The following is a 448,435-nucleotide window of genomic DNA, read 5'->3' as shown; positions in this document are numbered from 1 at the left end:
TCAAGCTGCAGGAGGTGCCTTACAGGGGATCTCCGCCTGCTTTTGCCGATCTGCTGGCGGGCCGTATCGATCTGTTCTTCGATTCGATTGCTGCCGGGCTGCCTTATGTGCAGACGGGGCAGGTGCGGGGCATCGCGGTCCTGTCGTCGAAGCGGAGTCCGCTGGCGCCCGATGTTCCGACCATGGCGGAAGCGGGCGTGCCCGGCCTCGATGTGGATTCATGGCTGGGCATTTTCGTGCCGGCCAAAACGCCGCCTGCAGTGATCGCAAAGCTCCGTCAGGACATTCGGGCGGTGTTGCCCGATCTGAAGGAGCGGTTCGAGAAGAGCGGCGGTGAGCCCTGGGATATGCCCGACGACAAGCTCGACGGCTTCATCGCATCAGAACACGCGACTTGGACAAAACTGATCCGCGAGGCTGGCATCAAGCTCGATTGAGCAACGCGCGTGGGTGCTACGTCACCCGCTCGATCAACGCCATGGCACCGTGTGGTGCGCGTACCTTGGCCTCGTGGATGACATAGGCGAACACGTCGCGTGGCTGTTTCTTGATCTTGGCGTCGTCGACGCGCGGCAGGTCGGTTGGCTCGCCGCCGCCGGCCCAGGTCTCGAAACGTTTGGCCCAGGCATCCAGCGCCTTCGGTGTATAGGCAGTCTTGATGCTGTCCTCACCCTTCTGCAAACGCAGATAGACGAAGTCGCCGGTGACATCGGCAATGGCCGGGTAGGTGGCGTGTTCGGAGAATACCACGGGGATCTTGAACTGTCGTAGCAGCGCAATGAAGGCCGGCACGCAGAAACTGTCGTGGCGGACCTCGACCACATGGCGCAGCTTGCGCCCACCGAGCTCTGTCGGCAACAATTCGAGAAACTTCCCGAAATCGGCTTCGTCGAATTTCTTGGTCGGCGCGAATTGCCACAGAACGGGGCCGAGCTTGCCGCCGAGTTCAAGCACGCCGGAATCGTAGAACCGGCTCACGCTCTCGCCGGCTTCGGCGAGCACCCGGCGATTGGTTGCGAAGCGGGGGCCCTTGAGCGAGAATACGAAATCTTCCGGCACCTCGCGCGCCCATTTGCGAAAGCTCTCCGGCTTCTGCGAGCCGTAGAAGGTCCCGTTGATCTCGATCGAGGTCAGCTTGGACGCGGCATAGCTGAGCTCCTTCGCTTGCGTGAGCTTCTCCGGATAGAACACCCCGCGCCACGGCGCGAAAGTCCAACCGCCGATGCCGATACGGATTTGTCCGGATTTCGCAACCATTGTGAGGCCGATCCTTTCAGTATTCGCCGTGTTACTCAGTGCCGCGCCGGCAGCACCGGCTTGGTTACGCCCTCCACGCCGGTCAGCACCAGCATCGTCAGCAGTGCATTTTGCGGCCCGATATAAGCGTCGACGGGCTTGTACCATTCATTGCGCGAATGCCAGTTGCCGCCCTGGCCGCCGCCGCCGATGGTCACCGCAGGGATGCCGAGCGACATCGCGAGATTGGAGTCCGTGCTAGAGCCGGCAAAGGTGACATGGGGCGCGCGGGTCAGCGCGGTCACGGCACGCGCGGTCGCCTGCACGAGGGGAGAGTCTTCTGCGACAACGCCCGCCGGGCGGTCGCCAATCAGTTTGATCTCGACAGTGATCTTGTCCGATCCCCAGCGTTTGTTTTCTTCACCCACTGCGTCCTTCACCTGATCGAGAAGCCTCGCTTCGAGTTTCAACAGTTCTTCGGTCGAATTCGATCGCATGTCGATCGTCATGCGTGCTTCCGCTGCGATGGCGTTGACGGATGTGCCGCCACTTACCGTTCCGACCGTGAAGGTGGTTTTCGGATCTGCGGGAGTCTGCAGCTCCGAGATTTTCGCGATTGCGCGACCCAGCGCATGGGTCGCGCTCGGCAGGCCGAATTCCTGAAAACTGTGACCGCCCGGACCCTTGAAGATCATCTCGTAGCGGTGGCTTCCCGTTCCCTGGTTGACGATGCGCGTGACGCCGAGTCCGTCGATCGAGATGAAACCGTCGATATCCTTGTTGTCGCGAAACAGGGCTTTGACGCCGCGCAGATTGCCCAGCTCTTCTTCGCCGACGCTGGCGACGAACATGACGTCCCCGACCGTCGCAATCTGCTGCGTGTTGAGGGTCTGCATCAAAGACAGCAGGGCCGCGAGCCCACGGGCATCATCACCGATCCCCGGCGCCAGATAGACGCCGTCCTTTTCCTTCACCGTGACGTCGGTCCCCTCGGGAAAGACAGTGTCCTGATGTGCGGAGATGACCAGCTTCGGCGTTCCGGCGGTGCCCTTGCGCCGGGCGATCACATTGCCCTCGGCGTCGATCACGGCGTCTTTGAAGCCCAGTTCCTGAAACCGTGACAGAATGTAGTTGCCGCGCAGGTTCTCCTTGAACGGAGGCGCGGGAATTTCGGTGATCCGGATCTGCTCTTTCAGGGTGTGGGCATCGTCGGCCTTGATGGCATCGAGCGCAGCCGTGACGCGCGAATCGGACAGCAGCGTCGTCGTGACGGTATCAATTGTCTGCGCGGTGACATGGCTGGCGCCGAAGGATGCCAGCGTCAGCGATGCAGCGAATAGGCATGGTCCGAGCGAGCGTCGCATGGCGCCTCCGATTATCATGCGCGGAGACGATTGTGGTCGCGGTTCAGGCGGGGCTTCCGCCTCAGAAAACCGCGCGAACGCGCCGCTGTTGACCGGGGCAAGGTAGCGGGCACGGGCAAGACTGGCTATAGCTCGCCAGCAACAGAATGGTGCCAGGGTGCGGTGTTTGCGGCCGGAATGTGGCGTTGAACGCAGTCCTGGGACACCCCTTGCGGAATGTCTCCAGCGTCCCTATTTTGTTTCCAACGGCGACGATGATGCTTCATAGCTCCGGCGCTGGAACGACCTTGAATAGCTCGGTGCGCCGGATGTACGTGCGCCTGTTGTTCGGGGTCGTTAGCATTTTTGAGCCACTTTTGGCCGTTTCCCCTCTGATGGCTTGTTCCGGCACCTGTTAAGCCCCGCCGTTCCCTGTCCGCCTTGGCATGGTCCGGCGCGGCAGATATATGCTGGCGCCATGAACGAAGCCATCAGACCGGGGCCCGGACAGATATTGCAGGCGGGCGCTCCGCTGCAGCTGTCCGTTGTCGTCCCCACTTTCAACGAGCGCGGCAATGTCGCCACCCTGGTGCAGCGGTTGGACGCGGCGCTGGTCGGCATTTCCTGGGAAGTCATTTTCGTCGACGACAATTCGCCGGACGGCACGGCCGACGCGGTACGTGAGCTGGCGCGGGGTGACTCGCGTGTCCGCTGCATCCGCCGCATCGGCCGGCGCGGCCTGTCAGGCGCCTGTATCGAGGGCATGCTGGCGTCCAGCGCGCCCTGCGCGGCGGTGATCGACGGCGACTTGCAACACGATGAGACCCAGCTCGGCAAGATGCTCGGTCTGATCGAAAGTGGCGCTGCCGAACTGGTGATCGGCAGCCGCTATATCGAGGGCGGCAGTGCCGACAGTTTCAACCAGCAGCGCCTCGGCGCCAGTAGATTCGCCACTGCTGTCGCGCAACGCGTATTGCGCGTGAAGATCGCGGATCCGATGAGCGGCTTCTTCATGATCCGCCGCGATCGTTTTGAACAACTGGCGCCGAAACTCTCAACGCAGGGCTTCAAGATCCTGCTCGATGTCGTCGCGACGGCAGAAGGCGATCTGCGCGTTATCGAGGTGCCCTACACATTCGGCTCGCGGCTGCATGGTGAAAGCAAGCTCGATTCCATGGTGGCGCTCGACTTCCTGGGCCTGGTGCTGGCGAAGCTGACCAACGATACCGTGTCGCTGCGCTTCCTGCTGTTCGCGCTGGTCGGCTCGATCGGCCTGTTCGTGCATTTCGCCGTGTTGTTCGTCACGCTGGAAGTTTTCGATCCGCCATTCGCGGAGGCGCAGGCCATTGCGGCGTTTTGCGCGATGACCGGCAACTTCCTGCTCAACAATTTCCTGACCTATCGCGACCAGCGTTTGAAAGGTTTCGGCATCCTGCGTGGTCTGGCGATCTTCTACGTGGTCTGCAGCGTGGGTCTGCTCGCCAATGTCGGCGTGGCTTGGTCGGTCTTCGACCAGGAGCCGATCTGGTGGCTGGCGGGTGCTTCCGGCGCGCTGATGGGCGTGGTCTGGAACTACGCGATGTCGGGCCTCTTCGTGTGGCGGAAACGGTGATCGCTGGATGACCGCGCAGGAACTGCGGCTGGTTCGCGGCACCGCGGCCGTGGTCGTCGGTCTGGTGCTGCTGCGGCTGGCGGCGGCCGCATGGACGCCGCTGACCTTCGATGAAGCCTATTACTGGATGTGGTCGAAACATCTGGCTGGTGGCTATTACGACCACCCGCCGATGGTCGCAGTCGTGATCCGGCTCGGCACGATGATCGCGGGCGATACCGCCTTAGGTGTAAGGCTTGTCTCGGTGCTGCTGGCGCTGCCGATGAGCTGGGCGGTGTATCGCACGGCCGAACTGCTGTTCGGCGGTCAGCGGATCGCGACGACGGCGGTGATCCTGCTCAATGCGACGATGATCACGTCGGTCGGGTTGATGATCGTCACGCCGGACGCGCCGGTGCTGGTCGCCTCGAGTTTCGTGTTGTTGGCGCTGGCCCAGGTGCTGGCCACCGGGCAGGGCGCGTGGTGGCTCGCGGTGGGCGTGGCCGTCGGCGTAGCGCTACTGTCGAAATATACCGCGCTGTTTTTCGGGCCGGCGATCCTGATCTGGCTCATTGCCGTACCGAAGATGCGGCGTTGGCTGATCTCGCCATGGCCCTATCTCGGCGGCCTCGTCGCACTGGCGGTGTTCTCGCCGGTGCTGTTCTGGAATGCCGAACATGGCTGGGTGTCCTTCATCAAGCAACTCGGACGCGCCCGGATTGATCACTTCAATCCGGCCTTCATCGCTGAACTGATTCCGACCCAATTCGCCTTCGCGACACCGCTGGTATTCATTCTCGGCGTGATGGGCCTCTATGCCCTGGCCGTCCGCAGGCCCGGAGCGTGGCCGGCGCGGGTGCTGCTGAATGCGATGTTCTGGGTCATCGTGCTGTATTTCGGCTGGCATGCGCTGCACAGCCGCGTCGAAGCCAACTGGTTCGCGCCAGTCTATCCGACGCTGGCCATCATTGCTGCCGTGGCGGCAACCATCGTGCAATGGAAGCCGCGCGAGCAGCGCACGGTGGATTTCTGCCTGCGCTGGGCGGGGCCGACTGGCGTCGTCATGTTCACAGCACTGGTGGTGCAGGCCAATACGGGTCTGCTATCCGGCTACAAGCGTGACGCGACAGTACGCAGCATCGGCGTGGGGTTCGTCGAACTGGCGGCCGATGTCGAGGCGGTTCGCGCCCGTGTCGGGGCCACATGCGTGGTGGCGCCCGATTACGGCACCACGGGATGGCTGACCTTCTATCTGCCGAAGGGGACCTGTGTCTTCCAGCGCACCCAGCGCATTCGCTGGGTGAACATGCCGGAGCCGAGTGCCGAGCAGCTGTCCGGCAAGCTGTTGCTGGTGGGTGAGCAAAATGCTGCGGCCAATCCGGAATGGCGGGCGGCTTTTGCGAATATCGAGAAAGTGGCTGACCTCAAACGCAAACGTGGCCCGCTGGTCGTGGAGAATGTCGAGCTGAATCTGCTGGAAGGCGCGAAAGGCGATGTACTGGACCGTTCGCCGCCACCCGAGATGTTACCGCGCTAGGAGGCGCGACCACCATGCGCTTGATAGCGCGATGGTGGTCGGCTGTCGCGTTTATGGCGCAAAGTGATAGTTCACGCCGATCTTGCCGAGCTGCATGGTCTGGGCAATATCGGCATTCAGATAATAAGGGCCGACCATCGGAGGGGCATTGATCACGCCTTCGAGGCTCGCTTTGTCATGGCCAAAGCCGATGTAGTTGTACTCGGCCTTGACGGACCAGTTTGGTGCGAAGGCGTATTCCACGCCGGCACCGACCACGTAACCGGTGTGAAGGCGGGATCCGTCGAGATTTGCGTATTGCGGGCCCGACGACAGCGATATGGCGTGATGATCCCCGGCGACGGCGACACCGCCCTTGAGATAGGTCAGCCAGCGCTCGTTGGTCACCATGCCGATACGTGCGGTGGCCATTGCGAGCCATTCGGTGCGCGAGCGCATATCGAGATTGTTATCAAAATTGGTGCGAGTACCGCCGCCGATATTGCCGCCGACCAGTTCACCTTCAACACCCATGACGATCACCCCGAGCTGCACATTGGCGCCGATCTGGCCGCCGCCAAAGCCTCCGGTCATCGAGAACTTCCCATCGGGCGTGTAGTCGCGCCAGTCGCCGTGTCCCGATCCGTAGCCTGCCTGCGCACCGAGATAGAGCCCGGTCCAATTGAATCCTGACTGTGCGTATTGCAGCGGCGGGATCGGTTTGGCGGCATCGGGAGCGCCGAACTGGTAATTCGCGCCGAGCTTGATGAGATGCAGCGTCTGCTTGGTCGAAGCCGTGGAGGCGATCGGCCCGGTGGAGGCCCGCGTGCCGCTGAAATCGAACTCGTGGTCGGGGAAGTTGACGAAGTTATACTCGCCGCGCAGCGACCAGTTGTTGGCAAGCGCATATTCCATGCCGGCGCCGACGATCCAACCCCGCCGTGTCTCGCTGCCGGACAGTGTAAGCCGGTCCGGCCCCGGCACCGAAACCTGAACGTCGTAGCCGTGATCTTCATTGGCCCAGGCGAAGCCGCCCTTGGCGTAAGTGAGCCAGCGGCCATTGGCGAAGCCAACGCGTCCGGTCACGGTCGACAGCCAGTTGATTTGCGACGTCTGGGACAGGGTGGCCTGGTTCAGAATGCTCACCGTGCGATTGCCCTTGATGCCGCTAAAGCTGATGTCGGCCTCGATGCCGAGCAGCAGATTGCCGATCTGTTGATTGTAGCCGGCCTGAATGCCGCCCAGCGCGCCGTCGGTCCGGATATTCAGGATTTGCCATTCGGTCCCGCCGAGACCGTAACCGGCATGAACGCCGGCATAAAAGCCGGTCCAGTTATAGGCGGGATCGATGGCGGAGGCCTTGGTATAGGCGCGGGCCGGCACGTCTGCGGCGATGGCGGCATTGCCAAGGCTGAGGATGCCGATAGTGCCGAGGAGAAGCTGTTTCATGTCGTTTCCTTGCAGGTGCGCTGGCGGCCCTTGAGGAATCGGAGCTGCTTCGCGCGTCATTTCGGCAGCGACCATGTATAAAAATACCGCTCTCGTCGTGGTCGTAAGCGCGTGACTTGTGCTGGATCGCGCTCTTGGCGTCGCATTGTGAGCGGCTGTCGCCGCTCGGTCTCACCTGGAAGTACTACTGGGGAACGCGATCTTGGGACCACACGACGACCACCGGCCAACGACTTATGGGTCACCATCGGGGCGCAGTGCGCCGCTATGGTTTCGAAAGACGATAAATTATCGTCGTCGGCGTTGAACCAAAGTCAGGGGTCCGGACGACCTATCTCCGCACACATTGAAATGGGCGGTGATTGGGAACATGGAAAACACAAATCTCGCATTCAGCAGCCACTCCGACTTTGGATCCGACCGTGCCAAGGTGCACAGCATCGAAAAGCCGGACCCCGTGAACCTCACCGAGGTCGGCGGCCTGCGCGGAGCGCGGATCGCCAGCGTGATCAACCAGATCAATGAGAGCTTTGCCGACCAGCAGTTCTCGACCCGGGTGGTCGCCGAGAAGCTAGGCCTGTCCGTCCGCTACGTTCAGGATTTGCTGCAGGGTTCCGGCCTCAGCATCACCGATCGCATCATGGAGCTGAGGCTTGAAAAGGCCCGCAGCATGCTGACCGGCGATCGGCAGTGCAGCCTGAAGATCAGCGAAGTCGCGGCCGCCTGCGGCTTCAACGAACTATCCTATTTCCATCGCAGCTTCCGTCGTCGCTTCGGCGCGTCGCCGGCTAAATTCCGCATCCAGTCAATGAATGGCTGACGCGCGCTTGCGCTTGAAATAGTCCAGCGTCCCGCGGCTGATGACGTGATCCTCAGGGGTCACCTCGTCGGCCGCGATGTCGTCTGCTTTGGCCAGGCGGGTATAGAGTGCGCCAAAATCCTGATAGCTGTCCTGCAGCAGTTTCTCAAAGCTCTCAATGACGAAATAGCTCTGCTGGAAATCGTCGATGATGTAGTTCGTCCGCATCACGCGTTCGAGGTCGAACGTGATCCGGTTCGGCGAGGAGTCTTCCAGGGCGAAGACCGACTCTGTTGCTGACGACAGAATGCCGGCGCCGAAGATGCGCAATCCGTCCGCGCTCTTCATCAGGCCGAACTCCACCGTGTACCAGTACAGACGCGCCAGGTTCTTCAACTGGCCGAGCGCCATCGCGCGCTGGCCGCCTTTTCCATAGGCCTCCATGAAGTCGGCATAGACCGGGTTCGCCAATAGCGGAACGTGCCCGAAAACGTCATGGAAGATGTCAGGCTCCTGCAGGTAATCCATTTCGTGTTCGGGGCGGATGAAGGCGCCGGCCGGGAAGCGGCGATTGGCAAGATGATCGAAGAAGATCTCGTCGGGCACCAGTTCCGCGACCGGCACGACCTGCCAACCGGTCAGCGGCGTTAGACGGGCACTCAGTTTCTCCAGATCGGGAATGCCGGATTCGGACAGCTGCAGCGTGTTCAGCGCAGCGAGGAATTCGTTGCAAGCCCGGCCTTTAAGGACGGTCTGTGCGCGGGCGAACAGGCGGTCCCAGCGATCGTGCTCGGCGGCGGAGTAGGAGCCCCAGTCCTGGTCCAGCGTGAAGTCAGGGCGTTTCGGGGCGCTGAGGTAGCGGCTCTTCTCGGTCGACTGGTTCAGCTCGGTCATGACGCTCTCCGACTCCGACGGTCTGGTCAGAACATAAGGTTCCGCTGCCGAATAGTTCCGTCAAAAGAAGCAACTTCTCGCATCCGCCCGTCCGACGATAGCAATCCACCATCGTCCAGATCTTATTTGCAAAGGCGTTTCCTTGTCGCAGACCCGTCTCGATGACATTTTCAGTGGTAACAAACGTGGTCCCACATCGCTGAAATGATTGCGAAATCTCCGCGAAACCTCGCGGAACCACGGGCAAAACGCTCTCATCATCGATCATAAGGAATACGACCGTGCGGTCCGGCATGTCTTCTCGCTTCCTCTCAGGTGCTTTCGCGGCAGTGTTGCTGGTTTCCGGCGCCACAGGGGCTTTCGCTGACAGCTGGCCGAGCCGGACGATCAAGCTGATCGTTCCATTCCCGCCGGGCGGCGCTGCTGACATCACGGCGCGGGTCTATGCCGACAAGCTCGGCGAGGCGCTGAAGCAGACAGTCGTGGTCGAGAACAAGGCTGGTGCCGGTACGGCTATTGCTGCCGACGCGGTCGCCAAGGCCGATCCGGATGGCTACACGCTGTCGCTGGCGCCCGCAGGGCAGCTCACGATCCTGCCGCATATCAACAAGACCATCTCTTACGACCCCTTCAAGAGCTTCACGCCGGTGGCGATGCTCACGTCGGTGCCATACGTGCTCGCGGCCAGCCCAGATACGCCCGTGTCATCAGTGAAGGAGCTCGTCGCTGCGGCGAAACGCGAGCCAGGGAAATTCACCTACTCGTCGTGCGGGCCCGGCACGCTCTGCCACCTGAGCGGCGAGCTGTTCAAGAGCCTGACCGAGACGGATCTGCTCCACGTGCCTTTCAAGGGCAGCGCGCCGGCCGTCAATGCACTGCTCGGAAACCAGGTGAACCTGTCTTTCGACACGCTGACGGTGCTGGCGCCGCAGATCCGCGACGGCAAGGTCAAGGGTCTCGTGATCACCAGCCGCGAGCGATCGTCGCAGCTTCCCGATGTGCCGACGCCGGCGGAAGCAGGCGTGGCTGACTTTGTCGTCGACTCCTGGTTCGGCCTCGTCGTGCCGGCAGGGACGCCTGATGCCATTGTTGATCGCCTGAACGCCGAAGTGGTGCGCATCGGCGCGCTGCCGGATGTTCGCGAGCGTCTCGAAAAACAGGGCCTCAGCATCACGACCTCGACGCCTCAGGCCTTCGCCAAGACGATCAAGGACGATTACGCCCGTTGGGGACGCGTCGTCGATGCGTCTGGCGCGAAGCTTTTCTGACTACTAGCCATATTGCCTGACACATCGGTCGGGCCAAGCTGAAACCAAGAAAGGCCGGGTTGAATTTTCAACCCGGCCTTTCGCTTATCGATTATCTGCTGAAGCCTGTGTTCAGGCAGCAGCCTTCGGCTTCTCGATCGGATGCGGAACGCGGAAGCCGACGGCAAGACGGTTCCAGACATTGATGGCGCCGATCGCCACCGTGATCTTGAGGCATTCCTCTTCCGAGAAATGCGCGCGCAACGCTTCATAATCGGCATCGGGTGCACGGGTCTGCGCGATCAGCGTGACTGCATCGACCCAGCCGAGGAGAGCGCGCTCGCGTGGCGTATAGACCGTCGATTCGTGCCAGACCGACATCATGTTGATCCACTGCTCGCTGAGACCGTCGTGGCGGGATTCCTTCACATGCATGTCGACGCAGAAGGCGCAGCCATTGATGATCGACGAGCGGAGCTTGATGAGGTGGACGATCGCAGGCTCGAGGCCACTTTCCTTGACGACATATTGATCGAGCGCGGCGACGGCCTTGTAGGCGTCGGGGGCGGCCTTGGCGATGTTGAGGCGGGCTTGCATGGTCTTTCTCCTTGGTGTGCGGTTTCAGGTTTCAGGTTTCAGTTGGCGTTACGGCGTCGTTCGTTGAGTTCCAAAAAGGCGCAGCCGCGGGCGGCGATGGCGCCGTCGGTGTCCTTGGCGCGGAGATCGCCGAGCACATCGGCAATGCTCACCTTGGCCAGCTCATCGCGATAGACGCGCTCGGCACGCAACATCGCGGCATTGATGCCGCAGGGCGCCGTGGGTTTGCCGGGCAGGGGATTGGGGCCGCGCTGGCGGATTTCGCTGCAGCGGAAGGCGGGCGCATCGCCCTCAACGGCAAGGACGACATCGAGCAGGGTGATCTGGTCTGGCGTCCGGGCAAGGCGATAGCCGCCAGTCGGGCCAGGCTGTGCGATGAGCAAGCCGGCGCCCGAAAGCGCCTGCAGGTGTTTCAGGAGATAGCTGGTGGACACGCCATGAAATTCGGCGAGGGCGCCGGCGGACAACACGCCGTTCGATTGCAGGCCTGCGAGCATCGCCACGCTGTGGATCGCCTGCTCAACCCCGTCGCTCATCTTCATGGCTCTATTTCACCTCTATCGTGGATAATTATTATCCGCGATTAAGGATGTCGTCAAGTGTCCGGTCCTGAGGTGGTTCGCAGGTGGGCAGCGCAACAGAATCTAAATCCCGATGCCGGTATCACCCGACCTAGGTACTGTGATCCGAAGCCGGGGGCCGGGTCAGTTCAGGGAACTCGACATGGCATTGCGTGACTTGCTGGCGCCGCAGGCGCGGCGGACGACTTTCGTTGCGGCCGCCATTCTCGGAGCCGGCCTTGCCGCGACATTTGCCATTCGCGAGTTCTCGGAACGCCTGATAGCGGCCGATATGCAGCGTCGCTTCGCTGCCGACGCCGTCGATATTTCCAATGCGATCAGCGAACGGCTGCGCACCCACGCCGAAGTACTGGTCAGCATGCAGGGATTGTACGCCTCGATCGGCCGCGTCGATCGCGCCCAGTTCCGTCGCTACATCGATGTGCTCGATCTCGGCCGCCGCTATCCCGGCTTCCAGGCCTTGCAGTCGCTGCGTCATGTGACGCCGGATCATCTCGATGCCTTCGTTGCGGAAGTTCGTGCCGACAAGAGCATCGAGCATTCCGGACAGCCGGATTTCGCCGTGCGTCCGCCGGGGCCGCGATCAATCTACAACGTCGTCGAATTCGTCGAGCCGATGCGTGGCAACGAAAATGCGCTGGGCTTCGATGCCGGTGCCAATCCTGCGCAACTGGACTCGCTGCGGCGTTCCGCGGAGACCGGCCGGATTGTCGCGACGCCACCGGTCAAACTGGTGCAGGACACCTCGGGTGGCCTCGGTTTCATCATCCGCGCGCCGATCTACCGGGCCGGCGAGCCCACGCAGACCGTCTCGCAGCGAAACGCAGCGCTCCACGGTTTCGTTGCATCGGTCTATCGCACCAATGACCTGATGCGCGGCATCCTCGACCCGCGGACGCTGCAGCAGATGCATATCCAGGTGGTTGATCGCGGTTATGCCAAGCCGACGCAGGAAGGCGTCATGATTGGCGAGCCGGAAGATACGACCGTCACTCCGACCCTCATGTATGACAGTCTGGAGCCCAATCTCGGTCTCGTCACGCAGATGGTGATGTCGGCGGGGATCTCGGCGGATCGTTCGCTGGTTGTCGGCGAGCGCGTCTGGCGCGTCCTGTTCACCGCCAATCCCGGTTCGATCTACGAGGTTAGCCATACAGTGCCGAACGTCGTCCTCGCTAGCGGCAGCGCCATCAGCCTCCTGATGATGCTGCTCGCCGTGATCACGATGCGGTCGCGCCGGTTGTCCGGCAATCTCAGCACGCTCGATGCCGAGCAGCGCGCGCTGGTCGACAATCCGTTGGCAGGCATCCTGTTTACGGCCGGCCATCGCATCCTGCGCGGCAATCGCCGGATCGCCGAGCTTTGCGGTCGCAGCTCCGCTACGCTTCCCGGCAACACGATCGACGAGCTAATTGCGACGAAGGTGGACGGGGAGGCGTTCGATGCCGCGCTGGATCGCATTCGTGACAGCGCCATGGCGACGGAAGTCGAATTGCATCTGCGCCGCAGCGACGGCTCCACGCTGCTGGTCGATGCTTATGGCAAGCCGCTGGCTACCGGCGATATCCTCTGGGTGATCCAGGACAAGACCGACGCGCTCGCAGTCGAGGCGGAGCGGCGCGCGCATGCGCACGCTATGGAGGAGGCCAACGAACGGCTGACCACCTCGCTGCAACTGTCGGAAATTCGCGCCAAGGAAATCGTTCTGCTCACTGAACTCTCGGGCGTGCTGCAGTCGTGTCAGTCGCGCGAAGAGATTTTCGCGGCGGTTCAGACCTATGCGGGCTACCTGTTCACGGAAGAGGCAGGAGCGCTGTACTATCTGAATAACGCACGCAACGCAGTTCAGCGCGGCGCCCATTGGGGCGCACTACAGGCCGATGCGGTGTCGTTTCCGGTCGATGACTGCTGGGCGCTGCGTCGTGGCACGACATTCCCGATTTCAGAGGCGAGTCAGGGACTGGTCTGCAATCATGCCGGTCCGTGCGGTGTCACCGGTACGGGGTTCGTTTGTCAGCCGCTGATCGCGCAGAACAACCTGCTTGGTCTGCTGTATCGCGAGCATACTTCTGTGTTCGGTGAGGGGGCGGATCAATTGGCGACGATGCTGGCCGAACAGGTGTCGCTGGCGATGGCCAATCTCGAACTCCGCGAGCTGCTGCGTCAGCAGGCGGTGCGCGATCCGCTGACGGATCTTCACAACCGCCGCTACCTAGAAGATGCCCTGGTGCGCGAGACCACGCGCAGCCAGCAGGACGGCAAGCCGCTCGCGCTGGCGATGCTCGACATCGATCACTTCAAGGGTATCAATGACAGCCACGGCCATGAGGCCGGTGATGCCGTGCTGCGCGGCCTCGGCAGGATATTGCGTGAGACGACGCGCGCCTCGGATATCATCGGCCGGTTCGGCGGGGAGGAGTTCCTGATGTTGATGCCGGGCGTCACGGTCGAGGTTGCGGCGCAGCGGGCGCAGCAGGTGCTCGATGCCGTGTATCGCATGCAGGTGACGCTGCCATCGGCCACGCTCGATGGCGTCACACTGTCGATCGGTCTGGCGGTGATGCCGGTGCACGTCGCCGAGGGCGATGATCTGCTCGCGGCCGCCGACGCCGCGCTTTACGAGGCCAAGCGAGAGGGCCGCAACCGCGTCGTGGTCAGTCATCGCCGTGCAAAGGCCGATACAGCGGCCTGAGCTCGTGGGTCATTACAGGATGGGTAGAACGTAGGCGCATCGCGCCGAAGCGATACCCCTCATACATCGTGACAACGAGCGATGAATGTCGCGAGGATGCTACGATCCTACGGCTCCTGAACGTCCAGGCATGCTTTGTCGGTTTAAGGCAGCGCGATCGGTCCGTCCTATGCATTGCGGAGGCGAATGCCGCTGACATGCAGCGATGTCTCCCACAAGGGCGCGAGCGTCTTCAGGGACGGCAGGACGCGCAATTCGACGCCGGCGGCTTCCAGTGCCTTTTCGATGTTGTCGATCCGCTCCATGTTCAGCGGCATGGACGGCGTGCGCGAAATCCACATACCCGCATCGTCCAGCGATTCAAACCCGTCTGGCGAAAGCTCGTAGCGATAGATGGTGGTGTGGGAGAGTCGGTCCAGCCAGCTGAGTTCGATATGCGCAACCATGCGGCAGGTGGTCATCTTCTTGTAGGCCGTGAGGTATTCCGGCGTCGTGCTCGCTGTCGGCCAGACAAAAATGCGCGGGCAGTCGCGCGGGAACAGATACATCGGCGCATGCCAGTCATCGATGGCCCAGACCAAGGGGCCATTGAGCCACTCCTGTCCCTGGGCGCGAGGTGTCGCAATCTCCGCCGGCCCCGGCATGAAGACTTCGATGTTGTTCTCTTCGCTAAAATGAAACAGGCGCATGGCGCACTCATGTGCGTCCGTGCTCAGCGCGTCAATGACCCTCATGCGTGTTCTGGCCGTTCACGAAGCTGCGCATGATGAATTTGTGGATCGTCATGTCGGATTGGCCGCTCCCGGAACGTCTTTCAGACGGAACACGTTGAAATTCACCAAGGGAGGATCATGTCATGACCGGTTCCAGCCTGACGCCTGCGGCCGAACTCGTGAAGAAGGCCAGTTTTCGCTATCCCAATGAGAGCCGTGAATACCGCGATGCGCGTAATGCGTTGCTTGTCGAGGAGATCGAACTGCGGCGTCAGATCGAACGTGTCGCGGAGCTGCGTCGTGCGCTGCCAGATGGCGGCGAGGTGACCAAGGACTACGACTTCATCGGAGAGAAGGGCCCCGTGAATTTCGCGGGCCTGTTCGGCGACAAGCAGACGCTCGTCGTTTACTCCTACATGTATGGGCCGCAGCGCGAGAAGCCGTGCCCGATGTGCACATCGCTGCTGTCGGCCTGGGACGGCGAGGTACCTGACATTACTCAGCGCGTGGCGCTGGCCGTCGTGGCGCGCTCGCCGATCGAGCGGCTGGTCGCTTTCAAGAAGCAGCGTGGCTGGCATTACCTGCCGCTGTTCGCGGACACCTCCGGCGCGTTCAGCCGTGACTATCACGGGCTGACCAAGGACGGCGGCGACGATGCTGCCTTCAACGTCTTCACCCGCCGCAGTGGCAAGATTCGCCATTTCTGGAGCGGCGAGATGGATGGATCCACGGCCGATCCCGGCCAGGACCCGCGCGGGGCGCCGGATCTGATGCCGCTCTGGACGATTCTGGACGTTACGCCGGAAGGGCGGGGCACCGACTGGTATCCGAAGCTGAACTACTGAGGTCGTGATCATTTGACGCCTTAGCCGGCACAAGTTGATCTTTTTGATTACCTAAATACCGTAAAAGGAAATGTGGTTCCCCGCGCAACAGCCCCACACTAGGCCAATGACCTAATCACAGCACGCCAATAGTTCGGGCCGGGCGTGACCCAAAACCCCAGCGCGCCTGAGACCGGCCTGCGAGAGCCCACAAAGCTCTCGCAGGTTCCCCGAATTCGTCCTGTCGGTTACTCAAAAAGGCCATGATTGGCAGGCCTTTAGGTAGGCAATCGGTGGGGGACCTCCAATTAATTCGCATTTAACTAAAACTCGCCTTAATGGCGTTTCGCATCCCTGCGCGGTGCTTTTCGAGACCTGTGTGTCTCGTCAGGCACAACGGGCAGGGAGCTTAGTAAACGTGTGTTGGACGTCAGGCGTATGAGCAGCAGTAAACGTGCGTTGAACCATTCTGCACCCTCACGCCGAGGCCAGCATCAAGTGTCGAAATCCAGTTCACGCATGTTCGTGACCGGCGCTGCTCTTGCCGCCGTCGCATTGACCGGTGGATGGACGCTCGCCGGTAAGCTTTTCCAGAACGGCGTGCAGCCTGCGATGGTCTCCGCCAATCTCGGCAATGATGCAGGCGTTGGCCAGTCGTCCTTCGCTGAGCGCTTCGACAGCCGTTTCTCGCGCACCGAACACCGTACTTCCTTCTCAGAGCGTTTCGAGCCGGCCGTTAATGCGCCGCTCGCTGCCGCGCAGACCGAGCCCAAGCGTCAGGTCGCCTGGTTCGACCCGACCTATTCGATGGGCGCCGCGCCCGAGCGCTTCGTCAAGCGCAACGCGGCTTCTGAAGCTGTGATCCCTGCACCAGCCGCGAAGCCGCAGGAAGTCGCACTGATGCAGCCGGCACCGACGGTGCGCCAGCTCGTCGACAGCATTCCGATGCCGGCCGCACGGCCCTCCGATGCCCGTACACCGTCCGCGCCGCAGCAGGCAACACAAGCGCCGTCGCAGCCGGTCGCACAGGCCAGCGCCGCCAGGGGCGGTGCCTATGGCCACGACTCACTGGTTCAGAAGGCGCGGCTGGCGCTGGCTGCGCAGCCCAAGTCCGGCAATTTCAACGTCTTCGAGAAACTGTTCGGCGGCAACGCTCCGCAGTCCGGCCCCGTGCTCGCTTATGCCGGCTCCGACGGCGGCGTGCTGAGCAATGGCACCGATGCGGCGGCCAGCAATGAGCCCACCCTGAGCGATCGCACCACCGCGGTCTACGACATCTCCGCGCGTAAAGTGTACATGCCCGACGGCACCAAGCTGGAAGCGCATTCCGGCCTCGGCAGCCGTCTCGACAATCCCGCTTATGCCCATGAGAAGATGCGCGGCGTGACGCCGCCGCACATCTATGATCTGAAGCCGCGCGAGGCTCTGTTCCACGGCGTGGCCGCGCTGCGCCTGACGCCGGTGGGCGGCGAGGGCGCGATCCATGGCCGCACGGGTCTGCTCGCGCATACCTACATGCTCGGCCCCAATGGCGATTCCAACGGCTGCGTCTCGTTCCGGGACTACAACAAGTTCCTGCAGGCCTATCGCAACGGTGAAGTGAAGCGCCTCATTGTGGTTGCCAAACTCGACTGATCGATATGACTGACGTGCCGCCCGTGACGGCGATGCGTGTTCAGTCATTATGAGCCGACCTTCGGATCGATCTTCCGTGCGCTGGCGACATCTGCTGCGCCGCCCGTAATGTCGCCCATTTCAAGCCGTGTCATGCCGCGCAGATAGAGCGCCTTGGCGTATTTCGGATTGATGCGCAGCGCCGCATTGAAATCGGCCATGGCGCGGTCGTTGTCGCCCTTGTCGGACCACACGCTGCCACGATTGGTCAGCGCCGCCACATAGGTCGGTGCGATGCGGATCGCCTCGTTGTAGTCGGCGATGGCGCGATCGTTGTCTCCCTTCAGGCTGAAGGCGAAGCCGCGGTTGAACACCGGGCAGGGGTCGTTCGGATTGATTCGGATCGCTTCGCCGAAATCGGCGATGGCGCGTGCATGATCGCCCTTCACGAGCCAGGCGCCGCCGCGATTGCTATAGGCGCCGCCTTCCTGCGGATTGAGACGGATCGCCATGTCGTAGTCGGCAATAGCGCGGTCGTTATCGTCCTTGGCGTACCAGGCGACACCGCGATTGACATAGGCATCGGTATTGTTGGGATCGAGACCGAGCGCCACGCTGAAGTCGCTGATGGCGCGGTCATTATCGCCGCGGGCGAGCCAGAGATTTCCGCGCATGAAATAGGCGCGGGCATAATCCGGGTTCAGGCGGATGGCTTCGTCGAAGGCAGCCATGGCAGGGCCGCTCTCGTGCCGTTCATTATATTCGAAGGCACGGTTGAAATGCAGCTCAGCAAGCTGGCGGCCGCGGTAATTGCCCGACGCGATGGCGCGGTCGCAGGCCGCGATCGCCAGGACGCCGGAGGCATCGGTACATTGCTCTGCATCGTCGGCGGCAGCTTGCGCGATCGGCATTGCTGCGCTCGCCAGCACGGCAGCGAACAGGACGCGGATGGCGCAACGGTTCAGGCTTGGAAAGTGGCGCATGGCTCGACCTCTCGCGTGTGACAGGCGTTGGTCACACCGCGAGGAGGAAGGGTTCAATGGTGGAACAGGCTACCGGAAATCGATGCTGCGGAGCACGATGCCCGGTGGCCTTCCCTCAAATTCGGAATTAGCGAATTTGCGTGCCGCGCAGGCCTCGATGCGATCACGCAGCCGGACGAACTGCTCCTCGCGTTGTTCGGGCTTGGTGCGTTTCGCCTTTTCAAGCTCGTCCATCGCACTGGTGCTGATCGCGCAGGTGACTTCGGTCGCGTCATTCATCATCGAGAACAGGACAACCATGCGATTATATTCGAAGCTTTGGAAAACACCGTGTGTAAGCGCCATCGTCGTCTTCCCGCGTTAGGCCTTGCGCTTCGGCACGACAGGGTTGAGTTCAGCGATCTTGCGCAAGCATTCGGCCTCGGTGGGATGTGGGCCCGTGACAAAGGTTCCGCTGATCTTGGTGCTGTACCAGCCGGACTCCACGCCGAGGCGGAGAGATTCTGCGACTTGAACGTGACGGTGCAAGAGGTTCTGCATGAGGATGCTTTCGGTTGAGCGCTGGCTGCTGCGGGATCGCTGCGACCTGCGTAATGATGGGATCAGTCGTTGGCGGCAAGCCGCGTGAAGTCGTCCAGCACGATCGCGATCAGATCGCGGTGCTGGGTATCCTGTGCGCTGAGCGATGCGCCGTAGAGATTGAGGACGTAGCGCGCCTTTGCTGCAGCCTCAGGCCATGTGGTGGCCGGCGTGGTCAGTAACTGCTCTTCGAGTGCCAGCTGCCGCTCACGCAGTGCTGCGGCATTGGATTCGACTTCGGCGAGACTGCGCCGGATATCGGTGGCTTTCTGTGCCGCCATGCCGCGGCGGCTATCCAGCTCGACGGGAGTGTCGGTCATGGTGCGCTCGCATCGATGCGCTGCACATCTGCCAGCTCAAGCGACCCAATGGAGATCATCTCCATGGAACTTGTATGGGGTGGTGCGCCGGGCACGATCATCATGGTCGCCGTGCGCCGATAGCTGGCGAAGGACAGTCCCTCGATCACCTCCTCATCGGTGATGACGTCATACGACCCTGCCGGGATCAAACGACCAAGGCCCTTCAACTGGAAAGGATGCTTGAAAGTAACGGTCTCACGGCGCGATCTCGTGGTCACGCGCGCATATCGCTGCTGAGATCCGGCATCCGTTCAGCGTGCGCCTATTCACAGACATTAGCCACCGATTTCTTTGAGCGATCCGGTGTTTCGTCGAATTTCGCTATGATTGTCTTGTTATTGGGCGTTTTGTCGCCATTTCGAGGATGTATCTGGCATCGATGACATTCTGGCCGACGCTCGCGCTGGGTTTTTCTCGCAAGATCGTGGCGCAATGTGCAACGCTTGCGATGTCTCGCTTTTGAAATCAACGATTTGCCGGGATGAGGTGTTTTGCATGAAGATCCGCGTTGGCTACGAGATGATCTATGATTTCCCGCAGCCGACGCCTGTCATGATCGTGATGGGCATGCACTTCACGCGTGCCTCCGACGTGGTGGTGCCGGACTATCTCACGATAAATCCCTCAGTTCCGATCACGCCGTATCGCGATGGCTTTGGCAACTGGTGCAGCCGCATTGTTGCGCCGACGGGCCGCATCACGTTCAAAGCCGACGGGATCGTCAACGATAGTGGCAAGCCGGATATCATCGTGCCGTCCGCTGTGCAGCACGCAGTGGAGGATCTGCCGGCCGAGACGATCGTCTATCTGCTCGGTAGCCGTTACTGCGAGACGGATCGGCTGTCGGACGTCGCCTGGCAGTTGTTCGAGAAGACTGTGCCGGGGTGGGCGCGCGTGCAGGCAATCTGCGATTTCGTGCATAACCATATCCAGTTCGGTTACGAGCACGCGCGCGCGACCAAGACCGCTTGGGACGCTTATAACGAGGGGAAGGGCGTCTGCCGCGACTATGCGCATCTGGCCATCACCTTCTGCCGCTGCATGAATATTCCAGCGCGCTACTGCACCGGCTATCTCGGTGACATCGGTATGCCGAAGCCATGGGCCGACGGCGATTTCGCCGGCTGGTTCGAAGCCTATATCGGCGGCCGCTGGTATACGTTTGACGCCCGCAACAACATCCCGCGCATCGGCCGCGTGTTGATCGCGCAGGGCCGCGATGCCGCGGATGTGCCGATCACGCAAACTTTTGGGCCGAACACGCTGGTGAGTTTCAAGGTGTGGACCGACGAGATCGAAGAAGACGCCCGGACTGCCAACTGACTCGCTTTGTCGGCTCTGTCGTTACACTCGCTTAAGCCCGCATTTTCAGCAACATGTGAGCGGTCAGGAAGGAACCGCGGGCGCCGCTGAGAATTTCACCTGTCATGACTTCATCAGGACAGGACCGATGGCAAACACTCTGACAAGCCTGACGACCGCCGTGGCATTGATTGCGGGTTCCAGCGCCGCGGCTTTGGGCAGCGGCACGGAGGCACAGCGCGAAGCCTGCACGCCCGATGCGTTTCGCCTCTGTACATCAGCAATGCCGGATGAGGGGCGGGTAGAAAATTGCTTGCGCAGCGCAGGACCGCGATTGAGCCGCGCTTGCTATGATGTGTTCTTTCCGCAGATCGAGCACGATCAGGCTCAGATGATGCGTGGGCAAGCTCCGTCACGCGAACGCATGAAGCCATCATCGGCGGATCGCATGCAGACACCGTCGATGCCGCCGGCCGCTGGTGATGATGATTGAGGCAAGGCGAGATCAGGCCTCGCATAACAAGCAAAGGCGGTGCTGATTGCACCGCCTTTGGCCTATGTCGGATAGACTGTTGAGCAGAGCGCGTGGGTTACCTGAATCCGCCGGTGACGTGCAGCGTTTCGCCGGTCACATAGGATGCAGCATCCGAAGCCAGGAATGCCACAACGGAGGCGATTTCCTCGACCTTGCCGATGCGGCCCATCGGCGTGACGGATTCGATCCACTTGCGCATGTCGCCTTCATGGAATCCGGCTGATACCACGCCCTCGGTCGCGATCATGCCGGGATTGACGGCGTTGACGCGGATCTTGCGCGGCGCAAGCTCCTTTGCCAGTACCGATGTGATCGCATCGACCGAGGCCTTGGTCGCGGTGTAGACCGCCGAGCCCGGTGGGGTGATCGTCGAGACGCCCGATGAGATGTTGACGATGCTGCCGCCATTGGCGTTGAAGTGTCTGGCCGCTTCCTGCGAGGCGAGCAGCAGCCCAAGCACGTTCAGATCGAAATGCCTGTGGAAGTGCTCCGGCGTAATGCTGTCGAGAGGGGCGAATTCGTAGACGCCCGCATTGTTGACGAGAACGTCGATCGGCCCGAACGCCTTGACGGTCTCGGCCACCACGGATTTGGCGCCGTCCGGCTCGGCGAGATTGCCGTGCACCGCGATGGCCCTGCCGCCCTTGGCTGTGATCTTCGCGACGACCTCGTCGGCGCCCTTCTTGCTGGATGCGTAATTGACGGCGACGGCAGCGCCCCCGGCAGCGAGCTGAATGGCGATTTCAGCGCCGATGCCCTTGGAGCCGCCGGTCACCAGCGCAACTTTGCCTTCGAATGTCTTGGTCATGGTCGTGGTCCCTCTTGGATGCTTCAATAGTTCGGAAGTATGGAACTATTGAACCAACGCAAGGGGGCGCCTATATCTTTTTTATGGCTCAGTTCGTTCACCCCGCGACCAAGGACATCACGCTGGCCGGCGTGCTCTCGGCGCTGGCTGATCCCATTCGGCTGCAGATCGTCCGGGGCTTGCTGCAGGAAAGCGGCTGCCTGTCCTGCACGGCGGCGTCGCCATGTCCGACCATTGCCAAGTCCACTTTGTCGAACCATTTTCGCGTGTTGCGCGAGGCCGGCCTGATCCAGACCAGCAAGAAGGGCGTCGAGCATCAAAACGCTGTGCGCGCGGCCGATATCGAAGCGCGGTTTCCCGGGCTGTTGATGGCGATCTTGCAGTCGTCGGTGGCGGAGGCGGGGGCGTAAGGTTGGCGCTAAAAGCACAACCTATGTCAACGAGTAGCCCGCATGAGCGAAGCGACATGCTGGCGAAAGGTGGTGACGCACGCGGGCGCGAAGCTGAAATGAGGCGCGAGGCCGGGGTCGCACCCAAACGACAGGAAGCCCGGCAGCGATGCCGGGCTTTTCGCTGTCGCGACGATAGGGGCGCAACAGAGTTCGAAGTCGTAGGGCGCAATAGCGCAGCGTATTGCGCAGCTCCGCGTGCTCGGCGGATCAGGCTTCGCTAATCCGCCCTACGGGCCTATCTCACCGTGATATTGAAAGCGCCGTTGCGCATTTGACCATTGGGATAGAATGCCTCGAGCCTGACGCTGTCCGATCCGGTGTAGCCGCGCTGCGAAACGTATTTGATGATGACGCCGGGGACGCGCCGCCAATTGCAGTCGCTCCGCGGATTGATGGGGCGGAAATACGGAAAGATCGACGCATTGCTGATGATCAGGCGTCCGTATTCGGGCTGCTGAGTCACCCGAATGAGGGGGCGTCCCGCATTGCTGCAGTCCGGATTGACCATCGCAATCTGACTAAGCTCGATCGTCGCACCACTCAATGCGACCCTTGAGGCTTGCGCCTGAGCCCCGGCGCAGGACAGAAGAAGGCTCATGGCGACGATAACAGCGCGGTGCATTCCCAATTTCCCGGCAGGAGCGGCTCGAATAATTCGGCGGTATCCTATTCGGGAACGGACTTTATGCAATTAGTAATTGTATCGGTCGCAGCAATAAGTGATGCGGAATCTCCGAGCGACTCGATGCAAACAAAAACCCCGGCATCGCTGCCGGGGTTCTGCATTCTGATAGTTGCTTGAAGCGTTGGACTTAGAAGTCCATGCCGCCCATGCCGCCGCCCGGAGGCATGCCGCCGCCGCCTGCGCCACCCTTCTTGGGCAGTTCGGCAACCATGGCTTCCGTGGTGATCAGCAGGCCGGCAACCGAAGCTGCGTTCTGGATCGCTGCACGGACAACCTTGGTCGGATCGATAATGCCCTTCTTGAGCATGTCGCCGTAGGTGCCGGTCTGCGAGTCGAAGCCGTAGCTGTAGGTCGCGGTCTCGAGGACCTTGCCGACGATGACCGAACCGTCTTCGCCTGCGTTGATGGCGATCTGGCGAGCCGGAGCCGACAGGGCCTTGCGGACGATCTCGACGCCGGTCTTCTGGTCGTCGTTCGCGGTCTTGATCTTCTTCAGCTGTTCCGAAGCGCGGAGCAGAGCGACGCCGCCGCCGGGGACGATGCCTTCTTCAACCGCAGCGCGGGTCGCATGCATCGCGTCATCAACGCGGTCCTTGCGCTCCTTCACTTCGACTTCGGTCGCGCCGCCGACGCGGATGACGGCAACGCCGCCAGCCAGCTTGGCGAGACGCTCCTGCAGCTTCTCACGGTCGTAGTCCGAAGTGGTTTCTTCGATCTGCGCCTTGATCTGCGCCACGCGTGCTTCGATGTCGGCCTTCTTGCCGGCGCCGTTCACGATGGTGGAGTTTTCCTTGTCGATCATCACCTTCTTGGCGCGGCCGAGCATGGCGAGCGTGACGTTCTCGAGCTTGATGCCGAGATCTTCCGAGATCGCCTGGCCGCCGGTCAGGATCGCGATGTCCTGCAGCATGGCCTTGCGGCGATCGCCGAAGCCCGGTGCCTTGACGGCAGCGACCTTGAGGCCGCCACGCAGGCGGTTGACGACGAGGGTGGCGAGAGCTTCGCCTTCGACGTCTTCTGCGACGATGACGAGCGGCTTGCCGGTCTGCACGACGGCTTCGAGCAGCGGCAGCATCTCGTTCAGCGAGGAGAGCTTCTTCTCGTTGATCAGGATGTAGGCGTCGTCGAATTCAACGCGCATCTTGTCGGCGTTGGTGACGAAGTAGGGCGAGATGTAGCCGCGGTCGAACTGCATGCCTTCGACGACGTCGAGTTCGGTTTCGAGCGACTTGGCTTCTTCAACCGTGATGACGCCCTCGTTGCCGACCTTCTTCATCGCATCTGCGAGGAACTTGCCGATTTCCGCGTCGCCGTTGGCCGAGATCGTGCCGACCTGGGCGATTTCGTCGTTCGAGGTGACCTTCTTGGAGTTCTTGACGAGGTCAGCAACCACGGCTTCCACAGCCAGGTCGATGCCGCGCTTCAGATCCATCGGGTTCATGCCGGCAGCAACCGACTTGGCGCCTTCACGGACGATCGCCTGGGCGAGCACGGTAGCAGTGGTGGTGCCGTCGCCGGCTGCGTCGGCCGACTTCGAGGCCACTTCGCGCACCATCTGGGCGCCCATGTTCTCGAACTTGTCGTCGAGCTCGATTTCCTTGGCGACGGTGACGCCGTCCTTGGTGATGCGGGGCGCGCCGAACGACTTGTCGATGACGACGTTGCGGCCCTTCGGACCGAGCGTCACCTTCACGGCGTTGGCGAGAATGTCGACGCCGCGCAGCATCTTGTCGCGGGCATCAACGCCGAATTTCACTTCTTTAGCTGACATGTTTTGCTTCCTTGAAAATCAGGATGGGTGGGGAAAAGGCGCTTAAGCGGCCTTCTTCTTGGCGGGAGCGGCACCTTCGAGGACGCCCATGATGTCGCTTTCCTTCATGATCAGCAGGTCCTGACCATCGATCTTGACCTCGGTGCCCGACCACTTGCCGAACAGCACGCGCTCGCCGACCTTCAGATCGATCGGGATCAGCTTGCCGGCTTCGTCGCGGCCGCCCGGGCCGACGGAGACGATCTCGCCCTGGGAGGGCTTCTCTTTGGCGCTATCCGGAATGATGATGCCGCCAGCGGACTTCTCTTCGGCGTCGATACGCTTGACCACAACGCGATCGTGAAGCGGACGGAATTTCATGCAGTCCTCCTAAGTTTCTGTAGATGCTTGAGAAATTTAAATTGGCAGTCTGAGCCAACAAGTGCCAGCGCAGCTGGTCCGGACATAGGCCGAACGTTCCCCACCGGCAAGGGTCTTTACCAAATATTTTGGCACTCAAATATGACGGGTGCCAGAATTGGTTAAGACCCTCCGATACCGGTTCTCGAATCCGTTAGCATCCACGGTAAGTGGCTGCTAACATTCGGCTTTCAACCCATTATTAAACTTTTAAGCTTGTGATGAGGACGTTGCTTGCGTCACATTTCATGCATCGTGTTGTCATGGGCGAAGTGGAAGCCGGTTCGCTGCAGTCAGCACGGTCACAGGAGAGCAGAGCGAAGTTCGACGTCAAACCGGAATCCACTTAGCCGAATGCGCTCTGTCCATGGAGGTTGAACATGGTCTCGAGAAATGCAGTTTCTGACGATTTCAGGAAGCAGGTGCTTGGCTACGGACTGACGACGGCGCAGATCCTCTACCGCATGCCCGATCACCCCTCGCTGCTGCAGACCTATGTCTGGCAGAACTACGATCTGTTTCCGAAGTTTCCCGCGCTGAAGGATTTCCTGGATTTCTGGCAGGAGAAGCTCGATGGCCCGCTCTTTGCGGTCACCGTCGCGCATTCGAAACTGATCAAGCCGGCCGAGCTTCGTGCCGTGGATGGCGTCTTCCGGTTGCACTAGTCCGCGCCTCTCAACGCGCCGGATGAATTGCCGCTGTGCTGAACTACAGCTAGGTTCCCGGACGCGCTGGCCGTTTGTTCGGCATTGCGCCGGGTGGGAAACACGACATGGCGAAGCTGAAGCGAACGTCAAAGAGCGCAGCGAAAGCGGCTGCGACGAAGAAGCCTGCGACACGGGCGGTAGCGAAAGCGGCAAAGAAGTTCGCGGTTGGCAAGCCGGCCAAGGCGAGTACAAAAGCTGTCGCCAAGGCCGCGGCGAAACCCGGCCCGCGCCGCAAGCAGCGCGTCGCGATCAGTCACTATCAGGAAGAAGCATTTCTCGGCGACGGCCTGCGCGCTTATGCGAAGTATCGCGATCTCGGCGTCGCCGCTGCGACCGGCGGCTTGGCGCACGCGCATGTCATCCGGCTGATCGGACCTTGCGATCCGAAAGAGGTCTCCAAGCTTCACTATCACGATGCCGAGTTTCAGCTGGTCTATGTGCTGAACGGCTGGGTGAAGGCTTATATGGAAGGCGAGGGCGAGATGACCATGCGTCAGGGGTCATGCTGGACCCAGCCGCCACGCATCAGGCATCTGATCCGCGATTACTCCGACAATTGCGAATTGCTGGAAGTGATCCTGCCGGCGGAATTCAAGACGGTGGAAGTCCGGTAGTTCGCGTGCGGAAATGCGACGCGTGCCTTGTTCGCGCGTCGCAGTGGCGTTGTATCAGCTATGCTGAGCCCGTCGCTGCCCTGGCCCTCAACGAGTATCTCATGACTGCATCCGTTCCGGTTTTCGACGGTCACAACGATGTGCTGCTGCGGCTGTACAAATCGCAATCGCACGATCCGGTATCCGACTTCCTGACCGGGGAAGCCGCCGGTCACATCGACCTGCCGAAGGCGAAGGCCGGCGCGTTCGTCGGCGGGCTGTTCGCGCTGTATTCGCCGGCGGCTCAGGCGTCATCGGGATTCATGGCGCAGATGACGGGCGGACGCTACGCCGTGCCGCTTCCCGAGCCGCTGACGATGGACGAGGCGCGCAATTCCGTCGTCGCCGAACTGGCCATCCTGCTGCAGCTCGAACGCGCTTCCGCAGGCGCGGTGGCGATCTGCACCACCACCGCCGAAATCCGGTCCGCCATTGAGCGCAAGGCGCTGGCCGTGGTGGTCCATCTGGAAGGCGCGGAGGCCATCGACGCCGAGCTCAGATTCCTCGACGTTCTCTATGCGGCGGGGTTGCGGTCGATCGGGCCGGTGTGGAGCCGGACCAACATCTTCGGCCATGGCGTGCCGTTTCACTTCCCGTCCGGGCCCGATCTCGGCGACGGTCTCACCGCGGCCGGCGAGCGGTTGATCGGCGCCTGCAATGACCTGAAGATTTTGGTCGACCTGTCGCACATCACCGAGAAGGGTTTTTGGGATGTGGCGCGGCTGTCGAAGGCGCCGCTGGTGGCAACCCATTCCAATGCCCATGCGCTGTGCCCGTCGCCGCGCAATCTCACCGACAAGCAGCTCGCCGCGATCCGCGACACCGGCGGCATGGTCGGCCTTAATTTCGCGACCTGCTTCCTGCGCCCCGACGGCAGCATGCGGCCCGACACCGGCATCGAGCTGATGGTGCAGCAGATCGACTATCTGCTGGAGAAGCTGGGCGAGGATCACGTCGGGCTGGGATCGGATTTCGACGGCGCGGTGGTGCCCGAGGCCATCGACTCCGCCGCGGGCCTGCAGGCGCTGTTCGTGGCCTTGCGCGACAAGGGCTATTCCGAGACGCTGCTCGGCAAGCTCGGCGCGGGCAACTGGCTCGATCTGCTGCAGCGGACGATCGGCTGACCGGCGCTGGCGGCGTGTCTCAGGTGAGCATGCCGACGATCGCGCCCATCAGGCAGGTCGTCAGCGTCCCCGAGACGATCGACTTCACACCGAGCGCGTTGATTTCGTTACGACGTTCCGGCGCCATGGTGCCCAGGCCTCCGATCATAATTCCGAGGCTGGCAAAATTTGCAAATCCGCACAGCGCATAAAGCATGATGAGGCGCGAGCGTGCATCCAGCGCATCGGGACCGAGCTTCGCCAGTTGAACATAGGCGATCAACTCGTTGAGGATCGTCTTGACGCCCATGAGCGAGCCCGCGGTCAGCGCCTGGTCCCACGGCAGGCCCATCAGCCAGCACACCGGTGCCATCACGTAACCCAGCATGCGCTGCACGGACAGCGTGTTGCCTCCCACGGTGGGCATCGTCATGAGGATCGCGTTCATGAGATACATCAGCGCCACGAAGACCAGCAGCAGGGCGATGATGTTGACGAGTAGTTCGATGCCTGCACTCGTGCCCTTGACGATCGCATCTATCGTGCTCGTGGCCGATGCGTCCGGATTGGCGAGCAATCCACCTGTACGACGATCCTCCGTCTCAGGCACCATGATCAGGCTGACAAGGATCGCAGCTGGCGCCGAGAGCACGGAAGCAATCACGAAATGCGCCGACGCATCAGGGATCAGCGGCGCCATGAAAGTGGCGTAGAGCACCAGCACGGTACCGGCGATCCCCGCCATGCCGCCCGTCATCACCAGAAACAGTTCGCTGCGCGTGAGCTGCGCGAGGTAAGGGCGAATAAACAACGGGGCCTCGACCATGCCCAGAAAGATGTTCGCGGCCGTTGACAGCCCGACCGCGCCGCCGATGCCGAGTGTGCGTTCGAGCAGCCACGCCATGCCGCGCACGATCGGCGGCAGGATACGCCAGTAGAATAACAGGCTGGTCAGCACGCTGATGACCAGCACCACAGGGAGTGCCTGCAGCGCGAGCACGAAATCCGCGCCGGGATTCTTGAGATCGAACGGTAGTGCGCCGCCGCCGAGATAACCGAACACGAAGGAGGTGCCGGCGCGCGACGCTGCGGCGATGGTGCTGACAGCATCGTTGATGCTGCTGAAGGCGCGCGTCACGACGGGAAGCTTCAGCAGGATCACGGCAGCGACGATCGTCAATGCGAGACCGATCGCGGCCTGTCTCAGCGACACCTTGCTGCGGTTTTCACCGAGCGCCCAGGCGATCCCCAAAAGTGCGATGACGCCGAACGCCGATTGTAGCTGAAGCATAAATCCCCCGAAGCCGCGGCGCGATGATGCCGCGGCTCCCCATGTCATGCAATCGCAATGCCGCTGAGGCGGGTTACGTTTTAGCCGCGTCCGACGAACGGCATCTTCGTCGCCATGACCGTCATGGTCAGCACATTGGCGTCGAGCGGCAGGCCGGCCATATAGGCGACAGCGTCGCCGACGGCTTTGGCGTCCATACGCGGCTCCTGCTTCGAGGTGCCGTCGGGTTGCAGCACGCCGGGGCCGTTGACCATGCGGTCGGTCATGGGGGTGGCGGCATTGCCGATATCGACTTGGCCGACGGCGATGTCATAGGCGCGGCCGTCGAGATTGCTGGCCTTGGTCAAGCCGGTGATGGCGTGTTTGGTCGACGTGTAGGCCGCGGAGAACGGGCGCGGCGCATGCGCCGAGATCGAGCCGTTATTGATGATGCGGCCGCCGCGGGGCGTTTGATCCTTCATGATGCGGAAGGCGTGCTGCGTGCACAGGAACGGCGCGGTGAGATTGGTGTTCACCACAGCCTGCCACTGTTCGAGGCCAAGGTCTTCGAACGGAATCGCGGGCGCGCCCATGCCGGCATTGTTGAACAGCACGTCGAGCCGGCCGAATTCCTGCATGATCCTGGCGAACAGCGTGGCGATGGAGGCGGGGTCGGCCATGTCGGCGCTCACGGGGAGGCTCTTGCCGCCATTGGCCGCGCCAAGCTTCTGGGTCTCTTGCAGCAGTTCGAGCCGGCGACCGGCGAGCACGACGGTGAAACCGGCATTCATCAGCGCGAGCGACGCGGCACGGCCGACGCCGGTGCCAGCCCCGGTCACGAGTGCGATTTTGTTGGTCATCTGTTTCGTCCCTGTTTTCTTTTTACGAGAGGTCTTTTTGAGTGAGGTCCCGGACCATGAAACGTGCGTTGTCGCCGTAGCTTTGCAGTTTCTGATCCAATTCGGAATCGCGCATGATGGTGAAATCGTGCCGTTGCCAAAAATGAACTGAATTGTTGACGGCAACAAGCGTCATGTTGGGCAGTTGCATCAGCCTGGCGCGTGCCGCCATCATATCGACGGCCACGGTCGCCGCGCCGGATCTGCGGGTTTCGGGCAGCAATGCGAGATCGTGAATGTAGAAGGTCGAGGGCGCTGCGGGCATTGTCAGCAGGCTGTTCAGCGACGGCGGCTCCCTGAATTGCCAGGGATGGCTGACGAGATAACCCTTGATCCCGTCCTGGGCCTCGAGCACGGCGCAACCGTTTGGATCGAGCGCCAGGCGGTTCGCGAACACGACCTCATCTTCGGGAAAATCGGGATGAACGGCATCGGCGATGGCGAGGACGGACGGCAGGTCTGCCTCCGTCATGATGCGCCATTTCATCGGAACTGCGGTCATTGCGGCCGCGCTCAATTGTCTTTCTTGTAGGGCGGGCGCGGAATGTTTTGATGGGCCGCGCGCAGTGCTGCCGACCAGCGCGAGCGCAGGTCGTGGAAATAGGGCTCGCCGGCTTCGATACGGTGATTGAGATCGGCGTCGCAGACATCGGTGCGCACCACCAGCACATCGATCGGCAGGCCGACGCCGATATTCGAGCGCATGGTCGAGTCCATCGAGATCAGGCCGGTCTTGAGCGCCTCATAGAGTTCGACGTCGTAATGCATTGCGCGGTCGAGCACCGGCTTGCCGTATTTGTGCTCTCCGATCTGCAGATAGGGCGTGTCCACCGTGCATTCGATGAAGTTGCCGGCCGGGTAGATCATGAACAGCCGCATCTTGGCGCCCTTGATCTGGCCGCCGAACAGGAACGAGACGTCGAAATTGATGTCCTCGGCCTCCAGCGCCTTGCCCTCGGTGGCGTTGACGTGCCGGATGGCGCGGCCGATGCGCTGCGCAGCCTGAAACATCGTGGGCGCGTTCAGCAGGGTCTCCAGCTCGCCGGTGGTCGGGTTCTCCAGCCCCTCGCTCAGGGTGGAGAGCACCGACTGGCTGATGGCCAGATTGCCCGCGGAGGCCACCGCCATGATGCGGTCGCCGGGCTGGTTGAAGATGTGCAGCTTGCGGAAGGTCGAGATGTTGTCGAGCCCGGCATTGGTGCGCGTGTCCGCGATCATCACCAGGCCGTCCTTGACGAGAATTCCGCAGCAATAGGTCATCGTCGGTCCCTTGGTCAGGGAAGCGTCTTACGCGGTGGGTATCGACCGGGCAACCTCGGAAAACCAGTTTGAGGTTGTTCAGGACTGGCTCTGCGACTGGCCGCGGCCATTGGCCTGATCGACCTTGACGGCGACGGTCAGGGTTTCCGTGCCGCCGCCATAGCGGGTGCCGCGGACGGGGGCTGCGCCGAGGTAATCCAGGCCGATGGCGACGCGGGCATGGGCGTCGGTGGTGCAGATGGCATTGGCGGGGTCGAAGCCGACCCAGCCGAGATCCGGCACATAGGCCTCGGCCCAGGCATGGCCGGCCTGCTGGTTGGTCTCGCCGTCGGCGCGCCAGAAATGGCCGGAGACGAAGCGGGCAGGAACGCCGGCCGACCGGGCACAGGCGATGAAGATATGCGCGTAATCCTGGCAGACGCCCCGCTTGCCGATGAAGGCCTCGCTGGCCGAAGTGCCGGTGCTGGTTGGATCGACGTCGAAGGTCATGTGCTCGTTGATGGCCATCATCAACGCGTGCAGGAAGCCGAGCACGTCAGTTTCCGCGCTTGGCGCAAGGTCCTTGGCGAAGGACTGCATCGCCGCGCTGGCGTCGGTCAGGTCGGTCTGGCGCAGGAAGAAGCTCGGCGGAAACCGCTCATCGGTGCCCTTCAGCACGCCCCCGGTGTCCTGGGTGTCGATCAGGCCTTCGACGGTGACCGTGAGGTCCGCGATGGGCCCGTGGGTCAGCACATGGGTGACATTGCCGAATGCATCCTCATGCAGATCGAGGCGCGAATCCGTGGAAACGTCGATCTGCCACTCGGCGACATACTGGCCGTCATGGCTGCCCGGGGTCATCCGCAGAATCTGGATCACGCCCGAAGCCGGCGGCTCGTAGCGATAGGTGGTCGAATGGGCGATACGCAGGCGCATGGCAACGTGTCCGAATCTGCAGATGAGCCGGGACGCTAGCTCAAATCAGGTATTGTTTGGCAATGATGTCGCCCAGACGGCTGTTATCTGCAATGAATTCCTGGATGAATTCATGCAACCCATGCTGGAAAATATCCTGCATGTTGCTGTGTTCGAGGCGGTTTCGGACGCCGCGGGCGTGGCGCTGCGCTGCGCCCTGACGGCCATAGGACACGCCGATCTGGTCGAGATTGCGGACGAGATTGCCGTAGCAGCTCGCCAGCGAGCGCGGCAGCGTGTCGTTGAGGATCAGCAGATCCGCGATCAGCCACGGCTTCAGCGTCTCGCGATAGACCCAGTGATAGGCCGTCAGCGCCGAGACCGAGCGCAGGATCGAAGTCCACTGATAGTAATCGAGCGGGCCGCCGACATGTTCATCCTCGGGCAGCAGCAGATGATATTTCACATCCAGAATGCGCGCAGTGTTGTCGGCGCGCTCCAGATGCAGCCCGAGCCGCGAGAACCAGTAGGCGTCGTTGCGCAGCATGGTGCGGTAGGCTGAGCCGTCGAAGCGCAGCGATGTCTCCTGCACAAAGCGCAAGAAATTCGCCAGCTGCTCGCGTGTCTTGGCACCGCCGCTCCAGGCGGATTGCAATTCCAGCCAAGCGCTGTTGATCGTGTCCCACATCTCGCCAGTCAGCGCGGTGCGGACCGAGCGCGAATTCAGCCGCGCCGCCTCGATGCAGTTGCGGATCGAGGAGGGATTGGCTGTCGAGAACGAGAGATATTCAACGACATTGGTCTCGTTGGCTTCCTCGTAGATCTCGTAAAAGGCCGCGCTGACGCCTGCGGTTAGTAGCGCCGAATCCCATTCGTTGGTCTGGCCGATATAGGTATTCGGCAGCGCGGTGACGCGCAGTGTCGCCTCGATCGTGCGCGCGAGATATTCGGCGCGTTCGACATAGCGGGCTAGCCAGTAAAGGTTCTCGGCGGTGCGCGACAGCATGCGGGGATGTTACTCTTTGAAAATTGGGTCGTCGGTCGAAGTCCGGTTGCCTATATCGAGAGTTATTCGTCCAGTATCCATGTATCCTTGGTGCCGCCGCCCTGGCTGGAATTCACCACCAGCGAGCCTTCCTTCAGCGCCACGCGGGTCAGGCCGCCTGCGACGATGGAGACGTTCTTGCTGCCGGTGAGCACGAAGGGGCGAAGATCGACGTGACGCGGCGCGAGGCCTGACTCGGTGCAGGTCGGGCAGGTCGACAGCGCCAGCGTCGGCTGGGCGATGAAGCCTTCCGGCTCGCGCTTCAGCTTGTCGCGGAACGCTTCGATGGTGGCCTTGGTCGCGGCAGGCCCGATCAGCATGCCGTAACCGCCGGAGCCGTGGACTTCCTTGACGACGAGTTCGCTTAAGTGATCGAGCACATAAGCAAGATCGCCCGCTTCGCGGCAGCGCCAGGTCGGCACATTCTTCAGGATCGGCTCTTCGCCGAGATAGAACTTCACCACTTCCGGCATGTAGCTGTAGATCGCCTTGTCATCGGCGATGCCGGTGCCGACTGCGTTGGCCAGCGTGACGTTGCCGGCCATATAGGCCGACATCAGGCCGGGGACGCCGAGCGCTGAATCCGGGCGGAAGGTGAGGGGATCGAGGAAATCGTCATCGACGCGGCGGTAGATCACGTCGACGCGTTTGAGGCCTTCGGTGGTGCGCATAAAGACTTCATCGTTCTTGACGATGAGGTCGCGGCCCTCGACCAGTTCGACGCCGAGCTTGTCGGCCAGGAACGAATGTTCGTAGTAGGCCGAGTTGTAGACGCCGGGCGTCATGAGCGCGACGGTTGGCTCCGTCGAGGCCGAGCGCGGTGCGACGGAGCGCAGGCAGGATAGCAATTCGTCCGGATACTTCTCGACCGGCGCGACGCGATGCCGCGCGAACAGGTCGGGGAACAGCCGCATCATGATCTCGCGGTTCTCCAGCATGTAGGAGACACCGGAAGGCGTGCGGGCATTGTCCTCGAGAACGAAGAATTCATCCGGATTGGTGCGGACAATATCGATCCCGGCGATGTGGACATAGACGTCGTGCGGGACGTCCTGGCCGTTCATCTCCGGACGGAACACCGGGTTCTGGAAGATCAGGTCATCGGGGATCAGGCCGGCGCGGAGAATTTCGCGGCCATGATAGATGTCCTTGAGGAACATGTTGATGGCGCGGGTGCGCTGCTTCAGGCCCTTTTCCAGCAGGGTCCATTCCTTGCCGGAAATGATCCGCGGAATGACGTCAAAGGGGATCAGCCGTTCGGTGGATTCGGAGTCGCCGTAAACCGCGAAGGTGATGCCGATCCGGCGGAACAGCAGCTCCGCTTCCTGGCGGCGATGCTCCAAAGCGTCCGGAGGCGTCTCCTTGAGCCAGCGGGAGAGTTCTTCATAGGCCGGGCGGAGTTCGCCTTGGGGCCCGTTCATTTCGTCGAACGCGACTGCCATGTACCCTGACTGTTGTTTCGAGGCCGTACGGAGATTGCACGACTGAAAGGGATGGTAGCAAGGGGCGGGCCAGCACGATATGCATTCAACAAGAGCAATTCGTATGAGATGCGTGTAAAGCTGCCTGAAAAAACGGCTGGACGCTGCTCGTTTCGGCAGCAAAACCCCGTGACATCAGGACTTTGCCTGCGCATGGTCCCGGGAATGGTGAGGAACGACAAATGACCGAGATTGTGACCGCGGGCATCCTGGTGATCGGCGACGAGATTCTGTCAGGTCGGACCAAGGACAAGAACATCGGATTCATTGCCGAGTATCTCACCAATATCGGTATCGATCTCAAGGAAGTCCGCGTCGTCTCCGATGATGAGCCGGACATCATCGCGGCACTCGATGCGCTGCGCAAACGTTACACCTACGTTTTTACCACTGGCGGCATCGGCCCCACCCACGATGACATTACAGCGGATGCGGTAGCCAAGGCGTTCGGCGTCAAGATCGATCATCATCCCGAAGTGGTCGCGCGCTTCCAGGAGCGTTTCGGCGCCGACCTGAACGAAGCTCGGCTGCGGATGGCACGCATCCCTGATGGCGCTGACCTGATCCAGAGCGCGACCATCCTGGCGCCCGGCTTCAAGATCGACAATGTGATCGTGATGGCCGGCGTGCCGACGATCATGCAGGCGATGATGGACATCGTGTCGCCGAAACTGAAATCTGGTTTGCGGATGCTATCCGATACGGTGAAGGCCAATGCGCGGGAGGGCGACGTCGGTGGTCCGCTGCGCGATATCGCGAAGGCGCATCCGGATACGATCATCGGCAGCTATCCGTTCATGGACGAACAGGGCAAGCCGAACACCAATCTGGTGGTGCGTTCGCGCGATCAGGATAAGCTCAATGCGGCAATGGAGGCCGTCAAGGCGATGTTGGCGACAATCAACGCGCCCAAGTGAAATTAAGAGTGAACTAACGAGTGGATCAACATAAGTCCGGCCGCCTGAGGGCGACCGATGTGAGGAGACGAACATGGCCGATCATCCGGAATTGAGTGCTGAGGAGCGCGCCGGCAAGGCATTCCCGGTGTCCTGGGATCAATTCCATCGCGATTGCCGCGCGCTGACCTGGCGGCTGAACAGCGCCGGTCCATTTCACGCGATCATCGCCATCACCCGCGGCGGGCTTGTGCCGGCAGCGATCGTGGCGCGCGAGCTCGGCGTCCGCGTCATCGATACGGTGTGCATCGCGAGCTATGAGCACAACAAGCGCGGTGAGTTGCAGGTACTGAAGGGGCTCTCGGCCGATGCGTTGAAACTCGGCGGCGGCGACGGCAAGGGCCTCTTGATCATCGACGACCTCGTCGATACCGGCAAGACGGCACGCATCGTCCGCGACATGCTGCCGAAAGCGCACTTTGCGACTGTCTATGCCAAGCCCATGGGCCGGCCGCTGGTGGATACGTACATCACCGAAGTGTCGCAGGACACATGGATATTCTTTCCATGGGATCTCGGCCTGTCGTTCCAGCCGCCGATGCGCGAAGGCGCAGGCTAGGGCACGAGCTCTTCAGCCGTCATTGCGAGGAGCACTTGCGACGAAGCAATCCAGTCTTGGCTTGTTGCTTCTGGATTGCTTCGCTGCGCTCGCAATGACGTGGAGAGGACAGGGATATGCCGCTGCAAAATCGTGTCACGCCGGCAGGCGATATTGTCGCGACACCGGAACGCGGAACGTTCACCGGCAATCGTGGCATCATCCATGATCCTTCGACCAAAACGCTCCTGAACAGGCGCTGGTCGAATCCGGCCTGGATCACTTGCGTCTGCGAGTTTCGCGGGCGTCGCCGCGATGTCATGGCGACACGCAGCTGGACCGAGCTGTTCTTCCTCGACGAGGCCACATCCTTCGCCGCCGGTCACCGCCCATGCTTCTATTGCCGCCGCGACGATGCCAACCGCTTTCGCGCGGCGTGGGAGGAGGGCAACGGCGTCACGCGTGTGCGGGCGACGGAGATCGATGGAGTGCTGCATCGTGAGCGGCTGGATAACAGGAAGAAGCGAGTGCATCCGCTGGATGGACCCGTCGAGGCATTGCCGGATGGGGCGATGGTGCAGGCGGGTGGTGAGAGCTATCTGATCGCGCAGGGGCGTGCGCTGCGATGGTCGTTTGCGGGCTATCGCGCGGCAGATGTCGAGCTCGTCGACGCGCATTTGCTGACGCCACCATCGACGCTGAATGCATTTCGCGCCGGCTATCGTCCGGTGCTGCATGTGAGTGCTGCCGCGGGAAACTAGAATTCGTCATGGCCGGGCTTGTCCCGGCCATCCACGTCTTTCCTTGTTTGGCGCTAAGACGTGGATGCCCGGCACAAGGCCGGGCATGACGGCGTTTGTTGCGGGGAACGGCTTACCCCAGCTTTTGCCTTGCGAGCTTCGCACCCGCACCCAGTGCGCGCAGCTTCGCTTCCGCGATATCGCGCTGCATCGGAGCCATGCCGCAATTGGTCGTCGGCACGATCTTGTCCTTCGGCACGTGCTTCATCACGGCCTCGATGGTGGCGACGACGTCTTCCGGCGTCTCGACCTCATCGCTGGCGACATCGATCACACCGGCCTGCACGATCTTGTTCTTGAGCAGTCCCAGTAATTCCAGCGGCACGCGCGAATTGCGGCATTCGATCGCGACCTGCTGGATCGGGCTGGCATCGATGGCCGGGAATATCTCTTCATACTGTCGCCACTCGCTGCCGAGGGTTTCCTTCCAGTCGGTATTGGCCTTGATGCCGTAGCCGTAGCAGATGTGAACGGCTGTCGCGCAAGTAAGGCCCTGCGCGGCGCGCTCGAGCGCCTTGACGCCCCAGTCGGCGGCTTCGTCCATGAAGACGTTGAAGGCCGGCTCGTCGAACTGGATCATGTCGACGCCGTCGGCTTGCAGCGCGAGCGCTTCCTGGTTCAGCAGTTCGGCGAAGGCAAAGGCCATCTTGACGCGGTCGCCGTAATAGCTGTCCGACAGGGTATCGATAATGGTCATTGGGCCGGGCAGCGTGAACTTGAACTTGTTCGTCGTATGCGCGCGGGCAGCCTGCGCCTCGAAGGCGTGCACGCGGCCCTTGAGCTGCAGCGGCGCGATCACCTGCGGCACCATCGCTTTGTAGCGGTCCTTGCGGATGCCCATCTCGACCTTGTGGGCGAAGTCGATGCCGTCGATCTTTTCCAGAAAGCCATGGACGAAATGCTGCCGCGCCTGCTCGCCTTCGGTGACGATGTCGACGCCGGCATCTTCCTGCACTTTCACCGCCAGCAGCGTCGCGTCGCGCTTGGCGCGCAGCAGTTCGTCGCCGGAGGAGCGCCAGGTTGGCCACAGCTTGTTCGGCTCGGCGAGCCATTCGGGCTTCGGCAGCGAGCCGGCGATGGTGGTTGGAAACAGCATTTGTTCGCTCCCCGGAAATTGTGTTTTGCGGAGGCCTATCTGCCACGTTCCTGACCCTCCGTATATGGGATTGGCGCATCCATAAGGGAGGGCTAGGATCGCCCAAAACGTATCGAGGACGCCGGGAAAATTACATGATCGACCTGCATTACGCACCGACGCCGAACGGCTGGAAAATCTCGATCATGCTGGAGGAATGCGGGCTGCCCTATACGGTGGTTCCGATGCAACTCGGTCGCGGCGACCAGCACCAGCCGGAATTTTTGAAACTCAGCCCCAACGGTCGCATGCCGGCCATCGTCGATCATGCACCTCCCGATGGCGGCGCGCCGGTGTCGATCTTCGAGAGCGGCGCAATCCTGATCTATCTCGCCGAGAAATCCGGCCGGTTCATGCCGACCGAGATACGCAAGCGTTTCGACGTCATGCAATGGCTGATGTGGCAGATGGGTGGGCTCGGCCCCATGCTCGGCCAGAACGGACATTTCCTGCTCTATGCGCCCGAGAAGATTCCCTATGCGATGGATCGCTATACCCGCGAAGCCAAGCGCCTGTACGGCGTACTCGATGCGCATCTCGGGGAAGACCACGATTACATCGCCGGCGACTACTCCATCGCCGATATGGCGTGCTTTCCGTGGATCATGACCCATAAGGCGCAGGGCCTGACGCTGGATGATTTCCCGAACGTGAAGCGCTGGTTTGCGCTGGTCCGCGCGCGGCCGCAGGTACAGGCGGGGCTTGCCGTCGGTAAGCAGGAAAAGAAGCCGATGGATGAGCAGGCGAGGAAGATCATGTTCGGTGTCGATGCGCCGGCGCATGCGCAGGCGCAGCAATAGAGCTCGTCATTCCGGGGCGCGCGCATGACGAAGAAAATAATAACAAAACGAGGAAACACCCATGATCGAATTCTTCTTCGACTGTTCCAGCCCCTGGACCTATCTCGCCTTCCACAACATCCAGCCACTGGCGAAGGAATTCGGCGAGGAAATCTCGTGGCGGCCCATTCTGGTCGGAGGCATCTTCAATTCGATCAATCCCAGCGTCTATGAATCGCGCAAGACGCCGGTGCCGGCCAAGGCGCGCTACATGAAGAAGGACCTTGGCGACTGGGCGCGCTCGGCGGGCTTGGCGATCAAGATGCCGCCGACGGTGTTTCCAGTGAACAGCGTCAAGGCGATGCGCGGCTGCATCTGGCTTGGAAACGATGCGATGGTGCCGTTCGCGCGCGCGGTGTTCGAAGCCTATTGGGGCGACGACAAGGATATCTCCAGGGATGACGTCCTGACCGAGATCTGCACGCGCACCGGCATCGATCCCGCGAAATTCTTCGCGGGCATCGGCGATCAGGCGATCAAGGACCAGCTCAAGGTCAACACTGATGATGTGATCGCACGGGGCGGCTTCGGCTCGCCGACCATCTATCTCGACAAGACCGACATGTATTTCGGCAATGACCGCCTGCCGCTGATCCGCGAGGCGCTGCAGCGTCGCCACGTTGGCGCTGGAAGCGCCGAGAGCGCAGCCTGATGCCGAAAGCGATTGTCTGCCGTGAGCTCGGAGCGCCGGAAGGCCTGCGCCTCGAACAATTCGAGTCAAAGGCGCTAAAGCCGGGGCAGGTCCGCGTTGGCGTGCGCGCTGCCGGAATCAATTTTCCGGATATCCTGATGGCGGCCGGCGAATATCAGCTCAAACCGGAGCTGCCGTTCACGCCGGGTATGGAAGCGGCGGGCGACGTCAGCGAAATCGCCAGCGATTTGCCCGGCATCGCGGTCGGGGATCGCGTCATCGTCAAGCTGCGTCATGGCGGCTATGCGGACGAAGTCGTGGTAACGCCGGCACAACTCACTCCACTGCCGTCGACATTCGACTACGCGGAAGGGGCGACGTTTCTTGCCGCCCACGGCACCGCGCATCACGCGCTGGTCGATCGCGGCCAGATCAAGCCGGGCGAAGTGCTGCTGGTGCATGGTGCCGGCGGCGGCGTGGGGTTGGCAGCGGTGGAGATTGGCAAGCTGCTGGGCGCCACCGTGATCGCTGCCGCGTCGTCAGAAGAGAAGCTCGTAGTGGCGCGTGAGCGCGGCGCGGATCACGGCGTGCTGTATGGCGCCGGACCGTTCAGGGATGTCGTCAAACGTCTCACGGACGGCAAGGGCGTCGATGTCGTGTTCGATCCGGTCGGCGGCGAGATATTCGAGCAGAGCCTGCGCTGCATCAATTGGGGCGCCCGCCTGCTGGTGATCGGCTTCACCGGCGGTATCGGCGTGGCGAAAACCAATCTCGTGCTCATCAAAGGCGCCAGCGTGCTCGGCGTCCGCGCCGGCGAGGCGGCGCGGCGCGATCCGAAGATCGGCGAAGCCCGCATCGCGCAGCTCCTCGCATGGGCGGAGGCAGGAAAGATCAGGCCAAATGTTTCGCATCGCCTGCCGCTGGCGGATGTCGCGGCTGCGATGCGGCTGCTAACGGAGCGCAGGGCGATCGGGCGTGTGGCGCTGACCATGGGCTGAGCGCTCAGCGCCGAAACTGGCCGTCCTTCAGGAAGGCGGTAGTCTGCATGATTGCTTCCCTGTTCCGGATCATCATCGCATGTGACGCGTGGATGACGAGGTGGTCGGTCATGCCTTCAAGTTTTGTGCGCGCGACGGTGACACGACCATCATTCGGGCCACGCAACATCAAGCGCGAAGCGATCGGATCGAGCGTGCGATCGCCGGCGATGATGCCGACCGGATAGTCAACTGGAGGAAGCATCGCCTCAGTTACGTCATCCCGCATCGTAACGAGTTGCTGCCCCGCCGGGCCGAAATACTGGCGATACGGCAGCCAGTTCTTGAACAGATCGGCGATTTCGCTGCCGCCATTCGGCGTACCCAGCATCACCACGCGGCCCAGACGTGATGGACGGTGGCGCGCCAGATAGACACGCGCCAGCAGGCCCCCCATCGAATGGCAGACGAAATGCGTGCAGCCTTCGTTGGCTTCGGCAAACGGCGCGATGGCGGGATGGATGTCATCGGCCAGTGCAGACAGCGTCTTGCGCCGGCTGGGATAGCCAATGTTCCGCGTGGCGAATCCTGCAGCTTCGACCGCCTGCTGCATCTTGATGAAAGATCGGAACGACCGGCTGATGCCGTGCAGGAAAATGACGCCCTCGCGTGGACGACAGGAGGGCGTCGAATTCATTCGTGATCCTACTTGTAGCCGCGCTCGTCCCACCACGGGAAATAGCTCGGCATATCCGTGCTGACCTTGTTCTTGAACTCGGCCGGGCGCTTTTCGAGAAAGGCCACGACGCCTTCCTTGACGTCCTCGGAGCGACCGCGCGCATAGATGCCGCGGCTGTCGATCTTGTGCGCTTCCATCGGATCGTCCGCGCCCATCATGCGCCACATCATCTGGCGGATCAGCGCGACGGAGACCGGCGCCGTCTTGTCGATGAAGGTCCTGGCCAGCGCGCGTGCGGTTGGCAGCAGATCGTCGGGCGGCACGACCTTGCTGACGAGGCGGCCGGCGAGGGCCTCCTGTGCCGGGAACACGCGACCGGAGTAGCACCATTCCAGCGCCTGCGAGATGCCGACGAGGCGCGGCAGGAACCAGCTCGACGCGGCTTCCGGCACGATGCCGCGTTGGGAGAACACGAAGCCGAAGCGTGCGGCTTCAGACGCGATGCGGATGTCCATCGCGAGCTGCATGGTGGCACCGATGCCAACGGCCGGGCCGTTCACCGCGGCGATGACCGGCTTGAGGCATTTGAAGATGCGCAGTGTCACCTGACCGCCGCCGTCGCGCACCATAGGATCGCTGTAATCGACATCGCCGCTGGCGAGACGCCTCACCGGGCCGCGCCGCGCGTCGCGATCGAAGGTGTCGGCGCCCGAGGAGAGATCCGCACCCGCGCAGAAGCCACGTCCGGCACCGGTCACGATGATCGCGCGCACATTGTCGTCCGCATCGGCTTTGTCGAAGGCGTCGATCAGCTCGGCCTGCATGGTGGCGTTATAGGCGTTGAGCTTTTCAGGGCGGTTCAGCGTGATGGTGAGAATCTGCTCGTCGACGCTGTAGAGGATGGTCTCATAGGCCATGATGGTTTCTTCCCTGTTTTTATTTTGGTTCACTGGTCATTCCGGGGTGCGCTACTTGGCGCGAACCCGGAATCCCGACGTGTTTTCATTACTACTGGATTCCGGGTTCGCGCGCGAAGACGCGCGCGCCCCGGAATGACGTGCTAGGTGCAGGATTGTAGGATGGGTAGGGCCCTTGCGAAACCCATCCTTCGCACACAAGCGTGACGGGTTTCGCTGCTCTCAACCCATCCTGCGGAATTATGCCGACAGCGTTGGCTGCCGCTTCTTACGCCGGCAGCCGGGTTTCGACGATGCGGGCGAACATGCTGGCGCCGATGGGCAGGATCTTGTCGTCGAGATAGTAGCCGGGATTGTGCACCGGCACCGAGCCTTCTTGGCCGACCCAGAAATAGGCGCCGGGCACGGCATGCAGCATGTCGGCGAAATCTTCGGAGCCCATTTTCGGCTTCGCGCGGGTGATCACATTGGCGTCGCCGACGATCGTGCGTGCAACGTCCTCGACGGCCTTGGAATGCTCTTCCTGATTGACCAGCACGCTGAAGCCGTCGCGGATATCGACCTTGATCTCGCAATCGAATGCCGTCGCCATGCCGGCAGCGAGCGCATGCATCCGCTCGCGGATCTGCATCCGGACCTTCTCGGAGAAACAGCGCACGGTGCCGCAGAGCTTCGCATCATCCGGGATGACGTTATAGGCCGAGCCGGAATGGATCTGGGTGATCGACAGCACCGCGGATTCGAACGGATTGACGTTGCGGCTGACGATCGACTGCATCGCCTGACCGAGCGACATCGCGATCACGACAGGATCCTTGGAGCGCTCCGGCATCGCGCCATGCGCGCCGTAGCCCCGGATGGTGATGTCGAAGAAATCAGCGGCGGCCATTGCAGGGCCCGGGAAGATGCCGACTTCGCCGTGATTCATGTCCGGTGCATTGTGCAGACCATAGATTTCATCGCAGGGAAACTGCTTGAACAGACCGTCCTTGATCATCGCGCGCGCACCGCCGAGGCCTTCTTCGGCGGGCTGGAAGATGAAATGCACGGTGCCGTCGAAATTGCGGGTCTCGGCGAGATAGCGAGCGGTGCCGAGCAGCATGGTGGTGTGGCCATCATGACCGCAGCCGTGAAAACGGCCCGGAATGGTGGAGCGCCAGGCGAGATTGGTGTTTTCTTCCATCGGCAGCGCGTCCATGTCGGCGCGCAGGCCGATGCGCTTGGTGCCCGAGCCTTTGCCCTTCAGCACGCCGACGACGCCGGTACCCCCTAAGCCGCGATGCACTTCGACACCCCAGGAGGTCAGCTTGTCGGCGACGATGCCGGAGGTGCGGACTTCCTCGAAGCCGATTTCCGGATGCGCGTGCAGGTCGCGGCGGATGGCGGTGAGTTCGTCGGCGAAGGCGTCGATACGTTCGAGTGTGGGCATGGGTCTATCCGTTCACGGCACGAGGGCAGGTGATGAGGTCTGGGGCGTAAATGGTTCGCCATTCGGCTTCAGCCGGATGCCCGGGCGCAAATGCTTCCAGGGCAGCACGGACGTATCCGCCGGCATCGCGCCGGGCGCGGCGCAGATCAGCAGCTTGCCGGCGATCGGCTCGAAGTCGGCGCGGAAATGCACCGAGCTCTTGTTGACGAGAATGTTCTGCTCAGTCGGCTCGATACCGACATAGCGATACATCGACTGGTCGGCGAGCTGGGCCTTGTGCGAGGAGATGACGACGCGGACGTCGTCGATACGCAGACAGGCCGAGAGGCCCATATCCATGTCGCGACCGCCATAATAGGGGCCGTTGGCGACGAACTTGCCGTCCGACAGTTTCTCGACCACGAACGTGTTCTCGTAAGGCGCATCGCCGGGGATGCCCGACTTGCCGCCGATGGAGAGTTTGACCGTAGCGCCTTCGCCGGCCTGATGGGCAGCCTTCGCTGCAGCGGGATCGTAGATCACGCCATGGGCGGCCTTGATCGCCTTGTTCTCCACCAGCGCGCGCAGCATGCCGGTGGTGTCGCTGTCGCCGCCGGCGCCGGGATTGTCCTGGGTGTCGGCGATAACGACCGGCTTGGTGAGGGTCTTCGCCAGCTCCATGGCATGCAGCACGCCTTCGTCCGGCCTGTAGATCTTGCCGTCGAAATCATCCTCGTGGCCCATCACCAGCTTGACGATGGTGTCCGCTGCAGCGTCGGCATCAGCCTGCGTCACGCCATAGGCGAACACGCTCGGGCAGCAATGCGGGAAATCGGCGGCAGGAAAGCCCGGGCAGAACGACAGCGTGGGGATCTGGTCATGTTCGAGCGCGGCCAGCTTCAGATAGATGCTCTTCGTCGGCTCGTCATTGGTGCATTGCCAGCTGATCGGAATCAGGAACGGCAACTGGCGGAATGCCTTGGCGAAGCGATTGCCGGCCAGCAGCAAGTCCATGTGGCGTGCGCAGGCGCGGCCGGTGTCGGCCATGTCCACATGGGGATAGGTGCGATAGGCGATCAGCGCGTCGGTATATTCGACCGTTTCCGGCGAGATATTGCCGTGCAGATCGAGGCTGACCACGAACGGAATATCCGGCCCGATCACCTCGCGTACGCGCCGCGCGATTTCGCCTTCGCCGTCGTCGAGATGTTCGGTGACCATGGCGCCGTGCAAATCGAGATAGACGGCGTCCAGCGGTAGCGCCGCTTTGATGCCGTCGATCATCTCGCCAACGATGCGCTCGAACGCGTCCCTGGTGACATGCGCCGAAGGGCTCGCGCCGCAGGCGATGGTCGGGATCAGTTCCCAGCCGCGTGTCTCGGCTTCCTCGATAAAGCCGGCGAGGCCGACATTGATGCCACGCATCACCTTGAGGACGTCGGCGCCATGCGTCATCGACGGCCAGCCGCCGCCGTGCACAAAGGCCTCATAGGTCGCCTTGGTCGGCGCAAACGTGTTCGTCTCGTGCAGAAAGCCGCCGACAGCGATACGGGTCATTCAGAATCCAGGGTCAGTTTCGGTATGGGCTCAGGCCGCCGGCACGGTGGTGCTGCCATCGACCGCGCGGAAGTTGGCGAAATCCCATCCTCGTCCGGGCGCCGCGTCAAGCAGCTGGCGCGTATAGGGCTGTTGCGGATTTGCGAGGACTTCCGCTGCCGGGCCCTGTTCCACCACCCGGCCATGCTGCATCACGGCAACATCATCGCAAATCTGGGCGGCGACGCGCAGATCGTGGGTGATGAACAGGATGGCGATGCCGAGCCGGGTCTGGATGTCATCGAGCAGCCGCAGCACCTGGGCCTGCACTGAGACGTCGAGGGCCGAGACGGCTTCGTCGGCCACCAGAACTTCCGGATCGAGGGCAAGCGCGCGCGCAATGGCGATGCGCTGGCGCTGGCCGCCGGAGAACTGGTGCGGATAGCGCGACACTGCGTCAGGTGGAAGACCGACCAGTTCGAGCAGTTCACGCGCCCTGGCCATTGCCACCGAATGTTTGGTGCCGAAATTGATCGGACCTTCGCAAATGGACTCGCCGATGGTGATGCGCGGATTGAGCGAACGATAGGGGTCCTGGAAGACGATCTGTATCTTCTTGCGGTGCGGCTGCAACGCGTGACGCGACAGGTCGGAGATTTCGCGTCCGGCGAGACGGATGCCGCCCGAGGTTGGATCGATCAGTCGGACGATACAGCGCGCCACGGTCGATTTGCCGGAGCCGCTTTCGCCGACGATGCCGAGCGTGCGGCCCTTGCGCAGTGTCAGCGTGACGTCCTGGGCTGCGTGGACCTCGCGTGGTTTCCCGAACATGGAACGCTCGCGATAGACCTTGCCGAGCTCATTCGCTTCGAGCACGACCGGATTGAAGCCCACTTCCTCGCGGGCCGCGCGGGGAATGAGGCTCGGCACCGACGACAGCAGGTTACGGGTATAGTCCTGCGTGGGCGCGCTCAGAATATCCTTCAATGCTCCGGTTTCCACCAGCCGTCCATGACGCATCACGGCGACGCGGTCGGCGATGTCGGCCACCACGCCCATGTCGTGAGTGATGAACAGCACGGCGGTGCCGTGATCCTTCTGAAGGTCGCGCATCAGCTTGAGAATCTGCGCCTGGGTGGTGACGTCGAGCGCTGTCGTTGGCTCATCGGCGATCAGCAGTTTTGGCTCCAGCACGAGCGCCATGGCGATCATGATGCGCTGGCGCTGGCCGCCCGACAGGCGGTGCGGATAGGACGCGAAGATGCGCTTCACATCGGGAAGCCGCACTTGCTCCATCATGTCGAGAATGCGCGCACGGCGGGCGCTGGCGCCGAGACTGGTGTGGGTGCGTAGTACTTCGTCGATCTGCTTGCCAACGGGGACGACCGGATTGAGCGCCGTCATCGGCTCCTGGAAGATCATCGCCATGGTGGTGGCGCGGAGCTCGCGCAGCCGCCGGTCGCTGGCCTGCAGCACATCTTCGCCGACCAATTTAATGCTGCCGCCGATGGCTTTGAGTGAATCTCGCGGCAGCAGGCCCATGGTGGAGAGCGAGGTCACCGACTTGCCGGAACCACTTTCGCCGACCACGCAGAGCGTTTCGCCCTGGCGCACCTGGAGAGAAATGCCGTCGATGATCTTCTTGCCGGTGCCGCTCTTGCCGACGCCGACGACGAGGTTTTCAATTTCCAGTGCGATGGGGCGGGTATTCACGGTGGGGTTCACTAGTTCACTCACTTGCCGGCCTCACGCTGTTTCATGCGGGGATCGAGCGCATCGCGGGCAGCGTCGCCGATCAGATTGACGGAGAGGATGGCAATCGAGAGCAGTAATCCCGGCCAGAAGATCAGCGATGGCTTGACCTGGAAGAAGGCGCGACCCTCGGCCATGATATTCCCCCAGGTCGGGGTTTCCGGGCTGATGCCGGCGCCGAGGAACGACAGGATCGCCTCGGTGAGAATGGCGGATGCGGCGATGAAGGTGCCCTGGACGATCAGCGGCGCCACCGTGTTGGGCATCAGATGCTTCAACATGATCTTCGGCATGCTGGAGCCGAGCGAGATCGCCGCCTCCACATAGGGCTCCTCACGCGCCGACAGCACCACGGAACGCACCAGTCGCGCGACACGGGGGATTTCCGGAATAGTGATCGCAATCAGCACCGTCGTCAGAGTGGCGCCTGACAGCGACACGACGGCGATGGCCAGCAGCACGCCGGGCATTGCCATCAGGCCGTCCATGACACGCATCATCACAGCGTCGGCCAATTTGAAAAAGCCCGAGAACAGGCCGATGAACAGGCCGATGACAATACTGGTGACGGCGGCGCCGAGGCCGATCAGCAGCGAGATGCGACCGCCATAGAGGATGCGCGCCAGCACGTCGCGGCCGTAAGCGTCGGTGCCGAGCAGATATTCCGAACTGGCCGGCTTCAGCCGCAAGGCGGGTGCCAGCAATTGCGGATCGTGCGACGTCAGCCACGGTGCGAAGATCGCCGACAGGATCACCAGCGTCAGGCAAATCGTCGCCAAGGCGATAATCGGCGTCGCGGTGAGAAAGCCGAGCGACGGACCGCTGCGGGAGGGGAGGGCCGGGTTGGGAAGGGATTCGATCGCCATCAGATACAGATTCCTAGTAACGAATTCTGGGATCGAGCAGTGCGTAGGCAAGGTCGATAAGCAAATTGACCCCGACATAAACGCCCGAGGTCAAAAGGATCATGGCCTGGATCACGGGAAAATCCCGCGCCAGCACGGCATCGACCGTCAAGCGACCGATGCCGGGCAGGTTGAACACGCTTTCGGTGACGACGACGCCGGAGATCAGCAGTGCGAAGCCGGTACCGATCACCGTGATGACCGGCACGGCGGCGTTACGCAGCGCGTGGCGGAACAGCACCCCGCTCTCGTTGATGCCCTTGGCGCGCGCGGTGCGGACATAGTCTTCGCCGAGCACTCCGAGCATCGCCGCGCGGGTCATGCGCGCGATTAGCGCGACATAGACAAAGGACAGCGCGACGGTCGGCAGCGTGATGCGCTCAAAGAACGGCCCGAATCCACGCGAGATGCTGCGGAAACCCTGCACCGGAAACCAGCGCAGTTCGATCGCGAACACCTGGACCAGCACGTAACCGATCACGAACACCGGCACGGAGAAGCCGATCACTGACAGCGCCATCACGAAACGGTCGATCCATGTGCCGTGTTTCCATGCGGCGATGACGCCGAGCGGGATCGCAACAAGGATCGAAACCAGCATCACGCTCAATGCAATGCTCAAAGAGGGCTCGATGCGCTGGTTGACCATCTGCAGCACAGGCACGTTGGAGATCAGCGAGGTGCCGAAGTCACCGTGCAGCAGCCGCCAGACCCAGCTGAAAAACTGCGTGTAGAGCGGTTCGTTGAGACCGAGCTGCGTCCTGATGCGGTCGAGCTGCTCGGCCGTCGCGTTATCGCCGGCGATGATCGCGGCAGGATCGCCGGGCGTCAGCCGAAGCAGCAGGAAGACAAACAGGGCCACCACACCCATAACGGGTATGGCCGCAAGAATCCGGCGAATGAGGTATCCGAGCATGGCGCTTTCCTAGTGGTGGTGTTGATCGAACGTAACTGGACCGCGTCGGTCAACCGGAAACGTCACGGGCTCGCTGCTCTTGGTCGTCATGGTCCGCGAGAAACACAGATTTTCGAGAAACAATGATTCACTGTCGCAACTTGCCTCAACCCGAAGTTCGCTAAACTTAAACGTAAAGGTAGCAAGTCCTGTGCCACCGCCCGATTTGCGCCATGCGATGCATGTGCAAACCGGGCGACGTTGCATCAATCGAGGGTTGCCAGCAATCCCGCCATCAGGCGGCCACGATCAACAAGGCTCTGCGCGACGATATATTCGTTGAGCGTGTGCATATCGGCGCCATGAACGCCGAGCCCGTCGAGGGTCGGGATGCCCATTGCGCCGGTAAAATTACCATCCGAACCGCCACCCTTGCTGCCGTGGGTCAGTTCGGGCAGGCCGAGGCGACCATTGATGGCCTTGGCTTTCTCGAACAGCGCCATGGTCGCCGCGTTCGGTTCCCACACCGGGCGGGTGACGCCGCGGGTGACGTTGAAGGTCACGTCATTCTCGGTACCTGAGAGAGCGAGCATGCGCTGGACGCCGGCATCGAGATCTTCCTGACGCTTGGCCATGCTCAGCGCTTCGCCGGTGCATGACGAGGCAACGCAGTTGACCCATTGTCCGCCATGCACGATGCCGACGCTGAACGTGCAGTCCGGTCCGGTCATCTCGTCGATCTGCACGATCTTCTTCGCCATTTCGCGAATCGCGGAGCGGCCGTTCGACAGCGTCGCGCCCGAATGGCTGGGCCGGCCGATGGTTTCGAGATTGAAGCGGGCGATCGCATAGCGGCCAGTGGTGACACCGTTGCCCGCACTACCGGGCTCCGGCACCAGCACGTATTTGTTCCGCGCGGCTTCAGCTTCGATGATGTCGCGGGTCGATGGCGTGCCGACTTCCTCATCGGGCGTGAACAGTACGGTGATGGGTAGCGGCGTCGTATAGGAGATACGTGCGAGCTGGCGGATGGCTTCCAGCGATAGATAATTACCGCCCTTCATGTCGCAGATCGCCGGGCCGTAGCAGCGCTCGCCATCGCGGCGCCACTTCAGTTTTTCGATGGTGCCAACCGGATGAACGGTATCCATGTGGCCCGCGATCAGGATACCGGGTTCGCCGAATTTCGGATGTGGAAAACGGGCGCGGATGCAGCCGCCGAATCCCTGACGTCCCGCGATGCGCTCGATGGTCGCACCCATGATTGCCATGTCGCGTGCAGCGAGGTCGAGCATGCCGTTGACCGCATTCGCGTCCCATGTGGGGCTCTCGCATTCGACCCAGACGCGCAGGCCCTGCAGCATATTCTCGAGATCAAACCGGAGTTCGGCGGGGTTCATCAAGTCATTCCTCTTGGATGAGAATTTCGTCACGGATGATCAAGGCGCTCCGTGCCTGCGCACATTGCGAGAATTTGTCGGCGAGAGTTCGCGCATGACTTAGCAGCAGCGCAATCGCCTTTGCAAATCGACGATGTGCATTGCAATGCATTCTACACCGTGTGGATGTATCGCGTGGACAACACGATTGACGCGCATCACGCTTGATGCCAAGTCATTGAAGCCTAAATGATAAAGGCAATACGCGAAGGCGCCTAAAATTCTATCGCGTTGCATAATCGATCATCGATCGATGGTCAGATTCCAGTCAGGAGAGATTGAGTGTCCTACATGTCACGTTGGCAGCATTCTGCGGCCTTCACGAAATTTGCGCTGCCGGGCCTGGCGGTCGCCGTTGCCCTCGCGCTGCCGGTGCTGTCGTCGCCCGCGCATGCTGCAGGTAAGACCATCACCGCAGTGATGCATTCCGATCTGCGTGTGATCGATCCCGGTATCACCACCGGTTATATCGTCCGCGACCACGGCTACATGGTTTACGACACGCTGCTCGGCATGAACTCGAAATACGAGATCAAGCCGCAGATGGCCGACTGGAAGGTCTCCGACGACAAGCTTGTCTATACATTTACCCTGCGCGACGGCCTGCTGTGGCATGATGGCAAGCCGGTCACCGCCGAAGACTGCGCCGCGTCGCTGCAGCGCTGGGGCCGCAATGACGGCATGGGCCAGAAGCTCATGGATTTCACCAAGAGCATCGAGGCGCCCGACGCCAAGACCATCGTGCTGACACTGAAGGAGCCCTACGGCCTCGTTCTGGATTCGATCGCCAAGCCATCGTCGCTGGTGCCGTTCATGATGCCGAAGCGTCTGGCTGAGACGCCAGCCGGCAAGGCGATTGCCGAGCAGGTCGGTTCGGGTCCTTTCAAGTTCGTGCTGGCTGAATTCCAGCCCGGCGTGAAGGCGGTCTACGAGAAATTCAAGGACTACAAGCCGCGCTCCGAGCCGACCGACTGGCAGGCCGGCGGCAAGGTGGTGAAGGTCGATCGCGTCGAATGGATCACCATGCCCGATGCACAGACCGCGGTGAATGCGCTGCAGTCGGGTGACATCGACTTCATGGAAAATGGTCCCTACGACCTGCTGCCGGTCCTGGCGAAGGATCCGGAGCTTAAGATCGAAGTGCTCAACCCTCTGGGCTTCCAGACCTTCGGCCGCATGAACTTCCTTAACCCGCCCTTCGACAATCCGAAGATTCGCCGTGCCGCGTTTTTGGCAATGAGCCAGAAGCCGGTGCTGGATGCGCTGGTCGGCGATTCCAAATACTACAAGGTCTGCGGTGCGGTGTTCGGTTGCGACACGCCGAATGCGACGGATGTCGGTTCGGAAAGCCTTGTGAAGGGCAATGGCGTCGAGGAAGCCAAGAAGCTGCTCGCCGAGGCCGGTTATGACGGCACGCCGGTGGTGATCATGGCGCCGACCGACGTGACCACGTTGAAGGCGCAGCCGATCGTTGCGGCGCAACTGCTCCGCAATGCCGGCTTCAAGGTCGAAGTGCAGGCCACCGATTGGCAGACGGTGCTCAGCCGTCGTCCGAGCCAGAAGCCCATCAAGGAAGGCGGCTGGAACATGTTCTTCTCGAACTGGGTCGGTGCCGACATTCTCAATCCCATCAGCAATGTCGCGACCTCCGGCCGCAGCAAGAGCAATGGCGGCTGGTTCGGCTGGAGCGAAGATGCCGAGCTGGAAATGCTGCGCGACAAATATGCGCGTGCGACCACGCCGGAAGAGCAGAAGAAGCTCGCCGCCGAGATCCAGAAGGAGATCTATGACAAGGTCATCTACATCCCGCTCGGCGAATACAAGGTGCCGAGCATCTGGCGCACCTCGCTGACCGGCGTCACCCAGGGCGCTGCCATTCCGATGTTCTGGAACATCGACAAGAAGGACTAACCGGCGCCGCTGTCGCGGTTCGTGTGAAGTAACAGAACGCCGGCCTGAGTGATCAGGCCGGCGTTCTTGTTTTTGCGAATGACCTCTCCACGAGCGATGCGTTCGATGGTCGCACCCATGATTGCCATGTCGCGTGCAGCGGGGTCGAGCATGCCGTTGACTGCGTGCGTGACTTGGCAGCAGCAGGCAATCTCCTTTGCAAATTGACGATGTGCATTGGAATGCATTCTGCAGCATGTGGATGTAGCGCGTGGAAAACGCGATTGACGCGCATCACGCTTGATGCAAGTCTTTGATGTCTAAAAGATAAAGCCAACGCGTGGTGGCGCCTAAATTTCTATCGCGTTGCACAAGCAATCATCGACCGATGGTCAGTTTCAAGTCAGGAGAGATCGAATGTCCTACATGTCACGTTGGCAGCGTTCTGCGGCCTTCACGAAATTGACGCTACCAGGTCTGGCGGTAGCCGTTGCGCTGGCGCTGCCGGTGCTGTCGTCGCCCGCGCATGCTGCCGGCAAGACCATCACCGCAGTGATGCACTCGGATCTGCGCGTGCTCGATCCGGGTATTACCACGGCCTATATCGTGCGCGATCACGGTTACATGGTTTACGACACGTTGCTGGCGATGGACGCAAACTTCAAAGTCCAGCCGCAGATGGCGGAGTACAAAGTCTCCGATGACAAGATGGTCTATACTTTCACGCTGCGCGACGGCCTGAAGTGGCACGACGGCAAGCCTGTCACTGCGGAAGATTGCGCCGCTTCGTTGCAGCGCTGGGGCCGCAATGACGGCATGGGCCAGAAGCTCATGGACTTCACCAAGAGCATCGAAGCCCCCGACGCCAAGACCATCGTGCTGACGCTCAAGGAGCCCTATGGCCTCGTGCTCGACTCGATCGCCAAGCCATCGTCGCTGGTGCCGTTCATGATGCCGAAGCGTCTCGCCGAGACGCCCGCCGGCAAGGCCATTCCGGAGCAGATCGGTTCGGGTCCGTTCAAGTTCGTGCAGGCTGAATTCCAGCCGGGCGTGAAGGCGGTCTATGAGAAGAACAAGGACTACGTGCCGCGCTCCGAGCCTGCGAGCTGGGCGGCCGGTGGCAAGGTCGTCAAGGTCGACCGCGTCGAATGGGTCACGATGCCCGATGCGCAGACCGCGGTGAACGCGCTGCAGTCCGGCGACATCGATTTCATGGAGAACGGTCCCTACGATCTGCTGCCGATTCTCGTCAAGGACAAGGACCTCAAGATCGAGGTTCTGAACGAGCTCGGTTACCAGACGTTGGGGCGTATGAACTTCCTGTTGCCTCCCTTCGACAACGTCAAGGTGCGCCGCGCGGCATTCCTCGCGATGAACCAGAAGCCGGTGCTCGATGCGCTGGTCGGTAATCCCGACTACATGAAGATCTGCGGTGCCATGTTCGGCTGCGGCACGCCGAATGACACCGACGTCGGTTCGGAAACCATGGTCAAGGGCAGCGGCATGGCGGAAGCCAAGAAGGCGCTGGCCGAATCCGGTTATGATGGCACGCCCGTGGTCATCATGGCGCCCACCGATGTGTCGTCGCTGAAGGCGCAGCCGATCGTTGCAGCGCAGCTTCTGCGCGATGCCGGCTTCAAGGTCGAAGTGCAGGCCACCGACTGGCAGACCGTGGTGACGCGCCGCGCCAGCCAGAAGCCCGTCAAGGAGGGCGGTTGGAACATGTTCTTCACCAATTGGGTCGCTGCTGATATTCTTAACCCGGTTTCCAACGTCTCGACGTCGGGCCGCGGCAAGAATGGCGGCTGGTTCGGATGGTTCGAGGACGCCAAGATCGAAGAACTGCGCGACAAGTATGCGCGCGCAGCGACGCCTGCGGAACAGAAGGCTGCCGCTGCGGAAGTCCAGGCCCGTGCGCTCGAGCAGGTCGCGTATCTGCCGCTTGGCGAATACCGGATCCCCAGCATATGGCGGAAGTCGCTGACCGGCGTGCTGCCGGGCGCCGCCACTCCGGTGTTCTGGAACATCGACAAGAAGGAGTAACCGGCGCCGCTGTGGCGGGCAGGTTTGAATAAGAGAGCGCCGGCCTGAGTGATCAGGCCGGCGTCTTTGTTTTGAGGCAGGCTTTGCCCGTCCTGCGGTGTTGCTATAAACAGATTTAAAGTTGCTCTCGCCCACGCCCGATCTGTTCGACATGCCTATGGGAACGAAGCGCAAAGCCCAGCCAGCAGCCGCTAGCAAGAAGAGATGGCCACATGACGTATGACGAGCGCGTTGAGCAGGCGATCATGGCCCATGACGTCGATGCGTTGATTGAATTTGCTTATGGTTATCCCTGCAAATGCACCACGCGCAGGGGCGAGCCGATGTGCGTCTGCAAAATGCAGGCACAGGCCTTGCGCAAGAAGGTCGCGCCGCGCGCGCTTTTCAGCGGAAGAATTGAACGCGTCTAGGAAACTCAGCGCTCGGGCGATGCCGCCGACACCACAAGCAGCACGTCGGCCTTGGGCTTGCCGATGCTGCGCACCCAGTGCGGCGTCTCGCCGGAAAAGTACAGGCAATCGCCTTTCTTCAGGACGATCTCTTCGTCCTCGATCTTGATCGCCATCTTGCCTGATATGACGAACAGGAATTCCTCGCCCGCATGCGATGCGCGCGGCGCGAATTTCAGCGGCGGCCGGATCAGGAACGGCTCCATCATCTTGCGTGTTCGTCCCGCCGCCAGCGCCAGCAGATCGACGCCGTCGTCCTGCATGGGCGTTTGCTGTTCGTCCTGCCGGAACAGCGTGTAGCGCGGGGCCGGCGTTGGGTTGGGGTCGAACAGATAGGTGACGTTGACATCGAGCGCCGCGGCGAGGCGCAGCAGCGCATTCACCGACGGCGTCTTCAGGCCGCGCTCGACGAGGGAGATATAGCCGCGCGTCAGCTCGCTCTGGGTGGCGAGCTGATCCAGTGTCAGTCCCTTGGTGGTGCGTAGCTGGCGCAGGTTGAAGCCAACCGCATTCTTGCTGACGTCGAGCAACGTCGATCTCCTCATGAGGTGCTCGTTCTTTTAGAGGGCGCGCGGCGATGGTGGAAGAGTCGTCTCGTTGATCTCTTTGAAAGAGCTCCAGAGCGATGCTGGAGTGTTTCTGCAGGAAAACATTGCTGCAGATATTTCCGGCACGGGCAAGGATAATTTAGGCAAAAGTGCCGGAGAACGCCGATTTTCAGCCTGCGTTATGTGCATCGGCTGCCTTTTGCCGATTTAGGCATCAGATGCCGATTTTCGTGACGTTGATTTCTGTCAGTAAACCTGTTGGATTTTGATGACGGGAATATGTCCTCAGAAAACGGCACGAAGGCAGATATATGATCAAGCGTTTGAAGCCCGGTAAGCGGCTCAGTATGGCCACTGTTCATGGTGGTCTCGTTTATCTCGCAGGACAAGTGCCGGACGATCTGTCTGTCGGCGTCGAAGCGCAGGCCGCCGAAGTGCTCGCCAAGATCGATGCACTGCTCGGCGAAGCCGGCACCGACAAGTCATCGATCCTGAGCGCCACGGTGTGGCTGCCCAACATCGCGGATTTCGCGGCTTTCAATACGGTCTGGGATGAGTGGGTGCCGGCAGGCGCATCGCCTGCACGCGCCTGTGTCGAAGCGCGGCTCGCCAATCCCTCGATCAGAGTCGAGATCGCAGCCATCGCTGCCATTCCTTAAGCATCGCCGACGCCTGCGCTGAGGCGACTGAAGCAACAGCGAAAGTTCACGAGAAGACCCGGACTGCGCCGCGAGATGTCGTGGCACGGAACGAGCCCACGCGCCTGAAACTGAACATGTCTTTTGAAGGAGTGAACATGACCGTCGCAGAAGAATTCAATACAGTCACCGCCACGGCGGAGAATCCCGACGATGCGGCCATGCGCAAGATCGTCTGGTCGAGCGTGATCGGCACCGCCGTCGAGTGGTATGACTTCCTGATCTACGGCGCAGCGACCGCGCTGGTGTTCAACAAGGTGTTCTTCGCGGCCGGCGATCCGGCGCTCGCGACCATTGCAGCCTTCGGCACCTATGCTGTCGGCTTCCTCGCGCGTCCGCTCGGCGCGGCGATCTTCGGTCACTATGGCGACCGTGTCGGCCGCAAGGCGATGCTGGCCATCACGATCATGGTGATGGGCCTCGGCACATTCGCCATCGGCCTGCTGCCGACCTACGCACAGATCGGCATCGCAGCGCCGATCCTGCTCATCGCTCTGCGCTTCCTGCAGGGCATCGGCCTTGGCGGCGAGTGGGGCGGCGCGGTGCTGATGGTGGTCGAGAATTGCCCCACGCATAAACGCGGCTTCCTCGGCAGCATGGTGCAGGTCGGCAATCCCGTCGGCAATCTTGCGGCCATCGGCATGTTCGCGCTGGTGTCGCAACTGCCTGAAGAAGACTTCATGAGCTATGGCTGGCGTATTCCGTTCCTGATATCGATCCTGCTGGTCGGCGTCGGCCTCTGGATCCGCATGAGCATGGAAGAGACCCCGGCGTTCCGCGCGCTGAAGGCGAAGAACGAAGTCGCCAAGATGCCGATCGTCGACATCTTCAAGTATCACCGTCGTCCGTTCTTCACGGCTGTCGGTCTGAAGATCTCGGAGATCGCCTATGCCAGCATCGCCGGCGTGTTCATCATGTCCTATGCGACGTCGAAGCTCGGCCTGTCGCGCGGGCTGGTGCTGAACGGCGCCTTCATCGCATCCTTTGTCGCGCTGTTCTCGATCCCGTTCTTTGGCTGGCTGTCGGACAAGGTCGGGCGCAAGGCGATGTTCTATGCGAGCTGCCTCTTTTGCGCGGCTTTCGCATTCCCGATGTTCTGGCTGCTCGATACCCGCGATCCGACCATCGTGATCCTCACCATCGTTGTCGCAATCTCCTTCGGCCAGATGGTGATGTTCGGCATCGGTGCGCCCTGGTATTCGGAACTGTTCACCGCGAAGCTGCGCTATAGCGGTGCATCGCTCGGCTTCCAGGTCGGAGCGGCTATCTCTGGCGGTCTCAGCCCGCTCATCGCAGCGTCGCTGATGACCTGGGTCGGTGCGACCTGGCCGGTCTCCGTGTTCCTGATCTTCTGCGCCTGCATCACCGCAATCGCGACATCCTTTGCGCCGGAAATGGCGAACAAGGAACTGACCTGAACGCAGTCTTCGTCATGCCCGGCGCATGCCGGGCATCCACGTCTTTGACCGCATGAAGACGTGGATGGCCGGGACATCCAGCGAAGCCGCGCTTCGCGCTTTGCCCGGCCATGACGGAGTGATGTGTCGCCCAAGCCTCTACAAGGACGAAAGCAATGCTCGATACCATTACTTCCGCATCCACTGCTCTGGTCCCGTCATGGACCGGCGTGGTGCGCTATCTTCACATCACGCCGCGCGCGTTCCTGCCGATGCGTGAAATGCCAGAACTCACACTGATTGCCGGCAAGGGCATCGAGGGCGATCGCTACATGATCGGCCGCGAGGAGGGGTTCTATTCGCACAAGCCCGAAGAGGGGCGTCAGGTGACGTTGTTCGAATACGAGACGCTGGTAGCCCTGAAGCGCGATCACAATATCGATCTCGGTCCCGAGGAGCATCGCCGCAATGTCACCGTATCCGGCGTGCCGCTGACGCATCTTGTTGGCCGTCAGTTCTGGCTCGGCGAGACGCTGCTGGAATCGACGCGGTTGTCGATCCCGTGCCGGCATATCGAGGAGATCACCGGCAAGGCGATCTTCGATCCGCTGATCAATCGCTCCGGCCTCAACTGCAGGATTCTGCAGGGTGGCACCGTGCGTGTCGGCGACGCCGTGCAGAACGTGCAATGAGCGCGGTGCCGATCACCAGGGTTAGGACCGTCGTCGACAAGATCGAGGACGGCGGCAAAGGTATCAAACTGTTCTCGCTGGTCGATCCCGATCACTGGGAGCTGCCGCCGTTCCGGCCGGGCGCACATATCGATCTGCATCTGCCCGGTGGATTGGTGCGGACTTATTCGCTCTGCAACGATCCGGCCGACGACAGGCGCTATGTCGTGGCAGTGAAGCGCGAGGCCGAAGGGCGGGGCGGTTCGATCGTACTGCATGACGCGGTCAAGGTCGGCGACACCATCGGCGTGACTCTGCCGCGCGGCGGGCTCGATCTGTCTGCGGATGTGACGCGTTTCACCTTTGTCGGTGGCGGCATCGGCGTGACGCCGTTCCTGTCGGCGGCGGCCTGGCTCAAGCGCATGGGCCGTTCGAAATTCACGCTCCACATGATTGCGCGGGGCGAGCCGCCATTGGCCGATCTGCTCGCGCCGCTGCGCAAGTCCGGTCATGTGGTGATTCACGACACGTCTGCGGGCGGGCGTCCAGATATCGCGGCACTGGTCGGCCGGCCACTGTCGGATGTCGCGCTTGCCTGCTGCGGTCCCGACGGCATGATCGACGACTTCGAACAGGCGTCACGCGACTGGCCCGCCGATCGCGTTCATATCGAGCGCTTCGTGCCGCCGCCGCTGCCGGTCGATCCTGACGCCAAGCCCTATGTGCTCGCGCTCGCAAAATCGAAGCGGGAAATCACCGTAGCCGCAGGACGGACCATGCTGTCGGCGCTGACAGATATCGGCATCGACGTGCCGGCATCCTGCTGCGGCGGCATCTGCGGCTCCTGCAAGGTGGACTGGCTGGAAGGGCAGCCGGTGCATCGCGACCGTGTGCTGTCGCCGGCGGAACGCGAACGCAGCCTGCTGGTCTGCGTGGCGGGTTCCGCTGGGGATCGTCTGGTTCTCGATCTCTGACGTTGTGATTTGAAGGTCAAACAGGCGGCAACGGTCATCCGTTGCCGCCTGTTTGCGTTCAATCGAGGGGCGTGACGTTCCGGTCAGCGAAACGCCCGCTTTGGATGGCTTACAAACATACCTTGATGGCTTAACTAATTTTTAGAAATTGCGCAAAGTGCGCAAAAAAGTGTTTGATGTCTGCGTAATTTGCGCATATCGGGCGGTGTGCGCAGGGGCTCCTGAGGGAAATTGCGCAGAATAATCAGTGATGCGCACGGCGCGGGAAGGAAATAACCATGCAGATTCCAATTAAGCGGGCGATTGAGAAGGTGCCGGGTGGCATGATGACCGTGCCGCTGCTGATCGGCGCGCTGTTCGCGACCTTTGCCCCCAACACCCCGAAATTCTTCGGCTCCTTCACCGGCGCGCTGTTCTCCGGCGGCGCTCTCAGCATTCTCGCCGTGTTCTACGTGTGCATGGGTGCGAGCATCGACTTCAAGGCGACGCCTTACATCGTGAAGAAGGGCGGCGCCCTGATGATCGTGAAGGTCGGTACCGCAATTATCTTGGGCCTGATCTTCGGCCGCTTCCTTGGTGAAGCGCCGGTCACCGCCGGCATCTTCGCAGGCGTCTCGACGCTGGCGATCGTCGCCGCCATGAACGACACCAATGGCGGTCTCTACATGGCGCTGATGGGCCAGTATGGCCGTCCGCGCGACGTGGGTGCCTACAGCATCATGACGCTGGAAAGCGGTCCGTTCCTCACCATGGTGACGCTCGGCGTTGCCGGTCTGTCGTCGTTCCAGTGGCCCGCGCTCGTCGGCGCAATCCTGCCGCTGGTGGCCGGCATGATCCTTGGTAATCTCGACCGCGAACTGCGCGACTTCCTCAGCAAGGCCGTGCCTGTGATGATCCCGTTCTTCGCCTTCGCGCTCGGCACCGGCCTGAACCTGACGCAGGTCTGGCAGGCAGGTCTGCTCGGCGTCGGCATGGGCGTTGCCGTCGTGATCGTGACCGGCATCCCGCTGTTCTTCGTTGACCGTCTCACCGGCGGCAACGGCGTTGCGGGTGTTGCTGCGGCGTCGACCGCCGGCAATGCGGCGGCTGTGCCTGCGATCGTCGCTGCGGCCAATCCGGCCTATGCGGCTGCTGCCGGCCCGGCGACCATCCTCATCGCGGCCTGCGTGGTCGTGACGGCGATCCTGACGCCGATCCTGACCTCGTGGGTTGCCGGCATCGTCGGCCGTGATGTCGAGCCGGAAGCGGAGGCGACGACGCCTGCGGCGCCAAGCGTCGCATCAGCCGCACCAGTGGCTGGGCACTAAGATGGCGGGACGCTGGCTGATCCTCGCTGATGATCTCACCGGTGCAGCGGACTGCGCCATCGCCTTCGGTCGCCGGGGCCTTGCGGCTGCCGTGACCTGGGGCGACGTCGCAAGCGCCGGGGATCGCCAGCATCCGGTTATCTCCTATGATGCAGCGAGCCGCGGCCTGACGGCCGAGGCCGCCGCGCGTCGCCACGCCGACGTGTTGCAACAGTTGATGGAACCGGATCGGCTCCTGTTCAAGAAGATCGACTCGACGCTGCGCGGACAGCCGGCCTCCGAGACGGCGGCTGCGCTCGCGCATCTCAAGGCACAGTCCGGTTCGGCCTTCGGCATCTTCGCGCCGGCCTTTCCGGCGACCAACCGCACCACGATCAATGGCCGCGTCGTCGTTGGCGGCCGTCCGCTTGAGGAAGCCGAGGTCTGGAAGCGCGATCACACCTACGACAATGCCGACATCGCTGACGTATTGGCATCGGCAGGCGTTCGCAGCGAGAAGGTGCTGCTCGCGACGATCCGCGGCGGCGATCTCAAGGCTCACCTGGCGCGCATCGCGTCCGAGGACAGCGTCGTTGCGATCTGCGATGCGGAGGCCGAGTACGATCTGCATCTGATCGCGGAAGCCAGTCTGAAGATTTCACCGGCGACAGTGTTCATCGGCAGCGCCGGGCTTGCACATGCGCTGGCTGCGCTCGATGACACCAGTGCCACCGAGAAGCTGGAAATTCCCACTAGCACATATGGCACGCTGATCGTGGTCGGCTCGCTCGCCGGCGCGTCGCGCTCCGCAGCGCGCAAGCTTGTCACCAGTGGCACCGTCACTCATCTGCCTGTCACACCTGAAGTCCTGCTTGGCGACAAGGCAGGGCAGGCGGCGTTGGCCGCTCGGGTGACCGAAGGCTTGATCGCAGGCGGCGATGTCCTGGTCGAGATCGTGATGGACGACAATCCGAAAATGTCGCTTGGCCCGCAGCTCGCGCAGAATCTCGCCGATGCGCTGATGCCGGTGGCGTCCAGCATCGGCGCCTTTGCAGCAACTGGCGGCGAGACTGCCGCAGCACTGCTGTCGCGCTTCGGTGTCAACGGAATCCGTCTGGCCGACGAGATCGAGCCCGGCGTCTCGCTGGGTCTTACGCTTGGCGCACTATCAGTTCCGATCGCCACCAAGGCCGGCGCCTTTGGCGACGAGAACAGCCTGATCAAAATTCGCGAACGTCTTCACACTGTCCGAACCCAAGGAAGCTTCACATGACCCGTCCGACCATTGCGATCACCATGGGCGATCCCGCAGGCATCGGCCCCGAAGTGATTATGAAGGCCTTCGCGCATCCGGAAATGCTCGCGATGTGCAATCCGCTGGTGATTGGCGATGCCAATCGCCTGCGCAAGGCCGGCGAGATCGTCGGCGCCAGGATCGGCGTTGACTCGCTCAGCGATGCAAAGGCTGCGAATTTTGCGTCGAAGAACGTCCAATGCGTTGACTTGAAGATCGTTCCCGACGATTTGCCGTTCGGGCAGAACTCCCCGATCGCAGGCGAGGCGGCTTACCGCTTCATCGAGAAGGCCGTCGAGATCGTTCAGGCCGGCATCGCCCAGGGTATCTGCACCGCACCGCTCTCCAAGGAAGCGCTGCATGCAGCCGGTCACAAATATCCCGGGCATACCGAACTGCTCGCACATCTGACCGGCACGCCTGAAGTGTCGATGATGCTGGTGTCGCCGAAGCTGCGCGTCATTCACGTGACGACGCATATCGGCCTGATCGATGCCATCAAGAAGATCGAGCCGGGCCTGGTCGAGCGCGTCATCACCCGCGGCCATGAAGTGCTGGTCAAGGCCGGCATCAAGAATCCAAAGATCGGCGTTTGCGCCATCAATCCGCATGCCGGCGAGAACGGCCTGTTCGGCTATGGCGAAGAAGCCGAGAAGATCACGCCCGCGGTCGAAGCCTGTCAGAAGAAGGGCTGGGACGTCCGCGGTCCGCTGCCCGCCGACACGCTGTTCTTCCTCGCCGGCCGCGGCGACTACGACATGGTGGTGGCGATGTATCACGATCAGGGCCATGGCCCGATCAAGGTGCTGGGTCTGGAATCCGGCGTGAACATCACGGTCGGACTTCCCGTCATCCGCACCTCGGTCGATCACGGCACCGCCTTCGACATCGCCGGCAAGGGCATTGCCGATGAGCGCAGCCTTCTCGAGGCCTTGCGGCAGGCGGTGGATCTCGCACCGGGATCCAAGGCGGCCTGACAATCTCCGTCATGCCCGGCCTTGTGCCGGGCATCCACGTCTTGTTACTTCGAAGACGTGGACGGCCGGGACGTCAAGCGAAGCTCGCTTCGCGCTGCCCGGCCATGACGAAACGCTGGTAAATACCAGCTTGATTGGCTGAGGTTCGATGTCGATGCGCAACAAGGAACGTCGCTCACGCCTGCTGGACGCGCTGAATGCCGGCGAGATCGATGTCGACGATCTCGCGCGGCGCTTCGGTGTGTCCGGGTCCACCGTGCGGCGCGACCTGCAGCATCTCTCGAAGAACAACGCGGTGCGCCGTACTTACGGCGGCGCGATTCTCACCGGCCATGTCGCAGAGACCACGCTCGACCAGCGTTTCGCGGTCCAGGGCAAGGAGAAGCAGGCCATCGCGCGGGCCGCGATAGACCTGATCGAGGACGGCGACACGCTGATCCTCGATGCCGGCTCGACGGTCGCCGCTTTCGGCAAGCTGCTGCTGCAGCGCCGCCTGCGCATCATCACCAACAATATCGCGCTGCTGCCGTTTCTCGCCAAGGCACCAAGCATCGAACTCGTAGTGCTTGGCGGCGCGCTGCGCTCGACCAGCATGAGCACTATGGGTCCATTGGCCACTGAAGGACTGCGCCGGCTCACGGCCGACCGCGCCATCATGAGCGCCGACGGCGTGGTCAGCGGCCGTGGCCTGTGCGAGGCCGACCTCGATCAGGTCGCCTTGAAATCGCTGATGATGCAGCAGGCCAAGGAGGTCATCGTGCTCGCCGACGCCGGCAAGCTTGGCCGCGCCGAACAGGACGCCTGGGCGCCGCTGCCGCCGCGCTGGACGCTGGTGACGGGCGCTGGCGCCTCGGCGGAGCAGCGCAAGCTGATGGAGCATGCAGGGGCGCATATCGTCGTGGCGGGGGCGTAGCGGGGCTTTATGCGTGTTCTGGCGCCAGGCGGATATGGGATCGACTTGCGGCGAAAACCGGCTAAGTAGGTGCCAGCGCGGACGTGGCGGAACTGGTAGACGCAAGGGACTTAAAATCCCTCGATGGCAACGTCGTGCGGGTTCGATTCCCGCCGTCCGCACCAGCCTTCAGGGGAACTTCGGCCTCAATCCGGCCACCGGCGGCTGCTTTACGCAACCTCAATACTGCCCGGCTAGAAAGTCCCGATGATCGTTTGTCCTTCCCGTTCCCGCCTGCCCACGCGTGCTGCTGCGATAGCGTCGCTGTTTGTCCTAGCCGGCTATCTTGGCGGTTGTGCGAGCATGGGCGATGGCATGGTGTCGGGCGCCTTTGTCGATCCTGCGAAATATGATCTCTATGATTGTCCGCAGCTTGAGGCCGAGCGCAAGACACTTGCGACGCGGACGGCCGAATTGCAGGGGCTGATCGATAAGGCGCAGACCGGCACGGGTGGAGCGGTGGTCAGCGAACTCGCCTATCGCAACGATTACATCTCGACGCGTGCGCAGGCCAAGCTGGCAGAAGAGAACTGGCAGAAGAGCAAGTGTGTGGCGAGTGCGCCGAAAGCGCCGGCGGCATCAGAACCCATTACGCCGCGCAAGCGGGCTGGCGCCCGCTCCTGAGCCTGTCAGGATCAGAGTTTCCAGTCATAGATCCAATCCTGCCGCGCCTGTAGACGCTCTGCACCGAGCGCGCGCATGGCGAGGTCGCGCGCCAGCGCCATGGGGCCACGCAGATGATAAATCTGGCCGGATTGTCGGGCGGCGCGCTGTATCAGGCCGACGCGTGGCTGGCGTAGCGCGGCGTAGCGCGCCAATGCGGGCGCGATCGCTGCGGCATCGTGGCCAGCGGCGGCAAGGCACTCCGCCAGCACCGCCGCATCCTCGATGGCCATGCCTGCGCCCTGCGCGGCGAAAGGCAGCATCGCATGGGCGGCATCACCCAGTAACGCCACGGATCCCTCGTGCCACATGCCGCCGTCCGGCAGTGTGAACAGCGGCCAGCGCCGCCAGTTCTCGACGCTCTCGATCATCGCGCGTGCATTGGCCGGCCAGCGCGACGCTGCAAAATGTCGCCTGATCTCGCTGGCGTCGCCGGTATCGCTGCTGCCGGGCTGCATCACCGCGCCGGGCATGATCGCGACCGTGTTGATCCGCTCGCCCGATGACACCGGATAGACAACGAGATGGGCCTTCGGCCCCATCCAGAGCTGGACGCCATGGGGGACCAGGTCGCTTTTCAGCCGGCTCGTTTCCAGTGTCCCGCGCCAGGCGATCAGGCCGGAGAATTGCGGTCGCGTTTCGGGAAACACCTGTCGCCTCACGGTCGACCATGCGCCGTCGGCGCCGATCAAGGCCAGCGCCGACTCGTCGTTGACGATGATACCGGCGGGCGCGGCGCGGAGGTTGTCCACGGGACAGCCGAGGCGCAGTTCGATGTCGGGATGCGCGGTGACCGCGCCGAGCAAGGCCGATTGCAGATCGGCCCGGTGCACCAGCCAGTAGGGCGCGTCATCGCTTGCGCTGCCGAGCGGCAGGCGGATCACCTCGCCGCCGCTGCGCGCGGTCATGATGCTCACACTGGCGGGCGTCGTGACATGGGGCGCAAGGCGCGGTTGCAGGCCGAGGCCGATCAGTATGCGGGTCGCATTGGGCGAGAGCTGCAGTCCTGCGCCGGCCTCTTCAAGCCGTCCGGTCTTCTCACAGATGATGACGCGAAAGCCCCGGGCGGCTAGCGCGAGTGCGGCCGTCAGTCCGCCGATGCCCGCACCAGCGATGACGATGGTGCGCGGCGCCGTCACGGCCGGAAATCAGGCAACCTTGTCTTTCACCACGCATTCCGGCGGACGTGACTGGCCGGCGCCGAGATCGGCGGCAAAGCGATACAGGGTCGAGCAATACGGGCAGATGATCTCGTTGTCATTGCCGAGATCGAGGAAGACATGCGGATGATCGAACGGCGGATTGGCACCCACGCACATGAATTCCTGCGAGCCGATCTCGATGATCGGAACGCCGGCGTCATTGTGAAAGTGCGGAACCACGTGGTCGGACATCTTCTCTACCTTTGCTCGCAACAGCCGCGGGCGTATGAGCCGGCGCGCCATTCAGTGCGGCGCACCATACTGGTCCGGAACCATGATTCCTAGACCACGCAGGGGTCATTCATCCGTACAAATTCGACACAATTCGGGTGTCTCCGAATAGCCCTTCTTTCGTCGGGGCAGTTGTGTCCACGATGTGACGCACCATTTCTAAAGAGGTGCAAGGATAGGGTTTTCCGCCATGTGGTTCCGGCTCGATACAGCTTTGACGGGGGTAGCGGTCTGCGCGACCGCTGGACTGCTGTTGCTGCCGCATGCGCGCGATGCCGGCGCCGTGCTGACCGCCCAGGATGACCCCGTTGCTCTGGCCGATGCGCAACTCAGCTCTGCATTACGGAAGGATCCCGCAGTGCTCGCCCGTAATATCGAGGAGGCGCTCGCGGCCAGGGATGCCGACCTCGCCAAAAGCTTTGCTGATGTTGCAGCTGCCAGAAATGTTCAACTGCCGGACGACCTCGCCAGGCGCGTGACCGAGGCGGTTGCGGACGAGAATTCCGCCTCCCATTTCGCCAGCCGCTTTGCCGCTGGCTTTGTCACCGGCACTGCCGATGATGTCGGCAGCCTGTCGGGCACCGTCGCCGGCGATCTCTTCGTGTTCGGCGATATCCGCGACGTGGTGCGCGAAGGCAAGCACATGGCGTTGGGTGAGGATACCGATCACCTGATCCTCGGCCTTGCCGTGGCCGGTCTTGCCGTGACCGCAGCGACCTATGTCAGCGTTGGCGGCGTCGCGCCGGTGCGCGCGGGCCTCACGCTGGTGAAGGATGCGCGCAAGGTCGGGCGGATCGGCGAGGGGCTCACCACCTGGGCGGCGCGCTCGGCGCGCGGCGTGGTGGACGGGCCGATGCTGCGCGCCGCCGTGGCCGATGCCTCCGTGCTGCGGCCGGGCCAGACCATCACCGCGGTGAAGGCTGCGTTCCGCACCGAGAAGGCCGGCGGGATCGTGCGTCTTGCCGGGGATGTTGGCCGCGTCGGCGAGAAGGCCGGCACGCGCGGCGCGCTCGATACGTTGCGTATCGCCCAGAGCCCCAAGGATGTTACGCGCGCAGCGCGTCTGGCCACGGTCAAGGGCGGCCAGACCCGCGCGATCATGAAGATGTTCGGCCGGGGCGCGCTGCTGCTGGCGGCTGGCGCGTTCAATCTTTCGATGTGGGTGTTCTGGGCATTGTTCGCGCTGCTTGGATTTGTCGTGTCGATCAAGGCAACCACCGAGCGCATCACGTGGTCGTGGCTGCAGCGCTCCAAGGCGAAGCGCGCGCGCCGGGAACTGGCGGTGCGTCAGGATGCGCTGCTGCAGGAGATCTCACGCAAGGACGCATTACTCAGGGACATGGCTCTCCGCCATCCCGCGCCGGCTCACTCACTGGCGCCGGTGCTCGTCCACGGGTAAACTGCGCGCTTCCCACCACCACCATTCATTCTCTCAATCACCCATCTCTCAATCGTAACGGAATTCTGGATGCCGAGCTTTCACAACGGCGCTGTCGAAATTGCTTATCTCGATGAAGGCGAGGGCGATCCGATCGTTCTCGTGCACGGCTTTGCATCGAGCAAGAACGTCAACTGGGTCTATCCGACCTGGGTGTCGGAATTGAAGAAGCACAATCGCCGCGTCATCGCGCTCGACAATCGCGGCCATGGCGATTCCAGCAAGCTCTACGATTCCGAACAATACAGCATTGGTGCGATGGCCGCTGACGTGCGCGCGCTGCTCGCGCATCTTGGCATCGGGCGCACCGACATGATGGGTTATTCGATGGGCGCGCGCATCACTGCCTATATCGCCTACAGCCATCCCGAATTGATCCGCAGCGCGATCTTCGGCGGTCTCGGCATCGGCCTCATCAAGGGCGGTGGTCCCGGCGAGAATGTCGCCCTCGCGCTCGAGGCGGACTCGCTCGACGACGTCACCGATCCCGTGGGCCGCACGTTCCGCGCTTTCGCCGATCAGACCCGTTCGGATCGCCGCGCGCTCGCAGCCTGTCTGCGCGGTTCGCGCCGGCTGATGACGAATGAGGAAGCCGCCGCCATCAAGGTGCCGCTGCTGATCGCGGTGGGAACGACGGACGAGATCAGCGGCTCCGCGCAGGAGTTGCAGAAGGTCATCGCCGGCTCTGAAGTGCTGGATATTCCGAACCGCGATCACATGCGGGCGGTCGGCGATCGCGTTTACAAGGAAGGCGTGCTGGATTTCCTGTCCCGCCGCCCGTGATGACAATTGGCGAGGGGCGCACCTTGTTTTGATCACACGAGCGCCCACTTCTGATGCACGCCCGGTTTGTGGGCGGACGGGGCTTCCACCGGAAATGCCTGCGCTTTCAACGTGTTGGCAGGTGATTGCCGGGTAAGCCACCGTTCACGATGGCAGGAGCCGTGTCGCGACAGCGATGCGCCTTGTGCTATAATCGACGCCGTATTCAGGAAATTGCGAGTCCGCCATGGCCGTGCAGAGCATCAATCCGCAGAACTCAAAACTCGCAACGCTGGATCCAATCTGGGATCGCATCCGTTCCGAGGCGGAAGACATCGTCCATCGCGAGCCTGAACTCGCATCCTTCATCTATTCGACCGTGCTGCATCACAACCGTCTGGAAGATTCGGTGGTGCACCGCGTTGCGGAACGTCTCGATCACGCAGCGCTGTCCGGCGACCTGATCCGCCAGACCTTCGACGAAGCGCTGCGCGACGAGCCGGATCTTGGCAATGCGTTCCGCGCCGACCTTGTCGCCGTGTTCGACCGCGATCCCGCCACCACGCGCTTCATCGATCCGCTGCTGTACTTCAAGGGCTTCCACGCCATCCAGGCGCATCGTCTTGCGCATTGGCTCCACAAAAAGGGCCGCAAGGACTTTGCGTGGTATCTGCAGAGCCGCTCGTCGGCCGCTTTCCAGACCGACATCAATCCCGCCGCCAAGATCGGCCGCGGAATCTTTCTCGATCACGCGACGGGCTTCGTTGTCGGCGAAACCGCGGTCATCGAGGACGATGTCTCGATCCTGCACGGCGTGACGCTGGGCGGCACCGGCAAGGAAAACGAGGACCGCCATCCGAAGATTCGCCACGGCGTGCTGATCGGCGCCGGCGCCAAGATTCTCGGCAATATCGAGGTCGGCCATTGCGCGCGCATTGCCGCGGGTTCCGTTGTCGTCAAGCCTGTGCCGCACAACGTCACTGTGGCGGGCGTGCCGGCGAAGATCGTTGGCGAAGCCGGCTGTTCGGAGCCGTCGCGCACCATGAACCAGATGCTGAACGCGATCGGGCTCTGATTTTCAGGGGCTGAGACTTCTGGGCTTGCGATTTGCAAGCGCTGATATTGCACGCGTTTTCGTTCACTTGTGGGATGGCGTGATTTTTCGAGAAACGGCCTAGCCGTGGACGCCATCTCGCATTAAAGCTTCTCTCCATCAGCTCAACAGACATCAACTGCATTGGAGACACCTGTGGACGTTCAGGAAGTCAGAAAGCTCGACGCCTATCTCAAGCGCGTGTTCGGCAACCAGAAGCTCCGCGTGGTGCCGCGCCCGAAGAAGGACGACTCCGCCGAAGTCTATATCGGCGAAGAATTTATCGGCGTGCTGTTCGTCGATGACGAAGACGATGATCGCTCGTTCCAGTTCCAGATGGCGATCCTGGAAGAAGACCTCGTCGATAACGGCTGAGGAGGCACCTTGCCCCGCTTGCCGGCGGCGAGATCAGCGCAAGCACTGCGTGGGTCGTCGCGCTTTGTGCACCACACGCTAGGCCGCGTTGTCCGGCGCGACCAGGCCGGCGGCGGTGGCAAGCCAGACTAGGTGTGCGTCGGTGCGCGCGCCGATCTTCGATTTGATCTGGTAGTGATAATTCTGCACGGTCTTGGTGCTCAGATTGAGCGACGTCGCGATCTGCTCCGTGGTCCAGCCTGACGCCACCAGCCGCAGGATTTCCGTTTCGCGCGGCCCGAGATCTTCCACCAGCGACCGTTCGTTGCCGAGCCGCTCGCTGGCGATTTCGCGCGCGATGTCTTCGCTCAATGCGCGTCCGCCGCGGGCGACGGTGGCGATGGCGCGCACCAGTTCGTGCGGCGCGCTGCTCTTTGTGATGTAGCCGCAGGCGCCAGCCTCGAACGCTTTCAGAGCGAATGCAGCGCTCGCATGCATGGTGAATACCAGCAGGCGCGCGGTGCGATCCCATTGCCGGATATGCCGGATCGCTTCCAGCCCGCCGGGGCCGGGCAGCGACAGATCCATGACCACCACGTCCGGGCGCTCTGCCTGATAGGCGCGATAGGCCGCAGCGGCATCCTCGGCCTCGGCGCTCACGCGAAAACCGACCTGCCGCTCCAGTAGCCGGCGATAGCCTTCGCGCACCACCGGATGGTCGTCGACGAGCAGGATGCTGACGGCGGTCATGCCGCCGCTTGTCGTGGCAGCAGCGGAATCACCGCGGCCACGCGGATACCGCGTGCCGCGGGGGCGATCGACAGGCTGCCGCCAAGCGCTGCGATGCGTTCGCGGATGCCGAGAATGCCGTGGCCGGAGGTGGTGTGAGCCTTCGTGACGTCGCCGCCGCCGTCATCCTCGACGCTGAGGGCGACGGCGTCGCGGACCTCTTCCCCATGGCTGACGCGGAGATGAACGTGCTGCGGCCGGCCGTGACGTGCGGCGTTGGTGAGGCACTCCTGCGCGATGCGGTAGATGTTGACGGCGGCTTCTGCGGGGACGGCAGTGAGATCGCCGGTTACGTCGAGATGAAACACCGCGCGCCGCGTCGTGCTGGCATTCCACTGCGCCACCAGTTGCACAAGGCTGGCCTGCAATCCCAGTTCCTCGAGGTCCTGTGAGCGCAGCCGCGCCAGCGCGCTGCGCAGCGTCGTCATCATCTGGCCGGTGATGCGGGCGACGGCGCGGGCATCGTCGGCCAGATCGGGACGGGACGGCGTGGCGCCGGTCTCGATGGCCGCGGCGAGCGCCGCGGTGGCGGTGAGGCACTGGCCGAACTCGTCGTGCAGATCGCGCGCCAGTGCGCGGCGTTCTTCTTCCTGTACCTGAAACAGTCGCTTGGTCAGCGCGACGCGTTCTGCGGTGGTGGCCGCGAGACGCCCGGCGAGATCGTTGACGGCGCGGGCGATATGGCTGAATTCGGTGGCGCCGAAAGCGGGCAGGCGATGGCGGTGGTCACCATGTTCGAGGCGGCGAAGGCCGCGTACGATGCTCCGGGCCGGCATCAGCGCATGGCCGATCAGGAGGATCGCGAGCAGACTGATGCCCAGCGCCATCGCCGCGGCGATGCTGACCATCACGGTCACCTGCCGCCATGCCTGACGCACGGCGGTGGCGGGGTCGACACGGGCTTGCACGGTGCCGGCATCGCGCTGCCGCACGGTAAGCGGCCGCGTCTCCGTGGCATGTGGCCCGAACAGCGCGCCGTAGAGACGGACGAACCATGACGGCGCCGGGCTGCCGATGTCTTCGGTCTGGCTGCACAGGTCGAACGGCGGCGCGCTGCCGAGCCGGAAGTCAATGCACACGCCTGGCGCGATCACCTTCATGGTGGCAATGGATTTCCAGTCCGGCAGCGGCAGCAATGCATCGCGGTAAGTGCCATCGCGCCACAGCAATTCGCGCCAGTACAGGTTCTGCAGGGTTGTCGCGACGCGGTCGGCGGAGGCGGCGGTGTCGGCCTCGATGGTGCGGTGCGCATCGACCAGAATCCATCCGATCGTACAGGCCAGACAGAGCAGCACCACGGCGACGAGACGAAGAACGAGATGTATCAGCAGGCGCATGATCGCATTCCCCGCGGTGAGACACTGATATTAAAGCGGCACGCACCGCGGTCTGGCAAGCGGTTCTGCATCGTTTGGGCAATTTGCCCGGTATGTCGCGGGTGCGATGCCCTTGGAGGCTCAGTCATACAGGCGGCAGATTGAAGCCAACCGCCGATCGTGATCGGTGAAACAACCAGCAGGAGGGACATGTGGTGAGCCGGCATCATCTCGATCCGGCGGATCGCGCGCCGCTGCTGCACTGGTTGATCTTTACCGGGCTCTGCCTGTTCGCCGCGGTTCTGCTCTGGCACTATGGCCTGGTGCGGCAGATGCTTGCCGTCGATCGCACCTATATCTCGTCGGTGATCGTACTGCTCTATTTCGGTGCGTCGCTGCATTGCCTGTGGCGCCTGATAGCAGTGTCGCGCGAAGCCGACGCGGCGCGGGGGGCAGCGGAGCTATTCGCGGAGGGCGGCCAACGCATCGTCGTGGCCGGCGACGGTGTCGCGATCGACGGCGTCGGTGCGTTACCAAAAGGCTTGATGGCGTCGCATATCCGCGACCTCGCCGTGAAGTCCGCACTGCAAAGCGGTCGGCAGCTCGACCAGACGCTGCTGCTGCGTCGTCTCGCCGGAAATTTGCGCGGCTCGAACGGCTTCGGCGGCTTTGCCGGTGACACGCTGATGAAACTCGGCCTGATCGGCACGATAGTTGGCTTCATCATGATGCTGGCGCCGATCGCTGGCCTCGACACCGGCAATCAGGGCGCCATCAAGGCCTCCATGAACCTGATGAGCGAGGGCATGGCGGTGGCGATGTATACCACGCTGGCGGGGCTGATCGGTTCGATCCTGATCCGCATCCAGTATTACATGCTGGAGGATGCGACCGCCAAACTGTTCGCCTTTGCCGTCGGCGTCATCGACGTCCACGCCGTGTCGCTGCTCGAACGTGAAGCGGAGCATGCGAAGTGATCGACGAGTTTGAATTCTCTGGCAAGGAAGCACCGTTCGATCCGCTCGGCGTCATGCTGTTCAAGGCGCTGCAGGTGATCGCCTTCCTGTTCTTCATCGCGCTGCTGGCGATCAAGACCAAAGACGACGAAGGCAAGGTCGATCCCAAGCTGGAATTCATGATCACGGTGAGCTGGCCCGACAAACACCCGGACGACATCGACATGTTCGTGCAGGATCCGCTCGGCAACATTGTATGGTACCGGCGGCGCGAGACCGGCTTCATGGTGCTCGACCGCGATGACCGCGGCGGCCTCAACGATTTCATCATGGTCAACGGCCAGAAGGTGCTCTCGCCGATCCGCCAGGAGATCGTCAGCCTGCGCGGCATCGTGGCCGGCGAGTACATCGTCAACATCTACCATTTCGCCGCGCTGACCGGACAGCCAGTGCCAGTGACGGTCAAGGTCGAGAAGCTGAATCCGAAAGTACAGGTGGTGCACTACGACACCGTCAATGTCGATCATGGCGGCGCCGAGACCACCGCGGTGCGCTTCATCATGGACAAGACCGGCAACGTTACCGAGGTCAATCACGACCAGACATCGCTCGTGCAGATGCTGAACAAGCGGTACAGGGAGCGCAAGGCCGGATGAAGCGATGAGCCTGCAAACCAGCATTATCGGTCTGTCGCTCGGCTACGTGCTGCTCGGCCTGTTGCTGTTGCTGGCGGTGGTGCGGACGCGGCTGCCGTGGCCGGTGAAGGCCGCCGCGGTGGCGGTGACTTCGGCGTTTTACGTGCTGGTGTTCTTCCGCACCCAGGGCCTGCTCGGCTGGTCGGCGGACGATCCGCTGCCGCCGAACTTCCAGTTGTTGTGGGTGCGCAGCGTCGAGCCCAACATCGCCCAGGGCGAGCCCGGTGCCATCCACATGTGGGTCGAGGCCCTCGACGACGACAATCTGCCGAGCGGGGCGCCGCGGGCCTATCGGCGGCCTTACTCCACTGCGCTGGCGCGCAAGGCCGAGCGTGCGCGCACTGAGATCGCCGCGGGTCATCCGCAAGGCGGGCGTGCCGCGCAATTCGGATCCGGCGAGGGCGAGTTGCCACCTGGTGGCCCGCCAGGTGCGCTGTTCGCCAGCGGGGAGCCGGGCGGCGATCCGTCCGGCGGTGGTCTGCTGGACCCCGCTTTCATGCGCGGCGACTCCCAGTCCATCACATTCGCCCCGCTGCCCGTGCCCGTCCTGCCTGCCAAAGATGTGCCGTAGCGGCGATGGCCGGTGCGAACGTTAGCTCCGCTTGGGGTGGCGGGGAATGACAGTTTGGGGCGGTGATGCAGCCATCAAACATTTTTTCCTATCCTCCGTTGACAGTATCCCTATCAGGTTTATATTCCCCTCCGTCCTGCCCCACCGAGAGGGGCGATCGCGATCGTCACGTTCGCGGGGTGGGATGCGGTGGACGCCGGAGATGCGGCGTTACGCGGTTCACGGGGGACGTCTGTCTTCGGGCAGGACGGATCTGCGCCAGCACTGCCACTGGCAAGGAGACGGCCGACCTTGGGATGGACAGACCCCTGGACAGTGTGACGGACGACCAAATCGAAACGCGTTCGGCCAAGTGCTTTGCGGCTACCCTGTCCCTCCGCCCTGGGACATTAATTTTGGTGATGGGACCGTTCGCCATGGCAGATGTGCAGGCAACCGAAAAAACACCGCATGCGGAACGTCGGGCACTTGCTCGGCGCCTCCGAAAGTCCTGATGCACACTAACCTGCGGAAGACCGCATTCGCATCAGGCCCACGGGTGCAACGGGCACCCGGCGTTCCGCACGCCCTCTCACAAGGGGGCAGGAATGCAAGCGACGACGGCGCCCCCGCGCCGCAAACAATGGGGGTGATGACGCATGTCTGAAGAGCAGTGGCTGTTTGACAGTTGAATCTGTGATGGCGCGATGAAGGCGCCGCCCCCACAGGTGTCATCCCCGGGCTTGACCCGGGGATCCAGCCTGGCCTGCACACCGTCGCACAAGACAAGGTGGATGGCCGGGTCAAGCCCGGCCATGACGTGGGGAGAGGCCTGGGATTATTGCGAAGCTCGCTTCGCGCTATCCGGCCGATGACGACGGAGAGGGTTAAGCAAGATCGTGGGATGGAGTGAGCGCAGGCGCATCGCGCTGACGCTCACCCCAGCCTACGATCAACGCAATCACGACGAGGGCGTTTACCGCAGCCCGCTGAGCTGCGTCGTCAGTCGATCCATCGCATTGCCGACATCGCGCCATTGCGCGAGCCAGCTACGCGGAAAGCGGAAGATGAGATCGGCGCCGCCGATGCGGCGTTCGCTCATGCACATGCCTTCCGTGGCACCGTCGCGCGTGCAGCGCGCCACCAGCGCTGGCGTCGTGCCGAGAAACAGATCTTCATTGCTGTAGGGCGAGTTGTCGCGGAATGGCTGCGTGGTCAGCCCGTCTTCGCTTGATGTCGCACGGTCGATATAGCGCGGATAGATCGTGCGCAGGCGGGTGTCCGGCGAGGTCGCATCGTGATGCGCCGAGATCGAGACGAAGATGCGATCGATCGGCTGCGCGTTCTCATCGAAATTCTCGACGCTGACATGCCTCGGCAGGTTGCTCGCTTCCAGCGATGGATAGACATAGCTCAGATCGACGCGTTCCTGCGGCCCTGAATGTTTCTGCACCTTGCGGCGAAACGCATGGGTCGGGACATTGAACAGCGTGGCGCCCACGCTCACCGGAATGCGGTCGGGATCGCCGGGCTTCTGGCTCTGCCAGGTCGGCCACAACAGATATGCCACCACTGCGATAGCGGGGGCTGCAAGTGCTGCACCGACCAGCATCGGTACGACGTGGTTGCGGCGATGGCGGCGCCGCGGCCGCGTCGTCGGGTGGGTCGGAAACAGCAGAGACATGCGCACGCTAAATTGGAACTGGGACGGTGTACCGGGTGGGCGAATCAACCGCGAATATGCCAGCCGATGGTTAACGGCCTCGCGCACCTCGCCGCAGGCGGTATCCGGGAGCCATGCACCGCGCGCGGTTCCCGACCGTGCCGTTAACCCTTTATTAACGTTATGCTGGCGGGGAGCTTCGCATTTTGCGATGCAGGGCGGTGTTTGTATGTGCCGTGAAAGAGCTTCGATGTCCCCCGATGCGTTGAATTCATTCTTCCAGCTATGCATTGGCTTCGCGCTCGCAGGCGCCATTGCAAGCGCCTATCAGGCTTTTGCCAAACGTCCCCCGAGCTTCAGCCTGCTCCAGCAGGGGCCGTCCCCTGAAGCCTTCGCAGCCGTGCCGCTGCTGGTCTTCACGGCGCCCTTCATCATCATGCGCAACACCCTGCGCAACGGCGCGGCCGAGCAGCATCGCATTCAGTTCGTGATGATCGCGACGGTGCTGTCGGGCATCTGGAGCCTGATGTCGGGCACCTTCATTGTGATGACCCTGGAAGCGCTGGGCATACTGGCCTAGGCACAAGAATCCATGGCAGTGTCTCTCGCAAAGGGAGACCACTCAATCATGGCAATCTACGAACTCGACGGGCAGGGACCGGATCTTCCGGCTAGCGGAAATTACTTTATCGCCGACACGGCCGATGTGATCGGCAAGATTCGTTTGCTGGAGCAGGCGAGTGTCTGGTTCGGCGCGGTGCTGCGCGGCGACAACGAATGGATCGAGATCGGTGAAGGCTCCAATGTGCAGGACAACTGCACGTGCCATACCGACAAGGGCTTTCCCCTGACCATCGGCAAGAACTGCACCGTCGGTCACAACGTCATCCTGCACGGCTGCACGATTGAAGACGGTGCGCTGATCGGCATGGGCTCGATCGTGATGAACGGCGCGAAGATCGGCAAGAACAGCATCGTGGGCGCCGGCTCGGTGATCACCGAGGGCAAGGAATTTCCGGAGAATTCGCTGATCATCGGATCGCCGGCGCGCGTCATTCGCACGCTGTCGCCGGAGCAGGTGACGGCGATGGGCAGCGCCGCGCGATTCTATGCGGCGAACGGCCCGCGCTTCCAGAAAGGTCTCAAGAAGATCGGCTAGAGCGTTTTCGAGCGAAGCGGGCACCGGGTCGCATCAAGAAAACGCGTCTCAACAAAAAGCCAGAGCCTCGGTTCTGATTTTATCAGATCCGAAAAGGCTCTGGTTGTGATCGTGCTGAGCGCGATCACGTCCCTTCGGACTCATTGGCTTCTGTTTCGCCGGCCACGCGCTCGTGGCCGGCGCTCCATAGCGAATGCTCCTCGGTGCCGTCCTGATAGGGATTGGCCTCGGCAGGAATGCCCTCGCTGGCGGCGCGTTCGCCTTCCTCAAATGGATCTTTTTGCGGATCGTTTGGCATGGGCCTTCTTCCTTGCTGGACGTGACGAGGCGGGGCGCATCGCAGTGTTGCGGCTTGATGCGGATGATGGACCGGTGGCTTTCACGCTCTTGCGGAGCGCATCCTTGAGATCGATCGGAACGCCGTGCTTCTTCAGGAGGTCGGCGAAAGCTTCATCGGCAAGTTCTTGCGTCGTTGCCATCCGATCGCGACCGAGCTGGGTCAGCTTGTCGAGGGTCTCGTCATCGAAGTCGATCAGCTTGCGCATGACATCTGCTAACTGAGGCCCGGCTCGCGCCAGCGCGATCGCTTGCGCGTCGGGTCGAATACTTTCTCCTGACGGCGATGCAGTGCCTGTGCAACGCCGAGCCGCGCGAAACTGACAGGGCCACCGTAGTCAGCCGCCTCGATCAGGCAATGCATCGCGGTTTGCCACTCCTTTGCATCGTGTTCAGATGGTGACAGCTGTGTGATGTAAGCGCCGGCGTCGCGCAGCGACACCAGCGTGTTGCCGTCGGGCAATTCGATCGGTTCGCGAAACGGCTTGTCCCAGGACACGCAGGCTTCTCCTCGGCAATGTCAGGGATTCAAGCCGCCGGCGCCAAATTCGTTCCCGCAACGGAACCCGTTTCCGCCGGTCTCGTTGAACGCCAAAGGAGATTTCCAATGGCGCATTCCTCGAAACTCATCGCGACTGCAACGGCTACCGTCCTGTTGTCGTCAGTCGCGGCGTTCGCCCAATCCGGCAGTGCAAGTGGCGGCGCGACGGGCGGCGCTGCGGGCACCAATAGTGCAGGCACGGCGAATGCGAGCGGTGGACGCGCCGCGACCGGGATCACGACAGGCGCGAGCGGGACCGGACAGGCGTCGCCGGATGGCAAGCCGGCGACGGGCGATGCAGCGGCCGATGCGCAGGATCGTGCTGTCGATCGCAAGGTGAAGAGCATCTGCAAGGGGTGCTAGCGCGACGTTGCGCGACAGGCGTTCAGCAACACACTGTAACCGACAGTCGCGAACAAGTGACGGCTATTGATCGTCGCACCGTGGCGGTTCGCGAACGAAAGAGCTACCTATCTGACAGGGCGGCGCTGTAAGTGACCCGTGACGGAGTGTAGTTGATGTTACGCAAATTGGTGTTTGGTCTGTTGACCCTTGCCGCAGTCGCGCTGGTCGCGCCGACAGCCGCATCGGCACGCGGTGGCGGCGGATTCCACGGCGGTGGATTCCATGGTGGCGGTGGCTGGCATGGCGGCGGCTTCGGCCGTGGATTTCGCGGTGCTGGAATAGGATTGGGATTTGGCCTCGCCGGCGCCGGCCTTTATGGCGGTTACTACGGCTACGGCCCCTATGCGTATTACGGTGGGTACCCCTACGCTTATGGCGGTTATGATGACGAAGGCGGATGTTACATAACGCGTAAGCGCGTACGGACACCGGCTGGATATCGGGTGCGTCGGGTCGAGGTTTGTGACTGATTGGCCTTGAGCGACGCCACCTGATTACCTCGTCGGCTCCAGCATAGCTGTGCTGGAGCTACATCATGGCTGGTCAGATTGTCTGGTACGCGTTTTGCAAAATCGAAACAATGACCATGACCCTCGACATTGCCAATCTCACACTGCTGTTTGTCACCACCGTCTTTGCGCTGGTGATGGCTTTCGTCTGGATGTTCTGTGAGTTCGAGCGCCGGTTCGGGAAGCGGTTGACGGCGACTGCACTCGTCCGCTTCGGCTATCGGCCCGACGGCACCATCGACCGAAACGCAAATCGCCGCGACTAGCGCGGCGATTTCTTCGTCGGTTCGGGTTTCTCAGACGGCAGTCTGAGATCAGCCCAGCACTTTGTACTTCGTCAGCCAAACCTGCGTCTGTTCCACCCATTGTCGGCCGCTTCCTGTCGGAAGCTGCGTGGCCACCACCTCAAAAAGTTGCGCCCGAACCTTGGGGGAGGTTCGGGCGCGCGCGATCCGGTCTGGGACGGGGAGGGGTGGGGATGTGACCGGGTCGCGTGTCTCCAATTCGTGTTGTTGTTTAGCGATCCCGCGCGCTGGCCGTAGCCACTGCAGGACGGTTGTCGCCGAGCGAGACCCACACATTCGGATCGCTCTGTGACTGGCGTTTGACGAAGCGGTAGCCGGTCTCGGTCCAGGCGAGGACGTTCTCATTCTGGTTGTCCAGAACGTATTCGCCCTTGTCCGTCTTCACCGTGAGCACGGCGTGGCCTTCGCCCTTCTTGTCACGCACCACGGTGATCAGCAGCGCCTCGCGTGGCCAGCCTGCTTCGATCAGCATCTTGCGCTTAAGGAGCACATAGTCTTCGCAGTCACCGTAACCGTCTGATGGCAGCGACCACTTTTCGATCACGCCCCAATGATCCATGTCGGTCATTGGCTTGATGGTCTCGTTGACCCAGCGATTGACCCGCACCAGATCCTTCCACGCAGTCTGCGTGATGACGATGTCACGTGCTTGCGTCGCACCGCCGCGGCAGTCGGTCGGATTGTCTGAACAGAATTCGACCCAGCCGATCGGTGCGCGCGTGCTGTCGCCCAGGCTTGCGTAGAGTTTTTCGTTGCCGGCACGTGCCGACGAAGTCACTCCAAGAAGGACTGCTAAAACGGCCAGTCCGAAGTATCGCCCCTTGTTACCAAACATTGTGGCCCCCGTTTTCTTGTTGGGACCATGTTTCGCACAAAGGATTTTCGTCGCCGCTAAATCGCTCAAGTACAATTGAAGCGATTACAAGTAAAAGGCGCGGCGAATTCGAACTATACTTGAATCGAATATGATTCAAATTTTAGCTAATTGTATTTGATTCAAATTTTACGCGTTAATGGCTTGAATGCTGCAATTCAGGAACTTGCGTGCGCAAAGCGGCGTGAAATTAACCCCTCGCGACCGCGTGCAGATGACGCGCAACGGTATCCGCTGACGCGGATAGCGCCTTCAGGACATTGAAAAACGAGGATCGGGGGCGTTCGGCCGTTTACCGGGCGTTGACGCTGTCTTCGAGCGTCTCTGCCAACTGCTCGTGGAAGAACTCCAGCGCGAAGCCTTCTTCGAGATGGCGGACCACACGGGATTGGATTCGGCCGAGCATGACAATCGAGTTCAGTGGCGGACGTTTCTCTGCCGCGATGGCGGCGCCGGACAGCGACAGGTCGATAATGCGGCCGTTCATCTGGACGCCATCCTCGAGGGTGAGGAGCACCATCGGGTTGCGCGGCACGATGCGGTCGTGGCGGCGGTCTTCCGGCAGATTGAGAATGTCGCGGTTGGCCAGCCAGGTCAGCTGGGCTGCCAGCTTGTCGCGTTTGCGCGGTGTCGCACCCACGGTCATGGCGAAGCCGTTGTCGATGATCCGGGTGATTTTACCTTCGACACGGCCGATATGGTCGAGATAGGCGATGACGCGGTCGCCCACATTGCCGATGCCGGGACCGAGCAGCGCGAGGCCGCCGGGCGACATATTGATGACCTGGCACGGAAATTCGCGGCGATCCGGCAGCATATAGCGGCCAAGCAGGTGCACTTTCACCCGCTGAAAGCGACGGCGTTCTTCTGCAGACGGAAGAATCGAATTTGTTTGCGCGAACGCCATCAGTGTCGTGCCGGTCATGCTGGTCGAGTTTCGACCGACCCTACGGCCCGTAGGGTTAACGCCGCGTTAGCAAATACCGAACTGGCGCAACCAGTTGGCGTGATTGTTCTGCGCGATACTTATAATGAGCAGCGTATGTAGAAGGCTGCTCAGCGCAGCCCTTCATAGACCATAAGGCCGCGGGCAACCTGCAGTTTGCGCAGGGCGCGCGGCGCAAAGCGCTGCGGCTGGTGGGCGAGATAGCGAAACGACGTCAGCTGGAATGCGCCGAGCCGGCCGCGGACTTCATACATAGGCGCCAGCAGGCCGGTTAGGCTGATAGGGGAATGCGCGCGCGTCGCGAATGGCAGCAACAGCAGTTCCAGATGCGCCTTCTGACCGAATTCGGTCATGGCGGTGACGCCAGCGACGGCGACGAGCTGCTCCTCGGATACGACGGTGATCATGTCCCGGATCTCGTCGCGACACTCGGGCGCGAACAGCAACGGAAACGGCTGGTTCTTCAGGTCGCGGCCGAGCAGGGCACAAACTCTTGTGCCGGCCACGCGGAACGGGAATTCGACGGGCTGGTCATAGGACAGCACGAAGATGTCGCCGAGCAGCTCCCGGACGGGGCCGGGTTCCAGCTCACTCCGATCGGGGGCGCGCGCAAAACCGCGTTTGTCGTCCCAATAGGCGAAGAACGCGCGGCTGGATGGATGTTTCATTCGCCTGATCCTGACCCGGCTTGCAGTGGATCGGGGACATTTCTGTCCCGAATCCATCCATCGCTCGCCGCTACATGTTGTGCAGATCAGTCATTGCAGCGTCCATGCCGAAGGCGCGTTTTCCACCGCGTTCGGGCGGGTATCCGCCGTTAAGGTTAAGTTTACTATGATTGTTACGATCTCATTAACCGTCCGGTTTCGGAGCGGATGGACCGGTTCGCCGTTAACTCTAAGTTAAGCATGCGCTTGGCAACGCGGGGATTGCCGGTAGTCTCCTGCTCACTCCAGAGCGGAGCGGACTGTCTCCAGCAGTTCGTGACGCGCTTCGATAAACAGGTGGCTGAAAACAGAATTGGTCGTCACGCGGGGAGGGGTGGGGATGTCGGCTCGTCCGGCACACCGGGACATCCATCCGCGGGAAAAGATCAAGACGGACCCGGGAGAGCCTTTCTCAGAGGCTCTCCCTTTTTCTTTTCAAGCGGGTTTGCTGTCCTGCGGCGATCCTGAGCTTGCGCGGTACCGGCAAAGCCGACTATCTGGGGCATCGCTCGCCAGAGCCGCTGACAGGCCGTTATCCCCTTGGACACCTTGGATTCCCCCGCTCCCCCGCGCGAACCGATCCTGACCCTGCCGGGGGCGCTGACGGCCTATGTCGGGTTGCTTGCCGTGATCCACATTATCCGCATGTTGCTGCCGGTGGATCTGGAATACTGGACCATTGAGGTCTTCGGTTTCATTCCGAAGCGCTACGACCAGACGCTGCTGTCGATGCCGTTTCCCGGCGGCAATGGCGCCAAGGTCTGGAGTTTCGTCACCTATTCGCTGCTGCACGCCAATCTCAGCCATATCGGCTTCAACGTGTTGTGGCTGCTGCCGTTCGGCAGCGCGCTGGCGCGGCGCTTTGGCGCGGTCCGCTTCTTCATCTTCATGGCGGTGACGGCTGTGGCTGGCGCCGCCGCGCATCTGATTACCCATGAACACGCACTCGCCCCGATGATCGGCGCCTCGGCTTCGGTCTCCGGCGCGATGGCGGCTGCCATCCGGTTTGCCTTCGTGCGCGGCAGCTTCCTGTCGTTTAACCGCGGCGATGCCGATGAGGCGGCACGGGTGCCGGCGCTTCCGCTACTGCGTTCATTGCGCGATCCGCGCGTGATCGGATTTCTGGCGGTCTGGTTTGGCGTCAACATCATCTTTGGCGTCGGCTCGATTGCGATCGGCGCGGAAGGGGCGAGCGTTGCGTGGCAGGCGCATATCGGCGGCTTCTTCGCTGGGCTGCTGCTGTTCTCGCTGTTCGATCCTATTCCGAGGTTGCAACGCACGGGTTCGCAAACGTCGTCTCCGGACATCTCCGACCTGCATTAAGCGCGTACCGGCTTCTTGCGAGGCCGACGCATTTGATCCATCTTATGTATTCGACAGGTGACTCACGTTGGCAGGTTCGGCCCTTGAGGTCGATCCCGTTCCCGGCGCGAACGGTGTGTCAGTGCGATCACCACATCTGAACGACTGTTGAACTGCGCTGTTACACTGCATCTGTCTGACGACCCTAGAATGAAAGACCGCGCCCGACAAAGGGCATGGTCGACTTAGGAGGCGACAATGACGGTACGTGCAATTCTCGATTCCAAAGGCCACCAGATCATCAGCGTCTCGCCGAACGATAAGGTCTCGTCGGTGGTGCAGATGCTGTCACAGCGAAGAATAGGTGCCGTCCTGGTGATGAGCCATCACCACATCGATGGTATCCTGTCTGAGCGTGATATCGTGCGGGTGATCGGAGAGCGCGGCGCCTCGGCGCTGGATGAAGACGTGAGCGCCGTGATGACGCGCAAGGTCATTGGCTGCAAACCGGCCGATACGGTCGGTGCAATCATGGAAAAGATGACGACCGGAAAATTCAGGCATCTGCCCGTTATCGAGGACGAGAAGGTCGTTGGCCTGATCTCGATCGGTGACGTTGTTAAATTTCGCTTGCGCGAATTCGAACGCGAACAGGAAGCGTTACGCGAATATATCGCGACGGCCTGAGCCCGCCGTGCTCAGCTCTGCGAAGTGGTCGGCTTCTGCGCAACGACGGGCGCAGGTGAGTTTGCCACTTCGGGGGCGAGGATTTCGATCGCCTCTTGAATGGACTCGACGGCGCGTTCTGCAGCACGCGCGCCGAGCGTGATCATTTCTTCGGCGCGGTGGAAATCGAACCAGCCGATGCGGCCAACGCGCGGTGCGATCAGGAGATCCGGCGGATCGCCGGCAAGGCGCGCGCGGGTGATGCGATCCTGCATGATGTTGAAGGCATCGACCATTACGGTAGAGATGCCCGGTCGTCCGCCACCACCGAAGAATTCGCGTTTCATGGTGCGCTCGGCCGAGAAGAACTTGCTGAAACCGCGCTTGGGCTCTTCGACTTCGATGATGGGCTCGGCCATTTCAGGTCCCGTGCCATGGTCGAAAATCGTGGTCGAATGGCCAAACACGTCATTGCTGAGATTGGCTGCGATGACAATCTCAGCGCCCAGCGCGCGCGCCGCCGATACCGGCACCGGATTGACCAGCGCGCCATCGACCAGCCAGCGATCGCCGACCAGTACCGGCGAGAAAATGCCCGGCAGCGCATAGGACGCGCGCATTGCATCGACCAGGCGACCATGAGTCAGCCAGATTTCATGACCGGTGCGAACTTCAGTGGCGACGCTGGCGAATTTCAGCGGGAGGTCTTCGATCAACGTATGGCCCAGCGACGCTTCGAGCTGTGCGGCCAGCTTGTTGCCGCCGATCAGGCCTGAGCCGTTCAGGCGAATGTCGAGATAGCTGAGAATATTGCGGGGCTGCAGACTGCGCGCCCATTCCTCGAGCGTATCGAGGTGGCCGGCGGCGTAGGATCCGCCAACTACGGCACCGATCGAGGTGCCCACCACGACGTTCGGGACGATGCCATGGGCGAGCAAAGTGCGGAGAATCCCGATATGGGCGAAACCGCGCGCCGCACCGCCGCCCAGCGCCAGACCGATGATCGGACGTCGAACGCTTCCCAAACCAGGCTTGTCGCGACCGTTCGCGCCATTCTGGCCGCGCCCCATCAAAATCTCCAGCACACTAAGCTCCTCGACGCCGCCGATATTAAATGCAGCTGCGCCATCATTCCAGACGGTAGCTAATTCATGATTTATGTCGCGTTTGCGAGGTTTAGGCACCAAATGTGACTGCAGAGCGACCCGTTACGGCACGGTGCACCGGTTCCTGGGGGCCTCACGCGATTGTGGGTCTGGCGGCGAGACATCCGCGTCAAGGCTTGAATTTGTCGCGTTTTGGGTGAAAAGCATGACCATGACTGCACGGGGCCATGATTTGCGAACATCCGGCCGGAGCGGGCGGCTGGCCATGGTGCTGGCCCTCGCTCTGCTGCAGGCTGTTGCCTTGCCCCGGATAGCGTCCGCACAGTTCTTTTCGGACCGCCCGGCACCGGTTCCGCCGGGCTCGATCCCGGATGTCCCATCGGGTCCGGCCATCAGCCTCGCGCCGCCGTCCGGTCCTGCTTCCACCCCTCTGTTGCCGGCGCCACTGACGCAGCCGCCGGTTGCCAATGTCGCCCCGCCTGTGCCGTCGCCGGTCCAGGCTGCTCCAACGGGGCCCGCACAGGGCGTGCTGGCACTGACGGCGCGCTATGGCAAGGATATGCCGGTCATCAATAGCGGGCTGGTCTGGCGGGTCTATTCGGATCGGCCGGACGAGACCGGTGCCTTCAAGCTGATCCGCGAGGATCGCGGTGCCACGCCGAATATCGTGCTGCCGCCGGGCAGTTATGTGGTGCATGTGGCGCTGGGCCTTGTGAGCGCCGTTCGTCCGGTGACCATCAAGTCCGAGACCGATCGTGAAGCGTTCGTGCTGCCCGCAGGCGGATTGCGGATCGAGGGCCGCGTCGGCACCACGAAGATTCCGCAGAACCAGATCTCGTTCTCGATCTACAAAGGCAGCCAGTTCGAAGGCGGCGAGCGCACGCCGCTGCTGCCGAGCGTTCCCGCCGGCGATGTCGTGCTGCTGCAGGAAGGCACCTACTACATCATCTCGAATTACGGCGACGCCAATTCGGTGGTGCGCTCCGACATCCGCGTGCAGGCGAGCAAGCTCACCGACGTGACCATCACGCATCGTGCGGCAGTCATCACCATGAAGCTGGTGAGCGACAAGGGCGGCGAGGCCCTGGCCAACACCGCATGGTCGGTGATCACGCCGGCCGGCGACGTCATCAAGGAATCGATCGGCGCCTTCCCGCGCGTCACACTGGCGGAAGGCGAGTACCGCGCCATCGCCAAGAACGAAGGCAAGGTGTTCGAGCGCCCCTTCAACGTCGTGAACGGCGTCGACGGCGAGATCGAAGTCGTCGCGCGCTAACTGCTGCTCGCAAGCTACTCAACAATCTTCCAGAACAAAGATCTCGTTGCAGACAACACGCTTCAAACGCGAATGAATTGTCATGCGCGTGTCATGGTCCTGAATCGCCAACTAACCATCGTGCCAGTTTATCGCGTTACAACACGTCGTTGCCGTCCGCAGCCGCGGAAAGTTTACATGACGTTAATCCCCATAGCCCGAATAGCACGTATCGCTACAAGTGTTCCGAAGGGGATGTCGTGACCGCGGCCAGACAGTTATCCGGAAGCCCGGACGTCAAGTTGTTCGACGACATTCCCGCCTTGCAACGCAAATGGCGGGCGGCCGTTCGTCCCGGCCAGATTCTGCCCGGCTATGAAGAAGTGATGCTCGGCAGTCTTGGGCGGATGGCCGATCACATCGTCCTGCTGAAAGTCGAAGGTGAGACGCTCGAAGTGTCACGCAGCGGCCGCTATGTGCAACAGTGGTTGGGTGACGATCGCTGGGGCATTCCGCTCGACGTGCTGGCACCTGATTGCGTGCGTGCGCTAACGGAAGCCGCAAACTGCGCGTTGCAGGCCAACAGGCCGCATCTGATGGTGGCGCATTGCGTGCGTGACGGTCTCGTCCACACCTATGACATTCTGGCGCTGCCGACAGCGTCACGCTGGGGTGGCCGGTTGGTCGGCGTCTATGTCAACGAGCAGGGCACCCGTTACAATCTGGTCGATGCGATCTTCTCGTCGACGGACGAAGGCATCGTGTCGCTTGCGGCAATCCGGGATTCCGCAAGCCAGGCTTTTGACTTCCAGATCGTGCATCATAATCAGGGCGCTTCGCGCCTGCTGAAAGTATCACCTACCGACCTTCAGTGGCGCAAGCTGAGTGCAGGCGGCCACGCATTGTCGCTGCCGAGCGTGACGAAATGGCTGCTGTCCATGATCGCCAATGGCCAGAGCGGTCAGCTTGAAATCGACAGCGATGATCGCAACCTTCGGCTCAGCGCCACCGCTTTTGGCGACCTGGTGTCGCTGACTGTGTCTGACGTCACCGACATTAAGCGCCGCGAGGCCTCGTTCCGGCTGCTGTTCGACAGCAATCCGATGCCGATGTGGGTGTTCGATGCCGAGACGATGGATTTTCTCAGCGTCAATGACGCGGCTGTCGCGCATTACGGATACGATCGCGCCACTTTCCTGCGCATGCAACTCAAGGAAATCTGGCCGCGCGATGAATGGGAGCTCCACACGCGTGCGCTGATGCAGCTCGGAGATATCTATCAGTCGGATCGCAACTGGCGCCACCTGAAGGCCGACGGAAGCGAGATCGAGGTGCTGACCTATGGCCGCCGCGTGATGTTCGAAGGCCGCGACGGCTTCCTCGTGGCTGTCGTCGACATTACCGAGCGTCGCAAGGCCGAGGCGCGTGTGGCGCATATGGCGCATCACGATGCGCTGACGGATTTGCCGAATCGTGTTTTTTATCAGGAGCGTCTGGCCCAGGCGCTGGATCACGACAATCCGACCAAACATGTCGCGGTTCTCTGCATTGATCTCGATCTGTTCAAGAACGTGAATGACTCATTCGGTCATCCGATGGGCGATCGGCTGCTGAAGATGGTCGCCGCGCGAATGCGCGCCGAGGTCCGTGGCAACAATCTCGCAGCCCGGCTCGGCGGCGACGAATTTGCCGTGGTGCTGGCAGCCGATATCACGCCGAACGAAGCCAACGATTTTGCCGCGCGGCTGATCGAGATCATCAGCGCGCCCTATGACATGAACGGCGTCGAGGTCGTGATCGGCGCCAGCATCGGTATCGCCATGTCACCTGGCGATGGCGATACCAGCGAAGAGCTGATGCGCAATGCCGACATGGCATTGTACCGGGCCAAGTCCGAAGGCGGCGGTGTGCATCGCTTCTTCGAGCGCGAGATGGATCGTCAGGCGCAGAAGCGCCGCGATATGGAGCTCGATCTGCGCAGCGCTTTCGCCGATGGCGACTTCGAACTGCATTACCAGCCGCTGGTCGATCTGGCCGCCGATCGCATCACCGGATTCGAGGCGCTGCTGCGCTGGAAACATCCCGACAAGGGCATGATCTCGCCGGCGGATTTCATCCCCGTCGCCGAGGATATCGGCCTCATCGTCACGCTCGGCGAGTGGGTGCTGCGCAAGGCTTGCGCCGAAGCTGCCAAGTGGCCGGACGATATCAAGGTCGCGGTCAATCTCTCGCCGGTGCAGTTCCGCAGCCGCAACCTGGTGCAGGTCGTGGTCGCTGCGCTGGCCTATTCCGGCCTGTCGCCGCATCGTCTTGAGCTGGAAATCACCGAGTCGGTTTTTCTCGCGGAAACCGAGGCCAATCTCGCGATCCTGCATCAGTTGCGCGCGCTGGGCGTCCGCATCTCGATGGATGATTTCGGCACCGGCTATTCCAGCCTGAGCTATCTGCGGAGTTTTCCGTTCGACAAGATCAAGATCGACCGGTCTTTCGTGAAAGATCTGATCGAGCGGCCGGATTGCGTTGCCATCGTACGCGCGATCTCAGGACTCGGCCGCAGCATGAACATCACCACGACGGCCGAGGGGGTCGAAACGATCGATCAACTGGACTGGCTGCGTGCAGAAGGCTGCAACGAGGTGCAGGGTTTTCTGTTCAGCCCTGCCAAGCCGGCTTCGGAAATCGAGAACCTGCTGCGCCGGTTTGGCAGCCAGGCGTCCCAGGCCGCGTAAACCCGGTTCAGAACCGGGTCACGACGTCCTTGAGTTCTGGCCGCGGCCGGTCCTCGATCACCTTGTCAGGCTTGCCGCCAATATGGATGAAGCCCGCCAGTTTTTCATTGGCGGCGAGGCCGAGACCTTCGAGCACATCGCGGTCATAGGCCATCCAGCCGGTCAGCCAGTTGGCGCCATAACCCATGGCTGTAGCGGCCGACACAATATTCATGCAGCTCGCACCTGCGGACAGTTCCTGCTCCCATGACGGAATCTTCGGATGCGGCTTGATGATGCTCACCACGCCGATCACCAGCGGCGCTTCCGTCAGCTTGTGTTTCTGCGCCTCGATATCTTCGACCGGTGCATCGGGATTCTTCCGTGCGAACACGGTGGCGATGACGTTGCCGGCGCGTTTGCGGGCGTCGCCCTCGAAAACGATGAAGCGCCATGGCGTCAGCTTGCCGTGGTCCGGCACGCGTGCCCCAATAGTCAGGATGGTTTCGAGTTCGGCGGATGAGGGGCCGGAGCCGGTCATTTCGCGCGGCTTGACGGAGCGGCGGGTCTTCAGGAAGTCGATGATGTCGGGCACAGGCAGTTCTCACAGATGAGGATGCGCAGAATTTGCAGGAATTGAATGACCGCTTACCACGCGAAAAGGCCCGCCACGAGGCGGGCCCTGTTTATTTAGACGGATTGTGATCGCGCGCATCCGCTCAGCTGACCGTTTTGTGCTCCGGCATCTTGGAGGCACGGTCCAGCAGATCACGGCCCAGATCCTCCAGCACGGCCCGCGAGGCCAGATAGAGGCTATGGCCTCGCTCTGTCTCGAATGCCAGCGCGACCACGTCCGGCCGGTTGGGATCGGCGATCAGCTGATAGGACCGAAGCGGATAGGCTTCGATCTCGATCTCTTCATCGTCGCTCATCGGCTCAGCCCTCCGCCAGTGCGCGCTTCACGTCGGGCGGTGTCGCCTCATCGACCAGTGCGGCGAGGGCTTCCTCGAGCGAACTCACCTTCTGGCCGTCGCTGCCGAGGCGGCGCACCGAGACCTGGCCGGTTTCGGCTTCCTTCTTGCCGACCACGAGCAGGGCAGGGATCTTGGCCAGCGAGTGTTCGCGGACCTTGTAGTTGATCTTTTCGTTGCGCAGATCGATCTCGACGCGGAGGCCAGCCTTGCGTGCGGCCGCGGCGACGACCTTGGCGTATTCATCGCCTTCCGAGGTGATCGTGGTGACCACCACCTGTACCGGCGACAGCCAGAGCGGGAAGTTGCCGGCGAAGTGCTCGATCAGGATACCGATGAAGCGCTCCATCGAACCGCAGATCGCGCGATGCACCATCACCGGCGCCTTCTTCGATCCGTCGGCGTCGATATAGAACGCACCGAAACGCTCCGGCAGGTTGAAGTCGACCTGCGTGGTGCCACACTGCCAGTCGCGGCCGATGGCGTCGCGCAGCACATATTCGAACTTCGGTCCGTAGAACGCGCCTTCGCCGGGGCTGATCTCGGTCTTGATGCGACCGCCGGACTGGCTCTCGATCACCGACAGCACGGTGGCCATCACGCGCTCGGCGTGATCCCACATCTCGTCAGTGCCGACGCGCTTCTCCGGCCGCGTCGACAGCTTGACCACGATGTCGCCGAAGCCGAAGTCGGAATAGGTCGACAGGATCAGGTCGTTGATCTTAAGGCATTCCTCGGCGAGCTGCTGCTCGGTGCAGAACACGTGGGCATCGTCCTGGGTGAAGCCGCGCACGCGCATCAAGCCGTGCATGGCGCCCGACGGCTCGTAACGATGCACGACGCCGAACTCGGCAAGGCGCAGCGGCAGGTCGCGATAGCTCTTGAGGCCATGCTTGAAGATCTGCACGTGGCCGGGGCAGTTCATCGGCTTGAGCGCAAACCAGCGCTTGTCCTCGGCTTCGTCGCCGGCGGACTGCGCGGCGAACATGTTCTCGCGGTACCATTCCCAGTGGCCCGAGGTCTCCCACAGCACCTTGTCGAGGATCTGCGGTGCATTGACTTCGCTGTAGTCGCCGTTCAGGCGACGACGCATATACGCGATCAGCGCTTGGAAGATGGTCCAGCCCTTGGGGTGCCAGAACACGACGCCCGGGCCTTCTTCCTGGAAGTGGAAGAGGTCGAGTTCGCGACCCAGTTTACGGTGGTCGCGCTTCTCGGCTTCCTCGATCTGTTTCAGATACGCGTCGAGGTCTTCCTGTTTGGCGAAGGCCGTGCCGTAGATTCGCGTCAGCATCGGATTGTTGCTGTCGCCGCGCCAATAGGCGCCGGCCACCTTCATCAGTTTGAAGGCGTTGCCGACCTTGCCGACCGACGTCATATGCGGGCCGCGGCAGAGGTCGAACCAGTCGCCCTGGTAGTAGATCTTGATCGGCTCGTTGCCGGGAATGGCGTCGACCAGCTCGACCTTGAAGGCTTCGCCCTTGTCGCGGAATACCTGCTTGGTCTTCTCGCGATCCCAGACGTCCTTGGTGAACGGTTTGTCGCGCGCGATGATCTCGCGCATTTTCTTCTCGATCGCTCCGAAGTCCTCGGGCGTGAATGGCTCGTTGCGGAAGAAGTCGTAATAGAAACCGTTCTCGATCACCGGACCGATGGTCACCTGGGTGCCCGGCCACAGCGTCTGCACGGCTTCGGCGAGCACATGCGCCGCGTCATGCCGGATGAGCTCCAGCGCGCGGGGGTCGTCGCGGTTGATGAAATCGATCTTGGCGTCGGCGTCGATCGGATCGGAGAGATCCGAGACGGTACCATCCAGCGCCATGGCGACGGTGCGCTTGGCCAGCGACGGCGAGATGCCCTTGGCGATCTCGAAACCGGTCGTGCCCCTGGCGAATTCGCGCTTGGCGCCGTCAGGGAATGTAACGGTGATATTGTTGGTTTCGGCGGGGGTGAGGTTGGCGAGGCCGAACTTGAATCCCGAGCCTTCATTCTCTGTCATGTCTTCTCTCCTGTGGCTCACTCCTGCACACGGGCGCAGGTAAGCGGACGAGCGGTATAGCAGCCGATTCGGGCGTTGCAACACCAGTCTGGCTGATCTGATTTGCACGCTTGGCTTGCAGGTTTGACTTGCATGCAGTTGCATCCATAAGATGCGATATCTTGACAGTTTCCCGCCCTTACGCTCCCACCGCACTCATGATCGGCAATTTCGTCACCGGCATCGGTCTGCTGGGGCCGACGGCGATGCTCGGTGAGTTGTCGGCAGGCCTCGGCGTCACGATCCGCGAAGCGGGACTGCTCATCACCTTCGGCGCAGTGATGCTGTGCATCTGCTCACCGCTGATGTCGTGGCTGACCAGCCGGATCGAGCGACGGCACATGTTGATCGGCGTCATCGCGGTCGTGGCCGTGTGCAATCTCGCTTCGGCCCTTGCGCCCAACTATGCGGTGCTGCTCGCTATCCGCCTGGTGATGTGCATCGCTGCGGCACCGTATACTCCGCAGGCGGCAGGCGTGGTCGGCATGCTGGTGCCGCCGGAGAAGCGGGGCAGCAGCGTCGCTTACGTCTTTCTCGGCTGGACCCTTGCTGCTGCGGTCGGTCTGCCGCTGGTGACGTTCATCGCCAGCCGCTTCGGCTGGCGCGAGGTCTATGGCTGCGTCGGCGTAATGAGTTGCATCAGTCTCGTGTTGCTGGTGTGGCGGATTCCGCGCGGGCTGTTCGGCGCGCCTGTGGATCTCAGTACTTGGTCGTCGCTGGCGCGCAACCGGCTCGTGCTGTTGTTGCTGTCGATCACTATGCTTCAGATCGCCGGGCAGTTCTCGATCTTCACCTTCATGGCGCCGCTGCTCGAACGTCTCGCGGGCGCAGGGCACGATGCAGCGGCATCCGTCTTCGCGATCTACGGCGTCTGCGGTTTTCTCGGCATCATGACGGCGACGCGGATCGTCGATAGCTGGGGGCCGCTGAGAACCTCCATTCTATCGACATCGCTGGTGTTGGCTGGCATGACGGTCTGGACGCTCGGCACAGGCCTGCTGCCGGTGATGGCGCTCGGCGTCGCGATCTGGGGGCTCGGCTTCGGCGCCATCACGTCGATGCAGCAGGTCCGCTTGATCATGGCGGCACCGTCGGCCGGAGCGGCGTCGGTCTCGCTCAATACATCGATGCTCTATGTCGGCCAGGCGATTGGATCGGGCATCGGTGGCGCGCTGTTCGCCGGCGGATACTTCCACGCGTCGGGGTTTGTCGCGATGGGGTTCCTGACGACGGCACTGGTGGCCATCGCGTTCAGCCGTAAAATGTCGGGACGTGTCGCTTAGTCGCAGATGCGGGTCAGTTGCGCCTTGAACGGCACGCCGGGCAATTGCAGCGCACTGCCTTCGAAATCGAGCAGGTCGCCATTGACGCGACCGGTCAATGCCAGTGTGACACCTTCAAAGCCGAACACCGACTTGAAGCTCTGATCCGGGTTGTAGCGTTTCGATGACACCTTGACAGAGATAGTCTCGCCTCTGTTTTGATAGTTGCCCATGAAGGCGAAAGCGGAGTTGCCGCCGCGCAGCTTTCCGCCGATTGCATAGACGACGCCGGTCCCGGTGCCATGAATAGTATGAAAATGTACTTCGTATAGGCCGTCTTCCACCTGAGTGCCCCGGGCAGTGATGTTAAGTGAAGATGAATTTGGCGAGATGAAGTGGCGGCACCCTATGGTATCAAATGTTATTCAACAATCCCACCAGTAGGCATTTTGTAAAAATAGCTTTGATAATTTGAGGTTCGGCGTGCCGCGACATATCCGCCAACTGTTCTCCGCACGCATTGCTACATTAACAGTCAGTGTGCTGATGAGCGGCTGTGCATGGCTGCCGCCGCAAGCCTGTCTGCCGCCGTCGCGCATCATGGTGTCTGCGGAGATGATCTTTGGCCGCAACATTGGCGATCGGCCTGGTATCAGCGAATCTGCATTTGCAAATTTCGTAGCAAGGGAAATCACACCCCGCTTTCCCGATGGTCTCACCGTCATTGATGGAGACGGGCAGTGGCGCGACGGCGTGCGTAATGTTGATGTCCGCGAAAGGGCAAAGGTCGTTTTGATCACTTTCGCCGACGACGCTCAGAAACGTGCCGATCTCGTTGCTATCGCGGACAGCTATAAGCGGCAGTTCAGTCAGCAGTCCGTGCTCACGAAGGTCGGCAATGTCTGCGTAAGTTTCTAGTTTGCGCTGTCATTGACACCGCGCCAGCGCGCGTAGCGCCACGGTGTATACCAACGGGCATCGGGCGACAGCTTGGCCGGCACGTTATCGATACCCGAAGTGCCCCATGGCTGGCAGCGGAGCAGCCGGGCCAGTGTCATCCAGCCGCCGGCCCACAATCCGTAGCGCTCGATCGCTTCGTCGCCATAGACCGAGCAGGTCGGGAGGTGACGGCAATTGTATCCGACCAGCGGCGACAGCGTGTGGCGGTATATCCAGATCATGCCGCGACCGGCATTGCGCGGCAGCCGTTGAATAGTACCGACGCAGTTCGGGCACATGGATGAATGTTTCATGGTCGGATTGCTATCAGATCAGCCGGGTTTTGCCCGGTTCCTTTGCATGGAACCCATCTACTTATGCATTGGAGACACACCTGCCAATTTATTGCATGCAGTGCAGCAAAAGTAACTGGACGCTGCGGCGAAGCTCGTTAGGTTTTCACGTAACGCCCGTGTGACAGAATCATGAGCGTTGTTTGGGGCCGTTGCCATTGCTCATGAGAGTGCGGGGAAGGAACCGACTTGGGACGTATGAGGTCGCTTCGATCAGGTAGTTCGGCGCTGTTTCGCGCCGCGGCCTTTTGCATCGTTCTTCCCGGACTCGCGGCGGGCCTGCTGGCTTCGGCCGTGTCCTCTGCCCAAGCTGCAGCCGTTCTCGAAGAACGCAAACTCCCGATGCGCTTCACCTGGGTCGCCTGCGAGCCGAATTGCCGTGGCTGGATCGGCGCGGTGGGGATTGTCACCGGCGACACCGTCAGGGATTTCGACGAATTTTCCAAAGGCCGCGATCTGACTGACGCGACAGTGGTGCTGGATTCCAGCGGCGGCTCGGTCAATGACGCCATCACCATGGGCCGGCGCTGGCGCAAGCTTGGTCTGCGCACCACAGTCGGTATCACGGTCGACCTGCAATCGTCCTCGGGCGTCATGAAGCCGGCGGTCGTGCCGCAGGCTTATTGCGAATCTATGTGCGTGTTCCTGCTGCTGGCGGGCAAGACCCGCTATGTGGCCGAAGAATCCCTTGTGCGCGTCCATCAAATCTGGATGGGCGACCGCGCCGACGACCCGAAGGCTGCGAGCTATACGGCAAATGATTTGATGATCGTCGAACGGGATATCGGCCGTCTTGCCAAATACACCTTCGACATGGGAGGCACGGGCGATCTCTTGTCATTGTCGCTCAGCGTGCCGCCGTGGGACGATCTACATCGGCTTACGGAAGCCGAATTGAAGCTGACCAATCTGGTCACCAGCCATAGTGTCGGTGATGTGTTGCCCGAGCCTCGCGAGCAGGAGGCGCCGGTCGCATCACTGGTGCCGAAGTCGGTACAGGATCGTTTCGTGAGCGGGCCGGAGAATGAAAACACCCCGGTCGCTTCGGCGCCGGTCGTGTCTTCGACGAAGTCGACCAAGACGGCCGAGGCCTCGGTGCCGACTGGCGGCGTCGCATCGGCACCGTCAGGGAAATAGCCGCACTGGCGTTACGCCGGCGTCGGCTGACTGGCTCCGGCGTTTGACTTGGCTTCAATCTGCCCGATGGCGTCCACGACCGCATCGAATGTGAGAAGCGTCGAGGCGTGGCGCGCCTTGTAGTCGCGCACCGGTTCGAGCAGGGCGATATCTGCCCACTTTCCGTCCGATGGCGGTGCGCCGTTTTCCTTCAGCATCTTGCGAACGGTCTCGCGCAGCGCACGCAATTCTTCGGCAGTCGAGCCCACCACATGACGCGCCATGATCGACGACGAGGCTTGGCCAAGCGCGCAAGCCTTCACGTCGTGGGCGAAGTCGGTGACCACATCGGCATCCATCATGAGATCGATCTTGACGGTCGATCCGCAGAGCTTGGAATGGGCAGTGGCTGACGCATCGGGGGCAGGGAGGCGGCCCAGCCGGGGAATGTTACCGGCGAGCTCGATGATGCGCTTGTTATAGATGTCGTTCAGCATCTGGTTCGGACCTTAACTGTGCCATCGGTCACCGGGATCACGTCCTTGGCGCGCGAGGAACTGGACTCTATATAGCGTCCATTCCATGAAATAAAAGATCAGCAGTTTCAATGGTCTGTGAGCAGTTATGTTTTTGGTGATGCACGGATTTTGCACGTCGCAGCCGTCCCCCTCATGTAGGGACACTTTAGCGACCGCCCAACATCTTCAGAAGGAAGGCGCGCCGATCGGGTCACATGCGATCCGTGAGGGCAACAGATCCAAAGGTTCGATACCTCCGATCAGCCGGCGCTCATCCTTGAGACAGATAGAGAGAATTTCGAATCCCTCCGCGCCGCTTATTCGCTTCCGCGGTTGACGTCGCGCCGAGCCTGCGCGCGCTTGTTCGCCTGCGACACCCTCCCAATCCGTGAAGGAGGAATCTTGATATTCCGGCGCCGGCTCGGGATGGAGCGCATTCCTTCACCAGGGCGAAGATCATTCTGCGGTCGAGAGAATTGCTGTGCCCGTCGCAGGGCCAATGCGCGCCTGGCGGTCTCTCCGAGTTCCTTTTTTGCTTCGAAGTTCTGCAGGCGCTTCAGCTCCTTGCTAACGCGTTTTATAGCAGCAACGAAGACTTGCTTGCGCTGAGTGGCATGCTCGGCTGTTCCCGAAAAGCTGCTGCCCCTCGGTTCGGCTTTTCCTCTTGCTTCGCGCTGTCGATGCCGCGCTAGGGTGTGCTCCTTGCCATGAAAATCCCGTAGCCTCGAACGAAGGATCTCCAGCTTGTCGCGCGTTAATTCGCCGATGGCGGGATGATGAGTAGCAAGAACGATTTCTTGCTCGTCGTGTTTCAGAATGCTGATTTCATACTTGCAGGATGCCGCCATCGCCTTTTCCTCCAACCAATGCCTGGGTTACGGATCGTTCGCGCTGTTTCTGGCACCTCCCTCCGAACCTGCGTCCTCCATAAGAGTCGCCCGGGGAGCTGTTTGAGGCGATGCGCGCTGCCAAGATTGTTCCTCCGTGCCGTTCTGAAGTATCGGGTCATCACCCTAGGCTCACATGGGAACTGCCCGCATTGCCCTTGAATGGCGTGCTGGGAATAATAGGAAAAAGACCAACGATTTAAATGTGATGAGTGGGTAGCCTGATGGCTGGCAACAGTCGTAATGGTCCACTATATAGGGCGGAGCCCGGCGAACAGAGCGCCGGGCGTTCTCCAGATCGCCGGAATTTGAGAATTCAGTTCGGCGGCCTCGGTGTTATTGTCGCAAGACGATGTTTTATTGACGGACTCAGGCGTCCGGCGGCCTTGCCGCCCCGTCTGCCCGGTGACACTCCGGCCTCCCGTGGGGCCGGTCGAACGGAGTAAAGATGGACGCTGTGATCAAGCCGCTTCGCGGCAAATCCCCGGATGGCAAATCTTCTGAAGTCAGATCTGCCGAGAGCAAAGTGCAGGAATTCCGGCCGGCGGAGCTCGATCCCGCCGAATTTCTGGCCGCGGCGGTAAATCCCGACCAGCTGCGGCCCTCGCGCGCCGAGGCAGAGCGGGCCGTGCAGACGTTGCTCGCCTATATCGGCGAGAATCCGCAGCGCGAAGGCCTCATGGACACCCCGCGACGCGTGGTCGAGGCCTATGACGAGCTGTTCCAGGGCTATCATCAGTGCCCGGCCGAGGTTCTGAATCGGACCTTCGGCGAGACCGCGGGCTATGATGATTTCGTGCTGATCCGCGACATGGCCTTCGTCTCCCATTGCGAGCATCACATGATGCCGTTCTACGGCAAGGCGCATATTGCCTATACACCGGTGGAGCGTGTTGTCGGTCTCTCCAAGCTGGCGCGTCTCGTGGATATCTTCGGCCATCGGCTGCAGACCCAGGAGCATCTGACCGCGCAGCTTGCTGCCGCGGTCGATGAAGTGCTGAAGCCGCGCGGTGTTGCGGTGATGGTCGAGGCCGAGCACACCTGCATGTCGGCCCGCGGTATCCGCAAGGAAGGCTCGCGCACTTTCACCACGCGTTTCACCGGCAATTTCCGCGACAATCCTGCCGAGCAGGCGCGGTTCATGTCGATGATCCAGTCCATGTCGCGCTAAACCCACGTCGCGCTGATCGCGCGACGATCGTGATTTGCTGCTAGAGTATCGGGCGCATCAGGCGCCCGATTTTCGTTTGACGACCACAGCGAGAGATTTTCCCGTGTCCAATACATCGCACGCGCACAGCCATGATCTCGAAGAAGGCCTCGTGCTCACGCCGAAATTCGACGCTGCCGGTCTCGTCACCGTCGTGACGACCGACGTGGCGAATGGCGACGTGTTGATGGTGGCGCATATGAATGAAGAGGCGCTGCGCAACACTATCGAAACCGGCGATGCCTGGTATTACAGCCGTTCGCGCAAGGCGCTATGGCGCAAGGGCGAGAGCTCGGGCAAGACCCAGCGCGTGGTGGAGATGCGGATGGATTGCGACCAGGATGCGATCTGGATCAAGGTCGAGCAGATCGGCGGAGCCGCCTGCCACACCGGCCGTCGCTCATGTTTCTACCGCGCGATCACCAAGGGCGAGGGTGGGGCGGCGAAGGTCTCGTTCATCGATGCGGACAAGGTGTTCGATCCGGCGTCGGTCTACGGAAGCTGAACTGGCTCTGATCTCAGGTCACGCCAGCCGGCTGGCGAAATCCTGCCGGGATTCGGCGGCGCTGATGCCGGTCGGATCGGCGATCATGTTCATGTAATCGACGGCCGCCGACCGGAGCTTGCCGTCCTTCATGGTCATGACGCCAGACAGGGTCTGGATGTTCATCGAACGGATATTGTAGTTCTTCCAGGCTTCCGCCTGTTTCGCTTCACTATTGGTCGATTTTTTCTGCTCGTTATAGAGATCGAGCGAAGCTTGCGCCGCCTTCAGGGCATTCAGGCCCGAGACTTCCTTCATCTCCTTGGCGAGCGCCGGATCGTCGCTGAACATCTTCTCTATCTTGGCCTTCCAGGGGCCTTCGGCAGTCACGTTGCCGAATTTGTCGACCTTCATATGCGTCGCATACTCCGGCGGGATGTTCATTTTCTCGAACGCTTTGGAAAGGCGGTCGGCCAGGGCGTCGGTCCGCTTCGTCAGCATTTCGTCGAATGTATCGGTGAGTCCCTCGGTCGCGACCTGATCGGCCTTGGCCTTTTCGATAATCGCCTTGGCGCGGTCTGACAGCGATACGAAGGCGGCAGGGGCTGTCGGCGCAGATGCAGGCTTGTCGGATGAGACGGATGGCTTGGCGGGCGCAACGGCGGCGGGGGCCGCTTTGTCCCGCGGTTGGGTCGACGTCGAATTCGCGTTTGCGACCGCAACCATCGTGAGCTCCATTTCCGCTGCCGACGGGAGCGAATCTCCGTCAGACACATACGGAAACACCCTCGCGTTAATGCTCTGTAAAATATTCAACCACGGATGGAGGCATGGGGCGCATCGCGCCATCTTAGCATTGCGTTAACCATGAATGTCCCACTGTGTCCGCGGCTTCCGCAGGGCTGACAGGGCACGTCCCGGTGGTCATGTCGCGGCAGCGGGGCACCTCACTATGGCGGTCGACGCGACCAACCTCGCATCAGCACTCTCGTCAACGCGCAGTCAGGTGACCGGCGCGATCAAGAATGCTGCCGGCACCACGGGCACGAGCTTCGAATATCTGCTCGCCACCGCCAAGATGGAATCCAATTTCAATCCCTCGGCCACGGCTTCGACATCCTCGGCCAAGGGCCTGTTCCAGTTCATCGAGCAGACCTGGCTCGGCACCGTGAAGGAAGCCGGCACCCAGCTCGGCTACGGCAAATATGCCGACGCCATCACCAAGTCGCCGTCGGGCAGTTATTCGGTGAGCGATCCCGCTGCGAAGGCTGAGATCCTGAAACTGCGTGACGATCCCGTCGTGAGTTCAGCGATGGCCGGCGTGCTGACGCAGTCCAACAGTTTCAAACTCACTGGCGAGATCGGTCGTCGTCCCAGCGATGCCGAACTCTATATGGCGCATTTCATGGGCGTCAGCGGCGCCTCGAAGCTGATCAACAATGCGGCGAACAATCCGAGCGCATCGGGCGCTGCACTGTTCCCGAATGCCGCCGCAGCGAACCGGCCAATCTTCTACGATCAGAGCGGCAGCGCGCGCAGCGTGTCTCAGGTCTATTCGGTGCTGTCGGCGCGCTATGACAGTGCTGCGAATTCCACGGCGACGCGGACGGCGATGGCATCCGCGGGTGTGGTGACGGCGCAGGCAGTCTCGCCACTGACGCCTGCCAGCAATGCGACGTTCCTGTCGCGCTTCCCGGATCTGAGCACGGCGCAGGTCGCAAGCTTTGCGTCCGATCAGTCATCGACGGCCGTGCAGGAACAGCCGATTTTTCGGTCGCTGTTCCAGGGCGGTGATCGTGCGCAACCTGTGTCGCCGGCCGTGCAGGAATTGTGGGGCAACCGCACGTCACTGACGTCCACGTCGCTGCCGAAAGCACCTGAAGTCGGCGTGCCCAAGCCGCTCGATCTGTTCAGCGATCGCGCCGGGACTTTTAGTAGTTAGCTCCGTCCCCTCATGGTGAGGAGGCGCGCAGCGCCGTCTCGAACCATGGGCTGTTGGCAGGCATCGCCGCTAGCGGCCATCCTTCGAGACGCGCGCAAGGGCGCGCTCCTCGGGATGAGGGCGGAGTGTGTGATATTCACCGGGAGCCACAGATTTCCCCGCGTGTCCGATCCCTTAATAAAACCTCAACAAACCCATAAGCTTATGGTGAACCGTTTGTTAAGTGGGATGGTTTATTTTCTCTGACAGTGGCATCGCGTTTCGGTGTTGATCTTGTTGCGTAGGCTGGCAGAACCATGATTGTTCGGCAGTTCATCAGTTGGGTACGGACCGCTCCAGCCAGCGAGCGGGCAGAGGCAACGCGCTCTTTGGCGCGGGCCTGGATTTTTTCTGATCTTTCAGACGACGACCGTGCCGCCGCCGAAGGCGCGCTACTGATGCTGCTTGATGATGCGTCCCCGCTGGTGCGCCAGGCCATGGCGCAGGTTTTCGCCCGCGCGCCATCGGCGCCCCCAGCCATCGTGCAGGCGCTGTCGGTGGATCAGCCCTGTGTGTCGCTTCCAGTGCTCGAACATTCGCCGCTGCTGATCGATGCCGATCTGGTCGACATCGTCGCGACGGGGAACAGCGAACTGCAATGCGCGGTCGCGCGCCGCATCAATCTGCCGATTTCGATCTGCGCCGCCATTGCCGAAGTCGGCTCTGCCGCGGCAGCGCTCGAGCTGATTGAAAATCCATATGCCGAACTGGCGCAATTCTCCTGGGACCGTATCGTCGAGCGTCACGGTCATCTCGCCGCCATCCGCGAAGCGATGCTGGCCCTTGGCGACCTGCCAGCCAGGACGCGCCTCGCGCTGGTGGCCAAGCTTTCCGAAACGCTGACCCGCTTCGTGGTTGCGCGCAACTGGCTGTCGCCGGATCGTGCCGAGCGCATTGCCGACGAGGCGATGGCGCGCTCCACGGTCAATATTGCGTCGCGTTCGCGCGGCGACGAGATGCGCGATCTCGTGCATCACCTGCGCGAAGCCGGGCAATTGACCGTCGGCCTGATCCTCCGCGCCCTGCTGTCGGGCAATCTCGACCTGTTCGACCAGGCGCTGGTGGAGCTGTCCGGCCTGCCGCAGAGCCGCGTGGCCGCGCTGGTCTATGACGGCGTCGGTGCCGGGCTGAACGCATTGCTCGCCCGCGCAGGTCTGCCGGAGTCGACATTCCCTGCCTTCCGCGCGGCGCTAGCTGCGCGCAATGAAATTGGTTTCATCGGCTCCGTCGGTGGCGCCGTACGGCTGCGTCGTCGCATGGTCGAGCGCGTGCTGACGGTGTGCGAGACCGATGAAGCGGCGTCCGAGCCGCTGCTGATCCTGCTGCGGCGCTTCGCGACGGAATCGGCCCGCGAGGAAGCGCGGGTATTCTGCGATGAACTGGCCGAACAGGCGAATGCGCGCGACGAGTATCAGCTGATCGCGGCGTAGGCGTCGAATATCTCAGTCGTCATGCCCGGCCTTGAGCCGGGCATTCATCGTTTGACGTCAGCGCATTTCAATAGACGGATGGCCGGGTCAAGCCCGGCCATGACGTGGAGAGTGTTTCGATCGCATCAAACGAAATTGTGGAGCGACGCTATTCTTTCGGAACGATGCTCGGCGCCGAGATCATCTCAAGATGGTCCGGCCGATCCCGATTGACGACCGTCAGATAGTCATCCGCGACGGCACGCAGGCGGGCGCTGAGTTCGTTGGCCACGCCGGCCTTCTCGATGGTGTTGTGCTCGCGCACGATGGCCTGGATCGCATCGATATGGTGCTGGATCAGATCCGGCGGCACCGCATCGAGATCGGGGGCGTGTTCGAGAATCCGGCACAGGCTTTCGGCGGCGACGCCAGCGGCAGGAAAGCCGAAGGTCGAGGCGTCGCCCTTGATGTCGTGAGCGGCGCGAAACAGCTCACCGCGGGTGTGCGTATCGAAGCCCTTCTTCAGGATCGCGGCATGTGCTGCGGCAAGGCGGTCGCATTCGCTGCGCATCCAGGTCTTGAACTCGCCGGAGAGATTGGCCAGCGCCTGTTCGGCGCGCGCCACGGGATCGTCGAGCTCGCGATCGATGACACGGCGGATCGCGTGCTTCAGCGTGTTCGGCGGCGTGATGACCTGGTGATCGGCGAAAGCCTGCACCTTCGGCGGCGCCGGCGCTTTGTTCTTGGCCATGGTCGTTTCTCCGAACATTGCGCTAGCCAGTGACACGGGCTTTATCCAGCAGCGACGGCTGCTGCAGAACCTCGGCTTCGCCGCCGTTGCGGCGTTCCGGTCCGATATAGGCGACGGTGGTGTTGCGGCGGCGATCCGGCCCGAAATAGTTCTTCGTCTTGATGAAGGGGCGGGGATGCGCGACCACGCTCATGATGCGCAGATAGAGGCCCTTGGCCGAAATCGGCTTGGCCAGAAATTCGGTGACGCCGGCATCGCGCGCCATGGTGATGCGACGCTTCTCGGAGTGGCCGGTCAGCATGATGATCGGCGCGTAGGGATTGCCCTTGGAATCCGGCTGCCGGATCATCTGTGCCAGTTCCAGCCCGTCGAAAATCGGCATCGCCCAGTCGGCGATCACGATGTCGGGGACGTAATGGCTGTACATTTCCAGCGCCGTGGCGCCGTCCTCGGCTTCATAGACTTCGCGGGCGCCGAACGAATGCAGCAGCGTGCGCAGGATGCGCCGCATGTGCGGATTGTCGTCGCAGACCAGAAAACGCAGCTTGTTGAAGTCGATACGGAACATGATGCGGCTCGAACCGGGCTGGGACCGTTACCCGACGTTAACCATACCGCGTTGCGTCTTAACGAATGGTTGAGGCACTGCAGGAGCCCAGTCCGCTATGGGGACGTCCCAAGTCGACGCGATATTCCAAGAATCGCGTCCGCGGTCTCTGCGGGGCGGAGCATGGGATGCAAATGCGTGCCATTTAGCCTCGTAACTGGCCAGGCGCGTCGCTGAGCTTCTGCGGCTGCATGATCGTAAATTGTTGAAGTCTGGATGAAGCCGGCAGGCACATGATCCCAGCGCGGGAGTTCGATCGTGTCATCGAACCAATCGACGTGCATTTTGGGAAGTTCACTTTCGAATTGCGCGAAGGCTACGGGATCTCTGGCCAAGATATCAATGCCAACCAGAGATGCGCGACGGGCATCCCCAAAAAACCATTGTGACCAAATCGGAAGCGTCCCGTCGGCACCGGCGAGGCTTTTCACGTGGTCGTGCAAGGCGGGTCTGATGGGTGAGGCTGCGCCATGCGATGGGGGCACATCGCCATCGACAATGATGACGCCACGCATGGGCAGCCTGGTCGCCAGATCGACAGCAAGATGACTTGCAGAACTATGTCCCACCACAATCAGTTGGTTGCTCGGCATGATATGATCGAGAAGACTTTGGGTCCATGCGCTCCATGCAGGTGGCGAGGCATGGTAAGCCAATATGTCCGGTACTTGGACATGGCATCCTGCCCCCCGCAGATGTTCGGCCGTCGACTCCCAGCTTGATCCTCGGACCAAGGGGCCTGCCACAAGGACGAAATCGAACGGCATAAGTCCCTCGGCGGTATCAGTTGGATGAATTCTAGTATCCGAACTGTTCGCTCAGGATGCGTTCTTCCAGGCTGTGGCCGGGGTCGAACATCATGCGCATCGAGATCGACTTGTCGGAGATGATTTCGACCCGCCGGACGTCGCGGGCTTCCTCGTTGTCGGCGACGGCGGCCACCGGGCGCTTTTCGCCTTCCAGCACCTCGATTGCGACGATCGCCGTATTGGGAAGCAGCGCACCGCGCCAGCGCCGCGGGCGGAACGCGCTGATCGGCGTCAGGGCCAGCAGCGCGGCATTGATCGGCAGGATCGGACCCTGCGCCGACAGGTTATAGGCGGTCGAGCCGGCCGGCGTAGCCACGAGGATGCCATCGGCGGCAAGTTCGGCCATCCGTTCGCGTTCATCGATGAGGATGCGCAGGCGCGCCAGTTGATGCGTCTGGCGAAACAGCGAGACCTCGTTGATGGCGTGATGGATGTGCACGCCGCCATGGACGTCAGTGGCGCGCATCAGCAGCGGGTTGATCAACGTCTCGCGCGCCGCAGCGAGGCGCGCATGCAGATCAAGCGTCGAGAACTCGTTCATCAGGAAACCGACGGTGCCGCGATGCATGCCGTAGATCGGTTTGCCAGTGCGCATGAAGTCGTGCAGCGTCTTCAGCATCAATCCGTCGCCACCCAGCGCGACGATGATGTCGGCGGTCTCCGGATCGGCATTGCCATAGAGCTGCGTCAGCTGGTCGAGCGCTGCCTGCGCTTCACCGCTGGTACTGGCCACGAAGGCGATCCGGTCATAGCGCTTGGACGGGTTCATCAGGGGATCGCCGGCTCATGCTGCGTGATTGCGCGGGGTCGTCTAGCCGACCTCGCTGGGGCTTGTCGAGCGAAAGGATAGCAGGTCTTTGAGACGGCCGGGCTGCAGGGAGCGCCGCATCGTTAACGGGGCGAGCGGCGCCCGGTTGCTCCATATTTGCGGGTCAGCTCCTCCGCGACCGCCTTTTCGGGCCTTAATTTGCTGCCGGCGAGCCAAACCTCGGTCACTTTCCCGGTCTTGCTACGGACCCTCCGGACTGCTTCCCCATAACTGGAATAACCCGCGGCCGCGGCGATCGTGCCCTCGTCCTTGCCGGTCACCTCGATCTCGGCGACGTCCATGAAGGGATTGATCGCCTGAGGCGTGGCGACCAGCACCCGGTCTCCGATGGGCACCAGATCAAACGCGCTCCCTGAGGTCCACATGCGTCCCGTCCAGTCGCGGACGCGCTTCTGCGGCGCGCCGCGCTGGGCGAATGCACGCAGGATATGCATGGCGCCATCAACCCAGATGGGCGCCCAGCCGTCGGTGGCATTGGTGAAAACCGAGATCGTCAGCTCGCAGGCCGGGATTACGGCGGTGCGCGAGATATAGCCGTGAAATCCGCCATTGTGGCCGAACCAGTCCCAGCCGGCGGTGGTGCCGTTCATGGTGCCGAGGCCGTAATAGCTCTCGATAGTTGCGTGCGGATTGCGCCAGTGCCGCCGCGTCATCTCACGCCGGCCCGCCGCAGACAGCACGCTCTGCTTTGCATTGGGTGCAAGCTGCGCGAAGAAGCGCGCGATGTCGGCTGCGGTGCTGACGAAGCCCGCAGCAGGCGTGATGGCGTGGCACGGCGTGTCGCCGGGAATGACCAGACGGCGGTCGAGCGGAAGCCGCGGCGTATGACCTTGCGCGAGGGGCGCACCCTTTGTCAGCGGCATGTCGGGCTGGGTCTCGCGCAGGCCGACCGCATCAATGATCTCGCGCCTGATCCAGTCGCGATAGGGCTCGCCGGTGACAGCTTCGATGACGAGGCCGAGCAGGCCAAAGCCATGGTTGGAATATTTCAGCCGCGTGCCGGGCGCAATCGCGGGCGGTTGCTGCAGCTCGGACAATAGCTCCTTCTTGTCGAGATAGGGACGGCTGTCGATGAACTGCCCGGCATCGACGCCGTCGCGCGTGAGGCCGGCGCTATGCGACAGTAATTGTCCGATAGTCGTTGCAGCGACCTGCGGATGCAGGCCTTTCACATGGTCGCCAACGGGATCGTCGAGGCGCAATTTGCGTTGCTCGCGGAGCTTCATCAGTCCGGCAGATGTGAAGCTTTTCGAATGCGAGGCGATCCGGAAGCGATGCCGCGGCGTCAGCTTCTCGCCGGTCGCGAGGTCGGCGTGACCGAAGGCATATTCAGCGACGATCTTGCCGCGATGCGCGATGGCCACGAGGCAGCCGGGTTGCTGCGTCGTTGCCATCTGGAATGAGAGCCAGTCGTGGATGTAGTCGAGCGCGGGCTTCAGCCAGGGATCCATCAGAGGTCTCAATGTGAGGAGAGCGTCGCAGCCGCGAATATGAACAGGTCTCTCAGCTATAACAAAGCCGGCACAATCCGAAGGATTGCACCGGCTGACTGATCCGCGAATGGGATCAGTAGGTGGGACCGGAGCCGGGCGCCTTTTCAAGCGCAGCAGCGAGCGATTTATATTCGGCGGAGTCCTTGCCGCTCAGCGAAGCAATCTTGTTGAGATGATATTGCGCCTGATCGCGGTTGCCCTGTTCGACCTGCCACAATCCGTAATACTGCCAGGTGCGGACATGGTCGGGGTCGGCCTTCAGCGCGCGCTCGTACCAGATCTGCGAGACCTTGTAGTCGCCGAGCTTGCGATAGGAGTAGCCGATCAGGTTGGCGACATCGGCGCGGTCGTCCTGGCCGAGCGCCTTGAGCTGCGCGATGGCGGCCGCGTAGTCCTGCTTGTCATAGACCGTGGCATAGGCGGCGCGATAGTTGGCGAGGAACGCGGTATTCTCGGTGTTCGGATTCCTGGTCTCGGTTTTCTTCTTCTTGTCCTTGGTGCCCTTGGTGTCGGACGCCGGCGGTGCGGAAGGCGTATCGCCGCCCGCGGCATAGGCCGAGGTCATGAAGGGCGCGGCGGCAACGGCCACGGAAAACATTGCCAGTGTCGTCAGCCTGATCGCGAGGTGGGTCATGCAGCGCTCCTGTTTGCAACAGCAATAATCTGACACGGAAGTCTCAGGTTGTGAACACCGGACGTGGGTGTTCATTCCCGCTTGTGCCGACATGGGGAGCAGACTTGGGGCAGCAGACTTGGGGCAGCAGACTTGGGGCAGGACGCCTGACCCAGCCGATCATGACGAGGATGTCACCGAGATGAACGAAGTCTGTCCGGCGCCGTCAGAGTGGGTTCAGCGCCGCGTCGCTAGTCTCACTGCATTGATCGACAAGCCCGGCCAACCGACCGGTCAACTTCGTGATCGAGACCGACAGGAGACGACCATGTTGAAGATGTTTTCCGCAGCTGTGATTGCCGCTTCGATCCTCGCGGCGCCAGCGATGGCCGCCGGGCCGGGCCGCACCGTGACAACGCACAAGGTGGTGACGACCGAGCGCCATGTGCAGCCGGGTGCGCTGAATGCCAATGCGAAGATGATTCATCGTCATCACGACTATCGGCATCACCAGCGCCATGTGCGGCCGCATTTCCACTTCCACAAGAAGCTGGGCGTGAGCCACACGCACAAGCACACCGCTATCCAGACCACAGTCGTGCACAAACGCGGCTGAGGGGGCTCCGCGGTTGCGGCCTCATATTGCCCAGCCGCGATCGCGGAGTTTCAACGGCCGGCCTGCTGCGCCTATCCCCTGGGATGCATAACATCCCTGAGGTGCAGCAGGCCGGTTCGTTTGCGCGGGTCCGTCACCGAGATGCGAATTCCAATTCCCGGGCGAACCGTCTAGGACAGGCATGACGGGGACACGCCTGCGTAATTGAGACGGCACGACGGATGAGACGGCATTTGGGGATATCGGCGAAACAGGCAGTAGCGGTACTGCTGCCGCTTTGGCTTGCAGCATGCGGAGGAGGCGGCGCCGGTGGCATCAGCTTCACGGATGACCAGGGCGTTGCCGCGCAGCCATTTCCGACCAATTATCGCGTCGATCTGCTGGCGTTCTTCAAGACCTATCTGAACAATCCGGTCGGCGTTCGTGACGCCATGATGGCGGAGCCGGTGCAACGCACCGTCGGCGGACGGCTGCGCTATGTCAGTTGCGTGCGCTATACGGCGAAGGATTTCGATGGCCGATACACGGCGCCGCAGGAGCGGGCGGTATCCTATGTCGACAAGCGCCTCGATCGCATTGTCGAGAATGTCACTGAGGCCTGTGCCGGCGCCACCTACGCGCCGTTCCCCGAAATGGAAAAGATGACGCGGTAGCGCGTTGTTGGCAGATCTTTAGCTCTGCTGTCGGTGCTCGATGCGAGCACAATCAATGCCGGCATTGGTGCCCTCAACCGACCGCAACGTCGCCACGAGATTGCCGCAGCCCGACGTGGGTATCCGGACACTGAAAAACGCGATCAAGTTCGCGTGAGCGCTGAACCAAAAGCCATTTCGCACCGTCTGAAAATGAATAAATCCAAAAGTGTTGCTGCTTTGTCGCAGTCGGCAAACATCGATGTGGCAACGCCTGCCGTGAAGCAACCAAACTGCCGCCACGTTGTTTTTCGATGGTCATTACGCAACACAGGGGAACAACCATGAAGAAGCTTTTGCTCAGCGCGTCGGCCATCGTTGCCGTGGCCGCGATCTCGTCTTCAGCCTTCGCTGCCGACCTTCCGGCGCGGACCTATACCAAGGCCCCGGCCTATACGGCGCCGGCTTTGGTCTACAACTGGACCGGTTTCTACATCGGCGGCCATCTCGGCGGCGCCTTCGGTGACGGCAACAGCCTCGTCGGCGATAGCGGCCGGTTCATGGGCGGTGTGCAGGGCGGCTTCGACTATCAGTTCGCCACCAACTGGGTGGTCGGTGTCGAAGCCCAGTACAGCTGGCTGGCGAGCAGCAATACCAGCCTCGTCTTCCCGAATGGCACGACCATCACGGGCGGCGGTAACGATCAGCTCGGCTCGGTCACCGGTCGTCTCGGTTACACCTGGGGTCCGGCACTGCTCTACGCCAAGGGCGGTTACGCCTGGAAGGATAACAACAACCTGACCATCGCCGCCGTGGCTCCCGCGGTTGCTGTCATCGATGGCAATAAGAAGGACGGCTACACGGTCGGTGGCGGTCTCGAATACATGTTCTCGCCGAACTGGTCGGGCAAGGTCGAATATCAGTACTACAACTTCGGCAACACCACGATCACCTCGACGGCCATTCCCGGCGGCTCGACCAGCTTCAACAACGACGAGCACACCATCAAGGCCGGTCTGAACTATCGCTTCGGCTGGGGTGGCCCGGTGGTTGCCAAGTACTGAGCAAGTACGACATCGATTCGATCTTCGACGGAAAGGCCGGCATCACGCCGGCCTTTTTCTGTGTGGGGATTCGTCATTGTGCCGCTGCGCATCGCTGATCATCGCTTCAATGCGATCGTCATCCTCTCCACGTCATGGCCGGGCTTGACCCGGCCATCCACCTTGTCTTGTGCGACGGTGTGCGGGCCAAGCTGGATCCCCGGGTCAAGCCCGGGGATGACACCTGTGGTGCGGCGCCTTCATCGCGCCATCGTAGATTCAACTGTCAAACAGCCACTGCTCTAGACAACACGTGCTCTTCAGACATGCCTCATCGCCCCCATTGTTTGCGGCGCGGGGGGCGCCGTCGTCGCTTGCATTCCTGCCCCCTTGTGAGAGGGCGTGCGGAACGCCGGGTGCCCGTTGCACCCTTGGGCCTGATGCGAATGCGGTCTTCCGCAATCTAGAGTGCATCAGGACTTTCGGAGGCGCCGAGCAAGTGCCCGACGTTCCGCCTGCGGTGTTTTTTCGGTTGCCTGCACATCTGCCATGGCGAACGGTCCCATCACCAAAATTAATGTCCCAGGGCGGAGGGACAGGGTAGCCGCAAAGCACTTGGCCGAACGCGTTTCGAGTTGGTCGTCCGTCACACTGTCCAGGGGTTTGTCCATCCCAGGGTCGGCCGTCTCCTTGCCAGTGGCAGTGCTGGCGCAGATCCGTCCTGCCCGAAGACAGACGTCACCCCCAAACCGCGTGACGCCGCATCTCCGGCGTCCACCGCATCCAGCCCCGCGAACGTGACGATCGCGCTCGCCCCTCTCATCGGGGCAGGACGAAGGGGAATATAATCCATGTCGGGATATTGTCAACACTAGATAGGAAAAAATGTTTAGCGAGTCCCTGGCCACAAATTGTCATTCCGGGGCGCGGCCGGCACTTGCCGGACGCGAACCCGGAATCTCAGCGTGGGAGACTACGATCGCGCCAAACACAGCGGGATTCCGGGTTCGCGCTCTGCCGGCTTCGCCGGCGACGCGCGCCCCGGAATGACGAGCGCGGGGCAGTAGACAGTCGAGCTCTCCGCTGCCCCCGCACCAGGAATCGAAAGTAAACGAGTCCTGAATCCCGGGAAAAATAAGGTTCGAGACTCCCTTGCCAGAATCGCTTGATGGTTGTCGGGCGATGAGAATGATCGACAATATCCGCAGCGACGGGGTGCAGGTGGCACTCACGGTCGCCCTGATGGCCGCCTGTGCGGTCAATCTGCTGCTGCTTTACGCGTGGCTGTAAGCGCATGCGCCGGTTTGGCGCGCGCGGGAGTAGCCCTTGCCGGGCAACTCTGATATCTGACTGCGCGACGCGGGCAGGCGACTGGTCCGGACGTCCCATTTCGATCTCGGGGAATCAATTAACCCATTGATATTGTTGCCGGTTTAGCTCAGCGGTAGAGCAGCGGTTTTGTAAACCGAAGGTCGGGAGTTCAATCCTCTCAACCGGCACCACCATTTCAATAACTGGGCCAAAACGGTCTTTTCGCACTGGCTCGCCATCGGCGGGTTCAACCTATGAACGTTGTTCCAAGGTAGCCCGGACTTTTGCGATGACCTCCTGATAATCGGCCTCCCGCTTGTCCTGCATGTCCTGCTGCCGTGCCTTGAATGATGCCACGCGATTCCGGATGTCTTCCCGGAGATCGGTCAGCTTCATCGGCTGCGCAGGTTCCGGGACGATCTGCTTCGGATTTTCAGCAGCTTTCATCTCGGCGTCTACTGCAACGGTCAACTTCGCGGCCAGCTCGGGCTGGTTGCCCGAGACCTCTTTTACAAATGCCAATGTCTCCGCGATTAAACGATCGCGCTCTTCGACCCAACTCATGGCGTCATCATTTAGATTGAGCGACGTTAGTGCAAGCGCGTCAGCGGGTTAAGCCTAACGGGGGCAGTGCAAAATCCGGCTCCGTTGTCGTGTCAGCGCCAATGCGTCTCCAGGCGGCCTGCTGACGCCTTTGGGCGGCTGGCTGTGGGAGGTTCGCCGAAGGCGAACGGGCGTCAAATAAACAGACAGGCTGCGAACGAGGCCGTCAGGCCGAAGAGTAGGGCGCCTGCGCAGAGGGCGCGCTCCCAAACCTCGCGTGCGTGATGTCGCTCGAAGCACTGCCGGCTGAAATACTGGTGAGTGAAGTGGTCTTCCATCTCCGCCTCCCTGAACGGGGATAGAGAATCCTTCATGTGATTCGCCGTCAAGCGGCGTGTGTGTTAAACTGTTAAATAAGCCCCGCGGCGAGTTGAACCAATTTGCCGTTCGCGCGACCAAAGCGCGTCTCAATGAGTAAGGGGAATCGCATGACTTTTCGCGAATCCATCACCCGGCTTTTCGGCAGCACCTCAACGCCCGAATCTGAAGAGCGCGCCAGGCGACTGAACGCGTCCATGGATGAGTTCGTGCGGCTACTGCATACCAATGGCTACGACAGCAAAAGCCCCACCACCCCTAGAGAGGTGGCAGGACTTTCGGAACGTCCATCCTGCGCTCAGGACGCTCAGTCTTCCAACCAAGGATTGTGAGAGTCGTTCCTAGGTCACTGCCGGCGGTACCGCGATCGGCTTGCCCGTGTCCTCTTCGGTGCTGCACGGCTGAATAGTGTAGCCGTCCTCCAGCACCGTCTTGCCGTCCACAACATCAACGAGTCCGGCTTCGTCGGCATGTTGCCAGACGTCCTCCTCGGTCGGGAATTCCTGGCTGAGCTTCTGGTCGTCTTCGAATAGCGCGTAGGGCATGTGCCACCTCCGGCGCGGCAACGCGGCAGAGGTTGAGTAAGTTCGATCGCAGTGGCCAATCTGCCCACCCGTCAACCGGCCTGTGGAACCTCAATCAGAAGCAGGGATACGCCCGGCCGTCCTGGCCGCGATAGGCCGCGGCCGATTGCTTGCAGCGGGCGGCGAGGGGACCGTCGTAATAGGCGAAGGTGCCCGGCTGCAGACCCGGACCGTAATTGTGCCCGAACTGGATCCGGTAGGGCTGGCCGGGTGCGGCAAAGACGAAGGTTTCGGCGCTGTGATGATGTTTCCAGTGTCGCGCGAAAGCAGGGGTCGCGACCAGCGTCGACAGGATGATGGCTGCACTGAGAAACTTCATCGGGGCTCTCCGGACATGACGACTGCAGATGTCTGCGACAACGGCTGAAGGGATCAGACCACGTTGCCAAGGCAACGCGCAAGATGTGCGCGGCGCGGGCTTAACGCCTTTCGACCGGGATCAGATCGCCGTGCGAGCGCGTTGCGTTAACGAATCCACGCTGCGATCCCGCGCATTTGAACTTCGCCTGATGCTTGCGCGTTAGGCTTACCGGCAGTTTAGACCGCGCCCTTAACCCATCCTGCCAGGCGTTCGAATATCGTACCGCCGAGATGCAGGACATGGCCATGCGAACCCTCTCAGCACTGCTTTTTGTGATTGCGACCACGCTTCAGGCTGCAGCCGCCGATGGTTTCAACATCGTCGTGCCCGGTCGTCCCGGCGTGCCGATCATCATCAACGGCGTCGATGCGTCCTATCGCGTGATCGAAGGCGATTGGGGCTTGCAGCGCGGCATTCATATTCAACCGACAGTCTATGGCGGTCGTTACGTCGATCCGGTTCCGAATGTCGGCCACTACTATCCGAGCCTCGGCCACAAGCCCGGCTACGGGCGTCTGGAGATCGAGCCGCCGGCCAATCGCAAATTGCCGCAGCCGGCCGAGAGCTTCCACGAGCACTGGTCGGCGAAATCCGCGCCGATGGAGCGGCATAATGAAGTGCCGTTCAATCCACCTGAGGTCATCGTCGCACCGCCGGAATTCCGACGCTGACCGATCAATCACCAACACCAAAAAAAGACACCCGACAGGAGAGAGTATTCATGCGTAACGCGATTTCAAAATGGGTTGCGGCATTTGCCGTTGTCACCGCCACTGCCGGCGCAGCGCCTGCAATGGCCTGCGGCGGCGGCCTGTTCACCTCAAACGGCTGCTCGCCTTGCGGCCAGGCCTATGTCAGCCCCTGCGGCTATGGCGCCGGTTATGAGCGGCTGCCCGATCCGACGCCGGTGACGCGTCAGTATTATTACGCCAATCAGGGCCCGACCTTCAGCGGCCCGGGCATGTTCGCGCCGGTTCCGACCTATCAGGAGACTGCGATCGGCTGGCGCGGCTATGGCCAGGGTTACGGTCAAGGTTACGGTTACGGCTATCGTCGCGGCTATTATGGTGGCCCCTATGCCAATCCGGTGAACTACTCCTATGGTCCGGCGTATCGTTCGCCCGCGATCTACAGCTATCCGTCGCGCAGCCAGTATCGTGCGCGCCCGAGCTATCGTTACGGCTACAGCATGCAGCCGCGCACGCGTTACGGCACTACGCAGCGCAGCTACGTGTCGCGCACCGGTTATCATCAGGCGCATCGCTATGGCGCGCCGAAGGTGATGTATGCGCCGCGCGCCGCAGGACAGCAGCGTGGTTATCACCAGTCGCAGCAGCATCGCCGCGCGTACTGATCTGATCGAACGAAGAACGCCCGCTCGCAGCAATGCGGGCGGGCGTTTTCGTTTGGATAGAGGGATTCTTGTTTTGACGCGTTTTCTTGACGCGAACCGGGACCCACTTCGCTCGAAAACGCTCTAGCCCATCAGGCCGAGCTTGCTGGCGCCGACATAGAGCGCGAGCACGGCGGCGTTCGACACGTTGAGGCTCTTGATCTCACCGGGCATGTCGAGCCGCGCGACGACGCTGCAGGTCTCGCGCGTCAGCCGTCGCAATCCGCTGCCTTCGGCACCGAGCACCAGCGCCAGCGGTTGCTGCAGCGGGATCGCGCTGATGTTCTCGGTGCCTTCGCTGTCGAGACCGACGGTCATGAAGCCGAGGTCGTTCAATTCGTTCAGCGCCCGCGCCAGATTGGGCACCGTGATCATCGGCACCAGTTCCAGTGCGCCGGACGCGGATTTCGCCAGCACGCCGGTGGCCTCCGGGCTGTGCCGCGCCGTGGTGATGATCGCCTTGACCGCAAAGGCCGCGGCGGAACGCAGGATGGCGCCGACATTGTGCGGATCGGTGATCTGGTCGAGCACCAGTACGATGCCGTTCTGGGGCAGGGTGTCCAGATCCGGCGATTCCAGCGGCTCGACCTCGGCCAGCAGGCCCTGATGGACGGCATCAGGCCCCAGCCGGCGGTCGATCTCGTCCGGGCGGACCAGGATCGGCGTCACGCGGGTGTCGATCTTCTCCTCGGCGAGGCGCCGGGCGGCGTTTTCGGTCAGAATCAGCTTGCGAATGACCCGCTGCGGATTGGCCAGCGCCATGGTGACCGTATGCCAGCCATAGAGGATGGCCGGGCCGTCGCCGCCGGATTCCCGGCCCCGGCGGGGCGGGCGCCGTCCGTGATCGCGCGGTTTGTCCCGGTTTTGACCGCTTTGGCCGTCGCGTCCCTTGTCAGGTCCACGCTGGAATCGCTGTTTTCGTTCTCGATCGCTCATGGCTGGCTTGTCTCACGCATGCCGAATAATGGCAATTTGGGGCCCCGGAAAGAGGTCGGGAAGGGCGGATATTCCTGCCTGGGTCGGTTGACTTTGCCCCATGGCTTCCGTCATAAACGCGCCAACCGGGAGCCCGTTTACGGGCGCGCGTTTTAACGTCATCCATGGCCGTCCAGCCACTTATTCGGTGGGACTGCCGTGTTGGGCCAAGGTCTTGTTGGGCTTGGGTCCGATGGCGTCAGGCGGGGGAGTGTCCCGAGTGGCAAAGGGAGCTGACTGTAAATCAGCCGTCTTATGACTTCGAAGGTTCGAGTCCTTCTTCCCCCACCATTTTCAAATCGCTAGCGAATTTCCCCTGACGGGGTCGATCTTGTAAGCAATTCGTAAGCAATCCTGTAAGCAATTCTATTTTCGGTGTTTGTTCCTTGCGCGGGCTCGTGGCTGCGGCAAATGCCTCCGATTGTGTGGCAGTGGCGAAATTTTTTACAATCTCCGATAGGATAGCGGTGTCATGGCCAATGCAGCCCGGAAAGAGAGAGCGCCCTTCAATCGCGATGTCCTGCAGTGGGCTCGCAAGCGCGTTCGCCTGTCCTACGATGCCGCTGCGAAGAGTGCGGGTGTTACGGCTGACCATATTCAAAAATGGGAAGACGGGTCGGGGATTCCCACGATCAAGCAGGCCCGCAAACTCGCAGGAGTTTACGACCTGCCATTCATGGAATTTCTCTCGAAAGAGACCCCGAAGGTAAAAAGCCTCGAGCTCGTTCCTGATTTCCGGATGTATCGCGAGGCGGAGGCCCCCACCGAGCAGTATGAACTCGTGCTTCTTCAGTCGGAAGCAGAGGAGGTCCGGCTCAACGCCATTGATCTATTCGCAATGCTCGGAGAGACGCCGCCGGTTCTGCCCGATAGCTTTTACGCAGACGTAAAGCAGTCGTCGGAAATCGTAGCGTCACGGGTCCGCGAGACAATTGGCCTCCCGATATCAGAGCAGTTCTCGAGAAAAGGAAACGACAGGGACAAATTTGTAACGGTGCTCAGAAATCATCTGGAGCGCAGTGGCATCATTGTCATGAAAAATTCGAGTCTCGTTAATCTCGGTGCTAGAGGTATGTGTCTTTTCGCGACTCCTCTTCCTGTCATCATTTTCAGCAATGAAGCGCCGACGGCCCAGGTTTTTACACTTGCTCACGAGCTCGCTCACATTGTGCTGAAAGAAAGCGCGATAAGTGGGCCTATTGGCACAGCGCCCGGTAAAACGCGCGCAAAACAGATTGAAGACTGGTGCGACGCATTCGCTGGGGCGTTTTTGATGCCTGCGAATGAAGTGGAGACAATCCTTCCGAAGCCGCCGAAAAGAGAGAGCTCCATCGATGATGGGCGGATCTCACGTATAGCGAACGCTTTTTGCGTGAGTCGCCACGCTGCTCTCGTGCGGCTAGTTGAGCTTCAGTACGTCAAAGAAGATTTTTACTGGCAAGTCATGCGCCCTCGCTACCTAGCGCAGGAAGCCGCGTACAAAGGTGGCGGTCGGCCCAAGTATTATGGCTCTCGGTTTAGGTCCTCACGGGGCGATCTTTATACCGGCCTAGTTCTCGAAGCTTGGTCCAACGGCGCTATTACCAATCACAATGCTGGCGAGTTCATGGGCATCAAGAACTTGGCCCATCTCGAGGACATTCGCCACCATTTTAGGGACTAGATGAAAGCTTACTGCCTCGATATGTCCGGCTTAAGCAATCCTCTGGAATTTATGCCGGAGGACATCCATCAATCTATTTGGGCCAGCGTTGCGGACTTGGTCAAAGCCGGAAAGTTCGCCGTCACCGCGGAGATCTATGAAGAGCTTGGTCATCTCCCAGGCGCTATCGGCGATTGCATCAAAGCGAACGAAGCAAACCTTCAGTTGGAGCTTGAGGAGGAGTCTTGGGACTGGGAAGCTTACTTGGTTCATTTCGAGAGCCTGAAGACGAAATACGCCTCTGTCATTTCCGAATACAATGGTAATCGAAAGAACACAGTTGGTCTAAACGACCTGACGATCGTGGCGCTCGCTAAGACACTCGGGCTTCCAGTGATCAGCTCCGAGAAAAAACTGAACACGCTTCAAGAGAGCGAGAAACGACAAAAAATCCCCGACATCTGTGACAAAGAGGGTATCGTGCATATGAGTTTTAACGATCTGCTCCGAGCAGAAGGGATTAAGGGCTAAAAGGCCTTCATCCGAAAACCGTCGTTCTTCAATCTCTACGCGCCGTCAGTCTTTTTCCTAACCGCCACCCGACTTCGCGCCACCCGCCGCGTAGTCTCGACATTTCCGGCGATGTAGTCGCGCCTGGTGCCTTCCATGTCCGACTTCTGCATGTGATCGGTGGTGTCCTCGATAGAGGCGCCTGACGCGCGGGCTTCAGTACCGCCGCCATGACGGGCCCGGGCGTTCCAGACTTCCTTGGGCACGCCGGCTGCGTCGGCGACCGCGCGGTACATGTCGTAGAACACGCGGTAGCGAACAGGATCACCGTTCTCGTCGGTGACGTAGGGACCGGTGCGCTGATCCTCTGGCACCGCGGCCAGCGCCATCTGGAATAGGGGATACTCCATCACGTCAAACTGAGCCGAGTGACCTGTCTTGAGCCGCGACAGATCCAGGATGCCCGTCTCGAAATCCTCGAAGCGGAGCCCGGGACGCCAGACCTTGCCGCCGCGGATGATCATGTCGTCGGTGACTTCAACGGCCCGCGCCGGCATCCAGTAACCGATGGCGTCGATTTGGCTGATGGTGAACTCGAACTGTGCGGAGACGGCGAGGGCGACCGACCGGCTGCGGCGCGTCCCGATCTCAATGCCCTTGAGCACGATCGCCTCGGCATGGGCATAGGTCATCACGACCTTGGGCGCCTTCTTCACCTTGCCGAGTTTTTTCTCGTCATTCTCTTTCCTGAACTCCATGCCGTCGATCATCTCGGCCAGCTTCAGGCAGTCCTGGAGGCCGAGCTCGCAGCCATATGCGAGGATGATCCGGAAGATCTGGATGATTGCCTTCGCCAGACGCTCGCGAGGCAGGCCGCCCGGCTTGGTAGGCTTGCGCACCTCACGAAACCACGTCCGCAGATCGGCGCCGGTGAGGGCGGAGATGCGACGCCGGCCGGCGACCTTGTCGAGCGCCGTGAGCCAGGTGACATAGCCGCGCTGGGTGTTGTGGCGGGTGTCGTGAAATGGGGATTGCTTGTCGGTCTGATAGCATTTGATCAGCGAACCGACGGTGCCGTCATAAACCGGACGAGTATCGACCTTGCCGGCGCTGATCCAATCCAGCATCTCCGACCACAGGTCGTTGCAGCGATTGAACATCGTGTTGACGGCGGTCAACGAGTTCAGGTCGCCATGCAAACGGACCGTCGGCGGTTGGAAGCCGGCATCGGTGGCACGCTTCGCGGCGTACCAGTAGGCCTCACGCGTGCCAGACGGACGCGTGATGATCCTAAAGCCCTGACCGGTGATCTCGACTTCGATGCCGCCGACCAGCAGGGCTTTGTGTTTCCGGGCCATCGAAGCTTTCCTTGCCGTCCGGCTTGAACGGCACCACCCGGACGCGGGCGCTACTCTTTGAATTTGAAACCCCGTCAACGGCGGGTGGCAATGCAATTCCATGCCTCGTCTTGAAATACTCGACGACGGCGGGCCAGAAACGGCCGCCCATCAGTTCATCGACCGGGGGCAGGCCGTGCTTGTCTTCGAGGTATCTGGCCTTGCTGGGCCACTCCTTGGCGCGTGCCGGCCCCATCACCTCCAGGGCGATCCGATCTTCATCGGGATACATGGGGATAGGGGCCTGCTCACGCGCCATGTAGTTAACCTCTCGCGAGAGATCGGACAGCGCGGTTCAGAAGTCCCATCGCCTCCATTTGCCGCATTTCGTAAACCTCCATGCCGCCCATTTTTTCGATCTCGTTTGCTCCGACATTTGGATTGAAGCCGCCGCCAACCTTGTTCGTGATGGCTCGGATGAGATAACGCGAATACCGAGCGATTTCGGTGCGGGATTGGGGCTTAGCATCGACGAATCTGTGCAATGCGCCACGCGCTAACATATGGGCCCTGTAAGCCAGCATTTCGGCTCGTCGAATCCCGCTGGTCCTTACTTCTCGTCGGTATTCATCCCGGGCCTGAAGGTCAGAAAGCGTCAATCTGTCTGGTAGACTTAGGTGCGGATGCTTTTTGTAGAGCTTCTGAACATCGCGATCCCGGTTGCCGGCAAGACGTGCTAGCGCTTTGTGCTCCGCGATTGCACGATCAAGAATAGACGTCTTTGCACTTGTGCGGCTCACCCGCGCCGAGATGACCGGGAGCGGCGTGCGAAAGCTCTGGGTTTGAGGAAGCTGCAGCATTAGCGTGCCCCCACTTTTTTGCAGGCATCATCATATGAGATGCGCCGAGATTTCGGCAGCCGCGGGCGATCGTCGTGGATGACGGTTTCGATCTTTAGGCTTTTCAATACCGATCGTGCGCGCGTCGACAGCTTGCTTTCGTCGAAAAACGGGTAGGATTTTCGCTTGGCCTTGAATTTCCCGTCGACGAAGTGACTCGAGCAGCGGATGGTCACAGCATGGTCCTTTTGTTTGTAGAATTTTGCGAAATCGCGCGCCCCGTAGAGGTGCCAACTGATGGTTTCCAGCTCCTGGATCAGGAAAGACTGGTATCGCTGGAGAAGCCCCGATCGCGTGAGCTTCCGTCCGCGAGTTGACGGGCCCGGCATCTTTGCGGGCCGCAGAGGTGCTGTGGCCGAGCGTAGGCCGTCGACCAGTTTATGAAATGCCTCGACGTCCAGAATCTGGATTGTGCCCTCGGCCTTCATTTCGCGGGCAATGATAGCGAATTGGTGCGCAGCATCACCGCCTCGGCGCGGCTTGTAGTCGAGGGCCGCTGCGAAGAGTTGGCCTTGAACGACCCTGACGGTCGGCAACCATGCGTCGTCGGAATCCGGCGCTAATGCATCTATGTAATTGGTGGCCTTCTGGTGCCAGTGATCAAGCATCTGGACGAGCTGGCCCTCAAGCACGAAGCCGTCGCGTCCCATCGGAATTCGCCCGTAGACCGGATGAGGCTCGGCGGGCGCCGGATCCGCCACAATAACGGGTGGATTCGTATCGGCGACCATGCCTTTCGAAGCTGACGTACAAGGTGGAGGCACGGTCTGCTTGCGACTTGACTGGTTAGGGCCGGTTGCTGTGTTCGTAGTCATTCTGTTCCCCTCAGTTTCTCGAATTGATGGATAGGCATCGACACAACGAAGGCGACGAATTCCTTGAGCGTGAACGGGCGGTCGCCGCGCGCCGTTCGGAATTCGATGTTGATGCGGTGATCGGACCAGAAAGCACGGCATGCTGCTATGCGACGGGCTTCGTGGTCTGATGGAAAGGAAGTGGTCATCACTGCAGCTCCCGACCGAGAATCACGGCTAGGCGCGTCAGTCCCTTCGGCGTCAGATAGACCTGCTCCTTGAGCACGGTCTCGCCGCCTTGAAGGATCGAGCGATATTTGTGGGCGAGGTAGCCGGCAGCGATCTTGTCGGCGTGGCCGATATCGCGCTTGGAGTGGCCGCGGCGGAAGATCCAGTGATTTGCCCGCAGCCACGCGAACAGTTCCTTGATCTGCATTTGAAGCTGCTTCGCCGCGTCGCTGATCAGGATCATGCCGTCGGTGTCGGCGAGGCGATCGAGAGCATCGGCCTTCGGCGCCAGCGCTGCGACACGGCCTTGCAGCTCGATGGTGCTGTCCAGGCTCTGCAGAAGCAGCGCCTTCAGCGTGGTGGGATTGCTGAGATCGGGGAGGGCGGGCGTAGGCTGCGCCTCGAGCTTCTGCCAGCGATCGACGAGCCGTGCTGTAAATTCGGGAGAGAGTTGGGCGACGACGACATAGCTGTCGCGCTTCCCGAGCCGGTAGATCTTCGTAGGCCGCGCGCGGCCTACCGCGTCGCTGCCGGGTTCATCCGCCATTGGCGGTTGGGCGATGACGCCGCGCTCGACGAGGCGATCAATCGACCTTTTGACGTCATCGTGCCGGCTTTCGACGAGGTCGGCGATTTCCCGGCTCGACATTGTCGGAGTGCCGCCCGTGATCAAGGGGCCGGGCCGTGCGGCGGTGGCTGGCAGGCGAAGCGACAAGGTGGTGGCTCCCGTGTTGGCGGAAGCTTTTTAACACCAATATGTGTTAAGTCAACACTTAAAAAGGTTGGTGTACTGGCCCTATCCTAGGAGTGTAGCGACTCACAATTGGGTCGGCGTGCCAACGGTCCTTTTCCAGGTCAAAGCGCTCACCGGCCGCAGTTTCGCAGCGATAGTGACTGGCTGTCTCCTGCGTCAGTCGAAAGACTTGAACTGGCGGCATCTCGCCAGCAACTTTTTGAGCTTGCGTGAGCGCGACCTCGAACGCCACCACAAAGCCCGATGCGGCCGGCGGCTGTTCGTAATCGACGTACAAAATCTCGCCTTCAGCAAACATCGGCATCAGAAAGTCGCTGTCGATAACAAGAGCATAAGAGGCCGCCGTATTCGTCCATGCAGTCGGCATTTGACTGAAATAAAGCAGCTCTGTGCTGCCATCTCGGTTCAGAACCAGGATTGGAAAGTTGTGCTCTCGATTCGGCAGAGGACTATGCTGTCCGCGGCGCTCCGCAATCAGCGTGCGCATCTTCTGCATCTGCTCTGTTGTAGAGGGGCGGCCCGACGCCAGCGCCGATTCGATGTTAGGTATCGCTCGGGAGTGCGCGGTCAGCCCCCTCTCAATGCGATCAACAGTTTGCTGAGTTGTCCCTGCGGCGGTGGCGAGCTTGGCTTGCGACCATCCTAACGCCTCCCGTTCCCGCCGAAGTTTCTCGCCAATTGTCTCGTTTAGAGCAGCTTTCTTCATGGCTTCCATCTAACACGCCCGCACTGCGCTATCTAACACGCAATCAACACCAAAAGGTGTTGATTTAACACTAATGTGGTGTTATCGATGCGGTATGGCTAAACCTGAGCACGCATCCCTAGAGACTGTCCGTAGGTTGCTTTTTAAGGCAGCCGTAAGGTTTGGTGGGTCCGAAACCAAGCTCGCGAAAGCTGCGGGATACTCACAGAATGCCGTCTGGACGGCGAAACATACCGGCAGAGTGTCAGCTGAGCTCGCGATGGCGATTGAAGTGGCATCCCGGGGGGACGTCACGGCACGACAGTTCCGTCCGGATTTACCCTGGCCACCAACGAACAGCGCACGGATCATCTCAGGGCCCGATAGTAGAGCGCGCCATGAGCCCGCTCTCGTCGTTCCAGTTTCAGAGGGCGGGGCATGACCGGCGCCCCGTTGAAGCTCCGCGCAGACGTATCGGCGCTCCTCCTCGTTGTGAATGATTGCTGTGCGCTACTTTCCGAAGCGCCTGATGGTGTCCTTGAGCGTCTTGTCTGCGCTGGCGAGTTGCCGGAACAGCTCTGTCGCATCCGGGGCAATCGTAACGCCGCACCCGCTGCAGACGAACTCCTTGTTGTTTTTGAGCCAGGCGACGGTTTGCTTCGTCTCCGTGCCGCACTTCGGGCAGGGGATGGCAATTGTCTGCTTGGCGACAGAATTCTCGATGCTGTTGGCCATAGTCCAGTCTCCGTTGGTTCGGTTCGCGCCACCAACGAGGGGGGCGCGCTGGATGAGTCGCAAGGCTCATCCGGCGAGCGTCCCGGTAATACACATGGGCGCTGCAATATCAGTGCAGCGTCCAACCCATCTCCCGATAGTACAGCGGCCCATGAAGCCGGATCATCTCCCGATCCCAGTCCTGATACCGCGCCACGGCAATCCGCGTATGCCTCTCACTCGCCCGCGTCCTCTCTCGAGAGGGAGGCGTGATGGCTGTCGATCGCAGAGTCATAGGCATCTCCGTTGCGCCCCAGCGGCGGACAGACGCGTCGGGGTGTTCCGCGTCTGCCCGCCCTTATGTGCCTGGTAGGGCCGGGGCGAACCCTGCAGGCAACTTCTTCCGACCGACGGCGCACATGCGCCGCGGTGGGTCTCATCCGAATCTTCTTCTTGTTCAGCAGTCGCCGCCTTCGTCGCCAAACTTTGCCGGCGCACTGCCTGATCGTTGTTTAGTTCGTGTCGCGTTGCGTAACGCCTCGCGTCCCAACCATAGGGACACAGGGGATGTCGGAAAAATCCGAAATTCGGTCGGAAGCCATGAGTGAGATGCTCTTAAGCGAAGCGTCGAGCCTTTTACGAACAGTCGCCGGCGCACGCCGCGCCGATGAATCCAAGAAGGCCGTGCTGCGACGCGTGGGTCGCGAGGTCCAGGATTGGACGGCATCTCGCATCAAGGACGTCTGGTACCGCGACCGCCGCGTGAGCATTCGTGCCAGCGAGGTCGAGTATTTACGCACGCTGGTGAAACGGCGTCAGGAACAGAAAGCAGAAGCGAATGAACTGGACGCGCTTCGGGACCGGGTCTCCCGCATCGAGCGGCTGCTGGAAGCAACGGATCCGGCGTTCCACAGCCCGTCGATTGCTGCGGCTCGGCAGCAACTCAGCGACATGGCTGGAGAGCCTGGCACTGTGGATCGATCCGACACTTGAGGCAGAGGCGGAGAAGAATATGCGTGACGCCACCTTCGATCCAACGGGAGAGAGCCGATGAGTGAAGCAATGGGAATGGCCGTGGCAGCGTCCGACGTCGCCTGCATCGTAGGCCGCATGGGCCAGCGACATCGTGTGCTGGATCCCACCGGCATCGATCGCCTGGTCGTAGAGACGCTGATGGGCACTTCGCCGGACTACAGGGCGGCGGTGAACACCCGGCTTGGTGCATTTGTCGCCATGCTCTATGGGCGTCCCGATCTAGCGCCGTTTATCTCCGACGATCTCGACTTCCTGTTTCCGGCGGCAGTCGTCGGGGCCATCGCCAGATGCCCCTTACGGTTATGCGGGGCTTTCTCGCGGTATGAGGTGGACGAGTTCAGAACGCATCTGCTGCTCGCAGCACCGATCGGCGGTGTGGCATGAGCATGAACTACGGCATCGTCTGGCCGTCCTTCTGGACCGGCTCCACGGGCCGGCAGCTCCGTGGCGATGCCAATGCGCAGCTCGTCGCGTTGTATCTGATGACGTCGCCGCACGGGAACAGTCTGGGCATCTATCGTTGCCCTCTCCAGTACATCACCCTGGAAACGGGGTGCCCCATTGAAGGGGCATTGAAGGGGCTTCGAAGGCTCTGCGAGATCGGGTTTTGCACCTTCGATGAAGCAACGGAGACAATCTGGGTCCGTGAGATGGCGCGATACCAGATCGGCGCTGAGTTGAAGCCGCAGGACAAGCGGCAAAAGCACATCCAGCGCATCTTCGATCAGATCGAGAACAAGTTGATACAGCAGTGTTTTTTCGAGAAGTATGGCTCGTCGTATCATCTGACGGCCCCGCCTGTTTCTCCGAAGAGTGAGGCGCAGGATGAAGGGGCATCGAAGACCCTTCCAAGCCCCTCCGAAGCCAATAACAACTTCAACTTCAATATCAATAACAACTTCAAGACAGACTCTCTCGCGCATCCTTCGGATGACGCGGAGACTGAAAATAGAAAATCGAAATCGAAAACCAAGGCAGCCAAGCCGCGGACGCAGATCGCGACCTCTGACGGTTTCGACGAGTTCTGGTCGGCTTGTCCGCTGAAGAAATCCCGAGCCGCGGCGCTTAAGGCATGGCCCAAGGCAGTCGCTACCGGTGCGACGCCTGCAGAGATCACCGCGGCGATGCGCCGATACGCCATCGAGCGGGCAGGGCAGGACCCTCGCTACACCAAACACCCATCGACGTGGCTGAACGCCGGATGCTGGGCCGACGAGCCCGCAAGCCCGCTCGGTCACGCGTCGCCCGCCGGCATGAGCGGCTATGCGCAGATCTTGTTCAACAGACACATGGAGCGAAGCAGTGAGCCGAATGCCGATGCCTACGACCACCAGGACTAGTCAGGGTTCGCCTGGGACCGATCTGCCGCTGGCGAGTGAACTCGCGGCGATCCGTCTCGGGTGGGAGGATGGCCATCTGTCGGCGCCGTTGCCTGAGCCGGTGCGCGAGCGCCTGACCAAGCGACTGGACCTGCTTCGATCATGCTCGAGGCCTGCTGCCGTCGAGGCGATCGAGGAGGAGATTGCAAAGCTGATGTTGGGTTTCCCGTCGACACGCGGGGTGCCTGTGATCGAGGTGCAACTGCAGGTGCGCAAATATGCCGAGGATCTGCTCGGCGTGCCCCTGTGGGCCGTGAAGGACGCATGCCGGGATATCTCGCGGGGATCGGTGCCAGGACTCAACCCCGACTTCCCGCCGACGTCGCCGCGCCTGAGGCTGGTCGTGAACAGCTACGTCGCCAGGGTTCACCTCGAGGCGCATGAGATCAAGCAAGTGCTGCACGCGGCAGTGCTGTTGCCTGCCAATCCTGAGGTGCGGCAATCGATCCGCGATGGATTGTTGGCTCGCTCGCGTGAACTTGCCCGTGTGCATGACACTCCGCCGAAGCCGGCGCCGACGCCAGAACAACTCAAAGCTCACTACGACAATCACGGGCTCCAGTTTCAGGCAAAGCCCCTGCCTGACACCGGGTCGACATCGCAGGGCGACGTATGAGCACGAGCGTAAGCCCCCCGGGGGGGCATCTAGAAGTCTGGAAGCGCTCGCCCGCAGACCGGCGCTATCCCTCCACACACAGCGAAACCACTTTTCCTTTGAAAAATTCTGGTGGCCAAGGTGAGTAGGACTAATGGCGGTTTGCCCCCGAAGCCCGGCGCAAAGGCGCCGAGTACCCCAAAGCACCTCGAAACGCCTGAACGTCGAATGTGGCGAGACTGGACTGCGGCGCATCGGTTCGAAGATGAGGCGTCGCTAGCTTTGCTTCGCACAACGCTTGAAGCGCATCAACGTGGAAGGCACTGCCGTGAGGCCATAGATAAGGATGGGGAGGCAGTGACAGATCGCTTCGGACAACTGAAGCCACACCCCTTACTTGCTGCCGAGCGCGATGCCCGCTCGGCGTTTTTCGCGGGCATGAAGTCGCTAAACCTGGATCTAGAATAATGAATAGCCCCACAAGAAAACGGCCGCGCGCCGGCGCAGGGGCTGTCTCAGAAGCCGCATGGGCTTTCCTGAATGATGCGCTCACAGACGACATCGGTGCCAGTTGGGAGCGGTGGGGATTGGAGGCGGATCAACCTTTGTTTCTGAAAGGGCCGCCGCCGGCCGAGCTCTGGTCTCAATTCCGAGACGTCGTGTTGAAGCGTTGGATACTTGACCGGCCTGGCTCGCGTCCTTCGCTATGGTGGCGGTATGACGCGCCGCGACTTCCGCGAGGCACATACGAAGAATGCTTTTGGGATGGAATGTTGCCGGAGCCGCGTCTGCGCATCGGAGGTGTGGGAACGGCGCTTCAAGATGTTCTGGCATATGTGCCTGTCACTTATCTTGGCGTTCCAAAATGCTGGCAGGACCACGAGGAAGCGCCGATAAGTCCCGAAATTGAGCCAATTAATCCAGAGAATCCCCCAACATTTGAGTCGCAGGCGTCCTATTTGGATCGGTTCGGTCTGATGACCGCATCGGAGAGGCGCCGTGTTGATAGCGCGCGTTTCAGCCCCGAGTCTGTGATCGATATCCTCGCCGGAGCGCGGTCCCTCTCCAGTGACAGTCAAGCCAATGGCTAGGTCAGCCGCGGAACGGCAGCGCAGCCGGCGCGCTAGGAAGGCGCTGGGAAAGTGCATCCTCCCTCTGACCATCAATCTCGGGGACATCGCGGATAAATTAGTGGACGCAGGGTTTCTCGCGGAATGGTCAGCAGAAGACGCAGTCGCCATAGCCGACGCGCTCGCTCAGGCGCTGGAGCGACTCGAAGTGCTAAGCGTCACGCGTGACACCTCTCACCCAGGCGCTGTGCTACCGCAGAATGATGGAGCGTTGAGATAGGAGCGGCAATGGTTCGAAATCGAATGGCCGGGTTTCCAAGCGAAGATGAGGCTCTGTGGGGTGAGATGAGAAAGAAAGCCGAAATTCCGCCCGCGGTGTCGCGCCTTTGTGAAGCGCTTGCACCCGTCATCAACGAGTTCGTGGAGCGTGCTGTCCAGCAATCGGTCGGTGTGTTGAGTGAGCGCGTCAGGGTGCTGGAGGAGCTAACGATAAGCAGGTGAGGTCGTTCCGTAAGACAAGTTTTAGGAGGCCGCGAGGCCGTTAAGGACGCCGCAGTGTGCTCGCGAAGTGGGGGACGCGACTGTCTAGAGCCAGGCAATGCGAAAGGCAAGCGGAGCAATGAAACACCGAATTCTCGCGACCACGGATGTACTGGCGCGGATCAAGGAGAGAACTATGAAGCAGAAGCCCAACGACGATGCGCCAGACGCTCCGGAGCAGAAGCCCGTCGAGCCTGCGCCAGAAGCGCGCCCCCTTTCAGATGATGACGCCATGAACCTGCCGGGCTGTGGCTTCGGCAGCATCGGCGAATAGGAGCAAGCAAAATGTCCCATAAAGTCAATCTCGTCCGCGTGCTCACGGCGGCGACTGGCAACTCGACGCCCATCACGCTTGGCGCCCGCTATTCCGACCTGTTCATGACGCCGGCAGAGGCGGGCGCGATGGACGGGCGCGTCTACACGTACAACATCGTGGACGGCAATAACTGGGAAATCGGCCGCGGCGTCTACACCGCCACCGGCACCACGCTGGCTCGCACCACCATTCTCGCCTCGCGCATCAGCGGCACGCTCGGCACCTCGCGCATCTCGCTCACCGGTACGGCGCAGGTCCGGCTGCTCGAATCTGCCGAGGACATGGACGGCGTGCGCGGCACCCGGACGGTGACCGGAACGTCGGACACCCTCAACAATTCCGATCAGGGCTACGTGGTCACCTATAGCAACGCCAGCGCGATTGCCGTGGCTCTGGCACAGGCGTCGTCGTCGAACCTGTTCCTCGATGGCTGGGTCGTGTTCGTCAAGAACAAGGGCGGGGGTGCCGTCACTATCACGTCGGCAACCAGCATGATCGACGGCGCCGCAACCCTGGTGCTGCAGCAGAACCAGGGCGCGTTAATTTGGTCGGATGGTACGAACTATCAGTCGTTCAAGTTCCGGGGCGACCTCGGCGATTCCGCAACAAAAAACGTCGGTACCGGTGCAAGCACAGTCGCTGCCGGCGACGACGCGCGTATCATTGGATCTGTTAAAGCAGTCAGAGTTCGAAAGTTCACTTCAAGCGGGAGCTATACGCCGGACCCGCACCTCCTATACGCCACCATCGATTGCCTCGGCGCGGGTGGAGGCGGCGGTGGCACGGCCGCGTCTACGGCTAACTCGGTAAGCCAAGGGAGCAGCGGCGGCGGTGGCGGCCGGTCGATCAAGTACACGGATGCCGCGGCGGTAGGGGCATCGCAGACCGTGACTATCGGCGCTGCAGGAGCGGCCGGGACCGCTGGTAGTAACGCTGGTGGTGCTGGCGGTGATACCAGTGTGGGCACACTTTGCATCGGCAAAGGAGGTGCAGGTGGGCCCGCTGAAACCGCGCGCGCCGTGGCATCTGGTGGTGTAGCTGGCACAGGCGACGTGACGGCACCGGGACCAACTGGTCAGACGAGCCTATATCAGCAGCCCGGATCGATGAACGGTTATAGCGGCCCGTCGACCATCTATGGCGCAGGCGGAGTCGGCAACTTCAACGGCGCTGGCAGTGCCGCGACCGGCTACGGTGCAGGCGGTGCTGGCGGCCATGACTTCAACGCCATTGGCGCCAAGGCCGGCGGGGCTGGTGCCCCGGGCATCGTGATCATCACAGAATACTGCAGCCAGTAACAACCGATGCCTGATGGCTTCAGATATTGCGTTTGCTGGGCATTCGGAGCCATCCGAGCGCCCACGCTGCGAAGCTGAGACCCGTCGCGACAATGATTGCGAGTGCAAGCGTATCAATCATGGGGGAGCGCCTCTGCACTGGCCGGCTTGCGCCAGGTTTTGTCCTGTAGAGGTTGCAATTATAAGCGGTACCGTTTATGAAAGTCAATAAGCGGCACCGTTTATGGAGGTGGATTTGACTCAGTTTACGGCACCGGATAGTGCGGGGCGTATGGGCCGTCCACCGCTGGGAAACAAACCGACGAACGTCCGGATCTCTGACGAGGTCAAAGAACGGATTCGTCAGTTGGTTGGTGAAAAGGGGATGGCCCGCTTCATCCGTGAGGCCATTGAAGCCGAGCTGGCCCGACGCGAGCAAGCGTCGAAGCAAAAGAAGCGCTAAAGCGCGTTCTGATCAGCGATCAGTGTGTAGATCTGTTGCCGGGCGGCTTCAATGCTAACCTGACAGGCCTGGCCATCCGAACGCCCAGGCAATCAGACTCATCCCAGTGGCGACGACAATCCCGAGTCCAAATACTTCGATCATGACAGCTCTCTGCGCTACCCAATTTGTTTGGGCGCATCTTTCAGGAGCTAAGATGCTCATGGCCGTTCGACGAAAATCCGGCAGCGGCTGGACCTTGCGAGGGCAAGTTTGTTTCTGAACGCGTCGTGGTCGTGCGGTCTTAGCCGTAGATCGCGATCGCCGTTGAGACCCCTGCCGCGACAAGTGCGATCGAACCGGTGATTCCCAGGGCGATTATCAGGCGTTGCCACGCACACATCCGGCGAATCTCCGTTCGGGCGAGCTTAGCCGCCGGGGGGAGGGGCATCTGGTCAATATGAGACACCAGCGAGCTGCGCTGCTATTGTCCCGCGAGATCTGTTGGTGAAGGTGCCTATATGCTGAACGACCGAGAAAAAGTTCTGAGTGCTTTAGGCGAGAAGCCGATGAAGATATTCGACGTCATGAAACGCGCTAACATTAGCAATCAGGAGGTTTGTCAATCGCTCCTGTTGAAAATGCGAGACGAAGGCTCGATCAAGTTCGATATTAAGAAAGGCCTGTGGTCGCTGAGTCAATCAGTCTGAACGACGTGTCGGACCGCGCGTTAGCGCGCCATTCGCCAAAAATTCTTCATCCCGTTTGGAAGTCCGTGCATCGCTCGATGCTGCGATCAACTTTCGATTTCAGTTTGCCAAAGGCGCTGCAACTTGCTCCATCGCCTGCGGTTGTCCGTCGCCAGGCGTTATTCCTAGCAGGCAGTCATAGCGCATCGCGATGGCCTGGCCGCGCGATAGAGCGGGATCGATGCAGTGGCTCTGGATTAATGGATCGGACGCTGGCGCAAAAGCCGTCTTAATTTGACCGGGAGGGAAATCCTGACCGGTCAGCGCATGCGTCGCCGGGCCGAGCGGAATGCGCAAGTCTCCGTAGACAATCGCAAAGGCAATATTTTTGGGCCATAGGCCGGTTAAAACTGTCGAGTTTTGCTGATCGAGTGAGTTACCAAGGGCTGCCCTTAAATCCTCTTGGAACGACGCCACTGGACGGAGACTAACGACCGACGGATAAAGATCTGCTCGGGTTGCTAACAGTGCCATCACTCCACAGAGGATTAGGCTGCCTCCTTTCAGAGGAAGGACGTGTTCCGGTTCCTCAGAATGTTTGCCTCTCTGCGCCAGCAACGCCGCGCCGACGAAGATGACGACGCTCACAGTCATGAAAACCGTCTTTGCAATCGAATAATTTGAGGTCATGCCGGCGGCATGGAGAGCCATATGCAAGATTGTGACCAAGCTCGTGCCGAAACCCATGCACGCAAGCACGACGGCATATCGATTTTCTCGCGACGCGAAGAGCAACTTGGCGGAAAAGAAAAATCCAGCCGCAACTAGCACTATTTGAGCGATTCGGTTTCCGAACAAATTGATGTGAGCGCCGGCCTCACTTTGCGACGCGTCATACATTGTCCCAATGAAGGGATTCTGCAGGGTCAGAGCAACGGTGATCAAAGAAAACGCGAGCAGCCTCCAGAGTGTCTGCCAATTACGCCCGCTCCAGAAGTCGAACAGGAGAATGCAGCAATAGACTGCCGCGAGCTGTAAGGCTGGCAGCAGATGAGTGCACACCATAATCTGTACACACACCACGACCAGAACATCGGCGCCAAGCCTGCGCTGCCGGCAATTTAAGAACGTCGCGACCATAAGAGCGATAGGAATGAGCGCTGAGCTCACGACTTGCCCAAGAAAGTAGTTATTCACGACCATGCGTCCAAAAACAGGGCCGCGGAGGACTGCGTATGCTACGGTGATCGTGAGCGCCAATATCGCTGCGCGCCTAGCGATACGCGATGTGATCGCGAACATGGTCAGATAGAACAGCGCGACGGACGCTGTAGACACTGCGGACATGCCGAGCAATCCAGAGCCCGCGACGCGCCCGATTTGGGCTGACATCCAGTGCGCAAACGGAGGGTAAGTCGACATGACCGGCAGAGCTGGTAAGTCGGTTTGCCCTTCTGCACGAAACATTAGATCGCGAACGAGCCCATAGTGTAAGCCGGCATCGCTGCTGATTGCGTGAAATTCATTCCAAAGCATTGCCACTGATGCCAGCGCGACGAAGGCGGCGACCGTGATCGCGCTCAGCAGCGCCCCAACCCCAACACGAAAAGACATTGCCCCCGCCAACTCCAAAATCGGCAAATCATCCCATTTCGGGCTTATGCCGCACCGCAACCCAGAATAGTATATACTAAGGAATGCTTCCCTTGCGATGATTAAGCATGCTTTCTTTCTCACATCATCCAGGGAGGTTTTAATGAAGCAATTGCTTTTAACGGCGGCTCTAATTTTCGTGTCTTCTCCAGCGTCCGCACAAGGCTTTGGCTACGGCACTGGCTCGAATTCCAGCAATCACGCAGTCTCGGGCTATACCCGCAGCAATGGCACTTACGTCCCGCCGTCGCACGCCACGAATCCCAATAGTACTCAGTCTGATAACTACGGCGCGCGGGGCAACACCAATCCCTACACGGGGCAGACTGGCACGCGGACGCCTCGTTAAACGACGCGGAAAAATCGAGGCGACCTTCAAAATCGACTTGCAGTAATGGGCCTTTACCAGGCTCTCGCGGTCGTTCATTCAAATGAAGCCATTCATTACCTATGTCAGTCGTCGGACAGCTCATACTTCCGCCGAAGCTCAAGGGTGAGAGCTCCCACGAAACGAGCGCAAGTAAAGTGGGCCAGGCTATCAGCTTGACTCGTCACCGCGCTCCAGCCGGGACCTTCGGAGGTCCTTACCTTTCGAATCTCGACGGATACTGCCGGCGGACATTCCGGGTGCTCGTTCATGCGCTCGCGAAAAAGCTGCGCCAGTTCGGCTTTGGAAATTGGCTTCTTTGCCATCGGCGCCTGCCTTCTGGCAGTAACACTAGCAGCAATTTGCTGCGGCCGGCGGTATTCGCGGCGCTCGACGTGAAGTCAGTCGTGTTTCAAGCTGTAGTGATCCCGCAACTGCGTTTCTATGCGCGTTACCGTATTCGCAAGCTTCGGAAATTGCCGACGCTGACTGGCATTCGTCAGTGCGCTCCAGTCCCCACGACCGCCTCTAGGGACGATTGCTATTCGGGCATTGCTCAGACTTGTTCCGACGAGCTTCTCGTGGAAGTGCCAGATCAGCTCGTCGGTGTAGTAACTTTCTTGGGCATGTATGTCCGAGGGTTTCAAAGGTGAATTTGGCCGAGGCGATTCAGTTGCCTCCTCTATCTTATGCAGACAAGCCTTGTGGTCATTCTTGGACAACTAATAACGATCGCGCCGCTTCCTGTCGCCGGAGGCTGGAAGATAGGCAGAGTGGATGGCCCTTTGCTCCCGATCGGAACGCAAAGCGCGCTGGCTACGGTCTCGTCTGCTTCGCAGTTAGCGGATCCAGTTTTCTCAACAACCCTGAAGAATGTCCCGTCTTTGCCGGGGGATCCGTCTTTGCCGTCCTTGCCAGGGGCGCCGTCGCGACCGTCCTTGCCGTCCTTCGGCAGCTCCCTGCCACAACCGGCAAGACCAATGCTAAGCAGCGCAATGCAGGCAGCCATCAAAAGCGGTTTCATTCAGTCTTCTCCATCTCGCTTCGACCCTAACAGCGAAGGTGACAGCTACAAGCCGACTCGCGGAGGTGTCATGACTGAAGAGGTTCGGCGGCCGAGAGTTCCGACGGCGTCCAAATATCACTCAGCCCTGAAGTCTGTCATCAAACCCGCAATCATCGTGCTCGATGCGCTTGGCGACTCCGAGATGAGATTTCCGCCCTTTGCAAAGCCTATGCGCCGCTTTGCTGCGGAGCGAATGTCGACTGGGGCGCCTTCTTTCGGGATGTAAGCAGGCGGCCGACACCGATAAACGGAAGCTCGACGTATTTCACCGACAGGTAGGCCACAGGCACCGTGAGCGCTGTGATTGCCAGGCCAGAGATCAGGCCGGTTACGAGCGGATGCGGCAGGCCTGGTATCTGTTGAAGCTGGTGATTGATTATTTCCAGAAACAACACGTTCCACAGGTATAAGCTGTAACTGATAGTGCCGAGAAATACTGATGTCGGTCTGGCCAGGAAGTCGCCGAAGGCGCCAGCTTTACGATAGTAAATGAGCCCGACCAGAAACACTGCGATCGTTTCTTGGATGGTGTGCCGCGCGAAAATAGTTCCGATGAGGAGGATGGGCCAAGACCACGTCGGGATCTTGCAGAGCACGGCTTTGCCAAGAGATGTTGGAATCAGTGCGCCCAAGGCGAAGCAGTAGATGAACATGCGGAACTGGACGAGGTGGCCCTTCAGCGGCGGCAAGTACAGGAACGCGAATATCAGCGCAACAACGATCAGTCCGGCCTCTTTAAAGCGTTTGAAGGCTAGGAAGCCCAGCGCAAGCAGGACCGCTCCCCACGCTTCGACACCAAGGGTCCATGTAGCGCCGTTCACGGGATATTCCAGCAAACCCAGATTGAGAAGAAGGTTGTCTACTGTGCGAGACGTGCCGGACGCGTTGAAGACCAGCCAACATGCTATGAGGCAGACAAAAAGTACCGGATATATTCTGAAGAAGCGACGGATGAAGAAATTGCGAATGAGCAACGGAGTGGGCGATCTGTCTCTCATGAGACTTTCAAAGAGGACTGCACCGCTCATAATGAAAAACAAGACGACCGCCGTCTGCCCATTCAGGAGCGTCAGTCCAATCTTCGACAGCCAGTCGCCGGCTCCGTTGATCTCACTAAAGTTCCGGTAGAGCACTCGGCCGACGAGATCCGGATCAGCGCCTAGGATGGCGTGGAAGAAGAGGACCGTGAGGGCTGCATACCCTCGCAGGCCGTCGAGCTGTTCGTTTCGCTGTGAAGGGGCGGACATGCCCCGAGTGTTTCAGAATGTTTCGCAAGGTGCAAACCGGGGGTATTTAATCCGCTCCATTGTCCGCACCCGCGAAGCATACATTCACTGACAGAATCACCTTGAGTGAATAAATGCGTCCGCTCCGGGGATGTCCGCGGCGGGCATTGTCGCTTACGGGATCAGTGAACTCTCTTTGAGATCCGGCGTTAATGGACGTCGGAGGCCCTTCATGTTTCGGATTTTGTATCTCAGTACTGCCAATCAACCATTTTCACCGGAGATCTTTCCGAGCTACTGCAGAAGGCGAGGGCGCGGAATGATGCGGCGCAAGTGACAGGTATGCTCGTCCATTCGGACGGCGACTTTCTTCAGGTACTTGAGGGAGAACCAGAAAATGTCATCGGCGTATACGACCGCATCGGCGTCGATCCGCGGCACCGTGACATCAGCGTGCTTCAGCGGGACCGGCTGTTTCCGAACTGGGCAATGGGCTTCAAGCGCGTACCGGATCGGATGCTAGTTGACGAGGCTGTCGGGGTTAATAGCCGAGTCAAGTTGCGATACCTGGATGCTACGTCGGCCTTAGATTTCCTGCTTGCGTGCAGCCGTAGCCAAACATGGCAATCCGCACTGGCGGCTCACAGATTAATAGCCCGTCATCTCCGAGCTCGAAACGCGCATGGCTTTTGCAGCTCGAAGCAGCCGAACAGCTGCCGTGTATTAGGCGCAGATTACCCGAACGCCGTTGCGAGCAAGCTTACAAAGAGCAGGAAGAACCCGGCCGCGGTGACGGCAAGGTATCGCTCAGGAACGTCGTCTCGATCTCGATCTGTACTCATGACACAACTGTCGGTTCGGCCCCAAGCGATGGTGCGGACGAATTGATTAAAAATTTGGAATCACCGCCCTTGGCGGCTTTGCGCCATTTTGGGACTCCTTCTGTGGTCCCGCGTCTGGAGGCGCGCGTGAATTCAATCCAGGCGGAGATTGTAGATCTCACGCAGTTTCTTTTGAGTGGCCGCCACACCTCGGGCGACGTTGCGATGGGTTCGCTCGTCGGTAGCGGGGTCGACGCTTGCCCTGGAAACGGTCGCTATCGTCCAATTCGCAACGCCGAAAGGGTCCGGGTCGTGGTGGATCGTAAGTTCAGTGACGCATTCGCATCCATGGAGTGCTCTGAGCTCAACGAGTGCCGCGTGTTCCAATGCGGCTTTCGTAAGCAGAGTCTTCTTCATTGGCAGCCTCCCTTCGTTTTTAGGAAGGATAGAATCGCATCGAAACATTGTCTGTACGGCTGGACCGCGCTTGATGAGGGCGAAAGAGGTACCCCCACGCCATGGAACTCGTCGGTGGAACGAAATGCGGAAACGTCGGCACGCGTTCACTATATTGACGCTCAAAGCAGTTTGCTTCTCCAATGTTCAACTGCGGCGGCTGCAGGTTCCCAAAGGGTGCTATGCATGCCGCCGGTCCCCCGGATGCTGTCAGTCAGACGACCCAAGATTTCAATCGCTTGTCGATGAGCTGCGGCGACGTCAGGGCTGTCGTCGAGCTCAGGAAAGTCGGCCGCAAGGCCTTCGACCAATTGGGCGGCCGTCCTTCGATCCGATGTCCTTGCTACCTTCAGAACAGCTAGGGCGTAGTTCGCTTTGGTGAGGCTGGAGGCGTTACTCATCGATCAGATCTAAAGAGAAGAATCACACGCCATAATAGCTTTATTACGAAGCTGATTGGAAGGAGTATGTGCCGGACCGATCTGGCCCGCGCCTCCGCGCCAACTGCCCGAGACCAAAGTCAGGTGGACTATTCGTTTATAAGCGATGGGCTGTCGCCTCGAAGAAAAGCTCGTGCTTCCTGGATCATGCCATTGGCGATCTCTTCGTTGATCAGGAAGTCGTAGTGCCCGTCTCGTGTTACCAAGGTCAAAGTTCCAAGGAGCGGGGGAGTGGTGGATCGACATCACGCCGACATCAAGGGCCAGAAGCGCCTCGAGGTCATTCTTGGCGGGCATGTTGAGTGGTTTGTCGTGCAGGGAAGGTGTGATTGCAGTGCTTTCTGCAATTCTTTGAGCTTACTCTGGTTTCTGCACCGCATTTGCAGAGGTTATGGGGATCAGCAAGGCGCTGATGGTCAGCACGCTGGACACTTATCGCTCAATCCGTCGAGCACACTCTCGACAGCTGCGATCCGCTCCTTCCTGTTCTTGCCTGAGAATTTGCGGTGTTCCGCAAGGGATAGCGCATAGTCGACGGCATGATGGCTATGCCGTAAGCGCTTATATCCATGCTCCTGGCACGGTTCGATTGCATGCGCTTCCATCAGTAGGTCGGCGGCCCACATTTCGAGGCTGCTTTCTGTTTTCATTTTAGCCATGGTCACACCTTCTTAGCTCGCTTTGATTTCGGAGCAGGCGCCGGGGCGTTGATCGGAATACCACATCGCCAATGACGTGCCGCTCGGACGTGTCCATGCTGTCGGCAGCGAATAGATTGGTATCTCGCCAGTTCCGGCCCATAGGATCGCCTAAGGTGGCGATGGCGCGAGCGTCGTCCTCCGTTTCGGCCGAGACGATTGCGATCTGTCTGCTCTTTTCGAGTTGATTAAGCGCCGGAGTAAGCTTCCACAGTCGGTTGGTTTCTGGAACCACGACGGGCGGTGCGGCGATCTCGGTGACGGGCTCGTCTTCGTCGGACATAACGAGAGAACGACGACCCGTGCGCCCTGTTCCGCGTCTCGCAGATTTGGAAGCCGGATAGAAATTTCCGTGAAGCTCGCCGCTGGGGAGACTAAGTGCGAAAAATCTCCAAATAGATGTCGCGATTTTCGCACTGCAGCCGTCGATCCCGCCGATTCATCTTAGCGGCTCTGACATCGGAAAACACATGACCATCGCCCCCCTTTGCAGTGGGAGGAGCCGTGGACTTGGGGGACTAGCCACCGAGCGGGGGGCGAATGACCACCGCTTCCCCATCCCCAGTTCGCTTGATCGCGGCTTCCAGAAACGCCTTCCGCTTTTCTGACGTTGCGCTCTGCCACTGCGACGTCTCGAGGGCCGTGCCCGATACCTCAAACTCTCCATCAATTGGACAAACGACCTTGTAGGACTCGCCTCTTGGAACGAGAAAATTACAGGCGTTTCCGCAAACCGGACACGTTCCAATTGGCATAGATAGCCCCGTGCTTTGACCGCGGCGACATCAGTTAGATCGGCTGCTTGAAAGCCGGATTCCCCCGGGCGCTCACGCCTAACGAAACGGCCTGGCGGCGAACAGAAAACCCGGACCGCCACGCCGAACTCGTGCGGAATGATCCGAGGCCGGCGATAGAAATTCAGGAGGCTCGGCGGCGTTGAGTTGGGGACAGGGAGACCGCCGAGCCAGGCCAACAGCCTCTGCAAAAGATGCTGACCGGCGGGGAAAGAGACAATAACAAAATTCGTTCCAGCTATGCCTGCAGATGAAACGGCCCGACGCTCAACCGAATCCATGAGCGCCGGGCCAAGCCCTGGCGTGGCTTCTGGGGTCACGCCGGCATTCGACCTCTAGCATCACAACCAAAGGACACTCAATGACCCGCATCTTCGCGGCAGCTTTGCTGTGCGCGCTATCCACAACGCCTGCTCCGGTCCAGGACATATTTACCCGGATTCGCTCAATCGATGTCACCATGCGAAGGAGGGGACCTGCATCGCCAGCCAGTACGGGGTGGGTGACGGATACCATGGTCGCAGGACGGCCTTCGGCCAGCGGTTTCAATACCTACGCCCTGACGGCCGCGCACAAGACCAGGCGCTTCAGCAGCTACGTCACGGTCACGAACAAGGCCAATGGCAGCTACGTGCTCAGCCGATCGTTGCGCCCGCAACGAATACCATCACGCAATTGATTTGCTCCCAACTTAAACTTGGTCGACAATAATGTGCCTAATGCGCAATTCTCCGTCGAGGGAGGCTTGTATGGATTTCTTTGCAATCCTGCGCGAGGCGTTCGGCCGCGCCCAACCGGAAGCCGACGAAGACAATGAGCAGCTCATGAGTGAATTTGTGAGGCTCCTGCAAACTAACGGCTATGACAGCAAAAAAAATGCCCGAGAGTAGTTCTAAGCATCCGGGGCACGGGTGGTGTCCTGACGACGTTCAGTAACTTCTCATCTCCGGGGATAAGGACATGTTCGGCGCGGTGGCGCTGCATCGATCTGTTTCGAGCAGCAGCCAATGCCATCGGCATGGGCGACACGACGCGCGTCACAGTCCAATGACACCTTGGCTGTCGAGACGGAACAACTCCCGATGGGAGCCATTAATCGGCGTCCATCGCATGGACACAGACCAAACTTGCCGCGCTACCGTTCAGCGGTCGCGCGGCGTTTTTGTTTTGAAAGCAACGAAGGTAGCAATTCTCAGTTGCTGAGAACTGAACGAGTAGAAGCGGAAATCGCTGATTTGTCGCGGCCGGTGCCAAGCGGCCTGCACGTTGCGAGAATACCTCTCGACGTTGAAGGTTATGCACTATGCTTCCTGAAGAAGGGAGGCCCTGCGATGTGGATCACATTGACCGCTTGCTTCGCTTGTTTTGCGATCGGGGGATATGCGGGTCACTACCTAGGCTACCGTGACGGAAGGGAAGAGATCCAGGACGAGTTGAGAGATCTGCTGACCAGTCGGTGGCCGATCGCTGAAGGCCAGCCGCGGCAGTAGTCATTTATGAGAACCGCGATGCCTTCCCCGCAAGCTGAACGAAAGCCGGTCGTCGGGATCACCTCCATGTGAGCGCAGTCCCGCGCGTTCCTCGATCATCCGAGCTAATTCCTGGTACTTCACTGCCAGAGCATTTAGCTGATCGGACACTGATCGATACCCGCCGAATTTCGCAAACTCTTTGCACCTTCGAGATATCAATCTCAGTCGTGCAGCCGTTGCGATCGCTTCTTGTTGGGACTTCGTCAGTGCCATCGACGTCCTTCTTCAACTCGCGCCTACTATCTAAGATAGTAGTCGAATTGGACTATCGGCATGAAGTTGAGTGTTGTTCCTGAGACAAACTATCGCAAGCCCGGCCGGACGTACTCGGAAAGTCAAACGAGGATTTTAAGAAGCGGGAGTGCCGCAGTGGTCTCGGCTCTTTATTTATCAGCTGATGATCATTCGTCAGGTGGCCCTAATTCAACGGGCCGCATTTTTGAAAGATGATCTGCCCAGTTGCATCAAATTCAAAGTCAGCGCGGACGTTGGAGCCTTGGCAAACGTAGGTATGGCTATGGCCCTCACGAGCCGGCTGAAGGTTCTCCAATTCCGCAGCTGGGGAATCCATTAAGCGCTGCTCCCAATATGCCCCCAAAGCCTCGCGACCATTTATCGTCGTCGCGCCGCTGCAACCGCATTCGATGGTAGCGCTGTCGGCATAAAGGCCGACAATACTCTCAAGGTCGCCGGAGCGATAAGCATCGAGCCAATCAACTACTGCGGCCATCGGGCAAAGGACATATTTCCTCACCTACTTGCCAGACCTACGCGTCTAACAGGCGGTTTAGAATGGGTCTAATGAATGTGAGCTGAATAGTTATTAAAAACACATTCTCATCAGGTGAGAATTAGGTCTTGCGGGGCAGATGCTGTGAGGACACCCGCAGCCGATTACTTCACGAGCTTCGTTCCCATCTAGCCGTTCTGATCTTCGCGCGGTCTGACAATTGCATGAGGAGGACCGTAGCTTTGCGTACCAGGGAGTTAAAGATGGCGATGATCCACCGCCGCTGGACTGACGATGAATTGGCCATGCTCCGGATGCTGGCCGGGACGTTGCCGCCCGAAAACATAGCTAAAAGGATTGGACGCTCGCGAGCAGCAGTCATGATCAGGGCGCACGAGATGCATTTATCTCTGAGGCGCTTAGATCCGGACGGGGTGGAGAGAAATTGGGCGACGCCCTGTCCCACGGTAGGTATTAGCCGGCTATCCGCGCCGTCCCTGGAGGGCTCGTCAAGCAAGAGGTCGGCGCGTTCCGCCTACTGACGCCGCATTCGTCATCTCCTTGATGCAGCACCACCATATTGGAAGCCGTCCGGCGCCATGCCCGGGCGGCTTTTTTTTGGGGGCTCGGCAAGTGTTTTGGGGGATAGTGCCGTATTTTACCGGCGGGATTTCCACAACCTTAAGAGTTACTTTGCATTTTCATCGCGCGGATCGCCGCTAATTTTTGCATGGGGGTACTCTACATGAAGCGTTTAATTCAGAAGTTCTGGGCAAATGAATCCGGTGCCACTGCCATCGAATATGGACTGATTGCTGCGGGCATCTCGCTGGCCATCATTGCCGTCGTCAACGGCCTCGGCACTAACCTCAACGGCAAGTTCACCGAAATCAACGGGTCGCTTAAATGAGGAGCTAGTCGGCTGTTCTCAGCGGCCCAGCGTACTCGAACTTCGTTTTGTGCACCTCTCGCCAATAGCCGTCCGGTCCCCGCCGGGCGGCTTGTTTGTCTCCGTTTAATCCCTTGGGCTTCGGTTTGTCGGCGGCAGCGATACGCCTTCACGGGCCGCCTTGCCGTAGATCGAGATAACCGCCCGCTTCAATTTCATTGCGATGAGCCGGGTGGGGGTGTTCTGCTTCACCAGCGTCTTCATGTTTTTCAGCTCGGCTTCTGTCCAATCCCAACGAGGCCCGGCGGCTGACACCTTTTGTGCGGACTTCTTTGCTTTCTTAGCCACGCATTCTCCCTTTACGTCTGGGTTATTGTACAACTCTCAGGCGCCCATAGCCCTTCCGCAAGCGCTCCTGTGCGGCGACTTCTTCATGGTCCAGAATCTCGAGCACGCGCGCGAGGGTGTCCACCAAGTCGCGCGGTCCAGGTTGGATATATAGTCACGCAGCACTGCCTGAGCGTCTTCCACGGCCTTGTTGATGATGTCGATGTCTCTCATTTCATGAATCCGATCATGAAAGCGATGGTCAAATAAGCCGCGCCGATCACTCCCGCCGTCACAGCAAGCGCGAGCAAAATTCTCCAAACCCCAAACGGTCCGATTTCATCTCTCACCGATCCCTCGCAAGCTTGGGGCGGTTGCGCCACTTCGGGTCTTTGTCGACTGAGTGATAGACGGGCGTGCCTTTGGGATAGAGCGCCTGCATCATACCAAGACGCGCGAATTCGATCGGGCCGCCATGATCCGCTGCCTGGATCAGAACATGCATTGCATTCTGCCATGGCGCACTGTCGTGCTGAGATTTGGGAAGGTTGGTGATGTATGCTCCAGCGTCTCGAAGCGTGACGATCTCGGTGCCATCTGGCAGTACTATCGGGTCGGGGAACGGGGTCGACCAAGACATCATGCCAGCCTCAGGTTTAGCTGGCGCTCACGGCCAGCGTGGCGGACTACGAAGTCTTCGATCGAAGAGCTGAGGTCTTCGTGGCGGAGATCGGCGCGGCGCCTAATCTCCCGAGCGACGTCTTCGGAGACGTCGTCCGCCCAGTGTTCGGAGGTGTTGAAAGCTATGACCCGCTGAGGATCGTTGTACTGTCCAGCCATTAAGTCACGGATGACAGTCTCGAGATCGGTGTCGGCGGCGTCAGCTTCGCGCCAAGCACACCCCGATCGCTCAAAGCAGTCCAGAACGAGATAAACAACGCCGACGTTTGGCACGATCGTGGGCGTCCAACGGGACTGACGCATACTAGAACTCCAACGCAACTGCTGGCGGATTCAAGCTGGCCCTAAGTGATTCGTTCCGAAGTGGCTTGGAACTTGTTGGTCTAATTCTCGTTTTCGTCGAGCCGCGGTATTGCGGTGCTTGGGAGACGGACGGATGGCCACTAACAAACCGACGGGCGACAATGCCCGCAAAGGCGCCGTGAAAAAGCGCAGCCAGACGAAGACGACGATGGGCGGAGCTACCACCTGGACGAAGCGGGACAAGACGACCGGCGAATTCATGGCGATCAAGAAAGCGAAGAAGGCCGCCCCGAAGAAAGCCGCGGCTGCAGAAAAGAAGACCGCTAAGAAGACAACAGTGGCGAAGAAGTTTAAGGGCGTTAGGCGGGAGAAAAAGTAAGTGGGAAGTCGCCACGGCTCGGCGGGTACAATCCGTAAGCGGTCGGTCATGATTGATGGACACAAGACCAGCGTAAGTCTGGAGGATCAGTTCTGGGAGTCGATCAAGGAGATCGCTGCTGAACGTGAACAGCGACTGACCGAGCTTATCAATGTCATCGCTGAAGGCCGCGATAGAGCAAACCTGTCATCGGCTCTGCGAATTTTTGCACTAAACCATTATAAGCAGACGCAAAGGCGATGAGCAGAGCTACGGTTGTTTGGCTTAGACCGACGGCTCAGCCAAACAACCCAAAGACCCATCCCAGCACACCGAGTAGCGGGATTAAAGCAATCCCGATCAGTATCAGGGGCGCAGGCTCATTCCCGTCGTCATTCGGTTTGAAAAACTTCATCAGTCCCTCATCAATCTGCAGGCCGGCGGCCAGTGTGTGAATTGAGCGGCCCCTTGCGCTCGCGAAGCAGCCCTTCCGGGAGGGGATCGTCAAAGCCCGGCAGTGGCTGGCTTCTGACATCTGCGCCATGCTGTGCGGCCTCATGGGCCGTCGGGGCTTCCTTCACTTGATGAGGCTGCTGCTTCCCTGCAGGAGAGATCGGGTCGTAGGTGCCGCTGCGCAGGTCCCGGCCGTCGGTATGCATGTCGTTTGCCATGTGAGCCTCCTTTTCAAGGGCCTCAATGATCGGCGGCCGGTGTCGTTCCGCAACCAGCGATCAGCCCTGCGGCGTAACGCAGCACAAATGGGCGGAACATCGTGCGAGCGGAGGTGTTCGACTTAATCTGAAACGGAAGAGTTCGATGCCGACAGGTCAGCCAACGCCGCCACCGCGCGGAGCAGGGAAGTTCGCCGCTATCGCTGCGGTGATTGTCGCGATGATAATCGTCGTGACGTTTGTTGGCATGAATATGCAACACGCGCAGACGGCAAAGGAGCAGGAGTCGGGACAAGTTAAACCGGCCGATGCGCCTATGACTGAAAAAGACCTTGGTAAATTGCCCGCAAAGCCAAATTAACCGCTGTCAGGGTGTCCCATGCGGCAAAGACCATATGTAATCGCCGCCGTATTTCTTCTTCTAGTGCTCGGAGGCGCGCTGATCTTGCGCGATTCTGGCACCCGCGCGCCTCCCGACCAAGCCTTCAAAGCACAGCGAGAGTAAACTAGGCCTGCGGTTGATCCGCCGCACTCGTACATTTTGATAATGCCGTCGGGCTGGCGCGCCCTCATCGCTGAAGCCCTAGCGAGGCGGCCGGCAGCTTAAATTCTTCGCCCATCTCGGTGCGGTCTGCCGGGTCGCAGTTCGGTCCCCACAGGATGTAGCCGCCGCTGCCGTGCATCTCGATGAGGCCGGCTGCGATTAGATGATCCCGGCCAAGAGCGTATTCGGCCGCATTAGCCTTGTCCCGATTGAGAAAGGTCGCGTTCCATGCACCGACCGGGATCATGCCTCTCCGGTCTGCTCCGATGGCCTTTGCAATCTCCCATAGACGTGCTGCGGCTGCTTCTGGCCTGGCGTAGGGGCGGTCTTTGACGAATTGCTCGAACTGCTTATTCATATGGTAGGCGCTTCGTCTTTCTTTTTTCCGCGAGCGATAATTTTAAGTGCGCCGTCGGGGAGAGGGCGCTGTAGCTTCGTCGCCTCTTCCGTCGGCGCATTCATCCAGGCTTGCAGTTCTTCGGGCTTCGTCAGGATAACGGGCATTGCTTTCGGATGGATTGCGCCGACTTCGACGTTCGGTTCGGTGGTGAGAAAGGCGAAGATGTCGTTGGACGTCTCGCCCTCTTTGACCTTCCGAACCGACGTCCAGTTCGTCCAGATTCCCGCGAAGAATGCCAGAGGCCGGGTCTCGTCGAACGCAAACCATATGTCGCCACCCTCAGCTTTGTTGAACTCGCTGAAGGACGTGAAGGGCACCAGGCATCGGGCTTCAACACCGAGCCATCGCTTCCAGTGCTTGCTGTCGAGATTACGTATGTTCGTCGTTCCGCTGTCCGGCTCCATCCGCAGCAGTTCCTTGAAGTCGATCTGCATGCCCTTGTCCTGGAGCTTGGCGGCACGCTTTTTCGCCGCCTGCATCTGCGCGAACTGAGACGAAGGCATGCCCCAGCGCGCCAGCGCCAGTTCGGTGCCGCTGGCATTGTTGCGCACGATGGGCGCCGGATAGTCCGGGAAGATGCCCGGCATAGCGGGCAGGTTGCCCGTGCTGTCGACGTCGAAATTAAATAGCCGGCGTATGGCGTCTTGGTTCTTCGTCATCGAATAGAGATTGCACATGCGGCGCTCCTGGCCGTTACGTTCCCGCAGGCCTTCCGGTGATGTGTTCGATATGTGCCATGGTTTCTTCGTGTATGCCCGGATTGAACATCGCGCCACATGCGCACCGGATTGGACCTCTCCCGAGCTTGTTCCGATATCCAGCATCCCATAGCGCATATTTGTTGGCGGTCCACTGTTTCTGCCGGCGGCTCGCTTCGAACTCCGCATCGGTGCGCCTCGGCAGGAACACCTTCCATGCGGCATCGAAGCAGACGCGGGCTGTGTCAAACTCCCGTGCTTCGCCTCTGAAACATTCATTGCGATGGAGCGGGTAGAAGCCGCAAGACCATTTCCAGATACCCGACCTCTCCGGGTTCGGATCCCAGTCTTGCTGAGCGATGGTGCCGACCTGCACGTCGCCGTACCAGATCTCCCAGGCCTCAAAACGATCATCGGTGCGCCGCCGTGTCAGCTCCGGCATCACGGCGCCTCCCTGGCGTGCCGTCGGTTAGGCGCCAACTGCAGCAATGTCGCCAGGGGGCGTTTTCGTGCTTTCGCACATCGTTCGCAGCGCAGACGGGTGGCAAGGTCGTGGATGCAGGTCGTGTCGACATGCGGGAGTTCGGCAAGGCTAACGTCGCGCTTAATCCGACATCTCGAGCATTCGATCTCGAGCCAGGCAAAGCCGCCGTTCAGCGCCTGGTCGACGGTCGGTGAGGGGTCGATCGGCTCACCGTCCGCCCACATGCGTTCGTTCCAGCTTTCGCAGGACAGCCTATCGGCTTCCCGGATCAGCGACTCGCCTTTAGCCCGCAGCTCATCCGCCTGTCGGGCGAGCATCAGCGTCACCCTGCGAGCCTTCGTCAGCTCTTTATTGAGAGCCTTGCGGTCGCCACCAGATAGGGGCGTGGGGTGATATTTCGGAGCCATATGGGCGTCCAAGCGTGACGGTCAAAAAATGAAAAATCAAAAGCGCTAGGTGGTCTCAAATGACGGCCAGCAGCCATCCTCCTCAAGGCGTCATGTGCGTTCCTGGCAGCCGTTGTCGAGCAGCTTCATCCCGACATCTTTCCAGATGGCATGGACTCCGTAGAGACGCGCGGCATCGATGGTTTGGATTTCGACGATCCGATCACAGCGACGGCAGGACACTCGCAGGACGTGCCGGGGAATTTCCGAGAGGCGGCGCTGTTGGACCGGAACGCCGGTACGGATCTGACCGCGCGGATCCCGGACAATGGAATCCCAATACGCCTCCGGCAGATCGTCTGCAGGGCCAGGCGCTGGAATAGGCTCTGCGGTTGGGCGGCTCGGTTTGGAGGCCAGCTTCTCCATCTGTTTCGGCGTCGGCATTCGCCAGCTTGCGGGTCTGTCGCTCATGCCTCGATTAGAACATAAGAAGAACAAAAGTCGAGTCCGCGGAGGTTGTATCCTGGTGGAGCGGCGGCGCCGACGGGGCGGCTCGGGGTAGCGGAGGAAGCGTAAGACTATAAGCGCACCAGAAAAATACCAGCAGCCGCGACGGCGACGATCCAAGCGGCCAGCACAGCGATGGGTGCGATCCTTGAGCGGGAATTAGAATTCTGCATGGGCGGAGGTCATAGAAAACGCAGGTCCGTTTACGCGGGAGGCTACCACTCTCAGCACCTTGCCGTGACCACAGACGCTGTTTTTAACCTAGACCACAGCGAAGGGATCCGGAGATGCAACCGGCGTCATCGAATGGGGCTGTCCGGCTTCACCGGCTCTTTGTGAATTTCTGTCCCTTCGTCGTCTTCCACAACGATGTGGCGGGGCTTAGCGCCGGTCAGCGCCACGTACTTGGCTATTAGCTCGGCCTGCCGCTTTGCCTGCTCTTCATTTTGGAGCTCCAATCCTACGGGATCTACAAGCTTCGTACCGTCGACAATGGGGAAATAATACTTGGGCATGCGCATTCTCCGGCAGGGGAAATGCGCATGCTTTCAGTCCGTTCCATGTTGCCTTTAGCGGGCTCGGATCCGCCAACGCTAACCTCTCGTTAATCATGCTGGATCAGCCTGTGAGAGTGCGGTGGCACCGGACGACTTTGGGGACCGGCAGCCGCACCGAAGAGCCGTCCGGTGTAATGCCCGGGCGGCTTTTTCGCTGAGCTTGGGAGAAGAAACTTTCCGCAGACTGGGGAACTTAAATCGCCATGCCCGACGTGAGAAAGCCCACAAAACCACGAAAGCAGTCGTTTACCAGACCCGACGGGACGTCGACGAGTATCAGCCTTGAGGAAGCCTTTTGGGAGGCGTTGAAAGAGATCGCGAACGAAAAACGTATCTCTCCGACAGACCTCACCAGGCAAATTGATCGGGACCGGGTTCGAGGCAACCTTACCTCGACTATACGTCTTTTCGTCCTAGAGCACTTTATTGCGAAGTACCGATCGGCAACTGACCCGAATGCGGATAGGCAGCGAAAAGCCCGCTCCGAGGAGGGCGTGCGTTCTTGATATTTGCCCCAATACTTTTCGGGATGACCAGAGAGTTGCGGAGGTCGCGGCCTTTGTCCGTGCCGCGCGCCTGACGAACTCGTTATGGCTTACTTCGGCCGAACGCTTTGATCGCCGCCGGGACTGCCGGGCGGCTGAATCACCGGCGTATTGCTGCTATCTGAATTCGGCGTGGGTGCCCGCATCGCGGGATCGACATTGCTCGGCGGGCACAGAACGCCATCGGATTTCGCAAGTTTATCGCCCAACGGTTCCGGGCTCTGTCCCGTTGTCGTCCCGCTGGGAGCAATCGTCCCCTCGGGGGTCGTTTGTGTCGCCGCACAATTGGCATTTGTACGCTCGGCTGCCGGTGGCGCGGTCTGTGCGGGAGGTGTGGTAGGCGTCGGCGGCGCTTGGGCGAAGGCAGCGCCGTAACCGGCGACAACAAGAGTTGCGATGACAAGCGGCTGTTTGATCTGCATCCGGAGCAAACCGTGGGCGCGAATGGAGGTTCCGGCCTCGGGCCAATTTTGTCGGGCGAGGAAGGGAGACCGGCATCGCTGCCCGCTGCGTGTTTGATCAATCTCGCTCGGCACAGTGCTTCACTTCAGGTCCGATCGTTCAAGTGAAGTGTGCGCTTCGGTTCGGACTAGGTCGGCCACAAAATTGGCTCCAGCTTTTGTCAGGTGGCCATAATCCCATGAGATCAATTCGCCTTTCGGCGAGCTTCCATGTGTGATGCATCCCGCCTCGTTGCACATGGCGTTGTATATTGAAATGAACTGAGCACCGGAGGTCCTTGCTACGGCGGCGAGATCGCTGTCCAATTGCTTATAGCCCACGTCGCTCGGTCGGATGCGATCCAGAATTGTGCCCGAGGATTTCCAGTTCTCATAAACCCGTGTGGGCAAGTCGGGTGACCAATACGGCGCGGGGCCGAGGATCACGATTTGCTTCACTGATTTTCGCAGTTCGACCACAGCGCGCGCGAGACTGCTCATCTGCGAGCGTCCCAATTCTTCGCTATTTACCAAATAGGTCCAGAAGGCGAATATGATCAGCTTATCCGGCTTTAGCTCCGCGATCCTATTAACAATATCATTGTTGCTCCTTTCGCATACCGTCGAGTTTGTGCCGAATGAGGGTAGGCATGCGTCTCGCGTGAATTGAGCGACCTGTCCGTCGCGATCTTCGGAAAAGCCGGTGTAAAGGCGACCAGCGTGCGAATCGCCCCAGATCAATGTTTGCCCAGCACTACACTCTTTGCCGAACTCGCTTGTCGCAGTGTTTGCGATCCAGCACGTCTGTGCGCGAGCGCCTGCGACTGGGTCATATCGCATTGTGTCGATTACCGATCGAATCTCCGCGGGGTAGCGCTGTGGGAGGCCGCTGCTGAACCATACTGCGGCGCTCATCAAAAGGACGAGAGCGGCCATCGAGGATGCAATAGCAGGCGCCCGCTGGCTGAGACGTCCGAAGCGAATTGGAGTTTCTACCAGTGCAGTAGTTAGCCAAGCTAGAATGAAACTGGCGATGACGATGGATCCCATGATCCACGCAGATGTAAGACCTGAAATCGTGGTGAAGGTGATCAGGGGCCAATGCCACAGGTAAGCGGGGTAGCTGATCTTTCCGACCTGTATGAGTAACCGGCGCTCCAAGAAACTCGCGCCGTAGGCGAGTATCAGGGCGGATCCGACAACAGGGGCTGCAGCACGCCAGCCGGGGAATTCGCTTGATTGTTTGAAAAGGGCCGCGCTGCATAAGATGAGTACGAGGCCAAAAAATGAAACGACGGTCCCACGCTTAGGAGTCCGGATTGCGATCGCGATAAGTCCGCCGGTTCCGAGTTCCCAAAGGCGAGCGAGCGGATTGTAGTATGCCGTCGCTTGGTTGAGATGTGTGTCAATGATGCAATAGATGAACGACGCAACTACGATCGCAATTAGAAACGCGATCGCCCTCTTTTGGGTTCTCGCAAAGAGGATCAGTAGGAGCGGCCAGATAAGGTAGAATTGCTCTTCAATCCCTAACGACCACAGGTGGAGAAGGGGTTTTGTTTCGGCCGCGGCATCGAAGTACCCGACTTCCGTCCATGCCAGGAAATTAGGGAAGAACAACGATCCGGCGATGCCGTGGAGGCCCAGATTCTCATATCTGATTGGCAGCAGGATGAAGCCGCCAAACATAACCGTTGCTCCGATTACGATTGAGAGCGCTGGCAAAAGCCTCCTAGCTCTCGCCTGGTAAAACTTCCAGAAACTGAAGGTGCCTTCCGTCATTTGAGGGAAGTATTTTCGGGTGATCACGTACCCACTGATGACGAAGAACACGTCAACGCCCACGTACCCGCCGGTCAAGGCGGCGGGAAATGCGTGGAAGATAACAACAAGAATGACCGCTACAGCGCGAAGCCCGTCAATGTCTTCCCGATAAGGCAGATGCACCCCGTAGACCCCCAAGCCTTCCACGCCCAACGCGAGTAATAATAGGGTCACAACTCTACGTAAAGCCATTGGCAGGGGGATGAGTCGATTGCCCCGGTATGCCGCCATTTTGCCCGATGGCGCGGAGGGCGTCACCGCGAGAGGCGTGGTGTTCTCGCCAGAGTGCTGAAACCATACAAAATAACGGGAGATCGGCGCGCTCAGCTCCAGTTCAGAAAGGAACAGGTAAGTGATGACTGGGGCTTTTGAATACAGGAAATACCAGATGAAGTTAAAGTTGGCTGTTTTCGGGTTGCTCGCTCTAGCAGGCACGGCAGTATCAGGTGCGGCATCGGCAATGCCGCTCGGTCTGGCATCCGGCGCAGGCGTCGGACATAACATTGAGCAGGTGAGGCTAGTTTGCGATCGCTTCGGACGTTGCTTCCGCACCCCTGGCTATGCGCCCCGATACGGATACGGGCCACGATATGGATATGGTCCACGCTATGGCGGGTGGGACCGGGGCTGGCGTGGCGGGCGCCGCTGGTAAATCATATCAGGGGCCGCGAAAACGCGGCCCCTATCGCTCTATGACGGCTTCCAGCCCTTCAGGTCTTCGATGATTTGCCGGAAGGCGATTTTGACTTCAGAAACTTGAGCCAGGTCTGGCAATATGATCTCGCCGGGTAGGTCACCGCTGCCGGCGCTACTATGCAAAGCCAGCATGGTGTTCTCGAAGCCGCCGACGTCAGGGTCTCCAGCAAGAAATTCGTGTTCAGGAAAGGCTGCATCCAACTCTGCAATGACGCGTTCAACAGCGGCCGAAGACGCGTCAGGCGTAAGCGTGAAGATGAACGTGGTCATTGCGCCTCGGTCATATCCCCAAGTCCCCTGGAATATTTCCCGAAGCGATGAGCGCCTCAAGGTCACGGGCCATCTTCCGGTATTCGTCGGCAAGCTGCGCGAATGCATTCCGTTTAACGGGGTCGGTAGCAAGCCTGCTGATGAGCTGGCACTCCTCAGCATCCACGCGCAGTTTTTCCAATCTCTGTTTAATGTCCTGCATGTTATTGGGCTTCTATAGGGGCTCGTACTGCAGCCTTGGACGCTCGAATGCCCACCAACGGCTTGCCTAGTTCGCGGGCCTTGTTCTGTACCGCCGTCGCCGGCCGTCCGAGGGCCGCGGCCGCTCGCAGAACTGTTGCACCGCTATCGGCAAGACTAATTAGTCGAGCAATGTCTTCTGTTGTCCAGGTCTTGCTAATCGGGCGTCTTGCCATGGCTTCGCTCAGTGTATTTTGCGGTATCCCGCTTCCGTCAATTTGACCTGATCGTTCATGACTTCGACCAGTCCCATTTCCAATAATTCGCGCAACTGATCTTCCGTGATCGGCGAGAGCTTCAGTCGACCCGCGTAGATATCGCGGAGTGTCCAAGCGAGTTCGATATCGTCTTTCCAGTTTCTCATCGGTCCGACCTTGAGGCTCAAGCCGTTGAAGCAGGAGCCAGCGACGCGTGCATCCCGCCATTTTACCCGAGGGCGAGGATCAGGGAAGCCGCTAGTTATTTTCGCTTCGATCGTAGACCGCAAGAATTTGCATACCGGCGAGAAATTTTCGGAGTAGCGACCTTCGCTTATCTTGGACATACTTTTGAGGTAAGCATTCGGAGAATAGCAGTGAGTTCGCGGTCCGGTAGCGATTTTGACGCCGGCTATACGCCTGACTTTTTCGCTTTCAAACATGGTCTCACGATCCAACAGGCCATCACACTCATACATGACGTCGGGCCGTCTCGTGCAAGGTTAGACGCCGCGGCTATAATGCTTAAACAGAAGCTGGCTCTCGAGCAGGCGAGCGAAGTTGCGTTGGCGTTAAATAGCAGTGAGAGCCAAAGACCCCGGCGAAACCGGTCCGCGAAACACCGGTGACCGATTCCATCTTCCCGGGATGTAGGATTGCATCGTGTGGGTGACAATAGGATTTGAATAAAATGCCGGGGAGCATTTTCAGGTCCCGCTAACAGCAGCTTCGCATCGCAGCAATGACTCTGTTTTGAGAGGCAACCGGAAGTTAGCTTCGCTATTAAGCTATGTATGACTGAGTATTCGGTGAAGCAGATCGGAAATGAGTATGCGGTTCTATCGTTGGGAGCGCCGATCCTCAAATTCCCATCCCGGGCCGAAGCGGAATCTGCGATCGCTGAGGTCGGCAAATTATTACTTAGGCCGAAGTTGCGGCACCGGCTGCCGGCGCGGAAGCCGCAGAGTAGCCCGTGATCTTGGGCGGCCTCGGCGACGTGCCGCGGGAGTTCGAGCGACGCGCGCTTCTAGGTTGTTTCCTGCGAGTCGGGCGCCTTTAGGGCCAAGGCGCGCCCTATAGCAAAGCGGGCGAGTTCGATCGACGCAGCGCCTTCAGCGGCTTCGATCAACATGTGCGTGGCCGCCCGCCAGGGTTCCGAGCGATAAACAGTATCAGGCAGCCGGCTGATATAGGCTCCCGCGTCCCGAAGCGTCTCTAAGACGACGCCATCGTCGGTCAAAATGGGATCGGAAAAGTGTTTATCCCAGGACGCCCCTTCCGATGGGGCAGCAGTGTGGTCAATCACGCATTCTTCGAACATGGACATTAGAACGCGGTCCAGGTTTGCCAGTTCCGTCGGGTCGACCGGCCGCCCGGTCGTTGGTCAGGAGGAAGACTCTCCACTAGCGTCCCTACCATTGCCGGATTCGCAGCAGCAGCTTGACGCCCAGGTACAGTCCGAACACGGTCATTACCGCGGCCGTGCCGAGAGCAGCCAAGAAATTAAGTGGATCGCTTTCGTAAGTGATCATACGGAATTGGCTCGGCCCCGCTGTACCGTGAGATCGACCGAACAACTGGCCCGTTGAGAACAAACTTGTCAGTTGAGACAGGCCAAACCACAGCATAAAGCCAGTACAGCAGGTACCGAGAGCGACTAACGCATTCTGCTTCAACATCGGCGGCACTTCATACGAGTTTGATGCATCCCGCTATTTTACCCGATAGCGGGGAGGGCGTCACGGGGATTGGTCAACGTGGCGTCATGGGTCATGGACATATTCCTGATTCGCAAATGCAACGCTAAAGTCTGCGTATCAACAGATTCGGAGACTGGAATGCAGACGACCACGGTTCGCGTCACTACACCAATGCCAGCGGGCAAGGAGCCACTGGTTTGGCACTTCGATCTGATGACAGCAAACCCCGCTGAGGCCATCCGTTGGACAAAGGCCACTCCTCAGGTCCTTCCTCACGCGATCGTCGAAATTGTCGAGCGCGCTCCTAACTGATCGCTATTCGGAAGTGCGGGGCTCGGACACTAGGGAATGGCCCGATCTGGCGGCCACACGCGCACGTTACCAAGAAAGCGTCATTCGGAAGATGCCGAAGGAAATCACGTAGCCGAGGCACCAAGAATAAAACATCAAATACCCAAGCGCTCCTAGCGAGCTGTTGTCGGGCCCGCGAGTCACTCGATCGTAGACCCAGATTGCCAAGAGCCCTGGTCCTACGAGCGCGTAATAGACATTCACCCAGCGAGCATTGCCGAACACCCCGATGACCACAGCGACCGCTGACGAGACGGCTACCGAAGGGAGGAAATAGATTGCGAGAAGTAAGAGCACAGTAGTGTTCCTATTCCATCTACGCTGAGGTGGCCCACGCGGTCTCGCACGCTATTGATAGCACTCGGGAGACCTTACCGGGGCCGGTGAGATGGCATGCCAACCTATGGCACGGTGTACGGAGCTGGCGTGAACAAGCACTCATTTTGGGATAGCTTGGTCCTGAGGCGGCAATCCCAATATTTCTCCACAATGATGCCCGCTATCAAAATAGCGAAACACACGAGACAAAACACTGCTAGCCGACTGTCTACTTTCATCCCGCCATTTTACCTGATGGCGGGGCGGGCGTCCCGGAGATTTGTCATACCTGCGGAGCGACCGTTGGTGATGAGGAACAATCTAAGCGCATCCTCAAAATAGCTCGTTGTGAAACTCGTAGACGTAGCGATACGGCCCTTGCCTCGGCTTTAAGCCTTGCCACTCGTAGCCTTTCCATGAAAGCTCAAGTATTGATGAAGTTGCTAAAGCTGCGCCAGCGACACTTGAGAGGACTGCTTGCGTGGCGGTTAAATTCGCGACCTGTCCACCTAGAACTCCGGTTAAAGCGCCGCCCAAGGTTGCCAACGGTCGAAATTTGTAATCGATTTTGAAGTCAGTGAGCCTGACCGGGAAGCTCCATTCGTTTCCGACCCGAATTGCATCCGCACATGCACGGTCGATTGCTGACATATGTGTCCTTAGCTCTTCATCAGGACAATCAGACCTTTCAACTGCTGCTACAAGAGTGTCGATTTCGGTACGCATAGCTTGGAGTTCTGCATCTCGCTTATTCTTGAATTCTAGAACTTCGGCGAGTGGAACGTCTTCGTTTGGCACTATGATCGCGCGATTAAGATGAAGTTGTGCATTCCCCCCTTCGACAAGTTGGCCGCCGTGCACCAACAACGAATCCACTCCTTGTGCTAACGACCATAAGCCCGGCTCCTGACGGTCGAGGTCGTTGAAGACCGTTATTTGCTGCTGGACAAAACCTCGAGCCACGTCGCCATCAACCGTACATTCGGGGCGCGATAAGATGCCAACGCTTTTCAAAAAGTCTTCCTCAGGTCCACCGGGAAGGTGAATCGCACGCGAGGACGGCCACACAAGTCGGTCCCATAGCAACGTTCCCACTCGCAATTCCTGAGGGTGGAGACAAGGTGACCTTATAGATATTCGGCTTCCGTCAACTTCAACCGGCGGGCTCATCACAAGGCCCCGCTTTGGTCTGCCATAACTCGGATCATTACCTCTTCGACGCTTCGCTTTGCCCATTTTCCGCACCCGCTTTCGATTTAGAGAATCCACATGCAAGCGCTCGGCCACAATCCCAATCTGGGCCCAATTTTGCGCGTCGCAAAGGCCGTCTCAAAACCTGTCGTTTCCTTTATCTTGAACTGTCGACGGCATTGCGCCGGAATCTATTGTCTGTCGCTCCTATTCCAGGAGCACTGTGGTCCCTTCATTCTGTTCTCACTGACTCGGTCGTTTTCGGTAAAGCGCTCTGGCGGCTTTAAGGAAGCCAAGACCAAGCATAAGGAGCGGTGGAGCAGTAATCACGAAAAGCCAAAGGAGGATAGGGTTAGCCGCGCGGATCGTCACGTAAGCCAATGATCCAAGAGCGCAAAGGGCTATAACGGATCCGGTGGTCAGAAGTAGTATACGAACGCCGAGCATGTTCACGATTTAATCCAGCTTGTTATCGAACAAGGTGCCGGCCGCCGGGGAAGCACTTATAGTTCGGCCCATGCTGCTGTCGGCAGTCATTGTACGCATCTGCCACAAAGAAGGCCGCCATCCAGACTACACAAATCAAACACGCTATGGCTATTCGAGGGTTCGTCATCGCCACTCGCGGATTCAAAGTAGGCCACTGAGCTCGGAAAGAGGACTGGATCCAATTTTAACCGACGGCGGGGAGAGCGTCACGCAGTAGGGACCGCGCAAAAAAAAAGCCCCGGACGATGCCGGGGCTTTGAGATAACCTTCTGGAAACAGATCGATCGGACTTCAGAAGCGGTAGTTAATGCCCGCCCGCAGAATGTGATCGGTAAAGCTTGAGTTGACATCTGCGCGTACTGTGCTGGCAGGAGCAAGGGAATAGCTGCTGCTGTAGCTGCCGAGATCCATGTACAGATATTCGAGCTTCGCGGTCCAAGGCCCTGAGATCACCGCTTCGACACCGGCGCCCACGGTCCAGCCGATGCGCACGTCACTCGCAGATCCCGCGGATACAACGGCAACGCCAGCTGGTGTGAAACCGGTAATTGCCGCGCTGCTCTTGATCGAGCCATAAGCAAGGCCGCCGGTGCCGTAAAGCAGGACCGTCGGTGATGCGAGAACGCCAACCCGGCCACGCACCGTGCCGAACCATTCAAGGCTCTGGTCGACCGCGATGTTCGTACCTGTCGCGCCTGGCGGAAGGAATGTGAGACCCGGAAGACAAGCGCCGCCGATTAGAGTGTTGGCGCAGCGATACGCTGAACCTCCACGTTCGTCGGACCACTGAGCGTCCGCTTCGAGGCCCCAGACCCAGTTGCTGCCTGGGGTCTGCCAATTATAGCCGATCTGCCCGCCAGCGATCGCGCCGTCCATGCTGAAATTGCCGCTGGTGATCGATCCGGCTGGTGGAACGATGACAGCGCCTGTTGCCGTGTTCACGAAGGTTGTGTCGGTGCGGGATTTACCCCAGCTGTAACCCGCATTGCCGCCGATATAGAAGCCAGTCCAATTGTAAACCGGCGCGAGCGCCGGAGCTTTTGTATAGGGCCGGGCGGCCAAGTCGGCTGCTGACGCCGGCGATCCCGTAGCGACTGCCGCAACCGCGAATGCAGCTATCAGAAGTTTTTTCATTTTCGTTTGCTCCCCATGTGACTCTTTCGTGATCTTATCTTTGAGTGAACGGGGAGTCAGTGACGGATGTGCAACACTCGATTGCTATCGCTGGTTGCGTGATTGTTCACATGGTGGGAGGATAAGTCTCCCGCGGCGCGATGTAATCTCTCGCGTGACGCAGGCAGCCGCTACCGCTACATTGCCCCCAGGGGAGACCTTACCGGGGCCGGTAAGATGGCATGCCAACCTATCTCGTTCGTATAATCGAAACCCGCGATCTCGTCGGGGTTTTCTCCGCCGATAATATCGTTCAGCTCATCGACATCGTTGACGAATGCACCGAGCCCGACGAATGCGAGTATACGCGCATGGGCCCTGGAGGCATCATGTGGGCGAGCCCAGCAATACCGATTCCGATCCCTGAGGATGACGACGGCGGGGAGCCAGATCCTATGCCGTGGGGTGACGCCAGCGTTACTGAAACTTGGTGGGACTACTTCTACGGATACGCTGCCTACCGCTGGAAACGGTTCTTTCCTGACGACCCGCCGAAGCCTAGACAGCCGGTGCTGCCGCAGCGACCGGGTCCAGGGCATGTGGTGCCGTTCAAGAAGAAGCGGGAATGAGGAAAATTCGTTACAAAGCTCAACGATTTCAATAGGTCGGACGAGACTGTAAATCAGCCGTCTTATGACTTCGAAGGTTCGAGTCCTTCTTCCCCCACCATTTTCACATCGTTGACGAATTGGCCCTGCGGGGCGGCGGCTTGTCAGCAATCCTGTAAGCAATTGTATTTTAGGTATTTGTTCGCTTCAGGCAGCGCGTATTTGCCTGGTTCCGAACGCGCCTGCCTAATTCGATTTGGGGTCCGACGGCGGCTTCCGCAGGTTGGCGGTCTCGGGATCGAAGCCAATAGCGTAGACGTCCAAGACGCCAGCTTCACGCAGCTTCCGTAGCTCGCTCGCCGTCTGATCGAGGGTCTGTACGGTTCCGTAGCAGACCTTCTCCGGCTGCCCGTGAGGGGTCCCGTAGATACTGTAGGCCACGACTGAAGCACACCCCGTGATTGCTGCGAAAGGTTTGCAAACGCTACCGCAGTCATTGGCTTGTTGTCTATAAAAATAGACAACTTGGCGGTGGACGGCTGCATCAACACGTGTGGCCGAAGACTTGCGCAGATGGGTCATGACCGCGGTGGTGCTAAGCTCGCTCACGCATGCACGCTTCTCATTGGCTTATCTGACAGCCACGAACACACCGCGGCCGGAACTGCTCCCGCTATCGCAACGGACACATCGAAATATGGCTGGCCCATGTAGCGTGCGACAAGCTCGGCCAGGACAGCAGCCACCGGCATCGTCGCGATGAGCCGCACGTAAAGCGGCTGGCCGGAAAGTGCCCAGTCCACTCCTGCCGTCAACCAAGCAGGAATGACGGCGAGCACATACGCAATTCCCACCAGCCACGCCAGGAACCCGATGTCGGGAAAACCATCGCGCAACAACTGATCGGCTGCGATGTAGACGAACAGCACGAGTGGCGGAAACAGCGTCGTGAAAACGAGCAGTCGCTTCATAAAATCATCTCCAAGATCTCTTCGTCTGACTTGGAGAAGTTTTCGTTCAACTTTCTCAGTCGCATGAACTCAGCGTTGCACGGCCGTGCGACCGGTGGCGTGCACCGCCGAGCCCCGCCATCCTTATTCGGGAGCGCGGGAGCCAGCCCTTGGTGTTGCTTTGATCGATGAAGCTTCAGATCCGCTTGCCGCGTCCTCCAAAGAACTGAGCGCTATGCCCCGTGTTGAGCCGGGCAAGATCGAAAATGCCGTTTCGAAAATTGGGTGCGAAACACGCGTGTGGCGATCTCTGCCGCTCCCAGAGCGATAGTCATTCTGCATCGTGTTTCCGGATCTTATGGAATTATGTTTCCCGTTTTTCAGCGTCCGTAGAACTTCCTCCTTAAATCATGCGTCAACTGGACCGCTTCTGAAACTGCCAGTAGTAATCCGGCGTCATCACCTCAAAATCACGTTCGGATCATTCGATGTTTGCGCTCCCGGTTATCGCGGGTTTTGCGATTGGCGCCGTTTTCGGCGTGGTCGGTCTGCTGAGCGGGTTCTGCCTCATGAGCAGCCTGCGCGACTGGTGGGCGCATGACGACGGGCGAAAGATCCGCAGTTACGCGCTGGCGGTTGCCGTTGCGATTGTCGGCACACAATTCATTGCCGGCGCTGGGATCGTCGAGATCGCCAAGTCGCTCTACCTGCAGCCGTCATTCTCGGCGCCGTTGATCTTCGTCGGCGGCCTGCTGTTCGGCTTGGGCATGGTGCTGTCGAATGGCTGTGCATCGCGTGCACTGGTGTTGCTCGGCAAGGGGAATCTGCGGTCGCTGGTCGTGATCGCGATTATTGGCGTCACGGCGCAGATGACCTTGAAGGGCCTGCTCGCGCCGACGCGTCTGTCGATTCTGCAATGGACGCAGACGACGCCCGGGGTGAATTCTCTTCCGTCGCTGTTCGGTACGCTCGGTCTGCCTGACGCAACGGCGCGCGTGGCAGCAACACTGATCGTCGGCGGTGCGCTGTTGGTCTTCGCACTGTCGCATCGTGCGTTCCGACGTTCGCCGGGGCAACTCGTGGCGGGACTGGTGATGGGCCTGCTGGTGATCGCCGGCTGGCTGACGACCGGTTGGCTTGGTGCCGATGAGTTCGATCCGATTCCGGTGGCGTCGCTGACATTCGTGTCGCCGGCTGCCGATACGCTGCAATTCATCATGCTGTCGACCGGCATGACGCTGAATTTCGGCATCGCGCTGGTAGCGGGTGTGTTCGTCGGCAGTCTTCTCACGGCCTTGCTGACCGGACGCTTTGAGCTTGAGGGCTATACGTCGGCGCGCCATACGGGCCGTTCGATGGCAGGTGCCGCGCTGATGGGGATCGGCGGCGCGATGGCTTATGGCTGCTCGATCGGGCAGGGGCTGACAGGTGTGTCCACGCTCGCGCTGCCATCCTTCGTCGCGGCCGCTGGTATCTTTGCGGGCGCTGCAGTTGCGATCCGCGGCCTGGCACTGCGTCCTGTGTTTGCGACGCAATAAATCCTCTCTAGTCCGCTTCGTTAGTTTGATTGCGCCGGCGCAGGGCGATTGCTAATCAATCCCCTGATCGTCAGAGGTTTTGTGCGCAATGAAAAAGCGAGGACTGTTTTTCTGTTTGTCGGTCCTTGCGCTGATGTCATTTGCAACGGGCGCGGTCACTGCGCAGACACGGCCCGCCAAGCAGGATGCCGCGCCGGACAAGCCCTTCGCCGAGCATTTCATCGCCTTGCAGCTGTCCGATTCCGATCCGAAGAAAGAACGCCTCGTTCTCAGCGTCGCCAGCAATCTCCTGAAAGCCTATGGACCGGACAAGGTGGCGGTTGAAGTCGTCACCTTCGGTCCCGGCATCGATCTGTTGCGCGACACCAACGAACACCGCGCGCTGGTCGATAGTCTGGTCACCCAAGGCGTGCGCTTCAGCGTCTGTGGCAACACGCTGGATACGATCGAGCGGGACACCGGCAAGCGGCCGGCGATCAATCCACATGCGGTGGAAGTGCAGGTCGGCGTCGGCCATCTGCTGGATTTGACAGAGCGCGGTTTTACGATCGTGCGTCCCTGAAATTGTATGTCCCTGAAAAGGAGTTTTGAGATGCGATCATTGTTGAGATCGATTGCCGGAGCCGTCCTGTTGTCGCTGATCACGTTGTCCGCTTATGCAGCAGGCGCGAAGGAGCATCGCGTCGCCATTCAGGTCAATCAGAACGATCCCGCGCTGATGAATCTGGCTTTGAACAACGCAACCAATGTCATGGAATTCTACAAGGCGAAGGGCGAGGACGTTCAGATCGAGATCGTCACTTATGGGCCAGGTCTGCACATGCTGCGCGACGACACCTCGCCGGTGAAGGACCGCATCAAGCAGATCGTCGATGCCAGCTTTCCGTCCAGCGTCAAATTCATCGCCTGCGGAAATACCAAAGAGGGCATGGAGAAGCGCGAGGGCAAGGCTATCAGTGTCGTATCCGAGGCGACGGTGGTGCCATCGGGCGCGGTTCGGCTGATCGAATTGCAGGAAGCCGGCTGGAGCTATCTCAAGCCTTGAGTTTGATCACTTCGACGGCGGCGCTTTCCGCGCCAGCAGCATCCAGTTGCGCTGGATGAGGTCGCGCGGCGAGCCATCGACCAGGATCGCAATGCCGATGCGCGCGCCAAGTATCATGCCGCCGACGGCAATCGGCCAGGACAGCGCCAGCATCGATCCCGCGGTGATGCCCTGACCGATGGTGCAGCCGCCCGCCAGAATGCCGCCGACGCCCATCAGGCAGGCGCCGACAAGATGGCGGCGCATTTCGTGATCGTCGTCGAAGGCTTCCCAGCGCAGTTCTGCGGCGAACCACGCTGCGGCCCATGCACCGGCAATGACGCCGAACACGCTGCCGACGCCGAAATCGGCGAAGTTCGCGACATTCAGAACCCCGACATATAGTGCTTTTCCGATGGTCGATACGAATGTCAGGCTTTGCGGGCGCGGCGGACCCGCGAAATCGTCGTTCAATCCCACCGTGACAATCCAGCCGGCAATCGTGAGCAATCCGAGTGCGACACCGGCGGTGAGCAGGCGCGGCGCGCGGCGCAGGCGTTTGTCGCTGAGTGCCAGCCAACAAAGGCCGCTGCCGACAATGATGGCGAGCGGCGCGCGCAGATCGCGGCCGGTCGCTTGCGTCAGCAGCGATGCAAAGTCGGAGCGTATGCCGTCCGGCATCCGGATCGACAATTGCTCCAGCACGCCAATACGAAGATCGGCGAACAGTCCGCGCAAGGTCGCGTAGGCTGTTGCACCCAGCACGAGGATCACGATCAGGCTCCTGAGATCGCCGGTGCCGAGCCGGACCAGCGAGCCGAAGCCGCAAGTGCCGACCATCGCCATGCCGGTGCCGAACATGATGCTGCCGATGACGATCGCAATGAGGGGCAATGCAATGGGAACGTAAGTGGTGTGTTCGGGTGCGAGAAAGCCGGAGAGCACCAAGGCCTGAGTGCCGAGCACGGCGATACCCAGCGCCAGACCGAAAATCTTGAGGCGACGGTTGTCACCGCCCATCAACGCATCTTCAATCGCGCCAAACGTGCAAAGGCGCGCGCGTCGCACAGCAAATCCCGCAGCAGCACCGATGGCAAAGCCAGCCAGCGCCGATAACCAGGCAGACATGTTCTGCATGGGTTTCCTCCCGATGTGAGGAGCGCTGGCCTTACGGGCCGCGCTTCTCCGCCTGCCGGATCGGCGGCGTTATTTTTTCTTGGTCGGCGCCGGTGTGGCGCAGAAAATATCGTAGATGACCGAGATGACGCTTCGGACATCGTCATTGGCCAGGCTGTAATAGATCGTCTTGCCGTCGCGTCGGGTCTCCACCATGCCGTCGTAGCGCAGACGCGCGAGCTGTTGAGACACGGCTGACTGGCGCAGCGACAGGATGTTCTCCAGTTCGGACACCGACCGTTCGCGCTCAGCCAAAAGGCACAGCAGGAGCAGACGGTTTTCGTGCGAGATCGCTTTGAGGAAATTGCTGGCCTTGCGGGCCTTGCGCATCAACTGGTCGAGTTCGGGCGAATATTCCGCACCGTCGCGCAGTTCGTCTTCGAGTTCGGATGGGATGATAGAAGCCATGGCAGCGTGCGTGTCCCGCGAATGTTTGAAGAGGATCAGGAACGATTGGCGTTGGGCTGTGAGTTGCTCAGTCTGGCAGCATACTTCCCGAGCAGGCTCCAGAAAGATTCGTCGTTCATGTAACCGGTGATGCGGCCAATCTCGCGGCCGTTGTCGACGATCAGAAAAGTCGGTGTGAAACGCACCGGCGACGCCAGTGCGACGCCAGGCGATTTGTCGCGATCCATATCGATGCGGCGCAGCGGAAGAAGCTTGGCTTCGTCGGTCCTGTCATAGACCGGCGCAATCTCGCGATTCCAGCGCGCGCACCAGACGCAGCCATCGCGCTCGAACATCAGTAGTTCGGACGCATCAGCGATGCGCGGCGACAGCGCCGCAGTCATCACCAACAATGTTGCGATCAACGAGGTTTTCAGAGGCAATTTCCACGTCATGTGTTACACATACACGAATTCGAATATTTATGCCAGAACCGGATCCGCCGTCGTGTCCTCAATCTCGTTCCTTGGTGTGCTGGGCGCAGGGCTGTTGTCGTTCCTGTCGCCATGCGTTCTGCCGCTGGTGCCGCCGTATCTCTGCTTTCTCGCGGGCGTCAGCCTGGACGAACTCGATGATCGCGGTGGTCAGGCCGGCTGGCGCCCGAACGGACGCGTGGTGGCACTGTCCTTTGCGTTCGTATTGGGGTTTGCGACAGTCTTCGTCGCGCTGGGCGCATCGGCATCGCTGATCGGCAAGGCGATCACGGCCTATTTCGATACGCTGGCCGTCATCGCCGGTCTGCTGATCGTCATTCTCGGACTTCACTTTCTCGGCGTCTTCCGGATCGGGCTGTTGTTTCGCGAAGCGCGCTTTCAGGCGGTGCGCAGACCGGCGGGCTTTCTTGGCGCCTATCTGGTCGGGTTTGCCTTCGCTTTCGGATGGACGCCCTGCGTCGGGCCGGTGCTGGCTGCCATTCTGATGGTCGCAGGCGCTGAAGGTGCGCCGGCGCAGGGAGCGCTGTTGCTTGCGGCCTATGCGATGGGGATCGGCATTCCCTTCATGCTGGCGTCGCTGTTTTCGGGGCCTTTCATGCGGCTGATGGCGCGGCTGCGTCGCCATATGCTGGCTATCGAGAAGGTGATTGGTGCCGGCCTTGTCCTGACTGGCGTTCTGTTTTTGACTGGCGCCATGCCGCGCATTTCAGGCTGGTTGCTGGAGACCTTTCCAGGATTCGGGACCATCGGGTGATGCGGGATCGGGAGGATCGAATGTCTGAGGTAACTGGTGTGATCACCAGACGGCATGCGCTTGCCGCGCTCGGTGTCGGCATGCTCGGATTGCGAACGGCGCCGGCATCCGCGAAAGCGACGCTCGGCGATGATGGGCTCTACCAGATGGACTGGTATCTGGAGAGCTTTCTCGATCTCTCCGAGGATCTGGCGGGCGCGAGTGCCAAGGGCAAGCGCTTCGCCATCATGTGGGGGCTCAAGGGCTGTCCCGCCTGCAAGCGCATGCATGAGAGCTACATGACCGATCCGAAGATCGAGACCTATATCCGCGACAATTTCGAGATCCTGCATCTCAATCACATCGGCGCGCGGGAGGTGACGGATTTCGATGGCCGCAAGCGCGGCGAGAAGGCCTTTGGCGAGGCCTATGGCATTCGCTTCACGCCAACGATCCAGTTCTTTCCGGAGACCGTCGCGGGACTGGCTGCGAAAAGCGGGCAGGCGCGGGAAGTCGCGCGTATGCCCGGGCTGCTGGAGCCCGTGGAGTTTCTCGCGATGTTTCATTACGTGCGTGAGCAGGGGTACGAGACGGCGCCATTTCCGGAGTGGCTGAAGAAGCAGGCGTAGCCGGCCGCTCAGAAATCAAGCTTGTCCTGGATCGCGGCAATGCCCGCCTTGGCGCAGGCCTCATCGGCATCGCCGCCCGGGGCGCCCGAGACGCCGATGGCGCCCAGCATTGCACCGGCGCCTTCGATCATCATGCCGCCGCCGATGATCACGACATTCGGCAGGTTGCGTAGCCCGGCCTGCATCATGCCGGGCTGGCTGATCGCATTGAGTTCGGTGGTGCTGTTGCGGAACGTCGCGGAGGTCCACGCCTTGCCGGTCGCGGTCGGCGGCGTGTGCGGCCCGGCAAAGCGATCGCGCAGCAGGACTTGCGGCGTGCCAAAGCGATCAACCACGGCAACCGCCACCTGATAGCCGCGCTTCTGGCAGTCGCTCAGCGCCGCACGCGCGGCGTCCAGCGCAAGCTCAAGTCCGAGGGACTTGTAACTGACGACGGCTTCCTCGGCCCTTACTGCAGATGATGTGAGCATCGACAGGACGATGGCAATCCACGCGTTTCGCATCGTCATGGCAATCCACTCTCAGCTTCGGTTACTTGTTGATCGGTGATTCCGGATCGAACAGGAAAGCCACGATATCCTTGATCTGCTGTTCGCTCAGCACCTTGTTGACGCCGAAGCGCGGCATGTTCGAGCAGGCGAACACGGCTTGCGAGTCGTAAACCTTGGTGAAGGCGTTCTTGATTTCCTGCGGATCGTATTTGCGATCCTTGCCGTAATTGGTCAGGCTCGGCCCGAGCGTGCCGTAGCTGACTTCCTTCTGCTCCATCTGATGGCAGGCGTAGCAGTTGCCGCCGGCAACGGTGTCAGGCGGATCCGAGAACTGGCCGCCGCGACCGTTATTGGCGATCTTGGCGCCTTCCTTCCAGTTGCCGAGAAATTTGCCGTCGGCGGGATACACCACCCGCGCCAGTTCGCGCGCGGTGATCTTGTCGGCTTCCGCGCTGGGCACCTCGTTGTGAAAGGCATTGCAGGTCTTGAGCGTTTCGTCCGGCTCGATGCGGGCCTGCCATTCCGGCGGCGCCTTGCCGAAGGTGGATTTCATATAGGCATCGACGAGCGCTGGATCCGGCGCCGTGGCGGCGGTCTGCGCGTATGTGGTCGTGGTGAGCGAGCCTGCTGCGAGAACGAGCGCGGCGAGTGTCAAAACGCGTTTCATCCCGGGCTCCTTATCGCTTGATCGACGGAACGTTGAGTTCGCCGGCCACCGCTTGTTTCTGCAGGAAAGAGGTGAGGGCGGTCAGTACGTCCGAGCCGTATTCCGGCACGGGCCAGCGCTGCTGGCGGAAGCAATCCCACAGGCGGTGCTGCATGGTGCGCAACGCGCCCTGCGAGACGCGGTAGGTCGGCCAGCCGCCCATGGTTTCCTGCGCCGGCTTGCCGGGCTTGGAGAAGTTCGGCAGTCCCTGCAGCCGGATGCGCTTGCCGTCGTCGGCATGGCAGGTGGCGCAGGAGAAATCGTTGACGCCGCCGCGGCGATAGAAGAGGTCTTCACCGACCGCCACCATCTCCTGCTCCTTGGGATGGCTCAGCGGAATGTCGATCTTCATGCCGTTCGATTTGTTGGCGATGTAAGCGACGAGATCTTCCATGTCCGACGCGCGGCCGGGGCCGGAAAAGCGCCGCGCGACGACATCCTTGGTGTCGAGACCCTGAATGTTCTGCATGCACCACAACAGACGCTGTTCGAGGTCCATGACCTTGTCGGCATCGGCGAAGTAGCGCGGCAGTTGCGCGAAGGCGCCTTCGAGCTTGCCGGCGCCGAGACCGAGATTGCAGGTTTCCAGCGAGACGTTCTTGGTGCCGCGGGCTTCGCTCCACAGCGCTTCGCCGCGATCGACGGCGAGATAACCGGGATTGGACATCGGGTCCGAGATCATCTCGCGATAGCGTTCGATCTCTTTCTCGCTGGCGTCCTGCGCATGACTGCCGAAGCTCCCCGCGCAGAGTACCAGAATGGCCGCTGCCGCTGACCGAATGACGGTCTTCCTCATCTGTCCCCTCCCACATCGCCGTCTCTGCGGCACTTGTGCATTTCAGATCTTTACATTCAAGAAAAAGAATATAATGATATGTCCCAGATAAGATAGATCAGACTTGGAATCGTCAAGCGATACTATTGTAAAGGGATTGCTCAAATCCCGCAGGAGGAAGCACTCATGATTTTGAAGTCGGTCGAGAAGACCCGTCGCGAAACGCTGGCCATGGCCGCGATCGCTGGTCTCGCAGCAATCCTTGCTCCCAGACTATCGCTGGCCGATGAGCAGGCCGTCGCCGCCGAAATCAAGAAGCTGTATGGCGACAAGAAATTCGAAAGCGGCAAGATCAAGCTCGACGTGCCCGAGATCGCCGAAAACGGCCTCGTGGTCCCGGTCAATGTCGATATCGAAAGCCCGATGACCGATGCCGACTACGTCAAGTCGGTGCATGTGTTCGCCGAAGGCAATCCGTTGCCGGCCGTCGTTAGCTACCGGTTTACGCCTGCTTGCGGCAAGGCTTCGGCATCGACGCGCATGCGCCTTGCGGAAACCCAGAACATCGTCTGCATCGCCGAAATGTCCAACGGCAAGCTGCACATGGCCAAGGCCAATGTGAAGGTCACGATCGGCGGCTGCGGCGGCTAGTCGCGCAGCTTCGTTCACAGAACAGATTTATCAGGCGAGGACTTTCCCATGGCAACCAAACCAACCCCGCGCGTTCGCGTTCCGACCCAGGCCAAGCCGGGCGAACTGATCGAGATCAAGACGCTGATCTCTCACGAAATGGAATCGGGCCAGCGCAAGGATGCGGCCGGCAAGGTCGTGCCGCGCAAGATCATCAACAAGTTCACCGCAGCCTTCAACGGCAAGACGGTGTTCGAGGCCGACTGGAATCCCGCCATCTCGGCCAATCCCTATCAGTCGTTTTTCTACAAGGCTGCCGAGTCCGGAGAATTCACCTTCACCTGGAAGGATGACGACGGCTCCGATTATGTCGCAACCAACAAGCTGACCGTGGCCTGACGGATTGCAGACTTTGAATTGCAGATCCTGAATTGAAGATCCTGGATCTGACGTTCTTCTGAACATTCACCCTTCCATAGCGGAAGGGATCATAGGTGGATCATGATATCGAGGCGGGATTTCCTGCAAGCGACGGCGGCTGCGTCTGCGCTGACGATCGGAAGCGGCCTTGGTCCGCTGGGGCGGGCTGCGGCACAGCAGCGCCTGACACAGGCCGATATCCTGCGGTTCGATCCGCTGGGCACAGTGACGATCCTCTATGTCGCCGACACGCATGCGCAACTGATGCCGCTGCACTTCCGCGAACCGTCGGTGAATCTCGGCGTCGGCGAAGTGAAGGGCATGCCGCCGCATCTCACGGATGCCGAGTTTCGCAACTACTTCAAGATCGCAGCCGGCACCGCCGATGCCTTCGCGCTGACGGCGGATGACTTCGTCGCTCTTGCGAAGAACTATGGCCGCATGGGTGGCATGGACCGCATCGCCACGCTGATCGGCGCCGTGCGCGCCGAGCGCGGCGATGACAAGGTGCTGCTGCTGGATGGTGGCGATAGCTGGCAGGGTAGCTGGACGTCACTGCAGACCAAGGCGCAGGATATGGTCGACGTCATGTCGGCGCTGAAGCTCGACGCCATGGTCGGCCATTGGGAATTCACCTACGGCGCCGAGCGCGTCAAGCAGATCGCCGATAGCGCGCCCTTCGCCTTCCTCGCACAGAACATTCGCGACAATGAATGGCAGGAGCCGGTGTTCGAGGCGCGCAAGATGTTCGAGCGCGGCGGTGCTACCATCGCCGTGATCGGTCAGGCGCTTCCGCGCACGGCTGTCGCTAATCCGCGCTGGATGTTTCCGAACTGGGAATTCGGCATTCGCGAGGAGGATATCCAGAAGCAGGTGGATGAGGCCCGCGCCGCCGGTGCGTCCATCGTCGTGCTGCTGTCGCATAACGGCTTCGATGTCGATCGCAAGCTGGCTGGTCGCGTGAAGGGGCTCGACGTCATCCTGACGGCGCACACCCATGACGCGATGCCCGGCCTGGTCAAGGTCGGCAATACGGTGCTGGTGGCGACAGGCTCGCACGGCAAGTTCGTGTCGCGCCTCGATATCGAGGTGAAGGACAAGAAGGTCTCGGATGTCCGCTTCAAGCTGATGCCGGTCTTCGCCGATGCCATCAAACCTGATGCGGCGATGACTGCGCTGGTGGAGAAGGTAAGGGCGCCATTCGCGGGGGATCTGGCGCGCGAGATCGGCAAGACGGATTCGCTGCTGTATCGCCGCGGCAATTTCAACGGCACCTTCGACGATCTGATCTGCAACGCCATGATGTCCGAGCGCGATGCGGAGATCGTGCTGTCGCCCGGCTTCCGTTGGGGCGGCACGCTGATCCCCGGTGATGCGATCACCTGGGAGCAGATCACCAACGCCACCGCGATCACCTATCCGAACTGCTATCGCAACCAGATGACCGGCACCCAGATCAAGGAAGTGCTGGAGGACGTGGCCGATAACATCTTCCATCCCGATCCGTATTTTCAGGGTGGCGGCGACATGGTCCGTATGGGCGGCATGGGCTACGCGATCGATGTGTCCAAACCGATGGGATCGCGCATTTCCGCGATGACCCATCTGAAGTCCGGCAAGCCGATCGAGGCCAGCAAGACCTACACGGTCTCGGGCTGGGCCAGCGTCAACGAGAGCACGCAGGGACCGCCGATCTGGGACGTGGTCGCGGCGCATGTAGCGAAGGTCTCAACCGTCAGGATCGAACCTAACACCGCGGTCAAGGTGACCGGCGCCTGATTCAGGCGTCGTATTGCAGAGATACGAAAGCTGGTCGCATGACTGATCGAACCTCAACCGAAACGCTCAATCGCCGTCGCTTTCTGGGCGCGGCCGGTCTGGCCGGTGCCGGTGCAGCACTTTCGGCGATTCCGGCGCTCGCGGGTGAGACGGCAAAATCCGAAGCGCTTATTACGGACGTGCAGGACTGGCAGCGCTATCTCGGCGACGGCGTCGACAAGCATCCCTACGGCACTCCCTCGAAATTCGAGAAGAACGTGATCCGCCGCGACGTCCCGTGGCTGACCGCGTCCGCGGAGTCCTCGGTCAACTTCACGCCGCTGCACGACCTCGACGGCATCATCACGCCATCCGGTCTGTGTTTCGAACGGCATCACGGCGGGGTCGCCGAGATCAATCCGGCGGATCACCGGCTGATGATCAACGGGCTGGTGGACAAGCCGCTGGTGTTCACCATGGACGACATCAGGCGCATGCCGCGTGTCAACAAGGTGTACTTCCTCGAATGTGCCGCCAATTCCGGCATGGAATGGCGCGGCAGCCAGCTCAATGGCTGCCAGTTCACGCACGGCATGATCCACAACGTGATGTATACCGGCGTGCCGCTAAAGGTGCTGCTCGATGAAGCCGGACTGAAGTCGAATGCAAAATGGCTGATGCTGGAGGGCGCCGATTCCGCCGGCATGAACCGCTCGCTGCCGATCGAGAAGGCGCTGAGCGATGTCATGATCGCTTTCGCCATGAACGGCGAGGCGCTGCGTCCGGAACAGGGCTATCCGCTACGCGCGGTCATTCCCGGCTGGGAAGGCAATCTGTGGGTCAAGTGGTTGCGTCGTATCGAGGCCGGCGACCAGCCGTGGCAGACTCGCGAGGAGACGTCGAAATATACGGATCTGCTGGCCGATGGAAATTCCCGCAAGCATACATTCGTGATGGACGCAAAGTCGGTGGTGACCAATCCGTCGCCGCAGGCGCCATTGAAGCACAAGGGCCGCAACGTGCTGAGCGGGCTCGCGTGGTCCGGGCGCGGCACCGTGAAGCGCGTCGATGTTTCGATGGATGGCGGGCGCAACTGGCAGACCGCGCGCATCGATGGCCCGGTCTTCGACAAATCCGTGGTGCGCTTCTATGTGGATTTCGACTGGAACGGACAGGAGCTGATGATCCAGTCCCGCGCCATCGACTCCACCGGCTATGTGCAGCCGTCGAAGGACGATCTGCGCAAGGTGCGCGGCGTCAATTCGATCTACCACAATAACGGCATTCAGACCTGGCTGGTGCGTTCGGGCGGGGAGACTGAAAATGTCGAAATCGGCTAACGCCCTGACACTAATGCTGACGATGCTTCTGCTCTGCGGCATGAATGTGCCCAGCTCGGCGCAGCAAATGGCAAGCCGTGACGCAGCAAAACCCGCCGCCAAGCTCGGGCTTGGCCGTGCGGCCACGCCTGAGGAAATCGCCGCGTGGGATACTGATGTGCGGCCGGACGGGCGAGGTCTTCCGGTCGGCAAGGGCACCGTGAAGCAGGGCGACGATCTGTTTCAGGAGAAGTGTGCGTCCTGTCACGGCGAATTCGGACAGGGCGTCGGTCGATGGCCGGTGCTTGCCGGCGGCGCCGGGACATTGAAGGCGGATCGGCCAGACAAGACCGTCGGTTCGTTCTGGCCCGATCTTTCCACCGTGTTCGACTATATCAAGCGCGCGATGCCTTACGGCAATGCGCAGTCGCTGACCAATGACGAGGTCTATGCGCTGACGGCTTACATCCTCAGCATGAACGATATCGTCAAGGACGAGACATTCGAACTCAATGAGAAGAATTTTACGTCGATCAAGATGCCGAATGCAGCGGCGTTCTTCGAGGATGATCGCGAGACGTCCGAGAAGCATTTCTGGAACAAGAACCCATGCATGAAGGATTGCCGGCCGGCACCGAAGGTGACCGGGCGGGCGATGGCCATCGACGTCACGCCCGATGGCAAGTCCGGCCCCAAGGTCGAATAGTGCGACGGCATTCTTGACTTGCCGCCCTCGCAGACACGCCACGACAATCACGATAATCGAGGTTTGATCAGGATGACGTTCCGCTTTTCGCTGCTCGCTCTGTCGCTCGCACTGATGACAACCGATGCCATGGCGCAGGATGTTGCAGCCGGGGAGAAGTCCTTCCACAAGTGCCGCTCCTGTCATCAGGTCGGCGAGACCGCGAAGAACACCGTGGGGCCGATCCTGAACGGTCTGTTCGGGCGCAAATCCGGCACTGTCGCGGGCTATAATTATTCCGACGCCAACAAGAATTCCGGCCTGACCTGGGATGATCAGGTGTTCACCGACTATATCAAGGACCCGAAGGGCAAGATCCCCGGCACCAAGATGAGCTTTGCCGGCATCAAGAACGAGCAGGAGATCAAGGATCTCACCGCGTTCCTGAAGCAGTTCGCGGCGGACGGGAAAAAGGGCGGCTAAAGCGCTGCCGCTTCTTAAGCGGCTCTGATGCTCGCCAGGAAGCGGTCGACTTCGTTGCGCAGCACTTCCGATTGCGACGCGAGTTTTGTCGCCGAGCCCAGCACCTCCTGCGTAGCAGAGCCGGTCGTGGAAATGCCCGACGTCACGCTTCGTCGTGCCAGATCCGAAATGATGCCTTGCATCTGGCGTCACCAATCCATCACAAAAACAATAGTAAGGTGCTGGATAATCGGGGCGCCAATCGTGGGGTTGAACGAAGTTGCGCGTTTTGGGGTGTTGCGAGGTGTGTTCGCGCAAGGCGACAACGCGAAATGTCTGCCCGAAACCCTTACGGCAGTTCCGGATGCTCGCTCTCTGGTTCAATATCCTGGCTGCGATCATTCTCCCCAGTACGGCGTTGTCGGATACGCCTGCGCGGGACACCGAATTATGGTTCGATATTCCGTCACAGCCGCTCGTGTCTGCGCTGGAAAAATACAGCGCGGCGACAGGTATCGTTGGTCTTTACCGCGGAAATCTTGCTATAGGGCGCATGTCGAAGACGGTCGCAGGCCAGTTTACACCTGCCGCCGCTCTCTTGTTAATGTTGCAAGACAGCAATCTCATTGTTGAGTATGCAGCGCCCAATGCCTTTGTGATTGTTCCAGCGCGAGATGAAGCTCCGGTGACTAAAGCAGCGTCATCCATCGCCTATGCTGCGCTATCACAGCAGGACTCCCTGCAGCAGCGCTATTCCGGGCTATTGCAGGCAAAGGTCAATGATTCATTGTGCGCACAAACGGAAACCCGGCCCGGTGACTATCGCATTGCGTTCAGCTTCCGGATCGGCACGGAAGGAAATATCCAGCAGTTGAGGCTGCTTGGATCTTCCGGTACCGACCGGCGCGACCGTGCCATCGTGGGCGCCTTGCAAGGAATGGTTGTCGGCGAAGCGCCGCCAGCGCCGATGGCGCAGCCGTTCACGATGATCATTCTGCCACGGTCGGCAGGAGGAACGGTGGAATGTCGTTCGGTCGAAGCCGGTCAACGCCATGGGTGAGAGGCCGGATCCGCTTGGTGATGACGAGCTTCCCTCCAGGCAGAACGTGTCTGCGTTGGCGGGGTTGCAGACGCTTCTGATCGACCGTTATGGCGATCTGAAAATGCGCCTCGCGCGTCGTCTCGGCTCGCAAGAGTGGGCGGAGGAGGCGCTGCAGGACACTTATCTGCGGCTCGGCGCCGCCGAGATTGTCGGCACGATCCGCAATCCGACGGCCTATCTGTTTCGCACGGCATTCAATATTGCCGTCAATCGCTTGCGCGCTGAAAATCGCCGCCTTTCGGCATCTGACGTCGAGGATCTGCTTCACATCGCAGACGATGCGCCGAACGCTTTGCAGATATTCGAGGGCAGGGCCGACATGCTGCGGCTCAAGGGTGTCATCGCGACACTACCGCCGCGCCAGCGCGCCATCCTCCTGGCGGTGCGCCTGGAAGGTTTGTCCCGACAGCAAATCGCGGAGCGTTTTGGAATTTCGACCAGCATGGTCGAGAAGGAATTGAGACAGGCACAGGAATATTGCGCGACGCGCTTTGGCCGGAAGAAGGCTTGAGATGATGGTCGAGACCGAACAGGACGCGGGCGAACTGTCGCCGCTGGATCGTGAGGCTCACGCCTGGGTCAGGCGACTGACGTCGGGGGAGGCCACAGCGACGGATGCAACGGCGCTTCGGCAGTGGTGCGGCCGAAGCCCCGCACATGCGGCAGCGTTTTCAGCGGCGAGCCAGTTCTGGCAAGCCTTGGGTCCTGTCGGTGAGAGTCTGGTTGCGGATGAACGGGCCGCACTCGCGCGGCCAAGGTTCGGGCGCCCCGGGCTTGTGGGACGCCGCGCATTCATTGGTGGCGCGCTGGCTGCCTCTGCAGCCGGGGTGCTGATCGCCCGTCCTCCGCTGGGGCTATGGCCGTCTTATTCCGAACTGCAGGCCGATTTTCGGACCGGTGCCGGCGAACGGCGCCAGATTTCCGTCACCGACGGATTGTCGATCGACATGAATGCCCGAACCAGCATTTCCATCGCCGCCGATGCGATCGAATTGATTGCCGGTGAAGCATCATTCGCCATGCCCGACGACAGCTCAAAGCGATTCAGCGTCGTGGCGGGGACAGGCAGAACCTCAGCGGTCAATGCTCATTTCGATGTTCGCCATACGGGCGCGATGATCAGCGTGACCTGTCTGGCAAATGAGGTTCAGGTCGAACATCCCGACCGCACCATCATGCTCGGGCCACGACAGCAGGTGAACTATCGCCCCAATGCGATCGAAGATGTGGTGACGATCGACCCCGCAGTGGTTTCGGCGTGGCAACGCGGATTGATGATCTTCAACATGACCCCGCTCGCTGAAGTCATCGACGAGCTGAACCGTTATCGTTCCGGCCGGATCGTTCTGATGAATGCGAGCCTAGCGCAAAGCCCGGTCAATGGGCAGTTCAAGATCGACCGCCCTGATGACGCATTGGCGCAGATCGAGCTGGGCTTTGGCGTGCGCCGACGAACCTTGCCGGGCGGATTGATCCTGCTCAGCTGACGGGACGGCGCGGTTGTAATCGCGTCACCGCACAAGCTGACACGAAACATTCATAAAAATCCATTGAGGGCAGGGCAGTACCCGGGTGTCTCAGCAGTGAGCTCGCGATCGTCAGGCATGGCCTGACATCGTCGTGCGTGCCCTGGATGTAGAGAGCCCTCATGGTCGTTCGTTCCGTCGCTTCGTGCCTGTCGTATTCCCGCAAGTCTCTTGATCGCAGCAAACTCCTTGTCGGCGTGAGTGTCATGGCATTGCTCGGCTCCTTCGCGGTGGCAGAGGCAAAGAGTCTTGGGAATGCTGCGACAACGACGAACCCGGCGACGATCGCAGCGACTGCCGCGGCGTTGAGTGCGCAGCAGTCGTCGGCAACCGCAAGACAGGCGCTGGAGTCGATGTCGCGGGCCGCGCAGGCGCTTGAGGGTATGCGATCGTTACAAGGCGCAGCCCGCGGCTCGGCACTCGCGACCCAGAACAACCTTGTTCCCAATGGTCTGACATCCGGCGGGTTGGTCGTCGCACCGGGGGCTGGCACGGCGCCGGGTGTCTGGACCGGCGCCAATCTGCCGACCGAAAACAAGAACGACGGCCGGACCCAGGTTGAAATCAAGCAGACGGAACAGAAAGCCATCCTCAACTGGTCGAGCTTCAATGTCGGCCGCGAGACTGACCTCTACTTCAATCAAAAGGCGGGCGGCGCCGACGCCTCCAACTGGATCGCGCTCAATCGCATCACCGACCCGTCACTGGCGCCGAGCCGCATTCTCGGCACCATCAAGGCCGATGGACAGGTCTATGTCATCAACAAGAACGGCATCATCTTCGGCGGCGCCAGCCAGGTCAACGTCAACACGTTCGTTGCGTCGTCGCTGAGCCTGTCGGACGAGCAGTTCCGTGCCGGCATCAACGAACAGCTGCAGATCGACCCCAATGCTGCCAACTACAACATCGCCAAGCCGCAATTCGGTTATCTCGGCCAGCAGCAACCTGACATGTTCGTGTCGGTCAACGATCCTAGCCAGGTCCCCGGCGTGGTGATCGGTGCGCCGCCCGGCGACGTGCGAGTCGAGGCCGGTGCGCAGATCACCGCGGCCAGCGGCGGCAAGGCGATGCTGTTTGCGCCGCGTGTCAGCAATGCCGGCAGCATCAACGCGCCTGACGGCCAGGTCATCCTGGCGGCGGGCGAGCAGGTCTATCTGAGAACCTCCACCACCGTCCGTGGCCTCGACGTCGCGGTGTCGTCACCGATGCGCTGGATGTTCAATTACATTCGCATGGCGCAGGCGGCCGGCCTGGGCTATGGCGATACCGGCCCCTTCACCGATGATCTGAAGAATATCGTGCTTCCCGAAATGGCGGCACGCGCCGCGTCGGTGGGCTACGGTGTCGTCAATGACGGTCTGGTGCAGGCCAATCACGGCAACATCACCCTGATGTCGCGCAGCATCGTCCAGAGCGGCGCGCTCGAGGCCTCCACCGCGCTGAACAACCGCGACGGTTCGATCCGGCTGCAGGCCTGGGGCCAGGGCATGATGTCCTGTGGCGACTCGGTGCCGGGTGGACCGTCGCTGCAATACTGGTCGACCGGCAGCCTAGTGCTCGGCTCCGGCAGCGTCACGACGGCAATGCCGGATCTCACCGACACCGGCACCATCGAACTGTCGTCGTTGGGCACCCGCTACAGTGCCGGCCGCGTCGAACTGCGCGGCAAGGACATCGACATCGAGGCGCAGGCCAGTGTCATCGTGCCTGCCGGCACCATCAGCATCATCGCCAGCACACTGGCAACGGCCGGTGATACGCCGATCGCGGGCGAGAAGGCGCGCGACGGCAGCCGCGTCTATATCGGCGAGAATGCCTATCTGAGCGTCGCCGGCTTGCAGGACGTGCCGCTGACGATGGAGAGCAACACCGTCACCGGCGAATTCCGCATCAACGAACTGCGCGACTCGCCCTTGTATCGTGACTCCTGGCTGCGCGGAATGACGGTTAGCGTCGACAAGCGCGTCAGCGGGTTGTTCGGCGACGGTCCGATGGCTGGCGTCACCTGGATCGACGGCTCTCCAGGCAAATGGGTCGGTACACCGCTTGGCGACTTCTCCGGCTGGATTGGCGTCGGCAAGACCAATCTGGGTGAGCTTTCCACCGCGGCAGGCATGATCTTGATCAAATCGAGCGGTTCGTTGATCACCCGTGCGGGCTCGTTGCTCGATGTGTCCGGCGGTTCGGTACGCTATGCCGATGGCTGGATCACCACCACAAAACTGCGTGGTGCCGACGGGCGCATCTACGACATCGGCGCTGCGACGCCCGATCGGCTTTATGTCGGACTCGCGGGCAGTTTCTCGCGCGTGCATCAAGTGCAAGGCATTATCGATGAGCGCCTCACCGAAACCTGGCACACCCCGCTCGATCGCAATCATACCACCCGGTTCGAGAAGGGATATACCGAAGGCAGGAACGCCGGTTCCATTCGCTTCAATGTGGCCGAGGCAGTCGTGCTCGAAGGCGGCTATTGGGGCGGTGTCGTCATCGGCGAACGTCAGGCTGCGTCGGGCACGCTGGCCAAAGGCGGCAGCTTCACGTTCGGTGGCCTCGGTGACGAATACCGTTCCTGGCTGATCGGCAATCTGGTCATCGCCAGCAAACCGGTTTTGCTGCCGGAGAATTTCACCGCGACCTCGACGCTCGATCCGCTTTGGTACACACCGGGAGTCCTTCTCGATCCCAACGACTCGAACAGTTTGACGCCTTCTCGGAAGTTCACCTATCTCGATTCCGAGGTGCTGGCGGCGGCGGATTTTTCCGAATTGAAGATCCACGTCGGTAGCGGCTTCACGCTGGGCCAGGGTGAAAAACTGGAACTGGCGCCCGGCACAAACCTGTCGATCCTCGCTAATTCCAGCGGTCGTTATCCCGCGAGCTTCGCCGTCGATGGCAGCATTCGCATCGCCGGCGGCGCCGTTGTTCTGGGCGCCATGACGAACTTTGGCGCCGGCGCCGTGATCGACGTCAGCGGGTCGTGGGTCAACGATGCCACCGGCGTGGCTCCGGTGATCAAGGGCGGCAGCATCCAGCTCGCCGGCACATTCGCCGAGGGTGTGATTCTCGATGTCTCCGGCGGCGGCTGGTACGACAGCAGCGGCTCCAAATCGAAGCTGAAGTTTGGCGATGCCGGCAGCATCTCACTCAGCGTCTCGGACGCCGGGCAGTTGGCGGGCCTCGATCTGCGCGGTTATGCGGCAGGCTCGGGCGGCTCGCTCGTCATCGGTACCAATGCGAACGTCCAGATCGGTGGCGCGGCATCGGCCGATCCGTCGGTGCTGATGCTGTCGACGTCGTTCTACGGCGATCGCGGCTTTCGTTCACTGGCGCTCACGACCACCGGCGATGTCACCGTAGTCGACGGCGCCACCGTGAGTCAGATTCCGCTCAGCGTCGATCTCTCCGGCATCAATCTTGCGGCCTATGCTTCGGGAACCAAGATCACCACCATGGGGCGCCTCGCCGTGCTGCCATTGCTGGATCGCCTGGCACATAGTCCGACCTCCCTGGCACTCACCGGCAACAATGTCACCGTCGGAACCGGCGCGCTGCTGCAGACCGATGTCGGCGGCGGCATCAGCATGGCGTCCGCCGGCCATGTCGATCCGAGCACCAATGGTAACATTCCCGGTGACATCCTTGTGCGCGGCACGATCGAGGCGCCCGCGGGCAGCATCAGCCTGTCGACCAATGGCCTGATCACGCTGGCGTCGGGCGCCCAATTGCTGGCGCGCGGCGTCGCGGCGATCGAGACCGATTATCGCGGGCTGCGGTCGGGGAAGGTGCTGGACGGCGGTTCGGTCGGTTTCGGGAGTGCCTCGCTGATCACGATCGAGAACGGGTCGCTGATCGACGTCTCCGGCACCAGTGGCGAGATCGACGTCGTCGTCGGCCGCAACGTCACCTCGACAACGCTCGCCAGCAACGGCGGCACTATTAACCTCGGCCTGAGCGGTGCCGCCAATGATCTGATCGACGGTACCTTCCTCGGCCGCTCCGGCGGTGCCGGTGCGATCGGCGGCACGATCAATATCGCAGTATCGTCGATGCCGGAGGCAACCACGGGAGTGCAGCTTCCAGGGACCATCTGGTACATTGACCGAAATAGCGGCGCTATCGTCTCGCTCAACACGCGCGCGAATCTTGACGTCTATCACGAGTATAGCTCCGGGACCGATGCGGCGTTCCGATACAGTACGGTTCGCTCGGCGATCTTGACGGCAACCAGCGGGTTGATCCGTGGCGGCGGGTTGGCGATCGTCGATCTGAATTCCGGAACGACGCCGACTGGCCTCAATCAACCATTGTCGTCCATCATGCCGACAAATGCGGCGCAGCTCGCATTGCTTGAAAAAAATTTCTACACCGATCCGGGCGCCACTCAGCGGCTTGTGTTGCCGACGGCAAGCATCAAGGTCACCAAGGTCTCCGCCGGAACCATCAACAATGGCGGCTTCGCCAATCTCAACGTCGATTCCACGGGCCTCCTGGTTGGACCTGGAATCAATCTGACATTCGGTAAATCGATCACGGTTGCCGGCGCCATCAGCAGCAGCGGTGCAGGCACGGCCGGCTTGACCGCGCCCTATGTCGCGCTGCTGACCGGCTCTGGATCGACCGGTGCTGCCGGTACCGGCAAGTTTGTCGTAACAGCCGACCTGATCGACATCAGACAGATGGCATTCAGCGGATTTGCGGAGACCCAACTGATCGCTGGCGAATTGCGCATGGGCACGATGTTGACCGACCTCACCGTGAACCGGACCTCGACGCTGACCGCAGACGGGCGGCTCGAACTCACAGTCGGGCAGGTCTATCCGGCCACCGGCATTCTGGCCTCGATTCAGGCGGGTACCGAATTGCTGATCGAGCCCAACGGCAGCGGTTCGGCGCTGCCGCTGTCGGCGGCTGGCTCGCTGACCTTGCAAGCGCCGGTGATTAGACAGAACGGCGTGGTTCGCGCCCCGTTCGGTAGCATCAGCTTTGTCGCCACCGATAGTATCACGCTCGGCGCCGGCAGCGTCACCTCGGTGTCAGGCGATGGCCTCGTGCTGCCCTACGGCACCTTGATCAATAACGAGTCCTGGGCGGATCCGGTCACCAAGCCGACAACGACCAACCTGACGCCGACGCTGAGTCAGCTGCCCGAGAAGAAGATCACGCTGAGCGCGCCGAATGTGAAGCTGGCGACCGGCTCGGTGGTCGACATTCGCGGCGGCGGCGACCTCTATGCGTGGGAAAGCGTGCCGGGTCCGGGTGGCTCGCATGATGTGCTGGCGCAGGCCGGCATGTATGCGATCATGCCTGCGACGAAGTTCGCGACGGCGTCGCAGGATCGGATCTGGCTCGCCGGTGGCAATGGTCTTGCCGCGGGCTGGTATGTGTTGCTGCCGGCGCGCTACGCGCTGTTGCCGGGCGCCTATGCGATCTCCGTGGTCAAGGGCTCGCAGGGCAACGCCATCGCCGGTTCAATGGCGCTGGCAGATGGCTCGATCCTGATGGGCGGCTACCGCGCCGATGCCTATGGCGGCGGCTACCAGCAGCAAAGTTCATCCTGGCGGATCATGTCGGGGACGACGCTGCGCCGATACAGCGAATACAACGAGGCCTATGCCAACAGCTTCTTCACCTCGGACGCCTTCAAGCTCAGCCAGTATCGCCTGACCGGCGTCAATGTCGTTACGCCGCGGCTGCCGAACGACGGTGGCTCGATCGTGTTCAAGGCGAGTACGGATCTGGTGCTGGACGGCTCGTTGCTGTCGCAGCCGGCGGAGGGCGGTCGCGGTGGCTTGGTCGATATCGCCGGCAGCAAGATCGCGATCGTCGGCGCCGGCCAGGACCGCAGCGATCTCACCGGCTATCTGGTGATCGACGCGACGTCGCTCAGCAACTTCGGCGCCGGCAGCCTGTTGATCGGCGGCAGCCGCAGCGGCAACGCGCTGGGCCTGCTGGTCGATGTCAGCGCCAGCGACGTCGTGGTGCGCAACGGCGCGGCCACGGCGCTGACCGGGCCGGAAATCGTGCTCGCGGCGAGCGGGACGATTACCGTCGGCGACGGTAGCGTGATCGTTGCCAGTGGCGAGGCCTCCAGCAGTGGCAATCTGGTGATGGCACCGCGGGTCAAGGCGGTCTATGGCGATCGCGGCACCGCCGATACCGACCCGAGCAACGACGTGCTCTTGACTCCATCAAAGGACTACGGCGCGCTGATCCGGGTGTCGACCGGCGATGCGGTCAAGGTGTTACGCGAAAACGTCGACACGACGATCGGCGGCGTTGTTAGCATCGGCGCGAATGCCACTCTGGCGGGCGGCAAGGCGCTGCTGATCGACGCCACGCAGAATACGATTGTCGCGGCCAGCGCTAAACTGTCCGGGGCGGCGCTGTCGCTGTCGAGCGGACGGATCGGCTTCGGTGGCGGCGCTACCGGGTTGGTGCTCGACGCTGTCTCGCTGGCGCAGCTCGCCAATACCAAGCAATTGACGCTGCGCAGCTACAGCACGCTGGACTTCTATACCTCCGTGAATCTCGGTGGCGCCGGCCTGAAGAACGTCACGCTGGATGCGGCTGGCCTGGTCGGCTATGGCGGCGGCACCATCGCGGTGACCGGCGGCAGCCTCACGCTGGACAATAGCGGCGGCAGTTTTGTCGAGCCGATCGGCACCGGGCACGCGCAACTGGTGCTGAGCGCCGACGAGCTCGTGCTCGGCGCCGGCAGCAAGGCGCTGCGCGGCTTTGATAGCGTGGCTCTAACGGCGGCGCGGCAGATCGTCGGGCAGGGCAACGGCGCCATCGACGCCGGCAGTGCGGCCGTGACGTTGACGGCGCCGGTACTGACCGGGCGCGGCGGCGCGGCGCAATCGATCGTCACCACCGGCGCGCTCGGCGTGCTCGGGGGCGGCGGCGCACTGGCAATGCCCGCGGATAGTCTGGGCACCCGGTTCGCGCTAACCGGTGCCAGCGTCAATTTCACCGGCCAGGTTGTGGCGCTCGGCGGCGCAGTGAACCTGACTGCGACGGCCGGTGACGTGTTCATTGGCAATGGCGCGATGATCGATGTCGGCGGCTTCAAGAAACAGTTCTTCGATGTCGCGCAATATGCCGATGCCGGCAGCATCACGCTGACCGCGGTCGGCGGTTCGGTGCTGCTGGGGGGCAGTTCCGTCCTCAACCTGTCGGCCGATGCTGGAGGTGGCAGTGCCGGCAAGTTGGCGCTGACGGCTTCGGGCGGCGGCACGGTGGTGCTGGATGGTGTGATCGCAGCGCAAGCGGGCTTCGGCGGCAAGGGCGGTTCGTTCGCGCTCGACATCGCGGCACTTCCGGCCTTCGCAGCGATGAGCCAGACGCTGAATGCAGCAGGCTTCACGGCGGCGCGTCAGTTCCGAATTCGCTCGGGCGATGTCGTGATCGACGGCACCACCACGGTCGCCGACTTCTCGCTGGTCGCCGACCAGGGCGCGGTGACGCTCGCGGGCACCATCGATGCGCGCTCGGAATATGGCGGCAATATCGCGATCACTGCCGGCAATGGCCTGACCATGCTGGGCTCGGCGTTGCTGCAGGCCGGCGCCACCGGTGCGCTCGGCAGCGGCCGGGTGACGCTGGAGGCCAGCGGCGGGCAGCTCGATGTGCGAGGCGGCACTATCGACGTGGCCGGCGGCGATCTCGGCAGGGTGCGCTTCAGGGCGCGGCAGAATGCAGGCCATGACGACGTCGCCGTGAGTAACCTGCAGGCCAACATCGTCGGCGCGCGCTCGGCCGTGCTCGAAGGCGTCAGTGTCTACAATAGCAACTCGGTCGATGCGGTTCGTGGCGATGCGATCGCCGACGCCAGTACATTCGCCGGCCATGCCGCAGCGATATCCGGGAGGCTCAATGCGACCGGTAGCATCGCGGTGATGCCCGGCATCGAGATTCGCAGCAGCGGTGATCTGGTCGCCGAGACCGACTGGAATCTGTTTGCCGATTTCGGCGTCAATGCCCGCGAGGGTACGCTGACACTGCGCGCGGCGGGTAATCTCACCATCCTCGGCAATATCAGCGACGGTTTCTCGACCGCAGACCGCAACGGTGTATTGCAGGATGCGGCATCTTGGAACCTGCGGCTGGTGTCCGGCGCCGATCTGAGTTCGGCGAGTGCACTGGCGCTGACGCCGCTGGCCGGGTTGGCCGCGGGCAGCGGCACGCTCACAGTCGGCGACAGCGCCAACGGCTATCAGCTCCGCACCGGCACCGGCGACATCGACGTCGCGGCTGGCCGCGACCTGCTGCTCGCCAACAGCTCGTCAGCGATCTTCACCGCCGGCCGCGCCGACGGTCCACTCGCCGGCTTCACGGCGGCGGCGGGCGCCACCTATGGCGTACTCGGCGGCAATCTCAGCATCGCCGCGCAGGGCAATGCCAGCTCGACGCTGCCTGCCGACCTGCACGACAGTCAGCTGTTCGTGGAGTGGCTGAAGCGACAGGGTCAGACAGACTTTAATTTCGTCTATCTGCCGGACCAGCAGACGTCCTGGTGGATCGATTACAACGCCTTCCAGCAGGGCGTCGGCGCGCTGGGCGGCGGCAACGTCTCGGTCTCGACCGGCGGCGATCTGGTCAACATGCTGGTGGCGCTGCCGAGCAATGGCCGCGTCACCGGCGGACTGACATCGGGCGAAGCGAAAATCCTGGAGACCCGCAATGGCGGCCTGATGGAGGTCAATGCCGGCGGCGCCGTCAAGGCCGGCTATTACTATGTCGGCCGCGGCGCCGGCAGCATCACCGCCGGCGAATTCGCCGTCGGACGCGATGTCACGATCCTGACGTCTCCGGATCTTGGAACGACCGTCCGCACTGAAGTCTATTCCATCGCGCCCGTGATCGCACTCGGCGATGCCACCATGAGCGTGCGGACCGCCGGCGACTTGCGGCTACAGACCGTGCTCGATCCGCTCCTGCTCAGCGGCAATCCCAATTATGAAGTCTATATGAGCGGCTATACCGACCGCACCGCGCTCGATCTCACCTCGATCGGCGGCAACGTCACCCTGGTCAATCAGGGGCAATATATCTCCAGGAACCTCGACGTCACAGACTCCGGCCATGCCGCCGACCTGCCATTCGCCCTGATGGGACAATTGGCGGTCAATCTCTATCCGTCGATCACCCGCGTCACCGCGCTGAATGGCTCGATCAAAAATCTGGACCGGTTCTTCACCATGCCGAGCCACAATCCGGAACTCCGTCTGCTGGCGTCGGCCAATATCAACGCCGGCACGATCCTGACGTCGCGCGCCACGCTCGCCATGCTGCCGTCGGCGCTGCAACCGGTCGGCAGCGGCGGTGCGGCGATCAGCCTGAACATGCAGTATGATGTATTTTCGACCACGCTGTTCCAGGAGCAGGGCTTTCACCAGCTGTTGTTGAACGACATCAGTGCCGAATCCTATTTCGGCTCCTACATGGGCTATCTCAGGAGCGTGCGAAGCCCGGTGCGTCTGGACAACGCCGACGACTACGAACCGAGCCGGTTCTATGCACTGAACGGTTCCATCACCGGCTCGCCTGTCGTCCCCCAGAACAACCTCTCGCGTGGTATCGTCACCACCAATGAGCAGACCTGGTTCCGCGCCGGCACCGACATCCGCAACATCGGTTACCGGCTGCGTAACCTGCATCGCTCCGATGTGTCGCTGCTCGAGGCCGGAAACGATATCATCGGCGGCAATATCGTGATCCAGGGACCGGGCGCGATCGCGCTCGCGGCAGGACGCGACGTCTATGGCGCGAGCTTCAATATCGAGAGCCGCGGCAATCGCGACTACAACGGCAGCAACCGCCCGGTGGATACGTCGGAGATTTTCGGCCTGCCACGCGACGGCGCGGCGATCTCGGTGCTGGCCGGCCTCAAGGGCAAGCAGGTTTCCTATGCTGCGTTGATGGCTGCTTATCTCGATCCGGCCAATGTCGCTGCGATGCCGGATTATCTGAAGACTTCGGTCGATGGTGTGGTGCTGCCGATCTATCTGACCGACGCATTTGAGGATCGCGGCGGCAACTCACACAAGATTCGCTCGGGCATGAGTTCGTTCGTGCAGGAGATCACCGGCGAGAAGCTATCGCCACTCGATGCCTGGGCTCGCTTCCAAGCATTGCCTACTCTGACCCAGCAGCGCTTCCTTCGGCAGGTCTACATCCAGGAGCTTAAGGCGGCCGGCGATGACCAGCTTACTTTAGGTGCCAATGGCCGGCCGATTAACGGCGGCTATGGCCGTGGCTATGCAGCGATCGCGACGCTGTTTCCGGGGCAGGACTGGAGTGGCAACGTTAAGATCGGCAATGCCACCTTCCGCACCATGGCCGGCGGAGCCATCGATGTGCTGACGCCCGGCGGCGGCCTCCAGATCGCCGCGCTCGGCACGGTGGTGCAGCCGGGCGCGGGCCTGATCACGCTCGGCAACGGCGACATCAACATCTTCGCTCGCGACAACGTCACGGTAAACCGCTCGCGCATCCTCACCTTCGCCGGCGGCGACGAGGTGATCTGGTCGACACTCGGCGATATCGACGCCGGCCGCGGCGCCAAAACCACCCGGGTGCCGGCGGCGCCCGAGATCGTCACCGACGTCAACGCCGTGACAAGAATTTTGGAAATCGCCGATATCTCCGGCAGCGGCATCGGCACCATCATCGGTTTCACCGGCGTTGAGCCCGGTGACGTCTCGCTGATCGCGCCAGTCGGCACCGTCGACGCCGGCGATGCAGGCATCCGGGTCAGCGGCAACTTCACGGTGGCGGCGATGTTCGTGCTGAACGCCGACAACATCAAGGTTGGCGGCGAATCCAAAGGCGTACCGAAGGTCTCCGCCCCGCCGGTCAATCTGACGGTGGAAACCAAGGACAAATCCGCTGCCGACGCCGTCAAGGACGCGACGCAGACTGGCCCCGGCGATCGACCTTCGGTCATCATCGTCGAAGTTCTGGGCTATGGCGGCGGCTCCAATGAAGACCGGCAAAGAGACGATGAAAACCGTCGTAAGCCCAATGAACAGCGCAGCTACAATATGAACAGTGTCATTCAGCTTGTCGGCAATGGCGCGCTGAACGACACGCAGAAACAGGCGCTCACTGAAGAGGAAAAACTGAAACTTGCTGGTCGCTAGCCGCGGCGAGCGGTTTCAGGAGGAATGCTCGTTCTGTCACGGCGAATTCGGGCAGGGCGTCGTTCGCTGGCCACTGGAGTTCAGGACCGGTCGGTTGTCCGATGTTCGGATCGAGGCACGGATCTGCGAGAAGAGAAAGCTCGGACGTTGAACCCTGATTGAAGGGCGAAAGCACGCATCGATCGTCGGCGCGCGGTCGATGCGCTATTTGCTGCGAACGACGCAACAGTCAGTTGTCGGCCCCGTCACGATCCCCATCGGGCCGCAAGACGTTTGTCGCAAAACTTTCATAAAGCGGCGTGCGGGTAACACGTATCGGGAAATCGATGGCGGCGGTCGTCTGATTTCCAAGCGGGCTTGCTGATCGACATGGCTCCCGGATAAGACATGCCGACGGGGTCGATGCACGCGCCTCGTGACACGAGTTCGTAACGATCAGAGCCAATCAAGGTCTGTATGATGCGTATCAGCCAGCAATGGAGCGAACTGGGGCCGGAACAGCGCCTTGGCGCTAGGGCGTCATGGCTGAGGACGTATCGCTGCGGATTTCCACGCCGACTGATGATCGTCGCTGCTATCGTTGCGGCGCTTGGCGCGATGGTCTCTGCCATGGCGGCGAACGACGAGCCGCAGTATCTCGCGCCGCTGCGATTCAGCATTCCAAGCCAGCCGCTGGCGTCGGCGTTGCAGGCCTATAGTACAGCTACGGGAGTCCAACTGCTCTACGAGAGCGGCGTCGCAAACGGCCGCTATTCGACCGGCGTCGAGGGCGACATGACGCGCGATGCGGCTTTGCGGATTCTGCTGTCCGAGACCGACCTGACCATTCATTACACGCGCGTCAATTCGGTTACGCTGGCGCCGGCTTTGAGCAATCCTGACGACCCGCCCGCAGCTCTGTTCAACAAGGCGGATCTCATTCTTGAACCCCTGCGGATCCGCCGTCCCACGGATCGCAATGACGGCTCGCAATTGCAGGCCTATAACGGGATCATCAGGGCGGATATCCAGCAGGCGCTCCGTAAGGACGCCAAAACGCGAAGCGGCAGCTATAGCGCCGGCATCAAATTGTGGATCGATGGACCGCGCACTGTGCAGAAGACCGAGTTGTTCCGTTCGTCAGGCGACCAAGAAAGAGACGATGCCATTTCGCGGCTGCTCGATGGACTTCAGATCAGTCAGGCGCCTCCGGCCAACACACCGCAGCCTGTGACGATTATCATCAATGTTCGGTCGATGTGATGGGATTACCGATCATTTGGAAGGGGATGGATCAGATCAAGGCGGCCGCCCAGGCAGATCCTCAGGGCGAAGCGGTTGCCGGATTCTCCGGGCAGTGGCGCTGGTTCGCTGGCACCATTGTGCTGGTGCCCATATTGCTTGCCGCTGGTGTCTATTGGCTGCATCAGCAGCCTAGCGGCTCGGCACTTCATAGCGGTGAAGCGACAATCCATGTCGAACTCATTCAGACGCCGGGGCCAACTGCGGAGTTCAAGCAGGCATCAGTTCAGACCAGTCCGCCAATCGCGGATTTCCAGACTGTGCCCAGTATCGCAGCGCCATCCCAGCCGTCATATAAGGAAGAGGCTCAGCCGATTGAGCCTGTGCTTCCACCGCGTCCAGCGTCTTCGCCGCAACAGAAGCCGGCAAGCTCCGGCCAGGCGCAGCCCGTTCCAGCCGGAGCAACATTTCGTTTCCAGAAAATGCTGAATGCGCATATCGAGCGCTATCAGCGCTTTCCCAAAGCGGCCAATCGCGATGGACAGCGGGAGCGAGTGCTCGTCGCGTTTTCGATGCGGCGTGACGGCAGTGTGGTCCATGTTGGCGTCAAGGCAAGTTCAGGGCGGCCCGTTCTCGATCAGGAAGCCGTTGAATTGATCCGCCGAGCCCAGCCTTTGCCGCGAATCCCGGCGGACATGCCGGAGTTGCTCACGGTTCTATTCCCGGTCGATTTCTGATGCACGGCCGAACTACGGTCCGGGAGAGTTCGGCTTCGTCGTCACGATGTCTGTAATTAATCTGTCACGGGCTACCGGTAACTAGCATCACGGGTTGTTGAGTTCGCCACTGTGCGTACAAGGGCTGTAAGTGTTGACCGGGTCTAATCGCACAACGTTGCGCTCTGTTCTCGCTGCTGATTACGGCGGCCTTTTCAAGCGTCTGACCCGCCGTCTGGGGTCCGCCGAGCTTGCCGGCGAAGCGTTGCAGGAGACATTCTTGCGCGTCGAACGCGTCTCCGATGCGACTCTGGTACACAGTCCCAATGACTTCCTGTTTCGTATCGCGCTCAACGTCGCAACGGACCGCAGGCGGGTCGAACGCCGCCATTTGAGTCTGGATGCCGTCGATGCCCTGCTCAATATTCCGGACGACACGCCGGATGCATCGACCATTGTCGAGGGCCGTCAGGAGATTGAAGCGCTGGATCGGGCGCTGGCGGAGCTTCCGTCCCGATCGCGGCAGGTTTTTATGGCCGCTGTCGTCAAGAAGATGCCGGATCACGAGATCGCCACGCTTCTTGGGGTGAGCGTGCGTACGGTCGAGATCGATCTCAAAAATGCTTTGAAACATTGCGCCGAACGTTTGGGCCGCACCCTGATCCGGCGTGCCGGGGGACCGCGGCCAAAATCGTGAGCCGATTTGGCCATTCGAGTATTTCGAGCGTGTTTCTATCGATGGCCGTCGGCTAAAGACTCCCCTTTGTTGCATTTTTCTCAGAATGAATTGCGGGATAGCCTTGCCTCAACCGTCTAGATATCTAGAAGGTGTTGCATTAGCTTGCATTCATCAGAATTGTAGATCTGTCCCGCACATGATTTATCTCTTGCGACATATCCAGGCTTTTATTGGCGCAACCGGTAGCCTTGTCGCGTCTGCGAGACGGGTGCCTGTGGCGTGACCGAGCCGATCAATGATCCCGGACTAGTTGATCCTGCCTTGCACGATCGCGCCATGGATTGGATCCTCTTATTGAGGTCTGGCCAGGCTACGACGGATGATGTCGAGGCACTGCAGCGATGGCGTCACCAGAGCGACTTGCACGAGCAGGCTTTTGTTCAAGCCGCAAGAATGTTCCGCGATCTTGGTGCCATGGGCGCGCAACTGGAGGGCCGCAACGTGCGGCCAGTCGCTGCGCACATCTCCAGCGGTGCGCGCCAGATGGTCAGCCGGCGCGGCTTCATCGGAGGCGCCATCGCGGCATCCGCAGCCGGCTATATGCTGGTCAACCCACCTTTGGGTATGTGGCCGTCGCTGGTGGAATTGTCGGCCGACTATCGCACCGCCAAAGGCGAGCAGCGCGATGTCCTGCTGGCCGAGAATGTGTCCGCCAAGCTGAATACCCAGACCAGCCTGTCGGTGCGGTCGGAGGGAAACACTCCGCGTGTCGAGTTGATCACCGGCGAGGCCGCGATCACCGCGAGACGGCAGGCATCGGATCCCATGATCCTCACCGCCGCCAACGGGCAGATTTCATCGGCCTATGCCGAATTTAATGTTCGTTGTATCGACGGTGCGGTTCTTGCGATCTGCATGGATGGGGCCATGACCGTCTCGCAAAATGGCCGCAGCGTTCAGCTTTTGCGCGGCCAGCAGGTTGCCTATTCATCTACAGAAGCGATCGGTGTGCCGACGCTTGTCACTGATGCGGAGCGTGCAACTGCGTGGCGGGAAAAATTGCTGATTTTCCGTGATCAGCCGCTCGCGAGCGTGGTGAGTGAGGTCAACCGCTATCGACCCGGCAAGATCGTTGTGACCAATTCCGATCTCGGCCAGCGACTGGTCAATGGCACCTTCCATACTGACAAGCTTGATGATTTTGTTGCCCAGGTCCGCCAATTGTTCAGCGCCGATGTGCGCTCATTGCCTGGCGGCATCGTTCTGCTGAGCTGATCACACGTCTCAGAGAGCTTACTCAGAGAGCCTGGCGTTTCGCCTTGAACGCCGGCAATGATTTCGGACGTGCTTGCAGGACACTCTGTTTGCCCAATCTTTGTTGCGGAACAAACTGCCGGTGATTCGGCTTGCACCGATCCCTTAATTTTCTTTTGCGGGTTGGACCGCTTCCAAACGTCTTCAAGACATAGGGACCTGATCGGAGGCAAGCGGCCTGCGTTCGGTGTGCCCTCTTATGGGCTTGAAACATGCTTCTTGGTTATCGCGATGATGTCGGCACAGCTCGTATCCGATTGAATGTGCTTCGTTGTGTAGCTCCAGCAGCGCTCATGCTGGCAATTGGTAGCTTCTGTGGCGCAACAAGTTCAGCGCAGGCCAAGGCGGCCCAGCAGGGCGCGCAGAAGCAGGCGGATGGCAAGTCTTCCGATGCTGGCCAGTCGGCTGCCGCGAAGCCTGCAGCCGAAGCGAAGCCAGCGCCGAGTGCGCCGCTTCAGCGTTTCGACATCGACGATTTTGCCGTGCAGGGGGCCGATACGCTGCCGCAAATCGAGGTCGAAGAAGCCATCTATCCGTTTCTCGGACCAAACAAATCTGCCGACGACGTCGAGAAGGCGCGTGCCGCGCTCGAGAAGGCCTATCACGACAAGGGCTTCCAGACCGTCAGCGTTTCGGTTCCGCAGCAGAATGCCTTGACGGGCAGGGTTGTCCTGAAGGTCTCGGAGCTGAAGGTCGGTCAGTTGCGTGTGAAAAATTCGCGCTACTTCGATCTCAACAATATCACGGGGCGGGCGCCTTCGCTGAAGCAGGGCACTGTTCCTAACTTCAATGACGTGACGAAGGATATCGTTAGTCTCAACCAGTGGCCCGATCGTCGCGTGACCCCGGCGCTGCGAGCCGGCATTACGCCTGGCACGGTCGATGTCGATCTGAATGTCGAGGACAAGGCGCCTCTGCATGCCAGCATTGAGGTCAATAACCGGCAGTCTCCAAACACTACGGCGACGCGTTTGCTGAGTACGGTGCGCTACGACAACCTGTGGCAGCTCGGTCATTCGTTCAGCTTCAGCTATCAGGTCGCTCCGGAAAATCCCGATCATGCACAGGTGTTCTCGGGATCGTACATGGCGCGTGTGCCGGATGTCGACTGGCTGACCGTGCTGTTCTATGCCGTGAAGTCGAGCAGCAATGTCGCCAGCATCGGCGGTATGAACGTCGTCGGCCCCGGTGAGATTCTCGGCGGCCGCGCCGTGATCACGCTGCCAGCCCGCGAAAATCTGTTCCACACCATCTCGGCTGGTCTCGATTACAAGCACTTCGATCAGACGGTACAGAGCGCGGCGACCGGGTTCTCGTCACCGGTCACCTACTATCCGTTCGTTGCCAGTTACGGCGCGACATTCCAGTTGGAGAAATCGACCACCCAGCTCAACGCTTCGGTGACCTACAACATGCGGACGCCCAGCAGCGACTGGGTCGCATTCGATAACAAGCGCGCCTACGCATCGGCGAGCTTTGCCCATCTGAATCTTGATATCGCGCATACCCAGGAACTGCCCGAGGGCTTCCAGCTCTACGGCAAGATGCAGGGGCAGGTTGCTGACGGACCGCTGGTCTCAAGCGAGCAGTTCAGCATCGGCGGTCTCGACACCGTACGCGGCTATCTCGAATCCGAAGTCCTCGGCGACGACGGCATCGTCGGCAATCTCGAACTGCGTACGCCGGATCTCGGTCCGATGCTGCAGAAGGAGATGAAAGACGAGACCGGGCAGGGGACGCCGCGCTTCGTCACATTCAACGAATGGCGTTTCTTCGGCTTCGCCGACGCAGGTCATGTGAGCATCCAGCGTCCGCTGCCCGAACAGCAGTCCAAGTTCGACGTCTGGAGCTACGGCGCGGGAACGCGTTTCAAGGTGTTCGATGGCGTCAACGGCATGGTCGCCTATTCGGTGCCGATGATCAGCCAAACTTACTCGCAGGCCGGGGCTGGCCGCGTCAATTTCCGACTTTGGGGTGAATTCTGATGGCTATGGGGTGTGGGCACATGAACGGCGAACGCCATTCGACATTGCGACGACGCGCTAAGAATGCGGTCGCAGGACTTCTGCTGGGTTTTGCTGCAGCGGTGACACTGTTCCCATCGTCGGCGCAAGCCTGGTGGAATGACGAGTGGCAGCTGCGCAAGAAGATCAATATCGATTCCAGCGCGGCGGGAGCGAATATCACTGATCCAATCGGTACCGCGCCGACCCTGGTTCGTTTGCACGTCGGCAACTTCCGCTTCAGTCTTGCGAAAGATGACGGCAGCGATCTGCGCTTCGTCGCTTCGGACGACAAGACTCCGTTGAAGCATCACATCGAGAAGTGGGATTCGCTGCTTGGTGAAGCTCTGGTGTGGGTTGCGCTTCCAAACGTCGCGCCTGGCGCGAAGTCCGAGTTCTGGCTGTATTACGGTAACAAGAAGGCCGTCGCCACCAACGACGCCAAGGGGACCTACGACCCGGATACGGCGCTGGTCTATCACTTCAATGAACGCGGTACGCCGGCGATCGACTCGACGGTCTGGGCCGGCAATGCGCAGAGCGTCGGGCAGCCCGCGGATGGTTCGTTGATCGGGACCGGCTTGCGCCTCGATGGCCGCCTGCCGGTCACGTTGCCCGCATCGTCATCGCTTGCGATGGCCGACAGTGCGCCGTTCACCTGGTCCGTCTGGATCAAGCCGGCCGCCCTGCAGCCAAACGCTGCGCTGTACAGCCGCCGCGACGCCGCGAATGCAGTCATTATCGGTCTCGACAACGGTGCCCCGTTCGTCGAGGTGAGCAATGCGGCTGGCACCCAGCGCAGTGGCGCTGGCGCGCCGGTCGCAGCCAATTCCTGGCACCACCTGGCCGTGGTCGCCAATGCCGGCACCGTGACCGTGTATCTGGACGGTGGTTCGTACGCAGTTCTGAATGCGACGCTTCCCGCGCTGAACAGCGTTGCCCGCCTCGGTGGTGATGTCGTTGCCGCCGCGCCGGCGGGTGTCGCTCCGGCCGCTGACCCTGCGGCTCCTGCAGCCGACGGGACCGCAGCTCCTGTCGAGGCAGCACCTGCACCGGTCGCCGTGGCCGCGATGGCTGGCTATGTCGGCGATATCGACGAATTGCAGATCTCGAAGGTCGCTCGCCCGGCCGGCTTCATCAAATATGCTGCCGTTACGCAGGGTGGACAGCCCACGAAGCTGATCTCGTTCAGTGCCGACGAGGAGACCGCAAGCTGGCTCTCGGGCTACTTCGCCATCATTCTGAAGTCGGTCACGATCGACGGCTGGGTCGTCATCGGGTTGCTGATCATCATGGCGATTGCGAGCTGGATGGTGACCGTCGATCGCGTCAGCTACCTGAACAAGCAGGCCAAAGCCAACGATCGCTTTATGAAGAGCTTCCGCAAGCTGGCGGCGAATTTGACGGCGCTCGATCGTGGCGAAGCAGACGATGCCTCCGCGGTCCTCGGCAGCAAGCTGAACGATGACGAAGCCCAGATGGTTCGCGCCTCGTCGCTGTACCGCATCTATCATGTGGGTGCCGAACAGATCAGCCACCGTTTCGGCAACGGCGATGTGATCCGCCTGAGCGGCGCCGCCATCGCGGCGATCCGTGCAGCGCTTGACAGCGCCTATGTCAAGGAAACCCAGCGTCTCAACCGCTTGATGGTCGTCCTGACCATCGCGATCTCCGGCGGCCCCTTCCTCGGCCTGCTCGGCACGGTGGTCGGCGTCATGATCACCTTCGCGGCTATCGCTGAAAGCGGCGACGTCAACGTCAACGCAATCGCACCGGGTATTGCGGCAGCCTTGGTCGCCACCGTGGCTGGTCTGGTCGTCGCTATCCCGGCGCTGTTTGCCTACAACTATCTGGTGACGCGTATCGGCGAATTGACCAGCGACATGCAGGTCTTCATCGACGAATTCGTCACCAAGATGGCTGAGTTCTATTCGTCCGATCTGCCGGCTGAACACCGCCAGGCTGCGGAGTAAGCACGATGCAGGTTCAGAGCAAATCCAAGCCCTATGACGATATCAACATCACGCCGATGTTGGACCTGGCTTACGTGCTGCTCATCATCTTCATCGTGATGACCACAGCGACGGTGCAGGGACAGAAGGTCAATCTGCCGAAAGCGTCTGCGGCGCCAAGTCTGGCGACGCAGACCACCAAGGCGATCACCGTCGCCAATGATGGCAAGATCTTCCTCGACACCATACCCGTCACGCTGCCGGAACTTGAGCAGCGGTTGGTGCAGCAGAAGGCGCTGACGCCGGAGTTTCCGGTGGTTCTGCGCGGTGATGCGCAGACGCAGTACCAGAGCGTGATGGATGTGCTCGATCTACTGGGGCGGATCGGTGTCACACAAGTCGGTCTCGCGACCAAACCTCTCGTGAAGTAACGGGCCGATGCACACACCCGGGCAAATTCAGGACGATACCAAGAAGGCGTTCAAGACCTTGTGGTCATGGCTGCGCCGGACAGGTGAGGGCGCAGGGGCAGCGGCACCCGCGAGGGGCCCAGCTATCGATGGCGTGACGGCGATCGATACAGGTTCGCGTGAGCCCGGTATCGTCTTGCCATTCCCGATCCGCGGAGAGGCGCTGCTGGTGAAACTCGCAGAATTGCTGCGCCGCCGGATCGCGGAGCTCGATTCACCATCGGACAGCTTGACGTTGCTATTGTCGCACACTCCCTATTTGCGCCTGTCACTCGATGACGATGCCTATATCGAGTTCGATGCGCATACGGCGGAATACGATCTGGTTATTGAAGCGCCGAGTGGCACGCGAATGATCATTCAGACCACGGACTTCGATTCCCTCGTCACCTTCGTGCTGCAGTATGTGATCGAGCGGCTCTCCGACAGCGCGCCTCTCGAGGTCGCGTCATGACGATGGAGTCCGAAAACGGCAAGCCATCGGGGCGTGGTAGCGAGCGCAAGTCGCTGCTGCGTTACGGCGGCGCATTCGTGGTCATCGCTGCACTGTTCGGAGGCGCCTGGTTCATGTTGTCCGGCGGCAGCGATACGCCGCCACCGCGCCAGGTGCGCGAAATGACCGTCGTCAACATTGTGCCACCACCTCCGCCGCCACCGCCACCTCCGATGATCGAGCAGCCGAAGGTGATCGATCAGCCGAAGATGGTCGAGCAGGAGATGCTCGAAGACAAGCCGGTCGAGAAGCCGACGGACGAGCCGGTCAAGGACGCCAAGAATGAGGAGCCTCCGGGCCCACTGGCGCTCGACGCCAAGGCGACCGGTCCTGGAGATCTCTTCAATCTGGGCAGCAAGGTTGGCGGCAGCCCATATGGCGGTCGTGGCGGCGGTGGCAGTCGTTGGGGTTGGTACGCGTCCATGGTGCAGACGCAGATCGAGGCCGCGCTGCGCGCCAACGAGAAGACCAGGAATGCCGCGACGCAGGTGCAGCTGCGAATCTGGGCCGACGGAACCGGCCGCATCAACCGGGTCGAACTGGCATCGTCGACCGGGAGTGCTGAACTCGACGCCACGATCCGTAACGACGTGCTCGGGCGGCTGACGCTGCGCGAGCCACCACCCAATGACATGCCGATGCCGATGGTGACACGCGTCACCATGCGACGACCGAGTTAGGCCCGCGCTTAACGGGCCAATGAGACACGACGAATATTGATCAGTAGGGGACTTGAGACCGATGTTTCACCAGAAATCCGATACCGCCTGGCGCCTGACGCCGCTCGCCGTATCGATGTGCGCGCTTGTCTGTAGCGTGCCTGCGCTGGCGCAGGATGCCGGCGGCCGCGCCGATGCCAAGCGTCCTACGGTCTCGCGTGCGAAGGCGACGTCGCCGAACGCGACGATCAATCTCGTCAATATGCTGGTCAAGCAGGGTGTGCTGAAGGAAGAGCAGGCCGAGGCACTGATCAAGCAAGCCGACGACGAAGCCTATGTCGCTCGCGAAGCGGCCAAGGGCGCCACGATGCGCGCCGAGGAAGCGGCAAAGACTGCCGGCGCCGCCGCAGCGGCGGCATCTCCGCCCGGCACCAAGCACGTCACCTATGTGCCGGAGGTCGTGAAGCGTCAGCTACGCGAAGAGATAAAGCGCGACGTGATGGCGAAGGCGCAGACGGAGAACTGGGCATCGCCTGGGAAGTATCCTGAATGGGCCCAGCGCATCCGTTTCTACGGCGATCTGCGGGCACGTTACGAGGGCCAGTACTTTCCGGCCGGCAACGACCAAGGAGGCGCTTACAATTTTAATGCGATCAATACCGGTTCGCCCTACGATAGGTCAGAGGGCAACGTCTACAACGCGCCGACGTATAACGCGTCGCAAAATCGGGATCGAGCGCGTCTCCGTATGCGGCTTGGTGCCGATATCGATATCAACGATCAGTTCACGGCCGGAATTCGCCTGGCGAGTGGTGACAGCAATTCGCCGGTTTCGACAAACCAGTCGCTTGGCACAACGGGCGGCAATTTTTCCAAATATGCGCTCTGGATCGATCGTGCCTATGCACGCTATGAGCCCTGGAATGAGTTGACGTTCTCGATCGGTCGCTTTGACAACCCGTTCTGGTCGCCGACGGATCTCGTCTGGCACAAAGATCTTGGCTTCGACGGTTTTGCTGTGCAGGCGAAGCACGAGGTTGCCGAAGGCATCACGCCGTTCATTGTTGCCGGTGCATTCCCGACCTACAACAGCGATTTGAACGCGGGTATCAATCTCACAAATGCGAATAGCGGGCTGTATGAGAAGGTCCCGAGCAACGACAAATGGCTGTTTGGTGCCCAGATTGGCGTGGGAGCAAAGTTTGCGCCGTACTCGGCCTTGCGGCTGAGCGCTGCCTATTATGATTTCACCAACACCCAGGGCCGGACGTCTTCACTTTGCCTCGTCGTGAGCAGTAGCGACGTTTGCGATACGGATATGACCCGACCATCGTTCGCTCAGAAGGGCAACACTTACAGGATGTTGCGCAATATTTTCGTGGATCCGTCGAGTATTAACGCTCCCGAGTACCAGTATTTCGGTCTGGCAAGCCAGTTCCGTCCGGTCGTTGCCAGCGGACAGCTTGATCTCGGTGACTTCCATCCGGTGCATGTCGTTCTCGATGCTGAATACGTCTACAACACGGCCTTCAATCGCGGCGCGATCCTGGCCATGAACGTTCAGAACAACATCGGCCCCACCGTCGCCGGTGGCCCTGCGGGTGTATATGACGGCGGCAATCAGGGCTGGATGGGCCGTGTGACGGTTGGTCATAAGGAAGTCAAACGACTGTGGGATTGGAATGTTCACGCTGGATACAAGTATCTTGAATCCGACGCGACTGTGGATGCCTTCGTCGACTCCGATTTCGGCCTCGGCGGTACCAACCTCAAGGGTTACTTCATTGGCGGCAATCTCGGCATTTCGGACAATGTCTGGGCGTCGCTGCGCTGGATGAGCGCCAACAACATCGCCGGCTCGCCATATAGCGTCGACGTCGTCCAGTTCGATCTGAATGCAAGGTTCTGATCATGCGATATCGTATTCTGAGTTCAGTGGCGATGCTGGCCATGCTGGCCAGCCCGGAGGCCCGGGCCGACGCCGAGTCGGACAAGCTGCGTGATGCTTTGCGCAGTGCGACGGCTCAGACCCGCGCCCTTGAGGACCAGCGGACCGCCTTGCAGGCCAAGGTAGCCGATGCCGAGCGCGAGAAGGCGGCGATGACGTCGCAGATCGCGGCGGCCAAGGCGCAGGTCAAGGAGGTCGAGAAGACCCACCGCGAAGCGGTCGACGAATTCAACCAGCGTCTGGAAGATCGCAACCAGACGCTGGAGAAATGGAAGAGCGCCTATGAGGAGGCGGCAACCGTCGCCCGCACCAAGGACGCCGAGCGCGCCAAATTCGAAGGCGAAGCGACAGCCTACAAGGCGAGCACCAAGAGCTGCGTGGCAAAGAATGCGCTGCTGACGAAGGTCGGGCGCGAGTTGCTGCACCGCTATGAAGGCATATCGTTTGGCGACATGGTGGTCATCAACGAGCCGCTGATCGGCGCGCGACGCGTGCAGATCCAGAATCTACTGCAAGATTACGACGACAAGCTGCTCGAGCAAAAGGTGACCCCATGACGCGTTCCCGTTCCCCCGCAATCTTCCTGAAAGCGGCCGGTGTCGCGACATTCACCGGCCTGATTCTGTCGTCTGCCATTGCTCAGACGCCGGCGCAGCCGGTCCAGCCTCGCAACGCGCAGGCCCAGATGCCGGCGCCGGCGCGGCCGAAGCCGGCCGCTGCGGCACCTGCGGCCGCTGCTCCCGTGGCACCTGCTGCATCAAGCGCTGCCGCGCCGAGCACTGTGGCGTCGGCGAAGTCATCGGGTGAAGTGGTCGCCCGCGTCGGCAATAGCGACATCAGCGCCGATGATATGCGCTCCTACATCGCGGCCCTTGGGCCGCGAGAGCAGGCTGCGCTGGCGCAGGATCCGGCACTGCTGAGCCAGGCCGTGCGCATGCTGCTCTCCAACCGTCTAGTGATGCAGGAACTGGCCGCGAAGAAATGGGACCAGCAGCCAGCCGTCGCAGCGCAGCTGGAAAAGGTGCGCGAGAACGCGATGGTGGAACTGTACTTGCAGTCGGTTTCCAACCCGCCCGCGAATTTCCCCAGCGATGAGGATTTGCAGAAGGTCTATGATGCCAACCGCGCTGCACTCCTTGTGCCGCGGCAGTATCAGCTCGCGCAGATCTTCATTCCGATGGCGAAGGATGCGGATAAGGCAACCGTCGATGCTGCGAAGAAGAAGCTCGACGAGGTGCAGAAGAAGCTGAAGGTTGCCGGGGCTGACTTCGCGGCGATCGCCCGTAGCGACAGCGGCGCTGGCGACAGCGCCGAGCGCGGCGGCGATCTCGGGTTGCTGCCGGAAGACCAGATCCGGCCGGAAATCCGCAGTCAGGTCGTCGGCCTGGCCAAGGGCGCTGTGTCCGAACCCATCACGCTGGACGACGGCTACCATATCATCCGTCTGGTCGACACCAAGGCTGCCTATACGCGCACGCTGCCCGAAGTACGTGATCAACTCGTCCGGCAGATACGCACCGAACGCGCTGCTGCATTGCGCCGCGCCTATCTCGCCGAACTGCTCAAGCAGCAGCCGCCGATCATCAACGAACTTGCTCTTGCCAAGCTGCTCGACGGCAAATCCCGTAACTAAGGAACGCGTCCCATGTCCGATACCGTATTGAACAGCTTCACCCTCGAATCGCTGCGTGACCTGCTACAGACCGTTGGCTATCGCGTCGAGATGGTGACGAATGCCGATATGCCGCTGCTGCGCTCGTCGACCGCCGGCTTTGCGTTCGACATTCGCCCGGGCAACCGTCTGGCCAATGAAGATGGTGGCTATGTCGATTTCACCTTTAGTGCGTGGCTCAATATCGAGGGCGAATTGCCGCTCGATGTCGTCAATCGCTGGAACGCGCTGCGCCGCTTTGGTCGGCTGCAGGTCGTCCCTGGTTATCTGGCCATGACGATGGATGTCTCCTTCATCGGCGGCGTCATGCCGAACCATGTTCGTGCGCAGGTCGAGATCTGGGACCATCTCGTTCAGGCACTGGTGCCTTATCTGCGCGAAGAACTGCAGAAACTCGATACGGTGAAGACTGTCGATGCACCTGTCGTGGAATCTGAGGCGCAGGCGCCGGTGGAGCCCAGGGCTGCTGCCGAAGCTCGCGTCGCCTGACGAGTCTGGAAATCTAGCGTGTCAGGACGACCGATCAGCTTGTATGGCCGGCTGGCCAGTGGCGCCTTCGCAAGAGGCGTCCTGGCGGTGGCCTTGGCTGGGATGTTGTCCTGCGCTGTCCTGATATCGACACCCGTACTTGCGGAAGCCGAGTCCGAGCAGGCCGTCGAGGAAGTCGCCGAGTCGCCGCCGACCGTGCCGAATCCCCCCAAGGCTGCCGTTGGCAATAAAACGGTAGCCTTGGGAGCCTCACCAAACTTGGCAGCTCCCCCAAAGCTGTCCGGTGCTTCCAATTCCAGGGCGCTCTATCGTTCGTTGATCGAGCGGGAGGTGCGCAACACAAATCTGCCGGCCGATGTGGCAGAAGCCGTGATGGGCGTGGAGAGTGGCTACGATCCGAGCCGTATCGGTGCCGATGGCGAGATCGGCCTGATGCAGGTGATGCCGCCCACTGCGCGCATGCTGGGTTTCAGCGGCTCTATGGCAGAGTTCGCGGCGCCCGAGGTCAATATCCGCTATGGCATCATGTATCTCGCACAGGCCTGGAATAAGGCCGGCGGCGACCTCTGCACAGCGCTGATGAAGTATCGCGCCGGGCATGGCGAGACGCGTTTCTCCCATCTGTCCGTGACCTACTGTTTGCGTGCGCGAGCCAGGCTGATGGCGGTCGGCTATCCCGTAACGGGCACGGTGCCGGTCGCCTCTTTCGGATCGCCCGTTGGCGTTGGCTCCAGCCTCGTTGCCGGATGTCGCGGCAGCCGATGCCTGATGTCACGCAATTCCGGCCGGGTCGATTTCGCGGCGCTGAACAACCGGCTGACGCAGGTTGTGATGCAGGCAAATGGCCCGAAGCCGATGACGAGGTGAGAGAGCGATGACAACGAGAATCTTGACGATCTCGGCGCTACTCGCGCTTGCGATGCCAGCGCTGGCACAACAGCCGCCGGAGCAGCCAAAGCCTGAGGTCATCATCGGCGGCCAGTCGCCTCCGCCGACCGTGCGCGAGCGCTGCGTCGAGGTCGAGATCGGCGGCGCGCGCAGCTTCGGGTGTCTCAACCAGACGCTGAAGCGCGACGTCGAGAAGGTCAATCCAACCCTGAATTTGCCGCCGGTCGATGCGAGGTCGGGCGACACCAAAATCGGCGTCGTGAATTTGCCGGGGGTGCAGCAGCAATACGGCCAGAACTACGGGCGATCCGTGATTCCGTATCGGCTGCCGCCGCCGATCTATTCGTCACCAGTCAGCCGGCGCTAGGTTCACCACGTGCCATCGACGATTTCCATCACCGGTGCTGCACTGGTCGCCGTCGTGCTTTCCTGCGCGGCTCCTGTGCACGTGCGCGCCCAAATGCTGATTCCGACGCGCAGCGAAGCGCCGCAGATCGTGCCGCCCAAGCCTTTGTCGCGAACGGAGCTGCCGCCGGTTGAGCGCGGTGAGCGGGCAGGGACCGGATTCTTTGTCGACGATTCCGGGCATATGCTGACGGCGCGCCATGTGGTTCAGGACTGCAGTCGCATTGTGATCCAGAAGGAAGGTCGCACAACGTCGGCTCGCGTTATCGCTCTGTCGACGCCTTATGACCTGGCTCTGTTGCGCACAGCAAAGACCCGCGGTCTTGCAGCTGTCTTTCCCCGCAACGTGACGTCGTCTCCCAACGATATGATGTTTGCGGCCGACTATGCGAACCTGCCGATGATGCTCGCACGCGGGGGCGTGCTTGCCAATGCGTCGGTGGGCATGACGTCCGGTAGCGGTGAAGCAGGGCATATAGCGCTGAATTCCACCGTAACATTCGGCAGCAGTGGCGCGCCGGTTATGGATTCACGCGGCCTGATCGAAGGTGTCGTCAGCAGGAAGACATCCGTCAATCGGGTGCTCGCCGTCGGCTCCGCCGGAGCCAAGTCGTTCCTTGCGGCCAGCAACATCCGATTTCAGGAAGATGACCGGCCGCAAATTGCGGGTTCGGGATCTCGTGCGCATCGCGCCGCCAGCATTTCAGCACGTATCATCTGTCTGAATTAGAGGAGCTATTGTCATGATGCTATTTCGCCGGCCGTCCCCATCTCCGTCGCGATGGCGCTTTGCCAGGCTCTCTGCGCTGCTGGCGTCGATCGGTCTGATCTCCGCACCAGTGCCGCCGGCGCGTGCCCAGGGGCTGGACTATCGTAGCCCCGAAGCGGCGCCGCCTGCCTGGGGGCAATTTGCCAAGCTGGTGAAGTATCGCTTTGAGGAATGGGTTTCCGCTGACGAGGCGATCGCCAATCGTTTCCGTGCTTGGTTGAAAGAGGCCAATGGCACGCAGGACGGACCACCGTCGTCACTGGTCGTCAAGGCCTGGCTTAATCCCGACGGTACGGTCGAGCGCGTGTCGTTCGCGAATTTCAAGGACGATCGCGCCAACACCGATCTGCGCACTGTGCTGACCCGCGGAAATATCGGTGAAGCGCCGCCGCCCGAAATGCTGCAGCCGATCAATCTGCGGTTTTCGCTCAATCTATCGAAATAATAGTCGCAGGGTTGGTCGAAGTACCGCTGCGCCGGGTATCCAATGAGTGGATGATCCAGGATTTCAATTGTTGGCACGACTCTTGCTGATCGTAAATAAGGAGATAGGGCGATAGCGAGAGTGAATCTTGAGAAACGTGTTGACCCAAAGAGCGAGAAATTGGTGTGTGAACATCTGGCGCGAAATCAGGGGTTCCTTGAAACACGCGCCAATGCACTAGAGCCTTTTCGGTTCTGATCGAAGCAGAACCGAGTTCGCTCGAAAACGCTCTAGCCGGGTGCCGACCGGGCACCGCATGTCATCCGAACCGATTTTTTCGGCCGGTTTTCTTCAATTGATCGGCTTGCATATTTTTACCGGGCGACGAACGGCGCCGCTTCCGGGCTTTTCACCTACGGCAAGAGCAACCTCTGAACCATATTGAAATCCGTCGAACCGCATAGGTTCTTTTGATTTCTGCAATGAGGCAGGTCTCTCTAAGGTTCAATTTGCGGGTGCGCTGCATCGATGCGTAGCTGCAAGCGCCCTGTTGGCGAAGGGTTGAGCATCTGGGATCACCCGACGTCGCTCGTTCGTTGGTATTTTCTCCCGGTTCGGTCTTGCCTCTCAAGAATACCCGATTGCCCTCCAGACACATGAAAGCACGGCCATGAGTTCTCCCACCGTCTATTTCCTCAATGGTCCCAATGCCAATCTTTATGGGCTGGACAAAAGCGGCACCTATGGCCGCGAAAGTTTCGTCTCGATCAAGAAGCGCTGCGAAGACCATGCAGTTTCGCTCGGCTTGACGGTCGACTTCCGCCAATCCAACCACGAAGGCGTTCTGGTTGACTGGATTCAGGAGGCGAGGGAGAGGGCCGAGGGGATCGTCATCAATGCCGCCGGTCTCACTTACTCGTCGGTACCCATTCTCGATGCATTGCTCGCTTTCGACGGTCCGATCATCGAGGCGCATATGAGCAATATCTGGAAGCGAGAGCCGTTTCGCCATCACTCCTATGTGTCGCGTGCGGCGACCGGCGTGATCGCAGGGCTCGGCGCGCTGGGCTATGAACTGGCATTGACGGCGGTATCGCGCCTGATCGCCGAAAAGGCCGCGTAATGACATCGGAGGTGATGGCATTCTACAGCGTCCTCGATGACTTCAAAACATGGCGTGCGGCGCTGGCCGCGGAGGGGATTGATCTGCGTCAGGCTGACGATATCACTGACCCCGCCAGCGTGCGGCAGGCACTTGTCTGGAAGCCGCCGCATGGCTTCTTTGCGCGCTTTCCCAATCTCGGGCTCGTCGTCAATCTGGGCGCCGGTGTCGACGCGTTGGTCGGGCGTGACGACCTGCCGGAGGTTCCGATCACGCGCCTGTCCGATCCGAAGATGGCGCGGATGATGGCTGGCTACGTGTTGTTCGCGGTGATGCGGCACGCACGGGACATCCCCGCGTTCGAGCGGGCGCAGCGTGAGCACCGCTGGCATTATATTCATCCACGCGATCCAGAGACCATCACCGTCGGCGTACTCGGCCTCGGCGAACTCGGACTGACAGCGGCGCTCGAATGCGCCCGGCAAGGCTATCGCGTGCGCGGCTGGTCCAACACCTTGAAGTCGGTGGAGGGCATCGAGACGTCGGCTGGTCTGACCGCTTTGCCGGATATCCTGGGCGATAGTGACATTCTCGTCTGCATGCTGCCGCAGACGCCACAGACGCGCGGGCTGCTGAACATCGAGCGCCTGGCGCAGATGAAGCGTGGCGCGGTCTTCATGAATGTCTCACGCGGCAGCATCGTCGATGAGCCGGCGCTGATCGAGGCGCTGCGTTCGGGCCATATCGCGGAGGCCACGCTGGATGTGTTTGCCTCCGAGCCACTGTCGCCCGAAAGTCCGCTCTGGGCGATGGACAATGTTCTGATCACGCCGCATCTGGCATCGGTGGCGCTGCCGGGTTCCGCGGCACAGCAGATCGGCGAGAATGTACGCCGGCTGCGCTCCGGGCAGGAGCTGCTAAGCCGCGTCGACCCGCGCCGGGGCTATTGAGCCCGGCGCAAACTGGCCGCCAACGGCAAAGGCGTCGCGCGCGTAGTCGGCGAATGTCTGTACCGCCGGTCGCAGCGCGTGGCGCTTCAGACGCAGCGCCATCACATGCGTGGCCGGCAGTTTTTCGGTGATGGGCACCACGGCGACGCGGCTGCCATCATAGCCGATGGTGGTGCGCGGCACGGCATTGTGGATCGAATAGCCCTGGCCATTTCCGATCAGTCCGCGGATCAGCTCGAATGATCGGGTCCGGAAGGAAATGCGTGGCTCGATACCGGATGCCGTAAACAGGCTGGCGAAATAGTCGCGCGAATGCGGCAGGTCGAGCAGGATGAACGGCTCGTCGCGCATTTCGGTCAGGCTGATCGACGACCGGTTTGCCAGAGGGTGATCCGCCGACAGCACGATATAGGGCGGCAGCTCGCAGAATTTCTCACCGACGATCTCGTCAGGAACAGCGAAGGAGTAGGACAGCGCGAGCTCGGTCCGTCCGGAGACCAAACCGTCGATGATTTCCTGCTGGTCGCCTTCCTCAAGTTTTACCGAGATGCCCGGCTGCCGTTCGCGAAAGCCGGACAGCAGCCCCGGCATGAAGCGCGTGGCGAGGGTCGAGAAGCTGCCGACCACGATCTCGCCGTGCAGGGTGCTGCCAAGCGATTGGGCGCTCTGGGCAAAATCGCGCGCATGCGCGAGCAGCAGTCTCGCGTCGTTTACCAGCCGCTGGCCAGCGGGGGAGAGGGTCACGCCCTTGGCGAGATGGCGAATGAAGATCTGGACGCCGAGTTCGGCCTCCAGCTGGCTGAGTGCGGCCGAAATCGAGGGCTGCGACACGTTCAGGCGCTTGGCGGCTTCTGTCACGCTGCCCGCATCGGCCGTCTCAACCACATAACGCAGGGCCCGGAGCGAGAACCTCATCGTGTTTTCCTATGCATCTCCAAACATAAAAATATTTTCCTTATGATAGGCCCTTCGGCACCCTGTCGTCCAGTCGAACAGGAGCCGATCAATGATCCGCACGGGTGAAGAATACAAACAGGGCATTCGCGATGGCCGCGAGGTCTGGATCGATGGCGAGCGCGTCAAGGACGTGACCACGCACCCGGCGCTGAAGCCGATCATCGACGTCAAGGCCCGGATGTATGACATGGCGCGTGAAGAGCGTTACGCCGCCGACCTCACTTACGTTGAAGACAACGAGACACATTCGGTCTTCTACAAGCCGCCGACGGAGCAGAAGGACTGGCACGACAAGATCAAGGCCGTCGATCACGTGATGAAGGACATCGGCGGCGTGGTCACCCGCGTCGGCGACGAGACCATCGGCGAAATGTGGTCGCTGACCGACGGGCGCGATGTGCTGGCCGAGATCGATCCGCGCTTCGCCGCCAATATCGATCATCACATCCGTGCCGTGATCGAGAAGGACATCTTCCACGTCTCGGCCAATACCGATCCGAAGGGTGACCGCTCTCTGCCGCCGCAGCAGCAGGATCCCGACCTGATGGTGCACGTCACCCGCGAGACCGATGCCGGTATCATCATTCGCGGCGCGAAATACGAGACCGCTGCGGCCTATGCCGATCAGGCCTATCTGAAGCCGACCGTCGGCGCCTGGGCCAATGAAAAACTCTCAGACTATGCGGTGGGTTGCATCGTCAAGATGGGTGCGCCGGGCGTAAAACATATCTGCCGCGGCGGCTTCGCCAATCGCAGCAGCGCCAATGCCAAGGACTATCCGCTTGCCAATCGCTTCGATGAGGTCGAGGCGCTGGTGGTGTTCGACGACGTGCTGATCCCGTGGGAAGACGTATTCTTCTATCGTCATACCCGCGCGGCGCAGTTCGTGCGTTCGACGCTGCATCGCTACTCGGCATTCCCCTACGTGCTGCGTCTCCTTTACACCGCCGACATGATGATCGGTGCGGCCATGTGGAACGCCAAGCAGACCGGTCTCGACAAGCTGCAGTCGGTGCGCGAGAAGCTCGCCGATCTCGTCTGCTACCGCGAAGGCATCAACGCGCATCTCACGGCCTCGATCGCCATGGCGGAGAAGAGCCCGGGCGGCCTTCTGATGCCGCAGCAGTCGATGCTCTATGCCGGTCGCGTATTCGCCTGTTCGCAGCTCCCGGCGATGATGCATATCGCGCGCGAGCTGTGCGGCGGCCAGATCTGCATTACCCCGAACGCCGATGCATTCGAGGCCGAGGGATCAGGCAAGTGGCTCAACAAGTTCTATTCGCTGAACGACCAGTGGCAGGCCGACGATCGCCGCAAACTGCTCGCTTTCGCACGCGATCTGTTGAATTCCGATTATGCCGGCCATCGCCTGACTTTCGTGCAGTTCGCGCAAGCGCCGCACTTCAATCATCTGGCGGCGGTCTATAACAGCTTCGACTTCGCGGGGCCGCTGGATTTCGTCAAGAAGTCGGCCGGGTTGTCGGACCGCATCGACGGGGTGAAGTCATGAGCGCTGCGGCGCATCCCCTGGTCGAGGTCGATATCTTCCGCGACGCCATGCGGATGACGGCCTCGGGCGTGGCAGTGGTGACAACGGATGGCGAGGCGGGCCGCGCGGGCGTCACGGTGTCGTCGCTGTGCTCACTGTCGATGGAGCCGCCGTCAGTGGTGTTCAGCGTTCACCGCGACAATCGCCATCTTGAAAAGTTGCTCGCCAATGGCGTGTTCGTCGCCAACATTCTGTCTGATACGCAGGAGCGTGTTGCCAACAGCTTCGCCGGGTTGATCCCTGAACTGCGCGACAACCGTTTTCTTGCCGGTGACTGGTCGGAGTTGCTGACCGGCGCGCCGGCGCTCGATGGCGCGTTGTGCAATTTCGATTGCCGCGTCGCCAGCGTGTTCGATTTCGGCTCGCATCGCATCGTCGCGGGCGAGGTGCTGACCGTTCGCAACCAAGCTGCGCTGCCCTTGATCTTTTCCGATCGCACATTCCGTCGTCTCGCCGCCTGAGGATTTGCTCCATGACCACCCATCAGCGTTTTCGCAAGTTCAACACCAAGGAAGCCTATCCCGAGCAGTCGCTCGACAACGATGTCTGCATGGTCGTTCGCGCCAACAACACCGTTTATGTGCGCGGCCAGACGGCTATGGATCTCGACGGCAAGATCGTCGGTATCGGCGATGCCGCTGCGCAGACCGAGAATGCCATGACATGCGCCAAGGTGCTGCTTGAAGAGGCAGGCTCCAAGCTTGAGGACGTGGTGAAGATCGTCATCTACATCACCGATCGCGCCTATCGCGAGCCGGTCTATCGCGTCGTCGGCAAATGGCTGAAGGGCGTCTATCCGGTTTCGACGGGGATTATCGTTCAGGGCCTCGCCAAGCCTGAATACTTGATGGAAATCGACATCATCGCGGAAATTCCGGCGTAACGACGCGTTTTTCGCCGGCACTACAGAGATCAATCGGACGTTTGCGGCTTCATCTTTCGCATGATCGATGAGTGCGGTTGCACGCGGCTGTTCGGCGGAAATTCCTGAGATTTATCAATCGTCTGGCACGATGTTTGCTTTTCTTTCTACGTCATAATCCTTGTGAGGTTTCGAGATGAAGCGCGCCTTGAAGTTTACTGCATTGATGTTGCTGTCGACGCTCGCGATTGGCGGGCAGGCATCCGCCCAGGAGAAGCTGGTAGTCAGCACCTGGGGTGGAAGTTTCCGCGATCTGATCGATGAAGCGATCGCCAAGAAGTTCACTGCCGAGACCGGCGTGAAGGTCGAATACATCACCGGCGGCACGATCGACCGTCTCAATCAGGCCAAGCTCGCTGCTGCCAAGCCCGAGAGCGACGTCACCTTCACGACGGCCCATGTCGGCTGGCTCTATGCCAACGACAATCTGTTCGAGAAGCTCGACATGGCGAAGATCCCGAATGCCAGCCATCTGGTCGAGCAGGCCAAGATCAGCCCGTATCACATCGGCGCCTGGGCCTATGTCTACACGATCGGCTATCTGCCCGATCAGTTGCCGAAGGGCGTGAGCTTCGAAAGCTGGGAAGGCCTGTGGAATCCCGCGCTCAAGGGCATGGTCTCATCGCCCGATTTCGATCCGAGTCATGTGATGGTGGTCGCAGCCAAGCTGTCTGGCGGCGACGCATCGAATTGGGAAGTCGGCGAAGCCAAGATGAAGGCGCTGAAGCCGAACTACAAGGCGTTCTACACCAATGATGCCAACAGCCAGCAGCTCTTTGCGACTGGTGAGACGCCGGTGCAGGTCGTGCTGTCGATGAACGCCTACTACATGCAGGCCCAGGGCGTGCCGATCAAACTGGCGATTCCGAAGGAAGGCGCCGTGCTCGGTGTCGACACCATGGGCATCACCAAGGGCTCGACCAAGGCGGAGCTGGCCTACAAGTTCATCAACACCGCGCTCGATCCAGAAGTGCAGGCGAAGATCGCCGAACTGAAGAAGGGCAGCCCGGTGGTGGACAACGCCAAGGTCAAGCCCGAGATCGCAGCACTGCCGGGCGTGTTCACGACCGCGGATCAGTGGGCGAAGCAGACGCTGGTGATCGACGCCAAGCTGCGTGCCGAGAAGACCGGCACCTGGCGCAAGTGGTTCACCGAAAACATCATGGCTCCGTAAACGAGTCCCGGTCGCGATCCGGCTGATTCCGCCGGATCGCGGTCCACGACGTCACGTTCGCCCACTTCGAGTTTGTCCATGAACACACGTCCATTTCTCGGATGGTTTGTCTCGCCGGCCGGCCTCGTTGCTGTGGGCCTGATCGCGGCGATGCTGGCTGTCTTTCAGTACAGCGTGCGGGCCTATATTCCCGGTACGCTCGAAGTCGGCGGGTTCACCTGGGCCAATTTCGAAGCCATGCTGCGGCCGCTCTACGCGCTGGCATTCTGGAATACGGTGCTGATCTGTTTTGAAACGGCGGTGTTCACGCTGCTTCTGGCCTATCCGCTGGCCTATGCGCTGACACGAACCAACAGTTCCGCGCTGCGCTCCTTCATCCTGATCGTGTCGGTGACGCCGCTGTTTCTCGGCGAGGTGGTGCGGACCTATTCCTGGATGATCGTGCTTGGCAATAACGGCTTCCTGAACACGCTGCTGCTCAAGCTTGGTCTCGTGGATCGCCCGTTGCGCATGATGTTCACGTCGGGAGGCGTGATCGCGGCACTGGTGCATGTGACCATGCCGATCATGGTCATCATGCTGGCCGCGGCGCTGTCGCATATCGACCGCAATTACGAGAAAGCCGCCGAAAGTCTCGGCGCTGGCCCAATCCGCATCTTCATGACCATCACGCTGCCGCTGTCGATGCCCGGCATCGTTGCCGGCTTCTCGACGGCCTTTGCCTGGACCTTCAGTGCCTTTGCGACGCCGCAACTGATCGGCGGCGGCCGCGTTGCCACGGTATCAACGCTGATCTATCAGCTCGGTTTCTCGTCGTTCAATTTCCCCTTCGCCGCCAGCCTCTCCATTATCGGCCTCGCGCTGTCGCTGGCCGTGATCGCGCTGCTGAAGAAAGCCGCGAGCCCGCTCGAACGCATGGCGGGCACGACATGAAGCGCTCACCTGCAACTCTTGCGCTGCGCTGGTCGGGCCGCGTGCTCGTTGCCATCATTCTCCTATTCGTGCTGCTGCCCGGCGTTGTCGTGGCAATCTCGGCCTTCAACGACCGTGCGATTCTGCAGTTTCCGCCACAGTCCTGGTCGCTGCGCTGGTTCTATCGCGCCTTCTCTTATGCCGATTTCGCGAAGGGTTTCTGGAACGGCCTGACAGTCACCATCTGGGCATCGAGTATCGCGGTGGTCGTGGGATCGGCCTTTGCCTTTGCCATTCATCGCTACAAATTCGCGCTCAGGGATTTTCTCGAGGGCATTCTGCTGTCTCCGCTGATCATCCCGCATTACACCGTCGGTCTTGGCATTCTCATCCTCGCCTCGCAGACGGGGATCGGACGCGGCTTTCCGCTCGTGATCTTCGCCCATGTGGTGATGGTGCTGCCTTTCGTGATGCGCAGCACTTACATCTCGCTGGAAAATCTCGACACGCGCCTGGAGCTGGCCGCGTCCAGTCTCGGTGCCACGCCGCTGCGGATCCTGTTCACGGTGACGATCCCGCTGCTGATTCCGGGCTTGCTCAGCGGCTGGCTGTTTGCCGCGATCCTGTCCTTCAACGAATTCACGGCGACGCTGTTCGTCAGCAGCCAGGCCACGCAGACGCTACCGGTCGCCATGTATAACTACGTCCGCGAATTCGCGGATCCCACATTGGCCGCGCTGTCGGTCATCTACATCGTTGTGACGGCGACTTTGCTCACGATCGCAAATTCCTTCCTGGGCCTCGGGAAAATCCTGAATGTTGATGCGCACTGATCCAATGACGGCACCCACGCCAGCCGCGGCGAGCGACAAGATCCGTCCGGCGGTGCAGCTCGACGGCGTGACCAAGCGCTTCGGCGATTCCATGGCGCTGCATGAGGCCTGGCTGAAGATCCGGCCGAGCGAGTTCATGACTCTGCTGGGCCCATCCGGCTGCGGAAAGACGACGCTGCTCAATCTGGTTGCCGGCTTCCTCGAAGCCGACAATGGCGAGATCTTCATCGACGGCGATCTGGTGACCGAGACGCCCGCGCATATGCGTGAGATCGGCATCGTGTTCCAGAACTATGCGCTGTTCCCGCATATGAGCGTCGCCAAGAACGTCGCTTACGGATTGAAGACGCGCGGCGTCGAGAAGAGGGAGATCGCGCGCCGCGTCGACGAAGCGCTGGCGCTGGTCAAGCTGTCGGGCTTTGCCGATCGCAAGCCCAAGCAGTTGTCCGGCGGCCAGCAGCAGCGCGTCGCGCTTGCGCGGGCGCTGGTGATCAAACCGAAGGTGCTGCTGCTCGACGAGCCGTTCTCGGCGCTCGACAAGAATCTCCGCGGCTCGATGCAGGTCGAGCTCAAGCAGATCCAGCGCGAGCTCGGCGTCACCACGATCTTTGTGACGCATGATCAGGGTGAGGCGTTGTCGATGTCGGACCGCATCGCCGTGATGTCGGCCGGGCGCATCCGCCAGATCGCGGCACCCGACGATATCTATCGCCGTCCCGCCGATCGCTTCGTCGCGTCCTTTGTCGGTGACGCCAATATCCTCAACGGGCGTCTTGTCGAGAAGCGCGGCGATGTTGCGGTGGTCTCGGTCGGCGACATCAGCGCCGACGTTCCTGCGGCGCCGATTGCCGCGCTTTCGATCGGCGATGCCGTGGATGTCTTCGTGCGGCCGGAGCATCTCGCCGTCACGTCGCGCGGCGCTTCGGGATCGCTGCCCGGCACCGTGACGACGCAGGTGTTTCAAGGCGGTCATGTCGATCTCTATATCGACGCGCCCGGCAGTGCGCGCGAGCGCATCCTGCTGCGTTCGCCGGGCATTGCGGCGCTGTCGTCCTGTCCGGTCGGAGCCGAGATCGGATTGACCATCGGCTCCGACGATATCGTGGCGTTTCCGCCGGGTGAGGCGGCGTGAGGCGGTCGCGTCTAGAACGACGGCGCAGCGCCCGGATTCATCGCGCGCGCGACATAGTCCTTCTGCTGCGGCCGGTAGCGCTCCCACAGCGCGCGGAGTTCACCGATCGGAGCGTCGTGCCAGTCGACACGCAGGTCGACCACCGGCCAGTCAAACATGTGGGCGACATGCAGGCCCGCCGCATGTTCGTCGTCGGTCTCGCCGCCGGCATCGAGGCCGGCTTCCAGCGCCGACAGCAATCGCTCCGCCAGCGGCTGTCCGGCCGTAGCTTCGAACTTTGCGATCATCACGCTCGGGACTTTTTCATCGACCAGCAGATTGCCCATCGCGAGACAACCATTGCCCTGCGCAATGCCAACGATCGGCAGCGCCTGCGCGCCGGAATGCCACGCCACCTGGCCGTAGCGATCGATCACACCGACCTGCCGCCATGCGGGCTGCGGCGTGCCGAGCGTGAGATTGTTGAGGACGGCACCCGCGCCGAGGCCCTGACGCAGCAGTGCAAGGCCGGTCGGGCCGAGCGACGGATCAGTGACATTCTGCGACACCACGAGGCCGAGCGGTCCCACCCAGGCGCAGCGCGCCGGCACGGCAATGCTCGACGACGTAATGGCAATGCCGAACGCGCCGGTCTCCGGACAGCGTGCCGAGATGGAATAGGTCATCGTGATGCTCCTGCAATCGTAAAAGTATTGGTAGTATAGATGATCGAGAAAATAGCTCAAATACTTTGCGAACTAATCAGTATCGAAAGTATAAGTGCGAATTCGAATCTCGATATCATCGCGTATATCGAGCGGATACTTGCGTCGTCGGGCGTGTCTTCGCGCCGCGTGCCGTCGCCCGATGGCTGCAAGGCGTCGTTGCTCGCGACTATCGGTCCCGTGGATCGTCCTGGCGTGGTCCTGTCGGCGCATACGGATGTGGTGCCGGTGGAGGGGCAGGCGTGGACCGTGCCGCCATTCGCTGGCGTCATCCGTGACGAGCGCATCTATGGTCGCGGCGCGACCGACATGAAGGGCTTTCTGGCCGTCGTTCTCGCGGCCGTGCCGCGGTTGAAGGAGGCGGCAACGGCCGCGCCCGTGCATCTGGCGTTTTCCTATGACGAGGAAGTCGGATGCCGCGGCGCGCCCGATCTGGTGCGCGCGCTGATGCAATCTATTGCATCACCAGCGCTCGCCATCGTCGGTGAGCCAACCACGATGCGCGTCGTTCGCGCGCACAAGGGCAAGGTCGCGCGGCGCCTGACAGTAACAGGTCGCACCGGTCATTCGGCGATGCCGCATCGTGCGGCCAATGCGGTTGATGCGGGCGTTGCGCTCGCGCATGCGCTACGTGGCTTCGCTGATGAGGAAGTCGCGCGCGGCGGTGATGCGGCGTTTGATCCGCCATACACGACCATTCACGTCGGCTCGCTGCATGGCGGCAGCATGGTCAATCTGGTGCCGGAATTGGCTGTGCTGGAATACGAGATCCGCACCATGCCAGGCCGTGATGCGGGCGAGATTCTTGCGCGGGTCGATGAGGTGGTTGCGCGCGAGCGCGATCGGCTGCGCGCCAATGCGCCGGAGGCTGACATCGTCTCCGAGGAACTGTCGGCCTATCCCGGGCTCGATACTGCCGCCGATGCCTCCATGACGCGTCTGGTCGCAGGAATGGCAGGCGATACGCAATCCGCAACCACGGTCGCCTTCGGCACCGAGGCCGGCCTCTATGCGCAGGCCGGCATCCCGACGCTGGTCTGTGGACCCGGCGATATGGCGCGCGGGCACAAAGCCGACGAGTGGATCGGCTTCGACGAACTCGCAGCCGCAAACGCGATGATGGACAGGTTGGCGGATTTGCTGCGCCGGCCGAGTGAAGAGTGGATACGCGTATCATGAAGAACGAAGTGTCGACGATCATGTCGACCATGCAGGCGATCATCGCAACGCAGGCAGGCGGTCCTGACGTTCTGACCCAAGTCGAACGACCGGTGCCGGTGCCCGGTCCTGGCGAAGTGCTGATCGAAGTCGCCGCCGCAGGCGTCAATCGCCCGGACCTGATGCAGCGGAGCGGCGCCGTGTCGCTGCCGGCCGGCGTGACCGATGTGTTCGGGCTCGAGGTTGCCGGCTGGGTTGTTGATGGCGAGGCCGCCTTGCGCGGCCAGGCTGTCATGGCCCTCGTGAAGGGCGGGGGGTATGCGCGCTATTGCATCGCCAAGGCGTCACATTGTCTTGCGGTGCCCGAGGGGCTGACGATGGAGCAGGCGGCGGCATTGCCCGAAGCGCTCTTCACCGTCTGGCACAATCTGTTCGAGCGCGGCCGGTTGTCAAAGGGCGAGACCGTGCTGGTGCATGGTGGTGCCAGTGGTATCGGTACCATCGCGATCCGCATGGCCATCGCCCGCGGCGCGACGGCGATCGCGACCGTGGGCAGCGATGCCAAGAAGAAGGCGGTGGAAACGCTCGGCGCCATCGCAATCAACTATCGTACCGACGACTTCGTTGTCGCAGCGCGCGACGCCACAAGCGGGCGGGGCGTCGATGTCGTGCTCGACATCGTCGGCGGTTCCTATGTGACGCGCAATCTCGATGCGCTGGCGCCGGGCGGGCGCCATGTCAGCCTGTCCTTCATGGAAGGCGGCGTGGTGCCGATCGATCTCGGTCTGGTGATGCGGAAGGGATTGTATCTGACGTCGTCGACGCTGCGGCCGAAGTCCGACGAGGAGAAGACCGCAATCGCTGCCGCACTCCGTGCCGAGGTGCTGCCGCTGGTCGGATCCGGCGTAGTGAGGCCGCTGATCTGGCGCCAGTTGCCTCTCGGAGATGCAGCGCAAGCTCACCGCATTCTGGAAGCCAATGAAAACATCGGCAAAGTGCTGCTGCTGCCGGCCGGCGCCGCCGCATGAGCGGCTATGTCGAGCACCAAGGCCGCATATCGATACAGGAGCAGTCCCATGGCGATGACTAAACCCTCTCTCAAGCTGACACATGAAGGCGCGCTCAAAGCGCTGGCGGGTGCCGTCGCCAAGGCAGAAGAGTTGGGCGTGGCGCAGAACGTCACGATCGTCGACGACGGCGGCAATCTGCTGGCTTTCGTCCGGATGGACGGCGCCAAATTGCTGTCGCGGGAAACATCGATGTCCAAGGCCATCACGGCCGCGTCGCATCGGCAGCCGACATCACGACTCAATCCCGCCGACGAGATCAAGCTGGCTATCGCCGGCGGTGGCCGCCTGACCAATCTCGAAGGCGGATTGCCGATCGTGATTGCCGGCCAATGTATCGGGGCGGTCGGCGTCGGGTCGGGCACCGGCGCGCAGGACGTCGAAGTCGCGCGCGCCGCGCTGGCGGCCATCGACGCGGAGGATCAGAAGCCATGAGCGACAGCATCGAACTGTTCTACGCGCCGACATCGCCCTATGTGCGCAAGGTGATGGCCTGTGCGATCGAGCTCGGGATCGCCGATCGTATCGTGAAGCTGCCCAGCGCCGCGCATCCGCTCAAGCGCGACGCGCGGATCGCAAGTTTCAACCCGCTCGCCAAGGTGCCGGCGGCGAAGCTGGCGGATGGCACGCTGCTATTCGACAGCCGGGTGATTTGCGAATATCTCGACGATCTCGGACATGGTTCGCTGTTTCCGCGCGGCGCCGAGCGCTGGCAGGTGCTCACCGAGCAGGCGCTCGGTGACGGCTTGCTCGATGCTGCGCTGCTGACACGTTATGAGAACACGTGCCGGAGCGACGAGATCAGATCGGCGGAGTGGATCGATGGTCAGATGACCAAGATCGCTGCGGCCCTAGACCAGATGGAAAACGACGTCGCAGTGTTTGGCACCCGCATCACCATCGGCAGCCTCACCATCGCCTGCGCGCTCGGCTATCTGGATTTTCGTTTTGCATCATTCGACTGGCGCAGCTCGCGGCCGGCGCTGACCGACTGGTTCGCAACCGTGTCGGAGCGGGCGTCGCTGCGAGATACGTTTCCGGCCGAGGGATAATTCTGTCGTCAGCTTTCTGCTTCGACCCAGTTCAGTGTCATCCGCATCGCATGGCTGTGCCGCGCGTCGATCAGCCACTGTTCTTCGCGATAGCAGATCGAGCGCAGCAGGCTCTCGATGGCGAAGGAGGCGAAGAACCGCGGCGTGATTTGCTCGACCTCAATGGGGCCGAGCGGAAAAGCGACGATCGACGCCGCCTTGAGGTGGCTGTCGTTGGGACGTGGTTCTGAGGCGCGCAGCAGATTGAGCGTCTCTATGGCAATGGTTTTCTGACCGGGCATCGGGGCATTCTGCCGAAAAACCTTACGCTGCCATCCAGTGCTTAATTTTTCGTGGAACCGGGCGTCGCGCGGCTCAGGCGGCCAGATGAAAATCAGAAATCTGCACGCGATTTCGGCCCGCCGCCTTGGCTTGGTAGAGCGCCGCATCAGCCCGGCTAAGCAAGGCCTGCAGTGTTTCAGGCTCGGCTGACCGGATCGCGATTCCCACGCTGACCGTGGCGTGGATAACACCGGCGGAAGTCGGGAACGTCTTTGTCTCCAGCGTCGATCGGATGCGCTCGGCGACAGCTGCTGCCGCTTTTGGGCTCGACGCGGACAGGACGATGCAGAATTCCTCGCCGCCCAGACGCGCGGCAACGTCTTCGGCGCGAATGTTCGAGAAGATCACTTCGGCAAAGGCCCGCAGCACGCGGTCGCCGGCGGCGTGGCCGAACCGATCGTTGATCGTCTTGAAGTGATCGAGATCCATCACCAGAATTGCAGTGTTGGATGCTGTCTCCGTTACCTTTTCGCCAAACAGCGCGCGCCGATTGAGCAGGCCGGTCAGAGGATCGGTCATGGCATCGGATTTATGCCGGTTCGACGTCCGGATCTGGTTGATCGTCAGTGACAGCGCACCGATCCCGGTCAGACCGACAATCACCATCAGTGAATTGAACTGCTCTGCCCAATTCATCGGTCGATCGGTCAGCACGAATTGCCCGGTACGCAAGAGTTCGGCACCGCAAGCCACGAACGATGCGGCCGTGACGAGATAGAGTAGCGCATTTGCGACCATCAGCAGCGGTGCTTCGGCACGCGCGTGCCAATATTGCGCAGCCGAGAGCGCAACGAGAAGGCCCGTGCCAAAATTCGCGGCCATCGTGCCGGTGCCGGTGTAACCAAGCGCAAAGCCGATGATCATCGGAACGAGCCCTGCAGTAGTGACGAGGGCGGCGCGGATCCAATGGGCCTGGTTCGAGCAGAATTGCGTGGTGCCCGCATAGATCACCCCGAAGCCGACAAGCAGCAATATGAATGCAGCGAGCTGTAGCCTCGAATCATATTGTTCGAAGCCTGCATAGATGATGACGGCAACGACCGTGGTCGCGAGACCGATCGACCAAGTCAGCAGATAGGTCTCGGATCGCGCGACGAGCCAGGTGGCGAGCAATGTGAGCGCGAGCGCCGCGCTCGAGAGTCCGATCGCTGCGAAGATGGAGGACTGATCTAGCAACATGATGTCCGAACGCGGTGTAATTTATTTGATGCGCAATAAGCAGCACCCACTTACCACCGATCGCGGTCGGGGCCACCCATTTTGTATGGTGAGCAAAGCGTTACCAGACCGATGGAAGGGGGTGTCCGGAGATCGTCGTAAGACCGTTTTTTGCAACGATTTATGCCGGAACGAGACGCAGCGACCGGCGTTTTCCTAAAGGGCGTTACAGAGGGTTGAACATGAAAAAGATTCTGGCGACGGCGGCGGCTGCACTGATGATCGCGAGTTTCTCGGCGACGGCGGCGTCTGCGAAGAAAGTCCATCGTGGCTACAAGGCGCACCACGGGTATTACGGGGCCTATGGCCAGATGCGAGGTCCCGCGATCTTTCGTGGCAATGCGGCGATGAGCGGCAATCACGGCAATTCTGCCTATGGCAGCAACTCGCTCGGCCATATCAAGGGCGGCAATATCGGGGGCGGCAAGTAGCGCGGCATTACATTGGGGAAGGCGAGATCGATCGTTTCAATGCGATCGATCTGGTTAACGTCTTTCTGATGGGTTGGTGGTAATTGGCTATACCGCAACTTACAGTTCAGGTTTGTCATGCTCCCGGATGGCCGTTATTCGGCGTGGTTTCGTATTCCCGAGAAGGAAGGCATGGGGATTATCACGCTCGCTGATGGTCGATTGTCGGGCGGCGATACGGTGATCGCCTATAGCGGTTCCTATATCCAGAACGGCGATGCTTTCACGGCGACGATTGCGACCCGCCGGCATGCGGACGGCCAGCCAACGATCTTCGGCATCGACGAGGTCGAGATTGATCTGGTCGGGACATCCAAAACCACGACGGCGGCCTGCAGAGGTGTCGTCAAGCAACGCCCCGGCGTGCCGTTTGAGGTCGTGCTGGTGCGCATGGAAGGCTAGCCTCCGGTCTATTCGCGCAACTCGTATTGATGTCGCAACAGCTGAACCATGTCCTGGACCCGCTGGCGCCAGGCACGCGCGTCAGGCACCGCGCCGGCGGCCGGCGTGATGCGCAACATGGCGTTCCATGGGCGCGTACCATAGACGACCACCTCGAAGCCGGCTGTCGGACAGCCATCGATACCCTTTAGCGCGCGCAGGATCACATCCGCGATTTCCGACCGGTCAAGCGTGCGGGTGCTCTCGACCGCAAGTTGCGGCTCCAGCGATGCCGCTGGATTCTCCTCTGCGACGACCGGATCGAAACCGTCTCTGGTGTCCGCGTCTGGCTCAGGCCTGATCGGTTCGGGATCGCCTGGCCTCCTCATGAGTCGTTCGACCAGACCGAGCAGGCCTCGATCGCGTTCGGGCGTCTCTTTCACATCAACGGTCCAATATCAGCGGCGACGGGCGATTTCACATCCTCCGCGGGGTGTTGTCGATGGGCTTCACGGCCATTGCGGTGCACAAATGCGCTGCGGGTTGGCTTTGTCGCAAAAGTTTCATCCGCGGCCTATAGTGGGGCGTCACGCATTCCCCTCAGACTTCTATGCGCCGGCCTTAAAGCCTGCGTCAGGATGGAGACGATCGCCGTGAAACCGTTCCGCTTGGTATTTGCTCTGTCCGCACTGGCGCTCGCCGCCGTATCGCAGCCCGCCCGTGCTGCGGACGTCATCTGCTACAACTGTCCGCCGGAATGGGCCGACTGGGCCTCTATGATCAAGGCGGTGAAGACCGACCTCTCGATCGAGATGCCGCATGACAACAAGAATTCCGGTCAGGCGCTGGCTCAGATCCTCGCCGAGAAGGCCAATCCGGTCGGCGACATCGGCTATTTTGGCGTCACCTTCGGTATGAAGGCCAAGGCGCAGGATGCACTCGAACCCTATAAGCCCGCTGGCTGGGATCAGGTCGATGCCGGCCTGAAGGACTCCGAAGGCTACTGGACCACGATCCATTCCGGCACGCTCGGTTTCTTCGTCAACAAGGATGCCCTCGCTGGCAAGCCGGTGCCGAAGTGCTGGAAGGATCTCGCCAAGCCCGACTACAAGGGCATGGTCGGCTATCTCGACCCGACGTCGGCCGCCGTCGGCTATGTCGGTGCTGTTGCGGTCAATCTCGCGCTCGGCGGCACCGACCAGAATTTCGATCCGGCCATCGCCTTCTTCAAGGAGCTGAAGAAGAACGACGCGATCGTGCCGAAGCAGACGTCCTATGCCCGCGTCGTCTCCGGCGAGATGCCGATCCTGTTGGATTATGATTTCAATGCCTATCGCGCCAAGTATTCCGAGAAGGGCAGTTTCGAATTCGTCATTCCCTGCGAAGGCTCGGTCGTGTTCCCCTATGTGGTCGGTCTCGTGAAGAACGCGCCGCACAAGGACAAGGCCAAGAAGGTCATGGATTATCTCCTGTCCGACAAGGGCCAGGCGATCTGGACCAACGCCTACCTCCGTCCGGCCCGCAAGATCGACCTGCCGGAAGCCGTGAAGGCCAAGTTCCTGCCGGACAGCGAATATGCCCGCGCCAAGAGCGTGGACTGGGGCAAGATGGAGCTGGCGCAGAAAGGCTTCAGCGACCGCTATCTCGCCGAAGTCCGTTGATGCACAATGGTGCCCCGGCGGGGGCAGCGGCACCATAGTTTCATGTCGCATCGTAATTTCATCTGGATCTGCCTGCTGCCGCTCGTGGTGGTGACAGCAGCTTTCTTCCTCTTGCCGATGGCGCAATTGCTCGCCGTCGGTGCCGGTGGATCGCGCGGCGTGTCCGCCTATCTCGCGATCATCACCGAGCCGCGCTATCGCGCCACGCTGATCAATACGGTCGTACTCGCTGCGGCGACGACCGTCGCAACGCTGGTGATTGCCACCATCGCCGGCCTCTTTCTGCAGCGGCATCGCTTCCCTGGCCGCGCCGTGCTGATCGCGATGCTGACATTCCCGCTGGCATTTCCCGGGGTTGTGGTCGGCTTTCTGATCATTCTCCTTGCCGGACGTCAGGGCCTGATCGGCGCCATCACCGCCGCGGTGACGGGCGAGAAAGTCGTGTTCGCCTATTCGATCTTCGGTCTGTTTCTCGGCTATCTCTATTTCTCGATTCCGCGCGTGATCCTCACGGTGATGGCCGCGGTGCAGAAGCTCGATATCGGGCTGGAGGAGGCGGCGCGTTCGCTCGGTGCAAGCCCGTGGGCGGTCCAGCGCGATGTGGTGCTGCCGGCGCTCGGGCCGGCTTTCGTCGCCTCGGGCGCGATTGCGTTTGCGACGGCGATGGGCGCGTTCGGCACGGCCTTCACGCTTGCGACCAACATCGATGTGCTGCCGATGCTGATCTATACCGAGTTCACATTGGCGGCGAATTTCGCGATCTCGGCGGCGCTGTCGATCGGACTCGGCGTGATCGCCTGGGCAATCCTCGCGCTGGCCCGCTCGATGAGCGGCGGCGCTGTCGCGGCGGCGGGGTGAGCCGATGCGCGATCGCCTGATCTTCGCTGGCCAGCTCGGCTTCACACTGCTCGTCGCGGCGTTCCTCGTCGTGCCCGTTGTGTTGTCGATTTCCGCCGGCGTCACCGTCAACTACTTCCGTGGCATCCAGTCGGGCGTCACGCTGCAATGGGTGGTGCAGGTCTGGAACCTCTATGCCGGTGAAATCGGGCTGTCGTTTCTGATCGCCTTCGCGACACTGGCGGTGACGTTGGTGGTCGGCGTGCCCGCGGCTTATGGGTTACACGTGAAGGGCGGTAGGTTGTCGCGCGTGATCGAGGAGATCATCACGCTGCCGCTGGCAATCCCTGGCCTGGCCATCGCGCTGGCGCTGCTGCTCACCTATGGCGGCTTCGGTGGCTTCAGGCAGTCGTGGGTCTTCATCCTCACTGGCCACGTGATCTTCACCATGCCCTTCATGGTGCGCTCGGTGATGGCGGTGTTCGCTTCGGTGGACATCAAGACGCTGGACGAGGGCGCTGCCTCGCTCGGCGCCTCGCCATGGACGCGGTTTTGCAATGTCATCGTGCCGAACGCCATGCCCGGCATTCTCGCCGGATCGCTGATGGTGGTGACGCTGTCGCTCGGCGAATTCAACCTGACCTGGATGCTGCACACGCCGCTCACCAAGACGCTGCCGGTCGGTCTTGCCGACAGCTACGCGTCGATGCGGCTCGAAGTAGCATCGGCCTACACACTGATTTTTTTCATCATGATTGTGCCTCTTCTGGTGGCGATGCAGATGTTTGCCGAGAAGGGCGAAAAGAAATGAGCGGGATTGCGGGCCACGGTGCGGCCGTTCATATCGAGAATTGCGGCAAGACCTTTCCGGACGGTACGCAGGCTCTGGCGCCGGCTTCGCTGGATATCGTCAGTGGTGAGACGCTGGTGCTGCTCGGTCCCTCCGGCTGCGGCAAGACCACCATGCTGCGGATCATCGCCGGGCTGGAGACGCCCGATGCAGGCGGCCGTGTGTTGTTCGACACAACCGACATGACCGCGGTGCCGATCGAACAGCGTCATGTCGGCATGGTGTTCCAGTCCTATGCGCTGTTTCCCAACATGACCGTGGCCGAGAACATCAGCTACGGGCTGAAGATTCGCGGCGTCGACAAGGCGGCGCGCGCAGCGCGTGTCGCCGAGATGGTGGCGCTGACCAATATCGGCGGGCTCGAAAACCGCCGGATCGATCAATTGTCGGGCGGCCAGCGTCAGCGCGTCGCGCTGGCGCGCGCGGTGGCCGTGCGCCCACGGGTGCTGCTGCTGGATGAGCCGTTGACCGCGCTTGATGCGTCGCTGCGCGACCGGCTGCGCAGTGAACTCAACAGCCTGCTGCGCTCGCTCGGGATCACCGCGATCTATGTGACTCACGATCAGGCCGAAGCGATGGAGCTCGGCGACCGTATCGTGGTCATGCGCAAGGGCGCCATCGCGCAGATCGGCACGCCGCGGGAGATCTACTTTGCTCCCCAGAACCGTTTCGTCGCCGAATTCGTCGGTGCGGCCAATATCGTCGAGGGGCCGGTGAGCGGGGGGCGGCTGACGCTGCCCGGTGGCTGGCTGGCGCTCAATGATGCCGCCGACAACGCTGCGGCAGCGGCGATGATCCGGCCCGAGACCATCGGAATTGTCGCCGAGGCGGACGCCTTCCTGCGCGGCATGGTCGAAAGCGTCGCCTTTATAGGTGATCGCCAGCGTCTCGTGGTGACGGGTGCGGCGAACAAGCCGTTGACGGTGGACGCGCCGAACACCATCAATGTGCGTGCAGGGGAGCGCGTCGGCCTGTCGGTCGCGCCTCAAGCGGTTCGCGTGTTGCCGAAAGAAGATTGATGTCGAAGCCCACCATCATCGCGCAGATCTCCGATCTGCATATCAAGGCGCCGGGCGAGCTGGCCTATGGCAAGGTCGACACGGCCAAGGCGCTGGAGCGCTGTGTGGCCGAGCTGAACGCACTCGATCCGCGGCCCGATCTCGTCGTCATCTCCGGCGATCTCGTGGATACGCCGACGCCCGGCGAATACGAGTATCTGTGGCGACTGCTGGCGCCGCTCAAGATCCCGTTCATCGGTGTTCCCGGCAATCACGACGCCCGCGACATGATGCGTGCGGCATTCCCTGATTGGGCTTATGCGAAGTCGTCGGGCCCGCTCGATCAGGCGCGGACGGTTGGCCCGCTCGATATCATCCTGCTGGACTCGCATGTTCCGGGAAAGCCGCACGGCACGCTGGAAGCGGCAACGCTGGCGTGGCTGGATGCCACGCTGGCATCATCGCGCGAGCGGCCGGCATTGTTGTTCCTGCATCATCCGCCGTTCCGCACGGGCATCCAGCACATGGACGTGCAGGACCTGTTCAACGCGGATGAGCTCGCTGCCATCGTCCGCAAACATCCGCGTGTGCGGATCGTCGCTGCCGGCCACGTGCATCGTGCGACGCTGACGACATTCGCCGGGACGGTTGCGACCATTTGCCCGGCGCCGAACCATGCGGTCGATCTCGACATCGCCGAATTGCGTCCGCCGTCCTTCCGCGTCGAGCCGCCGGCTTTCCACCTGCATGTCTGGTTTCCGGACGGCGAGGAGGGCGGCCATCTGGTCACGCATCAAGTGCCGATCGGCGACTTCGACGGCCCGCATCCGTTCTTCGGAGCGGACGGGAAGTTGCTCTGAGGCGCTGTCATTCCGGGGCGCGTCGGATCGCGGAGCGAGCCGGCGTGAACCCGGAATCCCGATATGTGATTTAACCGGCGTTTCAATTATCTTGAGATTCCGGGTTCGCGCGCCAAGGTGCGCGCGCCCCGGAATGACGGATGTGGCTACACCACAGCATTCGCCGCAATCAAACTCCGGTAAAACTCCGCACTGAGCTTCGGCGTTCGTTTCTGCGTCGCGAAGTCGACGTGATACAGCCCGAAGCGCTTTTCATAACCATCCGACCATTCGAAATTATCCATCAGGCTCCAGTGGAAGTACCCTTTTACGGAGATGCCTTCCGACGTCGCGCGCTGCAGATGCGTGAGATAATTCCTGAGATACATGACGCGGTCGAGATCGTGGATCTTGCCGTCGCCGGCCGGCCGGTCGGCAGCCGATGTACCGTTCTCGCTGATGTAGATCTGCTTGACGTTCCAGACCTTGGCGACATTGCGCGGCGCCCAATACAGCGCTTCCGGCCCGATCCGCAGCCAGTCTGAATCCATGCGCGGGAACGAGGTCGGGAACGGCACCAGTGCGAAGCCGTTTTGATCCCCACTCGCCACCACATAATATTGCGGCATGTAGACGTTGAGACCGACGAAATCGACGGGGGAAGAAATGATCATCAGTTCTTCGGCGGTGAAGCTCGGCGCATTCTTGCCGGCATAGGCGAGAAACGCATCGGTATATCTGCCTTCGAGAATGACGGTCATGTAGCCGCCATTCATCTCGCGCGTTGCGATTTCGGCTGCGCGGATATTGGCAGGCGTCTCAATGGCCGGGACGCAGGATGCGACATTCTCGGCGAGGCCAACCCTGGTGTCCGTACGCCCATTGGCGCGGATCGCCTGCACGGCCATGCCGTGGCCCAGTGCGACGTGATGGCGAACCTGGTTGAGCTGCGACTGTGGCAGCTTGAGGCCGGGCGCGAGCTCCACCGGGCCGTGGCCGTAGCCGAAATCCACGAAGGTGCCGCATTCATTGATGGTGAAGATGTTTTTGACGCGGTCGGTGATGCGCTGTGCGACATGGGCGGCATAATCACCAAACGCCTTCGATGTATCTGGCGACGCCCAGCCACCAACGCGATCCTGCAGCGCCTGCGGCAGATCCCAGTGATACAGCGTGGCGTATGGCTCGATGCCATTGGCCAATAGCTCGTCGATGAGGCGGTTGTAGAAATCCAGCCCTTGCGGATTGGGCGTGCCCACGCCGGTCGGAAATACGCGCGACCATGACATGGAGAAGCGATAGGCCTTGGCGCCCAACGCCTTCATTAGCTGGATGTCTTCCTTGTAGCGACGGAAATGATCCACCGCGTGGTCGCCGTTGCCGCCGCCACGGATCTTGTTCGGCGTGTGCGAATAGCTATCCCAGATTGAAGGGCCGCGGCCTTCGGCCGAGACGGCGCCCTCGATCTGATAGGCCGACGTTGCGGTGCCCCAGACGAAATCCGCCGGAAAACGCCGGTCGTTGGGAAGCGCCGCCGGTGTGGCCGAGACTGTTTGTGCCTCAGCCTGCGCAGTCGGGACGGCGAGGCCGGCGGCGAGCGCGCCGGCCGCTCCGGCAAAATCGCGGCGCGTGAAACGATGGGACACCGGTACTCCCTGCTATCTGCAAATGTGACGATCAATCGTCATGCGGTTCATGATAGTTCTCTGCGCCGCCTTTCCAATAGCCTGACGCCTTGACCCACGCCTTGGGATGCTGGCGCTCGTCGACAAGAATCTTGCGGAGGCGCTTGGCGACTTCGGATTCCGCGGCGATGAAGGCGTAGCCGTCGCCAACGGGAAGTTTGAGGCTGCGGAGAGCATCCTCCATCAGGGTGGTCGAACCGGCGCTTTGCTGGCCACGATGCAGCCAGTTGATGGTGACGGAGGCCTTCGCTGCGAAGGTCTGCTCCTCGGCAGCATCGGCGACTTCCGCGATCACGATGGCCCGTGTGGCAGGACGCAGTTCTTCAAGTCGGCGGCCGATGGCGGGCAGGGCAGTTTCGTCGCCGATCAGCAGGTACCAGTCGAAGTCGTCCGGCACCACGAACGAGCCGCGCGGGCCGCCGATACCGACTTTATCGCCTGGCTTGGCTTGGGTGGCCCAGGTCGTGGCAGGCCCCGCATCATGAATGGCGAAATCGATGTCGAGCTCTTTCGCGGCTTCGTCATAGCGCCGCGGCGTGTAGTCCCGCGCGATTGGCCGCGCGCTCTCATCGACCAGCACGCGGCCTTCGCTGAAGGCGGGCATCAGGGGCTCGGCTTCGCCGGGGCGCGGGAAGAACACCTTAACGTGGTTGTCATAGGACGCGCTGACGAAGCCATCGAGGTCGTCGCCCGTGAGGGTGATGCGCTTCATATGCGGCGTCACCGACGTCACGCGCTTGACGGTCAGCAGGCGGCGTTTCAACTCGTGGCGAACGCGCGTGATGCGATGACGATCGTTGGAAATGGTGTCTGAAGATGTGTCGGTCATATGGATTCCCGGAGAATCCAGATCGGCCTGTTTGACACGATGTCGCGCAGGTCGAGCCTGGATCAGGTTCGATCGGCGCGTTGGTTCACGTTAACGCTTACGTGCGGCCTCGCCGAGACAGCAATCACGGCAGAGGTAGCGAAACGTCCTTTTACGTGCAAGCCCGGGATTGTCGCACGTGCTGCACGATGGCGTGAGGCCGGAAGCCTTCTAAACTGGCTGACGTCACCGCATGGACATTGCGGCCTTTCCGGGGGAGAACCGTTTCCGGATATGGCGGCGTGCCCCCGAAATCGTTGGACGAGATAGACCTGATGAGCACTGAAGCAAAGTCTGCCACGCGCGTGGCCATTGTTGGCCTCGGCCCGATCGGCCGCAAGGTGGCCGAAGCCCTGGATCGCGGCATCGACGGCCTGGTTCTGGCGGCGGTCGCCGTGCAGAATCCGGAGAAGCATCAGGCGTTCCTGTCCGGTCTCGGCAAGGCGCCGCCGGTGCTGCCGATCGCGGATCTCGTGGATGTCGCCGATATCGTGATCGAATGTGCGCCCGCAGCGTTGCTGCCCGAAATCGTCAAGCCATTCGTCAGCAAGGGCAAGACCGCGATCGTGCTGAGCGCTGGAGCGCTGTTGTTCAATGACGATCTCATCGCGCTGGCCAAGGCCAATGGTGGTCAGATCGTGGTGCCGACCGGCGCGTTGATCGGGCTCGATGCCGTGACCGCCGCCGCCGAGGGCAAGATCTCGTCGGTGAAGATGGTGACGCGCAAACCGGTGAAGGGTCTCGCCGGCGCGCCCTATATCGTCGAGAACAAGATCGACATCGAGAGCATCACCGAACCCCTGAAGATTTTCGAGGGCACGGCGCGCGAGGCCGCCAAGGGCTTTCCCGCCAATCTCAATGTCGCCGTCGCGCTGTCGCTTGCGGGCGCGGGCCCTGATGCCACAACGCTGGAAATCTGGGCCGATCCGGCGTTGACGCGCAACGTTCACCGCGTCGAGGTGGATTCGGATTCCGCACGGTTCTCGATGCAGATCGAAAACATCCCGTCGGAGAACCCGAAGACCGGCCGCATCACCGCGCTGTCGGTGATCGCCTATCTGCGCAAGCAGCGCGCGGCGCTGCGCGTCGGAACGTAAGGCCTACTTGCTGCTCTCGGCTGGATGCGCAGGGGCTATCTGCTGCGCAGTCTCGATTCCCTGGGTCCGGGCGATCCTGGCAAGCTCGCAGCCTTCGCAGTAGCGGTGATCCTTATAGTCGATCCAGTTATGCGCGAACACGCGGTCATTCGGGATGTCGTAGCGGGCCTGCAGCACGCGGACGAGTACGCGCCAGGCTGCGATCTGCGCGTCAGTCGGCGGCTTGCGGACATTGGGGTAGTTGCCGACGAACTCGACCCCGATCGATGAGTCATTGTCGATCTGCTGATAGGTCCCGCTGTTGTCGATATACTTGTTGTCGTTGCGGTTGCCGCGGTTGAGATGGTTCGGCACCGCCCATTCGGGCGTCGACCAGTAAACCGTGCCGTCGGTCTCGATCCAGATGGCGACGCCGCGACGATCGGGTTTCTGCATCTGCGCGACCGCGTTACGCCAGGCGGAGCCGACCGCGCCTTCCGACTGATGGACGACGATGTTGCGCCATTCACGGGCGTGGCGGAGATCGGTCCATGGTCGCAGCCAGACCATGTTGAGGCCGGGAATGTCGGGGGTGCCGCGGGAGCGGGCGGCGGTCTCGAAGTTTGACAGCGTCTGGGCGGTCGCCGGTGTGGCGATCGCGCACAAAGCCAGCAATACCCCGACGATCCGATCTCTCATGTCCTCGTTTCCGAAGGCGTCTCATAACGCCTCAGGAAAGCGTAACCGAGCCGCGCTGGGAGTCAAATCCGCGGCTCAGTATGGTCGTCGCGCTAGGGCAGCCTGCGCGCGTAGGTTGTGCTCAGTTGAAGTATTCGGGCAGGGTGAAGCCGGCATAGAACTTGTCGTTGCGGATCGCAGTCTTGAACGTGTCCGATTGATAGGCGGCAACGATGTCCTTCGCCCACGGCGCCTCGGCATTGCCCCGGCGGACGGCCACGACATTGGTGTAGGGCTTGGTCATCTTTTCCAGCGCGAAGGCCTCGGTCAGCTTCAGCCCGCTATAGATCGCGAAATTGCCCTGCACGGCGGCGAAGTCGGCATCGCCGAGGGCGCGCGGCGCCTGCGCATTTTCCAGCGGGACGATCTTGATGCCCTTCGGATTCTTGACCACGTCGAGCTCGGTGACATCGACGGGGTTGTTGTCCTTGATCTCGATCCAGCCGAGATCGCGCAGGATCCACAGCGCGCGCTGCAGGTTTACGGGATCATTGGGCACCACCACGGTAGCGCCGGTCTTCACGGCATCGGATGTCTTGTGCTTGGTCGAATAGAGACCCATCGGCGGCGTCGGCACCGTGATAATGCCGGTCAGGTCGGTCTTCTGGCGCTGGTTATAGCTGTCGAGGAACACCGTATGCTGCATCACATTGGCGTCGATGTCGTTCTTGAACACCGCGGTGTTGGCTTCCAGGCCCGTCGAGAACTCGTAATATTTGACAGTATAGCCCTTCTTTTTCAGCTCGGGCTCGACGCCCTTCTTGAAGCCGTCGATATAGGGGCCGGGTACGAAACCGACCTTCAGTTCAGGCTTGGTGGCGGACTGCGCGTCGGCACGATCACCAAAGGAGACGAGTGCGAGCATCGCGGCGGCGATGACGGAGAGGGCGGTCTTCATTGTCGTTGTCTTTCAGGGAATGTCAGAATGGGATTACTTCGGCGCCCAGATCTTCACGTCGCTGGCATCGACCTTCACGGGGATCAACTTTTCGTTGAAGAAGGCGTCGGCGATGATCTGCTGCTCGGACAGGCCGGCTTTGGTGACGGCGCCGACCTTATAGGAGCGGTGGCTGTTGGCTTCCTCGACGGTAGCGGCGTCGATGCCCCACAGGCTTGAGAGGAGCTTGGCGGCTTCCTTCGGCTCGGCCTTGGCCCATTTGCCGGTCTCATCGAGCTTCCTGAAAATGACGTTCAGGACGTCGCCGCGCTTGTCCGCATAGGCGGCCGACGACAGGTAGTAGCGCTTGTAACTGGCAAGCCCGTTGCTGCCGTCCGCAAGCACGCGCGCATTGCTCTGACGCTGCGCGCTGGTGAGGAACGGGTCCCATGCCACCCAGGCATCGACATTGCCGCCGACAAAGGCGATGCGACCATCGGCCGGCGGCAGATAGGCCGGCTGGATGTCCTTGAAGGTGAGGCCGGCTTTGCTCAGCGCGGCGAGCAGCAGGAAGTGGCTGCCGGCACCCTTGGTCACCGCGACCTTCTTGCCCTTGAGATCGGCGACCGTCTTGAGCAGCGATTCCGCCGGCACCACAATCGCCTGCGCGGCTGGCGAGGCGGCTTCCTCGGCGATGTAAGCGAGCTTGGCGCCGGCCGCCTGCGCGAACAGCGGCACGGTGTCGGCGACGTCGGCGCCGAAGTCGACATTGTTGGTGTTGATGGCTTCGAGCAGAGGCAGGCCGCTGGTGAATTCATGCCAGCTGATCTTCACGCCGAGCGGCGCGAGCGCCTTCTCCAATTCGCCATTGGTCTTCAGCACGGCGATAAGCGTCGACGACTTCTGATAGCCGATGCGCACCGTGTCCGGTGTCTGTGCGCAGGCGAAGGAGACCGACAGCATGGAGGCCACGGCGGCCAGTTGCAGCGCCCGGGTGCGCCGGAACACGAAGCGTTCGATGAAGCGGGCGATGTGAATCGGAAGCATGTTGGGACTGCTTTGCTGATGATGTTTCGTGAGCAGCAAAGGTGCGAGCGCGGCTCGTTTCCGTCAATGAAATGGCCAACTGTAGTTCCGGGCGCGGCGATGCAGGCATGCTGCGATGGCCTTGTTGTGCAGCGGAAACGTTCTCCGCATGCCTTCTGGCTGGCTCCGGAAGAGCAGGTTATTTCCCTGCGGCGGAGATGAAGCTGCTCCCGGAGCTGACCTTCGGATTGCAAAACTTGCAGACTGCCCGCGACCTTTGAAAGCACAATCTTCGCAATCGCGCGTAGCGTTTCAGCATCACGCCCTTGCATCGCCCGGGCGCAAATGGAGCAACAGCGCATGTCCTATTCCCGACGATCTGTGGTCGCAGGTCTCTCTGCAGCACTGTTGCTGTCAGCCGGACTGATCGCATCGCCAGCCGCGGCGCAGGAGCTGAAGGAAATCCGCATCGGCTTTCAGAAGGCCGGTATCTTCCCGGCAGTGAAGCAGCGCGCGACGCTGGAGAAGGTGTTCAAGGAAAAGGGCATCAGCGTGCGCTGGGTTGAGTTCCAGTTCGGGCCGCCGATCCTTGAAGCCATCAATACCGGCAACGTCGACTTCGGTTATGCCGGCGACGCGCCGCCGATCTTCGCGCAGGCCGCGCGTGCCAATCTCGTCTATATCGCCGCCATCCCGTCGCGGGGCTACAATCAGGGCATCGTGGTTCCCGAGAATTCGCCGATCAAGACGCTCGCCGATCTCAAGGGCAAGAAGGTCGGCTTCGGCAAGGGATCGAGCGCGCATAACACCATCATCGCCGCGCTGGAGAAGGCCGGACTGACCTATGCGGATATCACGCCGGTCTATCTCGGCCCCGCCGACGCGGTGGCAGCATTCGCCGGTGGCAATATCGACGCGTGGTCGATCTGGGATCCGTATCTGGCGCTCGCCGAGGGCAAACAGGCGCGGGTGATTGCCTTCTCCAAGGACGTGCAGGATTCCATTTCGTTCTTCCTCGCCAACAAGGATTTCACCACCAGGCATCCGGACATCGTCGCGCTGTTCAACAAGACCTTTGCCGATGAAGGGAAATGGGCCGAGGCCAATCGGCCGGAGGTCGCAACGAAGCTCCAGGAGGCGACCGGCGTCGACAAGGCGGCGACCACGCGGGCCGTCGAGCGGTCGAATTATACGGTGGTCCCGATCAACGACCGGATCATTGCCACCCAGCAGGAGACGGCGGATCGCTTCCACAAGCTCGGCCTGATCCCCAAGGCGATCAATGTGAAGGACATCGTCTGGACCTGGACCCCGGGCTCCTGAGCTCCCGAAAACTCGCCGGGAGACGATTAGCGCTGTCACCAGCCGTCTCCCGGCACTCTTTTACTCCCGCAGGCCATTGAAACCGCTGGATTTTCCTCATTTGTGCAGTGCGGTTGAAATAATGCCCGAAATCAGTAGGTTGCCGCCACGGCGCCCGCGACACGCAGGCCGGCCCCGTGCTTCACAACTGCGCAGAAACGTCATTCAATGAACGCTCCCCTGTCCAAGCCGACCGGAGCGCCCGTGCCAGTTCTCGATCCGCAAGATCCTGGCCAACAAGGGCGTGCCATCATCTCCTTCGATGGCGTCAGCAAGATCTTCCCGTCGCGGAAGGATTCCGCCGAGGTGAAGGCGGTCGACAATATCGACCTCGTGGTGCCCGAAGGCGCCATTGTCGGCGTGATCGGCAAGAGCGGCGCCGGCAAGTCGACGCTGATCCGCCTCATCAACGGGCTGGAGCAGCCGACCCATGGCAAAGTCACCGTCGACGGCCTCGACATCGGATCGCTGGATGAGAAGGCGCTGCGCCAGGCGCGCCGCTCCATCGGCATGATCTTCCAGCATTTCAACCTGCTGTCGTCGCGTACTGCGTTCGACAATATCGCGCTGCCGCTGGAGATCGCCGGCACGCCGCGCAAAGACATCCCGGGAATCGTCGAGCCGCTGCTCGACATGGTCGGCCTTGCCGACAAGCGCGACCGTTATCCGGCCGAACTCTCCGGCGGACAGAAGCAGCGCGTCGGCATCGCTCGTGCGCTGGCCACCAAACCGAAAGTGCTACTGTCGGACGAGGCGACCTCGGCGCTCGATCCGGAGACCACGGCGCAGATCATCGCGCTGCTCAAGCAGATCAATGCCGATCTCAATCTCACCATCCTCTTCATCACCCATGAAATGTCCGTGGTGAAGAAGCTGGCGCAGCGCGTCGCCGTGATGGAAGGCGGCCAGATCATCGAGCAGGGCACCACCTACGAGATCTTCTCGAAGCCGACCCACGCCACGACCAAGCGCTTTGTCGGCGAAGTCACCGGCGGCAATGTGCCGGAATGGCTGCAAAGCAAGTTGCTGGCGGACTATGCGCCCGGCCGTCAGGCCGTGATCCGCATCGCCTTCACCGGCGCCGACGCCGATGAGCCCGTGTTGTCGCGGCTCACCCGCGCTTACGGCGTCGACTTCAACATCATGCATGGGCAGATCGAATATGTCGCCGACCATCCGTTCGGCACGCTGATCGCATCCGTCGCCGCAGACCCGGAGCTGCAGGCGAAGCTGATCGCCGACCTCACCGCGACCCGCAACACCGTGGAGCATCTCGGCTATGTCGCCTGAACTGATCAACATGATCCTGTGGTCGACGCTGGACACGCTCACCATGGTGGCGCTGGCTGGCATTTTCGGCACGCTGGCCGGACTGCCGCTCGGCATCTTCCTGGCAACGAGCCGTGCCGGTGAGCTGTTCCCGGCGCCGAACGTCAATCGGCTGCTTGGCCTCGTCGTCAATGCCACGCGCTCGACGCCCTTCATCATTCTCGTCGTGGCCATCGTGCCGCTGACGCGGCTGATCGCCGGCACCTCGATCGGCACCAGCGCCGCTGTCGTCCCGCTGACCATCGCGGCGACGCCGTTCATTGCGCGCGTCATCGAAGGCGCGATCCGCGAGGTCGATCAGGGCCTCGTCGAAGCCGCGCGCGCCTTCGGTGCGAGCCCGCTGCAGATCGTCTGGAAGGTGCTGTTGCCGGAAGCGATGCCGGCGGTGACGCTGGCGCTCACGCTCGCGACCGTCAGCCTGATCGGTTATTCCGCCATGGTCGGCGCCGTCGGCGGCGGCGGGCTTGGCGATCTCGGCATCCGCTACGGCTATCAGCGCTTCATGCCGGAAGTCATGGCGACGGTGGTCGCCGTGCTGATCTGTCTCGTGCAGGGCGTGCAGAGCCTTGGCGACTTCATCTCGCGCCGCCTCGACAAGCGCACGCGACACTCTTGAGCGATCTCGCTCGCGTCAGCGGGCCCGCTCGCACTCGTTTACTCACAATGGAAAACACAATGTCTCTTCGTCACTATCTCCTCTCCATCCTCGCTTTCGCCGCGCTCACCGGCGCTGCGTCCGCCGAGACCATCAAGGTCGGCGTGACGCCCGGTCCGCATGCGCAGGTGCTGGAAGCTGCCAAGGCCGTCGCCGCCAAGAAGGGCCTCGACATCCAGATCGTCGAATTCTCCGATTACGTGGTGCCGAATGCGGCGCTGGAAGCCGGCGACCTGCAGGCCAATTCGTTCCAGCATCAGCCCTATCTCGACAACCAGGTGGCCGATCGCAAATACAAGATCGTCGCTGTGGGCAACACCATCAACTTCCCGATGGGCATCTATTCGAAGAAGGTGAAGACCTGGGACGAGGTCAAGTCAGGCGCCACGCTGGCGATCCCCAACGATCCGACCAATGGCGGCCGCGTGCTGATCCTGCTGCGCGACAAGGGCATCATCAAGTTGAAGGATGGCGTCGGCTTCAAGCCGACCTTGCTCGACATCACCGAGAATCCGAAGAAGCTGAAGATCACCGAAGTCGACGCCGCGCAGCTGCCGCGCACGCTGCCTGACGTCGATGTCGCAGGGATCAACACCAATTACGCCACGCAGGCCGGTCTCGATCCGGTGAAGGACGCGATCCTGCGCGAGGATCCGAAGGGCCCTTATGCGAACATCATCGCCGTGCGCGCCGCCGACAAGGACAAGCCCTGGGTGAAGACGCTGGTGGAAAGCTATCAGTCGCCCGAGGTGAAGGCGTTCATCGACGAGAAGTTCAAGGGCTCGGTGCTCGCGACCTGGTAAGGTCCTTCTTTTCCCTCCCCCTTGCGGGGAGGGGGGCCGGCCGCTTGGCCGGTCGGGTGGGGGTGCCACAAGCGGCGCCCTCACGTGGGGCAACCCCCACCCCGGCCTCCGCTTCGCTCGGCCGACCCTCCCCGCCTAGCGAAGCTTCGCTTCGCGCGGGGGGAGGGATATTTCTGGCGCCGTCGCGCCATCGCATCTCCAAAATTTCAAAGAGCCACGCGCTCGCATTCTCGCGGCGCCAATGGCGTCCGAGTTTTGCGCATTCCTTCCCACCCTCAATCGAGAGGGCGTGCGGAACGCCGGGTGCCCGTTGCACCCTTGGGCCTGATGCGATGCGGTCTTCCGCAATCTATAGAGTGCATCAGGACTTTCGGACGCGCTGGGCGAAGTGCCCGGCGTTCCGCCTGCGGTGTTTTTTCGGTTGCCTGCACATCTGCCTTGGCGAACGGCCCCATCACCAAAATTAGTGTCCCAGGGCGGAGGGACAGGGTAGCCTCAAGCACTTAAGCCGGACGCGTTTCGATTTGGTCGTCCGTCACACTGTCCAGGGGTCTGTCCATCCGAAGGTCGGCCGTCTCCTTGCCAGTGGCAGTGCTGGCGCAGATCCGTCCTGCCCGAAGACAGACGTTCCCCATGAACCGCGTAACGCCGCATCTCCGGCGTCCACCGCATCCAGCCCCGCGAACGTGACGATCGCGCTCGCCCCTCTCATCGAGGCTGGACGGAGGGGAATATAAACCTGATGGGGATGTTGTCAACAGAAGATAGGAAAAAATGTTTGGGTGCTGTCTTGCCGCCCTACACTCGTCATTCCGGGGCGCGGGGGCGCCTTCGCGCACGCGAACCCGGAATCCCAGCATGGGAGGCTCTAGTCAGCGCCAAACATTTCGAGATTCCGGGTTCGCGCTACGCGGCTGCGCCGCTTCGTGCGCCCCGGAATGACAAAGAGGGTGGCCCGGCATCTGCGGCCGGCCTACAGCTGGACATCCCATTTCCACACGCCATCCCCTTGAAATCAAACCGCAATCCGCGTGTCGCAGCGGGCAGGGGATGCGACCTCACATGAGGTTGAGACCCGCCGCGCAACGTGTTACCTGACGCGGCACGCGGGTATAGCTCAATGGTAGAGCAGCAGCCTTCCAAGCTGAATACGAGGGTTCGATTCCCTCTACCCGCTCCAACTCTCCCTAGTCGCGCCTAGTTCAACGCTACGGCTTTTGGCTTCACGCGCTTGTTTTTCAAACGGTCAAGAAATCTGGAAGGCAAGCGCTCGTCAAACCGGATGTAACTGGCGAACAAAGGCTGTCCTTCCTTGTAAAACTTGGAAATCCGTTCTTTCGCCATCCTGACCTTCTTGATGGCTTCCGCTCTTTCGGCCGGATTTGTCATGGCGGTCATCTCCGCCGAGAAGACGTCTATATCGATTACGTTCTGCTGAAAGTTTTTGAGGTATGTGACCACATCGTCACCAAAAAAGAAGTATGCAGCCTCGACAGTCTCCCCAAATTCAATATCCTCTTTCCGATCTAACTTTCCCGCGGATGAAATTTTGCTCACCACGGCCCTAGTAGCAACATAGATGGCGTGACGGCGCTCAAATAGATCGAGTGCAAACTTCAGTTTTGCAGTTCGGTACTGGTAATAGCCAATCAGCGCTACAAACGCGCTCGTGCCAGCCGCAATTAGCCACTGAATTATCGTCATGTGTAGCCTTCAATTCATCAAACGCTTAGCGATCTTTTTGGCTTGCCATGACGGCGCTGCGCGCTAGCAGAAATGTACGTGCTCAATATGAGCGGCAGAGCGGGCTGAGACCGTCAGTCCTCCGAGCTTTGGGAGATCGCGTCCGCGATTACTGAGCCCATTTCTGCGATGGCTTGACCTGCGTCCTTCACTTCCTTCGCAAGATGCTCGATAGCACCAAATGGAGTAGAGGCATCAGCCACGCCGAGCTTGTTAAGCGCGCGAGCGGTTTGCATTTGCGCATTCTTGAGTTCGATCAGCGCGTAGGCGATCGCAAATGCACCGTCTCCGGCACGCGCTCTTTCTTCGAAATAATCCTCAATGTGGCTATTTACTTTAGCTGCGGGAGTCTTTGTCATCTTTCTTTCTTCTAGCCTTCTTCGGTAGCGGATCGGTCGGGGGGATTCTGCTGGGGAAGTACCATCCGCCATCCTTGCTGATCGGTGCCCCTTTGCCTGTCGTCTTACGCAAGTATTTATCCCAAAGGTGCCATTCCGGATCATCGATGCGAATGAACACTTGGCTGGGTTTCAAACGCAGATCGGAGATCGGATGTCCCATCGCAACGCGAAACTCCGTGCGATCTATACCCATAGAAAGGAAGCAGTCCTCGAGCGTAGTGTTCTCATCGACCGCATGATGCATCGCCGACGCTGGTACGCCTGCGCGCATCGCTCGCCTTAGTAGCGTGAGAACTTCGTAGTTATGTTCTTCGCAATAAAACTTCTGGCGCATACGACCGCGAACCAAGTAGCAGTCCTTCATGCCTGGCTCGCGGTCTTCTTCGTGCTCCACAGCCGCAAATCTTGGAATGTCGCGAATGTTTGGAGACAGCCGCTCGCCATCATCGGAAAAGCGAGGAGCCGCAGCCATTTGCACTGCGTCTGCGACACGGCTGTAGCCAAATTTTGTAATCCAGTCCTCGAACGCGGCATCCCAGCCAGCGCTCAATGGCTGGTCGCTCCAAGCCTTATGCTCCCACATTCTGCGCAGTTGCTGCGCAGCCAACGACACTTCCAAATCCGAGTGCATAGTGTTCTTCCACCTGTGGATGAACGGTTCGAATCATGTGGAATTCTACGTGCCGGTGGCGTTCGCAATCCAGCTATCAGCCTGAAGCGATTGGAAGAAAAATATCTGTTCGAACGACGATCCGGGCCTTGCAATCCGGCTGTGGAAAAGAGGGATGATTCGAAAATGACGGAGCGAACGACTCGTTGAGATGCAATGGTAACCTCGGTCCCATCGCGCGACGACAAGACAACGCAGTCAGCTCGACGTCTATAAACACGTCGGTCGTTTATCTGTGATGCTGCTCGGAAGCTGAGTACCAGGGGCGATTCCGCCTATCCGCTCCAACGGCGCTCCGCTAGATTCACTCGCGCCGCTGTCGGTTGCCGCCGCCTCCCATCCGGTCAATAACCGTGGCGCGTCATCCAAAACGAGCCTGATATCCCCATGACAGATCCCCGTTATTTCCCGGCGGCCGCCGCCTGGGACAAGATCGATCCGCAGCAGGCCGGCTACGCGCCGGACAAGCTCGCTGCAGCCGTGGCATTTGCGCAGGCGAATGAAACGCCGTGGCCGCGCGGCTTTTATTACGACAACGGTCGTTATGCGCCGAATGTGGACTGGAATGAGACCGGGCCATGGAGCGCGGTGCTGGGGCCGGTGCGCGAGCGCGGCGGCTCCGCGGGCATGGTGCTGCAGAATGGCCGCGTGCTGGCGGCGTGGGGCGAGATCGCGCGGGCGGACATGACCTTCTCCATCGCCAAGAGCTATCTCGCCGTGCTGGCGGGCCTCGCGGTCGATGACGGGCTGATCGGGGATATCGACGAGCCGGTAGCCAAGCGCGTGCCCGGGCCGCTATTTGCGGATGCGCACAACGCCAAGGTCACCTGGCGGCATCTGCTGGAGCAGACCAGCGAATGGCGCGGCGAGTTGTTCGGCAAGCCGGACCAGATCGATCACAACCGTCTGGTCGCGCCGAATGCCGACAACAGCCGCAAGGGCGAGCTGCGCGAGTGGCAAACGCCGGGCAGCTTCTACGAATATAACGATGTGCGCGTGAACCTGCTGTCGCTCTGCCTGCTGAGTCTGTTCAAGCGGCCGCTGCCGGAGGTGCTGCGTGCGCGCATCATGGATCCGATCGGCGCGTCGAAGGACTGGGAGTGGGTCGGCTATGACAATTCCTTCGTCGAGATCGATGGCCAGCGGATGCAGTCGGTGCCGGGCGGCGGCCATTGGGGCGGCGGCATGTTCATCGGCGCGGAGGACCATGCGCGCTTCGGCCTGTTGATGGCGCGCGGCGGCGACTGGAATGGAAAGCGGCTGCTGTCGCAGGCCTGGGTCGACGCGATGTGGACGCAGTCGTCACAGCAGCCGAATTACGGCTTCCTGTGGTGGCTGAACCGCGGGCCGCATGCCAACAAGAATGCGCCGGACACGGCGGTCTATGCGCTTGGTGCCGGCGGCAACATGATCTGGATCGATCGCGACGCGGAGATGATCGCGGTGACGCGGTGGCTGCCCAGCGCGAAGGCGCCGGAGTTCATCCGGCAGTTGATCGCGGCGCGCATCTAGGGCGTTTTCGTTCGGACATTGAGCTTTCAAGCTTCCACCTTGGCGGTGCCGCGCAAGGGAGGCAACGCAGGCAGGGCGTTGCGGGATAGCGCATTCTTCCGCTTCCGGATGAGCCGCTGCTCGGCTTCCGCGTTGCTTTATCTCAAGCCGATTCCGGTCGTGAGATAAACGGCGATCAGGAAGGCGCAACCTGCCAGTGGCAGGGCAATCAAACGTAAAATTTGTGCTTCCGAAATCATCTGAGGCACCTATGTCGGCAGCTTCGATGGGAAGATGGCCGTTTATGCTTAATGCGCGGTAAATAGCTCTCCGGCCAGTCGTTACGCCGGCATCGAGCAGGGCCCGTATCAACCCGTCATCTTGTCCAGCAACGCCTGCGCCAGTCCCTTCCGCGCATCCGGCAACTGATCGCGGCGCGGATCTAGGACGCTCCCATTCAGAACGCAGACGTCGCCTCCCATGCAACGGATTGCACGGGGCCGCGTTGGCTTGCACAGGGAGGCACCAGCATGAATGTTCGTAAGCCAGCGGAGCGGGGCCCGGAAGGTCCGGGCGAAAAGCCGGACCCGCTCACGATTCCCGGAGATCACCCCGCTCCGGAGGATCAGTTCGGCGGCGGCGACATCTGCTCGCCGGAGGCAGAGCCTCCGACCGATGACGACAAACCGCTCGACTGATCCCCCGGCGCAATGTGCGCTTCGCGGGCTACATCGGCGGAACGACGCCGTTGGTGCCGGCGACCACGTTGCCGGTGGAGAGCGTTCCGTCATCCGCCTTCTGCGACGGCACGAACACGGTCATGCCGGGCTTCAGCTCACCTTGCGCGGCAGCCGCAAAGGTCACGACTGTCGTGTCATCCGCGACCGAGATGGTCTTTTCCTTGCCGTGAAAGGTCACAGTGATGTTGCGGCCGTCGACGTCCTTGACGGCGTTGGTGACGGTGGCGTTGGTCATGGTGCTGTTCGGCTTCAGATCCCAGGGATAGCTGCCTTCGCCGGTGCCCTTCATGCCCGCCGGGAAGATCAGGACCTCGAGAGCGCCGTCGCCGCCGCGCGATTTGGGCAGCGAGGCGATGCCGACGAAGTCGCCGGGCTTGATGTCGTTGAGCGAGGCCTTGGCGACGCCGGTGACTTTCCAGTTGTCGTTCAGCTTGATCGCCGTCGAATTGCCCTCGCGGGTTTTGACCGTCAGCTTCGCGCCGTCGACACTCTCGACCGTGCCGCGCACGCGCACCGTCTCGGCTGCGCTTGCGGCGGAAATGCTGGCTGCACTCAGAAGGGCAATGCCCAGCCCGGTGATTACAGCAGAAAACGCTCTCATATTTCGTCCTTTCACGTAACGCTCTGGCTTGGTGCCGATAGCGTTACGTTCGGGGATCGCGATGATTACGTGGGCGAGGATCACGGTGCGGTGATCGGGAACACTGGTGCGCTCTCGCAGCCTCGTTCCATGTGCCATGTGATTATCGGAACGATTTTGCCTTGCGCTGCTTGCTCAGGTCGGAGAGGTTCGAACTATGACCATCATGTCAAAGAAAGCTGCGCTGCTCATCCTGGCTGCCGTTGCTGAACTCGCGCTCGCTGACGCGGCATCTGCCCGAGGCGGTGGCAGCAGCTTCATGAACTCGCCGGGCTATCAGCGCCGGCTGCAGGAATCGCGCGGCTACGTCACAAACCAATCGGGCTCACTCGTGTCGCAGCCGGCTGCGCCTGCGCCAGTCCAGCACTCACGCAAATCGCGGCGCCGATAGCCGGTGGCGGGGAGGGCGTCAGCCCCTGGATATGAACGTAGAGTCGCGCGACGAAGGGACGGAAATACTCATCGATCATGTCGGCTGTTGGTCGTGAGCGGGGTCGCGCATGCGCCATCACGAACCGGCATGGCGCTTAGCTTCCGGTGCAGGCCCAGCGATGGTCCCTATCTCGTCCAGCAAAGCCTGCGCCAGACCCTTCTGCGCATCAGGAAGTCCGCGATTGCGCGCGGCCTGCTCAAGCGCAAAGGTCGCTTCCATGTGAATGCGGAAATGCGCGGCGTTCTGCTCGACGCCGGTGCCCTCGGGTACATCGCCGAACACCACGTCGTGGCAGCGCGCCACTGAACGTGATGTGAAGGCGCGGCAGGTCAGTGGGCGGACCTCATAGACCGTGCAGCGGTTGTCGGATCCGAGCAGCGCGCAGCGCAGGCGAAGTTTCATGACGTCGGCGGCATCGCGTGCGGCAGCCGCGGCGACTTCGAGGCGGGTGCGCAGTGCCGCCTGTTCGGCGGGCGTGAAATGCGCCGCGATATGCTGCGCCATCACCGTCGCGGTGCCGGGCGGCACCTGGACGTAAAGATGACAACAGGCCGCGCAGCCGCTGGTGCAGGCATTGCCGGGCTGGTTCGGGATGTTGTCGCGAATGGCTGCGGTGGCGGCATCCGCAATGGCGGTCGCATCGCGGGCGGCGTCGGCGATGCTGTCCGCCTGTTCGAAGGCGACGCCATAGGCCGCGCGCAGATTGCCGAAGATGCCTTCATAGCGGCCGGACAGCGAGCGCATCAGCGTGCCCACTTCCGCGATATTGTCCGACACGAAGTCGATGGCGTCCTGTGCGCTCATGCTGGGGTCCCGATCCGCTCCCGGAATACGCTGCGAATCGCGGGGGCGTCACGCGCAATCTGAAGCGGGAACCGGGCTTTACCGTTCAGGCGCGCGCTTTCGCTTTGGCCGGTTCCTTCTGCGCGGCCTTGGCCGGTTTCCCCGTCAGCGCCATGACCGCGACTGCAACCACGCGGTCGGTGATCGCCTGCACATCGTTGAGGTCGCACAGCCCGTCGGACATACGCGTCAGGCGTTCGCTGTCGCGGATGGTCTGGTGCGCCATGGCGAGCGCGAAATGCAGCGCCCAGAAGATATCCGCGGGATCCTGATCGGGCAGGGACCGGCGCATCGCGGCGGCGAAGCGCTTGAGGTGATCGACCTCGCGGTTCTTGATCTTGCGGATCGGCGGCACGGATTCGATCGAGGCGCGGATCATGAAACGCGCGGCGTCCGAGCGCTGTTTCTCGGGGCCGAGGCAACCGCGCAGCGTCGGGCCGACCAGGGCGGCGAAGATCGCATGGATGTCGGCGCGGCCGTCGCCGGCTTCCTCCGCCGCCTTCAATTCGCGCAGGCGCTCGCGATTGGTGGCGAGGCTGCGCGTCACGAACAGTTCGGCGATCAACTCGTCCTTGCTGCCGAAATGATAATTCACCGCCGCGAGATTGACGTCCGCCGCCGCCACGATGTCGCGCATGGTCACATCCGCAAAGCCGCGTTCGGCATAGAGCCGTTCGGCTGCGGTGATGATCGCCGTCCGTGTGTGGTCTGCTGCCATGCGATCGTCCTGATCAAAACGGTCCTTTTGCAACATGGCCCCATGCAAGTGGCGCGGATCGGGGTCATTGCATTTCAAACGCGTGTATGAAACTATCGTTTGAGCGTCGGGAAATGTCAATGTGCGCCTGATGGCATATTGCATCTGCTCAACGCCATCGCCCCCGCGCGGATCTGTGCCGCATCAGCAGAGACAATTTTGCTCTTGCGGTGATCCAGCGACGGGACAACAGTGCCGCCAACAATTCTAAAAAACGCGAGGATCGCCCCATGGATTTCAATATGTCGGACCGCCAGCGCGAATGGCTCGAGCGCGTGTCCTCCTTCATGACCAAGCATGTCCGCCCCGCCGTGCCGATCTATCGTCAGCAGGACGAAGCGGGCGAGCGCTGGAAGGTGATCCCGATCGTCGAGGAATTGAAGAAGAAGGCGAAGGCCGAAGGCCTGTGGAACATGTTCATGCCGCCGTCGTCGCATGAAGACGACGAATTCCACGGCGCGGGACTGAGCAATCTGGAATATGCGCTGCTCGCCGAACAGATGGGCCATATCGGCTGGGCCTCGGAAGTGTTCAACTGCTCGGCGCCTGACACCGGCAATATGGAAGTGTTCATGCGCTACGGCTCGAAAGAGCATAAGCAGAAGTGGCTGAAGCCGCTGATGAACGGCGAGATACGCTCCGCCTTCCTGATGACCGAGCCGGATGTCGCATCGTCGGACGCGACCAATATCGAGACCTCGATCAAGCGTGACGGCGACGAATACGTCATCAACGGCACCAAGTGGTGGTCGTCGGGCATGGGCGATCCGCGCTGCGCCGTCATGATCGTGATGGGCAAGACCGATCCGAGCGCGGCGAAGCACCAGCAGCAGTCGCAGATCCTGGTGCCGCGCGATGCCAAGGGTGTGACGATCGAGAAGATGCTGCCGGTGTTCGGCTTCGACGATGCACCGCATGGCCATGCGCGGGTGAAGCTGGACAATGTCCGCGTTCCCGCCAGCAACATCCTGCTCGGCGAAGGCCGCGGCTTCGAGATCGCGCAGGGCCGTCTCGGTCCGGGCCGCATCCATCATTGCATGCGCACCATCGGCAAGGCCGAGGAAGCGCTGGAGAAGATGGTGCGCCGGCTGTCGTCGCGCACCGCCTTCGGCAAGAAGATCATCGAATATTCGATCTGGGAGCAGCGCATCGCTGAAGCCCGTACCGATATCGAGATGAACCGTCTGCTCTGCCTCAAGGCCGCCGACATGATGGACAAGGTCGGCAACAAGACCGCCCAGCTCGAAATCGCGATGATCAAGGTCTCCGGCCCGAACATGGCGCTGAAGATCATCGACAACGCGATCCAGGCCTACGGCGCCGCCGGCGTGTCCGACGATGCGGGTCTCGCCCGTGACTATGCGTCGATGCGCACCATGCGTCTCGCCGACGGTCCGGACGAGGTGCACAACCGTGCCATTGCGCGGCTCGAACTGCGCAAGTATGCCAATGAGGCAAAGCACTAAGAAACGCTAAGCGGAGACTGACGTGACCGATGGTGTGAAGCGCGACGACGAGTATAACGGCACGAGGCCAGTGGAGGAGCGGCATCGCTTCGACGAGATGAGCCTCGAAGCCTGGATGCGCGAGCATGTGGAAGGCTATGAAGGGCCGCTGACCGTCCTGCAGTTCAAGGGCGGCCAGTCCAACCCGACCTATCGGCTGAATACGCCGAAGCAATCCTACGTGATGCGGCGCAAGCCGTTCGGCAAGCTTCTGCCATCGGCGCACGCCGTCGATCGCGAATACAAGGTGATCGCGGCATTGGGCAAGCAGGGCTTCCCGGTCGCCAAGGCCTATGCGCTCTGCACCGATGACAATGTCATCGGTTCGGCGTTCTACATCATGTCGATGGAAGACGGCCGGATCTTCTGGGATCCGGCGCTGCCGACGGTGCCGAAGGAAGATCGCCGCGCGATCTTCACGGCGAAGATCGAGACGCTGGCGCAACTGCACAGTTACGATCCCGAGAAAATAGGGCTGGGCGATTTCGGCCGTCCCGGCAATTACTTTTCCCGCCAGGTCGATCGCTGGACCAAGCAGTATCGCGCCTCCGAGACGCAGCTGATTCCGGAAATGGAGCGGCTGATCGAATGGCTGCCGACCTCCGTTCCGGAGCAGGAGCGGGTGTCGGTGGTGCATGGCGACTATCGCATCGACAACATGGTGTTCCATACGACGCAGCCGAAGGTGCAGGCGGTGCTCGACTGGGAGCTGTCGACATTGGGCGATCCGATGGCCGACTTCACCTATCTTTTGATGCAGTGGATCATGCCGGGCCTCGACGGGCTCGACTTCAAGGCACTCAACATCCCGACCATGGATGAAGCCGCCAAGATCTATTGCGACAAGGCCGGCCGCAAGAGCGTGCCCGATCTCAACTGGTACTATTGCTACAACCTGTTCCGGCTCACCGGCATTCTGCAGGGTATTGCCGGCCGCGTGCGCGACGGCACCGCGTCATCAGCCAAGGCGATGGAGTCTGCCAAGCGCACCGTGCCGCTGGCGCAGGCGTCGTGGAAATACGCACAGCTCGCGGGCGCGAAATAAACGATTGAAGAGGCGCGACCGACTGGGGATCGCGCCTCTTTCATGATCGCTTCAGCTTTGTGATCGCTTTCAAGACGCCCCGCCAAGAAGGGCCGGCCGCTGGGAATTGCTGCCGCGACGATCGACCTGGAAACGCACGTGGCGCTCTCTCCCAATCTTCACGGCAGCCTGTTGATGGCCGCCGCCATGGCCAGCTTCAGCGTCACCGACGCGATGTCCAAATTCCTGCTGGCGCAGATGAATTTCGGGCAACTGGTGCTGCTACGCGGCATCGTTGCAAGCCTGCTGATTGCCGCACTGGCCGCGCGTCGCGGAGCGCTACGGTCGCTGCGTGTGCTGTTCGCGGCGCCCGTGGCGTTGCGCATCATAGGCGAGGTCGGCGGCACTGTTCTGTTTCTGCAAGCCATCACGCATCTGCCGCTGGCCAATGTGGCGGCGATCATTCTGTCGCAGCCGCTCGCGATCACGCTCGGAGCGGTGCTGATCCTCGGCGAGCGGGTCGGCTGGCGTCGCTGGCTGGCGATCACCGTGGGCTTTGCCGGCGTGCTGATCATCGTGCGGCCCGGTGCGGCGGGCTTCAACCAGTTCACCTTGCTGGCGCTCGGTGCAGTCGCGTTCTATGCGCTACGCGATCTCGCGACCAAGAAAATTCCGGCGGACATTCCTGCGCTCTTCGTGACGCTGCTGACGACCGTCGTGATGACGCTGGTCGGAGGCGGGCTGATGGTCCCGCTTGGCGGCTGGGTTGAGCCGTCGGCTTCAGCGCTCCTGCTGCTGGCAGTGGCCGCGGTGCTGGTGCTGATCGGCTATCAATGCGTGATCATGGCGCTGCGCGTCGGCGACATCTCGGCGGTGGCGCCGTTTCGCTACACGCAACTGCTCTGGGCCATGCTGCTCGGCTATCTGATGTTCGGCGACAGGCCCGACGGCGCCATGATCTTCGGCGCGTCGGTCATCGTGGCGTCCGGCCTGTACGCCTTCCAGCGCGAGCGCATCCACAATCGCGAACTGCTGCTGGCCGCCAAGGCGTCCAGCGTGCCGGTGGACCGGTTGTGATGGCGAAGGCGCAACACATGGCCCTATCTCCCAATCTTCGCGGCAGCGTGCTGATGGCTGTAGCCATGGCCGGCTTCAGCCTGAATGACGCCGTCACGAAATTTCTCACCGCGCAGATGAATTTCGGCCAGGTGATGCTGGTGCGCGGCATCATCGCCGGCGTTTTGGTGTTCGGGCTTGCCTATTATCAGCGGGCGCTCCGGCCCGTGAGCATCCTGTTCAGGCTGCCGGTGGCGCTGCGGGTGTTCGGTGAGATCGGCGGCACGGTCACGTTCCTTGCATCCATCACTTATCTGCCGCTCGCCAATACGTCGGCCATCTTCCAGTCGCTGCCGCTGGCGATCACGCTCGGCGCGGCATTGATTTTCGGCGAGCCGGTGGGATGGCGGCGCTGGCTCGCGATCCTCGCCGGCTTCATCGGCGTGCTGATCGTGGTGCGGCCTGGTGTGGAGGGCTTCAACCAGTTCGCGCTGCTGGCGCTGATCTCGGTGGGCTTCTGCACGATCCGCGACCTCGCCACCAGCCGGATTCCGAAAGAGATCCCGTCGCTGTTCGTGACGCTGCTGACCACCTGCGTCGTTGCCATCGTCGGCGGTGCGATCATGGTGCCGCTCGGCGGCTGGACACCGCCATCGAACGGCGCGTTGGCGCTGTTATTGCTCGCCGCTGTGCTGGTGCTGATTGGATATCAGTGTGTGATCCTGGCGCTGCGCGCCGGCGATATCTCCGCTGTTGCGCCGTTCCGGTACTCGCAACTGCTGTGGGCCATGTTGCTTGGCTACCTCGTGTTCGGCGATGTGCCGGACGGCCCGATGGTTCTCGGCGCGTCGGTGATCGTGCTGTCCGGTCTTTATGCGTTCCATCGCGAGCGTGTTCGCAACCGGTTGCCGGCGGCCAGCGCGCCGAGCATGCCGCCGGATGGGTTGTAGGCTTGGCGCCGGGCCATCAGTCCGGCGCGCAGTGAATGGCAGGGACGCGTGAACCATCTGGCTCGCGCGTCCGTCTTCGTGCACATGAAGCGCAATCATTTGGCCTGAGTCTTGCTCTGTTCGGAGCCTGTCTGCTCCGACCGTAACTCACCCAGGATTATCTTGCCTCTCTCTCCCAATCTGCGCGGCAGCCTGCTGATGGCTGTCTCCATGGCAACCTTCAGCGTCAACGACGCCATTGCCAAATTTCTGACCGTGCAGATGCATTTCAGCCAGGTGATGATGCTGCGCGGGCTGTTCGCCAGCGTCATGATCGGTGCGCTGGCGGTGCATCAGGGCGCGCTACGGCCGCTGCAGCTGCTGTTCGTGCCGTCAGTGGCGCTGCGTATCTCCGGGGAGATCGGCGGCTCGGCGCTGTTCCTGGTCGCGGTCAGCGCGCTGCCGCTCGCCAATGTGACCGCCATCGTTCAATCGCTGCCGCTGGTGATGACCTGCGGCGCCGTGCTGATCCTGGGCGAGCCGGTGGGGTGGCGCCGATGGCTGGCGATTGCTGCGGGCTTCATTGGCGTGCTGATCATTGTGCGGCCGGGCGCCGAGGGGTTCAGCCAGTTCACTTTGGTGGCACTGCTATCGGTGTTGTTCTACGCCACGCGCGATCTCGTCACCAAACGCATCCCGGCCGAAATTCCCACGTTGTTCGTCACCTTTCTCACCGCCGTTGCGGTGACGCTGGCAGGGGCAGTGTTCACTCTGCTGCACGGGGACTGGACTGCGCTATCGTTTCATTCGCTCGCTTTGCTGGCGCTGGCGGCGGTGATGACGCTGATCGGATTCCAGTGCGTCATCCTCGCGCTGCGCGTCGGCGATGTCTCGTCGGTCGCGCCGATGCGTTATTCGCAGATGCTCTACGCGATGCTGCTGGGCTATCTGGTCTTCGGTGATGTGCCCGACGCCATGATGGTGCTCGGCGCAAGCGTGATCGTGTTGTCCGGCATCTACACATTCCACCGCGAGCGCGTGCGCGACCGTTTGCTGGCGACGAATTCATCGAACGCTCCGCCTGACGGATTGTAACGGTCTGCGTTATTTCTTGACTGCCATCCGATACGCAGCGATGGCATGGCGCCGCAATCATAGGTAGCGTTCTATGGGGACGCATTGAGCGCGGCGGTGGGGAAATGCAAACGCATGCGATGGCCGAGACCGATCCGGCTGACGAGACGTCGTTGCGCTATATGGGCTGGCGGATTGTTGCCGCCCTGTTTCTGGTCCAGATCTCGATCTTCGGTTTCGGCCTGTACGGGCAGGGCATCTATGTCGCCGAACTTCGCCGCCTCAACGATTGGCCGACCGGGCTAATCGCAACGGGAAGTACGCTCTGTCTCGTACTGGGCTCCCTGCTATCGATGTTCGTCAGCGATCTGTTGCGCTGGATCGGGCCGCGCAGCCTGGTCCTTGCGGGCGTCGCCGCGCTTGCGACAGGTCTTGTATTACTGGCTTCGGCGGACTCCCTGCTGCATCTCTATGCGGGCTTTGTCGTGCTCGCGCTGGCCTGGGTCGGCCTCGGGACGATCACCGCTGCGGCGATCGTCGGTGCGTGGTTCGACCGCAAGCGCGGCCTGGCGATCAGTCTCACATTCACCGGGGCGACGTTCAGTGGCATCTTGTTGATGCCCGGCCTGGTCCTGCTGGTCGAAGCCACTGGATTTCGTCACGCGCTGGATATCGCCGCCGCCATGTTGGCCATTGTGTTCGTGCCGGTCGTGGCAATCATGGTTCGATTCCCGCGCGCAGGGGAACGGCGGATTGCCGAAGCTGTACATGCGGCTCCGCCATTGTCACGTGCAGACCTCCTGCGCGATCCCGGCTTCTGGAGCTTGACCGCACCATTCGCATTCGCAATCCTGGTGCAGGTTGCGTTCATCGTGCATCAGATATCGATCCTGACGCCGGTAATCGGATTTCAGTCGGCGGGCGGCGCGGTCTCGCTCACAACCGCCATGTCGCTGGTCGGGCGCATTACGCTTGGTCTCGTTGCCGACCGCGTCGACCCACGCCGCGTTGCCGCGGTATCGATCCTCAGCCAGGCTGCGGCACTGAGCGTATTGGGGTTATCGACCAGCACGACCGGGCTATTCCTTGCCTGCGCGGTGTTCAGCTTTTCCATGGGCAATCTGATCACGCTGCCGGCGCTGATCGTTCAGCGCGAATTCCCGTCGAACGCGTTCAGCGTGGTGCTCGGGCTGTCCATCGGGATTGCCGGCGTGATCAATGCCTGTGGGCCGGCAACCATGGGGCTTCTGCGAGACCTTACGGGCGGCTACGCGACACCGATTTTCATCGGCGTCGCCATTCAGGTGGCCTCGGCGCTTGCCGTATTGGCCGCACCGCGAGGAGGCCATGCAGCAGTTGTTCTGGATCGCAGGATGAGTTGAGCGAAGCCAAACCCATCCCGCGTTCCGTCTTAGATTGGTTTGCCCGCGTAAGGCATCGACGCCGTGAGGCCGCCGTCCACCGGGATCGCCTGGCCATTCACATAGGACGCTTCGTCGCTCGCCAGAAACAATCCCATCGCCGCGAGCTCGTGCGGCTGGCCGGCGCGCTTCAGCGGATTGAGCTGGCCGATCTTGCCCTGTGTGCCGCGCTCCTTGGCATTGTCGAAGATCGGCTTGGTCATGCCGGTCTCGATCAGGCCGGGGCATACGGCATTGATGCGCACGCCAGTGCCCGACAGCGAATAGGCCGTCGTCTGCACCAGGCTGATGACGCCGGCTTTACTGGACGCATAGGGATGGCCGGAGGCGCCGGACTTCAGGCCGGCGACCGAAGCGGTGAGGACGATGGAGCCGTGGCCCTGTTTCACCATATGCGGCATGGAATGTTTGATTGCGAGAAACGGTCCGATCAGATTGATGCGCAGGATCTCCTGCCATTGCTCGACGGTCTGTTCGAGCAGCGGCACGAGGCCGCCCGACACGCCGGCATTGGCCCAGATCGCGTCGAGCTTGCCATATTTGGACAGTGCCTTTTCGACATAGGCTTTCACATCGCTCTCGGAACCCGCGTCGGCGGTGATCGCTTCAATGGTGCCGCCGGCATCGCTCACAAGTTTGGCTGTCTCATGTACGCTCTCGCTGCGGTCGACGATGACGAGCTTCGCGCCTTCCAGCGAGAACAATTGCGCTGCGGCGCGGCCGATGCCGCTGCCTGCGCCGGTGATGATGACGGATTTGCCTGCGAGGCGGCCCATAACTCTCTCCCTGTATGTTTTTTGTGCGGCGTGCCGCCATATGGAATTCAATGATGCGTGCCAAGCTGCGAAGATGCTTGAGGCGCTTCGCGCTCTGACGTAGGACGGATGAAACAGTATTGAAGGGTGGTCACGATGTCCAACGCCGAGAAACCGTTCGTGGCGCAGCATACAGTCCCTCAAGGCGTGACGGCGACGCGGTGGTGGTGGGTGCGACACGCCCCGGTGCGGAGTGACGGCGGCAACATCTATGGCCAGAAGGACATGGACTGCGACTGCAGCGACCGCGTGGTGTTCGATGCGGTCGGCAAGATCCTGCCGCGCAATGCCGTCTGGGTCGCCAGCAATCTCAAGCGCACACATCAGACGGCGAGTGCGATCTGGGCCGCGGGATTTCCGAAGCCCGACGCGATGCCGCATGAAGCGGATTTCGCCGAACAGCATCTCGGCGACTGGCAGGGCATGAACCGCGCCGCGTTCTTCGCCAGCCGTCCCATCAATGTCGGCAGCTACTGGTTCGCGCCGATCGACGAGCCATCGCCGAATGGCGAAAGCTTCATGGATCTCTACAACCGCGTCCGCCGCGGCATCGAGCGCATCAATGTCGAGCACGCCGGCAAGGATATTATTGCAGTGGCGCATGGCGGCACGATCAAGGCGGCCATCGGTCTTGCGCTCAACGATCAGCCGGATCGCGGTCTTGCTTTCACCATCGACAACTGCTCGGTCACGCGGCTCGATCATCTCGCCAGCCACGGCCACAGTGGCTGGCGCATTCCGATGGTCAACCAGCAGCCCTGGATCGCCGATCCGTCGCATGCGGCGATGCATCAGCCGGCGGGGCCGGAAGTAACGCCGACGAAACTGGCTTAGTCATAGCCGTCATTGCGAGGAGCCTCTTGGCGACGAAGCAATCCAGTTCTTTTCGTCAACAAGAAGGACTGGATTGCTTCGTCGCTTCGCTCCTCGCAATGACGGAGGAAAACTCAAACAGAAAAAATAGGGTGAAACACACATGAACCTGTTCGACATGACCGGAAAAGTTGCCGTCATTACCGGCTCGACGCGTGGCATCGGCCGCGCCATTGCCGAGCGCATGGCCGAGCACGGCGCCAAGGTGGTGATCTCGTCGCGCAAGCAGGATGTCTGCGACGAGGTGGCGAAGGAGATCAACGCGCAGTTCGGCGCGGGGACGGCGGTGGCCATCGCCGCGAACATCTCCAGCAAGGAGAACCTGCAGAACCTCGCCGACGAGAGCAAGAAGGCGTTCGGCAAGATCGACGTGCTGGTGTGTAACGCTGCGTCGAATCCGTATTACGGGCCGCTGGCCGGCATTTCCGACGATCAGTTCCGCAAGATTCTCGACAACAACATCGTCGCCAACAACTGGCTGACCAGCATGGTCGTGCCGGACATGATCGAACGCAAGGATGGCTCGGTGATCATCGTGTCGTCGATCGGCGGGTTGAAAGGCTCGACGATCCTGGGTGCCTATGCGATCTCGAAAGCGGCTGACATGCAGCTCGCGCGCAATCTCGCCTGCGAATACGGCAAGTTCAATGTCCGCGTGAACTGCATCGCGCCCGGCCTCATCAAGACCGACTTTGCCAAGGCGCTGTGGGACAATCCGGAGAACCTCAAGGCCTCCACCGCACGCTCGCCGCTGCTGCGCATCGGCATCCCCGATGAAATCGCGGGCGCCGCGGTGTTCCTCGGATCAGCAGCCGGGAATTTCATGACCGGCCAGACCATGGTGATCGACGGCGGGGCTACGATTAGTTGACGAACGACGCTTCACGACCTCGACGCAGGACCGACTGGGCGCGTTAGCGGCGCCCAGTCGAATGGGTCTCACGATTAGTTGCGTTGTGGCGTTTAGGTGATGAAAATATAGATACAATCTAAGGTAGATTTTGCGTAGGCGCTGGGTAATACTCTGATCATTGTTGATCACCAATCGGAGTATTGAACATGCAGCGCGTGATAGACGTCGCATCGATCGACGTCGTCGTTTTGAAGTCGCTTCCTCCCGCCATCCTTGTCGTTGCCCACGGCCATGTTTCGACCACCGGGTGGACGGGACCGGAATTGTCTCCGTGGTTCTATATTCGTGTGCCGGATGACGGCATCCAGGATTTTGATTTTATCGCCCAGGAGCCGAAAGGCATTGTTGGCGATGTCGTGCTGCCGATTGTTGCGGAACTCACGATCCATCGCGATCTGGCGAATTACTGGGGCGAGGGTAATCCGCTCAAGGGCGTACGCGTCCATGCCCAGAAAAACACCATCGAGTATTCTGTCGAGCCGCCGCATGTGATCAAGGAATCACTGGCGCCGATCAGCGGCGGTGTGAAGGCTCTGCTGGGCGATCCGGGCGCGCTGACGCTTGAAGCGCCGAAGATCCCCGACGACGTGAAAGCGCTGCTGATCGGGAGGGCGCTGCGTGTCTACAAAACCGGCGATATGTTAACGATGGACTGGCAGCCAAACCGCTTCAACATCGAACGCGCGCCCGCAGACGGTCGCATCGTCGGCATCTGGTTCGGATGAGAAGGTTATCGGTAACAAGAGCGTGCGCGGGGGTGGCTGTGTTTCCGGGATCTGCAGCCGGGAATGTCATGACCGGCCAGACCATGGTGATCGACCGCGGCGCGACGGTTAGTTGATTTCAAACTCGTCGTTCCGGGGCGAGGACGTCGCCGAAGGCGGCGGCCGCGAACCCGGAGCCTCGACGTGGGAGTCTCCGTCGGTGTCAGGCCATTTCGAGATTCCGGGTTCGCGTCCGGCTTGCGCCGGCCGCGCCCCGGAATGACGAGTTTTTCTTGCTTACTCCACCGCCGCGTAGACGAGACTCCGGATCAGCGTGCGGAAATACTCCCGCTGCCCCGGCCCCTGCGACATGAACACCGCGAAGAGTTCTTCCTGCGGATCGATCCAGAAGAACGTGCCGGCGACGCCGCTCCAGAAGAACTGGCCCTTCGATCCCGCATAGGGCGCGTGACCATCGTCCGTGCGCACGGCGAAGCCGAGGCCGAAGCTGTGGCCGGGCGGCACGAGATGTGTCTCTAGCTTCACGTTGGGGTTGAGGTGATTGGACGCCATCAGGTGCAGTGTGCGGCTGCCGATCACGCGGTTGCCGTCCAGCGTGCCGCCGTTCAGCAGCATCTGGCAGAAGCGCGCATAGTCCATGGTCTTTGATACCAGTCCGCCGCCGCCGGATTCCATCTTCGGAATTTCGAGCGGATCGAACAGCGCGACTTTCTCGCCGGTCCAGGGATCGGTGGGGAAGGGCTGCGCGATACGGTCCTTGTTCGTGCTTGCTGTGTGGAAGCCGGTCTCCGCCATCTGCAGCGGTGCAAGAATATTCTCGGTGAGATAGTTGCCCAGCGACTTCCCGGACACGACTTCGATGACGCGGCCGAGAATGTCCGTGGAGCGGCTGTAATTCCATTCACTGCCGGGCTGGCAGATCAGCGGCAGGCCGGCGACGATCTTGGCGTGCTCCTCATTGGTGATATTGCGATTGCGCAGGTTCGACTTCTGGTACATCCGCTGCACCATGCCGTTGCCGGTGATCTCATAGGAGATGCCCGACGTGTGCCGCAGCAGGTCCTGGATCGTGATCGGGCGCAGCGGCAGCGCCAGTTCGAGCGCGCCGTTGCGCTCGACGCCGACCTTGGTCTCGGCGAATGCGGGGATGTATTTCGCCAGCGGGTCGTTCAGCAGGATATGGCCGTTCTCGACCAGCTGCATGATGCCCAGCGACACGATCGGCTTGGTCATCGAGAATATGCGAAACAGGCTGTCGCGCGTCATGGCCGCGGAGCCATCCGGGGTCTGCTTGCCGAAGGCCTCGAAATAGCCGATCTGGCCGCGGCGGGAGACCAGCATGGTGACGCCCGGCGTGGTGCCCTTGTCGATCTCGCGCTTGAACGCGTCCGACATGATTTGAAGACGGTTTGATGACAATCCCAGCGTTTCCGGCCGGGCCTGCGGCAGCTCGGGGGTCTCGAGGGAAATGGCGTGTTTTGCGGCAGTTTGGGCGTTCATGGGGGCTCCCGATAGTGCTTTGATTGATCTTGTCATTTGCCGGCTTACATAGGGGGCTCGCCGGCATGGTTGGACGAGCTTGGCCCAGAAGTTCGGGCTTGAACAGGGCCGTTTTCCCTTGTAACCAGCCGCCGGTTTGGTGCTGCGCACGGGCGTGGCTTAACAGGTGGATCTATGGCCAAAGCAAAATTTGAACGTAACAAGCCGCACTGCAATATTGGTACGATCGGTCACGTTGACCACGGCAAGACGTCGCTGACGGCGGCGATCACGAAGGTGCTGGCAGAGACGGGCGGTGCCACGTTCACCGCTTACGACCAGATCGACAAGGCGCCGGAAGAGAAGGCCCGTGGCATTACCATTTCGACGGCGCACGTCGAATACGAGACCGCCAACCGCCACTACGCCCACGTCGACTGCCCCGGCCACGCCGACTATGTGAAGAACATGATCACCGGCGCCGCGCAGATGGACGGTGGCATCCTGGTCGTGTCGGCCGCTGACGGCCCGATGCCGCAGACCCGCGAGCACATCCTGCTCGCCCGCCAGGTCGGCGTTCCCGCGCTGGTCGTGTTCCTGAACAAGTGCGACATGGTCGACGATCCGGAGCTGCTCGAGCTCGTGGAAATGGAAGTCCGTGAATTGCTCTCGAAGTACGACTTCCCGGGCGACGACATTCCGATCATCAAGGGTTCGGCGCTGGCCGCTCTCGAAAACTCGGACCAGAAGCTCGGCCACGACGCCATTCTCGAACTGATGAAGAACGTCGACAGCTACATCCCGCAGCCGGAGCGTCCGGTTGACCAGCCGTTCCTGATGCCGGTGGAAGACGTGTTCTCGATCTCGGGCCGCGGTACGGTCGTGACCGGCCGCGTCGAGCGCGGCATCGTCAAGGTCGGCGAGGAAATCGAAATCGTCGGCATCCGCGCCACGCAGAAGACGATCTGCACCGGCGTCGAAATGTTCCGCAAGCTGCTCGATCAGGGCCAGGCCGGCGACAACATCGGCGCGCTGCTGCGCGGCACCAAGCGTGAAGACGTCGAGCGCGGCCAGGTGCTGTGCAAGCCGGGTTCGGTGAAGCCGCACACCAAGTTCAAGGCCGAGGCTTACATCCTCACCAAGGAAGAGGGTGGCCGTCACACGCCGTTCTTCACCAACTACCGTCCGCAGTTCTACTTCCGCACCACCGACGTGACCGGTGTGGTGCATCTGCCGGAAGGCACCGAAATGGTGATGCCGGGCGACAACATCGCCATGGAAGTGCACCTGATCGTGCCGATCGCGATGGAAGAGAAGCTGCGCTTCGCCATCCGTGAAGGCGGCCGCACCGTCGGTGCAGGCGTCGTCGCTAGCATCATCGAGTAATCGACAAAAACGGCGGGCAGGGGATTTGTCCCTTGCCCGCCGTTTTGATTCCCGGCCTTGGTTTCGCCTCTTGCAAATCAGGCGTCGCCTATGCTTCAAACAGCGCGGAAATGACGGTGCGCCGTTTTCCTGTAGGGGTGTAGCTCAGTTGGTAGAGTACCGGTCTCCAAAACCGGTTGTCGTAGGTTCGAGCCCTACCGCCCCTGCCATTTTAAGCCTTTGAAATATCGATATATTTTAGCCTAAGCGCGCTTTTCAGGCGGGTCTCCGACTGCCGCTCAGCTGAACTGCCGCTTTTGCGGCGCTGCCACCACGCGGTCGCGGCCGGTATCCTTGGCTCTGTAGAGCGCAAGGTCGGCGCGCGCCAAAATGTCTTCCGGCGTATCGTTGGGCCTGATGGCGCTGATCCCGGCGGATATCGTCAGAGTCAAATCCTGCGCAATCGCTGACCAGTTCAGTTCCGTGATCAGGCCGCGCAATCGATCGAGCGTCTGGATCGCAAGATCAATGTCGGTGTCCGGCAGGATCAGCAGAAACTCTTCGCCGCCCTGACGGCCGAACCTGTCGATGGTGCGGATATTGGCGAAGACCGAGATGGCGAAGGCGCGCAGCACTTCATCGCCCACCGGATGTCCGAAGTGATCATTGATCTTCTTGAAGTGATCGAGGTCGATGATCGCGATGCAGCAGGTTGTGGCGTTGCGCTGGGCCTTGGCGATCTCGTCGTTCAGGCACTTCATGATGTAGCGCCGGTTCAATGCGCCGGTGAGTTCGTCAAGTTGCGCCAGTTCCTCGATCCGCGCATTGGCGGCCGCGAGGTCATTGCTGCGGCGATACAGCAGTTCGCGCATCGAGCTGCCGTAGAGGCCGGCGCTGGCACAGCGGCCAAGCGCGCTGACGAAACAGGCCAGCGCCAGAGCGCGCTCGGTCGCGGTGGCCATGGGAATGCCGATCGGCTTGTCGGTCATCAGGAAAAGTAGTGCGAGGCCCAGCGTTGCAGTCGACCAGACGATGCCGGTCTGGCGCGCGCTCATGCGGAGTGCGGCGAAGCCGAGCACGACGAAAATGATGGAGATGAAGTAGAAGCCGATCTGCGGCACGAGATAGATCGCGCCGATCTGGACGATGATGCTGACGATGGAGAGAGGGACCGTGAGGTACGGGTCCTTGAAACGGTCGTTGACCTGGATCTCCGAGAGATAGGCAGCAATGCCGACCACAGCGAGCCTGATGGCCAGATACACGACCCCCGTCGCCACGGTGGTCACGCCGATCACGGCGTAGAGCAGCAGGATCGCAGCATCGATCAGATAGCTCGACGCCTGCGCGATATAGGCGGTTCGCCGCCGTGCGATCCGCAATGCCGAATCCTTGCGGAGGTCCCTCGTGGAGGCGTCGGTTCCCTCGGACAGGGTGGTGATGCTGGTCATTCGCTGATGCCCGTCGCATTGCCGATCAAACAAGCAATCTGCCGATCAAAACATTTAGGTCTGCTAATACATCCACTTACTGGAGTACCTGGGTAGCTTCTCGCGTTTTAGTCTGGCCGCGGGGTTAATGGAATCTGACGATCTGCGGGGCAATTTGCGCAATAGGCTGATGGCCATGTCCGACATCGGCTTTGCAAATCATGCGCGATTGTGCTGCTCCCCGCGTTTCCGTTGCGCTGCGTCCCTGCGGCGTGCGGTCGCGGCGATGAACCTGGCTTGCCGCGCGCGCGACACACCGTTGGGAATTCAGCCGGAAGTCGAGAATGAAATTACTTGTGACGTTCGTCGTGGGGGCCACGACGTTACTGGTGTCGTCCTTTGGACATTTGTCATTGAGTCATGGCGCTCATGCCGCCGATCTGCTCTGGCAGGTGGAAAGTCCATTTCGCTTCTTCAAGAATGCCGCGTCCTTCGCGATGTATGAGCGCGGCTATCCCGCTGCGCGCAACGAGATGGTGCTGCCGCCCGCCGATGTGGTGTGGCGCACCGAGCGGCGGCTGAACGATCCCGATTGCCGCGACATGACCAGCCCGACCAGTTGCGCCGACACCGCGCGGGCGCGCTACGATCGCTCGCGTCTCGGCTGGGCGTCGCAGACCGTCGACGCCGTCTGCTACGACAGCCGGCAGGGCCGCTATCTCGCGAGTTGCGACCGGCGTTATTCGTGGGGCACGGCCAAGGAAGATTACGTGCTGCCGGATGCGCATACGGTGCTGATCCGGCTGTCGCCCGAGCGCATTGCCGAAGCCGGCGCGTATGATTGCGTCTGGAGCTGGACGCCGCGGCGGCGGGGCAGCAGGACCGAGACCACAACGCAGTCCTGCGCGACGCCGCTCAAGATCACGCGCCTGCCTTATGCCGTCGATCGCAGCCTGTCCGGTGCATCGGTCCAGGTCAGATTGCCCGACGGTCGTACGTTGAACGACCCGCAGGTCGTGGTCGAGGATCTCTTCATCGTGGCGCTCGGCGATTCCTTTGCCTCAGGCGAAAGCAATCCGGACGTTCCGGTGACATTCAGCGCCGTCCGCGAGATGGTCTACGATCCAACCCTGATGCGCGAGGAGATGGCGACACGCAGCACCGCCAAGTCGCTGCAGAAACTGACCCCCGCTGCACGGGTGGGAAGTTTCGACTACAAAAACCTGCCGCGGCGCAAGCTCGCCGACGAGGAGCAGGAGCTTTATTTCCCGCTCGCATCGGCGCAGTTCGACAAGGCGTTCAATGCCGCCAATCCGCGCTGGCTCAGCCCCGATTGCCACCGCTCGCAATACGGCTATCCGTTTCGCGTCGGGCTCCAACTCAGTTTGGAAAATCCGCACCGGTCGATCACGCTGGTCAGCCTGGCCTGTACCGGCTCCGAGGTGACCGAAGGTCTGTTCCTCGAGAAGAAGGCGCGTGAGGGCGCGGGCAACGCGATGGTGCGTTCGCAGCTCGATCAACTCGCCGATCTGATCTGCAAAAGCCCCGCGGGCCGCACGCAGCGTGCGACCTACAATCTGCCGACCTATGCCAGCGGCAGCGTGCAGGTCGCCAATATGCCGGTGACAAAATCCTGGTGTGCGCCGAATGAGCGCAAGCGGCCGATCGACACACTGCTGCTGTCGATTGGCGGCAACGATGTCGGCTTCTCGCCGCTGATGGTCTATGCGATGACCGAATCCGCCGGCGATCTCGCGCCGATCGCGAACCTGCTCGGCAAGCAGATCCGGTTCTCGCCGCAGGTTTCGCGCGCTTATATGGAGCAGCTCGACGAGCGCATGGTGGCGCTCCGCGATGCCTTGCGCGACGGCTTTGGCGTGGCGCCCGCGAAAGTGTTGCAGACGGCTTACGAGCCGATCCAGTTCGACGAGACAGGAGCCTTGTGCGGCGCGCAGCCGACGCTCGGCCTCGACGTCCACAAGAAGCTGGTGCTGTCGCGCGAACGGCTGGCCGAGACGGTCAACTTTCTGAACGATTTCTTCGCCCGGACCGCCTGCATCACCAACGGGCGGGGCGGGGGCTGCCCGGCGCTGGCCACCGGCGCTGGAACCGGCTTCCAGCTTATCACCGATCACCAGAGCGAATTCGCCAAACGCGGGCTCTGTGCGCGCGATCCGAAGCGGCCGCAGGCGGACGGTGAGGCGATGGCGATGCCGCGGCGCTGGATCGGCAAGGAGGACTTCACGCCGTATTCCCCGGCGGCCTATCTGCCCTATGCGTCTCGCTGGCGCCTGTTCCGGACCCCGAATGACGCGTTTCTGACCGCAAACGTCCATTCGCCGGGCTTTACCCAGTTCGACATCCTGCAGCCGGTCTATGCGGCCATGTATAGCGGCGCGGTGCACCCGACCGCAGAGGGCCACGCCATCGTCGCCGATCATGTCGTCCGGCACGTCCGTGCGGCGGTCGGCAAACCGTCGCCGGGGGTGGGCGGACGTTGATCCAGGTGGTATCCGGTGGCGGGACGGGTTCCCGCCGGTCCGGCCCGGATACCTTGACCTTTGGTCCGGTCCGAAGTAGGAAGCTGCACTCGCTGTCGGCCCGGTGACCGGATATCCGACGCGGCAAATCCCCGAACGAACGAGCCCGCTTGGCGGCTCATCCTTGAATAAAGGGTTGGGCGCAAGAGGGCTGTTCGGATTCTGAAACCAATTCAATCGTCTCACGACGGATGCGGATCACATAACGATGGCGTTCAGCCCGTTCAAATTCCTGCAGGAAGTGCGCACCGAGACCAACAAGGTCACGTGGCCCTCGCGACGCGAGACGACCATCACGACCATCATGGTTTTCGTCATGGTGGCGCTGTCGTCGATCTTCTTTTTTGCGGCGGATCAGGTCATCCGCTACCTCGTCGCCTTTTTGCTCACGATGCACTGACGGAACAGAATTATGAGCATGCGCTGGTACATCGTTCACGCCTATTCGAATTTCGAAAAGAAGGTGATGGAGTCGATCAAGGAACAGGCCAAGCAGCGTGGCCTGGAAGACCTGTTCGAACAGATTCTGGTTCCGGTCGAGAAGGTCACCGAAATACGTCGCGGTCGCAAGATGGACGCCGAGCGCAAGTTCTTCCCGGGCTACGTGCTGGTGAAGATGCAGCTCACCGACGAAGCGTTTCATCTGATCAAGAACACCCCGAAGGTCACGGGCTTCCTCGGCGCGGAAAACAAGCCGATGCCGATTTCGGAAGCTGAAGCCATGCGCATTCTGCACCAGGTGCAGGAAGGCGTGGAGCGCCCGAAGGCGTCGGTGTCGTTCGAGATCGGCGAGAACGTGAAGGTGGCCGATGGTCCGTTCGCGTCGTTCTCCGGCGTCGTCGAGGAAATCGACGAAGCACGCTCGCGCGTGAAGGTCGCAGTGTCGATCTTCGGCCGCGCCACGCCGGTCGAACTGGAATTCGGTCAGGTCGAAAAGGTCTGATCGCAATAGCGCGAGGTTCGCCTCGCGTTTCTAAGGCCGTGGGAGGAAGAGGGCGGTTGCCAACCGCTTATCGACCGAACCACGAAACCTGAAACAGCCGGTCGATGACCGGCACAACAGGAGTGACACATGGCAAAGAAAGTGACCGGATACCTGAAGCTTCAGGTGCCGGCCGGTGCGGCGAACCCTTCGCCCCCGATCGGTCCCGCGCTTGGTCAGCGCGGTTTGAACATCATGGAATTCTGCAAAGCGTTCAACGCGCAGACGCAGAAGGAAGAAAAGAACACCCCAATCCCGGTGGTGATCACGATCTATGCCGATCGTTCGTTCACCTTCGCCCTCAAGACCCCCCCGATGTCCTTCTTCATCAAGAAGGCCGCCAAGCTCACCTCCGGCTCCAAGCTGCCGGGTCGTGACAAGGCCGGCGCGGTGACCAAAGCGCAGGTGCGCGAGATCGCCGAAGCGAAGATGAAGGATCTGAATTGCGACACCATTGAATCGGCCATGAAGATGGTTGAGGGCTCTGCCCGTTCGATGGGTGTCGAGGTCGCGGGGTAAACGGTCATGGCAATTGGAAAACGTTTGAAGAAGGCCCGTGAGGGCATCGACCGCGAGAAGCTCTATCCGGTCGCCGAGGCCATCAAGATGGTCAAGGAACGCGCCAAGTCGAAGTTCGATGAGACCATCGAAATTTCGCTGAATCTCGGCGTCGATCCGCGTCACGCCGACCAGATGGTCCGTGGCGTCGTCACCCTGCCGAACGGCACCGGCCGCACCCTGCGCGTCGGCGTGTTCGCCCGTGGCCCGAAGGCTGAAGAAGCCAAGGCTGCCGGTGCAGACGTCGTCGGTGCAGAAGACCTGTTCGAGAAGGTCCAGGCCGGTCAGATCGATTTCGATCGCTGTATCGCAACCCCTGACATGATGCCGCTGGTCGGTCGCCTTGGTAAGGTGCTCGGTCCGCGCGGCATGATGCCCAACCCGAAGATCGGCACCGTGACCATGGACGTCACCGGCGCAGTCAAGGGTGCCAAGGGCGGTTCGGTCGAGTTCCGCGTCGAGAAGGCCGGCATCGTGCAGGCTGGTATCGGCAAGGCATCTTTCTCGGAAGAGAAGCTCGTCGAAAACATCAAGGCTCTGGTCGATGCCGTCTCCAAGGCGAAGCCGGCTGGCGCGAAGGGCACCTATCTGCAGCGCGTTGCCGTGTCTTCGACCATGGGCCCCGGCGTCAAGGTTGAGACGGGCACCGTGCTCGGCTAAGCCGGAACAAGGCTTGCAAGAAACCAGGGCGGAATCGGGCAACCGGTTCCGCCCTTTCTTTTGTCTTCCGCTCTTTGACCCAGCAGGAATGTCACGATGGCCGAGAAGGTTCTGATCTATTCGCGTTTCCCGAAGTCCCAAATGGTGCGCATCGGCGAGCACTTCGATCTTCTAGACGCTGCAGGCAAGCCACCGCTGCAGACCTTTTCCGCTGACCAACTGAAAGACGTGCGTGCGCTGATCACCGCGGGCGGTCAGGTGCTCAAGGCAGACGTGATGGACATGATGCCGGCGCTCGGCGCCATCATCTGCTACGGCACCGGCTATGACGGCGTCGACTTCAAGGCTGCGGCCGAGCGCAAGATCGTGGTCGGCAACAGCCCGGGCGCGAATGCGGCCTCGGTCGCCGATCTGGCACTCACGCTGATGCTCGCGGTGACGCGGCGCTTGCTGCCTGCGGATCAGTATTTGCGCGAGGGTGGTTGGTCGTCGGCAAAGCCGTCGCCGCTGATGTCGCCGCAGCCCGGCAATCCCGGCCGCAGAGTGGGCGTCTATGGCATGGGCGAGATCGGCCGCAAGATCGCATCGCGCGTCGCGGCCTTCGAATGCGATGTCGCCTATCACAGCCGCAGCAAGCATGATGTGCCGTATCGCTATGAGCCAAGCCTCGAAGCGCTGGTCGAATGGTGCGACGTGCTGATGATCGCCGTGCGGGCAGGGGCCGATACCAACCACATCATCGATGCCGCGATGCTGAAGAAGCTCGGCGCCAATGGCGTGGTCGTGAACATCTCGCGCGGCTCGGTGATCGATCAGGCTGCGCTGACAGCGGCGCTGACGGACAAGATCATCGCCGGCGCTGGCCTCGACGTGTTCGAGAAGGAGCCCCACGCGCCTGACGCACTCACGGCTTTGCCGAATGTTGTGCTGACGCCGCATATCGGTGGTCACACACTCGACTCGCACACGGCGATGCAGGACTGCGTCATTGCCAATCTCGACGCGTTTTACGCGGGCAAGGGGCTGCCCTACGCGGTGGCGGTCTAGGGCAGCTATTCGGTGATCTGGAAACTGGTGAACAGGTCAACCACGCTCTGAGGCGCGTTGTCGTTGAAGAACAGCTTCAGATTCCGGTCGGTCTCCGCGGCAACAGACGCGCTGCGGGGAAAGAGGTCGGTTTCATACGCGATGAGCGCGGCTTCAACATTTTCCGGATTGGCGGCAAGTGCCCGTCCGAGTTCGGCGCCGTCATACATTGCGAGATTGGCGCCTTCGCCGGCGAATGGTGACATCAGGTGCGCGGCATCGCCGAGCAGCGTCACGCCGGCTACGCGATCCCATCGGTGTTCGATCGGCAGCGCATAGATCGGGCGAAGCACAGGGGCGACCTCACTGTTGGTGATGAGCGCTGTCAGCTCCGGAGCCCAGTCCTCGAATTCCGCGGCGATGGGGCCGAGGGCATTCTTCCGGTCCGAGAAGTCGATGCGGGCAATCCAGTCCTCCGGCTTGTTCAGGGCCACGTAGCCTTGCAGTGTTCCATCGGCGTGTCGGTGCGCAAAGATTCCCTGGCCGGGTGCAATCGCCATCAGTGTGCCCCCGCCAACCGCTTCCGCGCTGGCCTTGTGACGGGTGTCGGCGTCGAAAAGAAACGTCTCGATGAATGACGTGCCGACATAGGCCGGTTTCGCTGTTGAAAGAAGCGGACGAACGCGTGACCACGCGCCATCGGCGCCTATGAGGAGATCGGTCGTGACTGTTGAGCCATGGGAGAAAGTCAGTGCGTGCCGCCCGCCGCCGAGTGGAGACGCCGCTGCAAGTTTGTGTCCCCAGCGGATCGTGTCGGCAGGAAGGGAATCGAGCAGAATCTGGCGAAGCTCTCCTCGATCCACCTCAGGTCGACCGCCATTGCCCATGTCGGGCCTGTCAAACAGCAGCTTGCCGTCCTTGTCGCGTATCCGCTTGGCATCGGCACCGACGATGATGATGTCGCGGAAAGCTTCGAACAATCCCGCCGCCTTGAGGGCGAGCTGCCCGTTATATTCGTGAATATCGAGCAGGCCTCCTTGTGCCCGGGAGTCGGCCGCGGCTTCAGCTTCATAGATCGTCGCAGCGATACCGTGAATATGGAGCACGCGGGCAAGCGTCAGCCCGCCGAGCCCCGCGCCGACAATCGCAACATGAGTATTCATCTCGCCACCTTCGCAGTCGCAGGCTGTCCCGGGACATTCCCCAAGACCCGGAATGGAACGTCATTCCATTCTATTGGAACGTCGTTCCATTTATGTCAAGGTTGGGACATGGCCAAGAAAACTCGCAGTAGCCCACGACGCGAAGACTCGCTCTCCCGGGATCGCATCATCGAAGCGTCGGTCGCGATCCTGGACGGCAGCGGGGAAGATGGTCTGACATTCCGCGCCCTGTCAGAGCGGCTCGCCACTGGTCCCGGGGCTATTTATTGGCACGTGCCCAACAAGGGCGAGCTGCTGACCGCCGCCTGCGACGCCATCATCGCCCGCACGATGGATGCGCCTCTGGTTGGCGCAACGCCTCAGGCCATCATTCGCGCCCTCGCGTTGGGCCTGTTCGATGCAATCGACGCGCATCCGTGGGTTGGGTCGGCGCTCACACGTGCCCCCGGGCAGTTGCCCATGGTGCGAATACTCGAACGCATCGGGCAGCAGGTGAGCGCCCTTGGCGTACCTGACGAGGAGCAGTGGGCGACGGTGGGTGCGTTGCTGAACTACATCCTCGGCGTCGGTGCGCAGAACGCGGCCAATGGGCAGCTCGGCCGGACGCGAGGGATCGACAGGTCTGACTTTCTGGACGCGGTCGCAACCACCTGGTCTCAGCTCGATCCGGACGCGTATGCATTCACCCGCAGCATGGCTGCACATTTGCGGGAGCACGACGACCGCAGGGACTTTCTCGCCGGAATCGATCTCATCCTGAGCGGCATCGAAGCGTCGCGGCGCCTCTGACAAGCTGGCGACTGGTCTGCAGGGCCGTTTCGCAAGAACCAATTTCGTTCCCGCGCGGTACAAAAATAATTGAATGGGTTATTCCGCAATGCGGATGTAGATGTCGGCTGTTTAGAACAACTCGAATGTAGGCGTACATTCGACGACATAGGACATCAGCGATGGCTGCGTTCACTCTCAAGATCAACGGTCAGGCCCGTCAGGTCGACGTCGATCCCAACACACCTCTGCTCTGGGCAATTCGAGATGGGGCCGGTCTCACCGGCACCAAATATGGCTGCGGGGTCGCGCAATGCGGCGCCTGCACGGTCTATGTGGACGGCCAGACCGTCCGCTCGTGTTCAATGCCCGTCTCGGCCATCGGCACCAGCGAAATCACCACCATTGAAGGGCTCGCCTCCAAGGAAGCCAAGGCGGTGCAGGCTGCCTGGGTCGCGCTGGACGTGCCGCAATGTGGCTACTGTCAATCCGGCCAGGTGATGAGCGCCACCGCGCTGCTCAGCGTCAATCCGACCCCCACCGACAACGATATCGATCTGGCGATGAACGGCAACATCTGCCGCTGCGCCACCTATGTTCGCATCCGCGCCGCCATTCATGGCGCCGCCAAATCTCTGGAGGGTTGAGCCATGACCGTTCATGACACCAAGCTCTCCCGCCGCACGATGCTCAAGGGCGGTGCCGGCCTCGTACTCGGCGCCTATGTTGCGCGCGCCGACAAGTTGTTTGCGCAGGCGGCGGCAAAGCCGTCAGTCAATATCGCGCCGAACACCTTCCTGATCATCAAGCCCGACAACACCGTGACGGTGCTGTGCAAAGGCATCGAATTCGGGCAGGGGCCGTTCACCGGCATGGCGACTTTGGTCGCCGAAGAACTCGATGCGGACTGGGCGCAGATGCGCGCCGATCACGCGCCGTCAAATCCGCAGCTCTACAAGAATCTGGCGTTCGGCATGCAGGGCACCGGTGGCTCGACCGCCATCGCCAATTCCTACATCCAGATGCGCCAGGTCGGCGCCGCCGCGCGCCAGATGCTGGTCGCGGCTGCTGCCGATGCGTGGCAGGTGCCGGCAGGCGAGATCACTGTCGATAATGGTGTGATCAAGCATGCGTCTGGCCATGAAGGTCGCTTCGGCGAATTCGCCGACAAAGCGATGGCCATGCCGGTGCCGGCTGATCCGAAGCTGAAGGACCCGTCGCAGTTCAGGTTGATCGGCAAGGAAGGCGTCGTGAAACGCCTCGACAGCGCCGACAAGACCAATGGCAAGGCCTTCTACACGCTCGATATCAACGAACCGGACATGCTCACGGTGGTCGTGGCGCGTTCGCCGAAATTCGGCGGCAAGGTCGCGTCCTTCGATGCGACGGCCGCGAAAGCCGTGGCGGGTGTCGTCGACGTCAAGCAGGTGTCGAACGGCGTCGCTGTCTATGCCAAGGGCTTCTGGCCCGCGAAGATGGGCCGCGACGCGCTGAAGATCACCTGGGACGACAGCAAGGCGGAGAAGCGTGGCAGTGCCGAACTGCTGCAGCAATTCCGCGGGCTGTCGAAGACGGCCGGCAAACTCGTCAAGGCCGAGGGCAAGTTCGAAGAGTCGATGGCCAAAGGTGGCCGCGTGATCGAGGTTGAATACGTCTTCCCGTATCTGGCCCATGCCGCGATGGAGCCGCTCAACGCCTATCTGAAATGGGACGGCGACACCGCCTATGCGCGCTATGGCTGCCAGTTTCCGACGCCTGACCATATGGCGATCTCCAAGGTGCTCGGGCTGCCGATCGAGAAGGTCAAGATCGACGTTCTTCTTGCCGGCGGCAGCTTCGGCCGCCGCGCCCAGCAGAGCACGCATCAGGCCATCGAGCTCGCCGAAGTCGCGAAAGCGATCGGACCGGGCAAGCCGGTCAAGCTGGTGTGGACGCGCGAGGACGATATGCGCGGTGGCTACTATCGGCCGTATTGCATCCACCGCATGCGCGGTGCGGTGCGCGACGGCAAGATCGAAGCCTGGAGCGACACCATCGTCAGCCAGTCGATCATGAAGGGCTCCTTCTTCGAGTCCATGATGTTCAAGGACGGCCTCGATCCGACGTCCTATGAAGGCTCGAACGAAATCCCGTACGACGTCGAGAACTTCCGCTGCGACATGCATCAGGTCGATGTCGGTGTGCCCGTGTTGTGGTGGCGCTCGGTGGGCCACACCCACACCGGTTATGTCGTCGAAGCCTTTGTCGATGAACTGCTCGAGGCCGCCGGCAAGGATCCGATCGAAGGTCGGCTTGAACTCCTGAGCAAGAAACCGCGCCATGCGGGCGCGCTGAAGGCCGTCGCCGAACTCGCCGACTGGAAGAACTACAAGGTGCCCGCAGGCCGCGCGCGCGGCGTTGCGGTGGTCGAGAGCTTCAACACCTTCGTCGCGCAGGTAGTCGAACTGTCCATGACCGACGACGGTCCGAAGGTGCACAAGGTGTGGTGCGCGGTGGATTGCGGCGTCGCCGTGAACCCCGACATCATCCGCGCGCAGATGGAAGGTGGCATCGGCTTCGGCCTCGGTCACATCCTCTATGCGGAACAGACGCTGGATGCCGGCGCGCCGGTGTCCGGCAATTTCGACACCTATCGTTCGCTGCGCATCAACGAGATGCCGGAGATCGAAGTGGTCATCGTGAAATCGACCGAGAAGCCATCGGGCGTCGGCGAACCCGGCGTGCCTCCGCTCGGGCCTGCCGTTGCTAACGCGCTGGCGAAACTCGGAGTGGGAAGACCGCGGCAGTTGCCGATCGTACCTGGAGCCTCAGCATGAGCTTGTTCAAACATTCGATGCTGGCGCTGGTTGCCGGCGGCCTCGCGGCGGGTCTCCTCGCATTCGCGGAGCCGAGCTTCCAGGAGGCCGATGCAGCGGTCAGCAATCCGACCAAGCTGCAGTCGGTCTCGGCCTTCGCCAAGATCAAGAACAAGAACGAACGTGCCGTGGCGCTGTTCACGGAAGCCGGCAAGGTCATCCAGTCGCCGCGCTGCATGAACTGCCATCCGGCAACAGAGCGTCCGACCCAGACCGACCGCATGCGGCCGCATATCCCGCTGGTCGTGCGCGGCGAGGGCGGTGTCGGCGCGGCCGGTGGTCTCGCTTGCGCCACCTGCCACCACGAGAACAACTTCGATGCCGCCAACGTCCCCGGCAATCCGAAGTGGGCGCTGGCGCCCATCGAGATGGCCTGGCAGGGCAAGACGCTTGGCCAGATCTGCACCCAGATCAAGGACAAGGAGCGCAATGGCGGCAAGGACATGGCCGCACTTGTGAAGCACATGGCCGAAGACGAACTAGTCGGCTGGGGCTGGCATCCCGGTGGCAACCGGACCCCGGCGCCGGGTACCCAGAAGCAGTTCGGTGAGCTGATCAAGGCCTGGGCCGATGCGGGAGCGGCCTGCCCGAAGGGGTGATGCAATCAAAAGTGGAGCCGGTTCAGCCGGTTCCACTTTTGCGCTCTGAGCGCCCTGACGGCTCCCCTGCAGAAAAGATGCCACATCGGCATTTCGCGCTTGGCAACACGAAAAAGACTCGTTAAACAACCGTTTCCGGGCGTGCTGGCTGGTAGCTGGCGCGTCTGTGTTCGCACTCCGACAACCCACATCGCAGGAGACTTTTCCTTTCAGGCTATCCATACGGATCGCTCGACGGGGATGGGACGCGCGACGCGGATTTGAGGAAGGCGGGCAGGGGTCACCAATAGGCCGGATGATGGCTTATCGATGATCCTGAATCCTGTCCGAGACTGCTGGCGCCTTAGATAAACGCAAGTTTCATCAACGGCTTAATCGTAAAACTTGATGCAGCCAGCATAGACGGGTGAAGACTGGATTTCGCCAATGTCGTTTTGTGCGACATGACGCGTATTTGGTTCGAACCTCGACACCCCGCACCAATGCTGGTTCGCCAGGACGGTTCGGGAGGGCAGGCTATCATATCGTCTCGCCCGACGTGTCTTTAGGCCATGTGTTTTAACGAGCATGGGTCTTGAGGTCAGGTTCAGGTGGGACGGTGGGTGTAACCCGGCGGTCCTATCTCGATAGAGGCCGCCAACCGGAGAGAGCTTGCTGTGGAAAGAGCGGCTAAAAAGGACGCGGTCGACGCGCTGAACGGGGTCTTCAAGACCACCAGCGTTGCGGTCGTCGCCCATTATTCCGGCCTCACCGTTGCCCAGATGCAGAATCTGCGTTCGCAGATGAAGCTGGCTGGCGCCTCGGTGAAGGTCTCGAAGAACCGTCTCGCCAAAATTGCTCTTGAAGGCACGGATGTTGCTGCCATCGGTTCCCTGTTGAAGGGGCCGACTGTGATCGCCACTTCGGACGATCCGGTAGCTGCACCGAAGGTTGCCGTCGAATTTGCCAAGGCGAACGAGAAGTTCGTCATCCTTGGCGGCTCGATGGGTAAAACCGTCCTGAACGTCGACAGCGTCAAGGCCTTGGCCGCGCTGCCCTCGCTCGACGAACTGCGCGCGAAGATCCTCGGCCTCCTTGTGGCGCCGGCGACCAAGATCGCTCAGCTCTCGACAGCTCCCGCGGCGAAGCTCGCGCGTGTTGTTCAGGCCTATGCCTCAAAGAGCGAAGCGGCCTGACGCCCTTCGCATTCAAACCCTGGTTCGAACCAAATACGCTTAAGGAAATAGACAATGGCTGACCTACAGAAAATCGTTGACGATCTCTCGAGCCTGACCGTGCTCGAAGCTGCCGACCTCGCCAAGATGCTCGAAGAAAAGTGGGGCGTTTCGGCTGCTGCTGCTGTTGCAGTTGCTGGTCCGGCTGCTGGCGGCGGCGGTGCTGCTGCTGCTGAAGAAAAGACCGAGTTCACTGTCGTCCTGGCTTCGGCCGGCGACAAGAAGATCGAAGTCATCAAGGAAGTCCGTGCGATCACGGGTCTTGGCCTCAAGGAAGCCAAGGACCTGGTCGAAGGCGCTCCGAAGCCCGTCAAGGAAGGCGTTGCCAAGGACGAAGCCGAGAAGATCAAGGGTCAGCTCGAGAAGGCTGGCGCGAAGGTCGAACTCAAGTAAGACCCTTTATGGGTTCCATCTGGAGGGCGGCCATTTGGTCGCCCTCTGGGCCGGAACCCGATGGACTACACAGGAATGTGTGGGGATGCGCTGGGAACCACCCTCGAATCTCCATGATTGCCATCCCATATCGGGACGGCAGCACGAAAAACACGGTCTGACAGCGGAAACGGCGACGTTTCCGGTTAAGCCGTTGGGAGATGGGCAATTTTCGGGCTTTTCGGTCCGTAGCTAGACGGTTTGGACGGGCGGGATGCAGTCGGGCATCGCGCACGTCGTTTTGCGTTCTGCGATTCAAATGCTCGGGAGAGGGATTTTGTTCCTCACATTGGGCGTCGAATTCGGAACGTTCTTGGAAATTCAACCCGGAGGCGATGGCAGTCGCGCTCTGGAAGGTTCGCCCCTTTCGGGCGACGCAATGAGAGGCCACGATGGGTCAGCAGACGTTCACAGGTCGCAAGCGCGTTCGCAAGTTCTTCGGTCATATTAAAGAAGTCGCAGAGATGCCGAACCTCATCGAGGTTCAGAAGGCGTCCTACGACCAGTTCCTGATGGTCGATGAGCCGACCGGCGGTCGCCTCGACGAAGGTCTGCAGGCTGTTTTCCGTTCGGTGTTTCCGATCTCGGATTTCTCGGGCACCTCGATGCTGGAATTCGTGCGCTACGAATTCGAGCCGCCGAAATATGACGTTGATGAGTGCCGCCAGCGCGGCATGACCTATGCTGCGCCGCTGAAGGTGACGCTGCGCCTGATCGTGTTCGATATCGACGAAGAAACCGGCGCCAAGTCCGTCAAGGACATCAAGGAGCAGGACGTCTACATGGGCGACATCCCGCTCATGACCATGAACGGCACCTTCGTCGTCAACGGCACCGAGCGCGTCATCGTCTCGCAGATGCATCGTTCGCCGGGCGTGTTCTTCGACCACGACAAGGGCAAGACCCATTCGTCGGGCAAGCTGCTGTTCGCTGCCCGCGTGATTCCGTATCGCGGCTCCTGGCTCGACATCGAGTTCGATGCCAAGGACATCGTGTTCGCGCGTATCGACCGTCGCCGCAAGATTCCGGTGACGTCGCTGATGTTTGCGCTGGGTCTGGACGGCGAGGAAATCCTCTCGACGTTCTACAAGAAGATCCAGTTCAAGAAGATCAAGGAAGGCTGGCGCGTTCCGTTCGACGCCACCCGTTTCCGTGGCTACTCCACCGTCAACGATCTGATCGATGCCGACACCGGCAAGGTCGTGCTCGAAGCCGGCAAGAAGCTCACCGTGCGTGCTGCCCGCCAGCTTGCCGAGAAGGGTCTCAAGGCGCTGCGTCTGACCGATGAAGAGTTGGTCGGCAACTATCTCGCCGAGGACCTCGTCAACGTGAAGACCGGTGAAATCTACGCCGAAGCCGGCGAGGAAATCACCGAGAAGTCGCTGAAGGCGCTGAACGAGGAGGGCTACAAGGAACTCCCGCTGCTCGACATCGACCACGTCAATATCGGTGCCTATATCCGCAACACGCTCTCGGCAGACAAGAACCTGACGCGTGAAGACGCGCTGTTCGACATCTATCGCGTGATGCGTCCGGGCGAGCCGCCGACGCTCGAATCCGCGCAGAACATGTTCCAGTCGCTGTTCTTCGACAGCGAGCGTTACGATCTCTCGGCCGTGGGCCGCGTGAAGATGAACATGCGCCTCGAACTCGACGCGCCGGACACTCATCGCACGCTGCGCAAGGAAGACATCCTCGCCGTCATCAAGACGCTGGTGGATCTGCGCGACGGTAAGGGCGAAATCGACGACATCGACCATCTCGGCAATCGCCGTGTGCGTTCGGTCGGCGAGCTGATGGAAAATCAGTATCGCGTCGGCCTGCTGCGCATGGAGCGCGCCATCAAGGAACGTATGTCGTCCGTCGACATCGACACCGTGATGCCGCAGGACCTGATCAACGCGAAGCCCGCGGCTGCCGCGGTGCGCGAGTTCTTCGGTTCGTCGCAGCTGTCGCAGTTCATGGACCAGACCAACCCGCTCTCGGAAATCACCCACAAGCGTCGTCTTTCGGCGCTTGGCCCCGGTGGTCTGACCCGCGAGCGCGCCGGCTTCGAAGTCCGCGACGTGCATCCGACCCATTACGGCCGTATCTGCCCGATTGAGACGCCGGAAGGCCCGAACATCGGTCTGATCAACTCGCTCGCCACCTTCGCGCGCGTCAACAAGTACGGCTTCGTCGAGACCCCTTACCGCAAGGTCAAGGACGGTCGCGTCACCGATGAAGTCGTGTACCTCAGCGCGATGGAAGAGGGCCGTTACTCGGTCGCGCAGGCGAACGTGTCGCTCGACGCCAAGGGCAAGTTCACCGAAGACATGATCATCTGCCGTCATGCAGGCGACGTGTTGCCGCTGCCGGCCGACAAGGTCGATTACATGGACGTGTCGCCGAAGCAGCTCGTTTCGGTCGCTGCGGCGCTGATCCCGTTCCTCGAGAACGACGACGCCAACCGCGCGCTGATGGGCTCGAACATGCAGCGTCAGGCCGTGCCTCTGGTGCGCGCTGAAGCGCCGTTCGTCGGTACCGGCATGGAAGCCGTCGTGGCCCGCGACTCCGGTGCTGCGATCGCTGCCCGCCGTTCGGGTGTCATCGACCAGATCGACGCAACCCGCGTGGTTATCCGCGCGACCGAAGATCTCGATCCGACCAAGTCGGGCGTCGATATCTATCGCCTGATGAAGTACCAGCGTTCGAACCAGTCGACCTGTATCAACCAGCGTCCGCTGGTGAAGGTTGGCGACATCATTCGCAAGGGCGACATCATTGCCGACGGTCCGTCGACCGATCTCGGTGAACTCGCGCTCGGCCGTAACGTGCTCGTCGCGTTCATGCCGTGGAATGGCTACAACTTCGAAGACTCGATCCTCCTCTCGGAGCGGATCGTGAAGGAAGACGTCTTCACCTCGATCCACATCGAGGAATTCGAAGTGATGGCCCGCGACACCAAGCTCGGCCCTGAGGAAATCACCCGCGACATTCCGAACGTGTCGGAAGAAGCGCTGAAGAACCTCGACGAAGCCGGCATCGTCTATATCGGCGCTGAAGTCCGCGCCGGCGATATCCTGGTCGGCAAGATCACGCCGAAGGGCGAAAGCCCGATGACGCCGGAAGAAAAGCTTCTGCGCGCCATCTTCGGTGAAAAGGCGTCGGACGTTCGCGATACCTCGCTCCGCGTGCCTCCGGGCGTGCAGGGCACGATCGTCGAAGTCCGCGTGTTCAACCGGCATGGCGTCGACAAGGACGAACGTGCTCTGGCGATCGAGCGGGAAGAAATCGAACGTCTTGCCAAGGACCGTGACGACGAACAGGCCATCCTGGATCGTAACGTCTACGGCCGTCTGGCTGATCTTCTGGAGAACAAGGTCGGCATCGCCGGTCCGAAGGGCTTCAAGAAGGACGGCAAGATCACGCGCGCCGTGCTCGACGAAAATCCGCGGTCGCAGTGGTGGATGTTCGCCACCGCGAACGACAAGCTGATGACCGAAATCGAAGCGATGCGGAAGCAGTACGACGAGTCGAAGAAGGGCCTTGAACAGCGCTTCCTCGACAAGGTCGAGAAGCTGCAGCGTGGCGACGAACTGCCGCCCGGTGTGATGAAGATGGTCAAGGTCTTCGTCGCGGTGAAGCGCAAGATTCAGCCCGGCGACAAGATGGCCGGACGTCACGGCAACAAGGGCGTGGTGTCGAAGATCGTTCCGATCGAAGACATGCCGTTCCTTGAAGACGGTACGCATGCGGACATCGTGCTGAACCCGCTCGGCGTGCCGTCGCGCATGAACGTCGGTCAGATCTTGGAGACGCATCTTGGCTGGGCCTGCGCAGGCATGGGCAAGAAGATCGGTCAGACTATCGACGCCTATTACCAGAAGCAGGATCTGAAGCCGCTGCGCGACACCCTGAAGAAGGTTTACGGCGAAGACGAAGTCATCAAGTCGCTGAACGACACCGAGCTGCTTGAACTGGCGCGTAACCTGAAGCCCGGCGTGCCGATTGCGACGCCGGTGTTCGACGGTGCGAAGGAAGCCGACATCGAAGAGATGTTGAAGATGGCTGGCTTCGACGCGTCCGGTCAGTCCACCGTCTATGACGGCCGGACCGGCGATCAGTTCGATCGCAAGGTGACCGTGGGCTACATCTACATGCTCAAGCTTCACCATCTCGTGGACGACAAGATCCACGCGCGTTCGATCGGTCCGTACTCGCTCGTCACGCAGCAGCCGCTGGGTGGTAAGGCGCAGTTCGGCGGTCAGCGCTTCGGTGAAATGGAAGTGTGGGCGCTCGAGGCTTACGGCGCGGCGTACACGCTCCAGGAAATGCTGACGGTGAAGTCGGACGACGTCGCAGGCCGTACCAAGGTCTACGAGGCGATCGTGCGCGGCGACGACACGTTCGAGGCCGGTATTCCGGAATCGTTCAACGTGCTGGTCAAGGAAATGCGCTCGCTCGGCCTCAACGTCGACCTGCACAATTCCAAGCTGCCGGGGCCGACCTCCGAAGCTGCCGAGTAAGAACAAGCGTTACGCCCGGCCTGATGGCCGGGCGTCCGCACCCAGCCGGGACGTGGGGCAGGGTGTGTGGCTCTAAAGAATTTCGAATTTGCTGCTGATGGCGATCGGCACGCGAGGAGAAGACGATGAACCAAGAAATTATGAATCTCTTCAATCCGACGACTCCGGCTCAGGTCTTCGACCAGATCCGGATCTCGATTGCGTCCCCGGAGAAGATTCTGTCGTGGTCCTACGGCGAGATCAAGAAGCCGGAAACCATCAATTACCGTACCTTCAAGCCCGAGCGCGACGGCCTGTTCTGCGCCCGCATCTTCGGGCCCATCAAGGATTACGAGTGCTTGTGCGGCAAGTACAAGCGCATGAAGTACAAGGGCATCATCTGCGAGAAGTGCTCGGTCGAAGTGACCCTGTCGCGCGTCAGACGCGAGCGCATGGGCCACATCGAACTGGCCGCTCCGGTTGCGCACATCTGGTTCCTGAAGTCGCTGCCGTCGCGCATCGGCCAGTTGCTGGACATGACGCTCAAGGATCTCGAGCGCATCCTGTATTTCGAATACTACGTCGTTCTCGAGCCGGGTCTCACCGCGCTCAAGGACCGTCAGCTGCTGTCTGAAGAAGAATATCTGAAGGCGCAGGACGAATACGGCCAGGACTCGTTCACCGCGATGATCGGTGCCGAGGCGATCCGTGAACTGTTGAAGGGTCTGGAGCTCGAGAAGCTCGACGAGCAGCTGCGCGTCGAGATGAAGGAGACCGAATCCGACATCAAGCACAAGAAGCTCGCCAAGCGCCTGAAGATCGTCGAGGCTTTCCGCTATTCCGGCAACAAGCCGGAATGGATGATCCTCACGGTGGTGCCGGTGATCCCGCCGGATCTGCGTCCGCTGGTGCCGCTCGATGGCGGCCGCTTCGCGACGTCGGATCTGAACGATCTGTATCGCCGCGTCATCAACCGTAACAACCGCTTGAAGCGTCTGATGGAGCTCCGCGCGCCGGACATCATCATCCGCAACGAAAAGCGCATGCTGCAGGAGGCCGTCGACGCACTGTTCGACAACGGCCGCCGTGGCCGTGTCATCACCGGCGCCAACAAGCGTCCGCTGAAGTCGCTGGCCGACATGCTGAAGGGCAAGCAGGGTCGTTTCCGTCAGAACCTGCTCGGCAAGCGCGTCGACTATTCGGGCCGTTCGGTCATCGTCGTCGGTCCGGAACTGCGTCTGCATCAGTGCGGCCTGCCGAAGAAGATGGCGCTCGAACTGTTCAAGCCGTTCATCTATTCGCGTCTCGACGCCAAGGGTCTGTCCACCACGGTGAAGCAGGCGAAGAAGCTCGTTGAAAAAGAACGTCCCGAGGTCTGGGACATCCTCGACGAGGTCATTCGCGAGCATCCCGTTCTGCTGAACCGCGCGCCGACGCTGCATCGTCTGGGTATTCAGGCGTTCGAGCCGGTGCTGATCGAAGGCAAGGCGATCCAGCTGCATCCGTTGGTCTGCTCGGCCTTCAACGCCGACTTCGACGGCGACCAGATGGCCGTACACGTTCCGCTGTCGCTCGAAGCGCAGCTGGAAGCGCGCGTCCTGATGATGTCGACCAACAACATCCTGCATCCTGCGAACGGTCAGCCGATCATCGTGCCGTCGCAGGACATCGTGCTGGGTCTGTACTACCTGTCGACCATGCGTGCGGGTCTCCCGGGCGAAAACAAGCTGTATCGTGAGATGGCGGAGATCGAGCATGCGCTGCATGCGAAGGTCATCCACCTCCACACCAAGATCAAATACAGCTGGTCCGGTCTCGACGCGGACGGCAAGCCGGTCACGCGCATGGTGGAAACCACTGCCGGTCGTGCGATGCTCGGTCAGGTTCTGCCGAAGTCGCCGAAGATGCCCTTCGACGTCATCAACAAGCTGATGACCAAGAAGGAAATCTCGGGCGTCATCGATCAGGTCTATCGTCACTGCGGTCAGAAAGAGACCGTGATCTTCTGCGATCGCATCATGGCGCTCGGCTTCTACAACGCGTTCAAGGCCGGCATCTCGTTCGGCAAGGACGACATGGTCGTGCCGGGTTCGAAGTGGAAGATCGTCGACGCCACCCGTGCGTTCGCGAAGGACTTCGAACAGCAGTACAATGACGGTCTGATCACCCACGGTGAGAAGTACAACAAGGTCGTCGACGCCTGGTCGAAGGCGGGTGAAGAAGTCGCCAAGGAGATGATGAAAGAAATCTCCTCGGTGAAGAGGAATGCGGCGGGTGAAGAAGCCCAGATCAACTCGATCTACATGATGGCGCATTCCGGTGCCCGTGGTTCGCCGGCCCAGATGCGTCAGCTAGGTGGTATGCGCGGCCTGATGGCCAAGCCGTCGGGCGAGATCATCGAAACGCCGATCATCTCGAACTTCAAGGAAGGTCTGTCGGTTCTCGAATACTTCAACTCGACCCACGGCGCTCGTAAGGGCCTCGCGGACACCGCGTTGAAGACCGCGAACTCGGGCTATCTGACCCGCCGTCTCGTCGACGTGGCGCAGGACTGCATCATCACGCAGACCGATTGCGGCACCAATCTCGGCATCAAGATGCGCGCCATCATCGACTCCGGTTCGGTGGTCGCATCGCTGGCGTCGCGTATCCTCGGTCGTTCGGCCTGCGAAGACATTCGCGATCCCGCGACCAACAAGGTGCTGATCAAGCGCAACACGCTGATGGAAGAGAAGGACGTCGATCTGCTCCAGCAGGCCGGCATCCAGGAAGTGAAGATCCGTTCGGCTCTCACTTGCGAACTGGTCAACGGCATCTGCGGCACCTGCTACGGCCGCGATCTGGCCCGCGGCACGCCCGTCAACCACGGTGAGGCCGTCGGCGTCATCGCGGCGCAGTCGATCGGCGAGCCCGGCACGCAGCTGACGATGCGTACCTTCCACATCGGCGGCGCGGCGCAGCTCAACGAGCAGTCGGTGATCGAGTCGAATTTCGACGGCAAGATCACGATCAAGAACGAGAACATCGCCAAGAACGGCGAAGGCCACATGGTTGCAATGGTGCGCAACATGGTCATCGCCATCTCTGACGCCGATGGTACCGAGCGTGCGACGTATCGTATCCAGTACGGTGCTCGCGTTCACGTCGCCAACGGCGACATGATCAAGCGTGGCCAGCGTATCGCGGAATGGGATCCGTATTCCCGTCCGCTGCTGACCGAAGTCGACGGCACGATCGGGTTCGAGGACCTGATCGACGGCCAGTCGATTACGGAAACGCTCGACGAGTCCACCGGTATCGCCAAGCGCGTCGTTACCGACTGGCGTTCGTCGCGTGGCGGTGCGGACTTGCGTCCGGCTATCGTCATCAAGGGCAAGGACGGAAAGGTCCTCAAGCTCGCACGTGGCGGCGACGCCCGTTACATGCTGTCGCCCGACGCCATTCTGTCGGTCGACGTCGATGCCAAGGTGACCTCGGGTGACATTCTCGCCCGTGTCTCGATGGAAAGCGCGAAGACGCGTGACATCACCGGCGGTCTGCCGCGGGTGGCCGAACTGTTCGAGGCGCGCAAGCCGAAGGACGCGGCGATCATCGCGGAAATCGGCGGCACCATCCGCTTTGGGCGCGACTACAAGAACAAGCGTCGCATCTCGATCGAGCCGCTCGACAAGAACGAGGAGACCCGCGAGTACCTCATTCCGAAGGGTAAGCAGATCCATCTGCAGGACGGCGACATCGTCGAAAAGGGCGATTACATCGTCGAAGGCAATCCGGCGCCGCACGACATTCTGGCGATCAAGGGCATCGAGGAACTCGCTGCCTATCTGGTCAACGAAATCCAGGAAGTTTACCGGTTGCAGGGCGTGCTCATCAACGACAAGCACATCGAAGTGATTGTCCGTCAGATGCTGCAGAAGGTCGAGATTACCGATCAGGGCGAGACCGACATGATCTCGGGCGAGCAGATCGACAAGATCGAGTTCGACGCGCTGAACCTGAAGGCGAAGGAAGAAGGCAAGAAGATCGCGACCGGAAACCCTGTGCTGCTGGGCATCACCAAGGCCAGCTTGCAGACCCGTTCGTTCTTCTCGGCAGCGTCGTTCCAGGAGACCACGCGCGTGCTCACCGAAGCTGCCGTCAACGGCAAGGTGGACCCGCTCGAAGGCCTCAAGGAAAACGTCATTGTCGGCCGCCTGATCCCGGCCGGTACTGGCGCCTCGATGGCGAAGATCCGCGAAGTCGCAATGAAGCGCGACAAGATGATCCTCGACGAGCGCGAGAAGCAGGCGGCGATCGTGCCGTCGGCTCCGGCAGAAGAACCGCTGATGCTGCCGTCGGCCGAGTAATCGGGCCGGGCAGACTTAAGAAACGAAAGGGCCGGCGCAAGCTGGCCCTTTCTCGTTTTGATCTGTTCATTCGTTGGGAACGGAGAGCGGTCAGATGACATGCGATATTCGGCCGGCTCAAGCCGGTGATGCGGCAGATATCAGCCGCGTCATCATCCGCGCACTGCGTGAAACCAATGCGAAGGATTACACGCCCGATATCATCGCGCGGGTTGAACTCAGTTTCAGCTCGGCGGCTGTCGAACGATTGATCGACCAGCGCGACGTGTTCGTTGCCGAGATGGACAATCGTGTTGTCGGCACGGCGAGCCTGGATGGGCAGGCCCTGCGGACCATGTTCGTGTTGCCGGACATGCAAGGGCGCGGCATCGGCCGTTTGCTGGTGCAGCGGATCGAGAGGGTCGCCCGCGAACGCCAGCTTGCGATTTTGACGGTTCCGGCGACGGTCACCGCAGAGGCTTTTTACGCGAGACTGGGCTTCACGGCCGTTCGCGAGGCCTATCACGGTGAGGAGCGGACCATCGTCATGGAGCGTGTCTTGTCGCCGACCAACTGACCTGCCACTGCAGATCACATCAATGCCATGGAAAAGGCCGGCGAAAGCCAGCCTTTTTCGCGTCTGGCGTGTGTTGCGGCGCACTACATGCTTTTGTTCATCTTTCCTTCAGCTGAAAAATGTTTTCACTTGGAGGGGGTTAGCGCGAGTCGACGGGGTCGACGGGCCAGCCTTGCAGCGTCAGCGGATTCCGCTTTGGCTGGGAATACGTTACATCGACCGTTGCCGGATATTGCCGCCGGCAAACACGACGCGTGAAAGAAACCTATGCTTGATCTTGCAATTGTTGGTGGTGGTCCAGGCGGCCTGATGAGCGCCTGGTATCTCAAGAAGAAGCTCGGCGATCTCTGTCGTGTCACCATCTACGAGGCGTCCGACCGCGTCGGCGGCAAGATTCTCACGCGCAAATTCGATACCGCGCCAGCCATGTACGAAGCTGGCGTTGCGGAAATCTACGATTACTCGATGACAGGGCCGGATCCGCTGCGCGAGCTGATCCAGCATTTCGGCCTGCAGACCATTCCGATGGATGCCGAGCAGGTGCAGCTGGACGGCGAGCTGCTCAACGACGTGCCGGGCATGCGCAAGAAATACGGCGCCAAGACCGCAGCCGCCATTGAAGCCTTCCGTAAGAAGTGTGCGAGCATGGTGTCGCCGATCGAATATTACGAAGGCGTCGGTTCGCACGACAACGAACACCCCTGGGCATGGATAAATGCCGAGGAGCTGCTTGATAAGGAAGTCAGCGATCCCATTGCCAAGCGCTTCCTGAAGGTGATGGCGCGCTCCGACATCGCGACCGAGACGCACAACACCAACGGCCTCAATGCGCTGAAGAACTTCGTGATGGATGTCGATGGCTATATCGGCCTCTATTCGATCCAGAACGGCAACGAGCAGCTGATCTCCTGCCTGCAGTCGGAAGTCGATGCCGACATCCGGCTGAATCACCGTGTGCTCAAGGTCGGCAAGACCGAGCAGGGCCGCTATCAGCTCGACATGATGAACGGCAAGGGGCCGGACACCCGCGATTTCGATCTCGTGGTGATGTGCCTGCCGCATTCATGGCTGGCGACCATGCGCTGGGACGGCGAGCAGCTGCGCAAGTCGATGGTCAAGCATGTCGCTTACTTCGACCGCCCGGCGCATTATCTGCGGATCTCGCTGCTGTTCGACACCCCGTTCTGGGGCGATCAGATTCCCGGCGCCTGGTTCATGTCGGAAGCCTTCGGCGGCTGCTGTGTCTATAACGAGGGCGCGCGCCACGATGTAGGCAAGCACGGCGTGCTGAACTGGCTGGTGCCAGGCTCCGACGCGCTGGCCTTTGCCAACCTCACAGACGATGAGTTGATCGATGCCGCGCTGAAGTCGTTGCCGGTCTCGTTTGGCGATGCGCGCGAGCATCTGCTGGAAGGCAAGATCCATCGCTGGCTGTCATCGGTCAATGCGATCCCCGGCGGCATGCCGGTGCGCGACGTCATGACCAATCACCGGCCGGAGCCGAAGGATCATCCGGGCCTCGTCGTGGTCGGCGATTATCTGTTCGACTCGACGCTGAACGGTCTGCTCGACTCCTCGGATGCCGCCACCGACATCATCCTCACCGAGATGATGCGCCTGCGCCGTGCGCAGGGTCAGAATGGCACGACGATCTCCGACAAGATCGATCGCGACTATTTCCAGAACTATCGCGGTGTCGGTCCTTACAGCGAGGTCTGGAACCAGTTCACCGACCCTGCCTATCTGACAAATCTCATCAAGATCGTCTGGGGCCGCGCCAAGGGCTATAAGCTGCTGGTTGCGGGCTCGGCGAGTGGCGAACTGGTCGGCGCGCTGCGTGCCAGGGGGATCGACGCCTGGGGTGTCGAGAACAACAAGGCGATCCACGCCAGGACGCCAAAGGCGCTGCAGAAGTTCAACAAACTCGGATCGATCACCGATCTGCCGTTCAAGGCTGGGCAGTTCGATTTCGTGTTCGAGACCAGCTTGTGTCACGTGAGCGACAAGCAGGTGGTGACGGCCGTGCAGGAGCTCAACCGCGTCGTGAAGACCGGCCTCGTGTTCGGCTCGGTCACGTCCGATATGGCGCCGGCGGTGATCGATCGCTATGACCTGCTGCGCGGCGTCAAGAAGCTCGGCACCTGGTGGGAGTGGTCGGAACTGTTCTTCGGCAATGGCTTCGACCTGTCGATGCATCGCCGCGACTGCACCGAGGCGGTGTGGGAAGCCACACTGGCCGCCGGCAAGGGGCCGGGCCATTGGTATGCCGACGCGGACAGCCTGCGCTACTCGTTCTTCGACAAGGTTGATGCCGAGGATTGATCTTTGGCATCCGCCTTCGGTTGCTTTGCCGAGGACATTCTGATCGCATAGGATCATTGCCGTGGCTGTCCGGGCCGCTTCATTGATTCTTGCGGTCGAAGGACCGTGCAGCAACGGTTCGTTCCATGGCGTCGAAGCCACCTCCAAAGCCTCCATCTGACGACAAGAACGCGGCCGAGCCGGCCACGCCGCTCGATGACAAGTTTGCGCTCCCGGTTGGCGCTGCCGCCGCTTCGGTTCCCAGCACGAAACCGCCGGCTGTCGAGAAGACGGCAAAAGCCAAGCCTGCCGTCGATGATGACGACGAGGATGAAGACGACGAGCTCGATGACGATGATGACGAGGAACTGGTCGTCTTCACCGCGCGCGAGGCCGCCGGCGCCTTCGGGACGGTCTATCGTTTCACGCGGCCGTTGCTCGGCAAGTACCGCAAGCTGCTTGGCTTCGTTGGCTTCGGCGTTCTGGTCGAGACGCTGTTCAACGTCATCATGCCGCTCAGCCTCAAATATCTGATCGACGACGCGCTCGGCGAGGAAGACTTCGACGCGCTGTTCAAGATCCTGTCGGTGCTGGCCGTCGCCGGCATTGTCACGTCGATCGTTGCGATCTGGTACGAGCGCTGGGACGCCAAACTGGCAGCCTCGATCATCACGGACGTCCGCTCGCGCCTGTTCGATCACGTGCAGGATCTGCCGTCGGCCTATTTCGCCCGCACCAAGCGCGGCGAGATTCTGTCGCGCTTCTCGATCGATCTGTCGTCTTTCGAGACGGCCATCAAGAGTTTCGCCAACAGCGCATTGCTGCCGTTCCTCGAACTGATCGCCGGCATCGGGCTGATGCTGTATCTGAACTGGCAGCTTGCCGCCGTGGCGCTATTGATTTTCCCGATCACGCTGATCGGCCCGCGCATCCTGACGCCGAAGGCCGTGCAGGCCAATTACGACCAGAAGCTCAGCGAAGCTTCAGTGCTCGGCATGGTGCAGGAGAACATCGCGGCACAGGCGGTGATCAAGGCCTTCAGCCTGCAGCGGCGTACCATGGGCTGGTTCCGGCTACGCAATAACGAAACGCGCGACAGGATTGCGGCGGCGACCTTCCTGTCGACCATGGTCGAGCGCTCGGTCACCGTCTCGGTATTGCTGCTGCATTTGGTGGTGCTGGCGATCGGCGCCTATCTCGCCACCAAGGGGCAGATCACGGTCGGTACCTTCGTCACCTTCGAAAGCGCGTTCTGGGAGGTGTCCTACAACATCGCCCATGTCATGCATTTCATCCCGGTGTCGATCCAGGCAGCGGCCGCGGTGCGGCACATGGAGGAAATGCTCGACGAGCCGACACGCGGCGCCGACAAGCCCGGCTCACCGGAGCTGCCGCGCATCGTCAACGACATCACGTTCGATCGCGTCTCGTTCAAGTATGAGAACAGCCAGCAGCCGGTGCTCGACAATCTCAGCCTCAAGATCAATGTCGGCAAGACCGTCGCTATTGTCGGCCCGTCCGGTTCCGGCAAGAGCACGTTGCTGAACCTGATCCTGCGGCTCTATATGCCGGACGAGGGCAGGGTGACCATTGACGGCGTCGATATCCGCAAGATCACGCGCGAGTCCCTGCGCGGCCACATGGCGGTGGTGTTCCAGGAGAACATGCTGTTCAACATGTCGATCCGCGAGAACATCCGGCTCGGCAAGGAAGGCGCCACCGACGAGGAAGTCGAGCAGGCGGCGCGCAAGGCCGAGATCCATCGCTACATCATGAGCCTTCCGGACAAATACGACACCCAGGTCGGCGAGCGCGGCGATACGCTCTCCGGCGGCCAACGCCAGCGGATTGCGATCGCGCGGGCCGTCGTCCGCAATCCGTCGGTACTCCTGCTGGATGAGGCGACATCCGCCCTCGACCAGACAACCGAGGCGGCGCTCAACAAGACGCTGTTCAAACTCGCCAAGGGCCGCACCCTGATTTCGTCGACGCACCGGCTGGCCGCCGTGGTGGATATGGACGAAATCATCGTCATCAATGGCGGCAAGGCGATCGAGCGCGGCTCGCACAAGGAGCTGCTGGCGCTGAACGGTACCTATCGCCAGCTCTGGGACGACCAGCGGCACAGGTCATCTGCCAACGACGATGATGATGACGAGGATGACGACGACGAGTGAGCGCATCTGAAGATGTGTGAGGCGGTCATCCCGCCGTTCGCAGTAATCCCGCCGCGAGCTGGCGGAAAGCCTCGACAGCTTTCGTAAGGACCGCGTGGGGATCGTCGGCGGCAGCGATCCAGAGGGCGGCGTTGAGCGCCGCGCCATTGATCAGACGGGCCGCCGCTTCGGCATCGACAGGCTTGACCGTTCCATCGTCGATCAGCCGTTGAATCGCCTGTGTTGTCGTGCGCAGACACGCCGTCTGGTTCGGCCATTGCGAGGGATCGCCGAGTACGGCGGGGCCGTCCAGCAGCATGATGCGCTGGATCTCCGGCTCGAGGGACATTTCGATATAGGCGACGCCTTCGTTGAGAAACCCGTCCCATGCGGTGTCCGCCTGACCGCGGGCAGCGCGCATGCGCGCCAACATTTCCGCGTCGATCTGATCGATGACGGCCTGCAGCAAACCCTTTTTGTCGCCGAAGTTGTGATAGAGCGCGCCGCGCGTCAGGCCGGCTTCCGCGGTTAGATCGTCCATCGACGCGGCCGCATAGCCTTTGGCGGCGAAAGCCGTTCGGGCCGCCCGGATGAGCCTGGCCCGGGTTTCCTCCACCATTTCCGCTCGTCGTCTCGCGACCACTGTCATCTCCGCAAAGTAACATACGCGCTGTATGCGTATTGACATACGAGGCGTATGCCTGAATATTCTGACATACGGGGCGTATATAATCGTTGAACAGGACTGACACCATGATCAAACGCGACGCGATTTTCCCGGCCGGCCGGCAGGCGCTTTACGAGATCAACCGGTATTCGGCGGCGATACGATCGGGCGACCTCTTGTTTGTCTCCGGCCAGGTTGGCAGCCGGGAAGACGGGTCGCCGGAGCCGGTCTTCGAAAAGCAGGTCCAGCTGGCATTCGATAACCTCGCGGCCGTGCTGAAGGCTGCAGGTTGCACATTCGACGACGTGGTCGACGTCACCACCTTCCACACCGACCCGGCCACTCAGTTCGCGGCGGTCAATGCCGTCCGATTGGCCGTGATCGGTGAACCGCCTTACCCGAACTGGACCGCGGTCGGGGTCAACTGGCTCGCGGGCTTCGATTTCGAGATCAAGGTCATCGCACGCCTCCCTGCATCCGCCTGATTGGCTGACCGTGGGCGTCGAATGAGCGGCGGCGTACCGCTCCACTCGACGCTCCGGTAACATTTGCTCCTGATCGGCGCTGCCCGGTGTGCCGATTCGGGACGCGATACGGCTTGCGTCGGATGCGAGTCGGCGGGGCAGGGCGCAAAAATTCCGCAACCCAGGCGATTCTCTTTCATCAAACTGCAACGAATCCGAGGCGCAGATTCTTTCGTGGATGACATGGCGGGCGTCGAAATCGCGTATGTTCTGTCATGATCCACATGCTAGAAGATGCAGTGCGAGAAGCGTTTCTTTCATCGCGCTTTGTTGTTGACTTGGGTATCCCCTGCGGATACAACCCGGCCATTCAACGACAGGCGGTGAGCTTCGCCAGTGTCGGAACGGATCACCCGGTCGGCTTTTCGGAGCTAATTGGGCACCAACCTCGACCAAGAAGCTCAAACGCTGTCGCTATATCAAGGCAATGCCAAAACGACGTTTGTCTCCCGAGAGGCTTCTCTCTTGAGATTAAATTCGAATGCATGACCTCGGTGCAGACCTAAAGACGCAAGTCTCACGGTCATGATCGCGGTCCTCTGTGGCGTTAAGCGCTTTCCGTTCAGCAATGAATGGTTGGCGTGATTTCGTTTTGCGTGAAGCTTTTCACGTGATGCGAATCGTGGGGCAGGTTGCTCCGATGTGATTTTGAGGAAGCCGTTACGGCTTCGAGCGAACTAAAGGGTGAAGGCTGACATGCCGACGATCAACCAGCTGATCGCTACTCCGCGCGCAATTCAGAAGTCGCGCAAGAAGGTTCCTGCGCTGCAGCAGTCGCCGCAGAAGCGCGGCGTTTGCACGCGCGTCTACACGACGACTCCGAAGAAGCCGAACTCGGCGCTTCGTAAGGTTGCCAAGGTGCGTCTGACCAATGGCTTCGAAGTCATCGGTTACATTCCGGGTGAAGGTCATAACCTTCAGGAGCACTCCGTGGTTATGATCCGCGGCGGTCGCGTCAAGGATTTGCCCGGCGTGCGTTACCACATCCTCCGCGGCGTGCTGGATACCCAGGGCGTCAAGAACCGTAAGCAGCGTCGTTCGAAGTACGGCGCGAAGCGTCCGAAGTAAGCCGGGGTCTGATCGATGTCTCGTCGCCATTCAGCTGAAAAGCGTGAAGTTAACCCGGATCCGAAGTTCGGGAACGTCATCGTCACCAAGTTCATGAATTCGATCATGTATGACGGCAAGAAGTCTGCCGCCGAAACCATCGTTTACGGTGCTTTCGAAATGATCGAAGCGAAGACCAAGCAGGGTCCGCTCGGCGTGTTCGAGCAGGCTTTGGAAAATGTGATGCCGACGATCGAAGTTCGTTCGCGTCGCGTCGGTGGCGCCACCTATCAGGTGCCGGTTGAAGTCCGCAGCATTCGGCGCCAGGCGCTGGGCATTCGCTGGCTGATCACCGCTGCGCGCGCTCGCAACGAGAAGACCATGACCGAGCGTCTTTCGGCTGAGCTGCTCGATGCGTCAAACAACCGTGGTAACGCCGTGAAGAAGCGGGAAGACGTGCACAAGATGGCGGAAGCCAACCGTGCATTCTCGCATTATCGCTGGTAACGGCGAAACTCCGGAATTTAAGGAACATCCCATGCCTCGCGTACATGCCATTGAGGACTACCGTAACTTCGGTATCATGGCGCATATCGATGCCGGTAAGACGACAACGACCGAGCGGATCCTCTATTACACCGGCAAGAGCCACAAAATCGGCGAAGTGCACGAAGGTGCCGCGACGATGGATTGGATGGAGCAGGAGCAGGAGCGTGGCATCACCATCACATCCGCTGCCACCACTGCATTCTGGAATGGCCATCGCCTGAATATCATCGACACCCCCGGCCACGTCGACTTCACGATTGAAGTCGAGCGTTCGCTGCGCGTGCTCGACGGCGCCGTGTGCGTTCTCGACTCCAACCAGGGCGTCGAGCCGCAGACCGAAACCGTCTGGCGTCAGGGCGACAAGTACAAGGTTCCGCGGATCGTTTTCGCGAACAAGATGGATAAGACCGGCGCTGACTTCTACAAGTGCCTGCAGGACATCATCGACCGTCTCGGCGCGAAGCCCGTTGCAATCCAGCTGCCGATCGGCGCGGAGAACGACTTCGTCGGCATGGTCGATCTCGTGATCATGAAGGCCTATATCTGGAACAACGAGGCCCTCGGCGCGAAGTACGAGACCGTCGACATTCCGGCTGACCTAGTCGAGAAGGCCAAGGAATATCGCGAGAAGCTGCTCGAAGCCGCCGTCGAACTCGACGATGAGGCGATGACTGCTTATCTCGACGGCACCGAGCCGGACGAGGCGACCCTCAAGCGTCTGATCCGTAAGGCAGTGCTGACTGGCGCGTTCTACCCGGTTCTCTGCGGCTCGGCTTTCAAGAACAAGGGCGTGCAGCCTTTGCTCGACGCGGTTGTCGATTATCTGCCGTCGCCGGTTGACGTTCCTGCCATCAAGGGCACGGACGAAGACGGCAACGAGATCCTCCGCAAGGCGGACGACAAGGAGCCGCTGGCTCTGCTCGCATTCAAGATCATGGACGATCCGTTCGTTGGCACCATCACGTTCTGCCGCATCTATTCGGGTGTTCTGCAGAGCGGCACCGGTGTCGTGAACTCGACCCGTGAGAAGAAAGAACGTATCGGCCGCATGCTGTTGATGCATGCGAACAACCGCGAAGACATCAAGGAAGCCTTTGCCGGCGACATCGTCGCTCTGGCTGGCCTCAAGGAAGCCCGCACCGGTGACACGCTTTGCGATCCGGACAAGCAGGTCATTCTCGAGCGCATGGAATTCCCGGAGCCGGTGATCGAAATCGCGATCGAGCCGAAGTCCAAGGCCGACCAGGAAAAGCTGGGCGTCGCTCTGGCGAAGCTCGCTGCAGAAGATCCGTCGTTCCGCGTGTCGACCGACCACGAGTCCGGCCAGACCATCCTGAAGGGCATGGGCGAACTCCATCTCGACATCAAGGTCGACATTCTGCGCCGTACCTACAAGGTCGACGCGAATATCGGCGCACCGCAGGTGGCGTTCCGTGAGAAGATCACGAAGCGCGCTGAAGTCGACTATACCCACAAGAAGCAGACCGGTGGTACCGGCCAGTTCGCCCGCGTCAAGTTCGTGGTCGAGCCGGGCGAGCCGGGTTCGGGCTTCGTGTTCGAATCCAAGGTCGTCGGTGGTTCGGTTCCGAAGGAATACATCCCCGGCGTCGAAAAGGGTCTCAACAGCGTCATGACCTCGGGCGTGGTCGCGGGCTTCCCCGTGGTCGACGTTCATGTCCAGCTGGTTGACGGCGCCTATCACGACGTCGACTCGTCGGCACTGGCCTTCGAAATTGCTTCGCGCGCGGCACTCCGCGACGCGCTGCAGAAGGGCAAGTCCGTTCTGCTCGAGCCGATCATGAAGGTCGAATGCGTGACCCCGGAAGACTACACCGGTTCGGTCATCGGCGACTTGAACTCGCGGCGCGGTCAGATCCAGGGTCAGGACATGCGCGGCAACGCCAACGTCATCAACGCGATGGTGCCGCTCATGAACATGTTCGGTTACGTGAACACGCTGCGCTCGATGAGCCAGGGTCGTGCAACGTTCTCGATGTCATTCGATCACTACGCGGAAGCGCCGGCCAATGTGTCGGCAGAAGTCCAGAAGAAGTTTGCCTGATTGTCGTTAGCGACAGTTGACGACTAAACGGAGAGAGTCATGGCCAAAGCAAAATTTGAACGTAACAAGCCGCACTGCAATATTGGTACGATCGGTCACGTTGACCACGGCAAGACGTCGCTGACGGCGGCGATCACAAAGGTGCTGGCAGAGACGGGCGGTGCCACGTTCACCGCTTACGACCAGATCGACAAGGCGCCCGAGGAAAAGGCCCGCGGCATCACCATTTCGACCGCGCATGTCGAATACGAGACCGCCAACCGCCACTACGCCCACGTCGACTGCCCCGGCCACGCCGACTATGTGAAGAACATGATCACCGGCGCCGCGCAGATGGACGGTGGCATCCTGGTCGTGTCGGCCGCTGACGGCCCGATGCCGCAGACCCGCGAGCACATCCTGCTCGCCCGCCAGGTCGGCGTTCCCGCGCTGGTCGTGTTCCTGAACAAGTGCGACATGGTCGACGATCCGGAGCTGCTCGAGCTCGTGGAAATGGAAGTTCGCGAACTGCTGTCGAAGTACGACTTCCCGGGCGATGACATTCCGATCATCAAGGGTTCGGCGCTGGCCGCTCTCGAAAACTCGGACCAGAAGCTCGGTCACGACGCCATTCTCGAACTGATGAAGAATGTCGACAGCTACATCCCGCAGCCGGAGCGTCCGGTTGACCAGCCGTTCCTGATGCCGGTGGAAGACGTGTTCTCGATCTCGGGCCGTGGCACGGTCGTGACCGGCCGCGTCGAGCGCGGCATCGTCAAGGTCGGCGAGGAAATCGAAATCGTCGGCATCCGCGCCACGCAGAAGACGATCTGCACCGGCGTTGAAATGTTCCGCAAGCTGCTCGATCAGGGCCAGGCCGGCGACAACATCGGCGCGCTGCTGCGCGGCACCAAGCGTGAAGACGTCGAGCGCGGCCAGGTGCTGTGCAAGCCGGGTTCGGTGAAGCCGCACACCAAGTTCAAGGCCGAGGCCTACATCCTCACCAAGGAAGAGGGTGGCCGTCACACGCCGTTCTTCACCAACTACCGTCCGCAGTTCTACTTCCGCACCACCGACGTGACCGGTGTGGTGCATCTGCCGGAAGGCACCGAAATGGTGATGCCGGGCGACAACATCGCCATGGAAGTGCACCTGATCGTGCCGATCGCGATGGAAGAGAAGCTGCGCTTCGCCATCCGTGAAGGCGGCCGCACCGTCGGTGCAGGCGTCGTCGCTAGCATCATCGAGTAAGGACGCGAACAGGAAGTCGTGAGTAGCGGGTCTCGCTACTCGCTACTCGCAACAACCATTCGCTTTCAAAGAAAGACACGGCAATGAACGGCCAGAATATCCGCATTCGTCTCAAGGCGTTCGATCATCGTATCCTCGATGCATCGACCCGTGAGATCGTGAGCACCGCGAAGCGCACGGGTGCACAGGTCCGTGGACCCATCCCGCTGCCGACGCGCATCGAGAAGTTCACGGTCAACCGTTCGCCGCACGTCGACAAGAAGAGCCGCGAGCAGTTCGAGATGCGCACCCATAAGCGTCTTCTCGATATCGTCGATCCGACCCCGCAGACAGTCGATGCTTTGATGAAGCTCGACCTGGCCGCCGGTGTCGACGTCGAGATCAAGCTCTAAGTATTTAGGTCCCGTCCGGTCAAACGGACAGAAAGAACAGGAAGCACGCCGATGCGCTCCGGAGTGATCGCACAAAAGGTCGGGATGACCCGGGTCTTCACAGACGCCGGTGAACATATCCCTGTGACCGTGCTCAAGCTGGGTAACTGCCAGGTGGTTGGCCACCTCACCAGCGAGAAGAACGGTTACGTCGCGCTGCAGCTCGGATCGGGCTCGCGCAAGACCGTTTATTTGCCCAAGGCTGAACGCGGCCAGTTCGCGGTCGCCAAGGTTGAACCCAAGCGGAAGGTCGCGGAATTCCGCGTGTCGGAAGACGCGCTGATCCCGGTCGGCGCCGAGATCCAGGCAGACCACTTCGTGGTTGGCCAGTTCGTCGATGTCACCGGCACCTCGGTCGGTAAGGGCTTCGCCGGTGGTATGAAGCGCTGGAATTTCGGCGGTCTTCGCGCCACGCACGGTGTGTCGGTTTCGCATCGTTCGATCGGTTCGACCGGTGGTCGTCAGGATCCCGGCAAGACCTTCAAGAACAAGAAGATGCCCGGTCACATGGGTGTCGATCGTATCACCACGCTCAACCTGCGCGTCGTGCAGCTTGATGTCGAGCGCGGCCTGATCCTCGTCGAAGGTGCCGTTCCCGGCTCCAAGGGCGGTTGGATTTCGGTTCGCGATGCGGTGAAGAAGGCTCTGCCGAAGGACGCGCCGAAGCCCGGCAAGTTCAAGCTGGCAGGAGAGGGTGCGACCGTTGAAGCACCTGCGGCCGAGCAGGAAGGAGCGTGAGATGAAACTGAACGTCACCACGCTTGAGGGCAAGGACGCCGGCTCGATCGAGCTGTCGGATGCCATCTTCGGTCTCGATCCGCGCGCCGATATCATCCAGCGTTGCGTCAACTGGCAGCTCGCAAAGCGCCAGTCGGGCAACCACAAGGCCAAGGGCCGCGCCGAAATCTGGCGCACCGGCAAGAAGATGTACAAGCAGAAGGGCACCGGCGGTGCTCGTCACGGTTCGGCTCGCGTTCCGCAGTTCCGCGGCGGTGGTCGTGCCTTCGGTCCGGTCGTTCGCTCCCATGCGTTCGATCTGCCGAAGAAGGTCCGTGCACTCGCGCTGAAGCATGCTCTGTCGGCGAAGGCCAAGGACGGCGGCTTGATCGTGATCGAGAACGCCAACCTGGAAGCCGCCAAGACCAAGGCTCTGCTCGGTCACTTCACGGGTCTCGGCCTGACCAACGCGCTGATCATCGATGGCGCCGAGGTTCATGTCGGTTTCGCTCAGGCGGCCCGTAACATTCCGAACATCGACGTGCTGCCGATCCAGGGCATCAACGTCTATGACATTCTGCGTCGTCAGAAGCTGGTTCTGACCAAGGCGGCGCTTGATGCGTTGGAGGCGCGCTTCAAATGAAGAATATCGACCCGCGCCATTACGACGTGATCGTCGCCCCTGTGGTGACGGAAAAGGCCACTGTCGCTTCTGAATTCAACAAGGTTGTTTTCAAGGTCGACGGCAAGGCCACCAAGCCGCAGATCAAGGAAGCCGTCGAAAAGCTGTTCGACGTCAAGGTAAAGAGCGTGAACACGCTGGTTCGCAAGGGCAAGACGAAGATCTTCCGTGGCAACCTCGGTTCACAGTCGAACGTCAAGCGTGCGATCGTGACCCTCGAAGAGGGCCACCGCATCGACGTTACGACCGGACTGTAAGGGCGATCAACGATGGCACTTAAGACATTCAACCCAACGACACCCGGCCAGCGTCAGCTGGTCATGGTGGATCGTTCCGCGCTGTACAAGGGCAAGCCTGTCAAGGCTCTGACCGAAGGCAAGCACTCGGCTGGCGGTCGTAACAACACCGGTCGCATCACGGTGCGCTTCCGTGGCGGTGGCCACAAGAAGTCCTATCGTATCGTCGACTTCAAGCGTTCCAAGGTCGACGTTCCGGCCGTGGTCGAGCGTCTGGAATACGATCCGAACCGCACCGCGTTTATCGCGCTGATCAAGTACACCGATGGCGAGCAGGCTTATATCCTGGCGCCGCAGCGTCTGGCCGTTGGCGATACCGTCATCGCCGGCAGCTATGTCGACGTGAAGCCGGGCAATGTCATGCCGCTCGGCAACATGCCGATCGGTACGATCATCCACAACGTCGAGATGAAGATCGGGAAGGGCGGCCAGATCGCTCGTTCCGCCGGCACCTATGCCCAGCTCGTCGGTCGTGACCATGATTACGTGATCATCCGTCTGAACTCGGGCGAACAGCGCCTGGTTCACGGTCGTTGCACCGCCACCATCGGCGCTGTGTCGAACCCGGATCACATGAACATCTCGATCGGCAAGGCCGGTCGTACCCGCTGGCTCGGCTGGCGTCCGCATAACCGCGGCGTCGTCATGAACCCGATCGACCATCCGCACGGTGGTGGTGAAGGTCGTACCTCGGGTGGTCGTCACCCGGTTACGCCCTGGGGCAAGCCGACCAAGGGCAAGAAGACCCGGTCGAACAAGTCGACCAACAAGTTCATTCTCATCAGCCGCCACAAGCGGAAGAAGTAAGGATCGCCGGACATGGTTCGTTCAGTCTGGAAAGGCCCGTTCGTCGAGGGTTCGCTGCTCAAGAAGGCAGATGCCGCTCGTTCGTCTGGTCGTCATGATGTGATCAAGATCTGGAGCCGTCGCTCCACGATCCTGCCGCAGTTCGTGGGTCTCACCTTCGGCGTTTACAACGGCCAGAAGCATGTACCTGTCGCTGTGAACGAGGAAATGGTTGGTCACAAGTTCGGCGAATTCTCGCCGACCCGTACCTTCCATGGCCACGCCGGCGACAAGAAAGCCAAGAAGGGCTGAGGACTAAGTCATGAGCAAGCCAAAGCGCGAACGGAGCCTCCCGGATAACGAGGCCAAGGCGATCGCCCGCATGTTGCGCGTGAGCCCGCAGAAGCTGAACCTGGTTGCGCAGATGATCCGCGGCCGCAAGGCTTCGGCTGCACTCGCCGACCTGCAGTTCTCGCGCAAGCGGATCGCGGTCGACGTGAAGAAGTGCCTTGAATCGGCTATTGCCAACGCCGAGAACAACCATGACCTCGACGTTGACGCATTGATCGTCTCCGAGGCGCATGTCGGCAAGGGCATCGTGATGAAGCGTTTCAGTCCGCGCGGCCGTGGCCGTTCGGGCCGTATCTTTAAACCGTTTGCGCAGCTGACGATTGTCGTTCGTCAGGTCGAAGCAGAAGCAGCAGCGTAAGCAGGCGCAGGAGAATAAGATGGGTCAGAAGATCAATCCAATCGGTCTGCGTCTTGGCATCAACCGTACGTGGGATTCACGTTGGTATGCCGGCAAGAACGAATACGGCAAGTTGTTGCACGAAGACGTCAAGATCCGCGAGATCCTGCATAAGGAGCTCAAGCAGGCTGCTGTCGCCAAGATCATCATCGAGCGCCCGCACAAGAAGTGCCGCGTCACGATCCAGTCGGCTCGTCCGGGTGTCGTGATCGGCAAGAAGGGCGCCGACATCGACAAGCTTCGCAAGAAGGTTGCCGACATTACCTCGTCGGACGTGGTCATCAACATCGTCGAAATCCGCAAGCCGGAGCTCGATGCGACCCTGGTCGCCGAGTCGATTGCACAGCAGCTCGAGCGCCGCGTTGCGTTCCGCCGTGCGATGAAGCGGGCAGTGCAGTCGGCCATGCGTCTGGGCGCCGAAGGCATTCGTATCAACTGCTCGGGTCGTCTGGGCGGTGCGGAAATCGCGCGTATGGAATGGTATCGCGAAGGTCGCGTGCCGCTGCACACGCTGCGTGCGGATATCGATTACGGCGTAGCCACCGCGTTCACGACGTTCGGCACCTGCGGCGTCAAGGTCTGGATCTTCAAGGGCGAAATCCTCGAGCACGATCCGATGGCTCAGGACAAGCGCATGGCCGAGGGTGACAATTCCCGGCCGCGTCGCGACGCTGCTTGAGCGTTTAATTAGAAGGTTTGAGGGCGTAAGCCATGATGCAACCAAAGAAGACCAAGTTCCGGAAGGCGCATAAGGGCCGGATCCACGGCGTTGCGACTTCGGGCGCCACGCTGGCTTTCGGTCAGTTCGGCCTGAAGGCAATGGCGCCGGAACGTCTGACCGCGCGTCAGATCGAAGCTGCCCGTCGCGCGCTGACCCGTCACATGAAGCGTGCCGGCCGCGTCTGGATCCGGGTGTTCCCGGATCTTCCGGTTTCGAAGAAGCCCGCTGAAGTCCGAATGGGTTCCGGCAAGGGTACTCCGGAACTGTGGGTTGCGCGCGTCAAGCCAGGCCGAGTGATCTTCGAGATCGACGGTGTCACCACGCAGATTGCCAAGGAAGCGATGACCCTCGCTGCCGCCAAGCTGCCGATCAAGACGCGTTTCGTTACGCGCATTGCGGAGTAGAGCCATGGCCGAAATGAAAACCAGCGATATCCGCGCAATGAGCCCCGATCAGATGGACGACGCCGTCCTCAATCTGAAGAAGGAGCGTTTCAACCTGCGCTTCCAGCGCGCCACCGGGCAGCTGGAAAACACCTCTCGCCTTCGTGAGGCGCGTCGTGATATTGCACGAATCAAGACCATCGCCGCGCAGAAGCGCGACGGTAAGTCGAAGTAAGGGGCCGAACATGCCGAAACGTACTCTGCAGGGCGTGGTCGTCAGCGACAAGCAAGCCAAGACGGTTGTTGTTCGCGTTGACCGTCGCTTTACGCACCCGATCTACAAGAAGACCATTCGCCGTTCGAAAAATTACCATGCCCACGACGAGAACAACGAGTTCAAGCCGGGCGACATGGTGTGGATCGAAGAGAGCAAGCCGATGTCGAAGCTGAAGCACTGGACGGTTGTCCGGGGCGAACAGAAGAAGACTGCCTAAAAATCGCGCATTAGCGCATAAACAGAGGACGAGGTGCATCAATGATTCAGATGCAGACCAACCTCGACGTGGCCGATAATTCAGGCGCACGCCGTGTCATGTGCATTAAGGTGATTGGTGGATCCAAGCGCCGTTATGCATCCGTTGGCGACGTAATTGTCGTATCGATCAAGGAAGCCATCCCACGTGGGAAGGTGAAGAAGGGCGACGTCATGAAGGCGGTCGTCGTGCGCGTCCGCAAGGACATTCGCCGCCCGGATGGCTCTGTCATCCGCTTCGATCGCAACGCTGCCGTGCTGATCAACAATCAGTCCGAGCCGATCGGTACCCGTATCTTCGGGCCCGTGCCGCGTGAGCTGCGCGCCAAGAACCACATGAAGATCATTTCGCTTGCGCCGGAGGTGCTGTAATGGCTGCCAAAATTCGCAAGGGTGACAAGGTCATCGTGCTGAACGGTCGCGACAAGGGCCGTACCGGCGAAGTGTTTGAAGTGCGCCCGACCGAGGGCAAGGCGCTGGTTCGCGGCGTCAACCTGGTCAAGCGTCACCAGAAGCAGACCCAGGCACAGGAAGGCGGCATCATCTCGAAAGAGGCGCCGATCCAACTGTCCAACATCGCGATCGTCGGCAAGGACGGCAAGCCGACTCGCGTTGGTTTCAAGATCCAGGCTGATGGCACCAAGGTGCGTATCGCCAAGCGTTCGGGAGCAGAGATCGATGTCTGAGACCGTCTACATTCCGCGCCTGCGCGTCGAATACGACAAGTCCATTCGTGCCAAGCTGACTGAACAGTTCGGCTACGAAAACGTCATGCAGGTTCCGCGCCTCGACAAGATCGTCCTGAACATGGGCGTTGGCGAAGCTGTGAACGACCGCAAGAAGGCCGAAACCGCTGCCAGCGACCTGTCGCTGATCGCCGGTCAGAAGGCCATCGTGACCTATTCGCGCGTTGCTATCGCGACCTTCAAGCTGCGTGAAAACCAGCCGATCGGCGCCAAGGTGACTCTCCGCAAGACGAAGATGTACGAGTTCATCGATCGTCTGGTGAACGTCGCTCTGCCGCGCGTGCGAGATTTCCGTGGCCTGAACGCCAAGAGCTTCGACGGCCGTGGCAACTACTCGCTCGGTCTCAAAGAGCACATCATTTTCCCGGAAATCGATTTCGACAAGGCCGGGGATACGCCGCTGGGCATGGACATCACGGTGTGCACCACTGCGCGCACCGACGACGAGGCCCGCGCTTTGTTGACCGCTTTCAATTTCCCGTTCCGGCAGTGAGTAGCTGAAAAGCTTCTCAAACGCGGTAACCCAGGAGCCAAGCATGGCAAAGAAGAGTTCGATCGAGAAGAACAACCGTCGGAAGAAGATGTCCGCGAACGCTGCGCCGAAGCGCGCGCGTCTCAAGGCCATCATCGCCGACAAGACCAAGCCGATGGAAGAGCGGTTCGCCGCAACGCTGAAGCTCGCCGAGCTTCCGCGCAATTCGTCGCCCGTTCGGATCATGAACCGTTGCGAAATCACCGGTCGTCCGCATTCGGTCTATCGTATCAACAAGCTCAGCCGTATCGCGCTGCGTGAATTGGGCTCGAAGGGCCTGGTTCCCGGGCTCGTGAAGTCCAGCTGGTAAGGGGGGCGGAACATGTCGACCCACGATCCAATCAGCGATCTCATCACTCGTATCCGCAATGCGCAGATGCGTACCAAGTCCAAGGTTTCGACCCCGGGCTCCAAGATGCGCGCCAACGTGCTCGAAGTGCTGAAGAACGAAGGCTACATCCGTGGCTTCGCCAGCGTCGAGCATTCGTCGGGCCGTTCGGAACTCGAGATCGAACTCAAGTATTTCGATGGCGAACCGGTCATCCGCGAAATCGAGCGTGTTTCGAAGCCAGGACGTCGCGTTTACGTCTCGGTGAAGAACCTGCCGCGCGTGAAGAACGGCCTCGGTATCTCCGTTTTGTCGACGCCCAAGGGAATTATGGCCGACCACGACGCGCGCGACGCGAATGTGGGCGGTGAAGTTCTCTTCACGGTGTTCTGAGGAAGGATCAGTCATGTCACGAGTTGGCAAGAAGCCAGTGGCGGTGACCGCGGGAGTTACCGCGTCCGTCGAAGGCCAGACCGTCAAGATGAAGGGCCCCAAGGGCGCTCTTCAGTTCGTCGTGCACGACGACGTGGTGGTGAAGATGGAAGAGGGCGCAATCAAGGTTGCTCCTCGCGTCGAAACCAACCGCGCTCGCGCACTGTACGGTACCGCTCGCGCGCAGATCGCGAATCTGCTCGAAGGCGTTACCAAGGGTTTCGAGAAGAAGCTCGAGATCACCGGCGTCGGTTATCGTGCGGCCCTGCAGGGTAAGAACCTGCAGCTGGCGCTCGGTTACAGCCACGATGTCGTCTACGCGATCCCGGAAGGCATCACCATCACGGTGCCGAAGCCGACCGAGATCAACGTCGCCGGCAACGACTCGCAGCGCGTCGGTCAGGTAGCAGCGGAGATCCGCAGCTATCGTCCGCCGGAGCCCTATAAGGGCAAGGGCGTACGTTATTCCGACGAGTTTATCTTCCGCAAGGAAGGCAAGAAGAAGTAACGGAGCCGGTCATGTCGAAACTCAAGATTACGAATGCCCGGCGCAAGCAACGCGTGCGGCTCTCGCTCCGCCGGACTGCCAATGGCCGTCCGCGCCTGTCGATCTTCCGCTCGTCGAAGCACATCTACGCGCAGGTCATCGACGACCTGAAGGGCGAGACGCTCGCTTCCGCGTCGTCGCTGGAGAAGGCGATGCGCGAAACCGGCAAGACCGGTGCGGACGTCGATGCGGCGCAGGCTGTCGGCAAGCTGCTGGCAGAGCGCGCGGTCAAGAATGGCGTCAAGGAAGTGGTGTTCGACCGTGGTCAGTATCTGTACCACGGCCGCGTCAAGGCGCTGGCAGATGCGGCTCGCGAAGGCGGGCTCAGCTTCTAAGCGATTTCACTTTCGTTGATTTGCAAGTTGCAGATTTGAACGGACACAGGGTTAGAAGCGAAAGCTTCGCAAGGATTGGAAAACACCATGGCAGGTGAACGCGAACGCGGCGGACGCGACCGGGGCCCCCGGGAAGAGCGTGATAGTGAGTTCGTCGACAAGCTCGTCCACATCAATCGTGTGGCGAAGGTCGTCAAGGGCGGTAAGCGCTTCGGCTTTGCAGCTCTGGTCGTCATTGGCGATCAGAAGGGCAGGGTCGGGTTCGGTCACGGTAAGGCCCGTGAAGTTCCGGAAGCAATCCGCAAGGCAACCGAGTCGGCCAAGCGCAACCTGACGCGCGTCGCTCTGCGCGAAGGTCGCACGCTGCATCACGACATCGCTGGCCGTCATGGCGCGGGTCGCGTGTATCTGCGTGCCGCTCCAGCTGGTACCGGCATCATCGCCGGCGGTCCGATGCGCGCTGTGTTCGAAACGCTGGGTATCCAGGACGTGGTGGCCAAGTCGATCGGTTCGTCGAATCCCTACAACATGGTTCGCGCCACTTTCGACGCGCTGAAGCATCAGGATTCGCCGCGTTCGGTTGCTGCTCGCCGCAACATCAAGGTGTCCACCCTGCAGTCGCGCCGCGTTGGCGGTGACGCCGAGCTGGTTGCCGAATAACAGGCATGATTCGGAAAATTGGATCTCCACTTTTCTGATAAGGATCATGCCCTCTAAAAAGACTTTTTGGAGTTATCACGATGGCCAAGGCCGCAAAGATGATCAAGGTCGAGCAGGTCGCCAGCGCAATTCGCCGGCACCACTCGCAGCGTTCTACGCTGATCGGCCTCAAGCTCAACAAGATCGGTCGCGTCAGCGAATTGCAGGACACTCCTGAAGTTCGCGGCATGATCACCAAAGTGCAGCACCTCGTCCGCGTGGTCGAGGATAAGTAAGTTCACGTCGTCTCACTGCGGCCGCCAGGTTGCCGCAGGGATGACACTGTTGACCTTCGAGGTCCGGATCTGCCGGTAAGCCTCGGGAAGACAGGGCGAAACAGGGAAAAGAACGATGAAGCTCAGCGATATCGCCGATAACGCCGGCTCCCGTAAGAAGCGTATGCGTGTCGGCCGTGGCATCGGCTCCGGCAAGGGCAAGACCGCGGGCCGCGGCGGCAAGGGCCAGACCGCACGTTCGGGCGTCCGCATCAAGGGCTTCGAGGGCGGCCAGATGCCGTTGCATCGTCGTCTGCCGAAGCGCGGCTTCAACAACATCTTCCGTCTCGATTACGCCGAGATCAACCTGGACCGCCTCCAGGACGCGATCGATGCGAAGACCATCGACATCAAGGCCGTGATCAACGCTGAATCGCTGGTGAAGGCTGGCGTTCTGCGCCGCTCGAAGGCTGGTGTGCGTGTTCTCGGCCGTGGCGAGATCAAGGCCAAGATCAACATCGAAGTGCACGGCGCCACCAAGACGGCGATCGAAGCCATCGAGAAGGCTGGCGGTTCGGTGAAGATCATCGCGCCGAAGAAGGCCGACGGCGAAGCTGCGTAACATCTGCGGCATCGCCTGCGTCTGTGGGCGGCCTTGCGTGATGTGGCAGTAGATTTTATCAATGCCGAGCACCAAATAATGTCCGGCCTCCGCTGCATGCCCCGCTCTTTCGGGGCATGATGGCGAAAGGGGCGCGGGAGAAAGCCAAACATGGTCTCTGCAGCAGAGCAATTAGCAGCAAACCTCAACTTTTCGGCCCTCGGCAAGGCCGATGAACTGAAGAAGCGCATCTGGTTCACACTGGGTGCGCTGCTTGTTTATCGGCTCGGCACCTATATTCCGCTGCCCGGCATCGATCCGGCCGCGTGGGAGCAGGTGTTCAAGCAGCAGGCCGGCGGCATCCTCGGCATGTTCAACATGTTCGCGGGCGGCGGCATCAACCGCATGGCGATTTTTGCGCTGAACATCATGCCGTATATTTCGGCATCGATTATCATTCAGCTGCTGACCACCGTGTCGCCCCAGCTCGAAGCTCTCAAGAAAGAGGGTGAGGCGGGCCGCAAGACGCTGAACCAGTATACCCGTTACCTGACTGTCATCCTCGCTGCATTCCAGTCCTATGCCATTGCGGCGGGTCTGCAGGGCGCAGGCAATGTCGTCAGCGAACCCGGCATGTTCTTCCTGATCTCGACCTCGGTCACGCTGACCGGCGGCACGATGTTCTTGATGTGGCTGGGTGAGCAGATCACCTCGCGCGGCATCGGCAACGGCATCTCGCTGATCATTCTGGCCGGCATCGTGGCGGAGCTCCCGTCGGCGATCGCCAATATGCTCGAACTGGGTCGTCAGGGCGCACTGTCGACCGGTCTGATCCTGGTCGTTATCGTGATGGCCGTGGTCGTGATCGCCTTCATCGTGTTCATGGAGCGCGCCCAGCGCCGCCTGCTGATCCAGTATCCGAAGCGTCAGGTCGGCAACAAGATGTTCGAGGGCCAGTCCTCGCATCTGCCGCTGAAGCTCAACACCTCGGGCGTGATCCCGCCGATCTTCGCGTCATCGCTGCTGTTGCTGCCGGCGACCATCGCAAGCTTCAATGCAGGGAAGGGGCCGGAGTGGTTCCAGTGGCTGACCACGCAGCTCAGCCATGGCCGTCCGCTGTTCCTGATCATGTATGTGTCGCTGATCGTGTTCTTCGCGTTCTTCTATACGGCGATCGTGTTCAACCCGACCGAGACTGCCGACAATCTGAAGAAGCACGGCGGCTTCATCCCAGGTATTCGTCCTGGTGAGCGGACCGCAGAATACATCGACTATGTGCTCTCGCGCATCACTGTACTTGGCGCTGCCTATCTCGCCGTGGTCTGCTTGATCCCCGAGATCCTGATCTCCTATGCGTCGGTGCCGTTCTACTTCGGCGGCACGTCGCTGCTGATCGTGGTCAGCGTCACCATGGACACTGTGGCGCAGGTGCAGGGCTATCTGCTGGCGCACCAGTATGAAGGTTTGATCCGCAAGTCGAAGCTGAGGGGCCGGCGCAAATGAGGTTGATTCTTCTCGGGCCGCCGGGGGCGGGCAAGGGAACTCAGGCACATCGTCTTGTCGAGCGTCACAACATCGTTCAGCTGTCCACCGGTGACATGCTGCGTGCTGCCGTGGCTGCCGAGACCGAAGTTGGCCTCAAGGCCAAGGATATCATGGCCGCTGGCGGCCTGGTGCCCGATGATATTGTGATCGGGATCATCTCGGATCGCATCGAGCTGCCGGATGCCGCCAACGGCTTTATCCTCGACGGCTTCCCGCGTACCGTGCCGCAGGCTGAAGCGCTGGACGCACTGCTGAAGTCCAAGGGGCTTCATCTCGATGCTGCCGTTGAGCTCCGCGTCAATGAGAGCGCGCTGTTGCAGCGTGTCGAAGCCCGTGTCGCGCAGATGATGGAGCGCGGCGAGACCGTGCGCATCGACGATACGCCGGAAGTGCTGTCGAAGCGTTTGGCGAGCTACCGCACCTCGACCGAGCCGCTGGTGCATTATTATTCGGAGAAGCGGAAGCTGGTGACCATCGATGGCATGATGACCATCGAAGAGGTAACCGCTGAGATCAACCGCGTGCTGGCAGCGATTCTCGCCGCCGATGAGTCGGCGAAGAAGCCGGCCCGCAAGCCCGCCAAGAAGGCTGCTGCCGCCAAGCGTGGATCTGCTCCGGCCACGAAAGCGGCTAAATCGGCCAAAAAAGCTGTGAAGGCCGTCAAGAAGGCCAAGAAGGCGCCGGTTAAGGTCGCCAAGAAGGCAAAGGCGGCCAAGAAAGCCGTAAAGAAGACTGTCAAGAAAACGGTCAAAAAGGCGGTAAAAGCAGCCAAAAAGGCTGTAAAATCGGCTTCGAAGGCCAAAACCAGCAAGTCGGTCAAAAAGCCAGCCAAGAAGGCCGGTAAAGTGGCCAAGAAAGCCGGCAAAAAGCGCGTCAAACGCTAGAGCAGGTTGACGAAACGAAGTCGAATACTTTAATAAGGCCCTCATCCAGTCGGAAGATTCCAACGATGCCGGGCCCCACTGAAATCCAGGGGACGGGCGTCGTGTTCGCGTTTGTGAATACCCGCCCGACAAATGATGATAATGCCGGTTCGTGATGGACTGGTGACAGGAGAGAAGTTGTGGCCCGTATCGCCGGTGTAAACATCCCGACCAACAAGCGCGTGCTGATCGCGCTGCAGTACATTCATGGCATCGGCCAGAAGAACGCCGCCGATATCATCGAGAAGGTGAAGATCACTCCGGAGCGCCGCGTCAATCAGCTCAGCGACGCGGAAGTTCTGCAGATCCGTGAAGTCATCGACCGCGACTATCTGGTCGAGGGCGATCTTCGTCGCGAGACGGGCATGAATATCAAGCGTCTGATGGACCTCGGCTGCTATCGTGGCCTGCGTCATCGTCGCGGTCTGCCGGTTCGTGGCCAGCGCACGCATACCAATGCGCGCACCCGCAAGGGCCCGGCCAAGTCGATCGCCGGCAAGAAGAAGTAAGCTTTCGAATACGAGTTTGCGGAAGCGGATGATCATCCGCTTCTGCAATTATTTTTTGGTGTAGCCGCTGGCATTACGGCGGCGTTGAGATCCTCAGAAAGGTTAGAGATGGCAAAGGAAGCCGGACGTATTCGTCGCCGCGAGCGCAAGAACATTGCATCGGGCATCGCGCACGTGAATTCGTCGTTCAACAACACGACCATCACCATCACCGACGCGCAGGGCAACACGATTGCCTGGTCGTCGGCTGGCACGATGGGCTTCAAGGGCTCGCGTAAGTCGACCCCGTATGCAGCGCAGGTTGCTGCTGAAGACGTGTCGAAGAAGGCGCAGGAACACGGCATGCGCACGCTGGAAGTCGAAGTCGGCGGTCCGGGTTCGGGTCGTGAATCGGCTCTCCGCGCTCTGCAGGCCGCGGGCTTCACGGTCACCTCGATCCGCGACGTGACCTCGATCCCGCACAACGGTTGCCGCCCGCGCAAGCGTCGGCGCGTTTAATACTTTTTGATCGCGGGTGGCTCGGCTGCCCGCGATCGCTTTTGCGATGCGACTTACGCGGACTGATCCGCGATCTCCAACGCCAGTGAGTTTGATGGCATGGGTGACACAGTGACGATCCAGAAAAATTGGCAAGAACTTATCCGGCCGAACAAGCTGCAGGTAACCCCTGGCAGCGATCCTACCCGTTTTGCGACCCTGGTTGCCGAACCGCTCGAGCGCGGTTTCGGCCAGACCCTCGGTAACGCACTCCGCCGCATCCTGCTGTCCTCGCTGCAGGGCGCTGCCGTGCAGTCGGTGCACATCGACGGCGTGCTGCATGAATTCTCCTCGATTGCCGGCGTGCGTGAAGACGTCACCGACATCGTGCTGAACGTGAAGGACATCTCGATCAAGATGCTGGGCGAAGGCCCGAAGCGCATGGTCGTGAAGAAGCAGGGCCCGGGCGTCGTGACCGCCGGCGACATTCAGACTGTCGGCGATGTGACCGTTCTCAATCCCGACCTGCAGATCTGCACCCTCGACGAGGGCGCCGAGATCCGCATGGAATTCACCGTTGCCGGCGGCAAGGGCTACGTCGCTGCCGAACATAACCGTCCGGAAGACGCGCCGATCGGCCTGATCCCGATCGACAGCCTGTACTCGCCGGTTCGCAAGGTGTCGTACAAGGTCGAGAACACCCGCGAGGGCCAGATCCTCGATTACGACAAGCTGACGATGACCATCGAGACCAACGGCGCGTTGACGCCGGATGACGCGGTCGCTTATGCCGCGCGCATCCTGCAGGACCAGCTCAACGTGTTCGTGAACTTCGAAGAGCCCCGCAAGGAAGTTGCTCAGGAAGTCATTCCGGATCTCGCTTTCAACCCGGCTTTCCTCAAGAAGGTCGACGAACTCGAGCTCTCGGTGCGTTCGGCAAACTGCCTGAAGAACGACAACATCGTTTACATCGGCGACCTCGTTCAGAAGTCGGAAGCAGAAATGCTCCGCACTCCGAACTTCGGCCGCAAGTCGCTGAACGAAATCAAGGAAGTGCTCGCCCAGATGGGTCTGCACCTCGGCATGGAAGTGCCCGGTTGGCCGCCGGAAAATATCGACGAGTTGGCCAAGCGCTTCGAAGATCACTACTGAGCATCACGAGCGGCGTGGCCGGGGTCTAACCCGGCCATGGCGTTATGGGCGAACGCAGGCAGCCCACCTGCAACATGATGTCCGACGAACCGTCGCGGCAAACTGAAATATAAGGAATATTCCAATGCGTCACGGCAAGGTTCATCGCAAGCTCAACCGCACCGCAGAACATCGCAAGGCGATGTTCGCCAACATGTGCGCGTCGCTGATCAAGCACGAGCAGATCATCACCACGCTTCCGAAGGCCAAGGAGCTCCGCCCGATCGTGGAGAAGCTCGTCACCCTCGGCAAGAAGGGCGGCCTCCACATGCGTCGCCAGGCTATCAGCGAGATGAAGGACCAGGATCAGGTTCGCAAGCTGTTCGACGTGCTGGCCAAGCGCTACGCTGATCGTCAGGGTGGCTACACCCGCATCATCAAGGCCGGCTTCCGCTACGGCGACAACGCCCCGATGGCTCTGATCGAATTCGTCGATCGCGACGAAGACGCCAAGGGCAAGGATTCGGGCCCGGTACAGGGCACGTCCGAAGCGGCGTAAGCCACGTCACATCAGATTTTCGGAAAAGCGGCGCCTTGTGCGCCGCTTTTTTGTTGTGCTTTCGTCTTTTGAATGCAGTTGCATCTTTCAATCCGCGTTCCGATATCAGCTCCGTCATTCAAACGGGAGTACGCATATGAAGATCGATCTGACGGGCAAGACAGCACTCGTGACGGGCTCAACCTCGGGCATTGGTCACGCCATTGCCAAGGGCCTGGCCGCCACTGGCGCTCAGGTTGTTGTGAACGGCCGCAGTCAGGGCAAGGTGGACGCGGCAATCGCCGCAATCACCAAGGCCGTGCCCGGGGCCAGGGTGACAGGCGTCGCTGCCGACGTGTCGACAGCGGAGGGCTGCAACGCGCTTGCGTCGGCACTTCCCGAGGTCGATATCCTCATCAACAATGCGGGCATCTTCGAGCCCAAGGGTTTCTTCGATATTCCCGATGAGGACTGGACGCGCTTCTTCGAGGTCAATGTGATGTCGGGCATCCGTCTGTCGCGCGCCTACATGCAGGGCATGCTGAAGCGCAACTGGGGCCGCATCGTTTTCATCTCATCGGAGTCCGGACTGAACATTCCCGGCGAGATGATCCACTACGGGATGACGAAGACAGCACAGCTCGCGATCTCGCGTGGCCTCGCGGAGCTCACCAAGGGCACGGCCGTGACGGTCAATTCCGTGCTGCCCGGACCGACCATGTCGGAAGGCGTGGAGACCTTCGTCAAGGATCTCGCCAAACAGAACGGGCAATCGGTCGAAGAGGCGGCTTCCAACTTCGTCAAGCAGCACCGCTCGACGTCGCTGATCCAGCGCTTCGCCACCGTCGAGGAGATCGCGAACATGGTCGTCTATGTCTCGTCGAAGGAGGCATCGGTCACCAACGGCGCAGCGTTGCGCGCGGAAGGCGGGATCGTCCAGACCATCGCATAAGCCTGCGCCCCGCAAAGATAAAAGGCGGCGCCGAAGCGCCGCCTTTATTCGTTGAGGACGTCATGCCGCGAGACCGCGGAGACGATGCGTGCGCTTAGAAGGCCACCTGAGTGCGCATCGCGAACGCGTCATAGTCGGCACCGGTGTTCACGTTGCTGTTGACGGCGAACTTGTCGACGGTGCCGTGGATCCAGTTAAACATGAAGCGCATGTTCTGGTTCACATACCAATTTACGCCAACCGTGGTGTTCTTCAGCTCACCGCCGCGAATGACGCCGTCATTCAGGCTGGCATAGCTGTAGCGCACCGCCAGTTCCCACGCACCGAGATCGCCGGTTGCGAAGTTGACCGGACGGGCCGGGTTGATGCCGCCGAAGGCACCGGCCGATGTGTTGTACTTGTGCTGTTCGCCGGTGATGACGTAGCTGGCCTGGCCGTAACCGCCATTGAAGCTCAGGTCGGACAGACCGTTGCTGCGCTGGATGTTGTAGTCGAAGTATTCGCCCGATGCCATGAAGCTGCCGAACTTGACGGCGGCTTCACCGCTCAGCACACGGGCATTGTTCACGAAGTTCATGGTGCCGGTGTTGAGCAATGCGTTAGTTGCCGGATCGACGCGAACTTCGATGCGATCGGACATGCCGAGCGTGTTGTTGGTCACACCACCGGTCTGGGCGAGATACAGCGCGTCGAAACCGACGAGGACTGTGCCGACTTCGTTGTTGATCGGCAGACCGACGGCGCGGAAGGTGGCGCCGAGCGGCTGCGGCTGGCTGTGATTGACGTTGAGGCCGGTCGTCGGACCGGTCACGTAAGCGCCGACCCAGTATTGATCGCCGAATACCTGACCACCGAACGCGGCGCGGTTGTCGCCTGCCGCGAGGCTGGTCGCGAGAACCTGCGAAGCTGCGCGTTCCATGAACATGATGTTGTTCGAGCTGGTCGCTTCGTCCAGCGTATAAGGGACGTCGATGTAACCGCCCTGGATCAACAGGCCCTTGACGCCCTTATAGGCGACATAGGCGTTGTTGAGCGTGACATCGCCATCGGTGGTACCGCCGGCATCGACAATCACGCCGTATTCCCAATCCTTGTTGAAGGTTCCGATCAGGCCGAGGCGGGCACGACGGGCGTTGATGCCGTCATTCACGCTCTGGGGACTGGTGCCGGCGGACTTCGGCGAGAACGAATAGGCGGCGGTGTCGAGGTGCAGACGGCCGGTGATGGCGATGCAGTTCAGACCGTCGTCGGTGCAGAAGGTCGGACGGTTGCCGGGCATCGTCAGGTTCGCGTTGATGAAGGGCACAGCCTTCTTGTGTATGGCAGCGTTGGCATTCGCGAAGTTCTGCTTGACCGATTCCGTCTGCTTTTGCGTGGTATTCGCCTGCTTCTGAACGTTATCGAGCTTCTTTTCCAGCGCGCGGAGCTGCGCTTTCAATACGGCGATCTCGTCATTCGATGACTGCGCATGTGCCGGGCCTGCGGCCAGCGCGCCGATCACGCCGAGCGTGCCCAGGATTTTGTGTGTCGTGAAAGACATGGAGTACCCCTGTAGAAGACAAAATCCGACACGCCCCGCGAATTGCTCCACGGGTGATGGACGCGTATGGATCTGTGTTTGTGATCTTGCGAAAGAGAACGTCCGGAGGCTCTCGCCAGGGGGCGTTCTCATTTTACAAGCGAGCTACCGTTGAGCTCGCGGGCAAACTAGGTAAGCTTTGCGACAGTTCTGTAAAACCCGCATCGCATTGTGGTGAACGACACCGCTGTGTCGCTTTTTGATCACAAGCGATTTAGATAATTAGCTATCTTAATTAGCTATTGTACGAGAAGAACGCATCCATGGATGCGCTCTGTTGTCGTAGGTGTCTTCAGGCGGGAATTTCGTAGGTAGCAGCTTCGTGATCACCAGCCTTCGAGCACGATCTTGCCGTGCGACTTGCCGGATTCGAGCAGCGCATGCGCGCGCTTGAGATTCGCGGCGTTGATGGTGCCGAAGGTCTTGTCGAGCGTCGTGCGCAGCACGCCCTTGTCGATGAGATCCGCGACGTCGTTGAGGAGGTAATGCTGCGCGATCATGTCAGGCGTCTGGAATGACGATCGCGTGAACATGGATTCCCAGTGCACCGATACGGCCTTGCCCTTGAACGCGGACATGTTGAATTCAACGGGATCGTCGATCAGTCCGAGCTTGCCCTGCGGTGCGATCAGATCGGCAAGCGCTTTGTAGTGTTGCTCCGTCCCCGTGAGGCTGGCGACGAGTGAGACCGGCGGCAGTTTCAACGCGTCGATCTGCTCCTTCAGCGGCTTGCTGTGATTGATCACCGCGTGTGCGCCGAGATCCAGGCACCACTTGATCGTCTCAGGCCGCGAGGCCGTTGCCACGACCGTGAGGCCGGTGAGGCGGCGTGCAAGCTGGATGAGAATGGAACCGACACCGCCGGCGCCACCCATGATGAGCAGCGTGCGTGGATCGTGGCTCTTGCCAGGCGCGACGCCGAGTCGGTCAAACAGCAATTCCCACGCCGTGATCGCGGTGAGCGGCAGCGCCGCAGACTGTGCGAAGGAAAGCGAGGAGGGCTTGCGGCCGACAATGCGCTCATCGACCAGATGGAACTCGGCATTGGTGCCCTGGCGCTGGATCGAGCCGGCATAGAACACCTCGTCGCCCGGCTTGAACATCGTGACGTCGGGGCCGACAGCATCGACGACGCCGGCGGCGTCATAGCCGAGGATCTTGGTTTCGCCGGCCGGCGGCGCCGCGCGCTTGCGCACCTTGAAATCGACGGGATTGGCCGAGATCGCCTTTACCGATATGCGGATATCGCGACCGGTCGGTTCGGGCTTCGGAGCCTCGAAATCGACCAGCGCGTCAGCGGCGTCGATCGGGAGGGATTTGGTGTAGCCGACTGCCTTCATTGGGTGCGCTCCATGCTCCTGGCGGGAATGTCCCGAAGAGGTGTCCCGAGGCGACAATAATTGCAAGTACTGTCATTTCAGGGATATAGTCACCGAATGGATACTATTGGGTATTTGCGATGAAACGGCGTGATTTCGGCAATGGGCCGGGCTGTCCGGTCGAGGTGACGCTCGATCTGATCGACGGCAAATGGAAGGGCGTGATCCTGTATCATTTGCAGCAGGGGCGGCTGCGTTTCGGCGAGCTGCGCAAGCTGATGCCGCGGATCACCCAGCGCATGCTGACCAAGCAGCTGCGCGCGCTCGAGGAGGATGGGCTGATCGTCCGGACGGTCTATGCCGAGGTCCCGCCGCGGGTCGAATATGCACTGTCGGAAACCGGGCTCGGATTGCGCCCGGTCATCGACGCCCTCAAGGCGTGGGGGGATGCGCACAAGATGCGCCAGAAGTCGGTCGCTGCCGCATCGCCCCAGCCGCGCAAAAAAGCGCCGGCGGAGAACAAGGATGTGCCGGCGGACGCAAGCTAGTTCCCGCCCTTCTATTGCCCCGCTCAGCAGCCTATATTCGCCGCGATTTCCTCAAAGAGGCCCCGATGATCCCATTTTTCCGCAACGCCGCGACCGCTTCCGCTCTGTGCGCCATTGTCCTGTCGTCCGCACTCGCGCCGGCTGTTGCACAAGATCGCCGGGTCCCGACTTCGCCCACGGAAATGAAGCTGTCCTACGCGCCGATCGTGCAGCGGGTGCAGCCGGCCGTGGTGAATGTCTATGCGGCCAAGACGGTGCAGAATCGCAATCCGTTGCTGGACGATCCGGTGTTCCGCCGCTTCTTCGGCGGCCAGGGCATGCAGCCGGAGCAGATGCAGCGTTCGCTCGGTTCGGGTGTGATGGTCGACGCATCGGGCCTCGTCGTTACGAACAACCACGTCATCGAAGGCGCCGACCAGGTGAAGGTGTCACTGGCGGACAAGCGTGAGTTCGAGGCCGAGATCGTGCTGAAGGACAGCCGCACCGATCTGGCAGTGCTGCGCATCAAGGATACGAAAGAGAAATTCCCGACGCTGGATTTCTCCAACTCCGACGATCTGCTGGTTGGTGATGTCGTTCTCGCCATCGGCAATCCGTTCGGCGTCGGCCAGACCGTGACCCACGGCATCGTGTCGGCACTTGCGCGCACGCAGGTCGGCATCACCGACTATCAGTTCTTCATCCAGACCGACGCTGCGATCAATCCCGGCAATTCTGGTGGCGCGCTGGTCGACATGACCGGCAAGCTGGTTGGTGTGAACACCGCGATCTTCTCGCGCTCCGGCGGTTCGCAGGGTATCGGCTTTGCGATCCCAGCGAATATGGTGCGCGTCGTCGTTGCCTCCGCCAAATCAGGTGGCAAGGCCGTGAAGCGTCCGTGGCTCGGCGCGCGGCTGCAGAACATCACGCCTGAGATCGCCGAGACGCTCGGGCTCAAGACGCCATCCGGCGCGCTGGTCGTCAACGTCACCGCGAACAGCCCGGCTGCGAAGGCCGGCCTCAAGGTCTCCGATCTCGTGACTGCCATCGATGGCCAGGCCATCGAGGATCCAAATGCGTTCGAATATCGCTTCGCGACGCGGCCGCTCGGCGGCACTGCGCAGCTCGATGCACAACGTAGTGGCAAGCCGGTGAAGTTGACCGTTGCGCTCGAGGCTGCGCCCGATACGGGTCGTGACGAGATCACGCTGACGGCACGTTCGCCATTCCAGGGCGCCAAGGTCGCCAATATCTCGCCGGCCGTTGCCGACGAGTTGCGGCTGGATTCCAGCACCGAAGGCGTTGTCATTACAGAGCTGACCGATACGGCCACAGCGGCTGGCGTCGGTTTCCAGAAGGGCGACCTGATCATCGCGGTCAACGGCACCAAGATCGGCAAGACCAGCGATCTCGACAAGGTGACGCGCGAGGGCGCGCGGCTGTGGCGCATCGTAGTGGTGCGCGGCGGTCAGCAGATCAACGTTACACTCGGCGGATGAGCCCGAAACAACCCACGCCTTCTGCAAACCTGTTTGCCGCAGCCGGGCTGGAGCAGGACGCGCCGCGTCCGCTCCCGGAGCGGTTGCGGCCGCGCGTGCTGTCCGATGTGGTCGGGCAGGATCACATCCTCGGGCCCGATGGTGCGCTGACGCGCATGCTGGAAACGCGGACATTGGGCTCGCTGGTGTTCTGGGGGCCGCCCGGCACCGGCAAGACCACCGTCGCGCGCCTGCTGGCCGATGCCACTGAGTTGCAGTTCGAGCAGATTTCAGCGGTGTTCTCCGGTGTTGCCGATCTGAAGAAAGTGTTCGAAGCCGCGCGCGCCCGCCGCGAGATGGGCAAGGGCACGCTGCTGTTCGTCGACGAGGTGCATCGCTTCAACAAGGCGCAGCAGGATTCTTTCTTGCCGGTGATGGAAGACGGCACTGTGGTGCTGGTCGGCGCCACCACCGAGAACCCGTCATTCGAACTCAACGCCGCTTTGCTGTCGCGCGCGCGCGTGCTGGTGTTCCAGTCGCTAGATGCGGCCGCCATCGAAAAACTGTTCGCGCATGCGGAGAGCGTCGTCGGCCGCACATTGCCGCTCGATGCGGAGGCGCGCGCCGTACTGGTGCGCATGGCCGATGGCGATGGCCGTGCTGCACTGACTTTGGTGGAAGAAGTCTGGCGCGCCGCGCGGACCAATGAGATCTTCAATGCCGCGCAACTGCAGGACATCCTGCAACGCCGTGCGCCGATCTACGACAAGTCGGCCGATGGCCATTACAATCTGATCTCGGCGCTGCATAAGTCGGTGCGCGGCAGCGATCCCGACGCAGCGCTGTATTACCTGTGCCGCATGCTCGATGCTGGCGAGGATCCGCTGTTCCTGGCGCGCCGCGTGGTGCGGATGGCGGTGGAGGACATCGGTCTCGCCGATCCGCAGGCGCTGGTGGTCTGCAATGCCGCCAAGGACGCCTATGATTTTCTTGGCCATCCCGAAGGCGAACTCGCCATCGCGCAGGCGGTGATCTACATCGCCACTGCGCCGAAATCGAATGCCGCCTATATGGCCTACAAGGCCGCGATGCGGGCTGCGAAAGAGGGCGGCTCGCTGCTGCCACCGAAGCACATCCTGAACTCGCCGACCAAGCTGATGAAGTCCGAAGGCTATGGTGACGGGTATCAATATGACCACGACACGCCAGAAGGTTTCTCCGGGCAAGACTATTTCCCGGAAGCCTTGGGGCGGCAGACCTTCTATGATCCGCCGGAGCGCGGGTTCGAACGCGAGATTCGCAAGCGGCTGGATTACTGGACCAGACTGAGGAACGAGAGACAATCATGAGCCGTCGCGACAAGAAGCCTCTCGCCAAGCGTGGTCCCGGTGGTGAGCGTAGCAAGGCGCCGCGTGGCAAGGGCGCCGCGCCGAAGGGTGCTACCTCCAAAGCCGCCCCGTCGAAGGGCGAGCGGCCGTCATTCGGCAAGGCTGGCCGCGTGAGCAGCGATCGCCCGATGAGTGCGCGTCCGCCGCGTGCGCGTGCCAGTGAACGCTCCGAGTGGGCCGAGCGGCCGGAACGTGCCGAGCGATCCGAACGCCCTCAGCGTGCCGAACGAGCCGAGCGCTTCGATGCGCCGCAGCGGTCCGAGCGTCCGGCCGGCAAGCGTCCGCCAAGCGCGCGTCCTTCCGGTTCGCGTCCGGGCGGTAAGGCCGCGCCGCGTTATGGCAACGCGCCGCTGCGTGAGCCGCGGATGCCCGCGCCTTATCTCGATGAAGAACCGGCGAAGCCGGAAGTCGCGCCAGCGCCGCTGCCTACCGCCGTGCAGAACGTCATCGTCACGCCTGACGAGAACGGCATGCGCGTCGATCGCTTTCTCGAAGCGCATTTCCCCGGCCTGTCATTCTCCCATATCCAGCGCATCGTCCGCAAAGGCGAGCTGCGCGTGAACGGCAAGCGTGCTGACAGCAAGGATCGGTTGGAAGAGGGACAGACCGTCCGCATTCCGCCGCTGAAGCTCGATGCGCCGAAGGTCGTCGGTGAACTCTCGGAGGCTGCCAACAAAACTCTGCAGGCGCTCAAGGAGATGACGATCTACGAGGACGCCGACGTCATGGTGCTGAACAAGCCGGCCGGTCTCGCGGTGCAGGGCGGCTCGGGCATGACGCGTCACGTCGACATGATGCTGGAGGTGATGCGCGACGCCAAGGGACAGAAGCCGCGCCTGGTGCATCGTCTCGACCGGGAAACGTCGGGCTGCCTGCTGATCGCCAAGACGCGTTTTGCGGCGACCAAGCTCACCGGTGCGTTCCGCGAACGCTCCGCACGAAAGATCTATTGGGCGCTGGTTGCCGGCGTACCGAAGCCGAAGCAGGGCCGCATCTCGACCTACCTGGCGAAGGAAGAAAACGAAGAAGACACCATCATGCGCGTCGCCAAACATGGCGACGAGGGCGCAAGCCATGCGGTGACCTATTACGCCGTGGTGGAGACCTCGGCGCAGAAACTCGCCTGGGTGTCGCTGAAGCCGGTGACGGGGCGTACGCATCAGTTGCGCGCGCATATGGCGCATATCGGCCACGCCATCGTCGGCGACCCGAAATATTTCAACATCGAGAACTGGCAGTTGCCGGGCGGCATTCAGAAGCGTTTGCATCTGCTGGCGCGCCGCATCGTGATCCCGCATCCGCGCGGCGGCGTGATCGACGCGACGGCGCCGCTGCCGCCGCATATGCTGCAATCGTGGAACTTGCTCGGTCTCGAACACGACCGGTTCGATCCGATCGAGAACGCACCGGAAGAGTAGGGCGTTGTCGAGCTCCGACAACATCCCGTGCGCGACGTCGGCAACCGCCGACGTGCCCGATTTCGACGCCGCGTTTCGCGCGCGTCTGCATGATCTGTTTGTGTGGCGCCGCGATATCAGGCGCTTCAAGTCCGATCCACTGCCTGCGGGCTTTCTCGATCGCCTGCTCGATACCGCGTGCCTCGCGCCTTCGGTGGGCCTGAGCCAGCCATGGCGCTTTGTCATCGTCGACGATGCGTCACGCCGTGAGGCCGTGCTGGAGAATTTCACCGCCTGCAATGCCGAGGCATTGAGCGCCTATACCGGCGAACTCGCGCAGAATTATGCGACGCTCAAACTTGCCGGCCTGCGCGAAGCGCCATGTCATCTCGCTGTCTTTGCCGATCATGATACCGAGGTCGGCCATGGTCTCGGTCGTCGCACCATGCCGGAGATGGCCGACTATTCGGTGGTGACGGCGATTGCGACCATGTGGCTCGCCGCGCGCGCCGAAGGCATCGGCATGGGCTGGGTCTCGATCCTCGACCCTGCAGCCATCGCAGCGACACTCGATATCCCCAGCGCATGGCGGCTGATCGGTTATTTCTGCATCGGATATCCGGAGATCGACGACGATCGGCCGGAACTCGAGCGCGCCGGATGGGAACGCCGTCATTCGGCAGCGGATCACATTGTCCGGCGCTGACACTTGATGTGATGCGGGATCGTGACAACATGAGACCAATGAGACATCGCTCTATCCCATTCGCTCTGTTGGTCGCCGTTGCGGCGGCGCTCTCTGCTGCGCCTGCGGTCGCGCAGGTTATCGGAGTGCCCGGCAACCCGGCTTTGATCACGCCACTGCCGCCCGCACCGCCACCGCCGCGGATAGAAGTACCTGTCGTGCCTCAGCTCGGCGATCTGCCGCGGCAGCAGAATGTGCCGCAGGCGCGGAGGTCCTTCAGCGATCGTATCACCGACTGTTTGCAGGATGGCGCCGCTGCGGGTCTCGGCCTGAATGATCGTGCGACCTATTCGCGAGCCTGCGCCAATCGCTAATACGAGCGATTTGGTCTCGCGCGGCGCCCGTCTGTCGCGTAAATTGACGGCTGGCGAACAGGAATTGAGACCATCGATGCGTGAATTGTTTGACGAAGTGTACGGCCAGTCGCAGCTCGATCCGCAAGAGGCGGTGCGACGGTCGACGCGAGGTCCGCAGCGCAAGCGCTTCTACAAGACCGTTGGGATGAGCGAGACACCGGATGGCTTTGCCATCATGCTCGACGACAAGACCGTGCGCACGCCGTCGCGCCATCCGCTGGTCGTTCCTACATCAGCCATTGCCGAGGTCATGGTTGCGGAATGGGATGCGCAGCAGGATGTTATCGATCCCACGAGCATGCCGGTGACGCGCCTCGCCAACAGCGTAATCGATGCGATCCGCGATGAGGCGCAGACCCAGGCAGTGGCTGACGATATCGCAAAATACTTCAGCACCGATCTGCTGTTCTATCGCGCCGGCTATCCCGAGGCGCTTATCGCGCGCGAGGCTGCGGCATGGGACCCTGTCTTGTTCTGGGCTGCCGATGATCTCGGCGCGCATTTCATCCTGGCTGAGGGCATCGTGCATGTCAGCCAGCCCGAACAGGCCGTCGCATCTGCCCGTGCGGCGCTGCCGAGCGATCCATGGGCGATCGCCGCGCTGCATCTGGTGACGACGATCACCGGCTCGGCGCTGCTCGCGCTGGCGCTGCTCCATGGCCATCTGAATGCCGATCAGGTCTGGACCGCTGCTTTTGTCGACGAGGACTGGAATATCGAGAAGTGGGGCCTCGATGAGGAAGTCGCTGCGCGGCGCGCGGCGCGGCAGGTGGATTTCAAGGCTGCTGTGCTGGTACTGAAGGCGGTCGCACCGTCAGCGGGTTAATTGGAAGTTAACGACCGTTAACTAGCGTAGCTGCACCATTGTCCGGTGCCGCTCACCATGCCGACTCCCGTCAACTCGATCTTACCGGTTGTCTCCGCGCAGGGCGTGGCGAGCGAAGTCGCGTTTCAGCCCGGCAGCGTGATTGCGGGCCGCGTGCTCTCGGTCTCGCCAGACAATCAGGTTCGTATCGCCATCGGGCACAGCACGATCGACGCGCAATCGCAGGTGCCGTTGCAGGCCGGGCAGGTGCTGCAATTCGCAGTGTCGAAGACGGACAACGGCAACGTCCAGCTTGCCGTCGTCACCCCGCAGAACACAGGTGCAGGGCAGGCGGGTGGCGCGTCCTCCGGCGACGTGACCCTCGCGCCAGACCTGCCGATCAATCTCGCCAATGCCATCGCGACCTCCAAGATCCAGCTGACATCGCTGGAAGCACAGGCGGTCTCCACCGCCACGCAAAGTGCCGTGACGCAGCAGGCGAGCCTGGCCACGCTGTTTGCCAATCTCGGTGCTGCAACCTCGCTGAAGGGGTTGCCGCAGCAGTTGCAGCAGGCGGTCGCGCAGGTACTGGCGCAACGCCCGCCGCTCGACGCCCAGCTCACCGGCGAGGAAGTCAAATCGGCGTTCCAGAATTCCGGCCTGTTTCTGGAGTCATCGCTGGCCAAGGGATCGCTGCCGCAAGGCGGGCTGCCCGATCTGAAGGCGGCATTGATCGTGTTGCGCCAGGCGTTGGCGACGACGCTCGCCACCGCGAGTCCAACCCAGAGCACGACGCCAGCACCGGCGAATGCAGCGACACCGGTGGCTACGCCGGAGCAGCCAGCATCGGCATTGGCAAACGCGCTTCCCAGTGTCGTGGCGCAGGTCACCGTACAGCAGGCGCAAGCCGCTGCGGCGACAGCAGCCATGTTGCCCAAGGCCAGCATCAAGAACGATCCGCTGCAGCAGGCTGGACTTCTCGCTGCAGATGAGCCCGGACTCGATGTTGTGGCTCAAAGCGCGCCGGCCGTGGCAAAAGCCCCCGAAGCGGCTGCACGCTTGGCTAACAATGGCGCAGCGCTCAACCTGCTTCGGGAAGCGCTGCAGATGGCTCCCAAGGGCATGGGTAGTGCGGCATCGCTGGTGTTCGACGACAGCATGATGATGGATCTGCTGCCCGCCGCGAAGGCGCCAGCGGGCCAGCCGGGTGCCGAAACGAACATCGCACGCAACACCCTGCCGCCGCCGCCATTGCGCGGTGGGCTGCCGACGGCGCAGGCGATGGCACTGCCGACACTCCCGGCAAACGCGCCGCTGGGGACCACCGTCCATCATCTGCTCGCAGATACCGATGCGGCGCTGGCGCGCCAGACCCTGCTGCAGGTGGCATCCTTGCCGGATCGCGCGGACGGTCTTGCAGCGCCGCGGCTTGATCAGGCATCGCCGCGCTGGAGTTTTGAAATTCCGTTTGCTGTACCGAACGGCACCGCCATGGTGCAGTTCGAGATTTCGCGTGATGGCGGCAATGGCAGCGAGGCTGAAGCGGCCAAGCAGGTCTGGCGTGCGCGCTTTTCACTCGATGTCGAGCCCGCCGGCCCGGTCCATGCGCTGGTCTCGCTGACCGGCGACAAGACGTCGGTGCGGATGTGGGCGGAGCGGCCGGCAACGGCGCTGCAGTTGCAGGCCGGTGCGGCGCAGCTCAATCAGGCGCTGATCCGCGCCAATCTGCAGCCCGGCGATATCGTGGTCCGCGAGGGCGCACCGGTGCAGCCCGCGCCGGCATCGGCCGGGCACTTCCTGGATCGCGCGCTATGATCGTGCAGCCCAAAAGATCGCTGGCTGTCGCGCTGCATTACGACAAGACCGGCGCGCCTGTTGTCACCGCGAAAGGCAAGGGCGCGATCGGTGAGAAAATCATCGAGGTCGCCAAGGCCCACGACATTCCCATCGAGGAAAATGAGGTACTCGCCGGCGCACTCTCGAATGTCGAAATCGGTGATGAGATTCCAGCCGAGCTCTACAAGGCTGTCGCGGAAGTGCTGGTCTTCGTGCTCAGGCTGTCGGGCCGCGCGCACTAGCAGCATCATTCGACCGCGAAACATATCAGATCGTTGAGCTGTTCTGCGCCGGTCTTTCGAGGCTGGTGATCTCGCATCCGCGAGCTATCAACCCGCAGTCCGCCCGTTATGAATGTAGATTTGTTGCAGCGCATTTTCTATCGCCCACAAGCTGATGCTTGCCAAGTTCCAGCTTTGTGCAACTATGGAAACTGGAACAGGCGCATGCTCGCCTGACGCTGTTGGAATGAGGGATCACGTGAGTGAGACGCTGCATCCGAACGCTCCGCATCATCTGCCTGGCTTCATCACTGCTCCCGGCGAGACTGACACGCTCATGGTTGTGGTCGGAATCGTTCTGATCGGCTCCGTCATGATGGTCGGCAATCTGTATCTGCGTCTGCACAGCATGCCGGAGCGCATGGCGCACAAGTCGCAGAAGCTGCAGTTTGAAATCGTCGCCGTGTTGGGTTTGATTGCATTGTTCACCCACAACCATCTGTTCTGGGTGATCGGGCTGTTACTGGCGATGATCGATTTGCCGGATTTCAGCACGCCACTGCGCAGTATCGCAGGATCGGTGCAAAAGATTGCCAACGGCGATGCTACCAGCGACACCGTCGAGCCCACCGGTGAAGCGCCGTCACTCCCCATCACGGCGGAAACATCGAGTCGCCCCGGCGAAGCCGGAGGGCACGGTCATGCTTGAGCTTCTCCTCTGCTCGCTGCTAACGGTTTTTCCGGATTATCTCTATCGCCGCTACGGCCAAGGCAAGCGCCTGGGGCGGGAGATCACGTTCTATTCGGTGTGGTTCGAACTCAGATGGGGGATCACAGCCTGCGTGATGCTGACGGTCGCTCTGATCACGGTGATCTTCTATTTTCATCCATCCACGACAAGCGCGACCTTGTTCTATCGGACCGTGCCGATCCTTCCCGAGGTCAATGGCCGGGTGGCGGAGGTGCACGTCCAGTTCAGTGCCCCGGTCAGGAAGGGCGATGTGATCTTCCGGCTCGATAACGCCAAGCAGGAAGCGTCGATGGAGACCGCGCGGCGCAAGATTGCCGAGGTCGATGCAGCCATGCTGGCGGCGCAGGCCGATATTCTGAAGGCTGAAGGACAGGCGCAGGAGGCCAAAGGGTCTTTTCAGCAAGCGTCGGACGAACTCGATACCAAACGTGAGTTGCAGAAGCGCAATCCCGGCATGGTGCCGCAACGCGACATCGAAAAACTCGAGGTGCTGCTGACCGGCCGCCAGGGGGCGCTTGATGCGGCCATGGCCGCGCGACAATCCGCGATGACGCGTATCTCCGCGCTGCTGCCGGCGGAGAAGGCCAGCGCGCAGGCGGCACTCGCGGAGGCGCAAGTCGATCTCGACAAGACGTTCATTCGCGCAGGCGTGGACGGGCGCGTCGAGCAGTTCACACTCCGTGTTGGCGATGTCGTCAATCCCGTCATGCGATCAGCGGGCATTCTCATTCCGGAGAATGCGGGCCGCGTGCTCTCTGCAGGATTCGGGCAAATCGAGGCGCAGGTGATGAAGGTGGGCATGGTTGCCGAGGCGACCTGTATTTCGAAGCCGTGGACCGTCATCCCGATGGTGGTGACCGGCGTCCAGAACTATATCGCGGCCGGTCAGTTTCGCGGCGGCGAGCAGTTGGTGGAAGCGCAGCAAGTCCGCGCGCCGGGCACCATCCTCACATTCCTGGAGCCAATCTATCAGGGCGGTCTCGACGGCGTGACGCCCGGCAGCAGTTGTATCGTCAATGCCTATACCAGCAATCATGATGCCATCGCCGCGAAGGGGATCGGTTCTTTCAAGTGGCTGGCGCTTCATGCCGTCGATGCCGTTGGGGTCGTCCACGCGATGTTGCTGCGGATCCAGGCGTTGTTGCTTCCTGTCAAGACGCTGGTGATGAGCGGGCACTGAGCTCCGCGCGGTCTGCGGGGCGAGGCGATCGTTCTGGGACGCTCCGGAACTGGCGCTGTCATGCCCGTTGAACTAGCCTTCGTGAACAAGAAAAAGCTCACGGAGGAAATCATGAAATCGACGCTCTGGATGTCGTCCATCAGACTGTCGTCGCTTGCAGTTGCAGCGGCTAGCGGCTGGTTTGCCGCCACCATGTTTGCCCAGCCTGCCACCAGCAAGGAGCCGCGTTTTCCGCAGCTCACCATGGATCAGCTCGACGCCAGGCAGAAGCCGCTCGGCGAACAGGTGATGAAGGTCTCAAGCGTGGGGCTCGCCGGTCCCTATAATCCGATGATGCGCAGCCCGGTGCTCGGGCAAAAGTTGTTCGATCTGTTCGCCTATCTGCGCTGGGATACGTCCGTTCCCGTCAAGCTCAACGAATTTGCGATCATCATCATCGGCCGGCAATGGCGCTCGCAGGTCGAATGGTTCGCGCATGCGCCGCTCGCGCAGAAGGCGGGGTTGTCGCCCGATATCATCGCCGATCTCAAGGCCAACAAGCGGCCGGCGAACATGGCTGAAGACGAGGCGACGGTGTACGACTTCGTCACCGAGCTGACGGGCACGCACAAGGTCTCCGACGCGACCTATGCGCGTGCCAAGAAGATCTTCAACGATCAGCAGATCGTCGATCTCACGGCCGTGGCCGGCAATTACGTGATGGTAGCGATGTTGCTGGCGATGGCGGAGGAGAGCACGCCGCCCGGCAAGGAAGCGCCGTTCAAGCCGGGCGAGCCGTGAGGCCGACGCCGTCAGGCAGCCTTGATCGGGTTGCCGGTGGTCGGGTTTTCCGCCGTGGCCGGTGCGGTCGCATCCTTGCCGATGCGGCCGAGATGGGTGAAGCGGAAACCGGCGTCGTATTTGAGGCCGTAGCCAAGCGCGCGGTCGAAGCCGATATGGGCGAACCAGACCAGTGCGATCGAACCGGCGATCGGCTCGGCGGTGGCGATACCGGCGAGAGCGAGCAGCAGCGGCGCGATGGTCGCGTGCACCAGATTATAGACCCCTGCGCCGATCCGCGGGCCGGCCAGATAGGCCAGCATGCTGAGGTCCGGGACGAAGAAAAACAGGGCATAGATCTGCCAGGGCGCGCCCGAGATCCAGTAGAACAGCGTCATTCCGACAAACAGCGCCGCGCCTTCCCAGCGCAGCAGGTCACGCACGCCACCCGTGGCTGCGCCACTGTTTTCATTGATCACGATATTGGTCATCCGGCGCTCTCCCTTGTCTGATCCGGATATAGGCAGGATCGCCGCCGGCGCCATGCGATTTTGGGGGATTCAACCCTTCCTGATGGGCGTTTCCACCGCTCAAAACCCCATGCTAGAACCTCGCCCAAACCCCGCGGCCGCCGCGGGCGATAACACGTGACATTGACGGGCTGGAGCACATGAAAGACATCCTGGACACCCTCGAAGCGCGTCGTGCAGGCGCCAAACTGGGCGGCGGCGAGACGCGCATCGAGTCGCAGCACAGCAAGGGCAAGCTGACCGCCCGCGAGCGCATCGAGCTTTTGCTCGACAAGGGGTCGTTCGAGGAATTCGACATGTTCGTCGAACACCGCTCCGTGGAATTTGGCATGGAAAAGTCCAAGATTCCCGGTGACGGCGTCGTCACCGGCTGGGGCACCGTCAACGGTCGCAAGACCTTCGTCTTCGCCAAGGATTTCACCGTGTTCGGTGGTTCGCTGTCCGAGACCCACGCGCTCAAGATCACCAAGCTGCAGGACATGGCGATGAAGGCGCGGGCGCCGATCATCGGCCTGTACGACGCCGGCGGCGCGCGCATCCAGGAAGGCGTCGCAGCCCTTGCAGGTTACTCCTACGTGTTCCGCCGCAACGTCCAGGCCTCCGGCGTGATCCCGCAGATCTCGGTGATCATGGGACCCTGCGCCGGCGGCGACGTCTATTCGCCGGCCATGACCGACTTCATCTTCATGGTGAAGAACACCAGCTATATGTTCGTCACCGGTCCCGACGTGGTGAAGACCGTCACCAACGAGGTCGTCACCGCCGAAGAACTTGGCGGCGCCAGCGTGCACGCCACGAAATCTTCGATCGCCGACGGCGCCTTCGAGAACGACGTCGAGACGCTGCTGCAGATGCGCCGGCTGATCGACTTCCTGCCGGCCAACAACACCGAAGGCGTGCCGGAATGGCCGAGCTTCGACGACATCGAGCGCCAGGACCTGTCGCTCGACACGCTGATCCCCGACAATCCGAACAAGCCCTACGACATGAAGGAGCTGATCCTCAAGGTCGTGGACGAGGGCGATTTCTTCGAGATCGCCGAGACCTTCGCCAAGAACATCGTCACAGGTTTTGGCCGCATCGCCGGCAAGACCGTGGGCTTCGTCGCCAACCAGCCGATGGTGCTGGCCGGCGTGCTCGACAGTGACGCCTCGCGCAAGGCCGCGCGCTTTGTGCGTTTCTGCGACGCCTTCAACATTCCGATCGTCACTTTCGTCGACGTGCCGGGCTTCCTACCGGGCACCGCGCAGGAATATGGCGGCCTCATCAAGCACGGCGCCAAGCTGCTGTTCGCCTACAGCCAGTGCACCGTGCCATTGGTGACCGTGATCACCCGCAAGGCCTATGGCGGCGCGTTCGACGTGATGGCCTCGAAGGAAATCGGCGCCGACATGAACTACGCCTGGCCGACGGCGCAGATCGCCGTGATGGGTGCCAAGGGCGCCGTGGAAATCATCTTCCGTCAGGATATCGGCGACGCCGACAAGATCGCCGCGCGCACCAAGGAATATGAAGACCGCTTCCTGTCACCCTTCGTCGCTGCCGAGCGCGGCTATATCGACGACGTGATCATGCCGCACTCCACCCGCAAGCGCATCGCGCGCGCGCTGGCGATGCTGAAGGACAAGCATCTCGAAGTGCCGATGAAGAAGCACGACAATATGCCGTTGTGATTTTGTAGAGTTTTAGGCTCAGGAGTAACTCGAAAGAAACGGGCGTATCGAGGCGCGGAGACGCAGTTTAAGGAAATTTATGTGTCATTTCCTATTTTCGTCTGCGTTTCCACACTGATAGAAACATCCAGCCGGATAACCCCGCTGATAGGCAACCTGTAGCTATCGCGATACCGAAGTAGGTCAATAATTCGCTTGATGTTCGAAGTGTGTCGTCCCGAAATGGATATTGGATTGCTACGCCCAACATGAACCCGGCGGCCCCTGAAAGAACCAGCAAGACGGCCAACGCCAACGACGTTCGGGTGGGAAGAAAAATTCTGGCGGGAAGGAAAGTTAGCGCGATTGCTGACGTGACGATTATTAACGCACCGGCCGCAGAGAAAAGTGGTCCCATTCGTCGGCCTGACCTAGTTGTCTGATTGTGATGTTATGAGGACGTGGGTGTGTGGCCAAGCTATAATGGAAAAAATGCACGCTTGAAAAGGCGGGCACAATGGATGCGTCCTACGTGGCCAGGCGGGTTGGCGTAGTCTAATTCCGCGCTGTTAGGTTACGGCTTCGCTCATCTCTTACTCGTTGACAATAGCTTTCGTCTCCAAATACTGAAAGCGGTCGCAGTACATGATTACTCGTCCAGTGCGTATAGCCAATTTTTTCGCAGCGCTAATTCTTACGGCGTTCGCCAATACATCCACTCTGGCTGACGAAACCGTCATCATCGGCGGCTCACGCGCCGTGCTCATCAAGCCCGCATCGCCCCGCGCCAGCGTAATCCTGATGCCCGGCGGCAGCGGCGCTATCAGCCCAGGCGAGCATGGTGAGATCAACGGGCTGAAGGGCAATCAGCTGGTGCGGACCCGCGGCGCCTATGCGGCGCGGGGGCTGGCGGTGCTGGTGGTGGATGCTGGGACCGATCTGTCGAGCGCGGTGCAATACATGGCCGCGATCAAGCGTCCGGTGACGGTGGTGGCGACCAGCCGCGGCACCCAGCGTGCCGCCGAGGGGATCGCGCGGGGCGCGCGGCCGGATGCGCTGGTGCTGACCTCGGGCTTTCTCAGTGCGGAATCGGGTAGTGGCAGCAATGTGATGTCGATTATCGGCTCGCCCTCGGCATTGCCGCGCACGCTGGTCATCCATCATCGCAATGACGGCTGCAAGTTTACCGCGCCGGCCGGCGTCGATCCGTTCGTGAAATGGTCGGTCGGGCGCGCTCGCGTGGCGTGGCTGAGCGGCGGACGCAATGACGGTGATCCGTGCGAGGCGCGGGGATATCACGGCTTCAGCGGCCTCGACGGTCAGGTCGTCGGATTGGCCGTCGGCTTTCGATAACGGCGAGATGCCGAATGTGTGAGTTCCCACGCACATTCAGTTTCCATTCATGCCGCGGGTCCGATCCTGATCTCCTCACGGATATCAGGAGGGATCGCGATGGAACGCCGTCATTTTCTGAAGATCGCCTTCGGCTTTGCCGCGGGCGTCGGCTTGGCCGCTCAGGCCATCACGCAGGCTCAGGCCGCGCCGCTGCTGCCGACCAATCCACTCGATAACCACAAACCGGACACAGAACCTCAAGCCGCAGTGGCGTCGCAGGACGACGTCGATCGTCTCCAGCCTGAGCAAGTCCAGTGGCGTCGCCGCGGCTGGCCTCGGCGTCGTTTCTGGGGTTATCGCCGCCGGCATTGGGGCTGGCGTCGCCGTTATCGGGTCCGTCGTCGCTACTGGCGCCGCCGCCGCTACTGGTAGGTAAAGCCCGTTTGTGCTGACGCTCAGTCTCTCCAGGGCGTCAGCGGTTTGGTCTGGCCGGGTTCAATGCCGCTCAGGTGGCGACGCACGTTGTCATAGCTGCGATCGCCGGGGGCAAAGGTCTGCGAGCCGTCAGCCGGCTTGCCGTCCACCGTGCGGGTGAAATGCAGCACCAGGCTGTCATCGGCATTCATGGTGGCGCTGCCATAATAGGGCATCGACAGCCGCGCGTCCTCCGCCATGGCCGCGCCAGCCATGAGTAGAATGGGGAGGGTGAGAAACAGACGGGTCATGACACCTCCTGCTGTGAGGTTGTGATGGAGGCTCAGGAAGATGGCGGGGATTTGTCCGCCGCCGGTCACCGCATGCACGGATTTGTGTTACAGGTCGCCGTCATCCGCTACCGACGAGTCCCATGCCCCATACCGAAGCCCTGCTGTTTCCGCTCGCCATGATCGCGCTCATTGCCGAGGCGATGACGGCTGCGCTGGCGGCCGGGCGGCGCAAGATGGACTGGCTTGGCGTTGCCATGCTCGGCTGCATCACTGCGCTCGGCGGTGGTTCGGTGCGCGACATGCTGCTCGGGCATTATCCGCTGTGGTGGGTGAAGAGCCCGTATCTGCTGCTGCTCACCGGCGGCGCTGCGCTGGTGACCATCGGGCTTGCGCGCGTGGTGCATCGCTTCCACGCGCTGTTTCTGGTGCTCGATGCCATCGGTCTCGTGGTCTTCACCATCATGGGCTGCAACATCGCCCTCGCCATGGATCAGCCACTGCTGATTGTGGTCGTGGCCGGGATGATCACCGGCTGCGTCGGCGGCGTGATTCGCGATGTGCTGTGCAACGACGTGCCGCTGCTGTTTCGCGCCGAACTCTATGCCAGCGTCTCAATCGTGACGGGGCTTCTCTATATCGGCGGCATCAAATACGGATTCAGTCCCGATCTGGTGACGCTCGTCGCCGCCGTGACCGGACTGGCGTTCCGCTTGCTGGCGATCCGGCTGAAGCTGGAAATGCCGAAATTCATCTATGACAGCGACGCCAAATAACGTGCTGCGTCAGCGCAGTCCCATGCAGCTGGCGTAGAATGTCGTGGTCGCCGGCCAGTCGGAAAACACGCCGCGGACGCCGACGTCCTTCGCCAGTACGTCCAGCACCGTCAGCGTGTCGCCATCGCGGTCGATGGCGGGTTTGACCGAGCGATGGAAGAAACCGCCGCCATTGGCCAGCGGTCCGTCGCGCTCGAGCGACCAGGTGATCAGGTCGAGCCCGGCGTCGCGCGCTGCCTTAGCATAAGGGGAGGGCACGATCTGACCGCTGCCATCAAGCGTCAGCAGCATGTAGATCGGCGGCGCGAGAATCTTGACGCCGGCAGCCTTGAGTTCGGCCATCGACGGTTTCCACGTGTCCGGTCGCATGTGATCGAAACCCGGTGTTTCATAGCGGCCGTCGAGATAAACTGCCTGCGCGCTGAAGTCCGGTGCGGTGCGGATCCAGAACTTGATGTCGTTGAGATCGAAGCTCTGGGCAAATACGTCGCCAGGCGGAATGCCGGCGGCGCGATATTCGTCGAGCATCTGGGTCGCGTATTTCTCCTGACTATAATCGCCGTCGAACGGCATCGGCACTTCCGGCGCCTTCAGCTCCGGCGTGAATTTGGCGCCGAGGCTCTTGATCAGCGCGATGCTCTCCGCGTGGGTCATCAGCGTGCCCGAGCTGGCATAAAGGTCGGTGCGCCAGCGCAGTGTGCCGTTCTGATAATCCGCAACGGTGGTCGCTGACGTGTTGGCGGCATCCATCTTCGCCGTGAGCGTTCTGAACTCCGCCAGCGTGATGTCGCTGGTGCAGCATTTCGCCGATGCCTTCTTGCCGGTGGCGGGATCGGCAGGGCTGAAAGGTTGCGTGCACTTGTTCGCCAGCGCCGGCACCGACAGGATGTTCGTTGTCGTGTGCAGGTCGCATTGCGAATGCCGGCAGACCAACTGGCGGTCCTTCGTAAATGTCACGTCGCATTCGATCACGCCGGCGCCCATGCGCGCCGCAGCGAGATAGGACTCGCGGGTATGCTCGGGGAATTGCAGCGGCGCGCCCCGATGGGCGATGGAGAAATCGCTCTTGCGAAATGGTCCGGTGCAGGTGCTCAGCTTCGTCTTTAGCGGACCGTCTTTCATCTTGTCGACGAGATAGAATGGCCGCGGGCCGAGCTGCGGCTCGGGCAGTGCGATGGTGTCGGCCTGTGCGAGAGCGGGCTGTGCGAGGCCAAACAGCGCGGCCAGAATGAGATGACGCAAAGCGCTCGGCATGACAATCTCCAGTGCAATCAGACTCCATTCTGTCATCTCTATGTGACGGCTGTAACCGGCGCGTGGGCAACAAAAAACCCCGCCAGTGGCGGGGTCGTCGTCAGGATTATGCAGCGATCACCAGCGGCGGATGCAGCGGCCGTAGGGATTGCGGAAGAAGCCGGGGGGGCAGTAACCCGGGCCGCGCGGCGGCGGACCACGGAACATCGGGCGGCAACCGCCATAGGGACCGCGGGCATAGCCGGGGCCGCAGCCCTGAGCGACCTGGATCACGCCTGCCGTGTCTGCAGCGCTCAGCGGAGCCAGAGGCATTGCGCAGGCGGCACCGATGCCCCCGACGCTAACGGCAAACAAGGCTGCCGCAAAGATCGTCTTCATTCGTGTTCTCCCTCGATGGTGCCGCGATGCGGCGCAGAGAATAATGATGGCATCGCATCACCCGCTGCAGGACTCTTACGGGCAAGAAAATTGCTGGGGATCAACGCTGCACAGCACGATTAAGCCGATTCGATCTGAATACAGCATGAATGTTTCGGGATATCCGCGTAGTAGGGCGCGGCAGTTGCTACTTCGCCGCGAGAAATCCCAGCATCAATTCGTTGAATTTGGCCGGTGCATCGAGAAACACGATATGGCCCGCGTCCGGCAGCACCTCGGCCTTCGCGTTCGGCATCTTCGCCGCCAGCGCCTTGGCGAGATCGGCGTTCTGCCCCATCCTCGGCCGCAATGCTTCCGGCGCATTCGGCTTGCCCGGTGCGTTATGATCGTCGGCGCCCATGATGAACAGGGTCGGCAATGCGATCAGCGGAATTTCGTGGACCACGGGCTCGCGATAAATGAGCTGCGCCGAGCTGACGAAGGCGCGCAGCCAGCGCGGATATTCCGGTGACCCCTTGATGTTGAAACGCGCGTCGATGAAGGGCGTTACCTGGTCGGGCTGCATCTTCAGCGAATAGTTCACCTCGAGCTGTTTGCGGTAACCTTCCGCCGTCAGCTTGTCTTCGTTCTCCAGAATCTTTTCGGTTGGTGTCGGTGGCACATAGAGCCGATAGTCCTCAAGTCCGATCGGCGCGGCGAGCAGCAGGTGATCGATGCGATCGGGATAAGCGCGGGCAATGCGCACGCTCAACATGCCGCCCAGGGAATGCGCCACGATGTCGAATTTCGCGATCCCGAGGTGATCCATCAGCGCGACGGTGTTACGGGCGAGGGTGTCGAAATGCAGCTCGCCTGACGGCTTCGATGATTTGCCGAAGCCGATCTGATCGGGGACCACGACGCGGTAACCTGCATCGTTCAATGTGCCGATCACCGGCGCCCAGTAGCTCGATGGAAAATTGCGGCCGTGCAGTAGCACCACGGTTCGGCCGTTCGGTTTGGTCGATGGCACGTCCATATAGGCCATGCGCAGCTGTTCGCCGTCATTGACCAGCGGCAGCATGTTGACGGGGTAGGGATAGGGGAAGCCTTCGAGGCCTATGCCGTAAGGCTCGCGCGCCGCAGGAGGCTCGGCCGCTCGCGATGAGGTGAACGGCAGGGTTGCAATCAGCGCAGCGAGCAGCAGGCGGTTCATCGGGGGGCTCCGGGAGAAGGAAGGTCCGGCGCGGTTTCAAGCTGCATTGCGGCGAAGGTAAGCCGGCGTCTTCACGTTTTCCGGATGGCGTCGCCGGTGGTGCCGAACAATGCCTCGAAGCGCTTCTCGCCGCTGCGGGTGAAATGCACCACGCGGCTGCCGGGCGAGGGGTCTCTGGCCGCCCATTTCATGGCAGTAAATGAGATCATGATGGCGGCGCCAAGTGTCCCGGCCAGATGGTGGCGGCGCTCGCTCCAGTCGAGGCAGGCCTTGCAGACCGGCCGGCGCGGATGCGCCAGCGTCGCCGGATCGATCCTCAATTCTTCAGCAACGAACCTGCTGCCCTGGGTCGTAAGTTCGATGACCCGCTCGGTCTGCCGGATCAGCTTCTGTGCCCGCATACTGTCGAGCATCTGCACGCCGAGATCGCCGGCGAGATGATCGTAGCAAATCCGTGCGCGGCGCAATGCGGGTTCTTTCGGCCCGGTGCGAACGCGAAGATGGCCGGCGCGGGCTGCCAGGCCGGCCAGACCTTCCAGCACTCCGGCGACATCGGGACCGGTGAGGCGATAATAGCGATGGCGCCCTTGTTTTTCCGGCTCGATCAAGCCGCCTGCTTCGAGTTTGGAAAGGTGTGAACTCGCGGTCGGTGCCGTAATCCCGGCTTCCTGGGCGAGTTCGCTCGCGGTCAGCGCACGGCCCGTCATCAGCGCCGTCAGCATATTGGCGCGTGCAGGGTCGCCAACAAGTGCGGCGACCATGGCGATGTCCGGACCTGCTTTCATACTTCGACGCTAATCGAAGTATTACAGTCGATCAAGCGGCTATATCCAGGCATCTGCAGAGGGAGCCGTCATGACGATCACTGTCTTCATTCGCTATCAGATCGATCCGTTCAAACGCGAATTGTTTGAAGCCTACGCCAAGCGCTGGCTGACGATTATTCCCAAATGCGGTGGCGATCTGCAGGGGTATTGGATGCCCCATGAAGGAACGAACAACGTCGCATTCGGCCTGATCTCGTTCCCGAGTCTCGCGGCCTATGAAGCCTACCGCGCCAGACTGCGCACCGACGCGGACGGCGTCGCGAATTTCGCGTCGGCCGAGGAGCACCAGTTCATCCTGGCGGAAGAGCGCACATTTCTGCGCCAGGTGACCGCATAGTCCACGCGCGACAAAGCCCCGGACATTGCTATCCGCAGCTTTGTCTGCCCGTCGCGCCGTTACTTCGGCGCGCCGCCCTTCGAGCTGTCGATCTCGGTGCCGGTCGGAGCCGATTGCGGGGTCTGCGGTCTCGCAGGTGCCGCACCGGTGGTGACGCCGGGCTGATTGTTGGTGGGCGTCACGTCGCGCACGCCGGGTGCCACTGGCGGCTTCGAATAGGAATCCGCGATGTTGTTGGTTGGCGCCGGCGCCTTTGGCGTATTGTCTTGCGTCGCCGGCGCGGATTGGGATGCGGTCTTCGTCGCGTCGCCCGGATTCATCGATGTATTGTTCAGGCCATGGGGTGCATGTTCCAGAGATTGTGCCATTGCAGAGCCGCGTCCTATGCGGCAATGCAGCGTGATCGGGTCTGCTCATCAGATGTTAAGGCCTGGCTGCGACGCTGAGGCGATTATTGATTCGCAGAAGCGCGTGGCAGCCCGAATGTTCGATACGATTATCCTCCTGACGGGTCCTGCTGAGCACTCGGTCTTTACAACTTTGCTCCGTGGTCACAATCCGGCCCTGACGGTCCTTCCTGTTTTCACAGCTGAAGATCTGGCGGCGATCGAGCCCGATTGGCTGCGCCGGGCGCGGATGATTTCGTTCACCACTGGCGTGATAGTCCCCGGCGCGGTGCTCGATCAGCTTGGCTTTGGCGCCTACAATTTCCATCCCGGCCCGCCGCAATATCCCGGCTGGGCCCCGGCACATTTTGCGCTCTACGATCATGCGACCGACTTCGGCTGCACGGTCCATCGCATGATTGCACGTGTCGATGCCGGACCGATCGTGGATGTCGAGGCGTTCCCAATTCCGGCGGACATCAGTGTCGCGGGTCTGGAAGAGATTGCCTATACGAAGCTGGTGCAGACTTTCTGGCGGATGGCACGCGTCCTGGCCACACAGCCGGAGCCGCTGATCGAGCGGGCGCTGCGCTGGGGCACCACGCGTCACACGCGTAAGGCCTATGAGCAGATCTGCGATATCCCGGTAAGCATCGAGAAAGACGAACTGCAGCATCGGGTCAAAGTCTTCGGCACCGACCATTTCGGCATCGTGCCGACCATCGGTCTGCATGGCTTCCAGTTTCGGGTCGTCGTGCCCGAGACTGAAAGCGCTATTGCGGACGAAGCTGTCGAAGCCTAGCGGTTAGCCGCGAAGCTCTGGTGCTGCGCGGGCGGGGTCGCTGACGTGTGCGTCTTGGACACCTTGCCGTTGAATTCATAGAGCAGGAAACTCAGCACCACGAGTAGTCCCACGCCGATGATGGCCTTGGTCGGCTTGTGATCATGCTCTTCGCCGCAATCCGGATGATAAGAACCGTCATTCGTCGACGCCATATCGCTGCCGGCGAGTTCAGGCTGCGACGTCCAGGTATTCAGCTTCTGATCCATTTCCGTCCTCCATGCCTGATGTTGTCAGGGTGACCGGACAGCAATGGCCCGTAAAGGCCGATGTTCCGTTTCGGGTGCGCTATTAGCGGGATGCTGCCTTGCTGAGAGGCAGCGTTTCGAAATATTTCTGAAAAAGCTTTGGAACCCATCGCTCCCCGACACGTTTCAACATCTCACCGGTATAGGTGACACGTTAGGGGCAGTTTCGGAATGAGTGGCGATAACGGCCGGTTTGCAACCGGCGTACCGGGTCTCGATGCGATCCTGGGCGGGGGCGTTTTCGACGGCGGCATCTACATCATTCAGGGCGCCCCAGGCGCCGGAAAGACGATTCTGGGCAACCAGATCTGTTTCGCGCAGGCCGCGCAGGGGCGGAACGCGCTTTACATCACGCTGCTTGCCGAAAGCCACGCCCGCATGATCGGACACATGCGGCGGATGACCTTCTTCGATGAAGCAGCAATTCCCGACCGCATGTCCTATGTCGGCGCCTTCAAGACGCTGGAAGACGACGGGCTGCGCGGACTGCTGGACGTGGTCCGCCGCGAGGTTCGCACACGCAAGGCCAGCATCCTCGTGCTCGATGGTCTCATCACCGTGCACGAAAAGGCGCGCTCCGAGCTTGAGCTGAAGAAGTTCATCCACGAATTGCAGACCCAGGCCGCCTTCAGCAACTGCACCATGTTCCTTCTGACCAGTGCCTTCGACGCCGATGCGCATCCGCCTGAGCATACGATGGTGGACGGTCTCATCGAGCTGCAGTCGGCACTGCATGGCCGCCGCGCCGAGCGGTCACTTCAGGTCCACAAGCTGCGTGGCACTTGGTTCATGGGCGGCAAGCACTCCTATCGCATCACCGAGAATGGACACGCCATCTATCCGCGTATCGAGGCGCTGCTGGAGACACCCAGCGTCTGGGACAGCGCCGACGGTCCCATGGTGTCCGTCGGCATTGGCGGCGTGGACAAGATGCTCGGCGGCGGCGTCGATACGCATTCGGTGACAGTGGTGCTCGGGCCTTCCGGGTCGGGCAAAACCACGGCCGGTCTTCAGTTCCTGACCGGCGGTCCCGCCAATGAACCGGCGATGCTGTTCGGGTTTCACGAGAATCCAATGGCGCTGCGTATCAAGGCCGACAGCCTCAAGCTGCCGCTGAAATCGCGGGCCGACAAGGTCACGCTGATGTGGCGCCCGCAGACAGAAGCGGTGCTCGACGAGGTCGCAACCGAGCTGCTCTCGACCATCAGGCAGAACGGCGTGCGCCGTCTGGTGATCGATGGCATCGAAGGCTTCTCGAAGCTCACCGACGAAAAGGAGCGCATCGGCTCTTTTTTATCGGCGCTGTGCAACGAGTTGCGCGCACTCGGTGTTACCACGCTGGCGACGGCAGAAACTGATCACGCTGGCATGACACCCGGGCAGCCGCTCAAGGGCGTCAACCAGACGGGTCTCTCCGCGGTTGCCGAGAACATCATCGCGCTGCATCTCGCAGCCTTGCGCTCGGAAAACCATCGTCTGATGACCATTCTGAAATCGCGTGACCGCCGGACCGATATGCGCATGCGCCGCTTTGAAATTCTCGACGGCGGCATCGTTCTTGATGCCGATTTCCAAAGCGCGGAGCGCATCCTCAGGGACATTTCTAGTCAGGGACCTGCACCAACTCCATCGACGGATCTTAAGTTGACTGGAGAATAGCGGTGCGAACTGTCCTGATTGTCGAGGACGAATGGGCGATCGCCGACTGGCTCGAAGTCCTGTTGAGCGAATATGCCTTCAATGTCCTCGTGGCCGGCAATGGCCGTGAGGCGCTCGACATTCTGCATCGGGACACGCCCGATCTCGTGCTAACCGATTTCATGATGCCGTTCCTCGACGGCGCCGGCCTGATCGCAGCGATGGGGCAGGACGAGCGGCTGAGCGGAATTCCGGTGGTCGTCATGACCTCGTTGCTGGAACATGTCGTGCGCGACCGGGCAGGGCGTTTTCGCGCCTATCTGCGCAAGCCGTTTCGCGAGGCCGATCTGATGAAGATCATCGGTGAGATATTCCCGGGCGAGGCCTGAGCCTCCTTGGCAGATCGTGCTGCATCGCACTGCAGCGTGAAGCCGTTACGTCCTTGCGCCAAAGGCCTTTGCGGCGACACAACGTGACAAGTCTACCGGCCGCATTCATCACGAAATTGCGTTCTTTGGACGCGGGGCTCCATTGCCCAGAATTGTGGTGCGTCCCGTTCAAAATCCAACATAGACTGTTTCTAAGGGAGTCGAACGACCCCAGATAATAGGCGCGAGCAGGCCGGACGACGCAGTCCGGGGCGATAGCCCCGGGCGACAGCTCAGAGGCCGCAGTGACGAGGGTGGGAATGGGAATTAATCAAGGCGCGATCAGTCTCGATCAGAAATACACCCAGGGCTCCGGCCACATCTTCCTGACCGGCATTCAGGCGCTGGTGCGGCTGCCGATGGCGCAGGTCCGCAGGGACCGCGCGGCGGGTCTGAACACGGCAGCCTTCGTTACCGGCTATCGCGGCTCGCCACTCGGCGGCTACGACCAGCAGCTCGTGGCGGCGCGCAAACATCTCGATCAGTACGGCGTCAAATTCCAGCCCGGCGTCAACGAAGATCTCGCAGCCACCGCGATCTGGGGCACCCAGCAGCTCAATCTCTCGCCCGGCGCCGAATATGATGGCGTGGTCGGCATCTGGTACGGCAAGGGCCCCGGCGTCGATCGCTGCGGCGACGTCTTCCGTCATGGCAATGCTGCCGGCTCCGCGAAATTCGGTGGCGTGCTCTGTCTCGCCGGCGACGATCACGGCGCCAAGTCCTCGACCGTTCCGCATCAGTCCGACCATGCCTTCATCTCGGCGCTGATGCCCTATCTTTATCCTTCGAGCATCCACGAGATGATCGAGATGGGTCTGCTCGGTATCGCGATGTCGCGCTATTCCGGCTGCTGGGTTGGCATGAAGGTGATCACCGAGACCGTGGAGACCACGGCGGAGATCAACCTCAATGACGAGATGACGCCGTTCAATATTCCCACCGATTTCGAACTGCCGCCGGATGGTCTGAACCTGCGCTGGCCGGACGACCGCTATGTGCAGGATCGCCGCTTGCAGGACTACAAGGGCTTCGCGGCGATTGCCTTTGCCCGCGCCAACAACATCAACCGTGTCACCATGGACTCGCCGAATGCGCGCTTCGGCATCATGGCGTCCGGCAAGAGCTATGAGGACGTGCGCCAGGCATTGCGTGAGCTGGGTATTACCGAAGAGGTCGCCGCCAAGATTGGTCTTCGTTTGTACAAGATCGGCATGCCGTGGCCGCTGGAGCCGGAAGGCGTGCGCAAGTTCGCGGTGGGTCTCGATGAGATCTTCATCGTCGAGGAGCGTCGCGAGATCGTCGAGAACCAGGTCAAGCAGGAGCTGTTCAACTGGCGCGACGATGTCCGGCCACGCATCGTCGGCAAGATGGATTCCCACGATCATCGCTTCCTGCCATTCGCCGAAGAACTGAGCGTCGCCAAGGTTGCGACCTCGCTGGTGGATCGCCTGCTGGCGATGGAGATCGATCCGGAGATCGCGGCACTGCTGCGCGCCAAGGCCGACTGGTTTCACGGCCGCGAGGCCTCGCAAGTCCAGAACGTCGTGCCGATCACGCGCACACCGTATTTCTGCTCGGGCTGCCCGCACAATACTTCGACCAAGGTCCCGGAGGGCTCGCGCGCGCTGGCCGGCATTGGCTGCCACTTCATGTCGCTGTGGATGGATCGCTCCACCGAGACCTTCACCCATATGGGCGGTGAGGGCGTGCCATGGACCGGCATTGCGCCCTTCACCAAGGAGAAGCATATCTTCGCCAATCTCGGCGATGGCACATACTTCCATTCTGGCTCTCTGGCGATCCGTCAGTCGATCGCCTCCAAGGCCAACATCACCTACAAGATCCTCTACAACGATGCGGTGGCGATGACCGGTGGTCAGCACCATGACGGTGACCTGTCGCCGCAGAAGATCACGTTCCAGCTCCACAGCGAGGGCATCCGCGAGATCTATCTCGTGTCGGAGAATCCCGATGCCTATCCCGCCAACACCATTGCGCCGGGCGTGAAGCTGGCGCATCGCGACGAACTCGACAATGTGATGAAGACACTACGTGACGTACCGGGCTGCTCGGCCATCGTGTTCGTGCAGACCTGCGCGGCCGAGAAGCGTCGCCGCCGCAAGAAGGGCATTCTGGAAGACCCGCAGCGCCGCGTGCTCATCAACCCGGCAGTCTGCGAAGGCTGCGGCGATTGCTCGGTGCAGTCGAACTGCATTTCGGTGGAGCCGCTGGAGACCGCACTAGGTCGCAAGCGCACCATCAATCAGTCGTCCTGCAACAAGGACTACTCGTGCCTCAAGGGCTTTTGCCCGTCCTTCGTCACGGTCGATGGCGGCAAGCTGAAGCGCAAGGCGCCGGTCGAACTCGGCGCCATCGGTATATTGCCGGAGCCGGCCACGCGGCCAACGCTCGACAAGCCCTATAATGTCGCCGTCGGCGGCGTCGGTGGCACCGGCGTGCTGACCATCGGTGCGCTGCTCGGCATGGCCGCGCATATCGAAGGCAAGGCCTCGATGATCCTCGACATGTCCGGCCTCGCGCAGAAGGGCGGCGCGGTGCTCAGCCATGTGCGTCTCGCCAACGACACCGGCGACGTCACCTGCTCGCGCATCGTCACCGGCACAGCGGATGTCCTGATCGCGGCCGATGAAGTGGTGGCCATCGCCAAGGACACGATCTCGCTCTGCGAGAGCTCGCGCACCTATGGCATCGTCAACACCCATCTCATTCCGATCGCGGATTTCGTGCGCAACCGCGATTTCAATTTCCAGTCCCGCAAGGTCAACAACGTGCTGGAAATGTCGCTGCGCAAGGAATCGACATTCCTCGACTTCACCAAGGCGGCCGAAGCGCTGCTTGGCGATTCCATCGCCACCAACATGATGATGATGGGCTTTGCCTATCAGCAGGGGCTGCTGCCGTTGCAGGCGGCGTCCATCGAACAGGCCATCGAACTCAATGGCGTCTCGATCAAGATGAACATGCTGGCGTTCCAGCTTGGCCGTCTTGCCGCCGCCGATCCGGCACGGCTCGCCGATATGCTCAAGGGTGCCGATGAGACCATCGCGCCAAAGACGCTGGATGAGATGAGCCTCGACGAGATCGTCGCTCATCGCAGCGGATTGCTGACGGACTATCAGAACAGCAAGCTCGCCGAGCGCTACCAGGCGATGGTCGATCTGGTCCGTGAGGCCGCCATGCGTGGTGGCTATGACGATGAACTGCCGCGCGCGGTGGCGATCAATTATGCCAAGCTGCTCGCCTACAAGGACGAATACGAGGTCGCGCGGCTCTATACCGACGGCAAGTTTGAGAAGCAGCTGCGCGATCAGTTCGAGGATGACATCAAGATCAGCTTCAATCTCGCGCCGCCGATGCTGCCCGGCACCGATGCGTCGGGGCGCCCGAAGAAGCGCGCCTTCGGCGCCTGGATGCTGCCGCTGTTTCGCATTCTGGCGAAGCTGCGCACCTTGCGCGGCACGCCGCTGGATGTGTTCGGCTACAGCGCCGACCGCAGACTGGAGCGCGATCTGATTGCGGGCTACGAGAAGGACGTCGCGACAGTGTTGAACCTGCTGTCGCCGCTCACGGTGGATACGGCCGTGCAGCTCCTCTCGCTGCCCGACAGCATTCGCGGTTACGGCCCGGTGAAGGAGGCCTCGGTCGTGGCGGCGAAGGTACGTTACGCCGAACTCGCCAAGGACCTCGCCAATCCGCCGCCGGCGCCGCGCCAGATCGCGGCGGAGTAGGGCTCTTGCTTTTCCCTCCCCCGCGCTTGCGTGGGGAGGGAGGCCGGCCTCTTGGCCGGTCGGGTGGGGGTGTCTCCCCAAGCTCGGAGTTCGTGGAGAGACCCCACCCCCGGCCTCCGCTTCGCTTGGCCGACCCTGGCGGACGAATTCGTCCGCCAGACCCCACTGCGCGGCTTCGCCGCTTGAGGGAGGGATATCGCGACCGCCTGCGCGTCTCAGCTTCTTCGAATGTCAAACAGCCACTCCATTTGAGACATGCGTCATCGCCCCCATTGTTTGCGGCGCGGGGGCGCCGTCGTCTCTTGCATTCCCGCCCCCCTGTGAGAGGGCGTGCGGAACGCCGGGTGCCCGTTGCACCCTTGGGCCTGATGCGAATGCGGTCTTCCGCAGGTTAGTGTGCATCAGGACTTTCGGAGGCGCCGAGCGATTGCCCGGCGTTCCGCATGCGGTGTTTTTTCGGTTGCTTGCACATCTGCCATGGCGAACGGTCCCGTCACCAAAATTAATGTCCCAGGGCGGAGGGACAGGGTAGCCGCAAAGCACTTGGCCGAACGCGTTTCGATTTGGTCGTCCGTCACACTGTCCCGGAGTCTTTCCATCCCAAGGCCAAACGTCTCCTTGCCAGTGGCAGTGCTGGCGCAGATCCGTCCTGCCCGAAGACAGACGTTCCCCCATGAACCGCGTGACGCCGCATCTCCGGCGTCCACCGCATCCCACCCCGCGAACGTGACGATCGCGATCGCCCCTCTCGGTGGGGCAGGACGAAGGGGAATATAGTCCATGCAGGGATATTGTCAACGGGAGATAGGAAAAAATGTTTGGGGTGCGTTCAGCCCGAGTCCATCCCACCCACACTCGTCATTCCGGGGCGCGGCCGGCACTTGCCGGACGCGAACCCGGAATCTCGGCATGGGAGTCTCTAGTCAGTGCAAAACACTCTGGGATTCCGGGTTCGCACTTCAGCGGCTTCGCCGCTTTCGTGCGCCCCGGAATGACGAGTCAGGACGAAAGCCTCACACCCCGATATTGTCGATCAGCCGCGTCTTGCCGATCCTCGCGGCCACCAGCAGTCGCACCGGGCCGTCCTTCATCGAACTGACCGGCGCCAGTGACTCCGCGTGGCGCGCCTCGAAGTAGTCGAGTGCGAAGCCTGCCGCGGTGATCATCGCGGCGCCACCGGCCATGGCGGCTTCAAGGTCATCGCCCGCCTTCAGGCGCTTGGCGGTTTCTTTCATCGCGCGGTACAGCACCGGCGCCGTGGCGCGGTCTTCCGGCGAGAGATAGACGTTGCGCGACGACATCGCGAGACCGTCGCGCTCGCGCACCGTGGTTGCGCCGGTCACCTTGACGCCGAGATCGAGATCCCGCGCCATGCGCGTCACGACCTTGAGCTGCTGGTAGTCCTTCTCGCCGAAGAACGCCATGTCCGGTCGCACCTGCGTGAACAGCTTGCCGACGACAGTGGCGACGCCGCCGAAGAAATGCGGGCGGAAGCGATCTTCGAGGTCGGCGGTGGCCGGGCCTCCGGTCGTGATCTTCGTTGCGAAGCCTTCCGGATACATCACCTTGGCGTCGGGATTCCAGATCAGGTCGACGCCGGCTTCGGTGAGTTTGGCGACGTCGCTTTTCCAGGTGCGCGGATAGGAGCCAAAGTCCTCGGTCGGCGCGAATTGCGTTGGATTGACGAAAATCGACACCACGACCTTGCTGGTGCGGCGCTGGGCGAGGCGCACCAGGGAGACGTGGCCGTCATGCAGCGCTCCCATGGTCGGCACCAGGCCGATGGTCGCCTTGCGCGCGCGCAGGCCGTCGAGCGCCTTGCGGAGGGCGGGCAGGGTGCGGGCGACGATCGGGGTGCGGGGCATTGCGGCTCGTTCTTGTTGTTGGCTGCGGCGGGTGAGGGCGTGCGCGCCCTGCTTATCAAAGCTCGCGGGATCACCCAAGCCTCACGATACCAGGCTGCCGGGTGTCCTGATGCCGCAACCGGCCGCCGGGATTCATGATTAAGGGCGGCTGATCGCCTGCAGAGCAGGATGCCCCTGTATTTAGCTTGACCCTTGCCACGCCTCGCGATTTGAAGATGATCGAAGGATCGCGCGATGTTGATGCAAACCACCCAGGGCCAGTCCGGCACGGCGCATGTGATCGTGCTCGGCAATGAGAAGGGCGGGTCGGGCAAATCGACCACTGCGCTTCATATTGCCGTGGCGCTGCTGAAGGCCGGTCAGCGCGTCGCCACCATCGATCTCGACAGCCGTCAGCAGAGCTTCACGCGCTATATCGCCAACCGCGCAGTCTGGGCGCAGAGCGCGGGGCTTGCGCTGGAAGTGCCGACCCACAGCTGCGTCAAGCTCGGCGAGACGATGCAGATCGCCGACAACGAAGCCTTCGAACTCGATCAGTTCATGACCGCGGTGAGCGCGGTGGAGCGTACCCACCATTTCATCGTCATCGACACGCCTGGCAGCGATACCTATCTGATGCGTCTGGCGCATTCGATGGCCGATACGCTGGTGACGCCGATCAATGACAGCTTCCTCGATTTCGACGTGCTCGGCGCCGTCGATGCTACAAGCTACAAGGTGACCGGCGAGAGCCACTATTCGAAGATGGCACGCGAAGCCCGGCGCAAGCGCCGCCAGCACGATGGCTCGACCACCGACTGGATCGTGGTGCGCAACCGGCTCTCGGTGCTCGGCTCGCGCAACAAGATGCTGGTCGCCGGTGTCCTCGATCAACTCTCGCTGCAGCTCGGTTTCCGCGCCATCGACGGTCTCGCCGAGCGCGTGATGTATCGTGAGTTCTTCCCGCGTGGCCTGACGGCGCTCGACGATCTCAACGAAGCCACGCTCGGGCGTCGCCCGAGCATGGGCCATGTCACGGCGCGCGAGGAAGTCATCGAACTGCTGCGCAAGTTGAAGCTGCCGCTCGATGAGCGTGGCCGCCGCCGCGCCGCCAACCGCGCTGAGTGGTTTGCCCAGGTCGACAAGCCGCTGGACGTTCACGACATCCTTGGCAACTGAGTCGCGCTCACTGTGCAAAGCCAGTGCTGCCCGTTCGGCAGGCTATGAACGATCCCGCACTCAACTTCACGCTGATACCACAGGTATCATTTTCTTTTACCGGGGAACGAGTCACCCGTTCGACAGTTGATTTGTCGTTGAAATCAGGGCGTTTTTGAAATTCCGATCCCTTGCGAAACTTGTTCAAAATCGCTCAATTCGACCATCGCTTTCTTTAGCAACTGCACAAGAAACGGGTGCGACGCACAATAACATGGCTCGGAATTCACAATATTTAGCCTTTCTGTCACCGGGCTGTGACATATATGCTGTTGAAGCAGCCGCTTGAGGCCATTCCGGCCCATAAGTGCTGTAGCCGGCTGAGACCTATCTCTAGCTGGCCGATCAGGGACGAACATGAAACGCGGACTTCTCATTCTGCTTTCGGTTTGCGTGCTGACCACCGCCGCGTACTTCACCGCGTCGAAGTGGGCTATTCGGCATGAGACGCTGACGTTCTTCGACGCGTCGCGTAATCGTCCTGTGCAGGTCGACATCGCCGTTCGCCGCGACAAGGAAATGCAGGCCAATGCCGGCATGATCACTCTGCCTGTTGCGGTTCTCAATCACGGTAACACCGTCAAGTTCACCGAATACTCGTTCCTGGCAAACGTGTTTGCGGCGCGTGGCTATATGGCCGTCAGCATCCAGCACGATCTCGATACCGACGCTCCGCTCGTGACCAAGGTCGGCGAGCTCTATGTCGGCCGTCTGCCAGTCTATGAGCGCGGCGTTCAGAACATCAAATACGCGGTGAAAGAGCTGAAGAAGATTCAGCCGAACTCCGACTACGATCATCTCACGCTGGTCGGCCATTCCAACGGCGGCGACATCTCGATGTTCTACGCCAAGGAATTCCCTGATGACGTCAAGAAGGTCGTGACGCTGGATAACCTGCGCGTGCCGTTCATGACCGATGGCAAATTCAAGATCCTGTCGTTCCGTTCGCACGATACGGTGTTCAAGCCGGATCCCGGTGTCGTGCCGGATGACGAGATCTGCGAGAAGGCCGGTATCACGGTCGTCAACACCGGCGCGCAGCACACCGACATGAGCGATCGCGGTCCGGAAACCCTGAAGACCAAGATTCAGGGGCTGCTCGACAAGTTCCTCGACGACGACAGCAAGTTGTCGCCGGTCACCGGCAAGCCGAAGATCATCGAGCAGCCTGCGCAGCAGAGCAATGCGGCTGACCCGAACAAGATCGCGCAGTATACGCCGAGCGTGAATTGATCTGAATCCGGTCGCATGATGCGACGGGATTTGCTATAATTCGACAATGTCCAAGCTTCTTGAAGAGACCATTGCGAAGGTGAGGACGCTGTCTGCTTCCGAACAGGATGCGGCGGCATTCGCGTTGATCGACTACCTCGAGCATCGCCAAGACGTGCAGCTGACAGACGCACAGCTCGCCGAAGTTCGACGCCGCTTTGCGGATCCTGACCGCGTGCTCGTTTCCTACGAAGACGCGCGTAAACGCCTCGGCCTTCCGGTTTAGCTGAGCACAGGATGAAGATTGTCTTCGATGCGAAGGCGATCTCCGATCTCGAAAATATCCGTCAGTGGATCGCACGTGAAAACCCACCGATGGCGACCAAAGTACTTGAGCGGTTGTTCAGCGGCGTCCGGAGTCTTGCCCTGTTTCCCGCAAGGGGACGAAACGGTCTGGAGCAGGGGACGCGCGAACTTGTTGTTCCCGGACTGCCGTACATCGTGGTCTACAAAATCTATGACGATATGAATGAACTTGTCGTTGCTGCGGTGTTTCACACGTCTCAGGGGCGCAGCGAGGCCCAAGACTAAACAGCAATTGAGCTTGCCGGAACACCATTGACCAGATCGCGCCCGCTCGCCACATGAAGCTCGCATAGACCGCGAGCTGCAATGTCCCGAGACCCCACGATTCCCACGTCCAAGACCGATACGCTGACCCAACCGTCGGCATCGGCCGACATCGCAGCATTTGTAGCGAAGGCGAAAGCCATGGCGCCGCATGCAGCGGGCGGGCGCGGGCGGCTGGTGTTTGCACTCGATGCCACCATGAGCCGGCAGCCGACCTGGGATATGGCCTGCACGCTGCAGGCCGACATGTTTCGCGAGGCCGCATCGATCGGCAGTCTCGATATCCGTCTTGTCTATTTCCGTGGTCTCAGCGAGTGCCGCGCGACCGGCTGGATTTCGGACACCGCACAACTGGCGCGGCTGATGGGCAAGATCGCTTGCCAGGGCGGTCAGACCCAGATCGGTAAAGTGTTATCGGAGACGCGGCGCGAGGCGGTGGCCTCCGGCGTGCGTGCGTTGGTGTTCGTGGGCGACGCCATGGAGGAGTCCGTTGACGAGCTCTGTGCACGAGCGGGCGAGCTCGGCCTGCTGAAAGTACCGGTCTTCATGTTCCAGGAAGGGCAAGACCCCGCGGCCGAACAGGCGTTTCGCGAGATTGCCCGGCTGACCGGTGGCGCTTGGTGCCGGTTCGATCCGGGAGCTGCTGCGCAGCTCCGCGAATTGCTACGCGCGGTAGCCGCCTATGCCGCGGGCGGACGTGAGGCGCTGACACGGCTGGCGGCGTCGGCACCGGGTGCGGCAAAGCTGCTCGGCCAGATGCGATAAACGGTCTGCAAAACCGTTTCGCGGATCGCGGCAACCGACTATCTATCCCTCATGCCTACTTTGATCGCCGGCGCGCTCGCCGTCTTCGTGCTTTACATGCTGCTGCAGATGTTCCGCTCGGCCAACCCGGCGCTGCTGGCGCGCGGCATCAAGCTGGCCGGCGGTGTGCTGGCGCTGGCGGCGGCGGCGTTCACGGGGATCAAGGGCGAGCTGGCGGTGGCGATCCCGCTTGGAATCTTCGGGGCGGGTCTCTTGGGCTGGGCGCCGTTCGGCACCGCGGGCTTCAGCAATATCGGCGGCATGTTCGGGGGCGGGACCAAATCGTCCGGCCAGACCTCGCAGGTCCGCTCGGCGTTTCTCGACATGACCCTCGATCATGACAGTGGCCAGCTCAACGGACGGATCGTCGCCGGCCCCTATGCCGGTCAGTCGCTCGATGCATTCGACCTGCCGCAACTGGCGGCGATGATGGCCGGCTTCGATGCGGAGAGCGTGGCGCTACTTGAAAGTTATCTTGACCGCCGGTTTCCCGCTTGGCGTCAGAACGCGCAGGGCGATACGGCAGGGCGGCACGACCGCGCGGCGTCTGGCAGTAAAATGACGGAAGAGGAGGCTTATCAGATCCTTGGCGTGAAGCCGGGTGCGACCCGCGACGAGATCAGCCGCGCGCACCGATCCCTCATGAAGAAACTGCATCCCGACCAGGGGGGCTCGACGTACCTGGCGGCCCGGGTCAACGAGGCCAAGGACACTCTGCTTCGCACGCATCGCAGCTAACTCCAGCACGCTTTTACGCTACAACTGCGAGCAGCTTCCGTTTCTCTGAGAACGCCCCATCGCCCGCCGTTGTCCGGCATGGTCGATCAATCCCCGTCTGTATTTTGTACCGGCTAAGTCTTGACGAGAAGTTGTCACCACGGGGATTTATGGTGACCAAAAGCAAAATGGCCGGGACAATGTCCCGGCCATTTGCGTATCCGACGGTATCAATCGATCAGTTCTTGATGGTGATGCAGGAGATCTCGGAACGCTTCAGCGTCTTGCAGACGGCTTCGGCTTTTTCGCGGTCGAGGCCGGCGAAGCGGGCGCGGTAGAGTTTCCTGTCGCCCTTGCCGACGACGGCTTCAGTGAACGGGTCGGCCTTGCCGAGCAGGCCGCGGGCCTGTTCACGCGCGGCGTCGAGGCGGATCCGTGCTTCGCTCTCGCTCTCGAGGGCACCGACCTGAATGATCCAGCCGGTGTGGATCGCGGCGGGTTTGATAGCGCCGCCCTGTTGTACCGTCTGCGGAGCGGGAGCCTGAGGAGCTGGCACGTTACGCGGGGCAGGGTCGGCATAGGCCATCTGGGTGCCGCTCTGAGCGGCGCCAGAGGCTGGAAGAACACCGAGAAGCCCATTGCCGGTCCCGAAGCCCGCCGGCTGACGCGGCATCTCCGAGCGGGCATAGAGCGAATTGGTGGTCTCGGGCGAGCGGGCGGTGGGCTCAGAGCGCGCCGTGATGGCATTGGTGGCGGCCGGAGGGGCGGGTTGCTCGCCGCCGGCGGAGGCCAGCTTGTACTGGCCGGACTTGACCTGAACGGTGCGGACACGAACCGGCTTCATCGGCTCTGACGAGCCCGGAATGGTCGAGATGGGCTCGGACTGGATGACGCCTGAATTCAGCGGGCCGGGCTCGGGCTTGCGGGCCTGCGGCATCGGCGCTGCCGGGGGCAGTGCTGCGGTGGCGGCGGCGAAGACCGACGGGCGTGCCGCTGGCGCGGCGGGACGAGCCGGGGGCTCGGAGGAGACCGGTTCAGCGGCGACCGGCGTTGCAGCAGCCACCTGAATGGCGCCGTTGACCTGTTTGGTTTCGGTCGGACGCGCCTGGGCCTCAGCCTCGGCGACCTCGGTCGCGGCTTCGGACGGATTGCGCTCGGTGATCGCGGCCACGGTGCGGCGGGTGGCGCCCTTGTCGAGGTTCTCGGCGAGCAGGTTACGCATCGCTGCGTCACGGGCGCCGCCGCTGCGGCCGCCAAGCACGACGCCGACCAGATGGCGGTTGCCGCGCTTCATCGACGAGACGAGGTTGAAGCCGGAGGCGCGGGTGTAACCGGTCTTGATGCCGTCGACGCCTTCGACACTGCCGATCAGGCGGTTGTGGTTGCGGATGTTGCGGCCGCGATAATTGAAGGAGGCGGTGGCAAAGTAGCGGTAGTAACGCGGGAAGCGATCCTGGATGGCGCGGCCAAGCACCGACTGGTCGCGCGCGGTGGTCACCTGTGCATCGTCAGGGAGGCCGGAGGCATTGCGATACACCGTGCGGCTCATGCCGAGCGCGCGGGCCTTCTTGGTCATCAGCTTGGCGAAATCGTCTTCGTCGCCGGCAATGGCTTCGGCGATGACAACGGCGGCGTCGTTGGCGGAGCGGGTCACCAGGGCCTTGATCGCGTCCTCGACACGCAGCGTCTGACCAGGGCGCAGGCCCAGTTTGGTCGGAGCCTGCACGGAGGCGTGCTGCGAGACGTCCATTTCGCTGTCCAGCGTGAGCTTGCCGGATTCCAGCTTCTCGAACAGCATGTACAGCGTCATGATCTTGGTCAGCGACGCGGGATGGCGCGAACCGTCGGGATTGTTGGACGAGAGAACCGCACCGGAATTGCCATCGACGATGATCGACGAGAAAGCGGGATTGTAGCTCGAGACGCGCGCGACGTGGCTTCGCGATTTATGTCGCCGGCGGGCATCCGCACTGTCAGCCGTAAAGATGACCGCGATGCTGAGAGTTGCCAGCCCAAGAGCGCACACCCGCAAGGTGCGCGACGAAGCAAACGTTGTGCGAAGCATGGACTTCCCCGTCAGATCAGTCTCATTCCCCGGATCGTGAGGCTAAATTATGCCCAACAACCGGGGATGTGTCTCAGTTTTAAGCGTCAGCCTGAGCGGTTCTCTCGGCGGGATGGCAGAAGCATACGCGGCCATTCTGGCTAAGAGTATGTACTCATGCAGTTTTTGGGCTTTTTGGCCCCAACGCACCAATGCAAGAAATCAGGGTAGGTCCGGCGAGTTTCCAAAAGGTTAAGCAACCCTTGCCAGTTACCCGTGCATTTATTGCCAATGGTAAAAATTGTGCATCGCACAGGATTCTTGACGTCATTGTGCGCCGCACGATAGATGGGCGGGTCAGATCAGACCGGGGTCCACCCGGCCGCGGCTGACCCGTTCAATCCGGGAAAGGATTTGCAGTGATCAAGGTCGAAGACATCCAGCAGTACGGCAAGGAGCAGTTCGAGAGTGCAGTCGCATCGGCGGCCACGCTTCAGAACGGTGCACAGGCTATCGCTGTCGCGGTTGGCGACTACACCAAGAAGTCGTTCGAGGACGGCAATGCCTTCGTGACCAAACTGTCCGGCGTGCAGTCGCTCGACAAGGTGCTCGAAGTGCAGACCGAATACGCCAAGTCGGCCTATGAATCCTTCGTCGCTGAATCGCACAAGATCAGCGAACTCTATGTCGATCTCGCCAAGCAGGCCTACAAGCCGTTCGAAGGCTTCGTCGCCAAAATGACCCCGGCGCGCTAAGCGATACGGTTTTCAAATCAAAACGCCCGGCCTGATGGCCGGGCGTTTTTTGTGGTCAGGCCGCTGTCGCTATTGCGCGATACGGAGCTTGGTCAACTGCGTCCCGATCTTATCGAAGGCCGCACCGATGCCGCTGGCGGTGGTCACCATCTGGAATTCCTTTAGGTTGGTGTCCTTGTTGGTGCTTGCGCAGTTCTTTAGCAACGCGGATTCGGTGCCGTTGTCGGTATTGACGTGAACAGTGAAGATGGTGATTTTTTCAGCCCAGATGTTGGGGCATGTGCCGATTTTCGAGGATTGGTACATCCGGGTATCGACGTTCGGTTCCGGAGTATAGCCGTCGCCATCCCAGCGATTCTGAGTGTTCAGACCATCGGACATCAGCACGATAATATCCCGATACTCATAGTTTGCATCTTTGGCTGGCGGGGTCGGGAACGGTCCTCCACCCACCAGCGATTGCCAACCCCACACCAGACCGATCGGCTGATTTGTGCCGCCCAGTGGGTACAGGTTGGTGACGACGGTGTTCATGGCGTCCCAGTTGTTGCCGAGTGGCAGCATCACCGGCGAGCAAGCCGTATTTTGCTCGGCAGGAAACAGGCTGGCCGTCGTTCCGACCGCGGGCGCCGTGACATTGCGATCATAGTCGTTGCTAGGCCCCGTTGATAGACCGCGCTCGGTCACGCAGCCGTTCCATGTCGATTTCGCCGGTGTGGCAGCGATATCCGCGGGCGTTGGCGAGCTGACCGAGTCGGCCGGCCGCCAGACATGTTTGTACGAACCGCTGCTGCCGGTAGTGTTGTAGCAGCCATTGTAAAGCCGCCCGTATCTGAGGCGGCTCTTGGACCCGTCGTCGTCGCTCGGACAGATATTGCCGTTCGCCGGAATCTTCGAGACTGGCTGAGCGTTCTTGTCGGTCGCGGGTCGATCCGTGCAGCCAAATCCGTGGCTGCTATTGCCGCTGCTAGAGTTCGTATAAGGACAATTTGAACCCGGTCCGACGTCCTTCCAATTTACCGAGTTCCTCGGCGAAGTGCCATTCGGAGGTTCGGCCAGCCAGCCGGTCCAGTCGATCCAGTTGGCATTGTAATTGGTAGGATTGGTGTTGACGTATCTGCTGAAGGGGACAATCGAAACGTAGACGTCTTCTGGTTTGCTGGCGCTCGCCTTCAGTTGCGCCAGCAATTTCGTCGTGGCGACTTTAAGCGCTTCGATCTTGCCGGTGCCTAAGCCCATCGATCCGGTAGTGTCGAGCACCAGCGCTACGCGCAGGCGAACGCTGCCCCAATTGGTCACCGACACGCTGTTAATTTTCATCGACGGGGTTCCGACTATTTTCATAAAATCGGTAGCCACGGTTGCGGTGACATCGAGCTTAACGGTCGAGCCTTTGCCGGTGCTTGGCGTATAGACTGCGGTGACAGCGGGAACGTCCGCCGTGCCTGTAACAACGCCGTCCTTATTCTTATAGAGCGCGGCGAAATAGGTGTTGGCCCGCTCTGTAATCTGGCTCGCCGAGAGATCGGAAGGGCCGATGTCCTTCGACACCATCAACGCCGCTGAATCGAGCGCCATCTGCATCGCCGAGCGGGCCGCGTTGACACGGGAGTAGTCGACAGCGGCACCCACGAAGCCGAGCAGGGGCACCAGAGCGACAGCGAAGGTCATCGCGATATTGCCGCCGTCGTGGCGTGCAAATCGGGATGCGATGCTCTTCGTCTGGCTCAAAATCGATTGAATAAACATCGTGACCGCCAATGGTGGGTTTCTGGCGGTCATTTCGGGGGCGGCGGCTGAACAGGTGGTAAAGGCGTCCTCAGAAAATCGGTAAAAGGCCAACTATTGGCGTGCCGCTGCGTCAGCGCCCGGTATTATCGTGAACGACGGTTAAATGGCTCGTTTGCTTATCCGGTCAAATCGAGCACGATCGGTTAACCCTGACCGGACCGGGGGCCATCAGGCGGGGGCGTGGCGAGCCATTCCAGGTGCTTGCAGTGTGCTTGCGAGAACGCCCACAGGAACCCATATTGGCTCCATCGGTCCTGTAACGGACAGCGTCGCACCCATGCGGCGACCCGGGGCGCCTCTGTGCCCGAGGCGTCCGGCAGCACGTCGTGGCTGGGGACGCTGTCAATTCGGGGCTGGCCAATATCGGCTAGGGACTTTTATACAGGCGCTATGTTCCAGAAACCTTCGAAATTCATGCCTGACGGCATCCTGATGCCTGTGGCCGGCGCCCTCGACGATCGCCGCCGGCGGCCGCGTGGCATGGCAGAGGACGACAACCGGTCCAATGCGCCCGGTGGGCCGGCCACCTCGGTCATCACCAAGGTCAAACCGAAGACCAAGCGTCCCAACCTGTATCGCGTGCTGATCCTCAACGACGATTACACGCCGATGGAATTCGTCGTCCATGTGCTGGAAAAGTTCTTCCAGAAGGACGCCGAGGCGGCGACGCAGATCATGCTCCACGTTCATCATCACGGGATCGGGGAATGCGGCGTTTTCACCTATGAGATCGCCGAAACCAAAGTGACGCAGGTGATGGATTTTGCGCGCAAGCACCAGCACCCTTTGCAATGCGTGATGGAAAAGAAGTAGCCTCGCGTGAATTCCCGGAAACTGGGAACGGGTCTTGCATTGAACTGATGTGAGTCGAACGCGGTCGTTCGGCTGCGTCAACAGCGCATGTGACAATGCGCTGGAATGAACAGACGTGCTTTGCGGACGCGTCACAACAAGCAGCGGGAACCAGCCTTTCACCACGATCAGACATCACTATATGTGAGAAAGGTTCTTGTTGCCTGACCCGGCAACGACGATCATGATGGTGGGGGCCAACGAGGACGCGGAATGCCAACTTTTTCTCAAAGCCTTGAACAATCGCTGCATCGGGCGCTCTCGATTGCGAACGAGCGGCACCACCAATATGCGACGCTGGAGCATCTGCTGCTGTCGCTGGTGGATGACAGCGACGCAGCGGCAGTGATGCGGGCATGCAGCGTCGATCTCGACAAGCTGCGCGGCAGCCTGGTCAATTATCTCGAAACCGAATTCGAAAACCTGGTGACGGATGGCGCAGATGACGCCAAGCCGACCGCAGGTTTCCAGCGCGTGATCCAGCGCGCCGTCATTCACGTGCAGTCGTCGGGTCGCGAAGAAGTGACCGGCGCCAATGTGTTGATCGCGATCTTCGCCGAGCGCGAAAGCCATGCCGCGTATTTCCTGCAGGAGCAGGACATGACGCGCTATGACGCAGTGAATTACATCAGCCACGGCATTGCCAAGCGGCCGGGCGTTTCCGAGGCGCGGCCGGTGCGCGGCGTTGACGAAGAGACCGAGACCAAAAACGGCGACGACGCCAAGAAGAAGGGTGAGGCGCTCGATACCTATTGCGTCAATCTCAACAAGAAGGCGCGTGACGGCAAGATCGATCCGGTGATCGGGCGTACGGCCGAGATCAACCGTGCGATCCAGGTCCTGTGCCGCCGTCAGAAGAACAATCCGCTGTTCGTCGGCGAAGCCGGCGTCGGCAAGACGGCGATCGCCGAAGGTCTGGCCAAGCGCATCGTGGACAGCGACGTGCCGGAAGTGCTGTCGGCCGCCACTGTGTTCTCGCTGGACATGGGCACGCTGCTGGCCGGCACGCGTTATCGCGGTGACTTCGAGGAACGCCTGAAGCAGGTGCTCAAGGAGCTCGAAGCGCATCCGAATGCGATCCTGTTCATCGACGAAATCCACACTGTGATCGGCGCCGGCGCCACTTCGGGCGGCGCGATGGATGCCTCGAATCTGCTCAAGCCCGCGCTGGCTTCGGGAGCGATCCGTTGCATGGGCTCGACCACCTACAAGGAATATCGCCAGCACTTCGAGAAGGACCGCGCATTGGTGCGCCGGTTCCAGAAGATCGACGTCAACGAACCGACCGTTGAAGATGCGATCTCGATCCTGAAGGGCCTCAAGCCGTATTTCGAGGATTACCACAAGCTCAAATACACCAATGAGGCCATCGAGGCCGCGGTGCAGCTCTCGTCGCGCTACATCCACGACCGCAAGCTGCCGGACAAGGCGATCGACGTGATCGATGAGTCGGGTGCGGCGCAGATGCTGGTGGCCGAGAGCAAGCGCAAGAAGACAATCGGCATCAAGGAAATCGAGACCACGATCGCGACCATGGCGCGGATCCCGCCCAAGAGCGTGTCGAAGGACGATGCCGAGGTGCTGCGACATCTTGAGTCGACTTTGAAGCGCGTGGTGTTCGGACAGGACAAGGCGATCGAGGCCTTGGCGGCATCGATCAAGCTAGCGCGTGCCGGCCTGCGCGAGCCGGAGAAGCCGATTGGCTCGTATCTGTTCTCGGGCCCCACCGGCGTCGGCAAGACCGAAGTGGCGAAGCAGCTGGCATCGTCGCTGGGTGTCGAGCTTATTCGGTTCGACATGTCCGAATATATGGAGCGGCACACCGTGTCGCGCCTGATCGGCGCGCCTCCCGGCTATGTCGGCTTCGATCAGGGCGGTTTGCTCACCGATGGCGTGGACCAGCATCCGCATTGCGTGGTGCTGCTCGACGAAATCGAGAAGGCGCATCCGGATCTGTACAACGTGCTGCTGCAGGTGATGGATCACGGCCGGCTGACCGACCACAACGGCAAGCAGGTCTCGTTCCGCAACGTGATCCTGATCATGACGACCAATGCCGGCGCGGCCGACATGGCACGCGCGGCCTTCGGCTTCACCCGCGGTAAGCGGGAAGGCGAGGATCAGGAGGCGATCAACCGGCAGTTCGCGCCGGAATTCCGCAACCGCCTCGATGCGGTGGTGTCCTTCGCACATCTGAATTCGGATGTGATCGGCATGGTGGTGGAGAAGTTCGTGCTGCAGCTGGAAGCCCAGCTAGCAGATCGCGACGTGACCATCGAACTGTCCGATCCCGCCAAGGCCTGGCTGATCCAGCACGGCTATGACGAGCAGATGGGTGCGCGCCCGATGGGCCGCGTGATTCAGGAGCACATCAAGAAGCCGCTGGCCGACGAACTGCTGTTCGGCAAGCTCAAGAATGGCGGTCATGTCCGCGTCATCCTGAAGAAGGACGAGGCGGTGCTCGGTGTCGAGCAGGAAAGCATCGGCTTCGAATTCGTCGATGGTCCCGTGACGCCGAAGCCGGAGAAGCTGCCGGCCAAGCGCGGCGCGGCGAAGAAGCCGAAGTCGGGTAAGGGCTCGGGTTCGGCCAAGGGACCGCTGGAGAAGGCGTAAGCCATCGGGCGATTGAACAAATGAAAACGGCCGGTGAGAGATCACCGGCCGTTTTTGTTTTGGGGGATACGCTCTCTGTCCTCATGGTGAGGAGGCGCCTCTTCGGCGCCGTCTCGAACCATGAATGCATATGCACCCATCCTTCGAGACGCGCGCAAGCGCGCTCCTCAGGATGAGGGCTGAGTTTGCGGTTTTGTTATTTGGCCAAACGCCTTACTGCCCCAGCAGTTTCTGAATCTGCTTTTGCAATTCGCGCTTTTTCTTCTCGCTCTTGCGCAGGCGCTCTTCGATGTCGGAGCTTTCCTTGCTCTCCACCGGCGGATCGGTGAAGGCGACGCCGACGATGTTGTCGCGCCACCAGACGATCCTGGCGAGGAACGAACGGCCCTTTCGCGCGATGTTGAGCGTCAGCTCATCCTTTGGCAGTCGCGCGCCGCTTCCAAATTCGATGCGGGCGCCGTCTTCGGAAATGTCGCGCACGACACATTCCTTGGCCTTCTGGTCCTTGGACGCGACGGCACCGTAGATCACCTTGTCCCTGACGTTCTTGCGCCGCTCGTCCATGTCCTGAGGCCCCCTGAGGTTACAGGCGGGGACTGTACCCAGTTCCATCCGGCGGGGAAGGCTCTCGCGCGGATTGAGCGGATTTAACGTAAACCAAAGTTAAGGGCGATCGCCGAAAGACGGGGTGATCGGCCTCAGGACGGGCTCAGGCCGCCGTCTCGCGCAATCCCCGGGCAATGTCCTTCTGCTTGTCGAATTCGGCCCGGCGGCGCGCCAGTTCCTCGGCGCTGAGCAGGGCAACATTGTTGTAGTCGCGCTTCCAGACGGCATCCCTGGCCCAGCGCTGCGGCGACTGCAGGGTGGTCTGCGGACCCACGGCGGATTCCAGCAGGCGCAGTGCCAATTCCAGGGTTTGCGCCTGCGAGGCCTTGTCATGCGGCTTGCCGGCGGAATTGCCGAGCGGGAAGTCGCTGAACAGGAAACGGGGCACGGCAGCGTGTTCGACGATGTCCTTGGCGCAGCCCGCTACCACAGTGGAGATGCCGTTGGCCTCCAGTTCGCGGGCGACGAGACTGATGGTCTGGTGGCAGACTGGGCAATTCGGCACCAGCACCGCGACATCGACACCATCGGCTTTGGCGCGCTTGACGATCTCCGGCGCGTCGGTCTCAAGGGTTGCGCGGTGGCTGCGATTGGTCGGCGCGCCATAGAAGCGCGGCGCGACGCTGCCGATGCGGCCCGATGCCGCGAGTGCGCGCAGCGCCGGCAGGGGAAACCAGATGCCGCTGTCGTCCGCCCTCGTGTGCACGCGATCATAGGCGATGTGCGAGATGCGCAGGTCATGATCGACCGACGTATCGCCGTCATAGACCTGATAGAATTTGGCGCCGCCGTTATAGAGCGCGCCCGGACCCTGGTCGCCCTTGGCGGGATCGAAGGGCGCGGCGGTGGTGACGATGGCGACGCGCGACTGCGCCAGCGGCTTCTTGAGCGGCTGGAACGGCGCGTCGACGTGATGGGCCCAGCGATAGGGAACGTCATAGCCGATCGCCTGATAATAGGCGCGGGTGCGAGCCATATACTGGATCGGAACATCGTCGTCGCTGGCAAAGCCGGATGTGTCGTCGCGCGCGTCGGCCATTGTTTGCACTCCCGCTTTTGCCGTCTTTCATTCATAGCTAGCTGCTGGGGTCTCGCTGTCAAGGCGCGGGGAATCCGCGCGGGATCAGGCATGGCGTTCGGAAGCATCATCGGCCGGATAATTTGCCTCGCGGCGCTGTTGCTTGCGCCGGTCGCGGGCGCTCGCGCCGAAGAGCTCCCGGTCAGCGAATTGGCGAAGCCCGGCGCGGACCGGATGTTGCCGATGGCGACGCCGTCGAAGCCAAATCTGACACGTGACAGTGACGCACGCGAGTCGATGTGTCTGATGATCGAGTCCGCAGCGCGGGCCAACGATCTGCCGCTGGAATTCTTTGCCCGTGTGATCTGGCAGGAGAGCCGGTTTCAGCCCGATGCCGTGGGGCCCGTGACGCGCAATGGCCAGCGCGCGCAGGGCATCGCGCAATTCATGCCGGGCACGGCCAATGAGCGGCGTCTGCTCGATCCGTTCGATCCGGTGCAGGCGCTGCCGAAATCGGCGGAGTTTCTCAGTGAGCTGCGCAACCAGTTCGGCAATCTCGGCCTTGCAGCTGCGGCCTATAATGCAGGACCGCGCCGTGTGCAGGACTGGCTCGACGGCAAGGGATACATGCCCGGCGAGACCCGCAACTACGTCTCCGCGATCACCGGGGCGACGGTCGAGGACTGGCAGGCTGCGGGCCGCAACGGCAAGACGCCGCCGCGTGCCGCGACGTCGAGCTGCCGTGAATTGATGGCACTCCTGCAGCGCGCGCCCAATCCCTTCGTCACGCAACTGGAAGCGCGTGTGAAGCTCGGCGAAGCACGGCCATGGGGTGTGCAGCTGGCGGCAGGCTTCAATCGTGATCGTGCTCTGATGTCCTATGCGCGCGTGATGCTGCGTTTGCGCACGGTGGTCGGCGAACGCGATCCCAACCTGCTGAGTTCGCTGTTCCGAAGCCGCGGCACGCGAACCTTCTACCAGGTGAGGATCGGGACCGACACGCGTGACGAGGCCAACGATCTCTGCGGCAAGATCCGCCGGGCCGGGCAGGGCTGTCTGGTGCTGCGCAACGGCAGAGCGTGACTGCTGGCACCCCATGCATTGGCGCCTCTTGACGCCGGCGGCTTTCGGCAGCCTATGGCACGTCGGATCAACCAAGAAGAAACAAACTCACGTGTCGCTTCCTGCACTGGATTCACCGAGATGGCAGGGCAGTCCGGCGGCCTTCCTTTACGGCATGCGGTCGATCACCACGACCATCCTGACGTTGGTACTGTTCGCGACCTATATCGGCATCGGCGCGCTGGCTCATGACACGCATTTCAGCCTGTTCTGGGCGCTGGCGAGTACGTTGTTCGTCTGGGCCGGTCCCGCACAGATTATTCTTCTCGTCGCGCTCGGCTCCGGCGCCACGGTAATCCAGGCAGCGCTCGCGGTGACCGTAAGCGCGATCCGTCTGTTTCCCATGGTGGTGTCGGTGCTACCGATGCTGCGCATGCCGGATACCAAAAAGCGGCAATTGATCCTGCCATCGCATTTCATCGCAGTGACGCTGTGGGTGGAGTGCTTCCGGTTGATGCCGCTGGTCCCGCGCGAGCGGCGCATCGCTTTCGTCAACGGGCTCGGCCTCGGACTTGTGTTGTCGTCGCTGACCGCAACTTTCATCGGCTATCACCTCGCGGCGAATCTGCCGCCGCTGTTCGGCGCGGCGATCCTGTTGCTGACACCGCTGGCGTTTCTGCTGTCGACGGCGCGCAACTGCAAGCAGCTCGCCGATGTCGTGGCGCTCGTGCTCGGTCTCGCGCTGTTTCCCGTCGTGTCGCTCTTCAACACCGGCGTCGACATCCTGATATCGGGCGTCTCCGCAGGGACGATCGCCTATGGCGTGCATCGCTGGAGGCGGCGGTGAGCGACTTCATCGGCGACTGGCATGCGTTGCTCGTACTGCTGCTGGCGGGTTTCCTGCCCAATGAAGTCTGGCGCATGCTTGGCCTGTGGCTCGGCGGCGGTGTCGATGAAGAGTCCGAGATCCTGATCTGGGTGAGGGCGGTGGCCACCGCGATCCTCGCCGGTGTCATTGCGCAAATTCTTGTCGTGCCGCCCGGCGCGCTGGCGAGTATTCCACCGCCGCTGCGCTATGGTGCGGTCGCTGTCGGGCTTGTCGTCTTTGTCGCTTTCCGACGCTCGATCTTTCTCGGCGTCGCATGCGGCGAGCTTGTAATGGTCACCGGCAAATACATCCTCGGTTGATAGACGACAGCGTCAGGCTGTATCGGCCTTGTATGACTGCGTGAACGCGATAGTCTCCGCTCAACTTAAAAATAGGGGTTGGGAGACGATATGAGATTGCGCGCAAGTTCTGCCTTGATAACCGGCATCGTCATCGCTGCGCTGGGTTTTGCCGCGCCGCTCGCCCGTGCGGCGGAATATCCGACGCGCGTGATCAAGCTCGTGGTGCCCTATGCAGCCGGCGGGCCGACCGATGTGCTCGCGCGTCTGGTTGCGGATTATCTCGGCCGCGATCTCAAGCAGACGACGATCGTCGAGAACAAGCCGGGCGCACAAGGCGCCATCGCCGCCGAAGCGGTCGCGCGTGCAGAACCGGATGGCTACACGCTGTTCGTCACGGCCGCATCGATCATGGTGCTCAACCCGCTGCTCTACAAAAAGCTGTCCTACGATCCGCAGAAGGATCTGCGAATGCTGACGGTGGTCACTGACTTGCCCGTGGTGATGGAAGTGCATCCGTCCGTGCCGGCCAAGACGGTGAAGGAGTTCGTAGCTTACACGAAGGCCAATCCCGGCAAGCTGAATTTCGGATCGGCCGGCACCGGCGGTACCATTCATCTGGCGGGTGAGATGTTCAAGCAGATCGCCGGCGTCGAGATGACCCATGTGCCTTACAAGGGCGCTGGGCCGGCGCTGACCGATCTCCTCTCCGGCAATATCCAGGTGATGTTCGATACGCTCTCCACGGCGCTGCCGCCCGTGAAGGCCGGGTTGCTGCGGCCGCTCGGCGTCAGTTCGAAAGAACGCAGTCCCGATCTGCCTGACGTGCCCACCGTCATCGAGAGCGGCTATCCGGACTATCAGGTTGGCGTCTGGTTCGGCCTGGCGGGATCATCGAAACTGCCGGATGATGTCGTGAAGACGGTCATGGCCAGCATGGACCGCGCCTTGAACGACAACACCTTCCGCGCATCGCTGGAAAAGATCGGCTTCCCGGTGCTGCGACCGAAGACGGTCAAGGAGATCAACGAATTCGTTGACGAGGACCGGGCGCGGTGGTCGAAAGTGATCAAGGCGCAGAACATCTCGCTGGATTGATCAGAATGGTGGGCAATGGTTCGTGAAAGTGAAATCCGCGCCGGCGAACTCGCCGTCGATGCACCGAAGCCGAACCATGCGGGCCTCGTCTATATCGGGCGCATCCGCACGCCCTGGACGTCGCGGCTGGAAACGCCGCGGCAGGGCAGGCATGACGGGCCGGTGTGCCGGCTCGAGATCTTCGAGCCATGGGTGCCGGGGCTGAAGGACCTCGATCTCTACAAGCATCTCGAAGTGATCTACTGGTTGCACCTGTCGCGCCGCGACCTGGTGCTGCAGAGCCCCAAGAATGACGGCAATGCGCGCGGCATCTTCTCACTGCGCACGCCGGTGCGGCCAAACCCGCTGGGCACATCCATGGTGAAGCTGGTGGGGATCGAGGGAGCGACCGTGCTGGTGCGCGGGCTCGATTGTCTGGACGAGACGCCGTTGCTGGATGTGAAACCCGACCGCTGCGAATTCACGCCGCTGGCGCCGCCGCAGCCGGGCGACTTTCAGACGGAGTAGGGGACTTAACCTCTCCCCGCTCTTTGCGGGGAGAGGTCGCCGCGTCTTCGCGGCGGGTGAGGGGCTGTGCACGACGTTGACGCGAGTAAACGCTCTCGGGTCGGTAATTTGAAGCCGCAGGCAGCGATCCGATAGATCACTATTGCGATTGGCTGTGTGCCTTGCCCCTCACCCCCCCCCCCTCTCCCCGCTCTGCTGTTCAGTCGGGAGACATGGTTGACACCTGTTCGGAGACATCACTGACACTTTTTGTGCCAGTCAAGTCGATTTCTGCGACTTTCCGGCTGCCGAAGAAAATCCCGTAGTGGCCATCGCTGTCCAAGGGGCGGATTGCCAGCCGTTCGCCGCGAAAGGCTTTTGGTACGCGCCATCGCCGGCCCTTGAAGTCGATGCGCGGATTGACTGAGACGCGGCGCACGATGTCATTGCTGGCATATTCGACCTCGACGATTTTGTCGGGCATCGGCCGCGTGCTGGGTTTGTAACGGGTAGCGGGAACGTCCATGCCGAGTGCTTCGTGGGGGCGTTGCAGATTGTAGACGGTGCGCCATGTATCGAAAGCGCGCTGTAGTTCGGCAAAGTCGCGGAACCGGCGTGCCGCGAATACTTCGGCCTTGAGGGAACGGTGGAAGCGTTCGTTCTTGCCGCGGCTTTGCGGGTGGAACGGCCTTGCATAGATCGTGTCGACGCCAAGCTTGAGCAACCAGACCCGCAGGGCAGTCCAGCGCGAGCCGCCGCTGTCGCCCCAAGGCGAGCCGTTGTCGACGAAGAACGCGTCCGGCAGACCATAGCGCCGGAAAGTCTGTATCAGCCGCTGCTGCACGGTTGCACTCTGTTCGTTTGCGCAGGCCTGGATGCAAAGTGCATAGCGCGAGTGGTCGTCGATTACGGTGAGCGGATGGCATGCTGCGTTGTTGGCCAGCGGCATGCGCCCTTTGAAATCCATCTGCCATAGCTGGTTGGGCGCCTCCTTCTCGAAGCGCTGCAGCGGCTGTGTTGCGCCGCCCGGCGGCAGGATAATGCGGCCGTTGCGGTGCAGGATCTCATGCACGGTGGAGATCGCCGGCGGTGTCATCCCGTCACGCTGCAGGCAGTACGCAATCTTGCGCGCGCCCCAGGCCGGATGGGCATCGCGCACCGCAAGCACCAGCGTCTCGATTGCCGTATTGCTGCGTCGTGGGCTGACAAGCGGTCGCCGCGACCGATCGGCCAGTTCCGCATCGCCGGCCTCGACCCGCGCCAGCCATTTGTAGCCGGTCTGCGGGCTGATCCCGAACCGCCGACACAGTTCTCGCCGATTGACGCCCTCCTGCATTGCCAAAAGGGCAAACTCCCGCCGCTGATCCATTGCCGACACCTCGCGCCATGGCATGGAAACCTCCTGAAAAGGAGGACTCCAGCCAATCTGAATGTGTCAACTATGTCTCCGAACACCTGTCAGCGATCTGTCCGGACTGAACAGCAGAGCGGGGAGAGGGAGCGCACGGCCGGTGCGTAGCCTACAGCGCTGCCAATGCCGCGATCAGTTTCGTCGCGTTGTCTTCCAGCACTTTCGGGTCTTCCTTGCGCGATGCCGGCGGCAGCAGGCCGACATTGTCGTGGCGCGGCATCACATGCATGTGCAGGTGAAACACCACCTGGCCGCCGGCGGCTTCCGAATATTGCGCGACGGTCATACCGTCGGCCTTGAAGGCCTGTTTGCAGGCAGCGGCGATCTTGTGGGCGGCGCGGATCACATGGGCATAGTCATCAGGCGTGATGTCGAAGATGTTGCGCGCGGGCGCCTTGGGGATCACCAGCGTGTGGCCGGGGGAGCGCGGCATGATGTCGAGGAACGCCAGCACGTGGTCGTTCTCATAGACCTTGTAGCAGGGGAATTCGCCGCGCAGGATCTTGGCGAAGATGTTGTTGGGGTCATACGCGGTCATGGAATCCTCCGGAGAATTTCGGCGCAAATTTGGGCGACTGTCGCCGCCAGAGGGGAGCCGGTCAAGACGGCTTAATCCTGCTCGTCGCCCTTCCTGAACGGGCCGGCTTCGGTCAATTCGCGGACGGCCTCCGCGACATATTCGCGCTCGCGCTGAAGATATTCGCCGACGGCCTGACGCAGTCCGCGATCGGCGATGTAATGCGCCGAATAGGTGGTCTGCGGCAGATAGCCCCGTGCGATCTTGTGTTCGCCTTGCGCGCCGGCCTCGACGGTCTTCAATCCGCGGCGGATCGCGAAGTCGATGGCCTGATAGTAGCAGACCTCGAAATGCAGGAACGGGTGATGCTCGACGGCGCCCCAGTGGCGGCCGAACAGCGTGTCCGAACCAATGAAATTGATGGCGCCGGCGATCCACTTGCCGTCGCGCCTGGCCATGATCAGCGCGACGTCATTGCTCATGCTCTCGGCGATCAGCGCATAGAACTCGCGCGTGAGATACGGCCGGCCCCATTTGCGCGAGCCGGTCTCCATGTAGAAGGCGAAGAACGCGTCCCACGCATCCTCGGTGATCTCGCTGCCCGTGAGGGGATGGACGGTGATGCCATTGGCCAGCGCATCACGGCGCTCGCGCTTGATCGCCTTGCGATGGCGTGAATTCAGCGTCGCCAGGAAATCGTCGAAGGTGGCGTAGCCGTCATTGCGGAAATGAAACTGCTGGTCGGTCCGCTGCAGGAAGCCGCGCGCGGCGAGAAATTGCCATTCGCTTTCGCGCGCGAAGGTGACATGGACAGACGATGCATCGGTGGCCTCGCAGAGACCGACGAGGCCGCCGGCCAGCGCCGCGCCGACGCGTTCCACATCGACGCCGTCGCGGATCAGCAGGCGCGGGCCGGTGGCGGGCGTGAACGGAACCGAGGCCTGCAGCTTCGGGTAATATTGCCCGCCGGCGCGCTCATAGGCATCGGCCCAGCCGCGGTCGAACACGTATTCGCCCTGCGAGTGCGATTTCAGATAACAGGGCACGACACCGACGATGCGGCCATCACTCTTGGCGATCAGATGCCGCGGTCCCCAGCCGGTGCGGGCGCAGGCCGAATTCGACTTCTCGACGGCCGTGAAAAAGGCATGGGACACAAACGGGTTGTAATTGGCTTTCGAGGCGCAACCATTGGCCGCCGGGGCCAGCGTATCGAGGCTCTCAATGCCACCGAGATTGGCATGACCGGTGGCACAGGCGTCCCAGTCCGTGGCCGGAATCTGGCTGATGGACGCCACTGCTTCGAGGGTAATTTCCGATGACGTCATCAATCACTTGAACCGGTCATATGCGATCAACCGTCGCGGTGACCGCTCCTAAGATTGTGCATCGCGCCGGACACTTCAAGTCCCGGCCGCAACGCCTTCAGGTTACGGCACAAAGCCTTCGAACGTCATCTGGTCGGCGTAGCGGGCGGTGACGGCACGCTGTTCCGGCGTGCGGACGGTCCAGGTCAGGAGCGCGCAGCCGAACAGGTTGCGGGCGATCCAGGGCGCCGGGGCCGGCAGTTCCTTGACCCAGTAGGAGACGAAATGGGGGCGGGTGCGGAAGGCGTGGCGGAGATGGCGCATGCCGTCGCGCTGGGCCTGCGTAAGCGTCAACCACTCGCCGTCGTCATAGGTGCGCTGGGCGGTAATGCCGCGCGGGATCCCGGGGGCGATCTCGCGCATCGCGAGAACCTGATCGGGATCGAACGACATCCAGGCAACCGGCCCGCGATAGGTTTTCAGAATCTCGGCGACGCGGGTGACCAGTTTGCGGTCGCCATCGAAATGGCTCTTGATCTCGATCACGAGTCCGACACGGCCGTCGATCAGTGCAAGAAGATCGCCGAGCGACATCATGCGCTCAGGCGTGTCCTTGAAGGTTATTTGCTTGAGTTCGGTGGAGGTCTTCGCGAGCAGGGGACCGGAGCCTTCGGTCAGGCGTCCCAACTCATCGTCATGATGCACCATCGCCTCGCCGTCGGCGGTGAGCTGGACATCGGTCTCGATGCTGAAATTGCCTGATATGGCGGCGTGCATGGCGCCGGGCATGTTCTCGATGATGCCGCGGGTGCGATCATGCAGGCCACGATGCGCGACCGGCCGGGCGATGAGCCAGTCAGGTGCGCGCATCGGGATTGTCCTGCATCAGAGCGTTTTCAAGCGAAGTGGATACCGGTTCGCGTGAAGAAAACGCGTCAAAACGAAAAGCTAGATGACTTCGAACACCGCGTCGACCTCGACCGCACAATCGGCGGGCAGCGAGGCGACGCCGACAGCGGCGCGGGAATGGCGGCCCTTGTCGCCGAAGGCGGCGACCATCAGGTCCGATGCGCCATTGATGATCTTCGGCGCGTCGATGAAATCCGGCGTCGAATTGACGAAGCCGCCGAGACGGACGACGCGGGCCACCTTGTCGAGATCGCCGAGCGCAGCCTTGACCTGCGCCAGGATGTTGATGGCGCAGCCGCGTGCGGCATTGACGCCCTGTTCGAGGGTTACGCCGGCGCCGAGCTTGCCCTTGGCGATCAGCTGGCCGTCGGCGCCCATGCAGATCTGACCAGAGACGAACAGCAGATTGCCCGTGCGGACGAAGCCGACATAGTTCGCTACCGGGCTCACCGGCTCGTGAAGCTTGACCCCCAGATCCGCAAGTTTCTGCTCGACCGTTCCTGCCATCGTGATTCCCCAAACAATTGATGATGTGCCCGAACAAAAGTCCCCAAAGGGTTCAGGCACCGTCTGTTTCACCCATACCGCGTCGCCGCGCAAGTGACGATCGGGCGACATCGGGTCGCCGCCGCAACTGTGCGGATTTGGCAAGATTCGCTGCAGAATATGGCATTTCCGCAGTGCGAATCCGGCGCGGCCGTAGTTGCGACGCAATAGGACGCTCTCTATTGTTGTAGTTCCAGAATCCAGGGAAACCCCATGCGCCGCATTTCCTCCGTTTCGCGCCTCCAGGCCGCTTCGCTGGCACTGACCATTGCGACCTTCGTAGCGCCGGTGTCGGCATTCGCGGCTCCGCCTGCTGCGGGCACGCCGTTCGTCGCGCACCAGGCGCTGTATGAACTGAAGCTGTTGAAGTCGCGCGGCAATGCCAGCGTGAACAGCGCCAGCGGCCGCATCCTCTATAATTTTACCGGCAGTGCCTGCGAAGGCTACACGTCGGATTTCCGTCAGGTTTCGGAGCTCAACAGCGGCGAGGACAAGACCACGCTGAGCGATCTGCGCTCCACCAGCTGGGAAGCCGGTGACGGCAAGAGCTATCGCTTCAAGATCGACACCCGGATGAATGACGGTGATGCCAGCGCCGTCGACGGCATGGCGGAGCGCGAGGGCGATCACGTCACCGTCAAGCTGAAGCAGCCGGTGGCGAAGACCTTCACGCTGGAGGGTTCCACCGTGTTTCCGACCGAGCAAATCCACCGCATCATCGCCGCCGCACGCGAAGGCAAGTCGGTGCTGGAACTGAATGTCTATGACGGGTCGGATACAGGCGAGAAAGTCTACAGCACGCTCACGGTGATCGGGCAGGCGATCCCCGGGGATCGCAAGGTCAGCGAACCCGATCCTTCGACGGGTGATGACGGGATGAAGAAGCTGACGCGCTGGCCGGTCACCGTCAGCTATTACGACAAGTCGGCCAAATCCTCCGACGGTGGTGAGCAGACGCCGGTCTATGCGATGTCATTTGAACTCTATGAGAACGGCGTCTCGCGGTCGCTGATGCTGGACTACAATGACTTCGTCATCGGCGGCGCCATGAGCAAGTTCAATGTGAAGGACAGCAAGCCTTGTAAGTGAGGGATGCCCCTCGCCCCGCTTGCGGGGAGAGGGTGGCGCGGACGAAGTCCGCGACGGGTGAGGGGGACTCTCCGAGAGCTGAGCAGGTGGAGAGTCCCCCTCACCCGACTTCCACGCGCTTCGCGCGTTTCAGTCGACCTCTCCCCGCAAGCGGGGAGAGGTGAAGTTCGTCACTCCGCTCTCGACAGCCGCATGCTGTCCAGCAAACGCAGCCCGCCGCCGCTTTCACTCTTCAGCAGCTTCTTCACCGCGCTCGATGCCGCGATCTCGTAATGATCGGCATAGGCTTCGTGGTTCTTCTCGATATCGTCGAGACGATACAGATAGTTCACCATCAGGCTGGCGGACTCACGCAGGCCCTTCGCCGACGTATCGCCGAGCCAGTCGATGCGCTCGAGCCGTGCGCCGTTGCCGAGATGGAAGCGGGCGACGGAATCGATCGGGCCGCCGCGGGGGCTCTTGGCTCTCAGGAAGTAATGCGCGGCGAGCTGTTCCATCACGGGCTTGAGCTGCGCCGTCAGCGCTGTGTCGTTGACCCATAGCGGATCGGCGAGCATGTCGACCAGCGCCTGGTCCTCATTGGACAGGTTGAGGTCGTCGGCCTTCTTGAGCCACTTCATGAAGCCCGGTACTGGCGACAGTGTCACGAACGTGTCGAGCTTCGGCAATTCGCGGCGCAGTTCCTCGACCACCTGCTTGATCAGGAAGTTGCCGAACGAAATACCGCCAAGCCCGCGCTGGCAGTTGGAGATCGAATAGAACACCGCGGTGCGCGCGCGCTCGATCGGCACCGGCTGACGATCGACCGCGAGCAGCGGGGCGATGGCGCCCGGAATGGTTTCGGTGAGCGCAACCTCGACGAAGATCAGCGGTTCATCGACCAAAGCAGGGTGGAAGAACGCGTAGCAGCGGCGATCGACGGGATCGATGCGGCGGCGCAGATCGTCCCAGTCGTGGATCTCATGCACCGCTTCATATTTGATGACTTTTTCGAGTACATTGGCGGGCGTGGACCAGTCGATCTTGCGCAGCACCAGAAATCCCCTGTTGAACCAGGATGCCAAGAGATGAACGACGTCGCGATCGACGGCGTTGAGGTCTTTGTTACCATTCTTCAGGTCGAGAAGATCTTCACGCATCTTCACGAGTTCGCTGGTCGCGTTCGGCGCGCGGTTCAGCCGGCGAAACAGTTCCTGCCGCTGCGGCTCGGATGCGAAATGCAACTCGCCGGAGACGTCACCGGTCGGCTTGGCACGCCATGCTTCGATGGCCTTTTCAAGCTTGTCACGATCGGGACCGTAATTCTGTGCGAGGTTTTCGAAGAAGGTGAGACGACCGGCCTCGTCGAGACTCTTGTAGCGATCGAGCACGCCGCGCGCGAGGACCGTGCCGGACGCTTCGCCGCGTCCCGACAACAGCTCCGTGCAGAGTTCGATCAAATCCGATGCGTTCTGTTTGGGATCGACAGATGCGGGACCGAGCCGCAGCAGAGTGCGTCCGCGTTCCGAGATGGATGCGAGGAGATCGGAGAAAAAGGAGTCATTGCTCATGGTGAATCAATTCCCGGGCTGGCAGTCCAACCAGTCCGCTTCAATATAGCCCATAGCGAGGCATATTGCGCGATCATTTGAAGCATGAAACAATTGTGAGTGGGGAGCGCTTCGGCAAGAGAATTGCATTCGTTTCTGACTGCGGCCGGATCGCTGAAAACAGAGGAATTCAGGATGAAGCGGATCGCATCGAAGCGTGGCGTTGTGGCGGCTCTGGCACTAGGAGCGTTGCTGAGCAGTGGCTCGGCATTTGCCCAACAAACCATCAAGGTTGGCTGGACCATCCCGGCCGAAGAATCCAAATACTGGATGATGAAGCGTCCGCAGGAATTCGCGGATCTCGGCAAGAAATACAATATCGAGTGGGTGCAGTTTCAGGGCACCGCGCCGATGACGCAGGCACTCGCGGCCGGCGCGCTGGACTGCGCGACGCAATCGGTGCTGGCACTGGCGCAGGGCGTGCAGAGCGGCAACCTCAAGGCTTCGATCGTTGCGCAGCACGTGTTCGAAAAGCCGGGCAGCTTTTCTGTCTATTGGGCGGTAAAAGACGACTCGCCGATCAAGACCATCGCCGACCTCAAGGGGAAGACGATGTCGATCAATACGCTGGGCTCCGGCATCTATGGCCCGATGGCGATCCTGTTGAAACAGGCCGGTCTCGATCCGGCCAAGGACGTCAAGCTGGTTGAAGTCGGCTTCGCGCTCTCGGAAGAAGCGCTGCGTTCGGGCCGCGTCGATTCCGCCGTGATGAACCAGCCTTTCGCCGCGCGCATGGAAGCCAAGGGCGGCACCCGCAAGCTGTTCTCGCTGTCGCAGCAGCAGGACGGCATCGTGCACATTCTCGAAGCCTGCCGTGCCGACTTCATCGAGAAGAATCCGGAACTGGCCAGGATGTATGTGCGCGATCTGACGCTTGGCATGCAGAAGGCGTTGGCCAACCGCGATGAAACGCTGAAGGTCGTCAATGAAGTGATGAAGGCGCCGATCCCGGTGCTGGAAACCTACCTGTTGAAGGATAACGACTTCGCACGCGACCCCGGCGCCGCGCCGAATTTCGATGCGATCCAGAAGATGCTCGACACCTATGTCGAATCCGGAATGCTGCCGAAGAAGCTCGACGTCTCCGAGCTGAAGGGCAAGGTCGTCGCGCCGATCAAGTAACGGCGTCGCTCACCTACAAACAATGACACTCTCTCCGTCATGCCCGGCCTTGTGCCGGGCATTTTCGTTTGCTCGAGCCTTTCCGCCGTCATTGCGAGGAGCGAAGCGACGCGGCAATCCAGTTCTTTATTTGAAGAGGGACTGGATTGCTTCGTCGCAAGGGCTCCTCGCAATGACGGAGGAGACAAGCAGTGATTGTTGCTATTCGCTCGCCGCGTCCGACATGCCGCTGTCGATCAGGAGATCGAGGGCATATTTGATGGTCGCGCGTTCGTCGTCGCTGAAGCGCTTCAGCAGTTCCGCCTCATGTTCGAGCGCGGCCTTCTGCACGGGCTTGACGCGCGCGCGGCCTTTCGCGGTCAGGTAGAGCGTGACGCGGCGGCGATCGTTTGAGGTGCTCTTGCGCTTGAGCAGATCGTCGCGCTCCATGCGGTCGAGCACTTTCGTCAGGCCCGGCTGCTTCATCAAAGCCATCGCGGCGAGTTCGCCGACCGACAGGCCTTCGACATCGGCGAGGCAGGCTAGCACGCGCCATTCCGGCACGGTGAGGTCCCATTCCTTCAACCGCGCATGAAACGAGCTGGATACATTGAAGCTGGCGCGCGCCAGCAGATAGGACAGGTAGCTGCGTGCAAAACTGTTGCTGGCCAGGGCCGGCGCACGTGGCTGTGCCTTGTCGATGCGGCGGAGTTGTCCGGAGTGGAAGACGAGGGGGTCGTGATTGCGCTCGACGAAGTGCACGACTTCACCGACCAGGATCGTATGGTCGCCGCCGGGATAGCGCGCCCAGGTCTTGCATTCGAAGATCGGCGCGAGGCCCTCGATCAGCGGTGCACCGCTGATGCCCGGCGCATGGGCGATATCAGCAAACTTGTCGGAGCCGCGACGGCCGAAACGCATCGCGAGCTCGCCATGATCGGCGCCGAGAAAGTGAATGGCGAAAGCGTCGGCTTCGACGAAGGGATCGTGGCTGGGCGAAGATTTCGCGACGCTCCACAGCACCAGCGGCGGATCGAGCGACACCGACGAGAACGAATTGGCGGTCATGCCGACAGGATGATCGCCTGTCGTTGCGGTGACCACGGTGACGCCGGTCGGAAACTGGCCCAGCGCCTGACGAAAGGTGGCGGGGTTGACCGCCTGCGCCTTGTCCACGAGCTTGTCGTCCGCGACCTTGTCCTGCGCCGTCTTGTCAAACGCCATGGAATTCGCCGCTCCGCGACATCAGCGACTGCCCAAAATACAGCGCCGGATTGTCCTTCAAGATTAAAAATATTCCTTTTCATATAACATGACCGCGCCTATCATCCAACCATAATCGCTTTAAAACACGGAGAAACGGCATGCTGGCGGATCGCATCGAGGCGAAATGGATCGACGCATTCTGCGAGATCTTCGAGCGCTGCGCGGTCAAGCCCGGCGACACTGCCGCCATCCTCTCCGAGACGCAATCGCGCGCACTGAATGTGCACATTGCCGAATTGGCATTGCTCCGCATGGGCGCGCGGCCGTTTCATGTCGTGGTGCCGACGCCGCGCAACAAGCAGGTCGTGCCGATCCGCTCCACCGGCGCGTCCGAAGCGATCCAGCAACTCGGGCCGGTTGTATCAGCGCTGCAGCAGGCCGGCTTCGTCGTCGACTGCACCATCGAAGGCCTGATGCATGCCAAGGAAACACCGGAGATCCTGAAGGCCGGCGCGCGCATTCTCGTGATTTCCAACGAGCATCCGGAAGCGCTTGAGCGCATGGTGCCGGACTCGGCGCTCGAAAAGCGCGTGCGCGCGGCGGCGAAGATGCTGCGCGGCACGAAGCACATGAAGGTGACCTCGAAGGCGGGCACCGATCTGGACGTCAACATGGAAGGCGCAGCCACCGTCGGCGTCTGGGGCTGGACCGACAAGCCGGGCACGCTGGCACATTGGCCGGGCGGCATCGTCGTGAGCTTCCCGAAGAGCAAGACCATCAATGGCACGGTGGTGATGGATGCGGGCGATATCAATCTGACCTTCAAACGCTATCTGACGTCGCCGGTGCGGATGCTGTTCAAGGACGACTATCTCACCGAGCTGACGGGCGAGGGCGCCGATGCCGAGATGATGAAGCGCTATCTCGCCGCCTGGGGCGATCGTGAGGCCTATGCCGTGTCGCATGTGGGCTGGGGCATGAATCCCAATGCACGCTACGAGGCGCTGCAGATGTATGACCAGCGCGATACCAACGGTACGGAAATCCGCGCAGTGGCCGGCAACTTCCTGTTCTCCACCGGCGCCAATGAATTCGCCGGGCGCTACACCGCGGGGCATTTCGATCTGCCGATCTTCAAGACGACCATCACGCTCGATGGTGTGGACGTGATCAAGGATGGCGAATTGCAGGACGTGTTCGGCTGAGTCCGAATACGCCGCTCTAAGCTCCGGGCTATCTGGTCACGGGCACGATCTCTTCTGCCGAGATCAAGCCGGCCTGAGGCAGCCGATAGCCCTTAACAATTGCATAGATCGCCGGGATCACAATCAGTGTGAGCAGCGTTGACGAGATCATGCCGCCGATCATCGGCACCGCGATGCGCTGCATGATCTCCGAGCCCGTGCCGGTGCTCCACATGATCGGCAGCAGGCCCGCCATGATGGCGACCACCGTCATCATCTTGGGACGGACGCGTTCGACGGCTCCTTCCATGATGGCGTCGTACAGGTCGTTGCGTGTCAGCGGCCGTCCTTCAATATCCCGTTGGGCCTGGATCGCAGTCAATGCTTGATTCAAATAGATCAGCATTACGACGCCGGTCTCGGCGGCAACGCCGGCCAGCGCAATGAAACCGACGACGACTGCAACCGACAGGTTGAATCCGAGCCACCACATCAGCCAAAGGCCGCCGACCAGCGCGAACGGCAGCGACAGCATGACGATCATCGTTTCGGTGATCGACCGGAAGTTCAGGTACAGCAGCAGGAAGATGATCAACAGCGTCACCGGCACGACGATCTTCAGGCGCGCCGTCGCACGTTCGAGATATTCGTACTGGCCGCTCCACATGACGTAGTAGCCGGGCGGAAATTGAATGCTCGCCTGGACCGCGCGCTGCGCGTCGGCCACGTAGCCACCGAGATCGCGGTCGCGGATATCGACATAGATGTAGGTGGCCAACTGTCCGTTCTCCGTCCGGATCGACGTCGGCCCTCTCGCCAGCGCAATCTTGGCCACTTCGCCGAGCGGGACCGCGCCACCTCCGGGCATCGGCACCAACACGTCGCTGGCGATAGCCTGCGGGCTGTCTCTGAGGTCGCGGGGGTACCGCATGTTGACGGTGAAGCGTTGCCGGCCTTCCACGGTCGTTGTCACCGTCTGGCCGCCGAGCGCGGTTCCGATCACGTCCTGGACGTCCTGGATCATGATGCCGTAGCGCGCCAATGCCTCACGATCCGGGGTCACATCGAGGTAGTAGCCGCCGATGCCGCGCTCGGCATAGGCCGACGACGTGCCCGGCACCGCCTTGAGTACCTGCTCGATCTGCCTGGCAAGCCGGTCGATCTCGACGAGGTCGATGCCGATCACCTTCACACCGATGGGTGTGCGGATGCCGGTCGACAGCATGTCGATGCGGGCCTTGATCGGCATGGTCCAGGCATTCGACACGCCCGGAAACTGCAGCGCCTTGTCCATCTCGGCAATCAGTCCATCAACCGTGAGACCGGATCGCCACTCTTCCTTCGGTTTGAGGTTGATGATTGTCTCGAACATTTCGGAGGGGGCCGGATCAGTCGCTGTGGCAGCGCGCCCTGCCTTGCCATAGACCGAAGCCACCTCCGGAAACGACCGAATGATTTTGTCCTGCATCTGCAGCAGTTCTCCGGCCTTGGTAACGGAGATGCCCGGCAGCGTCGTCGGCATATACATGAGCGTGCCCTCGTTGAGGCTGGGCATGAACTCGGTGCCGAGCTGACGTGCCGGCCAGACACTCGCCGCGAGAATGGCGAGTGCGAGCAGTACGACCAGCGTCTTCGCGCGCATCACAACATTGATGACCGGCCGGTAGACCCAGATCAGAAAGCGGTTGATCGGGTTCTTGTGTTCCGGAACGATCCGGCCGCGGACGAAGATGATCATCAGGGCCGGGACCAGTGTCACTGACAGGATAGCCGCGGCCGCCATCGCAAACGTCTTGGTGAACGCCAGAGGGCTGAACAGACGTCCTTCCTGGGATTCCAGCGTGAAGATCGGCATGAACGACACGGTGATGATCAACAGGCTGAAGAATAGCGCCGGGCCGACTTCGGAGGCTGCCTCGATCAGGACCTCGACGCGCGACTTGCCGGGATCCGCGCGTTCGAGATGTTTGTGGGCGTTCTCGATCATGACGATGGCGGCATCGACCATGGCGCCGATGGCGATCGCGATGCCGCCGAGACTCATGATGTTGGAGCCAAGACCGAGCAGTTTCATGGCGCCGAACGCCATCAGCACGCCGACCGGCAGCATCAGGATCGCAACCAGGGCACTGCGGACATGCAGCAAGAATAAGATGCAGACGAGTGCGACGACCACGCTTTCCTCCAGCAACGTGTGCTTGAGCGTGGCGATGGCGGCGTTGATCAGGTTGGAGCGGTCGTAAACCGGAACGATCTCGACGGAGTTCGGCAGACTGCTGGCGATCTCCTTGAAGCGCTTCTTGACGTTCTCGATGACGTCGAGCGCATTGACGCCGAAGCGTTGCAGCACGATACCGCTGGCGACTTCGCCTTCACCGTTGAGTTCGGTGATGCCGCGCCGCTCGTCGGGGCCCAGTTCGACGCGCGCGACATCGCGCAGCAGGACCGGCGTGCCGTTGTTGGTCTTGAGCACGACATTACCGAGGTCGTTGATCGACTTCAGATAGCCCTTGCCGCGGATGACATATTCGAATTCGGACAGCTCCACCGTGCGACCGCCGACATCGGCGTTGCTGGCGCGGATAGCGTCGCGCATCTTCTGCATGGTGATGCCGAGGTCGCGCATCCGAAGTGGATCGAGCACGACGTTGTATTGCTTGACGAAGCCACCGACGCTGGCGACTTCGGCTACGCCTTCGGCTTTGGCGAGCGCAAACTTCAGATTCCAGTCTTGGATCGCCCGTGTGTCGGCAAGGTTCAATTCCTTGGACATCACCGCGTATTGGTAGACCCAGCCGACGCCGGTGGCATCGGGGCCCATCGTTGGCGTGACGCCGGCGGGCAGGCGGGACGTGGCTCCGTTCAGGAATTCGAGAACGCGCGACCGGGCCCAGTAGATGTCGGTCCCGTCTTCGAAGATGACATAGACGAACGACACGCCGAAGAACGAGAACCCGCGCACCACTTTCGACTTCGGCACCGTGAGCATTGCCGTCGTCAACGGGTAGGTGACCTGATCCTCGATCACCTGCGGCGCCTGGCCGGGGTACTCGGTATAGACGATAACCTGCGTGTCGGAGAGATCCGGGATGGCGTCGAGCGGCAGATGGGCCAGCGCGTAGATGCCAGCGGCTGCAGCGAACCCCGTGCCGAACAACACCAGCAGCAGATTGCGCGCCGACCATGCGATGATGCGGGCGATCATTGTGGGCTCCTCGCGTCGGAAAAGCCCTTCAACGCGGCCTTCAGATTGCTTTCTGCATCGATCAGGAAATTGGCCGAAATGACGACCGGTTCGCCGTCTGCGACTCCCTCGCGGATTTCGACGTAGCCGCTACCGCGACGGCCGAGTTCGACGCGGCGCGGTTCGAAGCGGCCCTGTCCTTTGTCGATGAACACCGATTGCCGGGTGCCGGTGTCGATCACAGCGCTCTCGGGGACGGACACGACCGGATCCGCACCTCCGGTCTCGATCGAAGCGTCGATATACATGTCCGGCAGCAGAGCGAGATCGGCGTTTGTGAGTTCGATACGGACGCGTGTCGTCCGGGTCTCGCGATTGACCTGCGGATAGATCACGTTGATCTTGCCGGCAAACGGCCTGCCGGAGAGGCTGCGCGTCCGGACGTTCACCGGCTGTCCGACGGCGATGGCTCCAAGATCGCGCTCCGCGACATCGACCATTGCCCAGACGAGCGACGTGTCGGCGATACGAAAGAGGATGTCGCCGGGTTGCGCCCGCATCCCTTCGATGGCGTTGCGCTCAAGAACAATGCCGTCCCGCGGGGCGGCCCAGGCGATGGAGATCGGGACGATGCGGCTCTTCTCGATTTCGGCAATCACCGTGTCTGGAACGTCGAGATTCATGATCCGTTGACGCGACCCGCGCCCATACAGCCCATCGCCGCTCGTCGTCTTCGACGTAATGGTGGCGACGTATTCCGCCGCAGCGGACGAGATCGCCGGGCTGTAGATATCCATCAAGGGCTGCCCGCTGCGGACCTTCGTGCCGGTGGTGACATCGGCAACCTTCTGCACCCAGCTTTCCGCGCGCATCGAGATCACGGAGATGCGCCGCTCGTCGAGCTGGATCGTGCCGGGTGCGCGGATCTGCGTCCGGATCACGCGCCTGGTGGCTGGCTCGGACTTCACGCCCGTGCGCTGTATCTTGCCCGGAGAGAGCTTGACTGATCCATCGTCGGAATCGTCGCCGTCGAACACCGGGATGTAATCCATCCCCATGGAGTCCTTCTTCGGCGTCAGCGACGTATCAGGAAGTCCCATCGGATTGCGGTAATACTTGATTTTACGCTCCGTACCCACCGAGTTCGGACCCGGCATCGGCTCGGCTACGATATCCTCGAAGTTGATGTCAGCGTTGGCCGGAACGGCGCGGTAGTTGCGGCCGTCCGGCGTTTTCTTCGGCGTTGACGAGTATGCGGGCTTCCCGTCCGGATCCTGATAGTAGACAGGCGCTCGGGCTTCCTGCGCATCGGCGGGGGTGACTACGGCGAGGGCGTGCGTCAACGGTCGCTGCGCGATGATGAATCCGCCTCCGGCCGCCGCGATGAACGCGGCGGCGGTGCCAGCTAAAACGGCGCGGTTCATTTCTGCGCCGTGATGACGAGCTTGTTCTCGACGGAGCCGGTTTCTCCCTGCACCTTGGCGCCCAGAGAAAGCTGCCAGCGACCGGCCATTCCGAAAGTGGCCTTGAACTTGTAGGTGCCGGGCTCGGCCCCCGATACTGGCGTGACCTTGGTGGCCATCTCCTGCATGCCGTCAGGAGCCATGTCGAGACGGGTTGCAAAAATAACGGCATCCGGCACGGGCTTGCCGGTCTTGGTGTTCATCAGGCGGACGGTGATGATCTTGTCGGGGCCGGCCTGAACGGACTGATCGACGAGCTCGAACGTGTAGTCCTTGATGTCAGCCAGTGCAGCCGTGCTTGCGCCGCCCAAAGCGACAGCGAACAGCGCAGCCCGTAAGGCGCGCGGGGAGTTAGACGTTTTCATGGTTTGGTATCCTCGATTGAATCTGATGTGCCGCGAACGGCATGCGTCATCCGCGCGCCAGGAGGCACGCGGCAGCGACGGCGGCTCAGCGCCGCTCAGATCGAAGTGCGAGGAGGGTGGTCTGGAGGGGGACGGTTGACGCCATCGGTCAGCGCGTCATTCAGCACCGAGTGGTACGTTCGGACGGCGTGACGAACCGTCATGGCTGGCGCCAAGGAGGGCCCCGCCTGGGCGGTCTTCAACACGCAAATCGCGAGAAGTGGACAGTCCTGGCAATCCTTACTCTTCTGTTCGGATGGGCAGCAGGGCATGTCTCCAGACATCGCCGACATGTCGGTCATCGTGGCCGACGGCCCGTTGGCAGCCGCCGGAGTCACCACCGGCGCCACCGAGAGGCCGATGGTCACAAAGATCGCTAGAAAGAGTTTCAGGAGTCGACGAAGATCCATATTAGACCATCTCACGGCCACCACAGCGTGGGAAGCCCGGATACATCACAAGTTCGCAATCCCTATGGGGATTATGTCCTTGGCTTCTCCGGCCCGTCATAGGCGATGCCGCGGATCACAGCGGCACTGCCGAACTTCTTCCTGAGATCGTCCATCGCCCGCTCGGCATGCGACGAGCGGCGGTCGAGCATGTTGTCGTCGCCGGCCTCGTTGCCGGGCTTCAGCGCGCTGACACCGGTGCCGATCAGGCGGAAGGCGGTGCCGTCGATTTCCTTTGCCAGCATCTCGCGGCTGATATCGAAGATGCGCGCCGCCATCTGCGTGGGCGACTGGATCGATTGCGAGCGGGTGCGCTGGCGGAAATCCGCGGTTTTGAGTTTCAGCGTGACCGTGGTGCCGGATAATTCGCTGCTCTTCAGCCGTGACGAGACCTTTTCTGACAGGCGCCACAGAATCTTTTCCAGCGTGGCGTAGTCGCGGATGTCCTCGTTGAACGTCGTCTCGTTGGAAATCGTTTTGGCGCCGCGATCGGCGACGACGAGGCGATCGTCGATGCCGCGGGCGAGGCGCCACAGCCTGCGGCCTTCGCCGCCGAACTGTTTCATCAGGTCGGTCTCATCGGCGCGCTGTAGATCGCTGATCTTGCGAAAGCCGCGCTGCGAGAGTTTCTCCGCGGTCGCCGGGCCGACGCCGAAGATGAAGCTGACGGGCCGATCCGCGAGCATGGCCACAGCGTCTTCCTGATCAAGCGTGGCGAAGCCGCGGGGCTTGTCGAGATCGCTGGCGATCTTGGCGAGAAACTTGTTCACCGACAGGCCGACCGAAACCGTGATGCCAACAGTGCGCTCGATGTCGGCGGCGAATTTCGCCAGCACCTTGGCGGGGATCATGCCGTGGACGCGCTGCGTGCCTGAGAGATCGAGAAAGGCTTCGTCGATCGACAATGGTTCGACCAGCGGCGTCAGCGCCTGCATGGCATGGCGGACCTCACGGCCGACGCGGACATATTTCGCCATGTCGGGCCGCACCACGACGGCGTCGGGGCAGAGATCGAGCGCCTTGAACATGGGCATCGCCGAGCGCACGCCATAGGTGCGCGCGATGTAGCAGGCCGCGGACACCACGCCGCGCTTGCCGCCGCCGATGATAACAGGCCGATCGACGATGTCGGGATTGTCGCGCTTCTCGACGGTGGCGTAGAACGCATCGCAGTCGATATGCGCCAGCGTCAGCGACGGCAGCGCGTGGTGTCGCACCAGGCGCGGCGACCCGCATGACGTGCAGCGCTTGACGCGTGCATCCAGATCGACAAGGCAATCCCGGCAGAAGCAGCGCGGTCCGCTCAGCTCTGCCGGAGAGGGGCTCACGTAAAGTCCTGCCCGCGGGGATCGAGCGCCTGCCGCGCGGCGGCGATGGTGGTGGGATCCAGTTGCGACGACGCCGAAAACGCCTTCACGGTCTCGTCGTCGCGCAGCACGAAATCGAGCACGCTGACGAGGAACTGTGGATCCTTGGCAGCCGAGCGGAGAGTCTCCGGACCGATTCCACTCTCGGACAGGAACAGGCCCAGCCGCTCAGGTTCCCCGGCAACGAAGGACAGCGCCTGAATCGCAACGATTTCAGCAACTTCGCTGGGGTGGCGCTGGGGTTTTTTCATCACGCGTGTTTGCCTTTCCGTAACTTATCGTCTCTATTTTAAGTCATCATGCCCGAGTCACCGGGGCGATTCCAGTTGCAGGGATACGCGCGGTACACGGGCACTTCGGCGGGTGGCCGAAGTGAATTTGGAAGTTCGCTTCGAACATCACATTGGCCGGTGACGCAGGGCAATCATGCTCCGCGAAACAAGAACGCTCGGGTTCTGGATTGGAGGGCGGGATGGCAAAAACCGTCCTGATCGTGGAGGACAACGAGCTCAACATGAAGCTCTTCCGTGACCTGCTGGAAGCCCATGGCTATCAGACAGTCGGCACGAGCAATGGCTATGAAGCGCTCGATCTTGTCCGCTCGCTCCGCCCCGATCTCATCCTCATGGATATTCAGCTACCGCAGGTCTCCGGTCTCGAAGTGACCGGCTGGATCAAGAAGGATCCTGCGATCAGCATGATCCCCGTCGTCGCCGTCACAGCCTTCGCCATGAAGGGCGACGAAGAACGTATCCGCGAAGGCGGCTGCGAAGCCTATTTATCAAAGCCCATTTCGGTCGGAAAATTTATCGAAACCGTGCGTCGGTTCATCGGTTAGGGAGTTCCCTATGTCAGCGCGTATTCTTGTCGTCGATGACATCCCCGCCAACGTGAAACTTCTGGAAGCCCGTCTCTCGGCGGAGTATTTCGACGTCATCACCGCGTCCAACGGCGCACAGGCGCTGGACGTCTGCGCGCGTTCCGAATGCGACCTGATCCTGCTCGACGTCATGATGCCCGACATGGACGGCTTCGAGGTCTGCCGTCGCCTGAAAGCCAATCCGAAGACGCATTTCATTCCGGTGGTGATGGTCACCGCGCTGGATTCGCCGTCGGATCGCGTGCGCGGCCTCGAAGCCGGCGCCGATGACTTCCTCACCAAGCCCGTCGCCGATGCCGTGCTGGTGGCCCGCGTGCGCTCGCTGACGCGTCTGAAGATGATGACCGACGAACTGCGCATGCGCGCCATCACCTCGCTGGAAATCGGCGTGCAGGCGCCCGAGCGCAGCGCCGTGTCTGATCTGGGTGTGGGTGGACGCATCCTGCTGGTCGACGATCGTCCGTCATCCTATGAGCGGCTGGCGCCTGTCCTGTCGGCCGAACACACCGTCGATGTCGAACCCAATCCGACCGAGGCGCTGTTTCATGCCGCCGAGGGCAATTACGATCTGCTCATTGTCTCGCTGAGCCTCGAGAATTACGACGGATTGCGGCTGTGCAGCCAGGCGCGTTCGCTGGAGCGCACGCGGCAGATTCCGATTCTCGCGATTGCTGATGCCGATAACAATCCGCGGCTGTTGCGTGGTCTCGAGATCGGCGTCAACGACTACCTGATGCGCCCGGTGGACAAGAACGAGCTGCTGGCCCGCGCCCGCACGCAGGTCCGCCGTCGCCGTTACACCGATCATCTGCGCGACAACGTTCAGCACTCCATCGAAGCTGCGATCACCGACGGGCTCACCGGACTGCACAACCGTCGCTACATGGAAAGCCATCTGGAAACGCTGGCAGAGCAGGCGGCCACCCGCGGCAAGCCGCTGGCGCTGATGATGCTCGACATCGACTTCTTCAAGTCGATCAATGACAATCATGGCCATGATTGCGGTGACGACGTGCTGCGCGAATTCGCCGTTCGCATTCGCAAGTCGATCCGTGGCATCGATCTGGCCTGTCGCTACGGCGGCGAGGAATTCGTCATCGTCATGCCCGAGACCGACATGCACGTCGCCAGCATGGTGGCCGAGCGTCTGCGTCGTTCGATCGCCGGCGAGCCGTTCTCCATCGACAAGGGCAACAAGCGCATCGAGGTCACGATTTCGATCGGGTTGTCGACGCTGGAGAAGAAGGGCGAGCCCGTCGCCGACGTGCTCAAGCGTGCCGACGTGGCGCTGTACCGCGCCAAGCACGACGGCCGCAACCGCGTGGTTGCTGCGGCCGCGTAACCGCCGCGAGCTTCAAAGGCAGCTATAGTGAATATGCCCGTCGATATTCTCGAGGGTGCCGATGCTGCTTGCCTGCCAGATCACGCTCCATGATCGCAAGCATGGAAATGAACTGTCCCGGAATGCGATCACTTGTTTTTCGGCCAAGGGCACTGGATCTCCGAAACCTTGCGCTGTGAGGCGCGCGACCATCTCTGCTTGCTCTGAGCCGATAGGGAACTGCAAACGGATTCGATCTCTGAATTTCGTTTCGGGTTCGGAAGCTGCAGGAAAAAAGATGCCAGCCGGGATGCCCTGAACGACGGGCGGTAAGGTGAACCAGACCCACGCGTCAAAGCAAACCAACAGTAAGAGGATTGTCAGAGATAGCGCCAGGATCCTCTTGTAGAGCCCGACAACGAAGTACTTCAGGAAATTCGCCATCTTCTCCACCATGACAAGTCATATCTTATCGTGGGTTGTCGGGAGGGTGAAGTGGCCTGTACTGCAGATACTATAGCTGCTTAGGCTACTATCACAGCCGCGTTCGTGCCGATGGTTGCGACCATCGCGATGGCGGCGAGATCGGGCGCGATCCTGTATCGAAAGTCTGCGTGACCTGCCGGGCCGCGCAGTAAGCGGGGCGCGTCATGCGTGCGCGCAGATAGGCGTCGGCTTCTTTCGTCGGCAATTCCTTGTCGATCACAAGTTTGTCGAGTGCGCAGGCGAGGGCGTCTGCGCCCGGCTTGGTGCCGGTGGCGTCGCAGGTCCAGCCGCTCAGGAATACAGCTCTGGTATCGAAGCGCGAGCTGAAGGCGAGGCACTGTTTCCAGCGGCCATCGGTCTCGACGCGCGTTTCGACGGCATGGACAGGGCCGTAGCGCGTTTCCAGATCGAAGTGCGTGGAGAGCGTCTGGAAGCGCATGTTGCGCAAAAGCTTTGTTTCGCGCGGTTCGAAAGTCGGCCGCGTCTGGAGGCCGCCAGGGGGCGGGAATGCGATCGCCACGGTGAGATCGATCCCGCGATGATCCAGTGCCCCGTATTGCATGACCTCAACACGGCCAAGCAGTCCGCTGGTGATGATATCGGAGCTGACGGGTAATCGTGTGAAGCTGCCGTCAGTGATCCTGAAAGCTGGCTTGTCCTGGACCACCTGGACGCGATTGCCCCAGAGCCAGATCACCCCGAAGGCGATGAGCCCGAACACAATCATTCCGAAAAAATAGAATGCGTAGCGGACGAAGACGCCTGCCAGAGACACCGCAGACGTGAACTGGCCAGCCGTCGCGTCTGAATCGCGGAAAGACAAGGGGTGCTCCCGATGCAAATCAATTGCGTCGAATGATACCGACTTGTCGCACGAAATGACGTGAATACCGTTTCAATCGCAGGCTTCATGCCCGCCATAGTTGTGGCAGGGTAAACGCGGTACTGCGCGCATCGCTAAAATTGGAGCGGCTGGCCCGGGCTTCCTACTTAACCTCGCCCCGCGCTTTGCGGGGAGAGGTTAAAAGAAAACGGGGCCCGAAAGGGCCCCGTTCAAAATCCGTCAGCAGCTGTATTCAGCGCTTACTTGATCTTGGCTTCCTTGAATTCAACGTGCTTGCGCGCGACCGGGTCGTACTTCTTCTTGACCATCTTGTCGGTCATGGTGCGCGAATTCTTCTTGGCGGTGTAGTAGAAGCCGGTGTCCGCGGTGGAAACGAGCTTGACCTTGATGGTGACCGCTTTGGCCATGGCAGAACCTCTGAATGTCGGGAATCGGGTGACAGCCAGAGAACTGGCCGTGTTGGGGCGCAACCTAGCCCCGAACGCTCCAAAGTCAAGGTTTTCCGGGGCGGTAAATCCGAGGATTTGCGGGTCTTAACCCGGAAAGAAGCGGTTTTTGGGCCGCGGTAGCCCCAAATTCTCACGGAGCGTCCGGCCTTCATACTCCGTGCGGAAAATCCCGCGCTTTTGGAGTTCCGGGATCACGCTGTCGACGAAGTCGTTCAGCCCCTCCGGCAGGTAGGGGAACATGATGTTGAAGCCGTCCGAGGCTTCGGTTTCCAGCCACTCCTGCATCTGGTCGGCGATGGTCTGGGGCGTGCCCACGAAGGCCGAGCCGCCATAGCCGCCGAGGCGCTGGGCAAGCTGGCGCACGGTCAGGTTCTCGCGCCGGGCGAGGGCGATGACGCGCTCGCGGCCGCTCTTGCTGGCATTGGTTTCGGGAATCTCGGGCAGCGGGCCGTCGGGATCGAAGACGGAGGCGTCGGTGCCGAGATTGATCGAGAGCGAGGCGATGGCATTGGCGTAATGCACCTTGCTGTCGAGCAGTGCGCGTTTTTCCTTGGCTTCCTCGACACTGTCGCCCACCACCACGAAGGCGCCGGGTAGTATCTTGAGATGATCGCGATTGCGGCCGAGCTTCTCCATGCGGCCCTTGATGTCCGCATAGAGCTTCTGCGCATCGCCGATGGCGCCGCCGCCGGTGAACACGGCTTCTGCGGTTTCGGCGGCAAGCTGCTTGCCGTCTTCCGATGCGCCCGCCTGCACGATCACCGGCCAGCCCTGGACGGGCCGGGCGATATTCAGCGGGCCGCGTACCGAGAGATACGGGCCCTTGTGATCGAGCACATGCATCTTGTCGGGGTCCATGAAGATGCCGCTCTCGACGTCGCGGATGAAGGCGTCATCAGCGAAGGAATCCCACAGGCCGGTGACGACGTCGTAGAACTCGCGCGCGCGCTTGTAGCGCTCGGCATGCTCCATATGATCGTCGAGGCCGAAGTTGAGCGCGGCATCGGGGTTCGACGTTGTCACGATATTCCAGCCGGCGCGGCCGCCCGAAATGTGATCCAGCGACGCGAAGCGGCGGGCGACGTGATAGGGCGCGTCAAAGGTGGTGGAGCCGGTGGCGACGAGGCCGATATTCTCGGTGACGGCGGCCAGCGCTGACAGCAGCGTGAACGGCTCGAACGATGTCACCGTGTGGCTGCGCTTCAGCGCCTCGACCGGCATGTTCAGCACGGCGAGATGATCGGCCATGAAGAAGGCGTCGAACTTGCCGGCCTCGAGCTTGCGGATCATCTGTTTGAGGAAGGGAAAGTTGAAGTTGGCGTCAGGCTGAGCGCCGGGATAGCGCCATGCGCCGGTATGGATGCTGATCGGGCGCATGAAGGCCCCGAGCTTCAACTGACGCTTCGCCATCTGGAATTCCCCGTGATGCTGGTCGGGAACAGATAGGGACGCCGACGCGCGCAGGTAGATGCTGCTCACGAGAAGATTATTGCGATTTGTGGATTATCTGCAGAACCTCATCCTGAGGAGCGGCGTCTTCGCCGCGTCTCGAAGGATGGAGGCCGGCGCTCATGGTTCGAGACGGCGCTGAAGTAGCGCCTCCTCACCATGAGGACGGAGCTCACACCCGCTTCGGATTCAGCGTTGGGTCCATCGCGAATTGCGTTTCCAGGTAGTCGATCATGGCGCGGGTCTTCTGCGGCACGAAGCGGCGCGAGGGATAGACCGCGCTGATCGGCACCGGTTTCGGTTCGAAGGCTTCGAGCAACACAATGAGACGACCGGTCTCGATCTCATCCCTGAAATGCCAGATCGGCACGAAGCCGATACCGAGGCCGGACATCACGGCTTCGCGAATGCCTTCCGAACTCTGGGTGCGCACCGGTCCCGTGGCTTCGATAGCGATCGGGCCGTCCGGACTTTCGAAGCGCCAGGTCACGCCGCCGGTGAAGCGCGTATAGGGGATGCAATCATGCCCGATGAGATCGTTCGGATGCGCAGGCTGCGTCTTGCCGCGCAGATAGGACGGCGAGGCCACCAGGATACGGCGTGTCACGCCGATTTTCCTGGCGATCAGGTTTGGGTCGGTCACGACGCCGGAGCGGATCGCGAGATCGATGCCGTCCTCGACCAGATCGCTGAAGCCGTCACTCATCACGAGGTCGACACTGACGTCGGGGTAACGCGCCAGAAAGCCCTTGAGATGCGGGATCACCCGCAGCCGTCCGAACACCACCGGGAGGGCCAGTTGCAACGTGCCTGATGGTCTGGCCCGGCGGCGTCCCACGGCGCCCTCGGCCTCGGCAACGGCTTCCAGCGCCAGTTTGGCGCGCTCATAGAAGCTGCGGCCGTCATCGGTGAGCGTCAGCTTGCGCGTGGTGCGGGTGAACAATCGGGTGCCGAGATGGTCTTCCAGCGTTGCCACCTGGCGGCTGACGGTCGGCTGGCTGGAATTCTGCTCCTCAGCCACACGGGTGAATGAGCCCGCTTCGACGACGCGGATGAAAGCCTGGAAAAGGGCGACTGTATCGGTCATTCATCCAAAATACGGATAAATAATATCCGAACAAGCCCATAACCGCCAACGGGCGAATGGACGATGTTCTCCATGTCGGACGGCGATGGCGCCGCCCCAGATCAAATGGAGAGCATCATGACCCGTAAACTCGAAGGCAAAATCGCAGTCGTCACCGGTGGCAGCGCCGGCATCGGTCTGGCCGCCGCGCAGCGTTTTATCGACGAAGGCGCCACCGTGTTCATCACCGGCCGCCGCCAGGCCGAGCTCGATGCCGCCGTGAAGCAGCTCGGACCGAAGGCCGTCGGCGTACAGGCGGACGCTGCCAAGCTCGCCGATCTCGCGCATTTGTTCGATACGGTGAAGGCTGCCAAGGGCAAGATCGACGTGCTGTTCGCCAATGCCGGCGGCTATGAATTGAGCGCGTTCGGCCAGATCACCGAAGACGTCTATGACAAGATGTTCGACATCAATGTGAAGGGCGTTTTGTTCACGGTGCAGCAGGCATTGCCGCTGCTGTCCGACGGCGCCTCGGTGGTTCTCACCGGCTCGGTGTCGGGATCGAAGGGCATGGAGTCCTTCAGCGTCTACAACGCCACCAAGGCAGCGATCCGCTCGTTCGCGCGCAGCTGGACCTCAGACCTCAGGGCGCGCAAAATTCGCGTGAATGTCGTCAGCCCCGGACCGATCCAGACCCCCGGCCTCGACGTCTTCGCCAATGACGATGTGAAGGGCTACCTCAAGACCATCGTGCCGCTCGGCCGTCTCGGTACCGCGGACGAAGTCGCGAAGGCGGTTCTGTTCCTGGCATCGGACGATTCCAGCTTCGTCGCCGGCGCAGAATTGTTCGTCGACGGTGGTCTCGCTCAGATCTGACGATGGGCTTGGCAGAGCAGGAAGGCGCCGCGGATGCGGCGTCTTCTCGTGTCAGAAACTGTGCATGTGCGCGCTGGCGCGATACTCGCTCGCCATCAGCTCTTCGTTTTCAGCAACCTGAATCCACGAGATGGCGAGTTGTAGCAATGCACGAACTTTGCGTGGGTCAGCTTCCACGCTGGCGCGCTGGCTGAGTGCCGACGCCTTGCGACGATATTCCAGTGACGCGCGCGTAAATGTCGAAGACTCGACCTGCGGCGTCCAATTCATCTGTCCCATAACTGGGAATTCCTGTGAGCAAGACAACGGTAGGTTACCGCGCCACACCAGTTATCCCACTAAGGAAACAGTTAGAATTAGAATAGGTCGAAAAGCGAGACCTCTTACTTGATTAACTCAGCTTTCGCCGGGCAGCATGTCGAGTTGCATCTTGCCGCTGTACCAATGGAAGAAGGGCAGTGGCGCGTCGTGACGGAGCGGGCCGGTGGCGAGACGCTGCTGCAATTGATTGAGCACGTTCTTCGTCATTGCGTGCGCGTCGGCGAGATGCGCGGAGCCGAGTTCGACCCAGACCAGTTCCACCAGTTCGGCATCGGCATGCACGACGCCCTCGACGCGATGCGCGATCGACGATGCGTCCGCCGTGAAGAAACGCGTATCGAAACGCTTGATACGGCCGGGTGGTGTGATGGCGCGCGCAATCAGGAACAGGCCCGAGGGATCGGGCAGGAGACCTGCATCGCTAAAAGCTTCCCATACACCGGGGAGCTTCCTGGTCGCGCCATCAACCTTGCGGCCGAGGCAGAGGCCCGTTTCTTCGCAGGCTTCGCGGATCGCAGCGACAGCGAGCGAACGCGCGCGCGACGGCGGCGTCTTCGGGCTGCCTTTCATCAGGTTGGCTTCAAGCTCCGGCGGCAAAGGTGCAGCCACCGGGATCTTGTTGTCGGTCGTGTCGACACTGCCGCCGGGGAAGACGAACTTGCCGGGCATGAACACGACCTTGTCGTGACGCTTGCCGACAAGCACTTTCGGAATCGGGCCGGAGCGATCGACCAGCATCAGGGTCGCAGCGTCGCGCGGACGCTTATAGGGATGGTGGTCGGCTTCCTTGCCGATCTCGACTGCGTCGCTCATTCCGTCTCCTGAAATTCTTCTTATTACGTGCTGTTCAAGGGGACGGAGAACGTATCAGTCAGCCGGGCCGTCGCCAAATCCGTGCATGCGGAATGCCCACTGCAATCCCACCACGGCGCCCTTGACCGGCTGCAACAACAACAGCGACGCGATCAGTGTGATCGGCAGGTAGATCGCAAGTTGCAGCGCGACCGATGGCGAGTAGTTAGTCTCGATCCACAATGCGATCGGCACGACGATGTGACCGACGATGACGATCACGAGATAGGCGGGAAGATCATCGGCGCGGTGTGCAGAGAAATCCTGTCCGCACTTGTCGCAGTGATCTGCGGTTTTCAGGAAGGCGCGAAACATCTTGCCTTCGCCGCAGTTCGGGCAGCGGCAGGCGAAGCCGCGCTTCATTGCGGTCCACACATTGCGTTTGGCGGAGGAATCCAGCGTCGCGCTCCAGATCTTCGGTGTGGTCAATGTCATCATGACTTTACCCCTTTTTCGGCTTGCCGGGGTTACCACCGGCGCGAGCCTTGTCAGCTTTGGCAGCCTGCCGGGCATTACGACCGGGTTTGGCTTTCTTGGGCGCCTTGAGCTTCTTCGACGATTTGAACTTCGTCGCACCAGAAGGCTTGGCACCCGGATGACGCGGCCGGTCTGCAGCGTCATTGCTGCGGGCATGTTCGCGTCGGCGGTTCCGTGGGGCGGTATTGCCCTCGGAAAGCATTTCGAACCGCAAGGCACCTGCAACGGGGGCTGCCTCGACCAGACGGACATCGACGACGTCACCCAACCGATGCATGGCACCACTGCGTGTACCGACGAGGGCGTGGCGAGCTTCGTCATAGTTGAAGTATTCGGTGCCCAACGTGCGGATCAGGATCAGGCCATCGGCGCCGGTCTCGGTCAATCGGACAAAGAGTCCAGCCCTGGTGACGCCGGAGATCCGGCCCCGGAAGGTGGCGCCGATCTTGTCGGCCAGAAAATGCGCAATCAGCCGGTCGGACGTCTCGCGCTCGGCCTTCATGGCTCGGCGTTCGGTGGCCGAAATCTGCGCCGAGATTTCGCTCAGCGTTTCCACGGTTTCGGTCTCGGGTAGCGCGCCTTCGCCAAGCCCGAGCGCACGGATCAGTGCGCGATGCACGATCAGATCTGCGTATCGCCTGATAGGTGAGGTAAAATGCGCGTAGCGGCGCAGGTTCAGACCGAAATGTCCGTAATTCTCGGCGGCATATTCCGCCTGGGCTTGCGAGCGCAAAACCACTTCATTCACCAGCGGTTCGGAATCCTGACCTTTGACCTGTGACAGCACCCGGTTGAATACCGATGGCCGCAATGCGCCCGCTTTGGCGAACGGCATGTCCAGGGTCTTGAGGAATTCCTGCAGGTTGTGAACCTTCTCCACCGAAGGCTCATCATGTACCCGATAGATAAGCGGCAGAGCCTTCTTTTCAAGCGTTTCGGCTGCGGCGACGTTGGCCAGGATCATGAACTCTTCGATGAGCTTATGCGCGTCGAGCCGCTCCGGTACGATGACGCGATCGACGGTACCGTCCTTCTTCAGCAGGATTTTTCGCTCTGGGATGTCGAGATCGAGCGGATCGCGTTCGTCGCGCGCGAGCTTGACCTGCGCATAGGCCGCATAGAGCGGCTTCAGGATCGGTTCGAGCAGCGGGCCGGTGGTATCGTCGGGATGGCCATCGATGGCGGCCTGCGCCTGTGCGTAATTCAGCTTGGCCGCCGAGCGCATCAGGATGCGATGGAACGTGTGCGACTTCTTGCGGCCATCGACACCGATCACCATGCGTACGGCGAGGGCGCCGCGCGGTTCGCCCGGCACCAGCGAACACAGGTCGTTGGAGATGCGCTCCGGCAACATCGGTACGACGCGGTCGGGGAAGTAGACCGAGTTGCCTCGGATCAGCGCATCGCGGTCGAGGGCTGAGCCGGGACGCACATAGAAAGCGACATCGGCGATGGCGACGCTGACAATGTATCCACCTGCATTGTGCGGATCGGGATCGAGTTCGGCATAGACGGCGTCGTCATGATCCTTGGCGTCTGGCGGATCGATGGTGACCAGCGGCACATCACGCCAGTCTTCACGCCCCTGCAATGTCGCAGGCTGCGCGGCTTCCGCTTCCTTCAGCGCATCGCGGGAGAACGCTTGCGGGATATCGTGGGAATGGATCGCGATCAGGCTGACCGCTTTCTCGGAGGAGAGCGAACCGAGCCGTTCCTTGACCTTGCCGGAGCCGAGGCCATAGCCACGCGTACGAATGAGATCGACACTGACGAGATCGCCGTCCTCGGCGCCGTTGGCGTCTGACGCGGCGATGTTGAGTTCGCGCCCGGCCTGCTTCTTGTCGACCGGGATCAATCGTCCGCCGCCATTCGGCAGCGCGCGATAGATGCCGAGCAGGCGTGTGCGGGCACCTTCGAGCACCCGCACGACGCGGCCCTGATAGCTGGCTAACTCGCCATCGTTCTCGATCTTCTCGATGCGCAATAATGCGCGGTCACCAACACCTGCCGCGGTGCCGGGCAGGGGACGGCGCGGCGTGTGAATGCGAATTTTTGGTACGACGCCGTCTGCCTCGTCCCATTCGACGGGCGTGGCGATCAACTCGCCATCGGCATCACGCGAGGTGATGTCGACCAGCACTGTCGGTGGCAGCGCTGCGGGCTCGCGCACGCTGCGGCCTTTCTTGGCGATGGCGCCTTCGTCGGCGAGTTCGCGCAGCATGCGCTTGAGCTCGACACGGGCGGCGTTCTTCAGTCCGAATTCACGCGCGATCTCGCGGGTGCCGATCTTGCCGGGATACGCGCGAACGAACGCGACGATGGCATCCCTGGTTGGAAAGCTGCTGTCACGTTTCTTGTTCACAATTATCCGTTCTAGCCAGCGCTTTTCTTCGCGACCGTTTTCGCGGCCTTCTTCTTGGCAGGCGATGTCTTCGCCTTCACCGGCGCGCGCGCCTTGCTGGCGGCAGCCGTTTCAGCCTTGGGTTTAGCTGTGGCTTTCTTCGCAACGGCCTTCTTGGCCGCCGGCTTCTTCTCGGCCGCGTCGGCCTTCTTGGCGACAGCCTTCTTCGCCGGTGCTTTCTTGGCGCCGCGCTTCGGCTTGATGCCGCCCTTGGCCACGCGCTCGTCGATCAGCGCGATCGCCTCTTCGAGCGTGATCGTTTCCTGGGTCTTGTCGCTCGGGATCGTCGCATTGACGCCGCCCGCGGTGACATAGGCGCCGTAACGCCCGCCCTTCACGGCGACGCCGCCGAGGGTCGGATGGTCGCCGAGCGGCTTGCCGGGATCGGCGCCGAAGCGGCGACCGCTCGGGCCCTTGGCGATCTTCTCGGCGATCAGCGTGACCGCGCGGTTGAGGCCGATGTCGAACACCTCATCGCCGGCTTCCAGGCTGGCATAGGTCTTCTCGTGTTTCACGAACGGCCCGAAACGACCGAGGCCCGCGGTGATCGGCTCGCCGGTCTCCGGATGTTTGCCGATCTCGCGCGGCAGCGACAGGAGCTTGAGTGCCAGATCGAGTTCGACATCGCTGGGCGACGTGTTCTTCGGGATGCCGGCGCGCTTCGGCTTCTCGCCTTCTTCGTAATCCTTGGCGTCGCCAAGCTGGATATAGGGCCCGAAACGTCCGGCCTTCACCGCCACTTCGAGACCTGACACCGGATCGGGGCCGAGCACGCGATCGGCATTGGCGCCGCTATCGGCGGCGAGCGGACGCGTGTAGCGGCATTCCGGATAATTCGTGCAGCCGACGAAGGCGCCGAACTTGCCGGCCTTCAGATTGAGACGACCGGTGCCGCAGGTCGGGCACTGGCGCGGATCGCCGCCGTCTTCGCGCGGGGCGTAGATGTGCGGGCCGAGCATCTCGTCGAGCGCATCCAGCACCTGCGCCACGCGCAGATCCTTGATCTCGTTCACGGCGCCGATGAAGTCGGTCCAGAAATCCTTGAGCACCTGCTGCCAGGAAATCTCGTTGTTGGAGATCCTGTCGAGGTTCTCTTCCAGCGCTGCGGTGAAATCGTATTCCACATATTTGGCGAAGAAGTTTTCGAGGAAGGCGACGACGACGCGGCCCTTGTCCTCGCCGTACAGGCGCTTCTTTTCGAGACGAACGTAGCCGCGATCCTTCAGCACCTGCAGGATCGATGCATAGGTCGAGGGACGGCCGATGCCGAGCTCTTCCATGCGCTTGACCAGCGAGGCTTCCGAGAAGCGCGGTGGCGGTTCGGTGAAATGCTGGGTAACCGCGAGGTTCTCTTTCTTCAGCGCTTCACCTTCGCTCATGGCGGGCAGGCGGCGTGAATCTTCATCCTCGGCGTCGTCGTCCTTGCCTTCCTGATAGACCGCAAGGAAACCATCGAACTTCACGACCTGACCGGTGGCGCGCAATTCGAGCAGGCGCGAACCTGCCTTGGCAGCGATATCGACGGTGGTGCGCTCCATCTCGGCGGATTCCATCTGGCTGGCGATGGTGCGCATCCAGATCAATTCATAGAGCCGCGACTGATCGCTATCGAGACGGCCGCGCAGGCTCGCCGGGCGACGCGACATATCGGTCGGACGGATCGCTTCGTGCGCTTCCTGCGCGTTCTTGGCCTTGCTCGTATATTGCCGCGCGGCGTCCGGCACATATTGCTTGCCGTAGTCTTCGCCGATGACAGAGCGGGCCTGCGTGATGGCGGAGGGGTCGATCTGCACGCCGTCGGTTCGCATATAGGTGATGAGACCGGTGGTTTCGCCGCCGATGTCGATGCCTTCATAGAGACGCTGCGCAATGCGCATGGTGTGCGCCGGCGCGAAGCCGAGCTTGCGGCTGGCTTCCTGCTGCAGCGTCGAGGTCGTGAACGGCGCTTGCGGATTGCGGCGCGCGGGTTTTGCGTCGACCGTGGAGACCGTGAAGTTGGCGGCTTCGATGGCCTTCTTGAAGTCCTCGGCTTCGGCGCCGGTGCCGATATCGAGACGCTGGATCTTCTTGCCGTCAGCGCCGACCAGGCGGGCTTCGAAACTCTCGCCGCGCGGCGTCGCCAGCGTGGTCACCAGCGACCAGTATTCGCGCGGGATGAACTTCTCGATTTCCTGCTCGCGGTCGCAGACCAGGCGCAGCGCGACCGATTGCACGCGGCCGGCGGAGCGGGCGCCGGGCAGCTTGCGCCACAGCACAGGAGAAAGCGTAAAGCCCACCAGATAATCGAGTGCACGGCGCGCCATATAGGCATCGACCAGTGCGCCATCGATCTCGCGCGGATTCTTCATCGCGTCGGTAACGGCCTGCTTGGTGATCGCGTTGAACACCACGCGTTCGATTTTCTGGTCTTTCAGCGCGCGCTTCTGCTTGAGGACTTCGAGCACGTGCCACGAGATCGCTTCGCCTTCGCGATCAGGGTCGGTCGCGAGAATGAGCTTGTCGGCGCCTTTGACGGCCTTGGCGATGTCGTTCAGCCGGCTGGCGGCCTTGGGGTCGATCTCCCAGATCATCTGGAAATTGGCGTCGGGATCGACCGATCCGTTCTTGGCGGGAAGGTCGCGGACATGGCCGAACGACGCCAGGACCTCATAGTCCTTGCCCAGATACTTGTTGATCGTCTTGGCCTTTGAAGGCGACTCGACAATGACGAGATTCATGTGATTCCAATAACTTACAGGGGGAATCCGGCTTGGGTCTGCGAGAGTCGCGCCAGCCGTTTCGCGGCGAACATGGGTGCGAAGGGGTCCCGTGTCAAATCGTGAGTTGTTGATGGCCCCGCCTGTTGGTTCCCAATCATTTACCAAGGGTTGTAAAATACAACCATTAAGGGTATTAGTTGATGCTTCGTTGGTGCCGATTTCGCCCGGACTGCCCGGGTAGGGAATGCCTATGACACCGCCCATTCCGGACGATCAGGCGCAGGGCGATGGCGGGCCCGAGGAGGCGGCTCTTTATATAAAGAGTGCGGTCCGCGATCTGTCGCGGATGGCGCGCCGCCATCGCCACGACATGCTCGCTTACCTGCTCGATATGGCGCATCTCGAAACCGAGGAAATCCTTCGGCTGCAGGGACTGCGCAAGCTCTCAGGCGGTTGAGGGCACAATCGTGGTGTCGCCATAGCCGAGCAGCCTGCCGTCGGCCGCATGCAGTTCCAGCTTCTTGATCTGCTTGCCACTCTTGCGATCGACCATGATGGTCGTCGGTTCGCCGGGCTTGAACGCATAATCCTCGCCCCACTGGCGCAGCGCCACCATGATTGGATGAACCGCCTGGCCTTTCGGGGTCAGGACATAGTCCTGATAGGCGCTGCCGTCGGCTGCCGGCTCCAGTTTCAGGATGCCGTCCTCCACGAGGGCTTTCAGCCTGACGGCGAGAATGTTCTTCGCCAGTCCGAGACTCTTCTGGAATTCGCCGAAGCGCCGCGCGCCTAGCATGGCGTCGCGGATGATCATCATCGTCCAGCAGTCGCCGATCACCTCCATGGAGCGGGCGACGGGGCAGGTGGAGTCCTTGAGACTGGTGCGTTTGGCCATGCGACTTTCCAGCGGCGGGAAAAAGAAATGCAGTGATTAGCGGACATGTGGTTGCATTATGAAACCATCCGCCCTAAATGTCCATGTGGTTTTAAAAAGCAACCACTTGATCATCAGGAGATCACCATGCGTTTGGCGAACAAGACGGCGCTCATCACGGGCGGCAATAGCGGTATTGGACTGACCACGGCGAAGCTCTTCGTCGCTGAGGGCGCCAAGGTGGCCATCACTGGTCGCGACAAGGCGAGGCTCGACGCGGCGGTGGCCGAACTCGGCCCGAATGCGATCGGCATCGTGGCTGATGCGACTGACATTGCTGCCACCGAGAATGCCGTGGCCAAAGCTGTCGAGAAATTCGGCAAGCTCGACATCGTATTCGCCAATGCAGGCATCAGCGCGCATACGCCAGTGGGTGGCACCGCGCTCGATGTGTTCGAGTCCGTCTTGAAGACCAACATCACCGCCGTGTTCTTCACCGTGCAGGCGGCAGCCGCGCATCTCAACGATGGCGCGTCCATCATTCTCAACGGTTCGGTGATCTCCGTGCTCGGAAATCCCGGCTATGCTGCCTATGCCGCGAGCAAGGCCGGCGTGCGCGCGATGGCCCGCGTGATGGCGTCCGAACTGTCGCCGCGCAACATCCGCGTAAACGTGGTCTCGCCGGGCGCGACCGCGACGCCGATCTGGGACCGTGTTGCGCCGACGCCGGAAGCTTTCAACGCATTCGAGAAGCGCCTGTCGCAGACCATTCCGCTCGGGCGTTTCGGCAAGCCGGAAGAAGTTGCGAAGACCGTGCTGTTTCTCGCGTCGGATGATGCATCGAACATTCAGGGCGCCGAGATTTTCGTCGATGGCGGCGTGACATCGGCCCCGGCAGGTGCACCGGCCTATCGTAGCTGAATGATCGCAACGCGCATCGTCATCCCGGGGCAGGCCGAACGCGCAGCGGACGGCATGAACCCGGGATCTCGATATGTGAATCTCATTTCGAGGTTCCTCGCCACTCCAATTGGAGTGGCTGAGGTTCGCGCATTCAGCTGCGCTGAAAACGCGCCCCGGAACGACGCGTTAGTTAAGCCGCGTGGAGATCTGTCGCTGCCTGCAAGGCACCGGCAACGGCTTTCTCGCGTAGCTCCGGTCCCATCATGATGCCGTCGGCGGCGATGAATTCGAGATTGGTGACGCCGATGAAGCCGAACACCCAGCGCAGATAGGTTTCGAGATGTTCGCCGGCAGCCGTCGGCATGTCCGCGCCGTAGAAGCCGCCGCGTGAAATGGCGACGATGACGCGCTTGCTGCCCGCGAGGCCTTCGGCACCCTTGTCGCCGTATTTGAATGTCTTGCCGGCGACGAGGATGCGATCAATCCACGCCTTGAGCTGGCTCGGAATGGTGAAGTTGTACATTGGTGCGCCGATCACCACGATATCGGCAGCAAGAAACTCCTCCAGCACGGCACTACCGGCGGCGAGATCGGGCTGAAGCGCCGCATCGGGCGCTGCGCCCTGCGCGACGGCGAGATGGGAGCCGGACAGATGCGCCAGCGGCGTGGCGGTGAGATCGCGATAGGTGGTCTCAAGGCCAGGATTGGCCTTGGCCAGCCGGTCGGTAATGGCGGCGGAAACCTGCCGGCTGACGGAGTGGGGGCCGAGAACGCTGGAATCGATATGGAGCAGTTTCATGTGGTCACCTCATGGTATAGGTTTGTAACTGACGCTACATGAGTGACTGGCCGAAACCGCACAAGAAGGCACAATTTTGAAACCCGAGCACAAAAAGGTGCCTGCTTTGCCGGCGATTCCGCATCAGGAGAGCGACTGTCGCGGCGTCGCCTCGGTGCTGGCGCGGGTCGGCGACAAGTGGAGCGTGCTGGTGATCATGCTGCTCGGCGACGGTCCACGGCGCTTCAACGAGTTGAAACGGATGGTCGGCGGCATCTCGCAGCGGATGCTGACCCTGACCTTGCGCGGGCTTGAACGCGACGGTCTGGTGACGCGTACCGTGTTTCCGACCGTGCCCCCGCGTGTGGACTATGAACTCACGGATCTCGGCCGAGGCCTGAGCGATCCGGTCATAAAGCTCGGCGAATGGGCGCAGCAACATCTGCCCGATATCGACACCGCACGAAAAAACTTCGACGGGCGCAATTCGCAGGACTGAGTCCTCAGATCATCGACACCAACCCTCCGCCATGACGCTCCAGCCGTCCGGCAAGCTCGAGCTCCAGCAGCACGATGCGTACAGTGGCAGCCGATGTACCGGCAAGGCGAATAAGATCGTCGATGCCGACCGGGCTTGGACCGAGCAATGCGATCACGCGTGCGCGGTCGCTGCTGTCTGGTTCATCGAATGACGTGACGTCATCAGGTTCACGGCTCGGCAATTCGATCGGCCGCTCCATGATCGGCGCGACCGCATTGATGACGTCGGATGCTTCGGTGACCAGCGCCGCGCCTTGCTTGATGAGGTCGTTGGTGCCGGCGGCGCGGGGATCGAGCGGCGAGCCCGGCACGGCAAACACTTCGCGGCCCTGTTCGGCGGCCATCCGCGCGGTGATCAGCGAGCCCGAGCGATGCGCCGCTTCGATCACGACGACGCCGAGCGCGGCACCCGAGATCAGGCGATTGCGACGCGGGAAATCGCGAGCACGTGGGACATGGCCGAGCGGCATCTCGGAAATCGCGCCGCCGTTGTCCAGCAGGGCGAACAGCAGGTCCTCGTGTTCGGGCGGATAGATCTTGTCATGACCGCCAGCCAGCACAGCCACGGTGCCGCCATTCAGACTGGCGCGATGCGCGGCCTGATCAACGCCGCGTGCGAGGCCCGACACGATCACGAAACCGGCATCGCCGAGATCGCGCGCCAGTCTCTCCGCGAATTTCAGTCCCGCGCCGGACGCATTGCGCGAGCCGACGATGGCGATCATCGGCCGCGTCAGTGCGTCCACTTTGCCGCGGATGCCGAGCAGCGGCGGTGCATCGTCGATCCCCGCCAATCGCGGCGGGTAGCCGGGCTCACCAGGCGCGACAAGCGCGACATCCATCTTGCGTCCGAGGTCGAGTTCACGCTGTGCGTCGTCGGCGCTGCAGATCCGGCCGGCGCGGGCAGCGCCGCCGCGGCGCGCCAGATCGGGCAGTCGCTCCAGCGCGGCGCGTGCGCTGCCGAAATGGTTGATCAGCGATCGAAAAGTACGCGGCCCCACATTGTCGCTGCGGATCAGCCGCAACCAGTCGAGCCGCTGGGCGTCCGTGAGCTGTGTGCTGCCCTGTGAGATGCTGTCCAAGCCATGCTCCCCCGGTGGGGAGTGTCTATCAACTTAAGGATGCATTCAATTGACATTCGCACTTAAGGTGCGAGAGTAGGGGTGAGCCCTGATGGCTTGTGTTCAGTGATGGCAATGCTTTGGGACGTGAACAACTTCCAGCGGATCGGCGCATCGAGCAACGCCGTCGTTGGGCGTGAGTTCGAGGAAGCGGCGCAGATCTTCTTTCATTCCGAGGGCGTGCAGCTTGCGCGCAATTTCGTCGTACCCGTCGGCCACCGGCTACAGAAGAACAAGCGCTTCGATCTCGGCAGCGCCAGCCCGCGCATCCTGGTGGAGTGCAAGTCCTACACCTGGACAGTGTCCGGCAATCGGCCGAGCGCCAAGATCCGCGGCATGAACGAAGCCATGCTGCTGTTCGGTGCGGCGCCGCGCGACTATCGGAAGATTCTGTTCGTGCTCAAACATCTTCACCCGCATTCGAAGGTGAGTCTGATCTCGCACTATATCAAAACAACGGTCACCTGATCAGCCGCGGCGTCGAGATCTGGGAGTTCGATCTCGACGCGAAGCAGGGCGCTCGGGTGTTTTAATGTCCCCGTGCGGCTCGATCAGAATGCCGCTTATTTCTTCGGCTACTGCATCGTCAAATTCATTAGTTCGTCGGGAAGTTCGCGCTGCGCGCACCATGCCTTGACGGTGGCGGCGAACAAGTCAGGTCGTTCGCCATTCCAGGCATGGCCGACGCCCTTGGCCAGCCGCGCCTGCGAATTCGGCAGCACCTGACGCAGCCGCGCCATTGAAGCGAGGATCAAGGGGTGTTCGTGTTCGCCCGCGACGAGCAGCGTCGGCGTTTGAATTTCTGCCGCGTTCGCGGGAAGTGAAAACGCGCTGGCGTCGTGGCTTGCTCCGATGAAGTCTCGGATAGACAATGGCTGAAGCGATTGGCGATAGGCCTCGAACCGATCCGCTGGAATGTTCAGTGTCCGCGCGTTGAGGCGCGCAAACAGCTGGGTTTTGATCAGCGGCGCAATCGCATAGGCGGCGGCGTCGACCAGCCATCTGTTGGGGAGCGGCAAGACGTTGATCCCGCTCAACAGGGCCCGCTCGACGACACTGGGATGTCGCGCCAGAAGCGTCAACCCGACATAGGCACCGAGCGACAGACCGACGACATGCGCGCGCCCCGACGGTACATTTTTGCGGATGATCTCCGCGACGAGATCGGCGGTCTGCTCGAACGAGCGCCACCTGACGTCATGGCTGTGCCCATGGCCCGGCAGATCGGGGATGAGACAATCGAAGTCCGTCAACTGCTCGATCTGCTCCTGCCACATCCAGCCGCTGGTTCCGATTGCGTGCAGGAATATGACGGCAGGTAGGTTCGGCCCGCTTGACCTGTGCAGATAAAGCACGCGTGGAGCCTTTGCAGACTTGTTTGGTGGGAAGTGTCGCCGCGCCGGGAGATCTTGGCCGTGGATTCTGATGTTTTAATGCCGCAACTACTACTTCGCGCCGATCTTGCCTTCGGTGCCATTCAGCAATCGCTTGATGTTCTCGCGGTGCATGAACCACAGCAGGAGCGTCAGCACGGTGGCCAGCACGGCGAGCTGTGGCGCCTTGGCCCACCACAGGAAGATCGGCGTGATGGCACTGGCGGTCAGGGCCGAGAATGACGAGTAGCGCGAGGTGAAAGCGCAGGCGAGCCAGGCGAGGCAGAACACGATGGCGGCCGGCCAGTACAGGCCGAACATGATGCCGATATAGACGGCGACGCCCTTGCCGCCCTTGAAGCCGAGCCAGACCGGGAAGAGGTGACCGAGGAAGGCGAAGAGACCGGCGATCATGGCCGGGATTGGGCCACCGACGCTGCCGGCGATGATCACGGCGACGGTGCCCTTGAGGGCGTCAAGCAGCAGCGTCGCCGCTGCGAGGCCCTTGCGGCCGGTGCGCAGCACGTTGGTGGCGCCGATATTGCCCGAGCCGATGGTGCGGATGTCCTGCGTGCCGGCGAGCTTGGTCAGCACCAGTCCGAAAGGAACCGAGCCGAGGAAATAACCGAGCGCGGCAGCGAATATGTAGAGAACGATCATCGGACCTCTATTCTAAGACGCGCTTCGCACTTTCGTGTTCGCAGACGCGCTTATCGCGTCAGACGTGCTCGTAAACGGTGCGTCCGCCGACAATAGTGCGTGCGACGCGCCCCGTGAAGCGGGCTTCGTCGAATGGTGTATTCTTGCATTGCGATTTCAGATCCGCGGGATCCAGCACCCACGGTACATCGGCGTCAATGACGATGATGTCGGCGACAGCGCCGGGGCGCAGTGTGCCGCCCGGCAGGCCGAGCAGTTCGGCCGGGCGTGTCGACATCGCACGGATCAACTGGGTGAAGGTGAGCTCGCCATTGTGGATCAGCCGCAATCCCGCCGACAGCATTGTTTCGAGGCCGATGGCACCCGGCGCGGCTTCGGCGAATGGCAGCCGCTTGGTTTCGACATCCTGCGGATTGTGGTCGGACATGATGACGTCGATCAATCCTGACGCGACGGCCTCGACCAGCGCACGGCGGTTCTCTTCGGTGCGGAGCGGCGGTGACAATTTGAGATAGGAGCGATAGGGCCCGATGTCGTTTTCGTTCAGCGTCAGGTGATTGATCGACGCGGAGGCGCTGACACGCAAGCCGGCGTCGCGGGCACGCTTCAGGATCTCGATGGATTCGATGCAGGTCAGCGATGCCGCATGGTAGCGCCCGCCGGTGAGGGCGACGAGACGCATGTCGCGCTCCAGCATGATGGCTTCGGCGGCATTGGGAATGCCCATCAGGCCGAGCCGTGACGCGCGCTCGCCTTCATTCATCACGCCTTCGCCGACGAGGTCGGGATCCTCGGTGTAATGCACGATCAGCGCGTCGAAATCGCGCGCATAGGTCAGCGCACGGCGCATGATCTGCGCGTTGGTGATGCTCTTGTCGGCATCTGTGAAAGCGACGGCGCCGGCCGCTTTCAGCAGCCCGATCTCGGTCATCTCATGGCCTTCGAGGCCCTTGGTCAGGGCGGCCATCGGATGGATGTTGACGATGGCGGTGTCGCGGGCGCGCCGCAGCACGAAATCGACCGTGGCGGAATTGTCGATGGTCGGCGAGGTGTCCGGCTGGCAGATGATGGTGGTGATGCCGCCGGCTGCGGCTGCACGGCTGGCAGAGGCGAAAGTCTCGCGGTGGCTGGCGCCGGGCTCGCCGACGAAGGCGCGCATGTCGACGAGGCCGGGGGCCACAACCTTGCCGGCGCAATTGATGATGTCGGTGCCTTCGGGCACGCCGGCCGCGCCGATGCCACGGCGGGCATCGCGGATAACGCCGTCGGCGATCAGGACGTCACCGACGCCGTCGAGATCGCTGGATGGATCGATCAGGTGCGCATTGGCGAGGAGGATAGGGCGGCGATCTGTCAGCATGGGCATCACGCGTTCGGCAGGTTGCGCGCGAGCGCTTCGAGCACGGCCATGCGGACCGCTACGCCCATCTCGACCTGTTCGCGGATCAGCGACTGCGCGCCGTCCGCGACGAGGGAGTCGATCTCGACACCGCGGTTCATCGGGCCGGGATGCATCACCAGCGCATCGGGCTTGGCGTAAGCGAGCTTCTTCTGGTCGAGGCCGAAATACTGGAAGTATTCGGCGGACGATGGCACGAACGAACCGTTCATGCGCTCGCGCTGAAGCCGCAGCATCATGACGATGTCGGCGCCGTTGAGGCCCTCGCGCATATCGCGCGCGACCTCGACGCCCATGCGCTCGATGCCCGGCGGCAGCAGCGTGGAGGGCGCGACCACACGGACGCGCGCGCCCATGGTGTTGAGCAAGAGAATATTGGAACGGGCGACCCGCGAATGCAGCACGTCGCCGCAGATCGCGATCACCAGACCTTCGAGGCGGCCCTTGTTGCGACGGATGGTCAGCGCATCGAGCAGGGCCTGCGTCGGATGTTCATGGGCGCCGTCGCCGGCATTGATGACGGAGCCGTCGACCTTGCGCGCCAGCAGTTCGACCGCGCCGGAGGCATGATGGCGCATCACGAGAATGTCGGGATGCATCGCGTTCAGCGTCATCGCGGTGTCGATCAGCGTCTCGCCCTTTTTGATCGAGGACGATGACACCGACATGTTCATGACGTCGGCGCCGAGCCGCTTGCCGGCCAGTTCGAACGACGACTGGGTGCGCGTCGAATTCTCGAAAAACAGATTGATCTGGGTACGACCGCGCAGCGAGGAGCGCTTCTTGTCGACCTGGCGGTTCAGCTCGACATATTCCTCGGACAGGTCGAGGAGGCCGGTGATATCCGCGGCGGAAAGGCCCTCGATGCCCAGCAAATGCCGGTGTCCGAGGACGAAAGAGGATTTCGTGGCTTGGGTCATTAAAACGAAAGCTATAGGCAGAGTTGAAAAGCGGAGCAAGCGCGATTCGGCCGGTTTCGGGTTATCCCCCGGTCAGTCCAGCGGCAGGGTAAAGATGGTGAGGCCAAATTCCCGCGGAATCGCCTTGGTTGGAGCTCCGGAACCCGTCATGAGACATGCTCTAAACCAGGTGGTCGCGACGGTGTCGGCGGGGCTGTTCCTGGCCTTCGGCGCCGTGCCCGCGCATGCGCAAAACCTGCCCGATGATTTCGTGTTCCTGCGCGATATCGATCCCTCGATCCGGCAGGACATCCGCTATGCCGGCGTCAACAATTTCGTCGGCCGCAAGCTCAGCGGCTATGATAGCGCGGAATGCGTGGTGAAGCGCCCGGTCGGCCTCGCTCTGCAGAAGGTGCAGCGCGAGTTGATGGCGCAAAACCTGTCGCTGAAAATGCTGGATTGCTATCGGCCGGCGCGGGCGTCGCGCGACATGGTGGCGTGGGCGCGCGATGGCAACGCGACGCCGGCGCAGAAGCGCTATAATCCAGCCTTCAGTAAAGCCGATCTGTTCAGGCTCGGCTATATCGCCGAGCGCTCGGGCCACTCCACCGGCGCGGCGCTCGATCTGACGCTGGTCGATCTGCATGCGCCTGCGTCGCCGGCATTCGATCCGAACAAGGCCTATGCCAGCTGCATCGCGCCGGAAGCACAGCGCGCGCCCGAGGGCAGCGTTGACATGGGCACGGGTTACGATTGCTCCGATGCCAAGGCGCATACCGGATCGCGCGCGATCTCACCCGCGCAGCGGCGCTGGCGGGATCTCCTGACGTTGGCGATGGGCAGGCAGGGCTTCGTGAATTATTCCAAGGAATGGTGGCACTTCTCGCTGCCGGGCGTTGGCGCACGCGCCTACGATTTCCCGATTGCGCGGCAGGCAAGATAGCCCCGTGAAATCGCGGCCGATCCGGCGTAAAATGATTCGCAATACCGCCTCCAGCCGGAACTGATTCATGACCGACGCCACCTCTGCCATTCATGCGGTGCTCAACCAGTCGCCACCATTCGAGGACGTCAATCTGTTCGAGCTGGACCGGCCGCTCGTGGAAGCGGTTGCGATGAATGAGGGCTCGTTCGCCTATGTCGACCACGCCGAATTCGGTCAGCTCTGGGGATCGGCCGAGATGGCGCAGCGCGCGCGGCTGGCCAACGAGAATACGCCGAAGCTGCGGACTTTCGATGCACGCGGTAACCGGCGCGACGAGGTCGAGTTTCATCCAGCCTATCACGAGCTGATGGCACAGAGCATTGCAGCGGGAATTCACAATTCGACATGGACGCGTGACGGCAAGTCCGCACGCGGCGCGTCCGAAGTGGCGCGCGCCGCAAAATTCTACATGGCGGCGCAGGTCGAGACCGGGCATCTATGCCCGATCACCATGACACGCGCTGCCGTCGGCGCGCTGGCGATGCAGCCGGATGTGCTGGCGCAGGTGATGCCGGTCATTGCCAGCCGCGATTACGATCCGAGCTTTGCGCCATGGTCGGCCAAGCGTGGCATGACGCTGGGCATGGGCATGACCGAGCGGCAGGGCGGCACGGATGTGCGCAGCAACATGACGCGCGCGATGCGCGACGGCGATGCATATCGCATCAGTGGCCACAAATGGTTCATGTCGGCACCGATGTGCGATGCATTCCTGGTGCTGGCGCAGGCCGAGGACGGATTGAGCTGTTTCTTCATGCCGCGGTTCCGGCCGGATGGTTCGCTCAATGCGCTGAATTTCCAGCGTCTGAAGGACAAGCTCGGCAATCGCTCCAACGCCTCGTCGGAAGTCGAATTCAACGACGCCTATGCACTGCGCGTCGGCGACGAGGGCAAGGGCATCCGCACCATCATCCAGATGGTGCAGCTGACGCGGCAGGATTGCGCCACAGCATCGGCCGGATTGATGCGCTCGGGTCTGGCTCATGCGCTGCATCACGCCAGGCATCGCAGCGTGTTCCAGAAACATCTTGCCGATCAGCCGATGATGCAAAGCGTGCTCGCCGATATGGCGCTGCATGTGGAGGCATCGACGGCGCTGGTGATGCGGCTGTGTCGCTCCTTCGACCTGGCGGCGGAGGATACGTCCGAGGCGGCGTATATGCGTTTCCTCACGCCGGTGGTGAAGTACTGGGTCTGCAAATCGGCGCCGGGCTTCCTTTACGAGGCCATGGAATGCATGGGCGGCAACGGCTATGTCGAGGAGGGCATTCTGGCGCGGCACTATCGTGAGGCGCCGGTCAATGCGATCTGGGAAGGCTCCGGCAATGTGATGTGCCTCGATGTGCTGCGGGCGCTGTCGCGCGAAGGCGACGCATCGACCGCGGTGCTGCAGGATCTGATGCTGGAGACGCGCGGACTGCCCGGCGCGGCCGACACTGCGGCCTTTATCATTCGCACCTTGCTGCGGCCCGATAGCGAGCGTGTAGCGCGGCAAGCAGTGGAATCGCTGGCGTTGCTGGCAGCCTGTGCCGCGCTGAACATGGTGCATCCGCCCCATGCTGAACTGTTTGCGCGGACACGCCTCGATGGTGCGCGCAACGCGATCTACGGCACCGCTGAATTGACCGAAGCTCAGGGTCGGGGACTGCTCGAGCGGGCGTTGCCGCAGTGAGTGCACTGGAGACGCCGATCGCTCCCGTTGTACCCTCGGATCTGCCACCCGCGACAAAGCCGCCGCGGGTCTGGAAATTCTGGGGCACGTGCCTCTGGGGGCTATTCGCATTTGCAGCGATGTTCGTCGGTCAGTTGACCGTCGTCGCCTATTACCTGCTGATCAAGGATGCGTCACTCGATGCGACGCTGCTGATCAAGGCCATGAGCAGCGGTACGACCATCGCCGCGTCCGTTCTCATGGGGCTTCCGGCCGTGTGTCTGGCACTGTGGCTGGCGACACGCATGGCGCGGCAATCCTTTGCCGACTACCTCGGCCTGCGCGGCACGTCCTGGAAAAACTATGTCATTGGCACGGTGGCGCTGATCGTGCTGGTCGGCGCCTGGGAGCTGGTCGCAAAAGGCATGGGGCGCGACTCCGCGCCGACTTTCATGCTGGAAGTGCTGAAGTCGGCCCGCGCCGACGGCGCGCTGTGGCTGCTCGTGATCGCGTTCTGCGTCGGGGCGCCGATGACCGAAGAGTTCTTCGCGCGTGGCTTCCTCTATCGCGGCTGGTCGGAATCGTTTTTGCGGCCGTTTGGCGCCATCGTGGCGTCATCGCTGGTCTGGACGGCGATGCATCTGCAATACGATTGGTTCTTCTTCGTCGAGATTTTCACCATCGGCCTGCTGTTCGGCTATATGCGCTATCGCAGCCACTCGACATGGCTGACGATCTTTCTGCATGGCCTCAACAATCTGGCGGCGACTGTTCAGACGCTGCTCATCGCGAACGGTGTGATATCGCCCTAGAGCATGATCCCGAAAAGTGGGAACCGGTTTTCGGGCAAGATCATGCTCAAAAAAAGAAAAACCTATTCCGCCAGCGCGATGAATACAGGCATGGTCAGGACCGCCAGCGTGGTTTGAATGGTCAGGATCTGCGCCAGGAGGGGCGCGTCGCCGCCCATCTGCCGCGCCAGAATATAGCCGTTCGACGCCGACGGCACCGACGCGCAGCAGACGACCACCGCGAGATTGGGGCCGGACAGGCCGAAGGCGATGCCGAGGCCCATGGCGATCAGCGGCATCACGGCCAGTTTCAAGACGACCGTCAGTGCTGCAGCCATGCCGGGTCTGTGCAGGCCTTCGAGTTGAAGACCGGCGCCGACAATGAGCAGGCCCATCGCCAGCGAACAGCGCCCGAGCGCATCGAGGAACTCGTGGGCGGGCTTGGGGACCGGCAGACCGACCAGATTGATCGCGAGGCCGATCACACAGGCCCAGATTAGCGGGTTCTTGGCGATGGTCAGCAGCAGCGCCGGCCAGGCCATCCGTTGCGGTGAGGCGTAATGCGCCAGCACCCAGACCGCCAGAATATTCAGTAGCGGGATCATCGCCACCATGGCGACGGAGGCCAGCGTGATGCCGAGATCGCCCCACAGATTGCCGGCGACCGATAGTGCCACGAAGGTCTGCCAACGCGTGGCGCCCTGAAACAGCGACGTAAATGCCGGCCCATCGAGGCCGATGGCCCGCGCCAGCAACGGACGCAGCGCCAGACATAGCGCAGACATCAGGATGACGGAGAGCAACAAGGCACCGCCGACACCTGCGATGGGCACCGACGCCAGATTGGCGCGCGCCAGTGTGTCGATGAGCAGGGCGGGGAACAGGACATAATAGACGAGCTGTTCCAGCCCGACCCATTCGATGTTCTGTTTCAGCAGCAGGCGCCGCAGCGCGTAGCCGAGCACGATGAGCAGGAAGACCGGGACGAGAGCGGCAAATACCGTCAGCATGGGGTCAGCGAATATCCGGCGTGCGCAGCAAGGCGGCGAGGCGATCTAGCGCGCCCTGAAGAATGAAGATCGCGGCATGTTCGTCGATGACCTTGGCGCGTTTGGCGCGGCTGACATCATTGGCAATCAGTTCGCGCTCGACCGCAGATGTGGAGAGCCGCTCGTCCCAGAAGGCGATCGGCAGTTCAGTCAGTTTCGAGAAGTTGCGGGCGAAGGCGCGGGTCGATTGCGCGCGCGGCCCCTCGCTGCCGTCCATGTTGATGGGCAGGCCCAGCACGAAGCCGCAGATATTGCGCTCGCCGGCGAGCTTGAGCAGGCGCGCGGCATCGGCCTTGAACGCGGTGCGCTCCACGGTCTCGATGCCGGTGGCGAGACGACGATCGGGATCGGACACCGCGACACCGATGGTCTTGGTGCCGAGATCGAGGCCGATCAGCGCGCCGCGGGCGGGCAGATGGGCGGCGGCTTCAACGAGAGGAAGGATGACAGCGGGCATCGCCCCGCATAACACGCGCGGCCATCAGGTCAAACGCTGCGCCGCAATTATCGGGGCGGACGGCGGCTGCGCCATTCCTCGGCGGTCATTTCCCAGATTTCCGAGGGCCAACGGCCGGAGACGTAGTCGCGATCCTCGGTGGCGATCACGCGCATGCCGGAGGTTTCCGAAATCCGGCGTGAAGCCGTGTTGGCGATGGCCTTGATGACGCGCAGGACGGGCCGCTGCAGGGTGTCGAACCAGTAATCGGTGACGGCGTCGCTGGCCTCGGTCATCAGCCCTTGCCCGTGCCAGGCGGGATCGAGCCAGAAGCCGCGGTTATCGTCACTGCTATCCCTGACATTGATCATGCCGATCAGCTGATCCGGTGCGGTCTTCAGGCGGATCGACCAGTGCCATTCGGTACCAGCCTCCATGCCTGGCAGCACGACATCGCGCAGGAAAGTGAAGGCACCGTCAGCCGGGTAGGGCCATGGCACGCGGCTGGCCAGGAAACGCACCACCTCTATTCGCGGGAAAAGCTTTTGCACGGCATCGGAGTCAGCCAGCACGAGTGGGCGCAGGATCAGCCTGGGCGTGGTGAGTTCGGGAATGGCAGCGGTCATCGGTCGCGTTTCACATCGGTGGTGATTTGCGGCAAGGTAGCATCGTTCCCGCGTTTCTGCGTCTTACGTCACGAGCCCGATCTATGGACGCCCTCAGCCTGTTTGGATTGTTCGCGGTCAGCGCCATGCTGGTCTGCTACGCGCTGGAAGCACGCAGTCCGTGGTTCACGCTGGCCTTTGCCGGCGCCTGCGGGCTCGGATCGCTCTACGGCTTCCTGCAGGGCGCCTGGCCGTTCGGGCTGGTGGAGGCGATCTGGGCTGGCGTTGCGCTGCGCAAGTGGATGCTCATCCCCCGCGCAACCGCATAGCTCGCGCGGGTGCGGCCGTGTTAGCCTCAGCGTGGCTCGGCAATGACGCGCGTGCCATTTCCTCACGTTTGTCTCAAGATCGTCACTGCTTTGCCGCTGGATTCAGAGGCATTGCCGCAAGATTGTCGCAAGAATCCGGAGATCCCCCATGTGGCCCGACCGCCGACTGATCGACCTTTTCGGCACCGAATTTCCCATCGTGCAGGCGCCGATGGCCGGTGTGCAGGATGCCGACATCATGATCGGCGCAGCGGAGGGCGGCGCGCTGGCCTCGTTGCCGTGCGCAATGATCTCGCCGGAGAAAGCCCGTGAGCAGATCAATATCGTGCGCCAGCGCGTCTCCGCGCCGGTCAACATGAATTACTTCTGCCATACGGCGGTGGACGCCGATCCGGCACGCGAGGCCAACTGGCGCAAGCGGCTGTCGTCCTATTACGCCGAACTCGGGCTCGATCCGAATGCAGACATCAATGCGGCCAACCGCGCGCCGTTCGATGAGGCGATGTGCGCGCTGGTGGAAGAGCTGAAGCCCGAAGTGGTCAGCTTTCACTTCGGCCTGCCGGACCCGGCGCTCTTGAAGCGCATCAAGGCAGCCGGCTGTCGGGTCATTGCCTCTGCAACCATCGTCAAGGAAGCCGTCTGGCTCGAAGAGCGCGGCGTGGATGCAGTCATCGCGCAGGGCGCGGAGGCCGGCGGTCATCGCGGCATGTTCCTGACCGAGGATATCGCTACGCAGCCCGGCCTGTTCGCGCTGCTGCCTCAGGTGGTGGATGCGGTGAAGGTGCCGGTGATCGCGGCGGGCGGTATCGCCGATGGGCGTGGCATCGCGGCAGCCTTTGCGCTCGGCGCGGCCGGTGTGCAGATCGGCACCGCCTATCTGCGTACACCGGAATCCAAGGTGAGCGGACCGGGCCGTGCAGCCCTGGCCGGGGCGTCGGATGCTTCCACCGTCATCACCAATGTCATGACCGGCCGTCCGGCCCGCGGCGTCATCAACCGTGTGATGCGCGAGGTCGGGCCGGTATCGCCCGATGCGCCGGCGTTCCCGCATTCGGCGACCGCGCTGGGGCCGCTGAAAGCCGCCGCCGAGAAGCTCGGACGGACCGATTTTACCAATCTCTGGGCCGGGCAGTCGGTTGGAATGGGCAGCGAACGGCCTGCGGCGGAGCTGACACGGTCACTGGCGGCCGCCGCATTGGCGCGGATGGCTGAATTGCGGGGCTAGGGCGTCAAACAAGGCGGAGGCGTCCGCCGGTTGCGGCGCGAAACCTCCGTCTGCTATACGGCGGACAGATGTTGCCCTGAGGCCTATATAATGTCCGTCGATGCTGCCACCGTTCGCCGTATCGCGCATCTCGCGCGGATCGCGGTCACAGACGCTGAAGTTCCCCATCTGCAGGGCGAGCTGAACGCGATGCTGGCCTTTGTCGAGCAGTTGCAGGAAGTGAATGTCGACGGCGTTGAGCCGATGACCTCGGTGATGCCGATGGAAATGAAGAAGCGCGCCGATGTCGTCACTGACGGCGAGATCGTCGATGCGGTGACGGCGAATGCGCCGGAGTCCGAGGATCATTTCTTCCTGGTGCCGAAAGTCGTCGAGTAATCGAGCAAGAACCGTTCGAACGGAAACCGCCATGTGCCTGCTTTGCGACGATGAAAAGTCCTATCAGCTCTATATGGACTACCTCGACGAGATGGAGCGTCAGGGGAAGGTCAAGGACGTCGACGCGGCCATGGATGCCATCCTCGACAAGGTTCAGGCCGCACAGGAGGCTGACGACAAGCTCCGCCGCAGCTCTTTCAAAAAAGATGCACCTGAAAACGACAAGACGCTCTCTCCCTTCTTTTGCAGCCCGGTCAATAAATAGATGACAGATCTGACGTCGCTGACACTCGCCGAGGCGCGTGACGGCCTTGCGACCAAATCCTTCACGTCAGTCGAACTGACCGATGCGCATCTCAAGGCGATGGAAGCCGCACGCGTGCTGAACGCCTATGTGCTGGAGACGCCGGATCAGGCGCGCGCCATGGCGCAGGCGGCCGACGCGAGACTCGCCAAAGGCGAGGGCGGCTGGCTTGGTGGCGTCCCGCTCGGCATCAAGGATCTGTTCGCGACCAAGGGCGTGCGCACAACCGCATGTTCGAAGATCCTCGGGAATTTCGTGCCGCCTTACGAGTCGACCGTGACCGCACAGCTGTGGCGTGACGGGGCCGTGATGCTCGGCAAGCTGAACAATGATGAATTCGCCATGGGCTCGGCGAACGAGACGTCGTTCTTCGGTCCGGTGATCAATCCGTGGCGGCGCGACGGCTCCGACGTCAATCTGGTGCCCGGCGGCTCGTCCGGCGGTTCGGCATCGGCCGTCGCCGCAGGTCTCTGCCTTGGCGCCACTGCAACCGACACCGGCGGTTCGATCCGCCAGCCTGCGGCGTTCGCCGGCATCGTCGGTATGAAGCCGACCTATGGCCGCTGCTCGCGCTGGGGCACGGTCGCTTTCGCGTCCTCGCTCGACCAGGCCGGGCCGATCGCGCGCACCGTGCGCGATACCGCGATCCTGATGCGCTCGATGGCCGGCTACGATCCGAAGGACTCGACGTCCGTGGATCGCGACGTGCCGGACTACGAGGCGGCGATCGGCAAGTCCGTGAAGGGTATGAAGATCGGCATTCCCAAGGAATATCGCATCGACGGCATGCCGGCCGAGATCGAAAAGCTTTGGTCGGAAGGCGCTGCGCAGCTCAAGGCCGCCGGTGCCGAACTCGTCGACGTGTCGTTGCCGCACACTAAATACGCGCTGCCGGCCTATTACATCGTGGCGCCCGCCGAAGCCTCGTCGAACCTCGCGCGCTATGACGGTGTGCGCTACGGCCTGCGCGTGCCCGGCCGCAGCATCAGTGACATGTATGAGAATACCCGCGCTGAAGGCTTTGGCGCGGAAGTGCGCCGCCGCGTGATGATCGGGACCTATGTCCTCTCGGCCGGCTATTACGACGCTTACTATCTCCGCGCGCAAAAAGTCCGCACGCTGATCAAGCGCGACTTCGAGGAGTGCTTCGCCAAGGGCATCCATGCGATCCTGACGCCGGCGACACCGTCGGCCGCCTTCGGCATTGGTGAGAAGGGCGGCGCCGATCCGATCGAGATGTATCTCAACGACATCTTCACGGTGACGGTGAACATGGCGGGCCTGCCGGGTATCGCGGTTCCCGCCGGCAAGGATGTGCAGGGATTGCCGCTTGGGCTGCAATTGATCGGTCGTCCGTTCGACGAGGAGACGCTGTTCTCGCTCGGCGAAACCATCGAGCAGGCATCGGGGCGTTTCACGCCGCCCAAGTGGTGGGCCTGACATCATCATCCGCGTGAAGTGTTGCGCGTTTGACATTGCGTTTCGCGGTGCACTTGGCCATGGTTTGCCTATGAACATGGACCGTGCATGAGCACCGACGACGGGCTTCCGCCTTCCCAACAGGTCGATCAGATTCTGGGTTCCCCGAAGCTTGCGCAGGCGATCGAGAATGATCGCTACAAGCATCTGCTGGATCATGTTCCCGTTGCGCTCGCCATCTCGCGCGGATTGGGCAGCGATCAGCAGGTTGTCTATATCAACAAGGCCTTCGAGCAACTGATGACAATGGCGCCGGCCGATGTCGAAGGCCAGAGCTGGACCTGCCTCGACGGCTTTCTCAACGAAGACAACCAGAGCCAGACGCTGGGCGAAGCGATCCGCGATGGCGAGGACTTCATCGGTGTTTTCCGGCCGTCGGTGCCGGTCGAGCGGTTGGTGATCGTGCAGGCCTATGCCTCGGTGATCGAGAGTGATGACGGCGTCGAGAATTTCCGGATCGCCGCGCTGGTCGATGTCGGCGGCCGCGAGCGTGCGCAGATCGAGCAATTCGAGAACCAGATACGCGACCGCGACATGCTGATGCGCGAGCTGCAGCATCGGGTGAAGAATAATCTGCAGCTCATCACCGCGCTGGTGCGGCTCGAAGCCCGCTCGGCTGTGGAAGGCGAGGCTGTTGCGCTCGGCCGGCTGGCGAGCCGGATCGATGCGCTGACGGTGCTGTACCGGACGCTGTCCGACGAGAATGCGACGCCCGAGATCGATCTCGGACAGTATCTATCGGACATCGCCAATGCGGTGATGGCTGCCAGCGCGACGGCGGATATCACGCTCGATCTGCAGGTCGGCTATTGCCCGATGTCGATCAATATCGCGATGCCGGCGGGACTGCTGGTCAACGAGATGCTCACCAACGCGCTGAAATACGCCTTCATCGGCCGTGCCGGCGGTCAGATCAAACTGATCTGCAAGCTGGAAGGCGGCCACGTCACGGTGGTTGTCGCCGATGACGGCATCGGCCTTGGCGAAGGCCAGGAGTGGCCGTCGCCGCGCAAGCTCGGCGCGCTGATCCTGCAGACGCTCAAAGAGAATGCGCCGAACGTGAAGTTCAACGCCGAGAGCATTCGCGGGCAGGGCAGCTGGTTCACGCTGGTATTTGATGCCGCGCCTGGCACGCAGCTGAATTGAGGATTGGCGCCGCGCCATTTTGGCGCGCACCTTATTTCACCATTCATTAGCCACGTTGCTGGCGCGATTGGTGCCGGATCGTCAGTTTGCATCGAATTGCAACGCTTTACGGTAATATCTGATTGAGATTCCGGATTGGGGACCGTCCGGACACGGTCCGTGCCGTTTGGTGCGGCCGTCTTGTGGGATCGGTAGAGAAGTGATGAGTGCGTTGCGTTCGATCGGTGTCGTGGTCACGACCTGTGCGCTGCTGCTGGGCTGTACGTCGGTCTACAACCTTCCCGCCAACGTGCCGCTGGCCGGCGCCTCCCTCGATCCCAATCTCGACGCCGTTTTCAAGGATGCTGCCGAGCAGGACGACCTGCTGATCGGTTTTTCGTTCTCAGGCGGTGGCACGCGCGCTGCGGCGTTTTCGTTCGGTGTCCTGGAAGAACTGGGCAGCATCCGCATGCGCGGTGCATCCGACACCATGCTGGAACGCATCGATTTTCTGTCCGGCGTCTCCGGCGGATCGGTGACCGCCGCCTATTTCGGCCTCAAGAAGCGCGCCGCGCTGTCGGACTTCCGTGAACGTTTCCTGCTGCAGAATGCCGAGGCCGGACTGACGACGCAGCTGTCGCTAGGTACTATCGGCCGTGCCTTGGGCGGCGGCATCAATGACTCCAAGGGCTTCACGAGTTGGCTCGACGCCAACCTGTTCCACAATGCGACCTTCGGCAGCCTGCGAAATAGCGGTTCGCCACGGGTCTGGATCAACGCCTCGGATATCTATAACCGCGTGCCGTTCGTGTTCGACAACACGGCCTTCGCCGCGATCTGCAGCGATCTCAGCAAGTATCCGCTGTCGGGCGCCGTGGCTGCGTCGGCCGCGGTGCCGCTCGCCTTTGCGCCGGCCGTGGTGCAGGCCTTCCCCGGCACATGCAACGAGCCGCTGCCGCCTTGGGTCGCGCGCGCAGCCGCGAACCGCAATGCGTCGCCGATGTTGAGTGCCTATTCCAAGGCAGTGATGCGTTACCGCGACGGCGCGGTGCCCTACATCAAGCTGATGGATGGCGGGCTGGTCGACAATTACGGCGTCTCTGCGCTGACCATCGTGCGCGAATCCTCCGAGACGCCCTATGGCCCGATGACGCCGCAGCAGGCGGTCCGGCTGCGCCGCGGGATCTTCATGGTGGTGGATTCCAAAGTCGGTCTCTCCGGCAACTGGATCAATACGGTGGAAGGGCCTGAAGGCGTCGATCTGATCAAGGCTGCGGTGGACACTACTATGGATGCGAGCATCGGCTCCAGCTACACCGCCTTCGACCGGACCATGAAGGACTGGCAGTCCTCGCTGATCAAGTGGCGCTGCGGCTTGTCGGCGGCAGAGCGAGCCCGCTATGGCGCGCGGCCCGGCTGGCGCTGTACCGATCTGCAGCTCTTCGTCGGCCGGCTTGGGTTCGATCAGCTAGATCCGGCGCGTGCCGCAGTGCTCGAAGCCGTTCCGACGCGTTTCCAGCTGCCGCAGGGACAGGTCGATGACTTGATCCTGGCCGGTCGCGAGACGTTGCGTGCCAGCTCCGTGTTCAGGGCTTTCGCTTCGGGGATATAGCCGGCCTCCTAACGGAATGCGACAAGCGGTTCTTACCCGTTCATGCGTTCCGGGATTGGATGTTACGCAGCGCGATCGAGATTAAGCGGGTGGCGATAGATTGCATCGCGAATATCGACTTTGCGTGGCAGCAGACCAAACCTGAAGAAAAGATCGGCTGCCTTCTGCTGCTCGGTGATGAACCTGTCGTCGACCTGATGGATGCCCCATGGGCGCTGTGCGATGTGCTTTTCCCATTCGGCGGCGTCGAGCGGCCCCCCGGCGACGCGTGCGAGGATCGCTGCAGCGTCTGCCGGATGCTGCGCAATCCAGCGATCCGTTTCGTGCAAGGCGCTCGCTGTGTCCGCAATAATGTTCGGATTATCATCGGCGAAATCGCGGCGTGCGAAAAACACCGACGGGTTGGTGACGAGATCGCCGGTGTTGGCGATGGCCCGGATCTCATCCGCGCCGCCACGAAGTCCTCCGCCTGAAACCCACGCATCGATGTCGCCAGCCAACAATGCCTGACGTGACTCCGGCTCGGTAAGATCGAGCGGCACAATATCGTTCCAGGTCAGGCCGGCACGGTCGAGCGCTGTTGCTAGCAGGGCCTGCAGCCACGAGCCGACACCGAGCGAGATCGTCTTGCCGGCGAGATCGGCAACCGTTTTCAACGGACTGTCCTTGCGAACATAGATGCCGCCGACTGCGCGCGCTTCTGATGCGGCGAAAGTAACGATCGGCACGCCTTTGGCCTGCGCGGCGATAGGCGGTGTCAGGCCGGTGCCGCCGATCTGGATCAGATTGGCGCCGACATATTCGACAGTGCGTGCGCCTGCCGCGATCTTCACCCATTCAACGCTTCCACCGCGCGCCGAGATCCGTTTTTCGAGCGACCCGTTCTGGCTGAGCACAAGAAGAGACGGATTGTTGGCGTGGACGCCAATGCGAAGAACAAATGTCATTACATCTCTCCTGATAGCAGCGTGTTCATTTCAAACTACACTTCGACGCTCTTTTTCGGTCGTTCATCCATCGATGATGGTCTATCGAAGTTTCGCAACGCGCTCGATTTACTTACAGGAGATGCCGATGACTGTAACGACGGAACGTCTGGCAACGCGTGAGTTTGAAAAATCATCCTCCGTCAATGAGCTCTGGTACACGCGTTGTCCTGTGCCGACGGCGTCCGGCATAGCGCTTGATCTAGGGCTGCTGCGCGATGAATTCGCGACGTCCGGAATCGTACTTCGATCGATCCGCGATTCCGAAGATCCGCGCGTCAACATTTCGCATTTCGATCATTCGCTGCCCGGCCTGTTTCGCGAAGGCGGCAACATTCCCGCGATCTGGGCGCGGTCCGAAGGACGCGACACGGTAACCGTGGCGCTGACGTGGATAGATGAATACCAGGCCATCGTCGTTCGCGCGGATTCGGACATTCATTCTCTGGCCGACCTTCGCGGCAGAAGGATCGGTCTGCCGCGGCAAGACGGCCAACGCGTCGATTTCGCGCGCGCCATGTCGCTACGCGGCATCGAGACCGGTCTCGGGATTGCCGGGCTGCACCTCCCGGACAGCGAACTCGTCGATATCACCAGCGATCAGCCGACATTCGCCGTGGCGGCTGGCGTCGCCAATGGCCGCTTTCACGAGCTCGAAGCCGCGGCGCTCGCGCGCGGTGAGGTCGATGCCATTTATGTGAAGGGCGCGCCGGGGCTCGGAACCGTGGGGACGCATGGACTGCGGTCGCTGATCAACCTGGCGGAGCAGGACGATCCGTTGCTGCGCGTCAACAACGGCAATCCGCGGCCGGTGACGGTCGATCGGCGCACTGCGCTCGAGCGCCCGGATCTGGTGGCACGCTATCTCGCAGTGCTGTTGCGGGCGTCGCACTGGGCACAGGGGCATCCGGCCGAGGTGTTCGACATCATCGGCAAGGAGGTCGGGCGCTCGGCCGACGAGGCGCGCGCGGCCTATGGATCGGCCGCGCCGCGAAGTTTCGGGCTCGATCTCTCGGATGTGAGGAAACGGGGCTTGGCAAGCCAGAAGGATTTCCTGCTGCGCCACGGCTTCATCGTCAGGGATTTCGACGTGGCCGGCTGGATCAACCCGGAGCCGCTCGCGCTCGCGCATGAGCTGCTCAAGTAAGGCTGGGAGGTTACGATGGAGATCTATTGGTACCTGATCCCGCAAGATGGCCCGTATCCCTGGAACGCCAAGGGCCGGCGCCCGGTCGATCATGACTATCTCGCGCAGATCGCACGCGCGGTCGATCAGCTCGGCTATACGGGCGCGCTGCTGGCGACCGGTGGCGGCGAGCATGATGCCTGGGTTCTGGGCGCGTCGCTGATCCCGCTCACCAAGCGCATGAAGTTCATCATTGCCGTGCATCCGGGCATCGTCGCGCCGCTGATGCTGGCGCAGAAGGCGGCGACCTTCGACCAGTTTTCGGACGGCCGACTGATCCTCAACATGGTCACCGGCGAGCAGCACCAGATGCCGCCTTACGGCATCGAGCTCGCTCATGACGAACGCTACGCGCTCACCGACGAATACTGGGGCCTGTATCGCCGGCTGATGACGGGCGAGGTGGTCGATTTCCAGGGCAAGTACCTTAACCTGCGCAACGCCCAACTCAAATTGCCTGCGGTGCAGAAGCCGTATCCGCCACTGTTCTTCGGCGGTTCGTCGGAGCCCGCGCTGTCCGTCGCGGCGCGCCATGCCGACACCTACCTGACATGGGGCGAGCCGCCGCCCCAGGCTGCGGAGAAGATCAAGGTGGTGCGCGATCGTGCCAGGGCGCTCGGTCGCAACGTAAAATTCGGCATCAGGATCAATCTGATCGTCCGTGAGACGAAGCAGGAAGCGTGGGATGCCGCGCAGTGGCTGCTCGATCGCATGGACGACACTGCGGTGCAGGGCGCCCAGGCGCGCAATGCCGCCTCCGACTCCGTCGGCCAGCGCCGGATGCGAGAGATTGTCAGCACGCAGAAGCCCAAACACGCGCAGGAGCTGGAGATCTATCCGGATATCTGGGCCGGATTCGGACTGGTGCGGAACGGGCCGGGCACCGCCATCGTCGGAGATCCGGAAACGGTCGCGGCGCGCATCCTGGAATATCGCGATGTCGGTTTCGACACCTTCATCGTCTCTGGCCAGCCTCTGCTCGAGGAAACCTACCGCGTGGCGGACCTGCTGCTGCCACTGCTTCCGTTCGATCGTGGTGACCGGCGACAAACGGCACATCCGATCGGTCCTTTCTTCAACGCTGCACGAGGTTGACGATGTTGCGCTCTACTTTCCTGCGGGCGGCTGTCGCCGCGTTTCTGATCGGGCTTGCCTCCACGTCAGCGAGCGTGGCCGCAACTCCGGCGACTCCGGTGACAGTCCGGCTCGGCTTCCTGCGCGGACCTGAACCGCTGTCGATCAGCCGCCTGCGCGGCACGCTGGAGAAGCGTCTGGCGGCCAGGAACGTCAAGGTTGCCTGGGTCGGGCCGTTCATCGCCTATGCGCCGGCGGCGGAAGCCTTGAATGCCAATGCGATCGACATCACGATCGGAAGTTCAAGCGCGGCAATCTCGTCGCTGGTCGGCACCGCACCGATTTCGCTCTTTGCCTATCAGTGGGATGCCGGGGATTCCTCGGGCATCGTGGTCAGGAACGGGTCGGACATCAAGACCGTCGCGGATCTCGCCGGCCGCTCGGTGGCGGTCAATCGCGGCGGCACCGGCGACTATCAACTGACCAAGGCCTTGGAAAAGGCAGGTGTGCCGTCCTCGGGGGTCAAGCGCGCTTTCCTCAGTCCGGTGGATTCCGCTGCCGCCTTTGCCAACGGCCATGTGGACGCATGGTCAGCCTGGAGCATCTTCTTCCCCACCGCGCTGGTCGACGGGGATGCCCGCGTGATTGCGCAGGCGAGCGATTTCGGTTCGCAGAATGCCGTTGTCTATGTCGTGCGGACGCCGTTTGCCGCGGAGCATCCGGATATTCTGAAGGATGTCCTGGAGGATCTCAGGGAGTCGGCGCGGTGGGCTCAGCAGAATCGCGAGGAAGCCGCACGCCTGTGGGTGCAGGAGCTGAAGCTCAGCCCCGTGGTCGCCACCCGGGTGGCAAATTACCGGAACGACGAACCCGTTCCGGTCGGCGAGAAGGAACTGGTGACACTGGAGGGCCTGAATGACTGGCTGGTGGGCAGCAAGCTGCTGCCGAAGCCTGCGGCGATCAAGGATCACGTCATCGCCGTGGGCCGCTGACGCTTGCAAGACCGGTCCGGGCCGCAGCAATGCTGCGGGAACGCGCGAGGAGGGGTTTTCCCGCGCCTCGTGTCGCGGTAGAAACCGCTCCATGAACGCACCTGTCAAACCTTCCAAGCTCATCAAGGGCGCCACCGGCGACTGGGAAATGGTCATCGGCCTGGAGATCCACGCCCAGGTCAATTCTCACGCCAAGCTGTTCTCCGGCTCGTCCACGGAGTTCGGAGGTGCGCCGAACAGCCATGTCTCGCTGGTCGATGCGGCGATGCCGGGCATGCTGCCGGTCATCAACGAGGAATGCGTGAAGCAGGCGGTCCGCACCGGGCTGGGCCTGAAAGCGCAGATCAACCGGCGTTCGACCTTCGACCGCAAGAATTACTTCTATCCGGACCTGCCGCAGGGCTATCAGATCAGCCAGTACAAGTCGCCGATCGTCGGCGAGGGCGAGGTCACGATCGAGCTTGCGGACGGCGAGACCGCGATCGTGGGCATCGAGCGCCTGCATCTCGAACAGGACGCCGGCAAGCTGGTGCACGACCAGAGCCCGACCAACACCTTCGTCGATCTCAATCGCTCCGGCGTCGCGCTGATGGAGATCGTCTCCAAGCCTGACATGCGCTCAAGCGAACAGGCGCAGGCCTATGTGTCGAAGCTCCGCACCATCCTGCGCTATCTCGGCACCTGCGACGGCGACATGGAGAAGGGCAACCTGCGCGCCGATTGCAACGTCTCGGTCCGCAAGCCGGGCGATCCCCTGGGAACCCGCTGCGAGATCAAGAACGTCAACTCGATCCGCTTCATCGGCCAGGCCATCGATTTCGAGGCCCGGCGCCAGATCGGTATCCTCGAGGATGGTGGAGTGATCGATCAGGAGACGCGGCTCTACGACCCCAACAAGGGCGAGACCCGGTCGATGCGCTCCAAGGAGGAGGCGCATGACTACCGCTATTTCCCGGATCCCGACCTGCTGCCGCTGGAATTCAGCGAGGACTATGTCGCTGCGCTGAGAGCCGAGCTGCCGGAACTGCCGGACGAGAAGAAGGCGCGGTTCATCAGCGCGTTCGGCCTGTCGGCCTATGACGCCGCCGTGCTGGTGGCCGAGCGCGAGAGTGCTGAGTTCTTCGAGACGACGCTCGCCGGGCTCGCCGACAAAGCACGCGACGGCAAGCTCGCCGCCAACTGGGTGATCAATGAACTGTTCGGGCGCCTCAACAAGGAAGGCCAGGACATCGCGTCGTCGCCGGTATCGGCGGTGCAGATGGCCGCCATCGTCGACCTGATCGGCTCAGGCGTGATCTCCGGCAAGATCGCCAAGGACCTGTTCGAGATCGTCTGGACGGAGGGTGGTGACCCGCGCGCGCTCGTCGAGGAACGCGGCATGAAGCAGGTGACGGACACCGGCGCGATCGAGAAGGTGGTCGATGACATCATCGCCGCCAATCCCGACAAGGTCGCACAGGCGCAGGCCAAGCCGGCGCTGATGGGCTGGTTCGTCGGCCAGGTGATGAAATCATCTGGCGGCAAAGCCAATCCGCAGGTCGTCAACGACCTCCTCAAGAGCAAACTCGGGATCTGACAATTACCCTTTCGATGACCGCGGCGCCGCCTTGAGCGGCGCCGTTTTCGTTTCAGCGGACCGCGTTGGCGCGTCGTAACGTAGGCGATGAACGGTCGCGCGCGCGGAATTAGATCGCGAATCGGCATGCCGTCAGTCGACAGAAAGTGCGGTTGTGGCCAGCACCGATAAGTCGCGAACGCGTTTTCCCGAAAAATATTTTCATTGCCAAAAATACCGACTCAGAGTCCGCAGCACCTGTTTTCAGTGCCCCGACTCACGTCTGGGAGCGGCAAAAGTTTGTGTAGTTGTTTGGTAGTACGAATCGCGGGCGCTCGGAAAAAATAAGCACTTTCTGCAATCTTGACATTTATGGACGCAGCGTTTCCGGGCGTTTCTCGCACCGCCCCGCATGCCGGATTTCAAGTTGTGACTGAGCCCGTGGGGGAAGTGGCGCGTTGCGCTCATCAACACTTCCTTAAGCGAGAGACTGTTCTTTTGAAATCGTTGGTGTATTCGGGATGAAGTGCATTTCGATTCCCGAGTGCACGCAGCGATCAAGTCATCTCTTTATGGAGGGCAACATGGCCAAGAAAGCTACGAAGAAGGCAGTCAAGAAGACCGTCAAGAAGGCAGCGAAGAGCGCTGTGAAGAAGACCGCGAAGAAGACCAAGAAGGTCGCCAAGAAGAAGTAACTTCTTCTGCCACGATCGACGCCGGTGGCAACGCCGGCGACGTCACGAGGGCCACGACGACAATTTGCTTCTCGAAGCGGATATTGATCGCAGCTCTGGTCGACGAAAGAGGGTGTCGGCGAGACATCAGGTCAAACGGCTGGACCGTCACTTCGAGGCAGAGCTTGCTCTCGCCGCGAGCCGGTCCGGCAAAGAAGCCGGTCATTCCGTGATTGGCGTTCTTTATTCGGTGCGGATCATTGGTCCGCAGTTTCATCGGTGGCTCCGGCCACATGAGATATGATCCTGACGTGTTGCCGACGCCCTCGTTTTTGCCGGTGCGGTTCATCCCCGGCGCTTTGAATGTCCCGATCCCGAATAGCTTTTGATCTGCTCGCTGTGACGTATCTCGCATTGGCGTCGTCGCATGCGTGGAGCAGGCCCTTTTAATATCCCTGGTCGCCGACGCTGCCGAGATGGTTACGGCATCCCCAAACAGCAGGGTAAACCGAATTCCGCGAAAATGCAGAAAACCCGCATAAATGCTGGGTTTTTGGCGGCGTATGAGCCGGTTTCGGCTTCGGCTCTTCAGATTTCGTTCATCCCGATACTTAAACTGCTCTTCAAATTTGATCGGTCATATTGATCCCAACAAGCCGGCAAACGGCGGTTGGGATTGCATCAAATAACGGACAGGGGCCGCGCTCGGTTGGGGGCGGCAAAACTAAAAAAAGGAATGACCGATGTTTCAGGGGCAGATCGATTTTGAAGCTGCGATGCCGATCGCAGAGACCGCCATCCAGGACGTGCTGTTCGAGCGCGGTCTGTATTGGGCGTCGGGCCGTTCGGGGATCGTTGATCTCGTCGCCGCGCACAAGTGGTTCAACCTCGCTGCCCTCAAGGGCCGGGTCGATGCCATCCCGATGCGCCGCGAAGTCGCCGAGATGATGTCGGATGTCGAGATCGCCGCCGCGCAGCGCGATGCCCGCGCCTGGCTGTCGACGGTTCACTGATCCGACTACGTGTTTTCGCGGTGGTTCGGCAGGCGCGATGCTCGCCGGGGCAGTGTGATGAGCCGCTACCTCTTGACGATGGTGAAGATGCCGTCGGTCTCCGGCTCCGCCACATAGCGGTTGTTCGGCGTCGAGAACCGGATGCGCAGTTTGCGGGTCGCGTCGGCAAAGCCGATCGTCCATCCCTCATAAAGCCGCCACGCCGCGATCTCGTCCATGACGGGGAAAGTCCTGGCGCAGTCCTTGGCCACGTCGATCTGTGAACCGCCGATGGTGCTTTCGCTCTTCAAAATGACGCGGCAGCGTTTCCTGCCCTTGACGTCCTGGAGCTCCCAGGCTCCGTAAATATCCTTGAGCATCGCCGGATCGACCTCCTTGAGATCCATCAGCTTGAGGGTTTGCCCCGATGCGGCAGATGAGATCGCCATCGCGACGGCCATCACGGCAGCCCATTTCATATCGCGCACTCCCTCGCATACGTTCAAATGTACCGTAGCCACGTCACGGCCTTGTTACGAGCGTCGCGATTGTAACCGGCATGTGCGCCCCAATGTCTGTCTCGTCGCTTGCAACGAGGCCGAGAGGCCGCGCAACAAAAAGGACAATGCCATGTCGACGAAGAAACTCACGCTCCCATCGATCATCCGCGCCAGCGGCCTTGCGAGTCTGGTGGTTATTGCCGTTGGCGCAGCCCAGCCTGCAGTTGCTGCATCGGCGCCCGCATATCCGCAATCGATCAGCGCGCCCGCTGCTGTCACATCCACCGATATCAGTGCGGCACGCAAGAACCGGCAGGTGAGGCGCACATCTCCGCGTGATGCCTTTGGCAGCTATGTTGGCGGGGCAGGCGGGGTATCGCAGTCCTATCCCGGCTACGGCTATGGCGTTGGAGACAATTCGCGGAACCAGACTTGGTAGATCCGTTATCCAAGTGTGACGACTCGGCGGCGACCGGGAGCGTCGTCCCGGGAGGGCGTGCACGTGACAGCACCGCTGTAAATTCTCGTTCTCAGCGGCTGTTGCAAGCCATCCGACGATGCAGCAACGTGTGTTTGCGAGAAGCAAGCGCGAGCGAACCGGGCGCAGTCCTTTATGACGCAAAGCGAAGGATGCGCTCGGCCATTCTCACATTGGCGAGATCGAGCATCCGGCCGTCCAGTGTCACGGCGCCATGCCCGTCCCGTTCGGCGGCACGCATCGCTTCGATGACACGTTTCGCCGAAGTGATGTCGCTGGCTGACGGGACGAATGCGGACCGCGTCGGCTCGATCTGGTCGGGATGGATCACCTGCTTGCCGTCATAGCCCATGCTTGCCGCCTTAACCGCGGAGCCGAGCGTGCCTTGGTTGTCCCGGAATGTGCCAAAGGGCCCGTCGATCGCCCTCAGCTGGAAGGCGCGCGCCGCGATCAGGATCCGCATCATCGGATAGGCGAACAGATCGAGCGCTGTTTCCCGGTGCTCCTCCGCTGCGGAGGCGACGTGCCTGTAGTCGCGGGGGGACAATCCGATCTCGTCGCTGCGCGCGCCGATCGAGGCGCTGAAATCGCCGACACCGAAATGCAGCGCGGCGACCGTCGCATGCGCAGCGGCGAGGGCATCGACATTGACCACGCCGAGCGCGGTTTCGATCAGGAGCTCAAGCTCCAGCGGATGGTTTCGGTCGCCGCGATGCTGCGACAGCCGCTGGCCGATGCCGATCACATCGGCCACGCGTTCCGCTTTCGGCAGCAAGACGGCGTCCAGCCTTGCGAGGCCGGACAGTTTTTCGACTTCCTCCGCGATGGACGGGCTGTCGATCGCATTGATGCGAACCGTGACGGTCTTCTGCCCCCAGTCCAGCCGCGTGATGGCATCGATCGCCGTCCGCAAGGCGACGTTCTTTTCGCCGACGGGGACAGCGTCTTCGAGATCGAGAAACACGGCGTCCGCCGCAGATCCCGCGGCGCGCTCGACCATGCGTTCGCGATGCGCCGGTACGGCAAGATAGGTCCGCGTCAGTCGAGGGGCGCTCATAAGCGGGCTCGTTCTCGGAGTTCAGAGAGGATCGCGTCGGTGTGCTGCCCGACCGCGGGGACCGGACCCATCTGCGGCGTCAGGCCGGGGATCGTGATGGCCGGGAGATAGCTGGTGACAGCACCGTTCGGCGTTTCAACATCGACGACGCGATGGCGGCTGTGCAGTTGCGGGTGATCGAGAAATTCCTCGACGCTGTTGAGGCGCGCATTGGCGATCGAGGCCAGCTCTAACTGGGCCAGCAATTGGTCGCTGGTGGTGCCGGCAATGCGGCTTTCGATCAGACGTTCGAGCTCGTCGCGGTTGGTCATACGATCCGGATTAGTCACGAATCGCGGATCGATGGCGAGATCGGCGTCATCCAGGACGTTCGTGCAGAGCGAAAGCCATTCGCGTTCGTTCTGGATTCCGAAAAACACCGTCTTGCCGTCGCCGGCGCGAAACGGACCGTAGGGCGCGATCGTGGCGTGGCGCATGCCGGTCCGTTTCAGCGGCTTTCCGGCGCCCGCTGTATAGAGCGAGGGATAGCTCATCCATTCGGTCATCGCATCGAACAGCGACACCTCGAAGGCGGTGCCGCGCCCGGTGCGTTCGCGCGCATAGAGCGCCATCAGAACGCCGTTCAGCACATACATGCCGGTGGCGATATCTGCGATGGCGATGGCGCCCTTGGCGGGATGGTCTTCCGAACCGTTGATCGAGAGCAGGCCGGTCTCACATTGCACCAGCAGGTCATAGGCCTTTTTGTGGCTATACGGCCCGCCCGATCCGTAGCCGGAGATGTCGCAGGCGATCAGGCGGGGAAAGCGCTCAACCAGAGCCTTCGCATCCAGCCCGAGCCGCTGCGCCGCTCCCGGCGCCAGGTTCTGCAGAAAGACGTCGGCGCCGGCGAGCAGGCTTTCCAGCGCGTCGCGGTCCTGCGGCTGCTTAATGTCGAGCGCCAGGCTTTCCTTCGACCGGTTGGTCCAGACGAACTGGCTCGACATGCCGTTCAGGACGAAGTCGTAATCCCTGCAGAAATCGCCGCGTCCCGGCCGCTCGATCTTGATAACGCGGGCGCCCCAATCCGCGAGATGTCGGCTGGCCAAGGGCGCAGCAATCGCCTGTTCGAGCGATACCACGGTGACGCCCGACAGTGGCAAAGCGCGCTTTTCTTGGTCCATCTGCTGTCCCGACAGTTTTGCTCCGCGCACTCTTTAGCCGCGTCGGTGCACGCAGGGGGCATACTGGTTTGCCATCGCAGGTATAGGCTGAACCAATAGCGCGTCAGTCATTGCCCTTGTCCCAGATCGCCGCATGTTCGCGCGCCAGCGTGCGGATGGTCTCCTCCGCGGCCAGTGCGGCCGCGGTCTGCGGAATGCCGGTGGGCAGGCAGAGGCCCACGGTGCGATTGATGGCGGGGTTCACCAGCCGTCTCGACAGGATGGGTGTTTCTGCGACCCGGGCGACCCCGGAGGAGTTGATCGTCGCGGCGGTGCCGTTGCGCACGAGTTTCATCATAACCGGCAGGGAGTCGATGTCGGACATCACATTCAGCGGCACGCCGGCTTCCGAGAAAGCTTGCTCGACCAGCAGGCGCAGCCCGTTGGTTCTGTCCGGAAGGACCATCGGGACATCGGCCAGGGATGCGAGATCGCAGGTTGTCGCTTCGGGATCGCCTATACCGGGGGCGCCGAACACAGACAGTTGCTCGGTAAACAGCGGCCTGACGGTCATGCCCGGCGCGTCGGAGCCGCGAAACAGGATGGCCATGTCAAGGCGGCCATTGGCCAGCAACTCGTTGAGATAGCCGCTGAAGCTCTCGAAGAGCTGGAGCTTCACGCCGGGATGGTCGTGCCGCAGGCGCTCCACCAGCGGCACGGCGAGCACTGAAGCGATGCTGGTGGGAAGGCCGACGGCCACGGGTCCGACGGCGCCGCTGCCCTCGTCAGCAATGTCGGCCGTGAGCTCCTGCATCTGCCGCAATACGATGCGGGCGTGACGATACAGTTTGGCGCCCGCATCGGTTGGCTTCACGCCCGTCGCGCTACGCAGCAGAAGCGGCACGCCCAGGTCGTGCTCCATCGCGGCGATCTGCTGGCTCAGCGAGGGCTGCGACACCGCGAGCAGCACCGCGGCCTTCGACAGGCTGCCCATGTCGACCACGTTGACGAAGTAGCGAAGCTGTCTCAGTTCCAAGGCATCGATCCAGTGAAGATGCGGGCAAGCTCGTTTCCTTACACCGAACCGAACTTCGCTGGCCATTGCCAGCGATGGCGATGCGGCCGGTGCCTGATCTTATACCCCTCAGAGCAACAGCCTATGGGACGGAGCCCCGGCGAGTATGCCAGAAGGACGACAAAGGCGCGCCAAGCGCCCATCGACAAATATCAAGGGGAGGCTCCACGTGCGCCGTCTGTTTATTGCACTGCTCTGGATCGCAGCTTCGCTTACGTCTGCACGGGCGGACAGCTATCCGGACCGCCCAATCACGCTAGTCGTGCCCTATGCGGCCGGTGGCACCACGGACGTGCTGGCTCGCATTCTCGCCAAGGCGCTCGGCGCCGAACTCAAACAGACGGTGATCGTCGAGAATGTCGGTGGCGCCGGCGGCACGATCGGCACCCAGCGTGTGGTTCGGGCTAAACCCGACGGCTACACGCTCAATTTCGGCAATATGGGCTCGATGGCGGCGATCGTGCCACTGTACCCGAATTTGGGCTTCGATCCGCGCAAGGACCTGACCGGCATTGGCGTGTTCGCGAATGTCCCGATGATGCTTTCGGTTAGCAAAAAGAGCGGCATCGAGAATCTGAGCCAACTGGTCGAGCGCCTCAAGGTGCCGAACAACCGCATCACCTTCGGGCAATCCGGGGCGGGCTCAACCGCGCAGCTCGCCGCAGCGATGTTACTCTATCTGACGCAGACCAACGCGATGCTAGTGCCCTATCGTGGTTCGGGGCCTGCCATCCAGGATTTGATCGCTGGCAATATCGATGCGGTGATCGACCAAACTGTCACTATGATTCCGGCGCATCAGAACGGGTTGGTGCGGGCCATCGGCGTCACCGGGCCGCAGCGACTGGTGCAGGCGCCCGACGTGCCGACCTTCGTCGAAAGCAATCTGCCGAAATTCGATCTGCAAGTGTGGAATGCGCTGGCGGCCCCTGCCGGCACGCCGCCCGAAGTGATCGCCAGATTGGAAGCGGCGCTCGCCAAGTCGCTCGAGAATGAAGACGTCAAGGCGCGCTTCGCCGAACTGGCGGCGCAGGCGCCATCTGCGCAAGGCCGCACGGCCCTGCAGCAACTCATCAATTCGGAGGTCGACCGCTGGTCGATCATCGTGAAGGAAGCAAAGCTCGAACCCTGACACGCGCGAGATGACTTTATCTCTCGCGAGATCGCAGCGCGGCTAGGCGGGATCGATGACTATCTCGAGGTTAAGTGTCTTTGCATGGGCGGGATCTGATTGGCGCTGTTGAGCCCAGATGCTCGCCCGTGAGCAACTTAACGTCACGCTTAGGCATTAAGTTATTTTGAGTTGGACAGGCTGCTTGTGGCGCAGAGCGGACGTCTATTGGTCCCGCCAATACCGCCAAGGCGGCGGATCGGGTAGTTTCGTTTTGAGGAAGTCCAAGAAGACCCTGACACGGTTACTTACCAGTCGGCGGCTCTGATACACCGCATAGATGGGATGTTCCTCCGGGCACTGATGTTCCGGAAAGAGCTCGACCAAGCGGCCTTGGGCGAGATCGTCGGCGATTTGGACTTCGACCAATCGCACGATGCCGAGGCCAGCGCGCGCGAACTCGATAAGGATCGAAGCCTGGTTCGAGCGTACACGGCTCTTGACGGCGAGCGGTGTGGACAAGCCATCGGCACCGCGAACGGTCCATGTGCTGGCGGCAATGGACGAATGAAAATTGAGACAGGCGTGGTCCGTCAACTCGTCGGGATGTGAAGGCGTGCCATGCTCGGCCAGATAGCTCGGCGACGCACAAATGATCCATCGCGTGCTCGTAAATCGCGTGGCCACGAGCGAGGAGTCATGGAGGTGGCCAACATGAATCGCAACGTCCGTTCCCTCGTCGAGTAGCGGCCCGGGATCGATCCGCAGCTGAAGTTCGACCTGAAGGTTGGGATGCTGCCGGCAGAACTCCGGGAGCTTCTTGGCGAGGATGACCTGCCCGAAGATCGGCATTGAGCGAATGCGCAGGGTTTCGCGACCGAGCTTGCCGCTGAAGATCGTCGCGTCAGCGGCCTCGACGGCTTCGATGGCTGCAAGCGCCGCCCGATAGAAGACCTCTCCCTCCGGAGTCATGACGATGTTGCGGTGCGCACGGCGGAATAACAGCGCGCCCAACCGTTCTTCCATCCGCGTAATCAGCTTGCTGACTGCGGACGGCGTGATGGCAAGGTTTCGGGCCGCTGCAGAGAAGCTGCCGTCTTCCGCGGCCCTGACGAAAACCTGCATCTCTGTGTAGCGGTTCACGTTTTTCTCTTGTGACGGAAATTCACATCAGGTTTGAACGATAGAGTATGGAAAGCCATCCGGCAAATCTCTAGCCTTCGAGGCAATAGCGCGGCCATGCGAAGCCGCTCATGAACGAACGGGGAGACGGCCGTTGGCGAGCAACGAGCGCGCTGCTTTTGCAGTGAACGAACAATCGAGCCATGCCTGTGACGCGATCATTATCGGCGCCGGATTTTCAGGCCTCTACCAGTTGCACAAATTACGGGACGAACTCGGCCTCGACGTTGTCGTACTCGAAAAAGGCGATGGCATCGGCGGTACCTGGTTCTGGAACCGCTATCCGGGCGCCCGCTGCGATTCCGAGAGCTATTACTACTGCTACTCCTTCAACAAGGAGATCGAGCAGGAATGGAGCTGGAGCGAGCGTTATCCCGAACATCCGGAGATCCGAAAGTATCTGAATTTCGTCGCCGACAAGCTCGATCTCAAGCCCGATATCCGACTGAACACTGAAGTCACCTCGGCCGCGTTCGATGACGATGCCAATCTGTGGACGGTACAGACGAAGAACGGACAATCCTTTGCCGCTCCATTCCTGATCACGGCAGTGGGCTGTCTCTCGACCGCCAATGTGCCTGATATCAAGGGCCTCGCGAGCTTCAAGGGCCAATGGTACCATACCGGCCTGTGGCCGCATGAGGGCGTCGATTTGAGCGGCAAGCGTGTGGGCCAGATCGGAACCGGATCGACCGGGATTCAGACCGCACCTGTCATTGCCGAGCAGGCAAAACATCTCACGGTTTTCCAGCGTACGGCAAATTACAGCATTCCGGCGCGCAACGGCCCGGTGACGGCGGACGACATCAAGCATACAAGGGACAATTACGACGAGATCTGGCGGCTGGCACGCGCCGGTACCAACGGACATCCGTTCACGATCTCGACGCGTTCCGCGCTGTCGGTGTCCGATGCGGAGCGGCAGGAGATCTATGAAAAGGCGTGGGAGCGCGGCGGATTGCGCTTCCGTGCATCGTTTTCCGATGTCCTGCAGAACGTCGAGGCAAACCTCACGGCTTCGGACTTCCTCCGCGACAAGATCAAGACCGTCGTCAAGAATCCGGCGGTCGCAGAGATGCTGACGCCACGCGATCATGGCTTTGCGACCAAGCGTCCGCCGATCGACAGCGGCTATTTCGAAACATTCAACCGGGACAATGTGCTGCTGGTCGATCTCAAGGCAGAACCGATCGTCGAGGTGAGGGCGAACGGCATCCGCACGACGAAGCAGGACTACGCGCTCGACATCATCGTGTTCGCGACAGGCTTCGACGCACTGACGGGACCACTCGTCAATCTGAACATCAGCGGCAGCCAGGGTATCAAGCTGAAGGATGCCTGGGCGGCCGGCCCGCGCACTTACCTTGGCCTGCAGTCGCCGAAATTCCCGAATCTGTTCACCATCACCGGTCCTGGCAGCCCGTCGGTGTTGTGCAATATGCCGATTGCCATCGAGCAGCATGTAGACTGGATCACCAATTGCATCCGAGACATGCGCGCGAACGGCCAAAAGCGGATCGAGGCCAATACCGACTCGACCGAAAAGTGGGTCGCGCATGTCAACGAAGCCGCGGATGCGACGCTGCTGCCCATGGCAAGCTCGTCCTGGTATCTTGGCGCCAATGTACCGGGCAAGCCGCGTGTCTTCATGCCCTATGCCGGTGGATTGGCGCGCTACACCTCGATCTGTGACGACGTTGCGCAAAGCGGTTATCGCGGCTTCGCGCTGAGCTAGCTGCCCATGCCGAGGCCGACGGAGCGAAAGCCGCGGGCAAGAGGAGTCGGCGCCGCAGCATTGGTCCCCGACCTCGCTGCGGCGAATTTACGCGAGGCATTCGGAAAGTCCGTTGGACAGCGCGCCGTTCCTGCTGCACGATCTTTGTATTGCGCTGATCGACCAAAGGACCGAGTGAGGAGAGTAAGCCACCAAGACGACGCTGATCTGGAAATAATAAAATCTGTACCGGCAAAGCCGGACATCAAAATCAGGGAGGGTTCAATGACCAAGACGACCAAGGGCATTTCACGCCGACGCGTCCTCAAGGGCGCTGGCGCCATGGCAGGCCTTGCCGCATTCGGCGCGCCGCATATCGCCGGTGCACAGGCGAAAGTCATCAAGATCGGCCTGCCGACGATCCTGTCGGGACGCGTTGCAATCCTCGGCACGTCTAGTCGGTTTGCAGTCCAGCTCGCTTTCAATCAGATCAACGAAGCCGGCGGCATCAATGGCCGCAAATTCGAAGTGGTCGACCGCGACTCCAAGGGGCGTCCCGACGAAGCCGCCAAGGTCACGCGCGATCTCATCAATAATGACGGTTGCGATATCATCGTCGATGGCGAGGCGTCGTCAGGCAGCTTCGCGGTGCATGAGGTCGTGCGCGATCTCGGCATCCTTTGCCTCCATACCTGCAGCGAAACCTCGTCGCTGACGGCAGACCCCAAGCAGTTCAGCAAGAATGTGTTCAGATGCGCCCGACAGGGCATCCATGATGCCGTCGCAGGTGGTAGCTACGCAGCGAAGATTGCCAAGGAGAAGGGGCTCAAGAAGTGGGCGACCTGTTCGCCCGATTACGCCTATGGCCGCGACAACACCGCGGAATTTCTGCAATACGCCAAGGTGTTCGAGCCGTCGATCGAAGTGGTCGATCAGCTCTGGCCGAAACTGTTTGCGCCCGATTACACCGAGAGCATCACCAAGCTGATGCAGGTGAAGCCGCAGGCGGTCTATTCGGCGCTGTGGGGCGGCGATCTCGTCGCGTTTATCGAGCAGTCGAACCTGTATCGCCTGTTCCAGAACACCGCCTATTTCTCCGGTGGTCTTGGCGATCCGCCGATCCTGACGGCCATCAAGAACCTGCCGCAGGGACTCAACACGGCCTATCGGTATAACAACGGATTTCCGAGCTCACCCGAGAACACCGCCTTCTGCGATGCCTATGTCAAGGTGGCGCCGCACGAGCCGACCAACTGGGCGTGGCAGAACTACGCGGCGTCGCAATTCATTATCGAGGCGCTGCGTCGCACGAACGGCAATACCGACAGTTCTGCGCTGGCGAAGGAAATCTCCGGCATGACGGTGAAGAAGCCGTTTGGCGGTGCCGGCATCACCATGCGTGACAGCGATCATACGATCATCAATTACCCCGTCGCATGGGGCAAGACGGTCAGCAAGTCACCCTGGGTGGTCGATTACGTCGATACGGAATGGTCGAAGATCGTCGAGCTCGAGAAGGAGTGGAAGAAGGAAAAGGGTTACGCCTGAGCTGTCTGCGGGCATCGTCGCTAGATGACGTGGCCCGTCGCATGGTGACGGGCTCGGCCGCTCCGTCGCACATCCGGCCTGCCGTTCGCGTCGGCCGGAACAGGCTCGTTCAGACCATCGAAGGTCAGACCATCAAAGGACTGCGCTGTGAACCTCGAAGCCCTTGCCTCCTGCCTGTCATCGTCAGCCTGCGCCGTGACGCAGATATCGACGGCGCTCATCATCGGCATGCTGCTGTTCATGGTGGCGTCCGGCCTGTCGCTGATCTTCGGCGTGCTCGGCGTCATCAATTTCGCCCATGGCGCGTTCTATATGGCTGGTGCCTATATCGCCTTCTTCACCTATCAGGCGACATCGAGCTTTTTACTGGCATTCCTGGCCGGCGCGCTCGGGGCAGGCCTGATCGGGGTCATCTTTGAGCGGTTCATCATTAGCAAGGTGTATGGCAAGGACATCCTGATGCAGTTGCTGGTTTGCTACGCCATCATCCTGATCTTCGACGATCTGGTGAAGATCATCGCCGGCCCGGAATACAAGATGATGGGCATGCCCGACGTGTTCGCGCTTCCGCCGCTTGAATTCGCCGGCGGCTTCGTTCCGGCCTATTACGTCTTCATGATCGTCGCGAGCCTGTCGATCGGCGCGATGCTCTGGCTCGCAATCGAGAAGACCCGGATCGGCAAGATCATCCGCGCCCTCGCCATCAATCCGCAGATGGTCGGCGCACTCGGGATCAACACGACGCTGCTCTACGCGGCCGTGTTTGGCGTGGGCAGCATGCTGGCGGGTATCGCCGGCTCCCTCGCGGCGCCGACACGCACATTGACGCCGGGTATGGGTCTATCGATCCTGATCGAAAGCTTTATCGTCACCGTGATCGGCGGGATGGGATCGATCGTCGGCGCGCTGATCGCAGCGTTGCTCATCGGCTTCACGCGGGCCTTCGGAGCGATCGGCTTCCCGCTCTTCGTTGACGGGATCATGTTCGGCATGATGGCCGTCGTTCTGATCGTCAAGCCCAGCGGTCTGCTCGGCCGGGAGATCGCGCGATGATGAAAGCGGGGTTCCTGCGCGATCTGCTCTTTGCGGCTGCCGTGCTGATCGTTTTGATTGTCGCACCGTTCATCTTCGCCAAGCCATCCCTGCGCGACTTTCTCATCTATGTGATGGCCTATGGCTTGCTGGCGATGTCGCTGAACCTCCTTGTAGGGCTCACGGGGCTGGTCTCGTTCGGACACGCCGCCTTCTTCGTATCCGGCGCCTATATGTTCGGTCTGCTGATGCAGTCCGGCCGCGTGTCGATACCAATCGCGATTCTCATCACGGTGCTCGGTACGTCGGTACTTGCCCTGGTGATCGGCGCGATCTGCGTGCGCCTGAAGGAAATCTATTTCTCCTTCATCACGCTGGCGTTCCAGATGTTCATCCACTCAATCATCCTGACCTGGGTCAGCCTGACCGGCGGCGATCAGGGGTTGCGCGGCGGCATTCCGCGGCCCCCGTTCTTCGGCATCGATCTCAGCAGCGGTGTGTCGCTTTATATCTTCTCGGCTTGCATCTTCGTCGTCTGTATCCTGATCATGCGTCAGGTATGGCAGTCGCCGTTCGGCTATACGCTGCGCCTGATCCGTGACAATCCGAACCGGGCCAATTACCTCGGCGTCGATATCGTTCGCATGAAGCTCGGCGTGTTCATCCTCGCCGGTGCGATGGCCAGCGTGGCCGGCATCCTGCTGTCGCTGTTTGTCTCCGGCGCCTATCCGGAATTCGGTTTTTGGACGACGTCGGGCGAGGCCATCTTCATGATCATGCTCGGCGGCTCGCAGTTGTTCGTCGGGCCGATCATCGGCGCCATCCTGCTGCGCCTGCTCGAGCATTTCGTATCCATCTACACCGAATATCACGGCCTGGTGCTGGGCATCGTTATTCTGGCCATCGTGCTGGGTCTGCGGCAGGGCATCGCCGATTACGTCGTCGAATTTCTGCAGCGACGCAAAGAGGCCAGGGCGGCTCCCGCCAAAGAGGCGGCCTTCGTCAAGGAGAGGATCGCCTGATGCTCTCGGTGCAGAACCTCGACAAGCGCTTCGGCGGTGTTCACGCCACGCGCAACGTCTCGATCGATTTTCCCAACGGCTCGCTCACAGCGATCATCGGACCGAACGGCGCGGGCAAGACCACGTTCTTCAACCTGATCTCGGGGGCGTTCCGGCCGAACTCCGGCAAGATCATTTTCGACGGGCAGGATATCGTCGGCAAATCGAGCCTTGAGGTCGTACGTCTTGGCATGACGCGGGCTTTTCAGGTCGCCGAGATCTTTCCCAGCCTGACTGTCACCGAGGCGATCATGGCGACGGTTATCTCTCACTTGCGCAAGTCATGGACCTTCCTGCGGCGGTTTCCCGTCGCGGAAGCCAGGGCACGGACCGACGAGATCATCGAACTGCTCGGGCTCGCAGACAAGGCCGGAACGCTCTCGCGCAATCTTTCGCATGGCGACCAAAAGCTGCTCGATATCGGTCTTGCGCTTGCCATGGAGCCCAAGGTGCTGCTGCTCGACGAGCCGACGGCGGGCATGGGTCCGGATGAGCGCTGGCGCATGATCGGCAAGGTGCAACATCTGTGGCAGGTCAAGAAGATGACGGTGCTCTTCATCGAGCATGACATGGATATCGTGTTCAAGATCGCCCAGAAGATCCACGTCCTGAAATACGGCGCCGTGCTCGCGCAGGGCACGGCCGACGAGATCCGGCGCAATCAGGATGTCATCGACGCCTATCTTGGCGCCGATCATCATCTCTCCGCAGCGGTGGGAGAAGCATGATGGCCGACCCGTTCCTTCATGTCGAAGCGGCCGACGTCTATTATGGTGCCAGCCAGATCCTGTTCGGCGTCGATCTCGCGGTCGAGCAGGGGCAAACCATGGCGCTGCTCGGCCGTAACGGCGCCGGCAAGTCGACCACGTTCAAAATGATCGCCGGCCTCGCGCCGCCACGCCGCGGCAAGGTTGCGCTCGCAGGGCAGGGGCTGGCTGGTCGGCCGTCCTACAGGATCGCGCGCGCGGGGATCGGCTACGTTCCGGAGAACCGGCAGGTGTTCCCCGATCATACGGTCGATGACAATCTCATCGTCGCCGCCAAGAAGGGGCCGCGCGGCGACCATCACTGGAATCGCGAGCGCATCTATGAAGTGTTTCCGATCCTCGCCTCGATGAAGGACCGCCTGGCCGGCCGGCTATCGGGTGGCGAGCAGCAGATGCTGACCATCGCCCGTACGCTGATGGGCAATCCCGATGTGCTGCTGCTCGACGAGCCAAGTGAGGGCCTTGCCCCGATCATCGTCCAGGCCATCGGCGAACTCATCAAGACGTTGCGCGGCATGGGCGTCACTATTCTGCTGGCCGAGCAGAACATGCATTTCTGCCTGGGTATCGCGACCCATGCCACGGTGATCGACAAGGGCCAGATCGTGTATCGCGCGACCATCGACGAACTCCGGCACAACGAGGACATCAAGCAACGCTATCTTGCGGTCTAGCACCGTCGCCATCATCAAACGCGCAGCTTTGCTGCGTGCAACAAGAAACAGACAACGGGAGTGCAACGATGAAACGAGATGAAGGGCGCGGCCGCATCGCCGTGGTGACGGGCGGAGCAAGCGGAATCGGTCTGGCCACAGCCGGTATCTTGATCGAGCGCGGATGGCGCGTCGTCATTTCAGATATCAATGCGAAGGCCAATCAGGAATCTGCAGCGAAGATCGGCGCCGATTCAGTGCCGTTCGACGTGACTGATGAACACGCGACCGAAGCGGCTTTCACGGATATCGAGGTGCGGCTGGGGCCGGTCGAGGCGCTGTTCGCCAATGCCGGCGTGATCCAGTCGGGCGGCCGCGCGGAGAACCTGCCGCTCGCCGAATTCGACAAAGTGATCGCCGCAAATCTGCGCGGCGTCTACGTGTCCTGCCTCGCGGCCGGCAAGCGGATGGTCACGCGCGGCCGCGGTGGTATCGTGATCACCGGTTCGGTCACCGCGTCGCGCACTGCACCACTGCATGCCTATGCGCCCTCGAAGGCTGCGGCGGTTCATATGGCGGCGTGCCTCGCGGCCGATTGGGGCCGTTCGGGTGTGCGGGTCAATGCGGTGTCGCCGGGCTATGTGGGAACCCCACCGGTGCTCGCCAACATCGAACGTGGGACGCGAGATCCGAAACTGCTGATCGAAGGCTCCGCGCTGGGACGCATGGTCGATCCGGAAGAAATCGGACGCGGCGTCGCGTTTCTGCTGTCCGACGACGCGTCGGCGGTTACCGGGATCAATCTTCCGATTGATGCTGGGTGGCTCGCGAGTTCGCATCTGACGACCTATGGCGGCGTGCCGCCGGCGCGCTGACCGTCGTCACGTCAACCGAATTGAACACCGTACCCTGCGTGGGTTTGCAGGGGTGTGGCAACACAAGCGGGAATTATCGTCATGACGTCTTCTGAAAAATCCCCATTCGATCTCACCGGACAGCGCATTGTGATCGCGGGCGCGGCCGGCGGCATCGGCAGCGCTACGGCGAAGCTATGCGCACAGCAAGGCGCGACGCTTGTGCTGGTCGATATCGCAGGCAAGGATCGTATCCGCGAACGCGTCGGTGCCGAGGTTGCGGACCGCTCTGAAATTTACGGCCTCGACACCGGCTCGCGGGCCGACGTGACGGCGCTCGCGAGGCAGACTGGACCGGTCTATGGACTGATCGATACGGCGGCGATCGCACCGCATGACGACTGGATGGCCGAGGACTGGGAAGAGTCGCTTGATCGCGTCATTCGCGCCAATGTGAAGGGGCCGATCAATCTGACCCGCGCCTTCCTGCCCGGCATGATGGAGGCGGGCGAAGGCCGCATCGTGCTGTGCGGATCGGTCGCCGGCTGGATGGGCGGCCTGCGCACCGGGCCGCATTATGCCTTTGCCAAAGGCGGCATCCATTCCTTCGTGCGCTGGCTGGCGAGCAAGGCCGCACCGCGCAACGTCCTCGTGAACGGCATTGCGCCGGGGCCGGTAGAGACGGCGATGACCGAGGGCAAAGGCTATGACACGTCGCTCTATCCGTTGAAGCGCATGGCGAAGGCGGAAGAGATCGCCGCGACCGCGGTGTTTCTGTGTGGCGCTGGCAGTGGTTACGCCTCCGGTGCGATTTTCGATATTAACGGGGCGACCCACTTCCATTGACTGCTGCGGGCGCTGATCGCCTGCAGGACGCGGCGGATCTGCGCGCTGCGCCACCCACGATAACGCGGCCTGGCGTGTCATCGAGAAGATAGGGCGGCACGCATTGTTTTCGCCGCAATATGTATGGTGACATCCGCCGATCCGTCAGCTTGCGAGACAAAGGGATGTCACGTATTCGCTTGCAAGGTCTATGTCCGCTCATGGCGCAAAGCGGACATCAACGACAGCGGACGTCGCTGCGAATTTCTTTGACGGGTTAGCCAATCTGACGACCGCCAATCGAGCGCGGTCGCGTTCACATATTTGACTGGCTTCCTGACCACACTCTCCAACTCCAAGGTCACAGCGAGCGTCAGTCCGGAGCGAATTCTCAAGCGCTCATCTCCCGCATAGACTATCGAGCGTTTCGACTAACTCCGGCTTCTCGATTTTGCTCGGATGAAGCATTTGCCAAGCCGGTCCACCAGCGACCGATATCCACAGAGTAGGAACTTCTCTGCTATAGCCGCTGTGCCCGGTCGTCGGAATCTGACCGGTCGCTCGTTTCACCATCTCGGGCACATTAACGATGCCGGATGTTTCCGAGAGTTGCCAGCGGTTGACCGCGCGGGTGATTGCTTTGCGAAGTTCGTCTGGCGTCGCGCAGCCTCCAGTGCATCTTCCCGACGTCCAACCTTGCGCTTCTTTGATCAGTGCGGGTTGCTTTTTTGTCGGGAGTTACATTGGTTTGCACGAAGACGAATAGCGGTTTGTTGTGGCGCCGCGCCTCAGGGGGAGGCATCGCCGTGACGCTCGTTCAACACAAGCACCACGAAGTCGGCATCCCGGACGCCAGCCAGGCAGGCCACTCGGGGCGACTTTGGGGAAGCGGCAAATTGTTCGGCGCGACTGATGGAGTGATCGAGGGTCTCAGAGCGTCCTCAGCAGCGGCTGAAATCTTTGAAGCCCGAAATGTCCGAGCTCAAAAAAGTTCATGCGATCCTCAGCTCCGAACAAGGGCGGCGGGTTGTGGGTCGACATGTGGGTAGAAGTTGAAACGCCAATGAAAACAATATTGTAGGAAAAAGGATGGCGGAGCCGGAGGGATTCGAACCCTCGATACCCTTGAGAGGTATGCCGCTTTAGCAAAGCGGTGCCTTCAGCCACTCGGCCACAGCTCCATCATTGCTGCATATGCCCGACACCGTCGCGAGCCGCAAGCGCCAGATCGCAGTCTGCAGCGCATGTTCCCAAAAATCGGACGCATCCGATGTGGGTGTGCCTTTATAATCTCCAGATGCCGCGTCCGCCTGTGGTGTATTTGCTGCCGGGAAATGGGTCTCGAGGCTGTTTATCGATTGCCATCCGCCGTTCCGCGCTTGCCGGAATTTATCACTCCGGCAGATGCGAGACGATTCGGCCGAGGGAGCAGGAAAGCCAGCCAGATACATCGAATGCGAGTGTGAATGTGTTTCTGCTCGTTACGAGATGGGTCGGTGCCTTGAAATGCGGCGCTGGAAATTCTGATGTTAAAACAATTGCTTGCGAAGAATGCCCATTCACGAGTCCGTGTGATTTAAGCAACACAGCCCGGGAAACGGCCGAATGGAGGCCGCTTTGAGGCGTTCCATTGTTGCGGAGCGAGAAACCTTAGGAGATGGTCTCGGTGCGACGGAGGGGGGCATCCCGAGGTCGTCCCGTAAGGTGGTTCGTCCTGAACCTCGTCGGCACGCTTTGTGCGACGGGTTTTGAGATTCGGAGCGTTTGCGGGTTGTCAGGGATTAAGGGGACTTGTCTTCAGGGTGGCCTCCACCCCGTTGCAGAACCTTCCCTAAAGCAACTTGGAGGTTTACATGAAGACGATTAAGGGCCTTATTCTCGGCTCGACGGCAGCTCTGCTCGCCGTTGGCGGAGCTCAGGCAGCCGATCTTCCCGTCAAGGCCAAAGCGGTCGAATACGTGAAGATCTGCTCCCTCTACGGCGCGGGTTTCTACTACATCCCGGGCACCGACACCTGCATCAAGATCGGCGGCGCGATCCGTTTGGACACCTCGTTCAACGCCGCAGCTTACGACACCCCGTTCTGGCAGGGTGGCGCTGGTGGCAATAATCTTTGGACCAAGGATTATTTCATCACCCGCGAACGTATCAACCTGACCACCGATACCCGCACTGCCACCGAATACGGTGTCCTTCGTACCTACGCGAACATGCAGTTCGACTTCTCGCAGAACCGTGAATCGATCGCTGGCGGCTTCACCGAAGTCGACTACGCCTTCATCCAGTTCGCCGGCTTCACCTTCGGTAAGGCCGTCTCGCAGTTCGATCCGCAGTGGGCCCTCAACAAGCCGTACATCTCGTCGGGCTTCATGGCTGGTTCGAACAACACGACCGGTATCCCGCAGATCGCCTACACCGCTTCGTTCGGTAACGGCGTGTCGGCGACGATCTCGCTCGAAAACGCTTCGGCCTACCGCAACGCCGGCCTCTGGAATACCAATTCTTTCATCACCGGACCGGGCGCGAGCACGTTCACGGGTGCGTTCTACGGCACGACCTCGAACACGTTCCTCGGCAATGCCTACGGCGGCAACCACATTCCTGACGTCGTCGGCAACATCCGCCTCGACCAGGCTTGGGGCACGCTGCACTTCGGCGCTGCGATGCACACTGCTACCCCGGGCTTCTACGGCGCGAACGAAGCTACCGGTCACGCTGACGACAAGTACGGTTTCGCAGTCAACGGTGCGGTTGAATTCAAGAACCTGCCCACCGGCGCTGGTGACACTCTGAAGCTCGAAGCAACCTACGCAAAGGGCGCAGCGAAGTACGCGATCGCTGGCGGCACCACCGATACTTCGGGCGGCGGTCGTTTCGCGAAGGTCGACGGCAACACCATCGGCTTCGGCTACGTTCTCGATGGCGTCTACACCACCAATGGCCAGATCATCCAGAGCGAAGCCTGGTCGGTCGCCGGCTTCTACGAGCACTACTGGAACCCGGCATGGCGCACGTCGCTGTTCGGCAGCTACAGCAGCATCTCGTACGGTGACGGCAATGCTCTGATGCTCGCCGCATTCCAGGGCCTCACCACGGGTGGCCCGGGCACCAGCAGCTCGTCGGCTGCAGCATCTCGCGCTGGCACCTTCGCCGGCACCGGCAACTTCGACTTCGCCGTGGCCCAGATCGGTACCCGTACCGCCTGGACCCCTGTCAAGAACCTGACCCTGTCGGCTGAATTCACCTACAGCCGCCTCGAGCAGAACCTCAACGGCACCTACACCGTGACGAGCATGTCCGGCAAGCCGGCTGGTACGGTCCTGAACACGAGCAACCAGAACCTCTACAACGGTTCGGTTCAGATCCTGCGCTCGTTCTAATATCGACTGCCTCACGGCAATTGCTATCTGAAACAATGACCCCCGGCAGGAAACTGCCGGGGGTTTTTGCTTGCGTGATCGATCGCTGTGCCAAGGCGTAGGATGGGTTTCGCTCGACGCTTACGCGTCTGCGGTCTACCCATCCGACTTATTCGCACTGTCCTGATTGACGCTATTCGACGCTGCTGCTGGCACCGCGATGCAGGTCGGCCTCGATCTGCAGCCGTGAGCCACCGCCGAAGCGGGCGCGATAGACCTGCAGGTTCTCCATGATGCGCTGGACGTAGTTGCGCGTTTCCGAGAACGGAATCGACTCGACCCAATCGACCGGATCGACCTTGGGATCTCGCGGATCGCCGTAGCGTTCGATCCATTTGCGCACGCTGCCGCGGCCGGCGTTGTAACCGGCGAAGGTCATGATGTAGGAGCCGCGATAGTCCTCAAGGAGGCCACCGAGTTCGGCGGCGCCCAGCGTGGCGTTGTAGACCGAATCGCCCTTGAGGCGCGCAAGGTCATAGGTGCCGCCGTGCCGCTTGGTGACGTATTGCGCCGCGCTCGGCGTCACCTGCATCAGACCATAGGCTTGGGCCGGTGACACGACGGCCGGGTTGAAGGCGCTTTCCTGCCGTGCGATCGCATAGACCACGGCAGACTCGACTTCGGGACCGATCGGGCGGTAGCTCGGAATGCCCGTTGTCGGATAGGCATAGTGATCGAAGGGCAGGCCGCGATTGAGTGCCGCCTTGCCGACCAGCAATGTGCCGCGGGCATCCTTGTTCTGTTGCGCGAGCTCGGCAAGGCCGAGCACAGCTTCCGGATCGCCGTTCTCGCCGACATCGCCAAAAATGGGAATGGCGACTTCGCGCTCGTCCATGGCATAGAGCAGTTGCACCGCGCGGACGATTTCCAGTCGATCGAGCCCGCGCGCGCGGGCGGTCAACGCGCCGCTGATATCAAGCTGCTGCAGGCCAAGCTTGGCGCGCGCGAGCTGGCCGTAATAGCTGGTGGATTGCTCTGCTGCGCGCGTGTAGGCGGCCCGGGCTTCCTGGCTGCGGCCTGCGGCTTCCGCAGCACGGCCCTGCCAGTAACCGGCGCGGGCGAGGGCTGTCGGATTGACGCTGCCGACGCCGATACGTGCGAAGTGCTGAGCGGCAGTTGCGGGATCTTTCAGGAAGCGCAGCGCGATCCAGCCGGCAGTGAACTCCTGCTCGGTCTTGTAGATGTCGCGCGCCGGCAGGGCAGCATCGCGTGCCACGAGATAGGCCGAGCGATGTTCGCCGACGTCGAGTAACTTGCGCGCCGTGAGACGTCGCTCGATCCACCATTCGTCGAGATTGTGCAGGCGCTGCGGTTCGCGCGGCGCTGCAATCATCAGCCGCGCTGCTTCGCCGAATTTCTCCTCGCGGCGCAGCTGCTGAATGTGGCTGAAGATGTAGCCGGGGTCGCTATGCAGCTCGGACGGCACTGCAGCGAGCAGCGCGTTGGCGTTCGATGCCTTCTTGGTGACGCCGATGCGCGCCCGCGCGAGCGCCATCTGCGCGCCGCCGAGGCGCTTGGCAGAGCGCAGCGCGGCATCTGAATCGCTGCCATAGAGCAGCATGTCCATGCGCGCCTTGTGATCGCCGGGTGTGATCAGCGGACCGAACATGTCGATGGCCATGTTCTCGGTATCGCCCGATAACGGATCGCTGCGCCATGCATCACGGATCAGCCGCTCCGCGCCGGCGCGGTCGCCGCGCGCGAGGAGCGACTTGGCCAGAGCGAATTTGCCCTTGGCGGAAATCGGCTTCTCGCTCTCGAAATAGGACTGGATCGCGGAGTCGTCGCGCTTGTCGTCCCACAGCGCCGCTTCGATGCGGCGTCGCAGGAAGGTCTGCGATGGCCAGCTCGGATTGGCGGCGACGAAAGCGCGGTAGCGCTCGACCGAAGCGCCATTGTCATCGCTGCGCAGATAGATCCATTCGCCGAGCTTGCGCGCGACTGGATCGCCAATCGTTTGCACGACCTGCGCGGCTTCCGACCCCTTGCGCTTGCGGATCAGCTCGATGACGTTTTCAAGCGTTTCGGCATCCGCCTGTGGGGTGGATGTTGTTGCCGCCACCGCGGCGCGGGCGATCGGCTTCTTGGCAGCAGGAGGAATCGCCGCGTGCTGGCGGGTGGCGGGCTGGATTGCGGGAGCCGGGCTCGCGGCATCCGGTGCGAGCGGCTTTGCAGGCGCAGCCACGGCCGTGGGGGTCTGTGCAGCGCTACGCGCAATGGGGCGCGCCTTCGGCAATGGAACCTTGGTGGCCGCCCAGGCCTCGACGGCCAGCACCGATACTCCGACCGCCAGCGCCAGACCGGAGCTCAAGGCTGTCCGCCGCGCAGTCGTGGTGAGGAGCAGGTGCTTCACGGCGTTCCCTCGCGGCGAATCAGACAATCGCACGCATTCCCATGATGTATTTGATTGAAACGGTGACCAAATCGTCAATTTCTGTAACCGCTTGCTCCTCTCTGCCCGGCCACGGCGGCGAAATCACGGCCAAACAGCCGGTAAACCGCGCTGAAACCGCTTCGGGCGGTCTTTCGCCGCAGCCGCAGACTCGGTAAGACTTGCTGTTCAATCAATCGGTTCAAGCAGACGGCTAAAGCCGCATCGCGTTCGGAGCAGACCATGGCAGCCACCAAGACGAATTTCCGGGGGTCTTACACCGCGCTGGTCACGCCGTTCAAAGATGGCGCGCTGGATGAGGCGGCCTTCCGTTCGCTCGTCAGCTGGCAGATGGCCGAGGGCAGCAACGGTCTCGTTCCGGTCGGCACCACGGGCGAGAGCCCGACGTTGAGCCACGAAGAGCATTACAAGGTCGTCGAATGGTGCATCGACGAAGCCAAGGGCCGCGTGCCGGTGATCGCTGGCGCCGGGTCCAACTCCACCAAGGAAGCGGTAGCTTTGGCGAAGCACGCTGAGAAGGCCGGTGCGGATGCGGTGCTGGTGGTGACGCCGTATTACAACAAGCCCACGCAAGAGGGCATGTATCAGCACTTCAAGGCGGTGAACGACGCGATCGGCATTCCGATCATCATCTACAATATTCCGCCCCGTTCGGTGGTCGATATGTCCGTGGACACCATGGCGCGCCTTTATGAGCTGAAGAACATCGCCGGCGTGAAGGATGCCACTGCCGATCTCGCGCGTGTGTCCAAGCAGCGTCACGCGATGGGACCGGATTTCATCCAGATGTCCGGCGAAGACATGACCGCGCTGGCCTATATGGCGGCGGGTGGTCATGGCTGCATTTCGGTGACGGCGAATGTTGCGCCGAAGCTGTGTGCCGAACTGATGTCGCTGGTGCTCAAGGGCGACTATGCCGGGGCGCTCAGGGTCCAGGATCGCCTGACGCCGCTGCATGACACGATCTTCAAGGAGCCGGGCCTTGCCGGCGCCAAGCACGGCCTCGCTTTGCTGGGCCGCATCAAGGAAGAGGTACGTCTGCCGCTGATGACGGTGACGCCGCCGACCGGCAAGGTGATCCGCGACGCCATGGTCTTCGCCGGCCTCATCAACTAGGCATCTGCATCAACCGGATGTTGAGTGATTTTGGCTGCGTCATCTCTCCCTATTTGTAAGCGCGTACTTGTCGTTCGTTGAAAACAAAAAGGAATTGCAGATGCTGAAGGAATTTCGCGATTTCGCGATGAAGGGCAATGTGGTCGATCTCGCGGTCGGCGTGATCATTGGCGCGGCCTTCGGTGCCATCGTCTCGTCGATGGTGGCCGACGTCATCATGCCGATCATCGGCGCGATCACCGGCGGTCTCGATTTCTCGAATTACTTCACGGGTCTCTCGAAATCCGTTACGGCAACCAATCTGGCCGACGCCAAGAAGCAGGGCGCCGTGCTGGCCTGGGGCAGCTTCCTGACCCTGACGCTGAACTTCATCATTGTCGCCTTTGTCCTGTTCTTGGTGATCCGCTTCATGAACCAGCTTAAGCGCAACGATGCCGCCAAGCCGGTTGAACCGCCGAAGCCGACCCGTGAAGAAGAACTGCTGACCGAGATCCGCGACCTGCTCAAGAAGGCCTGAGCCCAAGGCTTGGGTCGGGCATTCGGGGCACCTATATTCGGTCAGCACGCTGAAAGTATTGAACGATGGCCGAAAAGAACGAACGCCCGATCAAGGTGATCGCCGAGAACCGCAAGGCGCGGTTCAACTATGCCGTCGAGGATACAGTCGAGGCAGGCATCGCCTTGACCGGGACCGAGGTGAAGTCGATCCGTAACGGCAAGAGCACTATTGCGGAATCCTACGCCGATCCGAAGGACGGCGAGATCTGGCTGATCAACTGCAACATCCCTGAATATCTGCAAGCCAACCGCTTCAACCACGAGCCGAAGCGCCCGCGAAAGCTGCTGCTGCATCGCAAGCAGATCAACAAGCTGATGGGTGCGGTAGAACGCCAGGGCATGACCCTTGTGCCGTTGAAGATGTACTTCAACGAACGCGGCCGGGTTAAGCTGCAGCTCGCGCTGGCAAAGGGCAAGCAGCTCCACGACAAGCGTGCGAGCGAGAAGGACCGTGACTGGGGCCGCGAGAAGGGCCGTCTGTTACGCGCGCGGGGATAAGGCTGGGCGTCGCCCATTCTTTCAAACAAGAGGATGAGATGACGCAAGGCAACCTGCTCGAAGTCGACTGGAGCAAGATTCCGGCGCCGGAAGACGACGGCGCCGCCAATCATCTGACCGGCATGACCATCCCGCCGGTCAGCCTGCGCGCCACCAACGATACGGCGGTCACGCTGTCCGAGCTCACTGGTCGCACTGTGGTGTTCGGCTATCCGCGCACCGGCGAGCCCGGCAAGATTGGGCTGGTCGATGACTGGGACATGATTCCGGGCGCGCGTGGCTGCACGCCGCAGACCTGTTCCTTCCGCGATCTGTTCGCGGAGTTGAAGGCCGCTGGTGCCAAGCATGTGTTTGGCCTGTCGACGCAGAGCAACGCATATCAGACCGAAATGGCCGGGCGGCTGCATCTGCCGTTTCCGGTGTTGTCCGACGAGCAACTTGAGCTGAGCGACGCACTCAGCCTGCCGACCATGGAGGTCGCCGATCTCACGATGATCAAGCGCATGGCCATGATCATCGATGACGGCAAGATTACCCATGTGTTCTATCCGGTGTTTCCGCCGGACCGGAACGCAGGCGATGTTCTGGAATGGCTGAAGGCGAACCCGGTCTAGCCCAGGCTAGGACGAGCCTGCTTTGACGGGTGTCTCGACAACGAGCGCTTTGATCGCTTGATCGATTGTGATCGTGCCCTTGCGCGATTCCGCCTCGCGTTTGGGGAAGTCGATCCAGCCTTCGTTGAAGCCATCGAGCATCTGCATTCGCGGTGTCGGATTCGTCATGCCTTGCTCGCGAAATAGTCTGTCCCAGCCATCGCGCGCAACGATGCGAGTTTTGACGGGACCGCCGAGCGCGTTCGTGAACGCCTTGGCGATATCGTTCGGCGACACGCGGCGGGGGCCTTCGAGATCGATCACGCGATGGCCCACCCAGCTTTCGAGCAAGAGCTCTGCTGCTGTGCGGCCGACGTCTTCCGCGGAGACCATCGGGAAGGTTTTATCCAGCGGCTGGAGATAGCTCGAAATGACGCCATCCGTGCGTGCAGGTGTGACATCCCACGCCGCGTTCTCCATGAACCATGCCGCGCGCAGGAAGGTCACGGGCATCGGCAAGTCGGCGAGTGCGTGTTCCAGCAGTCCGAGCTGGTTGAGCAGGTTCGGCTGCGGCGCATCCGCTCCAATAGTTGAGAGCACAACCAGTTTCGGCGGCTGCGCCACGCGGAGTGCGGTGTGGAGTGCTTCGATCATCGCGCGGCCCTCGGTTAAACCGGGGCTCGGGTCAAATGTCGGCGGCAGCATCGCGAACGCGCCGTCGACGTTCGAGAGAGCTTTTGTCAGCGCCGAGGCATCGCGGGTGTCGGCGATGGCGATATCCGCGCCGCGTGCTGCCCACGTTCCGCTTTTGCTGAGATCTCGAACGACGACGCGGATGGATTGACCGGCGGCAAGCAGTGTGCGGGCGACAGCGCCGCCGACTTTGCCGGTGGCTCCTGTGATGGCGAACATGGTGGCTCTCCGAATGGGTGGGAATGCCGGTGTTGTCCCATTTTTCGCTATTTGACTGAAACGAGAACACGTCACATCATTGCTGACTGAATATCAGGAACGATGTTGCGATGGACGGACGACTTTTGACCGGCGTGACCGTGCTGGATGCTGTGATCGCAGGTGGAGGTTTCTCGCGGGCGGCAGAGGCGCTGGGTATGTCGGCATCCGGCGTCAGTCACGCGGTCGCGCGGCTGGAGGCCCGGCTCGGCGTAAGGTTGCTAGACCGCACGACGCGTTCGATCGCGCTCACCGATGAGGGGCGCCGGTTTTACGAGCGGGTGCGGCCGTCGCTGGAGGAGATCGAGGAGGCGGCAGTCGATGCCTCCGGCGCTTCGGCTCGGGTGCGAGGTCGGCTCCGGGTCAATATCGATCCATTCTTCTCACGCCTGGTGCTGGCCGGTCATCTCGGTGGTTTTCTCGCGACATATCCTGAATTGGCACTGGAGACGATCACCCGCGAACACGTCGGCGATCTGGTGGCGGATGGTGTTGATGTGGCTGTGCGGTTCGGAGAGCCACTCGGCGCATCTCTTATCTCGCGCAAGCTTGCGGACATTCAGGTGCTGACCGTTGCGTCACCGCGCTATCTGAAACGCCATGGCCGACCGCAGGCGCCACTGGATTTGTTGAAGCACCAATGCATCGATTTTCGCGATCCGCAGACCGGTCGCCCCTACGACTGGGAGTTTCATCGCAAGGGCAAGGTCCTTCCTGTCAGGATCTCAAGCCGGCTGGTATTGAGCGATGCGGGGACCATGCTGACGGAGTGCCTGGCGGGGACGGGGATTTGCCAGGTGCTGGTTGCCGTGAAGGATCAACTCGCGAAAGGCAGCCTGGTCAACCTGTTTCCGGATTGGGCCGACGAGACGTTTCCGCTCTACGCGCTATATCCGTCGCGGCATCATCCGCCGGCGAAGGTGCGCGCCTTCATCGATTTTGTGTCGCGAACGGTTCGCTGACTTACTGCGCCAGATCCGCCTTCACCCGCGCAAACACTGCACGGAACATCTCGGGCGTCAGTACGCGCGTGTTCGTGTTGTAGCGCGAGCAGTGATAGCTGTCGTAGAGCTTGAAGCGGCCGACATCGTGAACGGCGCCGTGCGCAAAAGGCGCTGTCACGGCGCGAATGCCGAGCGTCCTCAGCACCGTGTCATGGGCGACGCGGCCCAGCAGCACGATAGCGCGCAATCGCGGCATGGTGTCCATCGTGGCGATCAGAAACGGCCGGCAGGTGGTGATCTCGACGGGCAGTGGCTTGTTCTGGGGTGGCACGCAGCGCACGGCATTGGTGATCCGGCAATCCTGCAGCATTAACCCGTCATCAGGGCGTGCTTCATAGGTGCCGGAGGCAAAGCCGAAATCGAGCAAGGTCTCGTAGAGCAGATCGCCGGCATAGTCGCCGGTAAAGGGACGCCCGGTACGATTGGCGCCCTGCACGCCGGGGGCGAGGCCCACGATCAGGAGGGCAGCATCGGACATGCCGAACGACGGCACGGGTCCGTTGTAGCCGTCGGGGTCGCGCTCGCGCACCTCCAGCCGGTACTCGACGAGGCGGGGGCACAGGGGACAATCGCGCCCGGGATCGGTGGAAGTGCCAGCGGAAATCGCGGTTGCGACCACCGCCGGCTGTTGTCTGCTGAGTTGGGTCTTAGTCTTCGAAATCTTCATCGCCTCGTGGCGCCATGGTGGTCGCGCGCTGCAGGAATTGCGGCGTCTGGTGACGCGGTTCGCGCGGAGCAGGGCGCTCTGCCGGATCGCGGCCGAGCTTGCTCTGCAGCTCCATGAGATCGGTAAACACGTCTGCCTGCCGGCGCAACTCGTCGGCGATCATGGGGGGCTGGCTTGAGATGGTGGACACCACGGTGACGCGGACACCGCGACGCTGCACGGCTTCGACCAGGGAGCGGAAGTCGCCATCGCCCGAGAACAGCACGATCTGGTCGACATGTTCGGCCAGTTCCATGGCATCGACGGCGAGCTCGATGTCCATATTCCCTTTCACCTTGCGTCGGCCGGACGCATCGATGAATTCCTTGGTGGCCTTGGTTACCACCGTATAGCCGTTGTAATCGAGCCAATCGATCAGCGGCCGAATCGACGAGTATTCCTGATCCTCGATGATGGCGGTGTAATAGAAGGCCCGGACGAGGGTCCCGCGGCTCTGAAATTCCTTGAGGAGGCGCTTGTAGTCGATATCGAAACCGAGGGTCTTGGCGGTGGCGTACAGGTTGGCGCCGTCGATGAAGAGTGCGATCTTGTTAGATGTGAGGGACATCAAGTTTTCTCATGTGGTTTGTTGTTGTTAGCGTTTTTGGCGCGACTTCGTCGTTGCGCATTTGAATCACATTTGTCGTCCGCTCTTCGTCGGATCGGCTTTATTGACGCCACGCAATCAGCTGGTCTGGAACTGCCCGAATATGCCGATCCATCTTCCCTTGCAATGAAGCCTTTTGGTGTCGAGATATTCGCTTCTGGCCAGATGGTGCCACCGCTTCTGCGGTCTTTTTGAGGGTACCATAGTGCGGCAGAAAACCAAGCCAAGAAGGACGCAATTCCAAATTGGTCCTTGCGAATGCCGCAAAGCCCCTATACCTACGGGACTTAATCATCATATTCGGTCCCACAACAAACGGAGCGACATTTTATGGCGCGCGTAACCGTCGAAGATTGCATCGATAAGGTCGACAACCGGTTCGACCTGGTGTTGCTGGCAGCACACCGGGCACGAATGATCTCGTCCGGTTCACAACTTACGATTGATCGCGACAACGACAAGAATCCCGTTGTTTCGCTGCGCGAAATCGCTGATCAGACCATTTCCCCGGAAGATCTCCGTGAGGAACTGGTCCATTCGCTGCAGAAGTTCGTGGAAGTGGACGAGCCAGAGCCGGATACGATTCCGCTGATCGGCTCCGCCGGCGCCAGCGTCGATGCCGACGATACCGAAGTGGCTGTCGAGCGCATGACCGAAGAAGAGCTCCTCAAGGGTCTCGAAGGCCTCGCTCCGCCGGAAGAGCAGCCCGAAGAAGACGAGTAAAGCGATACACACGGTCTTTTGCTTAACCGTTTTGATTATCAGTCATCACAAAGGCCCGGACATGCGTCCGGGCCTTTGCTTTTGCAGTCCGTTTCGGGGCAAACTTAAAGTGAAGAATCCAGGTCGCTGCTGACCGGATCGAACGAGGCTAGGATGGCGACTTCGCGCCGTAATAAACGGCAGATGCAGGCTGCGAACGACACGGTCGCCGCGGTCTCGCCAGTTTCGCCTGAAGCGCTGTCTGCAGAGACGCCAATTCCGGCCAAGGTGCCGCGGACCTCCCGTGTCCGGATGATGCGGCAATACGATCTGGTGGACCGCGTCCGGGCCTATAACCCGAACACCGATGAGGATCTGCTCAACCGCGCCTATGTCTATGCCATGGTCGCCCATGGCGAGCAGACACGGGCCTCCGGCGATCCGTATTTCTCCCATCCGCTGGAAGTGGCGGCGATCCTCACCGACCTGAAGCTCGACGACGCCACCATCGTAGCAGCGCTGCTGCACGACACGATCGAGGACACCGAGGCCACCCGGACCGAAATCGACAAGCTGTTCGGCGCCGAAATCGGCGCGCTGGTCGAGGGCCTGACCAAGCTGAAGCGGCTCGAATTGGTGTCGCGCGAAGCCAAACAGGCCGAGAACCTGCGCAAGCTGCTGCTGGCGATCGCCGACGACGTCCGGGTCCTGCTGATCAAGCTGGCCGACCGTCTGCACAATATGCGGACGATGGAGTTCATGCCGCCGGCCTCGCGCCGCCGCATCGCCGAGGAGACCCTCGACATCTATGCGCCGCTCGCCGGCCGCATGGGTATGCAGACGATGCGCGAGGAGCTCGAGGAACTGTCGTTCAAGGTGCTCGATCCCGACGCCTATCTGGTGGTGATGCAGCGCTTGGACTCGTTGACCGAGCGCAATCGCAACCTCATCGACATGATCGAGAGTCATCTCTCCACGAAGCTGGAGAAGAACGGCATCACGGCGCGGGTCACCGGCCGACGCAAGAAGCCGTTTTCGATCTGGACCAAGATGAAGCGCAAGTCGGTGGGGTTCGAGCAGCTGTCGGACATTTACGGCTTCCGCGTTGTGCTGCAGGACATGGAGGCGTGCTACCGCGCACTTGGGGTCGTGCACACCACCTGGCCCGTCGTGCCGGGCCGCTTCAAGGATTACATCTCGACGCCGAAGCAGAACGATTATCGCTCGATCCACACCACGGTGATCGGCCCCGGCAACCAGCGCGTCGAACTGCAGATCCGCACCGAGGACATGAACAGCATCGCCGAATACGGCATCGCCGCGCATGCGTTCTACAAGGATGGCATCGGCTCGCCGACCGAAATGCTCAAGCGCGAATCCAACGCGTTCTCGTGGCTGCGCCATACCATCGGCATTCTCTCGGAGAGCACCAATCCGGAAGAATTCCTCGAGCATACCAAGCTCGAACTGTTCCACGACCAGGTGTTCTGCTTCACCCCGAAGGGCAAGCTGATCGCGCTGCCGCGCAATGCCAATGTGGTCGACTTCGCTTATGCCGTGCATACCGACGTCGGCAACAGTGCGGTGGGTTGCAAGATCAACGGCAAATTCGCGCCGCTGTCGTCCGAGCTGCAAAATGGCGACGAAGTCGAAGTGCTGACTTCGGCCGCACAGCAGGCGCCGCCATCCGCATGGGAAGGCCTGGCGGTCACTGGCAAAGCGCGCGCTGCCATTCGCCGTGCGACGCGAACAGCGGTGCGTGATCAATATGCCAGCCTTGGCCGCCGGATCGTCGAGCGCCTGTTCGTGCGTGCGAAGATGGAATATTCGGACGACCAGTTGAAGGGGGCGCTGCCGCGTCTGGCGCGCACGTCTATCGACGATGTGATGGCCTCGGTCGGCCGCGGCGAATTGCGCGCCGCGGACGTCGCGCGTGCGATGTATCCCGACTACAAGGAAGAGCGCATCGGCCGCTTTTCGGCCAACAACAAGAAGTCGACGGCGGACAAGGTCAGAACGCCGGATGGCGCGGCACGCTTCACCTCGATCATCTCGATCGGTGGCGTCGATTCCGATCTGCCAATTAAATTCGCTCCGAACGGTGGCGCGGTGCCGGGCGACCGCATCGTCGGCATCGTTACGCCGGGCGAGGGCATCACGATCTATCCGATCCAGTCACCGGCGCTGAAGGATTTTGAGGAAGAGCCGGAGCGCTGGGTCGACGTGCGCTGGGATATCGATGAATCCTCGCCGCAGCGTTTCCCGGCCAGACTCTTTTTGCAGAATGTCAACGAGCCCGGCAGTCTGGCGCAGATCGCCCAGGTGATCGCCGACCATGACGGCAATATCGACAATATCAGCATGCATCGACGCTCGCCCGATTTCACCGAACAGACCATCGATCTTGGGGTCTACGACCTCAAGCATCTCAGCGCGATCATCAATCAGTTGCGCGCCAAGGCTGTTGTCGCCAAGGTCGAGCGGGTCAATGGGTAGCGTCTTCCCTTAAGGTTTTCTGGAATTCCGTCATGTCCTCATCCTCGTTACGCCTCGGCGTCAACATCGATCACGTCGCGACCCTGCGCAACGCGCGGGGCGGCAAGCACCCGGATCCGGTCCGCGCTGCGCTGGAAGCCATTTCGGCAGGGGCCGACGGCATCACTGCGCATTTGCGCGAGGATCGTCGCCATATTCGTGACGCGGACATGGAGCGACTGAAGGCGGAGATCTCCAAGCCGCTGAATTTCGAAATGGCGGCGACGCCGGACATGGTGCGGATCGCGCTGGCGGTGAAGCCTCATGCCGTCTGCCTGGTGCCGGAGCGGCGTGAGGAGCTGACCACCGAAGGCGGCCTCGACGTGGTCGGCCAGCGTGAATCGCTGGAGCCATCAATTGCGCGCTTCACCGAAGCCGGCGTGCGGGTGTCACTGTTCATTGCGGCTGATCCCAAGCAGATCGAAATGGCCGCTAAACTAAAGGCCCCCGTGATCGAACTCCACACGGGCGCTTGGTGCGACGCGATCACCGATGGTGATACGGCCAAGGCCGCCAACGAGTGGCAGCGCATTGCCGCCGGCGCCAGGCTGGCGAAATCCGCAGGCCTGGAAGTGCATGCCGGCCATGGCCTCGACTATGCGACCGCCGAGACGATCTCGGCGCTGCCCGAAATCATGGAGCTGAACATCGGCTACTATATGATCGGCGAGGCACTGTTCATCGGCCTGTCCGATACGGTGCGTCTGATGCGCGCGGCGATGGATCGCGGGCGGATGCGGTCCAAGAGCGCCTCATGATCATCGGCATCGGTTCCGATCTGATCGACATTACGCGCGTCGCCAAGGTGATCGAACGCCATGGCGATCGCTTCCTCGATCGCATCTTCACCGAGGCCGAGCGGGCGAGGGCACAGCGCCGCGCCAAGAGCGAGAGAATGGTGGTCGCGACCTATGCCAAGCGTTTTGCTGCCAAGGAGGCCATGTCCAAGGCGCTGGGCACCGGCATCCGTCAGGGAGTCTGGTGGCGGGATATGGGCGTCGTCAATCTGCCCGGTGGCAAACCCTCCATGAAGCTCACCGGCGGTGCGCTGGCCCGGCTGCAGGCCCTGATACCGCCCGGCCACGAGGCCCAGATCGATCTGTCGATCACGGACGATTGGCCCCTGGCGCAGGCTTTCGTCATAATTTCGGCCGTCCCTTCGCCCAAGTCTTGAGCCAAGTCCTGATGGCGAGCCGAGAGGCGCGCCGGAAGCGGCGAGACGGCCGACCGGTACGTCAAACTGGCGGGAAATAGCGGCTTTTCGGGGCGGTTCATTGCACCGTTACCAACAACCGTTTAAACCTGCGAGGACACCGAACCGACGCCAATTCTCGCTGACGCCGCTCATGGCATTTGCAGGACTTTGCCGTAATTATATGAATCTAATGCATTTTTCGTGCGAGGCGCGACGCCGCCTTGCCCCAAAATGCGCTACCAGCCGCGCGGCGACGCTGCGGGAATCGGGAAAGCGATGAGTGTGACATCCGGGACCAAGACTGAAAGCGGCGTCGGCGAGACCATCCGTGTTGTCATCAACGCACTGCTGATCGCGCTGGTGATCCGGACCTTCCTGTTCCAGCCCTTCAATATCCCGTCGGGCTCGATGAAGGCCACACTTCTGGTCGGCGATTACCTGTTCGTCTCGAAATATTCCTACGGCTACAGCCACTATTCGATCCCGCTGTCGCCGAATATCTTCTCCGGCCGCGTCTTCGGTTCCGAGCCGTCGCGCGGTGACGTCGTGGTGTTCCGTCTGCCGAAGGACGACTCCACCGACTACATCAAGCGCGTGATCGGTCTGCCCGGTGACCGCGTCCAGATGAAAGAGGGGCTGCTCTACATCAACGAGAAGCCCGTGCAGCGCGAGCGTATGAGCGACTTCGTCGGCGAAGATCCGTGCGGTTCCGACGCCACGGCGCGCGTCAAGCGCTGGAAGGAAACGCTGCCCAATAACGTCACCTATGAGACGCTCGATTGCGTCGACAACGGCTTCTACGACAACACCAATGTCTACACCGTGCCGCCTGGCAATTTCTTCATGATGGGCGACAACCGCGACAATTCGACGGACAGCCGCGTGCTGTCGGCCGTCGGCTATGTGCCGTTCGAGAATCTCGTCGGTCGCGCGCAGATGATCTTCTTCTCGATCGCCGAAGGCGAACACGCTTGGCAGATCTGGCGCTGGCCGACCGCCGTACGCTGGAATCGAATTTTCTCTATCGTGCGATGACCGACGACTCCAACAATCCCATCGAGACCGCGCCGAAGACCGACGAAGTTAGCTCGACGACCGAGGCTACGCCGGAGACGGCTGCTGCCCGGAAGAAGAAGGCACGCGCAGCGGCGAAGGTCGCCGCAGCCGAGATCGAAACGCGCATCGGCCACAGCTTCAAGGATCCGTTGCTGCTGGCGACAGCCTTCACCCATGTGTCGGCCCTGAAGTCGCAGCGCAGCCGGACCGAGAGCTACCAGCGTCTCGAATTTCTCGGCGACCACGTACTTGGCCTCGTGGTCTCCGACATGCTGTTTCGCGCTTTCCCGAATGCGGATGAAGGCGAGTTGTCGAAGCGGCTCGCCGACCTCGTCCGCAAGGAAGCATGCGCCGATGTCGCGCGGCTGTTGGGTCTTCTCGAGGGTATCAAGCTCGGCACCGTCGGCGCGGGTGCCGGTCAGCGGTTACGCAAGTCCGTGCTCGGCGATATCTGCGAAGCCGTGATCGGCGCGATCTTCCTCGATGGCGGCTATCCGGCTGCGGAAAGTTTCGTGCAGCGCAATTGGACCGAGCGCATGCGCAAGCCGGTGCGTCCGCTGCGCGATCCCAAGACGGTGCTGCAGGAATGGGCCCAGGGCCGCGGTCTGCCGACACCGGCCTATCGCGAGGTCGAACGCTCCGGTCCGCACCACGATCCGCATTTCAAGATCGAGGTGGATGTGAAGGGGTTTGCGCCGGCCGAAGGCGAGGGCGGCAGCAAGCGCGCCGCCGAGAAGGCCGCGGCGCAGGCGATGATCGCGCGTGAAGGCGTCAGCAGTGGCGGCAATGAAGGATGATGTCGTGAACGATGCTGAACCAGACCATGAGTCCGCAGGGACACCTACCGAGACCCGCTGCGGCTTTGTCGCGCTGATCGGTGCGCCCAATGTTGGCAAGTCGACGCTGGTCAATGCGCTGGTCGGCTCCAAAGTCACCATCGTCTCGCGCAAGGTGCAGACCACGCGCGCACTGATCCGCGGCATTGTGATCGAGAACCACGCCCAGATCATCCTGGTCGATACGCCCGGCATCTTCCTGCCGAAGCGGCGTCTCGACCGAGCGATGGTCAAGACAGCATGGAGCGGTGCGCATGATGCCGACGTTGTCTGCGTGCTGCTCGATGCCAAAGCGGGCATCAACGAGGAAGCCGAGGCGATCTTCGCGCAGCTTGCGAGTGTCAATCACCCGAAGATCCTCGTGATCAACAAGGTCGACATCGTCTCGAAGGAAAAGCTGCTGAAGCTGGCGCAGATGGCCAACGAGCGCCTGAAGTTCGAAGAGACCTTCATGATTTCGGCGATGACCGGCGACGGTGTCGATGACCTGCGCCGCAGGTTGGCAGCCGACGTTCCCGCCGGCCCGTATCATTATCCCGAAGACCAGATGTCGGATGCGCCGATGCGGCATCTCGCGGCGGAAATCACCCGCGAGAAGATCTTTCGTCAGTTGCATCAGGAACTGCCGTACCAGTCGACGGTGGAGACCGATAGCTGGACCGAGCGCAAGGACAAGTCGGTGCGGATCGAGCAGACGATTTTCGTCGAGCGCGAAAGCCAGCGCAAGATCGTGCTCGGCAAGGGTGGTGCGACGATCAAGCAGATCGGTGCGGACTCGCGCAGGGAGCTGACCGAGATCGTGGGCGCGCCCGTGCATCTGTTCCTGTTCGTGAAGGTGCGCGAAAACTGGGGCGACGATCCCAATCGTTATCGCGAAATGGGCCTCGAATTTCCTCACGAGTGATCGAGGAGCGATGATGGAAGTGCAGCCGACAAGATGACCGCTCCCGCCAACCTTCCGAAGAACGTCTTCTATTTCGAAGTCCTGCTCTACATGTCGCTGATCCTCGACGCGCTGTCGATCGCGTTCCAGGACCGCACGCCTGACCTTGCGATGTCCGAGAGCACCATCATGGCGGCGAATCTGGTCGCCGCCTGCATGCTGTTGTTCTTCGTCTGGCTCGTGTGGCTCGCCGCCTATCGCCGCAAGGGCTGGCCGCGCTGGGTGCTGGTGGTGTCGCTGGCCTTCTCGGTATTGTCGCTGTTTCAGGTGCTTGGCCTGTACGGACTGCAGTTCGACAGTGCGATCGAGATCGTGTCATGCATCCTGACCGGGCTCGGACTATATTGCGCCTTCACCGGCGACGCGAAAACGTGGTTCAAGGCCTGATCGCATTTACTGCGGCGGCTGCCGAATTCCTGTAAACTGCCCCCATGGAATGGACGGACGAGGGCATCATCCTTGGCGTGCGGCGGCATGGCGAATCCAGTGCCATCGTCGAATTGCTGACGCGTAGCCATGGTCGTCATCTCGGCCTGGTGCGCGGTGGTGCGGGGTCAAAGATGCGACCGCTGCTGCAACCCGGCAATAGCGTGCAGGCGATATGGCGGGCGCGGCTGGACGAACAGCTCGGCTATTACCTGATGGAAGGCACGTTGATGCGTGCCGCGGCGCTGCTGGGTTCGTCCCATGCGGTCTACGGCATCACCCATCTCGCCTCGCTGGCGCGGTTGCTGCCGGAGCGCGATCCGCATGAAGACATCTACGAGACGCTGGAGCGCATCCTGGATGACTTCGATGATGTCGGCGAAGCCGCGCTCCATGTGATCCGGTTTGAGCTGGCGATGTTGACCGAACTCGGCTTCGGCCTCGATCTGGAGAATTGCGCGGCCACCGGCGTGACCTCTGACCTGATTTACGTGTCACCCAAATCTGGCAACGCAGTGTCCCGGACCGCGGGTGAACCGTATCGCGACCGGCTGATGCGGCTGCCGTCATTCCTGCGCGAGAGTGAAGACGGCCAAAACAGCATCTCCGACCGCGACCTGCAGGACGGCTTCGACCTGACCGGGCGCTTTCTGCTCCGCAACGTGCTGGAACCGCGCGGGCAGGGCCATTCCGACGCGCGCGAAGGGTTCATCAACGCGGTGACGCGGCACCTCGCGCGAATCTCATCGTCCTGAGGCAAGTTCGACATTGGCGAATGCCGGATTCGCGTCTATGTTCCGTGCGTTGACGGGTTGATAGGAAGATATCGCATCCAGATGCTGGTTCGTCTGACCAGAGTACAGCGACTAAGGGCAGGGTGGTTCGTCGCCTTGGCCTATTTGTTGTGCGTGCTGGCGCCGACAATCTCCTTTGCCTTGCCGGGACAGCACCCGGTCGCGCCGTGCCTGACTGGCGAAAGTCATATGACCGGCATGGTTCATGTTAATAGCAGCGCGTCTGCGCACATGCATGGGGATGGTCACGCGCACGATCATTCTGTCGCGCACGCATCAGCCGCACACTCTGCAGCCGCACATGCTGATGGCGACCACGCATTGACGGCGATCGACGATGCCTCGGGTCCGCACAAGGTCCCGCACTCACCGAATGGTCCATGCTGCGGCCTGATGTGTGTCTCCGCGCTGCCGGCACCGCTGACTGACATCGTGACCCCTTCGGTGCCGACGGTCCTTCGTGTCACCGAAGGCTATCGCGCGGTCACCGACAGTGCGCCCGCCCGGCTCTACCGCCCTCCCATTTCCTGATCTGATCGTATCGACGCGGTGCCGCGCCCGCTAAGGGCACGCGCACCTGTGATCCATCGTCATTTCAGGAAAATAACATGCTTGCGCAGCTTGGGGCGAAGCTCGCCGCCGTTTGTTCGGTGGTCGGGAAGCGATTCGATATCAGATTTGGAATCCTCGCAGTGATGACCGCTGCCAGTATGGCGCTCGGTGGCTGCATGCCAGTGACCGCACCGTTGGCTGGCGCCGACCCGGCAGATCCCGGCACCAAGGTCGCTGGTGTCGGCTATCGCTCCACCGTGGCTCCTTACAGCAGCCTTCGGCCGGTTGCCCCGTCGTCATGGCGCGAGCAGAACGACCGTGTCGCTCCTGTGCCGAAATCTGGCCGGTAGGGGCACGTCATGTTCAACAGGCATCACAAGTCACGCACGCATGCGCGCCAATTCGGTTCAAGGTCTGCAGCCGGCATTACGCTGCTATCGACGCTGTTGCTGGTGGGATGTGCATCGTTCTCGCCGGATCGCGGTATGGGCGTCATCGCCGGGGTCGCGAGCGAGACCATCAACAAGGACGTGATGGCGATCCGGACGCCGGATGACGCACAACGTGCCGATGCGACCGTCAAAGCCCTGCTGCGACGACCGCTGACAGTCGACAGCGCAGTCCAGATCGCGTTGCTCGGCAATCGCGGCCTGCAGGCTGCGTATAATGAACTGGCGCTTGCGGAAACGGATCTCGTCGGCGACAGCCTGCCGCCCAATCCGACATTCTCGATCTCGCGCATTTCCGGGAATGGCGCGCTGGAGATCGAGCGACAGGTCGTCGGCGATATTCTCGCG

472 protein-coding genes, 6 tRNA genes and 1 pseudogene (2 of these 479 running past the window's edge) are annotated in these 448,435 nt (G+C 61.4%); 295 read left to right on the top strand and 184 right to left on the bottom strand.

Annotation, left to right across the window (positions count from 1 at the left end):
• Nucleotides 1-437 carry the final stretch of a Bug family tripartite tricarboxylate transporter substrate binding protein gene (locus AB7783_RS13020; RefSeq protein WP_175365811.1) on the top strand. The gene continues 526 nt to the left of window position 1, outside the view, so 437 of the gene's 963 nt are visible here — the last part of the coding sequence; its start codon lies beyond the left edge, outside the window; its stop codon occupies nt 435-437.
• Nucleotides 438-453: 16 nt separating this feature from the next.
• Here the strand turns inward: AB7783_RS13020 and AB7783_RS13015 are convergent, their stop codons facing one another.
• Both AB7783_RS13015 and AB7783_RS13010 read right to left on the bottom strand, forming a co-directional pair.
• Complete coding sequence (locus tag AB7783_RS13015) at nt 454-1,257, bottom strand: DUF72 domain-containing protein (protein ID WP_441277858.1); 804 nt, start codon at nt 1,255-1,257, stop codon at nt 454-456.
• A gap of 35 nt (nt 1,258-1,292) precedes the next feature.
• Nucleotides 1,293-2,600, bottom strand: a complete 1,308-nt coding sequence (locus tag AB7783_RS13010) for a M20/M25/M40 family metallo-hydrolase (protein WP_439059049.1) — start codon at nt 2,598-2,600, stop codon at nt 1,293-1,295.
• 457 nt (nt 2,601-3,057) lie between these two features.
• On the opposite strand from AB7783_RS13010, the gene AB7783_RS13005 reads away from it, so the two are divergent.
• Both AB7783_RS13005 and AB7783_RS13000 read left to right on the top strand, forming a co-directional pair.
• On the top strand, nt 3,058-4,191 hold the full coding sequence (locus AB7783_RS13005; RefSeq protein WP_441277857.1) for a glycosyltransferase: 1,134 nt from the start codon (nt 3,058-3,060) through the stop codon (nt 4,189-4,191).
• A 7-nt stretch (nt 4,192-4,198) separates the two neighbouring features.
• Entirely contained in the window at nt 4,199-5,707 is a 1,509-nt protein-coding gene (locus AB7783_RS13000; protein ID WP_441277856.1) for a glycosyltransferase family 39 protein, read from the top strand.
• 51 nt (nt 5,708-5,758) lie between these two features.
• Here AB7783_RS13000 and AB7783_RS12995 read toward each other — a convergent pair whose 3' ends face one another.
• On the bottom strand, nt 5,759-7,135 hold the full coding sequence (locus tag AB7783_RS12995) for an outer membrane protein (RefSeq protein ID WP_441277855.1): 1,377 nt from the start codon (nt 7,133-7,135) through the stop codon (nt 5,759-5,761).
• Nucleotides 7,136-7,505: 370 nt separating this feature from the next.
• Here AB7783_RS12995 and AB7783_RS12990 point away from each other — a divergent pair, with 370 nt between their 5' ends.
• Nucleotides 7,506-7,955 (top strand): helix-turn-helix transcriptional regulator, encoded by a 450-nt coding sequence (locus AB7783_RS12990; protein ID WP_068736063.1) that lies wholly within the window; start codon nt 7,506-7,508, stop codon nt 7,953-7,955.
• Here AB7783_RS12990 and phhA read toward each other — a convergent pair.
• On the bottom strand, nt 7,941-8,828 hold the full coding sequence (phhA, locus tag AB7783_RS12985) for a phenylalanine 4-monooxygenase (RefSeq protein WP_093756435.1): 888 nt from the start codon (nt 8,826-8,828) through the stop codon (nt 7,941-7,943). The two genes, AB7783_RS12990 and phhA, sit on opposite strands and share 15 nt — an antisense overlap.
• A 293-nt stretch (nt 8,829-9,121) precedes the next feature.
• On the opposite strand from phhA, the gene AB7783_RS12980 reads away from it, so the two are divergent.
• The gene (locus AB7783_RS12980) at nt 9,122-10,096 is read left to right on the top strand and encodes a Bug family tripartite tricarboxylate transporter substrate binding protein (protein WP_439072308.1); all 975 of its coding nucleotides are present in this window, start codon (nt 9,122-9,124) and stop codon (nt 10,094-10,096) included.
• A 111-nt stretch (nt 10,097-10,207) separates the two neighbouring features.
• On the opposite strand, the gene AB7783_RS12975 is transcribed toward AB7783_RS12980, so the two are convergent.
• A complete protein-coding gene (locus tag AB7783_RS12975) occupies nt 10,208-10,672 on the bottom strand; it encodes a carboxymuconolactone decarboxylase family protein (RefSeq protein ID WP_149531031.1) in 465 nt (154 codons plus the stop codon).
• 38 nt (nt 10,673-10,710) lie between these two features.
• Nucleotides 10,711-11,214 (bottom strand): RrF2 family transcriptional regulator, encoded by a 504-nt coding sequence (locus AB7783_RS12970; RefSeq protein WP_089264972.1) that lies wholly within the window; start codon nt 11,212-11,214, stop codon nt 10,711-10,713.
• A 181-nt stretch (nt 11,215-11,395) separates the two neighbouring features.
• Here AB7783_RS12970 and AB7783_RS12965 point away from each other — a divergent pair, with 181 nt between their 5' ends.
• Nucleotides 11,396-13,945: a diguanylate cyclase gene (locus tag AB7783_RS12965; RefSeq protein ID WP_441277854.1), complete on the top strand. Its 2,550-nt coding sequence runs from the start codon at nt 11,396-11,398 to the stop codon at nt 13,943-13,945.
• A gap of 167 nt (nt 13,946-14,112) precedes the next feature.
• On the opposite strand, the gene AB7783_RS12960 is transcribed toward AB7783_RS12965, so the two are convergent.
• Complete coding sequence (locus tag AB7783_RS12960) at nt 14,113-14,634, bottom strand: DUF6886 family protein (RefSeq protein WP_441277853.1); 522 nt, start codon at nt 14,632-14,634, stop codon at nt 14,113-14,115.
• 167 nt (nt 14,635-14,801) lie between these two features.
• On the opposite strand from AB7783_RS12960, the gene AB7783_RS12955 reads away from it, so the two are divergent.
• Complete coding sequence (locus AB7783_RS12955; protein WP_439064340.1) at nt 14,802-15,503, top strand: DUF899 family protein; 702 nt, start codon at nt 14,802-14,804, stop codon at nt 15,501-15,503.
• A gap of 477 nt (nt 15,504-15,980) precedes the next feature.
• Entirely contained in the window at nt 15,981-17,117 is a 1,137-nt protein-coding gene (locus tag AB7783_RS12950; protein ID WP_441277852.1) for a tlde1 domain-containing protein, read from the top strand.
• Between the two features lie 47 nt (nt 17,118-17,164).
• On the opposite strand, the gene AB7783_RS12945 is transcribed toward AB7783_RS12950, so the two are convergent.
• From AB7783_RS12945 to AB7783_RS12925, 5 genes are all read right to left on the bottom strand, one after another.
• A complete protein-coding gene (locus AB7783_RS12945) occupies nt 17,165-18,079 on the bottom strand; it encodes a tetratricopeptide repeat protein (RefSeq protein ID WP_441277851.1) in 915 nt (304 codons plus the stop codon).
• A 69-nt stretch (nt 18,080-18,148) separates the two neighbouring features.
• On the bottom strand, nt 18,149-18,424 hold the full coding sequence (locus AB7783_RS12940) for a DUF1488 domain-containing protein (protein ID WP_439077673.1): 276 nt from the start codon (nt 18,422-18,424) through the stop codon (nt 18,149-18,151).
• A 15-nt stretch (nt 18,425-18,439) separates the two neighbouring features.
• Nucleotides 18,440-18,619, bottom strand: a complete 180-nt coding sequence (locus AB7783_RS12935) for a hypothetical protein (RefSeq protein WP_068736084.1) — start codon at nt 18,617-18,619, stop codon at nt 18,440-18,442.
• 62 nt (nt 18,620-18,681) lie between these two features.
• Nucleotides 18,682-18,978, bottom strand: coding sequence for a hypothetical protein (locus AB7783_RS12930; protein ID WP_068736086.1), 297 nt, complete (start codon nt 18,976-18,978; stop codon nt 18,682-18,684).
• On the bottom strand, nt 18,975-19,238 hold the full coding sequence (locus tag AB7783_RS12925; RefSeq protein ID WP_441277850.1) for a hypothetical protein: 264 nt from the start codon (nt 19,236-19,238) through the stop codon (nt 18,975-18,977). Before AB7783_RS12925 ends, AB7783_RS12930 begins: the two co-directional genes overlap by 4 nt.
• 277 nt (nt 19,239-19,515) lie before the next feature.
• Between AB7783_RS12925 and AB7783_RS12920 the strand changes: the two genes are divergently transcribed.
• Entirely contained in the window at nt 19,516-20,343 is an 828-nt protein-coding gene (locus tag AB7783_RS12920) for a transglutaminase domain-containing protein (protein ID WP_441277849.1), read from the top strand.
• 127 nt (nt 20,344-20,470) lie between these two features.
• On the top strand, nt 20,471-20,815 hold the full coding sequence (locus AB7783_RS12915; protein ID WP_441277848.1) for a hypothetical protein: 345 nt from the start codon (nt 20,471-20,473) through the stop codon (nt 20,813-20,815).
• A 97-nt stretch (nt 20,816-20,912) separates the two neighbouring features.
• On the opposite strand, the gene AB7783_RS12910 is transcribed toward AB7783_RS12915, so the two are convergent.
• Nucleotides 20,913-21,665, bottom strand: coding sequence for an SDR family NAD(P)-dependent oxidoreductase (locus AB7783_RS12910; protein WP_441277847.1), 753 nt, complete (start codon nt 21,663-21,665; stop codon nt 20,913-20,915).
• Between the two features lie 83 nt (nt 21,666-21,748).
• On the opposite strand from AB7783_RS12910, the gene AB7783_RS12905 reads away from it, so the two are divergent.
• The gene (locus AB7783_RS12905; protein WP_441277846.1) at nt 21,749-22,075 is read left to right on the top strand and encodes an ArsR/SmtB family transcription factor; all 327 of its coding nucleotides are present in this window, start codon (nt 21,749-21,751) and stop codon (nt 22,073-22,075) included.
• Nucleotides 22,076-22,352: 277 nt separating this feature from the next.
• On the opposite strand, the gene AB7783_RS12900 is transcribed toward AB7783_RS12905, so the two are convergent.
• The 3 genes from AB7783_RS12900 to AB7783_RS12890 form a co-directional block, all read right to left on the bottom strand.
• Entirely contained in the window at nt 22,353-22,739 is a 387-nt protein-coding gene (locus tag AB7783_RS12900) for a hypothetical protein (protein ID WP_441277845.1), read from the bottom strand.
• A 190-nt stretch (nt 22,740-22,929) separates the two neighbouring features.
• Nucleotides 22,930-24,573, bottom strand: a complete 1,644-nt coding sequence (gene groL, locus AB7783_RS12895) for a chaperonin GroEL (protein WP_089264961.1) — start codon at nt 24,571-24,573, stop codon at nt 22,930-22,932.
• Between the two features lie 42 nt (nt 24,574-24,615).
• A complete protein-coding gene (locus AB7783_RS12890; RefSeq protein ID WP_089264960.1) occupies nt 24,616-24,933 on the bottom strand; it encodes a co-chaperone GroES in 318 nt (105 codons plus the stop codon).
• Nucleotides 24,934-25,352: 419 nt separating this feature from the next.
• On the opposite strand from AB7783_RS12890, the gene AB7783_RS12885 reads away from it, so the two are divergent.
• The 3 genes from AB7783_RS12885 to AB7783_RS12875 all read left to right on the top strand — a co-directional run bounded on the left by AB7783_RS12885 (nt 25,353) and on the right by AB7783_RS12875 (nt 27,456).
• Complete coding sequence (locus tag AB7783_RS12885; RefSeq protein ID WP_089265658.1) at nt 25,353-25,637, top strand: usg protein; 285 nt, start codon at nt 25,353-25,355, stop codon at nt 25,635-25,637.
• A 107-nt stretch (nt 25,638-25,744) separates the two neighbouring features.
• The gene (locus AB7783_RS12880) at nt 25,745-26,293 is read left to right on the top strand and encodes a cupin domain-containing protein (protein WP_441277844.1); all 549 of its coding nucleotides are present in this window, start codon (nt 25,745-25,747) and stop codon (nt 26,291-26,293) included.
• Between the two features lie 101 nt (nt 26,294-26,394).
• The gene (locus AB7783_RS12875; RefSeq protein ID WP_441277843.1) at nt 26,395-27,456 is read left to right on the top strand and encodes a dipeptidase; all 1,062 of its coding nucleotides are present in this window, start codon (nt 26,395-26,397) and stop codon (nt 27,454-27,456) included.
• A 19-nt stretch (nt 27,457-27,475) separates the two neighbouring features.
• Here AB7783_RS12875 and AB7783_RS12870 read toward each other — a convergent pair whose 3' ends face one another.
• The 7 genes from AB7783_RS12870 to AB7783_RS12840 form a co-directional block, all read right to left on the bottom strand.
• Complete coding sequence (locus tag AB7783_RS12870) at nt 27,476-28,726, bottom strand: NupC/NupG family nucleoside CNT transporter (protein WP_441277842.1); 1,251 nt, start codon at nt 28,724-28,726, stop codon at nt 27,476-27,478.
• A gap of 80 nt (nt 28,727-28,806) precedes the next feature.
• Nucleotides 28,807-29,565, bottom strand: a complete 759-nt coding sequence (locus tag AB7783_RS12865; protein ID WP_441277841.1) for an SDR family oxidoreductase — start codon at nt 29,563-29,565, stop codon at nt 28,807-28,809.
• A 22-nt stretch (nt 29,566-29,587) separates the two neighbouring features.
• Nucleotides 29,588-30,106 (bottom strand): GNAT family N-acetyltransferase, encoded by a 519-nt coding sequence (locus tag AB7783_RS12860; protein WP_320444838.1) that lies wholly within the window; start codon nt 30,104-30,106, stop codon nt 29,588-29,590.
• A gap of 11 nt (nt 30,107-30,117) precedes the next feature.
• Nucleotides 30,118-30,864, bottom strand: a complete 747-nt coding sequence (locus AB7783_RS12855) for a proteasome-type protease (protein WP_093756417.1) — start codon at nt 30,862-30,864, stop codon at nt 30,118-30,120.
• 78 nt (nt 30,865-30,942) lie between these two features.
• Nucleotides 30,943-31,779 (bottom strand): transglutaminase family protein, encoded by an 837-nt coding sequence (locus AB7783_RS12850; RefSeq protein WP_441277840.1) that lies wholly within the window; start codon nt 31,777-31,779, stop codon nt 30,943-30,945.
• 40 nt (nt 31,780-31,819) lie between these two features.
• The gene (locus AB7783_RS12845) at nt 31,820-32,764 is read right to left on the bottom strand and encodes an alpha-E domain-containing protein (protein WP_068736110.1); all 945 of its coding nucleotides are present in this window, start codon (nt 32,762-32,764) and stop codon (nt 31,820-31,822) included.
• A gap of 62 nt (nt 32,765-32,826) precedes the next feature.
• A complete protein-coding gene (locus tag AB7783_RS12840; RefSeq protein ID WP_093756415.1) occupies nt 32,827-34,245 on the bottom strand; it encodes a circularly permuted type 2 ATP-grasp protein in 1,419 nt (472 codons plus the stop codon).
• Nucleotides 34,246-34,466: 221 nt separating this feature from the next.
• Here AB7783_RS12840 and AB7783_RS12835 point away from each other — a divergent pair, with 221 nt between their 5' ends.
• From AB7783_RS12835 to AB7783_RS12825, 3 genes are all read left to right on the top strand, one after another.
• Nucleotides 34,467-35,201, top strand: coding sequence for a competence/damage-inducible protein A (locus AB7783_RS12835; RefSeq protein ID WP_309948719.1), 735 nt, complete (start codon nt 34,467-34,469; stop codon nt 35,199-35,201).
• 73 nt (nt 35,202-35,274) lie between these two features.
• Nucleotides 35,275-35,799, top strand: a complete 525-nt coding sequence (gene gpt / locus AB7783_RS12830) for a xanthine phosphoribosyltransferase (protein WP_068736116.1) — start codon at nt 35,275-35,277, stop codon at nt 35,797-35,799.
• Nucleotides 35,800-35,915: 116 nt separating this feature from the next.
• Nucleotides 35,916-36,539 carry a hypothetical protein gene (locus tag AB7783_RS12825; protein WP_441277839.1) on the top strand — a complete coding sequence of 208 codons (624 nt, stop codon included), beginning with the start codon at nt 35,916-35,918 and terminating at the stop codon, nt 36,537-36,539.
• 112 nt (nt 36,540-36,651) lie between these two features.
• Here the strand turns inward: AB7783_RS12825 and AB7783_RS12820 are convergent, their stop codons facing one another.
• Nucleotides 36,652-37,674, bottom strand: coding sequence for a methionine synthase (locus tag AB7783_RS12820; protein WP_441277838.1), 1,023 nt, complete (start codon nt 37,672-37,674; stop codon nt 36,652-36,654).
• Nucleotides 37,675-37,808: 134 nt separating this feature from the next.
• Here AB7783_RS12820 and AB7783_RS12815 point away from each other — a divergent pair, with 134 nt between their 5' ends.
• The 3 genes from AB7783_RS12815 to AB7783_RS12805 all read left to right on the top strand — a co-directional run bounded on the left by AB7783_RS12815 (nt 37,809) and on the right by AB7783_RS12805 (nt 40,181).
• The gene (locus AB7783_RS12815) at nt 37,809-38,513 is read left to right on the top strand and encodes a glutathione S-transferase N-terminal domain-containing protein (RefSeq protein ID WP_441277837.1); all 705 of its coding nucleotides are present in this window, start codon (nt 37,809-37,811) and stop codon (nt 38,511-38,513) included.
• A gap of 61 nt (nt 38,514-38,574) precedes the next feature.
• A complete protein-coding gene (locus tag AB7783_RS12810) occupies nt 38,575-39,204 on the top strand; it encodes a 2-hydroxychromene-2-carboxylate isomerase (protein ID WP_441277836.1) in 630 nt (209 codons plus the stop codon).
• Nucleotides 39,204-40,181, top strand: a complete 978-nt coding sequence (locus AB7783_RS12805; protein WP_441277835.1) for an NADPH:quinone oxidoreductase family protein — start codon at nt 39,204-39,206, stop codon at nt 40,179-40,181. The genes AB7783_RS12810 and AB7783_RS12805 overlap by 1 nt, the downstream gene beginning before the upstream one ends.
• Before the next feature lie 4 nt (nt 40,182-40,185).
• Here AB7783_RS12805 and AB7783_RS12800 read toward each other — a convergent pair whose 3' ends face one another.
• The 8 genes from AB7783_RS12800 to AB7783_RS12765 all read right to left on the bottom strand — a co-directional run bounded on the left by AB7783_RS12800 (nt 40,186) and on the right by AB7783_RS12765 (nt 49,652).
• Nucleotides 40,186-40,857, bottom strand: a complete 672-nt coding sequence (locus tag AB7783_RS12800) for an esterase/lipase family protein (RefSeq protein ID WP_441277834.1) — start codon at nt 40,855-40,857, stop codon at nt 40,186-40,188.
• Between the two features lie 8 nt (nt 40,858-40,865).
• Complete coding sequence (locus AB7783_RS12795) at nt 40,866-41,756, bottom strand: crotonase/enoyl-CoA hydratase family protein (protein ID WP_439064653.1); 891 nt, start codon at nt 41,754-41,756, stop codon at nt 40,866-40,868.
• 268 nt (nt 41,757-42,024) lie between these two features.
• A complete protein-coding gene (locus AB7783_RS12790; RefSeq protein WP_089264945.1) occupies nt 42,025-43,185 on the bottom strand; it encodes a M20 aminoacylase family protein in 1,161 nt (386 codons plus the stop codon).
• Between the two features lie 12 nt (nt 43,186-43,197).
• On the bottom strand, nt 43,198-44,721 hold the full coding sequence (locus AB7783_RS12785) for a M81 family metallopeptidase (protein WP_441277833.1): 1,524 nt from the start codon (nt 44,719-44,721) through the stop codon (nt 43,198-43,200).
• A 30-nt stretch (nt 44,722-44,751) separates the two neighbouring features.
• Nucleotides 44,752-46,437, bottom strand: coding sequence for an ABC transporter ATP-binding protein (locus AB7783_RS12780; RefSeq protein ID WP_374725734.1), 1,686 nt, complete (start codon nt 46,435-46,437; stop codon nt 44,752-44,754).
• The gene (locus AB7783_RS12775; RefSeq protein WP_089264943.1) at nt 46,434-47,318 is read right to left on the bottom strand and encodes an ABC transporter permease; all 885 of its coding nucleotides are present in this window, start codon (nt 47,316-47,318) and stop codon (nt 46,434-46,436) included. The genes AB7783_RS12780 and AB7783_RS12775 overlap by 4 nt, the downstream gene beginning before the upstream one ends.
• 13 nt (nt 47,319-47,331) lie before the next feature.
• Nucleotides 47,332-48,273, bottom strand: a complete 942-nt coding sequence (locus AB7783_RS12770; RefSeq protein ID WP_089264942.1) for an ABC transporter permease — start codon at nt 48,271-48,273, stop codon at nt 47,332-47,334.
• 245 nt (nt 48,274-48,518) lie between these two features.
• Nucleotides 48,519-49,652 carry a M20/M25/M40 family metallo-hydrolase gene (locus AB7783_RS12765; protein WP_441277832.1) on the bottom strand — a complete coding sequence of 378 codons (1,134 nt, stop codon included), beginning with the start codon at nt 49,650-49,652 and terminating at the stop codon, nt 48,519-48,521.
• A 330-nt stretch (nt 49,653-49,982) separates the two neighbouring features.
• Here AB7783_RS12765 and AB7783_RS12760 point away from each other — a divergent pair, with 330 nt between their 5' ends.
• Nucleotides 49,983-51,602, top strand: a complete 1,620-nt coding sequence (locus tag AB7783_RS12760) for an ABC transporter substrate-binding protein (RefSeq protein ID WP_441279690.1) — start codon at nt 49,983-49,985, stop codon at nt 51,600-51,602.
• Here AB7783_RS12760 and AB7783_RS12755 read toward each other — a convergent pair.
• Complete coding sequence (locus tag AB7783_RS12755; protein WP_089264939.1) at nt 51,599-51,829, bottom strand: hypothetical protein; 231 nt, start codon at nt 51,827-51,829, stop codon at nt 51,599-51,601. The genes AB7783_RS12760 and AB7783_RS12755 overlap by 4 nt on opposite strands.
• A gap of 169 nt (nt 51,830-51,998) precedes the next feature.
• Between AB7783_RS12755 and AB7783_RS12750 the strand changes: the two genes are divergently transcribed.
• Nucleotides 51,999-53,624: an ABC transporter substrate-binding protein gene (locus tag AB7783_RS12750; protein ID WP_089264938.1), complete on the top strand. Its 1,626-nt coding sequence runs from the start codon at nt 51,999-52,001 to the stop codon at nt 53,622-53,624.
• 212 nt (nt 53,625-53,836) lie between these two features.
• A complete protein-coding gene (locus AB7783_RS12745) occupies nt 53,837-54,034 on the top strand; it encodes a hypothetical protein (RefSeq protein WP_089264937.1) in 198 nt (65 codons plus the stop codon).
• A 5-nt stretch (nt 54,035-54,039) separates the two neighbouring features.
• Here the strand turns inward: AB7783_RS12745 and AB7783_RS12740 are convergent, their stop codons facing one another.
• On the bottom strand, nt 54,040-54,618 hold the full coding sequence (locus tag AB7783_RS12740; RefSeq protein ID WP_439058994.1) for a helix-turn-helix domain-containing protein: 579 nt from the start codon (nt 54,616-54,618) through the stop codon (nt 54,040-54,042).
• Nucleotides 54,619-54,670: 52 nt separating this feature from the next.
• On the opposite strand from AB7783_RS12740, the gene AB7783_RS12735 reads away from it, so the two are divergent.
• From AB7783_RS12735 to AB7783_RS12685, 11 genes are all read left to right on the top strand, one after another.
• The gene (locus AB7783_RS12735; RefSeq protein ID WP_441277831.1) at nt 54,671-54,832 is read left to right on the top strand and encodes a hypothetical protein; all 162 of its coding nucleotides are present in this window, start codon (nt 54,671-54,673) and stop codon (nt 54,830-54,832) included.
• A gap of 100 nt (nt 54,833-54,932) precedes the next feature.
• Nucleotides 54,933-55,280 carry a RidA family protein gene (locus AB7783_RS12730; protein WP_184518201.1) on the top strand — a complete coding sequence of 116 codons (348 nt, stop codon included), beginning with the start codon at nt 54,933-54,935 and terminating at the stop codon, nt 55,278-55,280.
• A 200-nt stretch (nt 55,281-55,480) separates the two neighbouring features.
• Nucleotides 55,481-56,737 (top strand): MFS transporter, encoded by a 1,257-nt coding sequence (locus tag AB7783_RS12725; RefSeq protein WP_441279689.1) that lies wholly within the window; start codon nt 55,481-55,483, stop codon nt 56,735-56,737.
• A 155-nt stretch (nt 56,738-56,892) separates the two neighbouring features.
• Nucleotides 56,893-57,408 carry an MOSC domain-containing protein gene (locus tag AB7783_RS12720; RefSeq protein ID WP_441277830.1) on the top strand — a complete coding sequence of 172 codons (516 nt, stop codon included), beginning with the start codon at nt 56,893-56,895 and terminating at the stop codon, nt 57,406-57,408.
• Nucleotides 57,405-58,361, top strand: a complete 957-nt coding sequence (locus AB7783_RS12715) for a PDR/VanB family oxidoreductase (RefSeq protein WP_441277829.1) — start codon at nt 57,405-57,407, stop codon at nt 58,359-58,361. Before AB7783_RS12720 ends, AB7783_RS12715 begins: the two co-directional genes overlap by 4 nt.
• Nucleotides 58,362-58,639: 278 nt before the next feature.
• A complete protein-coding gene (locus AB7783_RS12710; RefSeq protein ID WP_309948694.1) occupies nt 58,640-59,668 on the top strand; it encodes a 2-keto-3-deoxygluconate permease in 1,029 nt (342 codons plus the stop codon).
• Between the two features lies 1 nt (nt 59,669).
• Nucleotides 59,670-60,920, top strand: a complete 1,251-nt coding sequence (locus AB7783_RS12705) for a four-carbon acid sugar kinase family protein (protein ID WP_309948692.1) — start codon at nt 59,670-59,672, stop codon at nt 60,918-60,920.
• Nucleotides 60,917-61,918, top strand: coding sequence for a 4-hydroxythreonine-4-phosphate dehydrogenase PdxA (gene pdxA, locus AB7783_RS12700; protein WP_089264929.1), 1,002 nt, complete (start codon nt 60,917-60,919; stop codon nt 61,916-61,918). Before AB7783_RS12705 ends, pdxA begins: the two co-directional genes overlap by 4 nt.
• 148 nt (nt 61,919-62,066) lie before the next feature.
• A complete protein-coding gene (locus tag AB7783_RS12695; RefSeq protein WP_441277828.1) occupies nt 62,067-62,831 on the top strand; it encodes a DeoR/GlpR family DNA-binding transcription regulator in 765 nt (254 codons plus the stop codon).
• Nucleotides 62,832-62,908: 77 nt separating this feature from the next.
• A tRNA-Leu gene (locus AB7783_RS12690) sits at nt 62,909-62,995 on the top strand.
• 82 nt (nt 62,996-63,077) lie between these two features.
• Complete coding sequence (locus AB7783_RS12685; RefSeq protein WP_441277827.1) at nt 63,078-63,494, top strand: twin-arginine translocation pathway signal; 417 nt, start codon at nt 63,078-63,080, stop codon at nt 63,492-63,494.
• 11 nt (nt 63,495-63,505) lie between these two features.
• Here the strand turns inward: AB7783_RS12685 and AB7783_RS12680 are convergent, their stop codons facing one another.
• Together AB7783_RS12680 and AB7783_RS12675 are read right to left on the bottom strand one after the other, a co-directional pair.
• Nucleotides 63,506-64,672, bottom strand: coding sequence for an FAD-dependent monooxygenase (locus AB7783_RS12680; protein WP_441277826.1), 1,167 nt, complete (start codon nt 64,670-64,672; stop codon nt 63,506-63,508).
• 9 nt (nt 64,673-64,681) lie between these two features.
• The gene (locus tag AB7783_RS12675) at nt 64,682-64,927 is read right to left on the bottom strand and encodes a zinc-finger domain-containing protein (RefSeq protein WP_089265655.1); all 246 of its coding nucleotides are present in this window, start codon (nt 64,925-64,927) and stop codon (nt 64,682-64,684) included.
• Between the two features lie 229 nt (nt 64,928-65,156).
• Between AB7783_RS12675 and AB7783_RS12670 the strand changes: the two genes are divergently transcribed.
• The 4 genes from AB7783_RS12670 (at nt 65,157) to AB7783_RS12655 (ending at nt 68,634) form a co-directional block, all read left to right on the top strand.
• On the top strand, nt 65,157-66,365 hold the full coding sequence (locus AB7783_RS12670) for a hypothetical protein (protein ID WP_441277825.1): 1,209 nt from the start codon (nt 65,157-65,159) through the stop codon (nt 66,363-66,365).
• Between the two features lie 69 nt (nt 66,366-66,434).
• The gene (locus tag AB7783_RS12665; protein WP_175365776.1) at nt 66,435-67,187 is read left to right on the top strand and encodes an alpha/beta fold hydrolase; all 753 of its coding nucleotides are present in this window, start codon (nt 66,435-66,437) and stop codon (nt 67,185-67,187) included.
• Nucleotides 67,188-67,413: 226 nt separating this feature from the next.
• On the top strand, nt 67,414-68,241 hold the full coding sequence (gene cysE, locus AB7783_RS12660; protein ID WP_068736178.1) for a serine O-acetyltransferase: 828 nt from the start codon (nt 67,414-67,416) through the stop codon (nt 68,239-68,241).
• 174 nt (nt 68,242-68,415) lie between these two features.
• The gene (locus tag AB7783_RS12655; protein WP_068736180.1) at nt 68,416-68,634 is read left to right on the top strand and encodes a DUF3126 family protein; all 219 of its coding nucleotides are present in this window, start codon (nt 68,416-68,418) and stop codon (nt 68,632-68,634) included.
• A gap of 78 nt (nt 68,635-68,712) precedes the next feature.
• Here AB7783_RS12655 and AB7783_RS12650 read toward each other — a convergent pair whose 3' ends face one another.
• Nucleotides 68,713-69,363 carry a response regulator gene (locus AB7783_RS12650; RefSeq protein ID WP_068736182.1) on the bottom strand — a complete coding sequence of 217 codons (651 nt, stop codon included), beginning with the start codon at nt 69,361-69,363 and terminating at the stop codon, nt 68,713-68,715.
• Entirely contained in the window at nt 69,360-70,739 is a 1,380-nt protein-coding gene (locus AB7783_RS12645; protein ID WP_441277824.1) for a histidine kinase, read from the bottom strand. The genes AB7783_RS12650 and AB7783_RS12645 overlap by 4 nt, the downstream gene beginning before the upstream one ends.
• A gap of 194 nt (nt 70,740-70,933) precedes the next feature.
• Here AB7783_RS12645 and AB7783_RS12640 point away from each other — a divergent pair, with 194 nt between their 5' ends.
• The 3 genes from AB7783_RS12640 to AB7783_RS12630 are packed head-to-tail and all read left to right on the top strand — an operon-like array spanning nt 70,934 to nt 72,940.
• Nucleotides 70,934-71,695, top strand: a complete 762-nt coding sequence (locus AB7783_RS12640) for a MotA/TolQ/ExbB proton channel family protein (RefSeq protein ID WP_231080120.1) — start codon at nt 70,934-70,936, stop codon at nt 71,693-71,695.
• Nucleotides 71,692-72,330 (top strand): hypothetical protein, encoded by a 639-nt coding sequence (locus AB7783_RS12635; RefSeq protein WP_120292600.1) that lies wholly within the window; start codon nt 71,692-71,694, stop codon nt 72,328-72,330. The genes AB7783_RS12640 and AB7783_RS12635 overlap by 4 nt, the downstream gene beginning before the upstream one ends.
• Before the next feature lie 4 nt (nt 72,331-72,334).
• Entirely contained in the window at nt 72,335-72,940 is a 606-nt protein-coding gene (locus AB7783_RS12630) for a hypothetical protein (RefSeq protein WP_441277823.1), read from the top strand.
• A gap of 955 nt (nt 72,941-73,895) precedes the next feature.
• Here AB7783_RS12630 and AB7783_RS12625 read toward each other — a convergent pair.
• Nucleotides 73,896-74,603 (bottom strand): hypothetical protein, encoded by a 708-nt coding sequence (locus AB7783_RS12625; RefSeq protein ID WP_441277822.1) that lies wholly within the window; start codon nt 74,601-74,603, stop codon nt 73,896-73,898.
• A 229-nt stretch (nt 74,604-74,832) separates the two neighbouring features.
• On the opposite strand from AB7783_RS12625, the gene AB7783_RS12620 reads away from it, so the two are divergent.
• Together AB7783_RS12620 and AB7783_RS12615 are read left to right on the top strand one after the other, a co-directional pair.
• A complete protein-coding gene (locus tag AB7783_RS12620) occupies nt 74,833-75,162 on the top strand; it encodes a DUF6949 family protein (RefSeq protein ID WP_092147243.1) in 330 nt (109 codons plus the stop codon).
• Between the two features lie 48 nt (nt 75,163-75,210).
• Nucleotides 75,211-75,741 carry a gamma carbonic anhydrase family protein gene (locus AB7783_RS12615; protein WP_089264916.1) on the top strand — a complete coding sequence of 177 codons (531 nt, stop codon included), beginning with the start codon at nt 75,211-75,213 and terminating at the stop codon, nt 75,739-75,741.
• A gap of 124 nt (nt 75,742-75,865) precedes the next feature.
• Here the strand turns inward: AB7783_RS12615 and AB7783_RS12610 are convergent, their stop codons facing one another.
• Genes AB7783_RS12610 through AB7783_RS12600 form a run of 3 tightly spaced genes read right to left on the bottom strand, consistent with a single transcriptional unit; the run spans nt 75,866 to nt 76,576 of the window.
• Nucleotides 75,866-76,039 (bottom strand): hypothetical protein, encoded by a 174-nt coding sequence (locus tag AB7783_RS12610; RefSeq protein WP_170849843.1) that lies wholly within the window; start codon nt 76,037-76,039, stop codon nt 75,866-75,868.
• Nucleotides 76,008-76,286: a hypothetical protein gene (locus tag AB7783_RS12605; RefSeq protein ID WP_441277821.1), complete on the bottom strand. Its 279-nt coding sequence runs from the start codon at nt 76,284-76,286 to the stop codon at nt 76,008-76,010. Before AB7783_RS12605 ends, AB7783_RS12610 begins: the two co-directional genes overlap by 32 nt.
• A gap of 8 nt (nt 76,287-76,294) precedes the next feature.
• The gene (locus tag AB7783_RS12600) at nt 76,295-76,576 is read right to left on the bottom strand and encodes a hypothetical protein (RefSeq protein ID WP_441277820.1); all 282 of its coding nucleotides are present in this window, start codon (nt 76,574-76,576) and stop codon (nt 76,295-76,297) included.
• 108 nt (nt 76,577-76,684) lie between these two features.
• Here AB7783_RS12600 and AB7783_RS12595 point away from each other — a divergent pair, with 108 nt between their 5' ends.
• From AB7783_RS12595 to AB7783_RS12585, 3 genes are all read left to right on the top strand, one after another.
• Nucleotides 76,685-76,981, top strand: coding sequence for a hypothetical protein (locus tag AB7783_RS12595; RefSeq protein WP_441277819.1), 297 nt, complete (start codon nt 76,685-76,687; stop codon nt 76,979-76,981).
• Between the two features lie 155 nt (nt 76,982-77,136).
• Nucleotides 77,137-77,493, top strand: coding sequence for a hypothetical protein (locus AB7783_RS12590; protein WP_439083188.1), 357 nt, complete (start codon nt 77,137-77,139; stop codon nt 77,491-77,493).
• 65 nt (nt 77,494-77,558) lie between these two features.
• Nucleotides 77,559-77,798: a hypothetical protein gene (locus tag AB7783_RS12585; RefSeq protein WP_320444804.1), complete on the top strand. Its 240-nt coding sequence runs from the start codon at nt 77,559-77,561 to the stop codon at nt 77,796-77,798.
• Nucleotides 77,799-78,048: 250 nt separating this feature from the next.
• Here AB7783_RS12585 and AB7783_RS12580 read toward each other — a convergent pair whose 3' ends face one another.
• The 3 genes from AB7783_RS12580 to AB7783_RS12570 all read right to left on the bottom strand — a co-directional run bounded on the left by AB7783_RS12580 (nt 78,049) and on the right by AB7783_RS12570 (nt 80,325).
• Nucleotides 78,049-78,672 carry a transglutaminase-like cysteine peptidase gene (locus AB7783_RS12580; protein ID WP_093762025.1) on the bottom strand — a complete coding sequence of 208 codons (624 nt, stop codon included), beginning with the start codon at nt 78,670-78,672 and terminating at the stop codon, nt 78,049-78,051.
• Between the two features lie 331 nt (nt 78,673-79,003).
• Entirely contained in the window at nt 79,004-79,636 is a 633-nt protein-coding gene (locus AB7783_RS12575; protein WP_441277818.1) for a PilZ domain-containing protein, read from the bottom strand.
• A gap of 131 nt (nt 79,637-79,767) precedes the next feature.
• A complete protein-coding gene (locus AB7783_RS12570) occupies nt 79,768-80,325 on the bottom strand; it encodes a PAS domain-containing protein (protein WP_089264908.1) in 558 nt (185 codons plus the stop codon).
• 588 nt (nt 80,326-80,913) lie between these two features.
• On the opposite strand from AB7783_RS12570, the gene AB7783_RS12565 reads away from it, so the two are divergent.
• Both AB7783_RS12565 and AB7783_RS12560 read left to right on the top strand, forming a co-directional pair.
• Complete coding sequence (locus AB7783_RS12565; RefSeq protein WP_439058968.1) at nt 80,914-81,687, top strand: rhomboid family intramembrane serine protease; 774 nt, start codon at nt 80,914-80,916, stop codon at nt 81,685-81,687.
• A gap of 237 nt (nt 81,688-81,924) precedes the next feature.
• Nucleotides 81,925-82,353: a CBS domain-containing protein gene (locus AB7783_RS12560; protein ID WP_093762031.1), complete on the top strand. Its 429-nt coding sequence runs from the start codon at nt 81,925-81,927 to the stop codon at nt 82,351-82,353.
• An 11-nt stretch (nt 82,354-82,364) separates the two neighbouring features.
• Here AB7783_RS12560 and AB7783_RS12555 read toward each other — a convergent pair whose 3' ends face one another.
• Nucleotides 82,365-83,417, bottom strand: a complete 1,053-nt coding sequence (locus tag AB7783_RS12555) for a patatin-like phospholipase family protein (RefSeq protein ID WP_170849844.1) — start codon at nt 83,415-83,417, stop codon at nt 82,365-82,367.
• 226 nt (nt 83,418-83,643) lie between these two features.
• Between AB7783_RS12555 and AB7783_RS12550 the strand changes: the two genes are divergently transcribed.
• Nucleotides 83,644-84,714 carry a hypothetical protein gene (locus tag AB7783_RS12550; RefSeq protein WP_439072266.1) on the top strand — a complete coding sequence of 357 codons (1,071 nt, stop codon included), beginning with the start codon at nt 83,644-83,646 and terminating at the stop codon, nt 84,712-84,714.
• A 239-nt stretch (nt 84,715-84,953) separates the two neighbouring features.
• Nucleotides 84,954-87,422, top strand: a complete 2,469-nt coding sequence (locus AB7783_RS12545) for a putative bifunctional diguanylate cyclase/phosphodiesterase (RefSeq protein WP_441277817.1) — start codon at nt 84,954-84,956, stop codon at nt 87,420-87,422.
• 7 nt (nt 87,423-87,429) lie between these two features.
• Here the strand turns inward: AB7783_RS12545 and AB7783_RS12540 are convergent, their stop codons facing one another.
• The 3 genes from AB7783_RS12540 to thrS form a co-directional block, all read right to left on the bottom strand.
• Entirely contained in the window at nt 87,430-87,996 is a 567-nt protein-coding gene (locus tag AB7783_RS12540) for a nitroreductase family protein (RefSeq protein WP_441277816.1), read from the bottom strand.
• Between the two features lie 124 nt (nt 87,997-88,120).
• Nucleotides 88,121-88,333 carry a hypothetical protein gene (locus tag AB7783_RS12535; protein WP_068731927.1) on the bottom strand — a complete coding sequence of 71 codons (213 nt, stop codon included), beginning with the start codon at nt 88,331-88,333 and terminating at the stop codon, nt 88,121-88,123.
• Nucleotides 88,334-88,337: 4 nt separating this feature from the next.
• Nucleotides 88,338-90,371 carry a threonine--tRNA ligase gene (gene thrS / locus AB7783_RS12530; RefSeq protein ID WP_441277815.1) on the bottom strand — a complete coding sequence of 678 codons (2,034 nt, stop codon included), beginning with the start codon at nt 90,369-90,371 and terminating at the stop codon, nt 88,338-88,340.
• A 197-nt stretch (nt 90,372-90,568) separates the two neighbouring features.
• Between thrS and AB7783_RS12525 the strand changes: the two genes are divergently transcribed.
• Complete coding sequence (locus tag AB7783_RS12525) at nt 90,569-91,693, top strand: MFS transporter (RefSeq protein ID WP_441279688.1); 1,125 nt, start codon at nt 90,569-90,571, stop codon at nt 91,691-91,693.
• Here the strand turns inward: AB7783_RS12525 and AB7783_RS12520 are convergent.
• Entirely contained in the window at nt 91,690-92,016 is a 327-nt protein-coding gene (locus AB7783_RS12520) for a GrlR family regulatory protein (protein ID WP_093762042.1), read from the bottom strand. The two genes, AB7783_RS12525 and AB7783_RS12520, sit on opposite strands and share 4 nt — an antisense overlap.
• Before the next feature lie 139 nt (nt 92,017-92,155).
• On the opposite strand from AB7783_RS12520, the gene AB7783_RS12515 reads away from it, so the two are divergent.
• Nucleotides 92,156-92,590, top strand: coding sequence for a DUF3574 domain-containing protein (locus AB7783_RS12515; RefSeq protein ID WP_441277814.1), 435 nt, complete (start codon nt 92,156-92,158; stop codon nt 92,588-92,590).
• Here AB7783_RS12515 and yidD read toward each other — a convergent pair.
• On the bottom strand, nt 92,587-92,925 hold the full coding sequence (yidD, locus tag AB7783_RS12510; RefSeq protein WP_231080209.1) for a membrane protein insertion efficiency factor YidD: 339 nt from the start codon (nt 92,923-92,925) through the stop codon (nt 92,587-92,589). The two genes, AB7783_RS12515 and yidD, sit on opposite strands and share 4 nt — an antisense overlap.
• Nucleotides 92,926-93,162: 237 nt before the next feature.
• On the opposite strand from yidD, the gene AB7783_RS12505 reads away from it, so the two are divergent.
• Nucleotides 93,163-94,101 (top strand): hypothetical protein, encoded by a 939-nt coding sequence (locus AB7783_RS12505; protein WP_439084220.1) that lies wholly within the window; start codon nt 93,163-93,165, stop codon nt 94,099-94,101.
• Between the two features lie 11 nt (nt 94,102-94,112).
• Here the strand turns inward: AB7783_RS12505 and AB7783_RS12500 are convergent, their stop codons facing one another.
• Together AB7783_RS12500 and AB7783_RS12495 are read right to left on the bottom strand one after the other, a co-directional pair.
• Nucleotides 94,113-94,577, bottom strand: a complete 465-nt coding sequence (locus AB7783_RS12500; RefSeq protein ID WP_439077631.1) for an iron-sulfur cluster assembly scaffold protein — start codon at nt 94,575-94,577, stop codon at nt 94,113-94,115.
• A 338-nt stretch (nt 94,578-94,915) separates the two neighbouring features.
• Nucleotides 94,916-95,446 (bottom strand): hypothetical protein, encoded by a 531-nt coding sequence (locus tag AB7783_RS12495; protein WP_441277813.1) that lies wholly within the window; start codon nt 95,444-95,446, stop codon nt 94,916-94,918.
• 487 nt (nt 95,447-95,933) lie between these two features.
• Between AB7783_RS12495 and folE the strand changes: the two genes are divergently transcribed.
• Together folE and hisI are read left to right on the top strand one after the other, a co-directional pair.
• Nucleotides 95,934-96,656, top strand: a complete 723-nt coding sequence (gene folE, locus AB7783_RS12490; protein ID WP_441277812.1) for a GTP cyclohydrolase I FolE — start codon at nt 95,934-95,936, stop codon at nt 96,654-96,656.
• A 103-nt stretch (nt 96,657-96,759) separates the two neighbouring features.
• Nucleotides 96,760-97,200, top strand: coding sequence for a phosphoribosyl-AMP cyclohydrolase (gene hisI, locus AB7783_RS12485; RefSeq protein WP_231080212.1), 441 nt, complete (start codon nt 96,760-96,762; stop codon nt 97,198-97,200).
• An 18-nt stretch (nt 97,201-97,218) separates the two neighbouring features.
• On the opposite strand, the gene AB7783_RS12480 is transcribed toward hisI, so the two are convergent.
• A complete protein-coding gene (locus tag AB7783_RS12480) occupies nt 97,219-97,905 on the bottom strand; it encodes a hypothetical protein (protein ID WP_441277811.1) in 687 nt (228 codons plus the stop codon).
• A gap of 226 nt (nt 97,906-98,131) precedes the next feature.
• On the opposite strand from AB7783_RS12480, the gene AB7783_RS12475 reads away from it, so the two are divergent.
• On the top strand, nt 98,132-99,121 hold the full coding sequence (locus AB7783_RS12475) for a transglycosylase SLT domain-containing protein (RefSeq protein WP_441277810.1): 990 nt from the start codon (nt 98,132-98,134) through the stop codon (nt 99,119-99,121).
• Between the two features lie 296 nt (nt 99,122-99,417).
• Nucleotides 99,418-100,590: a DUF2336 domain-containing protein gene (locus AB7783_RS12470; protein WP_441277809.1), complete on the top strand. Its 1,173-nt coding sequence runs from the start codon at nt 99,418-99,420 to the stop codon at nt 100,588-100,590.
• Nucleotides 100,591-100,738: 148 nt separating this feature from the next.
• Here the strand turns inward: AB7783_RS12470 and AB7783_RS12465 are convergent, their stop codons facing one another.
• From AB7783_RS12465 to AB7783_RS12440, 6 genes are all read right to left on the bottom strand, one after another.
• Entirely contained in the window at nt 100,739-101,320 is a 582-nt protein-coding gene (locus AB7783_RS12465; protein WP_441277808.1) for an Hpt domain-containing protein, read from the bottom strand.
• Nucleotides 101,321-101,342: 22 nt separating this feature from the next.
• Nucleotides 101,343-101,888 carry a response regulator gene (locus AB7783_RS12460; RefSeq protein ID WP_068731951.1) on the bottom strand — a complete coding sequence of 182 codons (546 nt, stop codon included), beginning with the start codon at nt 101,886-101,888 and terminating at the stop codon, nt 101,343-101,345.
• Between the two features lie 95 nt (nt 101,889-101,983).
• Complete coding sequence (locus AB7783_RS12455; protein WP_441277807.1) at nt 101,984-102,694, bottom strand: alpha/beta hydrolase; 711 nt, start codon at nt 102,692-102,694, stop codon at nt 101,984-101,986.
• 31 nt (nt 102,695-102,725) lie between these two features.
• The gene (locus AB7783_RS12450) at nt 102,726-103,505 is read right to left on the bottom strand and encodes an NAD kinase (protein WP_089264890.1); all 780 of its coding nucleotides are present in this window, start codon (nt 103,503-103,505) and stop codon (nt 102,726-102,728) included.
• A gap of 122 nt (nt 103,506-103,627) precedes the next feature.
• The gene (locus AB7783_RS12445) at nt 103,628-105,016 is read right to left on the bottom strand and encodes a serine hydrolase domain-containing protein (protein WP_441277806.1); all 1,389 of its coding nucleotides are present in this window, start codon (nt 105,014-105,016) and stop codon (nt 103,628-103,630) included.
• Nucleotides 105,017-105,131: 115 nt separating this feature from the next.
• Nucleotides 105,132-105,692, bottom strand: coding sequence for a tetratricopeptide repeat protein (locus AB7783_RS12440; protein ID WP_441277805.1), 561 nt, complete (start codon nt 105,690-105,692; stop codon nt 105,132-105,134).
• Nucleotides 105,693-105,999: 307 nt separating this feature from the next.
• Between AB7783_RS12440 and AB7783_RS12435 the strand changes: the two genes are divergently transcribed.
• Nucleotides 106,000-106,287 (top strand): His-rich protein BRANT, encoded by a 288-nt coding sequence (locus tag AB7783_RS12435; protein WP_320444781.1) that lies wholly within the window; start codon nt 106,000-106,002, stop codon nt 106,285-106,287.
• A gap of 221 nt (nt 106,288-106,508) precedes the next feature.
• Nucleotides 106,509-106,940: a hypothetical protein gene (locus tag AB7783_RS12430; RefSeq protein WP_246297243.1), complete on the top strand. Its 432-nt coding sequence runs from the start codon at nt 106,509-106,511 to the stop codon at nt 106,938-106,940.
• Between the two features lie 73 nt (nt 106,941-107,013).
• Here AB7783_RS12430 and AB7783_RS12425 read toward each other — a convergent pair whose 3' ends face one another.
• Nucleotides 107,014-107,241 carry a hypothetical protein gene (locus AB7783_RS12425; protein ID WP_441277804.1) on the bottom strand — a complete coding sequence of 76 codons (228 nt, stop codon included), beginning with the start codon at nt 107,239-107,241 and terminating at the stop codon, nt 107,014-107,016.
• Nucleotides 107,242-107,263: 22 nt separating this feature from the next.
• Here AB7783_RS12425 and AB7783_RS12420 point away from each other — a divergent pair, with 22 nt between their 5' ends.
• Together AB7783_RS12420 and AB7783_RS12415 are read left to right on the top strand one after the other, a co-directional pair.
• A complete protein-coding gene (locus AB7783_RS12420; RefSeq protein ID WP_089264886.1) occupies nt 107,264-107,983 on the top strand; it encodes an outer membrane protein in 720 nt (239 codons plus the stop codon).
• 1,406 nt (nt 107,984-109,389) lie between these two features.
• A tRNA-Thr gene (locus AB7783_RS12415) sits at nt 109,390-109,464 on the top strand.
• A 61-nt stretch (nt 109,465-109,525) separates the two neighbouring features.
• Here the strand turns inward: AB7783_RS12415 and AB7783_RS12410 are convergent.
• Complete coding sequence (locus AB7783_RS12410) at nt 109,526-109,837, bottom strand: hypothetical protein (RefSeq protein WP_439058943.1); 312 nt, start codon at nt 109,835-109,837, stop codon at nt 109,526-109,528.
• A 467-nt stretch (nt 109,838-110,304) separates the two neighbouring features.
• On the opposite strand from AB7783_RS12410, the gene AB7783_RS12405 reads away from it, so the two are divergent.
• On the top strand, nt 110,305-110,526 hold the full coding sequence (locus tag AB7783_RS12405) for a hypothetical protein (RefSeq protein ID WP_147421754.1): 222 nt from the start codon (nt 110,305-110,307) through the stop codon (nt 110,524-110,526).
• A 9-nt stretch (nt 110,527-110,535) separates the two neighbouring features.
• On the opposite strand, the gene AB7783_RS12400 is transcribed toward AB7783_RS12405, so the two are convergent.
• Both AB7783_RS12400 and AB7783_RS12395 read right to left on the bottom strand, forming a co-directional pair.
• Nucleotides 110,536-110,739 (bottom strand): hypothetical protein, encoded by a 204-nt coding sequence (locus tag AB7783_RS12400; RefSeq protein ID WP_089264883.1) that lies wholly within the window; start codon nt 110,737-110,739, stop codon nt 110,536-110,538.
• A 94-nt stretch (nt 110,740-110,833) separates the two neighbouring features.
• A complete protein-coding gene (locus tag AB7783_RS12395) occupies nt 110,834-111,097 on the bottom strand; it encodes a hypothetical protein (protein ID WP_093762074.1) in 264 nt (87 codons plus the stop codon).
• A gap of 287 nt (nt 111,098-111,384) precedes the next feature.
• On the opposite strand from AB7783_RS12395, the gene AB7783_RS12390 reads away from it, so the two are divergent.
• Both AB7783_RS12390 and AB7783_RS12385 read left to right on the top strand, forming a co-directional pair.
• Nucleotides 111,385-111,810 (top strand): hypothetical protein, encoded by a 426-nt coding sequence (locus AB7783_RS12390; RefSeq protein WP_441277803.1) that lies wholly within the window; start codon nt 111,385-111,387, stop codon nt 111,808-111,810.
• 50 nt (nt 111,811-111,860) lie between these two features.
• Entirely contained in the window at nt 111,861-112,493 is a 633-nt protein-coding gene (locus tag AB7783_RS12385) for a hypothetical protein (protein WP_441277802.1), read from the top strand.
• 123 nt (nt 112,494-112,616) lie between these two features.
• Here AB7783_RS12385 and rlmB read toward each other — a convergent pair whose 3' ends face one another.
• Entirely contained in the window at nt 112,617-113,468 is an 852-nt protein-coding gene (gene rlmB / locus AB7783_RS12380; RefSeq protein ID WP_441277801.1) for a 23S rRNA (guanosine(2251)-2'-O)-methyltransferase RlmB, read from the bottom strand.
• Nucleotides 113,469-113,712: 244 nt separating this feature from the next.
• On the opposite strand from rlmB, the gene AB7783_RS12375 reads away from it, so the two are divergent.
• The 3 genes from AB7783_RS12375 (at nt 113,713) to AB7783_RS12365 (ending at nt 115,680) form a co-directional block, all read left to right on the top strand.
• A tRNA-Tyr gene (locus AB7783_RS12375) sits at nt 113,713-113,798 on the top strand.
• Nucleotides 113,799-113,979: 181 nt separating this feature from the next.
• The gene (locus tag AB7783_RS12370; protein WP_441277800.1) at nt 113,980-115,170 is read left to right on the top strand and encodes an ImmA/IrrE family metallo-endopeptidase; all 1,191 of its coding nucleotides are present in this window, start codon (nt 113,980-113,982) and stop codon (nt 115,168-115,170) included.
• On the top strand, nt 115,171-115,680 hold the full coding sequence (locus tag AB7783_RS12365; RefSeq protein WP_441277799.1) for a DUF4411 family protein: 510 nt from the start codon (nt 115,171-115,173) through the stop codon (nt 115,678-115,680).
• Nucleotides 115,681-115,715: 35 nt separating this feature from the next.
• On the opposite strand, the gene AB7783_RS12360 is transcribed toward AB7783_RS12365, so the two are convergent.
• From AB7783_RS12360 to AB7783_RS12335, 6 genes are all read right to left on the bottom strand, one after another.
• A complete protein-coding gene (locus AB7783_RS12360; RefSeq protein ID WP_441277798.1) occupies nt 115,716-117,017 on the bottom strand; it encodes a hypothetical protein in 1,302 nt (433 codons plus the stop codon).
• Nucleotides 116,950-117,315: a hypothetical protein gene (locus tag AB7783_RS12355; protein WP_441277797.1), complete on the bottom strand. Its 366-nt coding sequence runs from the start codon at nt 117,313-117,315 to the stop codon at nt 116,950-116,952. Before AB7783_RS12355 ends, AB7783_RS12360 begins: the two co-directional genes overlap by 68 nt.
• Before the next feature lie 4 nt (nt 117,316-117,319).
• Entirely contained in the window at nt 117,320-117,856 is a 537-nt protein-coding gene (locus AB7783_RS12350; protein ID WP_441277796.1) for a hypothetical protein, read from the bottom strand.
• Nucleotides 117,856-118,710 (bottom strand): hypothetical protein, encoded by an 855-nt coding sequence (locus AB7783_RS12345; protein ID WP_441277795.1) that lies wholly within the window; start codon nt 118,708-118,710, stop codon nt 117,856-117,858. The genes AB7783_RS12350 and AB7783_RS12345 overlap by 1 nt, the downstream gene beginning before the upstream one ends.
• Nucleotides 118,711-118,897: 187 nt before the next feature.
• On the bottom strand, nt 118,898-119,632 hold the full coding sequence (locus AB7783_RS12340; RefSeq protein WP_441277794.1) for a phage antirepressor KilAC domain-containing protein: 735 nt from the start codon (nt 119,630-119,632) through the stop codon (nt 118,898-118,900).
• Between the two features lie 58 nt (nt 119,633-119,690).
• Complete coding sequence (locus AB7783_RS12335) at nt 119,691-120,386, bottom strand: helix-turn-helix domain-containing protein (RefSeq protein ID WP_441277793.1); 696 nt, start codon at nt 120,384-120,386, stop codon at nt 119,691-119,693.
• Between the two features lie 64 nt (nt 120,387-120,450).
• On the opposite strand from AB7783_RS12335, the gene AB7783_RS12330 reads away from it, so the two are divergent.
• A complete protein-coding gene (locus tag AB7783_RS12330) occupies nt 120,451-120,798 on the top strand; it encodes a transcriptional regulator (RefSeq protein WP_441277792.1) in 348 nt (115 codons plus the stop codon).
• A 68-nt stretch (nt 120,799-120,866) separates the two neighbouring features.
• Here the strand turns inward: AB7783_RS12330 and AB7783_RS12325 are convergent, their stop codons facing one another.
• Nucleotides 120,867-121,091 (bottom strand): hypothetical protein, encoded by a 225-nt coding sequence (locus AB7783_RS12325; protein ID WP_441277791.1) that lies wholly within the window; start codon nt 121,089-121,091, stop codon nt 120,867-120,869.
• Between the two features lie 546 nt (nt 121,092-121,637).
• Here AB7783_RS12325 and AB7783_RS12320 point away from each other — a divergent pair.
• From AB7783_RS12320 to AB7783_RS12290, 7 genes are all read left to right on the top strand, one after another.
• Entirely contained in the window at nt 121,638-122,063 is a 426-nt protein-coding gene (locus tag AB7783_RS12320; RefSeq protein ID WP_441277790.1) for a hypothetical protein, read from the top strand.
• Between the two features lie 57 nt (nt 122,064-122,120).
• Nucleotides 122,121-122,489 (top strand): hypothetical protein, encoded by a 369-nt coding sequence (locus AB7783_RS12315; protein WP_441277789.1) that lies wholly within the window; start codon nt 122,121-122,123, stop codon nt 122,487-122,489.
• Nucleotides 122,486-123,445, top strand: a complete 960-nt coding sequence (locus tag AB7783_RS12310) for a hypothetical protein (RefSeq protein ID WP_441277788.1) — start codon at nt 122,486-122,488, stop codon at nt 123,443-123,445. Before AB7783_RS12315 ends, AB7783_RS12310 begins: the two co-directional genes overlap by 4 nt.
• Nucleotides 123,423-124,100 carry a hypothetical protein gene (locus AB7783_RS12305; protein ID WP_441277787.1) on the top strand — a complete coding sequence of 226 codons (678 nt, stop codon included), beginning with the start codon at nt 123,423-123,425 and terminating at the stop codon, nt 124,098-124,100. Before AB7783_RS12310 ends, AB7783_RS12305 begins: the two co-directional genes overlap by 23 nt.
• 1,725 nt (nt 124,101-125,825) lie before the next feature.
• On the top strand, nt 125,826-125,963 hold the full coding sequence (locus AB7783_RS12300; protein ID WP_441277786.1) for a hypothetical protein: 138 nt from the start codon (nt 125,826-125,828) through the stop codon (nt 125,961-125,963).
• Between the two features lie 11 nt (nt 125,964-125,974).
• Nucleotides 125,975-127,303, top strand: coding sequence for a hypothetical protein (locus AB7783_RS12295; RefSeq protein WP_441277785.1), 1,329 nt, complete (start codon nt 125,975-125,977; stop codon nt 127,301-127,303).
• Between the two features lie 235 nt (nt 127,304-127,538).
• Nucleotides 127,539-127,745: a hypothetical protein gene (locus tag AB7783_RS12290; RefSeq protein WP_441277784.1), complete on the top strand. Its 207-nt coding sequence runs from the start codon at nt 127,539-127,541 to the stop codon at nt 127,743-127,745.
• A 788-nt stretch (nt 127,746-128,533) separates the two neighbouring features.
• Here the strand turns inward: AB7783_RS12290 and AB7783_RS12285 are convergent.
• A complete protein-coding gene (locus tag AB7783_RS12285) occupies nt 128,534-130,027 on the bottom strand; it encodes a hypothetical protein (RefSeq protein ID WP_441277783.1) in 1,494 nt (497 codons plus the stop codon).
• A gap of 666 nt (nt 130,028-130,693) precedes the next feature.
• Between AB7783_RS12285 and AB7783_RS12280 the strand changes: the two genes are divergently transcribed.
• Nucleotides 130,694-131,086, top strand: a complete 393-nt coding sequence (locus tag AB7783_RS12280) for a hypothetical protein (RefSeq protein ID WP_441277782.1) — start codon at nt 130,694-130,696, stop codon at nt 131,084-131,086.
• A 580-nt stretch (nt 131,087-131,666) separates the two neighbouring features.
• Here the strand turns inward: AB7783_RS12280 and AB7783_RS12275 are convergent.
• A complete protein-coding gene (locus AB7783_RS12275; RefSeq protein WP_441277781.1) occupies nt 131,667-132,746 on the bottom strand; it encodes an acyltransferase family protein in 1,080 nt (359 codons plus the stop codon).
• 234 nt (nt 132,747-132,980) lie between these two features.
• Between AB7783_RS12275 and AB7783_RS12270 the strand changes: the two are divergent.
• Nucleotides 132,981-133,613, top strand: a pseudogene (locus AB7783_RS12270) (BLUF domain-containing protein); the annotation flags it as partial.
• Between the two features lie 86 nt (nt 133,614-133,699).
• Here AB7783_RS12270 and AB7783_RS12265 read toward each other — a convergent pair.
• Together AB7783_RS12265 and AB7783_RS12260 are read right to left on the bottom strand one after the other, a co-directional pair.
• Nucleotides 133,700-133,963 carry a hypothetical protein gene (locus tag AB7783_RS12265; protein WP_441277780.1) on the bottom strand — a complete coding sequence of 88 codons (264 nt, stop codon included), beginning with the start codon at nt 133,961-133,963 and terminating at the stop codon, nt 133,700-133,702.
• 1,130 nt (nt 133,964-135,093) lie between these two features.
• Nucleotides 135,094-135,423, bottom strand: coding sequence for a hypothetical protein (locus tag AB7783_RS12260; protein WP_441277779.1), 330 nt, complete (start codon nt 135,421-135,423; stop codon nt 135,094-135,096).
• Between the two features lie 872 nt (nt 135,424-136,295).
• Between AB7783_RS12260 and AB7783_RS12255 the strand changes: the two genes are divergently transcribed.
• Nucleotides 136,296-136,613 carry a hypothetical protein gene (locus AB7783_RS12255; RefSeq protein ID WP_441277778.1) on the top strand — a complete coding sequence of 106 codons (318 nt, stop codon included), beginning with the start codon at nt 136,296-136,298 and terminating at the stop codon, nt 136,611-136,613.
• A 70-nt stretch (nt 136,614-136,683) separates the two neighbouring features.
• A complete protein-coding gene (locus AB7783_RS12250) occupies nt 136,684-136,824 on the top strand; it encodes a hypothetical protein (protein WP_441277777.1) in 141 nt (46 codons plus the stop codon).
• 1,060 nt (nt 136,825-137,884) lie between these two features.
• On the opposite strand, the gene AB7783_RS12245 is transcribed toward AB7783_RS12250, so the two are convergent.
• Nucleotides 137,885-138,196 (bottom strand): nuclear transport factor 2 family protein, encoded by a 312-nt coding sequence (locus AB7783_RS12245; protein WP_441277776.1) that lies wholly within the window; start codon nt 138,194-138,196, stop codon nt 137,885-137,887.
• Between the two features lie 745 nt (nt 138,197-138,941).
• On the opposite strand from AB7783_RS12245, the gene AB7783_RS12240 reads away from it, so the two are divergent.
• Entirely contained in the window at nt 138,942-139,106 is a 165-nt protein-coding gene (locus tag AB7783_RS12240) for a Flp family type IVb pilin (protein ID WP_441277775.1), read from the top strand.
• Nucleotides 139,107-139,211: 105 nt separating this feature from the next.
• On the opposite strand, the gene AB7783_RS12235 is transcribed toward AB7783_RS12240, so the two are convergent.
• The 3 genes from AB7783_RS12235 to AB7783_RS12225 form a co-directional block, all read right to left on the bottom strand.
• Nucleotides 139,212-139,433 (bottom strand): hypothetical protein, encoded by a 222-nt coding sequence (locus AB7783_RS12235; RefSeq protein WP_441277774.1) that lies wholly within the window; start codon nt 139,431-139,433, stop codon nt 139,212-139,214.
• Between the two features lie 325 nt (nt 139,434-139,758).
• Complete coding sequence (locus AB7783_RS12230) at nt 139,759-139,917, bottom strand: hypothetical protein (protein ID WP_441277773.1); 159 nt, start codon at nt 139,915-139,917, stop codon at nt 139,759-139,761.
• Nucleotides 139,918-140,051: 134 nt separating this feature from the next.
• Nucleotides 140,052-140,396 (bottom strand): hypothetical protein, encoded by a 345-nt coding sequence (locus AB7783_RS12225; protein ID WP_441277772.1) that lies wholly within the window; start codon nt 140,394-140,396, stop codon nt 140,052-140,054.
• 133 nt (nt 140,397-140,529) lie between these two features.
• Here AB7783_RS12225 and AB7783_RS12220 point away from each other — a divergent pair, with 133 nt between their 5' ends.
• Both AB7783_RS12220 and AB7783_RS12215 read left to right on the top strand, forming a co-directional pair.
• A complete protein-coding gene (locus AB7783_RS12220; RefSeq protein WP_441277771.1) occupies nt 140,530-140,775 on the top strand; it encodes a hypothetical protein in 246 nt (81 codons plus the stop codon).
• Entirely contained in the window at nt 140,776-141,018 is a 243-nt protein-coding gene (locus AB7783_RS12215; RefSeq protein ID WP_441277770.1) for a ribbon-helix-helix domain-containing protein, read from the top strand. It abuts the gene before it with no gap.
• Between the two features lie 161 nt (nt 141,019-141,179).
• Here AB7783_RS12215 and AB7783_RS12210 read toward each other — a convergent pair whose 3' ends face one another.
• The gene (locus tag AB7783_RS12210; protein ID WP_441277769.1) at nt 141,180-141,425 is read right to left on the bottom strand and encodes a hypothetical protein; all 246 of its coding nucleotides are present in this window, start codon (nt 141,423-141,425) and stop codon (nt 141,180-141,182) included.
• Nucleotides 141,426-141,570: 145 nt separating this feature from the next.
• Here AB7783_RS12210 and AB7783_RS12205 point away from each other — a divergent pair, with 145 nt between their 5' ends.
• Entirely contained in the window at nt 141,571-141,786 is a 216-nt protein-coding gene (locus AB7783_RS12205; RefSeq protein ID WP_441252546.1) for a hypothetical protein, read from the top strand.
• A gap of 208 nt (nt 141,787-141,994) precedes the next feature.
• On the opposite strand, the gene AB7783_RS12200 is transcribed toward AB7783_RS12205, so the two are convergent.
• The 6 genes from AB7783_RS12200 to AB7783_RS12175 form a co-directional block, all read right to left on the bottom strand.
• Nucleotides 141,995-142,327, bottom strand: coding sequence for a hypothetical protein (locus AB7783_RS12200; RefSeq protein ID WP_441277768.1), 333 nt, complete (start codon nt 142,325-142,327; stop codon nt 141,995-141,997).
• On the bottom strand, nt 142,324-143,046 hold the full coding sequence (locus tag AB7783_RS12195) for an SOS response-associated peptidase (RefSeq protein WP_441277767.1): 723 nt from the start codon (nt 143,044-143,046) through the stop codon (nt 142,324-142,326). Before AB7783_RS12195 ends, AB7783_RS12200 begins: the two co-directional genes overlap by 4 nt.
• A 16-nt stretch (nt 143,047-143,062) precedes the next feature.
• Nucleotides 143,063-143,509 carry a hypothetical protein gene (locus AB7783_RS12190; protein WP_441277766.1) on the bottom strand — a complete coding sequence of 149 codons (447 nt, stop codon included), beginning with the start codon at nt 143,507-143,509 and terminating at the stop codon, nt 143,063-143,065.
• The gene (locus AB7783_RS12185; RefSeq protein WP_441277765.1) at nt 143,509-143,958 is read right to left on the bottom strand and encodes a hypothetical protein; all 450 of its coding nucleotides are present in this window, start codon (nt 143,956-143,958) and stop codon (nt 143,509-143,511) included. The genes AB7783_RS12190 and AB7783_RS12185 overlap by 1 nt, the downstream gene beginning before the upstream one ends.
• Nucleotides 143,959-144,048: 90 nt before the next feature.
• Nucleotides 144,049-144,408 carry a hypothetical protein gene (locus tag AB7783_RS12180; protein WP_441277764.1) on the bottom strand — a complete coding sequence of 120 codons (360 nt, stop codon included), beginning with the start codon at nt 144,406-144,408 and terminating at the stop codon, nt 144,049-144,051.
• Between the two features lie 335 nt (nt 144,409-144,743).
• The gene (locus tag AB7783_RS12175; RefSeq protein WP_441277763.1) at nt 144,744-144,959 is read right to left on the bottom strand and encodes a DUF6894 family protein; all 216 of its coding nucleotides are present in this window, start codon (nt 144,957-144,959) and stop codon (nt 144,744-144,746) included.
• Nucleotides 144,960-145,204: 245 nt separating this feature from the next.
• Here AB7783_RS12175 and AB7783_RS12170 point away from each other — a divergent pair, with 245 nt between their 5' ends.
• Nucleotides 145,205-145,507, top strand: a complete 303-nt coding sequence (locus tag AB7783_RS12170) for a ribbon-helix-helix domain-containing protein (protein WP_441277762.1) — start codon at nt 145,205-145,207, stop codon at nt 145,505-145,507.
• 89 nt (nt 145,508-145,596) lie between these two features.
• Here AB7783_RS12170 and AB7783_RS12165 read toward each other — a convergent pair whose 3' ends face one another.
• The 9 genes from AB7783_RS12165 to AB7783_RS12125 form a co-directional block, all read right to left on the bottom strand.
• Nucleotides 145,597-145,968 (bottom strand): hypothetical protein, encoded by a 372-nt coding sequence (locus AB7783_RS12165; RefSeq protein ID WP_441277761.1) that lies wholly within the window; start codon nt 145,966-145,968, stop codon nt 145,597-145,599.
• Between the two features lie 120 nt (nt 145,969-146,088).
• Nucleotides 146,089-148,245 (bottom strand): acyltransferase family protein, encoded by a 2,157-nt coding sequence (locus tag AB7783_RS12160; protein ID WP_441277760.1) that lies wholly within the window; start codon nt 148,243-148,245, stop codon nt 146,089-146,091.
• Nucleotides 148,246-148,500: 255 nt separating this feature from the next.
• On the bottom strand, nt 148,501-148,776 hold the full coding sequence (locus tag AB7783_RS12155; protein ID WP_441277759.1) for a hypothetical protein: 276 nt from the start codon (nt 148,774-148,776) through the stop codon (nt 148,501-148,503).
• 10 nt (nt 148,777-148,786) lie between these two features.
• Nucleotides 148,787-148,978, bottom strand: coding sequence for a hypothetical protein (locus AB7783_RS12150; RefSeq protein WP_441277758.1), 192 nt, complete (start codon nt 148,976-148,978; stop codon nt 148,787-148,789).
• Between the two features lie 222 nt (nt 148,979-149,200).
• Nucleotides 149,201-149,656, bottom strand: a complete 456-nt coding sequence (locus AB7783_RS12145; RefSeq protein ID WP_441277757.1) for a hypothetical protein — start codon at nt 149,654-149,656, stop codon at nt 149,201-149,203.
• A 584-nt stretch (nt 149,657-150,240) separates the two neighbouring features.
• Nucleotides 150,241-150,540 carry a hypothetical protein gene (locus tag AB7783_RS12140; protein WP_441277756.1) on the bottom strand — a complete coding sequence of 100 codons (300 nt, stop codon included), beginning with the start codon at nt 150,538-150,540 and terminating at the stop codon, nt 150,241-150,243.
• A gap of 85 nt (nt 150,541-150,625) precedes the next feature.
• Nucleotides 150,626-150,892 (bottom strand): hypothetical protein, encoded by a 267-nt coding sequence (locus AB7783_RS12135; protein WP_441277755.1) that lies wholly within the window; start codon nt 150,890-150,892, stop codon nt 150,626-150,628.
• Between the two features lie 1,023 nt (nt 150,893-151,915).
• Entirely contained in the window at nt 151,916-152,752 is an 837-nt protein-coding gene (locus tag AB7783_RS12130) for a DUF6236 family protein (protein WP_441277754.1), read from the bottom strand.
• 801 nt (nt 152,753-153,553) lie between these two features.
• Entirely contained in the window at nt 153,554-154,396 is an 843-nt protein-coding gene (locus AB7783_RS12125; protein ID WP_441277753.1) for an outer membrane protein, read from the bottom strand.
• 221 nt (nt 154,397-154,617) lie between these two features.
• Between AB7783_RS12125 and AB7783_RS12120 the strand changes: the two genes are divergently transcribed.
• The gene (locus tag AB7783_RS12120) at nt 154,618-155,004 is read left to right on the top strand and encodes a hypothetical protein (RefSeq protein ID WP_441277752.1); all 387 of its coding nucleotides are present in this window, start codon (nt 154,618-154,620) and stop codon (nt 155,002-155,004) included.
• Between the two features lie 225 nt (nt 155,005-155,229).
• On the opposite strand, the gene AB7783_RS12115 is transcribed toward AB7783_RS12120, so the two are convergent.
• Together AB7783_RS12115 and AB7783_RS12110 are read right to left on the bottom strand one after the other, a co-directional pair.
• Complete coding sequence (locus AB7783_RS12115; RefSeq protein ID WP_093762076.1) at nt 155,230-155,424, bottom strand: hypothetical protein; 195 nt, start codon at nt 155,422-155,424, stop codon at nt 155,230-155,232.
• Nucleotides 155,425-155,588: 164 nt separating this feature from the next.
• Complete coding sequence (locus tag AB7783_RS12110) at nt 155,589-155,954, bottom strand: hypothetical protein (RefSeq protein WP_441277751.1); 366 nt, start codon at nt 155,952-155,954, stop codon at nt 155,589-155,591.
• Between the two features lie 467 nt (nt 155,955-156,421).
• Between AB7783_RS12110 and AB7783_RS12105 the strand changes: the two genes are divergently transcribed.
• The 3 genes from AB7783_RS12105 to AB7783_RS12095 all read left to right on the top strand — a co-directional run bounded on the left by AB7783_RS12105 (nt 156,422) and on the right by AB7783_RS12095 (nt 158,516).
• On the top strand, nt 156,422-157,471 hold the full coding sequence (locus AB7783_RS12105) for a YeeE/YedE family protein (protein ID WP_441277750.1): 1,050 nt from the start codon (nt 156,422-156,424) through the stop codon (nt 157,469-157,471).
• 133 nt (nt 157,472-157,604) lie between these two features.
• Complete coding sequence (locus AB7783_RS12100) at nt 157,605-158,033, top strand: DsrE family protein (protein WP_244558353.1); 429 nt, start codon at nt 157,605-157,607, stop codon at nt 158,031-158,033.
• Between the two features lie 30 nt (nt 158,034-158,063).
• Nucleotides 158,064-158,516, top strand: coding sequence for a DsrE family protein (locus tag AB7783_RS12095; protein ID WP_441277749.1), 453 nt, complete (start codon nt 158,064-158,066; stop codon nt 158,514-158,516).
• Between the two features lie 6 nt (nt 158,517-158,522).
• Here AB7783_RS12095 and AB7783_RS12090 read toward each other — a convergent pair whose 3' ends face one another.
• From AB7783_RS12090 to AB7783_RS12080, 3 genes are all read right to left on the bottom strand, one after another.
• Nucleotides 158,523-159,632 carry a YeeE/YedE family protein gene (locus AB7783_RS12090; RefSeq protein ID WP_441277748.1) on the bottom strand — a complete coding sequence of 370 codons (1,110 nt, stop codon included), beginning with the start codon at nt 159,630-159,632 and terminating at the stop codon, nt 158,523-158,525.
• A 69-nt stretch (nt 159,633-159,701) separates the two neighbouring features.
• Nucleotides 159,702-160,079: an ArsR/SmtB family transcription factor gene (locus AB7783_RS12085; protein WP_068731992.1), complete on the bottom strand. Its 378-nt coding sequence runs from the start codon at nt 160,077-160,079 to the stop codon at nt 159,702-159,704.
• Nucleotides 160,080-160,114: 35 nt separating this feature from the next.
• A complete protein-coding gene (locus tag AB7783_RS12080; RefSeq protein WP_175367993.1) occupies nt 160,115-160,513 on the bottom strand; it encodes a thioredoxin fold domain-containing protein in 399 nt (132 codons plus the stop codon).
• Between AB7783_RS12080 and AB7783_RS12075 the strand changes: the two genes are divergently transcribed.
• Both AB7783_RS12075 and AB7783_RS12070 read left to right on the top strand, forming a co-directional pair.
• Nucleotides 160,512-161,306: a cytochrome c biogenesis CcdA family protein gene (locus AB7783_RS12075; RefSeq protein ID WP_441277747.1), complete on the top strand. Its 795-nt coding sequence runs from the start codon at nt 160,512-160,514 to the stop codon at nt 161,304-161,306. The genes AB7783_RS12080 and AB7783_RS12075 overlap by 2 nt on opposite strands.
• Nucleotides 161,307-161,326: 20 nt before the next feature.
• A complete protein-coding gene (locus AB7783_RS12070; protein ID WP_441277746.1) occupies nt 161,327-161,914 on the top strand; it encodes a SoxW family protein in 588 nt (195 codons plus the stop codon).
• 8 nt (nt 161,915-161,922) lie between these two features.
• Here the strand turns inward: AB7783_RS12070 and AB7783_RS12065 are convergent, their stop codons facing one another.
• Genes AB7783_RS12065 through soxA form a run of 3 tightly spaced genes read right to left on the bottom strand, consistent with a single transcriptional unit; the run spans nt 161,923 to nt 163,907 of the window.
• Nucleotides 161,923-162,423 (bottom strand): GlcG/HbpS family heme-binding protein, encoded by a 501-nt coding sequence (locus AB7783_RS12065; protein ID WP_441277745.1) that lies wholly within the window; start codon nt 162,421-162,423, stop codon nt 161,923-161,925.
• A gap of 22 nt (nt 162,424-162,445) precedes the next feature.
• Nucleotides 162,446-163,072, bottom strand: coding sequence for a sulfur oxidation c-type cytochrome SoxX (soxX, locus tag AB7783_RS12060; protein ID WP_441277744.1), 627 nt, complete (start codon nt 163,070-163,072; stop codon nt 162,446-162,448).
• 10 nt (nt 163,073-163,082) lie between these two features.
• The gene (gene soxA / locus AB7783_RS12055; protein WP_441277743.1) at nt 163,083-163,907 is read right to left on the bottom strand and encodes a sulfur oxidation c-type cytochrome SoxA; all 825 of its coding nucleotides are present in this window, start codon (nt 163,905-163,907) and stop codon (nt 163,083-163,085) included.
• A gap of 165 nt (nt 163,908-164,072) precedes the next feature.
• On the opposite strand from soxA, the gene soxY reads away from it, so the two are divergent.
• The 6 genes from soxY to AB7783_RS12025 all read left to right on the top strand — a co-directional run bounded on the left by soxY (nt 164,073) and on the right by AB7783_RS12025 (nt 169,181).
• Entirely contained in the window at nt 164,073-164,537 is a 465-nt protein-coding gene (soxY, locus tag AB7783_RS12050; protein WP_068732003.1) for a thiosulfate oxidation carrier protein SoxY, read from the top strand.
• Nucleotides 164,538-164,585: 48 nt separating this feature from the next.
• Nucleotides 164,586-164,915 carry a thiosulfate oxidation carrier complex protein SoxZ gene (soxZ, locus tag AB7783_RS12045; RefSeq protein WP_089264796.1) on the top strand — a complete coding sequence of 110 codons (330 nt, stop codon included), beginning with the start codon at nt 164,586-164,588 and terminating at the stop codon, nt 164,913-164,915.
• A 102-nt stretch (nt 164,916-165,017) separates the two neighbouring features.
• The gene (gene soxB / locus AB7783_RS12040) at nt 165,018-166,715 is read left to right on the top strand and encodes a thiosulfohydrolase SoxB (RefSeq protein WP_184517998.1); all 1,698 of its coding nucleotides are present in this window, start codon (nt 165,018-165,020) and stop codon (nt 166,713-166,715) included.
• Between the two features lie 38 nt (nt 166,716-166,753).
• Nucleotides 166,754-168,034: a sulfite dehydrogenase gene (soxC, locus tag AB7783_RS12035; protein WP_184517995.1), complete on the top strand. Its 1,281-nt coding sequence runs from the start codon at nt 166,754-166,756 to the stop codon at nt 168,032-168,034.
• Entirely contained in the window at nt 168,018-168,719 is a 702-nt protein-coding gene (locus tag AB7783_RS12030) for a c-type cytochrome (RefSeq protein WP_441277742.1), read from the top strand. The genes soxC and AB7783_RS12030 overlap by 17 nt, the downstream gene beginning before the upstream one ends.
• A 72-nt stretch (nt 168,720-168,791) precedes the next feature.
• Nucleotides 168,792-169,181: a c-type cytochrome gene (locus AB7783_RS12025; protein WP_441277741.1), complete on the top strand. Its 390-nt coding sequence runs from the start codon at nt 168,792-168,794 to the stop codon at nt 169,179-169,181.
• Between the two features lie 14 nt (nt 169,182-169,195).
• Here the strand turns inward: AB7783_RS12025 and AB7783_RS12020 are convergent, their stop codons facing one another.
• Entirely contained in the window at nt 169,196-169,363 is a 168-nt protein-coding gene (locus tag AB7783_RS12020) for a hypothetical protein (RefSeq protein ID WP_441277740.1), read from the bottom strand.
• Between the two features lie 161 nt (nt 169,364-169,524).
• On the opposite strand from AB7783_RS12020, the gene AB7783_RS12015 reads away from it, so the two are divergent.
• The 23 genes from AB7783_RS12015 (at nt 169,525) to AB7783_RS11905 (ending at nt 201,089) form a co-directional block, all read left to right on the top strand.
• A complete protein-coding gene (locus AB7783_RS12015) occupies nt 169,525-170,220 on the top strand; it encodes an STN domain-containing protein (RefSeq protein ID WP_441277739.1) in 696 nt (231 codons plus the stop codon).
• Nucleotides 170,213-170,773: an RNA polymerase sigma factor gene (locus AB7783_RS12010; RefSeq protein ID WP_441277738.1), complete on the top strand. Its 561-nt coding sequence runs from the start codon at nt 170,213-170,215 to the stop codon at nt 170,771-170,773. Before AB7783_RS12015 ends, AB7783_RS12010 begins: the two co-directional genes overlap by 8 nt.
• 1 nt (nt 170,774) lies before the next feature.
• Nucleotides 170,775-171,749, top strand: a complete 975-nt coding sequence (locus AB7783_RS12005; RefSeq protein WP_441277737.1) for a FecR family protein — start codon at nt 170,775-170,777, stop codon at nt 171,747-171,749.
• Nucleotides 171,750-171,910: 161 nt separating this feature from the next.
• Nucleotides 171,911-182,935, top strand: a complete 11,025-nt coding sequence (locus tag AB7783_RS12000; protein WP_441277736.1) for a filamentous haemagglutinin family protein — start codon at nt 171,911-171,913, stop codon at nt 182,933-182,935.
• Nucleotides 182,936-183,496: 561 nt separating this feature from the next.
• Nucleotides 183,497-184,177 carry an STN domain-containing protein gene (locus tag AB7783_RS11995; RefSeq protein ID WP_441277735.1) on the top strand — a complete coding sequence of 227 codons (681 nt, stop codon included), beginning with the start codon at nt 183,497-183,499 and terminating at the stop codon, nt 184,175-184,177.
• 26 nt (nt 184,178-184,203) lie between these two features.
• On the top strand, nt 184,204-184,893 hold the full coding sequence (locus AB7783_RS11990; RefSeq protein WP_441277734.1) for a TonB family protein: 690 nt from the start codon (nt 184,204-184,206) through the stop codon (nt 184,891-184,893).
• Nucleotides 184,894-185,023: 130 nt separating this feature from the next.
• Entirely contained in the window at nt 185,024-185,569 is a 546-nt protein-coding gene (locus AB7783_RS11985; RefSeq protein WP_349636616.1) for an RNA polymerase sigma factor, read from the top strand.
• 261 nt (nt 185,570-185,830) lie between these two features.
• Nucleotides 185,831-186,826, top strand: a complete 996-nt coding sequence (locus AB7783_RS11980) for a FecR family protein (protein ID WP_441277733.1) — start codon at nt 185,831-185,833, stop codon at nt 186,824-186,826.
• 332 nt (nt 186,827-187,158) lie between these two features.
• On the top strand, nt 187,159-188,850 hold the full coding sequence (locus AB7783_RS11975; protein ID WP_441277732.1) for a ShlB/FhaC/HecB family hemolysin secretion/activation protein: 1,692 nt from the start codon (nt 187,159-187,161) through the stop codon (nt 188,848-188,850).
• 20 nt (nt 188,851-188,870) lie between these two features.
• Nucleotides 188,871-190,841, top strand: coding sequence for a DUF2341 domain-containing protein (locus AB7783_RS11970; RefSeq protein ID WP_441277731.1), 1,971 nt, complete (start codon nt 188,871-188,873; stop codon nt 190,839-190,841).
• A 5-nt stretch (nt 190,842-190,846) separates the two neighbouring features.
• Nucleotides 190,847-191,251, top strand: coding sequence for an ExbD/TolR family protein (locus AB7783_RS11965; RefSeq protein WP_089264781.1), 405 nt, complete (start codon nt 190,847-190,849; stop codon nt 191,249-191,251).
• A gap of 7 nt (nt 191,252-191,258) precedes the next feature.
• Nucleotides 191,259-191,744 (top strand): hypothetical protein, encoded by a 486-nt coding sequence (locus tag AB7783_RS11960; RefSeq protein WP_441277730.1) that lies wholly within the window; start codon nt 191,259-191,261, stop codon nt 191,742-191,744.
• The gene (locus tag AB7783_RS11955) at nt 191,741-192,463 is read left to right on the top strand and encodes a TonB C-terminal domain-containing protein (protein ID WP_441277729.1); all 723 of its coding nucleotides are present in this window, start codon (nt 191,741-191,743) and stop codon (nt 192,461-192,463) included. The genes AB7783_RS11960 and AB7783_RS11955 overlap by 4 nt, the downstream gene beginning before the upstream one ends.
• Before the next feature lie 61 nt (nt 192,464-192,524).
• Nucleotides 192,525-194,351, top strand: a complete 1,827-nt coding sequence (locus tag AB7783_RS11950; protein WP_441277728.1) for a putative porin — start codon at nt 192,525-192,527, stop codon at nt 194,349-194,351.
• 32 nt (nt 194,352-194,383) lie between these two features.
• Nucleotides 194,384-194,947, top strand: coding sequence for a hypothetical protein (locus AB7783_RS11945; RefSeq protein ID WP_441279687.1), 564 nt, complete (start codon nt 194,384-194,386; stop codon nt 194,945-194,947).
• On the top strand, nt 194,944-196,023 hold the full coding sequence (locus tag AB7783_RS11940; protein WP_441277727.1) for a peptidylprolyl isomerase: 1,080 nt from the start codon (nt 194,944-194,946) through the stop codon (nt 196,021-196,023). The genes AB7783_RS11945 and AB7783_RS11940 overlap by 4 nt, the downstream gene beginning before the upstream one ends.
• 12 nt (nt 196,024-196,035) lie before the next feature.
• Complete coding sequence (locus tag AB7783_RS11935; RefSeq protein ID WP_441277726.1) at nt 196,036-196,551, top strand: YbjN domain-containing protein; 516 nt, start codon at nt 196,036-196,038, stop codon at nt 196,549-196,551.
• Nucleotides 196,552-196,809: 258 nt separating this feature from the next.
• A complete protein-coding gene (locus AB7783_RS11930; RefSeq protein WP_441277725.1) occupies nt 196,810-197,418 on the top strand; it encodes a lytic transglycosylase domain-containing protein in 609 nt (202 codons plus the stop codon).
• Between the two features lie 7 nt (nt 197,419-197,425).
• Nucleotides 197,426-197,806, top strand: a complete 381-nt coding sequence (locus AB7783_RS11925) for a hypothetical protein (protein WP_441277724.1) — start codon at nt 197,426-197,428, stop codon at nt 197,804-197,806.
• A gap of 93 nt (nt 197,807-197,899) precedes the next feature.
• Nucleotides 197,900-198,574 carry a S1 family peptidase gene (locus tag AB7783_RS11920; RefSeq protein WP_441279686.1) on the top strand — a complete coding sequence of 225 codons (675 nt, stop codon included), beginning with the start codon at nt 197,900-197,902 and terminating at the stop codon, nt 198,572-198,574.
• A gap of 13 nt (nt 198,575-198,587) precedes the next feature.
• Entirely contained in the window at nt 198,588-199,058 is a 471-nt protein-coding gene (locus tag AB7783_RS11915) for a hypothetical protein (RefSeq protein ID WP_441277723.1), read from the top strand.
• 649 nt (nt 199,059-199,707) lie between these two features.
• Nucleotides 199,708-200,160, top strand: a complete 453-nt coding sequence (locus AB7783_RS11910) for a type II 3-dehydroquinate dehydratase (protein ID WP_441230040.1) — start codon at nt 199,708-199,710, stop codon at nt 200,158-200,160.
• A complete protein-coding gene (locus AB7783_RS11905; protein ID WP_441277722.1) occupies nt 200,160-201,089 on the top strand; it encodes a 2-hydroxyacid dehydrogenase in 930 nt (309 codons plus the stop codon). Before AB7783_RS11910 ends, AB7783_RS11905 begins: the two co-directional genes overlap by 1 nt.
• Here the strand turns inward: AB7783_RS11905 and AB7783_RS11900 are convergent.
• Nucleotides 201,057-202,004 (bottom strand): LysR family transcriptional regulator, encoded by a 948-nt coding sequence (locus AB7783_RS11900; protein ID WP_441277721.1) that lies wholly within the window; start codon nt 202,002-202,004, stop codon nt 201,057-201,059. The genes AB7783_RS11905 and AB7783_RS11900 overlap by 33 nt on opposite strands.
• A 91-nt stretch (nt 202,005-202,095) precedes the next feature.
• Between AB7783_RS11900 and AB7783_RS11895 the strand changes: the two genes are divergently transcribed.
• From AB7783_RS11895 to AB7783_RS11865, 7 genes are all read left to right on the top strand, one after another.
• A complete protein-coding gene (locus tag AB7783_RS11895; protein WP_089264772.1) occupies nt 202,096-203,556 on the top strand; it encodes a 4-hydroxyphenylacetate 3-hydroxylase family protein in 1,461 nt (486 codons plus the stop codon).
• On the top strand, nt 203,553-204,056 hold the full coding sequence (locus AB7783_RS11890; RefSeq protein ID WP_175368007.1) for a flavin reductase family protein: 504 nt from the start codon (nt 203,553-203,555) through the stop codon (nt 204,054-204,056). The genes AB7783_RS11895 and AB7783_RS11890 overlap by 4 nt, the downstream gene beginning before the upstream one ends.
• 11 nt (nt 204,057-204,067) lie before the next feature.
• Entirely contained in the window at nt 204,068-204,478 is a 411-nt protein-coding gene (locus tag AB7783_RS11885) for a RidA family protein (RefSeq protein WP_089264770.1), read from the top strand.
• Between the two features lie 175 nt (nt 204,479-204,653).
• Complete coding sequence (locus tag AB7783_RS11880) at nt 204,654-205,691, top strand: ABC transporter substrate-binding protein (protein ID WP_441277720.1); 1,038 nt, start codon at nt 204,654-204,656, stop codon at nt 205,689-205,691.
• A gap of 78 nt (nt 205,692-205,769) precedes the next feature.
• The gene (locus AB7783_RS11875) at nt 205,770-206,624 is read left to right on the top strand and encodes an ABC transporter permease (RefSeq protein ID WP_093762116.1); all 855 of its coding nucleotides are present in this window, start codon (nt 205,770-205,772) and stop codon (nt 206,622-206,624) included.
• Entirely contained in the window at nt 206,621-207,436 is an 816-nt protein-coding gene (locus tag AB7783_RS11870) for an ABC transporter permease (protein WP_441277719.1), read from the top strand. Before AB7783_RS11875 ends, AB7783_RS11870 begins: the two co-directional genes overlap by 4 nt.
• On the top strand, nt 207,420-208,568 hold the full coding sequence (locus AB7783_RS11865; protein WP_441277718.1) for an ABC transporter ATP-binding protein: 1,149 nt from the start codon (nt 207,420-207,422) through the stop codon (nt 208,566-208,568). Before AB7783_RS11870 ends, AB7783_RS11865 begins: the two co-directional genes overlap by 17 nt.
• An 11-nt stretch (nt 208,569-208,579) precedes the next feature.
• Here AB7783_RS11865 and AB7783_RS11860 read toward each other — a convergent pair whose 3' ends face one another.
• Nucleotides 208,580-209,233, bottom strand: a complete 654-nt coding sequence (locus AB7783_RS11860; RefSeq protein ID WP_439077597.1) for a DUF1028 domain-containing protein — start codon at nt 209,231-209,233, stop codon at nt 208,580-208,582.
• Nucleotides 209,234-209,272: 39 nt separating this feature from the next.
• On the opposite strand from AB7783_RS11860, the gene argE reads away from it, so the two are divergent.
• Genes argE through AB7783_RS11840 form a run of 4 tightly spaced genes read left to right on the top strand, consistent with a single transcriptional unit; the run spans nt 209,273 to nt 212,549 of the window.
• Nucleotides 209,273-210,451, top strand: coding sequence for an acetylornithine deacetylase (argE, locus tag AB7783_RS11855; RefSeq protein ID WP_441277717.1), 1,179 nt, complete (start codon nt 209,273-209,275; stop codon nt 210,449-210,451).
• Complete coding sequence (locus tag AB7783_RS11850; protein ID WP_441277716.1) at nt 210,448-211,458, top strand: NAD(P)H-quinone oxidoreductase; 1,011 nt, start codon at nt 210,448-210,450, stop codon at nt 211,456-211,458. The genes argE and AB7783_RS11850 overlap by 4 nt, the downstream gene beginning before the upstream one ends.
• Nucleotides 211,459-211,506: 48 nt before the next feature.
• Nucleotides 211,507-211,932, top strand: a complete 426-nt coding sequence (locus tag AB7783_RS11845) for a GlcG/HbpS family heme-binding protein (protein WP_089264764.1) — start codon at nt 211,507-211,509, stop codon at nt 211,930-211,932.
• A gap of 8 nt (nt 211,933-211,940) precedes the next feature.
• Complete coding sequence (locus AB7783_RS11840) at nt 211,941-212,549, top strand: glutathione S-transferase (protein WP_441279685.1); 609 nt, start codon at nt 211,941-211,943, stop codon at nt 212,547-212,549.
• A gap of 8 nt (nt 212,550-212,557) precedes the next feature.
• Here AB7783_RS11840 and AB7783_RS11835 read toward each other — a convergent pair whose 3' ends face one another.
• The gene (locus AB7783_RS11835; protein ID WP_093762124.1) at nt 212,558-212,830 is read right to left on the bottom strand and encodes a hypothetical protein; all 273 of its coding nucleotides are present in this window, start codon (nt 212,828-212,830) and stop codon (nt 212,558-212,560) included.
• A 73-nt stretch (nt 212,831-212,903) separates the two neighbouring features.
• A complete protein-coding gene (locus tag AB7783_RS11830) occupies nt 212,904-214,049 on the bottom strand; it encodes a GGDEF domain-containing protein (RefSeq protein ID WP_309945020.1) in 1,146 nt (381 codons plus the stop codon).
• A gap of 221 nt (nt 214,050-214,270) precedes the next feature.
• On the opposite strand from AB7783_RS11830, the gene AB7783_RS11825 reads away from it, so the two are divergent.
• On the top strand, nt 214,271-214,519 hold the full coding sequence (locus AB7783_RS11825; protein ID WP_441277715.1) for a hypothetical protein: 249 nt from the start codon (nt 214,271-214,273) through the stop codon (nt 214,517-214,519).
• A 117-nt stretch (nt 214,520-214,636) separates the two neighbouring features.
• Entirely contained in the window at nt 214,637-214,960 is a 324-nt protein-coding gene (locus tag AB7783_RS11820) for a hypothetical protein (protein ID WP_441277714.1), read from the top strand.
• A gap of 8 nt (nt 214,961-214,968) precedes the next feature.
• On the opposite strand, the gene AB7783_RS11815 is transcribed toward AB7783_RS11820, so the two are convergent.
• Nucleotides 214,969-215,328, bottom strand: coding sequence for a hypothetical protein (locus AB7783_RS11815; RefSeq protein WP_441277713.1), 360 nt, complete (start codon nt 215,326-215,328; stop codon nt 214,969-214,971).
• 264 nt (nt 215,329-215,592) lie between these two features.
• Between AB7783_RS11815 and AB7783_RS11810 the strand changes: the two genes are divergently transcribed.
• The 5 genes from AB7783_RS11810 to AB7783_RS11790 are packed head-to-tail and all read left to right on the top strand — an operon-like array spanning nt 215,593 to nt 220,145.
• Entirely contained in the window at nt 215,593-216,600 is a 1,008-nt protein-coding gene (locus AB7783_RS11810; RefSeq protein ID WP_441277712.1) for an ABC transporter substrate-binding protein, read from the top strand.
• Nucleotides 216,601-216,642: 42 nt separating this feature from the next.
• Nucleotides 216,643-217,458, top strand: coding sequence for an ABC transporter permease (locus AB7783_RS11805; RefSeq protein WP_089264758.1), 816 nt, complete (start codon nt 216,643-216,645; stop codon nt 217,456-217,458).
• A 4-nt stretch (nt 217,459-217,462) separates the two neighbouring features.
• Nucleotides 217,463-218,248 carry an ABC transporter permease gene (locus AB7783_RS11800; protein ID WP_231080253.1) on the top strand — a complete coding sequence of 262 codons (786 nt, stop codon included), beginning with the start codon at nt 217,463-217,465 and terminating at the stop codon, nt 218,246-218,248.
• Nucleotides 218,245-219,306: an ABC transporter ATP-binding protein gene (locus AB7783_RS11795; RefSeq protein ID WP_441277711.1), complete on the top strand. Its 1,062-nt coding sequence runs from the start codon at nt 218,245-218,247 to the stop codon at nt 219,304-219,306. The genes AB7783_RS11800 and AB7783_RS11795 overlap by 4 nt, the downstream gene beginning before the upstream one ends.
• Entirely contained in the window at nt 219,303-220,145 is an 843-nt protein-coding gene (locus tag AB7783_RS11790) for a phosphodiesterase (protein WP_441277710.1), read from the top strand. The genes AB7783_RS11795 and AB7783_RS11790 overlap by 4 nt, the downstream gene beginning before the upstream one ends.
• Before the next feature lie 146 nt (nt 220,146-220,291).
• Here AB7783_RS11790 and AB7783_RS11785 read toward each other — a convergent pair whose 3' ends face one another.
• A complete protein-coding gene (locus AB7783_RS11785; RefSeq protein WP_441277709.1) occupies nt 220,292-221,770 on the bottom strand; it encodes a GH1 family beta-glucosidase in 1,479 nt (492 codons plus the stop codon).
• A 31-nt stretch (nt 221,771-221,801) separates the two neighbouring features.
• Nucleotides 221,802-222,638 carry a siderophore-interacting protein gene (locus tag AB7783_RS11780; protein ID WP_441277708.1) on the bottom strand — a complete coding sequence of 279 codons (837 nt, stop codon included), beginning with the start codon at nt 222,636-222,638 and terminating at the stop codon, nt 221,802-221,804.
• A gap of 314 nt (nt 222,639-222,952) precedes the next feature.
• Between AB7783_RS11780 and AB7783_RS11775 the strand changes: the two genes are divergently transcribed.
• Entirely contained in the window at nt 222,953-223,774 is an 822-nt protein-coding gene (locus AB7783_RS11775; protein WP_441277707.1) for an aspartate dehydrogenase, read from the top strand.
• A gap of 3 nt (nt 223,775-223,777) precedes the next feature.
• Here AB7783_RS11775 and AB7783_RS11770 read toward each other — a convergent pair whose 3' ends face one another.
• From AB7783_RS11770 to AB7783_RS11760, 3 genes are all read right to left on the bottom strand, one after another.
• A complete protein-coding gene (locus AB7783_RS11770) occupies nt 223,778-224,452 on the bottom strand; it encodes a peptidoglycan recognition protein family protein (protein WP_441277706.1) in 675 nt (224 codons plus the stop codon).
• A 121-nt stretch (nt 224,453-224,573) separates the two neighbouring features.
• The gene (locus tag AB7783_RS11765; RefSeq protein WP_441277705.1) at nt 224,574-225,389 is read right to left on the bottom strand and encodes a MetQ/NlpA family ABC transporter substrate-binding protein; all 816 of its coding nucleotides are present in this window, start codon (nt 225,387-225,389) and stop codon (nt 224,574-224,576) included.
• A 33-nt stretch (nt 225,390-225,422) separates the two neighbouring features.
• Entirely contained in the window at nt 225,423-226,331 is a 909-nt protein-coding gene (locus AB7783_RS11760) for an aliphatic sulfonate ABC transporter substrate-binding protein (RefSeq protein WP_441279684.1), read from the bottom strand.
• Nucleotides 226,332-226,754: 423 nt separating this feature from the next.
• Between AB7783_RS11760 and AB7783_RS11755 the strand changes: the two genes are divergently transcribed.
• From AB7783_RS11755 to AB7783_RS11735, 5 genes are all read left to right on the top strand, one after another.
• Nucleotides 226,755-227,717, top strand: a complete 963-nt coding sequence (locus tag AB7783_RS11755) for an aliphatic sulfonate ABC transporter substrate-binding protein (protein WP_441277704.1) — start codon at nt 226,755-226,757, stop codon at nt 227,715-227,717.
• A 207-nt stretch (nt 227,718-227,924) separates the two neighbouring features.
• Nucleotides 227,925-229,046, top strand: a complete 1,122-nt coding sequence (locus AB7783_RS11750; RefSeq protein ID WP_441277703.1) for a methionine ABC transporter ATP-binding protein — start codon at nt 227,925-227,927, stop codon at nt 229,044-229,046.
• Nucleotides 229,036-229,701, top strand: a complete 666-nt coding sequence (locus AB7783_RS11745; RefSeq protein ID WP_068732062.1) for a methionine ABC transporter permease — start codon at nt 229,036-229,038, stop codon at nt 229,699-229,701. Before AB7783_RS11750 ends, AB7783_RS11745 begins: the two co-directional genes overlap by 11 nt.
• 47 nt (nt 229,702-229,748) lie before the next feature.
• Nucleotides 229,749-230,543, top strand: a complete 795-nt coding sequence (locus tag AB7783_RS11740) for a MetQ/NlpA family ABC transporter substrate-binding protein (protein WP_441277702.1) — start codon at nt 229,749-229,751, stop codon at nt 230,541-230,543.
• 1,106 nt (nt 230,544-231,649) lie between these two features.
• Nucleotides 231,650-231,723 (top strand) — tRNA-Gly (locus tag AB7783_RS11735).
• Between the two features lie 17 nt (nt 231,724-231,740).
• On the opposite strand, the gene AB7783_RS11730 is transcribed toward AB7783_RS11735, so the two are convergent.
• From AB7783_RS11730 to AB7783_RS11720, 3 genes are all read right to left on the bottom strand, one after another.
• Entirely contained in the window at nt 231,741-232,247 is a 507-nt protein-coding gene (locus tag AB7783_RS11730) for a hypothetical protein (protein ID WP_441277701.1), read from the bottom strand.
• 113 nt (nt 232,248-232,360) lie between these two features.
• Nucleotides 232,361-232,645 carry a hypothetical protein gene (locus AB7783_RS11725; protein WP_441277700.1) on the bottom strand — a complete coding sequence of 95 codons (285 nt, stop codon included), beginning with the start codon at nt 232,643-232,645 and terminating at the stop codon, nt 232,361-232,363.
• Nucleotides 232,623-233,318 (bottom strand): hypothetical protein, encoded by a 696-nt coding sequence (locus AB7783_RS11720; RefSeq protein WP_441277699.1) that lies wholly within the window; start codon nt 233,316-233,318, stop codon nt 232,623-232,625. The genes AB7783_RS11725 and AB7783_RS11720 overlap by 23 nt, the downstream gene beginning before the upstream one ends.
• 426 nt (nt 233,319-233,744) lie before the next feature.
• On the opposite strand from AB7783_RS11720, the gene AB7783_RS11715 reads away from it, so the two are divergent.
• Nucleotides 233,745-234,869 (top strand): serine hydrolase domain-containing protein, encoded by a 1,125-nt coding sequence (locus tag AB7783_RS11715; RefSeq protein WP_441277698.1) that lies wholly within the window; start codon nt 233,745-233,747, stop codon nt 234,867-234,869.
• Between the two features lie 509 nt (nt 234,870-235,378).
• Nucleotides 235,379-235,546, top strand: coding sequence for a hypothetical protein (locus AB7783_RS11710; protein ID WP_439064231.1), 168 nt, complete (start codon nt 235,379-235,381; stop codon nt 235,544-235,546).
• A gap of 28 nt (nt 235,547-235,574) precedes the next feature.
• Here AB7783_RS11710 and AB7783_RS11705 read toward each other — a convergent pair whose 3' ends face one another.
• On the bottom strand, nt 235,575-236,189 hold the full coding sequence (locus AB7783_RS11705; RefSeq protein WP_441279683.1) for a hypothetical protein: 615 nt from the start codon (nt 236,187-236,189) through the stop codon (nt 235,575-235,577).
• A 196-nt stretch (nt 236,190-236,385) separates the two neighbouring features.
• Here AB7783_RS11705 and AB7783_RS11700 point away from each other — a divergent pair, with 196 nt between their 5' ends.
• Nucleotides 236,386-236,619, top strand: coding sequence for a hypothetical protein (locus AB7783_RS11700; RefSeq protein ID WP_093762152.1), 234 nt, complete (start codon nt 236,386-236,388; stop codon nt 236,617-236,619).
• A 117-nt stretch (nt 236,620-236,736) separates the two neighbouring features.
• Here AB7783_RS11700 and AB7783_RS11695 read toward each other — a convergent pair whose 3' ends face one another.
• Both AB7783_RS11695 and AB7783_RS11690 read right to left on the bottom strand, forming a co-directional pair.
• Nucleotides 236,737-237,465 (bottom strand): YkgJ family cysteine cluster protein, encoded by a 729-nt coding sequence (locus AB7783_RS11695; RefSeq protein WP_441277697.1) that lies wholly within the window; start codon nt 237,463-237,465, stop codon nt 236,737-236,739.
• Nucleotides 237,466-237,550: 85 nt separating this feature from the next.
• The gene (locus tag AB7783_RS11690) at nt 237,551-238,222 is read right to left on the bottom strand and encodes a TetR/AcrR family transcriptional regulator (protein WP_089265633.1); all 672 of its coding nucleotides are present in this window, start codon (nt 238,220-238,222) and stop codon (nt 237,551-237,553) included.
• A 269-nt stretch (nt 238,223-238,491) separates the two neighbouring features.
• Here AB7783_RS11690 and AB7783_RS11685 point away from each other — a divergent pair, with 269 nt between their 5' ends.
• The 6 genes from AB7783_RS11685 to AB7783_RS11660 all read left to right on the top strand — a co-directional run bounded on the left by AB7783_RS11685 (nt 238,492) and on the right by AB7783_RS11660 (nt 245,231).
• Nucleotides 238,492-239,727 (top strand): acyl-CoA dehydrogenase family protein, encoded by a 1,236-nt coding sequence (locus AB7783_RS11685; protein WP_439077566.1) that lies wholly within the window; start codon nt 238,492-238,494, stop codon nt 239,725-239,727.
• 22 nt (nt 239,728-239,749) lie between these two features.
• Nucleotides 239,750-240,811: a phosphotransferase family protein gene (locus tag AB7783_RS11680; RefSeq protein ID WP_068731551.1), complete on the top strand. Its 1,062-nt coding sequence runs from the start codon at nt 239,750-239,752 to the stop codon at nt 240,809-240,811.
• A 138-nt stretch (nt 240,812-240,949) separates the two neighbouring features.
• Nucleotides 240,950-241,867: a DMT family transporter gene (locus tag AB7783_RS11675; RefSeq protein ID WP_441277696.1), complete on the top strand. Its 918-nt coding sequence runs from the start codon at nt 240,950-240,952 to the stop codon at nt 241,865-241,867.
• A 17-nt stretch (nt 241,868-241,884) separates the two neighbouring features.
• Nucleotides 241,885-242,796 carry a DMT family transporter gene (locus AB7783_RS11670; RefSeq protein WP_441277695.1) on the top strand — a complete coding sequence of 304 codons (912 nt, stop codon included), beginning with the start codon at nt 241,885-241,887 and terminating at the stop codon, nt 242,794-242,796.
• A 162-nt stretch (nt 242,797-242,958) separates the two neighbouring features.
• On the top strand, nt 242,959-243,870 hold the full coding sequence (locus AB7783_RS11665; RefSeq protein WP_441277694.1) for a DMT family transporter: 912 nt from the start codon (nt 242,959-242,961) through the stop codon (nt 243,868-243,870).
• A 119-nt stretch (nt 243,871-243,989) separates the two neighbouring features.
• Nucleotides 243,990-245,231 (top strand): MFS transporter, encoded by a 1,242-nt coding sequence (locus AB7783_RS11660; RefSeq protein WP_441277693.1) that lies wholly within the window; start codon nt 243,990-243,992, stop codon nt 245,229-245,231.
• A 29-nt stretch (nt 245,232-245,260) separates the two neighbouring features.
• On the opposite strand, the gene AB7783_RS11655 is transcribed toward AB7783_RS11660, so the two are convergent.
• Entirely contained in the window at nt 245,261-246,046 is a 786-nt protein-coding gene (locus AB7783_RS11655; protein ID WP_441277692.1) for an SDR family NAD(P)-dependent oxidoreductase, read from the bottom strand.
• A 135-nt stretch (nt 246,047-246,181) separates the two neighbouring features.
• On the opposite strand from AB7783_RS11655, the gene AB7783_RS11650 reads away from it, so the two are divergent.
• The 3 genes from AB7783_RS11650 to AB7783_RS11640 all read left to right on the top strand — a co-directional run bounded on the left by AB7783_RS11650 (nt 246,182) and on the right by AB7783_RS11640 (nt 248,596).
• The gene (locus tag AB7783_RS11650; protein WP_184517914.1) at nt 246,182-246,919 is read left to right on the top strand and encodes a histidine phosphatase family protein; all 738 of its coding nucleotides are present in this window, start codon (nt 246,182-246,184) and stop codon (nt 246,917-246,919) included.
• A 142-nt stretch (nt 246,920-247,061) separates the two neighbouring features.
• On the top strand, nt 247,062-247,829 hold the full coding sequence (locus tag AB7783_RS11645) for an SDR family NAD(P)-dependent oxidoreductase (RefSeq protein WP_441277691.1): 768 nt from the start codon (nt 247,062-247,064) through the stop codon (nt 247,827-247,829).
• Between the two features lie 188 nt (nt 247,830-248,017).
• Nucleotides 248,018-248,596 (top strand): I78 family peptidase inhibitor, encoded by a 579-nt coding sequence (locus tag AB7783_RS11640; protein WP_441277690.1) that lies wholly within the window; start codon nt 248,018-248,020, stop codon nt 248,594-248,596.
• A gap of 276 nt (nt 248,597-248,872) precedes the next feature.
• On the opposite strand, the gene AB7783_RS11635 is transcribed toward AB7783_RS11640, so the two are convergent.
• Nucleotides 248,873-250,096 carry a serine hydrolase domain-containing protein gene (locus AB7783_RS11635; RefSeq protein ID WP_439058871.1) on the bottom strand — a complete coding sequence of 408 codons (1,224 nt, stop codon included), beginning with the start codon at nt 250,094-250,096 and terminating at the stop codon, nt 248,873-248,875.
• Nucleotides 250,097-250,270: 174 nt separating this feature from the next.
• Here AB7783_RS11635 and tuf (AB7783_RS11630) point away from each other — a divergent pair, with 174 nt between their 5' ends.
• The gene (tuf, locus tag AB7783_RS11630; RefSeq protein WP_184517871.1) at nt 250,271-251,461 is read left to right on the top strand and encodes an elongation factor Tu; all 1,191 of its coding nucleotides are present in this window, start codon (nt 250,271-250,273) and stop codon (nt 251,459-251,461) included.
• A gap of 133 nt (nt 251,462-251,594) precedes the next feature.
• Nucleotides 251,595-251,670 (top strand) — tRNA-Trp (locus tag AB7783_RS11625).
• Between the two features lie 69 nt (nt 251,671-251,739).
• Here AB7783_RS11625 and AB7783_RS11620 read toward each other — a convergent pair.
• Nucleotides 251,740-252,891, bottom strand: a complete 1,152-nt coding sequence (locus tag AB7783_RS11620) for a diguanylate cyclase (protein ID WP_441277689.1) — start codon at nt 252,889-252,891, stop codon at nt 251,740-251,742.
• A 323-nt stretch (nt 252,892-253,214) separates the two neighbouring features.
• Here AB7783_RS11620 and AB7783_RS11615 point away from each other — a divergent pair, with 323 nt between their 5' ends.
• The 6 genes from AB7783_RS11615 (at nt 253,215) to AB7783_RS11590 (ending at nt 258,657) form a co-directional block, all read left to right on the top strand.
• Nucleotides 253,215-255,371 (top strand): hypothetical protein, encoded by a 2,157-nt coding sequence (locus AB7783_RS11615; RefSeq protein WP_441277688.1) that lies wholly within the window; start codon nt 253,215-253,217, stop codon nt 255,369-255,371.
• Between the two features lie 247 nt (nt 255,372-255,618).
• Nucleotides 255,619-255,810 carry a preprotein translocase subunit SecE gene (secE, locus tag AB7783_RS11610; protein ID WP_068731532.1) on the top strand — a complete coding sequence of 64 codons (192 nt, stop codon included), beginning with the start codon at nt 255,619-255,621 and terminating at the stop codon, nt 255,808-255,810.
• 12 nt (nt 255,811-255,822) lie between these two features.
• The gene (gene nusG, locus AB7783_RS11605) at nt 255,823-256,353 is read left to right on the top strand and encodes a transcription termination/antitermination protein NusG (RefSeq protein WP_068731530.1); all 531 of its coding nucleotides are present in this window, start codon (nt 255,823-255,825) and stop codon (nt 256,351-256,353) included.
• Nucleotides 256,354-256,482: 129 nt separating this feature from the next.
• A complete protein-coding gene (gene rplK / locus AB7783_RS11600) occupies nt 256,483-256,911 on the top strand; it encodes a 50S ribosomal protein L11 (protein WP_068731528.1) in 429 nt (142 codons plus the stop codon).
• Between the two features lie 6 nt (nt 256,912-256,917).
• Nucleotides 256,918-257,610, top strand: a complete 693-nt coding sequence (gene rplA, locus AB7783_RS11595) for a 50S ribosomal protein L1 (protein WP_089268281.1) — start codon at nt 256,918-256,920, stop codon at nt 257,608-257,610.
• A 96-nt stretch (nt 257,611-257,706) separates the two neighbouring features.
• A complete protein-coding gene (locus AB7783_RS11590; RefSeq protein WP_441277687.1) occupies nt 257,707-258,657 on the top strand; it encodes a 2-hydroxyacid dehydrogenase in 951 nt (316 codons plus the stop codon).
• 5 nt (nt 258,658-258,662) lie between these two features.
• Here the strand turns inward: AB7783_RS11590 and AB7783_RS11585 are convergent, their stop codons facing one another.
• Nucleotides 258,663-259,799 (bottom strand): FAD-dependent oxidoreductase, encoded by a 1,137-nt coding sequence (locus tag AB7783_RS11585; protein ID WP_441277686.1) that lies wholly within the window; start codon nt 259,797-259,799, stop codon nt 258,663-258,665.
• Between the two features lie 108 nt (nt 259,800-259,907).
• Between AB7783_RS11585 and AB7783_RS11580 the strand changes: the two genes are divergently transcribed.
• From AB7783_RS11580 to AB7783_RS11530, 11 genes are all read left to right on the top strand, one after another.
• Nucleotides 259,908-260,588, top strand: coding sequence for a TetR/AcrR family transcriptional regulator (locus AB7783_RS11580; protein WP_441277685.1), 681 nt, complete (start codon nt 259,908-259,910; stop codon nt 260,586-260,588).
• Between the two features lie 161 nt (nt 260,589-260,749).
• Nucleotides 260,750-261,214: a (2Fe-2S)-binding protein gene (locus AB7783_RS11575; protein ID WP_184517891.1), complete on the top strand. Its 465-nt coding sequence runs from the start codon at nt 260,750-260,752 to the stop codon at nt 261,212-261,214.
• A gap of 3 nt (nt 261,215-261,217) precedes the next feature.
• Nucleotides 261,218-263,383: a molybdopterin cofactor-binding domain-containing protein gene (locus tag AB7783_RS11570; RefSeq protein WP_441277684.1), complete on the top strand. Its 2,166-nt coding sequence runs from the start codon at nt 261,218-261,220 to the stop codon at nt 263,381-263,383.
• A complete protein-coding gene (locus AB7783_RS11565) occupies nt 263,380-264,021 on the top strand; it encodes an Isoquinoline 1-oxidoreductase subunit (RefSeq protein ID WP_231080285.1) in 642 nt (213 codons plus the stop codon). The genes AB7783_RS11570 and AB7783_RS11565 overlap by 4 nt, the downstream gene beginning before the upstream one ends.
• A 656-nt stretch (nt 264,022-264,677) precedes the next feature.
• Complete coding sequence (rplJ, locus tag AB7783_RS11560; RefSeq protein WP_089268275.1) at nt 264,678-265,196, top strand: 50S ribosomal protein L10; 519 nt, start codon at nt 264,678-264,680, stop codon at nt 265,194-265,196.
• Between the two features lie 54 nt (nt 265,197-265,250).
• Nucleotides 265,251-265,628, top strand: a complete 378-nt coding sequence (gene rplL, locus AB7783_RS11555) for a 50S ribosomal protein L7/L12 (RefSeq protein WP_089268274.1) — start codon at nt 265,251-265,253, stop codon at nt 265,626-265,628.
• Between the two features lie 431 nt (nt 265,629-266,059).
• Nucleotides 266,060-270,175 (top strand): DNA-directed RNA polymerase subunit beta, encoded by a 4,116-nt coding sequence (gene rpoB / locus AB7783_RS11550; protein ID WP_089268273.1) that lies wholly within the window; start codon nt 266,060-266,062, stop codon nt 270,173-270,175.
• 125 nt (nt 270,176-270,300) lie between these two features.
• Nucleotides 270,301-274,500 (top strand): DNA-directed RNA polymerase subunit beta', encoded by a 4,200-nt coding sequence (gene rpoC, locus AB7783_RS11545; RefSeq protein WP_093762211.1) that lies wholly within the window; start codon nt 270,301-270,303, stop codon nt 274,498-274,500.
• A 94-nt stretch (nt 274,501-274,594) separates the two neighbouring features.
• Nucleotides 274,595-275,056, top strand: a complete 462-nt coding sequence (locus tag AB7783_RS11540) for a GNAT family N-acetyltransferase (RefSeq protein ID WP_441277683.1) — start codon at nt 274,595-274,597, stop codon at nt 275,054-275,056.
• Between the two features lie 267 nt (nt 275,057-275,323).
• Entirely contained in the window at nt 275,324-277,378 is a 2,055-nt protein-coding gene (locus AB7783_RS11535; protein ID WP_441277682.1) for an FAD-dependent oxidoreductase, read from the top strand.
• 125 nt (nt 277,379-277,503) lie between these two features.
• On the top strand, nt 277,504-279,534 hold the full coding sequence (locus AB7783_RS11530) for an ABC transporter ATP-binding protein (RefSeq protein WP_184517876.1): 2,031 nt from the start codon (nt 277,504-277,506) through the stop codon (nt 279,532-279,534).
• Between the two features lie 25 nt (nt 279,535-279,559).
• Here AB7783_RS11530 and AB7783_RS11525 read toward each other — a convergent pair whose 3' ends face one another.
• Nucleotides 279,560-280,162, bottom strand: coding sequence for a TetR/AcrR family transcriptional regulator (locus tag AB7783_RS11525; RefSeq protein WP_441277681.1), 603 nt, complete (start codon nt 280,160-280,162; stop codon nt 279,560-279,562).
• A gap of 104 nt (nt 280,163-280,266) precedes the next feature.
• Here AB7783_RS11525 and AB7783_RS11520 point away from each other — a divergent pair, with 104 nt between their 5' ends.
• The 33 genes from AB7783_RS11520 to AB7783_RS11360 all read left to right on the top strand — a co-directional run bounded on the left by AB7783_RS11520 (nt 280,267) and on the right by AB7783_RS11360 (nt 301,398).
• On the top strand, nt 280,267-280,665 hold the full coding sequence (locus tag AB7783_RS11520; RefSeq protein WP_441277680.1) for a RidA family protein: 399 nt from the start codon (nt 280,267-280,269) through the stop codon (nt 280,663-280,665).
• A 735-nt stretch (nt 280,666-281,400) separates the two neighbouring features.
• The gene (rpsL, locus tag AB7783_RS11515) at nt 281,401-281,772 is read left to right on the top strand and encodes a 30S ribosomal protein S12 (RefSeq protein ID WP_068731626.1); all 372 of its coding nucleotides are present in this window, start codon (nt 281,401-281,403) and stop codon (nt 281,770-281,772) included.
• 15 nt (nt 281,773-281,787) lie between these two features.
• Complete coding sequence (rpsG, locus tag AB7783_RS11510; protein WP_068731502.1) at nt 281,788-282,258, top strand: 30S ribosomal protein S7; 471 nt, start codon at nt 281,788-281,790, stop codon at nt 282,256-282,258.
• Nucleotides 282,259-282,289: 31 nt separating this feature from the next.
• Entirely contained in the window at nt 282,290-284,362 is a 2,073-nt protein-coding gene (fusA, locus tag AB7783_RS11505) for an elongation factor G (protein WP_089268268.1), read from the top strand.
• A 39-nt stretch (nt 284,363-284,401) separates the two neighbouring features.
• The gene (gene tuf, locus AB7783_RS11500; protein WP_184517871.1) at nt 284,402-285,592 is read left to right on the top strand and encodes an elongation factor Tu; all 1,191 of its coding nucleotides are present in this window, start codon (nt 284,402-284,404) and stop codon (nt 285,590-285,592) included.
• Between the two features lie 83 nt (nt 285,593-285,675).
• The gene (gene rpsJ, locus AB7783_RS11495; protein WP_013166261.1) at nt 285,676-285,984 is read left to right on the top strand and encodes a 30S ribosomal protein S10; all 309 of its coding nucleotides are present in this window, start codon (nt 285,676-285,678) and stop codon (nt 285,982-285,984) included.
• A gap of 51 nt (nt 285,985-286,035) precedes the next feature.
• Nucleotides 286,036-286,761 (top strand): 50S ribosomal protein L3, encoded by a 726-nt coding sequence (rplC, locus tag AB7783_RS11490; protein WP_068731496.1) that lies wholly within the window; start codon nt 286,036-286,038, stop codon nt 286,759-286,761.
• Between the two features lies 1 nt (nt 286,762).
• On the top strand, nt 286,763-287,383 hold the full coding sequence (gene rplD / locus AB7783_RS11485; protein ID WP_089268169.1) for a 50S ribosomal protein L4: 621 nt from the start codon (nt 286,763-286,765) through the stop codon (nt 287,381-287,383).
• On the top strand, nt 287,380-287,679 hold the full coding sequence (locus tag AB7783_RS11480; RefSeq protein WP_068731492.1) for a 50S ribosomal protein L23: 300 nt from the start codon (nt 287,380-287,382) through the stop codon (nt 287,677-287,679). Before rplD ends, AB7783_RS11480 begins: the two co-directional genes overlap by 4 nt.
• A gap of 12 nt (nt 287,680-287,691) precedes the next feature.
• A complete protein-coding gene (gene rplB, locus AB7783_RS11475; RefSeq protein ID WP_068731490.1) occupies nt 287,692-288,525 on the top strand; it encodes a 50S ribosomal protein L2 in 834 nt (277 codons plus the stop codon).
• 12 nt (nt 288,526-288,537) lie between these two features.
• Nucleotides 288,538-288,816: a 30S ribosomal protein S19 gene (gene rpsS, locus AB7783_RS11470; RefSeq protein ID WP_089268170.1), complete on the top strand. Its 279-nt coding sequence runs from the start codon at nt 288,538-288,540 to the stop codon at nt 288,814-288,816.
• Between the two features lie 10 nt (nt 288,817-288,826).
• Nucleotides 288,827-289,213: a 50S ribosomal protein L22 gene (rplV, locus tag AB7783_RS11465; protein WP_068731486.1), complete on the top strand. Its 387-nt coding sequence runs from the start codon at nt 288,827-288,829 to the stop codon at nt 289,211-289,213.
• Between the two features lie 19 nt (nt 289,214-289,232).
• Nucleotides 289,233-289,931, top strand: a complete 699-nt coding sequence (gene rpsC, locus AB7783_RS11460; protein ID WP_068731624.1) for a 30S ribosomal protein S3 — start codon at nt 289,233-289,235, stop codon at nt 289,929-289,931.
• Between the two features lie 32 nt (nt 289,932-289,963).
• Complete coding sequence (rplP, locus tag AB7783_RS11455; protein ID WP_089268171.1) at nt 289,964-290,377, top strand: 50S ribosomal protein L16; 414 nt, start codon at nt 289,964-289,966, stop codon at nt 290,375-290,377.
• 4 nt (nt 290,378-290,381) lie between these two features.
• Complete coding sequence (gene rpmC / locus AB7783_RS11450; protein ID WP_089268172.1) at nt 290,382-290,591, top strand: 50S ribosomal protein L29; 210 nt, start codon at nt 290,382-290,384, stop codon at nt 290,589-290,591.
• A 10-nt stretch (nt 290,592-290,601) separates the two neighbouring features.
• Complete coding sequence (gene rpsQ, locus AB7783_RS11445) at nt 290,602-290,850, top strand: 30S ribosomal protein S17 (RefSeq protein ID WP_089268173.1); 249 nt, start codon at nt 290,602-290,604, stop codon at nt 290,848-290,850.
• Nucleotides 290,851-290,891: 41 nt separating this feature from the next.
• Nucleotides 290,892-291,260 (top strand): 50S ribosomal protein L14, encoded by a 369-nt coding sequence (rplN, locus tag AB7783_RS11440; protein ID WP_068731479.1) that lies wholly within the window; start codon nt 290,892-290,894, stop codon nt 291,258-291,260.
• Nucleotides 291,260-291,574 carry a 50S ribosomal protein L24 gene (rplX, locus tag AB7783_RS11435; protein ID WP_068731477.1) on the top strand — a complete coding sequence of 105 codons (315 nt, stop codon included), beginning with the start codon at nt 291,260-291,262 and terminating at the stop codon, nt 291,572-291,574. The genes rplN and rplX overlap by 1 nt, the downstream gene beginning before the upstream one ends.
• Entirely contained in the window at nt 291,567-292,127 is a 561-nt protein-coding gene (gene rplE / locus AB7783_RS11430) for a 50S ribosomal protein L5 (RefSeq protein WP_120291946.1), read from the top strand. The genes rplX and rplE overlap by 8 nt, the downstream gene beginning before the upstream one ends.
• A 43-nt stretch (nt 292,128-292,170) precedes the next feature.
• Entirely contained in the window at nt 292,171-292,476 is a 306-nt protein-coding gene (gene rpsN / locus AB7783_RS11425; protein WP_089268175.1) for a 30S ribosomal protein S14, read from the top strand.
• 12 nt (nt 292,477-292,488) lie between these two features.
• Nucleotides 292,489-292,887: a 30S ribosomal protein S8 gene (gene rpsH, locus AB7783_RS11420; protein WP_089268176.1), complete on the top strand. Its 399-nt coding sequence runs from the start codon at nt 292,489-292,491 to the stop codon at nt 292,885-292,887.
• A 13-nt stretch (nt 292,888-292,900) separates the two neighbouring features.
• Nucleotides 292,901-293,434 (top strand): 50S ribosomal protein L6, encoded by a 534-nt coding sequence (rplF, locus tag AB7783_RS11415; RefSeq protein WP_089268177.1) that lies wholly within the window; start codon nt 292,901-292,903, stop codon nt 293,432-293,434.
• Between the two features lie 11 nt (nt 293,435-293,445).
• Nucleotides 293,446-293,808, top strand: coding sequence for a 50S ribosomal protein L18 (gene rplR, locus AB7783_RS11410; RefSeq protein ID WP_068731467.1), 363 nt, complete (start codon nt 293,446-293,448; stop codon nt 293,806-293,808).
• An 87-nt stretch (nt 293,809-293,895) separates the two neighbouring features.
• Entirely contained in the window at nt 293,896-294,468 is a 573-nt protein-coding gene (gene rpsE / locus AB7783_RS11405) for a 30S ribosomal protein S5 (RefSeq protein ID WP_068731465.1), read from the top strand.
• An 80-nt stretch (nt 294,469-294,548) separates the two neighbouring features.
• Nucleotides 294,549-294,743, top strand: coding sequence for a 50S ribosomal protein L30 (gene rpmD / locus AB7783_RS11400; protein WP_068731463.1), 195 nt, complete (start codon nt 294,549-294,551; stop codon nt 294,741-294,743).
• Between the two features lie 115 nt (nt 294,744-294,858).
• Nucleotides 294,859-295,344: a 50S ribosomal protein L15 gene (gene rplO, locus AB7783_RS11395; RefSeq protein WP_068731461.1), complete on the top strand. Its 486-nt coding sequence runs from the start codon at nt 294,859-294,861 to the stop codon at nt 295,342-295,344.
• Between the two features lie 150 nt (nt 295,345-295,494).
• Nucleotides 295,495-296,826, top strand: a complete 1,332-nt coding sequence (secY, locus tag AB7783_RS11390) for a preprotein translocase subunit SecY (RefSeq protein WP_089268179.1) — start codon at nt 295,495-295,497, stop codon at nt 296,824-296,826.
• The gene (locus tag AB7783_RS11385; protein ID WP_441277679.1) at nt 296,823-297,752 is read left to right on the top strand and encodes an adenylate kinase; all 930 of its coding nucleotides are present in this window, start codon (nt 296,823-296,825) and stop codon (nt 297,750-297,752) included. Before secY ends, AB7783_RS11385 begins: the two co-directional genes overlap by 4 nt.
• A gap of 179 nt (nt 297,753-297,931) precedes the next feature.
• Nucleotides 297,932-298,300, top strand: coding sequence for a 30S ribosomal protein S13 (rpsM, locus tag AB7783_RS11380; RefSeq protein ID WP_068731455.1), 369 nt, complete (start codon nt 297,932-297,934; stop codon nt 298,298-298,300).
• A 108-nt stretch (nt 298,301-298,408) separates the two neighbouring features.
• Nucleotides 298,409-298,798 (top strand): 30S ribosomal protein S11, encoded by a 390-nt coding sequence (gene rpsK, locus AB7783_RS11375; protein ID WP_068731453.1) that lies wholly within the window; start codon nt 298,409-298,411, stop codon nt 298,796-298,798.
• A gap of 99 nt (nt 298,799-298,897) precedes the next feature.
• A complete protein-coding gene (locus tag AB7783_RS11370) occupies nt 298,898-299,929 on the top strand; it encodes a DNA-directed RNA polymerase subunit alpha (protein WP_089268181.1) in 1,032 nt (343 codons plus the stop codon).
• 124 nt (nt 299,930-300,053) lie between these two features.
• Nucleotides 300,054-300,467: a 50S ribosomal protein L17 gene (gene rplQ / locus AB7783_RS11365; protein ID WP_320444597.1), complete on the top strand. Its 414-nt coding sequence runs from the start codon at nt 300,054-300,056 to the stop codon at nt 300,465-300,467.
• A 136-nt stretch (nt 300,468-300,603) separates the two neighbouring features.
• Complete coding sequence (locus tag AB7783_RS11360; RefSeq protein ID WP_441277678.1) at nt 300,604-301,398, top strand: SDR family NAD(P)-dependent oxidoreductase; 795 nt, start codon at nt 300,604-300,606, stop codon at nt 301,396-301,398.
• A gap of 94 nt (nt 301,399-301,492) precedes the next feature.
• On the opposite strand, the gene AB7783_RS11355 is transcribed toward AB7783_RS11360, so the two are convergent.
• Both AB7783_RS11355 and AB7783_RS11350 read right to left on the bottom strand, forming a co-directional pair.
• Entirely contained in the window at nt 301,493-302,938 is a 1,446-nt protein-coding gene (locus AB7783_RS11355) for a porin (RefSeq protein ID WP_441277677.1), read from the bottom strand.
• Nucleotides 302,939-303,303: 365 nt separating this feature from the next.
• Nucleotides 303,304-304,317 carry a zinc-binding alcohol dehydrogenase family protein gene (locus AB7783_RS11350; RefSeq protein ID WP_441277676.1) on the bottom strand — a complete coding sequence of 338 codons (1,014 nt, stop codon included), beginning with the start codon at nt 304,315-304,317 and terminating at the stop codon, nt 303,304-303,306.
• 119 nt (nt 304,318-304,436) lie between these two features.
• Between AB7783_RS11350 and AB7783_RS11345 the strand changes: the two genes are divergently transcribed.
• The 12 genes from AB7783_RS11345 (at nt 304,437) to AB7783_RS11290 (ending at nt 315,760) form a co-directional block, all read left to right on the top strand.
• On the top strand, nt 304,437-304,844 hold the full coding sequence (locus AB7783_RS11345; protein ID WP_175368423.1) for a winged helix-turn-helix transcriptional regulator: 408 nt from the start codon (nt 304,437-304,439) through the stop codon (nt 304,842-304,844).
• A gap of 65 nt (nt 304,845-304,909) precedes the next feature.
• On the top strand, nt 304,910-306,322 hold the full coding sequence (locus tag AB7783_RS11340) for a DegQ family serine endoprotease (protein WP_441277675.1): 1,413 nt from the start codon (nt 304,910-304,912) through the stop codon (nt 306,320-306,322).
• Nucleotides 306,319-307,650 (top strand): replication-associated recombination protein A, encoded by a 1,332-nt coding sequence (locus tag AB7783_RS11335; RefSeq protein WP_441277674.1) that lies wholly within the window; start codon nt 306,319-306,321, stop codon nt 307,648-307,650. Before AB7783_RS11340 ends, AB7783_RS11335 begins: the two co-directional genes overlap by 4 nt.
• Nucleotides 307,647-309,107, top strand: a complete 1,461-nt coding sequence (locus AB7783_RS11330) for an RluA family pseudouridine synthase (protein WP_441277673.1) — start codon at nt 307,647-307,649, stop codon at nt 309,105-309,107. The genes AB7783_RS11335 and AB7783_RS11330 overlap by 4 nt, the downstream gene beginning before the upstream one ends.
• Before the next feature lie 52 nt (nt 309,108-309,159).
• On the top strand, nt 309,160-309,792 hold the full coding sequence (gene bluB / locus AB7783_RS11325) for a 5,6-dimethylbenzimidazole synthase (RefSeq protein WP_441279682.1): 633 nt from the start codon (nt 309,160-309,162) through the stop codon (nt 309,790-309,792).
• Nucleotides 309,793-309,830: 38 nt separating this feature from the next.
• Nucleotides 309,831-310,145, top strand: coding sequence for a hypothetical protein (locus AB7783_RS11320; protein WP_441277672.1), 315 nt, complete (start codon nt 309,831-309,833; stop codon nt 310,143-310,145).
• Between the two features lie 76 nt (nt 310,146-310,221).
• Nucleotides 310,222-311,013: an ATP12 family chaperone protein gene (locus AB7783_RS11315; RefSeq protein WP_441277671.1), complete on the top strand. Its 792-nt coding sequence runs from the start codon at nt 310,222-310,224 to the stop codon at nt 311,011-311,013.
• A gap of 57 nt (nt 311,014-311,070) precedes the next feature.
• Entirely contained in the window at nt 311,071-312,807 is a 1,737-nt protein-coding gene (fliK, locus tag AB7783_RS11310; protein ID WP_441277670.1) for a flagellar hook-length control protein FliK, read from the top strand.
• Entirely contained in the window at nt 312,804-313,070 is a 267-nt protein-coding gene (locus AB7783_RS11305) for an EscU/YscU/HrcU family type III secretion system export apparatus switch protein (RefSeq protein ID WP_093761235.1), read from the top strand. The genes fliK and AB7783_RS11305 overlap by 4 nt, the downstream gene beginning before the upstream one ends.
• 238 nt (nt 313,071-313,308) lie before the next feature.
• Nucleotides 313,309-313,758 carry a hypothetical protein gene (locus AB7783_RS11300; RefSeq protein WP_441279681.1) on the top strand — a complete coding sequence of 150 codons (450 nt, stop codon included), beginning with the start codon at nt 313,309-313,311 and terminating at the stop codon, nt 313,756-313,758.
• On the top strand, nt 313,751-314,980 hold the full coding sequence (locus AB7783_RS11295) for an HlyD family secretion protein (RefSeq protein ID WP_441277669.1): 1,230 nt from the start codon (nt 313,751-313,753) through the stop codon (nt 314,978-314,980). Before AB7783_RS11300 ends, AB7783_RS11295 begins: the two co-directional genes overlap by 8 nt.
• A gap of 129 nt (nt 314,981-315,109) precedes the next feature.
• The gene (locus AB7783_RS11290; protein ID WP_441279680.1) at nt 315,110-315,760 is read left to right on the top strand and encodes a carboxymuconolactone decarboxylase family protein; all 651 of its coding nucleotides are present in this window, start codon (nt 315,110-315,112) and stop codon (nt 315,758-315,760) included.
• A gap of 11 nt (nt 315,761-315,771) precedes the next feature.
• Here the strand turns inward: AB7783_RS11290 and AB7783_RS11285 are convergent, their stop codons facing one another.
• Entirely contained in the window at nt 315,772-316,230 is a 459-nt protein-coding gene (locus AB7783_RS11285; RefSeq protein WP_120291964.1) for a DUF4260 domain-containing protein, read from the bottom strand.
• Nucleotides 316,231-316,409: 179 nt separating this feature from the next.
• On the opposite strand from AB7783_RS11285, the gene AB7783_RS11280 reads away from it, so the two are divergent.
• The 3 genes from AB7783_RS11280 to AB7783_RS11270 all read left to right on the top strand — a co-directional run bounded on the left by AB7783_RS11280 (nt 316,410) and on the right by AB7783_RS11270 (nt 319,688).
• Nucleotides 316,410-317,942, top strand: coding sequence for an acyl-CoA carboxylase subunit beta (locus tag AB7783_RS11280; protein ID WP_089268193.1), 1,533 nt, complete (start codon nt 316,410-316,412; stop codon nt 317,940-317,942).
• 624 nt (nt 317,943-318,566) lie between these two features.
• Nucleotides 318,567-319,274, top strand: coding sequence for an alpha/beta hydrolase (locus AB7783_RS11275; protein ID WP_441277668.1), 708 nt, complete (start codon nt 318,567-318,569; stop codon nt 319,272-319,274).
• 99 nt (nt 319,275-319,373) lie between these two features.
• Nucleotides 319,374-319,688 carry a hypothetical protein gene (locus AB7783_RS11270; protein WP_441277667.1) on the top strand — a complete coding sequence of 105 codons (315 nt, stop codon included), beginning with the start codon at nt 319,374-319,376 and terminating at the stop codon, nt 319,686-319,688.
• 23 nt (nt 319,689-319,711) lie between these two features.
• On the opposite strand, the gene AB7783_RS11265 is transcribed toward AB7783_RS11270, so the two are convergent.
• Entirely contained in the window at nt 319,712-319,981 is a 270-nt protein-coding gene (locus tag AB7783_RS11265) for a hypothetical protein (RefSeq protein WP_139212566.1), read from the bottom strand.
• 122 nt (nt 319,982-320,103) lie between these two features.
• On the opposite strand from AB7783_RS11265, the gene AB7783_RS11260 reads away from it, so the two are divergent.
• Nucleotides 320,104-320,736, top strand: coding sequence for a trimeric intracellular cation channel family protein (locus AB7783_RS11260; protein ID WP_441277666.1), 633 nt, complete (start codon nt 320,104-320,106; stop codon nt 320,734-320,736).
• 9 nt (nt 320,737-320,745) lie between these two features.
• Here the strand turns inward: AB7783_RS11260 and AB7783_RS11255 are convergent, their stop codons facing one another.
• The 4 genes from AB7783_RS11255 to AB7783_RS11240 all read right to left on the bottom strand — a co-directional run bounded on the left by AB7783_RS11255 (nt 320,746) and on the right by AB7783_RS11240 (nt 324,348).
• Nucleotides 320,746-321,990 carry a glycerophosphodiester phosphodiesterase family protein gene (locus tag AB7783_RS11255; RefSeq protein ID WP_441277665.1) on the bottom strand — a complete coding sequence of 415 codons (1,245 nt, stop codon included), beginning with the start codon at nt 321,988-321,990 and terminating at the stop codon, nt 320,746-320,748.
• 117 nt (nt 321,991-322,107) lie between these two features.
• On the bottom strand, nt 322,108-322,368 hold the full coding sequence (locus tag AB7783_RS11250; protein WP_441277664.1) for a GCG_CRPN prefix-to-repeats domain-containing protein: 261 nt from the start codon (nt 322,366-322,368) through the stop codon (nt 322,108-322,110).
• A 187-nt stretch (nt 322,369-322,555) separates the two neighbouring features.
• On the bottom strand, nt 322,556-323,563 hold the full coding sequence (locus AB7783_RS11245; RefSeq protein WP_441277663.1) for an alpha/beta fold hydrolase: 1,008 nt from the start codon (nt 323,561-323,563) through the stop codon (nt 322,556-322,558).
• Nucleotides 323,564-323,634: 71 nt separating this feature from the next.
• Entirely contained in the window at nt 323,635-324,348 is a 714-nt protein-coding gene (locus AB7783_RS11240) for an ArsR/SmtB family transcription factor (RefSeq protein ID WP_441277662.1), read from the bottom strand.
• Between the two features lie 70 nt (nt 324,349-324,418).
• Between AB7783_RS11240 and AB7783_RS11235 the strand changes: the two genes are divergently transcribed.
• On the top strand, nt 324,419-324,727 hold the full coding sequence (locus AB7783_RS11235; RefSeq protein WP_441277661.1) for an NIPSNAP family protein: 309 nt from the start codon (nt 324,419-324,421) through the stop codon (nt 324,725-324,727).
• Nucleotides 324,728-324,786: 59 nt separating this feature from the next.
• Here AB7783_RS11235 and AB7783_RS11230 read toward each other — a convergent pair whose 3' ends face one another.
• The gene (locus AB7783_RS11230; RefSeq protein ID WP_441277660.1) at nt 324,787-325,095 is read right to left on the bottom strand and encodes a hypothetical protein; all 309 of its coding nucleotides are present in this window, start codon (nt 325,093-325,095) and stop codon (nt 324,787-324,789) included.
• A 31-nt stretch (nt 325,096-325,126) separates the two neighbouring features.
• Between AB7783_RS11230 and AB7783_RS11225 the strand changes: the two genes are divergently transcribed.
• Nucleotides 325,127-325,915: a formyltransferase family protein gene (locus AB7783_RS11225; RefSeq protein WP_441277659.1), complete on the top strand. Its 789-nt coding sequence runs from the start codon at nt 325,127-325,129 to the stop codon at nt 325,913-325,915.
• Here the strand turns inward: AB7783_RS11225 and AB7783_RS11220 are convergent.
• Nucleotides 325,912-326,163, bottom strand: coding sequence for a hypothetical protein (locus AB7783_RS11220; protein WP_184517809.1), 252 nt, complete (start codon nt 326,161-326,163; stop codon nt 325,912-325,914). The genes AB7783_RS11225 and AB7783_RS11220 overlap by 4 nt on opposite strands.
• 210 nt (nt 326,164-326,373) lie before the next feature.
• Here AB7783_RS11220 and AB7783_RS11215 point away from each other — a divergent pair, with 210 nt between their 5' ends.
• The 3 genes from AB7783_RS11215 to AB7783_RS11205 all read left to right on the top strand — a co-directional run bounded on the left by AB7783_RS11215 (nt 326,374) and on the right by AB7783_RS11205 (nt 332,017).
• Entirely contained in the window at nt 326,374-327,861 is a 1,488-nt protein-coding gene (locus AB7783_RS11215) for an ATPase domain-containing protein (protein ID WP_120291987.1), read from the top strand.
• A gap of 2 nt (nt 327,862-327,863) precedes the next feature.
• Complete coding sequence (locus AB7783_RS11210; protein ID WP_315842677.1) at nt 327,864-328,229, top strand: response regulator; 366 nt, start codon at nt 327,864-327,866, stop codon at nt 328,227-328,229.
• A 299-nt stretch (nt 328,230-328,528) separates the two neighbouring features.
• Entirely contained in the window at nt 328,529-332,017 is a 3,489-nt protein-coding gene (locus AB7783_RS11205) for an indolepyruvate ferredoxin oxidoreductase family protein (RefSeq protein WP_441277658.1), read from the top strand.
• Between the two features lie 1,013 nt (nt 332,018-333,030).
• Here AB7783_RS11205 and panC read toward each other — a convergent pair.
• Nucleotides 333,031-333,882: a pantoate--beta-alanine ligase gene (gene panC / locus AB7783_RS11200; RefSeq protein WP_184517801.1), complete on the bottom strand. Its 852-nt coding sequence runs from the start codon at nt 333,880-333,882 to the stop codon at nt 333,031-333,033.
• 234 nt (nt 333,883-334,116) lie between these two features.
• Between panC and AB7783_RS11195 the strand changes: the two genes are divergently transcribed.
• From AB7783_RS11195 to AB7783_RS11170, 6 genes are all read left to right on the top strand, one after another.
• On the top strand, nt 334,117-335,040 hold the full coding sequence (locus AB7783_RS11195; protein WP_093761273.1) for a division plane positioning ATPase MipZ: 924 nt from the start codon (nt 334,117-334,119) through the stop codon (nt 335,038-335,040).
• 396 nt (nt 335,041-335,436) lie between these two features.
• Nucleotides 335,437-336,312: an alpha/beta fold hydrolase gene (locus AB7783_RS11190; protein WP_093761275.1), complete on the top strand. Its 876-nt coding sequence runs from the start codon at nt 335,437-335,439 to the stop codon at nt 336,310-336,312.
• A gap of 46 nt (nt 336,313-336,358) precedes the next feature.
• Nucleotides 336,359-336,577: a hypothetical protein gene (locus AB7783_RS11185; protein WP_441277657.1), complete on the top strand. Its 219-nt coding sequence runs from the start codon at nt 336,359-336,361 to the stop codon at nt 336,575-336,577.
• 11 nt (nt 336,578-336,588) lie between these two features.
• Nucleotides 336,589-336,882, top strand: coding sequence for a type II toxin-antitoxin system RelE/ParE family toxin (locus AB7783_RS11180; protein WP_441277656.1), 294 nt, complete (start codon nt 336,589-336,591; stop codon nt 336,880-336,882).
• 81 nt (nt 336,883-336,963) lie between these two features.
• Nucleotides 336,964-337,686: a VWA domain-containing protein gene (locus tag AB7783_RS11175; RefSeq protein ID WP_441277655.1), complete on the top strand. Its 723-nt coding sequence runs from the start codon at nt 336,964-336,966 to the stop codon at nt 337,684-337,686.
• 51 nt (nt 337,687-337,737) lie between these two features.
• Complete coding sequence (locus tag AB7783_RS11170; protein ID WP_441277654.1) at nt 337,738-338,463, top strand: DnaJ domain-containing protein; 726 nt, start codon at nt 337,738-337,740, stop codon at nt 338,461-338,463.
• Nucleotides 338,464-338,680: 217 nt separating this feature from the next.
• On the opposite strand, the gene AB7783_RS11165 is transcribed toward AB7783_RS11170, so the two are convergent.
• Nucleotides 338,681-340,507, bottom strand: coding sequence for a serine hydrolase (locus AB7783_RS11165; protein ID WP_441277653.1), 1,827 nt, complete (start codon nt 340,505-340,507; stop codon nt 338,681-338,683).
• 398 nt (nt 340,508-340,905) lie between these two features.
• On the opposite strand from AB7783_RS11165, the gene AB7783_RS11160 reads away from it, so the two are divergent.
• Entirely contained in the window at nt 340,906-341,241 is a 336-nt protein-coding gene (locus tag AB7783_RS11160; RefSeq protein ID WP_068734393.1) for a phasin family protein, read from the top strand.
• A 69-nt stretch (nt 341,242-341,310) separates the two neighbouring features.
• Here the strand turns inward: AB7783_RS11160 and AB7783_RS11155 are convergent, their stop codons facing one another.
• Nucleotides 341,311-342,990: a pilus assembly protein TadG-related protein gene (locus tag AB7783_RS11155; RefSeq protein ID WP_441277652.1), complete on the bottom strand. Its 1,680-nt coding sequence runs from the start codon at nt 342,988-342,990 to the stop codon at nt 341,311-341,313.
• A 522-nt stretch (nt 342,991-343,512) separates the two neighbouring features.
• On the opposite strand from AB7783_RS11155, the gene clpS reads away from it, so the two are divergent.
• Nucleotides 343,513-343,845: an ATP-dependent Clp protease adapter ClpS gene (clpS, locus tag AB7783_RS11150; RefSeq protein ID WP_068734422.1), complete on the top strand. Its 333-nt coding sequence runs from the start codon at nt 343,513-343,515 to the stop codon at nt 343,843-343,845.
• Nucleotides 343,846-344,097: 252 nt separating this feature from the next.
• Complete coding sequence (gene clpA, locus AB7783_RS11145; RefSeq protein ID WP_089263729.1) at nt 344,098-346,497, top strand: ATP-dependent Clp protease ATP-binding subunit ClpA; 2,400 nt, start codon at nt 344,098-344,100, stop codon at nt 346,495-346,497.
• Nucleotides 346,498-346,710: 213 nt separating this feature from the next.
• Here clpA and AB7783_RS11140 read toward each other — a convergent pair whose 3' ends face one another.
• On the bottom strand, nt 346,711-347,061 hold the full coding sequence (locus tag AB7783_RS11140; RefSeq protein ID WP_068734400.1) for a PilZ domain-containing protein: 351 nt from the start codon (nt 347,059-347,061) through the stop codon (nt 346,711-346,713).
• 145 nt (nt 347,062-347,206) lie between these two features.
• Complete coding sequence (locus AB7783_RS11135; protein ID WP_441277651.1) at nt 347,207-348,142, bottom strand: glycine/sarcosine/betaine reductase selenoprotein B family protein; 936 nt, start codon at nt 348,140-348,142, stop codon at nt 347,207-347,209.
• A 90-nt stretch (nt 348,143-348,232) separates the two neighbouring features.
• On the opposite strand from AB7783_RS11135, the gene AB7783_RS11130 reads away from it, so the two are divergent.
• The 5 genes from AB7783_RS11130 (at nt 348,233) to tsaA (ending at nt 351,955) form a co-directional block, all read left to right on the top strand.
• The gene (locus AB7783_RS11130) at nt 348,233-349,204 is read left to right on the top strand and encodes a transglycosylase SLT domain-containing protein (protein ID WP_441277650.1); all 972 of its coding nucleotides are present in this window, start codon (nt 348,233-348,235) and stop codon (nt 349,202-349,204) included.
• 91 nt (nt 349,205-349,295) lie between these two features.
• Entirely contained in the window at nt 349,296-350,030 is a 735-nt protein-coding gene (locus tag AB7783_RS11125) for an AzlC family ABC transporter permease (protein WP_441277649.1), read from the top strand.
• Nucleotides 350,027-350,371, top strand: coding sequence for an AzlD domain-containing protein (locus tag AB7783_RS11120; RefSeq protein WP_120292013.1), 345 nt, complete (start codon nt 350,027-350,029; stop codon nt 350,369-350,371). Before AB7783_RS11125 ends, AB7783_RS11120 begins: the two co-directional genes overlap by 4 nt.
• 90 nt (nt 350,372-350,461) lie before the next feature.
• Nucleotides 350,462-351,448, top strand: coding sequence for a Bug family tripartite tricarboxylate transporter substrate binding protein (locus AB7783_RS11115; RefSeq protein WP_441277648.1), 987 nt, complete (start codon nt 350,462-350,464; stop codon nt 351,446-351,448).
• Nucleotides 351,449-351,463: 15 nt separating this feature from the next.
• Nucleotides 351,464-351,955 (top strand): tRNA (N6-threonylcarbamoyladenosine(37)-N6)-methyltransferase TrmO, encoded by a 492-nt coding sequence (gene tsaA, locus AB7783_RS11110; RefSeq protein WP_089263736.1) that lies wholly within the window; start codon nt 351,464-351,466, stop codon nt 351,953-351,955.
• Nucleotides 351,956-352,154: 199 nt separating this feature from the next.
• Here the strand turns inward: tsaA and AB7783_RS11105 are convergent, their stop codons facing one another.
• The 5 genes from AB7783_RS11105 to AB7783_RS11085 all read right to left on the bottom strand — a co-directional run bounded on the left by AB7783_RS11105 (nt 352,155) and on the right by AB7783_RS11085 (nt 356,585).
• Nucleotides 352,155-353,327 (bottom strand): IS481 family transposase, encoded by a 1,173-nt coding sequence (locus AB7783_RS11105; protein ID WP_441276790.1) that lies wholly within the window; start codon nt 353,325-353,327, stop codon nt 352,155-352,157.
• A gap of 127 nt (nt 353,328-353,454) precedes the next feature.
• Complete coding sequence (locus AB7783_RS11100) at nt 353,455-353,883, bottom strand: HIT family protein (protein WP_089263737.1); 429 nt, start codon at nt 353,881-353,883, stop codon at nt 353,455-353,457.
• Between the two features lie 71 nt (nt 353,884-353,954).
• Nucleotides 353,955-355,190 (bottom strand): GNAT family N-acetyltransferase, encoded by a 1,236-nt coding sequence (locus AB7783_RS11095; protein ID WP_441277647.1) that lies wholly within the window; start codon nt 355,188-355,190, stop codon nt 353,955-353,957.
• 102 nt (nt 355,191-355,292) lie between these two features.
• Nucleotides 355,293-356,039, bottom strand: coding sequence for a glycerophosphodiester phosphodiesterase (locus AB7783_RS11090; protein WP_441277646.1), 747 nt, complete (start codon nt 356,037-356,039; stop codon nt 355,293-355,295).
• A gap of 78 nt (nt 356,040-356,117) precedes the next feature.
• Nucleotides 356,118-356,585 carry a RidA family protein gene (locus AB7783_RS11085; RefSeq protein WP_092144382.1) on the bottom strand — a complete coding sequence of 156 codons (468 nt, stop codon included), beginning with the start codon at nt 356,583-356,585 and terminating at the stop codon, nt 356,118-356,120.
• A 252-nt stretch (nt 356,586-356,837) separates the two neighbouring features.
• Between AB7783_RS11085 and AB7783_RS11080 the strand changes: the two genes are divergently transcribed.
• On the top strand, nt 356,838-357,713 hold the full coding sequence (locus AB7783_RS11080; protein ID WP_093761299.1) for a cell envelope integrity EipB family protein: 876 nt from the start codon (nt 356,838-356,840) through the stop codon (nt 357,711-357,713).
• Between the two features lie 170 nt (nt 357,714-357,883).
• On the opposite strand, the gene AB7783_RS11075 is transcribed toward AB7783_RS11080, so the two are convergent.
• Nucleotides 357,884-359,263, bottom strand: coding sequence for a malonyl-CoA decarboxylase (locus AB7783_RS11075; protein ID WP_093761301.1), 1,380 nt, complete (start codon nt 359,261-359,263; stop codon nt 357,884-357,886).
• A 174-nt stretch (nt 359,264-359,437) separates the two neighbouring features.
• Between AB7783_RS11075 and AB7783_RS11070 the strand changes: the two genes are divergently transcribed.
• Nucleotides 359,438-360,424 carry an ABC transporter substrate-binding protein gene (locus tag AB7783_RS11070; RefSeq protein WP_068732554.1) on the top strand — a complete coding sequence of 329 codons (987 nt, stop codon included), beginning with the start codon at nt 359,438-359,440 and terminating at the stop codon, nt 360,422-360,424.
• A 201-nt stretch (nt 360,425-360,625) separates the two neighbouring features.
• Here AB7783_RS11070 and AB7783_RS11065 read toward each other — a convergent pair whose 3' ends face one another.
• A complete protein-coding gene (locus AB7783_RS11065) occupies nt 360,626-361,627 on the bottom strand; it encodes a flavin reductase (protein ID WP_441277645.1) in 1,002 nt (333 codons plus the stop codon).
• A gap of 140 nt (nt 361,628-361,767) precedes the next feature.
• Between AB7783_RS11065 and AB7783_RS11060 the strand changes: the two genes are divergently transcribed.
• Nucleotides 361,768-362,814, top strand: coding sequence for a peptidase M29 (locus tag AB7783_RS11060; protein WP_089263744.1), 1,047 nt, complete (start codon nt 361,768-361,770; stop codon nt 362,812-362,814).
• Between the two features lie 28 nt (nt 362,815-362,842).
• On the opposite strand, the gene AB7783_RS11055 is transcribed toward AB7783_RS11060, so the two are convergent.
• The 5 genes from AB7783_RS11055 to AB7783_RS11035 form a co-directional block, all read right to left on the bottom strand.
• Nucleotides 362,843-365,998, bottom strand: coding sequence for an efflux RND transporter permease subunit (locus AB7783_RS11055; protein WP_441277644.1), 3,156 nt, complete (start codon nt 365,996-365,998; stop codon nt 362,843-362,845).
• Nucleotides 365,995-367,401 (bottom strand): efflux RND transporter periplasmic adaptor subunit, encoded by a 1,407-nt coding sequence (locus tag AB7783_RS11050; protein ID WP_441277643.1) that lies wholly within the window; start codon nt 367,399-367,401, stop codon nt 365,995-365,997. The genes AB7783_RS11055 and AB7783_RS11050 overlap by 4 nt, the downstream gene beginning before the upstream one ends.
• Nucleotides 367,398-367,805: a FixH family protein gene (locus AB7783_RS11045; RefSeq protein ID WP_441277642.1), complete on the bottom strand. Its 408-nt coding sequence runs from the start codon at nt 367,803-367,805 to the stop codon at nt 367,398-367,400. The genes AB7783_RS11050 and AB7783_RS11045 overlap by 4 nt, the downstream gene beginning before the upstream one ends.
• Before the next feature lie 520 nt (nt 367,806-368,325).
• Complete coding sequence (locus AB7783_RS11040) at nt 368,326-369,621, bottom strand: DNA polymerase IV (RefSeq protein WP_439077514.1); 1,296 nt, start codon at nt 369,619-369,621, stop codon at nt 368,326-368,328.
• Nucleotides 369,618-369,911 (bottom strand): DUF3572 domain-containing protein, encoded by a 294-nt coding sequence (locus AB7783_RS11035; protein ID WP_089263750.1) that lies wholly within the window; start codon nt 369,909-369,911, stop codon nt 369,618-369,620. The genes AB7783_RS11040 and AB7783_RS11035 overlap by 4 nt, the downstream gene beginning before the upstream one ends.
• Nucleotides 369,912-370,132: 221 nt before the next feature.
• Here AB7783_RS11035 and AB7783_RS11030 point away from each other — a divergent pair, with 221 nt between their 5' ends.
• Nucleotides 370,133-370,498, top strand: a complete 366-nt coding sequence (locus tag AB7783_RS11030) for a response regulator (protein WP_068732379.1) — start codon at nt 370,133-370,135, stop codon at nt 370,496-370,498.
• A 10-nt stretch (nt 370,499-370,508) separates the two neighbouring features.
• Nucleotides 370,509-371,882, top strand: coding sequence for a PleD family two-component system response regulator (locus AB7783_RS11025; RefSeq protein ID WP_441277641.1), 1,374 nt, complete (start codon nt 370,509-370,511; stop codon nt 371,880-371,882).
• A 12-nt stretch (nt 371,883-371,894) separates the two neighbouring features.
• Here the strand turns inward: AB7783_RS11025 and AB7783_RS11020 are convergent, their stop codons facing one another.
• The 5 genes from AB7783_RS11020 to AB7783_RS11000 form a co-directional block, all read right to left on the bottom strand.
• Entirely contained in the window at nt 371,895-372,317 is a 423-nt protein-coding gene (locus AB7783_RS11020; protein ID WP_441277640.1) for a hypothetical protein, read from the bottom strand.
• Between the two features lie 79 nt (nt 372,318-372,396).
• Nucleotides 372,397-373,170, bottom strand: coding sequence for a hypothetical protein (locus AB7783_RS11015; protein ID WP_441277639.1), 774 nt, complete (start codon nt 373,168-373,170; stop codon nt 372,397-372,399).
• 260 nt (nt 373,171-373,430) lie between these two features.
• Nucleotides 373,431-373,598, bottom strand: a complete 168-nt coding sequence (gene rpmG / locus AB7783_RS11010) for a 50S ribosomal protein L33 (protein ID WP_068732385.1) — start codon at nt 373,596-373,598, stop codon at nt 373,431-373,433.
• A gap of 126 nt (nt 373,599-373,724) precedes the next feature.
• Nucleotides 373,725-375,050 carry an LLM class flavin-dependent oxidoreductase gene (locus tag AB7783_RS11005; protein WP_441277638.1) on the bottom strand — a complete coding sequence of 442 codons (1,326 nt, stop codon included), beginning with the start codon at nt 375,048-375,050 and terminating at the stop codon, nt 373,725-373,727.
• Nucleotides 375,051-375,261: 211 nt separating this feature from the next.
• A complete protein-coding gene (locus tag AB7783_RS11000; protein ID WP_089263754.1) occupies nt 375,262-376,176 on the bottom strand; it encodes a LysR family transcriptional regulator in 915 nt (304 codons plus the stop codon).
• A 117-nt stretch (nt 376,177-376,293) separates the two neighbouring features.
• Between AB7783_RS11000 and AB7783_RS10995 the strand changes: the two genes are divergently transcribed.
• Entirely contained in the window at nt 376,294-377,031 is a 738-nt protein-coding gene (locus AB7783_RS10995; RefSeq protein ID WP_441277637.1) for an SDR family oxidoreductase, read from the top strand.
• Between the two features lie 51 nt (nt 377,032-377,082).
• Here AB7783_RS10995 and AB7783_RS10990 read toward each other — a convergent pair whose 3' ends face one another.
• From AB7783_RS10990 to topA, 5 genes are all read right to left on the bottom strand, one after another.
• Nucleotides 377,083-377,310 (bottom strand): hypothetical protein, encoded by a 228-nt coding sequence (locus tag AB7783_RS10990; protein WP_089263755.1) that lies wholly within the window; start codon nt 377,308-377,310, stop codon nt 377,083-377,085.
• 117 nt (nt 377,311-377,427) lie between these two features.
• Complete coding sequence (locus tag AB7783_RS10985; protein ID WP_089263756.1) at nt 377,428-378,165, bottom strand: NUDIX hydrolase; 738 nt, start codon at nt 378,163-378,165, stop codon at nt 377,428-377,430.
• A 54-nt stretch (nt 378,166-378,219) separates the two neighbouring features.
• Nucleotides 378,220-378,642 (bottom strand): DUF983 domain-containing protein, encoded by a 423-nt coding sequence (locus tag AB7783_RS10980; protein ID WP_089263757.1) that lies wholly within the window; start codon nt 378,640-378,642, stop codon nt 378,220-378,222.
• Nucleotides 378,643-378,646: 4 nt separating this feature from the next.
• Nucleotides 378,647-381,043, bottom strand: a complete 2,397-nt coding sequence (gene rnr / locus AB7783_RS10975) for a ribonuclease R (RefSeq protein ID WP_441277636.1) — start codon at nt 381,041-381,043, stop codon at nt 378,647-378,649.
• A gap of 11 nt (nt 381,044-381,054) precedes the next feature.
• Complete coding sequence (gene topA, locus AB7783_RS10970; protein WP_315842643.1) at nt 381,055-383,799, bottom strand: type I DNA topoisomerase; 2,745 nt, start codon at nt 383,797-383,799, stop codon at nt 381,055-381,057.
• Nucleotides 383,800-384,031: 232 nt separating this feature from the next.
• Here topA and AB7783_RS10965 point away from each other — a divergent pair, with 232 nt between their 5' ends.
• Nucleotides 384,032-384,238, top strand: coding sequence for a hypothetical protein (locus AB7783_RS10965; protein WP_441277635.1), 207 nt, complete (start codon nt 384,032-384,034; stop codon nt 384,236-384,238).
• Here the strand turns inward: AB7783_RS10965 and AB7783_RS10960 are convergent.
• Nucleotides 384,227-384,676: a winged helix-turn-helix transcriptional regulator gene (locus AB7783_RS10960; RefSeq protein ID WP_093761332.1), complete on the bottom strand. Its 450-nt coding sequence runs from the start codon at nt 384,674-384,676 to the stop codon at nt 384,227-384,229. The two genes, AB7783_RS10965 and AB7783_RS10960, sit on opposite strands and share 12 nt — an antisense overlap.
• A 126-nt stretch (nt 384,677-384,802) precedes the next feature.
• On the opposite strand from AB7783_RS10960, the gene AB7783_RS10955 reads away from it, so the two are divergent.
• On the top strand, nt 384,803-385,576 hold the full coding sequence (locus AB7783_RS10955; RefSeq protein WP_120292057.1) for a glucose 1-dehydrogenase: 774 nt from the start codon (nt 384,803-384,805) through the stop codon (nt 385,574-385,576).
• A 172-nt stretch (nt 385,577-385,748) separates the two neighbouring features.
• Here AB7783_RS10955 and AB7783_RS10950 read toward each other — a convergent pair whose 3' ends face one another.
• Complete coding sequence (locus tag AB7783_RS10950) at nt 385,749-386,357, bottom strand: FMN-dependent NADH-azoreductase (protein WP_441277634.1); 609 nt, start codon at nt 386,355-386,357, stop codon at nt 385,749-385,751.
• Between the two features lie 97 nt (nt 386,358-386,454).
• Here AB7783_RS10950 and AB7783_RS10945 point away from each other — a divergent pair, with 97 nt between their 5' ends.
• Nucleotides 386,455-386,835, top strand: a complete 381-nt coding sequence (locus tag AB7783_RS10945) for a winged helix-turn-helix transcriptional regulator (RefSeq protein ID WP_439077507.1) — start codon at nt 386,455-386,457, stop codon at nt 386,833-386,835.
• 4 nt (nt 386,836-386,839) lie between these two features.
• Here AB7783_RS10945 and dprA read toward each other — a convergent pair whose 3' ends face one another.
• Nucleotides 386,840-387,958 carry a DNA-processing protein DprA gene (gene dprA / locus AB7783_RS10940; RefSeq protein WP_441277633.1) on the bottom strand — a complete coding sequence of 373 codons (1,119 nt, stop codon included), beginning with the start codon at nt 387,956-387,958 and terminating at the stop codon, nt 386,840-386,842.
• 108 nt (nt 387,959-388,066) lie between these two features.
• Here dprA and AB7783_RS10935 point away from each other — a divergent pair, with 108 nt between their 5' ends.
• A complete protein-coding gene (locus AB7783_RS10935) occupies nt 388,067-388,465 on the top strand; it encodes a hypothetical protein (protein WP_441277632.1) in 399 nt (132 codons plus the stop codon).
• A 107-nt stretch (nt 388,466-388,572) separates the two neighbouring features.
• On the opposite strand, the gene AB7783_RS10930 is transcribed toward AB7783_RS10935, so the two are convergent.
• The 4 genes from AB7783_RS10930 to AB7783_RS10915 all read right to left on the bottom strand — a co-directional run bounded on the left by AB7783_RS10930 (nt 388,573) and on the right by AB7783_RS10915 (nt 392,349).
• Nucleotides 388,573-389,352, bottom strand: a complete 780-nt coding sequence (locus tag AB7783_RS10930; RefSeq protein WP_441277631.1) for an alpha/beta fold hydrolase — start codon at nt 389,350-389,352, stop codon at nt 388,573-388,575.
• A 90-nt stretch (nt 389,353-389,442) separates the two neighbouring features.
• The gene (gene plsY / locus AB7783_RS10925) at nt 389,443-390,030 is read right to left on the bottom strand and encodes a glycerol-3-phosphate 1-O-acyltransferase PlsY (RefSeq protein ID WP_439077504.1); all 588 of its coding nucleotides are present in this window, start codon (nt 390,028-390,030) and stop codon (nt 389,443-389,445) included.
• Nucleotides 390,031-390,088: 58 nt separating this feature from the next.
• The gene (locus AB7783_RS10920) at nt 390,089-391,390 is read right to left on the bottom strand and encodes a dihydroorotase (RefSeq protein WP_441279679.1); all 1,302 of its coding nucleotides are present in this window, start codon (nt 391,388-391,390) and stop codon (nt 390,089-390,091) included.
• 5 nt (nt 391,391-391,395) lie between these two features.
• The gene (locus tag AB7783_RS10915) at nt 391,396-392,349 is read right to left on the bottom strand and encodes an aspartate carbamoyltransferase catalytic subunit (RefSeq protein WP_089263769.1); all 954 of its coding nucleotides are present in this window, start codon (nt 392,347-392,349) and stop codon (nt 391,396-391,398) included.
• 148 nt (nt 392,350-392,497) lie between these two features.
• On the opposite strand from AB7783_RS10915, the gene AB7783_RS10910 reads away from it, so the two are divergent.
• The 3 genes from AB7783_RS10910 (at nt 392,498) to AB7783_RS10900 (ending at nt 395,776) form a co-directional block, all read left to right on the top strand.
• Nucleotides 392,498-393,271 (top strand): M15 family metallopeptidase, encoded by a 774-nt coding sequence (locus AB7783_RS10910; RefSeq protein ID WP_441277630.1) that lies wholly within the window; start codon nt 392,498-392,500, stop codon nt 393,269-393,271.
• Nucleotides 393,272-393,338: 67 nt separating this feature from the next.
• Nucleotides 393,339-394,985 (top strand): isovaleryl-CoA dehydrogenase, encoded by a 1,647-nt coding sequence (locus AB7783_RS10905; protein ID WP_441277629.1) that lies wholly within the window; start codon nt 393,339-393,341, stop codon nt 394,983-394,985.
• Nucleotides 394,982-395,776, top strand: coding sequence for a lysostaphin resistance A-like protein (locus AB7783_RS10900; protein ID WP_441277628.1), 795 nt, complete (start codon nt 394,982-394,984; stop codon nt 395,774-395,776). Before AB7783_RS10905 ends, AB7783_RS10900 begins: the two co-directional genes overlap by 4 nt.
• A 62-nt stretch (nt 395,777-395,838) precedes the next feature.
• On the opposite strand, the gene AB7783_RS10895 is transcribed toward AB7783_RS10900, so the two are convergent.
• The 3 genes from AB7783_RS10895 to AB7783_RS10885 are packed head-to-tail and all read right to left on the bottom strand — an operon-like array spanning nt 395,839 to nt 397,866.
• Entirely contained in the window at nt 395,839-396,765 is a 927-nt protein-coding gene (locus AB7783_RS10895) for an AEC family transporter (protein ID WP_441277627.1), read from the bottom strand.
• A 4-nt stretch (nt 396,766-396,769) separates the two neighbouring features.
• A complete protein-coding gene (ruvX, locus tag AB7783_RS10890; RefSeq protein WP_441277626.1) occupies nt 396,770-397,261 on the bottom strand; it encodes a Holliday junction resolvase RuvX in 492 nt (163 codons plus the stop codon).
• A gap of 47 nt (nt 397,262-397,308) precedes the next feature.
• Entirely contained in the window at nt 397,309-397,866 is a 558-nt protein-coding gene (locus AB7783_RS10885) for a GNAT family N-acetyltransferase (RefSeq protein WP_441277625.1), read from the bottom strand.
• An 83-nt stretch (nt 397,867-397,949) separates the two neighbouring features.
• On the opposite strand from AB7783_RS10885, the gene AB7783_RS10880 reads away from it, so the two are divergent.
• The 7 genes from AB7783_RS10880 (at nt 397,950) to AB7783_RS10850 (ending at nt 404,297) form a co-directional block, all read left to right on the top strand.
• Nucleotides 397,950-398,174: a hypothetical protein gene (locus AB7783_RS10880; protein ID WP_068732430.1), complete on the top strand. Its 225-nt coding sequence runs from the start codon at nt 397,950-397,952 to the stop codon at nt 398,172-398,174.
• A gap of 148 nt (nt 398,175-398,322) precedes the next feature.
• Nucleotides 398,323-399,399: an NAD(P)H-dependent flavin oxidoreductase gene (locus tag AB7783_RS10875; RefSeq protein WP_120292081.1), complete on the top strand. Its 1,077-nt coding sequence runs from the start codon at nt 398,323-398,325 to the stop codon at nt 399,397-399,399.
• 90 nt (nt 399,400-399,489) lie between these two features.
• The gene (gene gatC, locus AB7783_RS10870; protein ID WP_068732434.1) at nt 399,490-399,777 is read left to right on the top strand and encodes an Asp-tRNA(Asn)/Glu-tRNA(Gln) amidotransferase subunit GatC; all 288 of its coding nucleotides are present in this window, start codon (nt 399,490-399,492) and stop codon (nt 399,775-399,777) included.
• A gap of 31 nt (nt 399,778-399,808) precedes the next feature.
• Nucleotides 399,809-400,042 carry a hypothetical protein gene (locus AB7783_RS10865; protein WP_068732436.1) on the top strand — a complete coding sequence of 78 codons (234 nt, stop codon included), beginning with the start codon at nt 399,809-399,811 and terminating at the stop codon, nt 400,040-400,042.
• On the top strand, nt 400,043-401,521 hold the full coding sequence (gene gatA / locus AB7783_RS10860; protein WP_441277624.1) for an Asp-tRNA(Asn)/Glu-tRNA(Gln) amidotransferase subunit GatA: 1,479 nt from the start codon (nt 400,043-400,045) through the stop codon (nt 401,519-401,521).
• An 87-nt stretch (nt 401,522-401,608) separates the two neighbouring features.
• Complete coding sequence (locus tag AB7783_RS10855; RefSeq protein ID WP_439077495.1) at nt 401,609-402,706, top strand: sensor histidine kinase; 1,098 nt, start codon at nt 401,609-401,611, stop codon at nt 402,704-402,706.
• Nucleotides 402,707-402,908: 202 nt separating this feature from the next.
• Nucleotides 402,909-404,297 (top strand): patatin-like phospholipase family protein, encoded by a 1,389-nt coding sequence (locus AB7783_RS10850; protein ID WP_441277623.1) that lies wholly within the window; start codon nt 402,909-402,911, stop codon nt 404,295-404,297.
• Between the two features lie 62 nt (nt 404,298-404,359).
• Here AB7783_RS10850 and AB7783_RS10845 read toward each other — a convergent pair whose 3' ends face one another.
• Nucleotides 404,360-405,244, bottom strand: coding sequence for an aliphatic sulfonate ABC transporter substrate-binding protein (locus AB7783_RS10845; RefSeq protein WP_439077493.1), 885 nt, complete (start codon nt 405,242-405,244; stop codon nt 404,360-404,362).
• A 127-nt stretch (nt 405,245-405,371) separates the two neighbouring features.
• Between AB7783_RS10845 and AB7783_RS10840 the strand changes: the two genes are divergently transcribed.
• The 5 genes from AB7783_RS10840 to AB7783_RS10820 all read left to right on the top strand — a co-directional run bounded on the left by AB7783_RS10840 (nt 405,372) and on the right by AB7783_RS10820 (nt 411,777).
• Nucleotides 405,372-406,430, top strand: a complete 1,059-nt coding sequence (locus AB7783_RS10840) for an ABC transporter substrate-binding protein (RefSeq protein ID WP_441277622.1) — start codon at nt 405,372-405,374, stop codon at nt 406,428-406,430.
• 15 nt (nt 406,431-406,445) lie between these two features.
• The gene (locus AB7783_RS10835) at nt 406,446-407,564 is read left to right on the top strand and encodes an LLM class flavin-dependent oxidoreductase (RefSeq protein WP_441277621.1); all 1,119 of its coding nucleotides are present in this window, start codon (nt 406,446-406,448) and stop codon (nt 407,562-407,564) included.
• A 2-nt stretch (nt 407,565-407,566) separates the two neighbouring features.
• On the top strand, nt 407,567-408,535 hold the full coding sequence (locus tag AB7783_RS10830) for an aliphatic sulfonate ABC transporter substrate-binding protein (RefSeq protein ID WP_441277620.1): 969 nt from the start codon (nt 407,567-407,569) through the stop codon (nt 408,533-408,535).
• Between the two features lie 91 nt (nt 408,536-408,626).
• On the top strand, nt 408,627-410,111 hold the full coding sequence (gatB, locus tag AB7783_RS10825) for an Asp-tRNA(Asn)/Glu-tRNA(Gln) amidotransferase subunit GatB (RefSeq protein WP_441277619.1): 1,485 nt from the start codon (nt 408,627-408,629) through the stop codon (nt 410,109-410,111).
• A 1,396-nt stretch (nt 410,112-411,507) separates the two neighbouring features.
• A complete protein-coding gene (locus AB7783_RS10820) occupies nt 411,508-411,777 on the top strand; it encodes a hypothetical protein (protein ID WP_068732448.1) in 270 nt (89 codons plus the stop codon).
• A gap of 65 nt (nt 411,778-411,842) precedes the next feature.
• Here the strand turns inward: AB7783_RS10820 and AB7783_RS10815 are convergent, their stop codons facing one another.
• A complete protein-coding gene (locus AB7783_RS10815) occupies nt 411,843-412,235 on the bottom strand; it encodes an AprI/Inh family metalloprotease inhibitor (protein ID WP_441277618.1) in 393 nt (130 codons plus the stop codon).
• A gap of 151 nt (nt 412,236-412,386) precedes the next feature.
• Here AB7783_RS10815 and AB7783_RS10810 point away from each other — a divergent pair, with 151 nt between their 5' ends.
• A complete protein-coding gene (locus AB7783_RS10810; protein WP_441277617.1) occupies nt 412,387-412,695 on the top strand; it encodes a hypothetical protein in 309 nt (102 codons plus the stop codon).
• Between the two features lie 172 nt (nt 412,696-412,867).
• On the opposite strand, the gene AB7783_RS10805 is transcribed toward AB7783_RS10810, so the two are convergent.
• The 3 genes from AB7783_RS10805 to AB7783_RS10795 all read right to left on the bottom strand — a co-directional run bounded on the left by AB7783_RS10805 (nt 412,868) and on the right by AB7783_RS10795 (nt 415,969).
• Nucleotides 412,868-413,791 (bottom strand): HpcH/HpaI aldolase/citrate lyase family protein, encoded by a 924-nt coding sequence (locus AB7783_RS10805; RefSeq protein ID WP_441277616.1) that lies wholly within the window; start codon nt 413,789-413,791, stop codon nt 412,868-412,870.
• Nucleotides 413,788-414,954: a CaiB/BaiF CoA transferase family protein gene (locus AB7783_RS10800; RefSeq protein WP_441277615.1), complete on the bottom strand. Its 1,167-nt coding sequence runs from the start codon at nt 414,952-414,954 to the stop codon at nt 413,788-413,790. The genes AB7783_RS10805 and AB7783_RS10800 overlap by 4 nt, the downstream gene beginning before the upstream one ends.
• A 103-nt stretch (nt 414,955-415,057) precedes the next feature.
• The gene (locus AB7783_RS10795; RefSeq protein WP_441277614.1) at nt 415,058-415,969 is read right to left on the bottom strand and encodes a LysR substrate-binding domain-containing protein; all 912 of its coding nucleotides are present in this window, start codon (nt 415,967-415,969) and stop codon (nt 415,058-415,060) included.
• A 208-nt stretch (nt 415,970-416,177) separates the two neighbouring features.
• Between AB7783_RS10795 and AB7783_RS10790 the strand changes: the two genes are divergently transcribed.
• Entirely contained in the window at nt 416,178-417,140 is a 963-nt protein-coding gene (locus AB7783_RS10790; RefSeq protein ID WP_441277613.1) for a Bug family tripartite tricarboxylate transporter substrate binding protein, read from the top strand.
• Nucleotides 417,141-417,344: 204 nt separating this feature from the next.
• On the opposite strand, the gene AB7783_RS10785 is transcribed toward AB7783_RS10790, so the two are convergent.
• Nucleotides 417,345-418,262 carry a LysR family transcriptional regulator gene (locus AB7783_RS10785; RefSeq protein WP_441277612.1) on the bottom strand — a complete coding sequence of 306 codons (918 nt, stop codon included), beginning with the start codon at nt 418,260-418,262 and terminating at the stop codon, nt 417,345-417,347.
• Nucleotides 418,263-418,395: 133 nt separating this feature from the next.
• Between AB7783_RS10785 and AB7783_RS10780 the strand changes: the two genes are divergently transcribed.
• The 8 genes from AB7783_RS10780 to AB7783_RS10745 all read left to right on the top strand — a co-directional run bounded on the left by AB7783_RS10780 (nt 418,396) and on the right by AB7783_RS10745 (nt 426,776).
• Nucleotides 418,396-420,036, top strand: a complete 1,641-nt coding sequence (locus tag AB7783_RS10780) for a flavin-containing monooxygenase (RefSeq protein ID WP_441277611.1) — start codon at nt 418,396-418,398, stop codon at nt 420,034-420,036.
• 264 nt (nt 420,037-420,300) lie between these two features.
• On the top strand, nt 420,301-421,563 hold the full coding sequence (locus AB7783_RS10775) for an ABC transporter substrate-binding protein (RefSeq protein ID WP_120288860.1): 1,263 nt from the start codon (nt 420,301-420,303) through the stop codon (nt 421,561-421,563).
• Nucleotides 421,564-421,710: 147 nt separating this feature from the next.
• Nucleotides 421,711-422,616: a branched-chain amino acid ABC transporter permease gene (locus AB7783_RS10770; RefSeq protein ID WP_089263793.1), complete on the top strand. Its 906-nt coding sequence runs from the start codon at nt 421,711-421,713 to the stop codon at nt 422,614-422,616.
• A complete protein-coding gene (locus AB7783_RS10765; protein ID WP_244558266.1) occupies nt 422,613-423,617 on the top strand; it encodes a branched-chain amino acid ABC transporter permease in 1,005 nt (334 codons plus the stop codon). The genes AB7783_RS10770 and AB7783_RS10765 overlap by 4 nt, the downstream gene beginning before the upstream one ends.
• Nucleotides 423,617-424,384 (top strand): ABC transporter ATP-binding protein, encoded by a 768-nt coding sequence (locus AB7783_RS10760; RefSeq protein WP_441277610.1) that lies wholly within the window; start codon nt 423,617-423,619, stop codon nt 424,382-424,384. The genes AB7783_RS10765 and AB7783_RS10760 overlap by 1 nt, the downstream gene beginning before the upstream one ends.
• Complete coding sequence (locus tag AB7783_RS10755; RefSeq protein ID WP_439064149.1) at nt 424,384-425,097, top strand: ABC transporter ATP-binding protein; 714 nt, start codon at nt 424,384-424,386, stop codon at nt 425,095-425,097. The genes AB7783_RS10760 and AB7783_RS10755 overlap by 1 nt, the downstream gene beginning before the upstream one ends.
• Before the next feature lie 68 nt (nt 425,098-425,165).
• A complete protein-coding gene (locus AB7783_RS10750; protein WP_441277609.1) occupies nt 425,166-425,951 on the top strand; it encodes an SDR family NAD(P)-dependent oxidoreductase in 786 nt (261 codons plus the stop codon).
• An 81-nt stretch (nt 425,952-426,032) separates the two neighbouring features.
• A complete protein-coding gene (locus AB7783_RS10745; RefSeq protein ID WP_441277608.1) occupies nt 426,033-426,776 on the top strand; it encodes an SDR family NAD(P)-dependent oxidoreductase in 744 nt (247 codons plus the stop codon).
• A gap of 1,069 nt (nt 426,777-427,845) precedes the next feature.
• Here AB7783_RS10745 and AB7783_RS10740 read toward each other — a convergent pair.
• Nucleotides 427,846-427,936: transfer RNA gene (locus AB7783_RS10740), tRNA-Ser, on the bottom strand.
• Between the two features lie 672 nt (nt 427,937-428,608).
• Between AB7783_RS10740 and AB7783_RS10735 the strand changes: the two genes are divergently transcribed.
• A complete protein-coding gene (locus AB7783_RS10735) occupies nt 428,609-430,135 on the top strand; it encodes a porin (RefSeq protein WP_093761384.1) in 1,527 nt (508 codons plus the stop codon).
• A gap of 172 nt (nt 430,136-430,307) precedes the next feature.
• Here the strand turns inward: AB7783_RS10735 and AB7783_RS10730 are convergent, their stop codons facing one another.
• A complete protein-coding gene (locus AB7783_RS10730; protein ID WP_441277607.1) occupies nt 430,308-432,527 on the bottom strand; it encodes a lytic transglycosylase domain-containing protein in 2,220 nt (739 codons plus the stop codon).
• A gap of 261 nt (nt 432,528-432,788) precedes the next feature.
• Here AB7783_RS10730 and dapA point away from each other — a divergent pair, with 261 nt between their 5' ends.
• The 4 genes from dapA to AB7783_RS10710 all read left to right on the top strand — a co-directional run bounded on the left by dapA (nt 432,789) and on the right by AB7783_RS10710 (nt 435,352).
• Nucleotides 432,789-433,682 (top strand): 4-hydroxy-tetrahydrodipicolinate synthase, encoded by an 894-nt coding sequence (gene dapA, locus AB7783_RS10725; protein ID WP_441277606.1) that lies wholly within the window; start codon nt 432,789-432,791, stop codon nt 433,680-433,682.
• A 100-nt stretch (nt 433,683-433,782) separates the two neighbouring features.
• Complete coding sequence (gene mscL / locus AB7783_RS10720) at nt 433,783-434,199, top strand: large conductance mechanosensitive channel protein MscL (protein WP_089263809.1); 417 nt, start codon at nt 433,783-433,785, stop codon at nt 434,197-434,199.
• A gap of 65 nt (nt 434,200-434,264) precedes the next feature.
• Nucleotides 434,265-434,738 carry an SsrA-binding protein SmpB gene (gene smpB, locus AB7783_RS10715; protein WP_068732465.1) on the top strand — a complete coding sequence of 158 codons (474 nt, stop codon included), beginning with the start codon at nt 434,265-434,267 and terminating at the stop codon, nt 434,736-434,738.
• Between the two features lie 38 nt (nt 434,739-434,776).
• Complete coding sequence (locus tag AB7783_RS10710) at nt 434,777-435,352, top strand: peroxiredoxin (RefSeq protein WP_441277605.1); 576 nt, start codon at nt 434,777-434,779, stop codon at nt 435,350-435,352.
• Nucleotides 435,353-435,358: 6 nt separating this feature from the next.
• On the opposite strand, the gene AB7783_RS10705 is transcribed toward AB7783_RS10710, so the two are convergent.
• Nucleotides 435,359-436,243, bottom strand: a complete 885-nt coding sequence (locus tag AB7783_RS10705) for an NmrA family NAD(P)-binding protein (RefSeq protein WP_441277604.1) — start codon at nt 436,241-436,243, stop codon at nt 435,359-435,361.
• 110 nt (nt 436,244-436,353) lie between these two features.
• Here AB7783_RS10705 and AB7783_RS10700 point away from each other — a divergent pair, with 110 nt between their 5' ends.
• Complete coding sequence (locus AB7783_RS10700; RefSeq protein ID WP_441277603.1) at nt 436,354-437,244, top strand: LysR family transcriptional regulator; 891 nt, start codon at nt 436,354-436,356, stop codon at nt 437,242-437,244.
• A gap of 1 nt (nt 437,245) precedes the next feature.
• On the opposite strand, the gene AB7783_RS10695 is transcribed toward AB7783_RS10700, so the two are convergent.
• Nucleotides 437,246-437,953 (bottom strand): uracil-DNA glycosylase, encoded by a 708-nt coding sequence (locus AB7783_RS10695; RefSeq protein WP_441277602.1) that lies wholly within the window; start codon nt 437,951-437,953, stop codon nt 437,246-437,248.
• Nucleotides 437,934-438,560, bottom strand: coding sequence for a LabA-like NYN domain-containing protein (locus AB7783_RS10690; RefSeq protein ID WP_068732474.1), 627 nt, complete (start codon nt 438,558-438,560; stop codon nt 437,934-437,936). Before AB7783_RS10690 ends, AB7783_RS10695 begins: the two co-directional genes overlap by 20 nt.
• A gap of 369 nt (nt 438,561-438,929) precedes the next feature.
• Here AB7783_RS10690 and rpoZ point away from each other — a divergent pair, with 369 nt between their 5' ends.
• From rpoZ to AB7783_RS10630, 12 genes are all read left to right on the top strand, one after another.
• Nucleotides 438,930-439,322, top strand: coding sequence for a DNA-directed RNA polymerase subunit omega (rpoZ, locus tag AB7783_RS10685; RefSeq protein WP_068732476.1), 393 nt, complete (start codon nt 438,930-438,932; stop codon nt 439,320-439,322).
• 153 nt (nt 439,323-439,475) lie between these two features.
• Nucleotides 439,476-441,797 carry a RelA/SpoT family protein gene (locus AB7783_RS10680; RefSeq protein WP_441277601.1) on the top strand — a complete coding sequence of 774 codons (2,322 nt, stop codon included), beginning with the start codon at nt 439,476-439,478 and terminating at the stop codon, nt 441,795-441,797.
• Nucleotides 441,798-441,829: 32 nt separating this feature from the next.
• Entirely contained in the window at nt 441,830-442,594 is a 765-nt protein-coding gene (locus AB7783_RS10675; RefSeq protein WP_441277600.1) for a pyridoxine 5'-phosphate synthase, read from the top strand.
• Entirely contained in the window at nt 442,591-443,010 is a 420-nt protein-coding gene (acpS, locus tag AB7783_RS10670) for a holo-ACP synthase (RefSeq protein WP_089263816.1), read from the top strand. Before AB7783_RS10675 ends, acpS begins: the two co-directional genes overlap by 4 nt.
• A 297-nt stretch (nt 443,011-443,307) precedes the next feature.
• Nucleotides 443,308-444,066 (top strand): signal peptidase I, encoded by a 759-nt coding sequence (lepB, locus tag AB7783_RS10665; RefSeq protein ID WP_089264616.1) that lies wholly within the window; start codon nt 443,308-443,310, stop codon nt 444,064-444,066.
• On the top strand, nt 444,063-444,884 hold the full coding sequence (gene rnc / locus AB7783_RS10660; RefSeq protein ID WP_089263817.1) for a ribonuclease III: 822 nt from the start codon (nt 444,063-444,065) through the stop codon (nt 444,882-444,884). The genes lepB and rnc overlap by 4 nt, the downstream gene beginning before the upstream one ends.
• On the top strand, nt 444,874-445,827 hold the full coding sequence (era, locus tag AB7783_RS10655) for a GTPase Era (protein WP_175368495.1): 954 nt from the start codon (nt 444,874-444,876) through the stop codon (nt 445,825-445,827). Before rnc ends, era begins: the two co-directional genes overlap by 11 nt.
• A gap of 33 nt (nt 445,828-445,860) precedes the next feature.
• Nucleotides 445,861-446,253 (top strand): hypothetical protein, encoded by a 393-nt coding sequence (locus tag AB7783_RS10650; protein WP_089263819.1) that lies wholly within the window; start codon nt 445,861-445,863, stop codon nt 446,251-446,253.
• Nucleotides 446,254-446,297: 44 nt separating this feature from the next.
• Complete coding sequence (gene recO, locus AB7783_RS10645; RefSeq protein ID WP_441229934.1) at nt 446,298-447,047, top strand: DNA repair protein RecO; 750 nt, start codon at nt 446,298-446,300, stop codon at nt 447,045-447,047.
• A gap of 81 nt (nt 447,048-447,128) precedes the next feature.
• The gene (locus AB7783_RS10640; RefSeq protein ID WP_441277599.1) at nt 447,129-447,617 is read left to right on the top strand and encodes a hypothetical protein; all 489 of its coding nucleotides are present in this window, start codon (nt 447,129-447,131) and stop codon (nt 447,615-447,617) included.
• Between the two features lie 77 nt (nt 447,618-447,694).
• On the top strand, nt 447,695-447,988 hold the full coding sequence (locus AB7783_RS10635; protein WP_441277598.1) for a hypothetical protein: 294 nt from the start codon (nt 447,695-447,697) through the stop codon (nt 447,986-447,988).
• A gap of 9 nt (nt 447,989-447,997) precedes the next feature.
• Nucleotides 447,998-448,435, top strand: the 5' end (the start) of a protein-coding gene (locus AB7783_RS10630; protein WP_441277597.1) for a TolC family protein. It continues 1,029 nt past the right edge of the window; the window shows 438 of its 1,467 coding nt (coding positions 1-438); it begins with the start codon at nt 447,998-448,000; the stop codon falls past the right edge of the window.

The organism is Tardiphaga sp. 172_B4_N1_3 (genome assembly GCF_052076035.1).
Taxonomy (GTDB): domain Bacteria; phylum Pseudomonadota; class Alphaproteobacteria; order Rhizobiales; family Xanthobacteraceae; genus Tardiphaga; species Tardiphaga robiniae.
This window is presented reverse-complemented; position numbering and strand designations above follow the sequence as displayed.

Coding starts and splice junctions, on each gene's coding strand:
- AB7783_RS13015 (WP_441277858.1), bottom strand. CDS start 1,257: ATGGTTGCGAAATCCGGACAAATCCGTATCGGCATCGGCGGTTGGACT.
- AB7783_RS13010 (WP_439059049.1), bottom strand. CDS start 2,600: ATGCGACGCTCGCTCGGACCATGCCTATTCGCTGCATCGCTGACGCTG.
- AB7783_RS13005 (WP_441277857.1), top strand. CDS start 3,058: ATGAACGAAGCCATCAGACCGGGGCCCGGACAGATATTGCAGGCGGGC.
- AB7783_RS13000 (WP_441277856.1), top strand. CDS start 4,199: ATGACCGCGCAGGAACTGCGGCTGGTTCGCGGCACCGCGGCCGTGGTC.
- AB7783_RS12995 (WP_441277855.1), bottom strand. CDS start 7,135: ATGAAACAGCTTCTCCTCGGCACTATCGGCATCCTCAGCCTTGGCAAT.
- AB7783_RS12990 (WP_068736063.1), top strand. CDS start 7,506: ATGGAAAACACAAATCTCGCATTCAGCAGCCACTCCGACTTTGGATCC.
- phhA (WP_093756435.1), bottom strand. CDS start 8,828: ATGACCGAGCTGAACCAGTCGACCGAGAAGAGCCGCTACCTCAGCGCC.
- AB7783_RS12980 (WP_439072308.1), top strand. CDS start 9,122: ATGTCTTCTCGCTTCCTCTCAGGTGCTTTCGCGGCAGTGTTGCTGGTT.
- AB7783_RS12975 (WP_149531031.1), bottom strand. CDS start 10,672: ATGCAAGCCCGCCTCAACATCGCCAAGGCCGCCCCCGACGCCTACAAG.
- AB7783_RS12970 (WP_089264972.1), bottom strand. CDS start 11,214: ATGAAGATGAGCGACGGGGTTGAGCAGGCGATCCACAGCGTGGCGATG.
- AB7783_RS12965 (WP_441277854.1), top strand. CDS start 11,396: ATGGCATTGCGTGACTTGCTGGCGCCGCAGGCGCGGCGGACGACTTTC.
- AB7783_RS12960 (WP_441277853.1), bottom strand. CDS start 14,634: ATGCGCCTGTTTCATTTTAGCGAAGAGAACAACATCGAAGTCTTCATG.
- AB7783_RS12955 (WP_439064340.1), top strand. CDS start 14,802: ATGACCGGTTCCAGCCTGACGCCTGCGGCCGAACTCGTGAAGAAGGCC.
- AB7783_RS12945 (WP_441277851.1), bottom strand. CDS start 18,079: ATGCGCCACTTTCCAAGCCTGAACCGTTGCGCCATCCGCGTCCTGTTC.
- AB7783_RS12940 (WP_439077673.1), bottom strand. CDS start 18,424: ATGGCGCTTACACACGGTGTTTTCCAAAGCTTCGAATATAATCGCATG.
- AB7783_RS12935 (WP_068736084.1), bottom strand. CDS start 18,619: ATGCAGAACCTCTTGCACCGTCACGTTCAAGTCGCAGAATCTCTCCGC.
- AB7783_RS12930 (WP_068736086.1), bottom strand. CDS start 18,978: ATGACCGACACTCCCGTCGAGCTGGATAGCCGCCGCGGCATGGCGGCA.
- AB7783_RS12920 (WP_441277849.1), top strand. CDS start 19,516: ATGAAGATCCGCGTTGGCTACGAGATGATCTATGATTTCCCGCAGCCG.
- AB7783_RS12915 (WP_441277848.1), top strand. CDS start 20,471: ATGGCAAACACTCTGACAAGCCTGACGACCGCCGTGGCATTGATTGCG.
- AB7783_RS12910 (WP_441277847.1), bottom strand. CDS start 21,665: ATGACCAAGACATTCGAAGGCAAAGTTGCGCTGGTGACCGGCGGCTCC.
- AB7783_RS12905 (WP_441277846.1), top strand. CDS start 21,749: ATGGCTCAGTTCGTTCACCCCGCGACCAAGGACATCACGCTGGCCGGC.
- AB7783_RS12900 (WP_441277845.1), bottom strand. CDS start 22,739: ATGCACCGCGCTGTTATCGTCGCCATGAGCCTTCTTCTGTCCTGCGCC.
- groL (WP_089264961.1), bottom strand. CDS start 24,573: ATGTCAGCTAAAGAAGTGAAATTCGGCGTTGATGCCCGCGACAAGATG.
- AB7783_RS12890 (WP_089264960.1), bottom strand. CDS start 24,933: ATGAAATTCCGTCCGCTTCACGATCGCGTTGTGGTCAAGCGTATCGAC.
- AB7783_RS12885 (WP_089265658.1), top strand. CDS start 25,353: ATGGTCTCGAGAAATGCAGTTTCTGACGATTTCAGGAAGCAGGTGCTT.
- AB7783_RS12880 (WP_441277844.1), top strand. CDS start 25,745: ATGGCGAAGCTGAAGCGAACGTCAAAGAGCGCAGCGAAAGCGGCTGCG.
- AB7783_RS12875 (WP_441277843.1), top strand. CDS start 26,395: ATGACTGCATCCGTTCCGGTTTTCGACGGTCACAACGATGTGCTGCTG.
- AB7783_RS12870 (WP_441277842.1), bottom strand. CDS start 28,726: ATGCTTCAGCTACAATCGGCGTTCGGCGTCATCGCACTTTTGGGGATC.
- AB7783_RS12865 (WP_441277841.1), bottom strand. CDS start 29,565: ATGACCAACAAAATCGCACTCGTGACCGGGGCTGGCACCGGCGTCGGC.
- AB7783_RS12860 (WP_320444838.1), bottom strand. CDS start 30,106: ATGACCGCAGTTCCGATGAAATGGCGCATCATGACGGAGGCAGACCTG.
- AB7783_RS12855 (WP_093756417.1), bottom strand. CDS start 30,864: ATGACCTATTGCTGCGGAATTCTCGTCAAGGACGGCCTGGTGATGATC.
- AB7783_RS12850 (WP_441277840.1), bottom strand. CDS start 31,779: ATGCGCCTGCGTATCGCCCATTCGACCACCTATCGCTACGAGCCGCCG.
- AB7783_RS12845 (WP_068736110.1), bottom strand. CDS start 32,764: ATGCTGTCGCGCACCGCCGAGAACCTTTACTGGCTAGCCCGCTATGTC.
- AB7783_RS12840 (WP_093756415.1), bottom strand. CDS start 34,245: ATGGCAGTCGCGTTCGACGAAATGAACGGGCCCCAAGGCGAACTCCGC.
- AB7783_RS12835 (WP_309948719.1), top strand. CDS start 34,467: ATGACCGAGATTGTGACCGCGGGCATCCTGGTGATCGGCGACGAGATT.
- gpt (WP_068736116.1), top strand. CDS start 35,275: ATGGCCGATCATCCGGAATTGAGTGCTGAGGAGCGCGCCGGCAAGGCA.
- AB7783_RS12825 (WP_441277839.1), top strand. CDS start 35,916: ATGCCGCTGCAAAATCGTGTCACGCCGGCAGGCGATATTGTCGCGACA.
- AB7783_RS12820 (WP_441277838.1), bottom strand. CDS start 37,674: ATGCTGTTTCCAACCACCATCGCCGGCTCGCTGCCGAAGCCCGAATGG.
- AB7783_RS12815 (WP_441277837.1), top strand. CDS start 37,809: ATGATCGACCTGCATTACGCACCGACGCCGAACGGCTGGAAAATCTCG.
- AB7783_RS12810 (WP_441277836.1), top strand. CDS start 38,575: ATGATCGAATTCTTCTTCGACTGTTCCAGCCCCTGGACCTATCTCGCC.
- AB7783_RS12805 (WP_441277835.1), top strand. CDS start 39,204: ATGCCGAAAGCGATTGTCTGCCGTGAGCTCGGAGCGCCGGAAGGCCTG.
- AB7783_RS12800 (WP_441277834.1), bottom strand. CDS start 40,857: ATGAATTCGACGCCCTCCTGTCGTCCACGCGAGGGCGTCATTTTCCTG.
- AB7783_RS12795 (WP_439064653.1), bottom strand. CDS start 41,756: ATGGCCTATGAGACCATCCTCTACAGCGTCGACGAGCAGATTCTCACC.
- AB7783_RS12790 (WP_089264945.1), bottom strand. CDS start 43,185: ATGCCCACACTCGAACGTATCGACGCCTTCGCCGACGAACTCACCGCC.
- AB7783_RS12785 (WP_441277833.1), bottom strand. CDS start 44,721: ATGACCCGTATCGCTGTCGGCGGCTTTCTGCACGAGACGAACACGTTT.
- AB7783_RS12775 (WP_089264943.1), bottom strand. CDS start 47,318: ATGGCGATCGAATCCCTTCCCAACCCGGCCCTCCCCTCCCGCAGCGGT.
- AB7783_RS12770 (WP_089264942.1), bottom strand. CDS start 48,273: ATGCTCGGATACCTCATTCGCCGGATTCTTGCGGCCATACCCGTTATG.
- AB7783_RS12765 (WP_441277832.1), bottom strand. CDS start 49,652: ATGAACCCCGCCGAACTCCGGTTTGATCTCGAGAATATGCTGCAGGGC.
- AB7783_RS12760 (WP_441279690.1), top strand. CDS start 49,983: ATGTCACGTTGGCAGCATTCTGCGGCCTTCACGAAATTTGCGCTGCCG.
- AB7783_RS12755 (WP_089264939.1), bottom strand. CDS start 51,829: ATGCATTCCAATGCACATCGTCAATTTGCAAAGGAGATTGCCTGCTGC.
- AB7783_RS12750 (WP_089264938.1), top strand. CDS start 51,999: ATGTCCTACATGTCACGTTGGCAGCGTTCTGCGGCCTTCACGAAATTG.
- AB7783_RS12745 (WP_089264937.1), top strand. CDS start 53,837: ATGACGTATGACGAGCGCGTTGAGCAGGCGATCATGGCCCATGACGTC.
- AB7783_RS12740 (WP_439058994.1), bottom strand. CDS start 54,618: ATGAGGAGATCGACGTTGCTCGACGTCAGCAAGAATGCGGTTGGCTTC.
- AB7783_RS12730 (WP_184518201.1), top strand. CDS start 54,933: ATGATCAAGCGTTTGAAGCCCGGTAAGCGGCTCAGTATGGCCACTGTT.
- AB7783_RS12725 (WP_441279689.1), top strand. CDS start 55,481: ATGCGCAAGATCGTCTGGTCGAGCGTGATCGGCACCGCCGTCGAGTGG.
- AB7783_RS12720 (WP_441277830.1), top strand. CDS start 56,893: ATGCTCGATACCATTACTTCCGCATCCACTGCTCTGGTCCCGTCATGG.
- AB7783_RS12715 (WP_441277829.1), top strand. CDS start 57,405: ATGAGCGCGGTGCCGATCACCAGGGTTAGGACCGTCGTCGACAAGATC.
- AB7783_RS12710 (WP_309948694.1), top strand. CDS start 58,640: ATGCAGATTCCAATTAAGCGGGCGATTGAGAAGGTGCCGGGTGGCATG.
- AB7783_RS12705 (WP_309948692.1), top strand. CDS start 59,670: ATGGCGGGACGCTGGCTGATCCTCGCTGATGATCTCACCGGTGCAGCG.
- pdxA (WP_089264929.1), top strand. CDS start 60,917: ATGACCCGTCCGACCATTGCGATCACCATGGGCGATCCCGCAGGCATC.
- AB7783_RS12695 (WP_441277828.1), top strand. CDS start 62,067: ATGTCGATGCGCAACAAGGAACGTCGCTCACGCCTGCTGGACGCGCTG.
- AB7783_RS12685 (WP_441277827.1), top strand. CDS start 63,078: ATGATCGTTTGTCCTTCCCGTTCCCGCCTGCCCACGCGTGCTGCTGCG.
- AB7783_RS12675 (WP_089265655.1), bottom strand. CDS start 64,927: ATGTCCGACCACGTGGTTCCGCACTTTCACAATGACGCCGGCGTTCCG.
- AB7783_RS12670 (WP_441277825.1), top strand. CDS start 65,157: ATGTGGTTCCGGCTCGATACAGCTTTGACGGGGGTAGCGGTCTGCGCG.
- AB7783_RS12665 (WP_175365776.1), top strand. CDS start 66,435: ATGCCGAGCTTTCACAACGGCGCTGTCGAAATTGCTTATCTCGATGAA.
- cysE (WP_068736178.1), top strand. CDS start 67,414: ATGGCCGTGCAGAGCATCAATCCGCAGAACTCAAAACTCGCAACGCTG.
- AB7783_RS12650 (WP_068736182.1), bottom strand. CDS start 69,363: ATGACCGCCGTCAGCATCCTGCTCGTCGACGACCATCCGGTGGTGCGC.
- AB7783_RS12645 (WP_441277824.1), bottom strand. CDS start 70,739: ATGCGCCTGCTGATACATCTCGTTCTTCGTCTCGTCGCCGTGGTGCTG.
- AB7783_RS12630 (WP_441277823.1), top strand. CDS start 72,335: ATGAGCCTGCAAACCAGCATTATCGGTCTGTCGCTCGGCTACGTGCTG.
- AB7783_RS12625 (WP_441277822.1), bottom strand. CDS start 74,603: ATGTCTCTGCTGTTTCCGACCCACCCGACGACGCGGCCGCGGCGCCGC.
- AB7783_RS12620 (WP_092147243.1), top strand. CDS start 74,833: ATGTCCCCCGATGCGTTGAATTCATTCTTCCAGCTATGCATTGGCTTC.
- AB7783_RS12615 (WP_089264916.1), top strand. CDS start 75,211: ATGGCAATCTACGAACTCGACGGGCAGGGACCGGATCTTCCGGCTAGC.
- AB7783_RS12610 (WP_170849843.1), bottom strand. CDS start 76,039: ATGCCAAACGATCCGCAAAAAGATCCATTTGAGGAAGGCGAACGCGCC.
- AB7783_RS12605 (WP_441277821.1), bottom strand. CDS start 76,286: ATGCGCAAGCTGATCGACTTCGATGACGAGACCCTCGACAAGCTGACC.
- AB7783_RS12595 (WP_441277819.1), top strand. CDS start 76,685: ATGGCGCATTCCTCGAAACTCATCGCGACTGCAACGGCTACCGTCCTG.
- AB7783_RS12590 (WP_439083188.1), top strand. CDS start 77,137: ATGTTACGCAAATTGGTGTTTGGTCTGTTGACCCTTGCCGCAGTCGCG.
- AB7783_RS12585 (WP_320444804.1), top strand. CDS start 77,559: ATGGCTGGTCAGATTGTCTGGTACGCGTTTTGCAAAATCGAAACAATG.
- AB7783_RS12580 (WP_093762025.1), bottom strand. CDS start 78,672: ATGTTTGGTAACAAGGGGCGATACTTCGGACTGGCCGTTTTAGCAGTC.
- AB7783_RS12575 (WP_441277818.1), bottom strand. CDS start 79,636: ATGACCGGCACGACACTGATGGCGTTCGCGCAAACAAATTCGATTCTT.
- AB7783_RS12570 (WP_089264908.1), bottom strand. CDS start 80,325: ATGAAACATCCATCCAGCCGCGCGTTCTTCGCCTATTGGGACGACAAA.
- AB7783_RS12560 (WP_093762031.1), top strand. CDS start 81,925: ATGACGGTACGTGCAATTCTCGATTCCAAAGGCCACCAGATCATCAGC.
- AB7783_RS12550 (WP_439072266.1), top strand. CDS start 83,644: ATGACCATGACTGCACGGGGCCATGATTTGCGAACATCCGGCCGGAGC.
- AB7783_RS12535 (WP_068731927.1), bottom strand. CDS start 88,333: ATGAGCGACGATGAAGAGATCGAGATCGAAGCCTATCCGCTTCGGTCC.
- thrS (WP_441277815.1), bottom strand. CDS start 90,371: ATGACAGAGAATGAAGGCTCGGGATTCAAGTTCGGCCTCGCCAACCTC.
- AB7783_RS12525 (WP_441279688.1), top strand. CDS start 90,569: ATGATCGGCAATTTCGTCACCGGCATCGGTCTGCTGGGGCCGACGGCG.
- yidD (WP_231080209.1), bottom strand. CDS start 92,925: ATGAAACATTCATCCATGTGCCCGAACTGCGTCGGTACTATTCAACGG.
- AB7783_RS12505 (WP_439084220.1), top strand. CDS start 93,163: ATGAGGTCGCTTCGATCAGGTAGTTCGGCGCTGTTTCGCGCCGCGGCC.
- AB7783_RS12500 (WP_439077631.1), bottom strand. CDS start 94,577: ATGCTGAACGACATCTATAACAAGCGCATCATCGAGCTCGCCGGTAAC.
- AB7783_RS12495 (WP_441277813.1), bottom strand. CDS start 95,446: ATGGCGGCATCCTGCAAGTATGAAATCAGCATTCTGAAACACGACGAG.
- folE (WP_441277812.1), top strand. CDS start 95,934: ATGGACGCTGTGATCAAGCCGCTTCGCGGCAAATCCCCGGATGGCAAA.
- AB7783_RS12480 (WP_441277811.1), bottom strand. CDS start 97,905: ATGGTTGCGGTCGCAAACGCGAATTCGACGTCGACCCAACCGCGGGAC.
- AB7783_RS12475 (WP_441277810.1), top strand. CDS start 98,132: ATGGCGGTCGACGCGACCAACCTCGCATCAGCACTCTCGTCAACGCGC.
- AB7783_RS12470 (WP_441277809.1), top strand. CDS start 99,418: ATGATTGTTCGGCAGTTCATCAGTTGGGTACGGACCGCTCCAGCCAGC.
- AB7783_RS12465 (WP_441277808.1), bottom strand. CDS start 101,320: ATGGCCAAGAACAAAGCGCCGGCGCCGCCGAAGGTGCAGGCTTTCGCC.
- AB7783_RS12460 (WP_068731951.1), bottom strand. CDS start 101,888: ATGTTCCGTATCGACTTCAACAAGCTGCGTTTTCTGGTCTGCGACGAC.
- AB7783_RS12455 (WP_441277807.1), bottom strand. CDS start 102,694: ATGCCGTTCGATTTCGTCCTTGTGGCAGGCCCCTTGGTCCGAGGATCA.
- AB7783_RS12450 (WP_089264890.1), bottom strand. CDS start 103,505: ATGAACCCGTCCAAGCGCTATGACCGGATCGCCTTCGTGGCCAGTACC.
- AB7783_RS12445 (WP_441277806.1), bottom strand. CDS start 105,016: ATGGATCCCTGGCTGAAGCCCGCGCTCGACTACATCCACGACTGGCTC.
- AB7783_RS12440 (WP_441277805.1), bottom strand. CDS start 105,692: ATGACCCACCTCGCGATCAGGCTGACGACACTGGCAATGTTTTCCGTG.
- AB7783_RS12435 (WP_320444781.1), top strand. CDS start 106,000: ATGTTGAAGATGTTTTCCGCAGCTGTGATTGCCGCTTCGATCCTCGCG.
- AB7783_RS12430 (WP_246297243.1), top strand. CDS start 106,509: ATGAGACGGCATTTGGGGATATCGGCGAAACAGGCAGTAGCGGTACTG.
- AB7783_RS12425 (WP_441277804.1), bottom strand. CDS start 107,241: ATGACCATCGAAAAACAACGTGGCGGCAGTTTGGTTGCTTCACGGCAG.
- AB7783_RS12420 (WP_089264886.1), top strand. CDS start 107,264: ATGAAGAAGCTTTTGCTCAGCGCGTCGGCCATCGTTGCCGTGGCCGCG.
- AB7783_RS12410 (WP_439058943.1), bottom strand. CDS start 109,837: ATGAGTTGGGTCGAAGAGCGCGATCGTTTAATCGCGGAGACATTGGCA.
- AB7783_RS12405 (WP_147421754.1), top strand. CDS start 110,305: ATGACTTTTCGCGAATCCATCACCCGGCTTTTCGGCAGCACCTCAACG.
- AB7783_RS12400 (WP_089264883.1), bottom strand. CDS start 110,739: ATGCCCTACGCGCTATTCGAAGACGACCAGAAGCTCAGCCAGGAATTC.
- AB7783_RS12395 (WP_093762074.1), bottom strand. CDS start 111,097: ATGAAGTTTCTCAGTGCAGCCATCATCCTGTCGACGCTGGTCGCGACC.
- AB7783_RS12390 (WP_441277803.1), top strand. CDS start 111,385: ATGCGAACCCTCTCAGCACTGCTTTTTGTGATTGCGACCACGCTTCAG.
- AB7783_RS12385 (WP_441277802.1), top strand. CDS start 111,861: ATGCGTAACGCGATTTCAAAATGGGTTGCGGCATTTGCCGTTGTCACC.
- rlmB (WP_441277801.1), bottom strand. CDS start 113,468: ATGAGCGATCGAGAACGAAAACAGCGATTCCAGCGTGGACCTGACAAG.
- AB7783_RS12370 (WP_441277800.1), top strand. CDS start 113,980: ATGGCCAATGCAGCCCGGAAAGAGAGAGCGCCCTTCAATCGCGATGTC.
- AB7783_RS12365 (WP_441277799.1), top strand. CDS start 115,171: ATGAAAGCTTACTGCCTCGATATGTCCGGCTTAAGCAATCCTCTGGAA.
- AB7783_RS12360 (WP_441277798.1), bottom strand. CDS start 117,017: ATGGCCCGGAAACACAAAGCCCTGCTGGTCGGCGGCATCGAAGTCGAG.
- AB7783_RS12355 (WP_441277797.1), bottom strand. CDS start 117,315: ATGGCGCGTGAGCAGGCCCCTATCCCCATGTATCCCGATGAAGATCGG.
- AB7783_RS12350 (WP_441277796.1), bottom strand. CDS start 117,856: ATGCTGCAGCTTCCTCAAACCCAGAGCTTTCGCACGCCGCTCCCGGTC.
- AB7783_RS12345 (WP_441277795.1), bottom strand. CDS start 118,710: ATGACTACGAACACAGCAACCGGCCCTAACCAGTCAAGTCGCAAGCAG.
- AB7783_RS12335 (WP_441277793.1), bottom strand. CDS start 120,386: ATGGAAGCCATGAAGAAAGCTGCTCTAAACGAGACAATTGGCGAGAAA.
- AB7783_RS12330 (WP_441277792.1), top strand. CDS start 120,451: ATGTGGTGTTATCGATGCGGTATGGCTAAACCTGAGCACGCATCCCTA.
- AB7783_RS12325 (WP_441277791.1), bottom strand. CDS start 121,091: ATGGCCAACAGCATCGAGAATTCTGTCGCCAAGCAGACAATTGCCATC.
- AB7783_RS12320 (WP_441277790.1), top strand. CDS start 121,638: ATGTCGGAAAAATCCGAAATTCGGTCGGAAGCCATGAGTGAGATGCTC.
- AB7783_RS12315 (WP_441277789.1), top strand. CDS start 122,121: ATGAGTGAAGCAATGGGAATGGCCGTGGCAGCGTCCGACGTCGCCTGC.
- AB7783_RS12310 (WP_441277788.1), top strand. CDS start 122,486: ATGAGCATGAACTACGGCATCGTCTGGCCGTCCTTCTGGACCGGCTCC.
- AB7783_RS12305 (WP_441277787.1), top strand. CDS start 123,423: ATGCCTACGACCACCAGGACTAGTCAGGGTTCGCCTGGGACCGATCTG.
- AB7783_RS12300 (WP_441277786.1), top strand. CDS start 125,826: ATGAAGCAGAAGCCCAACGACGATGCGCCAGACGCTCCGGAGCAGAAG.
- AB7783_RS12295 (WP_441277785.1), top strand. CDS start 125,975: ATGTCCCATAAAGTCAATCTCGTCCGCGTGCTCACGGCGGCGACTGGC.
- AB7783_RS12285 (WP_441277783.1), bottom strand. CDS start 130,027: ATGTCTTTTCGTGTTGGGGTTGGGGCGCTGCTGAGCGCGATCACGGTC.
- AB7783_RS12275 (WP_441277781.1), bottom strand. CDS start 132,746: ATGTCCGCCCCTTCACAGCGAAACGAACAGCTCGACGGCCTGCGAGGG.
- AB7783_RS12265 (WP_441277780.1), bottom strand. CDS start 133,963: ATGAAGAAGACTCTGCTTACGAAAGCCGCATTGGAACACGCGGCACTC.
- AB7783_RS12260 (WP_441277779.1), bottom strand. CDS start 135,423: ATGTCCGACGAAGACGAGCCCGTCACCGAGATCGCCGCACCGCCCGTC.
- AB7783_RS12255 (WP_441277778.1), top strand. CDS start 136,296: ATGACCCGCATCTTCGCGGCAGCTTTGCTGTGCGCGCTATCCACAACG.
- AB7783_RS12250 (WP_441277777.1), top strand. CDS start 136,684: ATGGATTTCTTTGCAATCCTGCGCGAGGCGTTCGGCCGCGCCCAACCG.
- AB7783_RS12245 (WP_441277776.1), bottom strand. CDS start 138,196: ATGGCCGCAGTAGTTGATTGGCTCGATGCTTATCGCTCCGGCGACCTT.
- AB7783_RS12240 (WP_441277775.1), top strand. CDS start 138,942: ATGAAGCGTTTAATTCAGAAGTTCTGGGCAAATGAATCCGGTGCCACT.
- AB7783_RS12230 (WP_441277773.1), bottom strand. CDS start 139,917: ATGCATGTTCTGATCCAGGCAGCGGATCATGGCGGCCCGATCGAATTC.
- AB7783_RS12225 (WP_441277772.1), bottom strand. CDS start 140,396: ATGCGTCAGTCCCGTTGGACGCCCACGATCGTGCCAAACGTCGGCGTT.
- AB7783_RS12220 (WP_441277771.1), top strand. CDS start 140,530: ATGGCCACTAACAAACCGACGGGCGACAATGCCCGCAAAGGCGCCGTG.
- AB7783_RS12210 (WP_441277769.1), bottom strand. CDS start 141,425: ATGGCAAACGACATGCATACCGACGGCCGGGACCTGCGCAGCGGCACC.
- AB7783_RS12205 (WP_441252546.1), top strand. CDS start 141,571: ATGCCGACAGGTCAGCCAACGCCGCCACCGCGCGGAGCAGGGAAGTTC.
- AB7783_RS12200 (WP_441277768.1), bottom strand. CDS start 142,327: ATGAATAAGCAGTTCGAGCAATTCGTCAAAGACCGCCCCTACGCCAGG.
- AB7783_RS12195 (WP_441277767.1), bottom strand. CDS start 143,046: ATGTGCAATCTCTATTCGATGACGAAGAACCAAGACGCCATACGCCGG.
- AB7783_RS12190 (WP_441277766.1), bottom strand. CDS start 143,509: ATGCCGGAGCTGACACGGCGGCGCACCGATGATCGTTTTGAGGCCTGG.
- AB7783_RS12185 (WP_441277765.1), bottom strand. CDS start 143,958: ATGGCTCCGAAATATCACCCCACGCCCCTATCTGGTGGCGACCGCAAG.
- AB7783_RS12180 (WP_441277764.1), bottom strand. CDS start 144,408: ATGAGCGACAGACCCGCAAGCTGGCGAATGCCGACGCCGAAACAGATG.
- AB7783_RS12175 (WP_441277763.1), bottom strand. CDS start 144,959: ATGCCCAAGTATTATTTCCCCATTGTCGACGGTACGAAGCTTGTAGAT.
- AB7783_RS12170 (WP_441277762.1), top strand. CDS start 145,205: ATGCCCGACGTGAGAAAGCCCACAAAACCACGAAAGCAGTCGTTTACC.
- AB7783_RS12165 (WP_441277761.1), bottom strand. CDS start 145,968: ATGCAGATCAAACAGCCGCTTGTCATCGCAACTCTTGTTGTCGCCGGT.
- AB7783_RS12155 (WP_441277759.1), bottom strand. CDS start 148,776: ATGACCACGTTCATCTTCACGCTTACGCCTGACGCGTCTTCGGCCGCT.
- AB7783_RS12150 (WP_441277758.1), bottom strand. CDS start 148,978: ATGCAGGACATTAAACAGAGATTGGAAAAACTGCGCGTGGATGCTGAG.
- AB7783_RS12145 (WP_441277757.1), bottom strand. CDS start 149,656: ATGTTTGAAAGCGAAAAAGTCAGGCGTATAGCCGGCGTCAAAATCGCT.
- AB7783_RS12140 (WP_441277756.1), bottom strand. CDS start 150,540: ATGTCCATGTTCGAAGAATGCGTGATTGACCACACTGCTGCCCCATCG.
- AB7783_RS12135 (WP_441277755.1), bottom strand. CDS start 150,892: ATGTTGAAGCAGAATGCGTTAGTCGCTCTCGGTACCTGCTGTACTGGC.
- AB7783_RS12130 (WP_441277754.1), bottom strand. CDS start 152,752: ATGAGCCCGCCGGTTGAAGTTGACGGAAGCCGAATATCTATAAGGTCA.
- AB7783_RS12125 (WP_441277753.1), bottom strand. CDS start 154,396: ATGAAAAAACTTCTGATAGCTGCATTCGCGGTTGCGGCAGTCGCTACG.
- AB7783_RS12120 (WP_441277752.1), top strand. CDS start 154,618: ATGCCAACCTATCTCGTTCGTATAATCGAAACCCGCGATCTCGTCGGG.
- AB7783_RS12110 (WP_441277751.1), bottom strand. CDS start 155,954: ATGAAGCGACTGCTCGTTTTCACGACGCTGTTTCCGCCACTCGTGCTG.
- AB7783_RS12105 (WP_441277750.1), top strand. CDS start 156,422: ATGTTTGCGCTCCCGGTTATCGCGGGTTTTGCGATTGGCGCCGTTTTC.
- AB7783_RS12100 (WP_244558353.1), top strand. CDS start 157,605: ATGTCATTTGCAACGGGCGCGGTCACTGCGCAGACACGGCCCGCCAAG.
- AB7783_RS12095 (WP_441277749.1), top strand. CDS start 158,064: ATGCGATCATTGTTGAGATCGATTGCCGGAGCCGTCCTGTTGTCGCTG.
- AB7783_RS12090 (WP_441277748.1), bottom strand. CDS start 159,632: ATGCAGAACATGTCTGCCTGGTTATCGGCGCTGGCTGGCTTTGCCATC.
- AB7783_RS12085 (WP_068731992.1), bottom strand. CDS start 160,079: ATGGCTTCTATCATCCCATCCGAACTCGAAGACGAACTGCGCGACGGT.
- AB7783_RS12075 (WP_441277747.1), top strand. CDS start 160,512: ATGTGTTACACATACACGAATTCGAATATTTATGCCAGAACCGGATCC.
- AB7783_RS12080 (WP_175367993.1), bottom strand. CDS start 160,513: ATGACGTGGAAATTGCCTCTGAAAACCTCGTTGATCGCAACATTGTTG.
- AB7783_RS12070 (WP_441277746.1), top strand. CDS start 161,327: ATGTCTGAGGTAACTGGTGTGATCACCAGACGGCATGCGCTTGCCGCG.
- AB7783_RS12065 (WP_441277745.1), bottom strand. CDS start 162,423: ATGACGATGCGAAACGCGTGGATTGCCATCGTCCTGTCGATGCTCACA.
- soxX (WP_441277744.1), bottom strand. CDS start 163,072: ATGAAACGCGTTTTGACACTCGCCGCGCTCGTTCTCGCAGCAGGCTCG.
- soxA (WP_441277743.1), bottom strand. CDS start 163,907: ATGAGGAAGACCGTCATTCGGTCAGCGGCAGCGGCCATTCTGGTACTC.
- soxY (WP_068732003.1), top strand. CDS start 164,073: ATGATTTTGAAGTCGGTCGAGAAGACCCGTCGCGAAACGCTGGCCATG.
- soxZ (WP_089264796.1), top strand. CDS start 164,586: ATGGCAACCAAACCAACCCCGCGCGTTCGCGTTCCGACCCAGGCCAAG.
- soxB (WP_184517998.1), top strand. CDS start 165,018: ATGATATCGAGGCGGGATTTCCTGCAAGCGACGGCGGCTGCGTCTGCG.
- soxC (WP_184517995.1), top strand. CDS start 166,754: ATGACTGATCGAACCTCAACCGAAACGCTCAATCGCCGTCGCTTTCTG.
- AB7783_RS12030 (WP_441277742.1), top strand. CDS start 168,018: ATGTCGAAATCGGCTAACGCCCTGACACTAATGCTGACGATGCTTCTG.
- AB7783_RS12025 (WP_441277741.1), top strand. CDS start 168,792: ATGACGTTCCGCTTTTCGCTGCTCGCTCTGTCGCTCGCACTGATGACA.
- AB7783_RS12020 (WP_441277740.1), bottom strand. CDS start 169,363: ATGCAAGGCATCATTTCGGATCTGGCACGACGAAGCGTGACGTCGGGC.
- AB7783_RS12015 (WP_441277739.1), top strand. CDS start 169,525: ATGCTCGCTCTCTGGTTCAATATCCTGGCTGCGATCATTCTCCCCAGT.
- AB7783_RS12010 (WP_441277738.1), top strand. CDS start 170,213: ATGGGTGAGAGGCCGGATCCGCTTGGTGATGACGAGCTTCCCTCCAGG.
- AB7783_RS12005 (WP_441277737.1), top strand. CDS start 170,775: ATGATGGTCGAGACCGAACAGGACGCGGGCGAACTGTCGCCGCTGGAT.
- AB7783_RS12000 (WP_441277736.1), top strand. CDS start 171,911: ATGGTCGTTCGTTCCGTCGCTTCGTGCCTGTCGTATTCCCGCAAGTCT.
- AB7783_RS11995 (WP_441277735.1), top strand. CDS start 183,497: ATGATCGTCGCTGCTATCGTTGCGGCGCTTGGCGCGATGGTCTCTGCC.
- AB7783_RS11990 (WP_441277734.1), top strand. CDS start 184,204: ATGGATCAGATCAAGGCGGCCGCCCAGGCAGATCCTCAGGGCGAAGCG.
- AB7783_RS11975 (WP_441277732.1), top strand. CDS start 187,159: ATGCTGGCAATTGGTAGCTTCTGTGGCGCAACAAGTTCAGCGCAGGCC.
- AB7783_RS11970 (WP_441277731.1), top strand. CDS start 188,871: ATGAACGGCGAACGCCATTCGACATTGCGACGACGCGCTAAGAATGCG.
- AB7783_RS11965 (WP_089264781.1), top strand. CDS start 190,847: ATGCAGGTTCAGAGCAAATCCAAGCCCTATGACGATATCAACATCACG.
- AB7783_RS11960 (WP_441277730.1), top strand. CDS start 191,259: ATGCACACACCCGGGCAAATTCAGGACGATACCAAGAAGGCGTTCAAG.
- AB7783_RS11955 (WP_441277729.1), top strand. CDS start 191,741: ATGACGATGGAGTCCGAAAACGGCAAGCCATCGGGGCGTGGTAGCGAG.
- AB7783_RS11950 (WP_441277728.1), top strand. CDS start 192,525: ATGTTTCACCAGAAATCCGATACCGCCTGGCGCCTGACGCCGCTCGCC.
- AB7783_RS11945 (WP_441279687.1), top strand. CDS start 194,384: ATGCTGGCCATGCTGGCCAGCCCGGAGGCCCGGGCCGACGCCGAGTCG.
- AB7783_RS11940 (WP_441277727.1), top strand. CDS start 194,944: ATGACGCGTTCCCGTTCCCCCGCAATCTTCCTGAAAGCGGCCGGTGTC.
- AB7783_RS11935 (WP_441277726.1), top strand. CDS start 196,036: ATGTCCGATACCGTATTGAACAGCTTCACCCTCGAATCGCTGCGTGAC.
- AB7783_RS11925 (WP_441277724.1), top strand. CDS start 197,426: ATGACAACGAGAATCTTGACGATCTCGGCGCTACTCGCGCTTGCGATG.
- AB7783_RS11920 (WP_441279686.1), top strand. CDS start 197,900: ATGCTGATTCCGACGCGCAGCGAAGCGCCGCAGATCGTGCCGCCCAAG.
- AB7783_RS11915 (WP_441277723.1), top strand. CDS start 198,588: ATGATGCTATTTCGCCGGCCGTCCCCATCTCCGTCGCGATGGCGCTTT.
- AB7783_RS11910 (WP_441230040.1), top strand. CDS start 199,708: ATGAGTTCTCCCACCGTCTATTTCCTCAATGGTCCCAATGCCAATCTT.
- AB7783_RS11905 (WP_441277722.1), top strand. CDS start 200,160: ATGACATCGGAGGTGATGGCATTCTACAGCGTCCTCGATGACTTCAAA.
- AB7783_RS11900 (WP_441277721.1), bottom strand. CDS start 202,004: ATGAGGTTCTCGCTCCGGGCCCTGCGTTATGTGGTTGAGACGGCCGAT.
- AB7783_RS11895 (WP_089264772.1), top strand. CDS start 202,096: ATGATCCGCACGGGTGAAGAATACAAACAGGGCATTCGCGATGGCCGC.
- AB7783_RS11890 (WP_175368007.1), top strand. CDS start 203,553: ATGAGCGCTGCGGCGCATCCCCTGGTCGAGGTCGATATCTTCCGCGAC.
- AB7783_RS11885 (WP_089264770.1), top strand. CDS start 204,068: ATGACCACCCATCAGCGTTTTCGCAAGTTCAACACCAAGGAAGCCTAT.
- AB7783_RS11880 (WP_441277720.1), top strand. CDS start 204,654: ATGAAGCGCGCCTTGAAGTTTACTGCATTGATGTTGCTGTCGACGCTC.
- AB7783_RS11875 (WP_093762116.1), top strand. CDS start 205,770: ATGAACACACGTCCATTTCTCGGATGGTTTGTCTCGCCGGCCGGCCTC.
- AB7783_RS11870 (WP_441277719.1), top strand. CDS start 206,621: ATGAAGCGCTCACCTGCAACTCTTGCGCTGCGCTGGTCGGGCCGCGTG.
- AB7783_RS11865 (WP_441277718.1), top strand. CDS start 207,420: ATGTTGATGCGCACTGATCCAATGACGGCACCCACGCCAGCCGCGGCG.
- AB7783_RS11860 (WP_439077597.1), bottom strand. CDS start 209,233: ATGACCTATTCCATCTCGGCACGCTGTCCGGAGACCGGCGCGTTCGGC.
- argE (WP_441277717.1), top strand. CDS start 209,273: ATGATCGAGAAAATAGCTCAAATACTTTGCGAACTAATCAGTATCGAA.
- AB7783_RS11850 (WP_441277716.1), top strand. CDS start 210,448: ATGAAGAACGAAGTGTCGACGATCATGTCGACCATGCAGGCGATCATC.
- AB7783_RS11845 (WP_089264764.1), top strand. CDS start 211,507: ATGGCGATGACTAAACCCTCTCTCAAGCTGACACATGAAGGCGCGCTC.
- AB7783_RS11835 (WP_093762124.1), bottom strand. CDS start 212,830: ATGCCCGGTCAGAAAACCATTGCCATAGAGACGCTCAATCTGCTGCGC.
- AB7783_RS11830 (WP_309945020.1), bottom strand. CDS start 214,049: ATGTTGCTAGATCAGTCCTCCATCTTCGCAGCGATCGGACTCTCGAGC.
- AB7783_RS11825 (WP_441277715.1), top strand. CDS start 214,271: ATGAAAAAGATTCTGGCGACGGCGGCGGCTGCACTGATGATCGCGAGT.
- AB7783_RS11820 (WP_441277714.1), top strand. CDS start 214,637: ATGCTCCCGGATGGCCGTTATTCGGCGTGGTTTCGTATTCCCGAGAAG.
- AB7783_RS11815 (WP_441277713.1), bottom strand. CDS start 215,328: ATGAGGAGGCCAGGCGATCCCGAACCGATCAGGCCTGAGCCAGACGCG.
- AB7783_RS11805 (WP_089264758.1), top strand. CDS start 216,643: ATGTCGCATCGTAATTTCATCTGGATCTGCCTGCTGCCGCTCGTGGTG.
- AB7783_RS11800 (WP_231080253.1), top strand. CDS start 217,463: ATGCGCGATCGCCTGATCTTCGCTGGCCAGCTCGGCTTCACACTGCTC.
- AB7783_RS11795 (WP_441277711.1), top strand. CDS start 218,245: ATGAGCGGGATTGCGGGCCACGGTGCGGCCGTTCATATCGAGAATTGC.
- AB7783_RS11780 (WP_441277708.1), bottom strand. CDS start 222,638: ATGACCGACACATCTTCAGACACCATTTCCAACGATCGTCATCGCATC.
- AB7783_RS11775 (WP_441277707.1), top strand. CDS start 222,953: ATGAGCACTGAAGCAAAGTCTGCCACGCGCGTGGCCATTGTTGGCCTC.
- AB7783_RS11770 (WP_441277706.1), bottom strand. CDS start 224,452: ATGAGAGATCGGATCGTCGGGGTATTGCTGGCTTTGTGCGCGATCGCC.
- AB7783_RS11765 (WP_441277705.1), bottom strand. CDS start 225,389: ATGAAGACCGCCCTCTCCGTCATCGCCGCCGCGATGCTCGCACTCGTC.
- AB7783_RS11760 (WP_441279684.1), bottom strand. CDS start 226,331: ATGCTGTCGGTCTCCTTCGCCTGCGCACAGACACCGGACACGGTGCGC.
- AB7783_RS11755 (WP_441277704.1), top strand. CDS start 226,755: ATGTCCTATTCCCGACGATCTGTGGTCGCAGGTCTCTCTGCAGCACTG.
- AB7783_RS11750 (WP_441277703.1), top strand. CDS start 227,925: ATGAACGCTCCCCTGTCCAAGCCGACCGGAGCGCCCGTGCCAGTTCTC.
- AB7783_RS11745 (WP_068732062.1), top strand. CDS start 229,036: ATGTCGCCTGAACTGATCAACATGATCCTGTGGTCGACGCTGGACACG.
- AB7783_RS11740 (WP_441277702.1), top strand. CDS start 229,749: ATGGAAAACACAATGTCTCTTCGTCACTATCTCCTCTCCATCCTCGCT.
- AB7783_RS11730 (WP_441277701.1), bottom strand. CDS start 232,247: ATGACGATAATTCAGTGGCTAATTGCGGCTGGCACGAGCGCGTTTGTA.
- AB7783_RS11725 (WP_441277700.1), bottom strand. CDS start 232,645: ATGACAAAGACTCCCGCAGCTAAAGTAAATAGCCACATTGAGGATTAT.
- AB7783_RS11720 (WP_441277699.1), bottom strand. CDS start 233,318: ATGCACTCGGATTTGGAAGTGTCGTTGGCTGCGCAGCAACTGCGCAGA.
- AB7783_RS11715 (WP_441277698.1), top strand. CDS start 233,745: ATGACAGATCCCCGTTATTTCCCGGCGGCCGCCGCCTGGGACAAGATC.
- AB7783_RS11710 (WP_439064231.1), top strand. CDS start 235,379: ATGAATGTTCGTAAGCCAGCGGAGCGGGGCCCGGAAGGTCCGGGCGAA.
- AB7783_RS11705 (WP_441279683.1), bottom strand. CDS start 236,189: ATGAGAGCGTTTTCTGCTGTAATCACCGGGCTGGGCATTGCCCTTCTG.
- AB7783_RS11700 (WP_093762152.1), top strand. CDS start 236,386: ATGACCATCATGTCAAAGAAAGCTGCGCTGCTCATCCTGGCTGCCGTT.
- AB7783_RS11695 (WP_441277697.1), bottom strand. CDS start 237,465: ATGAGCGCACAGGACGCCATCGACTTCGTGTCGGACAATATCGCGGAA.
- AB7783_RS11690 (WP_089265633.1), bottom strand. CDS start 238,222: ATGGCAGCAGACCACACACGGACGGCGATCATCACCGCAGCCGAACGG.
- AB7783_RS11685 (WP_439077566.1), top strand. CDS start 238,492: ATGGATTTCAATATGTCGGACCGCCAGCGCGAATGGCTCGAGCGCGTG.
- AB7783_RS11670 (WP_441277695.1), top strand. CDS start 241,885: ATGGCCCTATCTCCCAATCTTCGCGGCAGCGTGCTGATGGCTGTAGCC.
- AB7783_RS11660 (WP_441277693.1), top strand. CDS start 243,990: ATGGCCGAGACCGATCCGGCTGACGAGACGTCGTTGCGCTATATGGGC.
- AB7783_RS11655 (WP_441277692.1), bottom strand. CDS start 246,046: ATGGGCCGCCTCGCAGGCAAATCCGTCATCATCACCGGCGCAGGCAGC.
- AB7783_RS11650 (WP_184517914.1), top strand. CDS start 246,182: ATGTCCAACGCCGAGAAACCGTTCGTGGCGCAGCATACAGTCCCTCAA.
- AB7783_RS11645 (WP_441277691.1), top strand. CDS start 247,062: ATGAACCTGTTCGACATGACCGGAAAAGTTGCCGTCATTACCGGCTCG.
- AB7783_RS11640 (WP_441277690.1), top strand. CDS start 248,018: ATGCAGCGCGTGATAGACGTCGCATCGATCGACGTCGTCGTTTTGAAG.
- AB7783_RS11635 (WP_439058871.1), bottom strand. CDS start 250,096: ATGAACGCCCAAACTGCCGCAAAACACGCCATTTCCCTCGAGACCCCC.
- tuf (WP_184517871.1), top strand. CDS start 250,271: ATGGCCAAAGCAAAATTTGAACGTAACAAGCCGCACTGCAATATTGGT.
- AB7783_RS11620 (WP_441277689.1), bottom strand. CDS start 252,891: ATGACCAGCATCACCACCCTGTCCGAGGGAACCGACGCCTCCACGAGG.
- AB7783_RS11615 (WP_441277688.1), top strand. CDS start 253,215: ATGAAATTACTTGTGACGTTCGTCGTGGGGGCCACGACGTTACTGGTG.
- secE (WP_068731532.1), top strand. CDS start 255,619: ATGGCGTTCAGCCCGTTCAAATTCCTGCAGGAAGTGCGCACCGAGACC.
- nusG (WP_068731530.1), top strand. CDS start 255,823: ATGAGCATGCGCTGGTACATCGTTCACGCCTATTCGAATTTCGAAAAG.
- rplK (WP_068731528.1), top strand. CDS start 256,483: ATGGCAAAGAAAGTGACCGGATACCTGAAGCTTCAGGTGCCGGCCGGT.
- rplA (WP_089268281.1), top strand. CDS start 256,918: ATGGCAATTGGAAAACGTTTGAAGAAGGCCCGTGAGGGCATCGACCGC.
- AB7783_RS11590 (WP_441277687.1), top strand. CDS start 257,707: ATGGCCGAGAAGGTTCTGATCTATTCGCGTTTCCCGAAGTCCCAAATG.
- AB7783_RS11585 (WP_441277686.1), bottom strand. CDS start 259,799: ATGAATACTCATGTTGCGATTGTCGGCGCGGGGCTCGGCGGGCTGACG.
- AB7783_RS11580 (WP_441277685.1), top strand. CDS start 259,908: ATGGCCAAGAAAACTCGCAGTAGCCCACGACGCGAAGACTCGCTCTCC.
- AB7783_RS11575 (WP_184517891.1), top strand. CDS start 260,750: ATGGCTGCGTTCACTCTCAAGATCAACGGTCAGGCCCGTCAGGTCGAC.
- AB7783_RS11570 (WP_441277684.1), top strand. CDS start 261,218: ATGACCGTTCATGACACCAAGCTCTCCCGCCGCACGATGCTCAAGGGC.
- AB7783_RS11565 (WP_231080285.1), top strand. CDS start 263,380: ATGAGCTTGTTCAAACATTCGATGCTGGCGCTGGTTGCCGGCGGCCTC.
- rplL (WP_089268274.1), top strand. CDS start 265,251: ATGGCTGACCTACAGAAAATCGTTGACGATCTCTCGAGCCTGACCGTG.
- rpoB (WP_089268273.1), top strand. CDS start 266,060: ATGGGTCAGCAGACGTTCACAGGTCGCAAGCGCGTTCGCAAGTTCTTC.
- rpoC (WP_093762211.1), top strand. CDS start 270,301: ATGAACCAAGAAATTATGAATCTCTTCAATCCGACGACTCCGGCTCAG.
- AB7783_RS11540 (WP_441277683.1), top strand. CDS start 274,595: ATGACATGCGATATTCGGCCGGCTCAAGCCGGTGATGCGGCAGATATC.
- AB7783_RS11535 (WP_441277682.1), top strand. CDS start 275,324: ATGCTTGATCTTGCAATTGTTGGTGGTGGTCCAGGCGGCCTGATGAGC.
- AB7783_RS11530 (WP_184517876.1), top strand. CDS start 277,504: ATGGCGTCGAAGCCACCTCCAAAGCCTCCATCTGACGACAAGAACGCG.
- AB7783_RS11525 (WP_441277681.1), bottom strand. CDS start 280,162: ATGACAGTGGTCGCGAGACGACGAGCGGAAATGGTGGAGGAAACCCGG.
- AB7783_RS11520 (WP_441277680.1), top strand. CDS start 280,267: ATGATCAAACGCGACGCGATTTTCCCGGCCGGCCGGCAGGCGCTTTAC.
- rpsL (WP_068731626.1), top strand. CDS start 281,401: ATGCCGACGATCAACCAGCTGATCGCTACTCCGCGCGCAATTCAGAAG.
- rpsG (WP_068731502.1), top strand. CDS start 281,788: ATGTCTCGTCGCCATTCAGCTGAAAAGCGTGAAGTTAACCCGGATCCG.
- fusA (WP_089268268.1), top strand. CDS start 282,290: ATGCCTCGCGTACATGCCATTGAGGACTACCGTAACTTCGGTATCATG.
- tuf (WP_184517871.1), top strand. CDS start 284,402: ATGGCCAAAGCAAAATTTGAACGTAACAAGCCGCACTGCAATATTGGT.
- rpsJ (WP_013166261.1), top strand. CDS start 285,676: ATGAACGGCCAGAATATCCGCATTCGTCTCAAGGCGTTCGATCATCGT.
- rplC (WP_068731496.1), top strand. CDS start 286,036: ATGCGCTCCGGAGTGATCGCACAAAAGGTCGGGATGACCCGGGTCTTC.
- rplD (WP_089268169.1), top strand. CDS start 286,763: ATGAAACTGAACGTCACCACGCTTGAGGGCAAGGACGCCGGCTCGATC.
- AB7783_RS11480 (WP_068731492.1), top strand. CDS start 287,380: ATGAAGAATATCGACCCGCGCCATTACGACGTGATCGTCGCCCCTGTG.
- rplB (WP_068731490.1), top strand. CDS start 287,692: ATGGCACTTAAGACATTCAACCCAACGACACCCGGCCAGCGTCAGCTG.
- rpsS (WP_089268170.1), top strand. CDS start 288,538: ATGGTTCGTTCAGTCTGGAAAGGCCCGTTCGTCGAGGGTTCGCTGCTC.
- rplV (WP_068731486.1), top strand. CDS start 288,827: ATGAGCAAGCCAAAGCGCGAACGGAGCCTCCCGGATAACGAGGCCAAG.
- rpsC (WP_068731624.1), top strand. CDS start 289,233: ATGGGTCAGAAGATCAATCCAATCGGTCTGCGTCTTGGCATCAACCGT.
- rplP (WP_089268171.1), top strand. CDS start 289,964: ATGATGCAACCAAAGAAGACCAAGTTCCGGAAGGCGCATAAGGGCCGG.
- rpmC (WP_089268172.1), top strand. CDS start 290,382: ATGGCCGAAATGAAAACCAGCGATATCCGCGCAATGAGCCCCGATCAG.
- rpsQ (WP_089268173.1), top strand. CDS start 290,602: ATGCCGAAACGTACTCTGCAGGGCGTGGTCGTCAGCGACAAGCAAGCC.
- rplN (WP_068731479.1), top strand. CDS start 290,892: ATGATTCAGATGCAGACCAACCTCGACGTGGCCGATAATTCAGGCGCA.
- rplX (WP_068731477.1), top strand. CDS start 291,260: ATGGCTGCCAAAATTCGCAAGGGTGACAAGGTCATCGTGCTGAACGGT.
- rplE (WP_120291946.1), top strand. CDS start 291,567: ATGTCTGAGACCGTCTACATTCCGCGCCTGCGCGTCGAATACGACAAG.
- rpsN (WP_089268175.1), top strand. CDS start 292,171: ATGGCAAAGAAGAGTTCGATCGAGAAGAACAACCGTCGGAAGAAGATG.
- rpsH (WP_089268176.1), top strand. CDS start 292,489: ATGTCGACCCACGATCCAATCAGCGATCTCATCACTCGTATCCGCAAT.
- rplF (WP_089268177.1), top strand. CDS start 292,901: ATGTCACGAGTTGGCAAGAAGCCAGTGGCGGTGACCGCGGGAGTTACC.
- rplR (WP_068731467.1), top strand. CDS start 293,446: ATGTCGAAACTCAAGATTACGAATGCCCGGCGCAAGCAACGCGTGCGG.
- rpsE (WP_068731465.1), top strand. CDS start 293,896: ATGGCAGGTGAACGCGAACGCGGCGGACGCGACCGGGGCCCCCGGGAA.
- rpmD (WP_068731463.1), top strand. CDS start 294,549: ATGGCCAAGGCCGCAAAGATGATCAAGGTCGAGCAGGTCGCCAGCGCA.
- rplO (WP_068731461.1), top strand. CDS start 294,859: ATGAAGCTCAGCGATATCGCCGATAACGCCGGCTCCCGTAAGAAGCGT.
- secY (WP_089268179.1), top strand. CDS start 295,495: ATGGTCTCTGCAGCAGAGCAATTAGCAGCAAACCTCAACTTTTCGGCC.
- AB7783_RS11385 (WP_441277679.1), top strand. CDS start 296,823: ATGAGGTTGATTCTTCTCGGGCCGCCGGGGGCGGGCAAGGGAACTCAG.
- rpsK (WP_068731453.1), top strand. CDS start 298,409: ATGGCAAAGGAAGCCGGACGTATTCGTCGCCGCGAGCGCAAGAACATT.
- AB7783_RS11370 (WP_089268181.1), top strand. CDS start 298,898: ATGGGTGACACAGTGACGATCCAGAAAAATTGGCAAGAACTTATCCGG.
- rplQ (WP_320444597.1), top strand. CDS start 300,054: ATGCGTCACGGCAAGGTTCATCGCAAGCTCAACCGCACCGCAGAACAT.
- AB7783_RS11360 (WP_441277678.1), top strand. CDS start 300,604: ATGAAGATCGATCTGACGGGCAAGACAGCACTCGTGACGGGCTCAACC.
- AB7783_RS11355 (WP_441277677.1), bottom strand. CDS start 302,938: ATGTCTTTCACGACACACAAAATCCTGGGCACGCTCGGCGTGATCGGC.
- AB7783_RS11350 (WP_441277676.1), bottom strand. CDS start 304,317: ATGAAGGCAGTCGGCTACACCAAATCCCTCCCGATCGACGCCGCTGAC.
- AB7783_RS11345 (WP_175368423.1), top strand. CDS start 304,437: ATGAAACGGCGTGATTTCGGCAATGGGCCGGGCTGTCCGGTCGAGGTG.
- AB7783_RS11340 (WP_441277675.1), top strand. CDS start 304,910: ATGATCCCATTTTTCCGCAACGCCGCGACCGCTTCCGCTCTGTGCGCC.
- AB7783_RS11335 (WP_441277674.1), top strand. CDS start 306,319: ATGAGCCCGAAACAACCCACGCCTTCTGCAAACCTGTTTGCCGCAGCC.
- AB7783_RS11330 (WP_441277673.1), top strand. CDS start 307,647: ATGAGCCGTCGCGACAAGAAGCCTCTCGCCAAGCGTGGTCCCGGTGGT.
- AB7783_RS11320 (WP_441277672.1), top strand. CDS start 309,831: ATGAGACATCGCTCTATCCCATTCGCTCTGTTGGTCGCCGTTGCGGCG.
- AB7783_RS11315 (WP_441277671.1), top strand. CDS start 310,222: ATGCGTGAATTGTTTGACGAAGTGTACGGCCAGTCGCAGCTCGATCCG.
- fliK (WP_441277670.1), top strand. CDS start 311,071: ATGCCGACTCCCGTCAACTCGATCTTACCGGTTGTCTCCGCGCAGGGC.
- AB7783_RS11305 (WP_093761235.1), top strand. CDS start 312,804: ATGATCGTGCAGCCCAAAAGATCGCTGGCTGTCGCGCTGCATTACGAC.
- AB7783_RS11295 (WP_441277669.1), top strand. CDS start 313,751: ATGCTTGAGCTTCTCCTCTGCTCGCTGCTAACGGTTTTTCCGGATTAT.
- AB7783_RS11290 (WP_441279680.1), top strand. CDS start 315,110: ATGTCGTCCATCAGACTGTCGTCGCTTGCAGTTGCAGCGGCTAGCGGC.
- AB7783_RS11285 (WP_120291964.1), bottom strand. CDS start 316,230: ATGACCAATATCGTGATCAATGAAAACAGTGGCGCAGCCACGGGTGGC.
- AB7783_RS11280 (WP_089268193.1), top strand. CDS start 316,410: ATGAAAGACATCCTGGACACCCTCGAAGCGCGTCGTGCAGGCGCCAAA.
- AB7783_RS11275 (WP_441277668.1), top strand. CDS start 318,567: ATGATTACTCGTCCAGTGCGTATAGCCAATTTTTTCGCAGCGCTAATT.
- AB7783_RS11270 (WP_441277667.1), top strand. CDS start 319,374: ATGGAACGCCGTCATTTTCTGAAGATCGCCTTCGGCTTTGCCGCGGGC.
- AB7783_RS11265 (WP_139212566.1), bottom strand. CDS start 319,981: ATGACCCGTCTGTTTCTCACCCTCCCCATTCTACTCATGGCTGGCGCG.
- AB7783_RS11260 (WP_441277666.1), top strand. CDS start 320,104: ATGCCCCATACCGAAGCCCTGCTGTTTCCGCTCGCCATGATCGCGCTC.
- AB7783_RS11255 (WP_441277665.1), bottom strand. CDS start 321,990: ATGCCGAGCGCTTTGCGTCATCTCATTCTGGCCGCGCTGTTTGGCCTC.
- AB7783_RS11250 (WP_441277664.1), bottom strand. CDS start 322,368: ATGAAGACGATCTTTGCGGCAGCCTTGTTTGCCGTTAGCGTCGGGGGC.
- AB7783_RS11245 (WP_441277663.1), bottom strand. CDS start 323,563: ATGAACCGCCTGCTGCTCGCTGCGCTGATTGCAACCCTGCCGTTCACC.
- AB7783_RS11240 (WP_441277662.1), bottom strand. CDS start 324,348: ATGAAAGCAGGTCCGGACATCGCCATGGTCGCCGCACTTGTTGGCGAC.
- AB7783_RS11235 (WP_441277661.1), top strand. CDS start 324,419: ATGACGATCACTGTCTTCATTCGCTATCAGATCGATCCGTTCAAACGC.
- AB7783_RS11230 (WP_441277660.1), bottom strand. CDS start 325,095: ATGGCACAATCTCTGGAACATGCACCCCATGGCCTGAACAATACATCG.
- AB7783_RS11220 (WP_184517809.1), bottom strand. CDS start 326,163: ATGGATCAGAAGCTGAATACCTGGACGTCGCAGCCTGAACTCGCCGGC.
- AB7783_RS11215 (WP_120291987.1), top strand. CDS start 326,374: ATGAGTGGCGATAACGGCCGGTTTGCAACCGGCGTACCGGGTCTCGAT.
- AB7783_RS11205 (WP_441277658.1), top strand. CDS start 328,529: ATGGGAATTAATCAAGGCGCGATCAGTCTCGATCAGAAATACACCCAG.
- panC (WP_184517801.1), bottom strand. CDS start 333,882: ATGCCCCGCACCCCGATCGTCGCCCGCACCCTGCCCGCCCTCCGCAAG.
- AB7783_RS11195 (WP_093761273.1), top strand. CDS start 334,117: ATGTTGATGCAAACCACCCAGGGCCAGTCCGGCACGGCGCATGTGATC.
- AB7783_RS11190 (WP_093761275.1), top strand. CDS start 335,437: ATGAAACGCGGACTTCTCATTCTGCTTTCGGTTTGCGTGCTGACCACC.
- AB7783_RS11185 (WP_441277657.1), top strand. CDS start 336,359: ATGTCCAAGCTTCTTGAAGAGACCATTGCGAAGGTGAGGACGCTGTCT.
- AB7783_RS11180 (WP_441277656.1), top strand. CDS start 336,589: ATGAAGATTGTCTTCGATGCGAAGGCGATCTCCGATCTCGAAAATATC.
- AB7783_RS11175 (WP_441277655.1), top strand. CDS start 336,964: ATGTCCCGAGACCCCACGATTCCCACGTCCAAGACCGATACGCTGACC.
- AB7783_RS11170 (WP_441277654.1), top strand. CDS start 337,738: ATGCCTACTTTGATCGCCGGCGCGCTCGCCGTCTTCGTGCTTTACATG.
- AB7783_RS11165 (WP_441277653.1), bottom strand. CDS start 340,507: ATGCTTCGCACAACGTTTGCTTCGTCGCGCACCTTGCGGGTGTGCGCT.
- AB7783_RS11155 (WP_441277652.1), bottom strand. CDS start 342,990: ATGTTTATTCAATCGATTTTGAGCCAGACGAAGAGCATCGCATCCCGA.
- clpS (WP_068734422.1), top strand. CDS start 343,513: ATGGCAGAGGACGACAACCGGTCCAATGCGCCCGGTGGGCCGGCCACC.
- clpA (WP_089263729.1), top strand. CDS start 344,098: ATGCCAACTTTTTCTCAAAGCCTTGAACAATCGCTGCATCGGGCGCTC.
- AB7783_RS11140 (WP_068734400.1), bottom strand. CDS start 347,061: ATGGACGAGCGGCGCAAGAACGTCAGGGACAAGGTGATCTACGGTGCC.
- AB7783_RS11135 (WP_441277651.1), bottom strand. CDS start 348,142: ATGGCCGACGCGCGCGACGACACATCCGGCTTTGCCAGCGACGACGAT.
- AB7783_RS11130 (WP_441277650.1), top strand. CDS start 348,233: ATGGCGTTCGGAAGCATCATCGGCCGGATAATTTGCCTCGCGGCGCTG.
- AB7783_RS11115 (WP_441277648.1), top strand. CDS start 350,462: ATGAGATTGCGCGCAAGTTCTGCCTTGATAACCGGCATCGTCATCGCT.
- tsaA (WP_089263736.1), top strand. CDS start 351,464: ATGGTTCGTGAAAGTGAAATCCGCGCCGGCGAACTCGCCGTCGATGCA.
- AB7783_RS11105 (WP_441276790.1), bottom strand. CDS start 353,327: ATGCCATGGCGCGAGGTGTCGGCAATGGATCAGCGGCGGGAGTTTGCC.
- AB7783_RS11100 (WP_089263737.1), bottom strand. CDS start 353,883: ATGACCGCGTATGACCCCAACAACATCTTCGCCAAGATCCTGCGCGGC.
- AB7783_RS11095 (WP_441277647.1), bottom strand. CDS start 355,190: ATGACGTCATCGGAAATTACCCTCGAAGCAGTGGCGTCCATCAGCCAG.
- AB7783_RS11090 (WP_441277646.1), bottom strand. CDS start 356,039: ATGCGCGCACCTGACTGGCTCATCGCCCGGCCGGTCGCGCATCGTGGC.
- AB7783_RS11085 (WP_092144382.1), bottom strand. CDS start 356,585: ATGGCAGGAACGGTCGAGCAGAAACTTGCGGATCTGGGGGTCAAGCTT.
- AB7783_RS11080 (WP_093761299.1), top strand. CDS start 356,838: ATGCGCCGCATTTCCTCCGTTTCGCGCCTCCAGGCCGCTTCGCTGGCA.
- AB7783_RS11075 (WP_093761301.1), bottom strand. CDS start 359,263: ATGAGCAATGACTCCTTTTTCTCCGATCTCCTCGCATCCATCTCGGAA.
- AB7783_RS11070 (WP_068732554.1), top strand. CDS start 359,438: ATGAAGCGGATCGCATCGAAGCGTGGCGTTGTGGCGGCTCTGGCACTA.
- AB7783_RS11065 (WP_441277645.1), bottom strand. CDS start 361,627: ATGGCGTTTGACAAGACGGCGCAGGACAAGGTCGCGGACGACAAGCTC.
- AB7783_RS11060 (WP_089263744.1), top strand. CDS start 361,768: ATGCTGGCGGATCGCATCGAGGCGAAATGGATCGACGCATTCTGCGAG.
- AB7783_RS11055 (WP_441277644.1), bottom strand. CDS start 365,998: ATGATCGCCCGCATCATCGCATGGTCGGCGCGCAATCTGCTGCTGGTG.
- AB7783_RS11050 (WP_441277643.1), bottom strand. CDS start 367,401: ATGAACCGCGCCGTTTTAGCTGGCACCGCCGCCGCGTTCATCGCGGCG.
- AB7783_RS11045 (WP_441277642.1), bottom strand. CDS start 367,805: ATGAAAACGTCTAACTCCCCGCGCGCCTTACGGGCTGCGCTGTTCGCT.
- AB7783_RS11035 (WP_089263750.1), bottom strand. CDS start 369,911: ATGAAAAAACCCCAGCGCCACCCCAGCGAAGTTGCTGAAATCGTTGCG.
- AB7783_RS11030 (WP_068732379.1), top strand. CDS start 370,133: ATGGCAAAAACCGTCCTGATCGTGGAGGACAACGAGCTCAACATGAAG.
- AB7783_RS11025 (WP_441277641.1), top strand. CDS start 370,509: ATGTCAGCGCGTATTCTTGTCGTCGATGACATCCCCGCCAACGTGAAA.
- AB7783_RS11020 (WP_441277640.1), bottom strand. CDS start 372,317: ATGGTGGAGAAGATGGCGAATTTCCTGAAGTACTTCGTTGTCGGGCTC.
- rpmG (WP_068732385.1), bottom strand. CDS start 373,598: ATGGCCAAAGCGGTCACCATCAAGGTCAAGCTCGTTTCCACCGCGGAC.
- AB7783_RS11005 (WP_441277638.1), bottom strand. CDS start 375,050: ATGGCGAAGCGTCAGTTGAAGCTCGGGGCCTTCATGCGCCCGATCAGC.
- AB7783_RS11000 (WP_089263754.1), bottom strand. CDS start 376,176: ATGACCGATACAGTCGCCCTTTTCCAGGCTTTCATCCGCGTCGTCGAA.
- AB7783_RS10995 (WP_441277637.1), top strand. CDS start 376,294: ATGACCCGTAAACTCGAAGGCAAAATCGCAGTCGTCACCGGTGGCAGC.
- AB7783_RS10990 (WP_089263755.1), bottom strand. CDS start 377,310: ATGGGACAGATGAATTGGACGCCGCAGGTCGAGTCTTCGACATTTACG.
- AB7783_RS10985 (WP_089263756.1), bottom strand. CDS start 378,165: ATGAGCGACGCAGTCGAGATCGGCAAGGAAGCCGACCACCATCCCTAT.
- AB7783_RS10980 (WP_089263757.1), bottom strand. CDS start 378,642: ATGATGACATTGACCACACCGAAGATCTGGAGCGCGACGCTGGATTCC.
- topA (WP_315842643.1), bottom strand. CDS start 383,799: ATGAATCTCGTCATTGTCGAGTCGCCTTCAAAGGCCAAGACGATCAAC.
- AB7783_RS10965 (WP_441277635.1), top strand. CDS start 384,032: ATGACACCGCCCATTCCGGACGATCAGGCGCAGGGCGATGGCGGGCCC.
- AB7783_RS10960 (WP_093761332.1), bottom strand. CDS start 384,676: ATGGCCAAACGCACCAGTCTCAAGGACTCCACCTGCCCCGTCGCCCGC.
- AB7783_RS10955 (WP_120292057.1), top strand. CDS start 384,803: ATGCGTTTGGCGAACAAGACGGCGCTCATCACGGGCGGCAATAGCGGT.
- AB7783_RS10950 (WP_441277634.1), bottom strand. CDS start 386,357: ATGAAACTGCTCCATATCGATTCCAGCGTTCTCGGCCCCCACTCCGTC.
- AB7783_RS10935 (WP_441277632.1), top strand. CDS start 388,067: ATGGCAATGCTTTGGGACGTGAACAACTTCCAGCGGATCGGCGCATCG.
- plsY (WP_439077504.1), bottom strand. CDS start 390,030: ATGATCGTTCTCTACATATTCGCTGCCGCGCTCGGTTATTTCCTCGGC.
- AB7783_RS10920 (WP_441279679.1), bottom strand. CDS start 391,390: ATGCTGACAGATCGCCGCCCTATCCTCCTCGCCAATGCGCACCTGATC.
- AB7783_RS10915 (WP_089263769.1), bottom strand. CDS start 392,349: ATGACCCAAGCCACGAAATCCTCTTTCGTCCTCGGACACCGGCATTTG.
- AB7783_RS10910 (WP_441277630.1), top strand. CDS start 392,498: ATGAGACATGCTCTAAACCAGGTGGTCGCGACGGTGTCGGCGGGGCTG.
- AB7783_RS10905 (WP_441277629.1), top strand. CDS start 393,339: ATGACCGACGCCACCTCTGCCATTCATGCGGTGCTCAACCAGTCGCCA.
- AB7783_RS10895 (WP_441277627.1), bottom strand. CDS start 396,765: ATGCTGACGGTATTTGCCGCTCTCGTCCCGGTCTTCCTGCTCATCGTG.
- ruvX (WP_441277626.1), bottom strand. CDS start 397,261: ATGCCCGCTGTCATCCTTCCTCTCGTTGAAGCCGCCGCCCATCTGCCC.
- AB7783_RS10885 (WP_441277625.1), bottom strand. CDS start 397,866: ATGACCGCTGCCATTCCCGAACTCACCACGCCCAGGCTGATCCTGCGC.
- AB7783_RS10880 (WP_068732430.1), top strand. CDS start 397,950: ATGGACGCCCTCAGCCTGTTTGGATTGTTCGCGGTCAGCGCCATGCTG.
- AB7783_RS10875 (WP_120292081.1), top strand. CDS start 398,323: ATGTGGCCCGACCGCCGACTGATCGACCTTTTCGGCACCGAATTTCCC.
- gatC (WP_068732434.1), top strand. CDS start 399,490: ATGTCCGTCGATGCTGCCACCGTTCGCCGTATCGCGCATCTCGCGCGG.
- AB7783_RS10865 (WP_068732436.1), top strand. CDS start 399,809: ATGTGCCTGCTTTGCGACGATGAAAAGTCCTATCAGCTCTATATGGAC.
- gatA (WP_441277624.1), top strand. CDS start 400,043: ATGACAGATCTGACGTCGCTGACACTCGCCGAGGCGCGTGACGGCCTT.
- AB7783_RS10855 (WP_439077495.1), top strand. CDS start 401,609: ATGAGCACCGACGACGGGCTTCCGCCTTCCCAACAGGTCGATCAGATT.
- AB7783_RS10850 (WP_441277623.1), top strand. CDS start 402,909: ATGAGTGCGTTGCGTTCGATCGGTGTCGTGGTCACGACCTGTGCGCTG.
- AB7783_RS10845 (WP_439077493.1), bottom strand. CDS start 405,244: ATGACATTTGTTCTTCGCATTGGCGTCCACGCCAACAATCCGTCTCTT.
- AB7783_RS10840 (WP_441277622.1), top strand. CDS start 405,372: ATGACTGTAACGACGGAACGTCTGGCAACGCGTGAGTTTGAAAAATCA.
- AB7783_RS10835 (WP_441277621.1), top strand. CDS start 406,446: ATGGAGATCTATTGGTACCTGATCCCGCAAGATGGCCCGTATCCCTGG.
- AB7783_RS10830 (WP_441277620.1), top strand. CDS start 407,567: ATGTTGCGCTCTACTTTCCTGCGGGCGGCTGTCGCCGCGTTTCTGATC.
- gatB (WP_441277619.1), top strand. CDS start 408,627: ATGAACGCACCTGTCAAACCTTCCAAGCTCATCAAGGGCGCCACCGGC.
- AB7783_RS10820 (WP_068732448.1), top strand. CDS start 411,508: ATGTTTCAGGGGCAGATCGATTTTGAAGCTGCGATGCCGATCGCAGAG.
- AB7783_RS10815 (WP_441277618.1), bottom strand. CDS start 412,235: ATGAAATGGGCTGCCGTGATGGCCGTCGCGATGGCGATCTCATCTGCC.
- AB7783_RS10810 (WP_441277617.1), top strand. CDS start 412,387: ATGTCGACGAAGAAACTCACGCTCCCATCGATCATCCGCGCCAGCGGC.
- AB7783_RS10805 (WP_441277616.1), bottom strand. CDS start 413,791: ATGAGCGCCCCTCGACTGACGCGGACCTATCTTGCCGTACCGGCGCAT.
- AB7783_RS10800 (WP_441277615.1), bottom strand. CDS start 414,954: ATGGACCAAGAAAAGCGCGCTTTGCCACTGTCGGGCGTCACCGTGGTA.
- AB7783_RS10775 (WP_120288860.1), top strand. CDS start 420,301: ATGACCAAGACGACCAAGGGCATTTCACGCCGACGCGTCCTCAAGGGC.
- AB7783_RS10765 (WP_244558266.1), top strand. CDS start 422,613: ATGATGAAAGCGGGGTTCCTGCGCGATCTGCTCTTTGCGGCTGCCGTG.
- AB7783_RS10760 (WP_441277610.1), top strand. CDS start 423,617: ATGCTCTCGGTGCAGAACCTCGACAAGCGCTTCGGCGGTGTTCACGCC.
- AB7783_RS10755 (WP_439064149.1), top strand. CDS start 424,384: ATGGCCGACCCGTTCCTTCATGTCGAAGCGGCCGACGTCTATTATGGT.
- AB7783_RS10750 (WP_441277609.1), top strand. CDS start 425,166: ATGAAACGAGATGAAGGGCGCGGCCGCATCGCCGTGGTGACGGGCGGA.
- AB7783_RS10745 (WP_441277608.1), top strand. CDS start 426,033: ATGACGTCTTCTGAAAAATCCCCATTCGATCTCACCGGACAGCGCATT.
- AB7783_RS10735 (WP_093761384.1), top strand. CDS start 428,609: ATGAAGACGATTAAGGGCCTTATTCTCGGCTCGACGGCAGCTCTGCTC.
- dapA (WP_441277606.1), top strand. CDS start 432,789: ATGGCAGCCACCAAGACGAATTTCCGGGGGTCTTACACCGCGCTGGTC.
- mscL (WP_089263809.1), top strand. CDS start 433,783: ATGCTGAAGGAATTTCGCGATTTCGCGATGAAGGGCAATGTGGTCGAT.
- smpB (WP_068732465.1), top strand. CDS start 434,265: ATGGCCGAAAAGAACGAACGCCCGATCAAGGTGATCGCCGAGAACCGC.
- AB7783_RS10710 (WP_441277605.1), top strand. CDS start 434,777: ATGACGCAAGGCAACCTGCTCGAAGTCGACTGGAGCAAGATTCCGGCG.
- AB7783_RS10705 (WP_441277604.1), bottom strand. CDS start 436,243: ATGTTCGCCATCACAGGAGCCACCGGCAAAGTCGGCGGCGCTGTCGCC.
- AB7783_RS10700 (WP_441277603.1), top strand. CDS start 436,354: ATGGACGGACGACTTTTGACCGGCGTGACCGTGCTGGATGCTGTGATC.
- AB7783_RS10695 (WP_441277602.1), bottom strand. CDS start 437,953: ATGAAGATTTCGAAGACTAAGACCCAACTCAGCAGACAACAGCCGGCG.
- AB7783_RS10690 (WP_068732474.1), bottom strand. CDS start 438,560: ATGTCCCTCACATCTAACAAGATCGCACTCTTCATCGACGGCGCCAAC.
- rpoZ (WP_068732476.1), top strand. CDS start 438,930: ATGGCGCGCGTAACCGTCGAAGATTGCATCGATAAGGTCGACAACCGG.
- AB7783_RS10680 (WP_441277601.1), top strand. CDS start 439,476: ATGGCGACTTCGCGCCGTAATAAACGGCAGATGCAGGCTGCGAACGAC.
- AB7783_RS10675 (WP_441277600.1), top strand. CDS start 441,830: ATGTCCTCATCCTCGTTACGCCTCGGCGTCAACATCGATCACGTCGCG.
- acpS (WP_089263816.1), top strand. CDS start 442,591: ATGATCATCGGCATCGGTTCCGATCTGATCGACATTACGCGCGTCGCC.
- lepB (WP_089264616.1), top strand. CDS start 443,308: ATGAGTGTGACATCCGGGACCAAGACTGAAAGCGGCGTCGGCGAGACC.
- rnc (WP_089263817.1), top strand. CDS start 444,063: ATGACCGACGACTCCAACAATCCCATCGAGACCGCGCCGAAGACCGAC.
- era (WP_175368495.1), top strand. CDS start 444,874: ATGAAGGATGATGTCGTGAACGATGCTGAACCAGACCATGAGTCCGCA.
- AB7783_RS10650 (WP_089263819.1), top strand. CDS start 445,861: ATGACCGCTCCCGCCAACCTTCCGAAGAACGTCTTCTATTTCGAAGTC.
- recO (WP_441229934.1), top strand. CDS start 446,298: ATGGAATGGACGGACGAGGGCATCATCCTTGGCGTGCGGCGGCATGGC.
- AB7783_RS10640 (WP_441277599.1), top strand. CDS start 447,129: ATGCTGGTTCGTCTGACCAGAGTACAGCGACTAAGGGCAGGGTGGTTC.
- AB7783_RS10635 (WP_441277598.1), top strand. CDS start 447,695: ATGCTTGCGCAGCTTGGGGCGAAGCTCGCCGCCGTTTGTTCGGTGGTC.